General features: G+C 70.7%; 370 protein-coding genes, 18 tRNA genes, 1 rRNA gene, 1 other RNA gene, 9 pseudogenes and 2 riboswitches (2 of these 401 running past the window's edge). Of the genes and pseudogenes, 198 read left to right on the forward strand and 201 right to left on the reverse strand.

Annotation, left to right across the window (positions count from 1 at the left end; all coding sequences use genetic code 11):
* On the reverse strand, positions 1-227 hold the beginning of the coding sequence (locus tag OG892_RS19500) for an esterase-like activity of phytase family protein (RefSeq protein ID WP_079193191.1). Its footprint begins 958 nt before the window's first position; only the first 227 of its 1185 coding nucleotides appear in the window; the start codon lies at positions 225-227; the stop codon falls past the left edge of the window.
* A 142-nt stretch (positions 228-369) separates the two neighbouring features.
* Positions 370-813: a hypothetical protein gene (locus tag OG892_RS19505; protein WP_073733321.1), complete on the reverse strand. Its 444-nt coding sequence runs from the start codon at positions 811-813 to the stop codon at positions 370-372.
* 300 nt (positions 814-1113) lie between these two features.
* On the opposite strand from OG892_RS19505, the gene OG892_RS19510 reads away from it, so the two are divergent.
* The gene (locus OG892_RS19510) at positions 1114-1545 is read left to right on the forward strand and encodes a hypothetical protein (RefSeq protein WP_328866323.1); all 432 of its coding nucleotides are present in this window, start codon (positions 1114-1116) and stop codon (positions 1543-1545) included.
* An 88-nt stretch (positions 1546-1633) separates the two neighbouring features.
* On the opposite strand, the gene OG892_RS19515 is transcribed toward OG892_RS19510, so the two are convergent.
* The 3 genes from OG892_RS19515 to OG892_RS19525 all read right to left on the reverse strand — a co-directional run bounded on the left by OG892_RS19515 (position 1634) and on the right by OG892_RS19525 (position 3009).
* On the reverse strand, positions 1634-1822 hold the full coding sequence (locus tag OG892_RS19515) for a hypothetical protein (protein WP_073733319.1): 189 nt from the start codon (positions 1820-1822) through the stop codon (positions 1634-1636).
* Positions 1823-1975: 153 nt separating this feature from the next.
* Positions 1976-2158, reverse strand: coding sequence for a DUF397 domain-containing protein (locus OG892_RS19520; protein ID WP_371629837.1), 183 nt, complete (start codon positions 2156-2158; stop codon positions 1976-1978).
* The gene (locus OG892_RS19525) at positions 2155-3009 is read right to left on the reverse strand and encodes a helix-turn-helix transcriptional regulator (RefSeq protein ID WP_079193234.1); all 855 of its coding nucleotides are present in this window, start codon (positions 3007-3009) and stop codon (positions 2155-2157) included. The genes OG892_RS19520 and OG892_RS19525 overlap by 4 nt, the downstream gene beginning before the upstream one ends.
* A gap of 257 nt (positions 3010-3266) precedes the next feature.
* Here OG892_RS19525 and OG892_RS19530 point away from each other — a divergent pair, with 257 nt between their 5' ends.
* Positions 3267-3719 (forward strand): ATP-binding protein, encoded by a 453-nt coding sequence (locus tag OG892_RS19530; protein WP_371629838.1) that lies wholly within the window; start codon positions 3267-3269, stop codon positions 3717-3719.
* 30 nt (positions 3720-3749) lie between these two features.
* Positions 3750-4337, forward strand: a complete 588-nt coding sequence (locus OG892_RS19535; RefSeq protein WP_371629839.1) for a histidine phosphatase family protein — start codon at positions 3750-3752, stop codon at positions 4335-4337.
* A 14-nt stretch (positions 4338-4351) separates the two neighbouring features.
* Here OG892_RS19535 and OG892_RS19540 read toward each other — a convergent pair whose 3' ends face one another.
* From OG892_RS19540 to pdhA (OG892_RS19560), 5 genes are all read right to left on the reverse strand, one after another.
* Positions 4352-5134, reverse strand: coding sequence for a maleylpyruvate isomerase N-terminal domain-containing protein (locus OG892_RS19540; protein ID WP_371629840.1), 783 nt, complete (start codon positions 5132-5134; stop codon positions 4352-4354).
* A 140-nt stretch (positions 5135-5274) separates the two neighbouring features.
* Positions 5275-5976: a DUF4232 domain-containing protein gene (locus OG892_RS19545; protein WP_371629841.1), complete on the reverse strand. Its 702-nt coding sequence runs from the start codon at positions 5974-5976 to the stop codon at positions 5275-5277.
* A 277-nt stretch (positions 5977-6253) separates the two neighbouring features.
* Positions 6254-7699, reverse strand: coding sequence for a dihydrolipoamide acetyltransferase family protein (locus OG892_RS19550; RefSeq protein WP_371629842.1), 1446 nt, complete (start codon positions 7697-7699; stop codon positions 6254-6256).
* A 10-nt stretch (positions 7700-7709) separates the two neighbouring features.
* On the reverse strand, positions 7710-8690 hold the full coding sequence (locus OG892_RS19555) for an alpha-ketoacid dehydrogenase subunit beta (protein WP_073733312.1): 981 nt from the start codon (positions 8688-8690) through the stop codon (positions 7710-7712).
* Between the two features lie 2 nt (positions 8691-8692).
* Complete coding sequence (gene pdhA / locus OG892_RS19560) at positions 8693-9856, reverse strand: pyruvate dehydrogenase (acetyl-transferring) E1 component subunit alpha (protein WP_073733311.1); 1164 nt, start codon at positions 9854-9856, stop codon at positions 8693-8695.
* A 341-nt stretch (positions 9857-10197) separates the two neighbouring features.
* On the opposite strand from pdhA (OG892_RS19560), the gene OG892_RS19565 reads away from it, so the two are divergent.
* From OG892_RS19565 to OG892_RS19575, 3 genes are all read left to right on the forward strand, one after another.
* On the forward strand, positions 10198-10857 hold the full coding sequence (locus OG892_RS19565; RefSeq protein ID WP_073733310.1) for a response regulator transcription factor: 660 nt from the start codon (positions 10198-10200) through the stop codon (positions 10855-10857).
* A gap of 101 nt (positions 10858-10958) precedes the next feature.
* The gene (locus OG892_RS19570; protein ID WP_073733309.1) at positions 10959-11396 is read left to right on the forward strand and encodes a pyridoxamine 5'-phosphate oxidase family protein; all 438 of its coding nucleotides are present in this window, start codon (positions 10959-10961) and stop codon (positions 11394-11396) included.
* Positions 11397-11454: 58 nt separating this feature from the next.
* Complete coding sequence (locus OG892_RS19575; protein WP_073733308.1) at positions 11455-12456, forward strand: phosphotransferase enzyme family protein; 1002 nt, start codon at positions 11455-11457, stop codon at positions 12454-12456.
* A gap of 58 nt (positions 12457-12514) precedes the next feature.
* On the opposite strand, the gene OG892_RS19580 is transcribed toward OG892_RS19575, so the two are convergent.
* Positions 12515-14170 (reverse strand): protein kinase, encoded by a 1656-nt coding sequence (locus tag OG892_RS19580; RefSeq protein WP_371629843.1) that lies wholly within the window; start codon positions 14168-14170, stop codon positions 12515-12517.
* Between the two features lie 364 nt (positions 14171-14534).
* On the opposite strand from OG892_RS19580, the gene OG892_RS19585 reads away from it, so the two are divergent.
* The 6 genes from OG892_RS19585 to OG892_RS19610 all read left to right on the forward strand — a co-directional run bounded on the left by OG892_RS19585 (position 14535) and on the right by OG892_RS19610 (position 22219).
* Positions 14535-16175 (forward strand): protein kinase, encoded by a 1641-nt coding sequence (locus OG892_RS19585; RefSeq protein ID WP_371629844.1) that lies wholly within the window; start codon positions 14535-14537, stop codon positions 16173-16175.
* A 480-nt stretch (positions 16176-16655) separates the two neighbouring features.
* Positions 16656-17138 (forward strand): hypothetical protein, encoded by a 483-nt coding sequence (locus OG892_RS19590; protein WP_371629845.1) that lies wholly within the window; start codon positions 16656-16658, stop codon positions 17136-17138.
* A gap of 83 nt (positions 17139-17221) precedes the next feature.
* Complete coding sequence (locus OG892_RS19595) at positions 17222-17833, forward strand: PadR family transcriptional regulator (protein WP_073733304.1); 612 nt, start codon at positions 17222-17224, stop codon at positions 17831-17833.
* 89 nt (positions 17834-17922) lie between these two features.
* On the forward strand, positions 17923-18690 hold the full coding sequence (locus OG892_RS19600) for an ABC transporter ATP-binding protein (RefSeq protein ID WP_371629846.1): 768 nt from the start codon (positions 17923-17925) through the stop codon (positions 18688-18690).
* Entirely contained in the window at positions 18687-21539 is a 2853-nt protein-coding gene (locus OG892_RS19605; RefSeq protein ID WP_371629847.1) for an FtsX-like permease family protein, read from the forward strand. The genes OG892_RS19600 and OG892_RS19605 overlap by 4 nt, the downstream gene beginning before the upstream one ends.
* Before the next feature lie 131 nt (positions 21540-21670).
* Positions 21671-22219, forward strand: a complete 549-nt coding sequence (locus tag OG892_RS19610) for a bacterial proteasome activator family protein (protein ID WP_073733723.1) — start codon at positions 21671-21673, stop codon at positions 22217-22219.
* Positions 22220-22412: 193 nt separating this feature from the next.
* Here OG892_RS19610 and OG892_RS19615 read toward each other — a convergent pair whose 3' ends face one another.
* The 7 genes from OG892_RS19615 to pdhA (OG892_RS19645) all read right to left on the reverse strand — a co-directional run bounded on the left by OG892_RS19615 (position 22413) and on the right by pdhA (OG892_RS19645) (position 30835).
* Positions 22413-23402: an NAD(P)H-quinone oxidoreductase gene (locus tag OG892_RS19615; RefSeq protein WP_327337902.1), complete on the reverse strand. Its 990-nt coding sequence runs from the start codon at positions 23400-23402 to the stop codon at positions 22413-22415.
* A gap of 93 nt (positions 23403-23495) precedes the next feature.
* On the reverse strand, positions 23496-24569 hold the full coding sequence (locus OG892_RS19620) for a TrkA family potassium uptake protein (RefSeq protein ID WP_073733300.1): 1074 nt from the start codon (positions 24567-24569) through the stop codon (positions 23496-23498).
* A gap of 20 nt (positions 24570-24589) precedes the next feature.
* Entirely contained in the window at positions 24590-26272 is a 1683-nt protein-coding gene (locus OG892_RS19625) for a molybdopterin molybdotransferase MoeA (RefSeq protein ID WP_371629848.1), read from the reverse strand.
* Positions 26269-27117 (reverse strand): NTP transferase domain-containing protein, encoded by an 849-nt coding sequence (locus tag OG892_RS19630; protein WP_371629849.1) that lies wholly within the window; start codon positions 27115-27117, stop codon positions 26269-26271. Before OG892_RS19630 ends, OG892_RS19625 begins: the two co-directional genes overlap by 4 nt.
* A 138-nt stretch (positions 27118-27255) precedes the next feature.
* The gene (locus OG892_RS19635) at positions 27256-28644 is read right to left on the reverse strand and encodes a dihydrolipoamide acetyltransferase family protein (RefSeq protein ID WP_371629850.1); all 1389 of its coding nucleotides are present in this window, start codon (positions 28642-28644) and stop codon (positions 27256-27258) included.
* A complete protein-coding gene (locus tag OG892_RS19640) occupies positions 28644-29675 on the reverse strand; it encodes an alpha-ketoacid dehydrogenase subunit beta (protein WP_024494275.1) in 1032 nt (343 codons plus the stop codon). Before OG892_RS19640 ends, OG892_RS19635 begins: the two co-directional genes overlap by 1 nt.
* Entirely contained in the window at positions 29672-30835 is a 1164-nt protein-coding gene (gene pdhA, locus OG892_RS19645; RefSeq protein WP_073733297.1) for a pyruvate dehydrogenase (acetyl-transferring) E1 component subunit alpha, read from the reverse strand. The genes OG892_RS19640 and pdhA (OG892_RS19645) overlap by 4 nt, the downstream gene beginning before the upstream one ends.
* Before the next feature lie 216 nt (positions 30836-31051).
* Between pdhA (OG892_RS19645) and OG892_RS19650 the strand changes: the two genes are divergently transcribed.
* Positions 31052-31558: an Lrp/AsnC family transcriptional regulator gene (locus OG892_RS19650; RefSeq protein WP_073733296.1), complete on the forward strand. Its 507-nt coding sequence runs from the start codon at positions 31052-31054 to the stop codon at positions 31556-31558.
* A 47-nt stretch (positions 31559-31605) separates the two neighbouring features.
* Here OG892_RS19650 and OG892_RS19655 read toward each other — a convergent pair whose 3' ends face one another.
* Entirely contained in the window at positions 31606-32193 is a 588-nt protein-coding gene (locus tag OG892_RS19655) for a TetR/AcrR family transcriptional regulator (protein WP_073733295.1), read from the reverse strand.
* 123 nt (positions 32194-32316) lie between these two features.
* On the opposite strand from OG892_RS19655, the gene paaN reads away from it, so the two are divergent.
* A complete protein-coding gene (gene paaN, locus OG892_RS19660; RefSeq protein ID WP_073733294.1) occupies positions 32317-34017 on the forward strand; it encodes a phenylacetic acid degradation protein PaaN in 1701 nt (566 codons plus the stop codon).
* A gap of 216 nt (positions 34018-34233) precedes the next feature.
* On the opposite strand, the gene OG892_RS19665 is transcribed toward paaN, so the two are convergent.
* The 3 genes from OG892_RS19665 to OG892_RS19675 form a co-directional block, all read right to left on the reverse strand.
* Complete coding sequence (locus tag OG892_RS19665) at positions 34234-34941, reverse strand: TrmH family RNA methyltransferase (RefSeq protein WP_371631656.1); 708 nt, start codon at positions 34939-34941, stop codon at positions 34234-34236.
* A 137-nt stretch (positions 34942-35078) separates the two neighbouring features.
* On the reverse strand, positions 35079-36380 hold the full coding sequence (locus OG892_RS19670; protein WP_371629851.1) for an HTTM domain-containing protein: 1302 nt from the start codon (positions 36378-36380) through the stop codon (positions 35079-35081).
* A 50-nt stretch (positions 36381-36430) separates the two neighbouring features.
* Complete coding sequence (locus tag OG892_RS19675; RefSeq protein ID WP_371629852.1) at positions 36431-37294, reverse strand: DUF5819 family protein; 864 nt, start codon at positions 37292-37294, stop codon at positions 36431-36433.
* Between the two features lie 114 nt (positions 37295-37408).
* On the opposite strand from OG892_RS19675, the gene paaA reads away from it, so the two are divergent.
* The 6 genes from paaA (at position 37409) to OG892_RS19705 (ending at position 42328) form a co-directional block, all read left to right on the forward strand.
* Complete coding sequence (paaA, locus tag OG892_RS19680; RefSeq protein ID WP_371629853.1) at positions 37409-38470, forward strand: 1,2-phenylacetyl-CoA epoxidase subunit PaaA; 1062 nt, start codon at positions 37409-37411, stop codon at positions 38468-38470.
* Positions 38467-38757 carry a 1,2-phenylacetyl-CoA epoxidase subunit PaaB gene (paaB, locus tag OG892_RS19685; protein ID WP_073733289.1) on the forward strand — a complete coding sequence of 97 codons (291 nt, stop codon included), beginning with the start codon at positions 38467-38469 and terminating at the stop codon, positions 38755-38757. Before paaA ends, paaB begins: the two co-directional genes overlap by 4 nt.
* The gene (gene paaC / locus OG892_RS19690; RefSeq protein WP_073733288.1) at positions 38754-39455 is read left to right on the forward strand and encodes a 1,2-phenylacetyl-CoA epoxidase subunit PaaC; all 702 of its coding nucleotides are present in this window, start codon (positions 38754-38756) and stop codon (positions 39453-39455) included. The genes paaB and paaC overlap by 4 nt, the downstream gene beginning before the upstream one ends.
* Entirely contained in the window at positions 39449-39955 is a 507-nt protein-coding gene (gene paaD, locus OG892_RS19695) for a 1,2-phenylacetyl-CoA epoxidase subunit PaaD (RefSeq protein WP_371629854.1), read from the forward strand. Before paaC ends, paaD begins: the two co-directional genes overlap by 7 nt.
* Positions 39956-41014, forward strand: coding sequence for a 2Fe-2S iron-sulfur cluster-binding protein (locus OG892_RS19700; protein WP_371629855.1), 1059 nt, complete (start codon positions 39956-39958; stop codon positions 41012-41014).
* Positions 41015-41167: 153 nt separating this feature from the next.
* The gene (locus OG892_RS19705; protein WP_371631657.1) at positions 41168-42328 is read left to right on the forward strand and encodes an acyl-CoA dehydrogenase family protein; all 1161 of its coding nucleotides are present in this window, start codon (positions 41168-41170) and stop codon (positions 42326-42328) included.
* A 141-nt stretch (positions 42329-42469) separates the two neighbouring features.
* Here OG892_RS19705 and OG892_RS19710 read toward each other — a convergent pair whose 3' ends face one another.
* From OG892_RS19710 to OG892_RS19725, 4 genes are all read right to left on the reverse strand, one after another.
* On the reverse strand, positions 42470-42814 hold the full coding sequence (locus tag OG892_RS19710) for a rhodanese-like domain-containing protein (protein ID WP_073733284.1): 345 nt from the start codon (positions 42812-42814) through the stop codon (positions 42470-42472).
* Positions 42815-42861: 47 nt separating this feature from the next.
* Positions 42862-43866: a J domain-containing protein gene (locus tag OG892_RS19715; protein ID WP_371629856.1), complete on the reverse strand. Its 1005-nt coding sequence runs from the start codon at positions 43864-43866 to the stop codon at positions 42862-42864.
* A 58-nt stretch (positions 43867-43924) separates the two neighbouring features.
* Positions 43925-45376, reverse strand: a complete 1452-nt coding sequence (locus OG892_RS19720) for a DUF2252 domain-containing protein (protein WP_073733282.1) — start codon at positions 45374-45376, stop codon at positions 43925-43927.
* Between the two features lie 177 nt (positions 45377-45553).
* Positions 45554-45901, reverse strand: a complete 348-nt coding sequence (locus tag OG892_RS19725; RefSeq protein WP_073733281.1) for a helix-turn-helix domain-containing protein — start codon at positions 45899-45901, stop codon at positions 45554-45556.
* A gap of 127 nt (positions 45902-46028) precedes the next feature.
* Between OG892_RS19725 and OG892_RS19730 the strand changes: the two genes are divergently transcribed.
* Positions 46029-46640, forward strand: a complete 612-nt coding sequence (locus tag OG892_RS19730) for an FMN-dependent NADH-azoreductase (RefSeq protein ID WP_073733280.1) — start codon at positions 46029-46031, stop codon at positions 46638-46640.
* 271 nt (positions 46641-46911) lie between these two features.
* Here OG892_RS19730 and OG892_RS19735 read toward each other — a convergent pair.
* Positions 46912-46994 (reverse strand) — tRNA-Leu (locus OG892_RS19735).
* Between the two features lie 317 nt (positions 46995-47311).
* On the opposite strand from OG892_RS19735, the gene OG892_RS19740 reads away from it, so the two are divergent.
* From OG892_RS19740 to pknB, 6 genes are all read left to right on the forward strand, one after another.
* Entirely contained in the window at positions 47312-48205 is an 894-nt protein-coding gene (locus OG892_RS19740; protein WP_327337919.1) for a DUF3662 and FHA domain-containing protein, read from the forward strand.
* Positions 48206-48215: 10 nt separating this feature from the next.
* Positions 48216-48731 carry an FHA domain-containing protein gene (locus OG892_RS19745; protein WP_073733278.1) on the forward strand — a complete coding sequence of 172 codons (516 nt, stop codon included), beginning with the start codon at positions 48216-48218 and terminating at the stop codon, positions 48729-48731.
* Between the two features lie 129 nt (positions 48732-48860).
* Positions 48861-50357: a Stp1/IreP family PP2C-type Ser/Thr phosphatase gene (locus OG892_RS19750; RefSeq protein WP_073733721.1), complete on the forward strand. Its 1497-nt coding sequence runs from the start codon at positions 48861-48863 to the stop codon at positions 50355-50357.
* 23 nt (positions 50358-50380) lie between these two features.
* Positions 50381-51790, forward strand: a complete 1410-nt coding sequence (locus OG892_RS19755; protein WP_073733277.1) for an FtsW/RodA/SpoVE family cell cycle protein — start codon at positions 50381-50383, stop codon at positions 51788-51790.
* The gene (locus tag OG892_RS19760; protein ID WP_328866299.1) at positions 51787-53247 is read left to right on the forward strand and encodes a penicillin-binding protein 2; all 1461 of its coding nucleotides are present in this window, start codon (positions 51787-51789) and stop codon (positions 53245-53247) included. The genes OG892_RS19755 and OG892_RS19760 overlap by 4 nt, the downstream gene beginning before the upstream one ends.
* Positions 53248-53414: 167 nt before the next feature.
* The gene (gene pknB, locus OG892_RS19765) at positions 53415-55421 is read left to right on the forward strand and encodes a Stk1 family PASTA domain-containing Ser/Thr kinase (protein ID WP_073733275.1); all 2007 of its coding nucleotides are present in this window, start codon (positions 53415-53417) and stop codon (positions 55419-55421) included.
* Between the two features lie 120 nt (positions 55422-55541).
* Here the strand turns inward: pknB and OG892_RS19770 are convergent, their stop codons facing one another.
* From OG892_RS19770 to OG892_RS19795, 6 genes are all read right to left on the reverse strand, one after another.
* Positions 55542-56270: a class E sortase gene (locus OG892_RS19770; protein WP_073733274.1), complete on the reverse strand. Its 729-nt coding sequence runs from the start codon at positions 56268-56270 to the stop codon at positions 55542-55544.
* A 34-nt stretch (positions 56271-56304) separates the two neighbouring features.
* Entirely contained in the window at positions 56305-57765 is a 1461-nt protein-coding gene (locus OG892_RS19775) for a class E sortase (protein ID WP_371629857.1), read from the reverse strand.
* Positions 57762-58400: an aminodeoxychorismate/anthranilate synthase component II gene (locus OG892_RS19780; protein WP_073733272.1), complete on the reverse strand. Its 639-nt coding sequence runs from the start codon at positions 58398-58400 to the stop codon at positions 57762-57764. Before OG892_RS19780 ends, OG892_RS19775 begins: the two co-directional genes overlap by 4 nt.
* A complete protein-coding gene (locus OG892_RS19785; protein ID WP_073733271.1) occupies positions 58397-58579 on the reverse strand; it encodes a hypothetical protein in 183 nt (60 codons plus the stop codon). Before OG892_RS19785 ends, OG892_RS19780 begins: the two co-directional genes overlap by 4 nt.
* 221 nt (positions 58580-58800) lie before the next feature.
* Positions 58801-59520, reverse strand: coding sequence for a class E sortase (locus OG892_RS19790; protein WP_371629858.1), 720 nt, complete (start codon positions 59518-59520; stop codon positions 58801-58803).
* 24 nt (positions 59521-59544) lie between these two features.
* The gene (locus OG892_RS19795; protein WP_073733269.1) at positions 59545-60312 is read right to left on the reverse strand and encodes a DUF881 domain-containing protein; all 768 of its coding nucleotides are present in this window, start codon (positions 60310-60312) and stop codon (positions 59545-59547) included.
* Positions 60313-60454: 142 nt separating this feature from the next.
* Between OG892_RS19795 and crgA the strand changes: the two genes are divergently transcribed.
* A complete protein-coding gene (gene crgA / locus OG892_RS19800; RefSeq protein ID WP_073733268.1) occupies positions 60455-60709 on the forward strand; it encodes a cell division protein CrgA in 255 nt (84 codons plus the stop codon).
* A 298-nt stretch (positions 60710-61007) separates the two neighbouring features.
* Here crgA and OG892_RS19805 read toward each other — a convergent pair whose 3' ends face one another.
* Together OG892_RS19805 and OG892_RS19810 are read right to left on the reverse strand one after the other, a co-directional pair.
* The gene (locus OG892_RS19805; protein WP_073733720.1) at positions 61008-61907 is read right to left on the reverse strand and encodes a rhomboid family intramembrane serine protease; all 900 of its coding nucleotides are present in this window, start codon (positions 61905-61907) and stop codon (positions 61008-61010) included.
* 159 nt (positions 61908-62066) lie between these two features.
* A complete protein-coding gene (locus OG892_RS19810) occupies positions 62067-62594 on the reverse strand; it encodes a peptidylprolyl isomerase (protein WP_371629859.1) in 528 nt (175 codons plus the stop codon).
* A gap of 351 nt (positions 62595-62945) precedes the next feature.
* Between OG892_RS19810 and OG892_RS19815 the strand changes: the two genes are divergently transcribed.
* On the forward strand, positions 62946-63680 hold the full coding sequence (locus OG892_RS19815; protein WP_073733719.1) for a DUF5324 family protein: 735 nt from the start codon (positions 62946-62948) through the stop codon (positions 63678-63680).
* A gap of 83 nt (positions 63681-63763) precedes the next feature.
* Here OG892_RS19815 and OG892_RS19820 read toward each other — a convergent pair whose 3' ends face one another.
* Positions 63764-64456: a response regulator gene (locus OG892_RS19820; RefSeq protein WP_371629860.1), complete on the reverse strand. Its 693-nt coding sequence runs from the start codon at positions 64454-64456 to the stop codon at positions 63764-63766.
* Positions 64453-65715 carry a sensor histidine kinase gene (locus OG892_RS19825; RefSeq protein WP_371631658.1) on the reverse strand — a complete coding sequence of 421 codons (1263 nt, stop codon included), beginning with the start codon at positions 65713-65715 and terminating at the stop codon, positions 64453-64455. The genes OG892_RS19820 and OG892_RS19825 overlap by 4 nt, the downstream gene beginning before the upstream one ends.
* Before the next feature lie 226 nt (positions 65716-65941).
* On the opposite strand from OG892_RS19825, the gene OG892_RS19830 reads away from it, so the two are divergent.
* From OG892_RS19830 to OG892_RS19840, 3 genes are all read left to right on the forward strand, one after another.
* Positions 65942-66901 (forward strand): ABC transporter ATP-binding protein, encoded by a 960-nt coding sequence (locus OG892_RS19830; RefSeq protein ID WP_371629861.1) that lies wholly within the window; start codon positions 65942-65944, stop codon positions 66899-66901.
* Entirely contained in the window at positions 66898-67878 is a 981-nt protein-coding gene (locus OG892_RS19835; RefSeq protein ID WP_371629862.1) for a transporter, read from the forward strand. Before OG892_RS19830 ends, OG892_RS19835 begins: the two co-directional genes overlap by 4 nt.
* Before the next feature lie 146 nt (positions 67879-68024).
* Complete coding sequence (locus tag OG892_RS19840; protein WP_079193189.1) at positions 68025-68693, forward strand: GntR family transcriptional regulator; 669 nt, start codon at positions 68025-68027, stop codon at positions 68691-68693.
* Positions 68694-68739: 46 nt separating this feature from the next.
* Here the strand turns inward: OG892_RS19840 and OG892_RS19845 are convergent, their stop codons facing one another.
* Complete coding sequence (locus tag OG892_RS19845; protein ID WP_371629863.1) at positions 68740-69513, reverse strand: SDR family NAD(P)-dependent oxidoreductase; 774 nt, start codon at positions 69511-69513, stop codon at positions 68740-68742.
* 122 nt (positions 69514-69635) lie between these two features.
* Between OG892_RS19845 and OG892_RS19850 the strand changes: the two genes are divergently transcribed.
* From OG892_RS19850 to OG892_RS19880, 7 genes are all read left to right on the forward strand, one after another.
* Positions 69636-70277 (forward strand): bifunctional 4-hydroxy-2-oxoglutarate aldolase/2-dehydro-3-deoxy-phosphogluconate aldolase, encoded by a 642-nt coding sequence (locus OG892_RS19850; protein ID WP_371629864.1) that lies wholly within the window; start codon positions 69636-69638, stop codon positions 70275-70277.
* Positions 70274-71221, forward strand: a complete 948-nt coding sequence (locus OG892_RS19855; RefSeq protein ID WP_371629865.1) for a sugar kinase — start codon at positions 70274-70276, stop codon at positions 71219-71221. The genes OG892_RS19850 and OG892_RS19855 overlap by 4 nt, the downstream gene beginning before the upstream one ends.
* On the forward strand, positions 71218-72246 hold the full coding sequence (locus tag OG892_RS19860; protein WP_371629866.1) for an SMP-30/gluconolactonase/LRE family protein: 1029 nt from the start codon (positions 71218-71220) through the stop codon (positions 72244-72246). The genes OG892_RS19855 and OG892_RS19860 overlap by 4 nt, the downstream gene beginning before the upstream one ends.
* A gap of 71 nt (positions 72247-72317) precedes the next feature.
* The gene (locus OG892_RS19865; RefSeq protein WP_079193188.1) at positions 72318-73649 is read left to right on the forward strand and encodes an MFS transporter; all 1332 of its coding nucleotides are present in this window, start codon (positions 72318-72320) and stop codon (positions 73647-73649) included.
* 59 nt (positions 73650-73708) lie between these two features.
* Positions 73709-74884 (forward strand): mandelate racemase/muconate lactonizing enzyme family protein, encoded by a 1176-nt coding sequence (locus tag OG892_RS19870; RefSeq protein WP_371629867.1) that lies wholly within the window; start codon positions 73709-73711, stop codon positions 74882-74884.
* 174 nt (positions 74885-75058) lie between these two features.
* A complete protein-coding gene (locus tag OG892_RS19875; RefSeq protein ID WP_371629868.1) occupies positions 75059-76666 on the forward strand; it encodes a hypothetical protein in 1608 nt (535 codons plus the stop codon).
* Between the two features lie 42 nt (positions 76667-76708).
* Positions 76709-78193, forward strand: coding sequence for a hypothetical protein (locus tag OG892_RS19880; protein ID WP_371629869.1), 1485 nt, complete (start codon positions 76709-76711; stop codon positions 78191-78193).
* 87 nt (positions 78194-78280) lie between these two features.
* On the opposite strand, the gene OG892_RS19885 is transcribed toward OG892_RS19880, so the two are convergent.
* A tRNA-Ala gene (locus tag OG892_RS19885) sits at positions 78281-78353 on the reverse strand.
* A gap of 168 nt (positions 78354-78521) precedes the next feature.
* Here OG892_RS19885 and OG892_RS19890 point away from each other — a divergent pair.
* Positions 78522-79070: a helix-turn-helix domain-containing protein gene (locus OG892_RS19890; protein WP_371629870.1), complete on the forward strand. Its 549-nt coding sequence runs from the start codon at positions 78522-78524 to the stop codon at positions 79068-79070.
* A gap of 99 nt (positions 79071-79169) precedes the next feature.
* Positions 79170-80711, forward strand: coding sequence for a serine/threonine protein kinase (locus tag OG892_RS19895; protein WP_371629871.1), 1542 nt, complete (start codon positions 79170-79172; stop codon positions 80709-80711).
* A gap of 38 nt (positions 80712-80749) precedes the next feature.
* Here the strand turns inward: OG892_RS19895 and OG892_RS19900 are convergent, their stop codons facing one another.
* The 3 genes from OG892_RS19900 to OG892_RS19910 form a co-directional block, all read right to left on the reverse strand.
* The gene (locus OG892_RS19900) at positions 80750-82114 is read right to left on the reverse strand and encodes a hypothetical protein (RefSeq protein ID WP_199884294.1); all 1365 of its coding nucleotides are present in this window, start codon (positions 82112-82114) and stop codon (positions 80750-80752) included.
* Positions 82114-84072 (reverse strand): VWA domain-containing protein, encoded by a 1959-nt coding sequence (locus OG892_RS19905; protein ID WP_371629872.1) that lies wholly within the window; start codon positions 84070-84072, stop codon positions 82114-82116. The genes OG892_RS19900 and OG892_RS19905 overlap by 1 nt, the downstream gene beginning before the upstream one ends.
* Positions 84073-84224: 152 nt before the next feature.
* Positions 84225-84359: a DLW-39 family protein gene (locus OG892_RS19910; RefSeq protein ID WP_003958712.1), complete on the reverse strand. Its 135-nt coding sequence runs from the start codon at positions 84357-84359 to the stop codon at positions 84225-84227.
* Positions 84360-84702: 343 nt separating this feature from the next.
* Between OG892_RS19910 and OG892_RS19915 the strand changes: the two genes are divergently transcribed.
* Complete coding sequence (locus OG892_RS19915; RefSeq protein WP_073733253.1) at positions 84703-85083, forward strand: DUF6344 domain-containing protein; 381 nt, start codon at positions 84703-84705, stop codon at positions 85081-85083.
* A 399-nt stretch (positions 85084-85482) separates the two neighbouring features.
* Here OG892_RS19915 and OG892_RS19920 read toward each other — a convergent pair.
* The 9 genes from OG892_RS19920 to dnaA form a co-directional block, all read right to left on the reverse strand.
* Positions 85483-85556 (reverse strand) — tRNA-Ile (locus OG892_RS19920).
* A gap of 77 nt (positions 85557-85633) precedes the next feature.
* Positions 85634-86230, reverse strand: a complete 597-nt coding sequence (locus tag OG892_RS19925; RefSeq protein WP_073733252.1) for a DUF3566 domain-containing protein — start codon at positions 86228-86230, stop codon at positions 85634-85636.
* A gap of 93 nt (positions 86231-86323) precedes the next feature.
* Positions 86324-88975: a DNA gyrase subunit A gene (gyrA, locus tag OG892_RS19930; RefSeq protein ID WP_073733251.1), complete on the reverse strand. Its 2652-nt coding sequence runs from the start codon at positions 88973-88975 to the stop codon at positions 86324-86326.
* A gap of 46 nt (positions 88976-89021) precedes the next feature.
* A complete protein-coding gene (gene gyrB / locus OG892_RS19935; protein WP_073733250.1) occupies positions 89022-91133 on the reverse strand; it encodes a DNA topoisomerase (ATP-hydrolyzing) subunit B in 2112 nt (703 codons plus the stop codon).
* A gap of 393 nt (positions 91134-91526) precedes the next feature.
* Positions 91527-92126 (reverse strand): DUF721 domain-containing protein, encoded by a 600-nt coding sequence (locus tag OG892_RS19940; RefSeq protein WP_073733249.1) that lies wholly within the window; start codon positions 92124-92126, stop codon positions 91527-91529.
* Complete coding sequence (gene recF / locus OG892_RS19945) at positions 92123-93253, reverse strand: DNA replication/repair protein RecF (protein WP_371629873.1); 1131 nt, start codon at positions 93251-93253, stop codon at positions 92123-92125. Before recF ends, OG892_RS19940 begins: the two co-directional genes overlap by 4 nt.
* Before the next feature lie 95 nt (positions 93254-93348).
* On the reverse strand, positions 93349-94227 hold the full coding sequence (gene gnd, locus OG892_RS19950) for a phosphogluconate dehydrogenase (NAD(+)-dependent, decarboxylating) (protein ID WP_073733247.1): 879 nt from the start codon (positions 94225-94227) through the stop codon (positions 93349-93351).
* Between the two features lie 131 nt (positions 94228-94358).
* Positions 94359-95489: a DNA polymerase III subunit beta gene (dnaN, locus tag OG892_RS19955; RefSeq protein WP_073733246.1), complete on the reverse strand. Its 1131-nt coding sequence runs from the start codon at positions 95487-95489 to the stop codon at positions 94359-94361.
* A 916-nt stretch (positions 95490-96405) separates the two neighbouring features.
* Positions 96406-98217, reverse strand: a complete 1812-nt coding sequence (gene dnaA, locus OG892_RS19960; RefSeq protein ID WP_073733244.1) for a chromosomal replication initiator protein DnaA — start codon at positions 98215-98217, stop codon at positions 96406-96408.
* Positions 98218-98596: 379 nt separating this feature from the next.
* On the opposite strand from dnaA, the gene rpmH reads away from it, so the two are divergent.
* The 9 genes from rpmH to OG892_RS20005 all read left to right on the forward strand — a co-directional run bounded on the left by rpmH (position 98597) and on the right by OG892_RS20005 (position 105373).
* Positions 98597-98734, forward strand: a complete 138-nt coding sequence (gene rpmH, locus OG892_RS19965; protein ID WP_010985740.1) for a 50S ribosomal protein L34 — start codon at positions 98597-98599, stop codon at positions 98732-98734.
* Between the two features lie 21 nt (positions 98735-98755).
* Positions 98756-99127, forward strand: coding sequence for a ribonuclease P protein component (gene rnpA, locus OG892_RS19970; protein WP_073733243.1), 372 nt, complete (start codon positions 98756-98758; stop codon positions 99125-99127).
* Positions 99124-99483, forward strand: coding sequence for a membrane protein insertion efficiency factor YidD (gene yidD, locus OG892_RS19975; RefSeq protein ID WP_073733242.1), 360 nt, complete (start codon positions 99124-99126; stop codon positions 99481-99483). Before rnpA ends, yidD begins: the two co-directional genes overlap by 4 nt.
* A gap of 3 nt (positions 99484-99486) precedes the next feature.
* Positions 99487-100752 (forward strand): membrane protein insertase YidC, encoded by a 1266-nt coding sequence (yidC, locus tag OG892_RS19980; RefSeq protein WP_371629874.1) that lies wholly within the window; start codon positions 99487-99489, stop codon positions 100750-100752.
* Between the two features lie 14 nt (positions 100753-100766).
* Positions 100767-101276, forward strand: a complete 510-nt coding sequence (locus tag OG892_RS19985) for a R3H domain-containing nucleic acid-binding protein (protein ID WP_073733240.1) — start codon at positions 100767-100769, stop codon at positions 101274-101276.
* A gap of 107 nt (positions 101277-101383) precedes the next feature.
* A complete protein-coding gene (gene rsmG / locus OG892_RS19990; RefSeq protein WP_024489509.1) occupies positions 101384-102100 on the forward strand; it encodes a 16S rRNA (guanine(527)-N(7))-methyltransferase RsmG in 717 nt (238 codons plus the stop codon).
* Between the two features lie 291 nt (positions 102101-102391).
* Positions 102392-103468, forward strand: coding sequence for a ParA family protein (locus OG892_RS19995; RefSeq protein WP_073733239.1), 1077 nt, complete (start codon positions 102392-102394; stop codon positions 103466-103468).
* Positions 103465-104556, forward strand: coding sequence for a ParB/RepB/Spo0J family partition protein (locus OG892_RS20000; protein WP_327337954.1), 1092 nt, complete (start codon positions 103465-103467; stop codon positions 104554-104556). Before OG892_RS19995 ends, OG892_RS20000 begins: the two co-directional genes overlap by 4 nt.
* 199 nt (positions 104557-104755) lie before the next feature.
* A complete protein-coding gene (locus OG892_RS20005; RefSeq protein WP_073733237.1) occupies positions 104756-105373 on the forward strand; it encodes a GNAT family N-acetyltransferase in 618 nt (205 codons plus the stop codon).
* Between the two features lie 104 nt (positions 105374-105477).
* Here the strand turns inward: OG892_RS20005 and trxA are convergent, their stop codons facing one another.
* The 7 genes from trxA to OG892_RS20040 form a co-directional block, all read right to left on the reverse strand.
* Positions 105478-105810 carry a thioredoxin gene (gene trxA, locus OG892_RS20010; protein ID WP_371629875.1) on the reverse strand — a complete coding sequence of 111 codons (333 nt, stop codon included), beginning with the start codon at positions 105808-105810 and terminating at the stop codon, positions 105478-105480.
* A 42-nt stretch (positions 105811-105852) separates the two neighbouring features.
* The gene (gene trxB / locus OG892_RS20015) at positions 105853-106815 is read right to left on the reverse strand and encodes a thioredoxin-disulfide reductase (protein WP_371629876.1); all 963 of its coding nucleotides are present in this window, start codon (positions 106813-106815) and stop codon (positions 105853-105855) included.
* 134 nt (positions 106816-106949) lie between these two features.
* The gene (locus OG892_RS20020) at positions 106950-107930 is read right to left on the reverse strand and encodes an anti-sigma factor (protein WP_371629877.1); all 981 of its coding nucleotides are present in this window, start codon (positions 107928-107930) and stop codon (positions 106950-106952) included.
* Positions 107927-108631, reverse strand: coding sequence for an RNA polymerase sigma factor SigM (gene sigM, locus OG892_RS20025; RefSeq protein ID WP_073733233.1), 705 nt, complete (start codon positions 108629-108631; stop codon positions 107927-107929). The genes OG892_RS20020 and sigM overlap by 4 nt, the downstream gene beginning before the upstream one ends.
* A gap of 25 nt (positions 108632-108656) precedes the next feature.
* A complete protein-coding gene (locus OG892_RS20030; RefSeq protein ID WP_073733232.1) occupies positions 108657-110348 on the reverse strand; it encodes a protein kinase family protein in 1692 nt (563 codons plus the stop codon).
* Positions 110349-110476: 128 nt separating this feature from the next.
* The gene (gene murJ / locus OG892_RS20035; RefSeq protein WP_328866276.1) at positions 110477-112633 is read right to left on the reverse strand and encodes a murein biosynthesis integral membrane protein MurJ; all 2157 of its coding nucleotides are present in this window, start codon (positions 112631-112633) and stop codon (positions 110477-110479) included.
* A gap of 49 nt (positions 112634-112682) precedes the next feature.
* Complete coding sequence (locus OG892_RS20040; protein WP_073733230.1) at positions 112683-114980, reverse strand: DUF6049 family protein; 2298 nt, start codon at positions 114978-114980, stop codon at positions 112683-112685.
* A gap of 183 nt (positions 114981-115163) precedes the next feature.
* On the opposite strand from OG892_RS20040, the gene OG892_RS20045 reads away from it, so the two are divergent.
* Entirely contained in the window at positions 115164-116606 is a 1443-nt protein-coding gene (locus OG892_RS20045) for a CCA tRNA nucleotidyltransferase (RefSeq protein ID WP_073733229.1), read from the forward strand.
* A 198-nt stretch (positions 116607-116804) separates the two neighbouring features.
* Here the strand turns inward: OG892_RS20045 and OG892_RS20050 are convergent, their stop codons facing one another.
* From OG892_RS20050 to OG892_RS20060, 3 genes are all read right to left on the reverse strand, one after another.
* Positions 116805-118073, reverse strand: coding sequence for an MFS transporter (locus tag OG892_RS20050; protein WP_073733228.1), 1269 nt, complete (start codon positions 118071-118073; stop codon positions 116805-116807).
* Between the two features lie 168 nt (positions 118074-118241).
* Positions 118242-119324, reverse strand: a complete 1083-nt coding sequence (locus tag OG892_RS20055; RefSeq protein WP_024489523.1) for an inositol-3-phosphate synthase — start codon at positions 119322-119324, stop codon at positions 118242-118244.
* 62 nt (positions 119325-119386) lie between these two features.
* On the reverse strand, positions 119387-120091 hold the full coding sequence (locus tag OG892_RS20060) for a PadR family transcriptional regulator (RefSeq protein WP_073733227.1): 705 nt from the start codon (positions 120089-120091) through the stop codon (positions 119387-119389).
* A gap of 402 nt (positions 120092-120493) precedes the next feature.
* Here OG892_RS20060 and OG892_RS20065 point away from each other — a divergent pair, with 402 nt between their 5' ends.
* Both OG892_RS20065 and OG892_RS20070 read left to right on the forward strand, forming a co-directional pair.
* On the forward strand, positions 120494-123244 hold the full coding sequence (locus OG892_RS20065) for a transglycosylase domain-containing protein (protein ID WP_371629878.1): 2751 nt from the start codon (positions 120494-120496) through the stop codon (positions 123242-123244).
* A gap of 122 nt (positions 123245-123366) precedes the next feature.
* Positions 123367-124863 carry a glycosyltransferase family 87 protein gene (locus tag OG892_RS20070; RefSeq protein WP_371629879.1) on the forward strand — a complete coding sequence of 499 codons (1497 nt, stop codon included), beginning with the start codon at positions 123367-123369 and terminating at the stop codon, positions 124861-124863.
* Between the two features lie 56 nt (positions 124864-124919).
* On the opposite strand, the gene OG892_RS20075 is transcribed toward OG892_RS20070, so the two are convergent.
* From OG892_RS20075 to OG892_RS20085, 3 genes are all read right to left on the reverse strand, one after another.
* Positions 124920-125951 carry an alanine racemase gene (locus OG892_RS20075; RefSeq protein WP_024489527.1) on the reverse strand — a complete coding sequence of 344 codons (1032 nt, stop codon included), beginning with the start codon at positions 125949-125951 and terminating at the stop codon, positions 124920-124922.
* Between the two features lie 154 nt (positions 125952-126105).
* Positions 126106-127224: a peptidoglycan bridge formation glycyltransferase FemA/FemB family protein gene (locus OG892_RS20080; RefSeq protein WP_073733224.1), complete on the reverse strand. Its 1119-nt coding sequence runs from the start codon at positions 127222-127224 to the stop codon at positions 126106-126108.
* Between the two features lie 191 nt (positions 127225-127415).
* The gene (locus tag OG892_RS20085) at positions 127416-127730 is read right to left on the reverse strand and encodes a hypothetical protein (protein ID WP_123527684.1); all 315 of its coding nucleotides are present in this window, start codon (positions 127728-127730) and stop codon (positions 127416-127418) included.
* A 280-nt stretch (positions 127731-128010) separates the two neighbouring features.
* Between OG892_RS20085 and rpsF the strand changes: the two genes are divergently transcribed.
* From rpsF to rplI, 4 genes are all read left to right on the forward strand, one after another.
* A complete protein-coding gene (gene rpsF, locus OG892_RS20090; RefSeq protein WP_018101872.1) occupies positions 128011-128301 on the forward strand; it encodes a 30S ribosomal protein S6 in 291 nt (96 codons plus the stop codon).
* A gap of 74 nt (positions 128302-128375) precedes the next feature.
* The gene (locus OG892_RS20095) at positions 128376-129008 is read left to right on the forward strand and encodes a single-stranded DNA-binding protein (RefSeq protein WP_073733222.1); all 633 of its coding nucleotides are present in this window, start codon (positions 128376-128378) and stop codon (positions 129006-129008) included.
* Between the two features lie 44 nt (positions 129009-129052).
* Positions 129053-129289: a 30S ribosomal protein S18 gene (gene rpsR / locus OG892_RS20100; protein ID WP_003967857.1), complete on the forward strand. Its 237-nt coding sequence runs from the start codon at positions 129053-129055 to the stop codon at positions 129287-129289.
* A gap of 18 nt (positions 129290-129307) precedes the next feature.
* Entirely contained in the window at positions 129308-129754 is a 447-nt protein-coding gene (rplI, locus tag OG892_RS20105) for a 50S ribosomal protein L9 (protein WP_073733221.1), read from the forward strand.
* A 133-nt stretch (positions 129755-129887) separates the two neighbouring features.
* Here rplI and OG892_RS20110 read toward each other — a convergent pair whose 3' ends face one another.
* Positions 129888-131225: an MATE family efflux transporter gene (locus OG892_RS20110; RefSeq protein ID WP_073733220.1), complete on the reverse strand. Its 1338-nt coding sequence runs from the start codon at positions 131223-131225 to the stop codon at positions 129888-129890.
* 477 nt (positions 131226-131702) lie between these two features.
* Here OG892_RS20110 and dnaB point away from each other — a divergent pair, with 477 nt between their 5' ends.
* The gene (gene dnaB, locus OG892_RS20115) at positions 131703-133163 is read left to right on the forward strand and encodes a replicative DNA helicase (RefSeq protein ID WP_063624777.1); all 1461 of its coding nucleotides are present in this window, start codon (positions 131703-131705) and stop codon (positions 133161-133163) included.
* 183 nt (positions 133164-133346) lie between these two features.
* Here the strand turns inward: dnaB and OG892_RS20120 are convergent, their stop codons facing one another.
* Together OG892_RS20120 and OG892_RS20125 are read right to left on the reverse strand one after the other, a co-directional pair.
* Positions 133347-133841, reverse strand: coding sequence for a hypothetical protein (locus OG892_RS20120; protein WP_327337969.1), 495 nt, complete (start codon positions 133839-133841; stop codon positions 133347-133349).
* A 148-nt stretch (positions 133842-133989) separates the two neighbouring features.
* Positions 133990-135123 carry a M20 family metallopeptidase gene (locus OG892_RS20125; protein ID WP_371631659.1) on the reverse strand — a complete coding sequence of 378 codons (1134 nt, stop codon included), beginning with the start codon at positions 135121-135123 and terminating at the stop codon, positions 133990-133992.
* 271 nt (positions 135124-135394) lie between these two features.
* On the opposite strand from OG892_RS20125, the gene OG892_RS20130 reads away from it, so the two are divergent.
* The 4 genes from OG892_RS20130 (at position 135395) to OG892_RS20145 (ending at position 139156) form a co-directional block, all read left to right on the forward strand.
* The gene (locus tag OG892_RS20130; RefSeq protein WP_073733219.1) at positions 135395-136279 is read left to right on the forward strand and encodes a LysR family transcriptional regulator; all 885 of its coding nucleotides are present in this window, start codon (positions 135395-135397) and stop codon (positions 136277-136279) included.
* A gap of 169 nt (positions 136280-136448) precedes the next feature.
* Complete coding sequence (locus OG892_RS20135) at positions 136449-137363, forward strand: HD domain-containing protein (protein ID WP_371631660.1); 915 nt, start codon at positions 136449-136451, stop codon at positions 137361-137363.
* A gap of 63 nt (positions 137364-137426) precedes the next feature.
* Positions 137427-138029 carry a TetR/AcrR family transcriptional regulator gene (locus OG892_RS20140; protein WP_371629880.1) on the forward strand — a complete coding sequence of 201 codons (603 nt, stop codon included), beginning with the start codon at positions 137427-137429 and terminating at the stop codon, positions 138027-138029.
* The gene (locus OG892_RS20145; RefSeq protein ID WP_371629881.1) at positions 138026-139156 is read left to right on the forward strand and encodes an NADAR domain-containing protein; all 1131 of its coding nucleotides are present in this window, start codon (positions 138026-138028) and stop codon (positions 139154-139156) included. Before OG892_RS20140 ends, OG892_RS20145 begins: the two co-directional genes overlap by 4 nt.
* Positions 139157-139185: 29 nt before the next feature.
* On the opposite strand, the gene OG892_RS20150 is transcribed toward OG892_RS20145, so the two are convergent.
* The 3 genes from OG892_RS20150 to OG892_RS20160 all read right to left on the reverse strand — a co-directional run bounded on the left by OG892_RS20150 (position 139186) and on the right by OG892_RS20160 (position 142140).
* Positions 139186-139974, reverse strand: coding sequence for a helix-turn-helix domain-containing protein (locus OG892_RS20150; protein WP_371631661.1), 789 nt, complete (start codon positions 139972-139974; stop codon positions 139186-139188).
* Positions 139975-140077: 103 nt separating this feature from the next.
* Positions 140078-140887 (reverse strand): alpha/beta fold hydrolase, encoded by an 810-nt coding sequence (locus tag OG892_RS20155; RefSeq protein WP_371629882.1) that lies wholly within the window; start codon positions 140885-140887, stop codon positions 140078-140080.
* Positions 140888-141030: 143 nt separating this feature from the next.
* On the reverse strand, positions 141031-142140 hold the full coding sequence (locus OG892_RS20160) for an FAD-dependent oxidoreductase (protein ID WP_371631662.1): 1110 nt from the start codon (positions 142138-142140) through the stop codon (positions 141031-141033).
* Between the two features lie 123 nt (positions 142141-142263).
* Between OG892_RS20160 and OG892_RS20165 the strand changes: the two genes are divergently transcribed.
* Both OG892_RS20165 and OG892_RS20170 read left to right on the forward strand, forming a co-directional pair.
* A complete protein-coding gene (locus OG892_RS20165; RefSeq protein WP_073733712.1) occupies positions 142264-142944 on the forward strand; it encodes a TetR/AcrR family transcriptional regulator in 681 nt (226 codons plus the stop codon).
* A 181-nt stretch (positions 142945-143125) separates the two neighbouring features.
* Positions 143126-143827, forward strand: coding sequence for an N-acyl homoserine lactonase family protein (locus OG892_RS20170; RefSeq protein WP_371629883.1), 702 nt, complete (start codon positions 143126-143128; stop codon positions 143825-143827).
* 27 nt (positions 143828-143854) lie between these two features.
* Here OG892_RS20170 and OG892_RS20175 read toward each other — a convergent pair whose 3' ends face one another.
* Both OG892_RS20175 and OG892_RS20180 read right to left on the reverse strand, forming a co-directional pair.
* Positions 143855-144262 carry a Rid family hydrolase gene (locus OG892_RS20175; RefSeq protein ID WP_328866266.1) on the reverse strand — a complete coding sequence of 136 codons (408 nt, stop codon included), beginning with the start codon at positions 144260-144262 and terminating at the stop codon, positions 143855-143857.
* A gap of 55 nt (positions 144263-144317) precedes the next feature.
* Positions 144318-145073: a dienelactone hydrolase family protein gene (locus OG892_RS20180; protein ID WP_371629884.1), complete on the reverse strand. Its 756-nt coding sequence runs from the start codon at positions 145071-145073 to the stop codon at positions 144318-144320.
* 182 nt (positions 145074-145255) lie between these two features.
* Between OG892_RS20180 and OG892_RS20185 the strand changes: the two genes are divergently transcribed.
* Complete coding sequence (locus OG892_RS20185) at positions 145256-146638, forward strand: serine hydrolase domain-containing protein (RefSeq protein WP_371629885.1); 1383 nt, start codon at positions 145256-145258, stop codon at positions 146636-146638.
* A gap of 40 nt (positions 146639-146678) precedes the next feature.
* Here OG892_RS20185 and OG892_RS20190 read toward each other — a convergent pair whose 3' ends face one another.
* Genes OG892_RS20190 through OG892_RS20200 form a run of 3 tightly spaced genes read right to left on the reverse strand, consistent with a single transcriptional unit; the run spans position 146679 to position 148828 of the window.
* A complete protein-coding gene (locus OG892_RS20190; RefSeq protein WP_073733210.1) occupies positions 146679-147842 on the reverse strand; it encodes a winged helix DNA-binding domain-containing protein in 1164 nt (387 codons plus the stop codon).
* Between the two features lie 27 nt (positions 147843-147869).
* The gene (locus tag OG892_RS20195; RefSeq protein ID WP_328866263.1) at positions 147870-148322 is read right to left on the reverse strand and encodes a GNAT family N-acetyltransferase; all 453 of its coding nucleotides are present in this window, start codon (positions 148320-148322) and stop codon (positions 147870-147872) included.
* Positions 148323-148369: 47 nt separating this feature from the next.
* Positions 148370-148828 (reverse strand): MarR family winged helix-turn-helix transcriptional regulator, encoded by a 459-nt coding sequence (locus OG892_RS20200; protein WP_073733208.1) that lies wholly within the window; start codon positions 148826-148828, stop codon positions 148370-148372.
* Between the two features lie 141 nt (positions 148829-148969).
* Here OG892_RS20200 and OG892_RS20205 point away from each other — a divergent pair, with 141 nt between their 5' ends.
* On the forward strand, positions 148970-150181 hold the full coding sequence (locus OG892_RS20205) for an MFS transporter (protein WP_328866261.1): 1212 nt from the start codon (positions 148970-148972) through the stop codon (positions 150179-150181).
* Between the two features lie 214 nt (positions 150182-150395).
* On the opposite strand, the gene OG892_RS20210 is transcribed toward OG892_RS20205, so the two are convergent.
* The 6 genes from OG892_RS20210 to OG892_RS20235 all read right to left on the reverse strand — a co-directional run bounded on the left by OG892_RS20210 (position 150396) and on the right by OG892_RS20235 (position 155156).
* On the reverse strand, positions 150396-151283 hold the full coding sequence (locus OG892_RS20210; RefSeq protein WP_371629886.1) for a GNAT family N-acetyltransferase: 888 nt from the start codon (positions 151281-151283) through the stop codon (positions 150396-150398).
* Between the two features lie 5 nt (positions 151284-151288).
* Positions 151289-151816: a DUF2269 domain-containing protein gene (locus OG892_RS20215; RefSeq protein WP_073736526.1), complete on the reverse strand. Its 528-nt coding sequence runs from the start codon at positions 151814-151816 to the stop codon at positions 151289-151291.
* 107 nt (positions 151817-151923) lie between these two features.
* A complete protein-coding gene (locus OG892_RS20220; RefSeq protein ID WP_073736334.1) occupies positions 151924-152403 on the reverse strand; it encodes an NUDIX domain-containing protein in 480 nt (159 codons plus the stop codon).
* A 63-nt stretch (positions 152404-152466) separates the two neighbouring features.
* Complete coding sequence (locus OG892_RS20225) at positions 152467-153363, reverse strand: LysR family transcriptional regulator (RefSeq protein WP_073736335.1); 897 nt, start codon at positions 153361-153363, stop codon at positions 152467-152469.
* Between the two features lie 217 nt (positions 153364-153580).
* Entirely contained in the window at positions 153581-154711 is a 1131-nt protein-coding gene (locus OG892_RS20230) for a cystathionine gamma-lyase (protein ID WP_371629887.1), read from the reverse strand.
* Between the two features lie 67 nt (positions 154712-154778).
* Complete coding sequence (locus OG892_RS20235) at positions 154779-155156, reverse strand: phage holin family protein (RefSeq protein WP_073736337.1); 378 nt, start codon at positions 155154-155156, stop codon at positions 154779-154781.
* A 68-nt stretch (positions 155157-155224) separates the two neighbouring features.
* On the opposite strand from OG892_RS20235, the gene OG892_RS20240 reads away from it, so the two are divergent.
* The 4 genes from OG892_RS20240 to OG892_RS20255 all read left to right on the forward strand — a co-directional run bounded on the left by OG892_RS20240 (position 155225) and on the right by OG892_RS20255 (position 157468).
* Positions 155225-155542 carry a cupin domain-containing protein gene (locus OG892_RS20240; RefSeq protein ID WP_073736338.1) on the forward strand — a complete coding sequence of 106 codons (318 nt, stop codon included), beginning with the start codon at positions 155225-155227 and terminating at the stop codon, positions 155540-155542.
* A gap of 143 nt (positions 155543-155685) precedes the next feature.
* Positions 155686-155898 carry a DUF5326 family protein gene (locus OG892_RS20245; protein WP_024489556.1) on the forward strand — a complete coding sequence of 71 codons (213 nt, stop codon included), beginning with the start codon at positions 155686-155688 and terminating at the stop codon, positions 155896-155898.
* 260 nt (positions 155899-156158) lie between these two features.
* The gene (locus OG892_RS20250) at positions 156159-156929 is read left to right on the forward strand and encodes a helix-turn-helix domain-containing protein (protein ID WP_328866257.1); all 771 of its coding nucleotides are present in this window, start codon (positions 156159-156161) and stop codon (positions 156927-156929) included.
* Between the two features lie 101 nt (positions 156930-157030).
* Complete coding sequence (locus tag OG892_RS20255) at positions 157031-157468, forward strand: SsgA family sporulation/cell division regulator (RefSeq protein WP_024489558.1); 438 nt, start codon at positions 157031-157033, stop codon at positions 157466-157468.
* Positions 157469-157529: 61 nt separating this feature from the next.
* Here OG892_RS20255 and OG892_RS20260 read toward each other — a convergent pair whose 3' ends face one another.
* Positions 157530-158900 carry a YibE/F family protein gene (locus OG892_RS20260; RefSeq protein WP_371629888.1) on the reverse strand — a complete coding sequence of 457 codons (1371 nt, stop codon included), beginning with the start codon at positions 158898-158900 and terminating at the stop codon, positions 157530-157532.
* Positions 158901-158970: 70 nt separating this feature from the next.
* Positions 158971-159104, forward strand: a riboswitch (TPP riboswitch).
* Between OG892_RS20260 and thiC the strand changes: the two genes are divergently transcribed.
* A complete protein-coding gene (gene thiC / locus OG892_RS20265; RefSeq protein WP_371629889.1) occupies positions 159097-160962 on the forward strand; it encodes a phosphomethylpyrimidine synthase ThiC in 1866 nt (621 codons plus the stop codon). (Overlaps the previous riboswitch by 8 nt.)
* Before the next feature lie 99 nt (positions 160963-161061).
* Here the strand turns inward: thiC and OG892_RS20270 are convergent, their stop codons facing one another.
* From OG892_RS20270 to OG892_RS20280, 3 genes are all read right to left on the reverse strand, one after another.
* On the reverse strand, positions 161062-161886 hold the full coding sequence (locus OG892_RS20270) for a hypothetical protein (protein ID WP_328866254.1): 825 nt from the start codon (positions 161884-161886) through the stop codon (positions 161062-161064).
* Positions 161887-162068: 182 nt separating this feature from the next.
* On the reverse strand, positions 162069-163127 hold the full coding sequence (locus tag OG892_RS20275) for a metallophosphoesterase (RefSeq protein WP_073736342.1): 1059 nt from the start codon (positions 163125-163127) through the stop codon (positions 162069-162071).
* A 173-nt stretch (positions 163128-163300) separates the two neighbouring features.
* Positions 163301-164413, reverse strand: coding sequence for a LacI family DNA-binding transcriptional regulator (locus OG892_RS20280; protein WP_073736343.1), 1113 nt, complete (start codon positions 164411-164413; stop codon positions 163301-163303).
* Between the two features lie 371 nt (positions 164414-164784).
* On the opposite strand from OG892_RS20280, the gene hisC reads away from it, so the two are divergent.
* The 5 genes from hisC to OG892_RS20305 all read left to right on the forward strand — a co-directional run bounded on the left by hisC (position 164785) and on the right by OG892_RS20305 (position 174227).
* Entirely contained in the window at positions 164785-165864 is a 1080-nt protein-coding gene (gene hisC / locus OG892_RS20285; protein ID WP_073736344.1) for a histidinol-phosphate transaminase, read from the forward strand.
* A gap of 306 nt (positions 165865-166170) precedes the next feature.
* Positions 166171-167679 (forward strand): cytochrome ubiquinol oxidase subunit I, encoded by a 1509-nt coding sequence (locus OG892_RS20290; protein ID WP_371629890.1) that lies wholly within the window; start codon positions 166171-166173, stop codon positions 167677-167679.
* Between the two features lie 18 nt (positions 167680-167697).
* Positions 167698-168699: a cytochrome d ubiquinol oxidase subunit II gene (cydB, locus tag OG892_RS20295; protein WP_123524823.1), complete on the forward strand. Its 1002-nt coding sequence runs from the start codon at positions 167698-167700 to the stop codon at positions 168697-168699.
* Positions 168700-168812: 113 nt separating this feature from the next.
* Positions 168813-172340: a thiol reductant ABC exporter subunit CydD gene (gene cydD / locus OG892_RS20300; protein ID WP_371629891.1), complete on the forward strand. Its 3528-nt coding sequence runs from the start codon at positions 168813-168815 to the stop codon at positions 172338-172340.
* Positions 172341-172421: 81 nt separating this feature from the next.
* Positions 172422-174227, forward strand: coding sequence for a GAF domain-containing sensor histidine kinase (locus tag OG892_RS20305; protein ID WP_371629892.1), 1806 nt, complete (start codon positions 172422-172424; stop codon positions 174225-174227).
* 113 nt (positions 174228-174340) lie between these two features.
* Here OG892_RS20305 and OG892_RS20310 read toward each other — a convergent pair whose 3' ends face one another.
* Entirely contained in the window at positions 174341-175207 is an 867-nt protein-coding gene (locus tag OG892_RS20310; RefSeq protein WP_371629893.1) for a Cof-type HAD-IIB family hydrolase, read from the reverse strand.
* 188 nt (positions 175208-175395) lie between these two features.
* Here OG892_RS20310 and OG892_RS20315 point away from each other — a divergent pair, with 188 nt between their 5' ends.
* Positions 175396-176247, forward strand: coding sequence for an oxaloacetate decarboxylase (locus OG892_RS20315; RefSeq protein ID WP_371629894.1), 852 nt, complete (start codon positions 175396-175398; stop codon positions 176245-176247).
* Between the two features lie 90 nt (positions 176248-176337).
* Here OG892_RS20315 and OG892_RS20320 read toward each other — a convergent pair whose 3' ends face one another.
* The gene (locus OG892_RS20320; RefSeq protein ID WP_073736350.1) at positions 176338-177240 is read right to left on the reverse strand and encodes an LLM class flavin-dependent oxidoreductase; all 903 of its coding nucleotides are present in this window, start codon (positions 177238-177240) and stop codon (positions 176338-176340) included.
* A 282-nt stretch (positions 177241-177522) separates the two neighbouring features.
* Between OG892_RS20320 and OG892_RS20325 the strand changes: the two are divergent.
* Positions 177523-178067 (forward strand): annotated as a pseudogene (locus OG892_RS20325) (ABC transporter ATP-binding protein).
* Positions 178068-178078: 11 nt separating this feature from the next.
* Positions 178079-180216: pseudogene (locus OG892_RS20330) on the forward strand (ABC transporter permease); the annotation flags it as partial.
* Positions 180217-180231: 15 nt separating this feature from the next.
* On the opposite strand, the gene OG892_RS20335 reads toward OG892_RS20330, so the two are convergent.
* The 4 genes from OG892_RS20335 to OG892_RS20350 form a co-directional block, all read right to left on the reverse strand.
* The gene (locus tag OG892_RS20335) at positions 180232-180774 is read right to left on the reverse strand and encodes an RNA 2'-phosphotransferase (protein WP_073736351.1); all 543 of its coding nucleotides are present in this window, start codon (positions 180772-180774) and stop codon (positions 180232-180234) included.
* Between the two features lie 148 nt (positions 180775-180922).
* Positions 180923-181891, reverse strand: a complete 969-nt coding sequence (locus tag OG892_RS20340) for a MerR family transcriptional regulator (protein ID WP_371629895.1) — start codon at positions 181889-181891, stop codon at positions 180923-180925.
* On the reverse strand, positions 181888-183669 hold the full coding sequence (locus tag OG892_RS20345) for an SDR family oxidoreductase (RefSeq protein ID WP_328866245.1): 1782 nt from the start codon (positions 183667-183669) through the stop codon (positions 181888-181890). Before OG892_RS20345 ends, OG892_RS20340 begins: the two co-directional genes overlap by 4 nt.
* On the reverse strand, positions 183666-184517 hold the full coding sequence (locus tag OG892_RS20350; protein ID WP_328866244.1) for a M24 family metallopeptidase: 852 nt from the start codon (positions 184515-184517) through the stop codon (positions 183666-183668). The genes OG892_RS20345 and OG892_RS20350 overlap by 4 nt, the downstream gene beginning before the upstream one ends.
* Positions 184518-184801: 284 nt before the next feature.
* On the opposite strand from OG892_RS20350, the gene OG892_RS20355 reads away from it, so the two are divergent.
* From OG892_RS20355 to OG892_RS20380, 6 genes are all read left to right on the forward strand, one after another.
* Positions 184802-185836, forward strand: coding sequence for an ABC transporter ATP-binding protein (locus OG892_RS20355; RefSeq protein WP_328866243.1), 1035 nt, complete (start codon positions 184802-184804; stop codon positions 185834-185836).
* Positions 185826-186734 carry an ABC transporter permease gene (locus OG892_RS20360; RefSeq protein ID WP_073736356.1) on the forward strand — a complete coding sequence of 303 codons (909 nt, stop codon included), beginning with the start codon at positions 185826-185828 and terminating at the stop codon, positions 186732-186734. Before OG892_RS20355 ends, OG892_RS20360 begins: the two co-directional genes overlap by 11 nt.
* Positions 186731-187642 carry an ABC transporter ATP-binding protein gene (locus tag OG892_RS20365; protein WP_073736357.1) on the forward strand — a complete coding sequence of 304 codons (912 nt, stop codon included), beginning with the start codon at positions 186731-186733 and terminating at the stop codon, positions 187640-187642. The genes OG892_RS20360 and OG892_RS20365 overlap by 4 nt, the downstream gene beginning before the upstream one ends.
* Positions 187643-187670: 28 nt before the next feature.
* Positions 187671-188390: an ABC transporter permease gene (locus OG892_RS20370; RefSeq protein WP_327337998.1), complete on the forward strand. Its 720-nt coding sequence runs from the start codon at positions 187671-187673 to the stop codon at positions 188388-188390.
* Positions 188391-188694: 304 nt separating this feature from the next.
* The gene (locus OG892_RS20375; protein ID WP_073736529.1) at positions 188695-189387 is read left to right on the forward strand and encodes a hypothetical protein; all 693 of its coding nucleotides are present in this window, start codon (positions 188695-188697) and stop codon (positions 189385-189387) included.
* A gap of 323 nt (positions 189388-189710) precedes the next feature.
* Positions 189711-189797 (forward strand) — tRNA-Ser (locus OG892_RS20380).
* Positions 189798-189895: 98 nt separating this feature from the next.
* Here the strand turns inward: OG892_RS20380 and OG892_RS20385 are convergent.
* The 9 genes from OG892_RS20385 to OG892_RS20425 all read right to left on the reverse strand — a co-directional run bounded on the left by OG892_RS20385 (position 189896) and on the right by OG892_RS20425 (position 199950).
* Positions 189896-190702 carry an HAD family hydrolase gene (locus OG892_RS20385; protein WP_073736359.1) on the reverse strand — a complete coding sequence of 269 codons (807 nt, stop codon included), beginning with the start codon at positions 190700-190702 and terminating at the stop codon, positions 189896-189898.
* Complete coding sequence (gene serS, locus OG892_RS20390) at positions 190699-191988, reverse strand: serine--tRNA ligase (protein WP_328866241.1); 1290 nt, start codon at positions 191986-191988, stop codon at positions 190699-190701. Before serS ends, OG892_RS20385 begins: the two co-directional genes overlap by 4 nt.
* A gap of 638 nt (positions 191989-192626) precedes the next feature.
* Positions 192627-193562 (reverse strand): prephenate dehydratase, encoded by a 936-nt coding sequence (pheA, locus tag OG892_RS20395; RefSeq protein WP_024492880.1) that lies wholly within the window; start codon positions 193560-193562, stop codon positions 192627-192629.
* A gap of 59 nt (positions 193563-193621) precedes the next feature.
* Positions 193622-195013 carry an iron uptake transporter deferrochelatase/peroxidase subunit gene (gene efeB / locus OG892_RS20400; protein ID WP_371629896.1) on the reverse strand — a complete coding sequence of 464 codons (1392 nt, stop codon included), beginning with the start codon at positions 195011-195013 and terminating at the stop codon, positions 193622-193624.
* 29 nt (positions 195014-195042) lie between these two features.
* Positions 195043-197043, reverse strand: coding sequence for a copper resistance CopC/CopD family protein (locus OG892_RS20405; protein WP_371629897.1), 2001 nt, complete (start codon positions 197041-197043; stop codon positions 195043-195045).
* Between the two features lie 14 nt (positions 197044-197057).
* Positions 197058-197507 carry a copper chaperone PCu(A)C gene (locus tag OG892_RS20410; RefSeq protein ID WP_327338004.1) on the reverse strand — a complete coding sequence of 150 codons (450 nt, stop codon included), beginning with the start codon at positions 197505-197507 and terminating at the stop codon, positions 197058-197060.
* The gene (locus OG892_RS20415) at positions 197504-198157 is read right to left on the reverse strand and encodes an SCO family protein (RefSeq protein ID WP_371629898.1); all 654 of its coding nucleotides are present in this window, start codon (positions 198155-198157) and stop codon (positions 197504-197506) included. Before OG892_RS20415 ends, OG892_RS20410 begins: the two co-directional genes overlap by 4 nt.
* Positions 198158-198232: 75 nt before the next feature.
* Positions 198233-198973, reverse strand: coding sequence for a YcnI family protein (locus OG892_RS20420; RefSeq protein ID WP_073736365.1), 741 nt, complete (start codon positions 198971-198973; stop codon positions 198233-198235).
* 164 nt (positions 198974-199137) lie between these two features.
* Complete coding sequence (locus tag OG892_RS20425) at positions 199138-199950, reverse strand: hypothetical protein (protein WP_327338006.1); 813 nt, start codon at positions 199948-199950, stop codon at positions 199138-199140.
* A gap of 258 nt (positions 199951-200208) precedes the next feature.
* On the opposite strand from OG892_RS20425, the gene OG892_RS20430 reads away from it, so the two are divergent.
* Positions 200209-200823, forward strand: a complete 615-nt coding sequence (locus tag OG892_RS20430; protein ID WP_371629899.1) for an ATP-binding protein — start codon at positions 200209-200211, stop codon at positions 200821-200823.
* 37 nt (positions 200824-200860) lie between these two features.
* On the opposite strand, the gene OG892_RS20435 is transcribed toward OG892_RS20430, so the two are convergent.
* Complete coding sequence (locus OG892_RS20435; protein ID WP_328866237.1) at positions 200861-202324, reverse strand: aminopeptidase P family protein; 1464 nt, start codon at positions 202322-202324, stop codon at positions 200861-200863.
* A 139-nt stretch (positions 202325-202463) separates the two neighbouring features.
* Positions 202464-203951: a PP2C family protein-serine/threonine phosphatase gene (locus OG892_RS20440; RefSeq protein WP_371629900.1), complete on the reverse strand. Its 1488-nt coding sequence runs from the start codon at positions 203949-203951 to the stop codon at positions 202464-202466.
* A 481-nt stretch (positions 203952-204432) separates the two neighbouring features.
* Here OG892_RS20440 and OG892_RS20445 point away from each other — a divergent pair, with 481 nt between their 5' ends.
* Positions 204433-205143, forward strand: coding sequence for a bifunctional DNA primase/polymerase (locus OG892_RS20445; RefSeq protein WP_073736370.1), 711 nt, complete (start codon positions 204433-204435; stop codon positions 205141-205143).
* A gap of 713 nt (positions 205144-205856) precedes the next feature.
* On the opposite strand, the gene OG892_RS20450 is transcribed toward OG892_RS20445, so the two are convergent.
* From OG892_RS20450 to OG892_RS20460, 3 genes are all read right to left on the reverse strand, one after another.
* Positions 205857-206822, reverse strand: a complete 966-nt coding sequence (locus OG892_RS20450; protein ID WP_073736371.1) for a DUF5926 family protein — start codon at positions 206820-206822, stop codon at positions 205857-205859.
* Positions 206823-206961: 139 nt separating this feature from the next.
* Positions 206962-207579: an ATP-binding protein gene (locus tag OG892_RS20455; RefSeq protein WP_242436721.1), complete on the reverse strand. Its 618-nt coding sequence runs from the start codon at positions 207577-207579 to the stop codon at positions 206962-206964.
* A 131-nt stretch (positions 207580-207710) separates the two neighbouring features.
* Positions 207711-208556, reverse strand: a complete 846-nt coding sequence (locus tag OG892_RS20460) for a glycerophosphodiester phosphodiesterase (protein WP_073736373.1) — start codon at positions 208554-208556, stop codon at positions 207711-207713.
* 197 nt (positions 208557-208753) lie between these two features.
* On the opposite strand from OG892_RS20460, the gene OG892_RS20465 reads away from it, so the two are divergent.
* Both OG892_RS20465 and OG892_RS20470 read left to right on the forward strand, forming a co-directional pair.
* Positions 208754-210259: a S1C family serine protease gene (locus OG892_RS20465; RefSeq protein WP_371629901.1), complete on the forward strand. Its 1506-nt coding sequence runs from the start codon at positions 208754-208756 to the stop codon at positions 210257-210259.
* A gap of 49 nt (positions 210260-210308) precedes the next feature.
* Positions 210309-210395, forward strand: a tRNA-Ser gene (locus OG892_RS20470).
* 165 nt (positions 210396-210560) lie between these two features.
* Here the strand turns inward: OG892_RS20470 and OG892_RS20475 are convergent.
* Entirely contained in the window at positions 210561-211316 is a 756-nt protein-coding gene (locus OG892_RS20475) for a GntR family transcriptional regulator (protein WP_371629902.1), read from the reverse strand.
* Positions 211317-211394: 78 nt separating this feature from the next.
* Between OG892_RS20475 and OG892_RS20480 the strand changes: the two genes are divergently transcribed.
* From OG892_RS20480 to OG892_RS20495, 4 genes are all read left to right on the forward strand, one after another.
* The gene (locus OG892_RS20480; RefSeq protein WP_371629903.1) at positions 211395-211673 is read left to right on the forward strand and encodes a hypothetical protein; all 279 of its coding nucleotides are present in this window, start codon (positions 211395-211397) and stop codon (positions 211671-211673) included.
* Between the two features lie 523 nt (positions 211674-212196).
* Positions 212197-212421 (forward strand): hypothetical protein, encoded by a 225-nt coding sequence (locus OG892_RS20485; protein WP_371629904.1) that lies wholly within the window; start codon positions 212197-212199, stop codon positions 212419-212421.
* Positions 212418-213161 (forward strand): GntR family transcriptional regulator, encoded by a 744-nt coding sequence (locus tag OG892_RS20490; RefSeq protein WP_371629905.1) that lies wholly within the window; start codon positions 212418-212420, stop codon positions 213159-213161. The genes OG892_RS20485 and OG892_RS20490 overlap by 4 nt, the downstream gene beginning before the upstream one ends.
* Positions 213158-213460, forward strand: coding sequence for a hypothetical protein (locus OG892_RS20495; protein ID WP_371629906.1), 303 nt, complete (start codon positions 213158-213160; stop codon positions 213458-213460). The genes OG892_RS20490 and OG892_RS20495 overlap by 4 nt, the downstream gene beginning before the upstream one ends.
* A gap of 107 nt (positions 213461-213567) precedes the next feature.
* Here the strand turns inward: OG892_RS20495 and OG892_RS20500 are convergent, their stop codons facing one another.
* The 4 genes from OG892_RS20500 to OG892_RS20515 all read right to left on the reverse strand — a co-directional run bounded on the left by OG892_RS20500 (position 213568) and on the right by OG892_RS20515 (position 219220).
* A complete protein-coding gene (locus tag OG892_RS20500) occupies positions 213568-214410 on the reverse strand; it encodes a hypothetical protein (protein ID WP_371629907.1) in 843 nt (280 codons plus the stop codon).
* Positions 214411-214583: 173 nt separating this feature from the next.
* A complete protein-coding gene (locus OG892_RS20505) occupies positions 214584-215984 on the reverse strand; it encodes a serine/threonine-protein kinase (protein WP_371629908.1) in 1401 nt (466 codons plus the stop codon).
* Positions 215965-218154 carry an AIPR family protein gene (locus OG892_RS20510; protein WP_371629909.1) on the reverse strand — a complete coding sequence of 730 codons (2190 nt, stop codon included), beginning with the start codon at positions 218152-218154 and terminating at the stop codon, positions 215965-215967. The genes OG892_RS20505 and OG892_RS20510 overlap by 20 nt, the downstream gene beginning before the upstream one ends.
* Positions 218155-218755: 601 nt before the next feature.
* A complete protein-coding gene (locus tag OG892_RS20515; RefSeq protein ID WP_371629910.1) occupies positions 218756-219220 on the reverse strand; it encodes an NUDIX hydrolase in 465 nt (154 codons plus the stop codon).
* A gap of 18 nt (positions 219221-219238) precedes the next feature.
* Here OG892_RS20515 and OG892_RS20520 point away from each other — a divergent pair, with 18 nt between their 5' ends.
* The 12 genes from OG892_RS20520 (at position 219239) to OG892_RS20575 (ending at position 226584) form a co-directional block, all read left to right on the forward strand.
* Entirely contained in the window at positions 219239-220018 is a 780-nt protein-coding gene (locus OG892_RS20520; RefSeq protein ID WP_111380950.1) for a GntR family transcriptional regulator, read from the forward strand.
* A gap of 139 nt (positions 220019-220157) precedes the next feature.
* Complete coding sequence (locus OG892_RS20525; protein ID WP_371629911.1) at positions 220158-220517, forward strand: hypothetical protein; 360 nt, start codon at positions 220158-220160, stop codon at positions 220515-220517.
* 2 nt (positions 220518-220519) lie between these two features.
* On the forward strand, positions 220520-221872 hold the full coding sequence (locus OG892_RS20530) for an FtsK/SpoIIIE domain-containing protein (protein WP_371629912.1): 1353 nt from the start codon (positions 220520-220522) through the stop codon (positions 221870-221872).
* An 80-nt stretch (positions 221873-221952) separates the two neighbouring features.
* Entirely contained in the window at positions 221953-222138 is a 186-nt protein-coding gene (locus OG892_RS20535; protein ID WP_371629913.1) for a hypothetical protein, read from the forward strand.
* Complete coding sequence (locus tag OG892_RS20540; RefSeq protein ID WP_371629914.1) at positions 222138-222803, forward strand: DUF2637 domain-containing protein; 666 nt, start codon at positions 222138-222140, stop codon at positions 222801-222803. The genes OG892_RS20535 and OG892_RS20540 overlap by 1 nt, the downstream gene beginning before the upstream one ends.
* A gap of 18 nt (positions 222804-222821) precedes the next feature.
* Complete coding sequence (locus OG892_RS20545) at positions 222822-223007, forward strand: hypothetical protein (protein ID WP_371629915.1); 186 nt, start codon at positions 222822-222824, stop codon at positions 223005-223007.
* 5 nt (positions 223008-223012) lie between these two features.
* On the forward strand, positions 223013-223204 hold the full coding sequence (locus OG892_RS20550) for a mobile element transfer protein (protein ID WP_003967784.1): 192 nt from the start codon (positions 223013-223015) through the stop codon (positions 223202-223204).
* A gap of 12 nt (positions 223205-223216) precedes the next feature.
* Positions 223217-223372 carry a hypothetical protein gene (locus OG892_RS20555; protein WP_126931168.1) on the forward strand — a complete coding sequence of 52 codons (156 nt, stop codon included), beginning with the start codon at positions 223217-223219 and terminating at the stop codon, positions 223370-223372.
* Positions 223373-223399: 27 nt separating this feature from the next.
* Complete coding sequence (locus OG892_RS20560) at positions 223400-223714, forward strand: SpdD-like protein (RefSeq protein ID WP_371629916.1); 315 nt, start codon at positions 223400-223402, stop codon at positions 223712-223714.
* Positions 223715-223805: 91 nt separating this feature from the next.
* Positions 223806-225221 carry a replication initiator protein RepSA gene (gene repSA, locus OG892_RS20565; RefSeq protein ID WP_371629917.1) on the forward strand — a complete coding sequence of 472 codons (1416 nt, stop codon included), beginning with the start codon at positions 223806-223808 and terminating at the stop codon, positions 225219-225221.
* Positions 225215-225436: a helix-turn-helix domain-containing protein gene (locus tag OG892_RS20570; protein WP_371629918.1), complete on the forward strand. Its 222-nt coding sequence runs from the start codon at positions 225215-225217 to the stop codon at positions 225434-225436. The genes repSA and OG892_RS20570 overlap by 7 nt, the downstream gene beginning before the upstream one ends.
* Entirely contained in the window at positions 225436-226584 is a 1149-nt protein-coding gene (locus OG892_RS20575) for a tyrosine-type recombinase/integrase (RefSeq protein ID WP_371629919.1), read from the forward strand. Before OG892_RS20570 ends, OG892_RS20575 begins: the two co-directional genes overlap by 1 nt.
* 14 nt (positions 226585-226598) lie before the next feature.
* On the opposite strand, the pseudogene OG892_RS20580 reads toward OG892_RS20575, so the two are convergent.
* From OG892_RS20580 to OG892_RS20595, 4 genes and pseudogenes are all read right to left on the reverse strand, one after another.
* Positions 226599-226775, reverse strand: a pseudogene (locus OG892_RS20580) (IS5/IS1182 family transposase); the annotation flags it as partial.
* Positions 226776-226861: 86 nt separating this feature from the next.
* A complete protein-coding gene (locus OG892_RS20585; RefSeq protein ID WP_371629920.1) occupies positions 226862-228190 on the reverse strand; it encodes a PQQ-binding-like beta-propeller repeat protein in 1329 nt (442 codons plus the stop codon).
* 493 nt (positions 228191-228683) lie between these two features.
* Entirely contained in the window at positions 228684-229580 is an 897-nt protein-coding gene (locus OG892_RS20590) for a hypothetical protein (protein ID WP_143195083.1), read from the reverse strand.
* A gap of 129 nt (positions 229581-229709) precedes the next feature.
* Entirely contained in the window at positions 229710-230591 is an 882-nt protein-coding gene (locus tag OG892_RS20595; protein ID WP_371629921.1) for a bifunctional DNA primase/polymerase, read from the reverse strand.
* Positions 230592-230904: 313 nt separating this feature from the next.
* On the opposite strand from OG892_RS20595, the gene OG892_RS20600 reads away from it, so the two are divergent.
* The 8 genes from OG892_RS20600 to OG892_RS20635 all read left to right on the forward strand — a co-directional run bounded on the left by OG892_RS20600 (position 230905) and on the right by OG892_RS20635 (position 239358).
* On the forward strand, positions 230905-231216 hold the full coding sequence (locus OG892_RS20600; protein ID WP_073736377.1) for a hypothetical protein: 312 nt from the start codon (positions 230905-230907) through the stop codon (positions 231214-231216).
* A gap of 378 nt (positions 231217-231594) precedes the next feature.
* The gene (locus tag OG892_RS20605) at positions 231595-232770 is read left to right on the forward strand and encodes an acyl-CoA dehydrogenase family protein (RefSeq protein ID WP_328866231.1); all 1176 of its coding nucleotides are present in this window, start codon (positions 231595-231597) and stop codon (positions 232768-232770) included.
* Between the two features lie 50 nt (positions 232771-232820).
* The gene (locus OG892_RS20610; protein ID WP_371631663.1) at positions 232821-233843 is read left to right on the forward strand and encodes a bifunctional MaoC family dehydratase N-terminal/OB-fold nucleic acid binding domain-containing protein; all 1023 of its coding nucleotides are present in this window, start codon (positions 232821-232823) and stop codon (positions 233841-233843) included.
* Position 233844: 1 nt separating this feature from the next.
* The gene (locus OG892_RS20615) at positions 233845-234879 is read left to right on the forward strand and encodes an acyl-CoA dehydrogenase family protein (RefSeq protein ID WP_073736379.1); all 1035 of its coding nucleotides are present in this window, start codon (positions 233845-233847) and stop codon (positions 234877-234879) included.
* Positions 234876-235271 carry a MaoC family dehydratase gene (locus OG892_RS20620; RefSeq protein ID WP_073736380.1) on the forward strand — a complete coding sequence of 132 codons (396 nt, stop codon included), beginning with the start codon at positions 234876-234878 and terminating at the stop codon, positions 235269-235271. The genes OG892_RS20615 and OG892_RS20620 overlap by 4 nt, the downstream gene beginning before the upstream one ends.
* Complete coding sequence (locus OG892_RS20625) at positions 235268-236434, forward strand: lipid-transfer protein (RefSeq protein ID WP_327338019.1); 1167 nt, start codon at positions 235268-235270, stop codon at positions 236432-236434. The genes OG892_RS20620 and OG892_RS20625 overlap by 4 nt, the downstream gene beginning before the upstream one ends.
* 500 nt (positions 236435-236934) lie before the next feature.
* A complete protein-coding gene (locus tag OG892_RS20630; RefSeq protein ID WP_327340651.1) occupies positions 236935-237486 on the forward strand; it encodes a SigE family RNA polymerase sigma factor in 552 nt (183 codons plus the stop codon).
* Between the two features lie 222 nt (positions 237487-237708).
* Positions 237709-239358, forward strand: coding sequence for a long-chain fatty acid--CoA ligase (locus OG892_RS20635; RefSeq protein WP_371629922.1), 1650 nt, complete (start codon positions 237709-237711; stop codon positions 239356-239358).
* 96 nt (positions 239359-239454) lie between these two features.
* Here the strand turns inward: OG892_RS20635 and OG892_RS20640 are convergent, their stop codons facing one another.
* The gene (locus OG892_RS20640; protein WP_371629923.1) at positions 239455-244020 is read right to left on the reverse strand and encodes a PAS domain-containing protein; all 4566 of its coding nucleotides are present in this window, start codon (positions 244018-244020) and stop codon (positions 239455-239457) included.
* A 213-nt stretch (positions 244021-244233) separates the two neighbouring features.
* Entirely contained in the window at positions 244234-244704 is a 471-nt protein-coding gene (locus OG892_RS20645) for an SSI family serine proteinase inhibitor (RefSeq protein WP_371629924.1), read from the reverse strand.
* 224 nt (positions 244705-244928) lie between these two features.
* On the opposite strand from OG892_RS20645, the gene OG892_RS20650 reads away from it, so the two are divergent.
* The 3 genes from OG892_RS20650 to OG892_RS20660 all read left to right on the forward strand — a co-directional run bounded on the left by OG892_RS20650 (position 244929) and on the right by OG892_RS20660 (position 246135).
* Positions 244929-245019, forward strand: a tRNA-Ser gene (locus tag OG892_RS20650).
* Positions 245020-245225: 206 nt separating this feature from the next.
* A tRNA-Arg gene (locus OG892_RS20655) sits at positions 245226-245298 on the forward strand.
* A gap of 423 nt (positions 245299-245721) precedes the next feature.
* Complete coding sequence (locus tag OG892_RS20660; RefSeq protein WP_328866227.1) at positions 245722-246135, forward strand: signal protein; 414 nt, start codon at positions 245722-245724, stop codon at positions 246133-246135.
* A 104-nt stretch (positions 246136-246239) separates the two neighbouring features.
* Here OG892_RS20660 and OG892_RS20665 read toward each other — a convergent pair whose 3' ends face one another.
* Complete coding sequence (locus OG892_RS20665; protein ID WP_371629925.1) at positions 246240-246872, reverse strand: TetR/AcrR family transcriptional regulator; 633 nt, start codon at positions 246870-246872, stop codon at positions 246240-246242.
* Between the two features lie 52 nt (positions 246873-246924).
* Here OG892_RS20665 and OG892_RS20670 point away from each other — a divergent pair, with 52 nt between their 5' ends.
* Complete coding sequence (locus OG892_RS20670) at positions 246925-247689, forward strand: SDR family oxidoreductase (RefSeq protein ID WP_328866225.1); 765 nt, start codon at positions 246925-246927, stop codon at positions 247687-247689.
* A 235-nt stretch (positions 247690-247924) separates the two neighbouring features.
* Complete coding sequence (locus OG892_RS20675) at positions 247925-248203, forward strand: hypothetical protein (protein ID WP_371629926.1); 279 nt, start codon at positions 247925-247927, stop codon at positions 248201-248203.
* A 25-nt stretch (positions 248204-248228) separates the two neighbouring features.
* On the opposite strand, the gene OG892_RS20680 is transcribed toward OG892_RS20675, so the two are convergent.
* Positions 248229-249428: an NAD(P)/FAD-dependent oxidoreductase gene (locus tag OG892_RS20680; RefSeq protein WP_371629927.1), complete on the reverse strand. Its 1200-nt coding sequence runs from the start codon at positions 249426-249428 to the stop codon at positions 248229-248231.
* A gap of 92 nt (positions 249429-249520) precedes the next feature.
* Positions 249521-250468, reverse strand: coding sequence for an RNA polymerase sigma-70 factor (locus OG892_RS20685; RefSeq protein ID WP_073736390.1), 948 nt, complete (start codon positions 250466-250468; stop codon positions 249521-249523).
* A gap of 121 nt (positions 250469-250589) precedes the next feature.
* Here OG892_RS20685 and OG892_RS20690 point away from each other — a divergent pair, with 121 nt between their 5' ends.
* The 6 genes from OG892_RS20690 (at position 250590) to OG892_RS20715 (ending at position 258522) form a co-directional block, all read left to right on the forward strand.
* Positions 250590-251483 carry a DUF2797 domain-containing protein gene (locus OG892_RS20690; RefSeq protein ID WP_371629928.1) on the forward strand — a complete coding sequence of 298 codons (894 nt, stop codon included), beginning with the start codon at positions 250590-250592 and terminating at the stop codon, positions 251481-251483.
* Between the two features lie 41 nt (positions 251484-251524).
* Complete coding sequence (locus OG892_RS20695) at positions 251525-252400, forward strand: amidohydrolase family protein (RefSeq protein ID WP_371629929.1); 876 nt, start codon at positions 251525-251527, stop codon at positions 252398-252400.
* A 96-nt stretch (positions 252401-252496) separates the two neighbouring features.
* The gene (locus OG892_RS20700) at positions 252497-253237 is read left to right on the forward strand and encodes a response regulator transcription factor (protein WP_311304338.1); all 741 of its coding nucleotides are present in this window, start codon (positions 252497-252499) and stop codon (positions 253235-253237) included.
* On the forward strand, positions 253230-254837 hold the full coding sequence (locus OG892_RS20705) for a sensor histidine kinase (RefSeq protein WP_371629930.1): 1608 nt from the start codon (positions 253230-253232) through the stop codon (positions 254835-254837). Before OG892_RS20700 ends, OG892_RS20705 begins: the two co-directional genes overlap by 8 nt.
* Positions 254838-254863: 26 nt before the next feature.
* Positions 254864-256306, forward strand: coding sequence for a glycosyltransferase (locus OG892_RS20710; RefSeq protein WP_371629931.1), 1443 nt, complete (start codon positions 254864-254866; stop codon positions 256304-256306).
* Positions 256303-258522: a glycosyltransferase family 39 protein gene (locus OG892_RS20715; protein ID WP_371629932.1), complete on the forward strand. Its 2220-nt coding sequence runs from the start codon at positions 256303-256305 to the stop codon at positions 258520-258522. Before OG892_RS20710 ends, OG892_RS20715 begins: the two co-directional genes overlap by 4 nt.
* A gap of 3 nt (positions 258523-258525) precedes the next feature.
* Here OG892_RS20715 and OG892_RS20720 read toward each other — a convergent pair whose 3' ends face one another.
* Entirely contained in the window at positions 258526-259389 is an 864-nt protein-coding gene (locus OG892_RS20720; protein ID WP_073736396.1) for an endonuclease/exonuclease/phosphatase family protein, read from the reverse strand.
* A 155-nt stretch (positions 259390-259544) separates the two neighbouring features.
* On the opposite strand from OG892_RS20720, the gene OG892_RS20725 reads away from it, so the two are divergent.
* Positions 259545-261068, forward strand: a complete 1524-nt coding sequence (locus OG892_RS20725) for an MFS transporter (RefSeq protein WP_328866217.1) — start codon at positions 259545-259547, stop codon at positions 261066-261068.
* A 139-nt stretch (positions 261069-261207) separates the two neighbouring features.
* A complete protein-coding gene (locus OG892_RS20730; RefSeq protein ID WP_371629933.1) occupies positions 261208-262011 on the forward strand; it encodes a TetR/AcrR family transcriptional regulator in 804 nt (267 codons plus the stop codon).
* A 17-nt stretch (positions 262012-262028) separates the two neighbouring features.
* Here OG892_RS20730 and OG892_RS20735 read toward each other — a convergent pair whose 3' ends face one another.
* From OG892_RS20735 to OG892_RS20755, 5 genes are all read right to left on the reverse strand, one after another.
* Entirely contained in the window at positions 262029-262961 is a 933-nt protein-coding gene (locus tag OG892_RS20735) for an NAD(P)-dependent oxidoreductase (protein ID WP_371629934.1), read from the reverse strand.
* Between the two features lie 45 nt (positions 262962-263006).
* On the reverse strand, positions 263007-263477 hold the full coding sequence (locus OG892_RS20740) for a PPOX class F420-dependent oxidoreductase (RefSeq protein ID WP_073736400.1): 471 nt from the start codon (positions 263475-263477) through the stop codon (positions 263007-263009).
* A 26-nt stretch (positions 263478-263503) separates the two neighbouring features.
* Entirely contained in the window at positions 263504-264322 is an 819-nt protein-coding gene (locus OG892_RS20745; protein WP_073736401.1) for a YceI family protein, read from the reverse strand.
* A 237-nt stretch (positions 264323-264559) separates the two neighbouring features.
* A complete protein-coding gene (locus OG892_RS20750; protein ID WP_371629935.1) occupies positions 264560-267079 on the reverse strand; it encodes a DHA2 family efflux MFS transporter permease subunit in 2520 nt (839 codons plus the stop codon).
* Positions 267080-267102: 23 nt separating this feature from the next.
* Entirely contained in the window at positions 267103-267624 is a 522-nt protein-coding gene (locus OG892_RS20755) for a MarR family winged helix-turn-helix transcriptional regulator (protein ID WP_073736403.1), read from the reverse strand.
* A gap of 573 nt (positions 267625-268197) precedes the next feature.
* Between OG892_RS20755 and OG892_RS20760 the strand changes: the two genes are divergently transcribed.
* Entirely contained in the window at positions 268198-268413 is a 216-nt protein-coding gene (locus OG892_RS20760; RefSeq protein ID WP_371629936.1) for a hypothetical protein, read from the forward strand.
* 78 nt (positions 268414-268491) lie between these two features.
* Here the strand turns inward: OG892_RS20760 and OG892_RS20765 are convergent, their stop codons facing one another.
* The 6 genes from OG892_RS20765 to OG892_RS20790 all read right to left on the reverse strand — a co-directional run bounded on the left by OG892_RS20765 (position 268492) and on the right by OG892_RS20790 (position 275876).
* Complete coding sequence (locus tag OG892_RS20765; protein WP_371629937.1) at positions 268492-269361, reverse strand: hypothetical protein; 870 nt, start codon at positions 269359-269361, stop codon at positions 268492-268494.
* 57 nt (positions 269362-269418) lie between these two features.
* A complete protein-coding gene (locus OG892_RS20770) occupies positions 269419-270285 on the reverse strand; it encodes an RNA polymerase sigma factor SigF (RefSeq protein ID WP_024489092.1) in 867 nt (288 codons plus the stop codon).
* Between the two features lie 234 nt (positions 270286-270519).
* A complete protein-coding gene (locus tag OG892_RS20775; protein WP_073736532.1) occupies positions 270520-271383 on the reverse strand; it encodes an RNA polymerase sigma factor SigF in 864 nt (287 codons plus the stop codon).
* Between the two features lie 299 nt (positions 271384-271682).
* Entirely contained in the window at positions 271683-271976 is a 294-nt protein-coding gene (locus OG892_RS20780; protein WP_073736406.1) for a Dabb family protein, read from the reverse strand.
* 10 nt (positions 271977-271986) lie between these two features.
* Complete coding sequence (locus OG892_RS20785; RefSeq protein WP_199884435.1) at positions 271987-272151, reverse strand: hypothetical protein; 165 nt, start codon at positions 272149-272151, stop codon at positions 271987-271989.
* Positions 272152-272567: 416 nt separating this feature from the next.
* On the reverse strand, positions 272568-275876 hold the full coding sequence (locus OG892_RS20790; protein WP_371629938.1) for a right-handed parallel beta-helix repeat-containing protein: 3309 nt from the start codon (positions 275874-275876) through the stop codon (positions 272568-272570).
* Between the two features lie 265 nt (positions 275877-276141).
* On the opposite strand from OG892_RS20790, the gene OG892_RS20795 reads away from it, so the two are divergent.
* Entirely contained in the window at positions 276142-277350 is a 1209-nt protein-coding gene (locus OG892_RS20795; protein ID WP_371629939.1) for a S8 family serine peptidase, read from the forward strand.
* A 57-nt stretch (positions 277351-277407) separates the two neighbouring features.
* Here OG892_RS20795 and eccCa read toward each other — a convergent pair whose 3' ends face one another.
* Positions 277408-281382, reverse strand: a complete 3975-nt coding sequence (eccCa, locus tag OG892_RS20800; protein WP_371631664.1) for a type VII secretion protein EccCa — start codon at positions 281380-281382, stop codon at positions 277408-277410.
* A 555-nt stretch (positions 281383-281937) separates the two neighbouring features.
* Between eccCa and eccD the strand changes: the two genes are divergently transcribed.
* The 14 genes from eccD to OG892_RS20870 all read left to right on the forward strand — a co-directional run bounded on the left by eccD (position 281938) and on the right by OG892_RS20870 (position 325226).
* The gene (gene eccD, locus OG892_RS20805; protein WP_073736409.1) at positions 281938-283338 is read left to right on the forward strand and encodes a type VII secretion integral membrane protein EccD; all 1401 of its coding nucleotides are present in this window, start codon (positions 281938-281940) and stop codon (positions 283336-283338) included.
* 21 nt (positions 283339-283359) lie between these two features.
* Positions 283360-284808, forward strand: a complete 1449-nt coding sequence (gene eccB, locus OG892_RS20810) for a type VII secretion protein EccB (RefSeq protein ID WP_371629940.1) — start codon at positions 283360-283362, stop codon at positions 284806-284808.
* A 318-nt stretch (positions 284809-285126) separates the two neighbouring features.
* Positions 285127-285483, forward strand: a complete 357-nt coding sequence (locus tag OG892_RS20815) for a hypothetical protein (RefSeq protein ID WP_073736411.1) — start codon at positions 285127-285129, stop codon at positions 285481-285483.
* An 88-nt stretch (positions 285484-285571) separates the two neighbouring features.
* Positions 285572-285901, forward strand: coding sequence for a WXG100 family type VII secretion target (locus OG892_RS20820; protein ID WP_073736412.1), 330 nt, complete (start codon positions 285572-285574; stop codon positions 285899-285901).
* Positions 285902-286066: 165 nt separating this feature from the next.
* Entirely contained in the window at positions 286067-286579 is a 513-nt protein-coding gene (locus OG892_RS20825) for a type VII secretion system-associated protein (RefSeq protein ID WP_073736413.1), read from the forward strand.
* A gap of 173 nt (positions 286580-286752) precedes the next feature.
* Positions 286753-290196, forward strand: coding sequence for an AAWKG family protein (locus OG892_RS20830; RefSeq protein ID WP_328866211.1), 3444 nt, complete (start codon positions 286753-286755; stop codon positions 290194-290196).
* Between the two features lie 61 nt (positions 290197-290257).
* Entirely contained in the window at positions 290258-290698 is a 441-nt protein-coding gene (locus tag OG892_RS20835; RefSeq protein WP_371629941.1) for a YbaB/EbfC family nucleoid-associated protein, read from the forward strand.
* A gap of 28 nt (positions 290699-290726) precedes the next feature.
* Positions 290727-291095, forward strand: a complete 369-nt coding sequence (locus OG892_RS20840; protein WP_073736416.1) for a hypothetical protein — start codon at positions 290727-290729, stop codon at positions 291093-291095.
* Between the two features lie 162 nt (positions 291096-291257).
* The gene (locus OG892_RS20845) at positions 291258-317561 is read left to right on the forward strand and encodes a lonely Cys domain-containing protein (protein ID WP_371629942.1); all 26304 of its coding nucleotides are present in this window, start codon (positions 291258-291260) and stop codon (positions 317559-317561) included.
* Positions 317562-317579: 18 nt separating this feature from the next.
* Complete coding sequence (locus OG892_RS20850; protein ID WP_371629943.1) at positions 317580-318230, forward strand: type VII secretion system-associated protein; 651 nt, start codon at positions 317580-317582, stop codon at positions 318228-318230.
* Positions 318227-318916: a type VII secretion system-associated protein gene (locus OG892_RS20855; RefSeq protein WP_371629944.1), complete on the forward strand. Its 690-nt coding sequence runs from the start codon at positions 318227-318229 to the stop codon at positions 318914-318916. The genes OG892_RS20850 and OG892_RS20855 overlap by 4 nt, the downstream gene beginning before the upstream one ends.
* A 303-nt stretch (positions 318917-319219) precedes the next feature.
* Complete coding sequence (locus OG892_RS20860; protein ID WP_371629945.1) at positions 319220-320104, forward strand: type VII secretion system-associated protein; 885 nt, start codon at positions 319220-319222, stop codon at positions 320102-320104.
* Positions 320101-323616: a hypothetical protein gene (locus OG892_RS20865; protein ID WP_371629946.1), complete on the forward strand. Its 3516-nt coding sequence runs from the start codon at positions 320101-320103 to the stop codon at positions 323614-323616. The genes OG892_RS20860 and OG892_RS20865 overlap by 4 nt, the downstream gene beginning before the upstream one ends.
* A 311-nt stretch (positions 323617-323927) precedes the next feature.
* The gene (locus tag OG892_RS20870) at positions 323928-325226 is read left to right on the forward strand and encodes an RICIN domain-containing protein (protein ID WP_371629947.1); all 1299 of its coding nucleotides are present in this window, start codon (positions 323928-323930) and stop codon (positions 325224-325226) included.
* Between the two features lie 149 nt (positions 325227-325375).
* Here OG892_RS20870 and OG892_RS20875 read toward each other — a convergent pair.
* The 4 genes from OG892_RS20875 to OG892_RS20890 form a co-directional block, all read right to left on the reverse strand.
* Positions 325376-325463, reverse strand: a tRNA-Ser gene (locus tag OG892_RS20875).
* A gap of 78 nt (positions 325464-325541) precedes the next feature.
* A complete protein-coding gene (gene tadA / locus OG892_RS20880) occupies positions 325542-325970 on the reverse strand; it encodes a tRNA adenosine(34) deaminase TadA (protein ID WP_328868416.1) in 429 nt (142 codons plus the stop codon).
* A 93-nt stretch (positions 325971-326063) separates the two neighbouring features.
* Positions 326064-326642, reverse strand: coding sequence for a hypothetical protein (locus OG892_RS20885; protein ID WP_073736423.1), 579 nt, complete (start codon positions 326640-326642; stop codon positions 326064-326066).
* Positions 326643-326829: 187 nt separating this feature from the next.
* The gene (locus OG892_RS20890; RefSeq protein WP_371629948.1) at positions 326830-327087 is read right to left on the reverse strand and encodes a hypothetical protein; all 258 of its coding nucleotides are present in this window, start codon (positions 327085-327087) and stop codon (positions 326830-326832) included.
* A 103-nt stretch (positions 327088-327190) separates the two neighbouring features.
* Between OG892_RS20890 and upp the strand changes: the two genes are divergently transcribed.
* Positions 327191-327826, forward strand: a complete 636-nt coding sequence (gene upp / locus OG892_RS20895) for a uracil phosphoribosyltransferase (RefSeq protein WP_073736425.1) — start codon at positions 327191-327193, stop codon at positions 327824-327826.
* A gap of 70 nt (positions 327827-327896) precedes the next feature.
* Here the strand turns inward: upp and OG892_RS20900 are convergent, their stop codons facing one another.
* From OG892_RS20900 to OG892_RS20985, 18 genes are all read right to left on the reverse strand, one after another.
* Positions 327897-328493, reverse strand: a complete 597-nt coding sequence (locus OG892_RS20900; protein ID WP_073736426.1) for a LytR C-terminal domain-containing protein — start codon at positions 328491-328493, stop codon at positions 327897-327899.
* A gap of 139 nt (positions 328494-328632) precedes the next feature.
* Positions 328633-328929: a type II toxin-antitoxin system VapB family antitoxin gene (locus tag OG892_RS20905; protein WP_073736427.1), complete on the reverse strand. Its 297-nt coding sequence runs from the start codon at positions 328927-328929 to the stop codon at positions 328633-328635.
* 115 nt (positions 328930-329044) lie between these two features.
* A complete protein-coding gene (locus OG892_RS20910; protein ID WP_327338059.1) occupies positions 329045-329665 on the reverse strand; it encodes an HhH-GPD-type base excision DNA repair protein in 621 nt (206 codons plus the stop codon).
* A gap of 164 nt (positions 329666-329829) precedes the next feature.
* Entirely contained in the window at positions 329830-330189 is a 360-nt protein-coding gene (locus tag OG892_RS20915) for a DoxX family protein (RefSeq protein ID WP_107421802.1), read from the reverse strand.
* 32 nt (positions 330190-330221) lie between these two features.
* The gene (sigJ, locus tag OG892_RS20920; protein ID WP_073736429.1) at positions 330222-331181 is read right to left on the reverse strand and encodes an RNA polymerase sigma factor SigJ; all 960 of its coding nucleotides are present in this window, start codon (positions 331179-331181) and stop codon (positions 330222-330224) included.
* 90 nt (positions 331182-331271) lie between these two features.
* A complete protein-coding gene (locus OG892_RS20925; RefSeq protein WP_371629949.1) occupies positions 331272-332519 on the reverse strand; it encodes an RNA polymerase sigma factor in 1248 nt (415 codons plus the stop codon).
* Entirely contained in the window at positions 332516-332929 is a 414-nt protein-coding gene (locus tag OG892_RS20930) for a YciI family protein (RefSeq protein ID WP_073736431.1), read from the reverse strand. Before OG892_RS20930 ends, OG892_RS20925 begins: the two co-directional genes overlap by 4 nt.
* Before the next feature lie 167 nt (positions 332930-333096).
* Positions 333097-335316 carry a hypothetical protein gene (locus OG892_RS20935; protein WP_371629950.1) on the reverse strand — a complete coding sequence of 740 codons (2220 nt, stop codon included), beginning with the start codon at positions 335314-335316 and terminating at the stop codon, positions 333097-333099.
* Positions 335313-337427, reverse strand: a complete 2115-nt coding sequence (locus OG892_RS20940; RefSeq protein ID WP_371629951.1) for a hypothetical protein — start codon at positions 337425-337427, stop codon at positions 335313-335315. Before OG892_RS20940 ends, OG892_RS20935 begins: the two co-directional genes overlap by 4 nt.
* Complete coding sequence (locus tag OG892_RS20945; protein WP_371629952.1) at positions 337424-340015, reverse strand: hypothetical protein; 2592 nt, start codon at positions 340013-340015, stop codon at positions 337424-337426. Before OG892_RS20945 ends, OG892_RS20940 begins: the two co-directional genes overlap by 4 nt.
* Positions 340012-343716 carry a tubulin-like doman-containing protein gene (locus OG892_RS20950; protein WP_371629953.1) on the reverse strand — a complete coding sequence of 1235 codons (3705 nt, stop codon included), beginning with the start codon at positions 343714-343716 and terminating at the stop codon, positions 340012-340014. The genes OG892_RS20945 and OG892_RS20950 overlap by 4 nt, the downstream gene beginning before the upstream one ends.
* 127 nt (positions 343717-343843) lie before the next feature.
* The gene (locus OG892_RS20955; protein ID WP_371629954.1) at positions 343844-346126 is read right to left on the reverse strand and encodes a VWA domain-containing protein; all 2283 of its coding nucleotides are present in this window, start codon (positions 346124-346126) and stop codon (positions 343844-343846) included.
* A 76-nt stretch (positions 346127-346202) separates the two neighbouring features.
* Complete coding sequence (locus OG892_RS20960; RefSeq protein ID WP_073736434.1) at positions 346203-346754, reverse strand: Pycsar system effector family protein; 552 nt, start codon at positions 346752-346754, stop codon at positions 346203-346205.
* Positions 346754-347800 (reverse strand): hypothetical protein, encoded by a 1047-nt coding sequence (locus tag OG892_RS20965; RefSeq protein WP_371629955.1) that lies wholly within the window; start codon positions 347798-347800, stop codon positions 346754-346756. Before OG892_RS20965 ends, OG892_RS20960 begins: the two co-directional genes overlap by 1 nt.
* Positions 347793-350354 carry a hypothetical protein gene (locus tag OG892_RS20970; RefSeq protein ID WP_371629956.1) on the reverse strand — a complete coding sequence of 854 codons (2562 nt, stop codon included), beginning with the start codon at positions 350352-350354 and terminating at the stop codon, positions 347793-347795. The genes OG892_RS20965 and OG892_RS20970 overlap by 8 nt, the downstream gene beginning before the upstream one ends.
* 5 nt (positions 350355-350359) lie before the next feature.
* The gene (locus OG892_RS20975; protein WP_371629957.1) at positions 350360-351196 is read right to left on the reverse strand and encodes a hypothetical protein; all 837 of its coding nucleotides are present in this window, start codon (positions 351194-351196) and stop codon (positions 350360-350362) included.
* Between the two features lie 95 nt (positions 351197-351291).
* Positions 351292-352026 carry a Crp/Fnr family transcriptional regulator gene (locus OG892_RS20980; RefSeq protein ID WP_073736438.1) on the reverse strand — a complete coding sequence of 245 codons (735 nt, stop codon included), beginning with the start codon at positions 352024-352026 and terminating at the stop codon, positions 351292-351294.
* A gap of 423 nt (positions 352027-352449) precedes the next feature.
* Positions 352450-352860 carry a MerR family transcriptional regulator gene (locus tag OG892_RS20985; RefSeq protein ID WP_328696211.1) on the reverse strand — a complete coding sequence of 137 codons (411 nt, stop codon included), beginning with the start codon at positions 352858-352860 and terminating at the stop codon, positions 352450-352452.
* 313 nt (positions 352861-353173) lie between these two features.
* On the opposite strand from OG892_RS20985, the gene OG892_RS20990 reads away from it, so the two are divergent.
* Positions 353174-354679: a SulP family inorganic anion transporter gene (locus OG892_RS20990; RefSeq protein WP_328866193.1), complete on the forward strand. Its 1506-nt coding sequence runs from the start codon at positions 353174-353176 to the stop codon at positions 354677-354679.
* Here OG892_RS20990 and OG892_RS20995 read toward each other — a convergent pair.
* Positions 354663-355511 carry an alpha/beta fold hydrolase gene (locus OG892_RS20995; protein WP_371629958.1) on the reverse strand — a complete coding sequence of 283 codons (849 nt, stop codon included), beginning with the start codon at positions 355509-355511 and terminating at the stop codon, positions 354663-354665. The genes OG892_RS20990 and OG892_RS20995 overlap by 17 nt on opposite strands.
* Positions 355512-355652: 141 nt before the next feature.
* Between OG892_RS20995 and OG892_RS21000 the strand changes: the two genes are divergently transcribed.
* Positions 355653-356534 (forward strand): LysR family transcriptional regulator, encoded by an 882-nt coding sequence (locus tag OG892_RS21000; protein ID WP_073736442.1) that lies wholly within the window; start codon positions 355653-355655, stop codon positions 356532-356534.
* A gap of 47 nt (positions 356535-356581) precedes the next feature.
* Here the strand turns inward: OG892_RS21000 and OG892_RS21005 are convergent, their stop codons facing one another.
* Complete coding sequence (locus tag OG892_RS21005) at positions 356582-357718, reverse strand: metallophosphoesterase (protein WP_371629959.1); 1137 nt, start codon at positions 357716-357718, stop codon at positions 356582-356584.
* Positions 357719-358059: 341 nt separating this feature from the next.
* On the opposite strand from OG892_RS21005, the gene OG892_RS21010 reads away from it, so the two are divergent.
* The 4 genes from OG892_RS21010 to OG892_RS21025 all read left to right on the forward strand — a co-directional run bounded on the left by OG892_RS21010 (position 358060) and on the right by OG892_RS21025 (position 361733).
* Positions 358060-358518 carry a MarR family winged helix-turn-helix transcriptional regulator gene (locus tag OG892_RS21010; RefSeq protein ID WP_371631665.1) on the forward strand — a complete coding sequence of 153 codons (459 nt, stop codon included), beginning with the start codon at positions 358060-358062 and terminating at the stop codon, positions 358516-358518.
* A 104-nt stretch (positions 358519-358622) separates the two neighbouring features.
* Positions 358623-359714, forward strand: coding sequence for an NAD(P)/FAD-dependent oxidoreductase (locus OG892_RS21015; RefSeq protein ID WP_371629960.1), 1092 nt, complete (start codon positions 358623-358625; stop codon positions 359712-359714).
* A 70-nt stretch (positions 359715-359784) separates the two neighbouring features.
* A complete protein-coding gene (locus OG892_RS21020; protein WP_073736444.1) occupies positions 359785-360495 on the forward strand; it encodes a FadR/GntR family transcriptional regulator in 711 nt (236 codons plus the stop codon).
* The gene (locus OG892_RS21025) at positions 360492-361733 is read left to right on the forward strand and encodes a CynX/NimT family MFS transporter (RefSeq protein ID WP_371629961.1); all 1242 of its coding nucleotides are present in this window, start codon (positions 360492-360494) and stop codon (positions 361731-361733) included. The genes OG892_RS21020 and OG892_RS21025 overlap by 4 nt, the downstream gene beginning before the upstream one ends.
* 124 nt (positions 361734-361857) lie before the next feature.
* Here OG892_RS21025 and OG892_RS21030 read toward each other — a convergent pair whose 3' ends face one another.
* Both OG892_RS21030 and OG892_RS21035 read right to left on the reverse strand, forming a co-directional pair.
* Complete coding sequence (locus OG892_RS21030; RefSeq protein WP_371629962.1) at positions 361858-364257, reverse strand: RICIN domain-containing protein; 2400 nt, start codon at positions 364255-364257, stop codon at positions 361858-361860.
* 323 nt (positions 364258-364580) lie between these two features.
* Positions 364581-364754 (reverse strand): hypothetical protein, encoded by a 174-nt coding sequence (locus OG892_RS21035; RefSeq protein ID WP_371629963.1) that lies wholly within the window; start codon positions 364752-364754, stop codon positions 364581-364583.
* Between the two features lie 45 nt (positions 364755-364799).
* On the opposite strand from OG892_RS21035, the gene OG892_RS21040 reads away from it, so the two are divergent.
* Complete coding sequence (locus tag OG892_RS21040; protein ID WP_371629964.1) at positions 364800-365399, forward strand: WD40 repeat domain-containing protein; 600 nt, start codon at positions 364800-364802, stop codon at positions 365397-365399.
* 235 nt (positions 365400-365634) lie between these two features.
* On the opposite strand, the gene OG892_RS21045 is transcribed toward OG892_RS21040, so the two are convergent.
* On the reverse strand, positions 365635-366057 hold the full coding sequence (locus OG892_RS21045; RefSeq protein WP_328866186.1) for a PIN domain nuclease: 423 nt from the start codon (positions 366055-366057) through the stop codon (positions 365635-365637).
* The gene (locus OG892_RS21050) at positions 366054-366269 is read right to left on the reverse strand and encodes a type II toxin-antitoxin system VapB family antitoxin (protein ID WP_073736450.1); all 216 of its coding nucleotides are present in this window, start codon (positions 366267-366269) and stop codon (positions 366054-366056) included. The genes OG892_RS21045 and OG892_RS21050 overlap by 4 nt, the downstream gene beginning before the upstream one ends.
* Before the next feature lie 67 nt (positions 366270-366336).
* Here OG892_RS21050 and OG892_RS21055 point away from each other — a divergent pair.
* The 4 genes and pseudogenes from OG892_RS21055 to OG892_RS21070 form a co-directional block, all read left to right on the forward strand.
* A pseudogene (locus tag OG892_RS21055) lies at positions 366337-366528 on the forward strand (radical SAM protein); the annotation flags it as partial.
* A 170-nt stretch (positions 366529-366698) separates the two neighbouring features.
* Positions 366699-367166, forward strand: coding sequence for a hypothetical protein (locus OG892_RS21060; protein ID WP_371629965.1), 468 nt, complete (start codon positions 366699-366701; stop codon positions 367164-367166).
* A gap of 78 nt (positions 367167-367244) precedes the next feature.
* Positions 367245-367661, forward strand: coding sequence for an SAM-dependent methyltransferase (locus tag OG892_RS21065; RefSeq protein ID WP_371629966.1), 417 nt, complete (start codon positions 367245-367247; stop codon positions 367659-367661).
* Positions 367662-367681: 20 nt separating this feature from the next.
* Positions 367682-368269, forward strand: coding sequence for a class IV adenylate cyclase (locus OG892_RS21070; protein ID WP_371629967.1), 588 nt, complete (start codon positions 367682-367684; stop codon positions 368267-368269).
* A 170-nt stretch (positions 368270-368439) separates the two neighbouring features.
* Here OG892_RS21070 and OG892_RS21075 read toward each other — a convergent pair.
* Positions 368440-368527, reverse strand: a tRNA-Ser gene (locus tag OG892_RS21075).
* A gap of 131 nt (positions 368528-368658) precedes the next feature.
* Between OG892_RS21075 and ffs the strand changes: the two genes are divergently transcribed.
* The 6 genes from ffs (at position 368659) to OG892_RS21105 (ending at position 377678) form a co-directional block, all read left to right on the forward strand.
* Positions 368659-368755, forward strand: an RNA gene (gene ffs / locus OG892_RS21080) — signal recognition particle sRNA small type.
* Between the two features lie 120 nt (positions 368756-368875).
* A complete protein-coding gene (locus tag OG892_RS21085) occupies positions 368876-371083 on the forward strand; it encodes a DNA polymerase III subunit gamma and tau (RefSeq protein ID WP_371629968.1) in 2208 nt (735 codons plus the stop codon).
* A gap of 213 nt (positions 371084-371296) precedes the next feature.
* Positions 371297-372550, forward strand: coding sequence for a phosphoribosylamine--glycine ligase (gene purD / locus OG892_RS21090; RefSeq protein ID WP_073736452.1), 1254 nt, complete (start codon positions 371297-371299; stop codon positions 372548-372550).
* Positions 372551-372876: 326 nt separating this feature from the next.
* Positions 372877-374805, forward strand: a complete 1929-nt coding sequence (locus tag OG892_RS21095) for a hypothetical protein (RefSeq protein WP_371629969.1) — start codon at positions 372877-372879, stop codon at positions 374803-374805.
* A 306-nt stretch (positions 374806-375111) separates the two neighbouring features.
* Positions 375112-376575 carry a N,N-dimethylformamidase beta subunit family domain-containing protein gene (locus OG892_RS21100; protein ID WP_073736454.1) on the forward strand — a complete coding sequence of 488 codons (1464 nt, stop codon included), beginning with the start codon at positions 375112-375114 and terminating at the stop codon, positions 376573-376575.
* A gap of 188 nt (positions 376576-376763) precedes the next feature.
* Positions 376764-377678, forward strand: a complete 915-nt coding sequence (locus OG892_RS21105) for a phosphoribosylaminoimidazolesuccinocarboxamide synthase (protein ID WP_073736455.1) — start codon at positions 376764-376766, stop codon at positions 377676-377678.
* Positions 377679-377748: 70 nt separating this feature from the next.
* On the opposite strand, the gene OG892_RS21110 is transcribed toward OG892_RS21105, so the two are convergent.
* From OG892_RS21110 to OG892_RS21145, 8 genes are all read right to left on the reverse strand, one after another.
* Positions 377749-377821, reverse strand: a tRNA-Gly gene (locus OG892_RS21110).
* Positions 377822-377843: 22 nt separating this feature from the next.
* Positions 377844-378455 (reverse strand): response regulator transcription factor, encoded by a 612-nt coding sequence (locus OG892_RS21115; RefSeq protein WP_073736456.1) that lies wholly within the window; start codon positions 378453-378455, stop codon positions 377844-377846.
* The gene (locus OG892_RS21120; protein ID WP_371629970.1) at positions 378452-379843 is read right to left on the reverse strand and encodes a sensor histidine kinase; all 1392 of its coding nucleotides are present in this window, start codon (positions 379841-379843) and stop codon (positions 378452-378454) included. Before OG892_RS21120 ends, OG892_RS21115 begins: the two co-directional genes overlap by 4 nt.
* Positions 379844-379856: 13 nt before the next feature.
* A complete protein-coding gene (locus OG892_RS21125) occupies positions 379857-380672 on the reverse strand; it encodes an ABC transporter permease (protein WP_073736457.1) in 816 nt (271 codons plus the stop codon).
* Complete coding sequence (locus tag OG892_RS21130) at positions 380669-381673, reverse strand: ABC transporter ATP-binding protein (RefSeq protein ID WP_371629971.1); 1005 nt, start codon at positions 381671-381673, stop codon at positions 380669-380671. The genes OG892_RS21125 and OG892_RS21130 overlap by 4 nt, the downstream gene beginning before the upstream one ends.
* Before the next feature lie 216 nt (positions 381674-381889).
* A tRNA-Gly gene (locus OG892_RS21135) sits at positions 381890-381962 on the reverse strand.
* 81 nt (positions 381963-382043) lie between these two features.
* Positions 382044-382115 (reverse strand) — tRNA-Gly (locus OG892_RS21140).
* A gap of 165 nt (positions 382116-382280) precedes the next feature.
* Positions 382281-382616: an Lsr2 family protein gene (locus OG892_RS21145; RefSeq protein WP_199884437.1), complete on the reverse strand. Its 336-nt coding sequence runs from the start codon at positions 382614-382616 to the stop codon at positions 382281-382283.
* A 467-nt stretch (positions 382617-383083) separates the two neighbouring features.
* On the opposite strand from OG892_RS21145, the gene purS reads away from it, so the two are divergent.
* From purS to OG892_RS21165, 4 genes and pseudogenes are all read left to right on the forward strand, one after another.
* Positions 383084-383350, forward strand: coding sequence for a phosphoribosylformylglycinamidine synthase subunit PurS (gene purS, locus OG892_RS21150; protein ID WP_073736460.1), 267 nt, complete (start codon positions 383084-383086; stop codon positions 383348-383350).
* A complete protein-coding gene (gene purQ, locus OG892_RS21155) occupies positions 383347-384027 on the forward strand; it encodes a phosphoribosylformylglycinamidine synthase subunit PurQ (protein ID WP_073736461.1) in 681 nt (226 codons plus the stop codon). The genes purS and purQ overlap by 4 nt, the downstream gene beginning before the upstream one ends.
* The gene (gene purL, locus OG892_RS21160; protein ID WP_073736462.1) at positions 384024-386273 is read left to right on the forward strand and encodes a phosphoribosylformylglycinamidine synthase subunit PurL; all 2250 of its coding nucleotides are present in this window, start codon (positions 384024-384026) and stop codon (positions 386271-386273) included. Before purQ ends, purL begins: the two co-directional genes overlap by 4 nt.
* 79 nt (positions 386274-386352) lie before the next feature.
* A pseudogene (locus OG892_RS21165) lies at positions 386353-386586 on the forward strand (M23 family peptidase); the annotation flags it as partial.
* Here the strand turns inward: OG892_RS21165 and OG892_RS21170 are convergent.
* Positions 386574-388049, reverse strand: coding sequence for an MFS transporter (locus OG892_RS21170; protein ID WP_371629972.1), 1476 nt, complete (start codon positions 388047-388049; stop codon positions 386574-386576). The pseudogene OG892_RS21165 and the gene OG892_RS21170 overlap by 13 nt on opposite strands.
* 271 nt (positions 388050-388320) lie before the next feature.
* On the opposite strand from OG892_RS21170, the gene OG892_RS21175 reads away from it, so the two are divergent.
* The 4 genes from OG892_RS21175 (at position 388321) to purM (ending at position 393067) form a co-directional block, all read left to right on the forward strand.
* A complete protein-coding gene (locus tag OG892_RS21175; RefSeq protein WP_073736464.1) occupies positions 388321-388971 on the forward strand; it encodes a TetR/AcrR family transcriptional regulator in 651 nt (216 codons plus the stop codon).
* Between the two features lie 79 nt (positions 388972-389050).
* On the forward strand, positions 389051-389851 hold the full coding sequence (locus tag OG892_RS21180) for a maleylpyruvate isomerase family mycothiol-dependent enzyme (protein WP_073736465.1): 801 nt from the start codon (positions 389051-389053) through the stop codon (positions 389849-389851).
* A gap of 555 nt (positions 389852-390406) precedes the next feature.
* Complete coding sequence (purF, locus tag OG892_RS21185; RefSeq protein WP_327338096.1) at positions 390407-391933, forward strand: amidophosphoribosyltransferase; 1527 nt, start codon at positions 390407-390409, stop codon at positions 391931-391933.
* 60 nt (positions 391934-391993) lie between these two features.
* Entirely contained in the window at positions 391994-393067 is a 1074-nt protein-coding gene (gene purM, locus OG892_RS21190; RefSeq protein WP_328866177.1) for a phosphoribosylformylglycinamidine cyclo-ligase, read from the forward strand.
* A 144-nt stretch (positions 393068-393211) separates the two neighbouring features.
* Here the strand turns inward: purM and OG892_RS21195 are convergent, their stop codons facing one another.
* Together OG892_RS21195 and OG892_RS21200 are read right to left on the reverse strand one after the other, a co-directional pair.
* Complete coding sequence (locus OG892_RS21195; protein ID WP_073736468.1) at positions 393212-393466, reverse strand: DUF3073 domain-containing protein; 255 nt, start codon at positions 393464-393466, stop codon at positions 393212-393214.
* Positions 393467-393790: 324 nt separating this feature from the next.
* Entirely contained in the window at positions 393791-394891 is a 1101-nt protein-coding gene (locus OG892_RS21200; RefSeq protein ID WP_073736541.1) for a Glu/Leu/Phe/Val dehydrogenase dimerization domain-containing protein, read from the reverse strand.
* Positions 394892-395072: 181 nt separating this feature from the next.
* On the opposite strand from OG892_RS21200, the gene OG892_RS21205 reads away from it, so the two are divergent.
* Together OG892_RS21205 and bldC are read left to right on the forward strand one after the other, a co-directional pair.
* Positions 395073-395918: a hypothetical protein gene (locus OG892_RS21205; protein ID WP_371629973.1), complete on the forward strand. Its 846-nt coding sequence runs from the start codon at positions 395073-395075 to the stop codon at positions 395916-395918.
* A gap of 578 nt (positions 395919-396496) precedes the next feature.
* On the forward strand, positions 396497-396703 hold the full coding sequence (gene bldC, locus OG892_RS21210; RefSeq protein WP_003949541.1) for a developmental transcriptional regulator BldC: 207 nt from the start codon (positions 396497-396499) through the stop codon (positions 396701-396703).
* A 515-nt stretch (positions 396704-397218) separates the two neighbouring features.
* Here bldC and OG892_RS21215 read toward each other — a convergent pair.
* The 3 genes from OG892_RS21215 to hrpA all read right to left on the reverse strand — a co-directional run bounded on the left by OG892_RS21215 (position 397219) and on the right by hrpA (position 402053).
* Positions 397219-397776, reverse strand: coding sequence for a DUF6274 family protein (locus tag OG892_RS21215; protein ID WP_371629974.1), 558 nt, complete (start codon positions 397774-397776; stop codon positions 397219-397221).
* A 140-nt stretch (positions 397777-397916) separates the two neighbouring features.
* A tRNA-Asp gene (locus OG892_RS21220) sits at positions 397917-397991 on the reverse strand.
* 114 nt (positions 397992-398105) lie between these two features.
* Positions 398106-402053, reverse strand: a complete 3948-nt coding sequence (hrpA, locus tag OG892_RS21225) for an ATP-dependent RNA helicase HrpA (protein WP_371629975.1) — start codon at positions 402051-402053, stop codon at positions 398106-398108.
* Between the two features lie 166 nt (positions 402054-402219).
* Between hrpA and OG892_RS21230 the strand changes: the two genes are divergently transcribed.
* From OG892_RS21230 to OG892_RS21240, 3 genes are all read left to right on the forward strand, one after another.
* On the forward strand, positions 402220-402657 hold the full coding sequence (locus tag OG892_RS21230; RefSeq protein ID WP_328866173.1) for a hypothetical protein: 438 nt from the start codon (positions 402220-402222) through the stop codon (positions 402655-402657).
* Between the two features lie 66 nt (positions 402658-402723).
* Complete coding sequence (locus OG892_RS21235) at positions 402724-403554, forward strand: DsbA family protein (protein WP_079193479.1); 831 nt, start codon at positions 402724-402726, stop codon at positions 403552-403554.
* Positions 403551-404465, forward strand: coding sequence for a cytochrome c biogenesis CcdA family protein (locus OG892_RS21240; RefSeq protein ID WP_371629976.1), 915 nt, complete (start codon positions 403551-403553; stop codon positions 404463-404465). The genes OG892_RS21235 and OG892_RS21240 overlap by 4 nt, the downstream gene beginning before the upstream one ends.
* Positions 404466-404503: 38 nt before the next feature.
* On the opposite strand, the gene OG892_RS21245 is transcribed toward OG892_RS21240, so the two are convergent.
* The 4 genes from OG892_RS21245 to OG892_RS21260 form a co-directional block, all read right to left on the reverse strand.
* A tRNA-Phe gene (locus tag OG892_RS21245) sits at positions 404504-404580 on the reverse strand.
* A 22-nt stretch (positions 404581-404602) separates the two neighbouring features.
* Positions 404603-404677: transfer RNA gene (locus OG892_RS21250), tRNA-Asp, on the reverse strand.
* 36 nt (positions 404678-404713) lie between these two features.
* Positions 404714-404786 (reverse strand) — tRNA-Glu (locus OG892_RS21255).
* 176 nt (positions 404787-404962) lie between these two features.
* Positions 404963-406510, reverse strand: coding sequence for a metallophosphoesterase (locus OG892_RS21260; RefSeq protein ID WP_371629977.1), 1548 nt, complete (start codon positions 406508-406510; stop codon positions 404963-404965).
* A gap of 125 nt (positions 406511-406635) precedes the next feature.
* On the opposite strand from OG892_RS21260, the gene OG892_RS21265 reads away from it, so the two are divergent.
* The 6 genes from OG892_RS21265 to OG892_RS21290 all read left to right on the forward strand — a co-directional run bounded on the left by OG892_RS21265 (position 406636) and on the right by OG892_RS21290 (position 414573).
* Complete coding sequence (locus tag OG892_RS21265) at positions 406636-406986, forward strand: metallopeptidase family protein (RefSeq protein ID WP_199884439.1); 351 nt, start codon at positions 406636-406638, stop codon at positions 406984-406986.
* 265 nt (positions 406987-407251) lie between these two features.
* A complete protein-coding gene (locus OG892_RS21270; protein ID WP_073736474.1) occupies positions 407252-407812 on the forward strand; it encodes a hypothetical protein in 561 nt (186 codons plus the stop codon).
* 210 nt (positions 407813-408022) lie between these two features.
* Positions 408023-410404, forward strand: coding sequence for a DEAD/DEAH box helicase (locus tag OG892_RS21275; RefSeq protein ID WP_371629978.1), 2382 nt, complete (start codon positions 408023-408025; stop codon positions 410402-410404).
* A gap of 266 nt (positions 410405-410670) precedes the next feature.
* Positions 410671-412767 carry an FG-GAP repeat domain-containing protein gene (locus OG892_RS21280; protein ID WP_371629979.1) on the forward strand — a complete coding sequence of 699 codons (2097 nt, stop codon included), beginning with the start codon at positions 410671-410673 and terminating at the stop codon, positions 412765-412767.
* Positions 412768-412843: 76 nt separating this feature from the next.
* Positions 412844-414409, forward strand: a complete 1566-nt coding sequence (locus OG892_RS21285) for an amino acid permease (protein WP_371629980.1) — start codon at positions 412844-412846, stop codon at positions 414407-414409.
* Positions 414410-414499: 90 nt separating this feature from the next.
* A tRNA-Lys gene (locus tag OG892_RS21290) sits at positions 414500-414573 on the forward strand.
* Between the two features lie 146 nt (positions 414574-414719).
* Here OG892_RS21290 and OG892_RS21295 read toward each other — a convergent pair.
* Positions 414720-415277 (reverse strand): flavoprotein, encoded by a 558-nt coding sequence (locus tag OG892_RS21295; protein WP_371629981.1) that lies wholly within the window; start codon positions 415275-415277, stop codon positions 414720-414722.
* A pseudogene (locus OG892_RS21300) lies at positions 415274-416013 on the reverse strand (helix-turn-helix domain-containing protein). Before OG892_RS21300 ends, OG892_RS21295 begins: the two are co-directional and overlap by 4 nt.
* Positions 416014-416188: 175 nt before the next feature.
* On the opposite strand from OG892_RS21300, the pseudogene OG892_RS21305 reads away from it, so the two are divergent.
* The 3 pseudogenes from OG892_RS21305 to OG892_RS21315 all read left to right on the forward strand — a co-directional run.
* Positions 416189-416521, forward strand: a pseudogene (locus OG892_RS21305) (ATP-binding protein); the annotation flags it as partial.
* Positions 416522-416662: 141 nt separating this feature from the next.
* A pseudogene (locus tag OG892_RS21310) lies at positions 416663-417331 on the forward strand (UDP-N-acetylglucosamine 1-carboxyvinyltransferase); the annotation flags it as partial.
* Positions 417283-417864 (forward strand): annotated as a pseudogene (locus OG892_RS21315) (serine hydrolase); the annotation flags it as partial. The pseudogenes OG892_RS21310 and OG892_RS21315, both read left to right, overlap by 49 nt.
* A gap of 136 nt (positions 417865-418000) precedes the next feature.
* On the opposite strand, the gene OG892_RS21320 reads toward OG892_RS21315, so the two are convergent.
* The 5 genes from OG892_RS21320 to OG892_RS21340 form a co-directional block, all read right to left on the reverse strand.
* Positions 418001-418432, reverse strand: a complete 432-nt coding sequence (locus tag OG892_RS21320) for a hypothetical protein (RefSeq protein WP_371629982.1) — start codon at positions 418430-418432, stop codon at positions 418001-418003.
* Positions 418433-418437: 5 nt separating this feature from the next.
* Positions 418438-419181 (reverse strand): hypothetical protein, encoded by a 744-nt coding sequence (locus tag OG892_RS21325; protein WP_371629983.1) that lies wholly within the window; start codon positions 419179-419181, stop codon positions 418438-418440.
* A 735-nt stretch (positions 419182-419916) separates the two neighbouring features.
* The gene (locus tag OG892_RS21330) at positions 419917-421257 is read right to left on the reverse strand and encodes a tetratricopeptide repeat protein (RefSeq protein WP_371629984.1); all 1341 of its coding nucleotides are present in this window, start codon (positions 421255-421257) and stop codon (positions 419917-419919) included.
* Positions 421258-421297: 40 nt separating this feature from the next.
* Positions 421298-421993, reverse strand: coding sequence for a class F sortase (locus tag OG892_RS21335; RefSeq protein ID WP_073736502.1), 696 nt, complete (start codon positions 421991-421993; stop codon positions 421298-421300).
* Positions 421990-423663 carry a DUF4331 domain-containing protein gene (locus tag OG892_RS21340; RefSeq protein ID WP_328866145.1) on the reverse strand — a complete coding sequence of 558 codons (1674 nt, stop codon included), beginning with the start codon at positions 423661-423663 and terminating at the stop codon, positions 421990-421992. The genes OG892_RS21335 and OG892_RS21340 overlap by 4 nt, the downstream gene beginning before the upstream one ends.
* A 418-nt stretch (positions 423664-424081) precedes the next feature.
* On the opposite strand from OG892_RS21340, the gene OG892_RS21345 reads away from it, so the two are divergent.
* On the forward strand, positions 424082-425782 hold the full coding sequence (locus OG892_RS21345; RefSeq protein ID WP_371629985.1) for a nickel/cobalt transporter: 1701 nt from the start codon (positions 424082-424084) through the stop codon (positions 425780-425782).
* A 273-nt stretch (positions 425783-426055) separates the two neighbouring features.
* Here OG892_RS21345 and OG892_RS21350 read toward each other — a convergent pair whose 3' ends face one another.
* The 6 genes from OG892_RS21350 to OG892_RS21375 all read right to left on the reverse strand — a co-directional run bounded on the left by OG892_RS21350 (position 426056) and on the right by OG892_RS21375 (position 428971).
* Positions 426056-426298: a hypothetical protein gene (locus OG892_RS21350; RefSeq protein WP_371629986.1), complete on the reverse strand. Its 243-nt coding sequence runs from the start codon at positions 426296-426298 to the stop codon at positions 426056-426058.
* Positions 426295-426453 carry a hypothetical protein gene (locus OG892_RS21355; RefSeq protein WP_328866142.1) on the reverse strand — a complete coding sequence of 53 codons (159 nt, stop codon included), beginning with the start codon at positions 426451-426453 and terminating at the stop codon, positions 426295-426297. The genes OG892_RS21350 and OG892_RS21355 overlap by 4 nt, the downstream gene beginning before the upstream one ends.
* 277 nt (positions 426454-426730) lie before the next feature.
* Entirely contained in the window at positions 426731-427573 is an 843-nt protein-coding gene (locus tag OG892_RS21360; protein WP_371629987.1) for a helix-turn-helix domain-containing protein, read from the reverse strand.
* Positions 427573-428100, reverse strand: a complete 528-nt coding sequence (locus OG892_RS21365; protein ID WP_371629988.1) for a DUF6879 family protein — start codon at positions 428098-428100, stop codon at positions 427573-427575. Before OG892_RS21365 ends, OG892_RS21360 begins: the two co-directional genes overlap by 1 nt.
* Positions 428072-428314, reverse strand: a complete 243-nt coding sequence (locus OG892_RS21370) for a hypothetical protein (RefSeq protein ID WP_371629989.1) — start codon at positions 428312-428314, stop codon at positions 428072-428074. The genes OG892_RS21365 and OG892_RS21370 overlap by 29 nt, the downstream gene beginning before the upstream one ends.
* Positions 428315-428434: 120 nt before the next feature.
* A complete protein-coding gene (locus OG892_RS21375; RefSeq protein WP_328866141.1) occupies positions 428435-428971 on the reverse strand; it encodes a DinB family protein in 537 nt (178 codons plus the stop codon).
* Between the two features lie 246 nt (positions 428972-429217).
* Here OG892_RS21375 and OG892_RS21380 point away from each other — a divergent pair, with 246 nt between their 5' ends.
* Both OG892_RS21380 and OG892_RS21385 read left to right on the forward strand, forming a co-directional pair.
* On the forward strand, positions 429218-430486 hold the full coding sequence (locus tag OG892_RS21380) for a serine hydrolase domain-containing protein (RefSeq protein WP_371629990.1): 1269 nt from the start codon (positions 429218-429220) through the stop codon (positions 430484-430486).
* A gap of 838 nt (positions 430487-431324) precedes the next feature.
* Positions 431325-431663, forward strand: a complete 339-nt coding sequence (locus OG892_RS21385) for a MerR family transcriptional regulator (protein WP_328696183.1) — start codon at positions 431325-431327, stop codon at positions 431661-431663.
* A 73-nt stretch (positions 431664-431736) separates the two neighbouring features.
* Here the strand turns inward: OG892_RS21385 and OG892_RS21390 are convergent, their stop codons facing one another.
* Positions 431737-432147, reverse strand: a complete 411-nt coding sequence (locus OG892_RS21390; protein ID WP_328866139.1) for an SHOCT domain-containing protein — start codon at positions 432145-432147, stop codon at positions 431737-431739.
* Between the two features lie 203 nt (positions 432148-432350).
* Between OG892_RS21390 and OG892_RS21395 the strand changes: the two genes are divergently transcribed.
* The gene (locus tag OG892_RS21395) at positions 432351-432578 is read left to right on the forward strand and encodes a hypothetical protein (protein WP_242436733.1); all 228 of its coding nucleotides are present in this window, start codon (positions 432351-432353) and stop codon (positions 432576-432578) included.
* Positions 432579-432610: 32 nt separating this feature from the next.
* Positions 432611-433858, forward strand: a complete 1248-nt coding sequence (locus OG892_RS21400; protein ID WP_073736512.1) for a flotillin family protein — start codon at positions 432611-432613, stop codon at positions 433856-433858.
* Positions 433859-433867: 9 nt separating this feature from the next.
* On the opposite strand, the gene OG892_RS21405 is transcribed toward OG892_RS21400, so the two are convergent.
* Positions 433868-434290: a hypothetical protein gene (locus tag OG892_RS21405; protein ID WP_371629991.1), complete on the reverse strand. Its 423-nt coding sequence runs from the start codon at positions 434288-434290 to the stop codon at positions 433868-433870.
* 293 nt (positions 434291-434583) lie between these two features.
* On the opposite strand from OG892_RS21405, the gene OG892_RS21410 reads away from it, so the two are divergent.
* From OG892_RS21410 to OG892_RS21425, 4 genes are all read left to right on the forward strand, one after another.
* A tRNA-Met gene (locus OG892_RS21410) sits at positions 434584-434657 on the forward strand.
* A gap of 181 nt (positions 434658-434838) precedes the next feature.
* Positions 434839-436002: a PP2C family protein-serine/threonine phosphatase gene (locus OG892_RS21415; RefSeq protein ID WP_371629992.1), complete on the forward strand. Its 1164-nt coding sequence runs from the start codon at positions 434839-434841 to the stop codon at positions 436000-436002.
* Between the two features lie 310 nt (positions 436003-436312).
* A riboswitch (cyclic di-AMP (ydaO/yuaA leader) is annotated at positions 436313-436466 on the forward strand.
* Positions 436467-436477: 11 nt separating this feature from the next.
* Positions 436478-437677, forward strand: a complete 1200-nt coding sequence (locus OG892_RS21420; RefSeq protein WP_371629993.1) for a M23 family metallopeptidase — start codon at positions 436478-436480, stop codon at positions 437675-437677.
* A gap of 156 nt (positions 437678-437833) precedes the next feature.
* Complete coding sequence (locus OG892_RS21425; RefSeq protein WP_328866135.1) at positions 437834-438778, forward strand: aldo/keto reductase; 945 nt, start codon at positions 437834-437836, stop codon at positions 438776-438778.
* On the opposite strand, the gene OG892_RS21430 is transcribed toward OG892_RS21425, so the two are convergent.
* The 4 genes from OG892_RS21430 to OG892_RS21445 all read right to left on the reverse strand — a co-directional run bounded on the left by OG892_RS21430 (position 438775) and on the right by OG892_RS21445 (position 444520).
* Positions 438775-440478 carry a PrsW family glutamic-type intramembrane protease gene (locus OG892_RS21430; RefSeq protein ID WP_371629994.1) on the reverse strand — a complete coding sequence of 568 codons (1704 nt, stop codon included), beginning with the start codon at positions 440476-440478 and terminating at the stop codon, positions 438775-438777. The genes OG892_RS21425 and OG892_RS21430 overlap by 4 nt on opposite strands.
* A gap of 95 nt (positions 440479-440573) precedes the next feature.
* Entirely contained in the window at positions 440574-441461 is an 888-nt protein-coding gene (gene trmB / locus OG892_RS21435; protein WP_073736517.1) for a tRNA (guanosine(46)-N7)-methyltransferase TrmB, read from the reverse strand.
* Positions 441462-441465: 4 nt separating this feature from the next.
* Entirely contained in the window at positions 441466-442722 is a 1257-nt protein-coding gene (lhgO, locus tag OG892_RS21440; protein WP_073736518.1) for an L-2-hydroxyglutarate oxidase, read from the reverse strand.
* A 157-nt stretch (positions 442723-442879) separates the two neighbouring features.
* Positions 442880-444520 (reverse strand): sporulation protein, encoded by a 1641-nt coding sequence (locus OG892_RS21445; protein WP_073736519.1) that lies wholly within the window; start codon positions 444518-444520, stop codon positions 442880-442882.
* A 1468-nt stretch (positions 444521-445988) separates the two neighbouring features.
* Between OG892_RS21445 and OG892_RS21450 the strand changes: the two genes are divergently transcribed.
* Both OG892_RS21450 and OG892_RS21455 read left to right on the forward strand, forming a co-directional pair.
* Positions 445989-448100, forward strand: coding sequence for an asparagine synthase-related protein (locus tag OG892_RS21450; RefSeq protein WP_107421807.1), 2112 nt, complete (start codon positions 445989-445991; stop codon positions 448098-448100).
* Between the two features lie 112 nt (positions 448101-448212).
* Complete coding sequence (locus tag OG892_RS21455; protein ID WP_371629995.1) at positions 448213-451671, forward strand: BTAD domain-containing putative transcriptional regulator; 3459 nt, start codon at positions 448213-448215, stop codon at positions 451669-451671.
* Here the strand turns inward: OG892_RS21455 and OG892_RS21460 are convergent.
* Both OG892_RS21460 and OG892_RS21465 read right to left on the reverse strand, forming a co-directional pair.
* The gene (locus OG892_RS21460) at positions 451658-453667 is read right to left on the reverse strand and encodes a sigma-70 family RNA polymerase sigma factor (RefSeq protein ID WP_371629996.1); all 2010 of its coding nucleotides are present in this window, start codon (positions 453665-453667) and stop codon (positions 451658-451660) included. The two genes, OG892_RS21455 and OG892_RS21460, sit on opposite strands and share 14 nt — an antisense overlap.
* Before the next feature lie 299 nt (positions 453668-453966).
* Positions 453967-454869, reverse strand: a complete 903-nt coding sequence (locus tag OG892_RS21465; protein ID WP_328866130.1) for a helix-turn-helix domain-containing protein — start codon at positions 454867-454869, stop codon at positions 453967-453969.
* Positions 454870-455205: 336 nt separating this feature from the next.
* On the opposite strand from OG892_RS21465, the gene OG892_RS21470 reads away from it, so the two are divergent.
* Together OG892_RS21470 and OG892_RS21475 are read left to right on the forward strand one after the other, a co-directional pair.
* Positions 455206-456603, forward strand: a complete 1398-nt coding sequence (locus OG892_RS21470; protein ID WP_371629997.1) for an NAD(P)/FAD-dependent oxidoreductase — start codon at positions 455206-455208, stop codon at positions 456601-456603.
* A gap of 302 nt (positions 456604-456905) precedes the next feature.
* Positions 456906-458570 carry a SpoIIE family protein phosphatase gene (locus tag OG892_RS21475; RefSeq protein WP_328866129.1) on the forward strand — a complete coding sequence of 555 codons (1665 nt, stop codon included), beginning with the start codon at positions 456906-456908 and terminating at the stop codon, positions 458568-458570.
* A 29-nt stretch (positions 458571-458599) separates the two neighbouring features.
* Here the strand turns inward: OG892_RS21475 and OG892_RS21480 are convergent, their stop codons facing one another.
* Positions 458600-459910, reverse strand: a complete 1311-nt coding sequence (locus tag OG892_RS21480) for an MFS transporter (protein WP_073736525.1) — start codon at positions 459908-459910, stop codon at positions 458600-458602.
* 156 nt (positions 459911-460066) lie between these two features.
* On the opposite strand from OG892_RS21480, the gene OG892_RS21485 reads away from it, so the two are divergent.
* Positions 460067-460621: a MarR family winged helix-turn-helix transcriptional regulator gene (locus OG892_RS21485; RefSeq protein WP_073736553.1), complete on the forward strand. Its 555-nt coding sequence runs from the start codon at positions 460067-460069 to the stop codon at positions 460619-460621.
* Between the two features lie 682 nt (positions 460622-461303).
* Positions 461304-461373: ribosomal RNA gene (locus tag OG892_RS21490) — 16S ribosomal RNA — on the forward strand (it continues 1456 nt past the right edge of the window).

Consider the following 461373-nt stretch of genomic DNA (forward strand, 5'->3'; position numbering starts at 1 on the left):
GGGTTCCGGTCGAGGCCGGACAGACCGCCGACCGTCGTGCCCTGGAAAGCGAGTTTGTGCGGAACGATCTTCTCGCCCAGCAACCGGGCCTGCGCCCCGATGCGGGACTTCACAACGGATTCCGTCCGCGCGGCAGCGCCGTCCGACTGGGCCGCCACAGCGGGGGCCACCGTCGTCACCAGCACCAGGGCCGCGAGAGAGGCGCGGCGGAACAAGGAAGATTTCATGTAAGCGATCTTGTCCCGGTGCGCCTACAGCTCGCAGTCACCCGTAAGCGTGATGGGGTGACGCAACAGAGTGACGTGAGGATTGGACGGTTACCGGCCTTGTCCCGCAGGCGAGTTGGCCGGTGGTCACATCACCGAGCGATCACGCGTGCTTGACCAGGGTCTTGGAGCAGGTGGACGCGGAGCCCTTCACGTAGCAGACGCTGAGGAGGACCGTCTCTCCCTCCGTCAGATTGCCGGTCGTCCACGGGCTCTCGTACCCGGCGGAGTGGCCGCGCGTGGTGGCGATGCGGTGGATGGTCCCGGAGTCGAGGTGCGCCTCGATGCCGTAACCATCGGCCAGGCCGTCGGACGCCAAGAACGCGTCCCCGGGCCAGCCCAGCTCCGGCTTCGGGTCGGAGTTCCAGTACATGTAACCGGCGTGCTTGCCGTCCCTGAGAACCACGATCTGACCCCAGCCGTCCCCGGACGAGGTACTGAACGTGATCGACGCGGCGCTCGCGGGGGCGGCGCCGGCCATGAGCGTCCCGGCGGCGGCCAGGGCGGTCGCGGCGAACAGGGTGGTGGCCCTCTGAATGAACTTCACTGGCTTCCTCAACTCCGCATAACTGCATGGCGAACTGACGTACGAACAGCTGAGTCGCGATCATAGGCTTCGCTCAGCACCATTTACTACGGCCCGTTCCCAGGAACCCAGCTCCGCCGACGCTCGTTTCGCGCGCTCCGCCACAGGAGGGAACGGTCAGGTCGGCCGCACTGCCCTACGTGCGTGCCGGGGTGGCGAGGCAGCCTCGTACGGGTGGAACGCAGCATCAACCGTTGAACACGGAGCGAGGTCACCCACATGCTCTACGTGACCGAATGCCGGGCTCCAGCGGGAGAACTCATGATCAGCATCAAGCGGACACACGTCGCCGTCGCCGCCTCCGTCGCCCTCGCGCTCGCCGCGGGAGGAGCGATCGCCACCGCCGCCACGGGTGACACCCGCGCGCCTTCCGCCGCACCGGTAGCGGTGGCCCCCTACGCACGGGCCGCTGTGCTCGCGGACGCCACCGGCAAGGTGGTTCGGGCCAAGGGGGTCACGTCGGTCACGCGTGTCTCGAAGGGCCGGTACTGCGTGAAGGTCTCGGCGTCCGGCTTCGACGTCAGGACGGCGGTACCGCAGGTGTCCCTGGGGATCACGACCGCGCTGAACGTCGGCATCGGAGTCTCACGCACCCTTCAGCCCGCCTGCAAGAACGACCCCAAGTCAGTGCTTGTCCGGACCATCCGCGCCAACGCGGTCAACGACGAACCCTTCAGCCTGACCATCGCCTGAGCGCGGCGCCCTCGGGGGCGCCAGGGTGGGCGAGAGCGGCGGCGCCGCAACCTCGCCCACCCCATGTCCCCGTCCGGGACGCGGGTGACTAGTCCTCGTCGTTCGAGTCAAAGCCGCCGTTGGTGTCCAGCGTGTACTGGATCCCCCCACTGGTGTCACCATTGCTGTACTGCGCGCTGAAATTCTGGAAGTCCGTGTCGCCGTCCGCATGGGCCGACGTGCCGGCGATTCCAGTGAGCATCAGAGAACCGAGAAATACAGCGGCGATACGACGCATCGAGCATCCTCCACATAGGTCGATAACTACTCGTACCTGCCCATAGTCGAGGAACCAGTGCACGCGGGCCCGGCCGCCGCGCTTGGGTGGACCCGAGGGAACGATTCGCCTGCGGCATCTGCCGCGACCCGGCCGGGGTGAGGTTGCCGCGTCCTACGCCTGTCGCCCCAGGGTCTCCCGGAAGGCGTCCCACGCGGCGGGGGCGAGGAGCAGGACGGGGCTGTCCAGCCGCTTGGAGTCGCGGACGGCGACGGTGTGGGGGATGTTGCGAGCCACTTCGACGCACTCGCCTTGCGGCTCGCTGTAACTGGACTTCGTGAAGTGAGAGTCGGTCACTCGTTCATCCCTTTGGCAATGCCCTCTATGAGCCGCGACGAGTCGTACGGCGACAGACTCGTGGCACAGGTGCGTGCGAACAGTTCAGTGTAGGCGGCGCTCTCCTCGGAGCCTTCGATCCAGTTGGTGGAGCGCAGCCCGTCCATGTGGACGACATCCAGCGCTCCTGACTCAGCGAACGACAGGATGTTGAAGGCCCCGCCACCACATGAATGCACCCCCGACCGGAACGGAAGCACCTGCACGTCAATGTTCGGACGCTCCGCGAGTTCGCACAGAGACTCAAGCTGCTGCCTCATGACCCGTGGGCCACCGATCATCTGCCGCAGTGCCGCCTCCCAGATCACCGCGTGCACACGCAGTGGGTTGTCGCCTCGCAGACGACGCTGGCGGCGCACTCTCACGTCGACCAGGCGCTCGACCTCGTCGATCCGGTCGGGCGACACAGCAGCGACCGCGAGGGCTCTCATGTACTCGGGCGTCTGAAACAGGCCGGGAATCAAAGCAAGTTGCCAAGTCTGCAGCCTGAGCGCGACATCCTCCATGGCGATGTACTCGCGCAAGCTTCCCTGCGTCAGCGAGTTGTCCCACCAGCCCTTTGCCCGCCGACGCTCTCGATCCAGCTTTGCCAGCCTGAGCAGCCCATCCACCGTGCCCGGACTGTCGACGCCATAAGCCCGGCATAGCGCAATGACGTCTGGATCCCGGAACGGCACCCAGCCGTGTTCCATCTTGGCGACCTTGGCAGCCTGAGCACTGAGAGCTTCTGCGGCCTGCGACTGGTTCAGCCCGGCCGCCTCCCTGAACCCCAGCAGTTGACCGCCCAGCTGACGCGCAAGAACCGTGGACACACGGTTGCCCCTATCCGCAGGCAACTTCGGCACAGCGCACCACCTCCTGTTGTTCGGAAACAGTCTCCAACTCCGAGACACTCCACCACAATCACTCGGTCGGGGATATTTATCTCCGAGAGATTGTGGTGCGGCCGCGGACTCGCTACGTTCGGCACCACGCCGCTCACCCAGCGGCACCGCCCGGCGGAAGTGCACCGCCCTGCCCTGCTCAGGTCCGGCATCGCCACCGCCCCCTCACCGAGAGGCACGCGTCCATGACCGCAGCCCAGGAGAAGGCCCCTGCCCCCGAGCCCGTCCTCCAGGAGGACCGGCTCGACTACACGCCCACCGCGCGCAGCGTCCACCTCTGCCGGCTCCGGGCCGTGCGGCTGGTGTCCGAGTGGGGGTATCCGAACCAGGTGGCGGAAGTCGCGCTACTGGTCAGCGAGTTGGCGACCAACGCCTTGCTGCACGGCTCCGTGCGCGGGCGGCTCTTCCGCGTGCACCTCATCCTCACGGCCACCGCCCTCCGCATCGAGGTCAGCGACCCGCGTGGCGAGCGGTTGCCTGCGGTGCGCAAGGCGCAGGACGACGACTGCTACGGGCGCGGGCTGCTCATCGTCGACCGGCTGGCCGACCGCTGGGGCGTCGAGCCGCGCACCGTCGGCAAGACCGTCTTCGCCGAACTCGCCCTGCGCAGGCGGGCGGACACCACAACGGACCGTTGAGACGCACGTGGCCCGGTACAGTGCCCGGCCATGGGCGAACTGATTCTGATCAGGCACGGTCAGACCGAATGGAGCCTGTCCGGGCAGCACGCGGGCCGGACCGACATCCCGCTGACCGAGGCGGGCGAGGCAGCGGCCAGGGCTTTGGCCCCCAGACTGGCCCGGCGTCGTCCGGTCGCCGTTCTGAGCAGCCCGCTGATCCGCGCCATGCGGACGGCCGAGTTGGCGGGGCTCGTGGACGTCAGGCCCGATCCCGATCTGGTGGAGTGGGACTACGGCGGGTACGAGGGCCTGACCGCAGCGCAGATCCAGGAGACGAGGCCGGGGTGGGAGCTGTGGCGGGACGGCGTGGTTCCCGGTGATGCCGCCCATCCGGGAGAGCGGCTTGAGCAGGTGGCCGCGCGCACGGACGCGGTGCTGGACCGAATCCGGCCGCTGTTGGCCGACGGTGACGTGGCCGTCGTCGCCCACGGCCACCTCGCGCGGGTACTCGCCACGCGCTGGGTCGGCCTCGACGCTTCGGCCGCCCGGCTCCTCGGTCACCCGCATCCGGGCACGCTGAGCTTCCTCGCCGTCGAGGGCGGGCAGCCGGTCATCTCCGCCTGGAACGTCCCGTAGCCCCTGCCACCCGTCTACTCCTCCGGCTCCCAGGCGATGAGCTGGTCGAAGATCTCCCGGTCGCCGCTGACCTCCAACGACTCCAGCCCGATGCGGTCGTAAAGGGCGAGGACCAGTTCACCGGCCTTGCCCGACACGGAGAGGCCCGCCGCTTCGAGGGCCCCTCGGGCAGTGGGGGCGGGGATGCGGGTGGAGCGGGCGCCGTCGCCGTCGACCGTGAGGCGCCAGGAACGGCCCTCCGTGGCGTGGTAGTCGATGGTGGTGGGCTTGTGCGGCCAGGGGCTCGGGGTCGCGTTGCAGGTGAACAGGAACTCCTCGATGCCGTCGAGTGCCACCTCGTCCGGCAGCGGCTGCGGGGTGCCGACGGTGAGCTGTGCGTCGTACGTGTGCACCGCTATCTGCTGGAGTTGGTGGCGGGCGACGGCGCCACAGGTCCGGGGGGACTGCGACGCGCCCCACCAGGTCCAGCAGCCGCGGTCCGGGCCGGCCTCCCGCAGCGCGTCCAGCAGCTCCTGCGTGGACGCGGCCAGCCAGTCCAGCATCGCCTGACGCTCCCGGGGCGCGGGCGGGGCGTCCTCGCACTCGGCCTTGGCGACGGCGTCGGGCCCGGCGGCGACGGTAGCGGCCCAGGCGCGGCGCCCCTCGCCCAGGTGCTGCACCAGGTCGAGCAGCGTCCACTCGGGGCAGGTCGGCACCTGAGCGTCGAGGTCCGGGGCGGCAGCGATCGCCGCGCGGAAGGCAGTTGACCGCTCGTCGATCAGTCGCAGCAGGTCGGAGAAATCCAGGGTCTTTTCCACTCCGGGTGTCTATCACCGTCATCCGGCGGCCGGACAGGGGATTTACCGGCCGGCACGGCGGGCGGACACGGCAGTGGGCCCGCGCACACCTCGCACGGGCCCACCTCACACATGTACCGCCGGGGCGGCGACGTGTCCGGTCAGCCGCCCTGGCCGGCGCTGCCGATCGGGCCGACCAGCACCTGGTCACCGTTGCCGCTGTCCCCCGCAGGCAGCGAGCTCTCGCCCGGCCAGTCGAGGGTGACCGACTTCGTCTCGTTCGGCGGGGTCACCACGAGACCCGTGATGCGGATGCCGGAGCCGCCCGTCTTGTTGAGCGGGTAGCTGACGTTGGAGTCGATCTCCTTGCCGTTCTTGAGGGTGTACGGGTCGCCGGGGTCACCCTTGCGCGTGGCGGAGATCGTCCCCGCGTTGGTCTTCAGGTCGACGCCCACGAACCCGGAGATCACGCAGTCCGCGCCGCTGGTGTTCGTCAGCCCCACCGCGATGCTGCCACCGCGGTCGCCGTCGATGAAGGTGTCCTGCGCCGTGACCTTCAGCCCGTCGGTGGTGCACTTGCCGCCCTTGGCGTCGGAGCCGCTCCCGCTCCCGCCGGAGGCAGAACCGGCCGAGTCCGGGGCGGCCGAGTCCGAGGCGGCCGAGTCCGGGGCGGGTGACTCCTTACCACCGGCCTCGTCCGTACCACCCGAGTCCGAGCCACCGCCGGAGGAGGACGAGGCGGACGCGGACGACCCGGACGACGGGTCGACCTGGCCCGCGGCGTCGTCGTCGTTCTGGCAGGCCGTGAGCGAGAGACCCGCAGCGAGGGCAAGGGCCGCGAAGGTGAGCTTACGAGCGCGCATGGTGTCGTCCTCAGCATCGGTTGGTCAGTACCGGCCCACCGGTACGGGTCGGTACCAGCGGGCGCTTCTGAACAACAGGAGCGGCCGGAGGGGCGCGGCCGTTCCGCCCGTTCACCGGCTAATACATGGCTGTTACAAGCTCGTTGAGCTCTCTCGCCGGCGTCTCGCCACCGAGGGCGGGCAGCCGGTCACCTCCGCCCGGCACGTCCCCTGAACGAGGAAGTGGGCCCGCGCACACCTCGCGCGGACCCACCTCACACACGTACCGCCGGGGCGGCTACGCCCAGGTGATCAGCCGCTTCGGCTGTTCCAGGATCGCGGCGACGTCCGCCAGCACCTTCGAGCCGAGCTCGCCGTCGACCAGGCGGTGGTCGAAGGAGAGGGCCAGCGTGGTGACCTGACGGGGCTTCACCTTGCCCTTGTGGACCCACGGCTGGAGCTTGATCGCGCCGACCGCGAGGATCGCGGACTCGCCGGGGTTGAGGATCGGCGTGCCCGTGTCGACGCCGAAGACGCCGACGTTGGTGATGGTCACCGTGCCGCCCGCCATCGCCGCCGGGGACGTCTTGCCGTCGCGGGCCGTGGAGACCAGCTCGCCCAGGGACGCGGCCAGTTGCGGGAGCGTCTGCTCGTGCGCGTCCTTGATGTTCGGCACGATCAGTCCGCGCGGGGTGGCCGCCGCGATGCCCAGGTTCACATAGTGCTTCTGCACGATCTCCTGGTTCGCCTCGTCCCAGGCCGCGTTGACCTCGGGGTGGCGCTTGATCGCGACCAGGAGGGCCTTGGCGATGATCAGGAGCGGATTGACCCGCACCCCGGCCATCTCCTTGTCCTCCTTCAGCTCCGCGACGAGCTTCATCGTGCGCGTCACGTCGACCGTCACGAACTCCGTGACGTGCGGGGCCGTGAACGCGCTGCCGACCATCGCCTGCGCGATGGCCTTCCGTACGCCCTTGACGGGGATGCGCGTCTCGCGCGCGCCCATCGAGGCGACCACGGCCGGTGCCGAGGACGGGGCCGGGGCAGAAGCCGGCGCCGGGATCTGCGCCTGCACCGGCTCGGGGGCCGGGGCCGGGTTCGCCGCCGCGTGCACGTCCTCGCGGGTGATGACGCCGCCCTCGCCGGTCGGGCTGACCGTCGCGAGGTCGATGCCCAGGTCCTTCGCCAGCTTCCGCACCGGGGGCTTCGCGAGCGGGCGGGTCTCGGGCACGACTGCGCCCGTGCCGTGCCCGTTCATCTCGCCCTGGATCGCGGCGGAAGCGGCGGCGGGCGGAGCGGCCTCCGTGCCCTTGCGGGCGCGCCGCTTCGTGGAGGACTCGGCCACGCCGTAGCCGACCAGGACCGGGGTACGGCCCTTCGGCGCCTCGGCCTCGGCCTCGGCCTCCGGCTCGGCGGCGGGTGCGGGGGCCTCGGCCGCGGGGGCCGGTTCCGGAGCCGCGTCGCCGCTGCCCGGTGCCACGTCCACGACGATGATCACCTGGCCGACGTCCACGGTCGTGCCCTCGCCGAAGCGCAGCTCGTGCACCACTCCGTCGAACGGGATCGGCAGCTCGACGGCCGCCTTCGCCGTCTCGACCTCGCAGACGACCTGGCCGTCGGTGACGGTGTCGCCGGGCTGGACGAACCACTTGAGGATCTCGGCCTCGGTCAGTCCCTCGCCCACGTCGGGCATCTTGAACTCACGGAAGCGCGCGGCATTCGTAGTTTCGGTCATCGTTGTCACGCCCCAGTCCTCAGTACGCCAGCGAGCGGTCGACGGCGTCGAGCACACGGTCCAGACCCGGCAGGTACTCGTCCTCCAGCCGGGCCGGCGGGTACGGCACGTGGTAGCCGCCGACCCTCAGCACGGGTGCCTCCAGGTGGTAGAAGCACCGCTCCGTGATGCGGGCGGCGATCTCCGCGCCGGAACCGTAGAACACCGGCGCCTCGTGCACCACGACCAGGCGGCGGGTCTTCTCGACCGAGGCCTGGATGGCGTCGAAGTCGATCGGGGACATCGAGCGCAGGTCCACGACCTCGACCGACTTGCCCTCCTCCTGGGCGGCCGCGGCGGCCTCCAGGCAGACCTTCACCATCGGGCCGTACGCGACCAGCGTGAGGTCCGTGCCGGTGCGGGCGACGGCGGCGCGGTGCAGGTCGCCGGGGATGGACTCGATGTCCAGCTCCCCCTTGTCCCAGTAGCGCCGCTTCGGCTCGAAGAAGATGATCGGGTCGTCGCTCTGGACGGCCTGCTGCATCATCCAGTACGCGTCGGAGGCGTTGGACGGGGAGACCACCTTCAGCCCCGCGACGTGCGCGAACAGCGCCTCGGGCGATTCGCTGTGGTGCTCCACCGCGCCGATGCCGCCGCCGTAGGGAATCCGTACGACGACCGGGAGCTTGATCTTGCCGAGCGAGCGGGCGTGCATCTTCGCGAGCTGCGTGACGATCTGGTCGTACGCGGGGAAGACGAAGCCGTCGAACTGGATCTCCACGACGGGCCGGTAGCCGCGCAGCGCCAGACCGATCGCCGTGCCGACGATGCCGGACTCCGCGAGCGGGGTGTCGATGACGCGGTCCTCGCCGAAGTCCTTCTGGAGGCCGTCGGTGATCCGGAAGACGCCGCCGAGCTTTCCGACGTCCTCACCCATGATGAGGACCTTGGGGTCGGTGTCGAGGGCCTTGCGCAGCGACTCGTTGAGCGCCTTCGCGATGGACATCTTTTCCATGGCCATGGCTACTTGCCCTCCTCGGCGAACGATGCCTGGTAGGCGGCGAACTGGGCGCGCTCCTCGTCGACGAGGGCGCTCCCGTCGGCGTAGGCGTGGTCGAAGATCGCCATCCGGTCCGGTTGCGGCATGGACCGTACCGCCTCGCGTACCCGCTTGCCGAGGGTCTCGCTCTCCTCGTCGAGGGCGGTGAAGAACGCCTCGTCGGCGGCGCCCTCGTTCTCCAGGTAGGTGCGCAGGCGCAGGATCGGGTCCTTGGCCTCCCAGGAGGCGCGCTCCTCGTCGGCCCGGTACTTCGTCGGGTCGTCGGAGGTGGTGTGCGCGCCCATCCGGTAGGTGAAGGCCTCCACCAGCGTGGGGCCCTCGCCGCGGCGGGCCCTCTCCAGGGCGGACCGGGTGACGGCCAGGCAGGCCAGTACGTCGTTGCCGTCGACCCGGACGCCGGGGAAGCCGAAGCCCTGGGCGCGCTGGTAGAGCGGCACCCGGGTCTGCTTCTCGGTCGGCTCCGAGATCGCCCACTGGTTGTTCTGGCAGAAGAACACGACCGGGGCGTTGTAGACGGCGGAGAAGGTGAACGCCTCCGCCACATCGCCCTGGCTGGAGGCGCCGTCACCGAAGTACGCGATCACGGCCGAGTCCGCGCCGTCCTTGGCGACGCCCATGGCGTAGCCGGTGGCGTGCAGGGTCTGCGAGCCGATGACGATCGTGTAGAGGTGGAAGTTGTTGGTGTTCGGGTCCCAGCCGCCGTGGTTCACACCGCGGAACATCCCGAGCAGATTGGTCGGGTCGACGCCCCGGCACCAGGCCACGCCGTGCTCGCGGTAGGTCGGGAAGACGTAGTCGTCGTCGCGCAGTGCCCGGCCGGAGCCGATCTGGGCGGCCTCCTGGCCCAGCAGCGAGGCCCACAGGCCCAGCTCGCCCTGGCGCTGGAGGGCGGTGGCCTCCGCGTCGAAGCGGCGGGTGAGGACCATGTCGCGGTACAGGCCGCGCAGCTCGTCCGCGCTCAGGTCGATCGAGTAGTCCGGGTGCTCGACGCGCTCGCCCTCGGGCGTCAGCAGCTGTACGAGTTCGGGTCCGGAACTCATGGCCGCTTTCGCGGGCGTCTTCGCGGCGCTGGTCCGCTTGCTGCTGCGTCGCGGTTTACGCGCGGCAGCAGTGCTCTCCACGGTCACGTGCGTGCTCCTCCGTCGGTCCGGCCCCCGGGGTCTGCCGGGAGACCAGTGCGGCTCGCCTGTGTCCGTACCCGTGCACGGGGTGGGGTGCCGCTCGGTCCGGGAACAGGCGTGACAGGTGCCCCGGCGAGCGCCCTGTTATAAGGCACGTTACCCAGTGCCTCGCGTAACTGCGAAACCCTATCTGACCTGCGATTTTGCTTGGATATCCAAGTAAATCGAAGAATTCGGGAACTCTCGCTGGTCACAGCACTGGTAACAGCCTTGCAGGCTGCCGGAACAACGGCACGTTATCCCGCCGGACAGCGGCAGGGAAGGGGGGAGTGTGTGAGACTGCGTTTGTGCGCAAAGAAGGAAAAATCACGGTTTTTCTGCTGGATGACCATGAAGTCGTCCGCCGCGGAGTTCATGAGCTGCTCTCGGTGGAGGACGATATCGAGGTGGTCGGAGAGGCCGGTACGGCCGAGGACGCGCTGGTCCGTATCCCCGCGACCCGGCCCGATGTAGCCGTCCTCGACGTGCGGCTGCCGGACGGCAGCGGGGTGGAGGTCTGCCGCGAGATCCGGTCCCGGGACGAGTCCATCAACTGCCTGATGCTGACCTCGTACGCCGATGACGAGGCACTTTTCGACGCGATCATGGCGGGCGCCTCCGGATACGTGCTCAAGGCGATCCGGGGCAACGAGCTGCTGAACGCCGTACGGGACGTGGCGGCCGGGAAGTCGCTGCTCGACCCCGTGGCCACCGCGCGGGTGCTGGAGCGGCTGCGCGACGGCAAGAAAGGGCGCGGCGACGACAAACTCGCGGGCCTGACCGACCAGGAACGCAAGATCCTGGATCTGATCGGTGAGGGGCTGACGAACCGGGTGATCGGGGAGCGGCTGCACCTCGCGGAGAAGACGATCAAGAATTACGTCTCCAGCCTGCTCTCCAAACTCGGTATGGAGCGCCGCTCGCAGGCCGCCGCCTATGTCGCACGGCTCCAGGCGGAGAAGCGCTGAACCGCAGGTGGGCCAAGGAGCCGATTCGGGACTTTGGTCCCCCGGTACCCGGGGCCGCGGCCTCTTATTTACGCGCACTGCGGTCACGCACAGTGGAGGCCATGTCCACCGAGGAAGAACTCCACGCAATCGACCTGCTCGGCCGGGTCCCCTACGGCCGGCTGGCGACGAGCATGCGTGCTCTCCCCTTCCTGACGGTGGCCCGCCACGTCGTGATTGACGGCCGGGTGGTCCTGCGGATGCACGGGGGCCTCGGCTACCACGACGCGTGCAACGGAACCGTCGTCGCGTACGGCGCGGACAACTTCAACGTGGCCGCCGCGGCGGGCAGCCGGGATCTGTGGTCCGTGGAGTTCACCGGGCCCGCGCAGACCGTCGAGCCGACCTGCGCCCAGCGCGAGCTCTTCGGTCCCGCACCCGTCGAGGTGAACGGGGAGTCCTTCACCCCGGCGTTCCTCCGGCTCGACCCGCATTTCGTCCAGGTGCACACTCTGGACTTCCACGCAACTCGTCACAGCCTGCAACACAGTGTGATCTAACATCTGGCGAGTGCCGCGCTCATCTGTAACCCTTACGCCTGTTCCCCCGGTCCGCGAAGTGCTCCGCCGCTACCCGCACGCAGGTGAGCCCCTCACCTGCGAACCGCTGGACCAGGGACTGCTCAACCATGGATACCGGGTCTCCACGACCCGGGGTTCCTACTTTCTCAAGCACCACCTGGACGATTCCACCGGCGACCGCGCCACGATCGTCCGCCAGCACCGGGCCACCCAGCGGCTCCAGTCACTCGGAGTGCCCGTCGCCCCGCCCATCGAGGACACCGAGGGCGGCACGGTCACCGAGATCGGCGGCCGCTGCTACGCCCTGCACCCCTGGGTCGACGGACTGCACCGGGCCGGCGCCCAGCTCACCGTGGCCCAGTCGGTACGGCTCGGGGCGCTCCTCGGAGCCGTACACACAGGTCTTGAGCAGGTGATGGAGGCGGGCGCGGGGGGTGCGGGCGGTGCGGGCAGGCCGCCCGGTCATGCCAGCCCCGACCCCGCCGACACCTTCGCGGTGATCGACGAGCTGCTGGCCGCCGCCCGTAACCGGCGGCCCCGGGACTCCTTCGACGAACTGGCCGAGCACCGGCTCCTGGAGCGGCGCACCCTGCTGGACCAGCACGCGGACCGCCGGCCGCCCGCGCCCGGGGTGCCGGCGACCGGCTGGGTGCACGGCGACTTCCACCCGCTGAACGTGCTCTACCGGGGCGCGGACCCGGTGGCGATCCTCGACTGGGACCGCCTCGCCGTGCAGCCACGGGCGGAGGAGGCGGTACGGGCCGCCGCGATCTTCTTCGTCCAGCCGGCCGGTGAGCTGGAGCTGGCGAAGGTACGGGCCTACGCGCGCGCCTACCGGCGGGCGGCCGGGGCCGGGGCCGCGGAACTGGCGGCGGCGGTGCACCGGGTGTGGTGGGAGCGGCTCAACGACTTCTGGATACTGCGCTGGCGCTACTGCCTGAACGACCGAAGGGCCGACCCGCAGTTTCCCGCGGTGTCGGCCCTGGCGGTGTGGTGGACCCGTGAGTACGACGCGGTGTGCGAGGCCTTCACGGGGTGAGACGGGTGACGGGTGGTGGGTGACGGCTACCGGGTGCGGTGGCCGTTGCGGTGGCCGGTCACTGGGTGGTGCCGACCGTGCCCTCCGCGGTGCCGGTGCTGGCGCCCTCCGCGGTGCCGCCCGGCTCGCCGGCCGCGCCACCGGCCGGCGTCGTGCCGCCGTCCTGCTCGCCGTTGGCGTTGCCGTCCGTCGTCGTGCCGCCGGTGTCGCCGCCCGTGCTGCTGTTGCCGCCGTCCGTCGTCGTGCCGCCCGAGTCGGTGCTCGCGCCGCCGTCCGTCGTGGTGCCCGAGTCCGTGTCCGACGGGGTGGGCGTGGGGGTGTCGTTCGTTTTGCTCGGAGGGTCCGACGGGGTGTAGGAGGGCCTGCGCGGCGTCTCCTGCTGATCGCCGGAGGAGCTCCCGGGCTGCTCGGTGTCCTGGGTCTGCTCCTCGGTCGGCGAGGCCGAACTCTTCGTCGGGGTCGGGGAGCTGGACGTCGGCGTCGGGTCCTTCTTGGGCTTCTCGCCGTCGCTCTTCGTCGCGTTCAGCGCGATGGCGACGCCCGCGCCGATCGCGATCAGTGCCAGCACGACGAACAGCCACAGCTTGCCCCGGCCCCGGCCGCCGCCCGCCTGGTGGCTGCCGTTGCCGTCGTAGCCGCTGTATCCGCCGTCGTCCGGGTTCATCGGCGGCAGGATCGGGCCCTGCGAGGTGTCCCCGTGCTGCGGGTGCCCCATCGCGCGGGTGGCGCCGGTCATGCCCCGGGGCGGGGTGGCGCCGCCCTCGTTCAGCACGACCGGTCCGGTGTTCCACGTGCCGGTGTGGCCGCCCTGGACCTGGAGCATCTGCAGGCTGTACTGGACGAGCCCGCGCATCTCCTCCGCGCTCTGGAACCGGTCGTCCGGGTCCTTCGCGAGCGAGCGCATGACAAGCCCGTCCAGCTCCGGGGGCACCCCGCCGGAGACCTCCGACGGCGGGACCGGAATGTCCTGAACGTGCTGGTACACGACGGAAAGCGGCGTCTCACCCGTGAACGGGGGCCGCAGCGCGAGGAGTTCGTACAGCAGGCAGCCGGTGGCGTACAGGTCGGAGCGGTGGTCGACGGCCTTGCCCAGCGCCTGCTCGGGAGAGAGGTACTGCGGCGTACCCATGACCATGCCGGTCTGGGTCATCGTCGACTGCGCGCCGTGCAGTGCGCGGGCGATGCCGAAGTCCATCACCTTGACCGCACCGGAGTGCGTGATGATCACGTTGGCGGGCTTGATGTCCCGGTGCACGATGCCGTGCTGGTGCGAGTAGGCGAGCGCCTCAAGCACCCCGGAGACGATGATCAGCGCCTGCTCCGGCGGCGGCGGCTCGGCGTTGAGCAGCAGGTCACGGATGGTGTGACCCTCGACGATCTCCATCACGATGTACGGGACCGTCTGCCCGCCCACGGTGTCCTCGCCGGAGTCGTACACCGCCACGACCGCGTGGTGGTTGAGTCCGGCCACCGACTGGGCCTCGCGCGTGAACCGGGCCTTGGAGACCGGGTCCTCCGCGAGATCGGAGCGCAGCAGCTTCACCGCGACCGTGCGTCCGAGCCGGACGTCCTCGGCCGCGAAGACCTCGGCCATACCGCCCCGGCCGAGCCGGTGGGTCAGCCGGTAACGCCCGTCGCCGACAACACCGCCGATGCCCCAGGAATCGGTGCCATCCGGAACTCCGCCGCCGTTTGCTTCGGGTTCGGGTGCCATCAGTCCTCGCCGTCGTATCTGTCCGCGCGTCCGCGGTTCTCACGGTGTCCGGGGCCTTTCGTCCGAAAAGCCCCTGCTGCCCTGCTGCATTGCCGCGTCCGTATCGCACGTCCGCATTGCCACGTCACGCTACAGCCTTCGTCGGACACACCGATTTCGAGAGGGACCGGCCATCCAACCGGCTGGGAAGCCGCCCGCGCAAATTGCATCCGGTTACATCCGGTTCCTGTAACGCTTCCGAGACGCTTCTTGTGCGTAGGGTCACGGAACGGGCACCTGGCTTGACGTGTCGTACCCCTCGGGCAGACTTGGCCCGTAATACGGATCTTCGCGTGAGTCACGCGCCCGAGGGGGAAGTCAAGTCATGAGCCAGGACGGCGCACAAGGGGCCCAGGGTCGCTACGCGGGCGGTTCGGTCGCCGGCGGCCGCTACCAGCTGCGTGACCTGCTCGGCGAAGGCGGGATGGCGTCCGTATATCTGGCGTACGACTCCGCGCTGGACCGACAGGTCGCGATCAAGACGCTTCACACGGAACTCGGCCGCGAGCAGTCCTTCCGCGAGCGGTTCAGGCGCGAGGCCCAGGCGGTCGCGAAGCTCCAGCACACCAACATCGTCTCCGTCTTCGACACCGGCGAGGACGAGCTCGGTGGCGCCGTGATGCCCTACATCGTCATGGAGTACGTCGAGGGGCAGCCGCTCGGCTCCGTCCTCCAGGCGGACATCCGCAGTCACGGCGCGATGCCCGCCGACAAGGCGCTCAAGGTGACGGCCGATGTGCTGGCCGCCCTGGACACCAGCCACGAAATGGGCCTGGTCCACCGCGACATCAAGCCGGGCAACGTCATGGTGACCAAGCGCGGCATCGTGAAGGTCATGGACTTCGGCATCGCCCGCGCCATGCAGTCCGGCGTCACGTCGATGACGCAGACCGGGATGGTCGTCGGCACCCCGCAGTACCTCTCCCCCGAACAGGCCCTGGGCCGCGGGGTGGACGCGCGCTCCGACCTGTACTCGGTCGGCATCATGCTGTTCCAGCTGCTGACCGGCCGCATCCCGTTCGACGCCGACTCCCCGCTGGCCATCGCGTACGCGCACGTGCAGGAGGAGCCGGTCGCGCCGTCCACCGTCAACCGGTCGATCACCCCGGCGATGGACGCGCTCGTCGCCCGCGCGCTGAAGAAGAACCCGAACGAGCGCTTCCCGAGCGCCGCCGCGATGCAGGACGAGATCCACCGGGTGCTGAGCGCCGGCGGCCGGACGGGCGCCCCGGTGATCGTCGGGGACGCCGGTGCTCCGGCGAACAGCGGCTCCGGCGTCGGTTCCGCCGTCTTCCCGCCGGTCGACCAGTCCGCCCCGGCTCCACAGAACGTCCAGACGCCGTACCAGCCCGGCCCGTACCAGTCGCAGCAGCAGCCCGGCCCCTACGGCACGCCGACGCCCGCGCCGTCGTACGGCTACCCGCAGTCGGCCCCGGCGTACCAGAGCCAGGCGCCGATGCAGCCGATGCACCAGCAGACCCCGCCGCCGTACTCGGTGTCGCAGCAGACGGCGACCACGCCTGCGGGTGGCGGCGGCTCCAAGCGAAACGTTCCGGTGATCGTGGGCTCGATCGTGGTGGCGCTGATCGCGATCGGCGGTCTGATCACGGTGCTCTCGCTGAAGGGCGGCGACGACGACGACAAGCCCACGACGAGCCAGTCCGAGCCGGCCGCCGATCACAAGGGTCCGGAGCGGAACCGGACGATGGAGACCGACAAGTGCACGGACGCGATGGAGGACAACGACGACCCGAACAAGGTCGACGCCCCGAGCTTCCTGTACAAGGACATCATCTCCGCGCGGCAGTGCGCGGACGCGGCCGGCTGGACGATCAAGAAGATCGAGGTGCCGGGTAACGCCTACGCGGAGGACCAGGTCGTCGACCAGTTCCCCACCGCCGGAACCGCGGTGCCCAAGACCGGTGCCCACTTCGAGCTCCGTATCGCTACGGGGGATCCGGCGTAGGCGTAGTACGTCCTGGTCCTGGTCCTGGTCTTGGTTCTGGTCCTGGCCCTGGTCCTGGTCCTGGTCGCGTCCTTCGCCGGCCGCTTCGGTGGGTCGGTTCTGCTCGGGCCATCCGTCCGCATCACCTGAGATGCCGGACATATCGTCACATGTGACGCTGGCCACATGGCTTCAGGACACTCCCCCTCGCGGCCCTCGTGGCGCGCGGCCTGCCTCGCACTGACGGCGGCCGCGGCCCTCGGGGTCATGACGGGCGGGGAGGCGCGGGCGGCGGGACCCTCCTTGGCCGCGCGGGCGGCGGGACCCTCCTTGGCCGCGCGGGCGGCGGGACCTTCCGTGGCCGCGCGTTTCGCATCCGCCACGCCGGGACAGGCCGGACCGTCGTCGGGACCGGCTGGACCGTCCTCGGCGCCGGCCGGACCGTCCTCGGCACCGTCGTCCGGGTCCGCCTCCGGGCCGTCGCAGGGTTCGTCGCCAGGCGTGACACCGTCCGCGACGCCCACCGTGCCGCCCTCGGAGTCCACGCCCGCCCCGCAGGGCCCCGGCGCATCCTCCGCCGCACCCGCACCGCCGCCCCCCTCCGCACCCCTGCCGTCCGACGCCTCCGGATCGCCCTCACCGAGCGCCGGATCGCCGCGGCCGGACGGCGAGCAGTCACCGCTGGCCGGGCTGCCCGCCGGGGAGGGGCGGCAGCGCCCCGGGCGGCAACTGACGCCCCGGGAGATCGCTCGGGCCGACGACGCCATCGAGGCCGCGGAGAACCAGTCCGCCGCGACGGACCCCGCCGCCGTACCGGCCGTCACCCCTGACGCGAGCATGTCGCCCGGGGCCGGCCGATACGCGCGTCAGGCCCTCGACGGACAGGCCGTACAGCAGGTCAAGGAGATGTCGCTCGGCGTGGGAATCTGCCTGGTCGGACTGGGTCTCGGCTTCCTCGCACTGCGCATGCGCCGCGCCGACTGACCACCGCACCCGAGGCGCCCCACCCACCTTCGCACCAGGTCACAGACTTGCGTTCGGCAACATACTCGGTATACATACTCAGTATGTCGATCCGTCACGGGCTACTCGCCCTCCTGGAGCGGGGGCCGCGCTACGGCTCCCAGCTCCGCACCGAATTCGAGTCCCGCACCGGCTCCACCTGGCCGCTCAACGTCGGGCAGGTGTACACGACGCTGAGCCGACTGGAGCGTGACGGCCTGGTCGTCCAGGACGGCGAGGACGACCAGGGCCACTCCCTGTACTCGATCAGCGACGAGGGGCGCTCCGAGCTGCGCAGCTGGTTCGAGACCCCCGTGGACCGGAGCAGCCCGCCCCGCGACGAGCTGGCCATCAAGCTCGCCATGGCCGTCGGCGCACCCGGCGTGGACATCAGGGCCGTCATCCAGTCCCAGCGCCACCACACCGTGAAGGCGATGCAGGACTACACGCGTCTCAAGGCGCAGGCCCTCACCGATGTGCCCGCCAACCGCGACGAGGTCGCCTGGCTGCTCGTACTGGAACAGCTGATCTTCCAGGCCGAGGCGGAGGCCCGCTGGCTGGACCACTGCGAGGCCCGGCTGGTCCGGCTGGCGGAGGCCGCCGCCACGGAGCCGGAGACCGCCGCGCCCGCCCCCGCCCGCACCACCCGCACCGCCAAGGCCCGCACCCGCCGCTGAGCCACGGCCACGGCCGCCCACTGCCGGAGACCGGCCCAGAGGCGCACCGACCACAGAACCGATTTTGTTCCGAGGGGGAACCACCCGTCATGTCACTGCACGCCCCGTCTCCGACCGCTCCGCCCTTGTCGGTGGACGCGCCGGTGCTCGAACTCCGCTCGCTCACCCGCACCCACGGCACCGGCATAGCCGAGGTGCACGCCCTGCGCGGCATCAACCTGTCGGTGCACGCCGGTGAGCTCGTCGCCGTGATGGGCCCGTCCGGCTCGGGCAAGTCCACCCTGCTGACCATCGCCGGCGGCCTGGACACCGCGACCGCGGGCCAGGTCGTCATCGAGGGCCAGGACATCGCCGCGCTCGGCCGCAAGGGCGTGGCCGCGCTGCGCCGCCGCAGCGTCGGCTACGTCTTCCAGGACTACAACCTGATCCCCGCCCTGACCGCCGCCGAGAACATCGCCCTGCCGCGTGAGCTGGACGGCGTCCCCGTCCGCAAGGCGCGCAAGGAGGCCCGTGCCGCGCTGGAGGAGATGAACCTCCTGGAGATCGGTGACCGCTTCCCCGACGAGATGTCCGGCGGCCAGCAGCAGCGCGTCGCGATCGCCCGCGCGCTGGTGGGGGACCGGCGCCTGGTGCTCGCCGACGAGCCGACCGGGGCGCTCGACTCCGAGACCGGCGAGATCGTCCTCGCGCTGCTGCGCAACCGCTGCGACCAGGGCGCGGCCGGGGTGATGGTGACGCACGAACCGCGCTACGCCGCCTGGGCGGACCGGGTCGTCTTCCTGCGGGACGGCTCGATCGTCGACCAGACGCTGAGCGTCGGCGCCGACTCGCTGCTCGCCGCCGGGGGCTCCGAGTGAGCGTCTTCACGGGGTGGCGCGCCGCCCTGCGGATAGCCCGGCGCGACGCCATGCGCGCCAAGGGCCGCAGCGCGCTGGTGGTCGCGATGATCGCGATACCGGTGCTCGGCGTCACCGCCCTCGACGTGACGTACCGCAGTGTGGAGACCTCCACCGCCGAGAAGCTGGCGGCTCAGGTGGGGTCGGCCGACGCGCTGTTCAGGGACCCCCAGGCCGGTCCGCTGGACCAGTCGGTCAGCGGGGACGACTACAGCCCCCTCAGCGAGGACCCGCCGCCGGACGAGGAGATCCCCGCGATCGACCTGCGGACCACGTTCCCGAAGGGTGCGCGCTCCATCAGCATCCAGTCGGTACCCGCGAACGTCACCACCGGGTACGGCGTCGCGGACGTCGACATCGTCGAGTTCCGGACCTCGGACGCGATGGCGCGCGGCAAGCTCGACCTCGTCGACGGCGCGTTCCCGAAGGGCACCGGCGAGATGGTCGCCACCGAGGCGTTCCTGAAGTCGGCCGGACTGCACGTCGGCTCACACATCACCGTGCGCGGACCGAACCGGAAGTACACCGTCACCGGCACGGTCGAGCAGCCGGAGAACCTGACGGTCAAGGCCCTGTACGCGGACCCGGGCGCGGTCATCGCCCCGTGGAAGGCCAACGCCGCCCGCGACAAGAAGGTGCTGCCGCCGAATTCCGACGAACTGACCTGGCTGGTGAAGGCGGGCAACGGGACGGGGGTCAGCTGGTCCGACGTGATGGCGGCCAACAAGAAGGGCGCGCTCGTCGTCTCTCGCCAGGTCGTCCTCGACCCGCCGCCGGACTCCGAGGTCCCGCTGATCAAGAAGCACGGCAGCAACCCGGCACCCGAATCCTCGGACGAGCTGAGCGCGGCCCTCATCACGGTCGTCGCGATGGCGGTCCTGGAGATCGTGCTGCTCGCCGGACCGGCCTTCGCCGTCGGCGCGCGCCGCTCACGCCGTCAGCTCGGCCTCCTCGGCACCTGCGGCGGGGACCGGCGCCACGTGCGGGCCGTGGTCCTCTCCGGCGGGCTGGTGCTCGGCGGCGCCGGAGCCGTGGTGGGGGTGGTGGCCGGACTGGTGCTCACGGCGGTGTGCCGGCCGCTGATCGAGGAGCAGGCCCAGCACCGCTTCGGCTCGCTCGTCATGGACCCGAAGGAACTGCTGGCCATCGCGGTGATCGGAATGATCACCGGAGTGCTGGCAGCGCTGGCCCCGGCGATCGTGGCGGGCCGGCAGTCCGTACTGGAGTCGCTCACCGGACACCGCGGTGTCCGGCGTGGCTCCCGGATCCTGCCCATCGTGGGCGCCTGCGCCCTGGCCATCGGCGTCGCGATCGCCGTCCTGGGCGGCACCACCGGCAACTCCACCGAGGTCGCCGCCGGTTCGGTAATCGCCGAGCTGGGACTCCTGTGCTGCATCCCGGTGATCGTCGGGTTCCTCGGGCGGCTCGGCCGCACACTCCCGCTCTCGCCCCGGATGGCGCTGCGCGACGCGGCCCGCAACCGGGGCAGGACCGCTCCGGCGGTCGCGGCGGTGATGGCCGCGGTCGCGGGCTCGGTGGCCATCGCCACGTTCGTGTCCAGCAAGGACGCCCAGGGGGAGTACGACTACACGCCGATGTTCAGCGCGAAGTCGGTCGTGCTGTACGCCGCCGACGGAGACAACACCAAGGCGGTGGAGCAGGTGGCACGGGCGGCGGTGGAGCGGAACATGAACCCCATCGGCAAACCCGCCGAGGTCTCCCGGGGCTGGGCCGGCAGCGACTGCAACACCTACTACGAGGACGAGAACGCCTGCGGCTCGCTCGAACTGGTCAAGCCCACCGGCAAGGGGCACACCTGCCCGCTGCACACCAAGGGTGCCAAGGAGCTCGCACTCCGGTTGAGCGACGAGGAGCACCGCCGCACGATGCACTCCCCCGAGTGCGTGGACGAGCGCTACACCATCGACGCGTTCAACTCGGGTGGGAGCAACATCGTCATCGGTGACGCGTCGCTGCTCAGGACGTACGTCAAGCTCGACGACCCGGCCGCCGCCAAGGCGCTGGAGGCGGGCACCCCCGTGCTGCTCAACCGGGCGTACGCAAAGGACGGGCAGGTCACGGTCAAGGCCGTTCACCGGTACAGCGACAAGGACAAGAAGAATCGCGCCCTGCATCCGGGCCCGGCCAGGACGACGACGGACCGGCTGAAGGTGTACGTCGCGGACGCCAAGTACGCCGAGACTCCCGGAATCCGCATGATCATGCCGGAGAAGACCGCACAGCGGCTCGGACTGCACACCGCGGCGTACGGCAGTGTGTACAGCGTCCCCCGCCCGCCGACGGACGCGGAGTCGCAGCGGACCGATGCCGCGATCCAGCAGGCCGGTGCGAACGTCTTCGTGCGCACCGGATCGGAACCCGGTGACCGCGAGGACACCATGCTGCTGGTGCTGACGCTGTTCGCCGGGGTGGTGACGGTGGGTGCGGCCGCGATCACGACCGGGTTGTCCAAGGCCGACGCGGAGGCCGACCTCACCACGCTCAGCGCGGTGGGCGCGCCCCCGCGGGTACGGCGGACCCTGTCCGGGTTCCAGTGCCTGGTGGTGGCGCTCACCGGGGTGCTGCTCGGGACGGCCGCGGGACTGGTGCCCGCGGTGGCGCTGCGCCTGATCGACCTGCGCAACGCGCTGGAGGAGATGCGGCAGGACCCGATGGAGTCCGCGTACACCCCGATCGTGGTGCCCTGGGTGACCATCGGCTTGCTGGCCGTGGTCGTTCCGCTGCTGGCCGGGTTGCTGGCGGCGCTGTTCACCCGCTCCCGGCTGACGCTGTCACGGCGGGCGGGATGACCGGTCGGCAGGCCCCGGCAGCGGGCTGACCAGTCGCTCCGGCGTCGTTCCGGTGCCCTCGGAAACGGTGGATCTCACGTTTCCGGGGGCACCACAGTGCTGTACCGCAGGTGTGCGAGACAATGGACGACATGGAGATGCCGAGGAATGAACGGTCGCAGGAGCACCCCCAAGTCCTCGTGGTGGGACAGGACGGAATGGCGATCGGCGGCGGTGGCACTGACGACGAGTCGCGCGAGATCCCGGTGACGGAGATGGTCGAGCAGCCCGCGAAGGTGATGCGCATCGGCAGCATGATCAAGCAGCTCCTGGAGGAGGTCAGGGCGGCTCCTCTCGACGAGGCCAGCCGGGTCCGCCTCAAGGAGATCCACGCCAGCTCGGTCAAGGAGCTGGAGGACGGCCTCGCGCCGGAGCTGGTGGAGGAGCTGGAGCGGCTCTCACTGCCGTTCACCGAGGAGTCGGTTCCCTCGGAGGCGGAACTGCGGATCGCGCAGGCCCAGTTGGTGGGCTGGCTGGAGGGCCTCTTCCACGGCATCCAGACGGCGCTGTTCGCCCAGCAGATGGCGGCCCGCGCTCAGTTGGAGCAGATGCGCCGCGCCCTGCCCCCGGGCACGGTCCACGAGGAGGAGGAAGGCGGCGGGGACCCGCACGGAGCGATCCGCTCGGGCCCGTACCTGTAACCCGGACACCCGCTTGACCCCGTAACCCCGTATCCGTATCCGTATCCTTACCAGTACCCGTACTGATCAGTCAGGACGTCCGAAGGGCCCGGCACACGGTCTCCGTGTGCCGGGCCCTTTCGGTGCGGGGTCGGGGTGCGGGGTTGCGGGGGTGCGGGGTGCGGGGTGCGGGGTGCGGGGTGCGGTGGCGGGCTCAGGCCGCTGCGGGTGAGCGGAGGAGCACCTTGCCGATGTGGGTGCTGGACTCCATCACCCGGTGTGCCTCGGCCGCGTCCGACATCGGCAGCGTACGGTCCACCACCGGCCGTACGACGCCGTCCGTGATGAGCGGCCAGACGTGCTCGCGTACGGCCGCGACGATCGCGGCCTTCTCCGCGAGCGGGCGCCCGCGCAGCGAGGTCGCGGTGACGGCGGCCCGCTTGCTCAGCAGGGCGCCGAGGTTCAGTTCGCCCTTGGCGCCGCCCTGGAGGCCGATGATCGCGAGCCGGCCGTTGACGGCGAGGGCCTGCACGTTCCGGTCCAGGTACTTCGCGCCGATGATGTCCAGGATGACGTCGGCGCCCGCCCCGTCCGTCGCCCGGCTGATCTCCTCGACGAAGTCCTGCTCCCGGTAGTCGATCAGGATGTCGGCCCCCAGCTCCGCGCAGCGCTCCAGCTTCCCGGGCCCGCCCGCGGTCACCGCGACCCGGGCTCCGACCGCCTTGGCCAGCTGGATGGCCATCGTGCCGATGCCGCTGGACCCGCCGTGCACCAGCAGCGTCTCGGCGGGGCGCAGGTGCGCCACCATGAACACGTTCGACCAGACGGTCGCGGTCACCTCGGGGAGCGCCGCGGCGAGGACGAGGTCCAGTCCGGCCGGTACGGGGAGCAGCTGCCCGACCGGGACGGCGACCTTCTCCGCGTAACCGCCGCCCGCCAGCAGCGCGCACACCTCGTCGCCGACCGACCAGCCGGTGACACCGGCACCGATGGCGGAGATCCGGCCCGAGCACTCCAGCCCCGGGTAGGGCGAGGCGCCGGGCGGCGGGTTGTAGAAGCCCTGCCGCTGGAGCACATCCGCACGGTTGACCGCGCTGGAGACGACGTCGACGAGGACCTCGCCCTCGCCGGGTACGGGATCGGGCACCTCGGCCCACACGAGCGCCTCGGGGCCACCGGGTTCGGGGATCGTGATCGCATGCATGGCCGCGAGGCTACTCCGTGCCGTGCGCACGAGGCCCGCGAGGCGCGGCCGGGGCCTGTCGGGCGCTGTTGGGCGCCTGGGGGTCCTGCCGGGTCAGGGGCGCGGTGCTGTCGGCGGGGTGTGGTTCGTGGGCGCCTCGTTCGTGGCCCGCACGATGGTGATCAGGCGGTCCGTCAGCTGGAGGGGGCTGGCCGCCGGATCGTCGTAACCGAGCAGCCGGTGACCGCGCAGAACGCTCACGACGAGATCGTCGGTCTCCCGGACGTTCTTGCCCACCTCGGCCTTTATCACCGGCCGTTCGACCAGATCGAGCCCGCTGCCCTGCTGGATCAGGTCCTCCATCACCGTGCCCGCGCTGGGGCTGAGCACGGAGAGACCGAGCAGCCGTCCGGCCGCACTGGCACTGGTGATCACGGCGTCGGCACCGGACTGCCGCAGCAGCGGGGCGTTCTCCTCCTCGCGCACCGCGGCGACGATCTTCGCCCCGCGGTTGAGCTGGCGGGCGGTCAGCGCGACCAGCACGGCCGTGTCATCGCGCTGGGTGGCGATGATGATCTGACGCGCCTTCTGCACCTCGGCCCGCAGCAGCACATCGCTGCGCGTCGCGTCCCCGAGTACCCCGGTGAACCCCTCGGCGTTGGCGATCTCTATCACCTTGGACGCCGGGTCGACGATGACGATCTGGTCGTTCCGCAGCCCGGTGGCGCACAGGGTCTGGATGGCCGAGCGGCCCTTCGTGCCGAAGCCGACGACGACGGTGTGGTCACGCAAGTTGGTTCTCCAACGCTTCAGCCGGAAGTCCTCCCGGGTCCGCTCCGTGAGGACCTCAAGGGTGGTGCCGACCAGGATGATGAGGAAGAGCACGCGCAGTGGTGTCACGAACACCACATTGATGAGCCGGGCTCCGTCGCTGTACGGGGTGATGTCGCCGTACCCGGTGGTCGAGAGCGTGACCGTCGCGTAGTAGACGGCGTCCAGCAGGTCGACGCTGCCGTCGGCCGCGTCGTGATAGCCGCCACGGTCGACCCAGACGATCAGCACCGTGGTGGCAAGCACCATCAGAGCCATCATCAGCCGCTTGGCGACCTGGCGCGCGGGGCCGTCGACGACCCTTCGGGGGAGCATCACCCGGGTGGGGACGACATGCTCCTCGGCGCGCCTGGCCATCGCGTCATGGCCGGGAAGTTTCACGTGAAACACCCTTCAGTCCACGGCGTCGCCGGGGCCCACGGTAGATCGAGGATCTCCACCTCGGTGCCGGACCGTACCCCGCCCGGCTCCACGACGGCCAGCCCGTCCGCGGCGGCGATCCCGCGCAGCATGGCGGGACCGTTGTAATGCAGGGGTACGACGTGATCTGTCCCACCACCGGTTCCGGCTGGTGCGAACGCGTTCGGGGATCCAGCGCGATGGACCACCGGAACCAGCCGGGTGTCGTGCGGGTGGCCGTGCACGTCGTCACGGACCGCGACGCGGTAGAGGTCCTGAGACGTCCGGCCCGCCAGCCCGCCGATCAGCGGCTCGGCGAGCGTGAGGAGCCCGGACACGGCGGCCAGCGGGTTGCCGGGCAGCCCCACGAGATACGGCCCTGCGGCCCGCAGCCGGGCCAGCAGCATGGGATGACCGGGGCGGACGGCGACACCGTCGACGAGCAGTTCGGCCCCCAGATCGGCGAGTACGGGGTGCACATGGTCGACCGGCCCCGCAGCGGTGCCGCCGGTCGTGATGACCAGATCGGCCTCGGAGAGGACAAGCGCCTGACGGAGTGCCTCCGCGTCGTCACCGAGGCGGCGGGGCGCGGAGACCTCGGCGCCCAGCGCGTGCAGCCAGGGGCCGATCATCGGCCCGAGTGCGTCACGGATCAGTCCGTCGTGTGGCAGCCCGGCCGTCAGCAGTTCGTCGCCCAGGACGAGGACGTCGACGCGCGGCCTGGGGCGGGTCAGCAGTTCGTCGTACCCGGCGGCGGCGGCCAGCCCGAGGACGGCGGGCGTCACCAGCGTTCCGGCGGGGAGGAGTCGCTCCCCGGACCGGCACTCCTGGCCGCGCGGCCTGATGTCCTGCCCGGGGCTCACCCGTCGCTGCGCGTACAGCAGCCCCCTCGACTCGTCGGCCTCGGCGTGTTCGCTGCGGATGACGGCGGTCGCGTCCGCCGGGATGCGGGCGCCGGTGGCGATCCGTACGGCGTCACCGTCCGGGAGCGGGGCGGGTGAGGCGTGGCCCGCGAGGACGCCCTCGTGCTGCCGGACGTGCCACGGCCCCGGCCCCGCGACCGCCCAGCCGTCCATGGCGGAGGTGTCGAAGGACGGGAGATCGGTGAGCGCGGCAAGCGGTTCGGCCAGCACGTGTCCGAGCGCCTGATCGAGGGGGACGCGCCCGGTACGGGGAGGAGCCCCCAGCCCGGCACGGGCCGCGACGGCGCGCGCCTCGCCCCACTGGGTCGCGCGGATACGCCGGGGGGCGGGGGCTGGGTCAGGACGCGGATCGGAGGCGGAGGCGGAGGCTGGGGCGGGGGCGGAGGCTGGGGCGGAGGCGGAGGCTGGGGCGGAGGCGGAGGCTGGGGCGGAGGCGGAGGCTGGGGCGGGGCTGCCGACGGGCTCGGTACCGGGGTACGGGTCTCGGTACGGCTGGGGGCCCGGGTCGCGGTGCGGCTGGCGGCCGACCAGCGCGAGGGCCTGCGCGACCGCCCGCTCCTCGTCGGCCTCGGCCTCGGCTCTGGCATCGGCCTTGGCTACCCGCCGTGCTTCGGTATCAGCGGAGTCGGGCGGCTCGGGGGATCGGCGGGATTCAGAGGATTCGGCGGGGTCAGCGCCTCCGGCCGGGCTCTTCGCGGCAGCCGGGTGGCGCCCGGTACTGCCGCTGCGGCCCGTCATGGCGTCTCGGTCTCGTCCGCCCACCGGAGAGCGAGCGCGGCGGCCTTGCGGGCGGCCTCGGCCACTGCCTCGGCTCCGCCGCCGTCGCTACTCGCCTTCGCCGCCGCGTACCCGACCAGGAAGGTCGTCAGGGGAGCGGCGGGCCTGGCGACACCGTGGGCGGCGTCACGGGCGAGGTCGAGCAGGACGGCGGTGTCGACGTCGAGTTCGATGGCCAGTTCGTTCTTGACTGCGGTGATCCATTCGTCCAGCACGCTCCCATGTTCTCTGATGCGGGCCCTGGCCGAAGCGATGTCCTCCCAGGTGTCGCAGTCGAACGAGGCGAGCGGGTCCGCCGCCACCCGGGAAAGCCGCAGCTCATCCGTCAGCAGCCGCAGCGGCAGTCCGGCGAGTCCACCGTGCTCCGCGGCGAGCAGCGCCAGCACCCGGCGCAACGGCTCCGCCCGGTAGACGGCCACCAGCGGCTGGTCGCGGCCGTCCCCGTCGGTACAGACGGCGCCCTCCGCGTCGCCCCGGCCGGCGGCTGCCAGCAGGGCCCCCACCGTGTCCGCCCCCAGGAAGGGCAGATCTGCCGAGAGCACCAGAAGGCGCTCCGCCTCGGTGTGCCGCACCCCGGCGCCGAGCGCGGCCAGCGGACCCCCGCCCCGAGGCTCCTCGCGTGCCCAGGTCACCGCACGCACGGTGGGCCGTCTGCCCCCGACCACCACCGTGGTCCCGGCGTCGGAACAGGCCGAGAGCACCCGGTCGAGCAGCGCACGGCCACCGACCCGGAGCCCCGGCTTGTCAGCACCGCCGAGCCGCTTCGCGGCACCTCCGGCGAGGACGATGGCGTCATACGCGGTCATGCCCCGAGTATGCGTGCCGTCCGGATACGCGTGGGGTCCGGGCCGGGAACCCCCCGGGCCAGGAGGACCGTCCGGGCCGGGAACCCCTCCGGGCCAGGGGAACCGTCCGGGCCGGGGGGACCGTCCGGGCCCGGGGACCTACAACGTCCGCAGGAGCACCGCCGGCTGTTCCACGCAGTCGGCCACATAGCGCAGGAAGCCTCCCGCCGTACCGCCGTCGCAGACGCGGTGGTCGAAGGTCAGCGAGAGCTGGACGACCCGCCGCACGGCCAGCTCGCCCTCGTGCACCCACGGCTTGGGCACGATGCGGCCGACGCCGAGCATCGCCGCCTCCGGGTGGTTGATGATCGGCGTGGATCCGTCCACCCCGAACACCCCGTAGTTGTTGAGCGTGAACGTGCCTCCGGTCAGCTCCGCCGGCCTCAGCGTTCCCGTCCTGGCGGCCTCGGTGAGCCTGGTGATCTCGGCCCCGATCGATTCGGTGCTGCGCGCGTGCGCGTCCCGGACGACCGGCACGACGAGCCCCCGCTCGGTCTGGGCCGCGAACCCGAGGTGCACACCGGGCAGCCGCACGATCTCCCGCGCTTCCTGGTCCACCGTGGAGTTGAGTTCGGGGTACCGGGCCAGGGCGGCGGTGCAGATGCGGGCGAGCAGCGCGAGGACCGACACCTTCGGCCCGGCGCCGGGACCACCGGCGCCGTTCATCGCCGCTCTGGCCGCCATCAGCTCGGTGGCGTCGGCGTCCACCCAGCAGGTGGCGTCGGGGATCTCGCGCCTGCTGCGCGCCAGCTTGTCGGCGACCGCGCCCCGTACGCCTCGCAGCGGGACCCGCTCACCGACGGGGTGCGCCGCCGCCCGGTCCGTCGCCGCGGCCTCCTGCGGGGCCTCCTGCGGGGTCTCCGCTCCGGACCGGATGGCGGACTCCACATCGGCCCGCAGGATCAGCCCGTCGGGCCCGGAGCCGTCGAGCTGCCGCAGATCGAGGTCGTGCTGCCGCGCCAGCTTGCGCACCAGCGGGGAGACGACGGCGACCGGCCCCCGTACCCCGTCCGAAGCAGCAGAAGCGGGAGAAGCAGCAGGAACAACAGCAACAGCGGGAGCAACAGACGCAATAGACGCGACAGGAGCAACAGGGGCAACGGCAGGTGCCGAGAGCCCCTCCGGACGGACCCGCCTCCGGCGCACCGGCGGTGCGCCGGTCCCGTACCCCACCAGCACATTGCCGGACCCGGACGGCTCCGCCTCCGCGGCCCCCGTACTCCCGGACGGCTCTGGCTCGACGGACCCGACCGCGACCGTCAGCAACGGTGCCCCGACCGGAAGTTCCTTACCCTCCTCACCGAACCGTGCGGTGACCACGCCCCCGTACGGGCACGGCACCTCCACCATCGCCTTGGCCGTCTCGACCTCGACGACCGGCTGATCGATGGCGACGACATCGCCGACCTCCACCAGCCAGCGCACGATCTCGGCCTCGGTCAGCCCCTCGCCGAGATCCGGAAGCTTGAATTCGAGTACCTGCGGCATCAGTGCTCCGCCTCCCACTGCAGTCGTGCGACGGCGTCGAGCACCCGGTCCACGCCCGGCAGGTGGTGCCGTTCCTGCATGGGCGGCGGATACGGGATGTCGAAACCCGCGACGCGCAGCACCGGCGCCTCCAGGTGGTGGAAGCAGCGCTCGGTGATCCGGGCCGCGATCTCGCCGCCCGGACCGCCGAAACCGGTGGACTCGTGGACGACGACCGCACGGCCGGTACGCCGCACGGACGCGGCCACCGTCTCGTCGTCGAACGGCACCAGCGAGCGCAGATCGACGACTTCGAGGTCCCAGCCCTCCGCGACCGCGGCCTCCGCTGCTTCCATGCAGACGGGCAGCGACGGCCCGTACGTGATCAGGGTCGCGCTGCGTCCGCTCCGGCGCACGACGGCCCGCCCGATGGGCTCCACGGCGGCGGGCGCCTGCGGCGACCAGTCCGCCTTCGACCAGTAGAGCCGCTTGGGCTCCAGGAAGACCACCGGGTCGTCGGAGGCGATCGAGGCCCTCAGCAGCCCGTAGGCGTCATCGACCGTGGCGGGTGTGACGACATGGAGACCGGGAGTCGCCATGTAGTACGCCTCGGAGGAGTCGCTGTGGTGCTCGACACCACCGATGCCGCCGCCGTAGGGCACCCGGACGGTGATCGGCAGCGGCATGGCGCCCCCGGTCCGGTTCCGCATCTTGGCGACATGGCTGATGAGCTGCTCGAACGCCGGATAGGCGAAGGCGTCGAACTGCATCTCGACGACGGGCCGCAGCCCGTACATCGCCATGCCGACAGCCGCCCCGAGGATGCCGGCCTCGGCCAGCGGGGTGTCCGTGCAACGGTCCTCGCCGAACTCCTTCGCCAGGCCGTCGGTGATCCGGAAGACGCCGCCGAGCGTCCCGACGTCCTCCCCGAGGACGTGCACGGAGGGGTCCTCCGCCATCGAGTCGCGCAGTGCGCGCCCGAGGGCCTGCGCCATGGTGGCGGGTTTGGCCTTCGCTGTCCGCTCGGTAGCCGTGGCCGCTGCGGTGGTCATCGCCCTGCTCCCCCGTCGTCCGTGCCGTGCTGCTCGTTCTCCGCGTCCAGCTCGACGCGCAGGCGGGTCGCCTGCTCACGCAGCTGCGTGGTCTGCTCCGCGTACACCTGGGCGAAGAGGTCCATCGGGTCGAGCACCGGATCCGCGTTCATCCGCTCGCGCAGGGCGGCCGCCATCCGCTCCGCGGCCGCCCGCGCCTCCTCGATGCCGTCGTCCCCGAGCAGACCGCGAGCGGTCAGCTCACGCTCCATGAGCCGGACCGGATCGTGCGCCCGCCAGGCCTCGACCTCGCTGTCGCCGCGGTAGCGGGTCGCGTCATCGGCGTTCGTATGCGCGTCCATGCGGTAGGTGATGGCCTCGACGAGCGTCGGGCCGCCGCCGCTCCTGGCCCGTTCCACTGCCTCGGAGAGCACCTGGTGGACGGCCGCCGCGTCGTTCCCGTCGACCAGCCGGCCCGGCATCCCGTAGCCCACGGCCTTGTGCGCCAGGGAGGGTGCCGCGGTCTGCTTGGCCAGGGGTACGGAGATGGCGAAGCCGTTGTTCTGCACGAGGAAGACGACCGGGGCCTTCCACACGGCGGCGAAATTCAGCGCCTCGTGGAAATCGCCCTCGCTGGTGCCCCCGTCGCCCACCATGGCGAGCGCGACCACGTCGTCGCCCTTGAGCCGCGCCGCGTGCGCCAGCCCCACCGCGTGCGGCAGCTGGGTGGCGAGCGGGGTGCAGAGCGGGGCGATGCGGTGCTCGCGCGGGTCGTAGCCGGTGTGCCGGTCACCGCGCAGCAGCGTCAGCGCCTCGACCGGGTCCAGTCCGCGCGCCACGGCCGCGAGCGTGTCGCGGTAGCTGGGGAAGAGCCAGTCCCGCTCCTCCAGCACCAGGGCGGCCGCGATCTCGCAGGCCTCCTGGCCGGTGCTCGACGGGTAGACCGCGAGCCGCCCCTGCTTGGTGAGGGCGGTCGCCTGGGCGTTGAACCGCCGGCCGCGCACCAGCTCGGCGTAGAGCCGCAGCAGCAGCTCGGGGTCTGCGTCGGCCGCGGCGTCCGTACCGAGCACGCGGTACGGCTCGGGGTCCGGGAGCAGCGGCGCCGGGTCGGTGAGCGGCTTCCACGCCGGGGGCGGCGTGGGCCGGTAGGCGGCCGCGCCGGGCAGCTCTTGGACCGTCATGACAAGCACCTCCTGGCATCGAGGGGTGTCGAAATATGTCGAAATATCAACGACTGCGTGAGGCGCGGCTGTGGTGCGTCTCACCTACCGATTGTTCGGTCGCGAGCGCATTTTGGCTACAGGCACCATCAGCCTGTGGACAAACGGTTCTCCACAGCCTGGGATGGAGACAGCTCGTCCAGGACAGGGAGGCGCGAGAACATGGCAGCTGAACAAATGGCCGATGGGGGCGAGGACCCCGGCCGGACCCCTCCGGCACGGCCGCTCGACTCCACCGACCGCGCCATCGTCCGGTTGCTCCAGACGGACGGACGGGCCTCGATACGGTCGGTGGCCGATCGCGTTCACGTGTCGCGCGCCAACGCCTACGCCCGGATCAACCGGCTCATCGACGACGGGGTGATCCGCGGCTTCAGCGCGCGGGTCAACCACGAGCGGGCGGGGCAGGGGGCCTCCGCCTACATCACGCTCAAGATCGTCCAGAACTCCTGGCGCACCGTCCGCGAGCAGTTGCAGGCGCTGCCGGGAGCCACCCACATCGCGCTGGTCAGCGGAGATTTCGATGTCCTGCTGCTGGTGCACACGCAGGACAACCAGTCACTGCGCGATCTGGTGCTGACCAGGATCCAGTCCATCCCGGAGGTGCTCTCCACCCGCACCCTGCTGGTGTTCGAGGAGACGGACCTGGCCCCGGGACCGGACCGCCCCACGGAGCTCACCTGAGACGCGGCAACTCCGGCCCGGGAGGCTCCGGCCCGGCTCCGGCCTCGCTAGGACTTCATCCCGTCGAAGGCGAGCCGCACGACGGTGTCCGCCAGCTGGTCCCGGTCCGCGCCACCGTCCGGCAACGGCCGGTACCACTCCACCAGCGAGTTGACCATGCCGAAGAGCAGCCGGGTCGCAAGGCGTATGTCCACGTCGGAGCGGAGATCGCCGTCCGCGACCGCGGCCTTCAGCAGATCGCCCACCCGTTGGTCGAACTCGCGCCGCCGCTCCAGCGCCCAGCGCTCCGTCTTCGTGTTTCCCCGCACCCGCAGCAGCAGCGTGACGTAGGGCAGTTCGGCTATCAGCACCTCGACCGTGCGGCGGGTGACGTACTCGACGCGCGCGATCGCGCGACCACGCGTCGCACCCGGTTCGTCGAGGATTCCGAAGAGCCCGTCCAGCGCCCGGCTGACCGCTCGCCGCAGCAGCTCTTCCTTGCCGGACACGTGGTGGTAGATGGACGACTTGGAGATCCCCGCCGCCTTCGAGAGGTGCTCCATGGACGTGCCGTCGTAGCCGCGCTCGTTGAAGACACGGACGGCGACGGTGAGCAGAGTCTCCGGGGTGTACGTGTCCCGCTTGGCCGTGGTCATGCCAGCGATCCTCCCCTACGAGTTATCCACAGGTTTCGTGGGGCCCCTTGTCCCGACCGATCGTTCGGTTACTCTAACTCTGTCCGCCCGTCCCTGCCCAGCTCGATGAGGAGTTGGTCCGTCATGGCCGCCGAGCTCTCCCCGCACCTGCTGACCGAGAAGCACCGCCCCACGCTCGACCGGACCCTCGACGCGATCCGCTCGCGTGCGTACTGGTCCCCGCACCCCGAGCACCCCAAGGCGTACGGCGAGGGCGGCGCCCCCGGCAGCCTGGGAGCCGCCGAGGGCAAGTCCGCCTTCGACGCCGTGCTGAACACCCGTATCGACCTCGGCCAGCCGGGCACCGACGGGTGGACGGGCGGGGAGACCTCCCCGTACGGGCCGGAGCTGGGAGTCGAGTATCCGCACGCCGATCCGGATGTCCTGATCCCGGCGATGCGTGCGGGAATGCCGGCCTGGCGCGAGGCTGGCCCCGAGACCAGGGCCCTGGTCTGTCTGGAGATCCTGGCCCGGATCAGCGCCCGCACCCATGAGTTCGGCCACGCGGTGATGCACACCAGCGGTCAGGCCTTCATGATGGCGTTCCAGGCCGGTGGCCCGCACGCCCAGGACCGCGGCCTGGAGGCGGTGGCGTACGCGTACGAGGAGCAGACCCGCGCCCCGCGTACCGCGGACTGGTCCAAACCGCAGGGCAAGCGCGATCCGATCGAGCTGCACAAGACGTTCACCGCGGCGGGCCGTGGTGTCTCACTGCTGATCGGCTGCAACACCTTCCCCACGTGGAACGGCTACCCGGGCCTCTTCGCCTCTCTCGCCACCGGCAATCCCGTCCTGGTCAAGCCGCATCCCCGTGCGGTGCTTCCGCTGGCCCTCACGGTTCAGCTGGCGCGCGAGGTGCTCACCGAGGCGGGCTTCGATCCCAACCTGGTCGCCCTGGCCGCCGAGCGGCCCGGCGAGGGCATCGCCAAGTCCCTGGCGCTCCGCCCGGAGATCCGGATCATCGACTACACCGGGTCCACAGCGTTCGGTGACTGGCTGGAGGCCAACGCCCTTCAGGCGCAGGTCTACACAGAGAAGGCCGGGGTCAACACGATCGTCCTCGACTCCACGGACGACTACCGGGGCATGCTCTCCAACCTGGCGTTCTCGCTCTCCCTCTACAGCGGCCAGATGTGCACCACCCCGCAGAACCTGCTGATTCCCCGCAACGGCATCACGACGGACATCGGTGACAAGACGTACGACGACGTGGTCGTAGACATCGCCGCGGCGGTCACCGGTCTCCTCGGTGACGACGCTCGGGCCAATGCCCTCCTCGGTGCCCTGGTCAACCCGGAGGTGCGGGCCCGCCTGGAGGCCGCCGCCCAGCTGGGCGAAGTCGCCCTGCCGTCAAGGGAGCTGGCCAACCCCGACTTCCCGGAGGCGGTGGTCCGTACGCCCCTTATCGTCAAGCTGGACGGCGCCAAGCCGGACGAGGACTCCCCCTACCTGTCGGAGTGCTTCGGCCCGGTCTCGTTCGCCGTCGCGGTCGACTCGACGGCCGACGCCGTGGAGCTCCTGCGCCGGACGGTCCGCGACAAGGGCGCGATGACGGTGGGCGCGTACACCACGTCAGCGGAGGTCGAGAGCGCACTGGTGGACGTCTGCCTGGACGAGTCGGCCCAGCTCTCGCTGAACCTGACGAGCGGGGTGTACGTGAACCAGACCGCGGCGTTCTCCGACTTCCACGGCTCGGGCGGCAACCCTGCGGCCAACGCGGCCCTGTGCGACGGAGCTTTCGTCTCCAACCGCTTCCGCACCCTGGAAGTCCGCCGCCAACGCTGACCCACATTCAGCCCGTCCGGCGTTTGAGAGTCGGCGGTCCGGGGTCCAACGCTGACCACCCCCCGCAAATCCAGCCCGTCCGGCGTTTGAGGACCGGGGGTCCGGGGGCAGAGCCCCCGGTTACGGGAAGGGGCGGGTAGGGGAAGGCCGGCCGCAGGCCCCACCCGCACCCGCCCCGGCGCCCAAGCCCGCACCCAGCCGACACCCAGCCCCGCCCTACACCCCCGCCACAGGAATATCCGCATGCCGCTGCACCCACGCATGCATCGCAATCGCCGCAGCCGCCCCCGCATTGATCGACCGCGTCGACCCGAACTGCGCGATCGAGCACACCATCGAGGCGTGCTCCCGCGCCTCCTCGGTCAGCCCCGGCCCCTCCTGCCCGAACAGCAGCACGCACCGCCGCGGCAGCTCGGTCCGCTCCAGCGGCACGGCACCCGGCAGATTGTCGATACCGATGATCGGCAACCCCTCGGCCGCGGCCCAGGCGGTCAGATCCGCGGTGTCGGGGTGGTGGCGGACATGCTGATAGCGGTCGGTGACCATCGCCCCGCGCCGGTTCCAGCGCCGCCGCCCCACGATGTGGATCTCCTTGGCGAGGAAGGCGTTCGCGGTGCGCACGACCGAGCCGATGTTGAAGTCGTGGCCCCAGTTCTCCACCGCCACATGGAAATCGTGCCGCCGCAGATCCAGATCGGCGACGATCGCCTCACGGGTCCAGTACCGGTACGCGTCCCCCACATTGCGCCGGTCGCCGTGGGCGAGCAGCTCGGGGTCGTAACGCTCGCCCACGGGCCAGGGCAGCGGGTGCGGCCCGACACCGATCTCCGTCCCGAACCCGTCGTCGTACTGAGCCGGCTCGTCCACCACGGACGGTTCGTCCACCACAGACGACTCGTCCACCACGGACGGCTCGTCCACCATGGACGGCTCATCCACCGCCGACGGCTCGTCCACCACAGACGACTCCGCCGCCACGGACTCATCGGTCGACGGATTCCTACTGGTACGGCTGGTTCCGCTGGTACCCCTGGTACTGCCGGTGTTACCGGTCTCGCTGCTCACCCGACGAGCGTATGGCCCCCGCTGCCGCTGTGCTCCGGTGCGTCCCGGTCCTCGGCTCCATCCCGGGGCCGCGGGACCTTGCCACGCCCCCGCTCCCGCCCCCGGGACAGCAGCTCCCGTCCGAGGGCCGCCCGGCCCCCCAGCCACACCAGGAAGACGGTCGGCAGGAAAACGGCGTCCGCGGCGATCATGGCCATCGAGAAGAAGGGCAGCCCCAGTAGCAGGGCGATACCGGCGTGCTCCCCGATCATCACCACGAGCAGGACGTTCTTGACCCGTCGGTTGAACAGGGTGAACGGGAACGCGACCTGCACGATGACCGTGGCGTACGTCAGCACCATCACCATCACCCCGCTCGATGCGAGGAGGTCCGAGAGGGCGGGCCACGGCGTGAAGTAGTGGAGCTGAAGCGGGAAGTACAGCGCTGTGCCGTCCTGCCACCTCGACCCCTGGATCTTGTACCAGCCGGCGGTGGAGTAGATCAGGCAGACCTCGGCCATGATCACGACGAGGGTCGCGTTGTGCGCGAGGTTGGCGATGACGTCGAGCAGGGTGCGCGGCTCGCTGTGCGGCGCGTACCGGTTCACGGCCCACCAGACGCCGTGCCCGGTCCACAGAATCCAGAACAGCACCGGCAGCCACACGGTGCCGCCCAGGTTGTCCGTGCCCGTGGCCCAGACGAGCACGGCCCCGTATGCCACCCACAGCAGCGGACCGGCCACGTCCGCACGCGGCGAGCGCCCGCCCTCGTCCATGTCCGAGCCCATGTCCGAGCCCGCGTCCGAGCCCCCGTCCGCGGTCAGCGCCGCCCGCGCTCGGCGCGCCGCACGGCGGGCGTCCAGCGACCAGACCTGCCCGCACCGGGTCAGCACCAGGTAGATCGCCATCAGGTGCAGGACGTTGTCGCCGCCGTCGCCCATGAAGATGCTGCGGTTCTGAAGCGACAGCACTCCGGCCATGAACAGGACGGACATGGCGCGGGTGTGCCAGCCCACCAGCAGCAGCGCGGCGGCGATCAGCGCCAGCGCGTACACGATCTCGAACCAGACGGTGCTGTCCGTCCACATGAGGGTGGTGAAGGCCTGGTTGTTCGAGATCAGCTGTTCCGCCATGTCCCAGCGCCACGGGGCGTCGGGGCCGTACATCTCATGCCGGTGCGGCAGCTCCCGCAGCAGGAACAGCAGGTACGTGGCGGAGAAGCCGATCCGGATGACGGCGCTCTGGTACGGGCCGAGGGACGAGGCGGTGATGCGCTGGATACCGCGGGCGAGCCCGCGCGCGCGGCTGGGCGTGCCCACTGGTCCGAGCGTGCTCCTGGGTCCAGGCGTGCTCACTGGTCCGGGCGTGCTCACTGGTCCGTCTCCTTCGGGTCCGCCGAGCCCTCGGGGAGGTCGGCTGCGGTGACGTTCCACCACGGCAGCACCCGGTAGGACGGTTTCGTACTGATCTTCTCGTCGCTCCACGGAGGCGCCGCGACGGAACGTACCTCGGAGCGGACCTGGATCCGTTCGACGGTGCCGCCGTAGTCGTGTTCACCGAGGCGCAGCATGACTATCCGGCGGATGTACTGCTCGGAGAGGCTGCCGCGCAGCCCGTTGGCGCGGTTCTGGCTGTCGTGGGAGCCGAGGTAGAAGTCCCAGCCCCGGCGGAGTTCGTTCTGCTGGACGTGGCTGGGCAGCGGATTACCGCGTATCGCCTTGCCGTCCTCGCCCGAGAGGTTCATCCAGGGGGTGGTACGACGGCCGTCGGGACCGGCTATCTCAGCACGCACGTGCACGGCGACGTTCTGCTGCAGCGGATTGGGGGCGAAGAGCTTCCAGTTCTGCTCGAACTCCGGATAGACCCATTCGTCCACCCCCTTGCCGTGCTGCTTGGTCAGCGTGTTGGAGGGGGCGACGTGCAGAAACACCATCGCCAGCTGAGTACAGGTGACCAGCCCGATCACCGCGAGCGCCACAGCGGCGGCGACCTGGTACGGAAACGACAGCCCGGCCATTCCGGAACGGGACTCGGAACCGGCGTCTCCGCGAGGGTCCGCACCCCCCGTACCCGTACCCGTACCCGGACTCTGACTCGGTATCCGACTCGGCTCCGGATCGGCACGGGGATCGGCCTCCGCACCGGGGTCGGGAACCGTTGGAACCGCCCCCGGATCGGGACCGGCAACCCGTCCGTCCCTGCCGCCGACGCCCCTGTCGTCGTACGAATCCATCCCGCCCCGATCCCCGTCGATCCCGGTCAGTTATCCACAGGGTTGACACCCTACGGGCCGCAGACTCACCATTGAAGTCATTGAACCGAACGATCGGTCGGTAGGGAGTCCGGGATGGCGGCATTGACTGCGGGCCAGGCAGCGCAGGCGACAGCGGGCAGCACCGATGGGGCGGACGAGGCCCTGACGGCGGCCTTCGACGCCGCGGTGGCGGCCGACGAGCGCATCGAGCCACGTGACTGGATGCCCGATGCCTACCGCGCCTCGCTGGTCAGGCAAATGGCCCAGCACGCCCACTCCGAGATCATCGGCATGCAGCCGGAGGCCAACTGGATCACCCGCGCACCCTCGCTGCGCCGCAAGGCGATCCTGATCGCCAAGGTGCAGGACGAGGCGGGGCACGGCCTCTACCTCTACAGCGCGGCCGAGACCCTCGGTACCGGCCGCGAGGAGCTGCTCGACAAGCTCCACGCGGGTCGCCAGCGCTATTCGTCGATCTTCAACTACCCCACCCTGACCTGGGCGGACGTGGGCGCCATCGGCTGGCTCGTGGACGGGGCGGCGATCACCAACCAGGTGCCCCTGTGCCGCTGCTCCTACGGCCCCTACGCCCGCGCGATGGTCCGCATCTGCAAGGAGGAGTCCTTCCACCAGCGCCAGGGGTACGAGCTGCTGCTGGCCCTCAGCGGCGGCACGGCCGCCCAGCACGAGATGGCCCAGGACGCGGTGAACCGTTGGTGGTGGCCGTCCCTGATGATGTTCGGTCCGCCGGACGATGCCTCGTCGCACTCCGCCCAGTCGATGGCCTGGAAGATCAAGCGCCATTCCAACGACGAGCTGCGGCAGCGCTTCGTCGACATCTGCGTCCCGCAGGCGGAGGTGCTGGGCCTCACCCTCCCCGACCCGGACCTCCGGTGGAACGAGGAGCGCGGTCAGCACGACTTCGGGGCGATCGACTGGACGGAGTTCCAGGAGGTCCTGAAGGGCAACGGCCCGTGCAACGAGGAGCGCCTCACCCAGCGCCGCGGGGCACACGAGGAAGGCGCCTGGGTCCGCGAGGCAGCCGCCGCCTACGCACAGAAGCAACAAACGCAACAGACGCAACAAGCGCAGACGACGCGGACGACGCGGACGACGCGGACGACGGTCGTACCGAACGGGGAGGCGACAGCATGAGCAGCTCGACCGAATGGCCGCTGTGGGAGGTGTTCGTGCGCTCGCGGCGTGGCCTCTCCCACACCCACGCCGGCAGCCTGCACGCGCCGGACGCCGAGATGGCGCTGCGCAACGCACGCGATCTGTACACACGCCGGTCCGAAGGGATCTCCGTCTGGGTGGTGCCGTCCACCCAGATCACGGCGTCCTCGCCGGACGAGAAGGACACGTTCTTCGAGCCGGCCGGTGACAAGCCGTACCGGCACCCCACGTTCTACAAGATCCCGGAAGGGGTGAAGCACCTGTGACCGCGGCTCTCGCCCTGGGCGACGACGCGCTGGTGCTGTCGCACCGGCTGGGGGAGTGGGCGGGCCACGCCCCCGTGCTGGAGGAGGAGGTGGCCCTCGCCAACATCGCACTGGACCTGCTGGGCCAGGCCCGCCTGCTGCTCTCCCTCGTCGGGGACGAGGACGAGCTGGCGTATCTGCGCGAGGAGCGCGCCTTCCGCAACGTCCAGCTGGTCGAGCAGCCGAACGGCGACTTCGCCCACACCATCGCCCGCCAGCTCTTCTTCTCCGTCCACCAGCACGGGCTGTACGAGCGACTGGCGGCCGGTGACGGCGAGTTCGCGGGCATCGCGGCGAAGGCCGTCAAGGAGGTCGCCTACCACCGGGACCACGCCGAGCAGTGGACCCTGCGCCTCGGGGACGGCACACCGGAGAGCCACGACCGGATGCAGCGCGCGGTGGACGCGCTGTGGCGCTTCACCGGTGAGCTGTCCCAGCCCGTCGAAGGCGTCGAGGTGGACTGGAACGCCCTGCGGAGCGACTGGCTGGCGTCCGTCACCACCGTGCTGGAGCGGGCCACGCTGACCGTGCCGACCGGACCGCAGTCCGGCGCCTGGACGGCCGGAGCGGGCCGCCAGGGCATCCACACCGAGCCCTTCGGCCGGATGATCGCCGAGATGCAGCATCTGCACCGCAGCCACCCGGGGGCGTCATGGTGACCCGCACGGCGCTGGAGGACGAGCTGCGCGGCCTCGCCGGCTCCGTCCCGGACCCGGAGCTGCCGGTGCTGACCCTGGAGGAGCTGGGCGTGCTCCGGGGTGTGGAGGTGCTGGCACCGGGCCGTGTCACGGTCCGGCTCACTCCCACCTACACCGGCTGCCCCGCGATAGAGACGATGTCCACGGACATCGAGCGGGTGCTGCTCGACCACGGCATGACCGAGGTCTCCGTGGTCACCGTCCTCACCCCGGCCTGGTCCACGGACGACATCAGCGCGGAGGGGCGCCGCAAGCTCACCGAGTTCGGCATAGCGCCTCCTCGGCCGCACGACACGGCCTCGCCCGCCGCCGGACCCGTGCCGCTCGCCCTGTCGGTGCGCTGCCCGCACTGCGGCTCCATCGATACGGAGCTGCTGAGCCGGTTCTCGTCCACCGCCTGCAAGGCGCTGCGCAGGTGTGTGACATGCCGCGAACCGTTCGACCACTTCAAGGAGTTGTAGATGTTCCATCCGCTCCGGGTCAGCGCGATCGAACGGCTCACGGACGATTCGGTCGCTGTCGACTTCGCCGTGCCGCCGGATCTGCGCGAGACCTTCCGCCACAGCCCTGGCCAGCACCTCAATGTCCGCTACACCGTCGACGGTGAGGAGGTCCGCCGCTCGTACTCGATCTGCGCACCGGCCGCCGAGCGGCCGGACGATCCGCGCCTGCGGGTGGGCATCCGGCTCGTTGACGGCGGCGCGTTCTCCACCTACGCGCTGAAGGAGCTCGCGGTCGGTGACCAGGTCGAGGCGATGCCCCCGATGGGCCGCTTCGTGCTCACCCCGCGCCCCGGTCAGTTCGCGGCGGTCGTGGGCGGCAGCGGGATCACCCCGGTGCTGTCCATCGCGGCGACGCTGCTGGCGCGGGAACCCGACGCCTCGTTCTGCCTGATCCGCAGCGACCGGACCGCCGCGTCGACGATGTTCCTGGACGAGGTCGCTGACCTCAAGGACCGCTATCCGGACCGGTTCCAGCTGGTCACCGCGCTCTCCCGGGAGGAGCAGCAGGCCGGTCTCCCCTCGGGCCGGCTGGACCGCGACCGGCTCACCGGCCTGCTGCCCGCGCTGCTCCCGGTGACCGATGTGGACGGCTGGTATCTGTGCGGCCCGCTCGGCCTGGTCCGGGCCGCCGAGGGCGCGCTGCACGGCCTGGGCGTCGAGCGGGCCCGCATCCACCAGGAGATCTTCCACGTCGACGACGGGCCCGGCGCCACGGTCCGCCCCCGGATCGAGGCCCCGGCGGACAGCGTGCTCACCGCGACCCTGGACGGCCGCTCGGGCAAGTGGCCCGTGCAGGAGGGCGAATCACTGCTGGAGACGGTGCTCCGCAGCCGCTCGGACGCACCGTACGCCTGCAAGGGAGGCGTGTGCGGTACGTGCAGGGCCTTCCTGGTCTCGGGCGAGGTCCGGATGGACCGCAACTTCGCGCTCGAACCGGAAGAGACGGGGGCCGGCTATGTACTGGCCTGCCAGTCCCATCCGGTGACCGGGGAGGTGGAGCTCGACTTCGACCGGTGAGCGCGCCACTCGGCGCACCCGCACTGCACTGCGCTGCACCGCACTGCGCCGCACGGCACCGCACCGCACCTGTTCCCTTCTTGTAGAACCTGTTCTATCTTGACGCTCCGTCAGGTCCGGTACGGGCACAGCGGTTCGCGGGAGGCCAGGACAGTGGACTTCACCTACACCGAGGAACAGCAGGCAGCCGCAGAGGCGGCACGGGCGGTCTTCTCGGGCGTCGCGCCCGACGTGGTTCCCAGCCCCGCTCTCGTACCGGGTGCGGTGGCCGAGGACATCGACAGGCCGCTGTGGGCCGGGCTCGCCGCCGGGGATCTGCTGAGCCTGACGCTGTCGCCCGAGCACGGCGGGGCCGGCCTCGATCTGATCGCGCTCTGCCTGGTGCTGCGCGAGTCCGCGAAGGTCCTCGCCCGGGTCCCGCTGCTGGAGACGTGCGCGGTCGCGATGGCGCTCCAGCGGTACGGGGACCAGGGGCTGGCCGCCGAACTGCTGCCCGGCGTCGGCCGCGGCGAGCTCGTTCTCACCGTCGGGGCCAACGGGCGCACCGGCCACGATCCGGCCGAACTCGCCGTCACCGCACGCCCGGACGACACCGGGCACGGGGGCGACAGCTCGGAAGCCGGCTGGGTGCTGGACGGTGTGCAGTCGGCCGTGCCGTGGGCGCAGACAGCGGACTGGATCGCGGTGCCCGCCCACACCGGGGACGGCCGCGCCGTTGTGGCCATGGTCCGGCGCGGCCACGACGGCCTCACCATCGCGGAGCAGGTCTCCACCAGCGGTGAACTGTTCGGTGAGGTACGGCTGGACGCGGTACGGATCGCGCGCCGCGAGCTGATCGACGCAGCCGACGCCTGGGAGTGGCTGCACGCACTGCTCACCACCGGAACCTGCGCGCTCGCGCTGGGGCTGGGTGAGGCCGTGCTGGCCATGACGAGTGAGTACACCGGGAAGCGCGAGCAGTTCGGCTTCCCTGTGGCGACCTTCCAGGCCGTCGCCGTACAGGCCGCAGACCGCTACATCGACCTGCGGGCCATGGAGGTGACCCTCTGGCAGGCCGCCTGGCGGATCGCGACCGGCGGGAGTGGCGCGCTGCCCCCGGCGGGCGATGTCGCCGTGGCGAAGATCTGGGCGTCGGACGGGGTCCGCCGGGTCGTGCAGACCGCACAGCACCTGCACGGCGGCTTCGGCGCGGACACCGACTACCCCTTGCACCGCTTCCACGCCTGGGCGAAGCAGATCGAGCTCTCTCTCGGCCCGGCCGCCGCCCACGAGGAGGCACTGGGCGACCTGCTGGCCGCGCACCCCCTGGACTGAACACGCCCCCCGCCAGGGGGCCGGAGGAACCTCGGAGAAGCCCATCCCGCGTCCCGGCCCGTCCCGGCCAGAGAAAGCCAGGAGACAGGCAGAGGCAGAGACAGCCAGGAGACACCCGGGCCCCAGGTGGCGGACGGTCGGTCAGGCTACGAAGGCCGGGTTACCGCTCTCGGTGACCATCGGGCGACCGGCGGCATCCCAGGCGAGCATGCCGCCGTCGATGTTCACGGCGTCGATGCCCTGCTGCACCAGGTACTGGGTGACCTGGGCGGACCGGCCACCGACCCGGCACATCACATGCACGCGCCGACCGTCCTCCGCCGCCTCCGTCAGCTCACCGAAGCGGCCCACGAAGCCGCTCATAGGGATGTGCAGGGCGCCGTCGACGTGCCCGGCCGCCCATTCGTCGTCCTCCCGTACGTCCAGCACGAGGCCGTCCGCCGGCACCGCCGTCACATCGACCGTGGGAAGCGGGCCGAAATTCATGGGTCACGCCTTCTCTCGTTGGTTACGCTCCGAAATCCCCGGAAACGCTACTGCACCAGGGCCGCCAGTTCCGCCTCACGCTGCGACACCTCGCCCAGCAGCTGGTCCGCGATCTCTTCGAGCAGGTGATCCGGATCGTCCGGGGCCATCCGCAGCATGGCGCCGATCGCGCTCTGCTCCAGCTCCTGCGCGAGCACCGTCAGCAGTTCCTTGCGCTGGGTCAGCCAGTTCAGCCGGGCGTAGAGCTCATCGGCCTCGCCCAGCTCCGTCTCAGGAGCGGCCGGCCCGGCCGCCCACTCCTGGGCCAGCTCCTTGAGCAGTTCCTCGTCCCCACGCCCGTAGGCGGCGTTGACGCGGGTGATGAACTCGTCCCGACGGGCCCGCTCCTCCTCGTCCTGGGCCAGATCCGGATGGGCCTTGCGCGCCAGCTCGCGGTACAGCTTGCGGGCCTCCTCGGTCGGCCGGACCCGCTTCGGCGGCCGGACGGGCTGCTCGGTCAGCATCGCGCTCGCCTCGGGGGACAGCCCGTCGGAGTCCATCCAGTCGTGGAACAGCTCGTCCACACCCGGCATGGGCATCACGACCGCCCGCGCCTCCTGCGCCTTGCGCAGATCCTCGGGGTCGCCGGTCCTCGCGGCCCGTGCCTCCGCGATCTGCGCGTCGAGCTCGTCGAGACGCGCGTACATCGGGCCCAGCCGCTGGTGATGCAGCCGGGAGAAGTTCTCCACCTCCACCCGGAAGGTCTCCACCGCGATCTCGAACTCGATCAGGGCCTGCTCGGCGACCCGCACGGCATGCGCGAGACGCGCCTCGGGCCGCGGCTGCTCGGCAGGCCCGCCGCCGGCACCGTCGGCCGGCGCCCCGGCGGGGGGAGCGGTCGCGGCGTGCGCGCCGTCCGGGCGGCCGGGCCGCTCGTCCTGCCGGTCCTGGTCCTGCCGGTTCCGGTCCTGGTCCTGGGAGCCCTGGTCCTGCACGTCCTGGTCCTGCCGGTCGTCGTCCTGCCGGTCATCGTCGTTCCGGGTGGTCGGCACCCCGGCGGCTTCGTGGGTCACCCGTCCAGCGTATGGCCACGGCCAACGCCCCGGAGACGCGCGGTCCGCGCAACGGGTGTCACACCCCCGGCTCGGCTGCTGTCCGGCCCGCGCCTATCGCCCGCACGAGCTCGGCGTGGTCCGCCTCCGTACGGTCCGCGTAGGTCACCGCGAACGCGGCCACCGCCTCGTCCAGCTCGTCGTTCTTGCCGCAGTAGCCCGCGATGAGCCTCGGGTCGGCGCTGTGCGCGTGCGCACGGGCCAGCAGCGCGCCGGTCATCCGGCCGTAGTCGTCGACCTGGTCGGCGGCGAGGGCCGCGGGGTCGACGCTGCCCTTGCGGTTCCTGAACTGCCGCACCTGGAAGGGCCGCCCGTCCACGGTCGTCCAGCCGAGCAGGATGTCGCTGACGACCTGCATCCGCTTCTGCCCGAGCACCACCCGGCGCCCCTCGTGCGCCACCTCCGGCACCTCGAACCCGGCAGCGGGCAGATGGGGCGCCAGCACCGAGGGCCTGGCCTCCTTCACCTGAAGCACCAGCGGCTCGCCCCGGTGGTCCAGCAGCAGCACCACATAGGACCGGGTGCCCACGCTCCCCGTGCCGACCACCCGGAACGCCACATCGTGGATCGCGTACCGGGCGAGCAGCGGCACCCGGTCCGGTGAGACGGTGCCCAGGTAGTCAGCGAGCCCCGCCGCCACGGCCGCGGCCTCCGCGTCCGGTACCCGGCGCAGCACCGGGGGTGCGTCGACGAACCGGCGTCCGCCGTCCCCCGATTCCTCCGTGGACTTCGCGGCGAAGCGGGCGCTGGTGTTGTTGCGGGCCTTCTCGGAGACCCGCTCCAGCGTGCCGAGCAGATCACGCGCGTCCGTGTGCGAGACGAGCTCCTCGTCCGCGATGGCGTTCCAGGCGTCGAGCGCGGGCAGCTTGGCCAACAGCCGCATCGTCCGCCGGTAGGCGCCCACCGTGTCGTACGCGCCCCTGCGGCACGTCTCCTCGTCCGCGCCCGCCTCACGGCCCGCGAGCACCAGCGAGGTGGCCAGACGCTTGAGATCCCACTCCCACGGCCCGGTCACGGTCTCGTCGAAGTCGTTCAGGTCGATGACCAGGTTGCCGCGCGCATCGCCGTACAGACCGAAGTTGGCCGCGTGGGCGTCGCCGCAGAGCTGGGCCGCCACCCCGGTGACAGGGGTGCCCACCAGATCGTGGGCCATCAGCCCGGCCGAACCCCGGAGAAAGGCGAACGGGGTGGCGGCCATCCGCCCCACCCGGATCGGCGTGAGCTCGGGCACCCGGCCCCGGTTCGACTCCTCGACCGCCCTGACCGCGTCGGGCCTGCCCTCGGGCAGGACCAACGACGCGTGCGAGGACCGGGGCACCCGCTCACGCAGCGCCTTGCCCGCGTCTCGCGGCGACCGCGGGCCCCCGGACCCCTTCGGATACGCGCGCCGGGCGAACCCGGGCACGACCGGAATACGCGGATCCCCGTCCAAGGCCCGCTGTACCCGCACCGTCGCTTCGATCTCACCCATGGCGCGCAGCTCCCCCCGGCCGCCCGAAGCCGCCGCCCGGCGACCCGGTCCAACATCAACTGCCGACGACGGTACCGCCGTTCACCGGCAACCGTCTCCCCCTGTGGACAACCGCTTGGACGACCGCTCCGAGACCTGTGGACAACCCCCGGCACAGCCTGATCCAAACGAAATGCCCTAGCAGTCGCCCCCGCCGTCCGTCAGATGCGTCTCCGCCCAGCGCCCCAGCTCCTTGAGCGCGGGCTCCATCGCGGCGCCGGCCTGGGTCAGGCGGTACGAAACCCGCAGCGGCGGCCCCTCGTCGACCTCCCGGACCACCAGGCCCGCCGTCCCCAGTTCGGACAGCCGGTCCGAGAGCATGCGCTCACTGATGCCGGGAATCGCTCGCCGCAGATCGGCGAAGTGCACGGGCTGCTGCATCAGCACGGAGACGATCGGCCCCGTCCAACGCTTGCCGAACAGCTCGAAGACGCGGCTGATGCTCACGTCGACCCGTCGGCACGCCTGCTCGCTGTGATCCGCCATACGCCCAGGGTACTGCGCCATCACCAGGAGCTTACGATTAGTAAGCCACTATGTTATTACTAGGTACATACGAAAACGAGGCCCGTCTCACCAGCCCGCCTCGCTACTGACACCCCTGGAGACACCCATGGCCACCCTCCTTCACCTCGACTCCGCTGTTTTCCCCCAGGGATCGGCGTCACGCGAGGTCACCGCCGCGTTCGTGGAGGCCTGGCGCGAGCAGCACCCCGACGGGCAGGTCGCCTACCGTGATCTCGCCGTCGACCCGCTGCCGCACCTGGACGCCGCGGCCGCCGCCGCCGGCGCCGAGCACCCGCTGCGCAGCGAACTGGCCGCCGAGCTGATCGCCGCGGACGCGGTGCTGATCGGCGCACCGATGTACAACTTCTCGATTCCGTCGACCCTGAAGGCGTGGCTCGACCACGTGATCATCGCGGGCCACAACACCGGCCCCGACAGCCCGGTGGCCGGCACCCCGATCACGGTCGTCGCCAGCCGCGGCGGTTCCTACGCCGCCGGCACCCCGCGCGAGGGCGCCGAGTTCGTCCAGAACTATCTGGCGACGCTGCTGACGTCCATGTTCGCCGCCGAGGTCGACTTCATCGTCCCGGAGCTCACCCTGGCCCACAGCAATCCGGCGATGGCCGAGCTGATCCCGCTCGCCGAGGCCTCCCGCGCGAAGGCGCTCACCGACGCCACGGAGAAGGCCAAGAGCCTCGCATCCCGACTCGCTGCCTGAGATACCCCAAGCACCTGAACACCTGAGGCCCCCGAGACGCCCGGGGCGCCTGCCATACATACGGAAGGCCGGGGTCTCGTGGACCCCGGCCTTCCGTAACGATCCCAGCACTCCCGACCGACCGTGCGGCTCCCCCTGTGCCGCACCGACGGGCATCAATCGGGCGTTTCACGTGAAACCAAGACCGGCCGACCGGCCCCGGACCGAACCACCGGTCCCGGATCAAACCGAAGAAGCCCCGCAGACCAAGGTCTGCGGGGCTTCTCTCTTGTGCGCGAGGGGGGATTTGAACCCCCACGTCCCTAAGGACACTGGCACCTGAAGCCAGCGCGTCTGCCGTTCCGCCACTCGCGCATGAGCGGTGTTTCCAGAAACCCTCACTTTTCGGTGCGAGCCCCTGGCGACATCAGGAAGATTAGCACGCTGGACAGGGCGGATTCACATCCCTTTGTTTCGTCGAACGCCTGACGGGAACCGGGAACCCGGACCCGGCGCCCCCCACTCCTCCTGAGTGCACCCAAGGTGCGGGACACTGTGAGGAGACCGCCTCTACGATCCGTGTGAGGGGGGACACTCATCCGCAGTGCAGACAAGGGGAACCAGCCGATTTCCCGACGCGTGGATACGATCAGTAAGCAGTACAGGGACGACGACACCGGAGGAGGTGCCCCATGGGAGTCATGAAGCGTTTCGAGCAACGTCTCGAAGGTCTCGTCAATGGCACTTTCGCCAAGGTCTTCAAGTCCGAGGTGCAGCCGGTCGAGATCGCTGGAGCTCTCCAGCGGGAGTGCGACAACAACGCCACCATCTGGAACCGCGAGCGGACCGTCGTCCCCAACGACTTCATCGTCGAACTCAGCGCACCCGACTACGAGCGGCTCAGCCCGTACTCGGGCCAACTGGGCGACGAGCTCTCGGGTCTGGTCCGGGACTACGCCAAGCAGCAGCGGTACACCTTCATGGGCCCCATCAAGGTCCACCTGGAGAAGGCCGACGACCTCGACACCGGTCTCTACCGGGTACGCAGCCGCACGCTGGCATCGAGTTCGTCACAGCAGGGCCAGCCCGAGCAGCAGGGTTTCCAGAACCAGCCCGGACAGTCCGCCGCCCCGCCCCGTACCGGCCACGGGCGCCCTGCCGCCCCGCAGGCCCCCGGCGGCTACGGCTACCCGCCCACCTCCGCCCCGCCCATGCCCGCGGCCCCGCCGCCGGGCGCGGGGCGTCCCGCAGCACCCGCATCCGACCGGCGCCCGCCGGCCAATCCCAGCCCCCTGCCGAACACGCAGGTGCGACGCTGGATCGAGATCAATGGCACCCGCCATCAGATCTCCCGCCCGACGTTGGTGATGGGCCGCAGCACCGACGCCGACGTGCGGATCGACGACCCCGGCGTATCCCGCCGGCACTGTGAGATCCGGACCGGAACGCCCTCGACGATCCAGGATCTCGGGTCTACCAACGGCATCGTGGTAGACGGGCAGCACACAACCCGCGCTACGCTCCGCGACGGCTCGCGGATCGTCGTGGGCAACACCACCATCGTTTACCGGCAAGCCGAAGGGTGAAGCGGGGGCAATGTCAGAGCTGACCCTTACGGTCATGCGGCTAGGTTTCCTGGCTGTTCTGTGGCTGTTCGTGATCGTGGCCGTCCAGGTCATCCGCAGCGACCTGTTCGGAACGCGCGTAACGCAGCGCGGCTCACGCCGCACTGCGAACGACGCACGCCCGCCACAGGCACGCCAAACCGCCGCGGCACCGCCGCAGCAACGCCAGCAGCCCGGCCGCCAGCGCCGGGGAGCGCCGACCAAGCTGGTCGTGTCCGAGGGCACCCTCACCGGCACCACGGTGGCGCTCCAGGGGCAGACCATCTCGCTGGGCCGCGCCCATGACTCAACGATCGTGCTGGACGACGACTACGCGTCCAGCAGGCATGCCAGGATCTACCCCGACCGTGACGGCCAGTGGATCGTCGAGGATCTCGGGTCCACCAACGGCACGTATCTGGACCGGACCCGTCTCACCACCCCGACGCCTGTTCCGCTGGGCGCGCCGATCCGGATCGGCAAGACCGTCATCGAGCTGCGGAAGTAGTACGACAATGAGCGAGCGGAGCGAGCGAGCCGCGGAGACCCGGGCATCGGACCCGGCAGGGCTCCCGACCGGAGGGTGGGCAGTGTGGCGCGAGACCGGCTGTACCCCGAACCGACGGGCGAGGTGCGCATGAGTCTTTCCCTGCGCTTCGCCGCCGGATCGCACAAGGGCATGATCAGGGAAGGCAACGAGGACTCCGGCTACGCCGGACCCCGCCTTCTCGCCATCGCCGACGGAATGGGCGGACAGGCGGCGGGTGAGGTCGCCAGTTCCGAGGTGATCTCCACGCTCGTCCAGCTGGACGACGACGTACCCGGTTCCGACATCCTCACCTCGCTCGGTACGGCGGTCCAGCGGGCCAACGACCAGCTGCGCATGATGGTCGAGGAGGACCCGCAGCTGGAGGGCATGGGCACCACGCTCACCGCCCTCCTGTGGACCGGTCAGCGGCTCGGCCTCGTACATGTCGGTGACTCACGCGCGTACCTGCTGCGTGACGGCGTACTGACCCAGATCACGCAGGACCACACCTGGGTCCAACGGCTGGTCGACGAGGGCCGGATCACCGAGGAGGAGGCCACCACCCACCCGCAGCGCTCCCTGCTGATGCGCGCGCTGGGCAGTGGCGACCACGTCGAACCCGACCTCTCCATCCGCGAGGTCCGGGCCGGCGACCGTTATCTGATCTGCTCCGACGGCCTCTCCGGCGTTGTCTCCCACCAGACGATGGAGGAGACGCTCGCCAGCTACCAGGGGCCGCAGGAGACCATCCAGGACCTGATCCAGCTCGCTCTGCGCGGCGGTGGCCCGGACAACATCACCTGCATCGTCGCGGACGTCTTCGACGTCGACGGCAACGACACCCTGGCCGGGCAGCTCAACGACACCCCGGTCATCGTCGGCGCGGTGGCGGAGAACCAGGCCGCCCAGCTGAACGACGGCGGCGCGATGCAGACCCCCGCCGGACGGGCGGCAGGCCTCGGCCGCCCCGTCCCGCCGCCCTCGGGCGGCTTCGGCCCGCCCGGCAGCGGTGACGACTCCGGGTACGACGGAATGCCGGACGGGTCCTTCGGGTCCTACTCCGACGAGGACTTCGTCAAGCCCGGCGGCCGCAAGTGGCTCAAGAGGTCGCTGTACGTGGTGCTCGCGCTGGCGGTCATCGGCGGCGGTCTGTACGGCGGCTACCGCTGGACGCAGACCCAGTTCTACGTGGGCGCGAAGAACGACAACGTCGCGCTGTACCGGGGCATCAGCCAGGACCTCGCCTGGGTCTCGCTCTCGAAGGTGGAGAACGACCACCCCGAGATCGAACTCAAGTACCTGCCGCCCTACCAGCGCAAGCAGGTCGAGGCGACCATCACCGAGGGCAACCTCGCGGACGCCCGCGAGAAGATCGACGAACTCTCCGCCCAGGCGACTGCCTGCAAGAAGGACGCACAGCGCCGCGCAGCCGAGAAGAACGCCCCCAGTGACGAGGGCCAGGCCGGCGGTACGGACACGGACACCAACAAGTCGTCCGGAAAGTCCGACACCACCAAGACCAACAAGACTTCAGCGACTCCCACTCCTGGTCCCAGCCTCTCGGAGGAAGAGAAGAAGCTGGTCCCGCAGTGCGGTAAGCAGTAAAGCCGTAGGGGGCCTTCAGCACTATGAGCGTTGTCACCAACACGACCACGATCGGCGCGATCGACGCACCGAGCCGGCGCAACACCGAACTGATGATGATGGTCTTCGCCATCGCCATCTCGGTGTTCGCCTACGCCAACGTGGGTCTCGCCATTGACGGGAGCCTCCCGTCCGGCATGTTCGGTTACGGAGCGGGGCTCATCCTGCTCGGCGGCGTCGCCCACCTCGTGGTGCGCAAGTTCGCCCCGTACGCGGACCCGCTGCTCCTGCCGCTGGCCACCCTGCTCAACGGCCTCGGCCTGGTGCTGATCTGGCGACTGGACCAGTCGCCCAGGCTGATCCAGCGAGCGGAGTACCTGTACGGCTCGTACAGCCCGGACGCCCCCAAGCAGCTGCTGTACTCGGCCATCGGCGTCGCGCTCTTCGTCGCCGTACTGATCGTCCTCAAGGACCACCGCATCCTCCAGCGCTACACGTACATCTCGATGGTCGCGGCGCTGATCCTGCTGGTCATCCCGATGTTCTTCCCCGCGGTGAACGGCGCGAAGATCTGGATCAGCCTCGGCTCGTTCACCATCCAGCCGGGCGAGTTCGCCAAGATCCTCATCGCCGTGTTCTTCTCCGGCTACCTCATGGTCAAGCGGGACGCGCTGGCACTGGCCAGCCGCCGTTTCATGGGGATGTACCTGCCGCGCGGACGCGACCTCGGCCCGATCATCACCATCTGGGCCCTGTCGATCCTGATCCTCGTCTTCGAGACCGACCTCGGTACGTCCCTGCTGTTCTTCGGTCTGTTCGTCGTCATGCTGTACGTCGCCACCGAGCGGACCAGCTGGATCGTCTTCGGTCTGCTGATGTCGGCAGCCGGTGCGGTGGGGGTGGCGTCCTTCGAGCCTCACGTGCAGGAACGAGTGAACGCCTGGCTCGAACCGTTCTCCAAGGCGACGATGGCGCAGAGCGACCAGATCGCCCAGTCCCTCATGTCATTCGGTTCCGGCGGCACACTCGGCACCGGCCTTGGCCAGGGACACTCGGACCTGATCATGTTCGCCGCCAACGCGGACTTCATCCTCTCCACCGTCGGCGAGGAGCTGGGGCTGGCCGGGATGATGGCCGTCCTGCTGATCTACGGGCTGATCGTCGAGCGGGGCGTCCGCACCGCCCTCGCAGCCCGTGACCCCTTCGGCAAGCTCCTCGCGATCGGCCTCTCCGGCGCCTTCGCAATCCAGGTCTTCGTGGTGGCCGGCGGCGTCATGGGACTCATCCCGCTCAGCGGTATGACCATGCCCTTCCTCGCATACGGTGGTTCGTCCGTACTGGCCAACTGGGCACTGATCGCCATCCTGATCCGGATCAGCGACACCGCCCGCCGCCCCGCCCCGGCCCCCGCGCCGACCTCCGACGCCGAGATGACCCAGGTGGTCCGACCGTGAACAAGCCCCTGCGCCGGATCGCGATCTTCTGCGGCGTCCTCATCTTCGCCCTGCTCGCGCGGACCAACTACCTCCAGTACGTGAAGGCCGACGAGCTCAACACCCGCGACGAGAACCGCCGCGTCCGCATCGAGCGGTACGCCCACGAGCGCGGCGACATCATCGTCGACGGCGGCAAGGCCGTCACCGGGTCCAAGGAGACCGAGGACAGCGACTTCAAGTACAAGCGGGTCTGGCAGGACGGCCCCATGTGGGCCCCGGTCACCGGCTACTCCTCGCAGGCCTTCGGGGCCACCCAGCTGGAAAGCATCGAGGACGGCATCCTCACCGGCAACGACGACCAGCTGTTCTTCGACCGCACCATGTCGATGTTCACCGGCGACAAGAAGCAGGGCGGCAACGTCGTCACCACGCTCAACTCCGCCGCGCAGAAGGCCGCCTTCACGGGGCTCGGTGACAAGAAGGGCGCCGTCGCCGCCCTCGACCCGCAGACCGGCGCCATCCTGGCACTCGCCAGCACGCCCTCGTACGACCCCTCGACTTTCGCGGGCAACTCCGACAAGGACTCCAAGGCCTGGCAGACGCTCCAGAAGGACAAGGACAAGCCGATGCTCAACAGGGCGTTGCGCGAGACCTACCCGCCCGGTTCGACCTTCAAGATCGTCACCGCGGCCGCCGCCCTGGAGAACGAGCTCTACACCGACATCGACGCCAAGACGAATTCGCCGGTGCCCTTCCGTATGCCCCAGACCACCCAGGACCTGCCGAACGAGGGCAACATCCAGTGCGAGAACGTCTCGCTCCGGGAGGCGCTGCGGATTTCCTGCAACACCGTCTTCGGCAAGATCAGCGATGACCTCGGCAACCAGAAGATGATCGACGAGGCCGACAAGTTCGGCTTCAACAAGGAAGTCTTCACCCCGGTCCGCGCCGACGCGAGCGTCTACCCCAAGGACAACCCGCCGCAGAACGCGATGGCCGGCATCGGTCAGGCGTCCAACCGCGCCACCCCGCTCCAGATGGCCATGGTGGCCTCCGCGGTCGCCAACGACGGCAAGCTGATGCAGCCGTACATGGTCGCCAAGCGGCAGTCGCCCAGCCTGGACGACATCTACACCCACGAGCCGGAGCAGCTCAGCCAGCCCCTGTCGGGTGAGAACGCCCAGAAGCTCCAGGAAATGATGAAGACCGTCGTCGAGTCGGGCACGGGCAGTAACGCCAAGATCCCCGGCGTCACCGTCGGCGGCAAGACGGGTACGGCCCAGCACGGTCTCGGCAACAGTGAGAACCCGTACGCCTGGTTCGTCTCGTACGCGAAGACCGACAGCGGCTCCCCCGTCGCCGTCGCCGTGGTCGTCGAGGACAGCAAGGCCACCCGCGACGACATCTCCGGTGGCGGCCTGGCGGCCCCCATCGCGAAGAAGGTCATGCAGGCGGTCATCGACAGCAAGAAGTGACGCCCGTCACGCCGGGCGCCATATCCGCACGTTGGGATACCGGTCGGATATCAGGTAGGGGCTGCGGGCCGATCACGTAGGGCGCGGCCGGTAGCGTATGCGCGAACAGCACACCGCCGGACCGCACACCGGTGCGGTCAGGACTGACGGAGAGGGCTGGAACAGTTATGGAAGAGCCGCGTCGCCTCGGCGGCCGGTACGAGCTGGGCTCGGTGCTCGGCCGTGGTGGCATGGCCGAGGTATACCTCGCCCACGACACCCGGCTCGGCCGCACCGTAGCTGTGAAGACGCTTCGGGCGGACCTCGCCCGCGACCCGTCCTTCCAGGCCCGGTTCCGCCGTGAGGCCCAGTCCGCCGCCTCCCTGAACCATCCGGCGATCGTCGCGGTGTACGACACGGGTGAGGACTACGTCGACGGGGTCTCGATCCCGTACATCGTCATGGAGTACGTCGACGGCTCGACGCTCAGAGAGCTGCTGCACTCGGGCCGCAGGCTGCTGCCGGAGCGCACCCTCGAAATGACGGTCGGCATCCTCCAGGCGCTGGAGTACTCGCACCGCGCCGGCATCGTCCACCGTGACATCAAGCCGGCCAACGTCATGCTGACGCGCACCGGCCAGGTCAAGGTCATGGACTTCGGCATCGCCCGCGCCATGGGCGACTCCGGTATGACGATGACCCAGACCTCGGCCGTCATCGGCACCGCCCAGTACCTCTCCCCGGAACAGGCCAAGGGCGAGCAGGTCGACGCCAGGTCGGACCTCTATTCGACGGGTTGCCTGCTCTACGAGCTGCTGACGGTCCGGCCGCCGTTCATCGGTGACTCGCCCGTCGCGGTCGCCTACCAGCACGTACGGGAAGAGCCGCAGACCCCGAGCAACTTCGACCCCGAGATCACGCCCGAGATGGACGCGATCGTGTTGAAGGCCCTGGTCAAGGACCCGGACTACCGCTACCAGTCGGCCGACGAGATGCGCGCCGACATCGAGGCCTGCCTCGACGGCCAGCCGGTCGCCGCCACCGCGGCGATGGGCGCGGCCGGCTACGGCGGCTACGACGGGTACGGCAACGACCAGCCCACCACGGCCCTGCGCCCCGCGGACCAGAACGGCGCCCAGACGTCGATGCTGCCCCCGGTCAACCCGGACGACGGCGGCTACGGCTACGACGACCGGCCCGACCGGCGCCGTCAGAAGAAGAGCAACACCTCGACGATCCTGCTGGTCGTCGCGGGCATCCTGGTGCTGATCGGGGCGATCCTGATCGGCAAGCAGGTCTTCGGTGACACGAACAGCGGCGGCGACACGTTCGCCGCGCCCAACATGGTCGGCAGCACCGTCAAGGAAGCGCAGAGGCTCGCCGACAACGCCACCATCGTGCTCAAGCAGGGCCCGAAGGAAGCGTGCAAGGACCAGCCCAAGAACAAGATCTGCCGGCAGACCCCGACGCCCGACGAGCAGATCGCGGAGAACGACACCGTGACGGTCTTCGTCTCCACCGGTGCGCCGAAGGTCAGCGTCCCGGACGTCACGGAGAAGTCCGAGGAGAGCGCGCGCAAGCTCCTTGAGGACCAGGGCTTCACGGTCAACGTCAAGTCGGTGGAGTCGGCCGACGACCAGCCGGGCACCGTCCTTGACCAGTCGCCCAAGGGCAACGCCAAGGCCGAGAAGAACTCCGAGGTCGAGATCTCGGTCGCGACGGAGAAGCTGATCGCGGTGCCCCCGGTGACTGACCGTTCGTACGACGCCGCGCTGGACCAGCTCACGCAACTCGGCTTCACCAATGTCGGCAAGTCAGAGGTCGACAACCCCGACAAGGCCGCGGGCACCGTGGTCGGTCAGACCCCGGAGGCCAACGAGAAGGTCGGCAAGGACACCGCGATCATCCTCAAGGTCTCCAAGGGCCCGCCGGAGCCGACGACGAAGCCCGTTCCCGAAGTCAGGGGGAAGAAGGTCTCCGAGGCCAAGCAGATGCTGACCGATGCCGGCTTCACGAACATCCAGTTCGCGGAGGGCAGCTCCGACGACGACAACGCCTTCGTCGCCAACCTCGACCCGCAGCCGAACACCCAGGCAGACCCGGCCACCACCACCATCACGCTCACCACCATGGGCGGGGACGGGAACGGGGACGGGGACGGGAACGGTTTCCTGGGCGGGAACAACGGCCACTAGCCGTCGCGTCACAGCACAGCACGGGCCCCGATCACCTCAACGGCGATCGGGGCCCCGTGCTTGTCGGTGCTTGTCGGTTCTCAGCTCGGCTCAGCTCGGCTCAGCGCAGCTCAGCTCGGCTCAGCGCAGCTCAGCCGGCTTCGTACGGTCGCGGTCGACCTTCTCCGTACGGACCAGCTCGCCCCACACGATGTAGCGGTACTTCGACGTGAAGACGGGCGTGCAGGTCGTCAGCGTGATGTAGCGGCCGGGCTTCTTCCTGCCCGAGCCCTTCGGGACCTCCTGGAGGACGTCGACGTTGTACTTCGACGTCTCCGGAAGCTCCTTGAAGACCTTGTAGATGTACCAGGTGTCCTTGGTCTCGAAGACGACCGCGTCCCCGGTCCGCACCTTGTCGATGTTGTGGAACTTCGCCCCGTGACCGTCCCGGTGGGCGGCCAGGGCGAAGTTGCCCTTCTCGGCCGAGGGGAGCGCCGACTTCACCGGGTCGGTGTAGTAGCCGGCGATGCCGTCGTTGAGGTTCTCGGTGTCGGTGCCCTTCTTGACGAGCACCTCGCCGTTCTTCATCGACGGGACGTGCAGGAAGCCGATGCCGTCCTTGGTGTCCAGCGCCCCGGGGCCGTCGGCCCAGCGGTCGCGGACGGTGTGGCCCTGCTTGGTGGCCTCGCGGTCGGCGAGCACGTTGGTCCACCAGAGGGAGTAGACGACGAAGAGCCCGAGCACCAGGCCTGCGGTGATCAGGAGTTCACCGAAGACGCTGACCGCGGTCGCCACGGGATGGCGGCGCGTGCGCCGCACCGGGGGTGCGGACTCGCCGATCTGCTCTTGGTCCTCGGTCCTCGCTGCCACCGCACCGTCCCTGTTCTGATGATGTTCGGCCCGTTCAGTCCACGAGCACGTCGGGCTTTCCCTTGCTGCGCGGCCGTTCGTCGACCATCTTGCCCCAGACGATCATTCGGTACGTACTCGTGAATTCGGGCGTACAGGTCGTCAGTGTGATGTACCGGCCGGGCTTGGTGAACCCCGACTGCGGCGGCACCGGGCCGATCACCGACACATTGGACGGCGAGGTCTGGGGCAGCACACTCGTCATCTCGTAGGTGTAGTACGCGTCCTGCGTCTCGACCACGATCGGGTCACCGGGCTTCAGCCGGTTGATGTAGCGGAACGGCTCACCGTGGGTGTTGCGGTGTCCGGCCAGCGCGAAGTTGCCCTGCTTGTCAGAGGGCATCGCCGTGCGCAGCGGCTTCTCGCCGTAGTGGCCGACCATTCCGCGGTCCAGGACCTTGTCCTTGCTGGTGCCCTCGGCGATCGGCGTGACCACGTCCAGCTTCGGGATGTGGATGATGGCGAAGCCCTGACCGGCTTCGAACACACCGGGGGCACGCTTTCCGCTGGCCCAGTCGTCCTGGATCTTGTGCGTCTCGTTGCCGGCGATCTGGTCGGCGCGCACATTGGTCCACCACAGCTGGTACGTGACGAACAGCAGCATCAGCACGCCCAGCGAGATGAACAGCTCACCCACCACTCGGCTGACCACGACGGCCGGGCTGTCCTTGGCCGCCCGCGCGGCCCGTCGCGCCTCGACGCGCGACATCGGCTTCGCGGGGGCGGCGGGCTCGGACGTCGGCCCCGGACGCTGGTCGCCGCGCCTGCGGCCGCGGCCCTTGGCCGCACGCCGCCGCTCGGCCCGGCCGCCGGTACTGTCCGGCTCCCCTTCCGGGGAGTCCGGGGAGTTCGGGGCATCCGTGTCGTCCGCGGCGTCCACGCGCCCCGCAGCCGGGACCACCGACATGACTTCCGTGGCGTCCTCGGCCGCCGGCCCGCGTTCCGGCTCCGGACGGTACTGCGACTGCGACTGCGACTGCGACTGCGACTGCGGCTGCGGCTGCGGCTGCGGCTGCGGCTGCGGCTGCGAGCCAGGCGCTATTCGCCGGGTGTCCGACGTCCGCAGTGCGACCGTCTCGTCGTGGGCGGGTGGCACCACGGCCGAGGCAGCGGGGGCGGACGGGGCAGCCGGGGCGGGCTCCTGGTGGCCGTACCAGTCCCGTTCGTATCCCTCGGGGTCGTACCACTCACGCGGGGGTTCCTGAGCCGCCTGCGGCCCGTGTGGCGCCTGCGGCGACGGTGTACCGGGGGCCCCCGGACCGCCGTCCGGACCGGCCGCGCCCGCCGGGGGTTGCTCCGCCCGGAACCAGGGGGAGGCGTGCTCCCCGGGCAACGGGTCGTTCAGCGGGTCCGCCAGCTGGCCGACCGCCGCCTCGAACGCGCCCGCGGCCCGGTCCGTCCCCTCTTCGTGCGGGCCGGCCCGACCGGCGTCGCGACCGTGGCGCGGTGGGGTCACGCGACGGCCTTGCCCACCACCGGCGCGAGCCCCGCCGACCTCTCGACGGCTCCGGCGTCACCGCACTGCGCCAGCCAGTTCGCCAGCATCAGATGACCGTGCTCGGTGAGCACCGACTCCGGATGGAACTGCACTCCCTCGACCGCCAGCTCCCGGTGCCGCAGCCCCATGATGATGCCGTCGGCCGTGCGCGCGGTGACCTCCAGCTCCTCGGGAACCGTGTCCGGCTCCGCGGCGAGCGAGTGGTAGCGGGTCGCGGTGAAGGGCGAGGGCAGACCGGCGAACACGCCCTTGCCCTCATGGATCACCGCCGACGTCTTGCCGTGCAGCAGCTCGGGGGCGCGGTCCACGACACCGCCGTACGCCACCGCCATCGACTGCATCCCCAGACAGACCCCGAAGACCGGGACGCCGGTCTTCGCGCAGTGCCGCACCATGTCGACGCAGACGCCCGCGTGCTCGGGGGTGCCGGGGCCCGGCGAGAGCAGGACGCCGTCGAAGCCGTCCTGGGCGTGGGCCGTGGTCACCTCGTCGTTGCGCAGCACCTCGCACTCGGCACCGAGCTGGTAGAGGTACTGGACGAGGTTGAAGACGAAGCTGTCGTAGTTGTCGACGACCAGGATGCGGGCGCTCATCGGCCGGCCCCCGTCGCGGCCGCGCCGTCGACCGTCACGTCGCCGAACGGAAGCAGCGGCTCCGCCCACGGGAAGACGTACTGGAACAGCACGTAGACAACCGCCAGGGCGAGCACGAGTGAGATGAACCCGCGCACCCACACGTTGCCCGGCAGATGACGCCAGATCCAGCCGTACATGCTGACCCCTCCGTATTCGATACGGGACCAGAGTAGAGCCTGTCCGGCGGATCAGGGCCGGAAAGGGCGCGGTGCCTGGTGCGGTGCATCGCAAGGCGCCGGAGCGTCTTCATCGCGGAGCGATTCGGACGTTCCGGCAACGCGGCGAGGTGCCGTGCCAGGCACCGCGCCCCGGCCCTGATCCGCCGGACAGGCTCTAAGGGCGGGAGCGGGGCCGTGGGTCAGCTGTGGAAAGCTGCGGGCCTTCCGTCGGTGACGGGCTGGGTCGCGTCCAGGTGCGCCCAGGCGATCAGCCGGTGGCTGCTGCCCCATTCCGGGTCGCAGGTGGTCAGCGTCAGATAGCGGCCGGGCCCGTCGAAGCCGGACTTGCGCGGGACGGGGTCGATGACGCCGATATCGCTCGGCACGGTGCGGTAGGGCTTCTTGTCGATGCGGTACGTGAACCACGTCGTCCCGTCCGTCACCAGCACCGGGTCCCCCGGGCGCAGCTTCGGGAAGTCCTTGAAGGGGTCGCCGTACGTGCGGCGGTGGCCGGCCACCGCGAAGTTGCCGGTGGCTCCGGGACGGGCGGTACCGCGGTAGTGCCCCAGCCCCTTCTGCAAGGTCTTCACCTCGGTGTTCTCCAGGATGGGCCAGTCCCAGCCCTTTCCGAAGCGCGGTATGTAGAGCATCGCGAAGGGCTTCCCGTCGCGGTACGCCTTCGGGGCCGGGGTCTTCGGTGCGCCCGGTGCAGATGCCGCCGCCGATGCAGACGGGGCGGGTGCGGGGGCGGAGATCGTCCCCTGCGCCCACTGGCGTTGCAGGTCGTCGATCTGTCCCTCGGTCGCACCGGCGGCCTTCACCCCGGTCCAGAACAGCACGTACACCACAAAGAGGACGATCAGGGCACCGATCGTGATGCACAGTTCACTGAACGTCCTGACGATCAGTCGCACCGACACCGGTCGGCCTCCCCGCAGCTGTCGCTACTTCACCGGCTCCGCATAGTGGAGATCCACTGTGCCCGAGTAGCCGGGAAGAGTCACCGCCTGGCGCTCATCGACTTTCCAGCCGAGCCCGTACGCCTTCACGTACAGCAGGTAGTTCTGGATCGACGGGGAGGCGTTCAGCGCCTCCTTGAGCTTTCCGGGGTCACCCACGGCCGTGATCTTGTACGGCGGTGAGTAGACCCGGCCCTGGAGGATCAGGGTGTTGCCGACGCAGCGCACCGCGCTGGTGGAGATCAGCCGCTGGTCCATGACCTCGATGCCGCCGGCCCCGCCCTGCCACAGGGCGTTGACGACCGCTTGCAGGTCCTGCTGGTGGATGACCAGGTCGTTGGGTTGCGGATCGGGGTAGCCGGGGTTGGCGGTGGCGTTCGGCGGGGCGTCGTCGAGGGTGACGGAAACGGCCCGGCCGGAGAGCTTCGCGGTGCCGGCCGACCGCTCCAGCGCCTTGAGCCGGGCGTCCTCCGCCTTGGTGCTGCCGTCGTCGCGCTGGGCCAGGGCGTCGATGTCCCCGCGCACGGCCGCGGCGGATTCCTCCAGGCCGGCGTTCTTGTCGCTGCGCTGCTGGATGAGGTCGGAGAGCTTCAGCAGCGAGGAGTCCGTGCGGATGTCGGTGCCCTTGGCCGTGTTCGCGCTGGTGACGAAGATCAGGCCGGCCAGGGCGAAAACGGCAGCGGTGAGCACTCTGACCGGGTTCCGGAGGGAGCGCCGGACCGGCCCTGGGGGAGAGTCGGCAGAATTGCTCAACGTACCCTTATCTCCTTCGGCGCCACGGAAGCACTACGCTAACGGACGCCCGGGGGAGGCAGGATTTCCCCCTCGCGCCACGCCCGGCGTCAGCCAACAGTTCCCTGCGCGGTAACGCAGCGCATCGACAGGAGAGTTCCTCGTGCCGAAGTCACGTATCCGCAAGAAGGCCGATTTCACGCCCCCTCCGGCGAAGCAGGCAACGGCCATAAAGCTGACCAACCGCAGTTGGGTGGCGCCGGTCATGCTGGCGCTCTTCCTGGTCGGTCTGGCCTGGATCGTCGTTTTCTACGTGACCGACGGCGACCTGCCGATCGATGCACTGGGGAACTGGAACATCGTCGTCGGCTTCGGCTTCATCGCCGGCGGCTTCGGCGTCTCCACCCAGTGGAAGTAGCTCCGCCGAGCACGTAGCACCACAGCGGACCCCGGTTCCGCAACCCTTGCCCTGAGTTACCCACAGCGTTATCCACAGGCGGGGGAAAAGGTCAGACGATCTGTGGATAACTCCTTGGCCGTTGACGCCGGTGTGACCGCAGCCGCCCCTCACCCGGACGGTACGCCCCTTGTCCCTGCTGGAAAAACCCGGCTGAGCGGCAAGGGGCGCAGTTGTACCCACTGAATGCACAAGATCAGGTACACACTGTGGACAACTTCGATCACAAACGGTCCGTATCGAGCTGACGGCGCACTTTCTACGTCAGTGAGGCGGTTCTGAGGACCACGATCAGGATCACCACGACCAGGGCCACGGCACAGGTGCCGTACTGCACCAGATTCCGCCGCTCGCGCGGAGCGTGCACCATGCCGATCGCGATCAGGGTGCCCGCGACCAGTCCGCCGACATGCGCCTGCCAGGCGATTCCGCCCCAGGGGTTGAAGGTGATGATCAGGTTGATCGCGAGGAGCGCGAAGACCGGGCGCATGTCGTAGTTGAGCCGGCGCATGAGCACCGCGGTGGCGCCCAGCAGACCGAAGATGGCGCCGGAGGCACCCAGCGAGGGCTGGTTCGGCGCGGCGAGCCAGTAGGTCAGGGCACTGCCCGCCAGCCCCGAGAGCATGTAGAGAACGAGGAAACGGGCGCGGCCGAGCGCCGCCTCCAGCGGACCGCCGAGCCACCACAGCCCCAGCATGTTGAACGCGATGTGCCACACCTCCTGGTGCAGGAACATCGACGTGACCAGCCGGTACCACTGGCCCTCCGCGATCCCCTCGAGCGGACCGCCGTAGGAGAAGTTGGCGCGGCCCAGCAGCACCAGATCGTTGACCAGCGCGCTGTTGGCGAGCACCGCGACGAACACCGCGACGTTGATCCCGAGCAGGATCTTGGTGATCAGGCGGGGGTCCGCCGCGACCGAGCCGCCGGCGATCGTGCGCGGCCGATTCGCGGCCGGGCTGTGTCCCGTACCGGATCCCTGCCGGACGCAGTCCGGGCACTGGAAGCCGACCGAGGCGCTGACCATGCAGTCCGGGCAGATCGGGCGGTCGCAGCGGGTGCAGCGGACCCCCGCCTCCCGGCCCGGGTGGCGGTAACAGGTGACCGGACCGTCCACGGGAGCGGACGCGTTCTGCTCGCCCGGCGGCTGCTGGTCCATCGGTCCCATCACTTCCCGGTCCCCTCGGTCCTCGTCATCGCGGCGGGGCACACCGAGCGGCCCCGCACGTCCGTTCTGTCATCAAGTACGGACGGGCGGGGCAGTTGGTTCCCGAACGGATCAGAGAGTGAGCGGCCGGCTACTTTCGGCGCTCCGCGCTCAGCGCTTCTCGACGACGACCGACTCGATGACCACGTCCTGCACGGGGCGGTCGGTGCGCGTGCTGGTCGGGGCGGCCGCGATGGTCTCGATGACCTTCTGGCTCGCCGGGTCCACGACCTCACCGAAGATGGTGTGCTTCCCGGTCAGCCAGGCGGTCGGCGACACCGTCACGAAGAACTGCGAGCCGTTGGTCCCCGGGCCGGCGTTCGCCATGGCCAGCAGGTACGGCTTGGTGAACGCCAGATCGGGGTGGAACTCGTCACCGAACTCGTACCCAGGGCCGCCCGTGCCGTTGCCCAGCGGGTCGCCGCCCTGGATCATGAAGCCGCTGATGACGCGGTGGAAGACGGTGCCGTCGTACAGCCGGTCCGTGGACTTCGTCCCGGTCGCGGGGTGGGTCCACTCGCGCTCACCGGTGGCGAGCTCGACGAAGTTCTTGACCGTCTTGGGCGCGTGGTTCGGCAGAAGCCGGATCTCGATGTCGCCCTGATTGGTCTTCAAGGTGGCGTAAAGCTGCTCGGCCACGATCTGCCTTCCGTAAGTCTGCTCTGACGTCCACCGATCCTCGCACGGACCACACCCCGCGTCGCCCGTCCCGGCGACGCCGCACGGGCCTCCTGGGCACGCCGCACGGGTGTTCCGCCACGGCCTCCGGCGAAACGAATGCGGCCAAGTGCGTGACGAACCGGCGCGTGCCGGGCCGAACCGTGGCATTGTCGTCGGCAGGCTCCCCTTGCACCTCATTGCCCGAGGGTGTCCCTCATGACCTGAATAACCCGGATGCCCGCCCCGCGTGCCGCAGAGGCCCCGAGTAGGCATGATCTCGAATTGGGTGGACAGGCGGAGTACCAACCCGCCATCAAGGAGGAGGATCCCGTGACCCGCATCGACAGCGTGCGCGCCGCAACCGACTCGGCGAGGGACAGCGTGCAGCACGCCGCGGAAGTAGCGGCCCCCTACGCCGACACGGCCAGGGAACAGGCCGTTCACTACGCGCACGAAGCCCGCACGCTGCTCGCGCCGAAGGTTTCGAAGGCAGCTCAGCAGGCCCGCGTCCAGTACGGCGCGCACCTCGCACCACGTATCGAACTCGCCCTTACGCATGTGCCCCCCAAGGTCGACGAGGCCGCGCAGCGCGCCGCGGTCCGCACCCGTCAGGCGGCCCGGAGCGCCGCGGACTACACCGTGCCCCGCGTCGAGCACGCGATGGCCGCGGCCCAGCCGGTCGCCCAGGAGGCCGGCGCCCGCAGCGCCGCAGCACTGGCCGCTCTGCGCGGGCAGGTCACGGCGAAGGAGATCAGGAAGCTGACCCGCAAGCACGAGCGGCGGGCCAGGGCGGGCCGGACGTTCAAGGGGCTGGCCGTGGTCTCTGTGCTCGCGGGCGGCGCCTACGTCGTCTGGCGCTGGTGGGACAAGCAGGCCAACCCCGACTGGCTGGTCGAGCCGCCTGCCCCCACCGAGGTCGACGACCGTGCCCCGCTGACCTCGGTCGACGGAAGCGGCTCGACGGTCCTCGACCCCGACGTCCAGGCCAAGCAGGCCGACGCTGAGGCGGACGGACTGGACGGACCGGACGCCGTGGACGGCACGGACCTGGACGACCGCCCCTGACGCGCCCCTGAACTGCGGCTAAGCGGTAGCAGAAGCAGAACGACTGACGGGCGCCGGAAGACCTCAGGGTCTTCCGGCGCCCGTCAGCCGTCCCCCGCCCCCGCCTTGACCAGCCCGGTCTCGTAGGCGAGGACCACCGCCTGGACCCGGTCGCGCAGCTGGAGCTTGCCGAGGATGCGGGAGACGTGGGTCTTCACGGTGGTCTCGGAGAGGTGGAGGCGGGCGGCGAGTTCGGTGTTGCTCAGTCCCTGGGCGAGCAGGTGCAGGACGTCCAGTTCGCGCGGGGTCAGGGCGGCCAGGCCGGGATGCGGTGCGGCGTGCTCCGCCTCTGGTGCCCGGCGGGCGTGGCGTTCGACGAGGCGGCGGGTGATGGCCGGAGCGAGGAGCGCGTCGCCGGTCCGTACGAGCCGGACGGCGGCGACGAGGTGTTCCGGGGTGACGTCCTTGAGGAGGAAGCCGCTGGCCCCGGCCGACAGCGCCTCGTAGACGAGCTCGTCGAGGTCGAAGGTGGTCAGCATGATCACGCGGGGTACGGCGGCCTCGTCCGGGAAGTCGCGCAGGATGCGGCGCGCGGCCTCCAGTCCGTCGAGCTCGGGCATCCGGATGTCCATCAGGACGACATCGGGGCGGGTACGGAACACGGCGTCCACGGCCTCGGTGCCGTTGGCCGCCTCCGCGACCACGTCGATGCCCTCGGCCATCAGGATCATGCGGAATCCGGTGCGCACGAGCGCCTGGTCGTCGACGACCACCACGCGCGGTGGGTGACTGGTCACGACGGCTCCAGAGGGATCACGGCGGCGAGGCGGTACCCGCCGTCGGGGGTCGGTCCGGCGTCGAGGGTGCCGCCGTAGACCGCGATTCTCTCCCGCAGTCCCAGCAGCCCGTGGCCTCCGCCCCGCACCGCGCCGGGTCCCGGTGTGCCGCCGGTGTCCACGACCTCGGTGCGCAGGGTCCCGGGCCCGTAGGCGAGCGTCACCCGCGCGCTCGCGCCGTGCGCGTGCTTGGTGGTGTTGGTCAGCGCCTCCTGGACCACGCGGTAGACGGCGAGACCGATGCCGGACGGGACCGGACGGCGGTTTCCGGTCACCGTCAGCTCGACGCTCAGCCCCGTCTCCCGCACCCGGCCGACGAGCGCGTCGAGCTGGTCCGGGCCGGGCTGCGGGGCAAGTTCCCCGCCGGGGGCGGCGGGGTCGTCCCGCGCGTTCATGGTGAGCAGCCCCATCGTGTGCCGCAGTTCCGCCATCGCGGAGCGGCCGGCGGACTCCACGGCCAGGAGCGCCTCGCGGGCCATCGCGGGTTCGGCGTCCATGACCTTGCGGGCGGCGCCCGCCTGGATGACCATCATGCTGACGTTGTGGGTGACCACGTCGTGCAGGTCGCGGGCGATACGGGCCCGCTCGCGCTCGGTGGCGCGGCGCAGCTCCGCGGCCTGTTCCCGCTCCAGGGCCGCCATGCGTTCCTGGCGTGCGCCGGCGCGCGTCCGCCACTGCCGCATGCCGTCCGCGACGACGGCGAGCGGCAGCACGATGAGCAGGGCGACGTACTCGTTCTGGACGGTGGGTACGTCCGGGGTCCTGGCCCCGTTCAGGACGAGCAGCGCGACGGCGACGCTCGCCAGGGTGGGTATCCGGTACGGGCTGTGCATGACGGCGGAGTACGTCGCGACCAGGGCCGTGTAGAGGATCATCCGCGCCTCGCTGCCCGGCGCCATCAGCCCTGCGGCGATCACCGCCCAGAGCACCGCCAGCGGGTAGCGGCGGCGCAGCGCCAGCGGCAGGGAGCACAGGAGCATCGGTGCCAGCGCGCCGACGTAGTTGCCGGAACCCTCGACCACGCGCACCGTGCCGTCGACGATCCGGTACGTGCGGTCCATGCCGACGCTCAGCCCGGAGTTGACCGCGGCCACCGCGGCGAGCAGGGCGAGGGCCCCGTCCAGGACCAGGTCGCGCCGGGTGGGCCGGGGGATCGGGCCCGTCGGCCGCAGCAGCGCCGCGAGGCCGTCCCGCAGCCGGTCCGCGGCCGGTACGTTCATCACCCGCCGATTGTCACAGTCCTCCTTCGCCCGCCGCGTCCTCCCTCCGGCCCGTGCCGGCGGGCGCGCGTACTTCGCTCGTCTACATCGCGCGGAGGACCCCGGCCGGCGTCCTTCGCGCGGAGGAACGGAAAGGGTCCGGGCGCCGGACGCGGCCGCCCGCCCCGCGCTCGTAGCGTCCAGCGGTGCGGGTCAACGGGGCCCGCACCGACGGGGAGGACGACGCGTGACCGCCGTACTGAGAGCCCAGGGCCTGGGCAAGAGATACCGACGGCGCTGGGCCCTGTCGGACTGCACCCTCGACGTTCCCGCAGGCCGCGTCGTCGGTCTGGTCGGCCCCAACGGGGCGGGGAAATCAACCCTGCTGAACCTCGCCGCCGGTCTGCTCGCCCCGACCACGGGCACCATCGAGGTCTGCGGCGGCCGACCGGCCACCGGCCCCGCACAGCTCGCCAAGGTGGGCTTCGTCGCCCAGGACACCCCGACCTACGCCGCCCTGTCCGTCGCGGACCACCTCGCGCTCGGTGCCCGGCTCAACCCCCGCTGGGACGCCGCGCTGGCCCGCGACCGGATCCGCCGCACCGGCCTCGATCCGGACCAGCGCGCCGGCCGGCTGTCCGGCGGGCAGCGCGCCCAGCTCGCCCTGACGCTGGGTCTCGCCAAACGGCCCGAACTCCTCGTCCTCGACGAGCCGGTCGCCGCCCTGGACCCGCTGGCCCGCCGCGAGTTCCTGGACGATGTCACGGAGGCGATCGCCGGGCGGGAGATGACGGTCCTGCTCTCCTCCCACCTGGTCTCCGACGTCGAACGGGTCTGCGACCACGTCATCGTGCTCGTCGACTCGCGCGTCCAGGTGAACGCCTCGATCGACGCCTTGCTGACCGGTCACCACCGCGTGACCGGCCCGTCCGGCACCCCGGCCGCGGCGTCCGTCGGCGACCACGCCCTGAGCACGTCCCGTACCGCCGATGGCCGGAGCACGTACGTCGTACGCGGCGGCGCCCCTGCGCGGCTCCCGCACGGCCCCGGGTGGACGGCAGAACCGCTCCCGCTCGAAGACATCGTCCTGGCCTACATCGGCCGCCGCACCACAGCCGCCCCGGCTCCTGACACCGGACCCGGCACCCCAGATCCCAGTTCCAGCCCCATCCCCAGCCCCATCGATGATCCGGAGACCCGCCGATGATCTGGCTGACCTGGCGCCAGTTCCGCACCCAGGCAACGATGTTCACCGGTGCGCTGGCCGTCCTCGCCGCCCTTCTCGCCGCGACCGGGCCCCACCTGGCCGGCCTGCACGCCACCGCCGGGCGGGGCATCGTGTCGCAGCTCACCGGCACCGACACCGCCCTCTACTTCGTCGGCGGCGTGACCGTCCTCCTCGTACCGGCCCTCATCGGCATGTTCTGGGGCGCCCCGCTCGTCGCCCGCGAACTGGAGAGCGGCACCCACCGCCTCGCCTGGAACCAGGGCGTGACCCGCACCCGCTGGCTGCTGACCAAACTCGGCCTCACCGGCCTCACCACCGTGGCCGCGAGCGGTCTGATCAGCCTCGCGGTCACCTGGTGGAGCGGCCCCGTCGACCGGGCCGTCGCCGCGGGCGGATCCGACAACACCGACAACTTCGTCCCCCGCATCGACCCTGCGGTCTTCAGCGCCCGAGGGATCGTTCCGCTCGGCTACGCCGTCTTCGCGCTGGTCCTGGGCGTCACCTTCGGTGTCCTCATCCGCCGCACGCTCCCCGCCATGGCCGCCACCCTCGCCACGTACACCGCGGTCCTCCTCTCGATGCCGCTGTGGATCCGGGCGCACCTGGCCCCCGCCACCACCGTCACGGTCCCGTTCACCCATGACCGGATGGCGAACTACCTCCTCGACTCCGTCTCCCACGTCGACATCGGCAGGCCCGGCACCTGGACCGTCGCGGAGCAGACCCTCGACGCCACCGGCCACCCCTCCCACGCCCTGCCACCCGCATACGCCGACTGCGACTCGATCAAGGCCTGCGTCGACGCCCTCGCCGGTGCCGGCTACCGGCAACGCGTCACCTATCAGGCCGCCGACAGCTTCTGGACCCTGCAATGGGCGGAGACCGGCATCTTCCTCGGCCTCGCCGTCGCCCTCGGTGCGCTGTGCGTCCGGTGGACCCGCCGCCGGCTGAGCTGACGGGCACGGACACGGGTACGGGCACTGGCACTGCACTGGCACGGGCCCGTCGAAGGATCACGCCGCCGGAAGTTCGCCTGCTCGTCGATGCCGTCGCGGTGCGAGCGACCCCATCCCCTCAACGGGATATCGCATACGATAGATGCATGACGCAGAAAAGCTGGGCCTCACGACTGCCCGTGGTGAAGAGCAAGGCGGAGATGGCCTACGACAACCTGCGCCAGGCGATCGCGGGCGGCGAGCTGCGCCCCGGCGAGCGCATCAACATGGACGAGCTGGCACGCAATCTCGGCGTGAGCAAGATTCCCATCCGCGAAGCGATCAAGCGTCTTGAGTCGGAGGGGCTCGTCACCTCGCAGATGCACTCCGGAGTGGCGGTGACCCAGGTCGACAAGACCGAGATGCGGGGCGTCTTCCTCGCCCGCGAGGCGATCGAGGGCCTCGTCGCCAAGCTGGCGGCAGAGCGCGCGAGCGATGGCCTGCTGGCCACGCTCGAAGAGGTGCAGACCAAGATGCGCGCCGAACTCGCCGCCGGCGCCACAGAGCAACTGCCGGAGCTCAATTCCGACTTCCACCGCGCCCTGTCAGAGGCCAGCGGTTACCGCATCCTGGCCGAGCTGACCGAGCAGCTCCTGCTCACCATTCGCCGTTTCCGCATCGCCTCCCCGGTGGACACGCAGAACTGGCAGGCCGTCGTGGAGGAACACGACGCCATCATCGAAGCGCTGCGGCTCGGCGACCCGGCGGGCGCAGCCGCGGCCGCACAGGCGCACACCATCTCGCAGGCCGGCCACGAGGTGGCGGAGGAGCGCTGACCGGCCGGGGGCAGTCGGCACGAACGCCCCCGCACCCCGGCCGGCCTCAGCCCCTGCCCAGCGGCGGCAGGCCCATCCGCTTGCGGTGACCGTCCCGCAGCAGGCTGGCGGGGCTGACGGCGGAAGCCCCCGCGTCCAGCACCAGTTCCGAACCGCTCAGCAGAACGGCCTCGGGCGAGGATGCGAAGGCCACTGAAGCGGCGATCTGCTCGGGGGTGCCCAGGGTCCGCATCGGGTTGCTCTCCCGCAGGAGGCGCAGGTCCTCCTGGCCCTCCAGCCGCGACTCCGTGGCCGGAGTGCGGACCCAGCCCGGGGAGACCGTGACGAACGAGATCCCGTGGTGGCCGTAGTCGACGGCAAGTTGCCGGGTGAGGGCGGCGAGTGCGCCCTTGGCCGCGGCATAGGCGGGCAGCCCGGGTGCGGCGGTGCGGTGCAGTACCGAACCCAGCGTGACGACCGCGCCCGTGCCCGCGGAGATCATCGAGGGCAGGACCGCGCGTACGCAGAGGAAGACCGAGGTCAGGTTGGCCGCGAGGACCGCGTTCCAGTCCTCCTCCGTGGTGGCGTGCAGGGGCGCGCCCGCCGTGACGCCCGCGCAGGCGACCAGGACGTCCACACCTCCCTGCTCGATGATGACCCGGTCCACCATCGATGCGACCTCGTCGGCTCGCGTGACGTCGGCGCGGTGGTAGCTGACGCCGGGCAGGTCCGGATCGCTGAGGTCGGCTCCCGCGACCCGGAGGCCGTCGGCGGCGAGGCGGGCGGCGACAGCACGGCCGATGCCGCCTGCCGCACCGGTGACCAGGGCAGTTCGGGTCATTTCGCAGGCACCTCGCGCAGCTGAAGGGTTGAGAGGGTCGAGCTCAGAAAGAGACGATTGGAGCTCGGAGAGAGAAGGTATACGATCTACCAAATATCATCAATGACGTTCCGGAGGCAGCCATGGCCATGACGGCTCCCGATCTCCTCTCCGCCCTGCGCACCGAAAGACTCCTCGCCATCGTCCGCGGCAGCGACCCCGGGGCCGCGCTCGACACGGTGCTCGCGCTGTTCCACTCCGGCGTCCGCGTCGTCGAGGTGTCGCTGACCACCACGGACGCGCTCGACGTCATCGCCAGGGCCCGCGCCCGGCTCGGCGAAACGGCGCTGCTCGGCGCCGGGACGGTCCTCACCGCCGTACAGGCCCGCCGGTCCGCAGAGGCGGGCGCCCGCTTCACCGTGACGCCCGGTCTGACCGAGGCCGTCGCCGAGAGCAGGACGCTGGGCCTGCCGGTGCTCGCGGGCGCCGTCACCCCGACCGAGGTCATCGCCGCCGTGAACGAGGGGGCGACCGCCGTGAAGCTGTTCCCTGCCGCCCTCGGCGGCGCCGCGTACCTGCGGGCGCTGCGCGACCCGTTCCCCGACGTCCCCTTCGTACCGGTCGGCGGGATCGACTCCGCCGCTGCCCGCGCCTACCTGGCGGCCGGCGCACTCGCCGTAGGCGTCGGCGGCCCCCTCGTCGGCAGGGCCGCGCACGGTGAGGGTCTCGACGGCCTCGCCGAACGCTCCGAGCAGTTCCGCACGGTGGCACTGGGGGCCCGGTGAGCGACGTCCTGACCTTCGGCGAGACGATGGCCGCACTGCGCGCCGACCGTCCGCTCCAGCTCGGCGGCTCGCTCGGGCTCTCCGTCGCGGGCGCCGAGTCCAATGTCGCGATCGGGCTCGCCCGGCTCGGCCACTCGGTCCGCTGGGCCGGGCTGACCGGGACGGACGAGTTCGGCCGCATGGTGCTGCGCACCCTGCGCGCCGAAGGCGTCGACATCTCCTGTGCGGCCAGCACAGAGGCCGGCCCGACCGGTCTGGTGATCTTCGAGCCACGCGTCGCCGATCTCGTACGCGTCCGCTACTACCGCGACCGTTCCGCGGGTGCGTCGCTCGGCCCGGAGCACCTGGGGCGGGCACTGGCCGAACCGGCGAGGGTCCTGCACGTCACGGGTGTCACCACGGCGCTGGGCGCGGGGCCGTGCGAGGCGGTCGCCGCGGCCGTCCGTGCCGCTCCCGCCCTGGGCGCCCGCGTCAGCCTGGACGTCAACTACCGCAGCGGACTCTGGTCCACCGCGGAGGCGGCCGCCACCCTGCGCCCGCTCGCCCGCCACGTCGACATCCTCGTCGCCTCCGACGACGAACTGCCTCTCATCGCCTCGGAACCGGCCCGTACGGAGGACGCCCGCGTGGAGTCCCTGCTCGACCAGGGCGTCGGTGAGGTCGTGATCAAGCGGGGCGCCGACGGGGCCGAGGTCTTCCACCGGGGCGGCTCCTTCGCGCTGGCCGCCGTCGCGGTGCCGGTGCGGGACACCGTCGGCGCCGGTGACGCGTTCGTGGCCGGTTACCTGTCGGCGCTGCTCGACGGTGAGCCGGTCGAGGCGCGGCTGGACCGCGCCGTCACCACCGGCGCCTTCGCGGTCGCCTCGGCCGGTGACTGGGAGGGCCTGCCCCGCCGCGACGAACTCGGCCTGCTGCGGGTCCCGCCCGGCTCCACCCTCCGGTGACCCGCACCGGCGGGCCCCCGAAGGCGCGCGCAGGCATCGCGCCGAGCAGCCCGCAGGCGCCGGACCCGACGGGCGCCGACTGGCAGGTCTGGACGCCCGGCCGCTATCAGCTGGCCGAGGGGCTGCGCCCGCACCGCGGCGGCATGGTGTTCGTCGATCTCCTCAAGGGCGACCTGTACCGCTGCGCGGACACTCCGGGCCGGGCACCGGACCGGCTGCTCGGACTCGGCGTACCGCTGGGCGCGGTGGCACCTGTCAGCGGCGGCGGCAACAGCGACGGTGACGACGGTGACAGCGAATGGATCGTCGCCGCGGGCACCGGGATCGCCCTCGTCACCGAGGGCGGCCGGCCCCGGTGGCTGGACCGGCCCGAGGCGCACGCGAAGCTCCCGATGCGGATGAACGACGGTGTCTGTGACCCTGCGGGCCGCTTCTGGGCGGGCAGCATGACCCTCGGGGGCGACGCGCCCGTGGGCTCGCTCTACCGCGTCGACCACGACGGCACCGTGCACCGTGTGCTGTACGGGCTGACCGTCCCCAACGGCCCGGCGTTCTCGCCCTGCGGCAGCCTGATGTACCTGGCCGACAGCGCCGAGGGGACGGTCCTGCGCTACCCCGTCGACCCGCGTACCGGGGCGCTCGGCGCTCCGTCCCTCCTCGCCCGGTTCACCGCGGCCGAGGGCCGCCCGGACGGCATGACGGTCGACGACGAGGGACTGCTCTGGCTGGCGCTCTGGGGCGCCGGCCAGGTCCGCTGCCACACACCCGACGGTGTGCGGGTACAGACCCTGGACCTCCCCACGCCGCACACCAGCAGCGTGGCCTTCGGCGCGGGCCGGATGTACGTGACGACCGCGCGGCACCGCCTGACCGTCCCCGACCCGCTCGCGGGAGCGGTGTTCGCCCGCGCCTCGCCGACGACCTCACCCCCTGCGCGGCCCTTCGGCCCGAGCCCCGGTCGGCGCGGTCCGTACTCGGACGGACACGTTCCGAGTTACCTGGAGTTCATGCGGAGAAACCTCTAGTTCTTATTTCGTATATCGCATACGGTGATCTCGCCTTCCCCCGGCTCCTCTCGAAAGGTGGTGACGTCCTCATGAGCGCTGTCACAGCGGCCGAAGACGGCAAGATGGATCCGCAACGCACCAAGGCCGACCGGCGGACGATGGTGGCGAGCACCGTCGGCACCGTCATGGAGTGGTACGACTTCAACCTGTACGGCCTGGCCTCGGCACTGGTCTTCGGTCCGTTGTTCTTCGGCTCGTCCTCGACGGGCGGCACCCTGGCCTCGTTCGCGACGTTCGCGGTGGGCTTCGCCGCACGCCCCATCGGCGGCATGCTCTTCGGTCATCTGGGCGACCGCATAGGCCGCAAGTACGTCCTGCTGATCACGATGATGGGCATGGGCGTCATGACCACCCTGATCGGCGTACTGCCCACCCATGCGGCGGTGGGGATCTGGGCTCCGATCCTGCTGATCCTCCTGCGGGTGTGTCAGGGCATCGCGGTGGGCGGCGAGTTCGCCGGAGCCACCCTGCTGACCGTCGAGAACGCCCCGCCGGGCAAGCGCGGCCTGTACGGTGCGATTCCCGCGATGGGCACCGGCGCCGGATTCGTCCTGGCCAGCGCCGTGTTCGGCCTCGTGTCCATGCTGCCCGACGACTCCTTCGAGTCCTGGGGCTGGCGCATCCCCTTCCTGCTGAGCGCGTTCCTCGTGCTGTTCGGCCTGTGGGTCCGCAAGGGCATCGAGGAGACCCCCGTCTTCGCCGAGCTGGAGGAGAGCGGCGAGCGCGAGCGGTTCCCACTGCTCGCCACGCTCAAGAGGCAGCCCGGCGCGATCCTTCGGGTCCTGGGCATCACCGTCTCGGGCTTCGTCTGGGGCTACCTGATCCAGGCCTTCGCCCTGTCGTACGCCACCAAGGAACTGGACATCGAGAAGTCCACGATGCTGTGGTCGATCGCCCTGGCCTCGGCCCTGGAGATCGCGGCCATCCCGTTCTGGGGCTGGCTGAGCGACCGGATCGGGCGCCGTGTCATGGTCGCCATCGGGCTGACCTGCACCGTCGCCTACGCGCTCCCGTTCTTCCAGCTCCTGGAGACCCGGAACACCGGCCTGATCTTCCTGGCCATGGTGATCGCCATCCCGATCTGCAAGGACATGGTCTTCGGCCCGCAGGCGGCCCTCGTCGCCGAGCTGTTCGACGCCCGCATCCGCTACAGCGGCGTCAGCGTCGGCCGCGAGTTCGGCGGCGCGATCTTCGGCGGCACGGCTCCGTTCATCGGCACCGCGCTCCAGGCCTCCAGCGGCTCGATCGTCCCCGTCGCCCTCTACGTCATGGCCGGCTGTGTCATCAGCGCGATCGCCGTATTCGCGGGCAGGGAAACCGCCCGCGACGAGCAGGCCTACACGAAGCCGCAGCCCCGGTGAACCGCACCGCCGCACCCGCACGGACCCCGCGTCCGAGCCCACCGAGTGGAGAACCCCACGTGAGCACTGCTCCGCCGACCATCACCAAGGTCGAGGTCCTGGCCCTCTCGGCCAGCTTCGACGACCTCTACGACTCCCCGGAAGACGTACCGGACTGGCTGCGCTACCCGGCCTCCAGCCACCTGGTCCTGCCGCGCCGCGGCCAGTACGCCACGCTGGTCAAAGTGCACGCCGAGGACGGCAGCGTCGGCATCGGCGAGTGCTACGGCCTTCCCTCGCCCCAGGTCACGGCGACCGTGGTGTCGACGGTCCTGGCTCCACTCCTCGTCGGACAGGACGCCCTCGCCACCACCGCGGTCTGGGAACGCCTTTACCAGGGCCAGGCCGCCGGCGGCCACAACCGCGGCTTCTACCTGGAGGCCATCGCGGGCATCGACCTCGCCCTGTGGGACCTGCGGGGCAAGGTCGCCGGGGAACCGGTCCACCGGCTGCTCGGCGGACCCGTACGCGAACGCGTCGACTGCTACGCCAGCCCCGTCGCCCTGCACGCAGACCCGGAGGACTCCGCCCGCCAGGCACAGGGCTTCGTGGACCAGGGCTTCAAGGCGCTGAAGGTGAAGATCGGCCGCGGCGAGCGCACCGACCGCGCGCACCTGTCGGCCGTCCGCGCCCAGGTCGGCCCCGACATCGAGATCCTCACGGACGTCAACTGCGCCTACGACCTCGACGAAGCGACCCGGGTCGGCGCCGTCCTGCGGGACCTCGGAATCTCCTGGTACGAGGAGCCCCTCCAGGTCGACGACCTGCGCAACCTCGCCGAACTGCGCCGCAGGACCGGGCTCACGATCGTCAACGGCGAGACCCACTTCACCCGCTTCGACCTGCGCGACTCCCTCCTCCTGGAGGCGATCGACGTCTTCATGCCGAACGTCGCCCGCTGCGGCGGCTTCACGGAGGCGACCCGGCTCGCGGCGCTCGCCTCCGCCTTCCACGTCGACATCGCCCCGCACGGCGTCGGCTCCGGTGTCAGCCTCGCCGCGGCCCTCCAACTCTGCGCCGCCACACCCAACCTGCGTACGTACGAGTACAACCGGCTGCCCAACCCCATCCGCGAGGCGATCCTCGTGAACCCGCCGGAGTTCCGCGACGGCGCGCTCACCGTTCCCACCGGACCCGGCCTCGGTATCGAACTCGACGAAGCCGTCGTCGACCGCTACACGATCGCCCGCTACTGAGCCCGGAGGCGGGTCGTCCCCCTGGACCCGGCCTCCGGCGAAGGCCCCGGCGCAGTGCCGCACACCGCGCCGGGGCCCGCACCACCGCACACCCGAAAAGTTCTGGCACACCCGAAAGTTCTGGCACACCCGACTTCCGTACCCCACCTGGCATCGCGCCCCCGGAGGACCACTGTGACCGACCAGTTCCCAGGCACCGGACCACCCCCCGCCCGTCGTACCGTGCTCGGCGCGATGGCCGCCGCCGGTACGGGCATCGCCCTCGGCCTCACGGCAGTACCGCGCGCGACGGCTGCCACGGCGGCGTCGGGCTCGTATGTCGTCGAGAGCGGTTCCTCCGGCAGGCGGCAGACGATTCTCGGCCTGGGCTTCGAGATCCAGTCCGACCACATCGGGGCCCAGGACAACGAGATGGACCCGGACGACCCGGTCAGGTCCGGCGCCCCGCACGACCTGACCGAGAGCGAACGCGCCCGCTTCTACCGCGACATCCTGATGGGGGGACGTGCCGACCGGGGCTTCCGCTACTGCCGTCTCGGCCAGGGCATCTGGCTGCGCGGCGTCTCGCAGGACAGGAAGCAGATCGTCGGCCGCTGGTCCTCGCAGATGGGCGTGCTCGCCGAGATGCACGAGCAGGCGAAACTGGACGGCCTCGCGGCGACGTACTTCACGCCCGCGCCGTACTGGAAGTCCACGCAGAGCCTGATGAACGGCACGCTGGCCTGCTTCGCGCCGAGCTTCGCGACGACCCACCCCCAGTACAACGGCGACAAGGCCCGCTTCCTGGACGACTTCGGCGATTCTGTTGTCAGGGACCTGAAGTACCTGGAGTCCAACGGGCTTCCCGTCCGGATGTGGGGCCTGCAGAACGAGCCGGGCAACTGGGACCGCAAGTACGGCAGCTGCGGGTACACGGCCGAGTCGTACCTCGAAACGTTCCGGGCCGTCGCCCCGAAGGTGCGGTCGGCCTTCCCCGGCGTACTCGTCCACGTCGACTCCCGTGACGGTCAGTCCGGCGGCTTCGGCACAGCCGTCCGCGGCGACAGCACCGCCCTGTCGTACGTCGACGCCTGGACGCACCACTACACCAGCCAGTCCCCGGACAAGCTGATCTCCGCCCCCGCCTACTACCTCGACAACCGTGAGGGCCGCGAGGTCTTCAACGACGAGTTCGAGTGGGAGGGCGCTTCCACCCTCAACCACGAGCTGACGGTGGACACGGCCCACTCGGTGATGAACTGGATGACGTTCGCCGACTCCCGTACCTGGTTCTGGCTGCACGCCCTCAAGCCCACGTACACGAACGTCGCCGTGGGCTACGGCCTCGGCATCTGGCGGCCGGACGAGGACGACGACTTCAGCGAGTACCCGGGCATCCAGAAGGGCCACTGGTACTACAACGCGCCCGTCTGGAACGCTCTCAGCGGCTTCACCAGGTACCTGCCGTGGAACTCCGTGCGCCATCACGTCGAGGAGCCGGTGGACCCGGCGACCGGCAAGCCGTCCGTGAACAACCGGATCATGGCCTGGCGCACGCCCGAGGGAAAGCTCGTCCTCGCGCTCACCCACCGGGTCCCGAACGCGCAGACGTCCACCGCCGCGCCGTACACCTTCGAGGTGAGCACCGGCAGCGGCCGCACCTTCACCGGCCACCGGTTCAGGTGGAGCCCGCACACCGAGCCGCTGGCCGAGAACAACGTGGCGCGGGGCACCGCAAGCGGTCCCGAACTGAGCATCACCGTGCAGCCCAACACCATCGAGTTCTGGGTCGAGAACAACTGACGCACGCGCACTGATCCGCCGACCGACCGACAGGAGATGACGATGTCCCACCCCGGTGCCACCCCCGAGCCGCGAGGCATCAACCGCCGTTCGCTGCTTCGCGGCGCCGCGATCGCGGGAGCGGGCGCGGCGATCTATCCCGTGCTCAACCGCGTTCCCGCCGCCGCGGCGGCCACGTCCGGCAGCTACACCATCCGCTACGACCAGGCACGCCGGCAGACCATCAAGGGACTGGGCTTCGAGATCCAGTCCGACTCCATCGGCTCCGGCAACGACGGCCTTCCCGACACCGTCAGTGGCGTGCCGTACGACCTGACGCCCTCGGAGCTGACCCGGTTCTACCAGGACATGCTCATGGCGGGCCGCTCCGACCGGGGCTTCCGCTACTGCCGGCTGGCGCTCGGGCTCTACTACCGCGGCCTGGACTCCACGCAGAAGCACATGAGGGGCCGCTACCCCGGGCAGACCGCGCAGCTCGCGGACATGATCGAGCAGACGGGCATCGAGGGCATCTCGGCCGAGTACTGGTCACCCGCTCCCGGCTGGAAGTCCAACAACTCCTACATCGGCGGGACGCTCAAGTCGTTCGCCCCTGCGGACCTGGACGCGCTCGGCGACGCCATGGCCGGCGACCTCGACTACCTCAGCTCCCGGGGCGTACCGATCTCCATGTGGGGACTGCAGAACGAACCGCGGTTCTCCACCCCGTACTCCTCCTGCGCCTACGACACCGAGCAGTACCGCAAGACCTTCGCCGCGGTGGCGCCGAAGATCCGGGCCAAGTACCCGAACGCGCAGATCATGGCGGACAGCCTGGACGGCTGGGGCGGCGAGATCGGCAAGGCGCTCAAGGCCGACCCGGATGCCCTGAAGTACGTGGACGCCTGGACCTACCACCGCATCGGCGCGGACAGCAACGACCAGATGACCAAGGACTTCACCTCGGGCGCCGTCGGGAAGCCGGTCTACAACAACGAGTTCGAGTACCTGGACAACCGGACCTCCGACGTACGAACCGTCAACACAGCGCAGTCGATCATGAACTGGATGGTCTTCCAGGACTCACCGACCTGGTTCTGGCTGCACGCCCTCAAGCCGACGACCAACGCCGAGGCCCCGGGCTACTCGCTCGGATTCTGGCGACCGCCGGGCGACACGGACTTCAGCCACTTCCCGGACATCCCCGTCGGGCACTGGGACTACAACCCGCAGAACTGGAACGGCGTGGCCGGGTTCGTGAAGTACATGCCGTGGGACTCCGTCCGCTACGCGGTGGACGAATCCGCACGGCTCGGCGACCAGCGGATCATGGCCTGGAAGACCCCGCAGGGCAAGCCCGTCCTCGCCGTGACCAACCGGTCGGCCACGGACTCCTTCACCTACACCGTGGACACCCAGACGGCCGCGGCCTTCGAAGGGCACCGGTACGGTCCCACGACCAACAACCAGAACCTCGGCACCAGGACCGGCCCGCAGCTGACCCTGACCCTCCCGCCCCTGTCCATCGAGTTCTGGGTCCGCTCCTAGGCGGCCCACCGCCCGCACCACCGGCGGCCCGCGCACCAAAAGACCCCCCTGACCGCGTTTCCGCAGGTCAGGGGGGTCTTGAACACGTGGAGCCTAGGAGATTCGAACTCCTGACATCTGCCTTGCAAAGGCAGCGCTCTACCAACTGAGCTAAGGCCCCGGATAGCGGGCACCACCGGACGCACCGGCATTGTGGTCACCGCCGCAGACCAGAGTACCCGCTGATCCCCCGAATCCTCCAAAAATTGGGGCTCCCGGTCAGCGACCACGCTCCGTAAGATGCTCGTCGGGGTTCGCAGCAGCGAAGCCTCAGCGAAGGGGAGACGCTATGGACGCGGCACAGCAAGAGGCGACAGCCAGAGCCAGGGAACTTCAGCGCAGTTGGTACGGGGAACCGCTGGGGGCGCTCTTCCGTCGGCTGATCGATGATCTGGGCCTGAACCAGGCACGGCTGGCGGCGGTGCTCGGGCTGTCCGCCCCCATGCTCTCCCAGCTCATGAGCGGTCAGCGGGCGAAGATCGGCAACCCGGCAGTGGTGCAGCGCGTCCAGGCGCTCCAGGAGCTGGCCAGTCAGGTCGCGGACGGCAGTGTCAGCGCGGGAGAGGCCACCGACCGGATGGAAGAGATCAAGAAGTCGCAGGGCGGCTCCGTACTCACCGGGACGGGCCAGACGTCTTCGACCAGTGGGGCGCCCACCGTGCGCCGGGTGGTCCGCGAGATCCAGTCGCTGCTGCGGTCCGTCGCGGCGGCCGGTGACATCATCGATGCCGCGGACGCCCTCGCCCCGACCCACCCGGAACTGGCAGAGTTCCTCAAGGTGTACGGAGCAGGACGCACCGCGGACGCGGTGGCGCACTACGAGGGACACCAGAGCTAATCCGGGCAACGGGCCGGGCAACCGGTCCGGCAGCCGCAGGATCCGGGCACGGGGCACACGCACCGGCCGAGAGCAGGAACGGGGAGCGAGCGCAGCGCAATGGGTGAGGTCTTCGCTGGTCGGTACGAGCTGATCGATCCGATCGGACGTGGTGGGGTCGGGGCTGTCTGGCGTGCCTGGGATCACCGGCGCCGCCGCTATGTGGCGGCCAAGGTCCTTCAGCAGAGCGACGCACACACGTTGCTGCGCTTCGTCCGCGAACAGGCCCTGCGGATCGAGCATCCGCATGTGCTCGCTCCGGCCAGCTGGGCCGCGGACGACGACAAGGTCCTGTTCACCATGGACCTCATCACCGGCGGTTCGCTGGCCCATGTCATCGGTGACTACGGCCCGCTCCCTCCTCGGTTCGTCTGCACACTGCTCGACCAGTTGCTGTCCGGGCTGTCGACGGTGCATGCCGAGGGGGTCGTGCACCGGGACATCAAGCCCGCCAACATCCTCATGGAGGCCACCGGCACCGGCCGGCCGCACCTGCGGCTGTCCGACTTCGGCATCTCCATGCGCAAGGGCGAGCCACGCCTCACCGAGACCAACTACGTGGTGGGGACGCCGGGTTACTTCGCTCCCGAGCAGATGATGGGCGCGGAGCCGGACTTCCCCGCGGACCTCTTCGCGGTCGGACTCGTCGCCCTGTATCTGCTCCAGGGGAAGAAGCCCGACGCACAGGCGCTCATCGAGCACTTCGCCGCGCACGGCACACCCAGCGCTCCGCAGGGCATCCCCGAGCCTCTCTGGCAGGTGCTCGCGGGGCTGTTGCAGCCGGACCCGCAGGCCCGCTTCCGTACGGCCACGGGCGCGCGCAAGGCGCTGACCGCCGCCGTCGAGATGCTGCCCGAGCCCGGCGCGGAGGACGAGCCGGTGGAGGTCTTCGACCAGATCGGCCCGCTGCCCGACGGCTTCGGCCCCACGGGCCCGGTAACCGCCCCGCAGCAGCCCGGCCGCCCCGGCTCCCCGACCGGGCAAGCTCAGCAGGGACAGGCAGCGCAGGTACCAGGACAGCAGACAGGCCGGCAGCAGACAGGCCGGCAGCAGACAGGCCGGCAGCACACGGGCCAACAGCCCACGGAGCAGTCGTACGCGCAGCCCCAGGCCTCGATGTCGGAGACGGGCAGCTTCCACCTCCCGCCGCCCCCGCAGCAGCCCAGCTCCGCTCCCCAGGCGCCCCAGCACGCCGCTCCCGTCGCTCACCAACCGGCGCAGCCCAGCACTCCGGCCGCCCCTCCCGGCATCCCCGCCCCGCAGCATCCGGCGCATGCGGCGCCCCCCTTCCCCGCCGCCGTGCCGAACCCCTCACAGGCCCCCACGGCAGCGGTGCAGCACGAACAAGCTCTTACTCGTCCATACACCGCTCAGCCCTCGCAGGTTCCCGCTCCCGGAGTGGGAGTTGCCGGGGCCGGGGTGCCGCCGCACTACGCGCAGTCGCCGTCGCAGGCACCGTCTTCGCAGGTCATGTCCCCTGCGCAGATCGCGGCACCCGCCCCGCAAAAGCGGCCGGGACCGTCCACGAAGGTGGCGGTCCCGGTGTTGCTGGTGGCGCTGATCTGCTTCGCCGTGGGGATCTGGGCCCTGACCCAGGCCTGATCCGGACGAAAGACCCGAGGGCCTTCGGCCCCGCCCGGCTACCAGGCCTGCGGCGGGCCCCCGTACGGATGCTGCTGCCCGCCGTCGGCCGGCCCGGCCTGTGCCGCGGTCGCCGTCTGCCCGCGCCGTGCGAGCAGCATCCACGCGCCGAGCCCGAGCACCAGCACGGCGCCCGCGCCGATGCCGGCCGCGCCGAGCAGCTTCATGTTGCCGCTCTTGCTCTCGGCGGCCTGGGCGCCGCTCCGGCCGCTCCTCGCCATGTCCTTGTCGCCCTGTGAGACGCCGAAGATCCCCGCGTCCCCCTGGTACGGCGTGTCCCCGGTCTTCCCCTCGACCTCGACCGTGAGGGTCAGCGGGAACGGCTTGGAACCGTACGCCTTGGCGACCTCCGGGCTCAGCGTGACGGACAGGTAGTACCAGCCCGCGAAGCGCATCGCGCTGACGCCGGTGTCGGAGGCGTACCTGTTCTCGTACGCCACCGGAGGCACCGGGTCCAGGGAGACCGAGGCCGGTTTGCCCGAGTAGGCCATCGGGGACGCGTTGTCGACATGGCCGTGCGCCGGATTGTCCAGGGAGAGGGCGAGCGCGCCACTGACGTACTCGTCCGCGTCCGGGACGGTGCTGTTGCCGAGTGCGGCGGTGGCGAAGATCTGCTGGCCCCAGTCCACCGGAACCCGGTAGAAGAGCGTCTGGCCGGGCTTGGCCTCGTCCTTCCACTCACCGGTCTGCAGACTCGTCGCTTCGTAGTAACTGCTCCCGCCGTGCCTGCGGTTGTCCTTCGCCGCCTCGGGCGGCTCCGGTGACGCGGACGGCCAGTCCTCCGGCGCCTCGGTCCGCGTCGCCCCGCCCTTCGCGAGCCCCGGCTCGGAGGCGTACCGGATCTCCAGCTCCCACTCCCCGCGCCCCGAGGTGTCCTCGCTCTCGCGCTCGATCAGGACGTTGTACACACCGGCGCCCTGGCAGCTGCTGCTGTCCTTGTCCACGTTGCGGTAGGCGTACGCGGCGATGGGACGCGGGTACTCCGCGGACCCGAAGCGGGCGCTCTCCGTGCTGCACGCCAGGTCCGACTTGTCCCTGATGCTGATCGAGATGCCGTCCCCGTAGGCGACCTTGCCGCCGTCCTTGGGCACGACGACGGCCGAGACGTACGCGTTCGTCGTCGCCTTCAGGTTCAGCCGGTAGTACAGCTTCTGGCCGAACTTGATCGAACTCCGGTAGACAGAACCGGCCGTGAGCTCGTTCGCATCCGTATTGACCTCGGTGCCGCCGACCGTCTTCGCCTGCGGGTCGAAGGCGTACGCGGCTGCCGCGCCGGCTCCGTACGCCTGCGCCGGCAGCGCCGCCACCGCGCACATCGCCGCGACCGCGGCCAGTATCGCCCGGCCCCTGCTGCGCTGCCTCATCACGCGCTTCCCCTCGTCGACCGTGCGGCTGCCCCGCGGCGGTTGCGTACATATACGAACACGGCGATGAGCACAGCCATGACGGCCGCCCCGGCAGCAGCCGCGATGCCGGTCCATCCTGCCCCTCCAGCACCACCGCTGTCTGCGGACGCGGTCGACTCGCCCTTCTTGTCCGCATCCCCTCCGGTGGACTTGCCGCCGCTGTCGCCGGATCCGGCCGCCACGGGCGCCCCGTGCTGCGGGCCGGTCCGTGCCGCACCGAGCACCGACACCCGCAGCACCAGGCCGATCTGCGGATTCTCCGCGATCTCCGCGGCCCGTGCGCCCAGCGTCACCGAGATGTAGAAGCCGCCCCTGGCGTGCACCGGCTGGACATTGCTCCGGTCCTCGTAGCGGTTGGTCCAGGAGACCGGGACGCCGCCCATCGGAAGCGCCGAAGGCCGCCCGTTGTACATCGTGGTCGAGGTGAACTCGCCGCCTCCGGTGAGGGGGTAGCGGGCCGGGGTGTAGAGCTGGGTCGCCCCGTAGGAGTACGTGGCGGAGGTGCGGTCCACCGTGGGCTCGTTGGCGAACTCCACGTCGTAGCGCACCTGCTGGCCCCAGTCGGCCGGAACCTTGTACCAGAGCGTCTGGGACGGCAGGATCCGGTCGCGCCAGACGCCCTGGCCGATCTCCCGGGCATCGTTGAATCCGGTGCCGCCCCGCACATCGCGCGGATCGCCCGTCGGCAGCACGGCCTCCTTGCCGCCCCTGCCGTACTCCGCCTGCGACTGGGCGGGCGTCACGCCCCCGTCCAGCGGCGCCTCGACCCCGTACACGAGCTCCAGCGGCCAACGCGCGGCGTCCGAGCCCTTCTTGCTCTGCCGCTCCACCACCAGCCGGTAGCGGCCCGCACGGTCACACGTGCGGGTGCCCTCCGCCGAGCGGATCCGGGCGACCGCCGATGTCAGCGGGGCCGCCCCCTCCTTCTGCAGGAAGCGCGCGGTGTCCGTCCCGCAGGAGCCGTGCTCGTCGTACTCGATCCTGGTGCTCAGCGCGTCGAACGTGTCGACGGCCGCGCCCGGCTGCGGCACCGCCGTCGCCGCGAAGTCCGCCGTGGACACCGCGTCCAGATCCACCGCGTAGTACCGCTTCTCGCCCGGCCCGATGGTGTCCAGGTACTGCCCGGGTACCAGCACGGGGGCCCGGTCCGCCGTGGCCGCGCCCGTCACCCGCTCGCCCCGGAAGCGGTACCCGTCGGCGGAGAGCTGCGCGGCGCGCTGGAGCTGACGGGCCAGCGCCTTGGCGTCCGGGGCGTCGTAGTAACGCCCGTTGCCCGCCTGCGCGATGCATTCGAGCTGTTCGCGGGCCGCGCCCTTCACCTGGAAGCCGACGGTGTCGATCCGCAGCCCGATGCCCTCCTTGCCGAGCTGCTCGGCGACCTCGCAGGGCTGCGGCGTACCGCAGTTGTCCTCGCCGTCGGAAATCAACAGGATGGTGCGCGTGCCGATGGCGCCGGCCGCGGGCCGCGGCAGATCCCGCGCCGCCTTCCGGAGCGACAGGCCGATAGGGGTGTCGCCCCTGGGCCGTACGGCTGCGACCGCCCGCTTCAGCGCGGTCCGGTCGAGCCCCCGCACCGGGCGCACGAGGCGGGTGTCCGTGCAGCCCTGGGGCCGGTCGGCGCCGTACACCCGCAGGCCCGTCGGATGGCCGTCGGGAAGGGCGTCCACGACCGTGCCGACGGCCGCGCGGGCGCTCTCCATCCGGGTCCGGCCCGTACCGTCGTCGTCCCCCATGGAGCCGGACGAGTCGAGCACCATGACCAGGCTGCCGCTCCCGCCGGATGCGGCCGCGTCCGACGCCGCACCGGTCCCCCCGGGCGCCGCCACGGCCGGCAGCGCGCCCGCCACCAGGGCGAACAGCGCCCCGCCGATCCATGTCCCCGCCCGCACCGTGCGGCGGTGGCTGCCAGCCCTCATCCGTTCCCCCTAGACCGAAATACCCGGATTCTTTGCTCAAGCAACCTATTGATTTGCGTAGGTGAACTCAAGAGCACAGGTGTCACGGTCCCGCAACAGCACGAAGCCCCGGCCGCTCAGGCGACCGGGGCTCGCAAACAGGCTGTTCTGTCTCACACACCCGAACCTGCGGGCACGGAGTCAGTCGCCTCCGTCCACAGATCCTGCTCGGCGCGATCCGCCTGGATCTGGCGGTACACGAGGAGCCCGCCGATGGCGGCCAGTGCGACCAGGAGAAGCTTCTTCACCGCGCGACCTCGTCTTTCGTTGGCGTAGGGGACTTCTGGCGCCCGACTATACACACCGGCCGATATCGACCGGTGACCTCCCCGCAACCCAACTGGGGCCTGCGGAAAAGCGATCGTCGGAGGATCGGGTCACCCCCGCCGACGCCCTGTCACCACCCCGTCACTGGCCCGTCACCGACGCCGGAAGGAACTCCGCTCCGGCCGGTCGGGCCCGGTTGCACCATACGAGTGGTGTTCATCTGAACATCGGCACATCGGCAGCGTCGGTCCGTGAAATCGCGCCCCGGATCCACATCATCAGGAAGGTAAGCAAAACGGACCACCTGAAAGTGAGTGAGGCGCCATGAGCACCTACCGGGCCAAGAACATCTGGACCGCCTTCATCACCGCGTTCTTCGCACTCCTCGCGGCACTGGGCCTCGCGGGCTCCACCGCTTCGGCCACGGAAGCCACGGTCACGGAGCCGGCGACCACGACCCAGGAGCACACGGGTGCGACCGCGGCAACCGCGACCACCCCGTCGGTGCGATGGACCCTTCCGCGTGACCGGGCGCTGCCACCCACGATGAAGCAGCGCATCCGCGCAGAGGCGCACGGCTCCTCACCCGCCACCCGCCATCTGTCCGCCGACACCACGGACACCACGAGCACAACGAACACCACCAGTACCGCCCGCGCCTCGCACGGAGCCCCGGCGGGGGCCGCGTCCCTGCTGCCCCCCTGAGAGCGGCGCACCTGACTCCCAGAGCCCCCGGGCCGGTTCACACCGGACGGGGGCTTTCCCGTGCGCCCGCCCACAGACGGGCACAGCGGACAGGCACAGCAGACGGCCACAGCAGTCACGCCCGTACCGGACCGCACCCCTGGCCGCATCCGGGGCACCCGGGGCACCCGTCCCCGACGGTGCGACCGGAGCGGGCCAACACCACCGGAGCGACCGGAGCAAGCCACGTACCACCGGAGCAGGCCCCGTACCACCGGAAGCCCGGTACTACCGGAGCGGCCTCCCGACCTCCAGCCCCCGCCTCCAGCCCCGGCCCCAACACCCGCCCCAACACCGCACCCCGCCCACGCAGAAGGCCCGGTCCCTCCGAAGAGGGGCCGGGCCTTCTGTCTGTCACTGTGGGGCTAACAGGATTTGAACCTGTGGCCTCATCCTTATCAGGGATGCGCTCTAACCAACTGAGCTATAGCCCCGCCGCGCTTTTGTGTCGCGCTGACGTGAAGAAGATTAGCGCACGTCGGGGCCAGTCCCAAAATCGGTAGATGCGCCGCTACTCGTCCTCGGCCAGCGTGAGCTCGACACCGCCCACGAAGCCGGCCGACAAGTTGTAGATGAAGGCGCCCAGCGTCGCCAGCGCGGTCGCCAGCACCACATCGAGCACGGCGATGACCGACGTGAAGATGAGGACCCTGGGCAGCGACAGGAACGACTGCAGGTCGAAGCCGCTGCCCTCGTTGGAGCCGGTCGCCTCGCTGATCGTGCCGCCCACGGTGGAGAAGACGCCCATCGCGTCCATCACCATCCACAGGACCGCCGAGGCCACCACCGTGCAGATGCCGAGCGCGATGGACAGCAGGAAGCTGACCTTCATCACCGACCACGGATCGGCCTTGGCCACCCGCAGACGCGCCTTACGGGTACGCGGAGTGGTCCGCGCCCCCGTCCGCGGCTTGCGGGCCGCCTGAGCCTCGCCCGCGCCCTGCTGGGCCCCCTGGGGGCGGCCCCCGTGCGTCCCGCCCGGAGGCGAGGGGTAGGCCTGCGGCGGGTGGTAGGGCCCCGCCTGGCCCGGTGCGGGCTCACGCTCGCCGGGCAGGGGCCCGGCCGCGTAGCCCTCGTACTGGGGTTGAGGACCCCGGGTATCCGTCACAGTGCCCCCTTGGGAGTCCGTGGCAGGGCCACGGGCACCGTTCGCGCCGGCTCCGGAAGCGGCCGAACCGGCGCCCGTGGCTCCACTCACGCTCTACTCCTCGTGCTCCCCGGTCGAGGACGTGGTGCCCTCGACAGTGCTCTCACCAGCCGCGTCGGCCGTCTCGGCCTCAGCTGTCACTGCCTCGGCCGCATCGCCGTCGGCGTCGACGGGACCGTCGACCTCTTCGGCCTCACGACCCGCCTCGGCGTTACGGGCGATGCCGACCACGGCATCACGCTTGCCCAGGTTGATCAGTTGGACGCCCATGGTGTCACGGCCCGTCTCCCTGACTTCATTGACTCGCGTACGAATCACACCACCGCCGAGCGTGATGGCAAGGATCTCATCCGTAGCCTCGACCACCAGCGCACCGACCAGTGAGCCCCGGTCCTCCACGATCTTGGCGGCCTTGATGCCCAGGCCGCCGCGACCCTGGACGCGGTACTCGTCGACGGGGGTCCGCTTCGCGTACCCGCCGTCAGTGGCAGTGAACACGAAAGTACCGGGCCTGACGACATTCATCGAGAGGAGTTCGTCTCCCTCGCGGAAACTCATGCCCTTGACGCCCGAGGTGGCACGGCCCATCGGGCGCAGCGCGTCGTCCGTCGCGGTGAACCTGATCGACTGGGCCTTCTTGCTGATGAGCAGCAGATCGTCCTCCGACGACACCAGCTCCGCGCCGATCAGCTCGTCGTCCGAGCCGTCCGCCGTCTCGCGCAGGTTGATGGCGATGACGCCACCGGAGCGCGGGGAGTCGTAGTCCTTCAGCGCGGTCTTCTTCACGAGACCGCCCTTCGTGGCCAGGATCAGGTACGGCGCGGCATCGTAGTCACGGATCGCCAGGATCTGCGCGATCTGCTCGTCCGGCTGGAAGGCCAGCAGGTTGGCGACGTGCTGACCGCGCGCGTCCCGGCCGGCGTCCGGGAGCTCGTACGCCTTGGCCCGGTAGACGCGGCCCTTGTTCGTGAAGAACAGCAGCCAGTGGTGCGTCGTCGACACGAAGAAGTGGTCGACGATGTCGTCCTGCTTCAGCTTCGTGCCGCGCACGCCCTTGCCGCCGCGCTTCTGCGAGCGGTAGTCCTCGGTCTTCGTCCGCTTCACATAGCCGCCGCGGGAGATCGTGACGACGATGTCCTCCTCGGCGATCAGGTCCTCCACGGACATGTCACCGTCGAAGGGCACCAGCTTGGAGCGCCGGTCGTCGCCGAACTTGTCGACGATCGCCGCCAGCTCCTCGCTGACGATCTGCCGCTGCCGCTCGGGCGAGGACAGGATCGCGTTGTACTCGTTGATCTTCGCCTGGAGCTCGTCGTGCTCGGCGGTGATCTTCTGGTGCTCCAGCGCGGCCAGCCGGCGCAGCTGCATCTCCAGGATCGCGTTCGCCTGGATCTCGTCGATCTCCAGGAGGCCCATCAGGCCCTCCCGCGCGATCTCCACGGTGTTGCTGCGCCGGATGAGTGCGATGACCTCGTCGATGGCGTCCAGGGCCTTGAGGAGGCCGCGCAGGATGTGCGCCCGCTCCTCCGCCTTGCGCAGCCGGAACCGCGTACGCCGGACGATGACCTCGATCTGGTGCGTCACCCAGTGGCGGATGAACGCGTCGACCGACAGGGTGCGCGGCACCCCGTCCACCAGCGCCAGCATGTTGGCGCCGAAGTTGGACTGCAGGTCGGTGTGCTTGTACAGGTTGTTCAGGACGACCTTGGCGACCGCGTCCCGCTTGAGCACGACGACCAGGCGCTGACCGGTACGCGACGAGGTCTCGTCACGGACGTCGGCGATCCCGCCGACCTTGCCGTCCTTGACCAGGTCGGCGATCTTCTGCGCGAGGTTGTCGGGGTTGGTCTGGTACGGAAGCTCCGTGACCACCAGGCACTGGCGGTTCTGGATCTCCTCGACCGCGACGACCGCGCGCATCGTGATCGAGCCACGGCCCGTGCGGTACGCCTCCTCGATGCCCTTGCGGCCCACGACGAGGGCGCCGGTCGGGAAGTCCGGGCCCTTGATCCGCTCGATCAGGGCCTCCAGGAGCTCCTCCTGCGAGGCCTCCGGGTGCTCCAGGTACCACTGCGCGCCGGAGGCGACCTCGCGGAGGTTGTGCGGCGGGATGTTGGTCGCCATGCCGACCGCGATGCCCGCGGAACCGTTCACCAGCAGGTTCGGGAAGCGCGCCGGCAGGACCGTCGGCTCCTGGTTCCGGCCGTCGTAGTTGTCCTGGAAGTCGACGGTCTCCTCGTCGATGTCGCGGACCATCTCCATGGACAGCGGCATCATCTTGCACTCGGTGTACCGCATGGCGGCGGCCGGGTCGTTGCCCGGGGAACCGAAGTTGCCGTTGGAGTCGACCAGCGGCATGCGCATCGACCAGTGCTGCGCCAGGCGCACCAGGGCGTCGTAGATCGAGGAGTCGCCGTGCGGGTGGTACGTACCCATGACGTCACCGACGACGCGGGCGCACTTGTAGAAGCCCTTCTCGGGCCGGTAGCCGCCGTCGTACATCGCGTACAGCACCCGGCGGTGGACGGGCTTGAGGCCGTCCCGCACGTCGGGCAGTGCACGCGACACGATGACGGACATCGCGTAGTCGAGGTAGGAGCGCTGCATCTCCGTCTCGAGCCCGACGGGCTCGACACGCATGCCCACGCCCTCGACGGGCGGAACCTCTTCTGGCGTCACGGGGGCGGGGGTGTTCTCGTCGGCCATTGCTGGTCAAAGTCCTTTCGCGCTGCGGCTTGCTGTTACGGCCGACTCAGATGTCGAGGAAGCGGACGTCCTTGGCGTTGCGCTGGATGAACGAGCGCCGCGCCTCGACGTCCTCACCCATCAGCACCGAGAACAGGTCGTCGGCCTGCGCCGCGTCGTCCAGCGTGACCTGGCCGAGCACGCGGTGGTCGACGTCCATCGTGGTGATGCGCAGTTCCTCGGCGTTCATCTCGCCGAGGCCCTTGAAGCGCTGGATCGAGTCGTCCTTGATCCGCTTGCCGTTCTGCTTGCCGAGCGCCACGAGGGCGTCGCGCTCGCGGTCCGAGTACGCGTACTCGAAGTCGTCCCGGCCCCACTTGATCTTGAAGAGCGGCGGGCGCGAGAGGTAGACGTGCCCGGCCTCGACCAGCGGCCGCATGAAGCGGAAGAGGAATGTGAGCAGCAGGGTGTTGATGTGCTGACCGTCGACGTCGGCGTCCGCCATCAGAATGATCTTGTGATAGCGGAGCTTCTCGATGTCGAAGTCCTCGTGGACCCCGGTGCCGAAGGCCGAGATCAGTGCCTGGACCTCGGTGTTCTGCAGGATCTTGTCGATGCGGGCCTTCTCGACGTTCAGGATCTTGCCGCGGATCGGCAGGATGGCCTGGTACATCGGGTTACGGCCGGACTTCGCCGAACCACCGGCGGAGTCACCCTCGACGATGAAGATCTCGCACTTCGTCGGGTCGTTGGACTGGCAGTCGCTCAGCTTGCCCGGCAGCGAGGCGCTCTCCAGGAGCCCCTTGCGGCGGGTCAGGTCACGCGCCTTGCGGGCGGCCACTCGCGCGGTCGAGGCGGCGATGCCCTTGCGGATGATGTCGGCGGCCTCGTTGGGGTTCCGGTCGAACCAGTCCGTGAGCTGCTCGTGGACGACCTTCTGCACGAAGGTCTTGGCCTCCGTGTTGCCCAGCTTGGTCTTCGTCTGGCCCTCGAACTGCGGCTCGCCCAGCTTCACCGAGATGATCGCCGTCAGACCCTCGCGGACGTCCTCACCGGTGAGGTTGTCGTCCTTCTCGCGCAGCAGCTTCTTGTCGCGCGCGTACCGGTTGACCAGCGAGGTCAGCGCCGCACGGAAGCCCTCCTCGTGCGTGCCGCCCTCGTGCGTGTGGATCGCGTTGGCGAAGGAGTAGACGCCCTCGCTGTACTGCGTGTTCCACTGCATGGCGATCTCTGCCGAGAGGAGCCGGTCCTTGTCCTCGGCCTCGATGTCGATCACCGACTGGTGGATGACATCGCCCTTGCGGGAGTTGAGGTACTTGACGAAGTCGACGATGCCGTTCTCGTAGTGGTACGTGACCGTCCGGGTCGTCTCGTCCTCGGGGACGTCGGCCGCCTCGGCGCTGTCCGCGCCCGCCGTCGCCTTCGCGGACTCCCGCTCGTCCGTCAGCTTGAGCGTGAGGCCCTTGTTGAGGAAGGCCATCTCCTGGAAGCGGCGCGAGAGCGTCTCGAAGGAGTACTCGGTCGTCTCGAAGATGTCGCCGTCGGCCCAGAAGGTGACGGACGTGCCCGTATCCGCGGTCTCCTCGTTCTGCTTCAGCGGGGCGGTCGGGACGCCGAACTTGTAGTCCTGGGTCCAGCGGTAGCCGTCGGTCTTGACCTCGACGGCGACCCGGGTGGACAGGGCGTTGACGACGGAGACACCGACGCCGTGCAGACCGCCGGAGACCGCGTAGCCGCCGCCGCCGAACTTTCCGCCCGCGTGCAGCACGGTGAGCACGACCTCGACGGCCGGCTTGCCTTCGGACGGCACGATGCCGACCGGGATGCCGCGGCCGTTGTCGATCACGCGCACCCCGCCGTCGGCGAGGATCGTGACGTCGATCGTGTCCGCGTGACCGGCCATCGCCTCGTCGACGGAGTTGTCGACGACCTCTTGGACGAGGTGGTGGAGACCGCGGTCACCGGTCGAGCCGATGTACATGCCGGGTCGCTTGCGGACCGCGTCCAGGCCCTCCAGCACGGTGATCGCGCTGGCGTCGTACGAGGCGGTCACCTCGCCCGGGGCGGGAGAGGCCACCTCGCCCGGCGCGGGAGCGGCGGTGCTCCCGTCGGGGATGGACGGAATGTTCTCGTTGGGGTTGCCGGAATCGGCCACGAAGCGCCCTTTCTGGCACAGCACAGGCCGTTCTCCGGGCAGGCGGGAGCGGCTGCGTCGTTCGGCTTGTATCGACGAATCCCGCAAGGACGCGGGATTGTCCACCAGTCTACCGGTAGCGCCGACCCGAATGGGGGTTTGCCGGTACCTGAGTCCGCATGTGCCGCCCTGAATCCACGCCTGACGACTCCCCATATTCGGGAAGGGGCCTCAAGGGGCTCACACGGGCGTTGAGCGCTTCGGCCTGTCAACCTCCCGCTACGGTGAGGGACGCCCGCTCCGCACCCCGCGGTTTCCACCACCGCACACCCGTACAAGACGGTGTCCGCAGGCATCGGGAACAAGCGGCACACACCTCGCCGCGGCCCCCTGCGCCAACACGGTCGCACCGGTCTCGAAAACGGGTAAAAGCCCAGCTCAGCCGTAGGTGTCGCCCGGTCCCTTGCTGCCCGGCGCACGCAGCGGACCGAACCTCCGCTGCGGTCCTCCCGGCCCCAGAACCTTGATCATCCGTACGGTGCCGTGCCCCAGATCCGCGTTCAGCCGGGCCACCAGCTGAGGCGCGAGCAGCCGCAGCTGGGTCGCCCAGGCCGTCGAGTCGCACTGGACCGTCAGCACCCGCTCATCGGGATCCTCGTCGTAGCGCAGGGGAACACAATGATTGGCCAGATCATCACCGACGATCTGCGGCCAGCGGCCCATCACACCGCCCACCGCCGCGGGCGCCTCCCAGCCGCGTTCGGTGATCAGCCGGTTGATCGCCGCACCCAGCGGCAGCGGATCCCGGCCGTCCGCCCGCGCCCCGGACCGCAGCCCGCCGCCCCGCCGGGCCTGCTTCTTCTGCTGCGCCGCCGCACCGCGGGCCCGCGCCTGCTCCTTCGCCGCGCGCAGGGCCACCCGGGCCAGGTCCACCCCCGAGGCCTCCGGCTGCTTCGCCGCCCCGGACGGCGGCTTCGGCGGTGTCCCGCCCCGGCCGCCCTCCGGGAGCTGGTCCGGGCTGTCCGCAGCGCCGCTCACAGCCGCTCCACCTCGCCCGCGGAGACCGCGTACCGCGTCCCCGCGAGCACCCCGGGGACGTCGTCGTCCACCGCGGCCGTCACCAGCACCTGCTCGCCCGGCGCCACCAGCTCGGCAAGGCGCTCACGCCTCCGCGCGTCCAGCTCGGCGAAGACGTCGTCCAGGACCAGCACGGGCTCGTTGCCCTCGCTGCGCAGCAGATCGTACGAGGCCAGCCGCAGGGCCAGCGCGTACGACCAGGACTCCCCGTGGCTCGCGTACCCCTTGGCCGGCATCCCGCGCAGACCGAGCACCAGGTCGTCGCGGTGCGGGCCGACCAGCGTCACGCCCCGCTCGATCTCCTGCTTGCGCACCTCGGCCAGGGCTGCGATCAGCTGCTCGTACAGCTCCTCGCGGGTACGGGCGGGACCCACGTCCGCGCCCACCGAGCTCCGGTACTCCAGCGTCACGGGGCCGCCGCCGGGCGCCACGTCCGCGTACGCCTTGTCCGTCAGCGGCTGCATCGTCGCGATCAGGTCGAGCCGCTGCGCCAGCAGCTCGGCGCCCACCTGGCCCAGGTGCTGGTCCCAGACGTCGAGCGTCGACAGGTCCATCGAACGGCCACCGTGCCTGCGCGCCATCGCCGCCGATTTCAGGAGCGTGTTGCGCTGCTTCAGCACCCGCTCGTAGTCGGAGCGGACCCCGGCCATCCGCGGCGACCGTGCCGTGACCAGCTCGTCCAGGAACCGGCGGCGCTCGCCCGGGTCGCCCTTCACCAGCGCCAGGTCCTCCGGAGCGAACAGCACCGTCCGTACGATGCCGAGCACGTCACGGGGCCTGACCTGCGACGATCTGTTGATCCGGGCGCGATTGGCCTTGCCCGGATTCAGTTCGAGCTCGACCAGCTGCGAACGCTCGCCCTGGGTGACGGCGGCCCTGATGACGGCCCGCTCCGCGCCCATGCGCACCAGCGGGGCGTCCGAGGAGACCCGGTGGCTGCCGAGCGAGGCGAGATAGCCGACGGCCTCGACCAGATTGGTCTTGCCCTGGCCGTTGGCCCCCACGAACGCGGTGACGCCCGGGTCGAGAGGCACCTCGACCCGGGCGTACGAGCGGAAGTCGGCCAGCGACAGATGCGTGACATGCATGGTGTACGCCGACCTTCCCGGCTTCCTGCTCCGTGCTGTTGCTCCGTGCTGTGTGGTGCGGGCGGACACCCGGTCCGGCCCGCTCCCCTTCGCTGCTACTTCTTGTTCTCGACCGCGTGGCCGCCGAACTGGTTGCGCAGTGCGGCGATCATCTTCATCTGCGGGGAGTCGTCCTGGCGCGAGGCGAACCTGGCGAAGAGCGACGCGGTGATCGCGGGCAGCGGGACGGCGTTGTCGATCGCGGCCTCCACCGTCCACCGGCCCTCGCCGGAGTCGGCGGCGAAACCGCGGAGCTGGTCGAGGTGCTCGTCGTCGTCCAGCGCGTTGACCGCCAGGTCGAGCAGCCAGGAACGGATGACCGTGCCCTCCTGCCAGGAGCGGAAGACCTCGCGCACGTCGGTGACGGAGTCGACCTTCTCCAGGAGCTCCCAGCCCTCGGCGTAGGCCTGCATCATGGCGTACTCGATGCCGTTGTGAACCATCTTCGCGAAGTGGCCGGCGCCGACCTTGCCCGCGTGGACGGAACCGAAGTCGCCCTCGGGCTTCAGGGCGTCGAAGACCGGCTGGACCTTCGCGACGTTCTCGGCGTCGCCGCCGTACATCAGCGCGTAGCCGTTCTCGAGGCCCCAGACACCGCCGGAGACGCCGCAGTCGACGAAGCCGATGCCCTTGATGCCGAGCTCGACCGCGTGCTTCTCGTCGTCGGTCCAGCGGGAGTTCCCGCCGTCCACCACGACGTCACCGGCCGACAGCAGCTCGGCCAGCTCGTCGATCGTGGACTGGGTCGCGGCGCCCGCCGGGACCATCACCCACACGACCCGGGGGCCCTTCAGCTTGCCCACAAGCTCTTCGAGGCTGTGGACATCGGCGACGTCCGGGTTGCGGTCGTAACCGATGACGGTGTGGCCTGCGCGGCGGATGCGCTCGCGCATGTTGCCGCCCATCTTGCCGAGGCCGACGAGACCGATCTCCATCAGAGATTCCTTAAGCGTTGTGCCGATTCGTACCCAGGACCGAGCCTACGCCCGGCCGGGGACAGGGCGACGGGCATGCTCGGCGCTGAGCGTGCCCGTCGGGGCCTGCCGTGACAGGACCGGTGACCGGATCAGCCGGAGAGGCGGACCGGCATGATCAGGTACTTGTACGCGTCATCCGCCTCGGCATCCACGGCGGCGCGGCCGCTGAGCAGCGCGGGCTTGGTGGACGTCGTGAAGGAGAGCTGGGCGACGGGGGAGTCGATCGCGCTCAGGCCGTCCAGCAGGAAGGTCGGGTTGAAGGCGATCGAGATGTCGTCGCCCTCCAGGACCGCGTCGACGCGCTCCACAGCCTGTGCGTCGTCGCTGGAACCCGCCTCCAGGATCAGCACACCCTGCTCGAAGCTGAGCCGGACCGGGGTATTCCGCTCGGCCACCAGCGCGACGCGCTTGACTGCCTCGACGAACGGGGCGGTCTCGATGACCGCGACCGTGTTGAACTCGGTCGGGAAGAGCGTGCGGTACTTCGGCAGGTCGCCCTCGAGCAGCCGGGTGGTCGTCCGCCGGCCGGCGCCCTCGAAGCCGATGAGGCCCTCACCCGCGCCGGAGCCCGACAGCGCCAGCGTGACAGTGTCGCCGCTGGTGAGCGCCTTGGCGGTGTCCAGCAGCGTCTTGGCGGGGACCAGCGCGACGGCGGAGGCGTCGGCGTTCTCCGGCTTCCAGAGGAACTCGCGGACCGCGAAGCGGTAGCGGTCGGTGGAGGCCAGGGTGACGGTGTCGCCCTCGATCTCGATGCGCACACCGGTGAGGACGGGCAGCGTGTCGTCACGGCCCGCCGCGATGGCCACCTGGGCGGCGGCGGAGGCGAAGATCTCGCCGGGGACCGTCCCGGTCGCCGTCGGCATCTCGGGCAGTGCGGGGTACTCCTCCACAGGAAGGGTGTGGAGTGTGAACCGCGAGGAGCCGCAGGCCACCGTCGCCCGTACACCGTCTGTGGAAATCTCCACCGGCCGGTTGGGCAGGGCGCGGCAGATGTCGGCGAGCAGCCGGCCGGAGACCAGCACCGTGCCGTCCTCCTCGATCTCGGCATCCACCGAGACCCGGGCCGAGACCTCGTAGTCGAAGCTGGAGAAGCTGAGGGCACCGTCCTCGGCCTTCAACAGCAGCCCCGCAAGAACGGGCGCCGGCGGCCGGGCCGGGAGGCTACGGGCCACCCAGGCCACAGCCTCCGCGAGTACATCGCGCTCCACCCGGATCTTCACCGGAACCGCCTCCTGCTGTTGCTCGCTCGCCCTGCTGGCCTTCGTCGTCTGGTCGGGTCGCTCCACCGATGGGACGGGGAGGACGCCGGGGTCCAGTCTGACGTACGGCACCGACACTCGGTGCTGCTCGGGGTCAAGTCGCGACAAGCGGTCCGCGGAGCTCCGGCGCCGAGTTGTGCACAGGCCCCACTTCGAAGCGGATTCCGGGCTAACTAGAGGTAGTAGTAGTAGTAGGGCCTGTGGAAACCGTGGATAACGTCGTTTTCGCAGGTCAGGCCCTGTTTTTTGTCCACCGAGCCTGTGGGCGGAACCGGTGGACAACCCGGGGTTTCTGTGGACACCCGAAAGTTCTGCACAACCGGTACACAGGGCAGGGGGGTTTCTCCCCAGGTCTGTCCCCAGCTTTACCCAGCTTCCCCACAGCCCAACCGACCCTCTTGGTGTGACGCCTTTCACTCGGGGCGGTGAGAGCGGGTGTCGTGTTGCCGAACAGTGGACAGAGGTGTGGAGAAGCCCGCAGAAGCTGGGGACAAGAAGGTCCGGCCTGTGGGCTGCCGGTGGACAACGCTGGCACGACCCTGTGGACGAAAAACTTGTCCACAGGCTGTGGATCATTGTTGACCACAAATCCCCAGGCCTCTGAGCTGGCCTGATGGAGTATCGGCTGCCGTGCCTGTGGAAGCAGTATGGACAACTTTTCAATCCCCAGGCTGTGGAGGGGAGATTGTGCCCAGATCTGTGGAGAACGGCCCCTCCGCGGCAGGTATTCGAACAGCGGGGACGGGCCCGCGCCCCGGGAACCTCGTGCACAGCGGTCCCTGACCCGACTGAAAAGGGCGCTCCGGGACCCGATTCGGGTCCCGGAGCGCCCTTTCGGTGCTCGATGAAGCGTGGCTGTAAGACGGGTGGTGGCCCGTCAGCCGTTCTTGATGCGGTTGGTGAGCTCGGTGACCTGGTTGTAGATGGAGCGCCGCTCCGCCATCAGCGCGCGGATCTTGCGGTCGGCGTGCATCACGGTCGTGTGGTCGCGGCCGCCGAACTGGGCGCCGATCTTGGGCAGCGAGAGGTCCGTCAGCTCACGGCACAGGTACATCGCGATCTGGCGCGCCGTCACGAGCACGCGGCTGCGCGAGGATCCGCAGAGATCCTCCACCGTCAGCCCGAAGTAGTCGGCGGTCGCCGCCATGATGGCCGGCGCCGTGATCTCCGGGGCGGCGTCCTCACCGCCCGGGATCAGGTCCTTCAGCACGATCTCGGTCAGCCCGAGGTCCACCGGCTGGCGGTTGAGACTGGCGAAGGCCGTGACCCGGATGAGCGCGCCCTCCAGCTCCCGGATGTTGCGGGAGATACGGGAGGCGATGAACTCCAGCACCTCCGGCGGAGCGTTGAGCTGCTCCTGCACCGCCTTCTTACGGAGGATCGCGATGCGCGTCTCCAGCTCCGGCGGCTGCACATCGGTGGTGAGACCCCACTCGAAACGATTCCGCAGCCGGTCCTCCAGAGTCACCAGCTGCTTGGGCGGCCGGTCGGAGGACAGCACGATCTGCTTGTTGGCGTTGTGGAGCGTATTGAAGGTGTGGAAGAACTCCTCCTGCGTCGACTCCTTGCTCGCCAGGAACTGGATGTCGTCGACCAGCAGGATGTCGACATCGCGGTACCGCTTGCGGAAGGTGTCGCCCTTGCCGTCCCGGATCGAGTTGATGAACTCGTTGGTGAACTCCTCCGAGCTCACGTACCGCACCCGGGTTCCCGGGTAGAGGCTGCGGGCGTAGTGCCCGATGGCGTGCAGCAGGTGGGTCTTGCCGAGCCCCGACTCCCCGTAGATGAAGAGCGGGTTGTACGCCTTGGCGGGCGCCTCGGCGACGGCGACGGCCGCGGCGTGCGCGAAGCGGTTCGAGGCTCCGATGACGAAGGTGTCGAAGAGGTACTTCGGGTTCAGCCGGGCGTGCGGCTCACCGGGTCCGGGCGCGGGTGCGGGCTGTGCGCCCATCGGTCCGGGGACGCCGCCGGGCCGGCCCGTTCCGCCGCCCTGCCGGTGCTGGGGCTCCTGCATGTCGCGGCGCTCGGACCGCTGGGACTCGTAGCCCTGGTGCTCGGGGGGCTGCTGGCGGTAGTCGTGCTGGGGCTGCTGCTGGGGGCGGCCGCCGCCGTACGGCTCGCGCCAGTGCTCGCCGGAGGTGTCGCGGTCCTGGTATCCGCCGAGCCGGGGCTGCTGCCAGGAGAGGTCCTCCTGGGTGCGGGGCCAGGCGCCGGGCTCGGGGCGCTGCTGCTGGTAGTCGGGGTACGCGGGACGGGCGGTCGGCATGCCGTCGTCCGAGGGGCGGTGCCCGTAGCCGTCGTAGGCGTCGTTGTGCTGCCGCTCGTCGTGCTGCGGTCCCTGATAGCGGTGCTGCTGCTGGGACTGGTGCTGCTGCGACTGGTGCATCGGGGGCGCCGGCGGGTTCGGCGGCTCGCCCGCGGAGTCGTCGACCGTGATCGCGATCCGGATCGGGCGGCCGCACTCGCGGGTCAGCGTCTCGCTGATGAGCGGAGCGAGCCGGCCCTCCAGTACGCGCTTGCCCCATTCATTGGGGACGGCGAGCAGCGCGGTGTCGGCAACCAGGGCGAGCGGCTGGCAGCGCTCGATCCACTGTTTGTCCTTCGGCTCGATGCCCTGCTGGCCCTCCCCGAGGAGTTGCTCCAGCACTCGTGGCCACACTGCGGCAAGATCGGCAGGTACGTCAGCCACAAGGCACGCTCTCTCGCTGGTCCCACGAATGTGTGTTTCTCGGGACGTATGGGTCGGGATGGGTGAGGACCGGCAGGCGGGAAGAAAAAGAACCGGGGTTCGGCCACGGTAGGCGGGCCGACCCATGCGGTTCAAGTCGTTGTCCACAGGCTGTGCACAATGGGAGGTCCGACAGGGTCGGTTTGACCGGATGGCGTAGCCGCGCGTACCGTGACCAGGTCGAGTTGTCGATGGCTGCTGCCGCCTGCCTCCGATGGGCAAAGATCACGATCTGTGATTGTGAAGCGGTGCACTAGGGCGTTTACGCGAGTCTCTCGTGGGCGCACGGTGACAGCCAGGCGATGTCCCGCCAACACACGATCATTTCTGGAGCCCCCGAGTGAGCAAGCGCACCTTCCAGCCGAACAACCGTCGTCGCGCGAAGACCCACGGTTTCCGCCTGCGTATGCGGACCCGTGCCGGCCGCGCGATTCTCGCGTCCCGCCGTGGCAAGGGCCGCGCCAGCCTGTCCGCCTGATCGCGTACAGGTCGTCATGACGTGCTGCCTACCGAGAATCGGCTGAGGCGGCGCGAGGACTTCGCGACCGCGGTACGACGAGGACGCAGGGCCGGCCGCCCGCTACTCGTCGTCCATCTACGTAGCGGTGCAACGGACCCGCACGTGACTGGGGAGACTGCTCCCCCGCCGCGTGCGGGTTTCGTTGTCAGCAAAGCCGTGGGTGGCGCGGTCGTCCGCACAGCGGTGAAGCGAAGGCTTCGCCATCTGGTCCGAGAGCGACTGGCCCTGCTGCCCCCCGGTAGCCTGGTTGTCGTACGAGCGTTGCCCGGTGCGGGCGACGCCGACCATGAACAGCTGGCCCGAGACCTGGATGCCGCCCTTCAGCGGCTACTGGGAGGGGGCGCGCGATGAAGTACCCGCTGCTGGCTCTCATCAAGCTGTACCAGTGGACGATCAGCCCACTTCTCGGGCCTGTCTGCCGTTACTACCCGTCGTGTTCCCACTATGGATATACGGCGATCGACCGGCACGGAGCGATCAAGGGAACGGCGCTGACAGCCTGGCGCATCCTGCGATGCAATCCGTGGTCACCCGGCGGCGTGGATTACGTACCACCACGCAAACGTCCGCGTTGGCACGAACTGCTGCGAGATCTCTTCCGCGGCGGTAAGGGCGGGGACTCCGCCGCTGATGTGCCTCCCGGGGGATCGGCCACCGATCTTCCGAGCTCGGCCGCAGAGACTTCGCCCAAAGCTCAAGGAGCCTGATTAGTGGACACGATTGCCAGTCTGTTCAGCTTCATCACATGGCCTGTTTCCTGGGTCATCGTCCAGTTCCACAAGTTGTACGGGGCGATCTTCGGCCCCGACACGGGATGGGCCTGGGGTCTGTCCATCGTGTCCCTCGTGGTCCTGATCCGTATCTGTCTCGTTCCGCTGTTCGTCAAGCAGATCAAGTCGACGCGGAACATGCAGGTGCTCCAGCCGAAGATGAAGGCGATCCAGGAGCGCTACAAGAGCGACAAGCAGCGTCAGTCCGAAGAGATGATGAAGCTGTACAAGGAGACGGGTACCAACCCGTTGTCCTCGTGCCTTCCCATCCTGGCGCAGTCGCCGTTCTTCTTCGCCCTGTACCACGTGCTCTCGGCCATCGCGTCGAACAAGAAGATCGGTGTGATCGACCAGTCGCTGCTGGACAGCGCGCGTCAGGCACACATCTTCGGCGCTCCGCTGGCCGCCAAGTTCATGGACAGCGCGGACAAGGTCCAGGCGCTCGGCGCCTCGCTGGTGGATGTCCGGGTCGTCACCGCGGTCATGATCGTGATGATGTCGGCCTCGCAGTTCTTCACCCAGCGCCAGCTGATGACGAAGAACGTGGACCTGACGGTCAAGACGCCGTACATGCAGCAGCAGAAGATGCTGATGTACATCTTCCCGCTGATCTTCGCCGTCATGGGTATCAACTTCCCCGTCGGTGTCCTCGTCTACTGGCTGACCACCAACGTCTGGACCATGGGTCAGCAGATGTACGTGATCAACCAGAACCCGACGCCGGGCAGCAAGGCGCAGGACCAGTACCTGGGACGTCTGCTGAAGAGCGTCACCACGCACGGTGAGGTACGCGGCAGGACCAAGCGCAATACGGTCAAGCGGATCGTGTCCAAGGGCCCGGACCGCAATGACATCGAGCGGAAGTTCATCACCGGACTCGCCAAGCTCAATCTCGCCGCCCAGGAGGACGGCACGGTGGTGAAGAGCGAGACCGCCGCGGCCGACGCCGAGGCCGGAGCCGCGCAGCGACGCCAGCAGCCCAAGCGCCAGACCAAGGCGAAGCGTCACACCGCTGCGGGCCAGCAGGGCGGGGCGAAGGACGCCGACTCCAACGAGTCGGGGACCGCGACCTCCCTGCAGAAGAAGGCACCGCAGGACGACAAGCCCAAGCCGGCGGGCGGCAAGCCCGCATCCGGCTCCTCACGCCAAGCCAAGTCCGGACAGCGCAAGGGCCCGCAGCGGCCCAAGCACCCGTCCAAGAAGTAAGAAGGAGTCCATCCGTGACGGAAGGCACCACCTCCACGGCCGCTGAGGGCAGCGACACCTTGACCCGCCTCGAGCAGGAAGGGGAGATCGCAGCGGACTACCTTGAGGGCCTGCTCGACATCGCCGACCTCGACGGCGACATCGACATGGACGTCGAGGCCGATCGGGCCGCGGTCTCGATCATCAGTGAGTCGGCACGTGAACTGCAGAAGCTCGTGGGCCGCGACGGTGAGGTGCTGGAGGCGCTCCAGGAGCTGACGCGGCTGGCCGTGCACCGGGAGACCGGTGACCGGAGCCGTCTGATGCTCGACATCGGGGGTTTCCGGGCGCAGAAGCGTACGGAGCTGGCCGAGCTGGGTGCCAAGGCCGCGGACGAGGTCAAGAGCTCCGGTGAGCCGGTGAAGCTGGATCCGATGACGCCGTTCGAGCGCAAGGTCGTGCACGACGCGGTCGCGGCCGCCGGTCTGCGCAGCGAATCGGAGGGCGAGGAGCCGCAGCGCTTCGTCGTCGTCCTGCCGGCCTGACCGGCTCTTTACCTGTCGGCCCCGTCTGTTCGCAGGCGGGGCCGATCTTTGTCAGCCTGATAGTCAGCCACCATGGTGCGGTAATGCGGTATGGAAGGACGGTTCCCGTGACGGAGGAAGTAGAGCTTCCCCAGGCGCCCGACGAGGCCCGGGAGGTGTTCGGTGAGTGCTTCCCCGAGGCCGTCCGGTACGCGGAACTGCTGGCCGACGCGGGGGTCAAGCGCGGGCTGATCGGTCCGCGCGAGGTGCCGCGGCTGTGGGAGCGGCACCTGCTGAACTGCGCGGTGCTCTCCGAGGTCGTCCCCGATGGCGTCACGGTCTGCGATGTGGGCTCGGGTGCGGGGCTTCCGGGCATTCCGCTGGCGCTCGTGCGGCCGGATCTGAAGATCACCCTGCTGGAGCCGTTGCTGCGGCGGACGAACTTCCTCCAGGAGGTCGTCGAGCTCCTGGGGCTCGATCATGTGACGGTCGTCCGCGGCCGGGCCGAGGAGGTCCTGGGGACGCTTCAGCCGGTCCACGTGGTGACGGCTCGGGCGGTGGCTCCGCTGGACCGCTTGGCGGGCTGGGGAGTGCCGCTGCTTCGCCCGTACGGCGAGATGCTGGCGCTCAAGGGCGATACCGCCGAGGAGGAGATCAACGGCGCGCGGGCGGCCCTGAGCAAGCTCGGTGTGCTGGAGACCGAGGTGCTGCAGGTGGGCGAGGGCATCGTTGATCCGATGTCCACCGTGGTGCGCGTGGTGGTGGGTGAGAGCCCCGGTGGTGTGAGGTTCGCCGCAAAGAGGGCCAAGGCCGCGAGGGTCAGCCGGACGCGCCGTCGTCGCTGATCCATCCGATCACGCTGCGCGCATGACCGTTACGCACCGTTTGTAGGTGTATCGGAGATGCCTCGCACGGGGAGGTGTACGTACCCCGCGCGGAGTGTCGTGCCCCTGTAGCTACGCTGCAGGGGCATCGTGTTTCACGTGAAACGTCGCTCTCTGCTGCATGGAATTATCAGCCGCGGTCGTGCGGCTGCCACGCCTCGCCATCGCAGGCCCGTTAGGGCTACGGAGTTGTCCACAGAAGTGGATTCGTCCACAGAAGAGCGGGCCTCGCTGGTTCGCGACCCTGAAAGCATGGCAGGCTCTGCTCATTGCGAGCCTGAAGTCGAGGAGAGTGAATCCTTGCGGTCCGACGCCAACATCGCGGGACCGATGACCGACCCGGTCCCCGGTCCCCGATCCGAATCGGCGGTGGACGGTGTTTCACGTGAAACACCGCCACCGATGGACGACACACCCATCGGCCGCGCGGCCCAGCTGGCGGTCGAGGCCCTTGGCCGCGCCGGCGAGGGGCTGCCGCGACCTGACCAGACGCGCGTCATGGTGGTGGCCAACCAGAAGGGCGGGGTGGGCAAGACCACCTCGACGGTCAACCTTGCCGCGTCCCTAGCCCTCCACGGTGCTCGTGTCCTGGTGGTCGACCTGGACCCGCAGGGGAACGCCTCCACGGCACTGGGTATCGACCACCACGCCGAGGTCCCCTCGATCTATGACGTCCTGGTGGAGAGCAAGCCGCTCTCCGACGTGGTTCAGCCCGTCCCGGACGTCGAAGGTCTCTTCTGCGCCCCAGCGACCATCGATCTCGCCGGTGCGGAGATCGAGCTGGTGTCGCTGGTGGCGCGGGAGAGTCGACTCCAGCGGGCGATCCAGGCCTACGAACAGCCGCTGGACTACATCCTCATCGACTGCCCGCCCTCGCTCGGTCTCTTGACCGTCAACGCCCTGGTGGCCGGTGCCGAGGTGCTGATCCCGATCCAGTGCGAGTACTACGCGCTGGAAGGGCTCGGGCAGCTGCTGCGCAATGTCGACCTCGTGCGGGGGCACCTCAACCCCGAGCTCCATGTGTCGACGATCCTGCTCACCATGTACGACGGCCGGACCAGGCTCGCGTCGCAGGTCGCGGAGGAGGTGCGCACCCACTTCGGCAAGGAGGTGCTGCGCACCAGCATTCCGCGCTCGGTGCGGATCTCCGAGGCGCCGAGCTATGGGCAGACCGTACTCACCTACGATCCCGGGTCCAGTGGCTCCCTGTCGTATCTTGAGGCGGCACGTGAGATCGCTCTGCGCGGGGTGGGGATGCATTACGAGGCGCAGCAGGCCCACACGGGCAGTCGGAACAGCCAGCAGAACACTTCGGAGGGGATCCAGTGAGTGAGCGTCGTAGAGGGTTGGGGCGAGGGCTCGGTGCCCTGATTCCCGCCGCTCCGCAGGAGAAGCCGGTCGCGTCGACCCGATCCGGTGCGTCCTCTGCCGGAACGGGTCCGGTCATGACGGCCGAGCGGGGAGTCGCTGCCGCCAAGGTGACCTCGCTCGGTGCGGTGCCGGAGCCGAGTGCTCCTGTTTCTGATTCGGCCGGGGCCGACGGGCCGAGCGAGGTGGCAGGGGCGTACTTCGCCGAGATCCTGCTCGACTCCATCACGCCGAACCCTCGTCAGCCCCGAGAGGTCTTCGACGAGGACGCGCTTGCCGAGCTGGTGACCTCCATCAAGGAGGTCGGTCTTCTTCAGCCGGTCGTCGTACGGCAGACCGGTGCCGACCGCTTTGAGCTCATCATGGGCGAGCGACGCTGGAGGGCCTGCCGTGAAGCGGGTCTGGAGCGGATCCCCTCCATCGTCCGGGCCACGGATGACGAGAAGCTCCTCCTGGACGCGCTCCTGGAGAACCTTCACCGGGCTCAGCTCAACCCGTTGGAGGAGGCGGCTGCGTACGACCAGCTGCTCAAGGAGTTCAAGTGCACGCATGACCAGCTGGCCGACCGCATCGGGCGTTCCCGGCCGCAGGTGTCCAACACCTTGCGTCTGCTGAGGCTGTCGCCCCCGGTGCAGCGAAGGGTCGCTGCCGGGGTTCTCTCGGCGGGACACGCGCGTGCGCTGCTCTCGGTGGACGACTCCGAGGAGCAGGACAAGCTGGCACATCGCATCGTGGCCGAAGGTCTCTCGGTGCGCGCGGTCGAGGAGATCGTGACGCTCATGAGTTCCAGGCCCACGAGCGCCTCCAAGGCCAAGGGGCCGCGAGCCGGTGGCCGGCTGTCACCGGCGCTGTCCGATCTGGCATCCAGGCTCTCGGATCGCTTCGAGACCCGGGTGAAGGTCGACCTCGGCCAGAAGAAGGGGAAGATCGTCGTCGAGTTCGCCTCGATGGAGGACCTGGACCGCATCCTCGGCAGCCTCGCTCCCGGCGAAGGCCGGGTGCTGGACCGCAGCCCGGCTGAGGAGCCGGCTGAGGACGACGAGAGCTGACTTCTGAGCGACGCTGGGCGGGCTGTGTTCCGGTAGGACGGAACACAGCCCGCCCTTTGCATTCTCTCGGTGTCAGCTTGATCCCGTCGTGGATACGATGCGTTCTGGTAGACCACATCCGGTTGATCCGTCTCCGCGAACGGAGTGCACCGTCCGTCGCACGCGATGCAGTGGACGAGGGAAGTGAGGAACAGCCTTCATGGGGCGTCGGCTCGCACCGCTCACGCTGGACAACCTCTCTGATCTACCCGAGCGCTGTCGTTCCTGTGTGTTCTGGGAACTTGATCCGGTGCGCGGAGCGGCCGCGGTCAAGGCCGGCAGGCCCGGGGCGGAGAAGGAGGCCTGGATCTCCGGTGTTCTGCTGGAGTGGGGGTCCTGCGGCCGCGTTGTCTACGTCGATGACGTTCCGGTCGGCTTCGTTCTCTACGCACCGCCGGCCTACGTACCGCGGGCTGCGTCTTTTCCGACCAGCCCGGTCTCCCCCGATGCCGTTCAGCTGATGACTGCCTTGATCCTGCCGGGGTACCAGGGGCAGGGCCTCGGACGGGTCATGGTGCAGACCGTCGCCAAGGATCTGCTCAGCCGCGGATTCAAGGCGATCGAAGCGTTCGCGGATGCCCGCTGGAAGGAACCGGCTTGTGTGCTGCCCGCGGATCATCTGCTGGCAGTGGGCTTCAAGACCGTACGAACGCATCCGTCTCATCCGAGGCTGCGGCTGGAACTGCGCACGACCCTTTCGTGGAAAGAAGATGTGGAGCTGGCTCTGGACCGGTTGCTGGGTGCGGTCCAGAAGGAGCCGGTGCTGCGACCGCTGTGATTCGGGCGGTGTATCTACGGGACGTGAAACGTGAAACGGGCCCACCCCTCGGGGTGGGCCCGTTTCACGTGAAACATCGGGCAGCGGTTCTGCCTTGTCCGGCCTTATTCGGCGATGAAGCCTTCGAGGTCGCGAAGGATCGCGGCCTTCGGCTTGGCGCCGACGATGGTCTTGGCGACCTCGCCGCCCTGATAGACGTTCAGCGTCGGGATGGACATGACGCCGTACTTGGCAGCGGTGGCCGGGTTCTCGTCGATGTTGAGCTTGACGATCTCGATCCGGTCGCCGTGCTCAGCCGCGATGGCCTCCAGGGAGGGGGCGATCTGGCGGCACGGGCCGCACCAGGCAGCCCAGAAGTCCACCAGTACGGGCTTGTCGCTCTTCAGGACGACCTCGTCGAACGAGTCGTCAGTCACGTTCTTCAGCACGCCGGCCACGGCGGCCTCCTTAACTTCGCGGGGGTGTGGGTGAGACTTGGATCAGACGGTGGCTGCGGCGGCGTTCTCGTCGTCGGCGAGCGCGGCGAGGAAGCGCTCGGCGTCGAGTGCGGCGGAGCAGCCGGTGCCGGCAGCGGTGATGGCCTGCCGGTAGGTGTGGTCGACGACATCGCCTGCGCCGAACACACCGGTGAGGTTCGTACGCGTCGAGGGGGCCTGGACCTGGAGGTAGCCCTCGTCGTCGAGGTCGAGCTGGCCCTTGAAGAGCTCAGTGCGCGGGTCATGGCCGACTGCGATGAACAGGCCGGTAACGGCGAGCTCGGAGGTCTCACCGGTCTTGGTGTTGCGCAGGGTCAGACCGGACAGCTTCTGTTCGCCGTGCACCCCGGCGACCTCGCTGTCCCAGGCGAACTTGATCTTCGGGTCCGCGAAGGCGCGGTCCTGCATGGCCTTGGAGGCTCGCAGCGAGTCGCGGCGGTGGACGATGGTGACCGACTTGGCGAAGCGGGAGAGGAACGTTGCCTCCTCCATCGCGGTGTCGCCGCCGCCGACCACGGCGATGTCCTGGTCCTTGAAGAAGAACCCGTCGCAGGTCGCACACCAGGAGACGCCGCGTCCCGAGAGGGCGTCCTCGTTGGGCAGACCGAGCTTGCGGTGCTGCGACCCGGTGGTGACGATGACGGCCTTGGCGTGGTGCACCGTGCCCGCGGTGTCGGTGACGGTCTTGATGTCGCCGGTGAGGTCGACGGAGACCACGTCGTCGGGGACCAGCTCGGCACCGAATCGCTCGGCCTGGGCGCGCATGTTGTCCATGAGCTCCGGGCCCATGATTCCGTCCTGGAATCCGGGGAAGTTCTCCACGTCGGTCGTGTTCATCAGCGCGCCACCGGCGGTGACGGCGCCCTCGAAGACCAGCGGCTTCAGGGAGGCGCGCGCCGTGTACAGCGCGGCGGTGTAGCCCGCTGGGCCGGAGCCGATGATGATCACATTACGCACGTCGCTCACGGGTTTCTTCCTCGTCTCTGCAGACTGCCTACTGTCCACGCCTACTGGGGTCGGTTCAACGACTCTCACCCCACCCAACGGATCCTACGGGGGATGCATTCCCGACGTGCCCGGGCCGGCATCCGGCGTGATACTCAGGGGCGGGCGTAGGCGTGTGTCAGCAGGAGCTTCCCCTTGACTGCGGGGTCCGCACCGACGCATGCGGCATCGACGACGTAGGCCTCGACCCGGGTCGTGTCCGTGGGATGCGGAAGGACGACGAGGAAGGCCTCCGCGCCTTGATAGGTGCCCTTCTCGACAGCGAGGACGGCGGAGTTCCGTCCTATCCCCTGCTCCACACAGGAAGGGACGGTCGCCACGGGAGCGCGGAGCGGCGCCTGCGGCGACGCCGATCCTGGAGGTTCGGTCTGCGGCGAGGACTTCGTGTCGATCGAAGGTGCCTGATTCCGGCCGGCTGACTTCCCTGGGTCCGACGGGTCCGTGCTGGAGCTCAGCAGACTGTGGACACGTTCTTGGACCGTGGACTGCGAGAACGCCTGCGAGTCGGATTTCTTGGCGCTGGTTCCTTGGTCCGAAGCTCTGACGTCGGCGGAGTTGTGTGACGTGGTGACGTTCTGCAGCAGGAAGACGCTCACACCGACTACGGCGGCGCCCAGCGTGGTGCCGAGCACTGCCCGGCGGCGGCGTCGGCGCATCGGGCGGCGACCGGGACCGGTGGCGGCACGTGCGTGCCCGGCGGGGCGGTCCGCGAGCTCCTGCGCGGTGGCGGCCTGCTCCGTTTCACGTGAAACATCTGCCTCCGCGTCACGTGAAACATCTGCCTCCGCCCGTGAACCTTCCGCCTCCGAGTCGGAAGCGGTGGCAACGGCACGGGCTTCGTCGGCGAGCGCGGCATCGATGCGGTCCGCTATGTCGATGGGCATGGCCTGCGGGGCAGGCATGGAGCCCAGCAGGCTGCGGATCTCCTCCAGGGAGGCCAGGACGTCGGCGCAGAGATCGCAGCCGTCCACGTGGTGCCGGACATCAGCGGTGCGCGGCGGCGAGAGCACGCCCTCGGTGAGGTCGGAGATCTCTGAGACGTCCGGGTGCTGGGTCGTGTCGGTTGTCGATGTCATGTGCGCCCACCTCCGCCCTTCACTCCAGCTGGATCGCTTGTTCCCGCGTCTCTTGGCCCCGCTGCCGGTGGGACGGATGCTCTCGCCGTCCGGTTCCTTCCCGCCTCCCGCTCACCGCTGTCCCCGGCTTCCCCGCGGAGATGGGTGAGCAACGGGGCCAGTCTGGCGCGGCCCCGGGCGCAGCGGCTCTTCACGGTGCCGACCGGAACGTCGAGGATGCGCCCCGCCTCTGCCACCGGATACCCCTGCATATCGACGAGGACGAGGGCCGCACGCTGCTCGGCGGGGAGGGTGGCGAGGGCCGCGAACAGTTCGCGGTGCAGGTCCTGCCGCTCGGCCGGTGCCTCGGCGGACTCGTGCGGCTCCAGAAGCTGGTCGAGCCGCTCCGGGTCGTTGACGGGCGAGGTCTTCCGGGAGGACGCCTTGCGGACCCGGTCGAGACAGGCGTTGACGGTGATGCGGTGCAGCCAGGTGGTCACGGCGGACTGGCCGCGGAAGGTATGGGCGGCACGGAAGGCGGAGACGAGGGCATCCTGCACGGCGTCGGCCGCTTCCTCCCGGTCGCCCAGGGTGCGCAGAGCCACGGCCCACAGCCGGTCGCGATGCCGCCGTGCGAGCTCACCGAAGGCGTCCGGCTCACCGGCTACGTGGCTGGCCAGAAGGTCCTGATCAGTCGAGTCGGCGAATCTGGTGTCGTCCAACGGTGAGCCCCCTCCCTCGTTACTGTCAGCCGGTGACCTTGATGTCCGAGATCTTGCCCCGGAAGGTCCCCTCGCTCGGCGGCAGCTTGGTGAGCCAGACCAGAAGGTACCGCGCCTGAACGGACTCGCCGGGCTTGAGTGACACGTTCGTGCCCGAACCTTCGGCAACTTTGGTGAAGCTGTTGGGCATCGTTGGTGCCGTGGCGTCGCTGGAGGTGCGCAACTCGGCCGATGTGGTGCCGCCCAGGAACGTCACGTCCACCTTGCGGACCCGCTGGACCTTGCCGAGATCGAGTACGACCCCGACGCCCTCCTTCAGTTTCCCGAAGTCGGCGGAGTAGTAGCCGTCGGTGTGCCAGTACGTGCTCGCGTCGCCGTCGTAGACGTGGTCTATGTCCTGGGGCTTCTCCGACCCGTCGCCGAGCGGGTCGAAGTCCTTGGCGCTGACGATTCGGACGGGCTTGCTCTTCTCGACGGGCGGGGCGCCGCCGTTCTCCGGGTTGCTCTGTGTGGTACCCGGGTCGCCCGATTTGCTGTCGTGGTCCAGGAGGGTTTCCGCGAGCTGCCAGCTGCCGAGGCCCAGTGCGGCGATGAGCAGCGCGGAGACCGCCCATTTGAGCGCCTTGCCCGTGCGGCTCTGGAGCGGGGCGGGCGGTACGACGTGCACGGCCTGGGTCGGCGCGGCGCCGGGTCCGGCGGGACGACCGTAGGTGCCCTGCTGGTAGGTGGTCCGCTGGTACTCGGGCGGCGCGGTGAACGTGGGCTCGGGCGGGCGGATCCGCGGCATGGCCGCGACGGCCTTGGCCAGTTCGTCGGGCGTGGTGCACGGCTGCTCCTGGCGGGAGGCCGTGGCGCCGTCGTTCGCGAGCGCCCGCATGGCGATCTCGGAGAGGCCGCGGTGGACGCCGGCCCGTACCTGGTCGGGCGGGATCAGGCCGACGCCCTTGGGGAGCCCGGTGAGGCCGTAGGCGTCGCTCTCGTACGGCCAGCGCTGGGTCAGCGCGGCGTAGAGGAGGGCGCCGATCGCTTCGGTGTCGGCGCGCTGGGGGCCCTCGGAGGTGATGCCGCGCAGTGCCGCGTTCACCGCGAGACCGCGGATCCGGTACTGACCGGAGGAGCTGCGGAGCACCGCGCCGGGAGTGAGCCGCAGATGGGCCAGTCCCTCGCGGTGCGCGGCCGCCATGGCCTGGGAGATCTGGCTGACGAGCTGGTAGGCGTCGTGGGCCTCCATCGGCCCCGCGCCGAGCAGTGCGGTGAGCTCGGTGGCGTCCGGAAGCCATTCGTGGACGACGTAGACGAGGTCGTTCTCCTCCACGGCGTCGAGGACCTGCACGAAGCGGGGGTCGCCGAGCAGTGCGGAGGAACGGGCCGCGGCCAGCACGGAGCGGGCTCGCGGGTGGTCGGCGGGGAGGAGATGGACGCCCACCGCGCGGCGCAGTTTCTCGTCGACGGCGCGCCAGCTGCTGAAACCGTCCAGACGGGTGACGCACTCCTCCAGCCGGTAGCGTCCGGCGAGCTTGTGACCGCTGTGCAGATCGGGGGAAGACACGGTGGCGTCGGCGTCCGCCGGTTCGTCCACCGCTTCCTGGGGGCCTGCGCCCGTTGATTCCTGGGCTTCTGCCGTGCCGTCGGTCGTGGCCTCGTCCGCCTTGGCGGACAGCGGCTTGTCGCCGCTGTTGTCGGCCACGTCAACGGCAGCCGTGCTACGTTCCGCCACCGTCGTTCCTGCCTCCCCATCCGTTGCGCGATGCCAGCCAGCTCTGCACAGTCACGCCAATTGTGCCCATACTCCGGCACCATGCACGACACGCAGGGACCGGAGATGGTTGTGCGGGCCGGTGATCTTCAGCGGCCGAGCCTTCCCCGGATCATGCCGACCATGCCGTTGATCTCTTCGATCCGCATCCGCTTCGCCGCGACGACGAAAACACCCAGCAGCGCGATCCCACCGCAGACCAGCGCGAGGAGCGAGCCCGAGGCGCCGTCGCCGAGCGCGTGGAGAAGGGCGAACCCCACACCGCCGCCGATCAGTGCCGCGGGGATCGCGGCGAGGCAGAGCCGGGCGTAGGTACGCAGGACGTGGGCGCCGTCCAGATCGCCGCCCAGCCGGTTCCGCAGCCGGCGCCACGCGATACCGACACCGACGGCGTAGGCGAGGCCGTACGAGGCGGCCATGCCGACCACCGCCCACTGGGCGGGCAGCGCGACGTAGCAGATGGCCGAGGCAGCCGCGTTGACCAGGGCGACGATGACGGTGTTGTAGAAGGGGGTGCGGGTGTCCTCGTAGGCGTAGAACCCTCGCAGCACCACGTACTGCACCGAGTAGGGGATCAGCCCGAGGCCGAAGGCCATCAGGATGTAACCCATGGAACGAGCGGCCTCCGGGCCGGTGGAGGCGTACAGCAGGGTGGAGATCGGAACGCCCAGGGCGAGGAAGGTGAAGGCGACCGGCACGATGGCCACGGCGGAGTTGCGCAGGCCCTGCGAGATGTCGTCGCGGACCGCGCCCGGGTCGTTGTCGTGGGCGGCACGGGAGATGCGGGGCAGCAGAGCGGCCATGACCGAGACGGTGATGATCGCCTGCGGCATGCCCCAGATCAGCTGGGCGTTGGAGTAGGCCAGGAAACCGGCGCCGTTCCTGCCGGACTCCTTGCCTGCGGAGGTCGCGAGCTGGGTGACGACGAGGACACCGGCCTGGTTGGCCAGGACGAACAGGACCGTCCACTTGGCCAGCTTGACCGTCTTGCCGAGCCCGTGGCCCCTCCAGTCGAACCGCGGGCGGAACCGGAACCCGGCCTCGCGCAGGTACGGGATCATGGCGAGGGACTGGACGATCAGGCCCAGCAGGGTGCCGATGCCCAGCAGCCGGACGCCCTCCGGCGGGATCGTCTGGACGCCCATGTGGGATTCGTGGGAGGTGCCGTAGACCCAGATGAACATGCCGAAGGTGAAGATCATGACGATGTTGTTGAGGACCGGAGTCCACATCATCGCGCCGAACTTCCCGCGGGCGTTCAGGATCTGGCCCATCACGACGTGCACACCCATGAAGAAGATGGTGGGCAGGCAGTACCGGGCGAAGGTGATGGCCACGTTGTTCGCGGCCTGATCGCTGGCGATCGTGTCCGACATCAGCCGGATGAGCCAGGGCGCCGCGAAGACCGCCAGGGCGACGATCACACCGAGCGCGACCATCACCAGGGTCAGCAGCCGGTTCGCGTAGGCCTCGCCGCCGTCCTCGTCGTCCTTCATGGAACGGACGAGCTGGGGGACGAACACCGAGTTGAGGCCGCCGCCCACGGTGAGGATGTAGATCATCGTCGGCAGCGTGTAGGCGATGGTGAAGCTGTCGCCGAGCAGGGCCGCGCCGAGGGCCGCGGTGATCACCAGGCTGCGGACGAATCCGGTGAGCCGTGAGACGAGGGTGCCGGCCGCCATGACCGCACTGGACTTCAGCAGCCCGGAGGCCCGGCCGCCTGACTTCGCCGGTACGGGCGCGGGGGCCGGCTCGGGCCGGTCCGGGGCGGGGGAGCCCGCCGGGCCCTCCTGGTCCCGGAAGAGGTGTGCGAACGCGTCGGGTTCATCGCGCCCCGCAGAGGCCTGGGTGACGAGATCGTCCACGCCGACGAACTGGGTGGTCGCCGCGTCGTCGCCGTACGGCAGGTGCCGGGACGGGCCGTCGGGCTCGGGCGGCGGTGTCTGTGCCCAGATCCGCGGGTCGGGGGCGTACGGGGCGGCAGGCGGCTGCTGGTAGAGCGGCTGCGGCTGCTGGTAGGTGCCGGGAGGCGGTGGCGGATGCGCCGCACGGTCGTACAGGGCCTCGTTCACCGGATCCTGCGCCGAGAGGTCCTGCGCCCGGTAGGGGTCGTAGTCGTACGCGGCCTGCAGATACGGATCGGGCGCCGGTGGCACCTGCTCCGGACCAGGGGGCACCGGCGGACCGCCGGAAGACCCAGCTCCGCCCGTACCCTGACCGCGATCACCGTCGTACGGCGCGTTCATCGAAACCCCACCTCATCGTCCCCGGCCGACCGGCCACGACAGACATCGCTCAACGGTCCACTTTCTCACCCGTGCCCGACGGCTCCGTGCTTTCGGGACCGGTGTCCGGCGTCGGGTCACTCGGCTGCTCGGGTTCACTGCCGTCGTCGCCCGCCGCGCCGCCCGCGTTGGCGCGCTTGCGATGTGCATACATCCTGATGCCGGCGAGGACCAGCAGCAGCAGTCCGCCGGCAATCACGAGAAGGACGGTCGGCGTCAGCTCGGACACCTTCACGGTGAAGTTCATCTCCGCGCCGTACGGCGTGCCGTCCTCCGTGTACAGCTGGGCGGTCATCTGGACCTGGCCGTTGATGTTGGCAGCGGCGTCGAACTTCACGGACTGGCTGTGACCGCCCGCGATCTGGATCGGCTGCTCCGCCACGGCACCGCCGTCGTTCAGCTTGAGCCGCGTCGCGTTCTCCGACCTCAGCCGCAGCACCAGGTGGTCGACGTCCTGCAACAGCCTGTTCTGCACCGTGACCGGAATCGTGGCGCTCCGCCCGGACAGGGTGACATCCGACTTCGAGATCAGCTGGACCTCGTTGACGAGACCCTGCAGGTAGGTGCGCACCGAATCCCGGTACTGCTGGGCCTCCAGCGGCCTGCCCCGCCACGACGTCGACATGGAGCGGTTGACCGCGTTGCCGAAGGGGGTCACCACGCGCTCGGGCTGGGTGAGGATGACCTGGAAGTTGTTGAGGGAGGCCTGGGTGGACTTGATGTCCTGGAAGGCCTGGGTGGGCAGCTCCTGGCTGCGCAGCTTCTTCGGGTACCGGGACGTCCGGGGGACCTGTGTGGTCGCCTTCGCGTCGGGCTTCCCCTCGGCCGCCTGGATCAGCCCCTGGGACTGCGTCCAGCGATCGTCGTCGAGGGCGTGCAGGGCGCGGGCCATCGTCTGGGCCTGGGCGACCGTCGGCATCCGCTGGGGCGCGACGACGACGCTCCGGTCCTTGTCCGTGTCCTGCTCGGCCAGGGAGAGCGTGAGGGCGAGGAACTTCTGCACGGCGAGCGTGGAGTCCCCGGCCTTCGTCATATCGCCCTGGAAGGCGGTGGAGAGCCGGGAGTCGGAGACCACGGCGGTGGTGCCGCCGCCGATCGGCCGGGCGGCGGTGGGCGTGTACACCAGGTTGCCGTTCTCCTGGAGGCTGTCGCTGCGTGAGATCACGTTGTGGGCGCCGGCCGATGTGGCGACGTCCACGATCGACGGGTCGATGGCACCGTCGACCGGCCACGCGAAGTCCGTCGAGGGCTTCAGGTGCAGGATCGTCTGCACCGTCGTCGCGGCCACCTCGCTGGCGTTCTGGAGGTGGCTCAGGGTGCCCGAGACGTTCTTGCCGCGGTGCGCGATCGATGCCAGATCGGGATCCCCGAACGGCAGCGCGATGACCTTGCCCTCGGTCACCGCCGCTTCCAGTGAGGCGAGCCACTGCTTGGCCACGTTCTGATTCGTACCGGCGATCGTGGTGTCACCGGACTTGACCCGGTAGTCCCGTGTCATCGCGTCGACGCTGGCCAGCAGATCCGGGTCGATGACCCACGTCACGGGCAGCTGGCTGCCCAGCGACACCATCTGTTCCAGGCGGCCGCCCGGCGCGATCTCCGCGGCCAGCTCGTCGTCGGCGAACACCGGGGTCTGCTGGGAGTCGGAGCCGGTCTCGGCGGTGAGGTGCGCCGCAGCGATCAGGGGCCAGGCGTAACTGATCCGGGGCTTGGAGTCGCGGTTCTCGTTCTGCCAGGGGAGGAACGTCCGCTTGATCCCGAGCACCTGGTCGTACAGGGCGTGGGACGTCCGGCCCGACAGGGTGACGCCGAGCTGGTACACGCCGTCGTCGCCGAGCCCCAGCTTGCTGACGGGCACGGACAGGGTGAAGTCCTGGCTGATCCCGGAGGGCAGCTTGGCGATCTTGACCGTGTACTTGCCGCCGACCGGAGACGGGTCGGCGCCGGGCAGATATCCGGTGCGCCGGTTGGCCGCGTCTATCGACGTCCTGCTGTAGAGCCGGGGGCCCACGCGCAGATCGACCTGGGCCGCGGTGACGGTCTCCTTGCCCTTGTTGGTCAGGGTGCCGGACACGGTGAGGGTGTCCCCCTTCACCGGGGCACTCGGAGTGACCGTGTCCAGGGACACCGCGACCGTGCCGGAGCCCGTCGGGGCCTTGTCCGGCACGCCGGCCTGCGCCGCCGGAGCGGCCGCCCCGGCCAGCAGGGCGGCGACGAGCGGAGCCCCGGCCAGCACGGCGGCTGTGCGCCGCAGCCACCGGCGGGCAGGAGAGGGATCCATCCCCTGGAAGTCTGCCGCCTCGGCCACGCGCCTACCCGTCCCTCGTCGTCATGAGCTGCTGTCGATCGTCGTCCGTTGCTGCGTCCACGCATGGTAACGATGTGCGCGGCGGCTAAGTGCTGGGGTGTACGGCACATGATCGGCAGAGTCTCGCAGGGCTGAAGGAAACCATGACGTCCGGGCCGGTCCGGGCACGTACCCTTTTCTGTTGTGCCGAATGCCAATGAAGACAACGCCAGTGTCCTGACCCAGGTGCAGCACCGCGCAGTCAGTGAACTGCTCCGGGTGTCCCCGGTCGCCGACGATCTCGCCCGCCGATTCCAGGATGCCGGATTCAGTCTCGCCCTGGTCGGTGGCTCGGTCCGGGACGCACTTCTGGGCAGGCTCGGGAACGACCTGGACTTCACGACCGATGCCCGTCCCGAGGCGGTCCTGAAGATCGTCCGGCCCTGGGCGGACTCGGTATGGGAGGTCGGGATCGCCTTTGGCACGGTGGGCGCCCAGAAGGACGGCTACCAGATCGAAGTCACCACATACCGGTCCGAGGCGTACGACCGAACCTCGCGCAAGCCGGAGGTTTCCTACGGCGACTCCATCGAGGACGACCTCGTCCGACGTGATTTCACGGTCAACGCGATGGCTGTCGCGCTGCCGCAGAAGGACTTCATCGACCCCCACGGTGGCATCGGGGACCTGTCGGAGCGCGTCCTGCGCACCCCCGGAACCCCCGAGGAATCGTTCTCCGACGACCCGCTGCGCATGCTGCGAGCCGCGCGCTTCGCCGCGCAGCTGGACTTCGAAGTGGCTCCCGATGTGGTCGAGGCGATGACGGAAATGGCGGGGCGGATCGAGATCGTCTCTGCCGAGCGGGTCCGTGAGGAGCTCAACAAGCTCCTTCTCTCCACGCACCCCCGGAAGGGGCTGGCGCTTCTTGTCGACACGGGGCTGGCACAACAGGTACTTCCCGAGCTCCCCGCGCTCCGGCTCGAAAGTGACGAGCATCACCGTCACAAGGACGTGTACGAGCACTCCCTGACCGTTCTGGAGCAGGCGATCGACCTGGAGGAGGACGGCCCGGACCTCGTTCTGCGTCTTGCCGCGCTTCTTCATGACATCGGCAAGCCGAGGACCCGGCGCTTCGAGAAGGACGGCCGGGTCTCGTTCCACCACCACGAGGTGGTGGGCGCCAAGATGGTCAAGAAGCGGATGACCGACCTCAAGTACTCCAACGACATGGTCAAGGACGTCTCGAAGCTGGTGGAGCTGCATCTGCGCTTCCACGGGTACGGCGACGGGGAGTGGACCGACTCGGCGGTCCGCCGCTACGTGCGTGACGCCGGCCCCCTGCTGGAACGGCTGCACAAGCTCACTCGCTCGGACTGCACCACGCGCAACAAGCGCAAGGCATCCGCCCTCTCGCGGACCTATGACGCGCTGGAGGAGCGCATCGCGCAGCTGCAGGACAAGGAAGAGCTCGACGCGATCCGGCCGGACCTGGACGGCAACGAGATCATGCAGATCCTGAACGTCGGGCCCGGACCGGTCATCGGCAAGGCGTATGCGTTCCTGCTGGAACTGCGCCTGGAGAACGGGCCGGTGGAGCACGACGAGGCAGTGGCCGAGCTCAAGAAGTGGTGGGAATCGCAGGACTGAGCCCCACTAGGCGGTATGGCCGGGAGGGCTGCCGGTCATGTTTCACGTGAAACATGACCGGCAGCTCGTACGACGAGGGCGCTGTTTCACGTGAAACAGCGCCCTCGGTCAGTCCTGTCGGAGGTGTCGTCGTGCACTGCGGCGACCTTGAACTCGGCAGCGTTCGAATCCTGCACTGCCTTCTTGGACGCGCGCACGCTATACGACCTCGCGGGTTCGGCTCCAGCGGTACAGGGCCATGGCCACCAGGGCGTAGAGCGCGGCCACTCCGATGACCACCGTGGCCGACCTGCCGTCAGGAGGCAGCATGAGAGCGGCGGCACCGGCTGCTCCCACGAAGGCCACGTTGAACAGCACGTCGTAGAGCGAGAACACCCGGCCGCGGAAGGCGTCGTCCACCGAGGTCTGCACCACCGTGTCCGTCGCGATCTTCGCCCCCTGGGTGACGAGGCCGAGGACGAACGCGGCGACGAGCATCGGCGTGGGGGTGAACCACAGCCCCAGCGCCGGCACAAGGGCGGCTGCGGCGGCCGCGCACACCGTCATCCAGCGGAACCGCCCGAGCCGTGCCACGGCCCACGGGGACAGCACCGCCGCGGCGAAGAACCCCGCCCCGGACACCCCCACCGCCAGCCCGAGCAGCGCCAGCCCATGGGCTTCGGTGTCCGCCCAGGCGTACCGGCACAGCATCAGAACCGTCACCGTCAGCGCTCCGTAGCAGAAGCGGATCACCGTCATGGCGGCCAGCGCCCGTGCGGCGTGCCTGCGTTCCGCCAGATGGCGCAGCCCGTCACCGAGACCGCGGGCGGTCGTGGCCAGGGCCCGACGCAGGGGCAGTCGGCCGCTGCGTCGCTCCGGGCCGAGGAGCCCGGCGGCCAGGGTCAGGGACGCCACCGCCGAGGCGAGGTAGAGCCCCGCGCCCAGCAGCACCACCGCCGCATCGGAGTCGGACAGCAGCAGCCGTACGACGAAGGCGAGGCCACCGCCTGCCGTCGCCGCGAGGGTGCCCGCGGTCGGGGAGAGGGAATTGGCCAGCACCAGCCGTTCCTGGTCGACGACGCGCGGCAGCGCGGCGGAGAGGCCTGCCAGGACGAAGCGGTTGACGGCGGTGACGCACAGGGCCGATGTGTAGAAGAGCCAGTCCGGGGCGGAGCCCAGGATCAGGAGTGCGGTGCAGCAGGCGAGCCCGGCGCGCAGCAGATTGCCGTAGAGGAAGACCTGACGGCGGGGCCAGCGGTCCAGCAGCACTCCGGCGAACGGGCCGATGAGCGAGTAGGGCAGCAGGAGTACGGCCATGGCGGAGGCGATGGCGCCCGCCGATGTCTGTTTCTCCGGGGAGAAGACCACATGCGTCGCGAGCGCCACCTGATAGACGCCATCGGCCGACTGGGACAGCACCCGTACGGCCAGCAGGCGGCGGAAGTTCCGAAGGCGCAGGAGAACGCGCAGGTCACGCACGACGGGCATGGGAGCAAGGGTCACATACGTTGAGGGTCCCCGGGCGGATTGCCCGGGGACCCTCAACGGTGCGGGAGCTCAGGAGCGTTACCGCTCCCGGCTGTGCCGCGCCGACATACCTGGGGCCGGTCGTCCGGATTCGGCCTGAACCGGACAGGGGACCCTGCTCAGGTGGTGTCAGTTGGAGACGTCGCCCCTGATGAACTTCTCGACGTTATCGCGGGCCTCGTCGTCGAAGTACTGGACCGGCGGGGACTTCATGAAGTACGAGGACGCGGAGAGGATCGGGCCACCGATGCCGCGGTCCTTGGCGATCTTCGCGGCGCGGACGGCGTCGATGATGACACCGGCCGAGTTCGGGGAGTCCCACACCTCGAGCTTGTACTCAAGGTTCAGCGGAACGTCACCGAAGGCGCGGCCCTCGAGGCGCACGTACGCCCACTTGCGGTCGTCCAGCCAGGCCACGTAGTCCGACGGGCCGATGTGGACGTTGTCCGCACCGAGGTCGCGGTCGCGGATCTGCGAGGTGACGGCCTGCGTCTTGGAGATCTTCTTGGACTCGAGGCGCTCACGCTCAAGCATGTTCTTGAAGTCCATGTTGCCGCCGACGTTCAGCTGCATCGTGCGGTCCAGGACGACGCCCCGGTCCTCGAAGAGCTTCGCCATCACGCGGTGCGTGATGGTGGCGCCGACCTGCGACTTGATGTCGTCGCCGACGATCGGGACACCGGCCTCGGTGAACTTGTCCGCCCACTCCTTGGTGCCGGCGATGAAGACCGGGAGGGCGTTGACGAACGCGACCTTGGCGTCGATGGCGCACTGCGCGTAGAACTTCGCAGCGACCTCGGAGCCGACGGGCAGGTAGCAGACCAGAACGTCGACCTTGCGGTCCTTGAGGATCTGGACGATGTCGACCGGGGCCTCGGCCGACTCCTCGATGGTCTCGCGGTAGTACTTACCGAGACCGTCGTGGGTGTGGCCGCGCTGGACGGTCACGCCGGCGTTCGGCACGTCGCAGAGCTTGATGGTGTTGTTCTCGCTGGCGCCGATGGCGTCCGAGAGGTCGAGGCCGACCTTCTTCGCGTCGACGTCGAAGGCGGCGACGAATTCAACGTCCCGTACGTGGTAATCGCCGAACTGGACGTGCATCAGACCGGGCACCTTGCCGGCCGGATCGGCGTCCTTGTAGTACTCGACGCCCTGGACCAGCGAGGCGGCGCAGTTGCCCACGCCGACGATGGCTACGCGAACCGAACCCATTCCGGTTGCTCCCTGTGTGTAATGGATGTTCCTGATGAGGGCCCCGTGGATCTGCGGGGATCTCACTTGGCGGTGTCGCCGGACGGATCCGGCGGGTTGTTACCCCGCCGGGGCAGGCCGTCCGGCTCTCCTGCGGTGTTCTGCTGAGCTGAGCCCTCGGGCGAGGATCGTCGCTGATCCCGTCCCGACCGCTCGCTCTCGATGAGCTCGTTCAGCCAGCGCACTTCGCGCTCCACGGACTCCATGCCGTGTCGCTGAAGCTCAAGTGTGTAGTCGTCGAGACGCTCGCGGGTGCGGGCCAGAGAGGCGCTCATCTTCTCGAGACGCTCCTCCAGCCGGCTGCGACGGCCTTCCAGCACCCGCATCCGCACCTCGTGCTCCGTCTGTCCGAAGAAGGCGAAACGAGCAGCGAAGTGCTCGTCCTCCCAGGAGTCCGGGCCGGTGTGCGAGAGCAGCTCTTCGAAGTGCTCCTTACCTTCCGCCGTCAATCTGTAGACGATCTTGGCGCGGCGCCCTGCCAGAGAAGAGGAAGGGGCCACCGCGCGGCCGGAGCCGGGCGGAAGCTCTGCCGGAGCGTTTCCCGGCTCCTCGATCAACCAGCCGGTGGCGACCAGCGTCTTGAGGCACGGGTAGAGGGTTCCGTAGCTGAAGGCGCGGAAGATCCCCAGCGACGTGTTGAGACGTTTACGCAGCTCGTAGCCGTGCATCGGGGACTCGCGGAGCAGCCCGAGGACAGCGAACTCAAGGATGCCGGAGCGTCTGCTCAACCTCGCCTCCTCCTTCTCCGAGTGCTCTCGTCCGTCCCTGTGCCGGGCTGTTATGCCGAGCCGATGTACCGAGCTGATGTATCGAGTCGATACATCAGCACGATAGATCGGAGTCTCCGTTGGGGCAAGGGGGGCCTTAGTGAACGGCGTCACATAACTAATTCTTGGGAACCGACTTGCGTAATTTGAGGTGAAGTTCGGTCCTAGGAGGGTTTTGACCGTGCGTAGTCTGTCCGGCATGCAGACCACCGGGAACCGCGTGACGCCCGACCGCGTCAGTCTCCGCGGACTGACCGGATGCGCTGCGGACGTGCCCGTCGCAGGGCTGGTCCGTAATTCGGGGGGACCGGATCTCAACTGCCGCTTCCAGGCGTTCTCGCCTGCCCGAGGAGTAGTCGTTCGATGAGCGAGCACCGTCGCAAAGCACCGCAGCCGCAAGGTGGCGGGCGCGCAGCGACCAGACGAGCCACCCAGCAGTCCTCAGGACGCCGCGCAGCGCCGTCACGTAGCGTGACTTCTGAATCACCTTCCGGTCCGCACGGCGAGGACACCCCGTACGGCGGGCGTGCCGCGGCGAGACGGGCCGCCCAGCGCGGCTCCGGCGGCCGTGGCGGTTCCGACGGCGGAGGACGGCGCCGGGGCGGTGGTGGCGACGACGGGGCCGAGGGCCCCGGCCGGGGCCGAGGGCGCGGAAGCCAGCGCCCGGTCAAGAAGCGCTTCATCGACTACCCGCGCGCCGGCAAGCACGGCGCGCGGCGCTGGGTGCCGTCGTGGAAGCTCGTCTCCGGCCTGTGCATCGGCTTCGTGGGCATTCTGATGGGCGTTGCCAGCCTCGCGTACGCGATGGTGACGATGCCCAAGGTGAACGATGCCGCGAAGGCGGAGAACAACGTTTACTACTGGTCCGACAACACGCAGATGGTCGCGACCGGTGGTATGGCCAACCGCCAGGTCATCGCGTACGAGCAGATCCCGGAGGCGATGCGCAACGCCGTCATCTCGGCGGAGAACAAGTCCTTCGAGCATGACAAGGGCATCGACCCGATGGGCATCGGCCGCGCCGTGTGGAACATGGCCAAGGGCGGCCAGACGCAGGGTGGCTCGACCATCACGCAGCAGTACGTGAAGAACTCGCGGCTCTCCCAGGAACAGACCCTGAGCCGGAAGGTCGAGGAGCTCTTCATCACGCTGAAGGTCGGCGAGCAGGGGAACAAGAAGGAGGTCATGGCCGGGTACCTCAACGTCTCGTACTACGGGCGGGGTGCTTCGGGTATCCAGGCGGCCGCCCGTACGTACTACGGCAAGGACGCCGCGAAGCTGAACCCGAGCGAGTGCGCCTTCCTGGCGACGCTGCTCAAGGGCGCCAGCTACTACGACCCGGCGGGTGCTCCGGACGTCGACGCGAAGGAAGCGACGCCGGCGAAGAACCTGGACCGGGCGAAGAAGCGCTGGCGGTGGATCCTGGACGAGGAGTTCAAGGACGGCCGGCTGTCGAAGGCCGATCACGACAAGTACCGGACGTTCCCGGCGCCCAAGCCGCTGAAGAAGGACGCCCAGCTGGGCGGGCAGACGGGTTACCTGGTCGAGCTGGCCCGGAAGTACTTCCTCGCGAACAACACCCGCGGTGTCACCGCCGAGATGCTCAACCGGGGCGGGTACGAGATCCACACGACCTTCGACAAGAAGAAGGTCGAGCAGCTCAACAAGGCCGTCAAGAAGGTCTACGACGAGAAGATCGACCCCAAGAAGCGCCCCGACAAGGACACCCACGTCCAGTTCGGTGGTGGCTCCGTCGATCCGGAGACCGGCGCCATCAAGGCGATCTACGGCGGCAAGGACGCGACCCAGCACTACACCAACAACGCCGACCCGACCGGCGCCGCGGTGGGTTCGACCTTCAAGCCCTTCGTGCTGGCCGCCGCGATGGAACACGGAAGACGGGACCCCGAGCTCGGCCCGGACCAGAACGACTCGCAACGCCAGAAGGTCTCGCCGCTGAGCGTCTACAACGGCAACAACAAACTGAAGATCAAGAAGTACAACGGCGAGGTATGGACCAACGAGAAGGGTGAGGAGTGGCTGCAGACCAACGACGGCAACCACTCAGAGGGCAACATCACCCTTCGTAAGGCGATGGAGGTCTCCGCCAACTCCCCCTACGTCCAGCTCGGTATGGACGTGGGCACGGACAAGGTGAAGGAGGCGGCGATGGCCGCCGGCCTGAAGGACGACGACAACATGGCGAACTCGACCGTTCCGTCGTTCTCCATCGGTACGTCCTCGCCGAGCGTGATCCGGATGGCCGGCGCGTACGCCACGTTCGCGGCCAGCGGCCAGCAGCGCGAGCCGTTCTCGGTCACTCAGGTGAAGAAGCTCGGCGAGGTGATGTACCAGCACGAGACGGTCACCAAGCGCGCCTTCGACAACGTCGTGGCCGACAACGTGACCGACGTGCTCAAGAACGTCGTCGAGCACGGTACGGGTACACCCGCCAAGCTTCCGGGCCGCGATGTGGCGGGCAAGACGGGTACGACGGACGACAACCTCTCCGCCTGGTTCGTCGGCTACACCCCGCAGCTCTCGACGGCGATCAGCATGTACCGGCTGGACGACAACGAGAAGCACAAGGGCCGCAAGTTCGAGAAGATGTACGGGACCGGCGGTGAGGAGAAGATCCACGGCGCCTCGTTCCCGGCCCAGATCTGGCACGACTACATGGCGGAAGCCATGCAGGGCAAGAAGGTCGTGGACTTCCCGAAGGCGGAGCCGATCGGCGACAAGCTCTACGGCGGCGGCGCGAGCAGCCCCAAGCCGACGCCCAGCTACACGCCCCCGCCGAGCCCGTCCATAACGCCGTCCGACACGCCCCCGCCGAGCGCTCCGGCCTCGCCGCCGTCGCCGCCCGACCCGACGGAGAGCTGCGGTGCCTGGGACTGGAACTGCCAGAACAACAACGGCGGTACGTCCGACGGAGGGGACAACAGCGGCGCCGACGCCGGCACGACCGGCGGGGACGACGGCGGCACACCCGGTACCACGGAGGGGACAACGGCCGGCAACGGCGATCCCGGCGGCTCCAGCCCGCCCGCCGGCGACGGAGGGAACGGCAACGGGAACGGCAACAACGGCATCCTCGGAGGTGCGAACGGGTAGCGGCCTCCGCCCGGCCGGGCAGGCCGGCGCGGGGCAGTCCGACAGCCATGGCGAGGGCCGCCGCACCACGGGGTGCGGCGGCCCTCGCCGTTCGCACAGTCCGGTACGGCAGGATGTGCGGCATGCCAAGTGCAGAGGACACGAGCGTGCAGCAGGAACGGTCCGTCGTACGGCCCACGCGTGAGGACGAGGTCGCCGCGGCCGGCAGCGAGCTGATCGGCGGGAGGTCGGGCCGCTGGTCGCGGCTCGGCAGTACCGCACTCACCCCCGTGGGTGCCGTCGCGCTGGTCGCGCTGGGGATGTTCGCGCTCGGCATGGTGCAGAAGCTGCCCTGCTACAACTGGGCCTGGTTCCAGGGCGCGGGCTCCCAGTACACCCACGCCTGCTACTCCGATATTCCGCATCTGTACGCCGGGCGCGGCTTCTCCGACGGCCTGGTGCCCTACTTCGACCGGCTGCCCGGCGATATGCAGTATCTGGAGTACCCCGTCCTCACGGGGGTGTTCATGCAGATCGCGGCGTGGCTGACCCCGGGCGGTTCGATCCAGCACCAGGAGCAGGTGTACTGGCTGGTCAACGCGGGCATGCTGATGATCTGCACCGCGATCATCGCCGTCTGTGTCGCGCGCACGCACCGGCGCCGCCCCTGGGACGGCCTCCTGGTGGCTCTCGCACCCGCCTTCGCGCTCACCGCCACGATCAACTGGGACCTGCTGGCCGTCGCCCTCACGGCCGCGGCGATGCTCATGTGGTCCAGGAGCCGGCCGCTGGCGTTCGGCATCCTGATCGGGCTGGCCACCGCCGCCAAGCTGTATCCCGTGCTGCTGCTGGGACCGGCCTTCGTGCTGTGCTGGCGGGCCGCGAAATGGCGGGCGTTCTGGGTGGCGACGCTCGGCGCCGCGGCCTCCTGGCTGGTCGTCAACCTGCCGGTGATGGTGTTCGCCCCCGACGGGTGGAAGAAGTTCTACACCTTCAGCGAGGAACGCTCGATCGACTTCGGCTCGTTCTGGCTGATCATCACGCAGCGCACCGGTGAGTCCATCGACGTCAGCACGGTCAACACCGTCTCGACCCTGGCGACGGTCGGGCTGTGCGCCGCCATCGGCGCGCTGACACTGACGGCGCCGCGCAGGCCCCGGTTCGCGCAGCTCGCGTTCCTCGTCGTCGCGGTGTTCATCCTCGTCAACAAGGTCTACTCACCGCAGTACGTGCTGTGGCTGATCCCCCTCGCCGCGCTGGCCCGGCCGCGCTGGCGGGACTTCCTGATCTGGCAGGCGTGCGAGGTCATGTACTTCCTGGGGATCTGGATGTACCTCGCCTACACGACGAGCGGCGACAAGCACCAGGGCCTGCCGACGGAGGGCTACCAGCTCGCCATCGCCCTGCATCTGCTGGGCACGCTGTACCTCTGCGCCGTGGTCGTGCGGGACATCCTGATGCCGGAGCGGGACGGCGTGCGGCGCGACGGTTCGGACGACCCCTCGGGCGGGGTGCTCGACGGGGCGCCGGACGCCTTCGTGCTGGGCCGTGCGGCAGCGCACCCGCCGCGCCATGCCGCGCTCACGGTCGAGGGACCGCGCGTGGAGTGGGGCGCAGGGGGCACGCCGGCCGCCGACTGAGCGACGGGACGGGTGAGGCGCGCCGGGGCCGCAGCGATGCGGCGGCCCCGGGCGGCTCAGCGGTCTACGAGGCGGTCGAACTGCGTGGTGGTGTGGCGCAGGTGGGCCACCAGCTCGTCGCCGACCCTCGGCTCCTCCGCGTCGGAGGGCACGAACAGGATCGACACCTGCATGTGCGGCGGCTCTGCGAACCAGCGCTGCTTGCCGGCCCAGACGAACGGCGACAGGTTGCGGTTGACGGTGGCCAGGCCGGCGCGGGCGACGCCCTTGGCGCGCGGCATCACGCCGTGCAGCGCCTTCGGGGCCTCCAGGCCCACCCCGTGCGACGTACCGCCCGCGACGACCACCAGCCAGCCGTCGGACGCGGCCTTCTGCTGCCGGTAGCCGAACCGGTCGCCCTTGGCGACGCGCGTGACGTCGAGCACCGCGCCCCGGTACTCCGTCGCCTCGTGGTCGCCGAGCCAGAGCCGGGTCCCGATGCGGGCCCGGAACCGGGTCTGCGGGAACTGCTGCTGGAGCCGGCCCAGTTCCTCGGCCCGCAGGTGGCTGACGAACATCGTGTGCAGCGGCAGCCTGGCCGCCCTCAGGCGGTCCATCCAGGCGATGACCTCCTCGACCGCGTCCGAGCCGTCCGCGCGGTCCAGCGGGAGGTGCAGGGCGAAGCCTTCGAGGCGTACGTCCTCGATGGCGGCGTGCAGCTGCCCGAGCTCCTCCTCCTTGACGCCGTGCCGCCTCATCGAGCTCATGCACTCGATGACGACCCGGGCGCCCACCAGGGCGTGCACCCCGTCCACCGACGACACGGAACGGATGACCCGGTCGGGCAGGGGCACCGGCTCCTCACCCCGCCGGAACGGCGTGAGCACCAGCAGATCGCCGCTGAACCAGTCCTTGATCCGGGCTGCTTCGTAGGTGGTGCCGACCGCGAGCGTGTCGGAACCGAAACGGATCGCCTCGTCGGCCAGCCGTTCGTGGCCGAAGCCGTACCCGTTGCCCTTGCAGACCGGTACGAGCCCGGGGAACTGATCGAGCACGGATTTCTGGTGCGCCCGCCAGCGCGCGGTGTCGACGTACAGGGAGAGCGCCATGGCCGGTCCGGAACCTTTCTGGTGGCTGCGGTGTATCAGAGGTGTGAAGAGCTACTTGAAGAGCCCATTGAAACGAATGAAGCCGGTTTCGTCAGCCTTGCGCCACGGATCGTTGTGTCATGGATCCGTGCGCCACGGATCCATGTGCCCCGGATCAGCGGCGGGACATGTAGATGTCGAGCGCCTTGTGCAGCAGCTTGTTGAGGGGGAAGTCCCACTCACCGAGGTACTCCGCCGCCTGACCGCCGGTGCCGACCTTGAACTGGATCAGGCCGAAGAGGTGGTCGGTCTCGTCCAGCGAATCGGAGATCCCGCGCAGGTCGTAGACGGTGGCGCCCATGGCGTACGAGTCGCGGAGCATCCGCCACTGCATCGCGTTCGAGGGCCTGACCTCACGCTTGTGGTTGGCCGACGCACCGTAGGAGTACCAGACGTGACCGCCGACGATCAGCATGGTCGCGGCCGCGACGTTCTCGCCCTCGTGACGGGCGAAGTACAGCCGCATCCGGTTGGGGTCCTCGTTGTTGAGGGCCGTCCACATGCGCTGGAAGTAGCCGAGCGGGCGCGGCCGGAAGTGGTCGCGCTCGGCCGTGATCTCGTACAGCCGCTGCCACTCGGCGAGCTCGGCATAGCTGCCCTGGACGACCTCGACGCCGGCCTTCTCGGCCTTCTTGATGTTGCGCCGCCAGAGCTGGTTGAAGCCCTTGTGGACGTCTTCGAGCGAACGGTTCGCCAGCGGCACCTGGAAGATGTAGCGGGGCTGTACGTCACCGAAGCCGGCGCCGCCGTCCTCGCCCTGCTGCCACCCCATCTTCCGCAGCCGGTCCGCGACTTCGAAGGCGCGGGGCTCGATGTGGGTGGCCTCGACGTCGCGCAGGCGCTTCACGTCGGGGTCCTGGATACCGGCCTTGATCGCGTGGGCGTCCCAGCGGCGGATGACGACCGGCGGGCCCATCTTCACCGAGAAGGCGCCCTGCTGCTTGAGGTGCGTCAGCATCGGCTGCAGCCAGTCGGCCAGGTTCGGGGCGTACCAGTTGATGACCGGGCCCTCGGGAAGATAAGCGAGGTACCGCTTGATCTTGGGGAGCTGCCGGTAGAGCACCAGGCCGGCGCCGACGAGCTCGCCGTTCTTGTCGAACCAGCCCAGGCTCTCCGAGCGCCACTCGGCCTTCACATCCGCCCATGCCGGGACCTGCATGTGACTCGCCGCGGGCAGACTCTGGATGTACGCCAGATGCTGCTCTCGGCTGATGGTCCTCAGGGTCAGGCTCATGCGGGGCGCTCCTCGGCAGGTGTGTCCCCATCGGTCAGGGGCTCCGGCTCTCGCGCCGAAGCCTACTGTGACCGGGAAGCGCGCGGTCTGGCCCTGTCGCACCCGGACGGTTCCGGCAGGTGGTACGGGGGGCGGCGCCGGGCTGCTACGCCGCCCCGGACCCGTGCCGGGCCCGCCGGATGCCGCCGGGCTCAGCCCACCACGCCGCCGAAGAGGCCGCCGTGGGCCATGCCGAGGAAGAACCCGATGGCGGAGGCTCCGATACCGAGGATCAGCGGGAACCTCTCCCGCGTCGTCACGGAGATGTACTGCCCGTACGCGCCTACGAGGATTCCGACGAGCCCGGCCCACGAGCTGATCAGATGCAGGCCGTGGAACCACGCCGTCACGAACGCGAGGATGCCGAGAGCCAGCGTTACCGCCACCAGGGCGTCCTGGAGCGGATGAGCCTTTCCGTCAGTGGCGAAGAGGGAGACGGACGAACGGGGTCGCACTGCGTGTGCCATGGAGTACCTCCTGGCCGAAAGGCGGCGCATCGTGGCGCCGCTCACACCCGATGTGTACAGATTGCGTCTCCTGACCACCGGATTTCAACCGGAAGCCCGTCTACGGGTACTCTGGACGGTCTGCACCGGTGTCTGCCCGGGCCACCCCATCTCAGCCCCTCCTTGACCGAGGGCGTTGTCAGTGGCGGCTGTTTTACTCGGAGACACTGTTGCTTACGCATCACGACCCTCCTGCCACGGAACGACCGTGGCCGCTGAGTCCAAAGGAGGTGGGTTCCACATGCGTCACTACGAGGTGATGGTCATCCTCGACCCCGATCTCGAGGAGCGAGCAGTCTCCCCGCTGATCGAGAACTTCCTCTCCGTCGTCCGTGAGGGCGAAGGAAAGGTTGAGAAGGTCGACACCTGGGGCCGTCGTCGGCTCGCTTACGAGATCAAGAAGAAGCCCGAGGGCATCTACTCGGTCATCGACCTGCAGGCCGAGCCTGCGGTCGTCAAGGAGCTCGACCGCCAGATGAACCTGAACGAGTCGGTCCTCCGGACCAAGGTCCTCCGTCCCGAGATCCACTGAGCTTCTAGCTCAGTGGTCATCGGGTTCGAGTAGCAGCAAGCAGCCAGAAGCAATCCCCGCCGAGAGGTTCATCCATGGCAGGCGAGACCGTCATCACGGTCGTCGGCAATCTCGTCGACGACCCCGAGCTGCGCTTCACCCCGTCCGGTGCGGCGGTCGCGAAGTTCCGCGTCGCGTCCACTCCCCGCATCTTCGACCGGCAGACCAATGAGTGGAAGGACGGCGAAGGCCTGTTCCTCACCTGCTCGGTCTGGCGGCAGGCGGCGGAGAACGTCGCCGAGTCGCTCACGCGAGGCATGCGCGTTGTCGTGCAGGGCCGGCTGAAGCAGCGGTCGTACGAAGACCGCGAGGGCGTCAAGCGCACGGTCTACGAGCTGGACGTCGAGGAAGTCGGCCCCAGTCTCAAGAGCGCCACGGCCAAGGTCACCAAGACCACCGGTCGCGGTGGCCAGGGCGGCCAGGGCCAGGGTGGATACGGCGGCGGTCAGCAGGGTGGCGGTAACTGGGGCGGCGGTCCCGGTGCTGGTGGCCAGCAGGGCGGTGGCGGCGCTCCCGCCGACGACCCGTGGGCCACGAGCGCGCCGGCCGGCGGCCAGCAGGGCGGGGGCCAGCAGGGCGGCGGAGGCGGCTGGGGCGGAAGCTCCGGCGGTTCCGGCGGCTCTTCTGGAACGTCTGGCGGCGGCTACTCGGACGAGCCGCCCTTCTAAGGGCAGCTCGTACCCCCACTTCTTGATCACACAGGAGAAACACCATGGCGAAGCCGCCTGTGCGCAAGCCTAAGAAGAAGGTCTGCGCGTTCTGCAAGGACAAGACCCAGTACGTGGACTACAAGGACACGAACATGCTGCGGAAGTTCATTTCCGACCGTGGCAAGATCCGTGCCCGCCGCGTCACCGGCAACTGCACGCAGCATCAGCGTGACGTCGCCACGGCTGTCAAGAACAGCCGTGAGATGGCGCTGCTGCCCTACACGTCCACCGCGCGATAAGGGAAGGGTGACCGAATCATGAAGATCATCCTCACCCACGAGGTCTCCGGCCTCGGTGCTGCTGGCGACGTCGTTGACGTCAAGGACGGGTACGCCCGTAACTACCTGGTTCCGCGTGGCTTCGCCATTCGCTGGACCAAGGGTGGCGAGAAGGACGTGGCGCAGATCCGCCGCGCCCGCAAGATCCACGAGATCGCCACGATCGAGCAGGCCAACGAGATCAAGTCCAAGCTCGAGGCCGTGAAGGTCCGTCTGGCCGTTCGCTCCGGCGACGCCGGTCGTCTCTTCGGCTCCGTCACCCCGGCCGACATCGCCTCGGCGATCAAGGCTGCCGGTGGTCCGGACGTCGACAAGCGTCGCGTCGAGCTCGGCTCGCCGATCAAGACGCTCGGCGGACACCAGGTGTCCGTGCGTCTGCACCCCGAGGTCGCTGCGAAGCTCGGCGTCGAGGTTGTTGCTGCCTGATCAGGCCGCATCTCAGCAGAACAGTGAAGGGCCGCACCTCTTGAGGTGCGGCCCTTCGCCGTTTCCCGCTCGGGGAGCTTGCTGGACCCCGTGCCTGTTTCACGTGAAACAGGCACGAGTGCGGCCGGGGGACTCAGCGAGCAGCGCCGGTGACCAGCCACTTGCCCGAGCGGGTCCGCAGCCAGAGTGTCGCCATGCGAACGGCCATCATCAGCGTCATCGCACACCACAGCGCTGTCAGCCCGCCGCCCAGGGCGGGAACCAGCAGGGCCACCGGGGCGAAGACGGCCAGGGTGACGAGCATGGCCCAGGCCAGATACGGGCCGTCTCCGGCACCCATCAGCACACCGTCCAGAACGAAGACGACCCCGGAGATCGGCTGGGTCAGGGCCACCACCAGCAAGGCGGGGAAGAGGGTGTCCTGGACGGACTGGTCGCTGGTGAACAGCGGCACGAACAGCGGCCGGGCGAGAATGATCAGTACCCCGAAGAGCACGCCGGACGCGATGCCCCACTGCACCATGCGGCGGCAGGCCTCGCGTGCGCCCTTCGCGTCATCGGCTCCCAGGTACCGTCCGATGATGGCCTGCCCGGCGATGGCGATGGCGTCCAGCGCGAAGGCCATCAGGCTCCAGAGCGAGAGGATGATCTGGTGCGCGGCTATGTCGGTGTCGCCGAGCCGGGCGGCGACGGCGGTGGCGATGAGCAGGACGGCGCGCAGCGACATCGTACGGACCAGGAGGGGAACGCCGGCCTGGGCGCTGGCCTTGATGCCGGCGACGTCGGGCCGCAGGGAGGCGCCGTGCCGTCGGGCGCCGCGGACCACCACGACGAGATAGGCCGCGGCCATCGAGATCTGAGCGATCACCGTGCCCCAGGCCGATCCGGCGATACCGAGACCGGCGCCGTAGACGAGCCCCACGTTGAGGACTCCGTTGGCAGTGAAACCGCCGATGGCGACATAAAGCGGGGTGCGGGTGTTCTGCAGGCCCCGGAGCACCCCGGTCGCGGCCATCACGACGAGCATGGCGGGGATGCCGAGGCTGGAGATCCGCAGATAGGTGGTGGCGTAGGGGGCCGCGGTGTCGGATGCGCCGAAGACCTCCACGAGCCAGGGGGACAGGGGGAGCGTCAGGGCGATGACCGCGAGGCCGAGCAGGATCGCCAGCCAGATGCCGTCCATGCCCTGGCGGATCGCGGAGGACAGGTCCCCGGCACCGACCCGGCGGGCGACCGCCGCTGTGGTGGCGTACGCGAGGAAGACGAAGATGCTCACGCCGGTCGTCAGGAGGGCTGCCGCGACAGCCAGGCCGGCCAGTTGAGGGGTTCCGAGATGGCCGACGATGGCGCTGTCGACCATGACGAAAAGGGGCTCGGCCACGAGCGCGCCGAAGGCGGGAACCGCGAGTGCGATGATCTCGCGGTCGTGTCGACGGCGACTGGGTGGCGGGCTCGCCGGTGCCTGGGTCATGGGGGCCAATCTAATCTTCCACAGGTAACAGATGCAATCCCCTATTGATCCTTACATGTGGAGGAGTTCGGCGTTCTGCTGCGTGTGTGTTGCCGTGATCTTGCGCCGACTCGGAAAGTTTTTCTCCCCCACAGTCGGTGGATGAGAAACATGCAGGTCAGACGGGTGATGGTGGGGGTGCTATGAGTTTGTCCACAGTGCTGTCCCCCGGTCCGTGCACAGGTTCTGCGTGGTTCTCCACAGCATCTGGTCCGTCGTCCACATGCCCTGTGGATAACCAGATTGGCTGACGGTGCTCCGAGGCCTAACGTGGTGCGGCGCCCCCACCCCGTTTCGGCCTGGAAACCCGGCAGAACCCGACACACCGCAACCGGAGTCGGGCGTCTTGTTTGTCGGTGCCGTGCCGTAAGAAAGAGTGGCACGGCTAGGTCCGCGGAGCGGACGGGAGGAGGCGGCCGGATGAGTATCCCCGAGCCCTTGGACGACCCCTGGGCCGACACCGGCCCCAGCGACCGGCTGCCCGTCTCCCGCCAGCGTCGGGGCGAGGGCCGTGACCGCGGTGAGCAGCACGACCGCGGCCGGGAGAGCGGCGGCTGGGAAGGCGGTTCCCGGGAGTTCGAGCGGGTGCCGCCCCAGGATCTCGACGCGGAGCAGTCGGTCCTCGGCGGCATGCTCCTGTCCAAGGACGCCATCGCCGATGTCGTGGAGATCATCAAGGGCCACGATTTCTACCGCCCCGCTCACGAGACCGTCTTCCAGGCGATCCTCGACCTCTACGCCAAGGGCGAGCCGGCCGACCCGATCACCGTGGCGGCCGAACTCGTCAAGCGCGGCGAGATCACCAAGGTGGGCGGAGCCCCGTATCTGCACACCCTGGTCCAGTCGGTGCCGACCGCGGCCAACGCCTCGTACTACGCGGAGATCGTTCATGAGCGTGCCGTCCTGCGGCGGCTCGTCGAGGCGGGCACGAAGATCACGCAGATGGGATACGCGGCCGACGGCGATGTGGACGACATCGTGAACTCGGCACAGGCCGAGATCTACGCCGTCACCGAGCAGCGGACCAGCGAGGACTACCTGCCGCTCGGCGACATCATGGAGGGCGCGCTCGACGAGATCGAGGCGATCGGATCCCGCAGCGGGGAGATGACCGGTGTACCGACCGGTTTCACCGATCTCGACGCCCTGACCAACGGCCTCCACCCCGGCCAGATGGTCGTCATCGCGGCCCGGCCCGCCATGGGTAAGTCCACGCTCGCCCTGGACTTCGCACGGGCCTGTTCGATCAAGAGCAATCTGCCCAGCGTGATCTTCTCCCTGGAAATGGGCCGCAACGAGATCGCGATGCGACTGCTGTCCGCAGAGGCGCGGGTGGCGCTCCACCACATGCGCTCCGGCACCATGACCGACGAGGACTGGACCCGGCTGGCGCGACGGATGCCGGACGTCTCCGCCGCCCCCCTCTACATCGACGACTCCCCGAACCTCTCCATGATGGAGATCCGGGCGAAGTGCCGTCGCCTCAAGCAGCGCAACGATCTCAAGCTGGTGGTCATCGACTATCTGCAGCTGATGCAGTCCGGTGGCTCGAAGCGTGCCGAGAGCCGTCAGCAAGAGGTCTCTGACATGTCCCGAAACCTCAAGCTCCTCGCCAAGGAGCTCCAACTGCCGGTCATCGCGCTCTCCCAGCTGAACCGTGGCCCGGAGCAGCGCACGGACAAGAAGCCGATGGTCTCCGACCTCCGTGAGTCCGGTTCCATCGAGCAGGACGCCGACATGGTGATCCTGCTGCACCGCGAGGACGCCTACGAGAAGGAGTCACCGCGAGCGGGCGAGGCGGACCTGATCGTGGCCAAGCACCGTAACGGTCCGACGGCGACGATCACCGTCGCCTTCCAGGGACACTACTCGCGCTTCGTGGACATGGCACAGACCTGACCGGAGAGCGTCGCAGGCTCGCATTTCCACTGTCCCCTTCTCGTTGACGGTGGCCTTTGTCCGGCCCGGGGGACAGCGCGGTGGGACGAACCCCCTGTCCGGCGACAAGGCTGCGGGGCAGTGGTTGCGGCCACGCATCGTCAGGGTCCGCCACGGTATCGACTCGGTAGTCGCGTGCCGTTCTCAGCGAATACCGTTCTTGGCCAACTGGCTCAGCAGAGCGTCCACCACGGGGGGCTTCAGACCCAGCGCCAGGAACGCCAAGGGCCTGAGGCCGTGCCGTGCGATCTCGACCCGGTGGAAGGTCATGAAGACCGACGCGCCGCTGGACCGGTTCAGCACGGTCACCTCGCTCCACGCCACCGCGTCCCGCACGCCGCCGAACAGACTGGTGACGACCAGGCCGTCCGTGTAGACGTAGCATCGCCTGAGTCCCGATCTGGCGGACATGTGACGCCACGCCCGAATGAGGCCGAACAGGGCGAACACCACCGCTGTCATGACGGCGCCCTTGGCGAATGCCGCCGGGGGCGTGATGGCTGCCAAGCAGATGATCAGGACGGCGTACAGCACCAGCCCGACCCGCTGCGCCATCTGTGCCAGAGCACCTCCCACTCCCGCGATGGGATAACTACCGAGACGCTCGCCGAGGCCGAGCCCGTCCACGCCCTGTCGCATGATTAATCGTCTCCTCCGGCACAGCGCCATGATCTCCCCATGGATTCGGACCAACCGTCAGCCGTCCAGGTGCGGCTGACGGGACGGCGGCAACAGCGGTAGCGGCATCGCCGGATTCGATGGGCCGGGAGGGGGGCCCAGCCGTCTTTCACACGGAGTCACGCCGGTCACGGTCGGGCCGGTGCTGTGTCCGCATGATGAGTTGAGCGAGCAGACGGGCGCGGGGGACCATCCGCGCGGTCTTGACGTACTCGGTGTCCGCGTGAGCGCCACTGCCCACGGCGCCCAGGCCGTCCAGCGTCGGACAGCCCGCAGCCGCGGTGTAGTTGCCGTCCGAGGCGCCGCCGACGGCGATCCCTCGCAGCGGTTCCTCGCCCAGTTCCGCGGTGAGCCGGGAGGCGAGGGCGAACAGTCCGGCGGAGGACCCCGGCTCCATGGGCGGTCGTCGCCTGCCGCCCAGCACCTCCAGGCGGGCGCCGGGCGCCCGCGGCGTGAGACCCCGGATGAGGGCGTCGACCCGGTCCTGCGCCACCAAGGTCGGCACGCGCACGTCCACCGAGACCCGTGCCAGTGCGGGCACCGTGTTGCCCGCACTGCCGGCCGACAGCAGGGTGGGCGTGACGGTCGCGGAGCCCAGGCCGGAGTCGGTGCTGTCGACGGCACCCATCGCGGCCCCGAGACCGGCGATGGACAGCACCTGGTGAGCGGCCTCGACCGCGGCGTTGATCCCCTTCTGCGGTTCCAGACCGGCGTGCGCCGCCCTGCCATGTACGACGACCTCGTACCGGGAAGTGCCCTTGCGGGCGGTCTTGAGCGCACCCTCGTCGTCCGCGGACGGTTCCAGAACAAGGGCGGCCGCGCACCCCCGCACGGATTCCTCGATCAGTTGCCGGGAGGTCGCCGAGCCGACCTCCTCGTCCCCGTTGACCAGTACGCCCACCCCGTCCAAGGACGGAAGCGAGGCCAGGGCGTGGAACATCTGCACCAGGCCCGCCTTCATGTCCAGGACCCCTGGGCCGCGGGCGATCCCGTCGGTCACCGACCAGGGGTGGCTCTCGATCGACCCCATGGGCCACACCGTGTCGTGGTGTCCTATCAACAGGACCCGAGGGGTGCCGAACGTCCACCGCAGATGGGTCACACCGTCGATCACGATCGTCTCCGGCCCGGCCCCCAGCAGCCTCGTCCCGAGCGCGCCCACCACCTCGGCGCTCCGCGCCACCGCCGCGTGGTCGGCAGAGAAGGACTCGCAGCGCACGAGTTCCGCCAGATCGGCCAGCATCGCCGGCAGCAGGATTGCGGCCCCCCGGGTCATCGGTCCCGCTCCACGCCAACTCCTGGTCGTGCTAACCGTCGTGACAACACATTTCCCCCTCGGACGTCCTGGGCACTGGTGCGGCGGGGCCGTTCCCGCTGCGAAGTCCCGCCGCGTGACCGACGTTAGGGCGGGCCAAGGCATTCCACCAGCGACTGGATTGCATGGGACCCATGCACCTGGAGAATGGGTTGTGGGAAGACGGGCGATGCCCGGAGGATCGTGAAAGGGGAGAGACGTGTTCGAGGTCGACGCACTTCGGCTGCTCGTGGCCGTGGCAGAGGCCGGATCGTTCACCAAGGCGGCGGTCCGGCTCAATTACACCCAGTCCGCGGTCTCCCGGCGGATCGCCGCGCTGGAACAGCAGGCGGGCGGCCCGCTGTTCGAACGGCTCCCTCGGGGCGTACGGCTCAATCCCCGCGGCCGGACACTGCACCGGCACGCCGTGGAGGTGCTCGACCGGCTGTCCCGGGCGGCCCGGGAGCTGGCCGTGCTGAACGCGGGGAACGGCGGACTGCTGCACACGGGAGCCTTCGCCACTGCCAACATCTCGCTCGTGCCCACCGCCCTGCGGGCACTCCAGCACGCCAAGCCGGATGTCGAGGTCATCGCGGTCGAGGGCTGGACCGACACGCTGATGGAACGCCTCCAGGACGGGGCGTTGGACCTTGCTGTCGTCAGCGACTACCCGTCTGGTCTGCCGTCGGCTGCCGGTGTCACGACGACCATGCTGTGCGAGGACGAACTGTTCGTGGCCCTCCCCCGCGCGCACCGCCTGGCCGGAGCCCCATCGGTCGACCTGCGTGAACTGCGGGACGAGGCATGGCTTCACAGCGCGTACGGCGACCGTCCTACGATGCTCGCCGATGCCTGCGCACGGGCGGGCTTCACCCCCAGGAAGATCATCCGGATCGCGGAATGGACCGGGAAGTTCGGCTACGCCGCCGCCGGACTTGGGGTGGCGCTGGTCCCCTCGCTGGCCGCCCGGGCGGTCCCCGACGAACTCGTCCTGTGCCGCCTCACCGACCCGGCCCTGCGCCGGACCGTCCATGTGGCGCTGCCTGCAGCCCCGCTGCCGGCGGCGCTGACACTGAGGGACCTGCTGCACGACGCCGTTGACTGAACCAACGGCTCCAGGCCGCTGCGGCCTCCCTTGTGGCGACACCGGGGCACGGCATGATCCCCGGACATGACCTGGCCGGATCCGTCGAGGAAGTGACAGGGAGCTGAGAACCCGCTGAGCGCGTCCAGGATGCGCGTTCCGTGACCGCTGCGACTAGCCTGTCGCGGTGATGACCTCGGTACTGGCGATCGCCCTCCAGGACACGAATCAGCCCCTGCTGCGTCCACTGCCGATCGCAGCAGCCGACGTGCTCCACAACGTTGACGCCCCGCCACGTCTGGTCGCCCATCTGCGAGCAGTCCATGACGTGGCCGGGCAGCTCCTGGAATGGATCGCTGGACGCGACCTCGACCTCGGCATCAGCCCGGAGGCCGTTCTCTTCGGAGCCGCGACCCACGACATCGGAAAGACTCTGCACCCCGCCGAGTTGTCCGCGGCCGGCTCGCAGCACGAAGAAGCCGGCCGTGAGCTGCTGATGGCCCAGGGCGTCGATTCCGTCATGGCACGCTTCGCCGCGACCCACGCCGCTTGGACCACCGAAGAGGCCGGGATGGAAGACCTCCTGGTCAGCCTGGCCGACAAGATCTGGAAGAACAAGCGGGTCCCCGAACTCGAAGACCTTGTCGTCGCCCGACTCGCAGCGGCGAGCGGAAGGCCGGTCTGGGAGGAGTTCCTCGACCTGGACAGCGTGCTCGCCCGCATCGGTGACCAGGCCGACGAACGCCTCGCCTTCCAGATGTCCTACCCGACAGTCGGGAGCGGCCGTCGACTGCCGGACCTCCCGGACGCGCTCGCGACATGGTTCGCCAGGAACGGAGCGGGTCTCCGCACGCGTGGGATCAGCGCTGAACTGCGGCACTCCCCAGAAGACGGCCGGCTCAAGAACAGCTCATGGCTGACGGTCGAGGCCGGGGACCGGGTCACACGGATCACCGTCTGGAACAGTGGTGAAGCCGAACTCGACTTCGTGGACCTCGGCAGCGGTGACCACCGTCCCGTGCACCGGGACCTCCGAACCGAGCAAGAACTCCAGGCCCTCCTCGTATCCGTACTCGACTGGATCGACCCCGGGACAAAGGGCTGACCACGAGGGCCGACCGGTTCCCCATGCCCGGCCGCGTTCGGCCCCCTTGTTGAACTGGGTTACGTGCAGCCTACGTTCGCCCGGATCGCGGAACGGGCCGGGTTGAGCAGCAACCGGCTGATCTCGTATCACTTCGCCGGGAGGAGTGAGCTGATCGCCGCTCTTGTCGCGGAGGCGTACGCGGACATCACCCGGCACATGACCGAGCGCACCCGTGCGGCGACCGGGCCCCGCGAAGCGCTGCACGCGTACATCCGCGCGCTGGCCGGCTACATCGCCGAGCATCCGAAGCGGATGCGCACGCTCATGTCGGTGTTCCTGGACCACCGGGCCGAGGACGGCGGGCGCAGTTACGGCGGGGGCGACGAGCGCGATGCGGTCGACCCGGTGCGGCGGGTCCTGGCGGAGGGGCAGCGTACGGGTGAGTTCCGTGTGTTCGACAGCTTCGTGATGGCGACGACGATCCAGCGCTCCATCGACGGGCTGCCGTTCCTGCTGCGTTCCGAACCCGACCTCGATCTGGCGTCGTACGCAGAGGAGTTGGTCGAGCTGTTCGACCGTGCGACCTGCTGCTCGGGCGGGCACGCCGGGCGGGTGGCGGCTCCGTCGCCCTGGAGATCGGCCGGCCGTGACGGTTCACGGTCAGGCGGTAGCGTGCGGCCATGACTTGGCGTGGACCGACGTACAGGATGGTGGACGGAGAGAGGATCGACGGGGCCTGGTCTCACATCTGGCGGAGGTATCTACCGGACGGTGAGTACTACCTCGACGACCTGATCGTCTTCGCGGACGGAACGATCACCTGCGGAGAACGTACGGACCTGGCCGGCCTGGAGAAGTTGCTCGCGGCGGGCCGGCTCGCGGTGAGCAACTCCACGACTCCAGTGCTTCCCGACGAACCGTCGAAGTGGGCCTCTCGTCGTGGCGAGCCGCTGACTCCGGAGGGTTTTCTTCTGGAGGTCGCGGACCGCATCGAAGCGCTCAACCAGCGGCCGACTGCCGACGAGCGTTGCTGGGACGCGATCCGCCGCTTTCAGCAGGAGCCGACCGAGTCCGGTCGGGCGCTGCTCCGGGCGGCGTACCTGGCGGTTCCACCGCATCTGCGGATCTACGTGCTCGGGGACATGGACCGTCAGGACCGTCCTCTGCGGATCCTGCTCACGGACATCGGTGAGGCCGTCGACGGCGATGGACCCGTAGTGACGGCGGAGAGGCACAGGGACGCCCTGGACTACTTCAACCGCGGAGACCAGGGTGTCCGGAGCGAACAGGAGCGGCAGGCCGTCCTGCACGCCGACGACCCTTCTGGGCCGGGCCGAGCGGTGCTCACCTCGCACGAGACCGTCTACCCGCGGGGCTGGCCCGAACAGCCGGGGCTGTTCATGCTCCGCAACGAATTCCCGGCGCAGATCACGTTCGCCGGCGAGTCCTACGCGTCCGTGCTCCACGGATACTGGGCGCTGTCAGCGGCCGATGCCTCGGACAGCGCCGCGATCCGGGATGCGGCGTCCGGTCGGGAGGCGCATGAGCGGGGTGGCCGGGCGGCGCACCGGACTGACTGGCCGGACGTACGGCTCGCGGTCATGGCGGGGCTGCTTCGCGCGAAGTTCACGCAGCACCCCGGACCCGCCCAGGTACTCCTCTCCACGGGGGACGCCAGGATCAGCTACACCGGCTTGTCGGACTCGCCCTTCTGGCGGGATGATTCCGACGGCCGGGGACGGAACTGGATGGGGCGGCTGCTTGAGCTGACCCGCTCCGAGCTCGTCGCCCAGCAGGCTCTCCGGACTTGAGGGGCAGGCGTGCGGACCGCGTCTGTCCGCTACGGCGAACCTTCCGACTGCGGCGGACCGGCGGAGGAACCCGGCCACGCCACGTCGTCGAACCCGAGCCACGGCGCGGCGGCAACGGCGGTGGGGGTCACGCCGGTGAACGCCCTGACCTCGCGGTGGAGGTGGGACTGGTCGACGTAGCCGGTCGCGGCCGCCACCGTAGCGGCGGCGTCACCGGCCGCGAGCAGGTGAGCGGCGTGGTCGAAACGGACCAGCCGGGCGGCGAGCTTGGGGGTGAGGCCGACCTGGGACCGGAAGCGGGACCAGAGGCGTTTACGGCTCCACCCCAACTCGCCCGCCAGATCGTCCACCCGTACCTGCCCCCGGCCGTTGAGCATCCGCGACCAGGCGGCGGCGACCTCCGGGTCGCGCGGTGGACGGGCGTCCAGTCGCCGGCCGAGGACGTCCGCCACGATCGTGAACCGCTCGTCCCACGACGTGGCGGCGCGCAGTCTGTCCTCGGTCCGCCCGGCGTCGCGCCCCCAGACGTCTGCCAGCGGGACCACTGAGCCGACGAGTTCGGTCGACGCGCCGAGCACCGTGGCCGCCACGATCGGCGAGAGCCGGATCTGGAGGCACCGGCACTGTTCGGTCTCCGGGCCGCTGACCCGGAGGATTCCCGGGGTCAGTCCGACGACGACGCTGCCGCGTTCGCGCCGCCCGTGGGCGTCGTAAGCGGGGCCGGCTCCCTCGCTCAGGTCCACGAACAGGGTGACCGACGGGTGCGCGACCATGGTGATGTCCACGAGCGCCGGGACGCGTTGGGCGAACCCGGCCATGGTGATGCCGGGAAGCCGCTGCGACTTCCGTGGAACGGCGACTTCCACTGATGTCCAGTCGGGTGACCCGGTGGTCCACACGGCACCAGGGTAGCGAGCGGTGTCAGCGGTGGGCAGCCGCGAAGGCCAGCAGCCGTTCGCCGGTCTCCTGCGGCGCTTCGAGCATGGGGAGGTGCCCGACGCCGGGCAGCTGCTCGACGCGCGCGTTCGGCACCGTCTCGTAGCGGTGTGCCGAAGACGGGTCCCAGCGGCGGTCGGCCGCGCCGAAGATCACCAGGACCGGGACGTCGAGGGAGGCGAGGCGCTCGGGCACGCTCCGCTCGGCGATGTACGCGGTGTTCCGGCGCAGCACGGTCCTGAACGTGCGGTAGCCGATGCTCCGGGCCTCGGCGATCAGTTCGTCCGGGATCTCCACCGGGCGGTTGCACACCGAGGTCATCCCCCTGCGGAGCATCGAGTCCGAGCGGATCGACCAGAGGAGCCGGCCCAGCGGCGGGGCGATCAGCGCCCGGAGGACGGCGGGCTGAGGAAGGAGCGCGTCGGGACTCGGGCCGCTGCTGATCAGCGCGAGCGAACCGACCAGGTCCGGGCGTTGTTCGGCGAGCGCGGTGGCGATGTAGCCCCCGCTGGAGTGCCCGACCGCGGTGACCCGGCCGAGGGCGAGCTCGTCGAGCACCGCGGCCAGGCGGCCCGCCTGCTCCGGCACGTCGTACGACGGCGCGGGCGGGGAGTGGCCGTGCCCCGAGAGGTCGACCCGGATGACGTGGTGCCGCGCGGAGAGGGCCGGCACCACCGGTCTCCAGGAGCCGCCGGAGGATCCCGATCCGTGGATGAGCAGCAGCGGCGGGGCCTGCCGCGGGCCGTGGTGGACCACGTGCATCCCGTGCGAGTGCGTGACGCCTTCATGTCCCATGTACGGGACGATGCCTGTGCGGACGGCGATCGGTCTTGTACAAATGTCGTCGCCAAGGGCTGTCCCACCCATGCCGCCCGGTCATCGAGTGACGAGGCGCGGCCCCTCCCGCTGCTGAGGGCGGGAGGCGCGGGCCCCCGCCCTCAGTCGGGCTGGAAGAACTCAAGCATCCGCCGGCCGGCGTCCGGCGACATCAGCAGTTCCTGCATCCTCGCGGACATCCGGGCGGCGGCAGCGGTGCGTTCGAACATCTCGCGTTCGTATTCCTTGACGGCGGCGGGTACGTCGTCCGGGTGCGCGGCCAGCGCGAGGCCGAGCAGGGCGCCGTCGACCAGTGCCATGTTGGCGCCCTCTCCGACCGGCGGCATCAGATGCGCGGCATCACCGAGCAGCGTGACGTCCGGCGCCGACGGCCAGGTCAGGCCGGCCGGGAGCGTGGTGATCGAGCGCGGTACGACCGTGTCGTCGCAGGCCGCGATCAGCGCGGTGAACCGCGCGTCCCAGCCGGGGAGCAGGTCGATCAGCCGTGCACGGGCGGCGGCCGGGTCGTCGAACGGGATACCGCTGGTGGCGAACCAGTCCTCCGCGGTGTTGTAGAAGCTGATGCCGATGCGAACCCGGCCGTCGCCGTTGCGCTGCGCCGCCAGGGAGATTCCGTTGCCGAGCACCCAGTAGTTGCCGCGCCCGACCATCGCCGCGAGGTCGGGGTGCGTGCGGTCGATGTCGGGAATGCCGATCTCGACGACGTTCTGGCCTATGTGCGCCGGGCGGGCGTCGGTGAGCATTGGGCGGACCCGGGACCGCGCGCCGTCCGCGCCCACCAGCAGGTCATACGGTGCGCTGCCGCCTCCGGCGAAGCGCAGCAGGCCGCTGCCGGCGGACTCGAAGGCGTGCCCCCATCGCACCGTCCCCTCGGGGAGGGAGTCCAGCAGCAGGTCGCGCAGATCGGCGCGGTCGATCTCGGGGCGCTCGGACGGGGCGTCGTCGGGCGTGTCCTCCTGGAGGAGCAGGGTGCCGTCGGGCTCCAGGAGGCGCATGTCCTGCCCCGCGCCCCGGGCCAGCGTGTGGAACCGGTCGATCAGACCGGCCTCGCGGAGCGCCCGTTGGCCGGAGTGGATGTCGAGCATGCCGCCCTGACCGCGTGCGTCCCGTGACGATTCCCGTTCGTAGACGGTGGCGTCGATTCCGTTCACGTGCAGCACCCGGGCAAGGGCCAGGCCGCCTGGGCCGGCTCCGACGATGGTCATGGTCATGGGCATGCTCTTCCCCTTCGATACACGAACACGCTGATGCATGAACACGCTGATGCACGAACACGCTGATACGCCGTACTGGCCGATACACTGTATCGCTCGATGCGATGTATTATGAGCGGCATGTTGGTGTGGGAGAGGCCGGAGCCCCCGAATCGCCCGGTACCGGTGCCGTTGAGCCGGGAGGACATCGTGCGAGCGGCGATCCGGCTGGCCGACGCGGACGGCCTGGACGCGGTGTCGCTGCGCAAGGTCGCCACCGCTCTGGATGTCCGTCCGATGCGGCTGTACAGCTACATCGCCGGCAAGGAGGAGCTGCTCGACCTGATGGTCGACGCCGCCCATGCCGAGATCCGGCCGGCCGGAGACGGCTGGCGCGAGGTGCTCCGCTCTCTTGCCGAAGCCACTCGGCACGCCGCTCACGAGCACGAATGGCTCGCGGATCTACTGGGCGGCCGGCCCCAGCTCGGCCCGAACGCGCTGGCCGGCGGGGAGAGAGTGGTGGCCGCTCTGGGCGACATCGGCCTGGACGCCACCATGCCGGTGGTCGCCGCGGTCAACGCGTACGTGATCGGCGCGGTGCGCCGGGAGAACGCCGAGCGGCGTGCCGAACGGGCCACCGGGATGGACGAGAAGCGCTGGCAGGCATCGCTCGGGCCCTATCTGGAGCGGACGTTCGCCACCGGCCGGTTCCCCGCGCTGGCCACGGTGGTGCGCGATGCCGCCCACCTGGACGCCGATCAGACCTTCCGGCTCGGCCTCGACTTCCTGCTCGACGGCATCGAGGCCCGCCTCTCACTGTGACGCGCGGCCGGAGGGCGTGGCGGCTTCGCCACGGATGAGGGCTTCGCCACGGATGAGGTTCTCGCCGCACACTCCGCCGTGTCCCCGCTGTCCGGCCCGTCCGCCCTCTCCCGCTGCACGCCCCTGTACGCCGTCGGCAAACACCCCTGGGACGGCGGCAGTTCCCTGCCAGCATGACCGGATGAGCAACAACACGGCGGTTCGTCGCCTCGACCTGGGGTACTTCGTCCGGCCCGCGTCGGAGAGCGGTGGCCCTCAGCCGCGTGTCGAATCCGTACTCGCCTACCTGGTCCGACGTGACGAGGGGCTGATCCTCTTCGACACCGGTATCGGTGACGCCGGTCCTGATACCGAAGCCCACTACCGCCCACAGCGCCGAGAACTGCGGAGGGCGCTCGCAGCCTCCGGAGTCTCCCTCTCGGATGTGTCCCTGGTGGTGAACTGCCATCTTCACTTCGACCACTGCGGGGGCAATCCGCTGCTGGGCGGCAGGCCGATCCTGGTGCAGGACGTGGAACTGGCCGCCGCACGTCGAGGCGACTACACCGTGGACGAACTCGTCGACTTCCCCGGTGCGACCTACGAGGAGATCTCCGGAGAAGCCGAGGTCTGGCCAGGAGTGTGGATCATCCCCACCCCTGGCCACACCGACGGTCATCAGTCACTGGTGGTCCGGCAGGATGACGGCACCGTCATCCTCGCCGGACAGGCACACGACTTCGCGTCCCACTTCGCAGCCGATCAGCTGGCTCACCACGCCGGACTCCAAGGTCTGGAGCAGCCGCTTCCGACGTACAGGCCGTGGCTGGGGCGGCTCCTGGAGTTCGATCCACGGCGTGTGCTGTTCGCGCACGACTGCTCGGTCTGGGAGCCGCCTTGCTGAGCAGCCGGGAGTCCGGGAGTACAGGGCTCAATCGAGTACGGCGGCGACGGCTTCGATCTCGACGAGCTGGTCCTTGTAGCCGAGCACGGTGACACCCATCAAGGTGCTGGGGACGTCATGGTCGGCGAACGAGTCGCGGACCACCTGCCAGGCGGTCACCAGGTCCTCCTGGCGGGCTGACGCGACGAGGACCCGGGTGCTGATCACGTCCTGGAGAGACGCGCCCGCGGCGGCGAGAGCGGTCCGCATGTTCTCGATCGCTTTCGCCGCCTGGCCCGCGTAGTCCCCGATCGCCGCCGTGGAGCCGTCCTCGTTCAGCGGACACGACCCGGCGAGGAAGATCAGGCGGGCCTCGGCGGGCGCCGTGGCCGCGTAGGCGTACTCGGCGACGTCGGAGAGGGAGTCGGAGCGGATCAGAGTGATGGCACGAGCCATGGTGGCGGGGTCCTTTCCCGTTCGGTGCGGCGGGACGGAGGCCCCGCCTGCCGTGTCATGCCGCCGACCGTCCCGCTGCCGTGGCCGGCTCCCCCAGAGGCAGGCATTCGGCGAGCAGGTCGAGGACGTCGCGCCAGGCTCGCCCCGCGTGCAGCGGATGGTGGCCGACGCCGGGGAGCACGGTGTGGGCGACCGTCGGATGGTGGAAGGCGTGCAGGGCTCCGCCGTAGACGACGAGGCGCCAGTCGACGCCCGCGGCCTGCATCTCGGCGGTGAACGCGTCGCGTTGGGCGGACGACATGATGGGGTCCTCCGAACCGACGCCGGCCCATACCGGGCAGTGAATGCGTGCCGCCTCGCCCGGCCGGCCCGTGTTCAGTCCGTTGACCGTCCCGATCGCGCGGAGGCCGACTCCGTCGCGTCCGAGTTCCAGCGCGATGATGCCTCCGGTGCCGTAGCCGATGGCGGCGATCCGGTCGGGATCGGTCCGTGGTTCGGCGCGCAGCACGTCCAGCGCCGCGTGCCCGATGTCCCGCATCCGGTCGGGGGCGGCGAGCAGCGGGGTCACGTGCGCCAGCATCTGCTGGGGGTCTTCGAAACAGCGCCCGCCGTTGATGTCGAAGGCCAGCGCCACGTATCCCAGCTCGGCCAGGGCGTCGGCACGGCGGCGCTGGATGTCGGTCAGGCCGAGCCCCTCGGGCCCGAGCAGGACCGCGGGTGCGCGGTCGGTGCCGGCCGGGAGCGCGAGGTGCCCGATCATCGTCAGTCCGTCTGCCGGGTACTCGACCGTGCGCGTGGTAACCGTCGTCATATGACTGGACTGTAGTGATCTCCGGGCCCGGCCGGGCGGGACTTCACCCTCGGCGGAACACCGCCGGATGCCCCCTCCCAGAAGGCCTCAAGGGCTGTTGGCGGCCCTCCTGGCCCGGCCGGGTCCGTGCGGGCCCGGGAATGAGCTGGCCCCGGTACGGGCCGGGGCGGTAGTTGTTGACGATGACCACTCCTGCTGAAGAGTTGCTTCCGGCTACGCGGCGCGCCCTGCTGCACCGCATCGCCACCGCCCAGTCCGACGGGCGTTCACCTTCCGTCGTCGCCGCTGTCCGGCGGCAGGGGCAGACCGTCTGGAACGGCGCCCGCACCTGTGTCGACGGCCACGCCCCCGATGACGACACGCAGTTCAGGATCGGATCCCTCACCAAGACGTTCACCGCGGTGCTGGTCCTGCGGCTGCGTGACGAGGGGCTGTTGGATCTGGCCGATCCGCTGGAGAAGCACCTGACCGGAACGGGTTTGGGCGAGGTCACCATTCACCAGCTGTTGGGCCACAGCGCGGGGCTCGGCGCGGAGTCGCCCGCTCCGTGGTGGGAACGGACGCCGGGCAGTCTGCGGCCCGAGCTCACGGATGTGCTCGGTGAGCAGACCCGGATGCACACACCTGGTCGTCGTCACCACTACTCCAACCCCGGATACACGGTGCTCGGAGCGCTGATCGAAGCCGTGCGCGGGGCGTCCTGGGCGCAGGTCCTGAAGCGTGAGCTCCTGGAGCCGCTGGGCATGCACCGTACGAGTCCCGGGCCGGAGGCGCCGCATGCCGGTGGCTGGGCCGTCCACCCGTGGGCGGACGCCATGCTGCCCGAGCCGGCCGAGGACCTCGGACTGATGGCTCCGGCCGGTCAGCTCTGGTCCACCACCGCCGACCTTCTCCGGTTCGCCGCCTTCCTCGCCGAGGGAGACGACCGGGTGCTCTGCGCCGCCTCCGTGGCGGAGATGAAGGCGCCGTCCGCACCCTCTGATCCGGGGGACTGGGAGGGGAATTACGGTCTGGGGCTCCAGGTGATCCACAGGAAGGGCCGCACGCTTGTCGGGCACACCGGGTCGCTCCCCGGATTCCTGGCCACCCTGTGGTTCTGCGCCGAGGAGGACGTGGCGGCGGTGGTGTTCGCCAACGTCACCTCCGGGCCACCGATCGGTGAGGTGGCCGCTGACCTCGTGGACATCGTCGCGGAGGCCGAGCCCCGCATCCCGGAGCCCTGGCGCCCGCTGCCCGAGGTGGACGCGGAGCTGCTCGCGCTGACCGGCCCCTGGTACTGGGGTACGCGTCCCAACGTCCTGCGCCTGAACGCCGATCGCGGACTGGAACTCCGAGGCCTCCGCGGCGACGGCCGCGGCGCTCGGTTCACCGCCCGGCCGGACGGCACCTGGATCGGGCTGGACGGCTATTACGCGGGGGAGACGCTGCGGATCGTCCGGAACGACGACGGCAGCGTGAACCATCTGGACCTGGGTTCGTTCGTCTTCACTCGCGAACCGTACGATCCCGCGGCGGCCGTTCCGGGCGGAGTGGACGAGAACGGGTGGCGCGGACTGGGAAGTTGAGCGTCCTGTTTCACGTGAAACATGGCAGCGGACGGACGGCTCAGGCGGTCAACTCCCGCTCCAGCGGGGTGCGGAAGCGCGGTGTGATCCGCGCTTCCCCCACCCAGCCCGCCAGCCGGGATGCCTCTTCCTCGATAGCCGAGGCGGCATCCCGGCCGGTGTCGGTCAGGAGTCGCCAGACCGGTTCACCGTCGGCGCGTTGTGCCCAGCCTCCGACGATGCGGCCGTCCCACCACACCGTGGGGCCGATGTTGCCGGAGCGGTCGAAGAGGGCTGCCCGGTGTTCGGCGGGGAGGTGGAAGCCGCGGTCGGCCCAGCCCATCGCGCTCGGGTCGAGCGCGGGCAGCAGCGCCGCCCAGGGCTCCGGCGCCGGTTCGGACGCGGTGTCTCCGGGGGCGACCCAGGCGGCTGAGCCGTCGTCGAGCCGTACCTCCTCGGCTCCGACGGCGGCCAGCGCCTTGCGGACCTGGCCGAGCCCCCAGCCCGTCCACCACTTGAGGTCGGCCTCTGAGGCGGGTCCGTAGGAGCGGAGCCAGTGCAGGGCCAGCTCCGCCTGCGCCTCCGCGGTTGCCGGAACCGGTCGCGGTTCGGCCGCCGTCCAGCGGAACTGGCTGGACGTCCAGGACCCACGGGGCCGGTCCCGGCGGATCCGGCCTTCGGCGGCCATGATGCGGATGACCCGGGTCGTCACGCCCTGCACCGCTTCGTACTTCTTGCCGGGGAAGACCGTGATCTTCGTGCGCAGGGCGGGTACGGCGGCGGAGAGTTCGCTGCCCGTGGCTGTCCCGCGGGCGGTCAGGGCCGCCAGGGTGGCCTGCTCCGTGGCGTCGAGCCAGCGCTCGTCCAGGCCCTGGCCGTCCTCCGCGAGGTGCTTCAGGAGGGTCCGGCGCTCCTTGGCCGCGACCGCGCGGGCGTTCGTCGCCTCGATCCGCGGGGCCAGCGCCTCCGGCACGACGAAGAGCGTGTTGCGCATGGAGAGGAGCCGGACCAGCGAGACGTCCTCGTACAGGGCCTTCTCCACCGCGGCGACGTCCGGCGTGCGGAGCCGGGCGCACACGGAGAGGAAGACGGTGGCCGCGTCGGTGGCGTGCAGCGCCACGAGGGCGTCGGCCACGGCCACCGGGGAACCGGCCCGCGTGGCGGGCGCCAGGAGATGGCGCCCGGCCAGCCTGATGCGGCGTTGTTCGTCGCTGATGTGGTGCATCGTCGGCCCCTCGGCTGCCGGGTGCGGTCAGAGAGCGAGCTTGAAGCCCACATGGCTGGCGACGAAGCCGAGCCGTTCGTAGAAGCGGTGCGCGTCGGTACGGCTCGCATCCGATGTCAGCTGGACCAGTCGGCACCCCTGGCGCCGGGATTCGTCCACCGCCCACCGCATCAGCAGGGTGCCGAGTCCGCTGCCGCGTTCGTCCTTGTGTACGCGGACGCCCTCGACGACGGAGCGCGTGGAGCCTCGCCGGGAGAGGCCGGGGATCACCGTCAGCTGGAGGGTGCCGACGACCCGGTCCGCGCGCGCGGCGACCATCAGGTGCTGGTTCGGGTCCCCGGCCAGCCGCCGGAAGGCTGCCAGATAGGGCGTGAGGTCGTCCGGCGACTCGCGTTCGGCGCCCAGCGGATCGTCGGCCAGCATGGCCACGATCTCGGGGAGGTCGTCGATGCCCGCCGCACGTATGTCCAGATCGCTCATGATCAGCAGCCTACGCAGTGGCCTCGGGCCGTGCGGCGGCAATCGGCCTACACGGGGACCTTCAGCTCCTCGACCGCCCGTACGAGCGGCACCAGCTCGGGGTCCTTGGCGGCCTCGTCGAGTGCGGCACGCAGAGCGGTGTCATTGGTCGGCCTGGCCTCGGCGAGCAGGGTGAGACCGGCCTCGGTGACATCGGTGTAGATACCCCTGCGGTCGGTGTCGCAGAGGTACCGGGTCAGCAGACCGCGGTCCTCGAGGCGGGTGACCAGGCGCGTGGTGGCGCTCTGGCTGAGCACGACGGCGTCGGCCACCTGCTTCATCTGCAGATGTCCGCCCGGTCCGCTGTGCTGCCGGCTCAACACGTCCAGCAGCGAGTACTCCCGCACGCTGAGGTCGTGCCGGCTCTGCAGGGCGCGCTCGATATGGGCCTCGATCTTCCCGTGGAGCAGGGAGAGCGCGCACCAGCCCTGGGAGAGGGCGGTCAGTGCCGGGTCCGTCGCGGTCATGGTGTCTCTCCTCCGTGCTGGAGCTGCTTACGTACAGGATAGGCGACCCACGCAATAGCCCGCGCTTGCAATTAACCAGCGCCTGCAATTATTGTGAACGCTCGTAAGGCGCAGATGCAATCTCCAGGGAAGGGGTCACCCATGCCGCTAGCGCTCCTCGCTCTCGCCATCGGGGCATTCGGTATCGGAACCACCGAGTTCGTGATCATGGGACTGCTCCCGGAGGTGGCTGCGGACTTCCACGTCTCTATCCCGACCGCCGGCTACCTCGTCTCGGGCTACGCGATGGGGGTCGTCCTCGGGGCCCCGCTGATGTCCGTGCTCGGTACCCGGGTCACCCGTAAACGCATGCTGATGATCCTCATGGGGCTGTTCGTCATCGGCAACGTGGTCTCCGCGACCGCCCCCGTCCTCGGTGTGATGCTCGCCGGCCGCGTGATCGCCTCGCTCGCACACGGAGCCTTCTTCGGCATCGGATCGGTCGTGGCGGCCGATCTGGTCGCCCCGCACAAGAAGGCCGGTGCCATCGCCATGATGTTCACCGGACTCACCGTCGCCAACGTCGTCGGCGTTCCGCTGGGCACCTACATCGGGCAGACCACCGGCTGGCGCACCACGTTCTTCCTCGTCGCCGCCCTCGGCGTGATCGGCCTGCTCGGCGTCGCCAAGCTCGTCCCCGAGCAGCCCCGCGCCGAAGGCGTCCGGCTCCGGCACGAGCTGGCCGCGTTCCGCAATGTGCAGGTCCTGCTCGCCATGGCGATGACGGTGCTGGGCTTCGGCGGAGTCTTCGCGGCGATCACCTACATCACGCCGATGATGACGGAGATCGCCGGCTACTCGGCCTCCTCGGTCACCTGGCTGCTGGTCCTGTTCGGACTCGGCATGGTCGGTGGCAACCTCCTCGGCGGCAAATTCGCCGACCGCCACCTGATGCCCCTGCTGTACGTGTCGCTGGGGGCGCTGGCCGTGGTGCTGTCGCTGTTCACCCTGACCGCGCACAACAAGATCGCGGCAGCCGTGACCATCGTGCTCATCGGTGGCCTGGGCTTCGCGACCGTGCCCCCGCTGCAGAAGAGGGTGCTCGACCAGGCGGCGGGCGCCCCTACCCTCGCCTCCGCCGTGAACATCGGCGCCTTCAACCTCGGCAACGCGCTGTCGGCCTGGCTCGGCGGCATCGTCATCGCGGCCGGTCTCGACTACACCGCGCCCAACTGGGTCGGCGCGGTCCTGGCCGCCTCCGCCCTGGTCCTCGCCGTCGTCTCCAGCCGCCTGGAACGCCGCACGGCCACCCGGAGCCGCCCCGTCGCCGCCCACCTCCCGGAGCCGGCCGCTGTAACCGCGGCCCGGCGCTGACCTCAGCCCCTCCGCCCCGTACGAGTCCTCATCTTCCTTGAGGGCCAAGGTAATTCACTTGGTGTCAGCTCCCGTGCGGCCGGAGAATCTCCGCACATGGCCCTCGTCGCCGTGCACGGCGGCGAGAGCGTCCGGCTCACCGTCTGGTTCGACAACTGACCCGGTGGGAGCGGTGCCCCGGACCGGATCTCCGGTCCGGGGCACCGTCCGGGCGTCAGCCCGTCGCCACGCTCAGCGGTGCGAAGCACTGCGTCCAGTCCCCCGGCTGCCGGTCCCCGAGGCTCATCACCGTGGTCTCGGAACCGGGCTCAAGACCGCGTTCCCCGAGCCAGTCCAGGAGCTCCTGGTGACGGGCGTCGATGTCGGCACGCAGCGGCCGCTCGGTCGCCCCGGCCAGCGAGGCCACGAGCAGTTTCGCCGCGGCTGTGTCCCGTGCGATCAGCGGGCCGACGACATGGCTGTCGGCGCTCGGCCAGAGCGCCGCGTAGCCGATCAGCTCGCCGTTGTCCTCGGCCACCCGCAGATGGTCGGCGAAGGCGGGGAGGCGGGTCAGGAGGTGTGTCCGGTCGAGCCCGAAGGCGTCCGCGTCCAGCCGGAGCATGGCCTGCAGATCCCCGGCAGAGGCAGGACGGACCGTGCGGCCCGGCCGATCCGTCGCGTCCGGACCGCCGGTGCCGGCAGCCGGCCGGAAATGCCCGCTCACGCGCTGGGCGCTGCCCACCGCGGTGAATCCGAGCTTCTCGTAGAGCGGCCGGCCCGCGGCCGTCGCGTAGAGGCTGAGCGGGACGCCGTCGGTCGTCCCGATCGTCTCGTGCATGAGGTACCGGGCGACCCCCTGCCCGGCGTACCGCTCGGCGACCAGCATCATGCCGATGGCAGCCATGCGGGGGCCGTAGGAGGTCACCACACAGGTGGCCATCAGGCCCTTGCCGTCCGGATCGTCGATACCGAGAGCGGTTCCCGCCGCCAGGAGCAGCCCCCAGCGGTGCTCGTCACGCGGCCAGCCGCGGTCCTCGCTGAGGTCGGCGCAGGGGACCAGATCGTCCCGGGTGAGACGCCGGACGGGTAGGCCGGCGAGCGGGCGGGGCAGTGAGCTGGGCATGAGGGTCAGGCTGTCCGACGCGATGATCGCTCGTCCACCGCTTTAACGGAACTGGCCGAGATCCGCAGCCTCCGGCCGCGCCGGGTGGGGCCCCACGGCTTCAGTACCGAGACGGCCGTGATGAAGAGATAGGTCGCCGTGGCCACCGACGGGGCGACGACCAGGTTGATGTCGGCCCTGCCCAGTTCCGCTGCCTCGTTGATGCCGGGGCGCAGGGAGAGGACGGACAGCGCTGTCGTGATCAGGGTGAGCCAGAACTTCGTCCAGACCCAGCGGTGGAGCGCCAGCCCCCACCGGGTGCGGAGGGACAGGACCAGGCCGCTGATGAGGGAGAGCAGCGCGACCGGTACGACGAGCCAGTCGCTGAAGATCTTCATGGCGCGGGTGGCGGCCTGCGCGGTGGCCGGGTCCCCGGTCGCGAAGGCGGCAAGGGCCAGCGTCAGCAGACCAACGGTGAGTCCGAGCCAGCTGACGGAGACCGCGACGTGGGCGACAAGGAGGCTTCTGCGGGGGCGGCGTTTGAGTGGTTTCACGTGAAACACGGTGCCGGGGGCGGCCCGGCCGGTCATCTGCCCGGGGGAGTATCCGTCCGTACGGGCCTCGGCGTAGCCGGCCGCGTGGGGACTCCGCCCGGTCCCGATCAGCCCAGGTCGGTCGCGTGCATGGCCCGGACGCCCTCGATGTTGCCGTCCAGGTAATGCCGCAGCGACAGGGGCACGAGGTGTACGGCGGCGATGCCGACCCGGCTGAACGGCACTCGGACGACGTCGTACTCCCCGCAGGGGGCGTCGATCTCCGGCCCGTGACGCAGCGAGAGGTCCATCGAGTCGAGCCGGCAGACGAAGAAGTGCTGGACCTTGACGCCCTTCACCCCGCTGCCCTCGATGTGTTCCACGGTGTCGACGAAACAGGGGACCACATCGGTGATCTTGGCGCCGAGTTCCTCGTCCACCTCGCGGTGCAGGGCGTCGACTACGGTCGCGTCCTCGGGCTCGACCCCGCCGCCCGGCGTGACCCAGTAGGGGTCGACCCCCGGCTTGGTGCGCTTGATCAGGATGAGGTCGTTGCCGTCGAGCAGGATGGCGCGTGCGGTGCGCTTGACCACGGGGCGTTCGGTCATGGCAAGAGAGTGGCCCGCTGGACCCCTTCTGAAACACCTGAGGGCTGCCGGACCGCTCTGCGGTCACCAGTCGGCTGCGGCGCGCAGCAGCCACTCGTGCGCGCGAGCGAGATGCGGCAGGGCGAGCGTGCCCGTCCGCGCGGCGAGGAAGTAGGTGCGCAGTGGTGGCACCGGAGGATCGAGGAGTGCCACCACTGAGCCTCGTTCCAGCGCGCCCTCGCAGAGATAGCGGGGCAGGACGGCCAGCCCGGCGCCCGCTGCAGTGCATTCCAGGACGGCCCGGAGATCCGGTGCGATGACGGCCCCGGCGGCTGCGGGCCGGGTGTCGAAGACCGCGGCCCAGTACCGGGAGACGAGCGGCAGGCTTTCGTGCACCTCCACGACCGGCAGCTGTTCCAGGACCACCGGGCCGTTTCGCCGCAGGGTCCCCGGTCCGAGCCGCCCGGCCCAGCGGGGCGCGGCGATCAGCACGTGCTCCTCGTCGCAGAGCGGGGTCGCGGTGAGCAGCCCGCCGCGCGGGCGGGCCGTCACGATGGCCAGGTCGTGGTGCCCGGCGGCCAGGCCCTCCAGCGTCTCGTCGGTGTCCGCGGAGAACGAGCTGCGCAGGGCGAGGCCCTGGGCGATCAGCGGGGCGAGCGCGGGCAGCGCCCGCAGCGAGGTGAACTCCGGCGGACCCGCCAGATGCAGCGTCCGGACGCCCGACTCGTCGTCCAGCTCCGTCTCGGCGATCTCCACCAGCGCGTCCAGATGGGGAGCGGCCCGGTGCGCGAGCTCGTCCCCGATCGTGGTCGGGGTCACGCCGCGGGCCCGGCGCAGGAAGAGCGGGCGGCCCAGCTGCCGCTCCAGCGTGCGTATCTGCGAGGTCACCGCGGGCTGGGAGAGGCCGAGGAGAGCGGCGGCCCGGGTGAACGAACCGGCCCGGTGCACGGTGACGAACGTGCGCAGCAGGGCCAGGTCCATGTCCTGTCCCCTCCCACTGCCGCGACGTGTCGGGCCCCGACAACCATAAATATGTCGATAGGCCGCTGCGGCTACTGTGATTGGACACTGACTCAGAGTCAACTAGCCTTGTCGTGGCGGTGCTTCGCGTGGGAACGCGGAGGGCCGGGACGGTCCGAGCCACGAGGGGGGAGGCTCGGGCCGTCCGTACCGCACCGGCCGTTGCCGGTGCGGTCGCTCAGCTTCCGTCGACCGCCTCGGCCAGCGCCCTTTCCACGTCGGCCAGCAGGTCCGCCGGGTTCTCGGCGCCCACCGAGAAGCGGATGAAGCCCTCCGGCACCGCGTCGCCGCCCCAGCGGGCCCGCCGCTCGGCGGTGGAGCGCACCCCGCCGAAGCTGGTCGCGTCCTCGGCCAGCCGGAGCGCGGAGAGGAAGCGCTCGGCGGTCTCCCGGTCGGCCAGCACGAACGAGACCACGGAGCCGAAGCGCCGCATCTGACGCGCGGCCTTCTGGTGCGAGGGGTCGGTGGGCAGTCCGGGGTAGCGCAGCCCGGTCACTTCCGGGTGCTCGGTGAGCGCCTCGGCCAGCGCGAGGGCGTTCGCGCACTGGCGCTCGATTCGCAGTTCAAGGGTGGCCAGCGAGCGGTGGGCGAGCCAGGCCTCCATCGGCCCCGGGATCGCTCCGGCCACCTTGCGCCAGCGCCGCACCCCGGCCGCCAGTTCGGGATCGAGGCAGGCCACGTGGCCGAGCAGGATGTCGCCGTGCCCGGTCATGCCCTTGGTGTCGCTGGCCACCGAGAAGTCCGCGCCCAGCTCCAGCGGGCGCTGGCCGAGCGGGGTGGCGAGCGTGTTGTCCACGGCCACCAGCGTCCCGCCCGCGTGCGCGGCCTCCACGAGCCGCCGCACGTCACAGACGTCGAGCCCGGGGTTGGACGGGGTCTCGATCCACAGGAGCCTGGCACCCTCCAGGGCGGCCAGCTGGGCATCGCCGCCGGTCGGGGCGGTCCGCACCTCGACCCCGTACGCCTCCAGCTGCGCCCGGACCATCGGGAGCGCCTGGTAACCGTCGTCGGGCAGCACGATCACGTCACCGTTGCGCGCCTGGGACAGCAGTACGGCCGAGACCGCCGCCATCCCGGAGGCGAAGACCGTGGTCTCGACGCTCTCCCCCGGCGCTTCCAGCTCACCGATGGCCCGTTCCAGATGCGTCCAGGTCGGGTTGGCGTCACGGCCGTAGGTGTACGGGCCGGTTGGCTCGCCGGAGAGGTGGAAGTGCGCGGCGAAGACCGGACCGGGGAGAGTCGGTTCGTACTGCTGCGGTTCCGGCAGACCTGCCCGTACCGCGCGGGTTCCGTCGCCCATGGTGCTCATGCTGCGTCCTCACTTCTCTCCCCGGTCCGTCACCGGTACTGCCTGCACTGTTCCAGGTGTACGCGGATCAGTCCTCGTCGGGCAGGACCACGTTCAGCGCCCAGGACACGATCGAGATGATCAGTCCGCCGAGGACGGCGGTCCAGAAGCCGTCGACGTGGAAGCTCAGATCGAACTGGCCGGCCAGCCAGGAGGTGAGCATCAGCATCAGCGCGTTCACCACCAGGGTGAACAGCCCCAGAGTGAGGAGGAAGAGCGGCAGGGTGAGCAGCTTCAGGATCGGCTTTACACAGAAGTTGACCAGACCGAAGATCAGAGCGACCACGATCAGGGTCAGGGCCTTGCGGCCGGTGCTCCCGCCGGTCAGCGTGATGTCCTGGAGCAGCCAGATGGCCACTGCCAGCGCACCCGCGTTGGCGATCGTCTTGACTACGAAATTCTTCATGTGTCTGATCGTGGCAGACATGATCGGTGGCGGACACCGGCTGGGCAGAGGCAAGGGACGGACAGGCCATGAAGGCATTCAGACTGGACGAACTGGAGGCGGAGCGGGCCGCCAACGACGGCGCGTATCTGCAGTTCGTCCGTGAACGGAACATGTCTGTCGGCCTGTACGCGCTGAACGCCGGGGAGCTCGATCCGCAGCAGCCGCACAAGCAGGACGAGGTCTACCTGGTCGTCAGCGGGCGCGCGTCGATCACCGTGGGCATGGAAACCACGCAGGTGGGCAGAGGAAGTGTCGTGTATGTACCTGCCGGCACGGCTCACAAGTTCCACCACATCACAGAGGACCTGCGGGTGATGGTGGTCTTCTCGCCGCCCGAGGGCTGAGGGGCCCGGGAGACGGAGCGGTCTCTCGGGGATCCCTAAGGGTTCGATCAGGGGAGTTCAAGGGATGCGAGGCCCCCGCCGACCACCCCTGCCCCTCTAGCATCGAAGCAGGTACTCACAGAGACGAGGTAGGACAGATGGCCGTGCGGGAGATATTCGCGGGAATGCCCTGGTGGGTGAAGTGGATCGCGGTGCCCGTCATCGCGATCGTCGTGTTCGGTGGTCTGATCGCCAGCGTGGTCGGCTTCGTCGTCTGGCTGCTCTTCAAGGTCCTGATCTTCGTGGTGCTGGTCGGCGGGATCGTCTTCCTCGTCCGGAAGTTCATGTCGTCCTCGTCCTCGCGCGGCGACTGGTAGGCGACCGGCGGACGACCGGTGGCCGCACCACCGGTCGCGCGGTTAGCCCAGGCGAGCTAAGCGGAAGACGAAACCGCAACCCCCGCGGGCGCTGCGGATACAGTGGAAATCCGCTGCCGCCGCCTGGGAGAGCACCGTCAGTCACCACCTGACCAGTGGTGGACAGGGCATCCGGCCTCCGGACCCGAACCTGCGGCAGACATGTGGGGGCGGCCTCCACAGGCGGGCTGACCGCCCGTCACCATGCCTGGGGGTGACCGTTGACCACGGCATCGAGTACCGCTGTGCCGACGTTGATCGGATCGGTGCAGCGGGCGCTGAGGCTGCTGGAGGCCGTGGGCGCCCATCGCGACGGGGCGCCGGCCAAACAGCTCGCGCGTGAGGCGGGGCTCCCGCTGCCCACTGCCTACCACCTGCTGCGCACCCTCACCCACGAGGGATATCTGCGCCGGGAGAACGGCGTCTTCCTCTTCGGCGCGGCCGCCGAGCGGCTGGTGGGCGACGGCGCTCTGCAGAACCGGCGCAGCCGGATGACCCAGTCCCTGGACCGCTGGCGGGACATCATCGGGGCCCCGGTGTACTGCGCCGTCTACCGCGACGGCGAGATCGAGCTCGTCGCGGTCGCCGACGCCCCGGCCACGCCCGCGGTGGACGAATGGGCCGCCTTCCAGGAGACCGGGCACGCCCACGCGATCGGCCAGTGCCTGCTGAGCCAGCTGGACGAGAAGGCCCGCGAGGACCACTTGGACCGGCATCCGGTCCGTCCGCTGACCCGGTACTCCGTACGCGACCGCGCGGCACTTCTTGAACGGCTGCGGTCCCTGGAGCGAACGGAACCGGTCATCGAGCGGCAGGAATACGCCCTCGGGACGGTCTGCGCGGCCATCCCGATCGCGGCCGGTTTCACGGCTGCGGCGATGGCCATTTCGGTACCTCTCGACCAGGAAGAACGGTTGCTCCCCGCAGTCGAACGACTACGTGGCGAAGTGGCCAGCCTCTTGCGTTCGTTCGTGTTCTCTATCAGTATCTGAAAAATCACTCCTTGTGATCTGCTATCGCGTGCACCACGATGGCGTCAATAGGGCCATGGGGGATCATTCCTGGCCAGATTCATCTACTGCGGGGTTGAACGATGCGCGAGTCGGTTCAAGCTGAGGTCATGATGAGCTTCCTCGTCTCCGAGGAGCTCTCATTCCGTATCCCGGTGGAGCTCCGGTACGAAGTGTGCGATCCGTACGCGATCCGGATGACCTTCCATCTCCCCGGTGATGCCCCGGTCACCTGGGCTTTTGGCCGCGAGCTGCTGCTCGACGGCCTCAATAGCCCCAGTGGCGACGGGGACGTACACATCGGGCCGACCGAGCCCGAAGGACTGTGCGACGTCCACATCCGGCTCCAGGTGGGGGCGGACCGCGCTCTCTTCAGGGCGGGTACGGCACCTCTTGTGGCGTTTCTCGACCGGACGGACAAGCTCGTCCCGCTCGGCCAGGAGTGCACTCTGGGTGACTTCGAGGGCAATCTGGAAGAGGCATTGGGGCGAATTCTGGCCGAGGAGCAGAACGCCGGCTGACGGGAGCCGTCTTATCGGGGCCCGGGTGCCGGTCGAACACCACACCTGCCGAACGGGTGAATCACTCTCCGTGATTGACCGTTGAGGCCTTCGCCCGTCGCCGTCGTCCTCTGCCACTCCGTACGGGTGCCGAAGCCCCGGCTTCCGCGCCGACCCCCGTACGGTCCGCGGAGACGACCAGTGCCGCGAGCGCGGTGGTCACCGGCACCGAGGCGACCAGCCCGATCGAGCCGACCAGTGTCCGCACGATCTCCTCCGCCACCAGCTCGCTGTTGGCCACCGTGCCCACGCTGCTCTGGGCGATCGAGAACAGCAGCAGCAACGGCAACGCCGCGCCCGCATAGGCGAGCACCAGGGTGTTGACCACCGAGGCGATGTGATCCCTTCCGATTCTGATACCTGCCCGGTAAAGCTGCTTCGCACTCATCGTCGGGTCCGCCTGGTGCAGTTCCCAGACGGCCGATGTCTGGGTGACCGTCACATCGTCGAGCACCCCCAGGGAGCCGATGATGACGCCGGCCAGAAGCAGACCGCTCATGTCGATGTGCGGATACAGGCCGTGGATGAGGCCGGTGCTGTCATCGGTGTTCCCGCTCAGGCTCGCCCAGCCGATGAAGAGCGAGCCGAGCAGCCCGATCAGCAGCAGCGAGATCAGGGTGCCGATGACGGCGACCGAGGTGCGGGCGGTCAGCCCGTGGCAGATGTAGAGGGCGATCAGCATGATGGCGCCGGCCCCGACCACCGCCACGAGCAGCGGATTCGAGCCCTGCAGGATGGCCGGGAGGATGAACAGGGTCAGCACGGCGAACGACAGGGCGAGCGCCACCAGCGCCATGACCCCGCGCAGTCTCCCCACGACGACCACCGCCACGGCGAAGATTCCGGCCAGCAGCGCCATCGGGAACTTCCGGGTCACGTCCGTCACGGAGTACTGGAGGTCATGGGGCGCGTCGGGGGCGTACGCGACCACCACTTCCTGCCCCTCCCGCAGCTGTCGCGGTGCGCCGGGCTGGACCACCTCGATGAAGGTGCGCCCCTTGTCCTTGCCGCTCGTGACCTCGACCGTGGCCTTCTCGCAGAGTGCGGCCCCGCCTTCACCGGTCGCCGGGTCCTTCACCGGCGGGGTCTCGCCATCGACCGGCAGCTGGGCCGCATTCACGTCCTTGCAGTCGACCTTGTCGACGCTCGCCACCTTCGCCTGCTGGGTCTGCCGGTCGAAACCGACACCGGTTCGTTCGTGCGCCGGCGCACCACCGGGCCAGAGCACCACGAGCCCGACGGCGACCGCGGCCGCGAACGGGATCAGTACGGCGGCGATCACCTTGCGCAGGTGCTTGGACACGGGTGCGGCGGGGCCGTGCGTGTGGGTGTGGGCGTGGGTGTGGGTGTGCTGAGGGGACGGCTGCTCGGGAACGATACGGGGGGACGTCACCGGCCGATCATCGCAAGACGAGCAGGGCCCACTGTTCAGCACACCCATGAGGGCGTTAGCGTGGTGGCACCTTTGCACACGCGGGAGCTCGGAGCACCGGGCTGAGAGGGCGCTGATCTCCGTACATCCGTACGGGACAAGCTGCGCCGACCGCCGAACCTGTTACCGGGTAATGCCGGCGTAGGGAGTAGGTCTCATGACCACAGCGGATGCACGCATGCCTGCCTCCAGTCAGAACGACGAGGGCGGTCGGAGCGACGGGGCCGGTCGGAGCGACGGGGCCGGTCCGAGCGACGGAGCCAGTCAGAACGACGGAGCCGGTCCGAGCGACAGGGCCGGGAAGTCCATCGGCTGGCACAAGGGGTACGTCCAGGGCTCGCGCCCGGACCTCCGGGTGCCGGTCCGTCAGGTGCACCTCACCAACGGCAAGGACGTGACGCTGTACGACACGTCGGGGCCGTACACCGATCCCGCCATCGACACCGATGTGCGGCGCGGACTCGCGCCGCTGCGGGAGAACTGGATCATCGCCCGCGGTGACACCGAGGAGTACGCCGGCCGCGCCGCGCGTCCCGAGGACGACGGGCTCAAGCACACCTCGCCGCGTGGCGGGCTGCGCAATCTGGACGCGGTCTTCCCCGGCCGCCCGCGCCAGCCGCGGCGCAGCCGGGACGGGCGCCCGGTGACCCAGCTCGGGTACGCCCGGCGCGGCGAGGTCACCCCGGAGATGGAGTACGTGGCGATCCGGGAGAACGTCACGCCCGAGGTGGTGCGCGAGGAGATCGCCGCGGGCCGGGCCGTGCTGCCGGCCAACGTCAACCACCCGGAGATCGAGCCGATGATCATCGGTAAGCGGTTCCTGGTGAAGGTGAACGCCAACATCGGCAACTCCGCGGTGACGTCCTCGATCGAGGAGGAGGTGGACAAGATGACCTGGGCGACCAAGTGGGGCGCCGACACGGTCATGGACCTTTCCACCGGCCGCAACATCCACACCACCCGTGAGTGGGTACTTCGCAACTCCCCGGTGCCGATCGGCACCGTGCCCCTCTACCAGGCCCTCGAAAAGGTCGACGGCAGGGCCGAGGAGCTGACCTGGGAGATCTACAAGGACACCGTCATCGAGCAGGCCGAGCAGGGCGTCGACTACATGACGGTCCACGCCGGCGTGCGCCTCCCGTACGTGCCGCTGACGGCCCGTCGCAAGACCGGCATCGTCTCCCGGGGCGGCTCGATCATGGCCGCCTGGTGCCTCGCGCACCACAAGGAGTCGTTCCTGTACGAGCACTTCGAGGAGCTCTGCGAGATCCTCGCGTCCTATGACGTGACGTACTCGCTGGGCGACGGGCTGCGCCCCGGATCGATCGCGGACGCCAACGACGAGGCGCAGTTCGCCGAACTGCGCACCCTCGGCGAACTGAACACCGTCGCCAAGCGGTTCGGTGTCCAGACGATGATCGAGGGCCCGGGACACGTCCCGATGCACAAGATCAAGGAGAACATCGACCTCCAGCAGGAGATCTGCGAGGAGGCGCCGTTCTACACCCTCGGCCCGCTGACCACCGATGTCGCTCCGGCGTACGACCACATCACCTCGGGCATCGGCGCCGCGATGATCGCCTGGTGGGGGACGGCGATGCTCTGCTACGTCACGCCCAAGGAGCACCTCGGCCTGCCCAACCGGGACGACGTGAAGACCGGCGTGATCACGTACCGGATCGCGGCCCATGCGGCGGACCTCGCCAAGGGGCACCCGGGGGCGCAGGATTGGGACGACGCGCTGTCGGACGCCCGCTTCGAGTTCCGGTGGGAGGACCAGTTCAATCTGGCCCTCGATCCGGACACGGCACGGGAGTTCCATGACGAGACGCTGCCGGCCGAGCCGGCGAAGACGGCGCACTTCTGCTCGATGTGCGGTCCGAAGTTCTGCTCGATGAAGATCTCGCACGACATCCGGCGTGAGCACGGCGGTTCGCAGGCGGAGATCGAGGCGGGCATGGCGGAGAAGTCCAAGGAGTTCGCCGCCGCGGGCAACCGGGTCTACCTGCCTATCGCGGACTGAGGCACGGCGCGTCGTACCGGCAGGCTCGCGCCGACCGGTACGACGCGCCCGCGCACTGCCCTGCCCCGGACCCCGCCCCGGACCCTGCCCCGGATCCGGTCAGTCCATTTCGTGTTCCGGTCCGCCGAAATCGGGGCTGGTGAAGTCCGGGCTGGTGAAGGTCGGCCGGGGCGCGGCCGCCGGGCCGTCGTCCGGGCTGGAGAAGTCCGGCCTGCTGTAGCCGATCTTCGGGATGCGGTTGGCCGAGGGGTACGGGGTACGGGCGGCGGGAGCGGCGCCCGGGTCGGCCAGCGCGTCCCGCAGGAACGGCAGGATGCCGCGTTCCAGCAGTGCGTGCCGCCAGGCTTCTCTGGCCCGCGCCACGTCCTCGGGCAGTTCCTCGCCGGGATCGTCTGCGGCCAGTGACGTGGAGCCGTTGCGCAGCGCGGCGATGAGGAGGCCGACGGCGGCGATCAGGATGGCGGCCGCGGTGAGCGCCACGAAGACCCAGCCGACGCTCACCATGGTCCCCGCGAAGGATGGCGGTGGGCTGAGCATCTTCAGGATGTAGCCGACCAGCAGGAAGATCACCGCGGCCGTGCCCGCCAACACCGGGGCCAGCACGGTGACAACGGCTCCCAGGCCGGCGCCCGAGCCGTCGGGACCGTCGGCGCCGATGAGGCCGGCGGCGTCCTGATCGGCGTCGGCCGTGGCGGCCCGCAGCTCCTCGCGGGCCTTCACGTAGTGCTCGTACTCGGTGGCGGCCGTGGCGGTGATCAGGGCGGTGGCGGCCATCGCCATGGTGCGCAGCTGGACCGGGTTGAGCCGTTCGCCGACCGCGGCCAGATCTGGTCGTTCATGGGCGTGACGCAGCGCGTCGTCGAGGATCCGCTCGTACTCGGGGCGGTCCTCGGTCAGCAGGTGCGGAGCGCTGTTCATGTGCATCCCCCGATGCTCCGTAGGGCCTGTGTGCCCGATTCAACCGGGCAGTCGGGCGGAAACGGAGGAGAGCCTGCTACTGGTACGCCGATGGTAGAGCGCCCACGGCACAGGGTGACAGGGGGTTTCCGGAAATAGGCCCAGTGGTCGGCACGGTCAGGTCGTTGATGCGTCTTCCCCGAAGAGCGTCAGTCATGCAGGGGGAGTTGGACGACCAGTAGCTTTCCGGCCATGGTCACTCCGCCGTCCATGGCGATGGCGAGCCCGTCCGCGTACACGTGCGGGCCGTCCACCAGCGGTCCGGCACTGTCCTCGCCGTCCTCGGAACCGACCTCACCGAGCAGATACGGAATGGGGCTGTGGCCATGGACGACGCGTCGGCCACCGTAGGCCGCCATCAGCTGCTGGACGGCCTGCGGGCCCGATTCGTCGCGGAAGGCGAAGCGCTTGGTGAGCTTGCGGAAGAGGTCCCAGCACTCGTCGGCGTCGTTCCGCGTCAGGATGGCGTGCACCGTGTCGTTGACGTCCTCGATGGTGGTGCCGTAGTCGAGGTACGCCGTGGTGTCCGAGTGCATCAGCAGATGCCCGTCCTCCTCGACGACCGCGTCGAGCCGGGACATCCACTGGAGGTGGACGTCCTGGAGCCGCTCCATGTCGCTCTTCTGGCCGCCGTTGAGCAGCCAGGCGGCCTGGAAGGTGGCGGTGCCGGCGCCCGAGTTCACCGGGGTGTCGGCGAACCGTTTGGCGCCGAGGAGCAGCAGCTCGTGGTTGCCCATCAGGGCCTTGCAGTAGCCGCCGGCGGCCGCGGCCTCCGCGGACAGCCGCATCACGAGGTCGATGACGCCGATGCCGTCGGGCCCCCGGTCGGTGAAGTCACCGAGGAACCAGAGCCGCGCGTTGCCCGCGGACCAGTTGCCGTCGCCGTCGATCAGGCCCTGTTCGCCGAGGGCGGCGTGCAGCTCGTCCAGATAGCCGTGGACGTCACCGACCACGTACAGCGGACCGAGTTCCGGATCCTGGGCGGGCCGCGGTTCGGGAACGGCCCGCACCTGGACGGTGGCCTCGCGGGTGATCACCGGAAGATCGCGCGCGGTGGGGGTGTACCCCTCCGGCGCCTCGCCCTCCGGGAAGGCGTTGCCCGGGTGCGGAGACGCCGGCGGTGCCGGGGACTGCGCATAGGGCGGTACGCGGAAGTCGCGCAACGTCGCCGTCCGCACCGCGGGTTCCTGACCGGCCCCCTGTGTCATCGACCCCTCCACCACCGTCGCGCCGCCGTACACCTGACGGGCCCTGCTGGTCGGGGCGGTCCGCGGTGTCGTCCGCCCATCATAGGAATGCGAATCGTGCTCTGTGACGCACCAGGGGTGGTGAATCCGAACGCACGCCGGGTTCGTCGGTCGATTGATCCCAATTGGTCTGATCAATCCCCTGCCGGGGAGCGTGGCGCGCTGACCGTGGTGCGGGGCGGACGGCGTTGGGAGGAGGTCCGGACGATGAGTTCCGTCGGTATCACCTGCTCCACCGGGCCGTCGTGCTCGACGCCTTCGATGGCGTCGATGAGCAGCTGCACGACCGCTGTGCCGATTCTGCGCGGTTTGAGCGAGAGGGTGGTGATGGGCGGTTCGGTCGTCGCGTAGACGGTGGACTCGCTGCAGCAGACCAGCAGCAGGTCCTCAGGGACGCGCAGGCCGTACCGGCGGGCGGCCGCGAGCAGATCGGTGCCGTTGGGGTCGAAGAGCCCGTAGACGGCGTCAGGGCGGTCCGGGCGGGCCAGCAGGCGGTCGGCGGCCACGGCGCCCGCGCACGGGTCGTGGGCGGGGTAGGACTCGTACACCGGGTCCTGGCCGACCCGCTCGCACCAGTGGAGGTACGCGGTGGTGGACAGCCGGGTGTACGTGTCCGTGGTGGTGCCGGTGAGGAGCCCGATACGGCGGGCCCCGGCGGCGGCGAGATGGTCGAGGAGGTCGAGCACGGCGGCCCGGTGGTCGTTGTCCACCCAGGCGGTGACCGGGAGGGTCCCGGCCGGCCTGCCGTCGGAGACGACGGGCAGCCCTTGGCGGACGAGTTCGGTGACGACCGGGTCCTGGTCGGAGGGGTCGATGACGACGGTGCCGTCGAGGGCGACGTTCGACCAGACGTCGTGGCGTGAGGTGGCGGGCAGGATGACGAGGGCGTAGCCGCGGGCCAGCGCGGCGGAGGTCGCCGCTCTGGCCATCTCCGCGAAGTACGCGAATTCGGTGAAGGTGAAGGGTTCGTCCCCGTAGGTCGTCACGGTCAGGCCGATCAGGCCGGACTTGCCGGTACGGAGGGTTCGGGCCGCGGCGGATGGGCGGTAGCCCAGGCGCTCGGCGACCTCGCGGACATGGCGGCGGGTGGCGTCCGGGAGCCTGCCCTTGCCGTTGAGCGCGTCGGAGACGGTCGTGATGGAGACTCCGGCGGCGGCGGCCACATCCCGGATGCCTGCTCGTCCTCGCCTGCCGCCGCGCCGGGGGGTCTCCGTCCGGCTCACCTGGTGCTTCCCTGCTGCTGTCATGGCGAGCCGATAGTAGGGCTCGCAAGGGCAGTTGGTCCGATCGCATATGCACGCGTTGACAGGCACGTTTCTGCATGATCATTTAATGCCAATGCCCTTGTTAATCAAGGGTGTTGTTGGTCAGGACCATCATGTGTTGGGCGTCGGACCGGATGGGCCTGTCGTAGGTGTGATGTCTCGAAGAGGTCTCAACTCACCTCTTCGGGGGACGCGCGCCACGGAGTGAGCCACCGGCGCGCGCCAGGGTGAGGAGCGCTCCCCCTCATTCCGGGGCCCACCGGACGAATCCCCGGTCCCGCCATTCGCAGCGGTGCTCAATCCTCATAAGGTGAGCAGTATTGATGTGTACAGACGGTCGAGGAGGACCCGCGATGAGCGAGACGAGCCCCAAGTTGCGTGCCGAGCTGGACGGCGTTCCCGCCTATGTGCCGGGCAAGCCGGCCGCGGCGGACGGACCGGCCGCGTTCAAGCTGTCCTCCAACGAGAACCCGTATCCGCCGCTGCCGGGGGTGATGGAGTCCGCGATGGCCGCGGCCGCGCACTTCAACCGCTACCCGGACCTGGCCTGCACCGGTCTGATGAACGAGCTGTCCGACCGTTTCGGTGTGCCGGTCTCGCACCTGGCCACCGGCACCGGCTCGGTCGGTGTGGCGCAGCAGCTGCTCCAGGCGACCTCGGGGCCGGGCGACGAGGTCATCTACGCCTGGCGCTCCTTCGAGGCGTACCCGATCATCACCCAGGTCAGCGGCGCGACGTCGGTGAAGGTGCCGCTGACCAGCGGTGAGGTGCACGACCTGGACGCGATGGCGGACGCGATCACGGACCGGACCCGGATGATCCTCGTCTGCAATCCGAACAACCCGACCGGCACCGTGGTGCGCAGGGCCGAGCTGGAGCGCTTCCTGGACCGGGTGCCGGGCGATGTGCTCGTGGTGCTGGACGAGGCGTACAAGGAGTTCATCCGCGACGCGGACGTGCCGGACGGCATCGAGATCTACCGGGACCGGCCCAATGTGGCGGTGCTGCGGACGTTCTCCAAGGCCTACGGGCTGGCGGGGCTGCGGGTCGGCTTCGCGGTGGCCCACGAGCCGGTGGCGGCCGCGCTGCGCAAGACGGCGGTGCCGTTCGGCGTGAGCCAGCTCGCCCAGGACGCGGCGGTGGCCTCGCTGCGCGCAGAGGATGAACTCCTGGGCCGGGTGGGGTCTTTGGTGTGCGAGCGGGAGCGGGTGCACAAGGCGTTGGTGGGGCAGGGATGGACGGTGCCGGAGTCCCAGGCGAACTTCGTCTGGCTGCGGCTGGGGGACCGTACCGTCGACTTCGCCGCGGTCTGCGAGAAGGCCGGTGTGGTGGTCCGGCCGTTCGCGGGCGAGGGCGTGCGGGTCACGATCGGTGAGGACGAGGCGAACGATCTGTTCCTGAAGGTGGCGGAGTCGTACCGCAAGGAGCTGTAGCCCCGGGAATTCCAGCCCCCGGAAGCAGCCTGTCGGGCCCCGTATCTCGTGCGCGAGGTGCGGGGCCCGTTTGCTTGTCCGGCCCGGCGGAGCGGCGTTCGGCCCGGCGCGCGCGTTGTCCGTTTCGGGGGGAATGGGTGCTGCCTCCCGAAGGGGGTACCCCCCTCGTAGATCCCGAAAGTCTGTGCGCCATAATTGCTTGTGAATGTGAACGCGTTCACAAGCGTGTCCTGGTTCCTCCCATGATCAGTCGGATTCAAAGGACAAAATGCCGGTGCAACTACGGCGACGTAAGGAGAAGACGACGTGGAGCTAGCTCTGGCGCCGGAGACCCTGGCGCGATGGCAGTTCGGAACGACCACCGTCTACCACTTCCTCTTCGTTCCCCTGACGATCTCGCTCGCCGCGCTCACCGCGGGCCTGCAGACCGCCTGGGTGCGGACGAACAACGAGAAGTACCTCAGGGCCACGAAGTTCTGGGGGAAGCTCTTCCTGATCAACATCGCCATGGGCGTCGTCACCGGCATCGTCCAGGAGTTCCAGTTCGGTATGAACTGGTCGGACTACTCGCGGTTCGTCGGGGACATCTTCGGAGCCCCGCTGGCGTTCGAGGCGCTGATCGCGTTCTTCTTCGAGTCGACCTTCATCGGCCTGTGGATCTTCGGCTGGGACAAGCTGCCGAAGAAGATCCACCTCGCCTGCATCTGGATGGTCTCGATCGGCACCATCCTCTCCGCGTACTTCATCCTGGCGGCCAACTCCTGGATGCAGCACCCGGTCGGCTATCGCATCAACAAAGAACGCGGACGCGCCGAGCTCACCGACTTCTGGCACGTGCTCACGCAGAACACCGCGCTCGCCCAGTTCTTCCACACCATCACGGCGGCCTTCCTGGTCGGCGGCGCGTTCATGGTCGGCATCGCCGCCTTCCACCTGGCCCGCAAGAAGCACATCCCGGTGATGCGGACCTCGCTGCGGCTGGGCCTGATCACCGTGGTGGTCGCCGGTCTGCTCACCGCCGTCAGCGGTGACCAGCTGGGCAAGGTGATGTTCAAGCAGCAGCCGATGAAGATGGCGGCGGCCGAGGCGCTGTGGGACGGCCAGAACTCCGCGCCCTTCTCGATCTTCGCGTACGGAGACGTCAGCAAGGGCCACAACTCCGTCGAGGTCTCGATCCCCGGAATACTGTCCTTCCTCGCCGACGACAACTTCAACTCCTACGTTCCCGGCATCAACGACATCAACAAGGCCGAGCAGGAGAAGTACGGGCCCGGCGACTACCGGCCCAACATCCCGGTCGCCTTCTGGAGCTTCCGCTGGATGATCGGCTTCGGGATGGCGTCCTTCGCCCTCGGCATCCTGGGACTGTGGCTGACCCGGAAGAAGTTCATGTTGCCACCGGGGATGCGGACCGGTGAGGACGAAGTGCCGCATCTGGTCCTGTTCAAGAACAAGGCGCTGAGCCCCAAGCTCGCCAAGTGCTACTGGATCGTCGCCCTGTGGACCCTGCTCTTCCCGCTGATCGCCAACTCCTGGGGCTGGATCTTCACCGAGATGGGCCGTCAGCCCTGGGTCGTCTACGGAGTGCTCCAGACCCGCAACGCGGTCTCCCCCGGCGTCTCGCAGGGCGAGGTGCTCACCTCGATGATCCTCTTCACCCTGCTCTACGCGGCACTCGCCGTGGTCGAGGTCAAGCTGCTCGTGAAGTACATCAAGGCCGGGCCCCCGGAGCTCACGGACGACGACCTCAACCCGCCCACCAGGATCGGCGGCGACCATGACGACGCCGACCGGCCCATGGCCTTCTCCTACTGAGAGCGCAGGAGCCGAGAGATGGAACTCCACGACGTCTGGTTCGTGCTCATCGCCGTCCTCTGGACCGGCTACTTCTTCCTGGAGGGATTCGACTTCGGGATCGGTGTGCTCACCAAGCTGCTGGCCCGCGACCGCAAGGAACGACGGGTGCTGATCAACACGATCGGGCCCGTCTGGGACGGCAACGAGGTCTGGCTGCTCAGCGCGGGCGGAGCGACCTTCGCCGCGTTCCCCGAGTGGTACGCCACGCTGTTCTCCGGGTTCTACCTGCCGCTGCTGATCATCCTGCTCTGCCTCATCGTGCGCGGGGTCGCCTTCGAGTACCGGGCGAAGCGGCCCGAGGAGAAGTGGCAGAACAACTGGGAGAACGCGATCTTCTGGACCTCGCTGATCCCCGCCCTGCTCTGGGGCGTGGCCTTCGGGAACATCGTGCGCGGCGTGAAGATCGACGCCGACATGGAGTACGTGGGCAACTTCTGGGATCTGCTCAATCCGTACTCGATCCTCGGCGGGCTGGTCACGCTGTCCCTCTTCACCTTCCACGGGACGGTGTTCGCGGGGCTCAAGACGGTCGGCGACATCCGGGTCAGGGCTCGCGCGCTGGCCCTGAAGCTGGGCGCGGTCACCGCGGTGCTGGCCCTGGGCTTCCTGATCTGGACCCAGGCCGACAACGGCGACGGCTGGAGCCTGATCGCGATGATCATCGCCGTGGTCTCCCTGGTCGGGGCGATCGGCGCCGTCGCGGCGGGCCGCGAGGGATGGTCCTTCGCCCTCTCCGGTGTGACCATCACGGCCGCGGTCGCGATGCTCTTCCTGACGCTCTTCCCGAACGTCATGCCGTCCTCGCTGAACGATGCCTGGAGCCTCACGGTCACCAACGCCTCGTCCACCCCGTACACGCTGAAGATCATGACCTGGTGTGCGGGGATCGCCACTCCCGTGGTGCTGCTGTACCAGGGCTGGACCTACTGGGTGTTCCGCAAGCGGATCGGTACGCACCACATCGCTGACGCGCACTGAACGCACCACATCGCTGACGCGCGGTGCATGCGCTGAACCCAGTGAATGCACCGCAGTGAATGCACCGCAGTGAATGCCTTCCTGACCGAGCCGAGTCCCATGGGGTGTTTCACGTGAAACCGATCGACCCGCGTCTGCTCCGCCACGCCCGTGCCACCCGCCTCTTCCTGGTGGCCGTGGTGGTACTCGGACTGGCCGGAGCGGCGCTGGTCATCGCCCAGGCCATGCTCGTCGCCGAAGTGGTGGTGGGCGGTTTCGAGGACGGGCTCACCGGGTCCGGACTCCGTACGCCGCTCCTGCTGCTCGCGGCGGTCGCGCTCGGACGGGCCCTGGTCACCTGGCTCACCGAACTGGCCGCCCACCGGGCCGGTGCGGCCGTCAAGTCGGAGCTGCGCGGCCGGCTCCTCGACCGGGCGGCCGCGCTGGGCCCGGAATGGCTGAGCGGGCAGCGCACCGGCTCGCTGGTGACGCTCGCCACGCGGGGCATCGATGCGCTGGACGACTACTTCGCGCGGTATCTGCCGCAGCTCGGGCTCGCCGTGGTGGTGCCGGTGGCGGTGCTCGCCAGGGTGGTCACGGAGGACTGGATCTCGGCGGCGATCATCGTCGTCACCCTCCCCCTCATCCCGCTCTTCATGATCCTGATCGGCTGGGCGACCCAGTCGCGGATGGACCGCCAGTGGCGGCTGCTGTCGCGGCTCTCCGGCCACTTCCTCGACGTGGTCGCCGGGCTGCCGACGCTGAAGGTCTTCGGCCGGGCCAAGGCCCAGGCCGAGTCCATCCGCACCATCACCTCGCAGTACCGGCTGGCGACCGTGCGCACACTGCGGATCGCCTTCCTGTCGTCCTTCGCCCTGGAGCTGCTGGCGACGCTCTCGGTGGCACTCGTCGCCGTCACCATCGGCATGCGGCTGGTCCACGGCGAACTCGACCTCTACACCGGCCTGGTGGTGCTGATCCTCGCGCCGGAGGCCTATCTGCCGCTCCGGCAGGTCGGGGCGCAGTACCACGCCGCCGCCGAGGGGCTCTCGGCCGCGGAGGAGATCTTCTCGGTCCTGGAGACCGAGCCGCCCGCGGGCGGTACGCGGGAGGTCCCCTCGTCACTGCGGCTGGAGCTGGAGGGTGTGACCGTCCGGCACGCGGGGCGCACCGAGCCCTCGCTCGCCGGGGCCTCGCTGGTGGTGGAGGAGGGGGAGACCGTCGCCCTGGTCGGCCCGAGCGGCGTGGGCAAGTCCACCCTGCTGAACGTGGTGCTGGGCTTCGCGGCACCGGACGAGGGTCGGGTACGGGTCGGCGGAACCGACCTGGCGGACCTCTCCCCCGAACGCTGGCGGGAGCGGATCGCCTGGGTCCCGCAGCGGCCGCACCTCTTCGCCGGCACGATCGCGGAGAACGTACGGCTGGCCCGGCCGGAGGCGGACGACGGCGCGGTCACGGCCGCGCTGCGCGACGCCGGGGCGTACGACTTCGTGGCGGCCCTGCCGGACGGTGCGGCGACCCTCCTCGGTGAGGACGGCGCGGGCCTCTCCGCAGGACAGCGGCAGCGTCTCGCGCTCGCCCGCGGGTTCCTCGCCGACCGGCCGCTGCTGCTGCTCGACGAGCCGACCGCGAGCCTGGACGGCGAGACGGAGGCGGGCATCGTCGAGGCGGTACGACGACTGGCCGCCGGGCGGACCGTTCTGCTGGTGGTGCACCGGCCGGCGCTCCTCTCGGTCGCCGACCGGGTGGTGACGCTGGAGCCGGGCGCGACGGCCGGACCGGCCGGGCCCGCCGTCGCCGCCGTGGTGCCGCGCCCGGCCGGTGCTCCCGACGACCTCATCGGCGGCGAGGCGGCGCGGGAGCCCGAGGTGCTGCGGGACACCGCGGCCCGGACCGGGCACGTGCTGGCCCGGGTCAGGGAGGCCGCCGGAGCACAGCGCGGCCGGCTCGCGCTCGCCCTGCTGCTGGGCAGTCTCGCGCTTGGCTCGGCGGTCGGCCTCATGGCCGTCTCCGGCTGGCTGATCTCCCGCGCCTCCGAACAGCCTCCGGTGCTCTACCTGATGGTCGCGGTGACGGCGACCCGCGCCTTCGGCATCGGACGGGCTGTCTTCCGCTACGCCGAGCGCCTCGTCTCGCACGACGCGGTGCTCAGGATGCTCGCCGCGCTGCGCGTCGACGTCTACCGGGGTCTGGAGCGCATCGCGCCCGCAGGACTGCGCCGGACCCGGCGCGGGGATCTGCTCTCGCGGCTCGTCGCTGACGTGGACGCCCTCCAGGACTACTGGCTGCGCTGGCTGCTGCCCGCCGGAACGGCGGTCGTAGTCGGCGCGGCAGCCGCCGGGTTCACCGGCTGGCTGCTCCCGGAGGCGGGCGCCGTGCTCGCCGCCGGACTGCTGCTCGCCGGGGTCGGGGTCCCGCTGGTCAGCGGCGCCTGCGCCCGGCGCACCGAGCGCCGGCTGGCGCCCGCCCGCGCCGAGCTGGCGACCCGGATCACCGACCTGCTCGGCGGGACGGCCGAACTGACCGTCGCGGGCGCGCTGCCCGGACGCTCGGCCAGGACCCGGGAGGCCGACGGCGTCCTCACCCGGATCGCTTCCCGGGCGGCGACCGCCACCGCGCTCGGCGGCGGGCTCACCGCGCTGATCGGCGGCCTCACCGTGGTCGCCGCCGCGCTCGTCGCCCTCCCCGCGGTGGCCGACGGTCGGCTGGCCGGGGTGGAGCTCGCCGTCGTCGTCCTCACCCCGCTGGCCGCCTTCGAGGCCGTCACCGGTCTCCCGCTCGCCGTCCAGTACCGGCAACGGGTCAAGCGCAGCGCGGAGCGGGTGTACGAGGTGCTCGACGCCCCGGTGCCGGTGCGCGAACCCGCCGCCCCGGCCGAGGCCCCCGCGTCGCCCTTCCCGCTGGAGGTACGGGGGCTCTCTGCCCGGTACGCGGGAGCGGAGCACGACGCCCTGGCCGACGTGGACCTCACGCTGGAGGCCGGCAAGCGCATCGCGGTCGTGGGTCCCTCGGGTTCCGGGAAGACCACGCTCGCCCAGGTCCTGCTCCGCTTCCTGGACGCGCGGGCGGGGACGTACCGGATCGGAGGCGTGGAGGCGTCCGCGCTGGACGGGGACACGGTCAGGCGTTTCGTCGGGCTGTGCGCGCAGGACGCCCACATCTTCGACAGTTCCATCCGGGAGAACCTGCGTCTCGCCCGTACCGGAGCGAGCGACGCGGAGCTGCGCGACGCCCTCGCACGGGCCCGGCTGCTCGACTGGGCCGAGGCGCTGCCGGACGGGCTGGACACCCTGGTCGGTGAGCACGGCGCCCGCCTCTCCGGAGGCCAGCGCCAGCGGCTCGCGCTGGCCAGGGCGCTGCTGGCGGACTTCCCCGTGCTCGTTCTGGACGAGCCCGCGGAGCACCTCGACCTGCCGACCGCCGACGCCCTGACGGCCGACCTGCTGGCGGCCACCCGGGGACGTACGACGGTGCTGATCACCCACCGGCTCGAAGGCCTGGACGCGGTCGACGAGGTGGTGGTCCTGGACGCGGGAGCGGTCGTGCAACGTGGTCCGTACGCGGCTCTCGTGGCGGTGGACGGTCCGCTGAGCCGGATGCTGGCGCGCGAGCGCGAGACCGTACGGGAGCCGGCGGGGGCGTCGCGGGGCGGGCGGGTCTGAGGGGTCCCCGCCGGGCTTCGGCTATCCCTCACAACCCGGCTTCGACTTTCCCGAACAAAAGGGACTAACTACGCTCTGGGTATGTCAGAGCAGGGCCCGAAGGACTCGAAGGATTCGAAGGACTCGAAGCACCAGAAGCACCAGGAGCAGCCGAAGGAATCGACGCGTCCCGAGGACCCCGAGCGCACCGCGCCCCCGGAGGGGCCGCTCGAAGCCGCGACGGAGGCGACCCGCAGTCTGCGGGGTCTGTCCACAGAACTCACCGCCCGCGTGCCGCAGCTGTTGGAAGCCATGCGTTCCGTCGGCACCGGGCTCGAACTGCACACCACCCTCGACCGGATCTGCGAGACGGCGGCCGAACTGGCCCACGCCCGCTACGCGGCCATCGGCGTCGTGGACGAGGAGGGCAAGGGGCTCTCGGACTTCGTCACCTATGGAGTCCCGGAGCCGGTGGCGCGCGAGATCGGCCACCGGCCGGACGGACACCGTGGCCTGCTCGGCGCGTTGATCCACGACCCCCGTCCCGTGCGGCTCGCGGATCTGACGGCCGATCCGCGGTTCGCCGGATTTCCGCCGGGCCACCCCCCGATGCGGACGTTCCTCGGCGTACCGATCCGGGTGCAGGGCGAGATCTTCGGCAATCTCTATCTGGCCGGGAAGGACGGCGGGGGCGAGTTCACCGACTACGACCTGCACATGGTGCGGGTGCTGGCCACCGAGGCGGGCATCGCCATCGGCAATGCCCGGCTGTACGAGGCCGCCCGACAGCGAGAGCGGTGGATCGACGGCTCGGTGGCCGTGACCACCGCCCTGCTCTCCGGCGGGGACGCCGACGACGCGCTCGCGGTCGTGGCCGAACAGGCCCGCCACCTCGCCGCCTCCGCCGCCGGGATCGTGTTGCTGCCCGCGGAGGACGGCGGACTGGAGATCGTCGCCGTGTCCGAGACGGAGCCGACCGGGGCGCTCGGGGTGATCATCCCGGCGCAGAGTCCGGTGGTGGGAATGCTGCTGGGGGGCGAGGCCGTCTTCGTGGACGACTCGGCCACCGACTCCCGCATGATCACCACGCTGGCGGACCGGTTCGGGCCGAGCATGCTGCTTCCGCTGCACAGCGGTGGCCGGGTGCTCGGCGCGCTCGCCACCCCGCGTGCCAGGGGCGGCCGGCCGTTCACGGAGACGGAGCGGACCCTCGCCGCCCAGTTCGCCTCGCAGGCGGCGCTGGCGCTGATGATGGCGGAGGCGCAGCGGGACCGCGAGCGGCTCGCGGTCTACGAGGACCGCGACCGGATCGCCCGCGATCTGCACGACCTGGTCATTCAGCGGCTGTTCGCCACCGGGATGATGCTGGAGAGCGCTCAGCGCCGGTCGGACGTGCCGGAGGTGCAGACCGGCGTCGGCCGGGCGGTCGACGAGCTGGACGTGACGATCCAGGAGATCCGTACCGCCATCTTCGCGCTGCAGCAGGAGCCGGCCGAGGCGCCGTCAGGGCTGCGGACCCGGGTGCTGCGTGAGATCAACATGGCGGCGGTCCCACTGGGCTTCAAACCGTCGTACCGCTTCGTCGGTCCGGTCGACGCGGTGGTCGGCGAGCTGACCGGGAAGAACCTGATCGCGGCGTTGCGGGAGGCTCTGTCCAACGCCTTCCGGCATGCCGTGGCGTCCCGGATCGACGTGGTCGTGGACGCGACCGCCACGCTTCCCGACGGGCGGGCCGCGGTGCGGCTCACGGTCGCGGACGACGGCGTGGGCATCCCGCCGGGCGGCCGGCGCAGCGGGCTGCGGAATCTGGCCCGGCGGGCGGAGTCGCTGGGCGGGGCCAGCTGGTTCGGACCCGGCCTGGGGGAGGGCGGCGGCGGTACGGCGGTGGTGTGGCAGGCACCTCTGTGACGGCCCGGTGCGAACGGCGGCGCGGGCGGGTGCGCGCTCGTGCAGCTGTCACTGCCGTGCCGGTGGTGCGCGCTCGTGCAGCCGTCACCGCCGTGCAGGAGGTCTGCGTTCGTTCAGCGCTCACCGCGGGACAGCGCCCGATCGGCGATGATCCGCTCGATGACGACCGCGACGCCGTCCTCGTTGTTGGTGACCGTACGGCCGGTTGCCGCCGCCAGAGCGGCCGGGTGGGCGTTGCCCATCGCGTAGGAGGTGCCGGCCCAGCTCAGCATCTCCACGTCGTTGGGCATGTCACCGAACGCGACGACCTCGGCGGGCGAGACGCCACGCTCGGCGCAGCACAGCTCCAGCGTGCTGGCCTTGGAGACGCCGGGACCGCTGACCTCCAGGAGGGCGCTCGGACTGGACCGGGTGAACGAGGCCCGGTCGCCCGCAGCGGTACGGGCCAGGGCGAGGAAGTCGTCCGGGGCCAGTTCGCCGTGGTGGGCGAGGAGCTTCAGCACGGGGGCGCCGGTGCCGGGCGCCTCCTCGCGGAGCAGCTTCTCCGCGGCGGCCACGGTGGCGCCGGGGTCGAGGTGGAAGGCCGGGTAGGCGGGCTCGTAGTGGATGCCGGTGGCCAGCTCGACGGCGAAGGAGGTGCTGGGGGCGGCCGCGCGCAGGGTGTGCACGACGTCGAGGGCGGCCTCCCGCTCCAGTGCGCGGACCTTCAGCAGCCGGCCGCCGTCGTGCAGGTCCGCGACGGCGGCGCCGTTGGCGCAGATCGCCAGGCCGTGGCCGTGGACGTGGTCGCTGACGACACCCATCCAGCGGGCCGGGCGGCCGGTGACGAAGAAGACCTCGATACCGGCCTCCTCCGCGGCGGCGAGCGCCGCGACCGTACGGTCCGAGACGGTCTTGTCGTCGCGCAGGAGCGTGCCGTCCAGATCGGTGGCGATCAGCCGGGGAGCGGCGGGGAGAGGGTGATCGGTAGCTGAGGTCACCGCTCCATTCTCGCGTACGAGGGTGCACGGGCGTGCGCAGGGGCGCACATCTGAGTACGCGCGCCCTGAGCAGGAGGTATTCCGCTGGCATATGCCGGTCGTCTCACTTGCCTCGCGCCGGCCGGACTGGACATCCTGCCGAGGCGATCCGTGTGCCTGTTTCCGAAGACCTGATGGGGAGAGTGAAAGTGCAACTGTCTTTGAGTGAGCTGCAGTCCAGGGGCGCCGCGTTCCGGGAACTGCACAACGGGCCAGAACCCTTCGTGATCCCCAATCCGTGGAACGCGGGCACCGCCCGGATTCTGGCCGGGCTCGGATTCTCGGCGCTTGCGACGACCAGTGCCGGTCTCGCCGTCGCTCTCGGCCTGCCGGACGGCGCGAATCTGCTGGACCGCGACATGGTGCTCGCGAACGCCGGAGAGATCGCCGCCGCGACGCCGCTGCCGGTCTCCGCCGACCTGGAGAGCGGCTTCGCGCAGACCCCGGAGGGCGTTGCCGAGACCATTCGCGCTGCGGCGGAGGCGGGGCTGGTGGGCGGCTCGGTCGAGGATGCCACCGGGCTGCCCGGTGACCCGGTCCGTCCGCTCGCGGAGGCGGTGGACCGGGTGACGGCGGCGGTGGAGGCGGCGCGCGGCCTGCCCTTCCCGTTCACCGTCACCGCACGCGCCGAGAACTTCCTTTACGGGCGCCCCGACCTCGACGACACGGTCCGCCGCCTGCAGGCGTACGAGGAGGCGGGTGCCGACGTCCTGTACGCGCCCGGACTGCCGTCGGCCGAGGCGGTGCGCATCGTGTGCGCCTCGGTCGGCCGGCCGGTCAACGTCCTCGCGGGGAGCCAGCAGCCGGCATTGGACGTGGCCGCGCTCGCGGACTGCGGGGTGCGCCGGATCAGCCTCGGGTCGACCCTGTCCCGGGCTGCGCTGGGCGGATTCGTCCGGGCAGCCCGTGAGGTGCTCGACCACGGGACCTTCGACTTCGCCGCCCAGGCCCCGCCGTACGGGGACGTGAACCGGTGGATGACAGGTCCGCGTGACGTCTAGCCACGTCTAGCCACGCCTAGCGACGCCCAGCCACGTCCAGCGCGCGGGCGACGGCTCAGTGGGCGGGCGACGGCTCGGTGGGCAGGGCGTTCACCCGATCTGGGCGGCGGCCTCGACGGCGATCTTCTCGAAGACGGCCTGGTCGGCGGCGAAGTCCGAGTCGGGGATGGGCCAGTGAATCGCGATCTCGTTGATCCCCAGGGCCGCATAGCGGCCGGCGAAGTCGACGAACGCGTCCACGGACTCCAGCGGGCTCCTGCGATCCGGGGTGAAGCCGGTGAGCATGATCTTGTCGAGCTCGTCCGCATCGCGGCCGATACCGGCGCACGCGTCCGCGAGCCGGTCGATCTGTCCGCGCACGGCCTGCACCGACTGTTCGGGCGTTCCGTTCTCGTACAGCTTCGGATCTCCCGTGGTCACCCACGCCTGCCCGTGCCGGGCGGCGAGGCGCATCCCGCGCGGGCCGGTGGCGGCCACGGCGAACGGCAGCCGGGGCCGCTGGACGCAGCCGGGGATGGTGCGGGCCTCGTACGCCGTGTAGTGGTCGCCTTCCCAGGAGACGGAGTCCTCGGTCAGCAGCCGGTCGAGCAGAGGCACGAACTCCCCGAAGCGGTCGGCCCTCTCACGCGCCGTCCACGGCTCCTGACCGAGCGCCGTCGCGTCGAACCCGGTGCCGCCGGCGCCGATTCCCAGGGTGATCCGCCCGCCCGATACGTCGTCGAGGGAGATCAGCTCCTTGGCGAGCGTCACCGGGTGACGGAAGTTCGGCGACGTCACGAGGGTGCCCAGGCGCAACCGCTCGGTGGCGGTCGCCGCCGCCGTCAGCGTGGGCAGCGCACCGAACCACGGTCCGTCCCGGAACGTGCGCCAGGACAGGTGGTCGTAGGTGTAGGCGGCGTGGAACCCGAGCTCCTCAGCCGCCCGCCACTTCGCGCGCCCTCCCTCGTGCCACCGGTCGATGGGCAGGATGACGGTGCTGAGGCGAAAGTCCATGGCATCGAGCCTACGGTGCTTCGGATCCGGTTTCAGGCTCGGCGCCGCGTCACCGATTCCTCCGGGTTCACCGGATGGGGGGAACGAAGGCCCCATTCATAGCCGCAGCGAGATCACATTGACTACTCTCCGTTACATCTGGTCGGGATGCTGTCGCTGGAGGTGGCGTGCGAAGGAGGTAACGGCCGGCCCGGACCGCGTGACGAGGCCCGACCCTGCCGAGCCTTGTCGCTGTCTCAAGGGCGCGGGGCCGTCGAGATACACAGAGAGGTACCGCTCACCATGGACGCCATCCTTCGTGCGACGGGTGTGGAGCTGCTCTACGGCTCGCAAAGGGCCGTGAGCGGAGTGGACTTCGCGCTGAGCCCCGGAGAGGTCCGCGCGATCATGGGCAGCAGTGGTTCGGGTTCGTCTTCCAGTACGGGGAGTTACTGCCGGAGTTGACCGTGGAGGAGAACGCGGCGTTGCCGCTCCGCCTGGCCGGTCGGCGCAAGGCGCAGGCGCACGAGGCGGCCGGCGAGATTCTCGGTCGACTGGGTCTTGCCGAGTTGAGGCAGCGCAGGACGTCGCAGATCTCCGGGGGCCAGAGCCAGCGAGTCGCGGTGGCACGGGCTCTCGTCCACCGGCCCGCCGTGGTCTTCGCGGACGAACCTACGGGTGCCCTCGACAGCGCCAACGCCGACGCGGTGCTGGAGGAGTTCCTGGTCCTCGCGCGGTCCCAGGGCACTGCCGTGATCATGGTGACGCACGATGCCTCGGTCGCTGCCCGTGCGGACAGCCGGTACACGATGGCCGACGGGGCGCTGGCCAGGCGGGCAGTGGTGTGACCGGACACTCCGTGACCACGTTCCTGATCGGGCTGCGCCTTCTGCGCGGTGCCGGCCGCGCGGGGCAGGCCCGCTTCCTCCTGATGTCCCTCGGCTGCGCGATGGGCGTCGCCTGCCTTGCCGCGGTGCTGACCATCCCCGCGATCCTGGCGGCGCACGACAGCCGGGCCGCGGCCCGCGAACCGCAGCCGGTGACCGGCGTCCTGCATGCCCGGTCCGCTGAGGACACCGTCTTCCTGACCCGCCAGGACCCCTACGGCTCGCAGCCGTTCACCCGGGTCTTTCTCAGCCACCCGGCGGGCGGCAGCACCTCCCGCCCACCCGGTATCGAGCATCTGCCGAAGGCAGGCGAGGTGCTCGTCTCCCCGCGGCTGCGCGAGACCCTGGCCGAACAGCCCGGCCTCGCCGGGCTCCTCCCCGGCAGGGTCACCGGCACCATCGGGCCCGAAGGCCTCACCGGCCCCGACGAGCTGTACGCCTACATCGGCCGCTCAACTGGCCAACTACCCCCTTCCGCAAGCCCGCCGGCGAGTTTCGGATCCGCCTGGGCCCCGACTCCCGCTCTGGACTCCTCCACCCTCGACATCCTGCGCTTCGCCCTGGGCTGCCTGGTGTTGCTGCCACTGGCCGTCTTCCTGCCCGTGTGCGCCAGGCTCTCCGCAGAGGCCAGAGCACGCCGACTCGCCGCGCTGCGTCTGCTCGGGCTGAGCGTGAAGGGAACCGTGCGGGTCAACGCCGTGGAGACCGTGGCTGCCGCCCTTCTCGGCGCGCTCCTCGGCGTCGGTGTGTACGCACTGGCCAACGAGCTTCTCGCGCAGGTCGGCCTGCCGGGACTGCAGTGGTACCCGCCCGACGGGCGGCCCTCCACCACCGTCCTTGCCGTCTGCCTGCTCGCCTGTCCCGGCCTGGCCTGGTTTGTCGGACGCCACCGTGCCCGTGAGGCCGCACTCCGGCCGCTGCAGGTGCGCCGAGGCTCCCAGCCCCGCCCCCCGAAGAAGTACGGGATGTTGCTGCTCCTGCCGGGGCTCGGCGTCATCTGCGGCTATTGCGCCCTCGGAGCCCTCGGCCAGGACACCTCCGACGGGCCGGCCAACTCGGTGCTCGTCCCCGTCGGCGTCCTGCTGACGGGGGCCGGCCTCGTTCTCGCACTCGCGCCGGCCACGGCCTGGCTCGCCCGTCGGCTCGCGGGTACGGCTCAGTCGCTCCCTCCGGCACTCGCCATGCGCCGCAACGAAGTCGAGCCCGGCAGTTCCCTGCGCGTGGTCACCGGCCTCGTCCTCCTCGTCTACGCCGGGTCACTTGCCCAGGGCATCCTTGTCGCACTCGCCCACGTCAGCCGGCCCACCTCTCCCGCCCAGGAGTACGCCCTTCCCTTCAGCGATCTGAGTGACGGGCAGCGCACCCGGATGCGCCAGGTCGAAGGCGTCCGGTCACAGGCTCTCGCGATGGACTCCTGGATCGCGGGGGCAAGCTCCACCACACCCCGCGTCACTGCCGTGGTCGCCGACTGCGACCAGCTCGCGGCCTTCACCGCGGCGCCGCCCCGAGGCTGTGTGGATGGCAGGATCCAACGCCTGACCGACTCCGACATGGCCGAAGACCTCGACGCCCGGCCCGGTCGTACCTGTCCGTTCCTCCTGCGAACAGACGGCAGTCGAGGGGCGAGGACGGAGCTGTTCCGTGTAACCCTGCCGCGCCACAGCCTCGCCATCAGGGCGCGTCAGCCCTCGGCCTTGGCCGGCGCGGATGTCCTCATCCCGCCCTCCCTGCTCCCGGCAGGACAGCAGCCCGCAGCAGGCAGTTCCTCCTGCTGTCGAGTTCCACACCGGACACCGTACGGACGGCTCTCGACGGCCTCGGCGCCGTCGCCCCCACCGCGGAGATCGAGGCAGTGGGCGTCAACATCACGGTGCGCGCGGCTCAGTGCATCCAGGTACTGCTCCCGCTCGCCGTCGGCCTCTTCGGAGCCCTGGTCTCCGGCCGTCTCGCCGAATCCAGCTATCTGATCACCGGAGGGGGAACCGTCCACTGGGACGGCGACGGCCTGCCCCTCCTCGTGGTCTGCACCGTCGGAATCCTGCTCATCGCCGCCCTGGCCTCGCTTCCCCTCACCCACCGGCACGTCGAACTCGAACACATCCGACGCGACTGGCCGGGCTCCGCGTCAGCCGGGCAGGCGCAGGAACTCCGGGGGCACCGCGTCGGTGAGCCAGACTCCGTTGGCGCTGACGCGGAAGGTGTGACCGGCCAGGTGCATCGCGCCGGTGTCCACGGACAGCACGACGGGCCGGCCGCGCCGGGCTCCGACGCGGGTCGCCGTCTCACGGTCCGGCGAGAGGTGTACGTGGGTGCGGTTCATCGGCCGCAGCCCCTCGCTCCGGATCGCGTCCAGGAACCGGCCGACCGTGCCGTGATAGAGGTACGCGGGCGGCTCGGCAGGCGGCAGGTCCAGGTCCACGTCGACGGTGTGCCCCTGGCTCGCCCGGATGCGGTCGCCCTCGACGGCGAATCTCTGCTTGTCGTTCGAGGCGACGACGTGGTCGAGCTCGGCCCGGGTGAGGGGGAACCGGTGGCGGGCCGTCGCCCGGAGCAGGTCGTCGATGGCCACCCAGCCATGTGCGTCGAGCTGGAGTCCGATCCGTTCCGGCTGATGCCGGAGGTGCTTCGAGAGGTACTTCGACACCTTTACGGTGCGTCTTTCATCCATCCGTTCAGGGTGCCCGCGCCACCTTCTCCGGCGCATCCGGATTTCGTTCGGGATCCACAGCGGCAAATCTTGTACACAGGTTTGATCCACAGCCAACTCAGGTTATCCACAGGGAATTTGGCGTTTCTGTGGACAAGTAGCGTGGACTTTAGTCTATTTGGTCAAGTTTCTCTTCTTTTGCGTGAGATGAGGCAAGTGTGTCCAATGTCCTTGCCTGGAGCTCACGTTCGGTGGCTGCGGTGATGAAGGCGGCGGCCCGTTCCCGACCAACCAGGCTCTCCACAGCCGTGATTGTTCCGGGCGGCAGAGCTACCGGGACCGGTGGATGTGCGGTGGATCCCGAGGTGAAGGGTTCCTCCGCGGTGAGGTGGTGGTCCAGATGGCGGGTGGCGAACGTCCGCATCGCCCGCGCGAGTTCGGCGTCCACTGTCTGCTGGGCGAGCGGTCGGAGCCTGCGCACCAGTGACGCCGCCTCGGCGGCGTCCGCGTCGGTCGGCGGCCGATGGCCGAGATAGCGGGCGAAGACGTGCTCGGTCGTGAACTCCAGGAAACGGGAGGCTATCTGCTCGACCTGGCCCCGAAGTTCCCTCAGATGCCCGGAGATCGCGCTCAGCGGCACGCCCGCCGCATGCAACTCCACCGCTACCGCGAGCTCCTGGGGGCTCGGTACCAGGAACTCGTCGTCGCGGCCGGGGATCCGCTCCAGCACCCCGAGGTCCACCGCCTCCGCGACAGCCTGCTCGTCCTGCGTGCCGCCGAACCTCACATCCAGCTCGGCCCTGGTGATCCGGTCCGCCCGCTCGTCGGTCCACGGCCCGTGGACCTCCGCGACGAGCCCGAGCACCCCTCCGAGGCCGCGCCCGGTGTCCCACGCCTCCAGCAACTCCTTGATGCTGGCCAGGGTGTAGCCGCGGTCGAGCAGGTCGGCGATCTGCCGGAGCCGGGAGAGATGGGTGTCCCGGTACACATTGGCCCGGCCCCGCCGTTCCGGGGTCGGCAGCAGCCCGCGGTCCTGATAGGCGCGGATCGTGCGGACCGTGGCACCGCTGGCATGCGCCAGGTCCTCGATCCGGTACTCCGCGGCCGCCCGCCCGGCCGTCGGCCCCGGGCCGTTCACAGCGGCGGCTTCAGCCGGGCGATGCCGCGCAGCGTCCCGGGGCTGAGCCGGGACAGGAACCGGGCGGCGTGCGACTCCGGCGTCACCGGGACGACGGCCTGATTGCGGACGACTGCCCGCAGGACCGCCTCCGCGACCTTCTCCGGCGGGTAGTTGCGGGCTCCGTACAGCTTGCTCGTCCGCTTCCGCAGCCGCTGCTCCTCCGCCGCGTCCGCCCCGGCGAAATGGGTGGTCGCGGTGATGTTCGTGTTCACGATGCCTGGGCAGACCGCGCTGACCCCGATCGACTTCTCGGCGAGCTCGGCCCGCAGGCATTCGCTGAGCATCAGAACGGCGGCCTTCGATGTGCTGTACGCCGGGAGCGCGCGCGACGGCTGATACGCGGCGGCGGAGGCCGTGTTGACGATATGGCCGCCCTGTCCGCGCTCGGCCATCTGCTTACCGAAGAGCCTGCAGCCGTGGATGACGCCCCAGAGGTTGACGTCGAGGACCTGTTTCCAGTCCTCGACGGTCGTGTCCAGGAACGAGCCGGACAGCCCGATCCCGGCGTTGTTGACCAGCACGTCGACGATCCCGTACTCGGTGGCGACCTTTTCGGCCAGCTTCTCCATGGCCGCCTCGTCACTGACGTCGACCGTTTCCGCCCAGGCGGCCGGGGCGCCGATCAGCCTGGCCAGCTCGGCCGTCCGGCCCGCACCGTCCGCGTCCCGGTCCACGGCCACCACCCGGGCACCCGCCTCCGCGAAGGCGAACGCGGTGGCCCGCCCGATGCCGCCGGCCGCGCCCGTCACCAGAACGAGCTGTCCGCCGAACCGGTCCGCGTGCGCACCCTTCGGGGCGGTGTCCCGCACCGGGATGCCACCCTGTGAGGCGGACTCGTTGGCGGCGGCGAACTCGTTGATCCAGGAGGCCAGCTGGTCCGGCCTGGTGCGCGGCACCCAGTGCTTGGCCGGCAGCGAGCGGCGGGTCAACTGCGGCACCCATGCGTCGAGTCCGTCGTAGAGCTGCTCCGAGAGGAAGATGTCGCCCGTCGGTGTGATCAGCTGGACCGGCACGTGCGCGTAGGCGTCGGCGCGGGGCCTGCGCAGCCGGGTCCGGACGTTGTCGCGGTAGAGCCAGGCCCCGTGCGCCGCGTCGTCGGGCAGGGAGGCCGTCGGGTAGTCGCCCGGCGGCACCTTCTCCAGCCGCTCCAGGATGCCGGGCCACCGCTTGCCGAGCGGCCCGCGCCAGGCGAGCTCCGGCAGGACCGGGGTGTGCAGCATGTACACGTACCAGGACTTGGCGCCCTGGCCCAGCAGCTGGCCGACCCGGCGGGGAGTGGGCCGGGCCATCCGCTGCTTGATCCAGTGCCCGAAGTGGTCCAGGGAGGGACCGGACATCGAGGTGAAGGACGCGATCCGGCCCTCGGTGCGGCTGACCGTCGCGAACTCCCAGGCCTGCACCGAACCCCAGTCGTGCCCGACCACGTGCACCGGCCGGTCCGGGCTCACCGCGTCGGCGACGGCCAGGAAATCGTCGGTCAGCTTCTCCAGGGTGAAACCGCCGCGCAGCGGAACGGGCGCCGTCGAGCCGCCGTGGCCGCGCACGTCGTACAGCACGACGTGCCACCGGTCGGCCAGTTGCCGCGCGACCTGTGTCCAGACCTCCTTGCTGTCCGGGTAGCCGTGCACGAGCACGATCGTCGGACGCGTCGCCTCGCCCAGCTCGACGACGCACAGCTCGATACCGCCCGTGGCCACCCGGCGCTCGCGCGCCCCCGGCAGATCCAGCAGACTCATGCCGCCACCCTCTCCTCGGCCCAGCGCCGCACATGCGGCAGATCGTCGTCCAGCCAGAAGGCGCTCTGCTCGGGGTCCCGTGAGTCGGTGACGACCAGGATCTCCTCGAACTTCGCGCCGGTACCCCGGAATCCGAGATGGGGCTCGACCGCCCACAGTCCCGGCTGCGGCGGATGGCCGGAGAAGCGGTACGGACTCCAGAGCGGCGACCAGCCCTCCCGGTGCCCGTGGACCGCGTCGCTCAGCAGCCCCTTGAGCGACTGGGTGCCGAATCCGAACACCCGTGGCGACCAGCGTCGTTCGGTGACCCGGTCGACCTTGTGGGCGATGACACCGAACGGATACGCGCGGTGCCGGTTGGCGTAACCCTGCCTGATCATCAGGCGGTCGACGTCCTCGTATATCCCGCGCAGCGGGCGCCGCTCGCGCACCTCGCGCAGGATGAGCTCGCGGTGCGCCTCAAGGTCGGCGAGCAGCCTGTCGTGCAGCGGGTTCAGCCCCAGGCAGCCCGAGTAGCCGACGTCAGCGGTGAATCCTTTGTACACAGGCGCCATGTCGAGTATGAACGGCATCCCCGGCTCCAGCCGCCGGTCGGTCGGGAAGAACTGCAGCGGCACCTTGAAGCCGGTGAACGCCGTGCGGTCCCCGAACCAGGCGAAGGGGAGATGGAACCAGTCCCGCACCCCGCGCCGGCTCAGCCACTCGCGCTGCATCCGGGCCGCCTCCCGCTCGGTCATCCCCGGCCGCAGGCGGGCGGCGACCGCTTCAGCGCAGGCGTACGCGAGGCGTTGCACTTCTCTGAAGCCCTGGAGCTCCGGGGCCTGTTGGCCGTTCACTCGCGAAGCCATGCCACCGTCCGTTCCCTGCCGTGTGCGGTACGTGCCCGTAACGTGACACTGATGAATGTGACAATGTCCGGCGGCTACGTCAAGAGGTCCGCAGGACCTGTGGATAACCCACCCCGCACCCGGCACGGCAGCCGAACCTGACCGCCGGTCGCGGCAGCCGGAACCGGAGCGCCCGACTCCTCCTCCTTGGGGTCCCCCCTACGGGTCCGTACATCTGGAGGTTGACGAGAATCCAACCGCCAGGTCTGACGACCGGTGTGGCCCGCACCACTAACGTCGTTGACGTGACTGTCATTGCGACCGAAAGCCTGAGCAAGCGGTTCCCACGGGTTACCGCGCTTGACCGGCTCTCCTTGGACATCGGCCCCGGTGTGACCGGACTGGTGGGCGCCAACGGAGCCGGCAAGTCCACGTTGATCAAGATCCTGCTGGGTCTGTCTCCCGCCACCGAGGGCCGGGCCGCGGTGCTCGGGCTCGATGTCTCGACCAGCGGCGCCGCCATCCGGGAACGGGTCGGCTACATGCCCGAGCACGACTGCCTGCCGCCCGACGTCTCGGCCACCGAGTTCGTCGTACACATGGCCCGGATGTCCGGACTGCCGCCCACCGCGGCGCGCGAACGCACCGCGGACACGCTGCGCCACGTCGGGCTGTACGAGGAGCGCTACCGCCCCATCGGCGGCTACTCGACCGGTATGAAGCAGCGGGTGAAGCTGGCCCAGGCGCTGGTCCACGACCCGCAGCTGGTCCTCCTCGACGAGCCGACCAACGGACTGGACCCGGTCGGCCGCGACGAGATGCTCGGCCTGATCCGGCGGGTGCACACCGACTTCGGCATCTCGGTCCTGGTCACCTCGCACCTCCTGGGCGAACTGGAACGCACCTGCGACCACGTCGTCGTCATCGACGGCGGAGCACTGCTGCGCTCCAGCTCCACCAGCGACTTCACCCAGACCACCACGACCCTCGCGGTCGAGGTCACCGACAGCGACACCCACCCCGACGGCACCGACGCGCTGCGCCGGGCTCTCACGGAGACGGGGATCAAGCTGGTGGGCCTCGACGGCCTGGACGCGGAGGGGCTGCCGGGTGCGGGCCACATCCTGCTGATCGAGGCGACCGGCGAGGAGACGTACGACACCGTCCGCGACAGCGTCGCCGCCCTCGGCCTCGGCCTCGTCCGGATGGAACAGCGCCGCCACCACATCGCAGAGGTCTTCCGTACCGAAGAGGCACCGGCGGCGCAGGCCGTGGCGCAGCACGCGTCCGTGGCCGCCGGAGCCGTACAGCAGAAGGGGAGCGCTAGCGATGAGCACTGAGACCGGCGCCGCGATCGGGAGCGAGACCTCCCGGATCCACAACATCGGCTACCGCGCCTATGACGGCCCCCGCCTCGGCCGGGCCTACGCGCGCCGCTCCCTCTACTCGCAGTCCCTGCGCGGTTCCTTCGGGCTCGGCCGGTCGGCCAAGTCCAAGGTGCTGCCCATGCTGCTGTTCGGCGTGATGTGCCTGGTCGCCGCGATCATCGTGGCGGTGGCCATCAACATCCCCGACTCGACGAAGCTGCCGGTGAAGTACACCTCCTACGCGATCTACCTGCAGGCGGTCATCGGGCTGTTCCTGGCCTCGCAGGCACCGCAGTCGGTCTCCAGGGACCTTCGCTTCAAGAGCGTGCCGCTGTACTTCTCGCGGCCGATCGAGCGGGGCGACTACGTCATCGCGAAGTTCGCCGCCATGGCCTCCGCGCTCTTCGTCCTCACCGGAGCGCCGCTCGTCATCCTGTACGCGGGTGCCCTGCTGGGGAAGTTCGACTTCGGCGACCAGACCAAGTGGTTCGCCCAGGGGATGGTCTCGGTGGCGCTGCTCTCCGTGCTCTTCGCCGGTCTCGGCCTCGTGATGGCCGCGCTCACCCCGCGCCGGGGCTTCGGCGTCGCCGCGGTGATCGCCGTACTCACCATCTCCTACGGTGCGGTCTCCACCGTCCAGGGCATCGCCTGGTCGACGGGGTCCGGGGGAGCCGTCCCGTGGCTGGGGCTCTTCTCGCCGATCACGCTGATCGACGGGGTGCAGACCGCCTTCCTCGGAGCCGACTCCGCCTTCCCCGGAGGGGAAGGCCCGGGGGCCGGTGCCGGAGTGGTCTATCTGATCGTTGTTCTCGCGCTCGTCGCCGGCTCGTACGCCGTACTGATGCGCCGCTACCGGAGGGTCGGGCTGTGACCACCATCGAGATCGACCACACCTCCCGCTGGTTCGGCAACGTGGTCGCCGTCAACGACGTGAGCATGACCGTGGGGCCGGGCGTCACCGGTCTGCTGGGTCCCAACGGCGCCGGCAAGTCCACGCTGATCAACATGATGGCCGGATTCCTCGCCCCGTCCACGGGCACCGTCACGCTCGACGGGAAGGCGATCTGGCGCAACGAGGCCGTCTACCGGGACATCGGCATCGTGCCCGAGCGGGAGGGCATGTACGACTTCCTGACCGGCCGCGAGTTCGTGGTGGCCAACGCCGAACTGCACGGTCTGGGCGACGCGGAGGCGGCCGCCTCGCTGGCCACGGTCCAGATGGAGTACGCGCAGGACCGCAAGATCTCGACGTACAGCAAGGGCATGCGCCAGCGCGTGAAGATGGCCTCCGCGCTGGTCCACGACCCGTCCGTGCTGCTGCTCGACGAGCCGTTCAACGGAATGGACCCGCGCCAGCGGATGCAGCTGATGGAACTGCTGCGACGGATGGGGGCGGAGGGCCGCACGGTCCTCTTCTCCTCCCACATCCTCGAAGAGGTCGAGCAACTCGCCTCGCACATCGAGGTGATCGTGGCCGGCCGGCACGCCGCGTCCGGTGACTTCCGGAAGATCCGCCGGCTGATGACGGACCGCCCGCACCGCTATCTCGTACGGTCCAGCGACGACCGCGCGCTCGCCGCCGCGCTCATCGCGGACCCGTCGACAGCCGGGATCGAGGTGGACCTGGGCGAGAACGCCCTGCGCATCCAGGCGGTCGACTTCGGACGTTTCACCACACTGCTGCCGAAGGTGGCACGCGAACAGGGCATCCGGCTGCTGACCGTTTCGCCGTCCGACGAATCTCTCGAATCGGTCTTTTCCTATCTCGTAGCGGCCTGAGTAGTGGCCTGAAAGGAGCTGTGACGTCATGTACGACCCCACAGTCGCCCGGCTCACCTACCGGGCCCTGCTCGGCCGGCGCCGGGCCGCCATCCTCTTCATCCTGCCCGCACTGCTGGTGGTCATCGCGGTGGCGGTCCGGATGTTCGCGGGGGCCGACGACCAGGTCGCCTCGGATGTGCTGGGCGGCTTCGCCATCGCCACCATGGTGCCGCTGATCGGCGTGATCGCCGGGACCGGAGCCATCGGGCCGGAGATCGACGACGGCTCGATCGTCTACCTGCTGGCCAAGCCGGTGACCCGGCCGACGATCATCTTCACCAAGCTGATCGTGGCAATCGCCGTGACGATGGTCTTCTCGGCGGTGCCCACCATGATCGCCGGCCTGATCCTCAACGGCAACGGCCAGCAGATCGCGGTGGCCTACACGATCGCCGCCCTGGTCGCCTCGATCGCCTACAGCGCGCTGTTCCTCCTGCTGGGCACGGTCAGCCGGCACGCGGTGGTCCTCGGACTCGTCTACGCCCTGGTCTGGGAAGCCCTCTTCGGCAGCCTGGTTCCCGGCGCGCGCACGCTCAGCGTCCAGCAGTGGTCCCTCGCGCTGGCCGAGAAGGTCGGCGGGGGCGGCGCCATCACCTCCGACGTCGGACTGCCGCTCGCGACCGTGCTGCTGATCGCGGTCACCGTGTTGGCGACCTGGTACGCGGGCCAGAAGCTGCGCACCCTGAAGCTCGCCGGCGAGGAGTGAGCACGGACATCCTGTGATGCGACAACCCCCGTCCGATGGGCGGGGGTTGTCGCATGTCGGACAGTATTACGCGTAACTGTACGGATATCGGTTCGTTGCTCCGGGTGCGTGGAGGCAACTGGAATCTGAGACGTCGAGCTTTCGTGAATTCGGAGATGGCCGATGCCGCTGGGACGCGCCTGAGGGCGACACCCGTCGGGTCGGTCGTAGAGCAAGTGGCAACCGTGAGCGTCCTCCGCCCCTGAAGCCCGGGGAGAGGGCTGTCTCCGTAGCTCTCCAGCTCTCCCGATCGGAAGGCATGTTCATGCCCACGGAAATCGCCCTGCTCGAATCGCGCGCGCTGCGCGTCGAGCAGATGGGACGTGTCGACGCCCTGGACAAGGTGAAGAGCCTTGTCATGCTCCCGGACGGAATTCACGTTCGTACCGAGGGTGTGGCTCGGTACTTCGAAGTATCCACAGAGGTAGTCAAGAAGGTGATCCAGCGCCACCGCGCGGAGATGGAGGAGAACGGCCTGAGGCTGCTGCGTGGCTCTGACCTGCGGATTTTTAATAGGGACATGATGTCCCTATTGGACGGAGGGCAGGGAGAAAGTTATCCACAGGCGCACGCGCAGCTCACGCTGTACACCCGCAGGACCGTCCTCAACGTCGCGATGCTTCTTCGCGACAGCGACATCGCCCGCTGCGTCCGTACGTACCTCCTCGACGCCGAGCAGGACCTGCGGGCGGGATACGCCTCGCTCGAACACCGTGTCACCCGGGTCGAGAGCTGCCTGGCCGGTGTCGGCACCGCCCTCCAGGAGCTGGGACCGGTCCTCAACCGGATGTCGCTCCGGCTCGACAGCCTCGACCGGAGGCTGGAGGTCACCCAGCAGGTGATCGGTGCCCTGAGCGTGCGGCTGGGCGGAGTGTCGGAGGACATCGTGCGGCTGGACGGCCGGATGGACGAGCTCGCGCGAAACCTGAAGGATCTCAGCCGCCGCAACAGGATCTGAGGGGGTTCTGAGTTTCTGAGGGGGCTCTGGGAAGGTCCTGATGTCCGGTGTCACCGGCGCGAAACCGGCAACACTCACCGCCCGTAAATGAGTGGCACCGGACATCGGGTGCGCGGCACAGTAGGCGGTACGGCACCCGCCGGGTACGGCACCACAGACCGGGAGAGGAGCGCGGCGATGACCGAGAGTCCGAGTCCGTCGAGCTCCCAGCGAGGCGTGCCCGAGCGGGCCGCGGAGTAGTCAGCGACTGCTCCGTACAGGCCGCTTCGAGCAGCACGCCGGGGCGGCCGTTCATGCGCATCGCGCGCGGCCGCCCTCCCCCTGGAGGATTGGCCGAGTGGTAAGGCAGCGGCTTGCTAAGCCGTCGTCGGGGTGCGAACCCCGCGCGCGTTCGATCCGCGCATCCTCCGCGTCAGGCAGCAAACGCCCTCGGGCAGCAAGCCCCTGAAGCAGCCGGCCCCTCAGGCAGCAACCCCCTCAAGCAGCCGATCCCTATGTCTGCCGGCCCCTAAGACTGCTGGAGCAGTCGCTCCAGCACCACGGCGATCCCGTCGTCCTGGTTCGACGCGGTGACCTCGTGGGCCACTGTCTTCAGGTCCTCGTGCGCGTTGGCCATCGCCACACCGTGCCGCGACCACGCGAACATCGGGATGTCGTTCGGCATGTCGCCGAAGGCGATCGTGTCCGCCGCCTTCACGCCCAGTCGGCGCGCGGCCAGCGAGAGGCCGGTGGCCTTGCTGAGTCCGAGCGGCAGGATCTCCACGACCCCCGGGCCTGCCATGACCACGTCGACCAGATTGCCGACCGCCGCCCGCGCGGCCTTCGCCAGCGCGTCGTCGTCCAGATCCGGGTGCTGTATGTAGACCTTGTTGAGCGGGGCCGCCCACATCTCGGCCGGGTCCTTGACGAAGACGGCAGGCAGCGGGCCCTCCTGAACGCGGTAGCCCGGACCGACCAGCACCTCGCCGTCCAGCCCGTCGCGGCTGGCCGCCAGCGCCAGCGGACCGATCTCCGCCTCCACCTTGGACAGCGCGAGACCGGCGAGCTGCCTGTCCAGCGTCAGCGAGGTCAGCAGCTTCTGCTCGCCCGCGTGGTAGACCTGCGCGCCCTGACCGCAGACGGCGAGGCCCTCGTAGCCCAGGTCGTCCAGGATGTGCCGGGTCCACGGGACGGCGCGGCCGGTGACGATGATGTGCGCCGCACCGGCCGCGGTGACCGAGGCCAGTGCCTCGCGGGTGCGCCCGGAGACCGTGTCGTCGTCACGCAGCAACGTGCCGTCGAGGTCGGTCGCGACGAGCTTGTAGGGAAAGGTCACTTGGCGACCGGTTCCAGGACCTCGCGCCCGCCCAGGTACGGACGGAGTACCTCGGGCACCCGTACCGAACCGTCGGCCAGCTGGTGGTTCTCCAGGATCGCCACGATGGTGCGCGGGACGGCGCAGAGCGTGCCGTTCAGCGTGGACAGCGGCTGGAGCACCTTCTTGCCGTCGCGGTTGTCCCGCATCCTGACGGACAGCCGGCGCGCCTGGAAACCGTCGCAGTTGGAGGCAGAGGTCAGCTCGCGGTACTTGCCCTGGGTCGGGATCCACGCCTCGCAGTCGAACTTCCTGGAGGCCGAGGAGCCCAGGTCGCCGGTGGCGACGTCGATCACCTGGAAGGGCAGCCCGAGAGCGGTGAGCCACTGCTTCTCCCAGTCCAGCAGGCGCTGGTGCTCGGCCTGGGCGTCCGCCGGGTCGACGTACGAGAACATCTCGACCTTGTTGAACTGGTGGACCCGGAAGATGCCACGGGTGTCCTTGCCGTACGTACCGGCCTCACGGCGGAAGCACGGCGAGAAGCCGGCGTAGCGCAGCGGCAGCTTGTCCGCGTCGATGATCTCGTCCATGTGGTACGCCGCGAGCGGTACCTCGGAGGTGCCGACCAGGTAGTGGTCGTCCTTCTCCAGGTGGTACACGTTCTCCGCGGCCTGGCCGAGGAAGCCGGTGCCCTCCATGGCGCGCGGGCGGACCAGCGCCGGGGTGAGCATCGGGATGAAACCGGCCTCTGTGGCCTGGGCGATCGCCGCGTTGACGAGGGCGAGCTCCAGCAGTGCGCCGACGCCCGTCATGTAGTAGAAGCGCGAGCCGGACACCTTCGCGCCGCGCTCCACGTCGATCGCGCCGAGCGCCTCGCCGAGCTCCAGGTGGTCCTTGGGCTCGAAGCCCTCCGCACCGAAGTCGCGGATGGTGCCGTGCGTCTCCAGGACGACGAAGTCCTCCTCGCCGCCGACCGGCACGTCCTCGTGGACGATGTTGCCGAGCCGCAGCAGCAGGCTCTTGGTCTCCTCGTCGGCCTCGCCCTGTGCCGCGTCGGCCGCCTTGACGTCGACCTTGAGCTGTTCGGCCTTCTTCAGGAGCTCGGCGCGCTCCTCCGGGGAGGCCTTGGGGATGAGCTTGCCGAGCGATTTCTGCTCGGAACGGAGCTCGTCGAACCGAACCCCGGACGACCTGCGCCGTTCGTCGGCGGAGAGAAGGGCGTCGACGAGCGCGACGTCCTCTCCACGGGCGCGCTGGGAGGCGCGAACACGGTCGGGGTCCTCACGAAGCAGGCGAAGGTCAATCACCCCTCCAGGCTACCGGTGTCGGCTTCCGTAGCTCGAACCGATATTGGCAAGCGTGTCCTTTTGCCCGAATTGCCGGTATTGGTAATGCTGGAGGGGAATCCGCCGCGCATGCGTGGGTGGGTGCGAGTGGGCGCGAGTGGAGTCGTCAATAAAGAGCCCCTATTCCCCTAAATGGGGCAGAAGGGTTCATGGGTCTTGACGTATCGGCCTTGCCTGGAAGGGGAGTTGACTCTCGCTTGTCCACAGGGGTGGGCGGCCCCGGAAAGTTATCCACAGGCTGTGAAGAAGATCTGTGGACGCGAGGGAGATCATTCCGAAAGCGGTGCGAAGGCTTGCGCAATCGCGCTTCAAACCCGGCCTGCACGCTCGTTCGGGTGGGAATTCCTCGCCTAAAGAGTTGATCAATGGAATTGAGGTGACACCGGGCGTCCTGCTGGTCTGTGGATGGATCTGGGTCGACTGGGGAGATTTGTCGACCATGTCGCGTTGTGGTGTCGACTTGTCCCCAGGTCGAGACGCGTGCCTGTGGATAACTTTTCCGGTGATGACAATCCGCTGATCGCACCGGGACCGTGGGTGCGCGGAAGCGTCGGCGCCCCGAGCCTGACGGCCGGAGGGCGTCGACGAGCGGCGGACCGTCAGGCCCGCCCGTCCAGGTTCCGGGCCAGCCAGTCCGAGGCCACCGTGAACTCCGCGTCCGACGTGCCCGCACGCAACGGGCCCACGTCCGCAGGCGTCACACCGGCCCGCGGATACGAGCCGAGGAAGCGGACGTTCGGGCAGATCCGCTTCAGCCCCATCAGCGCCTCGCCCACCCGGCGGTCGGAGATATGGCCCTCGGCGTCCACCGCGAAGCAGTAGTTGCCGATCCCCGCACCCGTCGGCCGGGACTGGATCAGCATCAGGTTCACCCCGCGTACCGCGAACTCCTGGAGCAGTTCGAGCAGCGCACCGGGGTGGTCGTCGCCCAGCCAGATGACCACCGACGTCTTGTCCGCACCGGTCGGCGCCGCCGGCCGGGCCGGGCGTCCCACCAGAACGAAACGGGTCTGAGCGTTCTCCGCGTCGTGGATCTCGGTCACCAGCGGTTCGAGCCCGTACGTCGCCGCGGCGAACTCACCGGCGAACGCGGCGTCGTACCGGCCCTCCTGCACGAGCCGGGCACCGTCCGCGTTGGACGCCGCCGACTCCCATACGGCCTGCGGGAGATGGGCGGCCATCCAGTTGCGGACCTGCGGCTGCGCGGCCGGGTGAGCGGTGACCGTCTTGACGTCGGACAGCTTGGTGCCGGGGCGCACGAGCAGCGCGAAGGTGATGGAGAGCAGCACCTCGCGGTAGATCATCAGCGGCTCACCGCTGGTGAGCTGGTCGAGGGTGGTGGTGATGCCGCCCTCGACGGAGTTCTCGATCGGTACGAGTGCCGCGGCGGCCGTGCCGTTGCGCACCGCGTCCAGGGCCGCCGGCACGGAGACCATCGGGACGAGTTCGCGGGTGGCGGCTTCCGGGAGCGTACGGAGGGCGACCTCGGTGAAGGTGCCTTCTGGGCCGAGATAGGCGTAGCGCGTGGCGGACATACCGTCACCCTAATGCGCGGTGACGGCTCAGAAGCCCAGGACTGTTGAGCCTTCCCGGCTCAGGACTCCAGCAGCCGCTGCCCCACGTACTCCCCGGCCGCCGCCCCGCCCGGCACCGCGAACAGCCCGCTCGCCTCATGGCGCAGGAAGGGGGAGAGCGCGTCTCCCCGGTCGAGTTTGCGCTGCACCGCTACGAAGCCCCGAAGCGGATCCGCCTGCCAGCAGATGAACAGCAGCCCGGCGTCCGGAGTGCCGTCCGTGGCGATGCCGTCGTGGTACGAGAACGGGCGGCGGAGCATGGCCGCTCCGCTGTTGCGCTCGGGGGAGGAGATCCGGGCGTGCGCGTTGTCGGGGATCAGGAGTTTCCCGTCGGGGCCCGCCTTGTCGAGATCCATGGCGGTGGTCTCGGTGCCGCCGCTCAGCGGGGCGCCGTCCGCCTTGCGCCTGCCGATGACGCGTTCCTGGCGCTCCACCGGCAGCTTCTCCCAGTCGTCGAGCAGCATCCTGATCCGTCGGACGACCGCGTACGAGCCGCCGGCCAGCCATTCGTACTTCGCGTCACCGCCGCCGGACGGGACGAAGACGCGCCGGTCGAAGTCGGTGTCGGCCGGTTTCGGATTGCCGGTGCCGTCGATCTGGCCCATCAGATTACGGGCGGTCATCGGCTTGGCGGTGGCGCCGGGTGTGCGGTTGAAACCGTTCATCTGCCAGCGCACGGTGGCCGTCGAGGCGGCCTCCTTCTGCACGGCTCGCAGTGCGTGGAACGCGACGAGCGCGTCGTCGGCGCCGATCTGCACCCAGAGGTCGCCGTCGGAGCGGGCGCTGTCGAGGTGGTCGGCGGAGAACGGCGGCAGCGGGTCGAGCCCCGGCGGCCGGCGGTCGGCCAGGCCCGTGCGTTCGAAGAAGGTGGCGCCGAAGCCGAAGGTGACGGTCAGCGAGGACGGCCCGGCATCCAGCGCGATGCCGGTGTCGTGCCCCGTGCCGTCCGCCGCGCCACCGGCGGTGGGCTCGCCGGCCATCAGCCGCTGTGCGGCGGCCGACCAGCGGCGCATCAGGGCGGCGGCCTCCTTCCGGCCGACGCCGGGGGCCAGGTCGAAGGCGATGAGATGGCCGCTCGCCTGGAGCGGGGTGGTGATCCCCGGCTGATGTTTCCCGTGAAACATCACCTCGGAGGAGCCGACGGAGGTCAGCGCGGTCGGCGCGTCGTCCCGCGTAGCGGCGTAGCCGGTCGCACCTCCGGCTGCCCCGAGCACCAGCCCGGTGGCCCCGGCCGCTCCGGCGGTGCCGAGCAGCCGTCGCCGCGAGAGGGCACCGGGGTGGTGTGAACCGGCGCTCCCGGATCCGCCGCTTCCCTTCCCCGTTCTGCCCGCGGTCTCTGCGCTGCCTGCGCTGCCTGCGCTGCGTGCGTTGGCTGCCTTGCCTGCGTTGGCTGCGTTGCCTGTGACGTTCATGTTCGAACTTTTTCCGCTCACGGTCCTGCTCAGCCGATCTTCACGTTCTTGTCGACGGTCGTCTGGTCGATGTCCGACGTCCGCACGGTCGCCGCGACGGTCCAGTCCCCCGCCATCGGGATCTGCAGGCCGGTGGTCGTCCAGTGCCCCTCGGTCAGCCGGACCGGAACCACGGGAAGGGGGCCGATGTCCTTGGACTTCAGGGTGAGGGCGAGTTTCACCTCGGGGACGTCCATGGCCTTCCCGTTGGCGTCCTCGATCCAGAGGTGGAGTGCGTTGGTTCCGCTACGGCCCGGGTCGATGTCCATCCGGACCGTGCCCTTGCCGTTCTCGCCGCCGGTGTCGAACGGCAGCGTGAGGTTGACGGGACCGCTCGCGGCGGGAGCGGCGGCCGCGTTCGACGCACGGGCAGCCTCCTCCTCGGTACGGCCGGGCTCGGTCGACGTCAGGATGGTGGTCACCGCCAGCAGGGCCACCGCGACGCCGACTTCGGCCAGCACCGAGCGGCGGAGACCGGAGCGGTCGGGGTCGGCGTCACGTACCCGCTTCTTCTCCGCGGTGGCCACGGCGGCCTTCTGCCGGGCGAGCTGGACGGCCCGCGCGGGATCCTGCGACGTCGAAGTGTCCGACAGCGAAGCCGGCGCGGTGTCGGCTTCCGCCTCGGTTTCGGCCTCAGCCCCGGCGTCGGCTTCTGCCCCGGCGTCGGCCTCCGCCCCGGTTTCGGCAGTTGGGCTCTCCGTCACCGCGCCGCCGGCCGCCAGCCTTCCCGTCCACCGGCGGGAGAACGACGCGACCCCGACCAGCACCGCGACGAGCCCCACCTTCACGAGCAGCAGCTGCCCGTACCCCGTATCGGTCAGCGCGGACCAGGAGCCGAGCTGGCGCCAGGACTGGTAGATCCCGGTGGCGACCACCACGAGCACACTGCAGAACGCGATCCGGGAGAAGCGCCGCACGGCGTCGGGGGTGACGTCGGGCGTGCGGTACAGGGCGACCAGCAGGGCCGCGAGCCCGCCCAGCCAGGTCGCCACAGCCAGCAGGTGGAGCACGTCGACCGGCATGGCGATCCCCGGCTGGATGCCGGTCGACGCGTGCTCGGCGAGCGCCCAGGTCCCGGCGATCCCGGCGGCGATGACCGCGCCCCCGGCGGCGAGGCCGAAGGTGAGGTCCTTCTTCTCGTGCTCGTCCTCGCGCTTCGCGTACGCCCCGAACAGCACGGCGATGAACAGCGCACTCGCACCGAGCAGCAGCAGTCGTGAGACGAGCGCGGCGCCGGGCTTGGTGTCGAGGACCGCCTGCAGCCCGTCGAGGTCGAAGGCGTCCGCGAGCTTCCCGGACCCGGTGTAGGGGTTGCGCAGCAGGAGCATGGCGAGTGTGGCCGCGGTGAGGGTCATCCAGCCGCGCACCACGAGGCGTTGCAGGGGGCGTGCGCCCGCCCCGCGCTGCCAGCAGGCCAGGACGAAGGCGGCGCCGCCCGCGAGCACGATGAATCCGGCGTACGCGGCGTAGCGCGCGATGCCGTAGAGCGTGCCGACCAGGCCGCCCCCGGCCTCGTTGTCCGGGAGGGCGACGGTCGTCTTGGAGGGAGCGCCGATGGAGAAGGTGAAGGCGCCGGAGACCGGATGGCTGTCGGCGGAGACGGCCTGCCACGCGACGGTGTACGTACCGTCGGGCAGGCCGGTGTGCAGGGCGACGCCGTATTTCACGGTGGAGCCGCTGTGCAGATCGAGCGGGGCGGCCTCGGTGTCGGCGCGCTTGCCGTTGGGGTCCAGGATCCGGATGGATCCCTTGCCCACGGCCACCTGCTCGGAGAAGGTCAGCGTGACCTGCTTGGGGGCGGTGGCGATCACCGCCCCGTCCTGTGGATCGCTCCCGGTGAGTGCGGCGTGGGCCGACGCGGGACCCGCGACCGCCAGCAGCAGACCGAACACCACACCGAGCAGAGCGGCGAGGGTTCCGGCCGCGGCGAGCGGCCTGCGTATGGCGGGTCCGGACGGGGGCGGCCCGAAGGGCGGGGCGGTGGCTGTCATGGTCTGTCAGTCCCTCACTGCTTCTTCGGGTTGTGGGTGGTCTCCTTCACGGGAAGGTCGACCTTGATGGGGTCGGCCTTCTCGAAGTGCAGCTCCACGGACACCTTCTCGCCCTGCTTCGGCTGCTGTTTGAGTTTCATGAACATGATGTGGTTTCCACCGCGTTCCAGGTCCAGCTCACCGCCCGCGGGTACCGCGAAGGACGTCACCATGCGCATCGCCTGGTTCTTCGTCTCGTGGATCGTGACGTCGTCCGAGAGCGGGCTGGTGACGGAGGTGAGCCGGTCGGAACCGCCGCCGCTGTTCTGCACGACGAGGAAGGCGGCCGCCATGTCGTTGACGGGCTGCGGCATGAACGCGCCGGTGACCTTCAGTTCCGGCTTGCTGTCCGTGGCGGAACACCCCGCCAGCGTCAGACCCGTCGAGAGGGCCAGGACGCCGGCGAGGGCGGTGCGGCGGTTCACGGGGTCTCCCCCTTGAGGAGCTTGGGGAGGTCCTTGGTGTAGTCGTCGGGCGTGGTGTCCTCGCTGTACAGCACGTACCCCTTGTCGGTCTTCGGGGAGAACGCCATGACCTGCGAGCCGTGCATCGAGACGATCGTGCCGTCCTTCTCCTTCTTCGGCGCGTCGATGCCGATGCCGATCTGCCGGGCGCCCGCCTGAATGGTCGGGAAGTCGCCGGTGAGCCCGGTGAAGGACGGGTCCTGGGCCTTGAGCCAGCTGCCCAGCGAGGACGGGGTGTCGCGTTCCGGGTCGGTGGTGACGAAGACGACCTGGAGCTTGTCCCGCTCGGCCTGCGGGAGGGACTTCTTGGCGATCGCGATGTTGCTCATGATGAGCGGGCAGACGTCGGGGCAGTTGGTGTAGCCGAAGTAGATGAGTGTCGGCTTGCCCTTGGTCTTCTCACGGAGGTCGTACTTCTTGCCGTGGGTGTCGGTGAGGACGAGGTCCGGCTTGGTGAACGGGTCGTCGAGCACCGTCGCGGCCTTGGTCTTCGCCTCCGTCGAGACGTCGGCGATCGGCTTCTTGCTGTCGTTGTCACTGCCGCCGCAGGCGGACAGGGTGAGTGCGGCCGCGGCGACGAGCGCCGCGGCCAGCACAGACTTCTTAACCATGGAGCACTGATTCCTGATGGGTCGGTGTGGCGGGTGGGGCTAGGGGGCTGTTCTGAAAACCGCCCTGGTGGAGGGTCAGGCGGTGCGACGCCGGCCGGCCAGGACGCCGAAGGCGACGCCCGCGACGCCGATGACGATGCCGATGATGCCGAGAACGCGGGCCGTGGTGTCGCTGGAGGAGGAATCGGACGCCGATGCCGTCGTCTTCTCGTCCTTCGACCGGTCCGCGGCGGCGCTCTTGTCATCGGGGTCCGTGGCCGCCGCGCCGTGCGCCTCGTCGGCGGCGGCCGTCAGCTTGAGGACCGGAGCGGGGCTCTCGGGCTCTTCGGCCCCGTCCTTCTGCTCCTCGATCCAGCGGACGACTTCCTTGTTGTCGTACGTCTGGATGGCCTTGAAGACCAGCTGGTCGGCGTCCTCGGGGAGCTGGCCGACGGAGAGCGGGAACTGCTGGAAGCGGCCGGGCTCGATCTTGCCGCCGTCGGCGGTCCAGGTGACCTTGGAGACGGCCTCGTTGATCTTCTTGCCGTGCATGTCGAGCGGCTTGGCCAGCTTGCTCGTGGTCACCTTGATGTCCCAGCCGGGTACCGGCTGCGGCATGACGGAGGCCAGCGGGTGATCGGTCGGGAAGTTGACCTCGATCTTGGTCGTCGCGGCGTCGTCGCGCTCGTTGGGGACCTTGAAGTTGATGACGGCGTAACCGCCCTTGGCGGCCTCGCCCTCCGGCTGGACGCTGACGTGGGCGGAGGCCGTACCGGCGAGGATCAGCACGGTGGACGCGGCGACGCCGCCGGCGAGGGCGATGCGGGAAACGTTCATGTCAGGGATCACTCCACAAAGCACGAAGGAAGGTGCTCCGGCGCGCGGGTGCGCGACGGCATCGCGACACTTCTTCCCCTCACGAGCTGTGTGCGCGCAGGCCCGCGCCCGCACCGGTGAGGTGCCTGCGGGGGTCGTGCGCGCGTCGTGTGGAGGGCGTCGCGTCAGGCTGCGAGAGCGAATGCGGGTGGCGGCCCGCGCCTGATCACCATGTGCTGCAGGGGGTCCCCGGTGGCCGGGGCCGGTGCGTCGACCGCCGTACGGAGCGTGCGCGGCCCGGTCGCCGGACCGTCCGGAAGGCCGGCCCGCAGGGCGGACACGAGGACGAGCGCCGCGCGCAGCGCCCGCAGCCGGGCTCCGGCCGCGACCTGCTGGGCGCCGTGCGCCGAGAGCCGGGCGAGCCGGAACAGGGCGATCTCCCCGCGTCGCAGCAGCCAGCCGGTGGCCAATGCCGCCAGCAGGTGACCGAGCAGCATGGGCAGGCTGGGGAACATTCCGGCGAGGCCGGCCGCTCCGGACATGCCGTCGGAGGGGGCGGCGGCCATGTGCTGATGCGCCTGTGCGGTCACCGACGCGGGATCGATGCCCGCGGTGGTGACGATGCGATGGGCGTCCGAGGCGTTCAACCGGTCGGGGCCCGCACCGCAGACGAGGCTCGCCGCGAACCGGATCAGCGAGTCGTCACCGGCCGCGGGCTGCGGCGTCGCGGCGTGCGTACCGACACCGAAGAGCGTGTGCAGGGCGATCTGTCCGGCGGCCAGGGCCGCGGCGATCGACGGCAGCGAGCGTTCGCGGCCGGCCAGTGCCACCGCCACCGCCAGGATCCCGAGGAATCCGGCGAGCAGGGTCCACCCGGGCACCGCCGCGCAGGCGGCCATCGCGTGTCCGGCCGCGGACAGCGCGACGCAGACCGCGGCGAACACCGCGGCCCTCAACAGCCGTAGACCGGCTCCGGCGCGTCCCACAGACGTAGACATGGCCGGGTCATCATCGCACTGCGGCCCCGGCCGCCGTACGGCAGGTCCGGAAGGTCACCTTCCGCCCGATTGGCTGCGTGCCGGGCTGTTGGGGATGGTTGCGGACGGGGTAGGAGACGTGCTGTGGGCCGGGCATGCACAGGTGTGGCGAGCCCGGGTATCCGCCGAATGAGCGGTCTCACATCCCGTCCGTGCTTACGAACGGCATCGGGCGGCAATACGTATCGGTATGTCGAGCCGCAGCCAGGAGGCTGGAGCATGAGCATGTGGTGGTCACTCCATCTGCGGCGCGAAGCTGCGAGCGTTCCGCTCGCCCGTCGTTTCCTGCTCGGCAGCATGGAATCCGCGGGCGTGGACCCGGATATCTCCTTCGACCTGTCGGTCGCGCTCAGCGAGGCCTGCGCCAACGCCGTCGAGCACGGCGGGGCCAACGGAGGCCAGGACGACGCCGGGGGACATCGGGACGCGATGGATGCGCTGGACGCGTGGGAGGAGCCGTCCGGTACGGCCTGCGGGCAGTACCGGGTCACCGCGTACCTGGACGGCGAGACGTGTCGGATCGAAGTCGCCGATTCAGGCCCCGGTTTCCCCACCCGACGCACGCTTCGCGATGCCGCACAGCAACCGCAGTATCAACAGCAACCGCAGTATCAGCAGCAAGGACAGCATCAACAGCAGTACCAACTGCAGCAGTGCCAGTCGAAGCAGTCCGGGCACCCGCCGCTGGCCGCCGAGAGCGGGCGCGGTCTCTGCCTGATCGAGCAGCTCGCCGATCACGTCCACTTCGGCAACCGGCCGGGGCGCGGCGGCGCGGTGGTGAGCTTCGACAAGATCCTGAAATGGCGGGAGGGCGCCCTGCTCATGGTGTCCTGAGCGGGGCGCCCTCCGGCGCGGGTGGCGGGGCGGACGATCAGCCCTTGACCCGGGCCATCCAGGCCTCGACCTCGTCGGCCTGGCGCGGCAGCTGGTCCGAGAGGTTCCGGTTGCCGTCCTCGGTGACGAGGATGTCGTCCTCGATCCGGACACCGATGCCGCGGTACTCCTCGGGAACGGTCAGATCGTCGGCCTGGAAGTAGAGACCGGGCTCGACGGTGAGGCACACGCCGGGCTCCAGCGTTCCGTTGACGTACGACTCCGTGCGCGCGGCGGCGCAGTCGTGGACGTCCATGCCGAGCATGTGACCGGTGCCGTGCAGGGTCCAGCGGCGCTGCAGCCCCAGCTCCAGGACCTCGTCCACGGTCCGGTCTCCGAGCAGGCCCCACTCGACCAGCTTCTCGGTCAGGACGCGCTGCGCGGCGTCGTGGAAGTCCCGGAAGCCCGCGCCGGGCTTCACCGCCGCGATACCGGCGACCTGGGCCTCGTACACCGCGTCGTAGATCTTCCGCTGCAGCGGCGTGAACGTGCCGTTGATGGGAAGCGTGCGGGTCACGTCGGCGGTGTAGAGGTCGTTGGTCTCCACGCCGGCGTCGAGCAGCAGCAGCTCGCCGGAGCGCACCGCACCGTCGTTGCGCACCCAGTGCAGGGTGGTGGCGTGCGGGCCCGCGGCGCAGATCGAGCCGTAGCCGATGTCGTTGCCCTCGATGCGGGCGCGCAGGAAGAACGTTCCCTCGATGTAGCGCTCGCTCGTCGCCTCGGCCTTGTCGAGGACCTTGACGACGTCCTCGAAACCGCGGGCGGTGATGTCGCAGGCCTTGGCCAGCTCGGAGATCTCGAAGGCGTCCTTGACCAGGCGTGCCTCGGAGAGGTAGACGCGCAGTTCCTCGTCGCGCTCCGCGGTGACCTTGTCGGTCAGCGCTGCCTCGATGACGGCGTCGTGGCCGCGGACGTTACGGACCGGGCCGGTGGCCTCGGTCAGTGCGGCGGGCAGCTCCCGTACGTCCTTCGCCGGGATGCCGAGCAGCTGTTCGGCCTCGGTGAGGGAGTGGCGGCGGCCGACCCACAGCTCGCCCTGGCCGTCGAGCCAGAACTCGCCGTTCTCACGGTCGGAGCGCGGCAGCAGATAGACGGTCGCCTTGTGGCCGCCGTCGGTCGGCTCCAGGACCAGGACGCCGTCCTGGGTCTGGTCACCGGTGAGGTACGCGTACTCGGTGGAGGCGCGGAAGGCGTACTCGGTGTCATTGGAACGGGTCTTCAGCCGGCCGGCCGGGATGACCAGCCGCTCGCCGGGGAAGCGCGTGGAGAGCGCCGCGCGGCGCTCTGCGGTGTGCCCGGCCTGCGCGATCGGCTCCAGCCCGTGCAGCTCCGTGTCGGCCCAACCGGACTTCATGCTCGCGGCGAGCTCGTCGGTGACGCCCGGGTACAGGCCGTTCTTCCGCTGCTTGACCGGCTCTGCCTCTTCGGTCTCCGGGTTCTCCGGGGTGAGCTCCTCAGACACGACTTGTCTCTCCTTGATACGACGCTGGGCCCCCTCCATCGTACGGGCGTACGGAAGGGGGCACAGGGCCGGAAGACCTCTTACCGAAGACCTCGCATCCGGACGGCGGGACGGTCCGGATCACGGGGCACGGGCCGGCTCAGTCGAACCGCGCCGCCAGCAGGACCACGTCCTCGGTGTCGTCGCCCTGCTCCGCCCCGTCGGGCAGCACGGTGCGCAGTACGTGGTCGGCCACCGCCGCGGCGTCGTGGCGCAGCGCCCTCGGGACGCTCGACGCCGCCGAGTGGAGCCGGGTGAAGGCCCGGTCCATCGAGTCCCCGGCCCGGCGCAGCAGGCCGTCGGTGTACAGCAGTACGGTCTCGCCGGGCGCCGGTTCGATCTCCACGCTCGGCGCCTCCCAGCAGGCGAGCATGCCCAGCGGCGCGGACAGGGTGGTCTCGACGTACTCGGTGCGCCGCTCCCCGATGATCAGCGGCGGGGTGTGCCCGGCCCCGGCCAGCAGGATCTTGCGGCGGGCGGGCTCGCAGTAGGCGAAGAGCGCGGTCGCGGACCTGGCCGGCTCGGTCAGCCGCAGCAGGAGCTCAAGATCGGAGAGTACGGCGACCGGGTCCTCACCCTCCATCACCGCGTACGCCCGCAGGCCGGCCCGCAGCCGGCCCATCGCGGCCAGGGCGCTCGGCCCGGAGCCGCTCACCGAGCCGACGGCGAGGCCGAGCGCACCCTCCGGCAGGGCCAGCGCGTCGTACCAGTCGTTGCCGCCCTGCGGTGCGGCGTGGTGGCGTACGGCCAGCTCCACGCCGGGAATCCGGGGCATCCGGCTGGGCAGCAGCTCCTCGGTGACGGTGGCGACATCGGTCCTGGCCCGTTCCAGCTCCAGCAGCCGGGCCAGGTGCTCGGCGGCGTACCCGGTGTACAGACCGGCCAGGTGGCGCTGGCGCTCCAGCGGCTCGGCGGGTTCGTCGTAGAGCCAGACGGCGGCGGCGAGCCGGCCGGTCCGGTCGGTGGTGATCGGCAGCGCGTAACTGGCGGCGTAGCCGAGCCGGGCGGCGACCTCGCGCCTGCGGGGGTCCAGGCTGGTGTCGCCGAGCAGATCGGGGGTGGTCAGTGACTCTTCCGAGCCGGGCAGACCTTCAAGGATGCGGCCGTAGGACGTGGCGCTGCGCGACACCGTCTCGATCTGGCCGAGCTCCGCGTGGGCCAGCCCGAGACCGATGGTGCTGACGGGGCCACGGCGGTCCGAGGGTTCGAACACGATCAGCCCGCGGCGGGCACCCAGCAGAGCGGCTCCGGCTTCGAGCAGCTCGTGGAGCGCGTCGTCCAGGGTGTTGGTTCTGGCCAGCCGCTCGGTGAGTTCGTGCAGCGTGGTGAGGTCGGAGACCCAGCCCGCCAGACGGTCCTGGATGAAGGCACTGGGGGCGGCGGGCACCTCGGAGAGAGGCCCGTCAGTGTGCGTCGAAACCGGAACTGTGGGGTCGATTCCAGCCACTTTCGGCAGGTGCGGGGCGCTCATGGTCGCCGGCTTTCCGACTGGTGTGTTTCGTCGAATAGCATCGCAAACCCCCATGTCATTCTGCGCCGCTATCAATGCATCCACATGTACACGCACAAGTAATGTGATGTCCAGCATTGTCCCCACGGGATTTGTGGTGTCCAAGTGATAACTAACTTGGCCAAAAAATGCACCCTGCGGAAGCTATTTGCGGTCGACTGGGTCTGCTCGGCAGGGGGTGCTCACGGGGCGAAGTCCCGGGGGGAGCGTCATCGCGGGCATGCTGGGTACGTAATCGATGGATGGCCAGGGGCGGTTCCGACCGCTCCCGGAACCTGGCAGCGGGCCCGGGCGTCCTCATCTGTGACGGCCACGCCCCACCCCCGAGTGGCGAGGTTGTACGCACGGACGGCAGGCGCGATACGCGCTCTGCGCCTGGCCACGATTTCGACTGGAACCGGCTCGATTCGGCTCAGCACAGCTCACGCTCGGTAGCGACGACCAACCCGTACCGCAGGCTCGACGAGCACGTACACACAGTGAAGTTCCGCACACGCGATGTGACGCACGCGTGGTGTGATGTGGACCCTCGGCGTTCAACGGAAAGGAACGAGCGCTCATGCGCGAGATCCTCGGAAGGCGACGCAGGCTCCGGTTCCGGGACGGGCCCGCCCAGCTCGACGCGGCCCTGACCTGTGCGACCGAGTGGCAGTGGCCCGTACTCCCCGGAGTGGGGCTGCAGGCGGCCGACGGCCGCGCTGAGCGCGGCTGCGCCTGCCCCGATCCCGAGTGCGCCGTGCCCGGCGCGCACCCCCTCGACCCCGGACTGCTCGCGGCGACCACGGAACCGCGGATGGTGCGCTGGTGGTGGACGAACCGGCCCACCGCGCCGGTGGTACTGGCCACCGGCGGGCGGGCGCCGTGCGCGCTGAGCCTGCCGGCGGCGGTCGGCGCCGGAGCGCTGGCCGAACTCGACCGGATGGGGGTGCGGCTGGGCCCTGTGGTGGCGACGCCGACCCGGTGGTCGCTGCTGGTCGCCCCGTACACCCTCGAACGACTCGGTGAACTGCTGCACGCGCAGGACTGGGTGCCCAGCTCGCTGCGGTTCCACGGCGAGGGGGGCTACCTCGTCCTTCCGCCGTCCGGTACCGGTGCGGGGCAGGTGCGCTGGGTGCGGGCGCCGGCCCGGGTGTCCAGGCTGCGGCTCACGGGCGGAGCGCCCGTCGCGGCGGCTGCCTCGCCCTGGCTGCCGGATGTGGGCGCGGTTCTGGATGCGCTGGTCGAGGCGAGCAACAGTGCTCCGGACGGTGGAAGCCGGCTCGCCTACTGACGGTGCAAGCCGGCTCGCCTACTGGCGGGGGAGAGGCGGCGGCAGGGGTAGTGGCAGGGGCGGTGCGCGGAATTCCGGCGCACCGTCAGGGATTTCCGCATGCCGGGAAGGCGTGCATCCACCAGGAAATGCCTGACCTCCACAACGGTGTGCCGCTGGATCTCCCGGACCCGTTGGCCGCCCGCCATGGCTCGTGCCGACCACGCACAAAGCCGGTCACTGCACCAGTCACTGCACCAGTCACTGCACCGGTCGCTAAAGGCGTTCGGCAGTCGGTTTTCTGATGCCTCATCCGAAACTCGTTCGAAGAATGTTCGAGTTCTTCTTTAGGGGATCGCCCCGGTGGCCGTCCGCGTGCCGCTCGGGACCGTTGGGGTCGCCGCGAGACGTCGGGAAGTCAGGGAGTCAGGGCGATGCCGGGGAAGCCAGGGGGGATTGGCGAGACGGAGCCGGTGTCGCTGGGGGCTCGTCCGGGGACCTGCGTCAGGTCTGTGCGCGGTGCGTACGCCGTGCGGTGCGCCGGTGGGCGCCGTACCCGGAAATGAGGATGCCCGATCGCTGGCGACGGGGGATGCACCAGCGACCGGGCTTCTAGAACGGTAACAAGAGATCTGCCGTTCGCAAATTCGATCTCGCGTATTCGGACAGCGATTTACCTATCAGTACGGCGAGTTGTGACGCGAGTCACCGTACGGTCCGAGTGGTGGTCACTGTCAGCTGAGTGTCACCTGGCGGTTGGTGAGCCCACCGCGCGCCCTGCGCTCCTCGGAGGTGAGGGGCGCGTCAGAAGCGAGCGCCGTGGCCAGCCGCTCCGCGAACACCGCCGCGGGCTTCTCGCACTCCTCGGCCCCCATCGCGCTCGGCAGGTCCCAGACCGGGACCATCAGGCCGTGCGCGCGGAAGGAACCGACCAGCCGGGTCCCCTCACCGAGCGACGAGACACCCGCCGCGTGCAGCCGGGCGAGGGCGTCGAGGAGCTGCTCCTCGGGATGCGGCATGACCCACCGCAGGTGGTTCTTGTCCGGCGTCTCGCACCAGTACGCGGCATCCACCCCGGTGAGCAGGACGGTCGGGATCGCGGCCTCGTTCGCGCGCTCCAGGGAGGCGGACACCTCGGCCGTGGCGTTCTCCGAATCCGGCACCCAGAACTCGAAGCCGGAGTGCACGGCGGGTGCGAACGGCGCATCCGGGTCCAGGACATCCTGCAGCCGGGGACCGTCGGCCGGAACCCGCCGGGCGGCGACGGGAGAGCCGGGCTCGGTCTCCAGCGCCCGCTGCAGGGTGTCCGCGAGGTCCCGGCTGAGGTCACCGGAAGAGGTGTCGTTCTGCAGGGCGAGCAGAACCGAGCCGTCGTCACGCCGCAGCGCGGGCCAGGCCATCGGGAGCACGGTCGCGAGCGTCACGGACGGCACGCCCTCGGGCAGCCCGCCCTTCAGCGTCAGCTCGACCGTGGCGGCGGGAACCAGCTCGCGCAGCGCGACCCAGTCGCATTCGCCGGCCAGCCCCTCGAAGGGGCGCTGGACCAGCTCGGTCACGGCCTGGGCGGCGGCGCGGCCGTGGCAGGCCTTGTAACGGCGGCCAGAACCGCAGGGGCAGGGCTCGCGAGCCCCGACCACCGGGATCTCGCCGTCCTTGAGCTGCTGCTTCCCGGCCTTGGTCTGAGGGCGCTTCTTGGCCATGGTGGGCTTTCTCCCGGTTGCGACGGTTGCGACAGTGCGGTCTGGGCCGCGAGCCTAGCCGTCCTTGGGGTGCCCGGTGCGCAGCTGCCCCGGCCGCAGGCGGGCACGAGACGGACCGGCCGGTGAGACGTGGGCAGCGTCAGCCCGCGTCGTCGAAGGCGTCGGCGAGATCCAGCCCGTCGAGTCCCGGTACGACGGGGATGGGTACTCCGATCGCGTCCGCAGGGCCGATCGCGTCGGCAGGACCGGTCGTGCCCGTGGCCCGTCCGTTGCCCCGTTCGTTACCCCGCCCGCCCGTCCGGCCGCCGGGGAGCTTCGGCCCTTCGTCGACCAGCACCCAGACCGTGACCTCGCCGGACGAGTCGTCGCGTACGCCCCACTTCTCGGCGAGCGCGCTGATGATGTTGAGTCCCCGGCCGCCGCGAGCGGTGACCGATGGAGTGGCCGGAACCGGTCGGGTCGGACCGCCTCCGTCCGTCACCTCGACCGTCAGCCCGCCTGTTCGGTCGACGTGCCAGGCGGCGCGCACGTCGCCCTCCCCCACGTCGCTGTGCCGGCCCAGCGGCCTGCCGTGACGGCAGGCGTTGCTGAGCAGTTCGGAAAGGATCAATACAGCATCGTCGACGACCGAATCCGGCACCCCGCGACTGCGCAACTGCTCACGCATCCGGCGCCGTGCCTGACCCACGCCCGCAGGGCCATGGGGTACGGCCATGCTCGACGACGTGGGCACTTCCTGTGCCACCACCAACGCCACCCCCGAGACCTCCTTTGCCCCACGCCACGGTGTGGATGCCCCCCTGGGCTGGGCCGGAAACCGGCCAGTGGTCTGACAGTGACGCACTCGCAACGATCGAGTACAGCCCGAATGCGCCGGTGTACTCCCCGTCACTGATATGAAGAGCGGCCCAACTGGGAGAGGACCTGCTTCGGGCGGTTCGTGATGATCGCCTCCACGCCGAGGCGGACGCACAGGTCGACGTCCTCCGGTTCGTTGACCGTCCAGACGTGGGCCCGGTGGCCCGCGCGGTGCAGGCGGTCGATGTAGCCCGGGTGGCTGCGCACGATCCGCATCCCGGGACCGGCGATCCGGGCGCCGGCCGGCAGCCGACCGTCCCGCAGCCGGGGCGAGACGAACTGCATCAGGTAGACGGTGGGCAGATCCGGTGAGGCGTCCTGGATGCGGTGCAGGGAGCGGGCGGAAAAGCTCATGACGCGGACCGGCGAGGGGCCCTCGGCCGGCGGTGCGTCGAGCTCGAAGCGCTTCAGCAGATGCAGCAGCCGCTCCTCGACCTGGCCCGCCCAGCGGGTCGGGTGCTTGGTTTCGATGGCGAGCTGGAGCGGACGCCCGGCGGCTCGCGTCTCGACGAGCAGTTCGAGCAGCCGTTCCAGGGTGAGTACGGAGGTGAGCTCGCCCGGCACCGGGTCCCAGTCGGGGGACTCCGTCTCTTCCCGGTCCTTCCACGAGCCGAAGTCGAGCGCGGCGAGCTCGGAGAGCTCCAGGGCCGAGACCGCCCCGCGGCCGTTGGACGTACGGTTCACCCGGCGGTCGTGCACGCATACGAGGTGGCCGTCGGCGGTGAGCCGTACGTCGCACTCCAGGGCGTCGGCGCCGTCCTCGATCGCCTTCCGGTACGCGGCCAGGGTGTGCTCGGGGGCGTCGTCGGACGCGCCTCGGTGTGCGATGACCTGGATGGGATGCTGCGTGGTGTGCTGCTGCCGTGCTTGGGTCACCGCGTCATGGTGTCACCGGGGGGCCCGGGTGCGCGAACCTTGCGAAATGAGGTCGTTTTGTCCGGTGTAAAGGCCCGTGCGCGGATGCACAGGTCCTGCTTACAGTGGTCTGACGTGCTGTGGGAAAAGCTGACTCCAGACACGTACACAGCGGATCTCTTGCCGAACGATGATGTGGAACCGAGGAGTATAGAGCTGTGAGCACAGAGAACGAGGGCAACGAGGGCAACGCGGCCGAGGCCGCCCCGTCCGTTCCGTCCGCACCTCCAGTGCCGGCCGATGCTCCCCAGGGGCCTCCTGGAAGCACGCCCCCGGCCCCTGCGCAGCCGGACGTGACCGCCGCGCAGCCGCAGGTCCCGCCGGCGCACGACCCGGCGACCACGCCCATGGCCCAGGTCCCCCCGGCGCCGCAGCCCCACACGCCTCCTCCCGTACCGCAGTCGGCGGCGGATGCCGGCTGGCCCCCGCCTCCGCCCGCGGTCCCCGCGTACGCCCACGGCGCGCACGGCGGCCACGGCGCGCACGGCGGTGGCCCGGTGTGGGGCCCGCCCGGCCAGCTGCAGACGCCCGACGCACCCCGCAAGCGGGGTGCGGGCGGTCTGGTGGCCGCGGCGGTCGTGGCAGCGCTCGTGGCGGGCGGCGTCGGCGGCGCCCTCGGCTACTGGGCCGCGGACAGCAACGACAGTTCCGGCTCATCCGGTTCGACCACCGTCGCGGCGTCGGCCAACCCGCAGGACCTCAAGCGCGACCCGGGCACGGTCGCCGGCGTGGCGGCCAAGGCGCTGCCGAGCGTGGTCACCATCGACGCGCAGGGCGGCGACGGAGAGGGCGGCACGGGCACGGGCTTCGTGTACGACAAGGAGGGCCACATCCTCACGAACAACCACGTGGTGGCCTCCGCGGCGGACAACGGCCAGCTCACGGCGACGTTCTCGAACGGCAAGAAGTACGGTGCCGAGGTGGTCGGCCGGGCCGAGGGCTACGACGTCGCGGTCCTGAAGCTGAAGGACCCGCCGAAGGGACTCACCCCGCTGCCGCTGGGCAACTCGGAACAGGTGGCGGTGGGCGATTCGACGATCGCGATCGGTGCCCCGTTCGGCCTGTCCAACACGGTCACCACGGGCATCATCAGCGCGAAGAACCGCCCGGTCGCCTCCGGTGACGGCTCCGGCGGCAGCAACTCGTACATGAGCGCCCTGCAGACCGACGCCTCGATCAACCCGGGCAACTCCGGCGGCCCGCTGCTGAGCGCCGGTGGCGCGGTCATCGGGATCAACTCGGCGATCCAGTCGACCGGCAGCAGCACCGGCCAGAGCCAGGCGGGCTCCATCGGCCTCGGCTTCGCGATCCCGATCAACCAGGCGAAGAACGTCGCCGAGCAGCTGATCAGGACCGGCCAGCCGGTCTACCCGGTCATCGGAGCCACGGTGACCATGGACGAGAAGACCGGCGGCGCGGTCATCTCGGACCAGGGCGCGAGCGGCACGGAAGCGGTGACGAAGGGCGGCCCCGCGGCCCAGGCGGGCCTGAAGCCGGGTGACGTCATCACGAAGTTCAACGACACCGTGGTCGACAGCGGCCCGACCCTGATCGGTGAGATCTGGACCCACAAGCCGGGCGACAAGGTCACGCTGACGTACAAGCGCGACGGCAAGACGTCGACCGCCGAAGTCACCCTGGGCGAGCGCAAGGGCGACAGCTGACCGGCTAGGCTGTCCTCGCGTCGAAGCGGGCCGTTGCCCGTCGGCGCGAGGTGGGTTGCCCGAGCGGCCTAAGGGAACGGTCTTGAAAACCGTCGTGGCAGCGATGTCACCGTGGGTTCAAATCCCACACCCACCGCAGGTGTGAGGCCTCTGACCAGTACATATGGTCGGGGGCCTCTGCCATGCCCGTTCCCCGCCGGGCACCGCTGTTCCCCCTAGTTTCCCGGTCCATCGGGCACGGAAGGGGCACGCGGGGGGCACGGTTGGGCGCTGCTTTTTGCTGCTGCTGGGGGTCGGCCGGTCAGCGGCTGATGGGGATCTCGTAGACGATCTCGCAGTGCGCTGCGGGCACCACGATGTCCGCTGTCTCCACGGGGCGGCCTTGGTCGCTGTAGTACGTCCGCCGGATGTGCGTCACGAGTGCGGCCTTCTGGATGCCGAGTAGCGACGCCTCCTCGGCGGTCGCCTGCCGCGGCTCCGGCTGCTCCACCGCATGGCTGACGGTCACTCCGATCACAACCATGCGGTTTACGACACCTGCCCCGGCGTGCGGCCCTCCCTCGGGGAGGACGACGAGTGTGCCGGCGGTGAGGTCGTAGGGCTCCCAACTCCTCGACAACTGCACCGGCCTGCCGTCCGCCAGGAACTCGTACGTCGTCCGCACGCACAACTCGCCCTCGGCGATCCCCAGCCGCGCGGCGATCTCGGTCGGGGCCGGTACCTTCGCCTCGGTCCGGCTCTCCCAGTCGCTCTGCCTGCCGAGAGCCTTCATGTCCTGGCGGAACGGGGAGCCGCTGGGCTGCTCGCGTGCGGACGAGCGCACGACTCGAACCCGCTGCCGGACTTCGGCGACGTAGGTGCCCGACCCGGCTCGGCCCTCCAGCACTCCCTGGGAGATCAGCAACTCCTGCGCCCGGCGCACCACGTTGTCGCCCACGCCGTACTCCTGGCCGATCTGCGCGCGGGAGGGGAGGCGGTCGCCCGGTTCCCAGACGTGCTCCGCGATGCGCTGCCGGAGTTCGTCGGCGATGCGGAGATACGGCGGTTGCTCAGACATATAGAAAATCTAGTCCACTAGCTCTAATCTAGTTAACTAGCTTCACTGAAAGTGATTGTTTGTGACGGAGGCTGCCCTGTGTCCGCTTCGGGAGTGAGTGCGGCGGCCATCGTCGCCCGGCTGTCCGCCGCCGGGCTCCCCACGCGCGTGGAGGAGCACAACCGGTTCACGACGGTCGAGGCGGAAGTGCCGGAAACGCTCTCCGCCGAGTCATGGCGGGAGGTCCTGGACGTGGTGGCCGATGCCGATCGATTCGGGCTCCTGGCCACCAGCTTGAACGGCCGCACCTTATGGGCGGTCGTACGCAAAACGGTCCCCACGACAGGCGACGTCGGGGGACCGGGCTATCAGCGATAGGAGCTGAACAGCATGCTCAACCGTATCCGCCGTGCCGCCTCGCTCACCAGAGAGCGGTACTTCCCCAAGGGCCAGCACCGCCGCCCCTTAACGCCCGCCCGGCCGCTGGCCGCCCCCACCTCCGCCGCGCTGGCTGACGCGTCGACCGTCGCTATGGGCCAGGCTTCGGCTGGCGCGGTCCACCCTCCCTCGCTGAGAGGTGAGGACGTCGCGCTTGTCCGTCCGTACCTGGTGGCGTGGGAAGCGCGTGTACGGACGCGAGCGGTGGTCGTCGCGCCTCGTCTGCCGGCCGATGCCTGGTCGGCCCTCGCGGGGGTTCGTTGATGCCCTCTCGTCGACAGCCGCGCGGTGCGGACACCACTTCCGTCCCCTACCGCTCGATCGCATGCCGGATCGGCACGCACTCCTCCTGCGTTGAGTCCTCCCCGTTCTTGGCGCCGGTCGACGTCCCGGTGACCTACGAGGCGTGCGACTGCCCGTGCCACACGACGCCCGATCGATCCGCGCCTGTGGAGGTGACGCGGTGAGGCCTCAAGTCCCCGTCCGTGCGCTGGTATCCCACATCGAGGTCACCGCGGCCACCGTGCAACGCGGCGACATCATCCAACTTGGCGGCCAGGCATGCCGGGTGAGAGACCTCCTTCAGCTCCCCCAAGGGGCCAAACATCTGGTCTTCGAATCGGGCGAGCTGCTGGCCATACACACGCGTACCCGGCTCGTAGCCGTGCGACTGCTGAGAAGGCGGTGACCGGCTCCGTGCCCTCTCGTCACCACGACATCGCCGACGATCTCCGCCACCAGATCACGACGGGCAGCATCAAGCCTGGCGAGCGCCTACCGTCCGAAGCCGGCCTGGCCGCCCGGTACAGGGTCAGCACCGTGACCCTGCGACGTGCTCTCGCCGTGCTCCAGGGCGAAGGGCTCGTCGAGAAGATTCACGGCAAGGGCAACTTCGTCCGTCACCCCCGCCGCAAGATTCTGTACGTCGGCGGCTGGGGCACGCTGGACCCCTGGACCGCGGCTGAGCCAACGTTGCGCGTCACGGTTCGCAGCACCACAGTTCCGGCCTCCGTGCACCTGACGATGCTGCTGAACGTGCCAACAGGCAGCCCCCTCGCGGAGTACTCCTGCCTCAGCCTCGAACAAGGATCACCACACGGCCTGGCCCGCATCTACATCCCGCGCGACCTGGCCCCGGCCGGAGTGCTCGACGACGACTTCGTGTGCCGGGAGACGGTCACGAGATTCGCCGTCCTCGGCCCGTCGCCGGCCACCGTCCGAGAGACGGTATGCGCCCGCTCTCCGACCCCGGACGAAGCGTCGGCCCTTCGGATCGGATCCACCGCAGCAGTCCTGGCGATCACTCGTATCGCCACTGACTCCACCGGCCGCGTTGTCGAAGCCGCACTCCTGGCTTTCCCGGGAGACCGCGTCGACGCCGTTTTCACCGCCCACCACGTGCTCGACGAGAGGCAGACACAAGGATGACAGCACCGAACGAACTGCGGCTTCTCCCGTGGTCGGGCCCGGGGGGTAAGCCCTGCTACCTGAGCACTGACGATCCGAACAGTTACATGTCCCGCCTGGCGGACAACGTCGAAGCGATCCAACTCGGCACGGCAGCCGCACTGTTGGAACGGGCCTCGGAAACCCTCGACGCCCGTGACACGGACCCGAATGACCTGCGCCGACTGGTCCACGACTTCACCGGTGTCCTGAGAGACGTATGCCGCGTTGCGGCCAGCCGCGGCCATCTTCTGACGGCGAGCGAACCGCACCGAATCTGAAAGAACGGCGGCACAACGGTGCCAGCCGAGGAAATTTTTCCTTCTGAGACGGGGAAGAGATCCTGAGCACAGAGCCGGGTTTCTTCCCCAACAGGCTATAACGAGGGTTATGAGCCCTGCTCAGGATCTTCGCCTCGATGACTTTCCCAAGCTAGATCCCACATAATCTGCTCCTCCCGATCGGTCAGCTCGGCGCCACCGTGCTGGGTACTAAAGTCCACCACGTCGGAAGTCGTCAGCGGGCCTGATTCAGGCAACCCCAATAGGTTGAACTCTTCAACGACCAACCTCAGACCGCAGAGGCCACAGACGAAACGGTCCGCCCGAAACGAAGCGTCGCTAGAGCCGTATATAGAAGAAATCTGCCCGATCAGGAACCCTTCGCGCCCGCAGGCTGAGCATGAGTTCACCCGAACCAACTCGTCGTCGTCTACCCGCGGGACGGGAGATCTCTCAGGCGCAGTAATCCCGGGCTGTTCGAAACGTTCACGAAATGTCGCCTTGGCGCGGGCCACCTTCCATTCTACCTGTTTCCGCAATGTTCCGATATGCGCCTTGTCAAGCGTTCCCCGAGCGGTGAGCCAAGATCCCCAGAAGATATTTTTGTCTTGAGTCAACTCGTCCAACAGGGCGTCGACAAGGTCAGAGCAAGTGGCCATAACACGTTCGGTTACTGATTCCTCGTGCCAGCCAAGGTGCGCAACGCCGTTACGAGCGCGCAGCACCTCTTGATACCGCTGCTTGCTGCACAGTCCCGGAGCAAAATTCCTGGCACGGGTCATTGCCTCTGCGGCATCAATTGAACGGCCGTTGTGCACGAGTGGTTTTTGAGCACCAACATGTATCAGATCGACGGCTCCAGTTGCATGTACCAACAAGTTCCAATCCTCAGCTATCAACGCGGGGCTTCGGCTGGCCAGAAAGCCCTTTACTATATGCTCGGTGGCCACTTGAGCGTGATGAACGGCAAAGTCAGATTGACGCGGGTCCGTCGTGTATGCCTGAAACGCAGCATGCATCCATCGCCGTGCCGACTCGGTAAGCCTCTCCGGGGAGAAGATAGGCGGGCGCCCAAGAGACACAAGTTACTCCTAATCGGTGTTGTTGCATCATGCTAAATAAACTATCTTGTGTTTTTTCTTCGGATTTTGACTAGCTCATTGCGAACTACAAGAGCTTCCTCAGAGTCAAAACCGCGTTCTTGTACTAGGTCACCATGCAACTCTGCCAACACCGCAGCAGCCTCGGAGAAGCGTCGCAAGACCCGGAGTAGAAATCCGATGTATTTTCGTACCTCGAGCACCTGGGGGTGCGTTGCAGGATGGATCCGCAGGAGGTCCTTAAGCTCAATTTGCAGCTCTTCAAGGGCTTGTTCCTCTTGATTCAGCTTGATGCGGCAAATGGCAGCGCGAATGCGGCACTTCTGTGCATCGGAGGCTCGCCCTGGCCCAGCCTTACCGAGTTCTTCAGCCAGCTCTTGGTAAGAAGCGACAGCTTCGCTGACCCGACCGTCTGCAAGTAGCTGAAAGGCCTCGGCCATTCGAGCTGCCACCGAAAGGATACGCGCGGGACGAGATCCAGGAAACGGCTTGCCTGTGAAATTTCCAGCGCCGCGCGCCGATGGAACTGGAAGGGTGGGATGAATGAGGTCTGGCAGCCCAGGAACACTCAAATACCCTGATCCGCTTGGAGCATGGGTAAACAGTCGACGTGCGACCTCAAGTGCGCCCTCAGGCCGTTCACTTGGTTTCTTAGCGAGCAACCCCATCACTAGCTCGTCCAGTTGCGCATCAATTTCGGGGCGCAAACTGCGAGGAGTGATTGGTGAGGAAAACAGATGATGCCTCATAAGCTGCCCTGTAGAACCTTCGAACGGTGGCCTTCCGATCAAGAGTTGATACAGGAGGACGCCGAAGGAATAGAGATCGGTACTTGGAGTGATATTCGACTCTTCGATCTGTTCCGGTGCCATGTAGACGTATGTGCCCACCACTTTTCCGGCCGACGTCAACCGAGAGAGTGAGGGATCTGGGGTCACTGCAATACCGAAATCCAGCAGCCTCACGGTTCCGTCGACAGCGACCATGATGTTGTCAGGCTTAATGTCGCGGTGAACGACAGAAATATCGTGCGCGTGATGCAATATGGAGCAGAGATGAACCCCAAGGCAGGCAGTCCAATGGATGGGCATCCTCCCCGATACGGTTATGATTTCTGCCAGGCTTTCGCCTTGGATCAACTCCATCACGATGTAGGGGCCGTCAGCTGCGGCGTTTAATAGGGCGTCATGGACTTTGGGAATGCCGGAGTGGGTGAGCTTTGCATGAATCAGGGCCTCGTTACGAAAGCGCTGAGCCAATTCTTCGCTGTCGTCGGCAAGACCCTGGCGGATCAGCTTGATGGCAACATCGCGTTCGAGTACCACGTCGTAGGCGCGCCAAACATGGCCCATGCCTCCGGATTTAATCGACCCACGAATCTCGTACCGCTCACCAATGATTCGCTTAGGCACCGCTCGTGCCATCCTGACGAGTATCGATCACGCCCCGCTCAGGCGGGCTCGCGCTCGTATCGTCATTGTTAGACTCGTATAGCTGTGTCGCTAGATCGACCAGCGAGGCACCCCCCGGAACCGACCAGTGGGCGGAACCTCTTACCGCAACCGGACTTTCCGCCCAGCCGGCGCTTTGCCAAATGTGCATAATTAGACCGCTGGGAGAATATTGTCGATTATCGGCAGCCCATAGAAGAGGCTTTCGGGAGTCATTGACCCATGTCGCCATGAATCGCTTTGGATCCTCGTTGAGCCATGTTCCGACGGCATCCTCCTCAATGCGACCGGGATGGTACATCAGCAACGCACCATCGGGGATGTGATGGTGCTCAACCAGAATCCGAACGCTATTGGGGCGGCGGTGCACGCGTTTTTTGAGCGTTGCATTCTCTTTATACGCCGTGAGCACCGCGACCGGATCGCGTTGATCTTTTGATGAGGATAGAACGCCTCGAACGAGTTCACGGCATGCATCCGCGTTGACGAAGAGGCGAGAGAGAAAGCTGTGAGGTCCATATAGCTCGTCTACCTGCGAAATGAGTCGGGCAAGCACGTGAGCCACTCGCCCCGGAACCTCATCGAGCGCGGACTCCCATGTGGATTCGGGGTCGTCGATTGTCTCGTTGTCCATGCCCTGGAATACGAGGTGGGCAACCAATAGAGCTCCGCGATCCGCGATATAGGCTGCTCTACCCGCCAATGTATCTGCTGCTTCGTGGAGGGAGCGTTGGACGCTTCGCAGCAAAAGAACTGAGCGCCAGATTTGATGGGCAGACGGCTGATGACCAAAGAGTTGTGTGTAGATGCCTTCTGGAGCAGATTCCCAGAGACGCCCACTTGAGTACCGGGCAATTGTCGCCAGTGTGGGATTCGGGTGAGTGCAAGCGAGTGCGGTGGCTGCCTCGGCCATGGTGCAACCGGCGACCAATGAGGGTGTGACTTCCCCACGCCGGATTGCGTACTCTTTGCCAAGGGAAAGCCTAAAATCCTCACGGATCCGGGTCTGCACTGGGTCGAGCGCCACAAAATCCTGCGGCTCAATTCGATTCTGTGTATTCGTTGCTAGCGTGACACGCTGCGCGAATCCCCTAGGGGCGCCCTTGACGACGATTACGCGCACCATCACCCTGGCGTCTTGCAAGGCATCGCGCCTGTAACTGGAAGCCTCGTGAAGAGAAGCCACGGTCTGGGCGCCATTGACGATGCTTGCATTGAACAACTCGATCCGGGCAGGTTGCCCAGGCATTCTGCGCCCGAAAAATTCCATCTCATATCGGTCGCATACGATGGTAACTCCGTTATTGAAGTACCAGAATTCGTCCGGGTTATCCATTGGGCTGGCGACCAGTTTTTGGTTTACCGTTGTGAGACCCAAGAATTTTCTGACATTTAGCGCAAAGAGTGAATTCCCATGCGCCTGGTACCACCAGGCTGCCTCTTCGGCTGAGACGGTGCCCACGAATGCCCGATACGGCATGTCATGAGTAAACCAGCCCTCGGAAAGAGTTGCGGTGATTCGTACAGGGTCTGGTGATAGTTCTTCGCGAATTGCGGCATGGATGTCGGCTTTGGATATAATGCGATATTCTGCCGCTCCGTCAAGGTCGGAAATCGCATCTTCGAGGATATGGCGGGCTGATTGAGTCAACCCCTCATTCCCCATCAAGACGGCCACTAGATAAATCCTGGGGTGCGGCGCTGTCAGGACCTGATGGATTCGATCGGAGAAGACTTGGAGGCGCGCGTTGAACCGATCAAACCGCTGGTTATCCAGGGTCCGGAACCCGTGGATTAGCTTGAGGGCTTCCGCCTCCCCAAACCGTGCCATACCGCGGGGATTCCACTTCGCCTGGATGAGCCAGAGTTCGTTGGTGGCCGAGGAAATGGCCACCGCGTCGATTCCGAGATCGTCGCGACCGTCCGTAACCGCAGCTACTGAGTCCTCGGCAGTGCAGTCAGTGAGAATCTGAACTGCTGTCGCTGCCAGCGCTCGCGACAAGAACACCTGCGTTCGGATTTCCTCTCGAAGCGGGGCGTCGCTCAGATCGATGAGCCCTTCGTATTTCCGAGTGAGCGATTTTACGATCTGGTGTAATTCCAGAGGGCTGTCGGCCTGGGCCTGACCCCGTGAGTCCTGCATGAACTTGCCCCCCTCTATGGGCCGTTGGACACGCAAAAGTATAGGTCTGGAGGCACGGCGACTATGGGTGATCGCTCACAGAGCCCACGAGTTGGCGCCCTTGGCTAAGCCCGGCCACCCGGCGCCACGTTTGGGCCGGGCAGTCGGAAGCCTGCGGGCCGGCCCTCCATGGTGGCAACTAGAAGGGCCTCCTGTAGCTACCCGACGCTGCTGTCTGGGAGCGAGGCGACCTCATGCTTGTCCCAGAGTGTTGATCACCTCGCGCGGGGTCAACGCACTCTAGGTCGGTGGAGCGGCTTTGGGCTGGAGCTGCTTTGGGGCGAGTGATCATGGCCCCTTAAGCTTCCGGCGAGTCGGGCAGTCTGTGGACCTGCCCGTTAAAGCACGACGTTGGGGCCGTGATCTTAGAGGCTCGCCCCAAAGTGGCTGCCTAAAGCCGTGGAGCCGACCGCCCCAGCCACAGCGGGTTCCCCACCTTCTGCCCGCAGCACGTAGCGCGCCGCCGGGCGCGGCCAGCCGGGGCGGAGACAGGAGGCAGGTCGCGCCGCTGAGGCGGCGCGCGCCCGCGCCGTGCGCGGGCCTTGATGAAGTAGAGAAAGTCTTATCCCGCAGGGATGAACTGCTTGCCGTCGTGGCTCCGCACGTGAGGGCCGTTGCCGTCCAAGGCGTCAAGGAGGCGGATCGCGTAGACCTCGGCCATGCGCTCGCTGACTTCGTCGGGTGTGAGCCAGGAGACGGCTGTCGACTCGCTTGATGTGCGCTCGGTGCCGCCGGAGGGCTTGCAGCGGAAGACCAGGGCGACGATGCCTCGGGTCGTGTTCTTGTATACGCCGGTGAGCTGGTCCACCTCGACGTGGATGCCTGTCTCTTCCCAGACCTCGCGGGCAACGCCGGCCTCGGGTGTCTCGCTGAGTTCGAGGATGCCGCCGGGGAGCTCCCAGGTGCCGTTGTCGGCTCGGCGGATCGCCAGGAGGCGGCCGTCCTCGCGCACCACTACTCCGGCTACGGACACGGAGTGCAGGGGAGGGGGTGTCGCTTCCTGTGGTTGACTCATGTAGAGGAGCATAGGAGGCAGGGAAGGACTATGGGAACTGCGGCGGGAGGGGCCAGTTCCGGGCCTCGATATGTGCAGATCGCTGATGACCTCGTGCAGCAGATCCGGGCGGGGGTTCTCAAGGCCGGCGACATGGTGCCGAGCGAATCCGAGCTGGTGGACCGCTACGGCGTCTCCGGCGGGACGATCCGTAAGGCCATGGTCGAGGTGCGGGCGAGTGGGCTCGTCGAGACCCGGCACGGCAAGGGCTCGATCGTGAAGAACCGGCCCCCCGTACGGCACCGCTCCTCCGATCGCTTCCGGCGCTCGCTCCGGCAGGGTGGCCAGGCTGCGTACCTCGCGGAGTCCGCACAGTCCGGCGCCACCGCGAAGGTCAGCGTCCTCTACATCGGCCCCATGGACGCGCCCGAGGATGCCGCTGAGCGGCTGGGCGTTCCCGCCGGTACACAGGTGTTGGCCCGTCGGCGCCTCTACTTCCGTAACGGCACTCCGGTGGAAACCGCCTCGTCGTACCTGCCCTGGGACGTGGTGAAGGAGATCCCCGAGCTGTTCGCCGAGAACCCCGGGGGCGGTGGCATCTACGCCCGGCTCGAAGACCACGGGCATGAGTTCGCAGAGTTCGTCGAGACGCTGCAAGCGCGCCCGGCCTCGAAGTCGGAGGCGTCGGAACTGGCGCTCAGCCCTGGTGCGCCCGTGGTTCACCTGATCCGGGAGGCCCGCACGACCGCGGGTCGCGTGGTCGAGGTGTGCGACACGCTCATGGCCGCTGACCAGTTCGTTTTCGAGTATCGGATCCCTGCTGGCGACTGACGTCCGCTCAACTTCCCGCAGCCCGTCGCGAGTTCTTCTTCGCGGCGGGTTGACTCATGTATAGGAGTGATGCACTCTTCTTCATGTCACTCATATACATGAGTGACGGAGTTCAGCATCTATAGAGGAGTGATCTGCTGTGCGTCAGATTCCCGTCGACACCTCCAGCGCTGTCGTGATGGTCGCCAAGACTCCGCAGGTGAAGGTGCGTGACCGCCGTACCGGTGAGATCGCCACCGACATGGAGACCGGTGCTCAGCTCTTGACCGTGGACGTGATGTTCGCGGCGAACGAGGAGGTGGAGATCCTGTCCGTCACCGTTCCGGAGCCCGGGATCAGCGGTGAGCTGTCCATGGGTACACCGGTCGCGCTCACCGGCCTGGTCGCCCGTCCGTGGGAGAACGACTTCAACGGCCAGCGGCGGCACGGCATCGCGTTCCGCGCGGTCGCGGTCACCTCGCTCGCCGACGTCGCCGCCGCAGGGTCGAAGGCGGCCTGATCATGACCGCCTTCACGGTCGCTCTGGTGCTGGTCGTCGCCGCTGCGGGTCTCCTGCGGTGGCGGCGCCCCGCCTGGTACTGGCTGGCCATCGGGGTCACTCTGGCCGCGCTGCGGGTCTTGGTCCGGTACCGCTCGGTCATGGACGCGTGCGGGTTGACCGTGCCGCCGGCGCGCTGGCGGTTAGCCCTGGCTCGAACCACCAACCGGCCGATACCCGAGCCCCGCCCACCGCGTATCCGGCGACTGCGGCCGACTCGCACCGGCCTGGTCCTGCGGCTCAAGCTCCGTCCCGGACAGGACGCTTTCGACATCGCCGCGGCCTCGGACCGGCTTCGGCACTCGTTCTCGATGTTCGGCGTTACCTCGCGTGAGGTGCGGTCCGGTGTCGTCGAGGTGCGGATGACCGGATACGACGTGCTCAAGTGGGTGCAGATGCCTGCTGAGACGGAGACCCGGCCGATGCGGGTACCGGTCGCCCTTCGGGAGGACGGGTCGGTGCACTACCGCGACTACCGCGCGATACCTCACGCCCTCACTCTCGGCGCTACGGAGTCCGGCAAGTCGGTCTACCAACGCAACCTGGTCGCCGGCCTCGCTCCCATGGACGTTGCCCTCGTCGGCATCGACTGCAAACAGGGAGTCGAACTCTTCCCGCTGGCCCGCCGGTTCTCAGCGCTGGCCGACAGCCCGGACACCGCTGCCGAACTCCTCGATGCACTCGTGGCGCGGATGGCGGACGTCTACCGCCTCATCCGTACCCAGCAGCGCATCACCGTCGATGTGCCGGACGCGGAGATCGCCGCCGACATCTGGGACCTCCCTGATGAGCTCCGCCCGACCCCGGTCGTCGTCCTGGTCGACGAGGTGGCCGAACTCGCCCTGTACGCAACGAAGGAGGAGGAGAGACGGCGGGACCGCATCATCACCGCCCTGGTCCGTCTCGCACAGCTCGGCCGCGCGTCCGGCATCTACCTCGAAATCTGCGGACAGCGCTTCGGCTCCGAACTCGGCAAGGGCATCACCATGCTCCGCGCCCAACTCACCGGCCGCACCGCCCACCGTCTCAACGACGAGACCTCCGCCAACATGGCCTTCGGTGACATCGCCCCGGACGCGGTCCTCGCCGCCATCCAGATTCCCGCCGAACTGAGAGGCCTCGCCATCGCGGGAGACGCGTCCGGCGGTTGGTACCGCATCCGCGCTCCGCACACCTCGCTCCGCCAGGCCGCGAACCTCTGCAACCGGTACGCGGACAGGACCCCGGACCTGCCAGAGCTGGCCCCTTTCCGGCCCACCACCGGCACCGCCACCGAGCTTGTGCCATCGGCGAAGGCCTCTCCGGCCACCGCCTGATCTCTCCCCCCACCCGGTAGGCGTGACCGTCTTCGCGCCGAGTCCCTACCACTGCCATGCCCAGAGAAGGGAGAACCGCCATGTGCCCCGACTGCGAGGACTTCGCCCGGACCGTGCTTCTGCTCGGGCAACTCGCTCTATACGCCGACATGGGCGGCGCCGACCTCGACTTCGTGGCCGTCGTCAGCCCGTCCCTCGCCGTGTCGCTGCCGGAGCCGCCGCCGGGCACGTTCCCGGACGACTCCGACCCTGCTGAGGACTCCTGATGGGCGCCCGGCACGGTCTCCGGATCGACGCGGTGTTGATCCAGGCGGTTATCGCCGGAGCCTTGTCCTTCGCCCACCTGCACGACCTCGCCGCCGCGGCCGGACAGGACGGCTGGAAGGCATGGGCCTACCCGGTCAGCGTCGACCTGCTCCTTGTCGCCGCCTGGCGTCGGCTGCGCAGTGAGGGCCCGTCTCGGTTGGCCTGGTGCTGGTTCCTGATCGCCCTGTTCGCCTCGCTCGGCGCCAACGTCGCCACCGCCGGGTTCCTCGACCTGGCCGACCCGCCGGCCCCGCTCCGGCTCGGCATCGCCGGATGGCCCGCACTCGCCTTCCTCGGCGGCACTCTCCTCGCCCACTCGTCGGGGAAGCCGGAGCCAGCTCCGCCAGCCGCCGTCACGGAGGCGAAGAACGTCGGGCCGACGCGTGTGCCTGACGCCGCCCCGATCCCATCCCAGGCCGATGAACCCCTCGCGACAAAGGCCCTGTCCTCGCCCCCGGCCTCGTCCCCGGATCCGCCCGTTCCCGCCGTGCTGATCGACCACGCCCGCAAGGTCGCCGACGAGTACCGCACCCGCACCGGATCACCGATCGACACCGACACCCTCCGCTCTCGCCTCGGCGTTCCGCCCCACCTCGCCGACGCCATCGCCGCCCGCCTCAGCTGACCGCAAAGGAGAACTGAGATGACCCACGATCCCGCCGACCTGACCGTGGACGACTACCTCGACGGAGCGCGTGAGATGGCCGCAGCCGGACGCCCCTTCCTCGCCCACCTGCTCGCCGAGGAAGCCGCACGGCGCATCGACGACCCGGCCACCGCCCGCAGCATCCGCGCCCAGTACACCGACCCGACGACCGACAGGGGCTGACCGGCATGCCCGCCCGCGACAGCTTCCACTCCGTGATGCGTATCGGCCCCGTGCAGATCGGCACCCACCGCGACCGCACCGGCCGCACCGCCCACGCCGCCGTCTGCACTGCCGACCGCTGCGGCTGGTCCGCCGACTACTCCAGCCGGACCGCCGCCCAACTCGCCGCCCGTACCCACCGCTGCACCGTCCGTTAGGAGACAGCGTCCATGGACGTCCCCCTCTGGATCGCCCTGCTGGTCGTCGGCTACCTCGGCATCAAGCTCTTCCGTCCGCCGGTGTGGCTGATCTGCGTGCTCCTCGTCGGCGGCTACCTCCTCGCCGACAGCCTCTTCGCCTCCGTCATCGACACCGCCGTCAAGTAACCCGCGCCCGGGAGAGGAGAACCACCCATGTTCCAGCCCAAGATCCCGACCATGCCGCAGACCTCGGGCCTGGTCACCCCGCCCGCCGTCATCCAGCCGACCACCATCACGCCGGGCACGCCTGCCCCGGCACCCGCCGCCGCCCCTGCGCCGGCCCGTCGGGTCGTACAGCTCACCCCCGGCACCGCGGTCGCGCTCGTCGGTGCCGGTACTGCCGTCGTCCTGGTCGTCGGCACCGTCCTGGTCTCGCTGCTCCTGGCGGTCGCTGTCACCAGCGCATCGGTCGCCGTCTGCGCGGTCGTCCTGCGCTCCCTGATCGCGTCCGACGCCAAACGCCGCTGACCGGCCCCCGGGCGGCCTCGATACCGCCAAGCATCCGCCGCCCGGGAGCCGTGCCCACCGATCGATCTCGCAACCGGAAGGAACCCCCAGCATGGCCCACCGGCCCTCACCCTCGAAACAGAAGCGGTCCATGCACGCCCCACAGCTCGACCCGACCGTCCTCGGGGACGTCCTGCGGGTGGCCTCGGCCTCCGACTACTCCCGCTGGGAGGACCAGATCCGCCGCACCGGCGGCTGTGCCGACCCCGTCCATCTGAGCGGCTGGGTAACCCACAAGGACAAGACCACCGGCGAGACCCTGCACCGCTACTCGACCGCGTACGAGCCGGGCGGGCGCCTCCGTATCGCCTGTGGCAACCGCCGCGCCTCCCGCTGCCCTTCCTGCGCCTGGACCTACGCGGGCGACACCTACCACCTGATCCGCGCCGGCCTCGCCGGAGACGACCGCCGAGACATCACCACCGCCGTCCGCGACCACCCGCGCGTCTTCGCCACCCTCACCGCACCCTCGTTCGGCCCTGTCCACAACCGCCCCGACCGGGGCACCTGCCGGTGCGGCACCGCCCACGCCTCGGACTCCGGCGACTTGGGCTCCGCCCTTGATCCGGAGACCTACGACTACGCGGGCGCCGTGCTCTTCAACAACCACGCCGGGGAGCTCTGGCAGCGTTTCACCACCCGACTCCGCCGCGAACTCGCCATCCACGCAGGAATCCCACGCCGTGAGCTGGGCGACCATCTCCGCGTCTCCTTCGGCAAGGTCGCCGAATTCCAGAAGCGCGGAGCCCTCCACTTCCACGCCGTCGTACGTCTCGACGGCCCGGAGGGACCTTGTACTCCGCCGCCCTCTTGGGCCACGGTCGGTCTCCTCACTGACACGATCCGCGCCGCAGCCGCGCACTCGTACACGTCGGTCTCCGTCCCGGCTGCCGGTGAACAGTCGTCTCGGACCTTTCGATGGGGCCGACAGCTCGACGTCCGCCCGGTCAAGGCCTTCGGCGACGGGTCAGATGTCACCGAACAGGCAGTTGCCTCGTACGTGGCCAAGTACGCCACCAAAGCCGCCGAGAACACCGGCACCCTGGACCGCCGTATCGGTGAACTCGCCGAACTCGACCGCCACCGCGTTCCCGATCACACCCGTCGGCTCATCACCGCATGCCGTGAGCTCGACAGCCTCTATCCGGACCGGCGCCTCTGGGCCTGGGCCCACATGCTCGGCTTCCGCGGCCACTTCTCGTCCAAGTCCCGCACCTACTCGACGACCCTCGGTGCCCTCCGCCAGGAACGCGCCGACTACCGCGCCGCCCAGGAAGCGCCCGCCCTCGGCCTCGCCGACCGTGAACCGGACACCGTCCTCGTCCTGACCGACTGGCAGTACGCCGGACACGGGCACACCCCCGGCGAAGGGGCCCTTGCCGCCACCATCGCCCGTGACCTCCAGACCAACCGCGAGACCGCCCGCGAGGCACTGAACGCTCGCACCGCCGACGAAGGGGAGTGGTGACCGTGGACCGACTGCTCACCGTGGGTCAGGTCGCCGAACGCCTCGGCACCGGTCTCCGCTTCCCACGTCGGCTCATCGAGGAACGCCGCATCGCGTTCGTCAAGGTCGGCCGACACGTCCGCATCCGGGAAAGTGCCGTGGACGAGTACGTCAGTGCCCACACGGTGGCACCGATCGTCCTGCGGCCCACCTCGCCGTACCGGCGGGCCGCCTGATGGCCGGCAAGCGCAAGTCCCGCCGCGCCTTCGGCCGGATTCGTAAGCTGCCGTCCGGCCGCTTCCAGGCTCGATACCCGGGGCCCGACGGCGTGCTGCGCGCCGCTGATCGAACGTTCGCCACCACGACGGACGCCGATCGCTGGCTGGGACGGAAGCGCATCGAGATGGAAGAGGGCCGCTGGCTCGACCCCGCCGAGGGACAGGCGACCGTCCGCGACTGGCCGGCGCGCTGGCTCGCCGCTGTCTCCCCGCAGCTGAAGCACAAGACGCAGGCGTCGTACCGATCCCTGGTCAACTCACTGATCGTTCCGGCTCTCGGTGATCGTGAGCTGTCCAGCCTCCGGCCGATCACCGTCGTCGAGTGGGTCGGCTCGATGAAGACCAGGGGTCTCAGCGCGTCGCGGATCAGGCAGGCGTACCGGGTGCTCTCGCAGATCATGCGGGCGGCCGTCGACAACGAGCTGATCGGGCAGACGCCTTGCAGGGGAGTGAAATTACCTCGGATGCCGCAGACCGAGCCGCACATCCTCACCCCGCTGGAAGCCTCGCGGATCGTCCGGAGCGCGACCAAGCCGCATGACCTGCTGATCTCCTTGCTGGCCTACGCGGGTCTGCGGGTCGGCGAGGCGTTCGCGTTGCGGCGGGGAGACATCGATGTACCCGGCGGCCTGGTCGTCGTTGACGAGAACTTGGCGGAAGCGAACGGTGCCCTCGTCTTCGACACTCCCAAGTCCCATCAGAAACGAGTCCTGCGGATCGGCCCCTCGCTTGCGACGCGCATCGGCCGGCACTTGGAGACGCTGCCGGGCGGAGAGGACGCCCTCCTCTTCGTCACGCCCGGTGGCAAGCCCCTGCGCTACAACCAGTGGCGCAAGGCGTACTTCGATCCCGCCGTCTCGGCTGCTGGCCTGACCGATGTCACCCCACATGATCTGCGTGCCTCGCACGGCACATGGGTCGCCGACCGGTACGGCGTCATGACCGCTGCTCATCGGCTCGGCCACTCGAACGCGAGCGTCACTACCCGGCACTACGCCCGGCCTGTCGTCGGCCGTGACGAACAGGTTGCCGAAGCGGCGGACTCCTGGCTCAGTGGCAACGAAGACAATGACGACGGCTCAGCTGCGGTGCCTGCTCAGACGTGATCTAGAGTCAGTCTTCAAACAGATCTCGCCCAGAGCAGGAATGTCGCCAGACTGACCGCTGCCTCGTAGGAGGTGGCGGTCTGGTCGTATCTGGTCGCGATACCGCGCGGAGCCTTTAGCCGGTTGAAGCAGCGCTCAGCGACGTTGCGTCGGCGGTAGACCTGCCGGTCGAATGCCGGTGGCCGGCCGCCGTCCGTTGTCGGTCTATGAGAGTTGACCGGCACCCACCCCTTCACCACCCACCCGACCACGAGTTGATCTTCCTGTTGTGCGGTACTCAGCCCTCGGTGGGGTAGGCGAGGAGCTCACCGTCCACCAGGGCCAGGCCCTGGTACTCGTTTACCAATACTGGAGCGACGTCGAGCCCGGCGGGCCTGTCCTTGCCGGTCCGGGCATCAAGGGCCACCGCGGTGGTCGACGAGGCGCGAGCGTAGATCCTGCCGTGCCAGGATGCTGTGACCTTGGGGGCGAAACGGCCGTCAGCCTGGCCGTCCTCCAGCCGCCAGAGTTCCTTGCCGCTGGTGGAGTCCAGGGCGATGAGAAGGCTCTGAGACGTGCAGACGAGTGTCTTGGCCTGGTCGAACGGGCAGCTCAAACCGTCCAGGCCCTTGGGCACGTCCGCCTGTACCTTGCCGGTCCCAGGCTTCAGAAGCCGGTCGAAGCGTGTGCCCTCGTCGCCGGCGTAGCCCTGCACCCGGACGAGGGACGGGCCGGCAGATTCGACGGTGGTGTCACCGATGTACTTCTCTGTCCGCCACTTCTCCTTGCCGGTGGCCGGGTCGAGACCGACCAGCTGGTCGGGGCCGAATCCGCCGAGAATGTCGACGCCTACCGCGGCCTCCGCGGTGACGGCCCGCGTCCGAACGTTCTGTGCTGTCCACCGCACCTGGTGGGTAGCGATATCGATACCGGCCGTCACCGCGTTGTAGCCAGTGTTCACGGTCACGATGACGTTGCCGCCCGCGAAGCCGACCACCTGAGCCTCGGGCGTAGAACTGTCCCCCTCTGCCCATGCTCGCGGGATTTTAAGCGATGTGCTCCACGCGGCCTTTCCTGTCTCGGGCGTGGTGGCGACGACCTCAAGCTCCATCGAGGGCGACTGCGTTCCAACGCCGGGCTGTCTGGTGACGAACGTCGTCACGACCAGGGAGCCATCGGCCGACACGAGCGGCGCGGTCGCATCATCGTCTTCGCCCAAGGCCTCCGCGCGCGGGCGCGCCACCGCCACCACCTTCCCGGTGGTCAGGTCCACGGTCTGCATTCGGTCGGCGGAGGCCACATACGCCGACGTACGGTGCAGGGCCACCGCGAGGTCACGCACATCGCCCAGCAGATTGGTCCGGCCCGCCGTCGCCTCCGGCGGCAGGACCACCGCTCCCCGAGCCGTGAACGACTCTGGCGGATCGTGCGGAACGCGCTCCGGCTTCCCCTTTTCTGCGGGCCCTTTCGAGGAGGAAGCCGACGGCGCCCCGTCTGCCGGACCGCTGTCCGCCGGTGAACCGCAGGCCGAAAGGCCAATGGCGAGAAGTGCAACAAGACAGAACCGCCGCGCGCGCATGAACTCCCTTTCCACCCGCAGCGAGGCAACGCTGCCGCTGATGATCAAACCGCAGCATGCCACGACCCGCACACGGTCGGATGCGGGTGCTCGGACACTGGCCGAAAGCCGACGAACGAGCCGCGTGCCTCGATAGCCGTGGCTGGGGTGTTCGCTGTCGGGGAGGTACGCCGAGCACGACAAGAGATCCGATCGGGTGCTGGGGCACGTAGCGGGCACGACGCCGAGGCCGACGGCCGGAGCTGGGAGCGCACAAGCCTCTGAGCTGCGAAGGAGAACAAAACCTGCCCGACGAGCGAAAGGTCTTGAAAACCGTCGTGGCAGCGATGTCACCGTGGGTTCAAATCCCACACCCACCGCGGGCGAGAGGCCCCTGACCAGTGCGTATGGTCGGGGGCCGTCGCCATGCCCGGTCTCAGCCGGGCCGCGTTGTACCCCCTGGTTATCGCTCTATCGGGCGCGGAAGGGGCACGTGGGGGCATGGCTGGGGGGCCTTCTGAGGCTGCCGAGAGCCGGCCCGACAGTGGCCTACGGGATCTCGTCACCCGGCCTTGGCCGGGTCGATGCCGTACAGGGTTGCGGCGGCCACCGCCCGGTCCGCGGCGCAGGTCTCCTGCTCGTCGGCGGGCGCGAGCCACAGGGGTATCAGGCGGGACGCGGAGGACGCGGCGTCCATGCGCAGGTAGTGGCAGCCGTCGTTGATGCGCAGCGCGAGGGCGTAGACGCCGTTGCCGGCGGATTTGCCCGCGACCACACGTACGGTGTCGCCGGCGGAGACCAGCCGCTTGTCCTTCAGCAAGTCCACGGCGCCTGCCGGGGTATGCGGGTGTCCCGCGGTCGGTGTCTGCCGGTACATGTTCGTCCCGGTGGGCTGCCGCGCGAGCAGTGCGCCCATCTGTGCCACGAGGCTGCCGGGCTGGTTGTCGGTGCGTGCGGTGGGGCAGTCCATCGTGGACTGACGCACGCTGTGAGCGCCGAAGGCGAAGGTATAGCGGTAGCAGCGAACCGGATACGCAGGTGCGTCCACGGTGTTCTTGCCGGGCGGCAGCAGGCCCAGCATCACTTGTGCTGTGTGGACGTTGCCGCCGGACTTCTCCCGCTCCGTGCCTGCGCTCAGCAGTACTCCGCCGTGTGCTTCGGCGTGGGAGACGAGCGTGCCCTCGGTGAACTGTCCTCCGTAGGTGCTGCCCGGCGACCAGAAGCCCACGTTCAGGTCGTGGCGCAGGTTCTCGGCGAGCTCGGCGGCCTGGGCGTCGACGGCTGAGGTGTCCGGAGCGGAAAGCCGTTGCTGGAGCAGGGTGCCCGCCACTCCCGCGGCGCCGGCGACGAGCGCTGTGACCGTCAGGAGCAGGATCTGCCGCCCGATGCCGCGTCTCCCGGTCTGCCCGGGAGGAGTGGCCGACCGGTCCTGCTGTGCGTCCACAGCGTGCGTCGTCATGTCATGTCCCCCGTCGACGGGAGGCCTCGATCGAATGCCTCGCCGTCGACGTATATTGCCAGCCGCGCCGTGCCCCTGCTGTGCCGTGCTCCGGCCGGGGCACGGCACAGGCACCGGGAATGCCCGGATTCAACTCCGGGGTTCGCAGCGGGTCGTGGTGAGGCGGGACGCCGAGGCGATGGTCGCGCGGGCCTCGTGTTCGGGCAGGCCGGTGCGGACGGCGGCCTCGGTGAGGGCGCTCGCCAGGCTGTCGCCGAAGCCGTGTTCGTAGGCGCGGCAGGCGGCCCAGAAGAGCCGGGTGTTGCGCTGGCCCTCGGCTGCCGCGAGGACGAACCGGATCAGTCCCCGGCCCCGGTCGTCGGGGTGGCTGGGCCGGCGATGCGTGGCGGCCGGGGGCGTCAGCAGCTGGAGGAGGGCGTCGGGGCAGGGGGCCGGCGGGAGGCTGCCGGTGCCCGGCACGAGCCGGTAGGCGCCGTGGGTGGTGGACGAGCCGGGGCCGACCAGGTAGCCGCCCGTGCCGCGGATGTCGATGCCGGGGGCGAGGCGCCCTGCGGAGTTCGGCACGGCCACTCCCGGCGGTCCGGACAGCCAGATGTGGCGGCCGCCGCTGGGGGTGAGCACCGTGACGGTCGGCGGGATGGTGAACAGGTGCTGCAGCGCCAGCTGTTGCAGCCCGGCCTCGGAGTCGTTGCGGCCGGTGGTGTCGATGTCGAGGTCGATGCCGATGAGGTGGTGCGGGGCGCGGCCGCACGCGATGCCGTAGCCGCTGGCCCAGGGGGCGGCGGCGAAGAGACCGCGTACGGCGGCGGGGTCGGTGGTGGCGTCGTGGACGCCGTGTCCGGGCAGGCCGCAGGCGCCCCGGCAGTGGCTCGGCCGCTCCTCGTCGCGGTGTGGGGAGCGCAGGGCTGGAAGCTTGGTGGCGGACAAGGGGATGACGGGGAGCCTGTGTTCGGCCGCGGACAGTGCGTGGGCCAGGGCCAGGGTGAAGGTTCGGCGGTCGTGGATGGCCATGCTTCTATGTTCGTACTAACGTTCGAATAAAGGAAGAGGCAGAGGGGCTGGCAGGTGGGGTGCGAGGTGTGGTGGCGGAACGCTTCTTCCCCTGCGGGGCAAGGGCTGTCGCTGCGTGCGGGGCTGACCTGGGAGTTTGTATCGGCTGGGGGTTTATCAGCTCTTCCTCACGCTTGCGAGGGAATCGAAAAGCGTGGGCGGTTCGCCGGGATGGCGGTGGGCAACCTTGATCTCGCGACGTCGTGACCATCACCCGGGCGGTCGGCCAGCCGGCCCGGGGCCGGCCTTACTTTCGGTTCCTGGAGGAATAGACATGGCAAGCATCCGTACCGCTCGTGCCCTCGCTGTTGTTGCCGCTCTGCCCCTCGCCGCCGCGTTCTTCGGCGGTGTGGCCCAGGCCGACAACGGCTCGTTCGCGAACGACGGATCGAATGCGGGTGTGGCCGCGATCAGTGGCAGTGGCGTGGGCGGGGCCAACCTGGGCAATTCGTCCACCTCGCAGCAGCAGGCCATCGGCGACGGGGCGTCGAACCACAGCAACTCCGCTCAGGTGAACGGTTCGGCGTTCACTGCCATCGACCAGTCCAGTCACACCCTCGCGGTGAACTTCACCAATCTCTGGTGATCCGGTACCTGCCGCGTGCCGGGCGGGGGGCCGGGTCGCGGTCGGGGGGAACGGAGGCCCGCGTGACGTCACTTCGGTGGCGGCGCGCGGGCCGTTCGTCGTTCTGCCGCGATGGGCCGAGGGGTGAGCCGAGGGTTGAACCGACGGGTGGACCGGGGGATGAACCGAAGGGCGAACCGGGGGATGAGCCGAGGGGTGGGTCGGCGGCAGGTTGTGGGGTGAGGTCGGGGCGTGGGATCGCAGGGCGAACCGGGGGATGGAAGGGGTGAAAGGGGGAGGGGCGGCGACGGCCCGCTGTCGGGTGCCTTGACAGGTGAACGGAATCTGACGGACAGTCAGAAACCCTGATCCGCAGGCCCTTTCCGGGAGGCAGCCGCCGTGCATCTGGCCCCTACGGACCGCCAGCTACAGCTGCGCGCCGAACTCCGCACGTACTTCCGCGATGTGATGCCGGAGTCCGGCGAACGGACCGGCCCTGTGAACGGGAAACCGGCCGATCAACGGCGGCTGCTGCGCCGTATCGGTGCGGACGGAATGCTGGGGCTCGGCTGGCCCGTCGAGTACGGCGGCCAGGGGCGCGGCGCGGACGAGCAGTTCGTGTTCTTCGACGAGGCCTACCGGGCGGGCGCGCCGGTTTCGATGGTCACCCTCAATACGGTGGGCCCCACCCTGATGAAGTACGGGACCGAGGCGCAGAAGGAGTACTTTCTGCCGCGGATCCTGGCCGGGGAGATCGTCTTCGCCATCGGCTACAGCGAACCGGAGGCCGGTACCGACCTGGCGGCGCTGCGGACCAGGGCGGTACGGCAGGGTGACTCGTGGGTCATCGACGGTCAGAAGATCTTCACCAGCAACGCGCAGAACGCGGACTGGATCTGGCTCGCCTGCCGTACGGATCCGGAGGCGCCCAAGCACCGGGGCATCTCGATCATCCTGGTGCCGACGGACGCGCCCGGCTTCTCCTGGACGCCCATCGAGACCGTCGGCGGGCTGACCACGACCGCCACGTACTACGACGGCGTCCAGGTGCCCGCCACCGGGCTGGTCGGCGCGGAGAACGGCGGCTGGGGGCTGATCACCAACCAGCTGAACCATGAGCGGGTCGCGCTGGCCGCGATCGGGATGCAGGCCGAGGACTTCTACGATGCGGCGCTCAGCTTCGCCCGTACGCCCGATCCGGTGACTGGGCGGCGTCCGGTTGACGAACCGTGGATTCGGTCCAGGCTGGCCGAGGCCTATGCCCGGTTGGCGGCAACGCGCCTGCTCAACTGGCGTTTGGTGGGGGATGTCGGGGCGGGTGTGCTGGCGCCCGGTGACGCGAGCGGCGTGAAATTCGTGGGAACCGAAAGCGCCGTGGAGGTGTATCGAATGTGCCAGGAAATCACGGGGCACGCCGGAATGATCCGGGGCGGTTCGCCCGGCTCCTTCGGGGACGGGGAGCTGGAGCGGATGAACAGGGCGGCACAGATCAACACCTTCGGGGGCGGGGTGAGCGAGGTGCAGCGGGAGATCGTCGCGACGATGCGGCTCGGTATGAAGAGGGGGAAGCGGTGATGGAGGTGCAGGACGGGCAGGGCGGGCAGCACGGGCAGGACGGGCAGGACATGCCGCACGTGCGGGATGTGCCGCACGTGGGGGACGGGGGCGACGAACTGTACGAGCGGCTCAGGGCGTACGAGGGGCGGGCGGCCGCCATCGCCGGAAGCGGCAAGGATCCGGTCAACGAGCCCATGATCAGGCACTGGTGCGAGGCCATGGGGGATACGAACGCCGCGTACACCGGCCCCGATGCTGTGGCCCCTCCGACCATGCTGCAGGCGTGGACGATGGGCGGGCTGTCGGGGCACACGGACCGGGGCGAGGCCTACGACGAGCTCTTCGGTCGGCTCGACGCGGCGGGGTATGTCTCGGTGGTCGCGACCGACTGCGAGCAGGAGTATCTGCGGCCGCTGCGGCCCGGTGACCGGATCACCTTCGACGCGGTGATCGAGGCGGTGTCGGAGCGGAAGACGACGAAGCTGGGGACGGGCTACTTCATCACTACGCGTATGGACGTCCGCGCGCAGGACGAGCCGGCGGGGACGCACCGCTTCCGAATTCTCAAGTACCGCCCCGCGGTGAAAGGAAAGGCGGCCGGCCCGGCGGCAACGGACAAGAGCCCGACGGCAACGGACAAGGGGACGGCGCGGTCCGGGGAACGGCGGCCCGGCCGGAGCCTGCGGCCGAGGCCGGTGATCAACAGGGACAACGCCGGATTCTGGCAGGGCATCTCCGCGCACCAGCTGCTGATCCAGCGCTGCGGGGCATGCGAAACCCTGCGCTTCCCCTGGCTGCCCGGCTGCAATGCCTGCGGGTCTTCCGAGTGGGAGACGGTCGAGGCGTCGGGCGAGGGCACTGTCTTCTCGTACGTGGTGATGCATCACCCACCGTTCCCCGCGTTCAGTACCTCCGGGGAGGCCGGGCCGTACGCCGTGGCGCTGGTGGAGCTCGCGGAGGGGATCCGGATGATCAGCAACGTGGTCGGGGTGCCCTACGACAAGGTGCGGGTGGGTATGCCGGTCCGGCTCGAATTCCTGCGTACGGACGCCGAATTGGAACTGCCGGTCTTCCGGGGGAGTGAGGGCTGACATGGATTTCACACCCACTGAGGAGCAGGCCGCCGCGCAGGGGCTCGCCGCCCGGATCTTCGGCGATCTGTCGACGCACGAGCGTCTGGTCGTGGCGGGCAGCGGTACGGACGCCGAGCTGTGGAAGGAGCTCTGCGCGGCGGGACTGCCGGGGGCGGTCGAGGAGATCGGACTCCTCGGGCTGGTTCTCCTCCTGGAGGAACAGGGCCGCACGACAGCGCAGGTGCCCTTGGCGTCGAGTTGTGTGTACGGGCTCCTCGCCGTCGCCGGACACGGTACGGACGAACAGCGCGAGCGCCTGCTGCCACGGTTCCGGGACGGCGCGGCGGTGGCGGCGGGGGCCTTTCCGGCAGCCGGGGGCGTACGGGCAGGGTCCGAGGGGGGATTGAGCGGCACGGTGCCGTTGGTGCCGTGGCTGCGGGAGGCCAGCCACGTCCTGGTCGCGGCCGCGGACCGGTCGCTGTGGGTCGTCAGGACCGCGGACCCCGGGGTGCTGACCGAGCCCGTGGAGACCACGGCCCCGTGGTCGGCGGGACGGCTCGTGCTCGACGGGGCGCCCGGCGAACGGCTGGGCGGGGCAGGGGCGTACGAGGAGGTTCTGGCGACGGCCCGGACGGCGTTCGCGGGACTGCAGGCGGGGGTGTGCGCGGGGGCGGTGGCGCGCGCTGTCGAACACACCGGCACGCGTGAGCAGTTCGGGCGACCGCTCTCGACCAATCAGGGCGTGCTGCTGCGAGCCGCCGACGCCCATATGGACACCGAGGCGATACGTGTCACGGCGTACGAGGCCGCCTGGCTGCACGACCGTTCGCTGCCCTGTGCTGCGCAGGCGCTGACCGCCGCGTGGTGGGCGTCGGAGGCGGGAAAGCGGGTCGTGCACGCGGTCCAGCACCTGCACGGAGGCACGGGCGCCGACCTCGACCACCCCGTGCACCGGCACTTTCTCTGGGGGCGCCAGCTCGACGCCTATCTCGGCTGCGGCAGCGAAGTGCTTCAGGAACTCGGCGAACTGCTCGTGGAGGAGGGATCGCGATGAACGTCGGAGAAGAGCTGGCACCGCTGGAGATCGCGGTGACTCGCACCCTGATCGTGGCGGGCGCCGTCGCCTCCCGCGACTACCAGGACGTGCACCATGACGCGGAGCTGGCCCGGGAGAAGGGGTCCCCGGACATCTTCATGAACATCCTGACGACCAACGGCCTGGTCGGACGGTACGTCACTGACCACTTCGGGCCCGCGGCAGTGCTCAGAAAGGTGGCCATCAGGCTGGGCGCTCCGAACTATCCCGGCGACACGATGGTGCTGAGCGGCAAGGTGACCGCACTCGGCAGCGACGGGACGGCCGAGGTGTCGATAGTCGGTGCCAACGGGCTGGGCAGGCATGTCACCGGCACGGTGACCATCAGCGTTCCGGGGGAGTCCGCATGAGCGTGCGCAGGGCCGATTCACTCGGCGGACGGGCGGCCGTGGCCGGGATCGGGGCGACCGAGTTCTCCAAGGACTCGGGCCGCAGCGAATTGAAGCTGGCCGTCGAGGCGGTGCGGGCGGCGCTCGACGACGCGGGGCTGAGCCCTGCGGACGTCGACGGGATGGTCACCTTCACCATGGACACCAGCCCCGAGATCACCGTCGCCCAGGCGGCCGGTATCGGCGAGCTGTCGTTCTTCTCCCGTATCCACTACGGCGGCGGGGCGGCCTGTGCCACGGTCCAGCAGGCGGCGCTCGCCGTCGCCTGCGGGGTGGCCGACGTGGTCGTCTGCTACCGGGCGTTCAACGAAAGGTCGGGGCGGCGCTTCGGCTCCGGGGTGCAGCAGCGGGAGCCCACCGCCGAGGGTGCGGCGCTCGGCTGGAACCTGCCCTTCGGGCTGCTCACCCCCGCCTCCTGGGTGGCCATGGCGGCTCAGCGGTATCTGCATACGTACGGGCTGACGCCGGAGGCCTTCGGCCACGTCGCGGTCACCGACCGGCGCCATGCCGCGCGCAACCCGGCGGCGTACTTCTACGAGAAGCCGATCACCCTTGCCGAGCATGCCGCGTCCCGCTGGATCGTGGAGCCACTGCGACTGCTCGACTGCTGCCAGGAGACCGACGGCGGGCAGGCGATCGTCGTCACCAGCGCGGAACGGGCCAGGGACCTGCGGCAGCCGCCCGCGGTGATCGTCGCCGCCGCCCAGGGTGCCGGGCGGGCGCAGGAGCAGATGACCAGCTTCTACCGTGACGGGCTGACCGGGCTGCCGGAGATGGATGTCGTCGCCCGCCAGCTCTGGCGGAACTCCGGCCTCTCCCCCGCCGATATCGATGTGGCGATCCTGTACGACCACTTCACCCCGTTCGTGCTGATGCAGCTGGAGGAGTTCGGTTTCTGCGGACCGGGCGAGGCCGCCGACTTCGTGGCGGCGGACGCGCTGCCCCTGAACACCCACGGCGGCCAGCTGGGGGAGGCGTACCTGCACGGTATGAACGGCATCGCGGAGGCGGTCCGACAGATCCGTGGCAGCTCGGTGAACCAGATATCCGGCGCGGCCCGGTCCCTGGTCACGGCCGGAACGGGGGTGCCCACCTCGGGCCTGATCCTGGGCCGGGGGGAGTGAGCGGCGCGGCCGGCCGGCTCGGCGGGGTCCGGGGCGCGGTCTCCGGGGCGACCCTGAGTCCCGCTGTGCGGCCCCTCCACCTACAGGAGGTCGAGGGAGGACCGGCCCTACACCCTGAGGCGGACCCGGTTTCGGGACCTGGGGGCGATCCCCCGAGCAGCGCCCGCTCCTAGCGTGGAGGCATGACCACGCCAGTCTGCACGGACACCTCCAGGGGAGCCGCTGCCAACGCCGGACGCACGCCGCACCACCCGCATGCGCCGCTCGCCGGACACCCGCCGCACGTATCGACGAACGTATCGCCGCACGTATCGACGAACGTTTCGCCGCACGTATCGACGAACGTTTCGCCGCACGTATCGACGAACGTTTCGCCGCACGTATCGACGAACGTGTCGCCGCATGTGGCGCCGCTCGTGTCGACACAGGTGTCGCCGCACGTAGCGCCGCTCGTATCGGCGGCCCCGCGTGCGTCGCGCGGGTCCGTCGCTCCGTACGCGGTGCCGCGTACGCCGGCTGGCGCGCGCACACCGTACGGCGCGGGCGCTCCGTACGTCCCGTACGCATCGTTCACGTCGTTCGTGAAGGCCCGCGGGCCTGTGCTGTTGCGCGCTGCCCGCTCACTCACCGCGAACCCCAGCGATGCCGAGGACCTGCTGCAGACGGCCCTCACCAAGACGTATGTCGCCTGGGAGCGGATCGAGGACCACCGGGCTCTCGACGGCTATGTCCGCAGGGCCCTGCTGAATACCAGGACCTCGCAGTGGCGCAAGCGCAAGGTCGATGAGTTCGCGTGCGACGAGGTGCCCGAGCAGGAGACGGCTCCGGGGCCCGACCCCGCGGAGCAGCAGTCCCTGCACGATGCCATGTGGAGGGCGGTGCTGAAACTCCCCGACCGGCAGCGGGCGATGGTCGTCCTGCGCTACTACGAGGATCTCAGCGAGGCGCAGACGGCCGAGGTGCTGGGAGTCTCCATCGGCACGGTGAAGAGCGCCGTGTCCCGGGCGCTCGGCAAGCTGCGCCAGGACCCGGAGCTGACACCGGTCAGGTGAGGTGCCGGCACCGGCGCCGGCCGAGGAGAACGCCGGCAAGGACGCACCGACAAGGACGCGCAGGGAAAGGAAACGCCGAGGAAGGCGCGGTCATTGCATATGGATGGTGTGATTTTGTCGCACCACACCGATCCGTACGCCCCGGAGTAGTGACATACCGATTGGTATGTGCGCAGAATCAGCGGAACCTTACTGCCGCGTAGCGCCCACCGGGAGGACGCAGTGCTCAGCACCATGCAGGACGTACCGCTGACTGTCACCCGCATCCTGCACCACGGGATGACCATCCACGGGAAGTCACAGGTAACGACCTGGACCGGAGAGCCCGAGCCGCAGCGGCGCAGTTTCGCCGAGATCGGCCGGCGGGCCACCCAGCTCGCCCACGCACTGCGTGACGAGCTCGGTATCGACGGGGACCAGCGCGTCGCCACGCTGATGTGGAACAACGCCGAACACGTGGAGGCGTACCTCGCCATCCCGTCCATGGGCGCCGTGCTCCACACCCTCAACCTACGGCTCCCCGCCGAACAGCTGGTCTGGATCGTCCAGCACGCCGACGACAAGGTCCTCATCGTCAACGGCTCGGTGCTGCCTCTCCTCGCGCCGCTGCTGCCCCGGCTGACGTCGCTGGAGCACGTGGTCGTGACGGGGCCGGGTGACCGCTCCGTGCTGGACGGTGCCGTGCCCCGGGTGCACGAGTACGAGGAGCTGATCGCCGGTCGGCCCACCAGCTACGACTGGCCCGAGCTGGACGAACGCCAGGCCGCCGCCATGTGCTACACCTCCGGCACCACCGGGGAGCCGAAGGGCGTCGTCTACTCCCACCGTTCGGTCTACCTGCACTCCATGCAGGTCAACATGTCCGAGTCGATGGGCCTCACCGACCGGGACACCACCCTGGTGGTCGTCCCCCAGTTCCATGTGAACGCCTGGGGCCTGCCGCACGCGACGTTCATGTCCGGCGTCAACATGCTGATGCCGGACCGCTTCCTGCAGCCCGCCCCGCTCGCCGACATGATCGAGCGCGAGAGGCCGACCCACGCCGCCGCCGTCCCCACCATCTGGCAGGGGCTGCTGGCCGAGGTCACCGCCCACCCGCGCGACCTCACCTCCATGGCGCGCGTCACCATCGGCGGCGCCGCCTGCCCGCCCTCCCTCATGGAGGCGTACGACAAGCTCGGCGTCCGGCTCTGCCACGCCTGGGGCATGACGGAGACCTCGCCGCTCGGCACCATGGCCAACCCGCCCGGTGGGCTGACCGAGGAGCAGGAGTGGCCGTACCGCATCACGCAGGGCCGGTTCCCGGCCGGTGTCGAGGCCCGGCTGGTCGGGCCCGGCGGCGAGCACCTGCCGTGGGACGGAGAGTCGGCCGGTGAGCTGGAGGTGCGGGGCGCCTGGATCGCCGGTGCGTACTACGGCGGTGCGGACGGCGAGGCGCTGCGGCCCGAGGACAAGTTCAGCCAGGACGGCTGGCTGAAGACCGGCGACGTCGGCGTGATCAGCGACGACGGCTTCCTCACGCTCACCGACCGCGCCAAGGACGTGATCAAGTCCGGCGGCGAATGGATCTCCAGTGTCGAGCTGGAGAACGCCCTGATGGGGCACCCGGATGTGGCGGAGGCGGCCGTCGTGGCCGTCCCGGACGACAAGTGGGGCGAGCGCCCGCTGGCCACCGTCGTCCTCAAGGAGGGCGCGAGCGCCGACTACCGGGCGCTGAAGGCGTTCCTCGCGGAGCAGGGCATCGCCAAGTGGCAGCTGCCCGAGCGCTGGTCGGTCATCGCGTCCGTACCGAAGACGAGCGTCGGGAAGTTCGACAAGAAGGTGATCCGCAAGCAGTACGCGGAAGGCGAGCTGGACATCACGCAGCTCTGAACCACGCGCCGTGGAGACGACGAGGGCGGTACGGGATCACTCCCGTACCGCCCTCGCAGTGTCCGTACCGCGGTGCTCATCGCCGCCGTACGGCGGTCAGTTCGTGCCGATCTTCGCGAGCAGGTCGACGATGCGGGCCTGCACCTCGTCGCTCGTCGAACGCTCGGCGAGGAAGAGCACGGTCTCGCCCGAGCTCAGCTTCGGCAGGTCCGACTGGCTCATGTCGGCCGAGGTGTAGACGACCAGCGGGGTGCGGTTCAGCTGGCCGTTGGCGCGCAGCCAGTCGACGATGCCGGCCCGGCGGCGGCGTACCTGCATCAGGTCCATCACCACCAGGTTCGGCCGCATCCGGGTCGCGAGCGAGACCGCCTCGCTGTCCGTGGCGGCGCAGGCGACCTGCATGCCCCGGCGCTCCAGCGTCTGCGTCAGCGCGTCCGCGATGTCCTCGTGCTCCTCGATCAGGAGCACCCGGGGCGGGTGTTGCTCGCTGTCGCGCGGGGCGAGCGCCTTCAGGAGCACGGCCGGGTCGGCGCCGTAGGCCGCTTCCCGCGAGGCCTGCCCCAGACCGGCCGTCACCAGGACCGGCACCTCGGCGGCCACCGCTGCCTGGCGCAGCGACTGGAGTGCCTTACGGGTGATGGGACCGGTCAGCGGGTCCACGAAGAGCGCGGCGGGGAACGCCGCGATCTGCGCGTCGACCTCCTCGCGCGAGTGCACGATCACCGGCCGGTAGCCGCGGTCGCTCAGCGCCTGCTGGGTGGACACGTCGGGTGCCGGCCAGACGAGCAACCGGCGCGGGTTGTCCAGCGGCTCCGGGGGCAGCTCGTCGTCCACGGGCTGCGGGGAGGGGCGGTTGGCGACCTCGACCGCGCCACCGGGGCCGTCCAGCGGCTCCGGCCCTTCGGCAGCCCCCTCGTCGGGGGCGCCGATGGCATACGCGCGTCCTTCGGCCGCCTGAGCGGGCAGCAGCGTGCCCGAGCCCGGACCCTGCACCGTGCCGCCGGGGCCACCTGTGCCGCCGGGGCCTGGGCCGCCCGCGCCGGGCTGCGGGTTCGTCTGCTGCGGCGCTGTGGCGGCGGGCGTCGGCGGTGCGGTCCGGTCGGCCTGCTCGGACGGGTCGCTCTCGGGCGGTGCGGCGAGCTTGCGGCGCCGGCCGGCGCCGCCGAGGGTCTGGTTCTGCTGGTGCGCGATGTGCTGGGCGAACGGCACACCCTGCCCGAGCGTCCGCACGCTGAACGCGCGCCCGTGCGTCGAGTCCGAGGACCCCCCGGGCATGGGCGCCTCGGCCGGCAGGGGCTGCCTCCGCGCGTCCGGTCCGGGTACGAGGGTCCGCGGACGGGTCTCGTCGGGTCCGGTGGGGCTGTCGGGGCCTACGAGCCCTGCGGGGGCATCGGTACGGCCGTCGGAGCCGCGGGCGTTGCCGGCGGCTGTGGCCGTGGCCGTGCCGGTGGTGTGCGTGGTGTGACCTGTACCGGGCCACTCCGCGTCGCCTTCGGACTGCTCCCCGGGAGCCGAGACAGCTTCGGCAGCAGTGGCAGCTCCGGCAGCGGAAGCCGTCGGGGGAGCCGTCGCAGCCGGGCCCTGGCCGTGGCCTTGGCTCTGGGCCTGGGCCGGTAGCCCGTCCCGCTCCCAGTCACCGTCCTGCTCCCAGTCATGGCCCGGTGCGGCGGACGGTGCCGGTTGTGCGGTCGGGACGGCCTGGGCTGCTGCTGCGTCGGCTGCTGCGTCGGGGTTCGCGTCCGAGTGCCGGGCTCGGCGCCGTCCGGTCGGGAGCGGGTGGGGCTGCGCTGGGGTGTGGTCGTGGTCCGCCGGACCGGACATGGCGTCGTGCCGCCCCGGCAGTGAGGCGTCGGCATCGGTCTCGGCCGGTGGCATCCGGTCTGCGGCGGCGGGCGGCAGGGCGAAGGGGACCCGGGGGCCCGTCGGCTCGGCCTGAGCGGCCCGGTCCTGTGCGGCGGAGAGCGCACGCCGGGCCCGTCGCCCGGTCGGCTGCTGCTGCCGCACGGGTACGGGCGCGGATTCCGGCGCGGGCGGCGCGGGACGGGCCTCCTGCGCGGGGGCCCGCATCCGGGAGGCGTCGTCGAGATCGGAGTACGCCATGGAGCCCTCGGACTCGATGGCGTTCCCCGGCGGCATGGCGGCCGGAAGAGCCAGTCGCCCCTCCCCGCCCTGGTTCGCGCCACCCCGGCGCGCCCGGTGTCCGCCGGCCGGTGCCGGCGCCTCGGCCGGAACGCCCTGCGGAGGCACGGTCTGCCCGCGCTGCGGACGGCCTCCGCCACCCTGAGCGCCCTCGGCAGCCGTCACCACGGACCCCTCGGACGGGGCCCCGGCGGCAGCGGGCAGTGCCAGGGCCTGCCCGGGTCCCTGCTGCGCGCCGGCGGCCTGAGCGCCGGTCTCCGCCGGACTGGGCCGGCCGCGCCTGCGCCCGGAGCCGCCGCCCCGCTCGGCGGGGCTCAGAGCGTTCGGGTTCGCCCCGCCATGGTCCACGGCATCCGCATCAGCAGTCGCACCCGCATCAGCGGTCACGGCGCCAGCGGCGTACGGGGCCACTGACGAGCCCACTGACGGGTCGACGTACGGCGCCGCGGACTCGTCCACGCCTTCCGCCACGGGCCGGCGCCGGGCCCGACGCCGACCGGTCGGCTCGGCCGCGCCGGTGTCCCCGGATGCGGCTCCGGGCATGCCCGCGCCCTCGGAATCGCCCACAGGGCTCTCCAGGAAGGCATCGGTGGAGGCCCTGCGCGCCCGGCGCCGCCCCCCGCCGCCCGTACTCCCCGCAGCCCCGGGAGCTGTCTCAACCTGAGAAACCTGAGGTGCCTGAGAAACCTGAGGTGCCACAGGTACCTCAGGAACCTGCGGGACTCCCAACGCCTGACCCTCCGGAGCAGCCGGAGCCGTCGCCGTAGCCGGGTCCATGGCCGGAGCCGGGGCCACCGGGTCCATGGCCGGAGCCGGGGCCATGGGAGGTGCCACTGCCCCCGAGCCCGCGCCCAGCGGCACTTCGAGCACGTACGCGCTGCCGCTCATGCCCGGCATCTCGTGTGTCTGGAGCACGCCGCCGTGCGCCCGCACGATCCCGCGCACGATCGGCTCGTGCACCGGGTCTCCCCCGGCGAACGGTCCGCGTACCTCGATCCGTACGACGTCACCGCGCTGTGCGGCCGCGACGACGACCGTGGAGTCGACGTAGCCGCCGCCCGGTACCAGCCGGGCCTTGCCGGTCGAGTCGACCCCGGCGACGTCCGCGACCAGGTGCGCGAGCGCGGTCACCAGCCGGCCCGCGTCGACCTCGGCCTCGATCGGCGGGGCGTGCACCGCGAACTGGGCGCGGCCGGGGCCGATCAGCTCGACCGCGGCGTCGATACCGGCGGTCACCACGCCGTCGAGCAGCACGTTCGTCTTGACGAGCGCCTCTGAGCCGGCGTCCAGACGCTGGTAGCTCAGTACGTTGTCGACGAGCGTCGTCATCCGCGCGTAGCCGGCTGCCAGGTGGTGCAGGATCTGGTTGGCCTCGGGCCACAGCTGGCCCGCGGGGTCGGCGGCGAGCGTGGACAGCTCGCCGCGCAACTCCTCCAGCGGTCCGCGCAGCGACTCGCCCAGGACGGCGGTCAGCTGTGTGTGACGGGCGGACAGCTCCGCCAGCCGCCCGGCCTGTTCCTGCATCCGGTCGGCCTGCTCCTCCAGCGCGGAGGCGTAGCGCTCGGTCCGGTCGGCCAGCTCGGCCGCGTGCTGTTCCGTCAGCCCGGTGGTCTCGGCGGCGTGGTTCGCGGTCAGCTCGGCGACGGCGGCGGTATGGCGTGCGGCAAGCTCGCTGACCTCGGAGGCGTGCTGCTCGCCGAGCTCCTCGTACGGCCTGCGGTCGGTGAACGTCATCACCGCGCCGACCAGCTGGTCGCCGTCCCGCACGGGCGCCGTGGTCAGGTCGACCGGCACCTGCGCACCGCTCTTGGACCACAGGACCTGCCCGCGCACCCGGTGCTTGCGACCCGACCTGAGGGTGTCGGCCAACGGCGATTCCTCGTACGGGAACGGCTCGCCCTCGGCCCGCGAGTGCAGGATCAGCGGATGCAGTTCCTGGCCGCCGAGGTCGGTGGCGCGGAAGCCGAGGATCTGCGCGGCGGCGGGGTTGACCAGGACGACCCGGCCGTCCGTGTCGGTGCCGACGACGCCCTCGGACGCGGCCCGAAGGATCATCTCGGTCTGCCGCTGCGAGCGGGCCAGCTCGGCCTCTGTGTCGACGGTCCCCGAGAGGTCGCGCACGACGAGCATCAGCAGCTCGTCACCCGTAAAAGTGCCGTTGTAACTGGTCTGGACGTCGTTGTACGCGGCCTGCCCGTCCTCCAGGCTGGCGCTCGTCACCTCGACGGGGTACTCGTTGCCGTCGGTCCGCCGCGCGGTCATCCGCGTGGGCTTGGTACGGCCCCGCTCGTCCGCAGCCTCCGGCCTCCGCATCGACCCCGGGATCAGCTTGGAGTCGAACTCCGGCAGCAGATCGAGCAGTCCGCGTCCGACGAGCGCGGTGCCCGGCGTCTCGAACATTTCGAGGGCGATGGTGTTGGCGTTGACGACCGTACCGTTGCAGTTGACGAGCAGGAGCCCGTCCGGCAGGGCGTCGAGTATGGCTGCGAGGCGAGCAGCGCCTCGGGATGGCCTGCTGCTCACGACGACGCTTCCTCCCTGATTACTGCACCTTGCCGACAGCGGCCCCATCTTGCCCCTCGGGCCTCAGGCTGTCACTGGAGGAGTCTAAAGGCAGGGGAGGGGCAAGGGGCGGCGGATGAGGGGGAGCTCTCACCAAGGTTCTGTGCACACGGTGTACGACTCTGACCCATTACGCGCCCCCGCGCGCCCTTCCGCGCCCTGCGCAGCCGCTGCTCAGCGGACGTTCGGGAGCACCGGACGCAGACTGTTCCAGCGCCCGATCTCGCACCCGTTGGTCCGGTCGAACGCGGCATCGATGCTTCGCCCGCGCCAGCTACCGGTGATCCGGGCGGTGGCCGCTCCGCCGAACTGCTGCGTGCACATCGCGTCCCGGGAGACCGGGACGAACGGGTCCGTGCTCTCGCCGGGCAGCTGCGCCAGCCGCTCGCAGGCCTGCCGCGCCGCGGGGTGGCTGCCGCCCGCCGGCTCGCACTCCAGCTCGTAGCTGCCGTCCGCCGCCGGGTCCCCGGAGCCCGAGACGACCACGGTCAGATGCGTCGGGCGCGTCGGGCCGTCCGCGCCCTGGAGCAACGGCAGCGACAGCAACGGCCGCGGCAGCGGACCGTCCGAGGCCATGGCGCCGGGCGCGGCGGCGGACAGTACGGCGAGGGACACGACAGTGGTGAGGGCGAGGCGACGCGGCATGCGGGCTCCTGTGGTCGTGCACGTCGGCGTCAGCGGCCGGCGACCGAGAAGAACGGCGGGGGCGGCGCCCCCGCATGACTAACGCTCCGCACGCCACGGGGTTGCGCAACCGCAGGCGCTTTGCCCTCGCGGCCGACTGCCTAGTACCGTAGGCACCGATTGGTGACGCGGCTCGCTGCTGTGACATCATCTGCACGCACCACCCGCGCTCGCGTGGGTGTGCTGGAGGCGTCGCCTAGTCCGGTCTATGGCGCCGCACTGCTAATGCGGTTTGGGTCTTAAAGCCCATCGAGGGTTCAAATCCCTCCGCCTCCGCGTGATCACCGAAGCCCCGAGCCACTGGCCGGGGCTTCGGTCGTATCCGGGGCCGGGATCGTCCGGCACGAGCCTGCGCCCGGACGCCGCCGAACGGGTGTTTCCCCAGCTCAGCAGCAGTACGGCTAATGGATTTCGCGTGACGCCGCAGGTCATGTAATGTTGTTCTCGCAACGCCGACGGGGCACAAAAGCCCAGGACGCCAAGCACTCGTAGCTTAACGGATAGAGCATCTGACTACGGATCAGAAGGTTGCAGGTTCGAATCCTGCCGAGTGCACAGCAGGCCAGAGGCCCCCAGGAGAAATCCTGGGGGCCTCTCGCGTTGCCCGTACAGCAGCGAAGTACAGCAGCGAAGTACAGCAGCAGGCTCGAAGCAGCCTGCTTTCCCCCCACCCGTGGATACGGTGTCCGCTCATGTCGCGTCGGCTGTGATGCCGGGGCGGCGCGTACGGCCGGAGGGGGCTATATGTGGTTCAGGGTTGGGGCGGTGGGCCTGACAGCGGTAGTGCTGGCTGCCATGGCTGGGTGTGGGACGCGGGCGGCCCGAGGCTCGGGTGACCCGGAGGGGCCGACATCGACGAGTACCGCGCCGGGGGCGGAGAACGGCAACATCCCTTCCGCGGAGCTACAGGGCCGATGGTGGACATGGGCTGCCTCGGAGCCTGAGGCGACCAGCCCTGTCGCTGACAAGGACGGGCGCGTGTGCGGACGCAATCAACCGCCCGACGTGTGGTTTCTGGCCGGTACCAATGGCGGTCGGGCTGTACGCGCGTGCGAAATTCCCAACGGCCGTCCGATCGCTGTGCCTGTCATCAATAGTGTCGGAGACGACCAGAGCTGTGCGGCCTTCATGGGGAGCGCGCAAGGGACTGTGGCACTCGACGGCAAGCCGGTGAAACCGGAGACCTACGCAGGTGACTCGATCATGGTGGAAGGCGTACAGGGCAACCGGGTCACCGGGGAGGAAGGGCGCTTCACGGCTACCGGGTGCGGTCTTTGGGTACAGCTGCCGTCCCTGGCTCCCGGCGCGCACTCACTGAAGATCCATGGGCAGTCGGACGACTTCTCCGTCGACGTGGACTACGTGTTGACCGTCGCCACCGCATTGGCCTAGACGAGCCGGATGGAGGGGTCCCGGAGGCCGGCACGACGGTCGCGGAGCGCGAACGCGAGGGGGCCGGCCGAGGGGCCCCCTCCCTGCGGCGGGTGTGGGCCCGTTCAGTCCTTCCGGCGGGTGGGGACGGCGTCCTCGCCGAAGGACGCGGTGAGCGCCTGCGCGATCAGGTCGGGCAGCCTGGTGCGTCCGTCGTCCTCGACCCAGCGGGTCAGCGCCGTGTACATCGCGGCCATGCAGGCGCTGGTCGCCGCCTGGGCGCGGAACGCGGCGTCGGGGTCGGTCGCGGTCTCCCCGAGGGCCTCGACGATGGCCTGTTGCAGCGCGTACTGGCTGTCCAGGTGCCGGGCCCGGAGCGCGGGCGTCGCGACCATGAGCCGGAGGCAGTCCAGCAGGAACGCTTCGTTCATCGCCTGTTCGTCCGCGTTGTCGCCGGTCGAGGCCGCGGCCGCGTCGATGAGCGCGCCGCCGACGCGGCGTACCAGGGGTTGCGTCGCGGACGACGCGGCAACGTGCTCGGCGATGAGCTGAGCGGGCTGGTCGATGAGGACGAGGTCCTCCTTGGTGGGGAAGTGCCGGTACACGGTCATGGCCGAGACGCCGACGGCCTCGGCCACGTCGGCCACCGTCACCGCGTCGTAGCCGCGGTCGGTGAACAGCCGCACGGCATGCGCCTGGATCAGGTGCCGCGTCTCGGAGCGCCGTCGTTCCCGCAGGGTTGGTTGCCGCTCACTCATGTGCTAGACACTACCATCGTGTTAGTGACTAACATTTGGACGGGGTGAGGACATGGGCGATCTGATGGGCAGAACGGCTCTGGTGACGGGCGCTTCGCGCGGCATCGGGCAGGCGATCGCGGCTCGGCTGGCGGCCGAAGGGGCCACGGTCATCGTGCACTTCGGCACGGACGGGAGCGGGGCCGCGGCGACGCTCGACGCGGTGGAACGCGCCGGTGGGACCGGATTCACGGTACGAGCCGAACTGGGCGTGGACGGCGACGTCGAGGCACTCTTCGCCGGCGTGGAGGCCGGCTTGGCGGGTCGGCCGCTCGACATCGTCGTCAACAACGCGGCGGCCGCACCGGCCGGTCCGCTCGGCGTGACGACCCGGGCGGAGTTCGACCACTTGTTCGCGGTGAACGTGCGGGCGCCGTATTTCATCATCGAGCGGGCGCTGCCGCTGTTGCGCGAGGGTGCCCGGATCATCTCGGTCTCGTCGGTGGCGACCCGGATGGCCAACCCGTCTCAGACATCGTTCGCCATGACGAAGGGCGCGATCGAGACGATGACCAAGACCCTCGCCGGTCAACTCGGCCCTCGGGGGATCACGGTGAACGCGGTCGCTCCCGGCGCAACCAGGACGGCGGCCAACGGAGCTTTCTTCGACGTGCCGGGCCTCCCCGAACAGATAGCCGGCATGACAGCACTCAACCGGCTGGGCACGGCCGACGACGTAGCCGACGTGGTCGCCTTCCTCGCCTCCGACGCCGCCCGCTGGGTCACCGGTCAGATCGTCGACGCGAGCGGCGGCCTGTTCCTCGGTCCGCGCGTCTGACCCGGCGCTTCGCGTTCCCGCCCGACCCGTCCGGCGGCCCGCATCACCGCCGCCCCGGAGGACCTCGGTGAGAGGGGCACCCGCCGTCCGTACACGGAACCGGCTCGTGGACGAGGTGCTGCTGGACGAGTTCACCGGAGCTCGGCACGCCCCTGCCCCGACGTGGCCGGTGTGGGGGCGAGAAGATCCGCACAGCACAACGTCAGAGGCAACGACAGAGACGAGGAAGAAGCCCGTGAAGAGACAGGCCCCGCGCAGCGCTACGGCTTTGTACGCGACAGCCGCCACCTGCGCCGCCGTAGGAGCTCTGCTGTGGCTGCGCAGCCGGACCGGCGAGGGGCCCGGGGACTCCGGCCTCCTTTACCTGTCCTCGTCGGACGCCGACAGCTACAGCCCCTCGGCATGGCGGGTGTGGTCACCCGCCATGCCCGAGGAACGCCTTGGTCTCTATCTCCTCGCGGCCGCGCTGGTAATGGCTCTGGTCGCGCGCCTGGTCGCCGTCCGGCGCGAATGAACCGTGCCCGGTACGCCGCCGCGAGTCAGGCCTCGGCGTTGACGGCCGAGGGGTCCGGGGTGTTCGTCCGTACGACTCGGCGGCGGCGGGTCGGCATGCCGAAGGTGGGGTTGGCGACGCCCCAGGCCGCGCCCTTGCAGACCAGCTCCTTGTAGCGGGCGGCGAGCCGTCCGGTCAGGGCTGCCCGGACCGAGCGGTCGTCGGCGGTGACGTACTGGATCACGCCCTCCTTGCGGCCCAGCGAGATGCACTGGTTGAAGTAGCGGAGCGGTGAGTGCGGAGGCTTCGTACCCGTCAGGCGGGCCGCGATTCCGTCGGCGGCCTGCCAGGCCATGGGGACGCCCGAGGCGCAGGACATGCGCAGGGGCTTGTCGCCGGGGCCCATTGCCATCGCCGCGTCGCCCACGGCGTACACGTCCGGGTGGGAGACCGAGCGCATGGCTCCGTCGACCACGATCCGGCCGGTGGCGGTGACTTCGAGGGCGGTGGCCCGCGCGATCGGGTGGACGGCGAAGCCCGTGGTCCACACGGTGACCTCGGCCGGGATGGACGCGCCGTCGGCGGTGGTGACGTGGTCGGGCTCGACGCCCGTGACGGCGGTGTTCTCGTGCACCGTGATGCCGAGCCTGTCGGCCACGCGGCGCAGGTGCAGGCGGCCCTTGGGGGAGAGCCAGTCGCCCAGGGTGCCCCGGGCGGCGAGGGCGACGTCGAGGTCCGGGCGGGCCTCGGCGATCTCGGTCGCCGCCTCCAGTCCGGTGAGGCCGCCGCCGACGACGAGCACGGGCCGGCCGGGCTCCAGGCGGGCCAGGCGCTCGCGCAGCCGGAGTGCTCCGGGGCGGCCGGCGATCTCGTGGGCGTGCTCGGCGGTGCCGGGGACACCGTGGGGGTCCCAGCCGCTGCCGAGGGCGTACACGAGGGTGTCGTAGGCCAGTTCCTCCTGCGCGCCGGCCTCGTCCGTGACGGCTACCGTCCTGCGGTCGACGTCGATGCCGGTGACCTTCGCGAGCTTCGGCTCGACCCCGGTTCCCGCGAACATCTCGCTGAAGGGCCGGGGCCTGAGGTCCTGGCCGGTCGCCAGCTGGTGCATCCGGACCCGCTCGACGAAGTCGGGCTCGGCGTTGACGAGGGTGATGGCGACGTCTTCACGGCGCAGGCGCCTTGCGAGGCGCCCGGCAGCGGTGGCTCCGGCGTATCCGGCTCCGAGGACGATGATTCGGTGCTGCATTTCCCTGCTCCTGTCTCGCGCGGGTTCGCCCCTTGAACCGGGCAGTCCGTCGTTTCCTGACAGGGGTGGGGTGTGAGCGGGGTCACATTGAGTTAGAAGGCGGTGAACAGGGGGTTCCCGTGGTCGCCGGTGGCCGCCCAGTGCCGAGTCGCGCGTTCGAGCTTGTCGGGGTTGACCTGGCTGAGGATCGCGGTGATGCCCTCTGTGGTGATCTCCAGGCACATGATCCCGATGATCCGGCCCTCGAAGACCACCACGACGGCGGGGGCGCCGTTGGCGGTCGTGACGTGGACGTCGGGCGAGCCGCCGACCAGGGCACGCTTGGCCTTGCCGGGTTTGAACAGTCCCCGCACGAACGTGGCGACCGCGACGGCACCCTCGAACGCCTTGGCGCGGGCCGGGACCTTTCCGCCGCCGTCACCGACGGAGACGGCGTCCTCGGTGAGCAGCCGCACGAGCGGCTCGGTCCGGCCGCTGGTGGCGGCGGCGAGGAACTCCCCGACGATCCGCCGGGCGGTCGCCTCGTCGACCTCGGAGCGGGTCCTGCCGTCCGCGACGTGCTTCTTGGCGCGGTGCAGGATCTGCTGGCAGGAGGCTTCGGTGAGGTCGAGGATCTCCGCGATCTCGCGGTGCCGGTAGCCGAAGGCCTCCCGGAGCACGTACACGGCCCGTTCGTTGGGGGAGAGGCGTTCCATGAGGACGAGCACCGCGTACGAGACCGATTCGCGCTGTTCCGCGGTGGCGGCGGGACCGAGCATCGGGTCCCCGGCGAGCAGTGGTTCCGGCAGCCACTGGCCCACGTAGGTCTCGCGCCGGGCGCGGGCCGAGGTGAGCTGGTTGAGGCACAGGTTGGTGAGGACCTTCGTCAGCCAGGCCTCGGGGACCTCGATACGGCCGACGTCGGCGGCCTGCCAGCGCAGGAACGTGTCCTGCACGGCGTCCTCCGCCTCGCTCGCGGAACCGAGCAGCCGGTAGGCGATGGCCTGAAGTCGCGGCCTTGAGGCCTCGAACCGCTCGACGTCGTCCGCGCTCAGGGTCATGGCCCGGATCCTAGTCCCGCGCCCGTTGCCGGTGTCCGTTGTCAGTGTCCGTTTGCCAGTGTTCGTTTGTCAGTTGCCGGTGTCAGCGCCCGCTGTCAGTGGCCGGTCGTAGGGTTCCCGCATGGGATGGCAGTGCACCGGGCTTCGGTGGCCCGAGGAACGGGGTGGTCCCGTGCTCGGGTGGCGCAAGGGGCGCGAGGTCCGCGGGAGCGCGCTGGCGTACGGGAGCGCGTTCGGGTTCCGTGCCGAGGGGGTGCGGGGCTGCGGCGGGGCGCGGGGGAACGCCTGCCCGGTGGGGGCCGAGGTGCCGGCCCGGAGCACCGGGGGCCGGTGTCCCGAGTGCGGGCGGCTGGACCGGGCGCATTCGGTGGCGGCCGACACGATCCCCGATGACCCGCGCACCTACCGCGTGTACCTGGCCTGGTTCGGGCCCGGGATGGTGAAGGTGGGGATCACCGCGGAGGAGCGCGGCGCTGCCCGGCTGCGGGAGCAGGGGGCGGTGGTCTTCAGCTGGCTGGGGCGCGGTCCGCTGATGGCGGCGCGCCGGGCCGAGGAGCTGCTGCGGGCCGCGCTCGGGGTGCCGGACCGGATTCCGTACGCCCGGAAGCGGGCGGTGCGGGCGCGGCTCCCGGGGGCGGAGGAGCGGGCCGGTGAGGTGGCTGAGCTGTACGGGCGGGCCGTGGCGCTCGACGGGGGCGGCTGGCCCGAGGCGCTGGAGCGGCTGCCGTTCGAGGCCGTCGACCATGCGGGGATCTTCGGGATCGGTGCGGCCGGGGACCCCACGGGTGGCGTCGTGCGGGTGGTGACCGGGCTGGTGGGCGGAGGCGCAGTCGCGGGGCGGCTGGTCGCGGCGGCCGGGCCGGATCTGCACCTGGAGACCGGTGCGGACGGTGTCGTCGTGGTGGACACCCGGCTGATGACGGGCTGGGCGCTGACGGCGGCCGGTCCGGAGGCCGGGGTGAGTGTGCCGACCGTCGGCATCGGGGGCGGTGTCTCGCAGGACGGGCTGTTCTGAGATCGTCGGGGCGGTCGGAGGAGGAATGTATGGCGGAGCGCATGGCTGACGAACGCGACGACGTGGTGCGGTTCTGGGAGCGGCTCGGACTGCCCGGACTCATCGACGTCCACACGCATTTCATGCCGGAGCGGGTGCTGCGCAAGGTCTGGGCCTACTTCGACTCCGCCGGTCCGCTGACCGGGATGGAGTGGCCGATCACCTACCGGCACGACGAGGACGAACGGCTCGCGCTGCTGCGTTCGTTCGGCGTGCTCCGGTTCACCTCGATGCTCTACCCGCACAAGGCGGGGATGGCGGCCTGGCTGAACGGCTGGGCGGCCGGGTTCGCGGAGCGGGTGCCCGACTGTCTGCACACCGCCACGTTCTTCCCGGAGGAGGGCGTGGAGGCGTACGTGACGCAGGCCCTCGAAGGGGGTGCGCGGGTCTTCAAGTCGCACCTCCAGGTCGGGGCGTACGACCCGAACGATCCACTGCTGGACCCCGTGTGGGGGCTGCTCGCCGAGGCGGGCGTCCCGGTCGTCATGCACTGCGGGTCCGGGCCCGCCCCGGGGAAGCACACCGGGCCCGAACCGGTCGGGCGGCTGCTCGCCAGGCATCCCCGGCTGCCGCTGATCGTGGCCCACATGGGGATGCCGGAGTACGCGGAGTTCCTGGCGCTCGCGGAGGCGTACCCGCGGGTGCGCCTCGACACGACGATGGCGTTCACCGACTTCACCGAGGGCTTCACCCCGTTCCCGGCCGTGGAACGGGGACGGCTGGCGGCGCTCGGGGACCGGATCCTGCTGGGGACGGACTTCCCGAACATCCCGTACCCGTACGCACACCAGCTGCACGCCCTGGAGCGGCTGGAGCTCGGGGACGACTGGCTGCGGGCGGTCTGCCACGACAACGCGAAGGCGCTGTTCGACTGCTGAGCCGGCCGTCACCGCCTTTCCCGCTTCCCGGGCTTTCTCAGGGAATTCACAGAATCGGAAAAGAACTCTCTCAGGGGCGTCTCACAGGGTGGGGCCATGACGACGACGACCTCGCCCCAGGGGCGTACCGAACTGCTCAGGCCGGACCACAGCCCCGTCCGGGTCCTGGTCGTGGACGACGAGGCGCCGCTCGCCGAGCTGCTCTCCATGGCGTTGCGCTACGAGGGCTGGGAGGTGCGCAGCGCCGGGGACGGTGCCGGTGCCGTGCGTACCGCCCGTGACTTCCGGCCCGACGCGGTGGTCCTCGACGTGATGCTGCCCGACACGGACGGGCTCTCCGTCCTCGGCAGGCTGCGCCGGGAGCTCTCGGACGTACCGGTGCTGTTCCTGACCGCGCGGGACTCCGTGGAGGACCGGATCGCCGGGCTCACGGCGGGCGGCGACGACTACGTCACGAAACCGTTCAGCCTGGAGGAGGTCGTGGCCCGGCTGCGCGGGCTGATCCGGCGGTCCGGTACGGCGGCGGTGCGCAGCGAGTCGACGCTCGCCGTCGGGGACCTGCTGCTGGACGAGGACAGCCACGAGGTGAGCCGGGGCGGTGCCAACATCCACCTCACGGCCACCGAGTTCGAGCTGCTGCGCTTCCTGATGCGCAATCCGCGCCGGGTGCTGAGCAAGGCGCAGATCCTGGACCGGGTCTGGAACTACGACTTCGGCGGCCAGGCCAATGTCGTCGAGCTGTACATCTCCTACCTGCGCAAGAAGATCGACGCGGGCCGGACGCCGATGATCCACACCCGGCGCGGGGCGGGGTATCTCATCAAGCCCGGTGAGTAGCCGGAAGGGACGGCCACGGAACGGGCGGAAGGGGCGGAAGGGGCCGTGGACGTTGCGGACCCGGCTCGTCGTCTCCGCGGTGTCGCTGATCGCGGTCGTCGCGGCCGTCATCGGCTCGGTCACCGCCATCGCCTTCCACAGCTACATGTACGGGAAGCTCGACGACCAGTTGCGCGATATCGCGGTCCGGGCCGAGCACCTGCCGGGGGCGCCCGTCCCCGGTGGGCTCAAGAACAGGCAGCCGCTCGGCTTCATAGGGGGCGGGGGCCAGCCGCTCAAGACGTTCGGCGCCGTCCTCACGGACGGGGCCGTCACCTCCTCCCTGGTCGTGCAGGCGGGGCGGCCGGAGGCGCAGCCGAGCAACGAGCCGCTGACCGGCGCCCAGAGGCACGTCCTGGAGTCGGCCGGGCTCCCGGCGGACCGGCACGCGCACGATGTCGAGCTGCCCGGACTCGGCGGCTACCGGGTGGAGGCCGTCCCCATGAGCGACGGCACGACCGTGCTCGTCGGCATCCCCACCGCCGAGGTGAGCAAGGCGCTCAGCACCCTGATCCTCGTCGAGGTGTGCGTGACCGCGGCCGGGCTCATCGCCGCCGGGATCGCGGGCGCCGCCATGGTCACGGTCGCCCTGCGCCCGCTGCGCCGGGTGGCCGCCACCGCGACCCGGGTCTCCGAGATACCGCTGCACAGCGGCGAGGTCGCCCTGTTCGAGCGGGTCCCGGGCGCGGAGGCCGATCCGCGTACCGAGGTCGGCCAGGTCGGCGCGGCCCTCAACCGGATGCTGGGCCATGTCGGTTCGGCCCTGGACGCGCGGCAGAAGAGCGAGATGCGGGTCCGCCGGTTCGTCGCGGACGCCAGCCACGAGCTGCGCACCCCGCTCGCCTCGATCCGCGGGTACGCCGAACTGACCCGGCGCGGCCGGGAGGACACCGGCCCCGACACCCGGCACGCGCTGGGCCGGATCGAGTCGGAGGCGGAACGCATGACGGGCATGGTGGAGGATCTGCTGCTGCTCGCCCGGCTGGACGCCGGACGGCCGCTCAGTTACGAGAGCACCGATCTGTCACCGCTCGTCATAGACGCGGTGAGCGATGCCCGGGTCGCGGGACCTCCCGGCTCCCCGGGCGGGCCGGGGCCCACCCACCACTGGCGCCTCGATCTGCCGGAGGCACCGGCCGCCGTACGGGCCGATCCGACCAGGATCCAGCAGGTGCTGGTCAACCTGCTGGCCAACGCCCGCACGCACACCCCGCCCGGGACCACGGTCACCGCCCGGGTGCGCGCGGGGGCCGGGCGCCCGTGGGTCACGCTGGAGGTCCAGGACAACGGGCCCGGGATTCCGGCGCAGTTGCTGCCGCACGTCTTCGAACGGTTCGCGCGCGGGGACGCCTCGCGCTCCCGGCACGCCGGCTCGACGGGGCTCGGCCTCGCCATCGTGCAGGCCGTGGTCGCCGCGCACGACGGCGTCGTCGAGGTGCGTTCGGTGCCGGGCGACACGGTGTTCGCCGTCCACCTGCCGGCGGACCCGGCGGACCCGGGGTGCGCGGACGGGATCCCGACCCACTCACAGCGGGACCACAGGCTCAGCACACAGGCGTGACAGGGCGGTTGGCGAGTGTCGGTGTCATGCGAACCGACACTCCCTGGAGCGCCCTGCCGGCCCGGGACCACCTCCTGGCGGGCGTGGCCGATGCGGCAGGTGCACCCGTCCTCGATGTGGTGGTACCCGTCTACAACGAGGAGAAGGACCTCGAACCGTGCGTGCTGCGGCTGCACGACCATCTCGCGCGCACCTTCCCGTACGCCTTCCGGATCACCGTCGCGGACAACGCGAGCACCGACCGGACGCCGGAGGTGGCGCGGCGGCTCGCGCGGACGCTTCCCGGGGTGCGGTCGTACCGGCTGGAGGAGAAGGGGCGGGGGCGGGCCCTGCGGACCGTCTGGTCGCACTCCGACGCGCCGGTCCTCGCCTACATGGACGTGGACCTCTCCACCGACCTGAACGCGCTGCTCCCGCTGGTCGCCCCGCTGATCTCCGGCCACTCGGACCTGGCCATCGGCTCGCGTCTCGCCCGCAGTTCGCGGGTGGTGCGGGGGACGAAGCGGGAGTTCATCTCGCGGGCGTACAACATCATCCTGCGCTCGTCGCTCGCCGCCCGGTTCAGCGACGCGCAGTGCGGGTTCAAGGCGATCCGCCGCGATGTCGCGCAGCGGCTGCTGCCGATGGTCGAGGACACCGGCTGGTTCTTCGACACCGAGCTGCTGGTGCTCGCGGAGCGGGCCGGGCTGCGCATCCACGAGGTGCCGGTCGACTGGGTGGACGACCCCGACTCGACCGTCCACATCGTGCGGACCGCGACCGAGGACCTGAAGGGCGTGTGGCGCGTGGGGCGGGCGCTGGCCGTCGGCGCGCTGCCGCTGGACCGGCTGGCCCGGCCCTTCGGCGACGACCCGCGCGACCGGGGGATCGGCGGGGTGCCGCGCGGACTGGCCCGGCAGCTGGTCGGGTTCTGTGTGGTGGGCGCCCTGTCGACGCTTCTCTACCTGGCCCTGTACTCGCTCTTCCGGCTGGGCGTCGGGCCGCAGTTGGCCAACGGCTGCGCGCTGCTGGTCTCCGCCGTCGTCAATACGTCGGCCAACCGGAGGCTCACCTTCGGCGTACGCGGCCGGGGCGGGGCCGTCCGCCACCAGGCGCAGGGGCTCGTGGTCTTCGCCATCGGTCTCGCCCTGACCAGCGGCTCGCTGGCCGCCCTGGGCGCGGCTTCCGGATCGCCGTCCCACGGCACCGAGCTCGCCGTGCTGATCGCGGCCAACCTCGCGGCGACCGTCCTGCGCTTCCTGCTCTTCCGCGCCTGGGTCTTCCCGGACCGCGACCGCGACCAGGGCGGTGACCGGGGCGGTGACGCGGACGGCGACCGGGGCGGTGACGCGGTCGCGGTCGGTGAGAGGGGCGGTGACGCGGACGGACCGGTCCACGCGCCGCCGCCCCGCCCGTCCGCAGAGCAGGCCGACGACACCCGCGCCGAGCCGGCCGACGACACCCACCACGAACTGAGGAACGCCCGATGACCACGCTCGACCACCTCCCGGCACCGCCCCAGAGCGCGGCGGGTCACCCACGCCCCGGGCTCTCGCTGGTGCGCCGCGCCTGGCGGGGCAGGCCGGAGGACCCCAGCTGGGCGCGGCCGGCCTTCCTCTGCATGCTGCTGGCCATCACGGCGGCCTACCTGTGGAACCTCACCGCCTCCGGCTACGCCAACTCCTTCTACTCCGCCGCCGCGCAGGCCGGCAGCCAGAGCTGGAAGGCCTTCTTCTTCGGCTCGCTGGACTCGGCCAACGCCATCACCGTCGACAAGCCCCCGGCGACCCTGTGGCCGATGGCCCTGTCGGTGCGGGTGTTCGGCCTCGGCTCCTGGGCGATCCTGTTCCCGCAGGTGCTGATGGGCGTCGCGACGGCCGGGGTGCTGTACGCCTCCGTACGGCGTCGCTTCAGCGCCGCCGCGGGGCTGATCACCATGGCGGTGTTCGCGCTGACGCCCGTCGCCGCGCTGATGTTCCGCTTCAACAACCCGGACGCGCTGCTCGCGCTGCTGATGACCGCGACCGTCTACTGCGTGCTGCGCGCGATGGAGGACGGCCGCACCAAGTGGCTGGTGTGGGCGGGGGTCGCGGTCGGTCTGGCGTTCCTGTCCAAGACGCTCCAGGCGTTCCTGATCCTGCCGCCGCTGGCGGTGCTGTACGCGGTGTTCGCCCCGGTCCCCGTCCGCAGGAGGTTCGGCCAGCTGGGGCTCTCGGCGCTGTCGATGCTGGTCGCGGGCGGCTGGTGGGTGGCGATCGTCGAGCTGTGGCCCGCCTCCTCGCGCCCGTACATCGGCGGCTCGCAGAACAACTCGTTCCTTGAACTGACCTTCGGGTACAACGGACTCGGCCGGATCAACGGCGACGAGACCGGCAGCGTCGGCGGCGGGGGCGGTCCCGGTGGCGGCGCGGGCGGTCAGTGGGGCGAGACCGGGATCGGCCGGATGTTCAACTCCGAGATCGGCAGCCAGATCTCTTGGCTGCTGCCCGCCGCGCTGATCCTGCTGGTCGCGGGAGTGTGGCTGACCTGGCGGGCGAAGCGGACGGACCCGGTCCGGGCGGCCTTCCTCGCCTGGGGCAGCTCGCTGCTGATGACGGCGGGTGTGTTCAGCTTCATGGCCGGGATCTTCCACCAGTACTACACGGTGGCCCTGGTCCCCTACATCGCGGCGCTGATCGGCATGGGCGTCACGGTCCTGTGGGAGGAGCGGTCCCGCTGGTGGGCGGGGGCCACGCTCGCGCTGACCGTGGCGGTGACGGCGTGGTGGGCGTACGTCCTGCTGGGGCGGACCCCGGACTACCTGCCGTGGCTGCGCACGGCGGTCCTGGCCGCCGGGCTGCTGGGCGCGGTGGGCCTGCTGCTCGCGGCCCGGCTGGGGCGTCAACTGGCGCTGGTCGCCGTGGGGCTCGGGTTCGCCGCCTCGCTGGCGGGGCCGGTCGCGTACACCCTGAACACGCTGAACACCGGGCACCAGGGCTCGATCGTGACGGCCGGCCCGTCCGCCGGCGGGATGGGCGGATTCGGCGGCGGCGGCCGGGGCGGCCCTGGCGGCGGTCCCGGCGGCGGCATGCGGCCCCCGACCGGCAACCAACAGGGCACGGGCATGGGCACGGGCATGCCGCCCACGGGCGGTCAGCAGGGTCAGGGCCAGACCCAACGCCAGCCCGGCGCCTCGCAGCAGGGCCGGCAGCAAGGTCAGCAGCCCGGCGGTATGCCCGGTATGCCTGGCGCGGGGGAACGCTTCCGCGGAGGCGGGGCCGGAGCCGGAGGCCGTGGCGGAGGCGGTGGTATGGGCGGGCTGCTCAACGGCGCTTCCGTCGACGCGGCGGCCGAGAAGCTGCTGGCGGCGGACGCCGACGCCTACACCTGGAGCGCCGCGGCCATCGGCTCGCAGAACGCCGCCAGCTACCAGCTCGCCACCGGTGACCCGGTCATGGCGATCGGCGGCTTCAACGGCAGCGACCCGTCCCCGACGCTCTCCCAGTTCAAGAAGTACGTCGAGGACGGCCGCATCCACTACTTCATCTCCAGTGGAGAAGGTGGCGAAGGCGGCGGTGGCGGCATGGGCGGAATGGGAGGAATGGGTGGCAACAGCGGTACCTCGTCGAAGATCTCCACCTGGGTGGAGGCCAACTTCAAGAAGGTCACGGCGGGCAGCGCCACGTTCTACGACCTGACCCGGCCGAAGACGACGAGCGCCGGCTGAGGCTCAGCGCCGCAGCAGCAGGTCCGCGACGACGGGGCGGTGGTCCGAGGCGAGGGTCTCGGCCACCGCCGCGTCGCGTACCCGCACGGTGTCCTTGGACACCGCCACGTAGTCGATCCGCTGGACCGGGTTCTCGGCCGGGAAGGTGGGGGCGCCCGGCTCGATGTCCGTCAGCTCCTCCCAGAGCGGGGCCAGCTCCGGGGCGGCCGGGGCCGCGTTGAAGTCGCCGAGCAGGATCTGCCGCACCGGACCCCGCTCCTCCTTCCGGTCCTCGGCCATGATCCGGCGGGTGTCGGCCACCTGGGCGATCCGCACGGACGGGTCGCCGCGGTAGTCGAGGTGCGTCGCGTAGACGTGCACGGGCAGCCCCTTCACCCGCAGCACCACCTCACCGAAGCCGGGCCCGGGGGCGGGTACGGGGTTCGGGTCCTGGGTGGAGAGCCGGGTGATGTCGTGGTTCTCTGCGCCGACGACGCGGTACCGGGACAGCACCGCGACCCCGAACTCGCGGCGCGGCGCACCGGGCGTCGCCGGATCGAGGCTGTAGATCGGGGCGAACGACACCCGCATGCCGAGCCGCCGGCCCAGCTCGCCCGCCAGGTCCCGCCACTCGCTGCGCGCGTCCCAGTGGACGTCGACCTCCTGGAGCCCGATGACGTCCGCGTGCAACGAGCGGAGCTCGGCCACCTGCCGGTCGAGATCGAATACGTTGTCCATGCCCGCACCCGCGTGGATGTTGTACGTGGCGACACGCAGGGGTACCGACCGCTCCGGACCGTGCCCGGCGGCCGTCGCAGGGGGCGCCAGTGCCGCTCCCAACAGGCCTGCGGCAACCAGGACTTCCACCGTACGACGACGCAGTGACATACCGCTCCAGCCCTTGTCGGATCAGCGATCGGCACCGTACCGCGGGAAAGTCGGTTGTGGGCCCGGAAAGGGTAGCTATACGGTGTACAACCGCTTCCCTGTACACCGTATAGGGACCTGATCGAACGCCCCTGACTGAACCCCCGGGAGTCCGAATGACGGCGTCCGCCGCCGAGCAGAACCACCTCTCGCAGACGAGCCATCCGCAGCGCTGGCTGATCCTCGGAGTCATCTGCCTCGCCCAGCTCACCGTCGTGCTCGACAACACCGTCCTCAACATCGCGATCCCCTCGCTCACCCGCGAACTGGACGCCTCCACCGCCGATGTGCAGTGGATGATCAACGCCTACTCGCTCGTCCAGTCGGGTCTGCTGCTGACCGCCGGGAGCTCGGCCGACCGCTACGGCCGCAAGAGGATGCTGATCGCCGGGCTGGCCCTCTTCGGCATCGGCTCACTGGCGGCCGGGCTCGCCCAGACCTCCGCGCAACTGATCGCCGCACGGGCCGGGATGGGCATCGGCGGCGCACTCCTGATGACGACCACGCTGGCCGTCGTCGTCCAGATCTTCGACGACACCGAGCGGGTGAAGGCGATCGGCGTCTGGTCGACCGTCGGCTCGCTCGGGTTCGCGGTCGGCCCGCTGATCGGCGGGGTGATGCTCGACCACTTCTGGTGGGGCGCGATCTTCCTGGTCAACATCCCGGTCGCGGTGCTCGGACTGGTGGCCGTGGCGCGGCTGGTGCCGGAGTCCAGGAGCGGGACCGGGGACCGGCCCGACCTGCTCGGCGCGCTGCTCTCCACCATCGGTATGGCCGCGGTCGTCTACGCGATCATCTCCGGCCCCGGGCACGGCTGGACCTCCGGTCAGGTGCTGCTGACCGCGTTCACCGGAGTCGCCGTCCTCACCGGATTCGTGCTGTGGGAGCTGCACATCCCGTATCCGATGCTGGACATGCACTTCTTCCGGAACCAGCGGTTCGTCGGCGCGGTCGCGGGCGCGATCCTGGTCGCGTTCGGGATGGGCGGCTCGCTGTTCCTGCTCACCCAGCAGCTCCAGTTCGTCCTCGGCTACGGACCGCTGGAGGCCGGTCTGCGGACGGCTCCGCTGGCGGTCAGCGTCATCGTGCTCAACCTCGCAGGACTGGGCGCCCGGCTGCTGCCCAGGCTCGGCACGCCCGTCACCATCGCCTCCGGGATGGCGCTGCTCGCCGCCGGTCTGGCCTCGATCGCGCTGCTCGGCGGAAGCGGTTACGGGGGCATGCTGCTCGGCCTGGTCGTGATGGGCGCGGGCATCTCGCTCGCCGCGCCCGCCATGGCCAACGCGATCATGAGCGCGATCCCGCCGGAGAAGGCGGGCGTCGGCGCCGGGGTCAACGGCACCCTCGCCGAATGCGGCAACGGCCTCGGGGTCGCGGTCCTCGGCGCGGTGCTGAACTCCCGGTTCTCCGCGCTCGTCCCGACGGCCGTGGGCGCCGCCTCGCTGCCCGCCGCGCTGGCCGCCGCGAGCGGCGCGGGGGAGCGGCAGCGCATCACGGACGCCTTCGCCTCCGGCCTTGAGGCGAGTCAGCTGACCGGTGCGGTGGCGGTGCTGGTGGGCGGACTGCTGGCCGCGGTGCTGCTGCGCCGTGCGGAGCGGGGAGAATCGGCGCAGGCTGATACTGCCGCGGCGGCGGCATAGCATCAGGCGGGATGTACCGGACCGTACTGCTCCGTTTTTTGGGCACGGGGTAGGTAGGCCCGGGGCAGGTGAGCCCGGGGCCCAGGTGAGTCCGGAGTACGTATCCGGTCCGTCCCGCCGGTGAGACGAGGAGTGCGCCATGGTGTCCGCGGCCGACCGCGCGAAGGACCCTGCCCGGACGAGTGTGTGGCTGAACCACCGGCCACCGTCGCGCGCCCGGAAATCGGACCAGCCCGCAGGGCTCGACCGCGACCGGATCACCGCCGCCACGGTCCGGCTGCTGGACGCCGAGGGGCTCGCGAAGTTCTCCATGCGCCGGCTCGCCGCCGAGCTGAACGTCACCGCGATGTCCCTCTACTGGTACGTCGACACCAAGGACGACCTGCTGGAACTGGCCCTCGACTCGGTCTACAGCGAGTTCGACCCCCCGCCGGAGGACGGGCCGTGGGAGGCCCGGCTGCGCGCGCTGGCGAGCGCGTACCGGGAGCTGCTCGTCCGGCACGTCTGGGTCTCCCCGCTCGTGGGCAAGTTCCTCAACACGGGTCCGCACGCGATGCTCATGGCGTACGCCATCCAGGACGTGATCCGGGCGACCGGCCTTCCGCAGGGACGGCAGACCGGGGCGCTCTCTGCGGTCTTCCAGTTCGTGTACGGATTCAGCACCGTCGAGGGCCAGTTCGCCCAGCGCAGTGCCGAGGCGGGGCTCACCCAGGACGAGTACTTCCAGCAGGCGATGGCGGCCATCCAGGAGCAGCCGCAGCTGGGGCCGCTGGTGGCGGAGTCGCAGGACCTCATCGAGGCCCGCGGCGCCGAGACCGTGCACGAGATGCACGAGCGGGACTTCGCGTTCGCGCTCGACCTGCTGATCGCGGGGATCGACGCGATGCGTGAGCGGGAGCGGTCCCCGGACGCCGAAGAGGGCCGCGCCCGCCCCCGCCAGTAGCCGCGGACCCGCCCCCGTCAGTAGCCGCGTGCCGGGTCCACGGCGAGGGCCGGGAGGCGTCCCGCCGCGAGATCGCGCAGGCAGGACGTGAAGTCCGTGACCACGTCCTGGTCGGCCGTGATGCCCGCCGAGTGCGAGGTGACGACCGTACGGGGCAGCCGCCAGCAGGGATCGTCCGGTGCGGCGGGCTCGTCCGCCAGCACGTCGAGCACCGCCCGCCCCACCGTCCCCGCGTGCAGCGCGGTCTCCAGGGCCGCCAGGTCCACCGTCGCGCCCCGCCCCACGTTGATGAACGAGGCGCCGCCCATCGCCGCGAACCGGTCCGCCCCGAAGTAGCCCGCCGTCGTCCCGGTCAGCGGAAGCGCGGCGACCACCCAGCGGGCGTCCACCGGCTCGTCCGGTCCTGCCATCGCGACGAAGCCGGGCGGGAGCTCGCGCGGGGTGCGCGCCACGCCCACCGTCCGGATGCCACAGGCCCGCAGCAGCCCGGCGACCGCCGAGCCGATCCGGCCGGTCCCGTGGATCAACGCGGTCTGCCCGGCCACGAGTTCGGAGGGGATACGGCGCCACTCGGCCCGCTCGTGCTGCGCGGCGAACTCCGGTACGGACTGGCACTCGGCCAGTACCCAGGCCAGCACGTACTGCGCGATCCGCTCGCCCATCCGGCCCACCGTTCGGGTGAGCAGCGCCCCCGGCGGCCACGGCCCGGCGTCCAGCAGGGCGTCGGTACCGGCGTTCACGCTGTGGAACCAGAGCAGCCCGTCCCCGCGCAGGGCCTCGGGCAGCGTGGCCCCCACGTACACGCAGGGGCCGCCGCCGGGGGCCGCGCCGCGCTCCACGGGGCGCCCGGCGGCCCGCGCCAGGGCGTCCGCCGCGGCGTCGGGCACCTCGGGCCCGGCCAGCAGCCGGGCACGGGCCAGCTCCTCTGGCCGGGGCGGAGGAACGGTCACGGGATCAGGCCTCCGGGGTGGAACGGCGCGGCGGTCACGGCGGGGTCAGGCCTCCGGGGCGAGATGCGCCGGGAAGCCGCCCGTGGCGACCGGGCTCCACCGTTCGGGGGTGATCCGGATGATGGACTTGCCCTGCTTGACCATCGCCGCCCGGTACTCGTCCCAGTCGGGGTGCTCGCCGGAGATGTTGCGGAAGTACTCGACGAGCGGCTCGACCGAATCCGGTGAGTCGATCACCTCGGCCGAGCCGTCGATCTGTACCCAGGGCCCGTTCCACTCGTCGGACAGCACGATCACGCTGACCCGCTCGTCCCGCTTGGCGTTGCGGGTCTTGGCGCGTTCGGGGTACGTCGAGACGACGATCCGGCCCGCGTCGTCGACGCCGCAGCTGAGCGGGGAGCCCTGGGGACGGCCGTCGGACCGGGTGGTCAGCAGGATCGCCCGGTGCCGGGGCCGTACGAAGGCCAGCAGTTCGTCGAGTTCCACGGCGGTGTTGGTCGCGATGTTGGATGCCATGGAACAGACCCTACGACTGCGGGAGGTCAGGCAGCCGGAACGGAATCGCCCTGCACGGCCTGGATGTCGAGCTCCACCCGCAGCGTCGTGCCGATGGCGGAGATGCCGGCCTGGACCACCTGGTTGTAGTTCATGGCGAAGTCCTCGCGGCGCAGCTCGGCCGTCGCCCGGAACGCCGCGCGCACGCCGCCCCACGGGTCGGGGCCGGTGCCGAGGTAGCTCAGGTCGAGGTCGATGGGGCGCGCGACGCCGTGCAGCGCCAGCTCGCCGTGCACGGTCCACCGGTCGGGTCCGGCCGGGGTCAGTCCGCTGGAGCGGTAGGTGATCTCCGGGAACCGGTCGGTGTCGAGGAAGTCCGGGGACCGCAGGTGCTTGTCCCGCATGCCGTTGCCGGTGTCGATGCTGGTCGCGCTGATGACCGCGTCCACCCGGGAGAGCTGCACGTCCTCCGCGATCTCGATCCGGCCGCCGAACTCGGTGAACCGGCCGTGCACGCTGGAGATGCCCAGGTGCTGGGCGACCGCGCCCACGGAGGAGTGCGCCGGGTCCAGCGACCAGACGCCCGGCGGCGGCAGCTCCACCCCGCCCTGGCGGGCCAGTACGACCGTGCCGGCCTCGACCCGGCCGCTCGCCGTGACCAGCGCGGTCGAGGCGGCGGGGGCGTACCCGACCGCCGTCACGATGACCGTGTACGCGCCCGCGGACAGCGGTTCCTCTGCCCGCACGGCCCCGTCCTGGTCGGCGGCGGCCCGCAGCACCTGCGTACCGGTCATGTCGGTGACCGTCACGACCGCGTGCTGGACGGCCCAGCCGTCCCGCGTCCGTACCTGTGCGCGAAGTCCCATCCCGATTTCTCTCCTTGCCCGTTGCTCAGTGGCCCATCCGCTTTGACCGAACGGGTCACTTCATGAGTCGGGCCCCGGGGCGGGGACGGCAGGCCGTCCCCTGCCTGCCGTCCCCGCCTCCGGGGCCCATTTCCACCGGCCCGGACAGCCTCTCCGCTAGAAGCGCCGTCCTGCCAGGGGTCTTGCGTGTCCGTACCCGGACTGATTACCCGCCGGGGTGGGCGAGTTCGATACCGGCTACTCGCCCGGGTGGGCGAGCTCGATGTCGTGGCCGTCGACCCCGTGACCGGCCACGGTCAGGGCGCCCGCCACCGGCGGGTAGCCGGTCGCGATGACCGAGTACTCGCCCGCGTCCAGGTCGGTGAAGGCGTACGCCCCGTCCTCCCCGGTCGTCGAGTTGGCGATGACGTTGCCCGCCGCGTCGATCAGCGTGACGCGGGCGTCCGGCAGCGGCCGCAGAGCCGAACCGGCCCGCACCACACCCTGGACCAGCGCGCCGGCCCGCAGTGCGGCGTCGACCCGGGTGACACCCTGGCCGCCGACCTCCACGGGCAGCGCCATCGGGCGGAACCCGGCCGCGTTCACCGCGACGGTCACCGAACCGGGGACCAGCTCACCGAAGGTGAACTCGCCCGCCTCGCCGGACTTCCCGGTGGCCAGCACGTCGCCGCGGACATCGGTCACGATGATCATGGCGCCCTCGACCGGCGTACCGCCCTCGGCGGCCCGCACGGTTCCGGCCAGCCCGCTCGTACCGGAGAGCAGGATGTCGTACGAGAGCGGCTCGTCGCCGACGACCACGGTGGACGCCTGCGGCTGGAAGCCGTCGGCGGACGCGATCAGCACGTACGAGCCGGCGCCCGGGGCGTCCAGACCGTAGGAACCGTCGGCCTGCGCGGCCGAGATGCCCAGCTGCCGGCCGCCCAGCGAGATCAGCGTGACGGCGGCGTGCCCGACGGGCGCGCCCTCGGCGCCGCGCACCACACCGCGTACCGCGGTGCCCTGCACGGTCGCCGCCGGAGCGGACCGGAGGGTGTCGACCGAGGTGACCCCGGCCGTTCCCTCGGAGGCCGGTGCGGCGGAACCGGACGGGACGCCGGCGAGGACCGCCGCGTCGACCGGGGCCGCTGCCTGTGCCGGGACCGCCTCGACGGGGGCTGCCTCGGCCGGGGCCGGGGCGTCCTTCCCCGCGTTCGTCCGCAGCGCGACCTCCTTGATGAAGATCGTGACCAGGAAGGCGAGCAGTGCGGCCGGAGCCGCGTAGAGGAAGACGTCACCGACGCCGTGTCCGTAGGCGGCCTCGACGACCGTACGGAGCGGCGCGGGCAGCGTGGACAGGTTGGGGATGCCCCCGCCACCGGTGTTCATGGACGCGCCCTGGGGACCGAGGTCGGTCAGGCCGTCCTTGACGTAGTGGGTGACGCGGTTCGCCAGCACGGCGCCCAGTGCCGAGACACCGATGGCACCACCGAGCGAACGGAAGAACGTGACGACGGAGCTGGCCGAACCGAGGTCCTTGGGGTCGACCTGGTTCTGGGTGGCGAGCACCAGGTTCTGCATCATCATGCCGATGCCGAGACCCATCACGAACATGTAGATCGCGATGTGCCAGTACGTGGTGTCGTACCGGATGGTGCCGAGCATCCCGAGACCGGCGGTGAGCAGGAAGCCACCGCTGACCAGCCAGACCTTCCAGCGGCCCGTCTTGGTGATGATCTGGCCCGAGAGGGTCGAGGAGAGGAACAGACCCGTGATCATCGGGATCGTCATCACACCGGACATCGTCGGCGACTTGCCGCGCGCCAGCTGGAAGTACTGGCTGAAGAAGACGGTGCCCGCGAACATCCCGATACCGACGAACAGCGACGCCAGCGAGGCGAGCGTGATGGTGCGGTTGCGGAACAGCCGCAGCGGGATGATCGGTTCGCTGGCCCGGGACTCGGTGAAGACGAAGAGCAGCGCGAGGAGCACCGAGCCGGCCAGCATCACGCCGGTCTGCCAGGACATCCAGTTGTACTTGTCGCCCGCGAAGGTCACCCAGAGGAGCAGCAGGGAGACGGCGGAGCTGATGAAGAAGGCTCCGGTCCAGTCGACCTTGACCTCGCGCTTGACGACCGGGAGCTTCAGGGTCTTCTGGAGCACGATGAGGGCGATGACCGCGAACGGCACGCCGACGTAGAAGCACCAGCGCCAGCCCATCCAGCTGGTGTCGGTGATGACACCGCCGAGCAGCGGGCCGCCGACGGTGGCGACGGCGAAGACCGCGCCGAGGTAGCCGCTGTAGCGACCGCGCTCGCGGGGGGCGATCATCGCGGCCATCACGATCTGGGCGAGGGCGGAGAGACCGCCGACGCCTATGCCCTGCACGACACGGCAGGCGATCAGCATGCCGCTGCTGGTCGACAGACCGGCGACGACCGAGCCGAGGACGTAGATGATCAGTGCTATCTGGACCAGCAGCTTCTTGCTGAACAGGTCGGAGAGCTTGCCCCACAGGGGGGTGGTCGCCGTCATGGCCAGCAGCGAGGCCGTGACGACCCAGGTGTACGAGCTCTGGCTGCCGCCGAGGTCGGAGATGATCTCCGGCAGGGCGTTGGAGACGACGGTGGACGACAGAATCGCGACGAACATGCCGAGCAGCAGCCCGGTGAGTGCTTCCATGATCTGCCGGTGTGTCATCGGCGTGCCGTCGGAGGAATCGTTCCCTCCGTGCTTGGCGTGGCCGCCCCGCACACCGGTTGGTGTGGTCGTAGCCATTTAAATCCTTGTCTTTGCTTCTGTTACACGGGTGTACGGGTGTACGAGCCGTCGTCGCTGTCGGCCGGCCGGGTGCGGCATTCGCCGCTGTGCCGTCCGGGGGCGCACCCGCCGGATCCGCGACAGGAGAAACTGTCGCGCAGCCGGGCCAACAACGTGTTGAGCTGCCCGACCTCTTCGTCGGACCAATCCTGGAGGTGGTGGGCGAACATTTCGGTGGTCCGGCAGTTCAGGTCCGAGAGCACGTCCTCGCCCGCGGGGGTCAGCCGCAGGATCCGGGAACGCTTGTCCGCCGGGTCCGGGGACCGTTCGATCCAGCCGCGCTCCGCTACGTGGGCGACATGCCGGCTGGTAACCGACATATCGACGTCGAGCAGTTCGGCCAGACTGCTGATCCGCATTTCGCCGTGCCGGCTCAGCAGAGCCAGTACGGCCGCGGAGCCCGCAGGACATTCGGCCGGAAGGATGCGCGCGAGCCCTCGTTTCACGGCGCCGATGGCGCTCAGCTGCCGGGCCAGTTCTTCGTACTGACTCCGCGCGGCCACGGGACCCCCAGACATCATCACACCGGTCATCTTGTTGCTTAGGGCAACCATAGAAGCCGTTGGTTGCTGCAGGCAAACGAAATAGGGCTTGCATAAGTAAAGGAACGCAAAAGGCTCGGTAGGGGTGAAGTCAAAGCCCCAGCGTCTGCGGTGTGTAAGTGGTGGATGTGTCTCCTGCCACACTCGAGGCGTGTGCGAGGCGGTCCGGAGCCCGGTTTCCCACCGGACGGGTCAGGCCCCCGGGCGATGCGGCACCGCCCGCGCGCCGTGCGCGATCGTCCCTCGCGCGTATATACGGGAGGACGGGCGGTCCGGAGTCGACGCGATTCCCAAGTGGCCCAGGAGGCAACGGTGTTGTGCGCCGGGAGGGTAGCCGGGCCCGGAGCCGGGACCGGCCCGGTGCCCTTGCGGCCCGGCGGATTCCGCACCGCACGCCCACGCGGTCACCGCCCCTCGCCCGGCCCTCCTCCGGTCTCCCCCCGGCACTTCCGCACCGTTTGCCCCGCTGCGCCCTCGCGCCTTCAACGCCCCGGGGGTTGGGCGCCCGCGCCGAGTTCGCTAGGGTCCTGCGACATGGCACACAACCCCCACGCCCCGCAGGGTCCCGAGGGCACAAGCGACCCGGCAGGCAACACGCAGATGTTCCGCGCCTTCGTCGACGAGGGCGAGCCGCAGCGCCGGCAGCAGCCCGCGGCCGTGTCGTCCGGCGGCCCGAGGACCGGACTGATCGCCGCGGTCGTCGCGGTGATCGTCGTCCTCGGCGCGGTCGCCTGGCTCGCGCTCGGCTGACCGACCCCGGCCACTCCGTCCCCGTCCGCCGACTTCAGTCCGTCACTTCCGCTCCGTCACGTCTGTCACTTCCGCTCGTCACTTCCAGACAGCGGTGACGTCCCGGGTCTCGACGTGCATACCCAGCGGCACCCGCCAGTCGTCCACACAGACGGTGTACGTCTTCTTCCGCGCCGCTCCCGCGTCGATCGGCGCGGGCAGCGGCGCTGTCGATTCCCGGGTCGCCCAGTCGATGCCCAGCCCGCCGATGATGTGCGTGGCGAAGGTGACGGTGCCCGAACGCACCGGTGACCCACCGGTGTTGCGGAACTCCACGGTGACCTTCTCGCACCAGCGCTTGTCCGCCGCCGACCGTCCGGGCGCGCCCACCTTCAGCACGGCCGGTCCTGCGGGGGCGGTGGAGCCGGGCGCGGACGGGGTCGCGGGGGCGGTGGAGCCCCCCGAGCCGCCGGAGCCACCCGAGCCGCCGGAATCGGCGCCTCCGGAGCCGCTGGTGCCGCTTGAGCTTCCTGAGGGGGTGCGGCCCGCAGGGCTCGCGCCGCCGCCGCCGCTGCTGCCGTCCGCCGCGTGGCCCGGCGTGCCGGGCCGCCCGCTGCCGGAGCCACCGCCACCGCCCGTACCGCCCCCCGCGGCCGAGGAACCCGGCGAGGCCGGGGCTGAGCCCGAGGCGTCCCCGGGTCTCCCGGCTCCACCGCCGCTGCCAGCTCCGTCACCGCCCCCGCGCCTGTCCCCGTCCAGCGGGACCAGCGTGACCTTCCCCGAGGGCGCCACCGCCCCGGAGGGGGTCTTGCCGGGGTCCGCCTGTGCCGCGCCGACCGCCGTGTAGCCGTCGCCGCCGCCCGTACCGTCGCCGCAGCCTGCCAGGGTCCCGCCCAGGCACAGCACGGCCGCCGAGGCGGCGATCATGGTGCCTCGGCGGCCGTGCGGGCCGAATGTCTGACGTCGCATGGCGCCAGTGTGGCTGACGGTCCGTCAAATCGGAACCCGTGCGCCGCTGCACGCGGATCAGTCGGCGATGAGCCCTTCCCTGAGCTGGGCGAGCGTGCGGGTCAGCAGGCGCGAGACGTGCATCTGCGAGATGCCGACCTCTTCGCCGATCTGCGACTGGGTCATGTTGGCGAAGAACCGCAGCATGATGATCTGCCGTTCCCTGGGCGGGAGTTTGGCCAGCAGCGGCTTGAGGGACTCGCGGTACTCGACGCCCTCGAGCGCCGAGTCCTCGTATCCCAGCCGGTCGGCCAGCGAGCCCTCGCCGCCGTCGTCCTCTGGTGAGGGCGAGTCCAGCGAGGAGGCGGTGTAGGCGTTGCCGACGGCCAGGCCGTCGACGACATCCTCCTCGGAGACCCCGAGTGCCTTGGCCAGCTCCGGCACGGTCGGCGAGCGGTCGAGCTTCTGGGCGAGCTCGTCGCTGGTCTTGGTGAGGGCGAGCCGCAGCTCCTGGAGCCGACGGGGCACCCGCACGGACCAGGAGGTGTCCCGGAAGAAGCGCTTGATCTCGCCCACGACGGTGGGCATCGCGAACGTCGGGAACTCCACGCCGCGTTCGCAGTCGAACCGGTCGATCGCCTTGATCAGGCCGATCGTGCCGACCTGGACGATGTCCTCCATGGGTTCGTTGCGGCTGCGGAACCGCGCCGCGGCGTAACGCACCAGCGGCAGGTTGAGCTCGATGAGTGTGTCCCGCACATAGGCCCGCTCCGGGCTGTCCGTTCCATCTGGCCCCGGTGCGGGACCCAGTGCGGCGAGCCGCACGAACAGTGAGCGGGACAGCGTGCGGGTGTCGATGGCTTCCGACGAGCTGGTGAGCACAACGGGTGCGGGTGCGCTCTTGGTGAGCGTGAGCACCTTCGAGCTGCCCTGTTCTGCGGACATGCCACCCCCTTGAGGTCGCGGACGGTCGCGGTGGCCGCGACCATCGGAGGAACGCAGCCTCCACCTGAATACCGGAAGCGAGGCGGCGGCAAACGCGGTTCCCGCAGAATGTCACATGTCGGCAACGCGCTGTAGTGACTTGTCGACAAGTCTTGGGTGAGTCTGTGCAGTTAACGAGCGGTTTGCCGTATGTCATCGGGCGGAAATGCTTAAGCAGCGTTCTACCCGTTCCGGTTACGCCTCGATCCTGTTTGCGGATCGCAGTCGGGCGAAACTTCTGGCGAGAAGCCTTGACACATGCATCTGTGAGACGCCCAGTTCCGCGCTGATCTGGGACTGCGTCAGATTGCTGTAGTAGCGCAGCAGCAGGATCCGCTGCTCGCGTTCGGGCAGCTGTACGAGCAGGTGCCGGACCAGATCGCGGTGCTCGACACCGGCCAGGGCCGGGTCCTCGTAGCCGAGCCGGTCGAGCAGTCCGGGCAGCCCGTCGCCCTCCTGGGCCGCTTCGAGCGAGGTCGCGTGGTACGAGCGCCCCGCCTCGATGCAGGCCAGCACCTCGTCCTCGGAGATCTTCAGCCGGGCGGCGATCTCCGCGGTGGTGGGCGAGCGGCCGTGAGCCGTCGTCAGGTCCTCTGTGGCGCCGGTGACCTGGACCCAGAGCTCGTGCAGCCGGCGCGGTACGTGGACGGTCCGCACGTTGTCCCGGAAGTACCGCTTGATCTCTCCGACCACGGTCGGCATCGCGAAGGTCGGGAACTGGACACCCCGTTCGGGGTCGAACCGGTCGATGGCGTTGATCAGGCCGATCGTGCCGACCTGGACGACGTCCTCCATCGGCTCGTTGCGGCTCCGGAACCGCGCCGCGGCGTACCGCACGAGCGGGAGGTTCGCCTCGATCAGCGCCGTCCGGACCCGGCCGTGCTCCGCGGTGCCCGGCTCCAGCCCCTTGAGCTGCCCGAAGAGGACCTGGGTGAGCGCCCTGGTGTCCGCGCCCCGGGTTCTGGCGGGGGTGGCGGTGTCGTCGGGCGTCTCGGTCTCGATCGTCTGCACAGCTTGCTGCGGTGGCTGCGGCGGTGACTGCTGCGGCGTCTGTTGCAGCTGTTGTTGTTGCTGCGACGGTGACTGCTGCGGTGACTGCTGCGGCGGCTGGGCGGTCTGCGGGGGCTGGGCGGTCTGGGGAGGCACTTGAGGCGCTGTACTGGCCGGCACGATGACGCCACCCCTTTGCGGTCAACTTCGGTCAATTCATCCGTCAAAAGCGGTCATAGCATCACAAGACATGTCCACTATGTGCAAGCACCCTATTGCGCCGTGTTGGCTGTGCTGACGTCGAATCGGTTTAAACACAAAGAAAAGCCCCTCACCGCTGTGGTGAGGGGCTCGCAGGGCCGAAGGGGTCAGAACGGGTAGTCGGCGATCACCCAGGTGGCGAATTCACGCCACTGTCCGGCGGCAGCCTGGTGGGCCGGATGCTCGATGTAGCTCTTCAGCGCGGCCTCGTCGGCGACGGCGGAGTTGATGGCGAAGTCGTACGCGATCGGCCGGTCCGTGATGTTCCAGGCGCACTCCCAGAACTCCAGCCCGGGGACCTTGTCCGCCAGTTCCTGGAAGGCCCTGGCCCCCGCGACGACCCGCGGTTCGTCGCGCGCGACGCCATCGTTCAGCTTGAACAGGACCAGATGGCGGATCATGGGGGTACTCCTAATTCACGAGCTCGGACATGAAGTCACCGACGCTCTGCGCGGCACTCGAAACGCCCTCGAAGCCTACTTGGACGAGATCGGCGGCTCTGGCCGGGGACGTGATGATCGTGTACAGCACGAAGACGACTATCAAGTAGAGAGCGATCTTCTTCGCTTGCACCATCGGCCCCTGACTCCCCTTCGATCCCCTGCGCGGTCGGGCGAGTCTATCCGCACGAATGGCCGTATCCACTTGGTGTTTCCGATCACTCATGCGGACTTTAGGGACCAAGGACCCGGCGACCAAGGCCCTTCGCCCGCCCGCTCGGCCCCCGGCGCGGGGCAGGATGGATGACGAGCCCGGCGGATGTGGCAGAAACTCCGCAGGGCGAGGAACAGGACCTCTCTGTGGGGTCCTCGCCGCGGCACCCCCCCCGATCGCGGCAAGGGCCGGAAGGTCCTGTTCTCATCGGGGGGAGCGGCTTGTCCCCCCGATGCCGCTCCCCCCGACCTGAGCGGTAGCACAGCACGCGGGCCCCGGTTCGTTTCCGAACCGGGCCCGCGTGCTGTCACGGGGCGTTCCGAGGCGCCCCGGCCGGGTCAGCGCCGGGTGCCGGCGGTCTCGGGCGGCAGGTCCTGCGACAGCAGCATGCGCAGGTCGTCCAGGCTCGGTGCGGGCATCGCGCCGATCCGGCCCGCCTGCCGGGTCATCATCGACTCCAGGATCTGCCGGGCCGCACGCGCGTTGCCGAAGGACTGGTCGCGCGGCAGGCTGTCCACGTAGCCGCGCAGTGCGGTGATGGCCTCCGGGGCGCAGTCGTAGCCGTAGCCGGTGGCCTGCCTGGACAGGATCTCCAGCAGCTCGTCCGTGGAGTAGTTCTCGAACTCCACCGTCCGCGAGAACCGCGAGGCCAGACCCGGGTTGGAGTCGAGGAAGCGGCGCATCTCACGGGTGTAGCCGGCAGCGATGACGACGACCTCGTCGCGGTGGTCCTCCATCAGCTTCAGCAGCGTGTCGACGGCCTCCCGGCCGAAGTCGGACGTCGCGCCCTCCGGGGTGAGGGCGTACGCCTCGTCGATGAACAGCACACCGCCCAGGGCGCTTTCGAACGCCTCCTTGGTGAGCTGCGCCGTGTGCCCGACATAGCGGCCCACCAGGTCGGCGCGGGCCACCTCGACGAGCTGGCCCCTGGGCAGGACGCCCAGGGAGCGCAGCAGGTCGGCGTAGAGCCGCGCGACGGTGGTCTTTCCGGTACCGGGCGGACCGGAGAAGATGAGGTGCTGGCTGATCTTCGGGGTGGGCAGTCCCGCGGCCCGGCGCTGTCTGGTCGCGCTGAGCAGGTTGACCAGGGCGGTCACCTCGTTCTTGACCGCCGTCAGGCCGATCATGGCGTGGAGCTGGGCGAGCAGTTCCTCGGAGCCCGGACCGTCGTCCGCCGGGGTTCCGGCGTTCACCGCCACGTCTTCGGGCAGCAGGAGTGTCAGGTCGCTCTCCGCAGGGTTCCTCATGGAGCTCAGCCGGAACGCCTGCCGGTCCACCATCTCCTCGAACACCCGGCGCGCGGCGCGCCCGTTGCCGAACGACGCGTCGCGCGGCATCCGCTCGTAGTGCGAGGCGAGGGCGTCCAGGGTCCGCGGGTCCAGCGCGTAGCGGTGGGCCGCGCACAGGTTCTCGGTGATCGTCACCAGCTCGCCGACCGCGTAGTTGGCGAACTCGATGGTGCGGGGGAAGCGGGAGGCCAGGCCCGGGTTGGAGGAGAGGAAGGTGGTCATCTCCTGCGTGTAGCCGGCGACGATGACGGCCACGTCGTCGCGGTGGTCCTCCATCAGCTTCAGCAGGGTGTCGACGGCCTCCCGGCCGAAGTCGGCGCCGGATCCCTTGCTGTCGGACAGGAGCGTGTACGCCTCGTCGATGAACAGGACACCTCCGAGCGCCTCGTTGAACGCCTCGGTCGTCTTGATGGCCGTACCGCCGATGACCTGCGCGACCAGATCGGCGCGGGATACCTCCACCAGGTGCCCGGAGCGCAGGACGCCGAGCTCCGCCAGGATGCCGCCGTACAGCCGGGCCACCGTGGTCTTGCCGGTGCCGGGCGGTCCGGAGAACACCAGGTGTCGGCTCATTTGGGCCACCGGCATGCCGAGTTGGGCGCGGCGCTGGTTGAGCTGGTTCAGGTTGACGAGTGTGCGCACCTGGCTCTTGACCTCGGCGAGGCCGACGAGCGAATCCAGCTCCTCCAGCGGGCCCTTGGGCTCCTTGGCCGTTTCCCCGGCGCCGCCGCTCGCGGTGTCCGCCGGGAGGGTGTCGCCCCAGGCGTCGGGGGCGACGTTGCCGGTGCTGTTCAGGTCCTCGACCGTGAGCCGTTCGTTCACCCGCGTCTGCCTGAGACCCGCGCCGCGGTTGTCGCGGACGGTGCAGCCGGTCACGGCGACGGGCTCGGCGCTGTCGATCCGGATGCCGTCGCCGACGCTGCCGATGACCTGGGAGGAGGTGAGCGTGGCGCGTGAGCCGTTGTTGAGCAGGACGCCGTGGGCGCCGCAGTCGGTGATGTGGGCCCGCAGGACGGTGAGTTCGCCGTCGTTGTCCACCGTGATGCCGCCGGCCGCGGCGGACTCGATGCGGCAGTCCCGCAGAGCACCCCTCCCCTGCGCGCCGACGGACACGGTGGTGTCGGTCGCCGCCCGCATGACCGTGTCGCGGATCTCGGGGTTGCCGCCGGAGGCGATCCGTAGCGCGGCGCCGCCCGCCCGGTCGATCTCGCAGTGCTCCAGGCGGCCGCGCCCGTCCTCGGCCACCTCGACGCCGTGGCCGCCGGGCGAGGTGATCCGCGCGCGGCGCAGCAGCGGGTTGGCGCCGGTGACTATCCGTATGCCGGCGCCGGCCGCGTCCGCGATCAGCAGGTCGTCGAACTCCGCCGTCGAATCCTCCTCCAGCAGCACGGCTCCGCTCGTGTCCGCGCAGTCGCGCACCGCGCAGCCGGTCAGGGCGGGCGCGCTGGAATTGATCACGCGGATGGCGGGCGCGGCGGCGGTGTCGAACTCGCAGTCCTGGAAGGTGCCCCGGGAGCGCTCTGTGACGGCGAGCCCGCTGCCCTTGGTGCGTGAGGTGCGGCAGTTCAGGAACTCGGGGTCGGCGCTCGCGGCCAGCATGATGCCGGGGCCCGAGGTGTCGGACACGGTGACGTGCTCCAGGACCGGGCGGGCGGAACTGGTGATGTAGACGCCGACGGAGGTGTCGTGCACGAAGGTGCGCACGACCCGGGTGCCGCTGCGGCCCTCCAGCGCGATGGACGGCTTGTCCGTGCCGGAGATGTCGCAGTCCTCCACCAGGCCCTGCGCCTCGTCGGAGGTCAGCACGCCGTTGGCGCGGGCGTCGCGGATCCGGCAGTCCCGTACGGTCGTTCGTGCCTCCGCGCCGATGACGACGCCGGAGGTGCCGAGGTTCTCGATGAGGCAGCCGGCGATGACGCTGCCGGTCGGCGCGGAGTCCACGACTCCGGCGCCCTTCGGGTTGCTGACCCGGCAGTCGCGCATGGCGAGCGAGCCCGACTCGCGGGCCAGGACGGCCGTCCAGCCGGAGCCGATGACCGTGCAGCCGTCCATCGCGACCTGGCCGCGCGGCACGTCGACCGCGGGCAGGTCCTCGCTCCCGCCGCGCAGGGTCAGGTCGGTGAGCATGACGGCGTCGGCGACGAGGACCACGGCGGTGCCCCGGCGCGGGCAGATCTCGACGCTGCCCGGATCGCCGTCGGCGACGATGGTGACCCGTGTCCTGACCATGAGGTTCTCCGGGTAGCGACCGGGGTGGACCCGGATCACCGCACCCGTGCGTGCCTTGTCCAGGGCATCACCGATCGTCCGGAAGCTGTCCGGCTCTGCCGACCCGACCCTGAGCAACTGCCGTGACACGCTCGATCCTCCTCGCTGTGGTGCCGCCGCCGTGTGACTCTCCCACCCAGGAGGCCGGCCGGGAACTGGTTCGCGGCCGGGGTACGTACGGCTGTGCGCACGCGCTGAAGGCTACGGGACCGGTCCGTCGATGTTCCAGGAGGGACAGCCGGGTTGGGGCCGGTTCCGCCGGGACCGTGCGGGTGTACGGGGCGGCCCGGCGGCGGACGGCCGCTGCGTCGGCTCGTGCGTCCCGCTCCTCGCGCCGTCACGCACGGCGCCTATCATGCGCGCCATGCCCCGTGCCCGAGTTCGTTCCCGCCGCCGCCCCCGGGCCTCGGCTGTGGCCGCCGCCTTCCTGACCGCCGTTGTCCCGACCGCGCTGGGCGCCGTAGGGGCCGTGCCCGTCGCCTCCGCCGCGGCCGATTCCGTGGGGCTGCCCGTCGTGCGGTCCGCCCTGGCCGAGGACGACCCCTGCGTCTCGGTCTCCGGCAAGACGGCCAAGGCCGAGCCCTGGACGCTGGGGGCCCTGGGCGCGTCCCGCGCCCGGCCGCTCTCCCAGGGCGACGGGGTGACGGTCGCGGTGGTGGACACGGGGGTGGCCAAGGAGGCGCCCGCGCTGTCGGGCCGGGTGACCGCGCTCGGGGCGGCCGGTGCGGACTGCGTCGGGCACGGCACCTTCGCGGCCGGTCTGATCGCGGCGACGCCCGGGGACGGCAGTGGTCCGGAGGGGCTGGCGCCGCGGGCCCGGATTCTGGCCGTGCGGGGCACGGACGAGCGGGGCGCGACCACGGCGGGCCAGGTCGCCGAGGGGATACGCGGGGCGGCGGACGAGGGCGCCCGCGTGATCTACGTCGCCGTGGCGCTGGACGGCGGCAAGGCGCAGCTGACGGACGCGGTCAGGTACGCGAGCTCCAAGGACGCGCTGGTGGTGGCCCCGGCGGCGCCGGACGCGCTGGCGAGGAACGAGGAGCCGGCGCCCTGGTACTGGCCCGCGGCGGCCCCGGGCGCGCTGGCCGTGACGGACTACGGCCCGGACGGCGGGCGGCCCTCCAACGCGCCGCCGGCCGGCGGCGCGGACCTGGCGGCGCCCGGCGACGCGGTGGTGAGCATCGGCCCCAAGGGCTCGGGTCACTTCATCGGTTCCGGCGCCTCGTTCGCCGCCGCGCATGTCGCGGGCGCGGCGGCTCAGGTCCGCGCGCGCTACCCGCGGTTGAAGGCCGCCGAGGTCTCGCGCCGGCTGACGGAGTCGGCGTATCCGGCCGCGCCGCCCCGGCTGGACCCGTACGCCGCGCTGACGGCCGTACTGACGGACGCCAAGGGCGCCGCGCCCGAGCCGCAGAGGGCGGCGTTGCCGCCCTCGCCACCGGCGGCGCCCCGCACCCGCGCGCTGGTGGTGGCGGGCGTGGGCGGCGGGCTGGTGCTCCTGGTGGCGGCGGGCGCGGTGGTGATCCCGCGCGGCCGGGCCCGGAACTGGCGCCCGGCGGGCAGCTGACTCAGCCCGCCCGCCCCGCCGCCCCGCCGCCCCGCCGCCCCGCCGCCCCGTCAGGGCCTACGCCGCGCCGTCGTCCTCCAGCACCGCCGTCTGCACCTGGATCTGCTTGCGGCGCGTCACCCGCGTACCCCGGCCCGGCGGCAGGTTGCGGCCCTTGACGCTGCCCATGATGAAGCCCTCCGACGGGGGGCACGACAGCAGCAGCGTCGGGGTGTTGACCTCCTGCATGCGGCGCAGCATCGCTTCGCCCAGGCCCCGGCCCGCCCCGGCGGCGGAGCGGGAGACGATCAGGTGCAGGCCGACCTCGTAGCCGAGGGCGAGGTGGTTCAGCAGCGGGTCGAAGGGCGCGTTCATGGCGCTGGTGCCCAGCATGTCGTAGTCGTCCACCAGGATGAACAGCCGCGGCCCGTCCCACCAGTCGCACTTGCGCATCCTGGCCGGCGTGATCTCCGGACCCGGCACGCGGGCCGCGACCGCCCGCGCGGCGCCCGCGATCAGCTCCTTCAGGGCGTCCATCGACACCGCGTGGCCCAGGCGGTAGTCGTCCGGGATCGCCTCCACCAGCTCACGGCGGTAGTCCACGACCATGATCCGCGCCTCGGCCGGGCTGTAGCGGTCCATGATGGCCTTGGCCGTGAGCCGCAGCATGTTGGTCTTGCCGCTCTCCGTGTCGCCGACCACGATCATGTGCGGGGTCTCGGAGAAGTCGTGCCACACCGTGGACAGCCGCTCCTCCTCCAGGCCGATGGGCATCTTGAAGTCGCCCTTGGGCGCCGGGAGTTCGGACAGCGGGAGCCTGGTGGGCAGCATCCGGACCGGCGGGGCCGGGGGGCCCTGCCAGCTCTCCCGGACCGCCGCCACCAGAGCGGCCACACCGTCGGACAGGTCGTCCGCCGACTCCACGCCGTCGATCCGCGGCAGCGCGGTGAGGTAGTGCAGCTTGGCGTCCCGGGTCAGGCCGCGGCCCGGCAGCCGGGGCACGGTCGCGGCGCGCCGCATGTCGATCTCGGAGTCCATGGGGTCACCCATCCGGAGCTCCAGGTGGGTCGCGGCCTGGTCCCGGATGGATGAGGTCAGCTCCACCCAGCGCGCGGTGGTGACGATCAGGTGGATGCCGTAGTTGAGACCTCGCGCGGCGATGGAGCCGAAGGTCTGGATGTACCGGTCGAAGTCCTGGCGCACCGTCGACCAGCCGTCGATCACGAGGAACACGTCGCCGTGCAGGTGCTCGGGGAACTCCCCCGCGGCCCGGCGGCGCCGGAAGTTCGCCATGGAGTCGATGCCGTTGTCCAGGAAGAACCGTTCGCGCTCCGCCAGCAGCGTGGTGACCTCGGCGATCGTACGGCCGACCCGCTCGGTGTCCAGACGCGCCGCGACCCCGCTGACGTGCGGCAGTCCGGCGAGACCGGCGAGCGCGCCACCGCCGAAGTCGAGGCAGTAGAACTGGACCTCGCGGGGGGTGTGGGTGAGCGCCAGCGCGGCCATGATCGTGCGCACCATCGTGCTCTTGCCGCTCTGCGGACCGCCCGCGACGGCGATGTGCCCGCCCGCACCCGAGAGGTCGACGGTCAGCAGGTCGCGGAGCTGGTCGAAGGGGCGGTCGATGACGCCGATGGGGATGGTGAGCCGGCCCCGGTTCGGCGAGCCGGCGCTCGTCAGGCCGAGTTCGGGGTCCGGGGTGAGCGGCGGCAGCACCTGGTCGAGGGTCGCGGGGAGGTCCAGCGGCGGCAGCCACACCTGGTGGGCCGGCGGCCCGGCGGTCAGCAGCCGCTCCACGGCGACGGACAGCAGGGTGTCGGTGGTCTCCTCCTGCTCGCCGGACGGCTCGGGCTCCGGGGTGTCCGGCAGCTGGCGCGGCACGACGTAACTGTTGGTCCACGGGACGGTCTGGCTGGCCACCCGCGCCTGGTTGGCGGTGCCCCGCCGCTGCTGGTACGAGCCGGAGACGTACGCGGCGCGGAAGCGGGTCAGCGCCTCCACGCCCGACTTCAGGAAGCCGCTGCCGGGCTGCGGCGGCAGCTGGTAGGCATCCGGCACACCGAGGACGCCGCGGCTCTCCATGGCGGAGAAGGTGCGCAGACCGATCCGGTACGACAGATGGCTCTCCAGCTGGTGCATCCGGCCCTCGTCCAGGCGCTGGGAGGCGAGCAGCAGGTGCACTCCGAGGGACCGGCCGAGGCGGCCGATCATCACGAACAGCTCCATGAACTCCCGGTGCGCGGCCAGCAGCTCGCTGAACTCGTCGACGACGACGAACAGGCTGGGCAGCGGTTCCAGCGGTACGCCGGAGGCGCGGGCCTTCTCGTAGTCGAGCGCAGAGCTGTAGTTGCCCGCAGAGCGCAGCAGCTCCTGGCGGCGCATCAGCTCGCCGTGCAGGGCGTCCTGCATCCGGGAGACGAGGGCGACCTCACCGGCCAGGTTGGTGATGACGGCGGAGGTGTGGGGGAGTTCGTCCAGACCGAGGAAGGTGGCACCGCCCTTGAAGTCCACGAGGACGAAGTTGAGCGTCTCGGAGGAGTTCGTCAGGGCGAGCGAGAGGACGAGGGTGCGCAGCAGTTCGCTCTTGCCGGATCCGGTGGCGCCGATCAGCATGCCGTGCGGTCCGGTGCCGCCCTGGGCGGACTCCTTGATGTCCAGCTCGACCGGCTCGCCGTCCGCGCCGACCGCGATCGGCACCTTCAGCCGGGAGGGTCCGGTGTGCTGCTGCCACAGGGTGTCCGGTTCGTGGCGGTGCAGGTCGGGAATGCCCAGCAGGGTGGTCAGTTCGACGTTCGCGGACAGTGGTTCCGACGAGTCGGAGGCGGTGCCCAGGCCCATGCGGTACGGGGCGAGACGACGCGCGAGTGACGCGGAGCCCCTCAGCCCGAAGCTGTCGGGCCGGCCGAGCCGGGTGGTCTGCTCCTTGCGCTCGCGGTCGGTGCGTACCAGCCCCAGGTCGTCCTCGGAGATCTCGAAGCGCAGGGTGCTCCGGCCGGGCCGCCAGGTGAGCGCCCCGCTCAGGTCCAGTACGACGGTGTTGCGGAAGCCGGCTCCGTCCACGCGGTGGCCGGCCGGGACGGTGCCCCCGTCCACGACGATCACGGTGAACGGCTCCTCGCGCCCGGGTACGGCGTCCGGGTCGAACTGGGGCCGCTCCATGAACTCGGCGCCGAGCAGGTGCTCCAGCTCCCCCAGGGCGGAGACGGTCATCCGGGTCGGGCCCGCCCCGTCGGTGTCGTGCGGGTGGAGGCTGTGCGGGAGCCACTTCGCCCACTCCCAGTCCGGGCGCCGCTCGTCGGAGACGCACAGCGCGATCCACACGTCGTCCGGCGAGTGGAAGGTGGCCAACTGCGCGATCAGGGAACGGACCACGGACCGGGTCCGCTCCTCGTCGCCCCGGAACAGCACCCGGGCCCAGGCCCGCAGGTAGACGGCGATGGGCTGCTCGGGCACCGTCGCGTAGGCACGGATGAAGCTGCGCAGGGCGTGCGCGCTGAGCGGTTCCAGGTCCTCGACGGGGTTGGTCGAGTTCGGGGTCAGCTTCAGGCCCAGCTTCTGCTCGCCGACCGCCAGCCGGACCTCGCCGAAGTCCTCGTCCTGCGGGCGGCGTTCCCACAGCCGGGTGGTGCCCACCATCGACCACAGGGCGGCTGGTTCGGGGTGGCGCCAGGCCAGGGCCCGCTGCTGGTCCACGATGGCGCCGCGCACCTTGCGCCGGATCTGGGTGAGGTAGCGCAGGTAGTCCCGGCGCTCGCCCTTCAGCTTCTGCTTGCGTTCGCCGGCCTTGCGCATGAACTGGCCGATGAACATCGCGGCGGCGCCGAGCACCATCATGCCCAGGGCGATGTAGATGAATCCGCCGCTGCCCCGGGTCATACCAGGCCGCATGAACATGAACATCATGGAAACCGACATCATCGCCATGGGGAGATACGTCCACACGGCGGAGGTGTCGGGCACCGTCTCGGGGAGGACCGGCGGTTCCTGGAGATTCAGCTCCCCGTCGGGCATCTCCGGGCCCCGGCGTCGGGCCGGGCGGCGGAACAGGACCACACTCAAGGAACCTTCTCCTTACGGGGCAAGGGTGGAGAGCGGGCGGGACGTCGTCGACGTCGCCGGGGCGCCGCCCGTGGGTGCCGGGCCGGGACACGACCGGCGCCGTACCGCCCGGACCGTTGTGCCGCCGTCGCGCGATGTCACAGCCTCGCCACAACCCGGCCCCGCCGTGTCACAGTCCTGCTACGTCATACGTGCGCCGTGCGGCAGACCGGTGCCACGCCACGTCGCGTGCCACGGCACCATCCGTATCAGGCCGCCCTCCGTGTCACGTGGCGAGGTCGCCACGCGGCCTCTCGTGCCATGCGGTCACGCCGGCTCGCGCGGCACCCGTGCGGTGCGCCGGCGGTCACACCGGCTTCTGTCCCGCGGGTCGCGGGCGACATCGTCCACAACAGGCGGCTGATACTACGATCATTCCGCCGCCCCCCAACAACCGGCCCTGTCCCGCGGCTTTGGAACGCGTCCAGCGAGTGTGATGTCCGGCGGTGCGTCAGCCCGCGTTCCCCTGCCCGTACTCAGCAGTGAACCGGAGAAGCGTGAGCCATCCCGATGAGTGACAATCAGGTGGCCGAACTGTGCCGTCTGACGGTACGAGCCCCGGCCAGGACCATCGATCTCGCCGTGCCCGCCGACGTCCCCGTGTCGGACCTGCTGCCGGCGGTGCTCGGCTATGCCGGCGACGACCTGGAGGAAGCCGGTATCGACCACGGCGGCTGGGTCCTCCAGCGGCTCGGCGGTGAACCACTGGACGAGGAACGCACCCTCGACTCGTACGGTCTGCGCGACGGCGACACCCTCTATCTCAGACCGCGCACCGAAGCCCTGCCCGAGGTGCACCTCGACGACCTGGTCGACGGCATCGCCACCACGATGCGGGACCAGCCCTACGGCTGGACCCCCAAGGTCAGCCGGTGGGTGCTGCTCGGCCTCGCGGTCGCGCTGCTCATCGGCGGCATGGTCGTGATCGCGTGGCCCGGCGGATCCGCCCCGGTCCGGGCCGTGTTCGCCACCGCGGCCGGCCTGCTGCTGCTCGCGGGCGCGGGCTCGGCGAGCCGGGCGGTCGGGGACGCCGGCGCCGGAGCCGCGCTGGGCTTCATGGTGGCGCCGTACCTGGCGCTGGCCGGCTGGCTGCTGCCGGGCGGCGAGCTCAGCGGGCCGCACGCGTACGAGACGCTGGGCGCGCGGCTGCTCGCCGCCGGCGCCGCCGCGGCGGGCGGGGCGGTGCTCGCGCTCGCCGTCGTGGCCGCGTTCGCCGCGGTCTTCGTGGGCGTCGCGGTCGCCTCTGTGTTCGCGGCACTCGTCGCCGTCCTGCTCATCACCACGGACCTGGCGCCCGTGCACGCCGCCGGGATCGTCGCCGTCGTGGCGGTGATCCTCGGCGCGTTCGTCCCCTCGCTGGCGTTCCGGATGTCCGGGATGCGGATGCCACCCCTGCCCACCAACGCCCAGCAGTTGCAGGAGGGCATCGAGCCGCACGCCACGTCCGTGGTCGCGGCCCGCGCCGTCCTGGCCGACGGCTGGATGACCTCGCTGTACGGGGCGGTGGGCGTCGTCGCCGCCGGATGCATCTTCGTACTGGGCCGGGAGCGCGAACTCGCCGAGATCATCATGACGGTGGCTCTGGCCCTCCTGCTCATCCTGCACGCCAGGGGGCTGGGCAACATCTGGCAGCGCATGTCACTGGTGGTCCCGGGTGTGGGCGGGCTGATCCTGCTGGTGGTGGTCGCCGCCCCGGCCGCCTCACCCGGCAACCGGCTGGTGACGGCCGCGGGGATGCTCGCCGCCACGGCGGCCGTCGCCATCGCCGCCTGGACCGTCCCCGGGCGCCGGCTCGTGCCGTACTGGGGCCGTGCGGGCGAACTGCTGCAGTCGGCCCTTGCGATCAGCATGCTGCCGCTCGCGCTGTGGGTGCTCGGTGTGTACAGCACCCTGCGCTCCATCAACGGCTGACCGGAAGGGACACACGCTGCGATGCAGTCCAAACGCGATCAGGTCCAGGCGCACTTGTTCGTCATGGGCCGGCTGACCTCGGGCATGCTGCGCGCGGACCCGGACGCCCCGGAGAGTCCCCAGGGCCGCACCAACCGGGGGATGGTGATCGGGATCGTGATCGCCGTCCTGCTGACGGCGGGGTCCTTCGTCCTCGGTCTGCTCAAGCCCGGCACCAAGGACTCCTGGCGCACGGCCGGGACCCTCGTCGTGAACAAGGACACCGGGTCCCGCTACCTCTACCTGGACGGCCGGCTGCGGCCGGTGCGCAACTACGCCTCCGCGCGGCTGCTCGGGGGCGCGGACATGAAGGCGATGTCGGTCGGCAACGGCTCCCTGAGTGGTACGCCGCACGGGGCACCCATCGGCATCAGCGGAGCGCCGGACGCGCTGCCCGCGAGCGCGGACCTGGACACCGGCCCGTGGCAGGTCTGTTCGGGCGGTGCGACGGGTTCGGCCGCCACCAGCGTGGCGGTGGGCCTGCCGGCCGACGCCGCCGGGCTCCCCACCGACCAGGCGATGCTGGTGACGGGGCCGGACAAGGCCGGCTATCTGGTGTGGCGGGGCAGCAAGCTCCGGCTCGACGAGGACAGCCGTGCCCGTGAGGCCCTCGGCTACGGCTCCACCCCGCGGCTCCCCGTCTCCGCGCCCTTCCTGAACGCCCTGCCCTCGGGCCCCGACCTGCGTTCGCCGGACGTGCCCGGCAAGGGGCAGGACGGGCCGGTGCTGGGCGGCAGGAAGGCCCGGCTCGGAGAGCTGTTCCGGGTCACCGTGCCCGGCTCCGCCGACCGTTACTACCTGCTGCGCAAGGAGGGCCTGACCCCCCTCACCGCGACCGGCGCCGCGCTCGCACTCGGTGACCCGGAGACCCGCGAGAAGGTGTACGGGGGCGGCGCGGCGAAGGTGACCGCCCTGGGCGCGGACGTCCTGAGCAGCCATCTGGCCCCGGGCGCCGCCGAGACGGCACAGGACCAGGGGGTGCCCCCGGCCCCGCCGGAGGCGGTGGCCCTCGGCGGGGACCGCACCGTCTGCGTACGGGTCGAGCCCGGCGAGCGCGGGCCCCGGATCAGTGTGGCCCTGACCGGGACGGACACCCTGGGCCCGGTCTCGCAGGCGCCCCCCGAGGGGCTCACCCCGGCCTGCATGCCGGTCGGCACGATCACCGTACGGCCGGGTGGCGGGTCCCTGGTGCGCGCGCTCGGGGCGAGCGGGAGCGAGCTCGGCACCACCGTCTACCTGGTGACGGACACCGGGATGAAGTACCGGGTGGGGACGGCCGACGCCCTCGGATCGCTCGGCTACGCGGAGGGTCAGGCGGTCGGACTGCCCGCGCCGCTGCTGGCGATGCTGCCGACGGGACCGGACCTGACGAAGGAGGCCGCCGCCCTGGGCCGGAGCGCGACCACGAGCGCGTCCTGCGACCGGAAGTGAGGTGAACATCGGCTGACACGAGAGAAATCGCCCGTGTCACCGAAACGGGACGCGGCGATCGGACGTCCTAGGACGAGAGAGCGCAACGCGGAAGTACCGTCGTGCAGCTGACGGGCGCGTTAAATCTTCGCCCAAATCAACTGATACACGGGGTCGGAGGGAAAAGGGTGACTCAGGCCATTGAGCTGTCAACTGCACTGTCCTTAGGCTCCGTTTGTCCACACGATCCGGACGCCGGTCCGCCGGCCGCGTCCGTACACGCAACGCGCAGCCCGGGTCCGGCGGTGGGCGGCGCGATATTCCAGGAGGCACAGGCACATGGCAGGTACAAGCGGACAGCAGTCACTCGCTTCAGCGACACAGAATGGCGTCACCGCTCTGGAAATGGCCTTCAGCGGCGTCCAGAACAGCCGGCAGGACGTGGAGAACATGAAGCACAACCTGTCCTCCGGATACGCGGGCAGTGACGGTGGCGCGTTCCAGAAGCTGCTCGACCGGTGGGACGGCCAGGCGGAGATCATCTCCAAGAACCTCCGCGACATGATCGGGACGCTGGAGGAGACGATGCGCGCGCAGGGCATCCAGCAGTCCACGGCGAACGAGTCCATCCAGCAGGCGCACAGCCGCGCGGAGGAGATCTTCAACGCGCTGGCGGGCTCCACCGCAGGCAGCTGACGACCGCCCCCGCACCGGGCGTTGTGACCGGCACCCGGGCTCGGCACGACCCCCATCCCGAAGCAACCGCCGCGAGACGAGGACGACCATGACCCCCCCGCTTGACTTCACCGACGGCCAGATCTACGTCGACTACTCCCACATGCAGAACGCCGCCGACGACATGGTCCACCAGACCAAGGCGATCGACAGCATCCTCACCAACCTGGAGGCGGAGCTCCAGGAGCTCCAGCGGACCTGGGAAGGTGACGACAAGGCGGTGTACGGCGAGAAGCAGGCGGCCTGGAACCACGCCGTCGAGGAGATGAAGCGCATCCTCGCCGAGAACTCGGCCCTGCTCGGCGACGTCTCCGACAGCTACCAGTACAGCGAGAAGTCCCTGACCTCGCTGTGGGAGAGCGTGCGCATCGGCAGCTGACCTGCCATAGGGCGACACGCCCCCTGTGTCTCTTCGGGCGGCCGTCCGCGTGTGCGTCACGCGACCGGCCGCCCGCTTCCGTGGGGCGGTGCGCCGACACCCCACGGAAATCCGCGAAACGCCCCGAAGCCGGTGGAAACCCAAGGAAGACAGGAGTAGTGCGCAATGGCCGACAAACCGCCAGTCAATCTCAACAAGGCCTGGATGCAGAGCTTTCTCGACAAGGACGTCGTTCCGTTCCTCGCCAAGATCAAGAAGATCAGGGAGGACGGGAACGCCCCGGACGGGGTGCTGGTACCGGGGATTCCCAATCTCCAGGGCGGGGACGACGGCTCGAAGAAGGCGCACGGCTTCTACGACGGGCAGAAGGTGCCGCTGGCTATCGGCGTGATGGCGGGTGACAAGGACGGCCGGACCAACGGCGGCTACCTCGTCAAGTCCCTGAACGCGATGGTGGATCAGATCGACGAGATCCTCAAGTTCCAGGTCGAGCTCTTCGAGGAGATCGAGGACAACCTGGAGGACTCCATCGAGGAGATGTTCAAGGCCCAGGGCGACAACCTGGAGAAGATCGACGGGAAGAAGTTCGTCAACTTCTTCGAGGGTGTGGACGACATTCTCTCCGAAGGCACCGGCGACTCGAAGGGCGGCGGCGGGGACGACGATGACGACGACTGAGTCCGCGCGCCACCGCCGGCCCGCCCGCGCCCGCCGCGGATTCCCCGTGAGGGCGTCATGACCGCGTGATGCCCGGGTTCATTCCGGCGTGCTGCCGCAGGGGCAGCCCCGTAGGGCGGAATCGCCCGGCCCGTTCTCCTCATCATCCGCCCTGACCGAAAAGGCATCCTGGCATGGCGCTCGACTCCAGCAAGATCACCAACAAGCTCACCAGTGCCAACGACAAGTGGGCCGAGGCGGCCCACTTCTTCACGGGATACAAGGCGCCGGCCCGGAGTGACCTCTTCGACACCCTGGTCGGCAACGAGGGCATTCCGATGATGAAGGTGGAGATATCCGACGTCGGCTATGTCGACTACGTCGACACCGAGGACATGAACTGGCTGACGGACAACGCCGGTTACAAGATCGAGAACACCGACTTCGTCATTCCCTTCTACCACTCCTCGGGTGGTAAGGGCTCCGATGTGACGATGTACAAGGCGCGGATCTCGATGCTCGGCAACACCGGCGGCGGAAAGAGCCCGAGCCAGGGGTACTACGAGGGCGGGCAGTTCTCCAGCCATATCGACGGCCACCTGGGAATGGACGGCAAGCCCACCTGGGACACCACGCCGCTCACCCAGTACGCCTTCGGCACCGGACTGGCGCTGGAGGAACTGCGCAACAACGAGGAGCACGGCACCTACGGTTTCAGCTGGGGCGGCAAGCCCGTGGACGACGCCGACTCCGTCACCCTCGGCAACTTCGACGTGGTGGCCGGCTCCTTCGACCGGGTCGCCCAGTTCTTCGCCAGTCAGCAGAAGCTGGTGGAGGAGTGGCAGAGCAGGGTCGGCAAGGAGAAGGACGATGCCTGGAGGGGCAAGGCCGCAGGTGTCTTCTGGGACCTGGTCCACAAGGTGAACAAGCAGTACTCGGACTATGCCGAGGACATGACTTCGGGCACGGGATCTTCGAAGCAGGGCAATGAGATACGCGCGGCGAAGAAGGACTTCGCGGACGCGGTGGCAGATCTGCACAACGCGTGGATGAAGTGGGAATGGCGGTACGGGAACCCGCTGATCCTGCTGAACACGCTGCTCACCGCGGTCATGAACCACGTGTGGGACCACAACATAACGAAGATCACTTATGAGATCGAGCCCGCCGGGGAGTCCTACTACACGAACTACATCGCGGAGGACAACTTCGACAACGAGGCCGCCATCGAGAAGATCTCTTCCTATGACGGGGAAATGGTCGTTCAGCCGCAGAAGTTCGGTGAGCTCAAGGAGCTCGGGACCTGGCTGAACATCGGGAACAAGGCTGTCGAGATGTGGCAGCAGACGGTCATCGACCAGCTCGACAAGGCCGCGATCGACGCCATGGAGAAGGTGCGCAACAGCTGGAGCAACAGCAAGTTCGACCTGGGGGAAGTGAAGTCCCGGGGCACCAACGGCACCTTGGAGTCGGACTACAAGGACGACAAGGCCGATGTCGCGGAGGAGAAGGCGGCGAAGGACGCGGCCGATGCCAAGGCCGCCGCCGATGACGCCGCGGCCAAGCAGGCGGCGTTCATCCAGTGGCAGAAGGACCAGGCCGCCAAGGCGGAGGCGCAGCGGCTGAAGGACAAGGCCGAGCAGGAGGCCAAGGAGGCCAAGGCCAAGGCCGAGCAGGAGGCCAAGGAGAAGGCGGCCAAGGAGGAACAGGAGCGCAAGGAGAAGGAGGCCGAGGCCAAGGAGGCGGCGGCCAAGGCCGAGCAGGAGGCCAAGGAGAAGGCGGCCAAGGCGGAGCAGGACGCCAAGGAGAAGGAGGCCGAGCAGAAGCAGGCGGAGCAGGAGGCCAAACAGGAGGCCAAGGAGGCCGAGCAGGAGGCGAAGCAGGAGGCGAAGGAGAAGGAGGCCGAGCAGAAGCAGGCCGAACAGGAGGCCAAGCAGGAGGCCAAGCAGGCCGAACAGGAGGCCAAGCAGGACCAGATCCGCAAGGAGCAGGAGAACAAGCAGGCCGAGGCCCAGGCCCGTTCGGAGAACATGCAGATTCTCCAGATGAAGCAGGCCAAGGACGAACAGGAGAAGGCGAAGAAGGAGCAGGACGCCAAGGAGGCCCAGGCCAAGGCCGAGCAGGAGGCGAAGGAGAAGGAGGCCGAGCAGAAGCAGGCGGAGCAGGAGGCCAAACAGGAGGCCAAGGAGGCCGAGCAGGAGGCGAAGCAGGAGGCGAAGGAGAAGGAGGCCGAACAGAAGCAGGCCGAACAGGAGAAGAAGCAGGACCGCATCCGCACCGAGCAGGAGGACCGCCAGGAGCAGCAGCAGGCGGAGCAGGAGAAGAAGCAGGCCGAGCAGGAGGCCAAGCAGGAGGCCAAGGAGAAGGAGGCCGAGCAGAAGCAGGCCGAGGCCCAGGCCAAGCAGGAGGCCAAACAGGAGGAGCAGGAAGCCAAGCAGGACCAGATCCGCAAGGAGCAGGAGAACAAGGAGGAGCAGTACCGGTCCGAGCAGGAGCAGCGGCAGAAGGAAGCCGAGACCAAGCAGGACGAGGTCCGGCAGGAGCAGGAGAAGAAGCAGGCCGAGGCGGAGGCCAAGTACGACAACACCCGCCGGGAAGCCCTGAACGGCGGCGATCTGCCCGATCTGTCGTCCACCCACATCTCCGGCCCCGTCAACGACGGCGCCCTGGACATCCCCGGCGGCGGCGAGTCGCACATCGACTCCAACGGCCGGGTGGTCACCGAATTCCCGGACGGCTCCACCACCACGATCGACCCGGTCACCCACTCCTCGACCCTGACGGGCCCCGACGGTTCGACCAGCTCCGGTCCGCTCAACACCGGTGATCTGCTGTCCAACCCCGGCGGCAGCACCACGCACCTGGACTCCGGCGGCAACGTGGTCACGGACTACCCGGACGGCTCCACCCAGACGATCAACCCGGACACCGGCACCACCACGGTCACCCACCCGGACGGCTCGACGACCTCCGGATACGTCGACGACGCCGGCTCGTCCTTCGGCTCCGGCCACCTCAACAACGGCTCGCTCGACTACACGGCCCCCTCGTACGACGCCCACTCCTACGAGGAGGAGCTGTTCGACGAGAACCCCTACGAGTCGCCCCTGGCCGGCAACGGGGCGGACGCCGGTGCGGCGGGCACACCGGGCCACAACCGCCCGTTCCTGAACAACGGTGCGTTCCCGGGTCCCGCCGCCGACGGCTCGGGCGTCGCGGGCGCCTCGACGGGCGCCGGCACGGGCGGCTCGCCGACGGGCGGCGGGGGCGGCGGCGGTATGGGCGGCGGCATGGGTGGTGGCATGGGTGGCGGCAAGGGCGGCGGCCAGTCGGACACCGGTGAGCGCGTCCGCAACGTGATCGACGGCGAGGTGGTCAACAACCGCCGCCCGCGGCCCGGCGGGGGCCTTCCCCCCAGGAGCGGCCGGTACGCGGACGACGAGGTGCGGGTGGCGGCCGGCGGTCCCACGGCGGGCCGTACCCCCTTCCTGCCGCCGGTGGCCGGTGGCGGTGGCGGCGCGTCCTCCCCGCCGACCCAGACCGAGAGCGGTGAGCGTGCCCGTGACTCGTGGGTGCCGGAGGACGACGACGTGTGGGGCACGGACGAGGGCGGCGCGCCCGCGGTGATCGGACGATGACCGTTACGGGGGCGGGCCCCCGTCACGAACGTATCCACAGGAGCATTCGGAGAGGTGTCCGTTGAGCGAGTCGATGGAAGCGAAGCTGGCCCAGGCGATGGCCGAACTGACGGCCGTCCAGGAAGCCGTGGCGCGTGCCGAGGGCGAGCTCGGCCAGGCCTCGGCCACCATCCGTTCACGGGACCGCGCGGTGGAGGTCACCGTGGGGCCGCAGGGTGAGCTGACGGCGCTGAAGTTCCCGGACAACAAGTACCTGAACATGACGGGACCTCAACTGGCCTCCTCCGTGATGGAGGCGGTCCAGGAGGGGCGCTCACGGATGGCCCGTAGAGTGATCGAGGTCTTCGAGCCGCTGACGCGGGCGGGCGGCGGCGCGACCGGCCTCAGGGGCGTTGACATCGACTGGGACCGGGCCTTCGGCTCGGCACTGGACGATCCGGCCGGCGGGCGGCGGCGCTCCAGGGACCGGCTGCACGACGAGATCCACGAAGACACCGACTGACTCCAGGAAGCGAACCAGGGAGGTACTCATGGCAACGGGCAAGTACGTGGCGAACCCCGGTGGTCTGCGGCGGAGCGACGAGATGATGGAGTCGCTGCCGGAGCGGGCGAAGAAGATCCGGGAGGACTTCATCCGCGACTCGCAGACCTACCGCGGCTGGGCCGGATACACTGATCAGTTCGCCCACGGTGTCCTGCCGAAGTACGAGGCGAACAACGCCTCGTGCCTGGAACTGGTCACGGCCCTGGGCTCCGCGTTCGTGGGGCTCCGGGAAGCGGTCTGGGCCAACGGGCAGCACATCGAGGGCGTCCAGTCCTACGCGAAGGACCAGATCGGGCAGCAGATGTCGAGCCTGGACGGTCCCGGCGAGGACTCGAGCGGGGGCGGCAAGCATTAGGGCCTCTCGTTTGGATCAGGCTGGGCTCGCGGGGTCCGGCGCCGCACCTCGCCGCGTTGTCGTCAATCACCAACGCTCCGCGTTGCCTCAATCCTCCGCCTTGCGATGCACGACACCGGACCCCGCTCCCTGATCCAGCCTGATCCAAACGAGAGACCCTAAGTGGACGAGATCGACTTTCCACCTGACGTCAAGACGATGCTCTGGATCCTGCTGGGCGAGATGCCCCTGCAGGCCAGGGAGAATCTGGCGTGGGAAAGCCGTCATCTCTACCTTGCCCTGCAGAAGGGGCTGATGGACCTGCGCTCCGCCGCGCGGGAGACCATCCAGCTGGTCGAGGAGTCGTTGCCGCCGGAGGTGGCGCAGCCGTACATCGAGAGCGTGCGCATGCTCACCGATGAGCCCGGCGGCAACGATCCCGTCCAGAAACTGCTCTTCCAGCTGGACGAGCTCGCCAACGGCCAGGTCACCTACTCGCAGTCGATCCAGGGATCGAAGTGGGAGATCATCTCCGAGATCATCATGCTGCTCGCCGAACTGGCGCTGCTGGCAGCACTGATGGCGTTCACCGGCGGGGCGTCGGTGTCGCAGATGTTCCTGGCCAGGGCCCGCAGCAAGCTCGCGATCCTGATGATCATCGACCGGCTGCTGCGCATGACGCACATCGCGCCGTCCCTGAGCGAGGCGATCGAGGAGGCCATCCAGACGCTGGCGGTCCGCCTCGCGCAGATCGGTCTCAACACCGGTGGCCGCAGGCCCGGTGGCATCGACTGGAAGGACGTCGGGGTCGCGGGGGCGTTCGGTGCGCTCACCGGGGCGTTCATGGGGATCTTCGACATGTTCCTGAAGCCGTTCACGAACTACTTCAAGAACCTGCTCGACGACGTGTTCAACAAGTTCAACTTCAAGCCGGACGGCCTGCTGTTCAAGGGGCTGGTGAACGGTCCGCCGACCGTCGTCACGGTCTTCGTGGTCTCGGGCGCCGCCGAGAGTACGGCCGAGGTCATCATCAACGGTGCCTTCTACGACAACTGGAGCTTCAACTGGCAGACCTTCGTCGGGTCGGGCACCAGTGGCCTGTTCGACGTGGGTGCGGGCCTTGCCGTCGGCGGCGGGGCCGCGATCGTCTTCAACAATTACTTCAACAACAACAACCAGTTCACCGATCTCAACAACCTTCCCGCACCTGGCAGTCCACTGGGCGGCGGCGGTTCTGGCCCCTCCGGGACCGCGGGTCCCAATGTGCGGTCCTCGGCCGGCCCTGTCCCGTCAGCGGTGAACAACACTGCGTTCACCCCCGGTCCGGCGGTCGCCCTCCCCAACACGACCGTCTCGACCACCTTCCCGGGCGGGATAGGAAGCGGTATCAACCTGGCGCCGCCTCCGGCGCCGTACAAGCCTCCGGCCGCGCTGAACCCGACGCCCACCGGGGGCTCCGGTACCTCCGGGCCCGGCACGCGCTCGCCGATCGGCACGGGGACCACGGGCGGCACCGGCGGGTTCAACAGTCCGGACGTCCTCGACGGCGTGACCGGCGTGACCGGCGTGACCGGGGTGACCGGCACGACCGGGTCACAGGTTCCGTACCTGCCGCCTCCCTCCCCGTCCAGCTCTCCGTCGACAACCTCCCCCTCCACATTCCCGTCCTCGTCCCAGCCCGACCTCGCGCCGCTGCCGTCCGGGTCGACTACCGGGCCTACGTCGGGGCGCACCTCCCCGACCCCGTACGGCACGGACACCGACCTCACGACGCCGGACCTGTCGCCGGACCTGTCGCCGGAGCAGACGCCCGACCTGTCGCCCGACCTCGCGCCCGGTACGACACCCGACGGGACTTCGGACGTGCCGGGTTCGCAGGGTGACCTTCCCGAGGGGCTCACGACGCCGAAGGGCGCGCCCGCCACGCCGGGGGGCGCACCGTCCTCCTCCAACGCGGATGTCGATGTCGATGTCGACGTGGATGCCGATGCCGATGCCGACGTCGACGCAGACGCCGATGCGGGCGCCGCCCCGCAGGTGACGCCCGTGGGTACGCCGGCCGGCCCGAACGCGCCCGCGCCCGCGCCCGGTGCCTCGCAGGGCACGTCCGGTACGGGGAACCAGTCGCAGCGGTCGCCCGGTCCGCCGGACCAGAACGGTCAGCAGCACGGCACGGACCTGACGGAGCAGGACGGCGTCACCGAGCAGGACGGCCGACCGGATCCCGCCGACGGTCCCGGGCAACCGGGCACACCGCCGCAGACCGGGACGGAACCGCTCCCCGCCGATGCCGACGGGGAGACGGCCACCGGGCCCGGGGCGTCCGTGCCGGAGCCGCTGCCCGCCGGGCCGGACGGGTTCCGCACCTCCTCCGACGATCCTTCGGCAGCCACCGGACCGGTCACGCCCCTGACGACCGCGCCGACGCCGACCCCGCCCGCGACGGCGGCTCCGAACGCACAGTCGGCCGCCCCCGCGCAGCCGCCGTCGACCGGCCGGGCCGGTCCCGAAGCGGGTGCCGCCGCCGCTACCGGACAGGGGCGCCCGGCCCGGGGTGTCCCGGAGGCACCCGGTCCGATCGCGCCGCCCGCCCCGGTGCGGACGACCTCGGGCACGGACGTCCCGTTCCTGGCCGGGCAGGACGAAGGGCGGCCGGAGACGGCCGCGTCGCCGACTCCCGAAGAGACCGCGCCCGAGACCGAGACCGCGCCCGCTCAGGCCCAGGAGCCCGGCCCCAAGGGCAAGGGCGTGGACCGGGGCACGGACCTCGCCGCCGATCAGGCCCCGGACGGCATCAGCGACATCTTCCCGGTCGCCCTCGCCATCGACGAGGCGCTCCGGGACCACGACGACGCCCTCACCGCCTTCAACCGGGCCGCCCGGACCGCGGACCTGCTCAGCAGGCGGGTCGGCAGCGGCCGGGGAGGCAACGAGGACACCGGGAGGTTCCACGAGGCCCGGCAGGACGTCGAGCGGAGCCGGCGGCGGATCGACGCGGCCGTGGACCGGCTGCGCGACCTCGGCGCGGATGCCGCCGCCGACGCCGCGCTCGCCGCGATCGTGCCCAGGGTCCGCCGTACGGAATCCGAACGGCGGCGCACCGCCGCCCTGATCACCGCCGACGACCTGACCGGAGCCCCGCCGAGGCTGCCGGCCGACGGCACCGTCACCGCCGCGGAGCTGACCGCCGGCGGGGTGACGCCGGGCGGGGGCCTCGCCCTCCAGGCCGAGCTGAACGGATCCGTGCGGGTCCAGGACAGCGGACTGGACCCCGTCGGCCACGTCCGGGTGCTGATGAACCGGCCCGGTCCCTGGAGCGAGGCGCTGGACGCCGTCGCGGCCCGCGCCGCACGCCGCACCTGGCGCTCCGCCTACGAGGACTTCGCGCTCGCGACGTTCCGGGCGTCCGGAGTCCCGACCGGCACGGACCCGGCCGACGCCTGGGGGCGGGCGGTGTCGCTGGTGCTGCCGCTGGAGCTGCACCCCGTACTCGCCGACTCCCGCCACGCGGACGCCGAACTGCGCGCTGCCGTGCGGAAGGTGGCCGAACACCTCGCCGTACACGGCACGGACGCCGTCTCGGGCGCGGACCTGGCGCGTCGGACACGGCGTGAGCTGGGGCTCGCGCCGCGGCTGCCCGGCGGTGCGCCCGGGTTCTCCCCGGCGGCGCCGGACCACTCGCGGGCCGCCGCCGAGCTGGAGCGGCTGGCGCTGCTGGACGATCCCCGCGGTGACTTCGACGTGGACGGCCTGGTCCGGCGCGTGCTGCATGTCCCGGCGGCTGTCCAGGTGTCCGCCGGCCTCCATGCCGAGCTGTTCACGTTGGTGGAGAACGCGATGGCCGCCGGATGGTCCTCCAGCGTCGCGTCGTTGGGCGCCTACCACCTGGCGGCCGGGGGCGCCTTGGACCACGGGCGGCACATCGTCCTGGCGGACGGCTCGTACCAGGGGCTGAACCTGACGGACCGGCCGGTGGGCGTCGTGAACACCTCTGAGGTGTGGCAGCGGCGCGACGGCCGGTTCCAGGGCCCCATCGAACCGTTGTGGGACACGGATTCGGGTGCGTACGTGGTCGCGGCGACGGGTGATCACGAACAGGTGCTGATCCCCTGGGGCCAGGGTGAGCTGTCGGTCCCGTGGGGCGAGTTCGTGGAGCTGGTGGCCCGTGATCCGGGGCTGGCCGGGCTTCCGCCGGGCGTTCCGGTGGTGCTGGTGCTGAACCGCGGTGGTGACCAGGGGCTGGTCATGCCGCGGTCGTTGGCGTTCAGGACCGGCCGGAACGGGATCTGGGCGCACAGCGGCCAGGTGGCACTGGTCCATGACGCGGAGACCGGGTTCAGCAGGATCGTCGTCGAGAACCAGCGGGCGCGGAACGTGCCGCTCGGCGGCTGGTTCGGCAGTGACGCGGACGACCTCGGCCCGGACGGCGTCGTGGACGAGGGCTTCGTGACCGCCCTGGACGGGACGGTGATCCCGGACAGCGCGGTCAAGTCGCGGACGATCGCAGAAGAGGGCCGGTCGGTCGGCCGCGTCACGATGTCGGATGCCGACCTCGTGACCAACGAGCCGGTCCTCGAAGCCCTCGACGAGGTCTCCGGGTTCTCGCAGTTCGATCCGGTGACGTCACGGGAGATCGGTACCGCCGTCCCGCTCCTGGAGGACGGGCGGCCGGTCTACCGCTTTTCGCAGCACGGCATGCCGATGCGGGGCGTCATGGAGGTGACGGACGGCCGTCCGCCCGTCCAGGTGGACGGCGTGGAGACGGGCCGCTTCATCAGCCGCCGCCCGAGCATGCGCAAGCTCGGCGCCGGCGCGGTCATCGACCTGGGGTCGTGCTGGGCCGACGCGTTGGCGGAGGACCTGCCGTACCTGACGGACGCGGCGACACCCCCGTACGTCTTCGATGTGCTGGGCATGACGTCGTACGCCCAGGGGGTGGCGAACGGCAGCACCGCCGGTGTGCTGGCGGTGGACCGTGTCCACGCGTACCAGCGCAGCGCCGCGGGCCCGAAGGCGGGTGCGATGGCCGGGCCCTCGGGCGAGCAGGGGGCGCAGGTGCTGCTTCCCCCCGAGCCGCGGGGGGCCGACCTGGCGCGGACGGCGCGGTGGGCGGGGCTGCACTCCGGGGCAGGACCCGTGTCGCCCGAGGACGCGGACGCGACGACGCGGCTGGTGCGGGCGCTGCGCCGGTCGTTCGGCGGGCAGGTGGCGGCGGACCCGGAGTTCCGGACGCTGCTGCGGGGTGCGGGCGCGCTGGAGAACATGCGCCGGGCCGACCCGCACCTGCGGGTGGCGGGCCCGTTCACCCTGCACCATCTGCACCTGGTCGTGCACGCGCGCCATCAGCGCACCGGCAACGACGCGCCCACGCCCGACGAGATCCGTGCCGTGCTCCACGACGCGGCCCGCAGGGCGGACGAGGCCGCGGCCGGGCAGCTGACGCTGCACGGGTACACGCAGTTGCCGTCGTTCGACTGGGCCCTGAGGCGGCTGGGCGGGCAGGACCTCTCCGCCCTCGCCGCCGACGTGCTGCGGCTGCCTCCCGGGCAGGCCGTGACACAGGCGGACGTGAGCCGGCTGGTGTGGGGCACGGTCAAGGGCGCGGAGGCGCTGCGCGGTGTGCCGGACCCGGTGGCGTACGCGAGGAAGGTACTGCACCTGCCGGCGTCGGCCGAGCTGTCGGCGGAGGCGGCCGGGGACCGGCTGTTGTGGCTGATGGCGGGCGCCGCCGTCACGGGGTTCGATCCCTCGGACCCGGCGGATCTGGCCGCGTGGGACCTCGTGCGGAACGGTGCGTTGGACGACAGCACCCAGCTCATGACCCGTGGTGTGGCGATGGGCCGCAACTGGACCGGCCGGCCGGTCACCGGCGACATCAACACCCAGGGATACGTCCTCTCGCCGGACGGCACGGCCGGCAACGGCACGCCGTACGCCCCGGGTTGGCCGGGCGGACCGTCCGGCTCCCCGGCCGACGCGTACGTGATCTACGCGGACAGCGTGAACGGCCACGTGTCGATGCCGTTCCCGGATGGTTCGAGCCGGTGGGTGTCGGGCAGCGAGATCGCCGCGCTGCTGCGCCACGACCGGGTGCACCGGCAGCTCGCGCTGGCCGTCCCGCTGCTCATGGTCGGCACCCACAGCAACCCCGCCGGGCTGGCGCGGCACGTCGCGGGCCGCTCGGGCACGGCGCGCACGACGGTGCTCTCCGAGCTCCCGAGCGCCCCGGTCCTCGACGCGGCGCGCAACGAATACGTCATCGTCCTGGCGGGCGACCCGGCGCAGTCGGCGGCGCACTGGCAGACCGGGCAGCCCGCCGTCCTGCCCGGCACCTCCGACGAACAGGGCACCATCCACACCTTCGCCGGAGGGGACCGCCCGGCCGTGCCGGTGCCCGCTGTCGTCGCCGAGAGCTCGCGCACCGCCGCCACGGTCGTCCCCGCGCCGACGGTGGCACCGCCGGCCGAGGCGAACGTCGACCGTGAGCTGTCGCAGTACGTGCGCGCGCACGGCACCCGGCACGACGGGCACATCGGCCTCGTCATCCACGAGCCGACCCCGGACTCCGTGCTGGACGGACTGCACCGGCAGGTGATCCTGGCTCTCGGGGCCGATCCGGACAGCGCGGCGGGCCAGGAGCTGCGGACCACGCTGAGCGACGTGCTCAGCGCGGAGGAGGTCGAGCTGAACCGGCCCGACCTGCGCAGCCGGCAGGGCCACCGGATCACCGTCCGGCACGACGGCCGGGACCGGTCGGTGGACGTACGGCTCGCCTACACCGGTGCCGTGCGGTCGGCGAAGTACGGGCACAACGGCGACCAGCTCCCGGCGACGCTGCCCGGCATGCAGGTCGAGTACCGGGCCTCGGGCGGACAGATGTCCTCGGACGCGGAGGGCTCGGGCACCTTCCGTACCGGCTCGCTCCCCTGGACCGCGGTCTTCCCGACCGACGGAACCGGCCCGCTGCGCTGGCTGGACGGCACCTTGAACCTGACGGCGACGCACAACCAGCTGGCGGAGTCCATCACCGTCGGCGAGACGTTCCTCGTCCTGAACAAGCAGCAGGCCGAGGACCCGGCCCACCCGATCGACGTCGACGGGCAGTGGCAGGTCCAGGTGGACACGGACCGCGAGGACGCGGTCGGCAACTGGCAGCCCGAGCAGTCGCACGGTGCCCTCACCATCTGGTTCCACGAGCACCTCGCGTTCGACGACCCCGGCACCGGCGAAGAGCTGCCGGAACCCGGTGACGTGGGCGACCTGCCGCTGTGGGGTGTCGACAGCGTCGGCGAACCGCGCCGGCTGCTGACCGAGGTCCTGGCGGACGACGCCTTCGCGGACCTGCGCGACCTGCCCGCCGCTTCGGAGCGGGCGCTGGAGAACTTTCTGCACGAGCAGATGCTGCGCGGCACTCCGCAGCTCCAGATCGACGGCGGGGTGTCCTCCACGACGCTGCTGGACAAGGACGGCAACGCGATCGGCATGCTCCAGCTCACCGCGCGGATCGAACCGGGTGAGCCGCTGCGCAAGAGCCCCGAGGGCAAGGCCCTGCTGGAGACGTGGCTCACGCACACCTCCACCCTGGACCGGTCGGCGAAGTTCACCGCCGGCGTGGGGGCCGAGGTCTCGGGCGGGCCGACGTTCACCACCGACCGCGGCGCGGGACACCCTCGTGCCACGGAGTCGTTCGGTGGGAACTTCCTGGGCAGGGCCGGGGTCAACTGGCAGGTGAACGAGGCGCTCAACACCGTCGAGAGCACGACGATGACGCACGGGCTGCGCTCCAAGAGCAGCCATGTGCTCACCTCGGCCCGCGTCACCTACGAAGTGACGCTGCACCGGGCCGGCGGCGGGCGGGTCACCGGCAGGTTCGGGCCGTGGGACGACGGCCTGCGGCTGCGGATCGCCCAACGGACGACGATGCGCGGAACCCCGCCGTCGGCTGAGGAGCTGCGGGAGCCTCCCGAGCACCTGAAGAACCTGGAGAGCGTCGGATACGCCGAGACCCCCCTGAAGGTCGAGGGGACGGAGCAGATGTTCGCGCGGGCGGAGACGTGGCTGCGACAGGAAGGGTTCCTGCCGCCCGCCGAAGCCCGCGGCAGGACGAACCCGTTCCGGCTGGACGAGCCGCTGGTCCTGGCGCAGCTGGAGAACGTGCGGCGGCTGGCGCAGATGCGTTCGCGGTTCGGCCTGGCCACGGCGCTGGCGGACGCGGTGGACGGCGGGCAGCCGGTGTGGTTCGAGCGGCCGAACACGCTGACGGGCACCCGGCGGGTGCAGCTGCGGTTCTCCGCCACCGGGGACACCGCCCGCCCCTCGGTCCACGAGCGCAGGCTGCCAGACGTCCACCACGTCGGACTCACTTCGCACGAGGCGAGCGGCGGGCGGCAGCGCGGCACCGCGCTGAGCGGTTCGCTGGGCGGCGGCGGAGCGCTCGGCATACCCGTGGCGGACGGCGCCTGGGCGCTGAACCCGGGCCCGGAGTACCTGGGCACCAAGCAGCTCACGGACGCTTCCAACACCGGTGACTCGGTCGCGTACGACCAGTTCATCCTCACCAGCGCGAACGGCAGCGAACTCTTCCGAATACCGGCCAGGCTCGCCCTCGACTTGTACGAGGGCGCCGGTGACGACCCGCTCGTCCGCTTCGCCGACGAGCCGGGCGCGGACGCGGAGGACGGCGCCGAGGACGCGGAGGGGATCGTGCTGCCGGTCGCGGGCGCCGTCCCGCACACCGTGCCTGGCACCGTGACCGTGCTGGTGCCGCACTACCGCACCCGCACCCCGGACAGCGTCCCCGTGCCCGCCGCGCCCAGGGCGGGACACGTGATCCGGCAACCGGTCACCGACGGCGGGGCGACGGACGACTACCGCCGCCTGGACCGCGTCGATGACCGGGGCCACCCGCTGCCGGGGGTGACCAAGCTGCCGGTGGGGGCGCTCGTGGACACCTTCCGGGGCACCGCCGCCCTGACGGAGGCCCTGGGGCAGATCATCGCGGGGACCTACCCGGGGCACCCGGAGGAGGGGGCGGTGGGGCGTGCGGTACGGCGTGCCTCCGCGCAGCTGAACGACCTCGCCACGGAGACCGCCAGGCGGGGCTCTGCGGTCAAGGAGGCGCTGCCCGCGAGCCTGACCGGTGCCGTCAACCGGGTCGGCGCGGCCGCCGGCTGGGCCGCGACGCCGGTGACCTGGGCGGCCAGGACCTCCGCCGACGGGGCGGCGGCGACCTACAAGTGGACGTCCGTCGCCGTGGCGGGAGCCTCGCTGAACGACCAGGGGACCCTGGCGACCGAGGCCCGGCAGGGCGCGATCCGCCCGTCCCAGCTCATCGCCCGCGCCGCGCAGATCCTGGACGGCGTGCACGTGGTGGAGGGCCTGACCCTGCCGGGCATGGCGGCGGACCGGACCATGACGCTGGAGATCAGGGGCTATCTGACCAACCCCCGGCCGCTCGGCTCCGGGTCGCTCTACTCGGAGCAGGACGTCAACTCCGGTGACACCGCGGGCCGGCAGCGTGCCGTCGGGCGCGTCCACCAGGGAACCTTCCAGGTCACCGCGGTGCAGGCGCCGCCTCCGGCGCCCGAGCGGCTGGTTCACCAGGCCAACCCGATCGGCCGCTACGGCCACTCCCGCCGGACCGACGACACCAGCACGGTGGGTTCCACCACGAAGGTCACGCACGCCCTGGAGGAGACGGGCGACAAGCTGTGGATCGTCAACGACGTGACGCTGCTGGTGACGGTCAAGTGGGGCGTGCGCAACGTGGCCGGGAACGCCCTGGGCCTGGGCAGCTTCGAACCGGTGACGGTCGCGATCGACCTCGCCCGCGGCGTGACGTACGTGGCTCCCGCGCAGAGCGTGGCCCGCGCGGCGCGGTGGTTCCAGGGCATGGCGGGCATCCCGGCCCTGACACCGCCCCTGCCCGCCGTCCCCCTTCCCGCCCGCTTCGTACGGAGCCGGCAGCTGGGCAAGGCGGGCGTGCTCTCCGTGACCCAGCTCGACGACACGGCGAACCGCAGGGAGCGGCGCGACCGGCTGGGCCGGGAGCTGACCGCCCTGGTGGAGAGCGAGGCGCCGGGCTCCCTCCGGCCGGGACACGCCGCCCACCTGCCCGGTGTGGAGAGCGAGATCGCCCGCCGCACCGGGCCCGCAGGACTGCGCGCCCTGCCCGGACGCGGCCCCGGCGGCCACACGCGCCTGCACTTCATCCACAGCGCGTTCGGCGGGGTGCGGCTGGTCGAGGTGACCCTGCGCGCCGAGCCGATCCTGCAGACGCCCGCCCTGCGCGACGTACGCGGCCGGCCGGCCGGTGAGGGCAGCGGCCTGGAGCAGGTCGACACCCACATCCCGCAGGCGAGGGCCACGGCCGCCGGCGTCACCAGGACCCGTCAGCTCAATGTCAACGTCATCTCCCGCTACCCGAGGCCCGGCACCACCGGGCGCACCGACCGCGAGGGCCCGGCCCTCGGGCTGACCACCGCCAGGACCCGCACCGCCCGTACCGACACGGCGACGGAGGACCGGTTCTGGACGCGTACGGCACTCGGCGCCGACTTCGAGCTCGACTACCGCGTCACCGCGACGGTCCGCTCCCAGCTCGTGTGGGAGTGGCCGCCCAACATCCCCGGCGGCGTCTTCCAGGGCGGACTCCTGAACCTGTCCGGCCTCGAAGGCGATGTGGCCCAGCGGGTGCGCACCTGGATCCACCGCCTGCTGAACGGCCGGCCGGAGCGCACGATCACGGTCCCGGTCGCGACCGGACTGCGCTTCGTCGGCTCCGAGGCCACGGAGCCGCGTGAGCACGCCGGTCCCCGGCCCCCGGCCCTGCTCACCCGTCACCCGCTGGGGCTGTCGGCGGCCGACGCCGCCGCTCTGGGCACACTGCCGTTCGCGGGCGACGCGCGCCTGCTGCCGACCGGGCCGACGCCGGTGCACGAGGCCAACGCCGTACCGCAGCTGATGCAGGCGCTGCTCCAGGTCGCCCCGCGCACGGCCGCGTCCTGGGGCCTGCCCGCGAACGCCTCTGCGGAGGCCGTCGCCGTCCGCCTGGGCGAGCTGATCCAGTCCGGGGAGGTCAGCCTCGACCCGGCGCGCACTGCGGCCGGCCTGACCACCACGATGCCCGGCAGCTGGCCGCTCCAGGGGCCCGGCACCGCGCCGTCCCTGGAGATCGCCCTGTACAACCCGCGCTCGGCTTCGGACTCGGGCGACGGCGCCGTCGACCGGGTCCGCAGGCAGGTCCGCACCTCCGCGACGACCTCGTCGGCCGGCAGCTCCTTCGCCCTGAGCCTGAACCACCAGAGCAACTTCGGACTGCCGAAGGGCAACTCCCAGCTGGTCGGCCTGACCTTCCCGCTGCTGGCGCAGCAGCCCCACACCAACACCTCCGGCGGCAACGCCTCCGCCTCCCGGTTCACCAGCGTGCGGACCGGCACCGCCGCCGAGCCCGCCGACCGGCGCGGCACGCACGCCCACGAGACGCTGGTCGACACCGTCATCACGGTGACCGGTCCCGAGGGCACCCGGTACGTCACCGGGAGCCTCACCGTGCGGCTGTGGGAACGCGATGTGCTGGGCTTCGGTGTCGCCGGGCCGAGGCCGGGCCCCCGGATCTACGACGTGCCCGCGATGCTCGCCGGCCAGGACGCGGACGATCTTCGGGACTGGACGCGGCATCCGGTCACAGAGCTGCCCGGGGTGCTGGCGGACGGCATCGACGAGCAGGATGCGACGGCGGAGCTGTGGCTCGCGCTCGGACCCGATCCGGACGGCACCCGCCTGGCCCGCGCCCTGTTCGTCGGCTCCCGCACGGCCGCGCTGGCCGGCCGGCCGGTCGAACTGGTCGTCCGTACCGACCAGGGGCTGCGGCACTGGCCGTTCGCCGCCGACGGCTCCCTCGCCGATGCGACCGAGGCCACCCGGGGCGCCTGGGAGGGGATACGGGACGACGTCGGCAACTACCTCCGCGCGGTCCGGGCCGAGGCGACGGCACGGTACCGGGAAGACGTGACGGCGCGCCGGCAGCCCGGCGCGCTGCGGGCCCTGGAGTCCGCCGGCCGTGCCGTGGACACCGCCACCACCGCGCACCGGGCCGCAGACCTGGCCCGCGCCGACGCCGTCCGGACCGCCGAGGCCGCCCGCGCGGAGCTCGACGGCGTCCGGGACCGGATCGCCGACGCGCGGACGGAGATCGCGCGGCTGGAGCAGGCCGGGCGCGACGCGCGGACACTGCACGACGCCGCCGACGAGGAGGAGCAGGGGCTGCGGGAGCCGTGGCAGCGGGCGCTGGCCGAGGTGGAGCGCCTTGAGCGGCTCGACGAGACCTCCCCGGTGACCGGCCAGGCCGCCGCAGACCGGGAGAGCGCACTGGAAGCGGCCGAGGAGCGCGCCGACGCCATCCGGGAGCAGGGGATGGCCGCCCGGGATCAGCGCCTGCGGTACGAGCGCGAGTTCACCGCCGCCCGCGAGGCGGCCGCCGAGGCCAACGCGGCCCTCGACGGGGCCCGCGAGGAGGAGGGCCCCCTCGTCTCGGAGCTCGCCCGCGCCGACGGGGACGTGACCCGGGCGGAGCGTGCGCTGCTGCGGGCGGACGCGGCCCTGCGGCGCGCGACCAGAGCCCGCGACGCGATCCGGAACGAGGTCCGGGGCATCGAGCGGGACCTGACCGGGGCCCGGCAGGACCTGAGCGAGCAGGCGCGCCGTCACACCGAGGCGTGGGGGCGGCTGCCCGGCCTCGTGAGCACCCTGGAGACCGCCCGCCGCGCGGAGGGCAGCGGCACGGAGCCGTCGTTGCTGAGCTCCATGTCCTCTGCGCCCGCCCGGCCGACCCGCTCCGGCCGGTTCGGCGGGCAGCCCCTGCCCGCGCCGCCGCCGCAGGAGCGGACGGCGGCCGCTGCCGCCGCGCCCGCCGTGGCGCCGCCGCCCCCGGCCGCGACGACGGTGCGGCCCTCGCTGCCGGCGGCGGAACTGGCCGCCCTGGCCGGTCTGCTGCCCACGATGGCCGGGCCGGAGCGGACCGCCCGGCTGCTGCCGCTGTCACAGCGGGACCGCGAGGCCCTGGCCGCGGACCGGGAGCTGGTGGCGGCCCTGCGCCGGGGCCTGCCCGCCGACGAGTTCGCCCGCACGGCCGCGCTGCTGATGGTGGATGTCCCGGCCGGTGTCGACCTGAACGTCTCGGCGGGGATCGAGGCGCGGGCCCAGGTGGCGCGGATGCTGCGCTCGCCCGCCGCGGCGGAGCGGATGCTGAACGAGGGCGCGCGGATGATCGTGGTCCCGAAGGACGCGGCCATGACCTCGTTGGAGGCGTTCCGCACCGTCCGGGGGGAGTCGACCGAGGACTCGCGCCCCTTCGACACCGAGCGCGGCGTCCAGCTCGACAGGCAGGTCGCGGCCGCAGAGGAGAACCTGCTGGGGGGCACCACGAGCGTGCCGGGCGCGGGCCTCCACCACGACGGCTACTCCACGACGACCCACGAGTTCGCGCACGCCGTCCACCGCTACGGGCTGACCGGCAGCCAGCGGCGGCTGATCACAGAGGCGTTCGGCGAGAAGACGCGGAAGGGCAGCTTCACGGACTGGCCCGACGGGTCGCTGTACGACGACTCCGGCACGCACCGCAACTACTCCTCCCGTGACGAGTTCGAGTACTTCGCCCAGCTCACCAACGTCTACCTCTCGACGAACGCCGGGACGGACCCGTACACCGGCCTGCCCCGCAACAACGGGACCAAGTGGGTCCGTAAGCACGAGCCGAAGCTGCTGCCGCTGCTGCGGGAGCTGTACGGCCCCGACCCGAGGGGCTTCCATCCCTGGCAGTCCAACCCGCGGCAGGAGGAGGACGTCTGGGCGGGCTTCCGGGCGATGTGGGACACGGCCGGGGACGCGCTCGTGCCGCAGCCCCACGGCCCCGCCCCGGCGCCCGGACACCCGGTCGGGCCCGCCGCCGCGAAGGCTGGTGCCGAGGCGCGGGAGCGTGCCCGCGCGGCCCTGACGGCTCCCCTCGCGCCCCTTCCGGTGCTCAGCCGTGCGGAGCTGAGGCGGAAGGTGCGCGAGGTGGCGGACCGGGAGCCGGCGGGGCGCATGTCCGTCGAGCGGTGCCTGACGCTGCTGGGGGACCTGCGGGACAGCCTGTATCCGCGGGGTGTGCGCCCCGCTGTCACGTTGGACGGCTCGGCGATCCGCTCCGGCCCGGCGTCCTCGCTGGTGGCCGGGCCCGGGTGGCGCGGGGTGCGGTCGTGGGGCGCGGTGGCGGACGCGGTCCGCGCGGCCGGGCCGGGCGCCGTGGGGCTCGTCCTGGCGCGGCGTCAGGACGGCGCGCCGGGGCACGCGTGGGCGGCGTACCACCTCGGCGGGCCGGACGGTGTGGTGTGGGTGGACGTGTCGGCCCGTGCCGACCGCCAGGTGTCGGCGTTCCCGCCGAGGGTCTCGCCGTCCGACGGGCAGGCGCTGGTGATCGACCCCGCCGGGAAGGCCGTGGAGCACGCGCTGGAGGTGTTCGCGCAGTCGTCGTCGACGGCGGCCGCTCTGCTCGACCCGGCGCCCGTGCGCGGCTACGGCGCCATCGGCCTGGAGGTCGAGAAGCGCCAGGTGTTCCTGATCAGCGGGGGCGGCGACCTTCCCCCCAAGCTGGTGCTGGCCACTGCCCCCGGCTTCAAGATCGTCACCGATCACGGCGGGTTCTGGCGGACCGCCGACGGGCGGCTGCACCTCACGTACCCCGCGCTGCCACCGGGAGCGCCGAAGCCCACCCAGACCTCCTATCTCATCGGCGAGATCGTCATCGAGCCGATGGCGGTGCTGCCGGGCGAGCGGAGGCAGTCCCAGGAGAGTGCGCTGGCGAAGCTGGGGAGGATGGAGCGGGCGCTGGACGCCAGGGACGAGCCCGGCGCGGCCAAGGAGATCCCCCTGGCCAAGCTCTTCCCCGCCGGCGACGGCTGGACCACCACAAAGCGCGGTGACAGCATCCTGGTCGGCCCGACCCCGGTCAGGACGAGCCTCTCCTACGTCCAGCCCACCACGGGACTGCCCGCCCTGGGCCTGAGCGTGCTCCAGGACCAGGCGGCGGACCGGCTGCCGCCGGGGCCCTTCGGCTCTGTGGACGGGTCGAGCCGGGAATTCGGGATGAAGGCCCTCTCGGAGGTGCTGCGCGACTTCACCGGCCGCGAGGACGTGCCCGACGTGGCCGTTCCCTTCCTCGCGGTCATACCGGACGTCGACGACATGTGGGGCTATCTGCGCTTCGGCTTCGCCCACACCGTGGCCAGGCCGACCGGCGTCATCCTCAACCGGGGCCCGGCCCCGTTCATGGTCAAGAACGCCCTGGCGGTGGCGTCCCGGCCCTCGCTGGACCGTGTCCTGCGGGCCCTGCGGCCGCGCAGCCGGCAACTCCTCGACCAGCACCACGACGGCATCAGCACAGGTGTCGCCGCCACGCTCGCGAAACTCCTGGAGCTCTACCGGAAGGCCGTCACACCGGGGGAGCCGTTCTTCCCGGGGTTCTTCGACGCGACCATCGGCGACGTGCCCTCCCCCCGCGAGCACCTGACCTCCGTACTGACGGGACGCACCTCGCAGGGCCGGACCGTCACGCAGAAGCAGATGGTCGACATGGACGACGACCAGTACCCGACCCTGGACACCGACGACGGCAGGCTGGCGATCCCGCTGGTCCTCACCGAACTGCGGCACTTCGGCTACGACGGTCCGCTGATGACGTCCGAGGACATCAGGCGCGCCGTCGCCGAGCTGTCGCGGCTCAGCCGGGAGGCCTATCTGCGGGCGCAGATGTACGCGGCCCCGCTGCCCGAGGACGTCCTGCGCGAGTCCATCGGGCGGATCGTGGAGAACCCGGTGGTCCGGGGCCTTGCGGCCTTCGTGCAGATGGCCCTGCTGGCGGGGCTGCCCCGGGCCGGCGGCGGAGCCAACAGGCTGATGTCGGTGGAGGACAGCCAGCGGACCGCCCGCGCGCTGGGCGCCTACGCCCTGGGCACCCCGCTGCCCGCCGACGATCCCGTGCACCGGGCGCTCCGGGCGGCCGTCGACGAGGCGTCCGACGCCATCGACGGCCTCCCCCCGCAGCATCAGCCGAGGCTTCGGGCACTTGTCGATTCGGCGCGGGGCGCCCTCGGCATCCTGGCCGATCCCGGGCGGACGCCGCCGGTCCTGGAGTGGAAGGCGGAGATCGTCGCGCTCGACGGGACCCGGGTCCTGCTGGAGCGGGTGCTGACGGTCACCCACCGGGGCGCGGACGGGCGCTCCGTGGGGCTGTCCTCGCGGCCGGTGCAGGACTGGCAGGACGCTCACCGGCATGCCTACGGGGCGATGCCGGACGCGGGCGGGTTCACGCTGGTGCGGCGGGGGCCGGTGCCGTTGGAGAGCCCGCTGCAGCCGTTGCCGTTCGCCAAGGCGCGGCTGGTGGGCCTTCGCGGCGATGCCCGGGGCGCCGTGCTGGCGCTGTCGGACGGCAGCGACGCGGCCTTCGACTACGCGCGGATCGTGGACCTCCTGTTCGCCGTGGACGGCGATCTGACGGCGGCGCTGCCCGAGACGGCCGTGGTGGTGGCGGGGGCCGATCTGGCGGGTCCGCCGGTAGCCGATCCGCTGGAGGTCCCGCTCCCGGGCCAAGTGCTCTCCGACGGCTTCGACCGCTGGGTGTGGGGGACGGGGAGCGGGCGGGAGCCGGTCCTCGTACCGGGTGAGGGAGGTGCGCCGACGCGGTGGCAGCTGGCGGAGGGGGACTGGTGGGTCGGCTTCCGGCGTGAGCCGTCCACCGCCGAACTGGCCCGGCTCGCGGAGCGGGTGACCGGCGACCGCGGGCGTGCTCCGGCCGTCCGGCGCTGGGTGCGGGCGATCCGGCTGGTCTACGGTCCGCTGCTGGAGGACGACCGGGCGGCGTTCGAGGCGCTGTTGGGCGGGTTCTGGGCGCTGGACCGGGTGCGGGCGGCCAACGGCTCGGAGTCCCTGCTGACCTGGAGCGCTCTGCGGTCCGCGACCGGCGCGTACTTCGCCGATCGCGGGCAGCCGATGCCTCCGTTGCCGGTGGCTCTGCAGTTCCTGCTGGTCGAGGCGGCGGGTGCGGTGGGCGCCGATCTGGAGCTGTCCGGACTCCGGCTCACTCCTCGGTACCAGAGCGTGCGGGCCTGGGACGGGGCCACCCCGGACGCTGTCGGCGGCGGGGCGGCGCCGGACGCGGAGATGTCCCTCTTCGGGCCGACGCCGGGACCCACGACGCAGACCCCCGCGGTGGCCCCTGCGGAGACCGCCGCGGTGACCCCTGCCGTGCCCTCGGCCGTGACCGGAGGTTTCACGGGACCGAACGACGACATCCTTTCGGCGCGGACCATGATCGCCGGGCCTGCCGCGTCCTCCGAGACTTCCACGTCCTCCGCATCGCCCGCCCCTTCGCGGGGGCGCAGCTGGAAGACGGCGTCCGTGAGCCGGGTGCTGCCGGAGGTACGGGTCATCGAGACCCGGGCCGGCGACGTCCCCAAGCAGGTGTCGAGTGAGGCGGCGCCCTGGCCGCAGGACGCGTACGTGGTCTCTGCGGCCGGCGAGAGCGGGCAGGTGCGCCTGCCGGACGGCCGGGTGCTGGACGCCGAGGGGCTGGCCGACGCACTTGAGGCCGATCCCGAGCTGACGAAGCTGGCGAAGGACGTGCCGGTGGTGCTGGCCGTTCCGTTCGCGGGGGCGCAGTACCAGCGGACGCTGCGGACGGTGGCCGACCGGCTGGGGCGGAGGGTGTGGGGCCCCAGCGGTGACGGGCGCCTGATAGCCGACAGTTCGGGGGACGCGCACGTCGTGGTGATGGTCGACCGCGATCCGGACGCGCCGATCGGCCTGTGGATCTCGGTCGACCCCTCCGCGAACACGTCGTACGAGGACCGTCGGTGGACCGCGATGGACGGGACGGTGTTCCGCGACAGCGAGGTGGACACGCGGCCGTTGGCGGACGAGAGCAATGAGCGGTACGGCCGGCTGGCGGTCGCGCAGGGGGACGCGCTGCGATCCCGGGAGAAGCGCTTCCGGATCTTCCGCCAGATGCGCCGGCTGGTGCACCGGACCCACGCCGACACCGGTTACCAGGACACCGGTACGGAGCCGGTGTCGATGGCTTCGGCGGTGTACCTCTTCGCCGCGCACGGCTATCCGGGCCGGATGCGGCTGCCGCTCCTCGACGGCCGGACGGTGCTGCTGGACAAGCGGGAAGCCGCCGCGTACATCACGGGCCTGCGCGAGGTGCGGGAGCTGCCGCCGGGCCACCGGATGCATCTGGAGATCTGCTGGAGCGCGACGGACGGCGACCCGAGGCAGCAGCAGCGCTCGTACGCGCCCGCGCCGCATATCGACGATCCGCTGGAGGACATCCCGCTCATCGGGCACGTCGCGAATCTGAGCCGGATGGAGACGGAGGGCAGCACCAGGCAGACCGGCATGGACAACACCATGCGGGTGGCTCTGGAGGGCGCCGACGGTGAACGCGGCCGCCGGGTCGTCGCCCGTCCCGAGCCACTGGACCACGAGCTGGACCAGCTGGCGCGGGAAGCCGGACTGCACCTCGGCACGGGTGAGGCGTCGCCGGAGGTCCGGGCCACGACGCTGCGGCTGGTACGGGCGTTGCGCGAGGTGTTCGGCAACGTGATCGAGGATCACCGCGGCGTGGTGGGGGGCCGGTACGAGCGGGTGCTGAAGGGGATCGGCGCGCTGGAGCGGATGCGGGCGAACGATCCGGCGATCAGCGGGCTGACGCCGTTCCGCCTGGACATGTGGGCCTTCTTCGTCCAGGAGCACAGCGGGAAGGCTCCGGCTCCGGCCGGGTACGTGGCGTTGCTCGACTTCGCCGCGGCCCGGATCGCGGCCGATCCGGCCGCGAAGCTGACGGAGGAGATACCCGCGCCGGTGCTCGATCTCACCCTCAAGCACATGAGTGAGAACGGCATGGACAAGATGCGGTACGTGCAGTCGCTGCCGCCCGGCGCGCCGTTCACTCCGAGGCACGCGGCCTCCACGCTCTGGGCCATGACCCGTACGGCCCAGATCTTCCGCTCGATGCCGCCCGCCGACCGGGAGACGATGGGCCGCAAGGTTCTCCATCTGAATGTGGGCGCAGTGTGGGACCGGGCCGGGCAGGAGACCCTGTGGAAGCTGACGGCCAAGGCGATCGCGGAGGGCGCGGACGCCTCCGATCACGATCTGCTGGCCGCGCGTCATCTGAAGGAGGCCGGTGCCTTCGGCCCGGCGGCCCTGCTGCGGCAGGGGCCGAACGTCCAGGGTGTGAACTGGTCGGGTACGCCGGCGCCCGCCGGGGTCGACTGGGGCAGGGTGCGGCGGATCGCGCACGGGCCCAACGGCACGGTCACACAGCCGGTTCAGCCGGTCTGGACGGGTCCGGACCGGCCCATGCCGCTGCTGAGCGTGGTCGAGGTGGACTGGGCCGGTTCCCTCGTGCTGCATCTGCCGGGGCGGGCTCCCGTCGAGGTCTCTGAGGGTGAGTTCCTGGCGCTGATGGCGATGGACCCGGCGTTGAACACGGTCCCGCTGAACACCCCGGTGCTGTTCCTGACCACCGGCCCCGGGGCGCTGCCCGACGGGCTGCCGCAGCGGTTCTCCCAGCGCACCGGACGTCCGGCCTTCGGCTACGACGCGCCGATGATGCTGAACGCGCCCGATCCCGCCACCCCACTCGTGATCCTCGCCCTCCCCGACCCGGCCACCAAGAACCCGGGGCAGTGGACCGGGACCGTCCGGCAGTTCGCCGCCCCCGGCACCACCACCGACGCCGCACTCACCGTCTTCGGCACCGCGGCGGCCACCTCCGCCCCGCAGGCGGCGCAGCCGCTCCCGGGCCCCGAGGGCGCTGCCCCGGAGCCGTCCTGGCCGGCGCCGCAGGCCCGGCGGGAGTCCGGCGTCGGCACGTTCCACTTCGCTCCCGGAACCGTCCCGGAGGGCGCCGTCCGCACGGGCACCGGCCCAGGTGAGAGGGACGAGCGGTCCGGCATCGGCTATCCGTCCCCCGCCCGGATCAACGCCGCCCCGGTGTCCCCGGCCGCCACGCAGAACGCCACGCAGAACGCCCCCGGCAACGCCGCGCAGGACGCCCCGGACAACGCCTCGGAGGCGGACACCGGGACCGCTTCCGGCACCGGGACCGCTTCCGGCCCCGGCTGGGCGGTGCGGTCCTGGCGGCCCGCCGGATCGCCGGGCGCGGTGCGGTTCGCGGGCATGTACCGGGACCGCGAGTGGCGACGGCGCGGGGTGGCCCTGGAGTTCGCGTTCGCCGGGCACCTGGGCCGGACCGCCGGGCTCACCGAGTCCGTCCGTGACGCGGTGCGCCGGATGCACGGGGAACTCGCCGGGCGCCACGGCGAGGCCGCTGCCCTGCGGGCCTTCTTCGCCCCGGACGCGGTCGCCGGGAACCCGGCCGCAGAGCTGGAGCGGCTGCTAGCGCTGCCCCCGGGGCCGCTCGCCGTCGACGAACTGATGAGCGCGCTCACGTACGCCTCGTACGCGGGTCCGGGGCTGCCGCGCGAGGTGGCCGAAGCCCTGTCCCGGCCGGCCGGCCGGCGCGCGCGGTTCGCGCCGGGCAGCGCGTACCGGGAGGTGCACGACAGCCGGGGCCTGCGCCGGGTGGGCGGTGACCGGGGGCCCGCGCTGCGGCTGTTGCGGACCTACGCCGCGCTCGGCGCCTCCCCCGCACAGCTGCTCGCGTTCCGCGACGCGGTCATCGCCTGGGCGGTCCCGGCCGATCTGCAGTCGCTGCCGGAGATCCTGAGCGCCTCCCACCGGCTCGGCCTGGGAACCGACGAGGAACGCGACCTCGCGCTGCGCGACGGCGCCGGCCTCCACAACTGGGCCGCGGCCACCGCGGCGGCGACCGACGCGCCCCTTACCGACCCGGACACCCCGCCCGCCGAACCGCTCGTACCGCCGCATCGCGCCCTGTATGCCGAGCGCATGACGTTCGGCCAGGACATCACACGCAGCAGGCTCGCCCTCCCCGGCGACCTCGTGGCCCTGACCGCCGCCGCGCTCGCCGGGGACCCGCTCCCCGACACCGACCGGGGCCGGGCGCTCGGGACCTGGCTGAACCGCTACGGCGACGAGGGCAGGAAGGCCCTGGAGCGGCTGCACCCCGCCCATCTGACGGCCGTGCACCTCTACAGCGGCGCCGACTACCGGCAGATGAAGGCGTTCCTCAACGGCGAGCGGTTCGGCCCCGGCATGGGGCGCCGGCTGGTGCGCCTCAACACCTGGACGATGACCCGGAAGATGGCCGAGGTCGGCGCCGCCGACCTGCTGCCGATGACGCTCCGCAAGCAGCCCGGGTTCACCGCCCTGTTCGACGCGATGTGGGACGTGGACGACCTCCAGGACCCGACCCCGGAGGTGGCCGGCCTGCGGCGACGCCTGGACGCGATGGCCGACGCGCTGTACGAGGACCTGCCGCTGCACGTCGACATGGCGATCGAGGCCCTGGAGCTGCTGCCCCCGCTGAACCGGGACGTCTGGTGGGGCGACCGGGGGATGCCGGGCGCGCTGGGCGAGCCGCCGGCGGACGGACCGGTGTACGGCGGGAACGGGATCACGATGCCGTTCTTCCGCAGCACGGCGCTGGTACGCGAGGAAGCGCTCGGCTTCATGCACCGCAGCAAGGGCGTCCCCGGGGACGCGCACCGGGGGCTGGTGCACGTGGCGGGCTCGACGGCGCGGGAGGTGAGCCCGTTCGTGGTGCTGCCGCTGGAGACCGAGGCCCTGTACCCGCCGGGCGCCTCCTTCGGCGTCTCCACCCGGACGGTCGTTCCGGGCGGCCCGCGCACCGAGCCCTACGAGTCCGTGGAGGCAACGGAGGTGACCCCGCGTCACCGGATGCCCGGCGCCGCCCGGCGGATCGCGGAAGCCGGACCGGCGGACGAGCTGTTCGGCATCGGCCCCTCGACCGGCGCCGCCGAGTCCGGGGAGCGGCCCGCGCCGGTGCTGCGGCCCATCCACGGGCAGGACGGCGAACTCATCGGCGTGGCGTCGTTCGACGACGCGGACTGGGCGGTCCGGCAGGAGCAGTACGCCCGGCTCGGAGGCGCGCGGGGCTTCGTGTCGTGGGAGCGGGACGGCGAGGACCGGCCGGTCGCGACCGAGCGGACGCTGCCGGGCGGCGGCACGGCCGACGGCACGTTCTTCTTCGCGTCGCACGGTGGCCCCGACGGACTCGCCCTGGTCACGGAGGACGGCGGGGTGCGGCGGGACGACGGTACGTACGCGGGGCGGCTCCTGCGCTCGGCGCGAGAGCGTGGCGCCCGCAGTGTGACGGTGCTCGCGTGCGGCCCCGGCGACGTACCGCGCAGCGAGGCGGAGGCCCGCGCGCGGGCCAGGCGGATGGCGGACGGGTCCGGGCTGCCGGTCCATATGCCGGTGGGCCGTGCGGCGGTGTCCGACGGGCTGCCGCACCTGCTGGAGGACGCCGAGGGGGAAGCCACGGTATGGGTGACCGAGTACCCGGACGGCCGGCAGGGCCCCAGGACACCGGCCCCGGACGCGGGCCCCGGCGGGCGCGCCGCGTTCAGCCGTCCGGCGCGGGACCACCTCAACGTCACGGGCGGTACGCCGGACGCAGGCCCGGAGCGGCTCGCCGAAGCGCCCTGGGCGGTGTCGTCCTGGCAGCCGGCCGGGGCCCCGGAGACCGCCCGGTTCACCGGCCTGTACCGGGAACGCGAGTGGCGGCGGGCCGCCGTCGACTGGGAGGACTCCCTCGCCGAGGCGCTGAGCGAGGCCCCCGAACTCGCGGAGGCGGTCGGGGACGTGGTGCGCGAGGTGTACGCGGTGCTCGCCGAGCGGCACGGGGAGGACGCCGCACAGCGCGCCTTCTTCGCGCCGGACGAGGCGCCGCAGGACCCGGTCGCCGAGCTGGAGCGGCTGCTCGGCACGCCTGCGGGCCCGGAGGCGCTGGACGGCCTGATGCGGGTCCTCCTGCGCGCCGCGTACGCCGGCCGGGAGCTGCCCCGCCAGGTCGAGGAGGCCCTCGCCGGGGCCGGCGGCGGCTTCGGCCGGTTCACGGCGGACAGCGCCTACCGCGCGGTGCACGACAGCCGTGGCTTCCGCCGGGTGGGCGGTGAGCGCGGCCCCGCGCTGCGCCTGCTGCGGATGGCCGCCGCGCTCGACCTGCCGCCGACCGTGCTGCCGGCGTTCCGCGCCGCCCTGGCCGCCTGGATGATCCCGGGCGACCTGCAGTCGCTGCACGAGGTGCTGCGCGCCTCCCACCTGATCGGCATGGGCACCGCGGACGAACGCGCCGCCGCCACCCGGGACGGCGCCTCGCTGCACACCTGGGCGGTGGGCCACTTCCTGGGGAGCGGGCTGCTGCCGGCCGACCCGGACAGCGGCGCGCTCGACGCCCTGGCCCCGCCGCACCAGGTCATGTACCAGCAGCGGATGTCGTTCCCGTTCGAGGTCACCGGGACGATGGACGTGCCCGACGCGCTGGTCGCGATGGCCGACGCCGCGCTCGACGGCGCACTCCCGCCCCGGCCCACCGGCAGGCTCCTCGCCATGTCCGCGTGGCTGAACCGGCACGGCGAGCGCGGCGTCGAGGCGCTCCGACGGCTCACCCCGGCCCATATGACGGCCCTGTACCTCTACAGCTCGTACGACTACCGGCTGATGAAGGCGCTGCTCAACGGGGAGCGGCTCGGACAGGGCGTCAGCCGTCATCTGGTGCGCTTCCACACCTGGCGCTACATCCTGGATTCGGCACGCGAGGAGGAGCTGGACATGCCCCCGCTCACCCTGGTGAGCCGGCCGGAGTTCACCGAGCTCTACGAAGCACTGAGCGAACTGCCCGATCTCGATGCGCCGAGCCCGGAGCTGGCCCGGCTGCGGCGCCGCGTCGACACGATGGCGGACCGGCTGCACGGTGAGCTGAAGCTGCACATCGACATGGCCGTCGAGGCGCTGGACATCCTGCCCCCCGTCGGGCGGACCGCCTGGTGGGGCGAGCGCGGGGCGCCCGGGCCCGTGGACGCGCCGGACGTGAACGGCCCCATGTACGGCGAGGGGACGATCGACGTGGCGTTCTTCCGGAGCGCCTCCCTCGTGATCGGGGAGGCGGTCGAGTTCGCACTCGGCGACAAGTCCGTTCCCGCGGGTTCGCACCGCAAGCTGATCGAGATCAGGGACTCGACCGCGCGCGACGGCGTGCCCTTCTTCAAGCACCTGTCGGAGGGGGAGGCGCTGTATCCGCCGGGCATGCGGTTCGACGTCGTCGGCCGGCGGCTCGTCCACACCGAGAAGCGGCCCCCGATGCTGAGCGAGGTGGTGGAGGAGGCGACCCCGGTGCCGGACAGCCTCGCCGCGCTGCCGCAGGACGGCCCGCTGCCCTTCACCCCCGCCGAGTTCGCGGACCCGGACGGGGAACTGTTCGACCTCGGGACCGGGCAGCCGTCCGCCGACGAGGAGACCCGGGCCCCGGCGCGGACGTACGACGAGGACACCTCCGCCGACGGTACGGCGGCAGCGCGGACGGCCCCGTCGGAGGCTCCCGCGCCCGGCTACCGGCGTACCGGACCGGACTCCGTCGAGTTCGGCGGCACCGTGTTCGCGCTCCACGAGTCGCCCGGAGAGGGCGACCGTAGCGTGGACACGCTGCTGTTCGCCCTCCGGTACGTGGCCACCGACGCGCTGCGCGCGGCGGGCGTCGAGACCGCCGGGGAGTTCCGCGACTGGCTGGACCGCACCCTCACCGCCGACGACGTGACCGAGGTGGCGGTGGAGCCGCTCGACGGGGGCCGGAGCCTTCCGCTGGGTCTCCTCGACCGGATCGGCGTAGCGCTCCCGGTCGATCAGCGTGCGGAGGCGATCCTGCTGGGCGACCGGTTCCCGGCCGCACGGATCTCCCCGGACCCCGTTCAGCGTCTCCGGGCGCTGCTCAGCGACCCCTCCTACGGGGGCGAGGGCGTGGACGTGCCGTTGGTGCCGCTCGTGGCGGCGGCGGCTCGCGGGCTCGGCGTCGCGGTGGCCGTGGCGGGCCCGGACGGCACGACGACGCTCCACGGCGAACCCACCGCGGGCACACCGGCCGCCCTCCTGGTCCGGGACGGGGACCGCCTGCTCGCCGGACTGCCGGACGGGCCGGACGCCACCGCCACCGCCACCGGGAGCGAGGCACGGCTGCGCCGGGTGGCGGACGCCCTGACCGGCGCGCCGCTCCCGGTGCGGGACCTGCTGACGGCCCGTCCGGCGCCGGAGTGGGTCCTGACCCGCATCCGCTACGCGCGGGAGGCGAAGCGTTTCGAGCAGCGCCTCGGCCGGTATCTCGGCGGTCACGAAGCGGCGAACGCCCAGCTCGGCGTGATGGTGCGCGAGCTGTGGGAGCGGGCCGCGGCGGTGGGCCGCTGGTCGGAGCTGGGCTCGGACGACCCCACCGTGGACGGCGCGGTGGGCACCGGCCGGGAGCGGCTCCTGGCGGTGGTCGAGTCGGGCAACCTGCGGGAGCGGATGGCAATGCTGTGGATCGGTGCCCAGTCGCCGGACGGGCACGGCGGACTGATCTCGGACCTGCTGGGCAGCCCAGACCCGAACCCCGAGGTGATCACCGCCGAATACCGGGCGTCGAGGCCGCAGTCGGCGGCGATGACGGCCTACACGGCGCTGAGCGGGCGGCCGGACCGGACCCCCGGCGAGCAGGCGCTGGTGGACGAGGCCGGGCGGACGCTGCGCACACCGGTGCGCCCCGAGGACCTCTCGCCGCCGCTGAGCGAGGCCGAGCGGGCCCTGACGGGGCAGGCGGACCTGGCCCTGACGGGGCAGGCGGACCTCCCGTGGATCCCGGGGACGAACCGGTTCCACATCGCGATGAGCACCCCCGTGCAGTCCGACGCGGAAGCGGACGGCAGCCTGGTCCTGGCCGGCACCTCGGGATCGGCCCACCGGCTGATGTCGCAGGCCGCGAAGATGCGCGAGGCATGGGGCCTGGACGTCGATCTGGGCCTGGTGCGGCTCGGGGTGATGGCCGAGATGCTGCAGGCGGAGCACCACTCCCTGGACGAGATCATGCGCGGCTCCCAGCTCGTCCTGGACCGTCTGCGGCGGAGCGGCAGCCCGGAGCCGGCCGAGCTCGACTACACCGGCAACTGGGGCCGTTACTGGCGCATCGCCCCGCTGACCGAGGCGGAGCTGCGCGCACACGTGGCCACGGACGGCCGGTTCCCCGACGAACACGCGCTGGGCACGGCGCCGGACCTCCCGGGCGACCCGGAGGCACCGGATCCGCCGGGCGACCCGGCCGTGATCGCTTGGCTGGCGGCCCATCAGAACTCCCTGGAGGAAGTCCTCCAGATCCTGGAGGCGCTGAGCCCGGACATCCTGTCCGGCCCCGACGACGGGGTCCTGACCGAAGAGCGGCTGGAGCGGCTGATCGACGCCTGGCTCCGCGCGCGGGGCCTGGACACGTCCGGCTCCCTGGCCGGAAAGCTCCGCCGCATACTGGACGACCGCGCCTAACTTCCCAGCGAGGAGCTCATGAACGACAACACCGCCGCCGGTGCGCCCACCGCGCGACCCGGGCCCATCGACGACACCGCGCCGCCGGTCCCCGCGGAGATCGAGGAAGCCGCCCGGCTCGCTCCCGACCACTGGCTGGGCATGGTCGACCCCGCGTGGTCCGGGAAGGGCGAACCGCCGGACTGGGCGGTGGTGGGCCAGTGGCGGTCCGGCCCGGACGGTGAGATCGAGGAGTGGCGCGCCAACGAGGGGTACCGCCCCTCGCCCCAGGCGCTCGGCTGGCCCGCACCGGCCGACCCGGTGGACGAGGCGGTCCAGCTCGCGGCCACCGGGTACGGCCCGGGTGAGGCGGTGCCGAGGGCGCTGGCCGGGGCGGAGGTCGCCGTCCTGCTCGGCCCCGGCGGCAGCCCGCTGTCGGCCACCTCTCCCGAGGGGGCGTCGGTGGTGCCCGTCTTCACGTCCCCCGGTTATCTGCGGGCGGCCGGGCGCTTCGGTTACGAACTGGCGCCCGTGGCCGAGGTGGTCGACCGGATACCGGACGGCCACGTGCTCTACCTCAACCCGTCGGGACCGGTCGGCATGACCGTGGAGACCGACGCCCTGCGGCAGGCGGTCGACGCGGCGGCGCGCGGGGCGGACGGTTCGCGGGACGGGACGGACCCCGCATGACGAGCCCTTCCGACGCCCCGGACGAAGGCGCGGGCCGCTCCGGGACCCTGGGCGGTCCGACCGCCGTGCTGAGGGGGCGGCCGGGGTTCCGCGAGCCGCCCGAGGACTACGTCAGGGCGGCCAGCCAGGCCCCCGGCCACTGGATGTCCGTGGTCGACCGGCACTGGAACGGTGACGAGGACGAGCCCCCGCCCTCGTGGGCGAGGCTCGGGCGCTGGCGGAGCGACGGGTACGGGGAGATCGTCGAGTGGGAGGAGAACCCCGGCTACCGTCCTTCGCCCGACGCGCACGGCTGGCCGCCGCCGGTCAGCCCCGTGGACGCCGCCGTACAACTGGTCGCCACCGGCTACGCGTCGCAGGAGCTGTTCGCCCTGATGCTCGCCGACGCCGAGTTGGCGGTGTGCGTCGACGGGAACGGCGGCCTGACGGTGACCGAGGCGCAGGACGGTACGGAGGCGGTGCCCGTCTTCTCTGCGGCGCCGGAGCCGGCGGCGGGGGAACTGCCCGTGCACGAGGTGATGTCCGTGCCCGAACTCCTGGACCGGCTGCCGCCCGGAAGGGAAGTGCTGTTCCTCAGCTCGTCCGCCCCGGTGGGGCAGCTCGTCACGGTGGCCGAACTGCGCGCGGGCAGGGCCGAACTGGAGGAGTACGAGGCGCAGGAGCCCCCCGACACATGGCCGGCCTGAGGTGTTGTGCGGGTACGGTTGACCATTGAACGGTGGAACGCGGGGGCGGAGCACGGCGTCTCTCCAGGAGTACGAACCGGGCATCCGGGTCCCGTCGGGCATGCCGGGAACAACGTTGTCGTCGGGGTGGGGGCCAGGGTCCTGTCGGGTCGCGTCCCGCGATGTCATGGGAGGTTCACACTTCGGATCCCGGTATGTCATCGCGGGGAAACCGGATTTCGGGGTCGGCACCACCAGACTGTCAAACGATGAGGGTGAGTTCGAAGGGATGGACCGTGTCTTCTGTGTCGGGAGTGCCCGCCGGTGACTGAGTACGACCATGGGTCCCTCCCCACGATGCCCCCTCCGCCCGAGCCCTTTCCCGCCGACGGGGACGCCGGGGCGATACCGGTGTACGGGCGGCTCGTCACCGAATCCGCCGACGCCACGGCATCCGCCGCCCGCACCGAATCCGTCCCCCTCACCGAATCCGCCGACGCGGCCGGGTCCTTGCCCGAGCCGCCCCCGGAAGTGGTCGAGGCCGCCCGGGGACTGCCCGGTCAGTGGCTGAGCGTTCCCGATCCCGCCTGGTCCGGTAAGGGCGTGCCGCCGGACTGGGCGGTCCCGGGCCGTTGGCGTACGGATGCCACGGGCACGATCGTGGAGTGGGAGGACAACGCGGAGTACCGCCCTTCCCCGGAGGCGCTCGGCTGGCCCAGGGCCACCGACCCCGTCGAGTCCGCCGTCCAGCGCGCCGTGACCGGCTACGGCCCGCCCGGCGAGGTGCTTCGAACGCTGGCCGCCGCGAAGGTCGCGGTGCTCCTCGGCCCCGACGGCGAGCCGCTGGCCGTGCGCTCTGCGGAGGGCGAGCCCGTGGTCCCCGTCTTCACCGCCCCCGCGTACTACCGCGTCGTCGGGACGTTCGCGGCCCGGGTGGTCCCGGTGCCCGACGTGGTGGAGGGACTGCCCGAGGGCCACTCCCTCTACGTCAACCCGACCGGCCCCGCGGGGATGGTCATGGACACCGGGGCGCTGGCCGAGGAGATCGCGGCCCAGGAGAGCGGTGCGGCCCGGCCGGTGCCGCCAGAGGAGCCGGGCGGGGCGGGAACGCCGCGCATCCACGCGACACGGGTGGGAGACCCGGCGGCCGCGCCGGGCCCCGACCCCTCCACGACCGGTGCGCCGGCCGGCGGAAGGCCGCAGGAGTGACTCGCTGGGGTGGGCCCTTCGCGCGGCGCAGAGGCGACCGCTCCCCGGCCCCCGTCGAACGGGCCGCCACGAACCGACCGGAAGCGGCACCGGAGCGACTCCTGCTGGAGGACTACGACGGCCTGCTGTTGCTCCGGACCCCTTCGGACGACACGCTCACCGCCACCGATGTCGCCGATCTGGCGCGCAGCATGCGCACGGACGACGGGACGGTGACCGTCATCGCGGGGGCCGAGGGGGCGCAGTCCGCCGCCTTCTGGCCGAGGCTGAGCGAACTCCTCGACTCACTGCGCGACTCGGGTACCGAGTCCGTACAACTGGTCATGGCCGGTGCCGGGCGCGACATCAAGGACCGGCCCGCCACCGCCCGCCGGATCGCCGACGGCTGGGGATTCGAGGTGAGGGCCCCGGACGGGCCGCCCCTCGTCGTACCGGGCGGTTCGCTCTTCGTGCCCGTCACGTCCCGCGCCAATGGGCGTGCGGCGGCGGGCGGTTGGTGGCGGTTCGCTCCGGGTGCCGAGCCGGAACCGCTGGGCCCGCGCAGCCCGGAGCCGTCCTGGCAGTCCGCGCTGCGCGGCGTGCCGTCGGGCACGGCCGGCGGGAGCGTGGTGGAACAGATCCCGGCCGGACTGCTGGTACGGCCCGCAGAGGCCGCTCCGGCCCAGCCGGGCGACCTCTACCACGCCGTGCCGGTCGACGCCCGGCGTCCGGCCGTGGTGATCGGTGTGCCCTACGGCGAGGACGTATCGGCAGAGGAGGTCGCCGAGGTACTCACCGCGCTGCCGGAGGGCGTCAGGTCCGGTGTACGGCTCGCGCCCGGCGGGCGGCGGGACGTGCTGTCGCTGGCGCAGTCGGTGTCCGACCGGCTGGACGCCGATGTGGAGGTGATGACGGGGCTGCCGCTGGTCGCGGCGGGCGGTCCGCTGGGGACGTACTCCATACGGTCGGTCCTGGCCGCACCGGACGGTACGCCGACGTGGATGCCGTTCGTGGACGCCGTCGTGTGCCGGCCGCCGGACGAGAACGGCCGTGCCCGGCTGCCCCGGGTGCTGCGCTGGACCCCGCCGCTGCCGGGGCCCGCGCGTCCGGAGGAGGGTGTGGTCGGCCTGACCGACCGCTGGCAGGTCACCGTCACCAGGGCGGGCCTGTGGGTCGGCCTGCGGGGCGGCCCCCCGCTGTCCCCCACGGCACGTCAGGTGGACCCGGGCGGGCCGGTGATCGAGCTGGGCATGCCGGGCGAAGTCATGGACGCGTCCCTGTGGCCGGCCCTGTCGGGTCTGTTGACAGCCCTGACACCGGCGCTGCGCGAGCGCGCGACACTGCACGTGCACGGCGTGTCCCAGGACGGTGGGCATGCACTGCGCCGGCTGGCCGCCCAGCACGGCTTGCGGACCCTGCGCTACGCCGCCCCCGCCCCGGCTCGCGCCGGGCTGAAGCCCCGGGTCCAGGCCCGGCCCGGCCCGGCCACCACGACGGCCCCGACAGCCACGGCTCCGACAGCCACGGCCGCGGCGCCGTCCGCGCCGGTGCGGACACCGTTGTCGACGACGGGACGATCCGGCGGGCCGGTACCGGCATCGGTACCCGCTTCCACACCCGCGTCTGTGTCTGCGCCGGCCCAGGGGATCCGGCCGGGCCCCGGGCCGGGGCAGGGACCACAGACGCAGTCCGCACAGCCGGAGCTGCCGGTCCAGCCCTCGCAGGCGGGACCGGGGCGTCCGGGGCGAGCCGCCGGATCGGGCTCCGTCCCGCCGGCGGAGGGCGCCGGGCGGGTCGCACGGGCGGAACGCGCCAGGCAGTTGAGAGAAGCCATGGCCACGGGGACGGCGGCGAGCGCCGGGGCAGGGGCGGACGCCGGGACTCCTGGACGGTCTGTTGGACCCGGCTCGGCCGCAAGGCCCGCAGATCCGGAGTCACTTGGGGTGCCCGGAGCGTCCGGAACATCCGGGGAGCCCGCGGCGACGCAGGAAACCGGTGGAGAGGCCGAGGAGTTCGACTGGTCGGACGAGGGCGTTCCGACCGGGTCACTGGGGCGCGCCAGAAGGGCGGAAGCAGCCGGGGTACGGGCATCCGGCCCGGCGGCCGGCCCCCCGACGCCGGGCGAGGAAGCCGAGGACGGGGACGAGTCGGGCTCGGCCGGGACCGATGTCCCGGCACGGCCCGCCGACCCCGGTCGAGCAGACGCCCCGCAGCGGACAGCCGAGCCGAGCGGGTCCGTTGAGCCCGGCAATGCGGCTGAGCCCACTGAGCCCTCTGAGCCCTCTGAGCTCACTGAGCCCACTGGGCCCGGTGATTCTGCTGATCCCGGCTCCGAGGCGATCGATGGAGCCGTGCCGGCCGACGAGCCGGAGCTGAACGGCGCGCCGACCCACGCTCCGGTCCACGGGCCGGGCGCGGACACGAAGAAGGACGACCCGTCCGCACCGGACGACCCGTCCACGCCACCCGCACCGTCCGGTTCTGGCGAGCCGCGAGAAGAGGGCCGCGACGCGCTCGACAGGGGCGCTGACCAGGCAGAAACCGGCGAGGCACCCGGCCGGCCCGATGGCGTGCCCCCGGCGGAACCGGTGCGCGCGGAGTCCGGAACACCGGCCGAGCCGGGGCCCGCCACGCCTCCCACATCCCCGGGGGCCACGGCATCCCGGGACGAGGCGGCCCGGGTCCCGGACACCTCGATGCCCCCCGGCGTCCCTGAGGCCGCGAACACGACCGATATCCCCGATATCCCGGACACCCCTCTGCCGCCCGTCCCGTTGGAACCCGGCCACCGCAGTAGCGAAGCGGAGCGGACCGCCTTCCGCGCGCTCGCGGACCGGGCGTGGGACCGGCACGGCGCGGCCGTCGCCAGGTCCCTCGCCCGGGTGCCCGCACTGCGCGGCAAGGAACAGGAGGCGGCCCGTGCCGATCTGATCGCGCTGCGGATGTATCTGCTCACCCCCGAAGGCCCGTTGAGCCATGGCGCGGTGATCCGTGCCCTGCGCGACTACGAGCCCGACATGCTGCCGTACGGCGCCTGTGTGGCATCGGCACTGAACAGGCTGCCGTCCTACCGGGGCGCCGTGGTGCGCGGCACGGGCAGCGACCCCGCCTCCGACGGTTCCGGCGTCCCGGCGCTGCCCCGTCCCGGGACTCTGCTGCGCGATGCGGCCCTACTGAGCACCACGCCGCTCGATTCCGACCGTGCGGCCATGATGCCGGGTGGGAGCTATGTCATCTGGTCGGTGGCAGGCCGTCGTGTACGGCAGTTGTCCGACCACAGCCGTGGGCCCGAGGAGGTGGTGTTCGCCCCGGGAACCCTCTTCCGGGTGCTGGACGTCCGCCGGGACGGCCCGTCCGTACAGATTTTCTTGCGAGAACTGACCGGTCCTGCCACGGCGACCGCGCCCGATCCCGATGCGGACCGAGCCGTACTCGCCCGGATGGACGATGTCGTGCGCGGGCGCTCGACGACACCCGCGGGCACCGGCCACTGGCCGGAGCGCTGCGCCGGTGCCGTGGGGGCCGGGCCGTGACGCGACACCCACCCAGAGATGAGTAAGGAAATTGCATGGCACGTGAGCATGATCCTTCCAATGGCATACCGTCACGGTCCGGCACGTCCGCGGGCGCGGGCGCATCCGGTAACGCGCCGGTGTCGGTCCGCCGGGCGGTGACGATGCAGGGAGCAGCCGGGGACCCGGGCGATGCGCTGGCCCCCGGTGGAGCTCTGACGCCGGGCGGCGGACGGAGCGGTGGCACGGACGCGTCGTCCACCGGGCCCACCACGAACTCGACCGCCCGTACGCCGAGCCCGCCGAGTAACGGGCCGGAGAATGAGGGCCCGGTGAACGAGGGCCCCGAGAACAAGGGTCCCGAGAACGAGGGCCCAAAGAACCAGGACCCGGGGAACGAGGATCCTGAGAACCAGGACCCGGAAGGCAAGGACTCCGGGGAGGAGACCGCCGAGCGTACGAACGCCGGCGAGGCCACCGGCACCGCGGAAGGCGGCGCCGCCGCCATCGGCGCTCCGGAGGCCCCGTCCACCGCCCCGGACGCAACCGGGTCGGCTGCCACGGGCCAGGCTGAACCGTCCGCCTCCTCCGTCCCCGCTTCTCCCGAATCCTCCACCTCCACCTCCACCTCCGCCGCTGCCACCGCGTCCACGTCATCTCCGTCCTCCCCGGACCCGACTACCGGTCCGACGGCCGTCAGGACCGTCGGCGCGGGACCGGACGAGGCCGTGGCCGCGGGAGCGGCGGGCAGCGGTGGCGCGGGCGCGAACGCGCACGCGGACGGCGAACCGCCCAGCAGCCGGCCCAAGAAGCCGATGCTGGCGGCGGCGGCGATCGTCGGAGCGATACTGATCGCGGTCCCGTTCCTCGTGGCCGGGCAGGACGACCGTGAGCCCGAGCAGACCCGGACGCAGAACGCGGCCGGCACGCTGCTGGGCAGCGAGCGCTCCATCGTTCCGGACACGTACACGAGCGAGTCGCCGTCTCCCTCCGTCAAGCCGAGCAAGAAGGTGAAGGAGAAGGAGAAGCAGGCCCCGCCGCCGGCCCCGCAGCAGACACTCACGCCTTCCCCGAGCGCGTCCGAGAAGGCCAAGGTCAAGCCCAAGAAGAAGCCCAAGCCCAAGGTCAAGGAGCTGACCGGGGCGGAGAAGCTCCGCCGGTGGGCCAACGGCCGTTCCGGTGTGCAGAACACGGTGATCAGGAACGCGTCGACGTCCCAGTGCGTGGACATCGCGAACTACGGCAAGGGCAAGCCGACCGCTCCGGTCAACCAGTACCCGTGCAACGCCACGACCGCCGACAACCAGCTGTGGAGCCTGGACATCGTGCACAAGAGCGGCGGGCCCCAGAACGCCCCCGTCTTCCTGATCCGCAACACCAAGGACGGGCTCTGCCTGGACGTCGGCTACTACGACGCCAGGCCGGCGGGTTCGAAGGTCAGCGAATTCAACTGCCGTGCGACCGGTGACAACCAGCTCTGGTGGCTCGACCCCCGCGGGGACGGGACGAACTGGATCCGTAACGTCGTCAGCAACGACCTGTGCCTGCGCCCGACCGGCGGCGCCTCCGCAGGCAACGACGCCCGGCTCGTAATCGCCCAGTGCGGTGCCGGCGACCACTGGATCGTCTGAGGGCCCGCTCCCACGGGTCGGTGGCCCACGTGTCCCCGCCTCACCGTTGCACTCACCTGCACCGGGGAGGCGGGGACGCGCTCTTGTGCGGCACCGGGAACGAAAAAACCGTCCCCGGCCTGTTCTCACAGGTCGGGGACGGTTCCTCGTGGCGGTAGCGGAGGGATTTGAACCCTCGGTGAGTTTCCCCACACTCGCTTTCGAGGCGAGCTCCTTCGGCCGCTCGGACACGCTACCGAGAGAGAGCTTAGACCATCTCGGCCGTCCGTCGAAATCCGATTCCCGGTGGCACGGCCCCCACGCGGGGGTGCCAGGTCAGCGGTGGCGGAAGAAGGCGGTGAGAGGGGCCGCGCAGTCGGCTTCCAGCACTCCGGGGATCACCTCGGGGCGGTGGTTGAGCCGGCGGTCGCGCACGACGTCCCAGAGCGAGCCGGCCGCTCCGGCCTTCTCGTCCCGGGCCCCGTAGACGACCCGGGCCACCCGGGACTGCACCAGGGCGCCCGCGCACATCGTGCAGGGCTCCAGGGTGACCACCAGGGTGCATCCGGACAGCCGCCATTCGCCGAGCGCGGCGGCGGCCCGGCGCAGCGCGAGGATCTCGGCGTGGGCGGTCGGGTCGCCGGTCGCCTCGCGTTCGTTGTGTCCCGCGGCGAGCAGCGCGCCGTCCGGGGCGAGGACGACGGCGCCGACCGGCACATCGCCGGCCGCCGCCGCCCGGTCGGCCTCGTCCAGGGCACGGCGCATGGCCACCCGCCACGGGTCCCGTACGGGATCGTGGGGTGCGTCGGGCGGTCGGGGCGGGTCCTGCGGGTGCGGTGCTTCGGTCACCCGCGGACCTTAACGGACGGTCTCCAGGACCTCGGCCGCTCCCAGCGCGTCCGCGATCTCCACCAGTGCGTCCGACCGCAGCATCAGCAGCTCCGCCTCGGGAAGCCCGAGGTCGGACAGGAGCCCGGTGTCACCGAGCGGGCCTGCCGGTACGGCGTCGAGTCCGTCGTCGTCATCGTCATTGTTGGAGTTGTCGTGGTCGGCGTTGGTGTTGTCGTGGTCGGGGGCGTTGTCCGGCTCGTCGTCCTCGGTACCGTCGAGGCCGACGAGCTCTTCGAGAGCGGCAATCGAGTCCTCGGCCCCGGGTTCGCGGCCGAGCAGTTCATCGGTGAGCAGGATCTCCCCGTACGAGGAGCGGGTGGCGGCGGAGGCGTTCGAGACGTAGATACGCGGGTCCTCCTCACCGTCCACCCGGATGACGCCGAACCAGGCGTCCTCCTGTTCGATGAAAACGAGCACCGTGTCCTCGTCAACCGAGGCCTCACGGGCCAGATCCGTCAGATCGGACAGGGTCTCCACGTCGTCGAGATCCGTGTCGCTCGCTTCCCACCCGTCTTCGGTGCGCGCGAGCAGTGCGGCGAAGTACACCGTGACTCTCCCACTGGTCATAGGGGTGTCGGTCCGGCGGGAGGGCAGTCGGTGGTCCGGCTGCCCTGCGTCCCGCCCATCGGAATCGTGGCAGAAACGAGGGCCTCGCGAGAGCAGTTCGGACGTTGCGTCGGCCATCAGTTCTGTCCGGGGCGGCCACCAGGGGGTTCTTCCGCAGGCCGGACGGCTACCAGCGAAACGTCCGCATCCGCATGGCCTGGCGCATTCGGGCGGCCTTGACGCGCCGCGGCTGCACCCGGTCGCGCAGCGCCTTGGCCTCGTGAAGCTCGCGGAGGAACTGGGCGCGCCGCCTGCGACGCTGCGCGTCGGTCTCCTGCGGGTCGCTCTCCTGCGCGTCGGTCTCCCGGGTGTCCCCCGTGTCCCGCGCATCCCTGAGGCCGGGAGGGTCCGTCCCGTCCCGTTTCCGCTGCGCCCCGTCCGGCATCGGCTCATCACCCCAAGGCTGGGTCCGTATGCCCCCACCTTCCCCCCGAACGTGTGGTTGATGCCAGCGCACGGGTACGGGAGGCGCGGCTACTGTGGGTCCCATGCGGATCCACGTCGTCGACCACCCGCTGGTCGCGCACAAACTCACCACCCTGCGCGACAAGCGCACCGACTCCCCGACCTTCCGGCGCCTCGCCGACGAGCTGGTCACCCTGCTCGCGTACGAGGCCACCCGCGATGTGCGCACCGAGCAGGTCGACATCGAGACCCCGGTGACACCCACCACCGGAGTGAAGCTCTCGTACCCGCGGCCCCTGGTCGTGCCGATCCTGCGGGCCGGCCTCGGCATGCTCGACGGCATGGTGCGGCTGCTGCCGACCGCGGAGGTGGGCTTCCTGGGCATGATCCGCGACGAGGAGACGCTCCAGGCGTCCACGTACGCGTCCCGGATGCCCGAGGACCTCTCGGGCCGCCAGGTGTACGTCCTGGACCCGATGCTGGCCACCGGCGGCACCCTGGTCGCGGCCATCCGGGAGCTGATCAAGCGCGGTGCGGACGACGTCACCGCCGTCGTGCTGCTCGCCGCGCCCGAGGGCGTCGAGGTGATGGAGCGCGAGCTGGCGGGTACGCCGGTCACCGTGGTCACCGCCTCGGTCGACGAGCGCCTCAACGAGCACGGCTACATCGTGCCGGGCCTGGGCGACGCGGGTGACCGGATGTACGGCACCGCCGACTAGGGCGTCCTGACCGGGGCGCCCTCTGGACCTCCCGGCCGTCCCGGCTGCCCCGCCCGCCCCGCGCGGTCCCTCAGCAGGAGGACGGTGCGGGGGAGGGCTTGAGCAGGGCGGTCAGTGCGGTGGAGGCCGCCCGGGGCGTGCTGAACGCCTTGAACTTCGTACCGATGATCAGATCGACGTCCGCGGTCTTGCGGGCGTCGGTCTTCGTCGCGGCACCCGGCAGCTGCGTGCCGAGCACCGGGAAGGTGCCGTTGACCGCGGTCGGAGCGCCCAGCAGTATGCCGCTCCCGGCGACCTTCTTGTCGTACGCGGCCGGGGCGTTGCCGACCTTGCCGATCGCGAACCCGCGCTTCTTCAGCTCATCGGCCGCCGCCTTCGCGAGCCCGCCGCGCGGGGTCGCGTTGTAGACGTTGACCTTGATCTTCGCGGGCTTCGGCAGCGCCACGGCCTGCGCGGACGGCTTGGCGGACGGGCAGTCCGCCTTGCGGTCGGCCGCGCTGGCCGTCTTGTCGCCGCCCGTGAAGACATCGATGAGCTGCAGCGTGCCCCATCCGGCCACGCCTAGGGCGACCACGGAGGCGACGGTCGCGAGGACCAGTTTGCTGCGGCGGCGGGGGCGCCGCATGCGCGGGTACTTGTCACCCGTGATGCGGTACTTTCCGCCCATGCCTGGGGGAGTGAGCATGCTCATGGGCGCAGCGTAGTGCGACCCGGTGATGATGCCTACTAAATGATCAATGGATCGCACCCGTCCGAGTGGGAAAGCACCCGAACGAACCCCGAACGGCGGGCAGTGGTGTGGTGTCTCAGCCGAGTTCGAGCACGCGGGCGTGCAGTACCTGGCGCTGCTGGAGCGCGGCCCGGACGGCGCGGTGCAGTCCGTCCTCCAGGTAGAGGTCGCCCTGCCACTTCACGACGTGCGCGAACAGATCGCCGTAGAAGGTGGAGTCCTCGGCGAGCAGGGTTTCGAGATCCAGCTGGCCCTTGGTGGTCACGAGCTGGTCGAGGCGGACCGGGCGCGGCGCGACGTCCGCCCACTGCCGGGTGCTTTCCCGGCCGTGGTCGGGATAAGGCTGCCCATTTCCGATGCGCTTGAAGATCACACGGAAAGCCTACCGGCCTGGGGCCTCCGGGCGCAGCCATGGGGCCGGACTGCGCCGCCCGCCGCAAGGGCATATAAGCGGCTATACCGGAATTCCGTGAGCCGGGCCGCCGCGCTTATCTGCCCTTGGCGGCGGCCTTCGCGGCTTTGGCGGCCTGTTTGGTCTCCTGCTTGTACGCCCGGACCTCGGCGAGCGACTCGGGGCCGGTGATGTCGGCGACCGAGCGGTGCGAGCCGTCCTCCCCGTACGGGCCCGCCGCCTCGCGCCAGCCCGGTGGCCGGACGCCGAACTGCTTGCCCAGCAGCGCCAGGAAGATCTGCGACTTCTGGGTGCCGTACCCGGGCAGCGCGTTCAGCCGCTTCCGCAGCTCGGCCCCGGTGGCGGCGTCGTCCCACACCGCGCTCGCCGCACCGTCGTACTGCGCCACCAGGTACTGGCACAGCTGCTGCACCCGCTTGGCCATGGAGCCCGGATACCGGTGCAACGCGGGTTTGGCGGTGAACAGCTCGATGAACGCCTCGGGGTCGTACGTGGCGATCTCATGGGCGTCCAGATCGTCCCCGCCCATCCGCTGCGCCAGGGCGTACGGGCCGGAGAAGGCCCACTCCATCGGCACCTGCTGGTCCAGCAGCATGCCCACGAGGGCGGCGAGCGGACTGCGCGCGAGGAGCTCGTCCGCCTCCGGCTGCTGGGCGATCCGGAGGGTGATGTCTCGTCCGTTGTCGCTCTTGGTCATGGCCCGATCATCGCGAGAGCGGGGTGCGACGGCCAGCACCACCACCGTGGGCGGAGCGGTTCGCCGCCGATTGCAGCCGTTTGCCGCCGCTTTCCGCCGATTCTCCGTTCGTTTGCCCGTTCGTTTGCCCGTTCGTTCGCCGGTTCGTTCGCCGGTTCGTTCCGTCACCAGGCCCCTCGGTGGGCCACCCCCAGCACGAGGGAGCCGACGGCCAGCAGCAGGAAGATGCCGGGGAGCCAGTACCCGTGGTCGCGGGCGCGCAGATGGACGGCGATGGCTCCGACGAAGAACAGCGCGAGCCCTACCGCGGCGGCCGTGCCGATCAGCGGGACGGCGAAGCCGACGAGCAGCCCGGCGGCCCCCGCCGCCTTGAGCATGCCCAGCTTGAACAGCGAGGAGGCGGGCACTCCCGCCTTCTCCATGTTGACGAGGATCGGTTCGTAGCGGCGGAAGTCGAGCACCGCGGACATGGTGTTGACGGCGGCGGTCACCACGGTGACCACGGTGTAGAGGACGAACAGCATGATGTCTCTCCGTTCTTTCGGTCTGCGGGCGCTCAGCTCTCGCGCTCTGCGGGCGGCAGCTTGTCGGGGTTGGCGACGTTGTAGATGTCGCTGATCCGCTCACCGCCGGGGGCCAGGTCGAGGACCATCACGGCGAACGGGGTGTCGCCGCTGAACAGCACCGCGGCCGGGTCGCCGTTGACCTGCCGGTAGGCGATCTCCAGGCCCTCGCGGTGCGAGGCGCGGGAGATCAGCAGCCGGGCGACGTTGTCGCGGCCGTGCACCGGGTGCGGTCCGGCCGCCGGGGACTTCCCGCCGCCGTCGGCCCAGAGGGTGACGTCGGGGGCGAGCAGCCGCATCAGCGCGGCCAGGTCGCCGCCGAACACCGCGTCCAGGAAGCGTTCTGTGACCCGCCGGTGCAGCAGCGGATCGGGGCGGTGGCGCGGCCGGCGGGCCTGCACGTGGGCGCGGGCGCGGTGGGCCAGCTGCCGCACGGCGGCGGGGCTGCGGCCCAGGATCCGGGCGGTCTCCGTGTGCGCGTAGCCGAACACCTCGTGCAGGATGAAGACGGCCCGTTCCAGCGGGCTCAGCGTCTCCAGCACGACGAGCATCGCCATCGACACGGACTCGGCCCGCTCCGCCCGGTCCGCGGTCTCGTCGTCCGGCGGGGGCGGGGTGTCTGCGGTCGAGACGAGCGGTTCCGGCAGCCACGTACCGACGTACGTCTCGCGGCGGCGGCTGATGTCGGCCCGGCGGGAGAGGGCCTTGTTCACGGCGATCCGTACGAGGTAGGCGCGCGGGCTCTCGATCCGCTCCGCGTCGGACGTCTCGTGGCGGGCGGTCCAGGAGAGCCAGGTCTCCTGGAGGACGTCCTCGGTGTCGGTGACGCTGCCGAGCATGTTGTAGACGAGTGAGAACAGCAGCTCGCGATGGTCGACGAACACCTCGGTGGCGTCGCCGGGGCCGGGGCCCGGCTCTGTTCCGGGCCGGGGGCCGGGGGCGGGCTCGTACATCAGGTGCCTCCTGTCGCGGTTACACCCTGAGAGTGCTGCCGGGGGCAGGAGTGTGACATCGGCACCGGCACGTGACGGGGGACCCGCCGCTCACCCGCAGAGCCGGTCCGCGCGTCCGTGCAGGTAACGGGACTCGGGAAGGCTCAGGGTGGCGGCCGCCGCCGCGAGATAGGCGGCGCGGGCGCCCGCCGGGTCACCGGCCCGTTCCAGCAGGTGGCCGCGGACGGCGTCCAGCCGGTGGTTGCCCGCGAGCCGGTCCCGGAGCGCGTCGGCCTCTGCCAGTCCGGCTCGCGGCCCGTGCACCATCGCTACGGCGACGGCCCGGCCCAGTTCGGCCATCGGCTCGGGGGCGATGCGTACGAGGACGTCGTACAGCGCGAGGATCTGCGGCCAGTCGGTGTCCTCGGCGCGGGGTGCCTCGTCGTGCAGCGCCGCGATGGCCGCCTGCACCTGGTAGGGGCCGGCCGGGCCCTCGCGCAGTGCCTCCTCGACGAGTGCGGTGCCCTCGGTGACGGCCGCCCGGTCCCAGCGGCTGCGGTCCTGTTCGTCGAGCGGGACCAGCTCACCGTCCGGCCCGGTGCGCGTGGCGCTGCGGGCGTCGGTCAGCAGCATCAGCGCGAGGAGCCCGGCCACCGCGCCGTCCCGGGGGAGCAGCCGGCGCACGGAGCGGGTCAGCCGGATCGCCTCCCGGGCCAGTTCGGCGCGGTGCAGAGCCCGGCCGGAGGTCGCCGTGTAGCCCTCGTTGAAGATCAGGTACAGCACCTGGAGCACGGCCGCGAGCCGCCCGTCGCGGTCGGCCGGACCCGGCTGGACGAAGGCCGCGCCCCGGATCCTCCGCTTCGCCCGGCTGATCCGCTGGGCCATCGTCGCCTCCGGCACCAGATGCGCACGGGCGATCTCGGCGGTGGTGAGCCCGCCGACCGCCCGCAGTGTGAGCGCGATCTGCGCGGCCGGGGCCAGCTCCGGATGGCAGCACAGGAAGAGCAGGGTGAGGGTGTCGTCGTCGGACGGAGCCCGGCCGGCGCCCGGCGCGATCTCGTCGGGCGGCGGCGTGGTGAACGCGTCCCGGGGCGTGAGCGCGGCCGCCGTCTCCTCGCGCACCCGCCGGGCCTCGTCGCTGCGCAGCCGGTCCACCAGCCGCCGGGAGGCCACCCGGATCAGCCAGCCGCGCGGATTGTCCGGCACCCCCTGCTCCGGCCACTGCCGGGCGGCGGCGAGGAGGGCCTCCTGCACCGCGTCCTCGGCCGGGTCGAAGTGCCCGTACCGGCGCACCAGCGCGCCGAGGACCTGCGGGGCGTGCAGCCGCAGCAGGTCCTCGACCTCGCTCGTACGTCTCACACATCGCCTCCGAGGTCGTCGATCGGCCGGATGACCACCGCGCTGTTGGGCGAACCGGCGGGCACCGGGCACTGCGCGACGCGCGCGGCGATCTCGGTGACCCGTTCCAGGCTCTCGCAGTCGAGCACCCAGTACCCGGCGAGCACCTCCTTGGTCTCCCCGTACGGACCGTCGGTGATCACCGGACGGCCGTCCTCGCCCGCCTGGACGAACCGGGTCCTGGCCGGTTCGGTGAGCCCGTTGGCGTCGATGAGCTCACCGCTCTCGGCGAGATCGTCGTTGACCGCGCCCATGAACGCGAACATCGCCCGCACGTCCTTCTCGCTCCAGGCCGGGGCACCGGCGCTCGCGTTGCCGCGCATCGCCTCGTAGCCGGCCTGCGAGCCCTGCACCATCACCATGTACTTCATCTTCCGCTCCCTGTGTTCGTTCCCGCCGCCCCTCGTGGGCGGCTTTCACAGGGGACGTCGGAACCGCCGGACGGTCCTCGACACCGCGCCGGAGATTTCTCGCGGGAATCCGAAAGGCTCCCGGAACGGCCCACACGGCGCCCGCCGTCCCGGCCCGGCGGGCGCCGTCACACGAAGACGACCACGACCGCGATCAGCACGGCGAGCAGTCCGAGGGTGCAACCGACCACGCAGCCGGCCTGGTTCGTCCGTTCGGTGATGCGGTTCCACCGGCCCGGGGGCTCCTGCACCGGTACGGAGGTGGGGGCGAGCGGGGACAGGGGTGGTTGCGGGGGCCGGGGGGCCTGGTACGGCACCGGGGTCCGGGTCGCCGTGGCCCGCAGGAGCTGTTGCCACAGGGCGGGCGGCAGATCGGGTGCGCTGCCGCCGGGAGGGTCGGTGATGCTCTGCCGGATCCAGCTCTCCGCGCGGGGGTCGCGGTCCCGGCTCATGCGGTGCAGCAGCTCCTGGAGATCGAGCAGATAGCGTCCGTCCCTGGCCAGCGGAGCGACGGCCCAGGTGAACAGCGTGGCCGACTGTTCGGCCAGGGCCATCCGCGAGACGGCCTCCGCACCCGGCCTGTTCGGTGCGAAGTACAGGCCGTTGCGGAGCACTTCCCGGCACAGATCGTGGCGCATTGGCTCCGGACGCGTCGAAACCCGGCCGACGCTCCCCAGCTCGTTCAGCAGCAGCTCCAGGGACGCCTGCGGCAGCCCCTCCGCGCGCAGTTCGACCAGCAACTGCTCGTCGGAGAGGCCGCGCAGGCGTTCCGCGAGCGCACCGCGTCCGGCCGTGTCGCCGCGCCGGGGGTTGTGGAGAGCCTCGCGGAGCGGCGCTTCGCGGGCGGCCGGTGCGGGCGCGTAGCCGTCCGGGAGGCGCGGGTACCCGGATACGGGCGGCTCGGCGCGGTGCGGAGGCGTGGTCGGGACCGGGGCCGGGGCCGGGGACGCGTGCGCCGGGGGCGCGGCGGGGAGCGGCGGAGCGAAGGGGTCCGGCAGCGGCTCGGGGCGTTCGGGCGGTGCGGGCGCGGCGCGCTCCGCCCATGGGGACGCCGGGCGTTCGGGCGGTGGGGCCGGGGCGTACTCCGCCTCGGGGGCGCGGGGCAGCCCTTCCGCGACGTAGTCCGGTTCCGGGGTGCGGGAGGTCTCCGGGGAACGGGAGGGCTTCCGGAAGGGGCTCGCCTCCTCCGGGAAACGGGAGGGCTTCCGGAAGCGGTCCGCCTCCTCCGGGGAACGGGAGGGCTCCGGGAAGCGGTCCGTCTCCTGCGGGGCGCCGGCCGCCTCCCGGTCGCGGCGGGGGGAGGCGGCGGGGCGGGCGCCGCGGCGGTGCTCGGGGAACAGGATCTCCTCCAGCAGGGCGCTGCGCCGCTGCCGGCCCAGTGCCGCGCCGTCCCTGAGCCGGTCGGTCAGCTGCGGCACACCCGGGGCGTCGGCCGGGTGGGCGAGGAGGTGGTCCACCAGCCGGGCGGCCGCCCGGTGCTCGAACGTCACCTCGCCCGCCATCCGTCCGGTGACCCGGGCCAGCGGACCGGAACCGCCCGCGTCCGGCTCCCAGCGCGAGACGCACATCAGGCGCAGCTGATGGGTGTCGGACGTGTCGTAGGTGGCGAACGTCCAGTCCCGGCCCAGCCAGGAACCGAACAGCCGGTACAGCCCCAGGTACACCAGCGGCACCTCGGCCGGGTCGAGCCCGCCGCCCGGGTCCGTCTCGTTCGTCAGGAGCGACACCCGCTGCTCCGGATCGCGCAGCCACTCCGCGGCGACCAGGGTCAGCGTGCTCCGTACGCTCGCCAGCTGGTTCGTCATCGCGGGCAGCCGCTCGGACACCAGCGGTGTGAGCTGGGAGAACGTCACCGGTGGCCGCTTCCCGGAGGCCTGTTCCGCGGACTCGCGGGTGCTGCCCCAGCCGCCGTGCGCGAGCCCGAGACACTTCTCGGTCCCCAGGGTCCGCGCGTCACCGATCAGGGCATGGCTGACCGTGCTGGGCCGGCCGCCCCGGTCCGTGGTGGGCCAGCGGCGGACGAGCATGATCCGGCCGTCGGCCGTCCGGGTGCGCACGACGCTCGGATACGGGGCCGCCGTGCCGGACACCCACAGCAACGGGCCCAGTTCCCGGCCCAGTTCGTCGGCCAGCTCGGCCTGGCACGAGTAGGCGACGGCCTTCATGCCGGTGCCCTGGCGGCCCTGGTTGCCCTCCCAGCGGAAGACCGCCTGGTGCACCGGGCCCGGGTCTTCGCCGCGCCGCCGGGGCCGCTGCCCGCCCGGTCCGCCCGGTCCGCCCGGTCCGCCCGGTCCGCGCGATCCGGCCGGGTCCCGGTGAGCGGGCCTCCGGTCCTGGAAGTCGCTCACATCGTTTCCTCTCTCGGGGAGTCACTCGCATCCGACAGCGGCACCGCTTCCAGCGCGGGCGCCTTTCCCACCGCGAACGCCTCCGCGCCGCCGGGCACGTCGATCAGTCCGTGCATCGCGAGCAGCGACAGCAACGGTTCCAGCACCCGGCGCGGACCGGAGCCGGCCGGATAGCGGCCCTCGGCCTCCTGGCCGCCGGTGGCGGAGGAGACGTGCAGGGTGCACCGGCGGATCGTGTCGAACGGGCGCAGCCACGCCTGCCCGGCGAGCCGGCGCAGCAACGCGTAGACGTCCGCGCTCTCCTCGTGGGTCAGCGCGGGGTCGAGCGCGGTGGGCGGGGCCTCGCCCAGCCAGCGGTCGACGGGGGGCTGGAAGCGCAGCAGGTCGGCCTTGCCGAGCACCATCGCGGCCGCCACGTCCAGGTACGGGCCGTTCTTCGGCAGCCGGTCCAGCACGGTGGCGAAGGCGAGGTCGCCGTCCCGGTTCACCGCAAGGCCCAAGTGCTCCCGCGCGTGGTCCAGTTGCGGCAGCGGGAGGGCGAGCGCCGGGTCGACGACGAAGACCATGGCGTCGACCCCGAGCAGGAAGCGGAGCGCGGAGTCGGTCCGTACGAGGTCCTCGCCGCCCAGGTCGAAGAAGGCGACCGGCCGCACCTGCCCCCGCGCGTCGGTGATCAGCAGGGACTCCACGAAGCGGGCGAAGCCGTCCAGGCCGACGCCGCTGGTGTGGTCGAGGACCTGGCCGTCGCGCAGCGGCTGGACCCGTTCCCGTACGAACCGCGCGTGCTGCGCCGGGTTGACGGACTGCCACTGCAGGCCGAACGGTTCGAGGCCGCCGTCGGTGATCGCCGCGATCATCTGGGTCAGCAGATGGCTCTTGCCGGTGGAGGACTGGCCGACCATCGCGATGGTCAGCGGCTTTCCGTACGTCAGATAGGGCACCGGAATGAAGTGCTCGGGGAAGTCCGGATCGGCCGTGCACTTCTGCACGGCGCCGCGCATGATGTCCTGGCGCCGCAGCGGGTTGGCGATGCCCGAGGGGTTGAGCGGCTGGTACTGCATCCTGCTGTCGGTGACGAACAGCGAGCCGAGGTCGAGCTGGATGTTCTCCAGGCAGTACGGGCAGACCACCTCGCCGGCCGCCGCCCCGTCCCGCTCGTCGTGCGGTTCGGCGGCGGGCGCCTGCCGCTTGAGGCGCAGCGTCTGCTCGAACGCCTCCCGGTGCGGGCGCGATTCGTCAGCGGGTGCGTCGAGTGCGAGGCGCCTGGAGGCGCCGGGCTCCAGCAGGTCGAGCAGTGCGGCGGGCGTCGGCCGGTCCCGGGCGAGCGGGGCGAAGGCGCCCCGCAGCGTCTCGGCCAGCACCCGGTGCGAGGCGAGGTCGGCGGGCGCCCGGTCCGCGGGCCCCGGCCGTCCGGTGACCAGCTGGTAGAGCACCTGGGCGGCGCTCCACACCCCGTCGCGGGGGTCGGCCAGTCCCTCCGCCCGGCGCTGTTCGGGCGAGCAGTAGGGCGTCCGGCCCCACCGGATCCTCGGCCGTCCGGTGCGGACCATCGCCTCCAGCCCCCAGAGCTGGAGCGAGGTGCCGTCCCACAGCACGGTGCCGGGCGAGATGCCGAGGGGCACCAGGTCCTGGCTGTCCAGCAGGGACAGGGCCTGCATCAGGCCACGGGCGAGGGGCCGCAGATCGGTCGCGGACATCACGTGCGTGCGGGCGGCGGGGAAGCCGCGCGGCGGCTCGTACAGCAGGTACGGCTCCGGCGTGTCCAGCTCGTGGCCGATGATCCTCGGGAAGAGCGACGCGGTCGGCGGTTCGCGGAAGTCGCGCAAGACCCGGTACAGACGCAGGGCGTTGCCCGTCTCCCTGTCCAGCAGGGCGCGGGCCGCCGGGTTCTTGGCGTCGGCCGGGGTCAGCCGCACCTGGACGCAGCTCTGGCCCACGTCGTCGAGGATGCCGCTGCGGATCAGCTGGGGCAGCTGCGCGTCGCGGCGGGACTCGCGCGCGGCGAGGCGGGCGGGCGTGGTGCGGCGCCCGCCCTCTGGCGTGTTGAACGAGAGCACGCTCCGCCTCCGGCCCTCCGGATCCGCCAGGTGCGAGTGAGAGGTGCTGGTCACCAGCGGTCGCCGTCCTTCTCTTCGTACTCCAGCCAGTCGCCCGCGGGGTTCCGGGGGCTCTGGTAGGGCCGGACGTTCTCCACCACGCCCATGCGCAGCGGGGTGAGCCGGACGAGGCCGGCGTAGCGGCCCGACGAGGTCCACAGCACGTCCTGCGGCTGCGGCGAACCGCCGGCCCGCCAGGCCGTCTCGACCTCGCCGCGGACGGCCTGCGGTGCGAAGCGGATCCACACCGCGGCCTCGGGGTCGCGGCTGAGCAGCGTCCCCTGCTCGGGTGAGGACAGCTGCACCACGGCCCGCCGCTCTGTCTCCGCGCCGACCAGTTCCGCGACCCCGTGCGGGTCTGTGCCCAGCAGGTTCGCGGAGCTGGTGCGGGTGCGGTGGGCGGCGGCGAACGGGGGCGGCGCCAGTACCCCGTTGTGCTGGAGGTGGTGGCGGGCGGAGGAGAGCAGCTTGCGCACCCGCTCCTGCGTGTTGCGGACGGCGTGGGTGCCGGCCTGGCCGCGTTCCACGGCGCCCCAGTACGGGTTCATCGCGACCATCGCGGCGTCCGTCAGGTCGTCGGCCAGGGTGGCGACCAGCTCGGAGCCGCCCTCGCCGGTCTCGCGGTCCAGCCAGCGCGGGGTCGCGGCCGTGCGGTCCTCCCACGGGTCGGCGGGCATGGCGGCGGCGTCCGGCCCGCCGGCCGGCGCGTCCCAGGACGGCTCGTCCCACGCCCGCTCCTCCTGCCAGGTGTACGCGTTCGCCCAGCCGTCGTCCTCGTCGTCTGGCGCGGCGAAGGCGTCGCCCTCCAGGGCCGATGAGCCGTCCAGCCAGTCGCCCACGGCCGGCGGGCCGGACGCGGACCCCGCGTGCGCCGGGGACTGTTCCGGCGCGGGTACCGCCTCCGCGTCCGCGGCGGCCGCCGTGGCCCGCAGCATCCCGGCGACGGACCGTGCCGCGTCCGCGCAGTACAGCCGCTCCTCCGCCGCCCAGTGCTCGCGGACCACCTCGGCCAGCAGCCCGTCGAGCCCGTCCAGGGCCCGGCGCAGCGCCGTCGCACCCTGGCCCGCGGCCCAGTAGGCGGCCGCCGCGTCCCAGAGTCTGCGGGCCGTCTCCACCGCGAGGGCGGCCCCCACCAGCAGCCCGGCGGTGCTCAGCCAGAGCGGCGGGTCCATCGTGTACGCGATGACCAGCCCGGCCGCGGCGCCGCAGAGCGCCCCGGCCCGGGGGCCGACCGAGCGGTGGGCCGCCGGCTCGTCGCGGAGCCGGGACGCGCCGAGCCCCGCCACGCCGAAGAACACCACGGGGACGATGACCGCGAGCAGCGCGAGAGGCCACTGCCACAGCGCGCCGAGCGCCCCCGCCACGGCCGCCAGGGCGGTCGCCGCCGGACCGGTGACGAAATCGGGCAGCGGTCCGCCACGCGTCCCGGACCGCCGGGCCACGGCCTGCGCGGAGTGGTCGGCCAGCTTCGGCAGCAGCGCGGAGCCGGGGACCGGTTCCACCTGCCCGGCCAGCCCGGTGAAGCGCTGGGCCACCGCGCGCAGGGCCAGCTTCTGGCCCATCAGCTTCCCCGCGAACTCCCGCAGCCCCTCGCCGATCCGCTCGCCCACCCCCTCGGCCGACGGCACCCGCAGTCCGAGGGCCGAGAGCCGGGCCGCCGCCTCCGCGGCCGAGGGCGCCGTGCCGGAACCGCCGTCGCTGTGCAGGGCGGTGGTGACGAGCTCCCGGTACTGGCCGAGCGCCTCGCGGGCCTGGTCGAGATCCGCCTCGAACGCCTCCCGGTGCGAGGCCCGCAGCAGCCCGGTCAGGGCCCGCAGCTCGGACAGGGTGCCCCGGGCCTGGTCCAGGGCCCGCGCGCACGAGCCGTACGCGCTGTCCGCCATCCCGCCCGGCTCCCGGTGCCGCTGGTCGCGGCCCGACCTGCCCGTGGCGAGCCCCCGCAGCGGCTCGGGCAGATCGGCGCCGGACCACGCGGCCACCGGCAGCTCCGCCCCCGGCTCGGTGTCCTCGCCCGCGAACCTGCGCAGCGCGTCGCGCCAGGCCCTGTCCCGTACGTCCGGGGGCAGGTCCTGCTCCAGCAGCCGTATCCCGGGCGTCCCGACGGCCTCCGGCAGCGAGCCGAGGTCTTCGAGGACCCGCAGGAAGACGTCCGGGACCGACAGCAGGTCCACCAGGAGGGCCAGGGCGTCCGGGTCGTCGGGCGCGGGCTGTTCCAGCGCGGTGCGGGCGGAGCGCAGGTCGCCCGCCCACAGCAGGGCGATGCCGGAGGACCGCAGTATCGACGGCCGGTCCAGCCGCCGGTCCGGCTGGAACGCCTCGTCCTCACCGGCGTACGAACCGGGCGCACTGCCCACCAGCAGGACCAGCATCCTGACCTCGCCCACGGCGCGGTAGGTGGTGAGCAGCTCGTACTGCCGCTGGTGGTCGAGCAGTCCGGCCGGGGTGTCGACCACCAGGAACAGCGGATCGTCGGGCTCCGGCAGCCCGGCGAGGCCCAGCTGCCGGGCGACCCTGGCCCGCAGCGGGGCGGCGGCGTCGAGCGCGGCGGCGCCGCTGCGCAGGTCCAGGTGGATGACGGTGGCGACGTCCTCGTGCGTGATCACTCCGCATCACCGTCCAGGAACCCGCGCCGGTAGCGGCCGTTGTCGTCGTCGCCGTGATCGTCGTCCCGGTGCGTGCTCCGGCCGCGGGAGTCCTTGTCCCAGGGCGCCGGCCTGTCGGTACGGTCCTGCGGCGTGGTGCGCCAGGAGCCGCCGCCGGACACGTCGTCGTCCGGGTCCTGCGCCAGCGGGTCGTACGGCGCGCGCTCCCGGTCCCGGTACGGCTCGCGGTCCGGCCGTGCGGAGGGTTCGGGGTACGGCTCGCGGTCCGCGTGCTCCTCCCGCTCCTCCCGCTCCCGGTACGGCGCTCCGTACGCCTCGCGCTCCGGCCGTGCGGCGGGCTCGGACCCGGGGTACGGCTCGTGGCCGCGCCGGGGGGCGCGTTCGGGTTCGGGGTACGGCTCGCGGTCCCGGTACGCCGCACCGCCACCGCCACCACCGTTGCCGCTCGGGGAGGCCGCGTAGCCGCTGGAGGCGCCCGGCGAGGTGCCCCAGTCGTCGTCATCGGCCACCGGGCGCCGGGGCTCCGGGAACTCCTTGTGGGCCCGGGGCTTCGGCGTACCGCCGCGCACGTGCTCCAGCAGGGTGCGCAGGGTCGGTTGCACCGCGCGCTGGTCCCCGAACTCGGCGTCCAGCGCGGCCGGCAGAGTCTCCGCCCAGAACTCCCACAGCGGCCGGACCCAGCCCTCGACCCGTTCGCCGCCCCGCTCCCTGCGCTCGGCCAGCAGCTCCAGCTGGTGCGGGGCGATCTTCTCGACCAGCTCGACGAAGAGCGGATGCGGCTCGCTGCCGGTCCTGGCCAGCCCCAGCGGCTGGGCGCTCATCAGCCCCTGGCAGTAGTCCTCGACGGTCCGCTCGTCGTCGAGCACGGTCCAGCGCTCGTACGCCCGCAGCAGCTCCGCCCAGCTCGACACCCCGCCGGGGAAGTCACCGAGCCGCAGCCGGACCCCGGGCACGCTCGGGCCCGTCTCCGGGAACAGCCGCAGCCGCACCCGGTCCGGCGACGCGGGGTCACCGTCCACGACGTCCACCTGGCCGTTCCACATGCAGCACAGCAACCGGTGCAGGATCGTGCGGCGGTCCTCCTCGCTGCTCACCATCCAGCTGTCGCGGTAACCGAGCCGCTGACGCCAGCGCAGCACGTCCTGGGCCTGCTCGGACTCCTTCGCCCTGGCCCACTGCCGCAGCACCTTGCGGGCCTCCGGCACCTGGGTGAGGCTCATCTCGCTGCGGAACAGGACCACCGTGATCGAGTCGCTCTCCACGCCCCGGTAGTCCACCGAGTTCTTCGCGTCGGCCGGCAGCCGCAGCGTCTTGCCGAGGTACTCCTTCACCTCGTCCACGGCCTGCACCCGGGGATGGGTGATCAGGACCCGCAGCGGTCCGGTGCCCTCCGGGGTGAAGCCCACCGGCAGCAGCCCGGTGAGTTTCCGGCCGAACAGGTCGAGGGCCTCCTTGCTGACCTGGTCCGCGGCATCCGCGTCACCCGCGGCGGCGGCCAGCAGGGTGCCCATCGGGGGCAACAGCGGCCGCTCCTCCAGCTGCTCGCCGCTCTCCGCGAACAGCCGGGTGATCCGGCCCTCCAACTGCGCCTTGACGACGGCGACGGCGCTGTCCGGGCTGCGCCGGCTCAGCGTGTGCACCTGGCGCCAGGTGTCGCCGTCGATCATCTTGAGCAGCAGCGCGGCCTCGTCGTCGTGCTCCCGCAGCCCCTCCCGGCGGATCAGCCGGGTGACCAGGTCCTCGTAGAAGTGGTTGAGGGTGCGCTGGGGCGGCAGCAGGTACGAGATGCCGGTGCGGTCCTCGTACAGTTCGAGGCCCTTCTGCGCCGAGACCTTGCGCTCCTGGTCGGAGTGTTTGCGGAAGGCGTTCACCAGGCGGCCCAGATCGGTGCCGGCGGTGTCCGCGTGGGACTGCCAGCGCTGCTGCTGCTCGCGCCAGGCCTCGTGCCAGACGGTGCGGCTGCGCCACTGGTACCACCTGTCCTGCGCCCGGAGCGCGTCCTGCACGTCGTCGTCGCCCCAGCGCGCCGGGGACATCCCGGCCAGCCGGCCCTTGATCCGGGGGTTCTTGGGCGGCTGTTCCGTCACCCCCTGCGGGCGCGGGGGTGCGCCGGCCCGGCTGTTGAGCATGCCCAGGAAGCCGAGCCGGGCGATCCGCTCGTCGCTGCCGGGGACGCCCCGTACGACGCGTTCGGCCAGGAACGGGTCCACGGTCTGGAGGAGCTTGTCGATGGCGGGGCGCGGCGAGAACCGGTCGGCCATCGAGGCGGCCTGCCGGTCGGCCTTGAACTGGAGGTCGGACAGCAGCCGCTGCATGTCCGCACTGCGCTCGGCCAGCGCCTGCTCGATGGCCTTGCTGCCGCGCGGCAGCGGATCGGGCTCCGGCACGTCCAACTGCTTGCGCTCCCACAGCTCTTCGAGCTGGGCGTCGGTGAACAGCTGCCGGATCATCGGCACGGCGCTCTCCCGCAGCGTGGCGCGCGGCCGTTCCACCAGGTCCGTGACCGCCTTGCGCAGCAGCCGGCCGGCCACCAGATCGGCCAGCTGGTCCATCGGCGCGGTCATGGAGGCCACCAGGCTGGTGGAGACGCCCTGTCTGCCGATCCCGGTCGGGGACACGGCGCTGCGCTGCACCCCCCGGTTGATGAAGCTCGCGGCGAACGTCTGGAAGTCGTCGTCCGCCGCCGTCGCCCGGCCGCGGGAGCGCCCGTCGCCCAGCTCGGTGCCGACCAGCGACATCACCAGGGAGACGATGGAGCGGCGCAGGTCGTCCTGGCGGATGCCCGCGGTCGGGCTGAACAGGAACGCGGTGGGCAGGATGCCGGTCCGCAGCCGGATCGGCGTCATGCCGGGGTAGCGGATGCCGATCCCGGGGCTGTGGTCCAGGTCGCCGATCTCCTCGCCCTCTGTCGGCGCGTTCTGCCCGTCCACCAGCCGGAACAGGTCGACCAGGGCGCGGGCCGCGTTCAGCTCCGCCTCCCGGCCGCCACCGCCGGACGCGGAGAAGGAGGACGGCATCACGACCAGCGGGTAGATCTTCACCCCGTCGAAACGGCGCAGCTGGAACGCGTAGTTGATCAGGTGCAGGTAGTCCAGGAAGATCCCGGCGCCGGTGCCCCCGGCCACCGAGAAGGCGACGAACACATCGCAGCCGGTGGCCTTGCCGCCGCCGAGTTCGGCCAGCTCACCGGCGGACCTGGCGATCGCGTCGATCGCCTGGAGCAGCGGTTCAAGGACGGGGGCCAGGCTGTGCCTGAGCGTCGCGAAGAGCGCGGCCCTGCCGACGGTGGGCAGCTGGCCCGCACCGTTGTGCAGCGGGGTGACCTTCGGTTCGTCGGTGCGCGGCGGCAGCCAGTCGGAGACCTCGTCGCGCAGGCTGGCCCGCAGCATCTTGGTCACTTCGGGCGAACTGTCGAAGTTGGGGAGCAGGTTGTGGGTGGCCCGGGAGGTGCGGGCGTACGCGGCCCGCAGCGAGGGGTCCACATTGAACTGCGGCAGCCGCTGCAGGTCGGACTCGCTGTAGTCCGCGTACACGAACTGCAGGCAGTCCGGCAGCTGGTAGGGGGCGTGGCCGCCCAGGTGGCTGAGCGCGACACCGTCCGGACCGCACAGTTCGGCGCGCAGCTTGCGCTCCAGTTCCGCGCCGACCAGACCACCGGTGCCGCCCAGTCCGACGAAGAGCATCGGCTGGAAGATCTTCATGTTTTCCTCCCCGCTTCCGGCCGGTGTGACAGCCGGTTCGTCCTCGGTACGTCCGTACGTCCTCGATACGTCCATGGGCCCGTGCGCGGGGGGGCGGGTCTCCGGCGTACCGGCCCGCCCCCGCGCGTCACAGGTACGTGTCGTCGTAGCTGTTCGCGCCCCCGTCCGCGGCGGCCGGCGCGGAGGGGCCCGCGGCCGGGGTTCCCGGCGGGGTGCCGAGGGCCAGGCTCAGGGTGTCCGTGAGCTCGACCCGGCCCTGGACGGGCAGCCTGGTGCGCCCGCTGCCGCGCTTGCGCAGGACGGCTCCGCCCTCCGGGCTGCGCTGGACGGCGTACTGGCCGCGGGTGCGGCGCTCGATGCGCGGGCTGCGGTGGGGTTCCACGACGGTGAACTCGTACCACTGCTTGTGCCCGTGCCCTGCCGGGTGCTCGCTGAGGATGTCGCCCTCGGGGGAGACCAGTTGGAGCAGCAGGCCGAACGGGTCCCGGCGGCGGCGGCGCTGCCCGCGCCAGGCGATGACCGCCACGGCGACGAGTACGAGCAGTACGGCGCCCGCCATGAACGCCCACCAGTACCTGGCCCAGATCCCGGGCTCCGGCGTCACCCGCACCGACAGCGGGGACTGCACCAGCGTGCGGCGCGAATCCGTGTCGTCGACGACGGTCAGGGTGCCGCCCAGCGACAGCCCGTCGTCGCCGAGCCTGGCCCCGAAGACGTCCGCGGGGGCGACCTCGACGCTCACCTTGCGGGTTCCGGTCTCGCCGGGCTTCAGCACGATCCGCGCCGGGCTGACCGTGAGCATGTCGCGGCCGATGTCGGCGACGGACAGCCGCAGGGTGTGCGGGGCGTCGCTGGTGTTGTGGACCGACAGGGTGCCGTCGACGGTGGCGCCGGGATGGACGTCGGCGGCGGGCATGGTGAGTCCGGCGACGACGGCCGGTTCGCCCGGCGGGACCTGGCCGCTCTCGCTGCGGACGTCGGCAGTGAGCCCGGAGGCGGTCAGGGTGCCGGTCACCTTCAGCGCCCCGTTGGCCTCCTTCGGGATCTGCGCGGTCCCGGTGAAGGAGCCGTCGCCCTTCTCGGGGTCGGCTCCCGTTCCGTCGTCGTTCAGGGTGAGTTCCACCGGCTCGAAACCGGCACCGGTCAGCTCGCTGCGGACCTGGAGGCCCTCGTAGTCGCGCGGGTCCTTGATCTCGTAGCCCTCGCGGGTCTGCAGCCGGATGGCCACCTTCGTCCGCTGCCCGGCCTGCGGCGACGGCGGGTCCATCGCGATGGACCCGCGCAGCTCGCCGTGCCAGAGCACGCTGACGCCGACGGGCAGCGAGCGGTGCCCCTCCGGCGCCTCGACCTTCACCTTCCAGACGCCGGGCACCGGGTCGGTGATCTTCAGCGCCTCGACGGTCCCGCCGGAGCCCGCCAGCTCGAACTTCGACTTGCGGTACGTGCCCGAGGTGGGCACCTTGTGGCCGCTCGGGTCGAAGTAGGTCGCCGTCACCTCGGGGTCGCCCTTGTCGACCACGATGCTGCCCACGGTCGCCAGCGGCGAGACGCCGATCTCCAGCGTGGTGGGCGGCCGGTCGCTGGGGCCCCGGCTGTAGCGCAGGCAGTGGGCCGCGGCGAAGATCTTCTCCAGCATCGGGCCGACGTCCTTCGCCCCGGAGACCTTGCCGGCCTTCGGGCGCGCGGACGGCAGTTCGACGCAGCCCTTCTGGTAGCCGCCCGCCGCGATCCGGTCGAGCTGCGCCTTGTCCGGGGCGGCGCCGAAGCCCAGCGGCCAGATCTGGACCTGCTGGGCCGCGGCCTCCTTGAGCGCCGCGGTCAGCTGCCGCTCGCCCTCGGCCGCGCGGTGCGCCTCGCCGCCGTACTTCTCGCTGTCGGTGACGTCCATCCGGCCGTCGGTGAGGAGGAACAGCACCCGGGGGACCGACGGGTCGGTGCCGGTGCTCAGATCGTGCACCCCCTGGCGTATCGCGCTCGGGAAGTCCGTACCGGTGCCCTCGTTCTTCTTGCGGCTGCGCAGCTTGCCGACGCAGGCGCCGATCGACTCGCGCCCCGCCGCGTCGAGTTGGGTGCGCGGGCAGACCGGGTCCACCGCCCGCTGGTCACCGGTCTCGGCGGCGGCGAAGCCGAACACGGTGACGTTCGAGGACGCGGAGACGTCACCGATCGCGATCCGTGAGGCGGCGGCCTTCTCCGCCTTCATGTCGGCGGCCGCCAGGCTGGCGGACTCGTCCACCCCGACCGCGTAGTTGACCGCGGCGGAGGCCGGTTCGGACGCGGCCGCCGGCACCGGATCATGACCGGCGGGTGACAACAGGGACGCGAGCACGGCGGCGCCGCCGAGCGCGCAGCACACGCCCCGGCGCAGCCGGCCCCTTCCCGTCCGCCGTCCTGCCCTGACTCTTCCCACGGCCGTCCCCTTATTCAGTCTCTGTGGTTCTGTGTGATGTGCGTCGCGCGGTGGCACGCACGCGGCCGGAGCCCGGTCAGCGTGCGATCAGGCTCCAGCCCATGGCGAGCGCCGCCGCCGGCGCCAGCGTGCCCACGCCCCAGCGGATGGCCCGGTACTTCGCGGCCAGGATCGAGCTGACGTCCACGGCCTGGACGAGCAGCCACCGGGCCGGATCGCGCCCGGCCTCCGCGACCTCCGCGGACAGCCGCACCAGGTCGTACGGGGCGAGCAGATCGCCGAAGTACGTCACCCCGCGCCCGCTGCGCACCGTGCCGGTACGCGGCATGAGCGCCCGGACCAGCGCGGTCACCGCGATGATCCAGAGCACCCCTGCCGCGATCAGCGCGGCGTCCGCCGGCCCCCGCCAGTCGGGCGCCCCGTGACGTCCGATCAGGAAGGCCGGCAGCGCCAGTGCCCCGGAGAGGAGCACCGCCGCCTTCGAGTCGGCCCGGCCGAGGTCCTCCCGGACCGTGCCGAGCAGCCGTTCGGCGATGCGTTCCCCCGTCCGGTCGTCGCCGTGCGGACCCCCGCCCTGCACGGTGACGACCGGATCGGGGGAGGTTCGTGCCCCGCCGTCGGCAGTCATCAGTCCTCCTCCGCCCAGGACCATCCGTCGTCCGCGTCCCGGCTGCGGCGGCGGGGAGGCTCCGGTGCCCGGTCCTCGGGCTCCGCAGGGCCCGGCCGCCGCCCTCGCGGAGCGGGCGGCTCCTCCTCCGCCAGCCAGTCGGGGGCGTACGGTTCCGCGTCCCCGGGCTCCAGCTCCGGGGCCGGGGGACGGCGGTGGGCGGGCAGCGAGCCGACCGGTCCCTGGACGGGCCGGCGTCCCCGGTTGAGGAGGGCGAGCGCCTGTGTCTCCAGCTCGTTGGACTGGATCTGGCCGCTGTCGACCATGTCGAAGAGCCGGTCGACGCGGTCCTTCTCGTCCTGCCGGCCCTCCTGGCGGATCTTCTCCAGGAAGTCCTTGGCGGCCTCCGGCTCGGCGGCCAGCATGTAGCTGAGCTGGTCCAGTTCGCCGCCCTGGAGCATGGCCCGGAACTTCTCCTGGTGCACCCGGGTCACCTCGGCGGAGGCGTGTGCCTCCCGGATGTCGTCCATGTGCGTGATCGTCCGGTCGTCCATCCGCATCCGGACGTACAGCCGTACGCGCAGGCCCAGATCGGAGCCCAGATCGTCCCAGCGCCCGCCGGCGCAGTGACTGGTGATGGCGCGGTTGGCCTGTTCGGCCTCCGCCACCCGGAAGTCGGCCGACACCTCGCGCAGCCGCTCCAGGATCGGGGCGGTGAGCCGTTTGGCGACATCGGTGACCACCTCGGTGGCGGCCAGGTGCGGATCAGTGACGGTCCAGTGGATGTCGATCTCGACCTTGAAGAACGCGGCGCCGCCCTTCGCGGGCAGCTCCATCTTCAGCGTCGTCTCGTACGTGCCGAGCGCGATCTCGCACACGGTGTGCGGCCGGGCCAGCGGCCGTTTGTCGTAGTGCTCGATCCCGGAGGCGGTGGCCACGCTGTAGCCGCCCTTCCGGTAGAACAGCACCGATGCCGTACGGGCACTGGTCTGCCGGAACACTCCGGTGGGCGCGTACTCCCGCAGCAGCGGGCCCGCCGGTGCCGGGCCGTCCTTCTTCTCAGCCATTCCTCTCCTCCTCGCCCGTCCGGCCCCGCGGCGGCGCGGCGAGCCACCACAGGTCGCGCGCCTGCGTGTCGGGGAGCCGGCTCTCGGGGTCGTTCATCATCCGGCGCAGCAGCCAGTCCAGCCGCCGCCTGTCCTGCTCCCCGGCCATGAGCACGGGCAGCAGTGCCGCCAGTCCCGGCCGTGACCGTTCGGAGCCGTTCTCGCGGAAGGCCGAGCGCAGCAAGGACTCCAGGGCGTCCATGGCCACGTCGCTCGACCGTGCGGTGTTCAGGGCGGTCCACATCAAGTCGGCCATCGGGCGCACCAGTTCGGGGCGCGAGGCGGCCAGTGCGAGCGCCAGCGGCCGGTCGCCGCGGTCCCGGAGGTCCCCGAGCGGGGAACCGGCGGCGTCGAACAGCACCTCGTCGAGGGAGGTGACCATCAGCCGGACGGTGGTCACCAGTCCGAGGTCCTGGTACGTCACCAGCTTGTGGCGCGTCCAGTCGGTCATCCGCCGCAGCACCCGGGCCCCGTCCGGGAGCGCCAGCAGCCGTACGACGTTGAGCGAGGCGACCGCCATCTGCTCGCCCTCGTCACGGACCCCGATGCGGGCCAGGGCGTCCAGGGTGCCGTCCGTGGTGGCCGCGGCGTTGCCGTACCCGAGGGCCATCGCCGCGGACCAGCGCAGCGAATCCGTCCCGTGCCGGCCCCAGTCGTCGACGAGCTTGCGGACCGCCTTGCGGTGCGAGGCGTGCCCGGCCGCCTGGTCCATCATGGTGGCCGCGAAGAACCTGCGGCGCGCGGTGGACGCCTCGGCCAGCGGCCCGACCAGCTCCGCGTAACCGTGGTCGAAGTCCTGTACGCACAGCTCCCCGGCGGCGACCGCCGCGCGCATCCACACCTGCGGCCGGGGGTCGTCCGCCAGCAGCCGCAGCCAGCGCACGATCGGTGCGCGGGCCGGGAAGTGCCGGTCCCAGACCTCGGTCAGCACCGCGCCGGGCAGGGCGGAACCCCGGTACCAGATCAGCCGGGCCGCCACCTCCGCACCGGCCACCTCCACCCGGCCGCTCTTCAGCCTGGCGCGGGAGAGCGCCAGATCGGAGTCCGGGTCGTCGCAGAACAGCGGCCTGGCCGGGGTGTTGTCCGGGTCGCTCTGGACGGACAGCTCCCAGGTCAGCAGATGGGCCGCGGCGGCCACGGCACTGTGCGAGGCCCCGCCCAGCACGGCGAGTGCGATACGGAACGCCACCGGGTGGAACAGCGCCGCCGCCCGCCCGGTGGTCCCCTCCGCGTCGTCCGGCAGCGCGGCGAGTGCCCGGTCCACCCCGGCGAACCACTCCTGGGCCTGCTCGGCGGCCAGGCTCCGGCAGCCGGCCAGCAACTCCTCGTAGGAGACGCTCCCCAGCACGTGCCCGGCCAGCAGCGCGGCGTACAGCTCGGCCTCCGCAGGGCGCAGTTCGTCCAGCCCGACCGCCTCGCGGACCGCCTCGCGCTCCGTCAGCTCCTCGGCACGGGCCAGAAGTTCGTCGGTGGACGGGGAGCCTTCCGCAGCCGCGTCCGCACGGTCCTCCAGCCGCTCCCGGAGCCGGGTGGTGAGGAGTTCCTGGGTGGGCGCGGGCGGGCAGAGCATCCCGTACCGGCCGGCCAGCAGCGGGTTCGCGGCGGAGCCGACCGTCACCACGACGACCGCGAAGGACCGGCAGCCGGCCAGGGCCGCGGCCAGCCGGTCCAGGTCGATCTCGTCGGGCGGCAGCGCACCGGGCCGGGTGAGGGAGAGCTCCAGCAGATACCCGGTGCCGGGCCGCGCCTCCTCGCCGCCCAGGGAGCCGGCCAGCTGCCGTACCCCGCCGTCCGGATCGACCCGGTGCACCCGGGCGTCTTCCGGGGACCCGGTGTCCGGGTCCGAGCCCGTGTTCGCGTCCGCCACCGCGGAGTTGGTGACGTCGTCGAGCAGCGACAGCGCCGTACTGGTACGGCCGGTGCCGGGCGCGGCGCCGAGGACCAGCAGCCGCCGCGCGGTGAGCGCGTTGCGCAGCCGCCGGTATCCGTCGGGCGCCACATGGGCCCGGCGGAGCCTGCGCAGTTCCTCCGCGGGTACGGGCCCGCTGCGCATGCCCGCACGACGCGGGTCCAACTGGACGTAGGTGTCGCCGATATGGGCGCGGCCGATGTGCGTACGGTCGAAGTTGTGCAGGTCCCGGCCGCTGCTGAACATCTGCCGGGCGTCGCCGTGGGTCCGTGAGGCGGCGGCGAGGCTGGTGGCGCCGCCCTCGCCCTGCTCCTCTGCGAGCGGGTTGCGGGTGTGCTCCCTGAACCGCCCGGCGGCCCGCTCCCGCTCCGACTCCTTCTCGTCCGCGTCGTCGTCGGACTCCCCGTCGCTGTCGTCCTTCGGCTCGTCGGAGGAGGGCTTGCCGTCCCTGCCCTTCTCCTTCTCCCCGCGCCTCTCCCGGTCCCGCTCCCCGCCCTTCTCTCTTTCCTTCTCCTTCTCCCTCTCCTTGCCCCGGCCGCCGTCCTTGTCGGCGGCTTCGGGGGACGCGTTGTCCGGGGGGCCGTCCGCCTGTTCCTCGTCGCTCATGCGGATCAGCCCTTCCGGCGGCCGGCGTCGCCGGTGGTACGGCCGATGTGCACGGGCTGCTGGTAGACGTTGCCGGTGTGCTGGGACATGTCGCCCTGTACGTGGTAGCGAGCACTGACATCACCGGCTTCACCGGCTTCACCTGGGTCGACGGTGCGGTCCGCGTCGGTCACGTCGTCCACGTCGCTCATGTCGTCCACGTCACTCATATCGTCCGCGTCCGGGCGGGTGCCCGGGGCGACGGGCATGGCCGGGGCGGGCCGTCCGGGAAGGTGGAACCAGGCGGTGACCGGGCCCTCCTTGAGCTCCAGCCGGGCGGCGGAGTAGCGGGCGGGCTCGATGAACTTGCCGCCGCCGCTGACCACGTCCTCGTACAGCGAACCGGAGACGACCAGCACGAGATCGGCCCGCTCGGCGTCCAGCACCTGCCGGGCGACGGTGGAGTCGGCGAGGCGGCAGGCGAGGTCGACGGCGCGTCCGGCGATGCCCCGGTCGTCGTGCCGGACCGGCCCGACGTGCATGCCGACCCGCAGCCCCAGCGGGACCCGCAGGGCGCGGTTCTCGTCCCGCAGCTTCTCGTGGACCTCCACCATCCACAGGCCGAGCAGCCTGGCGACCGGGACCTGTCCGGACACCGAGACCAGCACGCCGTCGCCCCTGTCCTCCATGTGCAGGGAGTCCCGCGCGACCTTGGTGTGGGTGAACGCCGTCTCCAGGACCCGGTAGATCCGGGCACGCATCCGGGTCTTCTCGATGTCGTCGTACTCGCCGGAACGTCTGGCGTCGACGCTGATCACCAACTCGTAGCGCGCTTCGGCGACATCCGTCACGTCGTGGTCCACCTCGTGCCCCTGTCCTGGTCGCTGTGCCGTCCCCCATCAGCCTCGGGCCCGGGACGAAGGCCGTCTGTAGTCGTTTACACACGACAGGTGGGGAGTTACTCCTGATGACCGTCCGCGTGAGCGTCCGCGTGGCCATCCGCGAGCAGTGCGAGCAGTCCGGGATCGAGGATCTCGATCAGCCGGGTCCCGGTCCGCACGATGCGCTGGTCCCGCAGCAGCCGCAGCGCCTTGGCGACGGCCTCCCGGGTGGCTCCGACGGTGGCGGCCAGCTCGTCCTGGGCCAGGCGGACGACGGTGCCGGCGGGCAGCGGCCGTGACGCGGACGGCGTGTAGGGGCCGGCGGGTTCGGCCCGGGAGAGTTCGGTGAGCCGCACGGCCAGGCGTTGCAGAACGGTGAGCGAGGCGAGTGCGGACCGCTCCTGGTCGGCGCTGCGGAGCCGGAAGGTGAGCTGGCGTATCACCAGTCCGCTGACCCGGGGGTGCTGGGCGAGGAAGCGGCGGAACGCGTCCCCCGGGATGACCTGCGCCGTCGCGGGGCCCAGCGCCCGCACGGTGGCGCTCCGGGGGTGGCTGTCCAACGCGGCCATTTCCCCCAGGAGTTCGCCGGGTCCGCGCAGGCCGAGTATCAGCCGGGTGGCGCCACGGTCCGTAGCCACGGAAACGGTCACCCAACCCTCAAGTATGATCATGACGTGACCGGACCGGTCCCCCTCCGACAGGAGATGGGTATCGGCCGCGTAGAGCTTGCGGTTGCCGAGGGCCATGACGTTCTCGTGCTCGTGGGCCGTCAGGGCGCGTGCGAACGCCAGATCGTTGCCGAGCAGCCCCATGGCCCCTCCCCCCGCGGCAGGTCCGGACGGCTGATTTTGATAGGCGTTGATGCTCCCAGAGCGCCGTCTTCAAGGGTGTGGTTCACGCCACATCGCATCTACCGGGCGGTAATCACGGAAGTGCCAGTTGGGCGGCGTGGGCACCGACTCTCCCTGTCGTCCCCCTCTCACCCGCCCGATGGACCGTGCGTGCGCGACGGCCCCCCGGCGCCCGGTGCCCACCCTGGACCATGAGGTCAGGGGCCACATACGGGCAGGGCCGGGCTCATTGGTGCACGAAGGGGCGCGAGAGGCGGACTTGGCGGAAACTCGGGTTTCTGCCGGGAGCGGGGGGTCGGAGCCGGTACGAAGAGAGGTCGTCCGCGTGCGCCTGGCCCGGGTGCCCGTACGCGTCAGGGGCGGGTGGGTGCGTCCTCGCCCGCGTCAGGGGTGAGTGGGTGCGTCCTCGCCCAGCCGGGCGCGCAGGGTGCCGGCGAACTCCTCGGCCCGCCCCAGCTGCTTGCGCAGGTCGGCGACACGCTCGGCGGCGGCCTGCTCGAAGTGGCGTACCCGTCCCAGGAGTTCCTCGCGCTCGGCGCCGGCCGGGGGCGGGACCGCGTCGAGGTGATCGGTCGCGTCGAGGAGGTCCCGCATCTGGTCGAGGGTGAAGCCGAGGGGCTTCATGCGGCGGATCACCATCAGTCGGGCGACGTCGGTCTCGGTGTAGAGGCGGAATCCGCCCCGGGAGCGGGCCGAGGGGATGACCAGGCCGGTCTCCTCGTAGTGCCGGATGGTGCGCAGCGACAGCTCGGTCCGCGCGGCGACCTCGCCGATCTGCATGTGCTCGCTGCTCACACGGGCGCCTTCCTCGTCTGGCGATCTCTACCGTAACGTTAGAGTAGAGTGTGCGGCTGTCAGGGTTGATCCACCGCTGGTGCATGTTCATGTGGTGCGTGTTCATGTGGTGCGTGTTCATGGTGCGGGACGGGTCCACCAGTAACCAAAAGCCGTTCCGGGACCGACGACGCCCCCGGAGCGCCGGCCCTCCGTCCCGGCACTCCCCCCAGCGCTCCGTCCCGGCTCTTCGCACCGCTTCGCCCGCCCCTTGCCGTTCCGCACGCCCCTTGGTGACTCCGGGCGGGCCCGAGCACGACAGGTTCCGCTTCTCTTGACTTCCTCCGCACTGTCCCCGGCCGCGCGGCTGCGCGGTCTGCGTCCCGACTGGCTGCACGACCCGAAGGTCTGGCGCACCGAGATCCTCGCCGGACTGGTGGTCGCGCTCGCGTTGATCCCCGAGGCGATCTCGTTCTCCGTCATCGCCGGGGTCGACCCGGCGATCGGCCTGTTCGCGTCCTTCACCATGGCCGTGACGATCTCGGTCGTCGGCGGTCGCCGCGCGATGATCTCCGCGGCGACCGGCGCCGTCGCCCTGGTCATCGCCCCGCTCAACCGCGAGCACGGCTTCGGCTACCTGGTCGCGGCGGTGATCCTGGCCGGCGCCTTCCAGATCGTGCTGGGAGCGCTCGGCATCGCGAAACTGATGCGGTTCGTGCCCCGCAGCGTGATGGTCGGGTTCGTCAACTCCCTGGCCATCCTCATCTTCACGGCCCAGGTCCCCGAGATGCACGACGTGCCCTGGCCCGTCTACCCGCTGCTCGCCGGCGGCCTCGCCCTGATGGTGTTCTTCCCGAAGGTCACCAGGGTGATCCCGGCCCCGCTCGTGTCCATCGTCATCCTCACCGTGATCACGGTCGCCGCGGGGATCGCGGTGCCGACGGTGGGCGACAAGGGCGAGCTGCCGTCCGCCCTGCCGGTACCGGGCCTGCCCGATGTGCCCTTCACCCTGGACACGCTGACGACCATCGCCCCCTACGCGCTCGCGATGGCGCTGGTCGGGCTGATGGAGTCGCTGATGACGGCCAAGCTGGTCGACGACATCACCGACACCCACTCCTCGAAGACCCGGGAGTCTGTCGGCCAGGGCGTCGCCAACATCGTCACGGGCTTCCTCGGCGGTATGGGCGGCTGCGCCATGATCGGGCAGACGATGATCAACGTGAAGGTCTCCGGCGCCCGCACCCGCCTGTCGACGTTCCTGGCGGGCTCGTTCCTGATGGTGCTGTGCATCGTCTTCGGCCCGGTCGTCTCCGACATCCCGATGGCCGCGCTGGTCGCCGTCATGGTCATGGTGTCCTTCGCGACCTTCGACTGGCACTCCATCGCCCCGAAGACCCTGAAGCGGATGCCCGCCGGGGAGATCGCCGTCATGGTCATCACCGTGGCCTGCGTCGTCGCCACCCACAACCTCGCGATCGGGGTCGTCGTCGGCACCGTCACCGCCATGGTCGTCTTCGCCAGGCGCGTCGCCCACCTGGCCGACGTCACCGCCGTCGTCGACCCCGACGGCACCCAGGTCGTCTACTCGGTCACCGGGGAGCTCTTCTTCGCCTCCTCCAACGACCTGGTCACCCGGTTCGCGTACGCCACCGACCCCGACAAGGTCGTCATCGACCTGACGGCCACCCACATCTGGGACGCCTCCTCGGTCGCGGCGCTCGACGCGATCGAGACCAAGTACGCCCAGCGCGGCAAGACCGTCGAGATCATCGGCCTCAACCAGCCCAGCGCCCGCATCCACGACCGGCTCAGCGGCGAACTCACCGGCGGCCACTGACCGCACGGCCACTGACCGCACGGTCACGGCTCCCATAGCTGTGGCTTCCGTGGTCCGTTGCCATGTGACGCAGGGCGGCGCGGAGCACGTCGTTGGTCGCGGCGGGCTGTTCCTGGTGGGGCATGTGCCCGGCGTTCTCGATGATGTGGACCTCGCCGTGCGGGGCGAGTGCGGCGAGGGTCTCGGAGACCTCGACGGGGATCTCCGGGTCCAGGCGTCCGTGCAGGAAGACGGCGGGGACGGCGAGGGCGCGCAGGGCCTGACGGGGGTCGTGGTCGCGGGCCTCGGTGAGGAGCGCGTCGATGGCCGTTCCGGAGTCGAGGATCTGGCGGACGGTCGCGCCCACCATGTCCGCGGTGCCCGCGGGACCGAACCAGTTGGGGACCCAGGCGGCGACCGTGGCCGCGCGGTCGGTGGCGAAGGCGTCGAGCAGCCCGTCGAGCTGCTCGCCCATCGACTGGCCCGGCCAGTAGCCCGGCCCGTCGACCGAGATGACACCGGCGACGCGCTCCGGGGCGGCCAGGGCGGCTTCGAGCGCGAAGGTGGCGCCGATCGAGCTCCCGACGAGCACCGGGCGCTCCGGGCCGAGTACGTCGATCAGGGCCAGGATGTCGGCGACGTTGCCGTGCATGTCGTTGCCCGTCGCCGGGTGGTCGGAGCGGCCGCAGCCGCGCCAGTCGACGGTGATCACCCGGTGGTCGCGGGCGAGTCCGGCGACCTGGGCGTCCCAGGCCCGGCCGCTGGTTCCCCAGCCGTGCAGGAAGAGGACGGGCCGGCCGGTGCCGGTCTCCTCGAAGTAGAGGTCGATGCCGTTGACATGGGCGAACGCCATTGCTGCTCCTCGGTCGGTGTGTGAGTCCACTTCATCCGCACAAGCCGCCGCGACCAAGGGGCAGTTCGCTCGTACACTCATAGGCGGCGGCAATGAATCGGTGGGGCTGCGCCAAGGACCACGCGCGGGGGTGCGAGAAACATGGAACTGCGGCAGGTCCGGTACTTCCTCGCGGTAGCGGCGGAACTGCACTTCGGGCGGGCCGCCGAGCGGTTGCACATCGCCCAGCCGACCGTCAGCCAGCAGGTGCGGCGCCTGGAGCGGGAAGTGGGCATGGACCTCTTCGACCGCACCACCCGCAGGGTGACGCTCACCGCGGCCGGCAGCGCCTTCCTGCCCCACGCACGGGCCCTGCTCGACGCCGAGCGCGCCGGGCTGGAGGCGGTGGCCGTGCTGCGGTCCGAGGGGGCGGCCACGCTGCGGATCGGGACCCACGTGGGACTCGGCGCGCGGCTGGAACGCGTGCTCGACGTGCTGGCGGTGGACGCCCCGGGGATCACCGCCGAACTGTGCAGCCTGGGGCCGGCGGCACGGCTGCAGGGCGTGCGCGACGGCGATCTGGACGCCGCCTTCGTCCGGGGCGTGAGCGCGAGCCCGGGGCTCGAACTCATCCCGGTCTGGGAGGATCCGCTGGTCGTGGCGATTCCGGCGGCCCATCCGCTGGCCGACGGTCCGGTCGTGGACCTGGCCGGTCTGGCGGGGCTGCCCTTGCGGATCGTCGCGCGGGAGGCGAACCCGCACCTGTTCGACACCGTCACGGCCGCCTGCGGGGCGGCCGGCTTCGAGCCGGTCATGGGGCCCGGGTTCACCACCGACCAGGACACCCTGGCGGCCATCGGGACGGGCCGGGCGAGCTGGACCGTCTACTACGCGGCCCAGGCCGAGGTCATGCCCCGGGCCCGGCGCACCGTCTTCCGCCCCCTGGCCCCGCCGGGCCTGGCCCTCCAGACGTACCTGGCCGTACGCCCGGGTGCCCCCGCCCGACGCCTCACCGCACTCCTCGCCGCCTGCCGCGACGCGTAGGCTTTTGGCGAAGCCCGCGCAGGCTCCCGGCGGAGTGTCCCGGTGCGCTACCCGGCTGTCGGTGTGCCGCCCGAGCGCAGGGTCAGCAGCGTGATCTCGCTCGGGGCGAAGACCCGGAAGGGCGGGCCCCAGAAGCCGGCGCCCCGGCTGGTGTAGAGCTGGGTGCGCTCCCCGTGCCGGCTCAGGCCGCTCACCACCGGCTGGTCGATCCGGACGAGGAAGTTGAACGGCCAGATCTGGCCGCCGTGGGTGTGCCCGGAGATCTGCAGGTCGATGCCGGCGGCGGCGGCCTGCGGGACGAACTTGGGCTGGTGGGCGACGAGCAGGACCGGCTGGTCCGGGTCCGTCCCGGCCAGCGCGCCGAGCAGGTTCGCGCTGTGACCGGCCAGGCCGGAGGACTCCGCGGTCACGTCGTCCACGCCCGCCAGTACGAGGGAGTCCCCGCCGCGCTCCACCACGACATGGCGGTTGTGCAGCGGCTCCCAGCCCAGCTCCGCCATCCGGTCCAGCCAGCCCTGGGCCTCACTGCCGTACTCGTGGTTCCCCGTGACGTAGACCTTGGCCAGCCGCGACCGGACCACCCCGAGCGGCGCGGACTGCTCCCGGCGCTGGACCGGGGTGCCGTCGGCGATGTCACCGGCGTGGACCACGACGTCCGCGTCGAGCGCGTTGACCGCCTCGGTCACCCGGGCCGACCAGCCCGCCCGGTCGATCGGCCCGTAGTGCGTATCGGCCAGCACGACGACCCGCGTCCCGTCCAGACCGCCGCCGAGCCTCGGGACGTGGACGTCCAGCCGCTTCACCCGGGGGACCCGCATGGCCTCGTAGTGGCCCCAGGCCAGCAGCCCGGCCGAGACCGCGGCGACGGCCACGGAAACGGTCCTGGCCCGGCCGGTGCCGCCGACGCCGAACCCCATCAGCACGAGGTTCGCCAAGCCGCCCAGCACGGACCAGGTGAAGAGCACCCAGATCATCCCGAGACTGGTGTCGGCGATCCGAGCGGCCCGGTCGGAGTGCCGTCGCCCGTGGCCCGCGACCATCAGGAAGGGGAACGAGACCATCCAGGCGGCGAGGACGACCGTGCCGGCCAGGAAGACCGGGAACGGCCAGTCGGCCCCGGAGGCGAACAACGACCACCAGGGCGGCAGACACAGGACGAGCAGGACGAGCAGGACCACCCCCACCCGCCGGACCGAAGAGCCCCGCCGCCGATTCGCACCTTCGCCGGGGTCGTCGGCACCCGCCCCGGTCGGCTCCCTGGTACCGGCCTTCGAGTCCGGCCGAAGGCCCGGCTCAGAGCTGATGGATCCACTGTCTGCCACTGCGTTGCCCCTCACGTCCGCTCCTTCCATCATCCGGCACGCGCCGGACACCGGGCCAGGGCGGGCCGCCTGCCCCTGCGGCGGCCCGGCCGGAAGCCCGCTGCCCGACCCCCGTCGGATCCCTCGCGCCAATAGTTCGTGGCACGAATTGTCAGCATTGCCGGTGCTACTCTGGGGGAGTGGAAAAGCGTAATAGTGACCAGATCGGGATTGTGGCCGCGCTGGTGCGGTCGTCGTTCCTGGTGAACTCGGTGTATGCGGAGTCCGCCCGGAAGTTCGGATTGCCCCCGCAGCAGGGTCAGTTGCTGTGCGTGCTGATGCCGAGGCCGTACGGCATGAGCGAGTTGGGGGCGATGCTGCGGCTGGCGAAGTCGAGCCTCACCGGCCTGGTGGACCGTACCGAGCGCAACGGCCTGGTCCGGCGCGAGGCGGACGCGCGCGACACGCGCTCCGTGCGTGTCGCGCTCACCCCCCAAGGGGCCCGGCTGGTGAGGGAGTTCTACGACGAGACCTGCCGAAGGATCGAGGAGTTGCTCCCGGGCCTGGGGCCGGCCGAGCGGGACGCGCTCGCCGGACTGCTCGGCCGCGTCGTGCTGGACAACGAGGTTCCGGTGGTCTTCGCGGCGCAGGAGGAGCGGGCCCCTGTCGACCGCGAGAACTGAGGCCGCGGCGCCGCGTTCCCCGAATGAGGGTTGCAGTTCGTGCTACGAACTAATATTGTTCGTAGCGCGAACTGCAACCCCTTCTTTCTGTGGAGTGTGCCGTCATGAGTCGTACTGTCGTGGTTATCGGTGGAGGCTATGGGGGCGCCGCGGTCGCCAAGGCGCTGGAGTCCGAGGCGGATGTCGTCCTGATCGACCCCCGGGACGCGTTCGTCAACGCGGCCGCGTCGCTGCGGGCGCTGACCCGGCCCGACTGGGCGGGCAACATGTTCTTCCCCTTCGAGACGCTGCTCACGAAGGGCAGGGTGATACGCGACCGCGCGGCCTCGGTCGACGGCGGCGGCGTCACCCTGGCCTCGGGTGAGCGTGTCGCCGCGGACTACGTGGTGCTGGCCACCGGCTCCAGCTACTCCTACCCCGCCAAGCCCGCCTCCGACTCGGTCGGCGAGGCCCTCGGTGACCTGCGGCGCACATACGAGGAGCTGCGCGGGGCCGACAAGGTGCTGATTCTCGGCGCGGGTCCGGTCGGGCTCGAACTGGCCGCGGAGATCAGGGAGGTCTGGCCGGACAAGCAGGTGACCATCACCGACCCGGCCGAGGAACTGCTCCCCGGCATCGAACCGGAGGTGGTCGAGGACCTGCGTGGACAACTGGAGGCGCTGAACATCGGCTTGCGTCTCGGGATCTCACTCAAGGAATCGCCGGAAACAGAGCTCGGCGTGGCCGGGGCCTTCACCGTCACCACCACCGGCGGCGAAGAGATCGCCGCCGACATCTGGTTCCGTGCCTACGGGACGCGCACCAACAGCGACTACCTCGCGGACGGCGGGCTCACCACCCGTACGCCGCAGGGCCAGGTCCCCGTGACCGAGTTCCTCAACGTCGAGGGGCACGAGAACGTCTATGCGGTCGGCGACATCACCGACGTCGCGGAGGCCAAGATGGCCGGCCACGCGATGCGGCACGCCGAGGTGGTCGTCAACATCACCGCCCGGCTGAAGGGCGAACAGCCTACGGCCACGTACCGGCCGCTGCCCTTCCCCACGATCCTGATCCCGCTCGGCACGAAGGGCGGTGTCGGCCAACTGCCTTCCCCCGACGGTCCGGTCGCCGCGCCGACCGCGATGGTCTCGGAACACAAGGGCGCGGACCTGTTCACCGGCCGTTTCACGGCCCAGTTCGGCCCCACCGCCTGACCGGTACGCCGTGTGTGGCGACTCGAAGCCTGTGATGTTCAAATGTCTGATGTTTGTGTACGGTGCTGGCATGAAACGCATCAGCGCACCGCGTCGCGCGGCCAGCCTGTCCGCTCAGCTCGTGGACAGTCTCCGCTCGCACATCGAGTCGGGCGGCTGGCCGGTGGGGACACGGATCCCGCCGGAGCAGGCCCTCATCGAGGAGCTCGGGGTCGGACGCAGCACGCTGCGGGAGGCGATCGGTGCGCTGGTGCACCTGGGCCTGCTGGAGCCCCGGGCCGGGGACGGTACCTATGTCCGTTCATCGAGCGAGCTCCAGTCGGTCATGGTGCGGCGGGCGAGCTCCGCGCAGCGGGACAACGTGCTGGAGCTGCGGACCGTCCTGGAGGAGTACGCCTCGGGAACCGCGGCCCTGCGCCGCAGCGAGAGCCAGTTGCAGCAGTTGCGGGAGCTGCTGGCTGACGCGGACGCGGCCTGCGCCGGCGAGGACACGTCCGCGGCGACGAGCGTCGACGCGCTGTTCCACCGGGCCGTGGTCCGGGCGAGCGGCAACGACCTGCTGGTCGAGGTGTACGACCATCTCGGTACGGCGCTCACCTCGTCCCTGGGGGGCCTGCCCTGGGACACCGCCCACGCGGAGGAGCACGCCCGTCTGCACCGGCGGCTCGTGGACGCGATCGAGTCCCGGGAGCAGGACGGCGCCCGCGAGGCGGCGGCCGCGATCGTCCGGCTCACCCGCGACCACGAGCCCCGTACGCCACGAGCGGCGGAGGACCGGTGAGCACGCGGCCGGCTCCGACGCCCCGTCGGCACTCCGCCTCCGGATCACCGGCGGCCGAGCCCGCCCGGCCCGCCGTGTCGGTCGGGTTCGTCATCGCCATCTGCCTGGTGGCGGCGAACCTGCGCACCACCCTCACCGGTGTCGGCGCCCTGCTGCCGGAGATCGAGCGCGGCAGCGGGCTGACGTCGAGCTGGGGCGGGCTGCTGAGCACCCTGCCGCTGCTGACGTTCGCCGCGACGTCGCCCCTGGTCGCCCGTGCCTCCCACCGGTTGGGCAGCGCCCGCCTGCTCGTGGCGGCGCTCGGCGTGCTGGCCGTCGGGACGGTGGTCCGCTCCCTTCCCTCCGTCATCTGCCTGTTCGCCGGAACGGTGATCCTTTCCGCCGCCATCGCGTTCGGCAACGTGCTGCTTCCCGCTCTGATCAGGCGGAACGTGCCCGCGCACCGCATCCAGGGCGTCAGCGCCCTCTACGTGACCGTCATGGGTCTCATGGCCGCGGTCTCCTCCGGGGTGTCCGCGCCGCTGGCCCACACGGTGCCGGGTTCCTGGCACACCGCACTTGCCTGGGGCGTCGCCTTCACCGTCGCGGCCTTCCTCGCCTGGCTGCCCCGTATCCGGGGTGACAAGCCGCAGGAGTCCACCGTCGCGGCCCACAGCCCGGTGCCGTGGCGGTCGCGGCTCGCCTGGCAGGTCACCCTCTTCATGGGCCTGCAGTCCCTGGCCTTCTACACCGCCGTCGCGTGGCTGCCCAGCATCCTGACCGACCGCGGTACGAGCAGCACCACGGCCGGATGGATGCTCTTCTACTACCAGGTGGTGTCCCTGGCGGCCAGCAGCCTCCTGCCCCTGCTCACCCGCGGCCGGCACGACCAGCGCTGGACCGCGGCCGGGGCCTCGCTCCTCGTGGCGGGCGGCTTCGCCGTACTGGTCGCCGCCCCCGCGCTGTCCGCTCTGGCCTGCACCCTGCTCGGACTCGGCGGCGGCGCCTGCCTCGTCCTCGCACTGACCTTCCAGAGTCAGCGCGCCGGCAGCTCAGCGGAAGCCGCCGCACTGGCGGGCATGGCGCAGTCCATCGGCTACCTCGTGGCGGCGGCCGGGCCGCTCCTCCTCGGCATCCTGCACGACACCACGCACAGCTGGACGCTCCCGCTCACCGCCCTGGCCGTCCTCGGCCTCGCCACGGCGCTCGCGGGCCACGGCGCCGGGCAGGACCGCCACATCCATCAGCCCTCCCGCTGACCCGGCCCGGGCCGAGACCACCAACGCCGAAGGCCCCCGCAGCGAGCTGCGCGTCCCCGGCTTCCGCCGCCTCCGCCATCTTCGGCGCATGTGGGTCTCCCCCGAGAGTGGGGGAGAGCACGGTTCACTTCACGGCGACCAGCTGCCACTGCTGGTTCGTTCCACCGTTGCGGGGCCACTGCGTGACGGCCGCTCCGTCCGCTTCCGAGGCCCCGGTGACGTCCACCGGGTCGCCGCTGGAGCGGGCCTCGATGGTGTAAGTGCCGTGGTCGGAGGGGGCGATGAGCCACTGCTGGTTGGTACCGCCGTTGGCCGACCACAGGTCGAGTGCGGTACCGGGCAGCTTGGCGGCCTTCGGTACGTCCAGGACTCTGCCGCTGCCGACGCCGGTCAACGTGTAGAAGCCGTCACCCGCCCCGGTCAGCCGCCACTGCTGGTTGGTGCCGCCGTTCGCAGACCACTGGACGACGGGTGTGCCGTCTGCGGTGCCGGCGCCGGAGGCGTCCAACACCTTCCCGCTCTTCTTGTTGACCAGCCGGTAGGTGCCGGACAGGTCGGACGAGGTCCCGGGGGTGATGGACAGCCGGGAGAACTGGGCGGGGAGGAAGCCGTCCGTGCCGAGTCCGACCAGTCCGCCCCCGTAGTCGGGATCGCTGACCCGTCCCACCTCCTTGCCGTCGACGAGCGCCGTGATGGTGTCGCCCTCGAAGGCCATCGAGAGCCGGTGCCAGGTCCCGGTGCCCGGCGCGGTGATCGTGCCACTGGCCAGGGTGGTGAACTTCCACGTGACGTCGCTCTTCAGTACTGACCAGGCACCCGTGTCGCTCAGGCGCAGCCGGTAGGCGTTCAACCCGTTGTTGTTACGGCCCTGAGTGCCGACGCGCCCCAGCAGGTCCACCGAACCGGGCTTCTCCAGCAGGACGTCGGTGGCCACCGTGTAGTTCGACCAGCTCGGATCGCCCATCATCGTGTACGGCTGCGGCGCGCTCTCGTCCGTCCAGCGGATCGGGGTGGTGGACGCCATCTGCCGCAGGCACCGTCCCTCGCGGCCGCCTGCGCACGTGGCCGTCTCGAACGCGCCGTTCATCGACGCGAAGTACTTCGCCTCCCGGCCCGCCCCGTACGTGGCGAAGGTGTCGGAGTAGGGCAGGCCGAGCGGCTTCCGGTCCGGGCCGGTGGCCGTGCCGGCGCCCTGACCGGAGGTGGTCGTGACCGTGTAGACCCGGCCCGGCTGCAGGGCGAGGGTGTACGTGCCGTCGCCCGACGCCGTCAGGTCGGGGCCCGGGGACATCCTCGGCGACGTCGCGGCCAGGTCCGTGGACCACACGTGCAGGGTGGAGCCGGGCAGCCCGCCGGCGGTGCTGAGGCGGACCGTCTGCGGCGCGTCGGCCCCGGTCGTCTCAAGGACGGTGCTCCACGACTTCCGGTCGGGGGAGGCGTAGGTGACGTAACTGCCGTTGCCGCGGTCACCCGCGAGATAGCCCGAAGAGGTGTCCAGGTACTGCCAGCCGGGCGCGGTGAACTGTGTGGTCTGCGCCGTGGCCCAAGCGCTCGTGCTGACCGTGTAGGCACCGGACCCGGGCTCGTCGGCGCGCACGAGGCCGACGGTGTTGAACCACTGGTTCTGGGGAAGTGCCGCGACGACCGGCCAGTTGATGAACGACGTCATCTTCGCGTCGATGTAGCCGCGGTTGATCGCGCGCGCCATGGGGGCCGCGCCCGTCTCCATGTCCTGCGAGCCGTTCTCGCTGGCCCACAGCGGCTTGCCGGTGGCCCGGGCGTCGGCGCTGCTGGAACACGTGGTCATGTCCGAGAGGTAGCCGCAGGGGTAGTGGGCGCCGATGATGTCGACCGCGGAGTTCAGCGCGGCGTCGCCGCGCATCTCGGTGGCGATCTCCCACCCGCTGTCGGCGCCGACGATCTTGACGGAGCCGTAGCCCTTCGCGTCCAGCTCGGCGTCCAGCTTCTTGTACCAGGAGGCGTCGTAACCGCGCTCGTTCCAGCCTCCGATGTACTGCACGGTGAGCCCGTGCTGCTTGGCGCAGCCCAGCCACGACACGATGTAGTCGATCATGTCCTGCGACCAGAAGTTGCCGTCACCGATCCAGCCGGGGGCGCCCCAGGACAGGGCGGCGAGGTCTATGTGTGGATTCCTGGCCCTGGCCTGCTCCATCAGCCACCACTGGTAGCCGTTGTCGCAGTTGATCGCGCCACGCTCGTGCTCGATGCTGGACTCCGCGCCGTCGGTGGAGTTGGTGTCGCCGCCGATCTCGACCTTGAGGATCTGCAGGGCGGCGCCGTAGCCGGGCTTGAAGAGGTAGTCCAGGATCTGGCCCCGCTGGGCCTCCGGATAGTCGGCCAGCAGCCGCGAGTTGCCGCCGCCGCCACTGATCGCACCGACCCCGTCGAACGTACGGCCGGGGCTCGCGCCGTCGACGGTGATGTCGGTGCTCGCGGACGGAGCCGCGGCTTCGGCCGTGGACACACCGGCGGCGGCCAGGAGCGCGGCGCACAGCGACAACACCGCCGAAATGACGACAGAGTGGCGCCGGGCCACAGGGAATCGACGCGCTAAGGGGAACGATCTGGACATGGCTGGGCCCTCCGTTGGGGGATGGGGGCTGTTTGATGATGTTGATGAGTGTGGGTTTGTGTCCGAACTCGTTCCGGATGCTGGCAGCGTGACGTGACCCCGTCAAGGGTGCGGACGAGTCCGTCGCTCGTTAATTAATATTTATTACCTGAAGCCTGAACGGTTGAACGCTGCACGGACAACCCCTCTCGCTCGCCCATCAGATCGACCCGGCCCTGGGCTTCGCCCCCGCGCAGACCCTCCCGGCCCCGGCCTCAGCAGCGGCCGGGGCGCGCGTACACCGTGATCACCGAACCGTCGACCGTGCGCTTGCCGCACGCCTCGAAGTGGTCAGCGAGCGTGCCCCGCTTCACCCGGACCAGGGCACTGTCCTCCACCGCCACGCCCGATGGTGAGGCGACGACGACGATCCGGTGGCGAGCGAGCATCCGAGCGCGCAGTTGGCCGGGGGCCACCTCGGTGCCGTACAGGCTGTGCGAAGTGAGCGGGTCGCGTGCCCTTGCCAGATCCACACCCCGGACGCGGCCGCTCTGCTGACATCGAACGGCGACCGATACGACCTGGACACCGGCCGCAGATTCACCAGCCTGTACGGCGAGGACAGGATCCAGTCCGCGTGGTTCAGCCGGGACGGACACCACCTGGTGGTCAGCACCCCGGAGGGCCGGGTCACGCTCTGGGACCGCCTCGGCCAACACCGGATCGCGATCCTCGCGCCCCCGGACCACGACGGGCGACACGAGTCGCCGGCCGTCGCCTTCTCGGCCGATGGCGAGTTCGTCGCGGTCGTCGCGGTCGGAACCCAAGACGATTCCGTACGGGTCTGGGAAGCCTCCTCGCCCGGCACCCCGGGCACGCTCATCCAGACCGGCGAGGGCCGCATCGTCGGGCTCGGATTCACCGACGACGGCGACACTCTGCGCATCGCGACCCCGAACGGTGTGCACCGGGAAGTCGGCGTGCTCGATCCGCAGCGGGCCGCGCGGCGGGTGTGCGAACGAGCCGGGGACGGGCTCGGGGCGGCGCAGTGGAGCGCCTATCTGCCGAAGGTCCCCTACCGGGAGACCTGCTGAGCCCTCGCCTGTGCCGATGGCTTGGTAGGGCGACGTATTGCCCGGTGAGAGCAATGGCGGAGGATACGAGATTCGAACTCGTGAGGGGTTGCCCCCAATACGCTTTCCAAGCCTTCGCTCGGCCGTTCGGGAACAGTCGCGGACATCTGGACCTGTGGCGAAGCCGGTGGCTACAGGCTCGGTGAACTGTGGTGAACACCTGCGAATGAGACCGGAACTGAGACCAGGTGCTCGTTCACTTACCAGACACCGGGCCGTACCACTGCATGGCTTGACCGGTGATTGCGGCGATACATTCGAAGTCGTGGTCGCGGTGGAGAAGGGTGAGCCCCTGGAGTTCCGCTGTGGCGGCGACGACGAGGTCAACCGCTCCCGCACTGCGGTGCTGACCGCGTTGGGTCAGCAGTTCCTGAACCTGCCAGGCGCGGTCGTAAGCGCGGTCATCGACGGGCACCCAGCCGAACAGCAGCCGCATGTCCTCGATGCCGCGCGCACGGTCCGCGGCGGAGCGGGCGCTGTAGAAGAACTCCAACTCGGTAACCGGGCAGGTCGCGATGAGCCCTGCTGTGGCGGCCTGATCCCATCCGTACTGTTCGGCGTCGTCGCGGAAGAATCGGGCGAGCGCACTGGTGTCGATCAGGAACTGTGCCGCGCTCACCGCCGGTAGTCCCTTTTTTCCTCGAAGGCATTCAGATCGAACGCGCCCTCGCCCGCTGCGGCCCGCAGCCGAGTGAGAGCGAGAGCCCGTCGGCGGTTATCGAGCACCTCGCGCAGGGCGGTGTTGACCGTCTCCTTCTTGGTGCCGGTCCCCAGCGCCTGAGCCACGGCGGCCAGCAATTCGTCGTCGAGATCGATCACTGTACGAGTCATCGGTGACCTCCTGGGATATCAACTATGGCATCGAGTATATCGCGGGTGAGGTATCGCTGCGTGATCTCAGGCCGGCATGCAGGTCGAGATCTGCACCAACGGCTACCGGATCGAGCGCCGGCTCACCGAGATCGCCCCCGACCTGGACCTGCTCCTGGTATCGCTGGAGGGCATCGGCACGACCAACGACAAGATCCGGAAGCTCGGAAGCTACCGGAGTGCCCTGAGCGCCCTCGAAATCGCTCAGCAACTCGGCGTCCGGGCCCGGCCGCGACCATGAAAGCGTTGAGGGGCTCCGCGGTACCGGCAAATCCACCCTCGCCCCCATGATCGCGGCCGCTCGTGGCGCGGTACTGATCCCGACCGTGCCGCCCACCTACCGGGCGACTGCGGCAGGAGGTCGACCGGCTGGGAAACGCAGAGGCACGCATGTGCTTCTACCTCTCGGCCTTGTTCACCGCCAATGATCAGATCCAGCGGTACCTGTCCGCCGGCATCCCGGTGGTGGTCGAAAGCTACTTCGCACGCTGCCTGGCCAACCACCGCGCTTTCGGAGCCGACCTCTCCGTGTCCCTGCCGCCGGGCATCCCGCGTCCCATCACCTACTACCTCGTCTGCGCGGAGGACGAGCGTCAGCGCCGACCCGCCGGCGACAAGCCTGTCTCGCGGTGGGACGCTCTCGCCGAGATCACCGCAGACAAGATCACCGACGCCTACGCCTCGTTCCCGATGCACCGCGTGAACACCACCGGTCTCACCCCTGACGAGGTACTCCAAGCCGTCCTGAGCACCGACCCGCAAAGAGAGCAAGCCAGTGCAGGCACCGAGCATGTGGCGGCACACCCTTACCTTCTTCCCTCAGTTCCTCGCCGCGCTGAAGGAACGTACGGAGACTGACTCCACCGTGACGGTCGTCGGCTCGCGAGCGACGGCAGACTCGTCGTGCCACTGGCCGCGGCCGGCTACCGCGTCAGCATGATCGAGCGCCTGAAACAGGAAGGGCTTCACGACCGTGTCCATGTCGTGGAGGAGGACTTCCTCGCCTCCGAGCCCGATGCTGCCCCCTGTGACGCTGTCTGGACGAGCTGCTCGTGGCACTGCAGTGCCAACCACCACCGGCCGTTGGGCGAGTTCATCGACAGCATGCAGCGCATGGTCCGGCCCGGCGGTCTGTTCGGCGCGGAGTTCATGATGCCCCTCACGCAACGCCACCACGTGCTTGAGCACTACACATCCCCCGAGAAGCTGCGGCGTTACTTCATCGGGGACTGGGACGTCCTGCTCACCCTGCGGACCAACGAGTTCACCGAGCAGGCGCACGTCGGGCAGCTGCAGGACCACAACCACCGCATGGGCCTTCTCCTCGCAGCCCGTGCGTCCACCCCCTCCTAGAGCTACGGGAAGAAGGACCTATGAAGCACGAGTACGAAGCCAAGTTCCTCGCCGTCGACGTCGACGGGCTCCAGGCCAAACTGATGGCGCTCGGAGCCGTCCAGGCATTTCCGCGCACCCTCCTCACCCGGAAGATCTTCGAGAACGACGCCCTCGAAGGCGGCGCCTGGGTCCGCCTGAGGGACGAGGCCACGCGTTCCACGCTCACGCTGAAGCAGGTCACCGACTCCACGACGATCGACGGCACCACCGAGATCGAGACCGAGGTGTCCGACCTGCACGCCATGGCCGAGATCCTCCGCAACATCGGCCTGCGTGAGGTGCGCTACCAGGAGAACTACCGGGAGGAGTGGCGCCTGGGCGAAGTCGACTTCGACTTCGACACCTGGCCGGACCTCCCCACCTTCGTCGAGATCGAAGGACCCGACGAGGCGTCTGTCCGACAGGCTGCAGATCTGCTCGACCTCGACTACGCACAGGCCCGGTTCGGCAGCGTCGACGAGATCTACAAGAGCGAGGCGGGCCGGGACATCCTCGCCGAGCCCACCCTCCTCTTCGCCGATGCCGACAAGCAGGAGTCGGCGAAGGCAGCTGCCCCGAGCGAGTGATCGTGAGTGCCGGTTCCGCGCTCGGGGTCCCGGTGCAGGAGGACGTCATTCCCCTGTGGTGATGGCGGTCGGTGAGCGACGGCGACTGCTGGAGACAACTTCAACCGCCAACGTCGAAGGCCCCCGCAGCGAGCTGCGGGGGCCTTCGACGTATTGCCCGGTGAGAGCAATGGCGGAGGATACGAGATTCGAACTCGTGAGGGGTTGCCCCCAACACGCTTTCCAAGCGTGCGCCCTAGGCCACTAGGCGAATCCTCCGGGGCAAACAATACAAGACGTTGAGGAGTGCTCGCGAACCCGTTCCCCGTCGGCGGTCCCGAGGGAGTCCCGGCGGGGTCGTGAGGGGTGGGGAGGTGGACTTGCGGGGGCGGGGATCGGCTAAGGTGGGCGTCAGCCCCTCACGTGGCGCTATCTGACTGAACTCCCCCAGGGCCGGAAGGCAGCAAGGGTAGGTTGGCTCTGGCGGGTGCGTGGGGGGTCCTTACGTTTCCGGGGGCGTCCGGTACGGGGCCCGGGCGCCGGGTTTTCGGGGTTGTTGTGCCCTCGGGGCCGGTGGTGTGCCCGGCCCGGGGCCGGTTGTCGGTCCGCCCCTATAGCCTCGTATGTGTGTCGTCCCTTGCGCTGTACCGCCGCTACCGCCCCGAGTCGTTCGCCGAGGTCATCGGTCAGGAGCATGTCACTGAGCCGTTGATGCAGGCCTTGCGGAACAACCGGGTGAATCACGCGTACCTGTTCAGTGGTCCGCGCGGCTGCGGCAAGACGACCAGTGCGCGCATTCTCGCCCGCTGTCTGAACTGTGAGCAGGGGCCCACACCCACGCCCTGCGGGGAGTGCCAGTCCTGCCAGGACCTGGCGCGCAACGGGCCGGGATCGATCGATGTGATCGAGATCGACGCCGCTTCGCACGGTGGTGTGGACGATGCCCGTGATCTTCGGGAGAAGGCGTTCTTCGGGCCCGCGTCGAGTCGTTACAAGATCTACATCATCGACGAGGCGCACATGGTCACCTCCGCGGGGTTCAACGCCCTGCTGAAGGTGGTCGAGGAGCCGCCGGAGCACCTCAAGTTCATCTTCGCGACCACGGAGCCCGAGAAGGTCATCGGGACCATCCGGTCGCGCACCCACCACTATCCGTTCCGGCTGGTGCCGCCGGGGACGCTGCGCGACTACCTCGCGGAGGTGTGCGCCAAGGAGAACAGCTTCGTCGAGGACGGGGTGTTTCCGCTGGTGGTACGGGCCGGTGCCGGCTCCGTGCGTGACTCGATGTCGGTCATGGACCAGCTGCTGGCCGGCGCGGCCGACGACGGTGTGACATACGCCATGGCGACGTCGCTGCTCGGCTATACGGACGGCTCGCTGCTCGACTCCGTCGTGGACGCCTTCGCGTCGGGCGACGGGGCCGCGGCCTTCGAGGTCGTGGACCGGGTGGTCGAGGGCGGCAACGACCCGCGGCGCTTCGTCGCCGACCTGCTGGAGCGGCTGCGGGACCTGGTGATCCTGGCCGCGGTGCCGGACGCCGGGGAGAAGGGGCTCATCGACGCCCCCGCCGATGTCGTCGAGCGGATGCAGGCCCAGGCCTCCGTCTTCGGGGCCGCCGAGCTGAGCCGCGCCGCCGACCTGGTCAACGAGGGGCTCACCGAGATGCGCGGGGCGACCTCGCCCCGGCTCCAGGTCGAGCTGATCTGCGCCCGGGTCCTGCTGCCCGCGGCCTTCGACGACGAGCGCTCGCTGCAGGCGCGGCTGGACCGGCTGGAGCGCGGCGCGTCCTTCGCCACCACCGGCCCGGGGCCCGCCATGGGGTACGTCCCCGGGCCCGAGGCGCTCGCCCACGCCCCCGTCGCACCACAGCCCGCACAGGCGCCCCAGGCGCCGCAGCCCCCCGCTCCCGCCCCGTACCCCGCCGCGGCGCAGCCGGACCCCGGACCGGGACCCGCCGCCGCGCGTGCCGCCGCCCGAGGGGACGCCCCGCCGCCCGCCCCGGTGCAGGCCGCCCCGCCCGCCGAGCCCGTACAGCCGCCGCCCGCCCCCGCCCCGGCTCCGGCTGCCGGTCAGCGGCCCGGCGCCTGGCCCGCCGCGGCCGCTCCCGAGCAGGGGCGCCGGCCCGGAGGCTGGCCGACCGCCTCCACCCCCGGCCAGGCACCGGCCCCGCAGGCCGCCCCCGCCCCCGCACCGGCTGCGCCGACGGCACCCGCTCCCGGGCCCGCCGCCCCGGAACCGGCCCCGGGCATGACGCAGGGCGCCGGACAGGTGCGCAACATGTGGCCCGACATCCTGGAGGCGGTCAAGGGCCGCCGCCGGTTCACCTGGATCCTGCTCAGCCAGAACGCCCAGGTGACCGGCTTCGACGGCGCCACCCTCCAGATCGGCTTCCTCAACTCCGGCGCCCGCGACAACTTCACGAGCAGCGGCAGCGAGGACGTGCTGAAGCAGGCGCTGGCCGAGCGGTTCAACGCCCAGTGGAAGATCGAGGCGATCGTCGACCCGTCGGGCGGCGCCGGACAGCCCCCGCCCACCGGTGGCGGCCGCCCCGTGCCCCCGCCCGCACCGCAGCGACCGGCGCCGTCCGCGCCGCAGCAGCAGTACGAGCCCCGGCCGGCCCAGGAGCGGCCGCAGCAGCCGGGAGGCGGCGAGACGGCCGCGTCACCGCCCCCGTCGCCGCAGTACACCGCTCCCGAACCGCCCCGTTCGGTCGCCCCGGAGGACGACACCGCCGAGGCCGACGATCCGGATCTGGTCGACTCCGCCCTCTCCGGCCACGAGCTGATCGTCCGCGAGCTGGGCGCCACGGTGGTGGAGGAGTTCACCAACGAGTAGGACGCGGGTCCGGGGGCCGACCGGCGCGCCCCGGTTCCGGACGCGTGCTCCGGGGATCGGCGCCCCGAGGACGCGCGCTCCGGCGGACCGCGGCCGCCCGGGGCCAGGACCGGGACTGCCCGGGACCAGGACCGGCCCCCGCGTCCAGCCCCCCGGTGTCCACAACCCGGCGTCCGTCAAGGCCGCCCCGGCGCGGCGGCTAGGCTCCACCCCGTGAAGGTTCTCGTCATCGGCGGCGGCGCCCGCGAACACGCCCTGTGCCGCTCTCTCTCCCTCGACCCCGATGTCACCGCTCTGTACTGCGCCCCCGGCAACGCCGGCATCGCAGAGGTGGCCGAACTGCACCCGGTCGACGCACTCGACGGCGCCGCCGTCGCGCGCCTCGCCACTGATCTGGGCGCCGAGCTGGTGGTCGTCGGCCCGGAGGCGCCGCTTGTCGCCGGGGTCGCGGACGCGGTGCGCGCCGCGGGCATCCCCTGCTTCGGCCCCTCGGGTGAGGCGGCCCGGCTGGAGGGCTCCAAGGCGTTCGCCAAGGACGTGATGGCCGGGGCCGGCGTCCCGACCGCCCGTAGCTACGTCTGCACCACCGCCGCCGAGATCGACACGGCGCTGGACGCGTTCGGTGCTCCGTACGTCGTCAAGGACGACGGTCTCGCCGCCGGAAAGGGCGTCGTCGTCACCGATGACGTCGACGTGGCCCGCGCCCACGCGCTGGCCTGCGACCGCGTGGTCATCGAGGAGTTCCTCGACGGCCCCGAGGTGAGCCTCTTCGCGATCACCGACGGCACCACCGTGCTGCCCCTCCAGCCCGCCCAGGACTTCAAGCGCGCTCTCGACAACGACGAGGGCCCGAACACCGGCGGCATGGGCGCGTACTCCCCGCTGCCGTGGGCCGACTCCAAACTGGTCGACGAGGTCATGCAGTCGGTCCTCCAGCCGACCGTCGACGAGCTCCGCCGCCGGGGTACGCCCTTCTCCGGACTGCTGTACGCGGGTCTCGCGATCACCTCGCGCGGCGTGCGGGTCATCGAGTTCAACGCCCGCTTCGGCGACCCGGAGACCCAGGTGGTCCTGGCCCGGCTGAAGACCCCGCTGGCCGGTGTCCTGCTGGGTTCCGCCAACGGCACCCTGGACGAGCTGCCGCCGCTGAAGTGGCGCGACGACGCCGCGGTCACCGTGGTCATCGCCTCCCACAACTACCCGGACACCCCGCGAACGGGTGACCCGATCGAGGGCCTCGACGAGGTCGCGGCACAGGATGCGCCGCACGCGTACGTCCTGCACGCCGGAACCCGGCGGGACGGCGACGCGGTCGTCAGCGCGGGCGGCCGGGTGCTCTCCGTGACCGCGACCGCCAAGGACCTCGCGGGCGCCCGTGAGCGCGCCTACGCGGCGGCGGCCCGGATCCGGCTCGACGGCTCCCAGCTCCGTACGGACATCGCGAAGAAGGCGGCGGAGGAGGCCTGAGCCACCCTCCGCCGCAGCGGACACGGGCACGGGCACGGACACGGGCGGCGGGCCCGTACCAGGGCCCGCGCCCTGCCGCCCCGATCGCGGTCCCACCTCCGCCGACGCGCCGCTGCCCCATGGACAGCGGCGCGTCAGCAGCTTTACCCAAAGCCATTCCATCGAGTGACGGCTGAGCCATCCGGATGACGCCCGCCGAAGCCCCAACTAGGGTGCGGCGCAAGCTTTCCGGCACATGGCCCACCGGCATTGCGATGTCAGTGACGGGTGCCACAGTGGGGGAGTGAGCAACACCGTCGCGAGGGCAGAGGGGGTGACATCCAGCCGTGTCCGATACCGGTACAGGTGAGGAGTTGGGTGCGCAGGCCGCACGTGCCCGTGCGCTTGCCCTGTTGCGCATCCGCAGCAGGGCGACGGCAGTGGCGCTGCTGCCCGCGGCCGTCGCCGTCGTGCTGTTCGCCGCAGGGGCGCAGGGATTCGTCGAAGGCGGTGGCTGGGACGCGGTGCGCTGGGCCGTGACGGCCTGTGCCGTCATCACCCTGCTGGTCGCGGCGGCCGTCGCCGTAGCGGTCGTACGGGCCAAGCCGGCGGTCAGCCCGACCGTCCCGCTCAGCGAGAAGGCGGCCCCGGATCTCTACCGGCTGGTCCGTGACCTCGCCGATCGCCTCGACGTGCCCGCGCCCTCGGCCATAGCGCTGACGCCCGACTGCGACAGCTGGCTGGAGGACCGCACCCATCCGGCCGCGGACCGTGCCGCCAAGGACGCCGCCCGCCGGGATCCGGGCGGACCGGGGGCGGCCCCGGGGCGCCGCAGGGTACAGGCCGCGCCCGTGCTGGTGATCGGCTCGCCGTTCCTCTGGTGGATGCGGGTCGCGGAGCTGCGCGCCGTGCTCGCCCCGGTCGTCGCGGGCACCGGCCCCTCCGCCCATCCCGACATAGCCGCCGCCCGCCGCTTCGTCCGGGGACTCGACGGGGCCGTCGCCGACGCGGCCGCCCCCGCCCGGGGAGCGGTACGCAAGGTTCTGCGGCTGCCGCACGCCCTCATCGGCCGGATCGCCCGGCTGCTGCTGCGCAGCTGTCACAGCCACGCCTCGGAGATGGAGCGCGGCGTCGCCGCAGCCGCGTCCACCCGCGCCCAGGCGGTGGACTACGGGCTGCGGATCGTCGCCCAGGAGCAGGTCGGGCTCGCCTACGCGGGCTGGGACCGGCTGCTCACCCGGGTCGCGCTGCCCGCCTGGCGGATGGGGCGCTGGCCCTCCCGGCTGGACGCCGGAGTCGTCTCCGCCCTCACCGAGCTGTCCCGGCGCGACCGGCTGGCCGACGGGTTCACCTCCCGGCTGGGCGAACGGCCCGCCTGCGATCTCCTGGAGGAGCCGGGAGCGGCCGACGAGGCGGCGTCCCTGCTGGCCGCCCGGCTCTTCCACGGCGGCCCCGCGCAGGCGGGGCCCGGCTGGTCCCCGGTGGACTGGCAGCAGTACCCGGAAGAGGTCGTCGACCGGAAGTGGCGCACAGAGGCGGCCCGCCTGCACCGCGTCCTGGACGACATGGGCGTACCGCCCGCGGCCTCCGCCGGGGCGTCCGACGCCGCCGGTGCCGCGGTGCCCACCCTGGCCCGCGTCGTCGAGCACCTCGTCGCGGGCAACGGCAGCGGTGAGGAGCTCGCGGCGGGGATCAGCGCCGCGGTGGCCCGCGACGAGGCCCAGGCAGAGGCAGCGGCCCGGAACCCTCAACCGCTAGCCGGCGGAACCACCGGCTCCGCCGACGGCAGCAGCTTCAACGGCTCCGGCAGTGCCTCGAACGTCAACGGCTCCGGCAGCGCTGCGAACGTCAACGGCTCCAGCAACGTAAACGGCTCCGGCAGCTCCGCCGACGTAAACGGCTCCGCCAACGTCAACGGCTCCGGCAGTTCCGGCAGCTCCAGCACCTCAGGTGATTCCGCGAGCACCGGCGGGGACGTGCTGGAATTCTGGGGGCCCGACCCCCTCCCCCTGTTCCCGCTCCAGCCGCCCCGTACGGGCACAGAGCTGCTCGCGGACCATGTCGCGGCGATGGTCTGCTGCGCAGCCGTCGACACGGCGGGCGCGGCCCCCGGGCTCGACTGGCTCGACGGGCCCACGCTGCTGGTCGACGGGGAACGCCGGTCCGATCTCGGCACTCCGGTGCTCAGCCTCGTCGAGGACGGCGACGCGGGCCCCCTGCGCTCCTGGCTCTCCTCGGTCGGCGTGCGCACCGACAAACCCGTCCGTCTCGCCTGAAACAGGTTCGAACCAAGAGCGGCCGAAGAGCTCCGGGATGTTCCGTGATGCCATGGGATGTTCCGGGGTATTCCGGGGTGTTCCGCAGTGCACCGGCCCGATTTCAGAGACTCCGCGTGCACAACTCGGCTGATACTGAGGCATATCGACGGCCCGTCGCGCCCAATACCCGGAAGCTCAAGTTCCGTTAACGTTAATTCGCGACGAACGGTGACGGAGTGGATGCGTTATGTGATGTGCTGGGGACCGGCGCTGACAGTCAGCGCACCACATGTTGTTCCGGGGGCCGAGAGAGGGAAGCGCGTTATGGGGGCGGAGCAGATTCGTCGTTGGGAATCAGGTGCCCTCGCGCACGCGGTCACCGACCCCTTCGGGCAGGGGCCGCTGCCCTGGCTGCGCGGCAGCGAGAACTACTTCGACGACACCGGCCAGGTCGTGCCCTGGTACGCCGATCCGACGCTGCCCCGCGGCTCCACCGGCGGCGGCACCCGTACCGCCGACGACGTGCACCGGCAGATCAAGGGCTTCAGCTCCACCGGCGCGGCGGCCCCCGGCGAGGCGATCGACTTCCACATCACCGTGGACCCGCCCCAGCAGTTCTCCGTGGACATCTACCGCATCGGCCACTACGGGGGCGACGGCGCCGCCAAGATCACCACGAGTCCGCGGCTCTCCGGCATCGTCCAGCCCGCCCCCCTCACCGCCGACCGCACGGTGTCCTGCCACCACTGGTGGCAGTCCTGGCGGCTCCAGATCCCCGCCTACTGGTCGATCGGCGCCTACGTAGCCGTGCTCACGACGGTCGACGGATACCGCTCCCACATCCCGTTCACGGTCCGCGACGACCAACCGGCCGATCTGCTCCTGATCCTCCCGGACATCACCTGGCAGGCGTACAACCTCTACCCGGAGGACGGCCGTACCGGCGCCAGCCTCTACCACGCCTGGGACGAGCAGGGCCGGCTGCTCGGCGAGGAGGACGCCGCGGTCACCGTCTCCTTCGACCGCCCCTACGCCGGCGCGGGCCTCCCGCTGCACGTCGGCCATGCCTACGACTTCATCCGCTGGGCCGAGCGCTACGGCTACGACATCGCCTACGCCGACACCCGCGACCTGCACGCGGGCCGGATCGACCCGACCCGTTACCGGGGCCTGGTCTTCCCGGGCCACGACGAGTACTGGTCGGTCCCCATGCGGCGCACCACAGAACGCGCCCGCGACAACGGCACCTCCCTGGTCTTCCTCTCCGCCAACACCATGTACTGGCAGGTCAGCCTCACGCCGTCGGCGTCCGGCGTCCCCGACCGGCTGCTCACCTGCCGCAAGCGGCACGGGCCGGGAAAGCCCGCGCTCTGGCGTGAGGTCGACCGCGCCGAGCAGCAGCTCCTCGGCATCCAGTACGCGGGCCGGGTCCCCGACCCCCACCCCCTGGTCGTGCGGAACGCGGAGCACTGGCTCTGGGACGCGACCGGTGCGGGCGAGGGCGACGAGATCGACGGGCTGGTCGCGGGCGAGGCCGACCGTTACTTCCCGCGCACCACACTCCCCGAGCACGACAACCGCATCCTGCTCGCCCACTCCCCGTACCAGGACAGCGAGGGCGTGACGCGGCACCAGGAGACGTCCCTCTACCGCGCCCCGTCCGGCGCGCTCGTCTTCGCCTCCGGCACCTTCGCCTGGTCCCCGGCGCTGGACCGCCCCGGCCATGTGGACCCCCGCATCCAGAAGGCCACCGCCAACCTCCTCGACCGCATCTGCAAGCGCGACTGAGGATCCGCGACTGAGACCCGCTGAGTAACTGAGGGATCCGCGAAGCGACTGAGGGATCCGCGAAGCGGCTAAGGATCTCCGCACGCCCTCCCGGGGCACCGGCGCGCCCCTCGCACCCCTCCGCAGCAGTCCGAACCCGGATACGGGACAATCGGAACGACTCCTGGATCAACCTACGCGGAGGCAGCGTGTCCGGATTTGTAGAAAAGCCCGAGCCCGTGCAGGTTCCGGGGCTCACCCACCTGCACACGGGCAAGGTGCGCGACCTGTACCGGAACGAGGCCGGTGACCTCGTCATGGTCGCCAGCGACCGGATCTCCGCGTACGACTGGGTGCTGCCCACCGAGATCCCGGACAAGGGCCGCGTGCTGACGCGGCTCTCGCTGTGGTGGTTCGACCAGCTCGCCGATCTCGTACCGAACCACGTGCTGTCCACGGAGCTGCCGCCCGGCGCGCCCGACGACTGGGCCGGCCGCACCACGATCTGCAGGTCGCTGCGGATGGTGCCGGTCGAGTGCGTCGCCCGCGGCTATCTGACCGGCTCCGGCCTGGTCGAGTACAACGCCTCGCGCACCGTCTGCGGCATCGGCCTCCCCGAGGGCCTCACCGACGGCTCCGAGCTGCCCGGGGCGATCTTCACCCCGGCCACCAAGGCGGCCGTCGGTGACCACGACGAGAACGTCAGCTACGAGGAAGTGGCCCAACAGGTCGGCGCCGAGACCGCCGCGGCACTGCGCCGCACGACGCTGGACGTGTACGGCCGGGCCCGCGACATCGCGCGCGAGCGCGGCATCATCCTCGCGGACACCAAGTTCGAGTTCGGCTTCGCGCCCACCGCCGACGGCGGCGAGGAGCTGATCATCGCGGACGAGGTGCTGACCCCGGACTCCTCGCGCTTCTGGCCGGCCGCCACCTGGGAGCCGGGCCACGCGCAGCCGTCGTACGACAAGCAGTTCGTGCGCGACTGGCTGACGTCCCCGGCATCCGGCTGGGACCGCAAGAGCGAGCAGCCGCCGCCGGCGCTCCCGCAGGAGATCGTGGACGCGACCCGGGCCAAGTACCTGGAGGCGTACGAACTCCTCACCGGCACTCCCTGGACGTAACCGCCCCGAGGCACCCCGAGGTACATGAAGAAGCCCCCGGTCGAAAGGCCGGGGGCTTCTTGCTTCTCTGAGCGGACGACCAGGTTCGAACTGGCGACCTCAACCTTGGCAAGGTTGCGCTCTACCAACTGAGCTACGTCCGCAAGCGCCGAAGCGCGAGGACCACTATACCCAACCCCGCTCCCGCGCGAGACGCACCGCGGCATGACGGTTCTCGGCCCCGAGCTTCGAGGCCGCGGAGGACAGGTAGTTCCGCACCGTTCCCTGCGACAGCGAGGCCCGCTCCGCGATCTCCGCGACCGGCGCCCCGTCCGCCGCCAGTTCCAGCACCTCGGCCTCGCGCACGGTCAGCGGAGAGTCCCCGGCCGCGATCGCGTCGGCGGCCAACTCCGGGTCCACGTAACGGTTGCCGGCGTGCACCGCGCGGATGATCCCGGCCAGCTGGCGGGCGCTGACGGTCTTCGGTACGAACGCCCGCACGCCCGCCGCGAGGGCCCGCTTCAGATGTCCGGGGCGGCCGTGACTGGTCACGATCATGGTGCGGCAGCCCGGGAGTTCGGACCGCAGGGATGTGGCGACGCTCACACCGTCCGCGCCCGGCATCTCCAGGTCCAGGACCGCCACATCGGGGCGGTGCGCACGGGCCATGGCGAGCGCCTCGGGCCCGGTCGCCGCCTCCGCGACCACCACCAGGTCGTCCTCCAGCGCGAGCAGAGCGGCGAGCGCGCCCCGGATCAGGTGCTCGTCGTCGGCGAGCAGCACCCGCACCGTGGTCATCGTCTCTCCTCCAGAAGGGCGGCACGGGTCTCGGTGTGCGAGGTGTGCGAGGTGTGTGCGGTACGCGGAGTGCGCGCGGTACGCGGGATTCTCGCCGTCAGCCGGAATAGCCCGTCGCCCGCCGTTCCCGCGTCCAGCGAACCGTCGAGCGAGCCGAGCCGTTCGCGCAGTCCGGGCAGCCCGCTCCCACTCCCATCCGTCCCGCTCCCATCCGTCCCGCTCCCGTCCGAGCCACTCCCGTCCGAGCCACTCCCGCCGGAGCCGTGCTCCCCGGGACCGCTGCCCGCGGATGCGGGAGTCATCGGCGCGCCGTCGTTCTCCACGTCGAGCACCACCTCGTCGGCAGCGGTGGTGAGCCGGATCGTGCAGCGTCGGGGGTCGCCGTGCCGCAGCACGTTGGTGGCCGCCTCGCGCACCACCCAGCCGAGGGCGGCCTGGACGGGCGCGGCCAGCTCCGCGCCGCTGTCACCCACCACCGCACATTCGATACCGGCCGCCTGCAGCACGCCCTTGGCCCCGGCCAGTTCCGTACTCAGATCGGCCTCGCGGTAGCCCCGTACGACATCGCGCACCTCCTGCTGGGAGGAGCGGGCGATCCGTTGCACCTCGACCATCTGGTCCACCGCCTCGGGCCTGCCGCGCCGGGCCAGCTCCATCGCCAGTTCGCTCTTGAGCGCGATCACGGCGAGATTGCGGCCCAGCACGTCGTGCAGGTCCCGCCCGAACCGCAGCCGCTCCTCCGCGACCGCCAGCCGGGCCTGTACGTCCCGGGCCTCCTCCGCCTGCCACATCACGCTCAGACTCCAGGCGCTCGGCCGGAAGGAGATCAGCACCAGCAAGCAGCCGAAGAGCGTGGCGGGCACCACCCCGGCCAGCACCCCGCCCCGTACCCCCGCCGCGGCGAGGACGCCGGTGGTCAGGGCGGTGAGGGCGAGCGACTGGAGCAGGAACGTACGGACCGGGACCAGCAGGACCTGCGTCATCACCAGGGCCAGCGGTACGTTCATGGCCATCATCAGCAGCCCCGGCGGGCCGACGCCGTCAACGGCGGCCAGCGCCGCGAGCAGTCCCAGCGCCACCAGCAGCAGGGCCAGCGGTGCCATCATCCGCCGCCGGGGAAACGCGGCGGTGCCGTGGTAAGCGGCGTACGACGGCCGTACGTTGCGGTTGCTCACCACGCACTGGGCCACGCAGACCACGAGCAGGGTCAGGGCCAGCGTCATCGGGAGCGTCGCGCGGCGGATGTCCGACGCGAACGGGGCCAGCTGCCACGACAGGGTGAAGACCCAGGGGATCATCGCCATGGTGAGCCGCGTGTACAGGTCGATCCGTTCCAGCTTGCTGCGTTCCTGCCAGCCGCGGCGCCAGCCACGTACGTGCGTCAACACGTCACCACACCCTTCAGCGTCGCGGATCCCAGCGGAACCACCGCAGAACAGCAAACACCGCGAGCGCGGTCCAGACCAGCCCGGTCAACGCGGCCTCCATCAGCTCCGTGCCCTGCGTGCCGCCCAGCCAGCCCGCCCGTACGAGTGTCATCACGCCGGTCAGCGGCAGCAGCTCACACACCGAGGCGAGCCGGTCCGGGAAGATTTCCAGCGGTACGAAGAGTCCCGAGCCCACCATCGAGGCGAAGAACAGCGGGAGGGTCGTCAGCTGAGCCGTCTGTACGGTGCGGGTGATCGCCGAGGTGGCCGCACCCAGTGCCGTCAGCAGCACCAGACCCAGCACCAGCCCCAGCAGGAGCAGGTCGGGGCGTTCGGGTGCGCCGAGTCCGAAGAAGGCGGTACCGGCCGCGACGATCAACACGGTCTGCGCCAGGGCCAGCGCGCCCGCGGGCAGCGCGGTTCCGGTCAGGATCTCCCCGTCGGTGACCTCGCCGGTACGCAGCCGCTTCAGCACCAGCTCCTCGCGCCGCGCCACATAGGTGGCGGCCATGTTCATGTAGACGGCCTGGATCAGGACCGTTCCGATGCCGCCGGTGAGCGCCGCTCCGGCGACGGTCAGCCCGGTCCCGCCCAGGTCGATCTGCTCGAACGTCGACTTCATGGCCAGGACCATGGCGGCGGGCATGAGCAGGGCGACGAAGACGGCCGTCCGGTTGCGCAGGAGCAGCGTCAGTTCGGCCCGGCCGAGGGCGGTCAGCCTGCCCCGGGCCGTGGTGGTGGCCGGGGAGCCGGTCGTCGTGGTGTTCGCACGCGTTGTCGCGGTCGTCATGCCGCAGCCACCTCTTCCGTCTGGGTGTCGGTCCTGGGTCCGTTCGCTTTCGCGGTCCCGTTCCCGTTCCTGGTGTCGTTCTCCGCCGCGGACCTCGCGATGTCGAGGAAGGCCTCTTCGAGCGAGGCGGACCGGGCGTCGAGCCCGGTGAGCCGGACGTCGGACTCCGTTGCCCAGCGGAGCAGTTCGGCCAGCGATTCCTGGAGGTGATGGGTACGGATCTCGATCCGCGATCCGTCGGCCGCGGCGCGCAGGCTCAGCGGCAGCTGCCCGGCCCCGGTTCCGGCGGGAAGCTCGAACCGGATGCGGGACGGGCGCTCGGCGGTCACCTCCGCGGTGGTGCCCGAGGTCACGATCCGTCCCCGGTGCATGATCGCCAGCCGGTCGGCGAGCGCTTCGGCCTCCTCCAGGTAGTGCGTGGTGAGCAGCACGGTGATGCCGCCCTCCTGGAGCCGGCGCACCAGCGCCCAGGTGTCGCGCCGCCCCTCGGCGTCGAGGCCGGTGGTCGGCTCGTCGAGGAAGAGCACCTCGGGCCGGCCGAGCAGGGCCAGCGCCAGGTCCAGCCGCCGCCGCTCACCGCCGGAGAGCTGCTTGACCCGGACGCGCGCCCGGTGGCCGAGCCCGACCAGATCCAGGGCCTCGCCGATGGGCCGGGCCCCGCTGGTGCAGCCGGCCCACATCCGTACGGTCTCCGTGGTCGTCAGGTCGGAGGGGAAACCGCCCTCCTGGAGCATCACCCCGATCCGTGGGCGGACGGCGGCGCGTTCCTGGAACGGGTCGTGGCCGAGCACCCGGACCGTGCCGCCGTCGGGGCGGGCCAGCCCTTCCAGCAGTTCGACGGTCGAGGTCTTGCCGGCGCCGTTCGTGCCGAGCAGGGCGAACAGCTCGCCGCGTGCCACGGAGAAGGAGACACCGGTCACAGCCTCGAAGCCGCCCGCATAACTGCGTCGGACACCGTCCGCCTCGATCACGCACTCATGGGGAATTTCGTCGAAGGTCATGGGTCAAGGCTTCCTCCCGGACGGCGTCGGGAGCAGTGCGAGCTGTCATCGCAGTGCATGACAAACGTCATGGGAGAGGGAGGGAGCGGATATGGCGTGGCCGAGACCGAATACGAACATGCCCCGCGAGACACGAAGAAGCCCGCGGCACACGAAGAAGCCCTGGGTACATGAAGAAGCCCCCGGTCGAAAGGCCGGGGGCTTCTTGCTTCTCTGAGCGGACGACCAGGTTCGAACTGGCGACCTCAACCTTGGCAAGGTTGCGCTCTACCAACTGAGCTACGTCCGCATTGCAGCCACTCGGCTTTCACCGGTGGAGCGAGCACTACTCTACCCGATCCACCGGAGTGGTCGAGGAAGAGTGATGCAGAGCGGGTGACAGGAATTGCACACTGCGCCTTCCCCCTGGAAGGGGGATGTTCTACTACTGAACTACACCCGCACGCTGCTTGAGGTCCGGCTTTTCGGCCTTGCCCTTCGGCGTGCTCCAGACTCTAGCCGACCTGCGGGGGTGTCGCGCAAGTCGGCTCCCGCGAGGTGGCGTCGAAGCGGCCGGTGCCGGGCGGCGTGAGGCCCGCGTCAGGCACCGGCCGCCCGGCGCCTCGACTCAACTGGCTTCCTGGAACGCCTCGTAGACCTTCTTGGGAATCCGGCCGCGGGCCGGCACCTCCATCCGGTGCGACCGGGCCCAGGCGCGTACGGCCGCCGGGTCGGGCGCGAGCGAGGTGTGCCGGTACGAGACGGGAACCTTGCCGTGCTTGCTGGCATTTGTCTGCTTCCGGCCGGCCGCCACGTACGGGGCCAGGGCCTTGCGCAGTTTCTTTGCATTGGACGGATTGAGGTCGATCTCGTACGACTTCCCGTCCAGCGCGAAGGTGACCGTTTCCGCTGCCGCTCCCCCGTCGATGTCGTCGGAGAGTGTGACCACTACGCGCTGCGCCACGGATATCGGTCCTTTCCTGCGGCATCTGCGCGTCTGACATGCGCGGATGCCGGCCTTCCGGCTGTGAGCGCGGATGAGGGCCGACTGTTGCCGGCCGTTCCGGGGCAATACTGCTTTCCCCGCTAATCATTTGTACAGCGATGAGTGCCGCATTGTGAAGCCCACCCAATTACGTGCGCGTGTCAGTCTGCTATCCGTGCGGCTGGTGGGGATTTTTGTCGCAGGATTTTCCGCACCGGCCGGGACATCCGCTGCCGCATCTGCTGCCACATCCACCGCGACATCTGCCGCCCATATTGCTGCGTGATCCCGGCGCGATCAGGGCGCGATCCCCGCCTGATCCCGGTGCGATCAGGGCCGTTCCATATCTACCCGCGTAGAATTTCGGGACAGGTACGCTGAGGGGACCCGCGGGGGTCCTGGGGAACCCCCCGGAGAAACAGCCGCACCACACCACCACACCGGGAGTGCCAGTGGCACGCGTCGTAGTCGACGTCATGCTCAAGCCCGAGATCCTCGACCCGCAGGGACAGGCTGTGCAGCGTGCGCTGCCCCGTCTCGGCTTCGAGGGAATCGCGGACGTACGTCAGGGAAAGCGTTTCGAGCTGGAGGTCGAGGGGCCGGTCGACGAGGCCGCTCTCAGCCGCATTCACGAGATGGCCGAGACGTTCCTCGCCAACACCGTCATCGAGGACTTCACCGTGAAGGTGGAGAAGGCCGAGGAGTCGAAGTGACTGCTCGTATCGGAGTCGTCACCTTTCCGGGCACCCTCGACGACCAGGACAGCCTGCGGGCCGTACGGGTGGCGGGCGCCGAACCCGTTTCGCTGTGGCACCGCGACAAGGATCTGCACCAGGTCGACGCGGTCATCCTGGCGGGCGGTTTCTCCTACGGCGACTACCTGCGGGCCGGAGCCATCTCCCGCTTCTCGCCCGTCATGGAGACCGTGATCGAGCAGGCGAAGGCGGGCATGCCGGTTCTCGGCATCTGCAACGGCTTCCAGATCCTCACCGAGGCGCACCTGCTGCCCGGCGCGATGCTGCGCAACAACCACCTGCACTTCATCTGCCGCGACCAGAAGCTGCGCGTCGAGAACGCCGGTACCGCCTGGACCTCGGACTACTCAGAGGGCCAGGAGATCTCCGTACCGCTCAAGAACATGGACGGCCGCTACACCGCCGACGAGCACACGCTCGACGAGCTGGAGGCCGAGGGCCGCGTCGCGTTCCGCTACGTGGACGTCAACCCCAACGGCTCGCTGCGCGACATCGCCGGCATCACCAACGCCGCGGGCAACGTCGTCGGTCTGATGCCGCACCCGGAGCACGCCGTCGAGCCGCTGATCGGCACCGGTCGCACCGACGGTCTCGGATTCTTCACCTCGATCATCAAGAAGCTGGTCAACGCATGAGCCTGGACACGGTCGAGCACGCGGCCGAAACCCCGGACACCGAGCAGCCCTGGAAGGAGCTCGGCCTCAAGGAGGACGAGTACGCCCGGGTCCGCGAGATCCTGGGCCGCCGCCCCACCGGCGCCGAGCTCGCCATGTACTCCGTGATGTGGTCCGAGCACTGCTCCTACAAGAGCAGCAAGGTCCATCTCAAGCAGTTCAGCGAGAAGGTCCCGGCCAACGACGCGATGCTCGTCGGCATCGGCGAGAACGCCGGTGTGGTCGACATCGGCCAGGGTTACGCGGTCACCTTCAAGGTCGAGTCGCACAACCACCCGTCCTACATCGAGCCCTACCAGGGCGCGGCCACCGGCGTCGGCGGCATCGTCCGCGACATCCTCGCCATGGGCGCCCGCCCGGTCGCGGTCGTCGACCCGCTGCGCTTCGGCGCGGCCGACCACCCCGACACCAGGCGCGTCCTGCCGGGTGTCGTCGCGGGCATCGGCGGTTACGGCAACTGCCTGGGCCTGCCGAACATCGGCGGCGAGGTCGTCTTCGACGCCTGCTACCAGGGCAACCCGCTCGTCAACGCCGGCTGCATCGGCGTGATGAAGCACGAGGACATCCACCTGGCCCAGGCCTCCGGCCCCGGCAACAAGGTGATCCTCTACGGCGCCCGCACCGGCGGCGACGGTATCGGCGGCGTCTCGGTGCTGGCCTCCGAGACCTTCGACTCGACCGGTCCGGCCAAGCGCCCGGCCGTCCAGGTCGGTGACCCCTTCCAGGAGAAGCTCCTCATCGAGTGCACCCTGGAGATCTTCAAGGAGAAGCTCGTCGCGGGCATCCAGGACCTCGGCGGCGCCGGGCTCTCCTGTGCCACCTCCGAGCTGGCCTCGGCCGGTTCGGGCGGTATGCGCGTCGAGCTGGACACCGTCCCGCTGCGCGACTCCTCCCTCTCGCCCGAGGAAATCCTCATGAGCGAGTCGCAGGAGCGCATGTGCGCGATCGTCGAGCCGCAGCACGTGGACCGCTTCCTGGAGATCTGCGAGAAGTGGGACGTCATCGCCACCGTCATCGGTGAGGTGACCGAGGGCTCGCAGCTGGAGATCTTCTGGCACGGCGAGCAGATCGTGGACGTGCCGCCGCGGTCCGTCGCCCATGAGGGCCCGACGTACCACCGCCCGTTCGCCCGCCCGTCCTGGCAGGACGCGCTGCAGGCCGACGACGCCGGGAAGCTGGCCCGGCCGGCGAACGGCGCCGAGCTGCGCGAGCAGGTGCTGGCGCTGGTCTCCTCCCCGAACCAGGCGTCGAAGTCCTGGATCACGGACCAGTACGACCGGTTCGTGCAGGGCAACACCGTGCTCGCGATGCCCGAGGACGCCGGAATGGTCCGCGTCGACGAGGAGTCCAACCTCGGCGTGGCCATGGCGACCGACGGCAACGGCCGGTACGCGAAGCTCGACCCGTACACCGGCGCGCAGCTCGCGCTGGCGGAGTCGTACCGCAACGTCGCCGCCTCCGGCGCCAAGCCGCTCGCGATCTCGGACTGCCTGAACTTCGGTTCGCCCGAGGACCCGGACGTCATGTGGCAGTTCGCCGAGGCCACCCGTGGTCTGGCGGACGGCTGCCTGGAGCTGGGCACCCCGGTCACCGGCGGCAACGTGTCGCTGTACAACCAGACGGGCGAGACGGCGATCCACCCGACGCCGGTCGTGGCCGTGCTCGGCGTGATCGACGACGTGAACCGGCGTACGCCGGTCGCCTTCGCGGAAGGGGGCCAGCTCCTCTACCTGCTCGGTGACACGCGCGAGGAGTTCGGCGGCTCGGCCTGGTCCGAGGTCGTCCACCAGCACCTCGGCGGCATGCCGCCCAAGGTCGACCTGGGCCGCGAGAAGCTGCTCGGCGAGATCCTGATCTCGGCCTCCCGCGACGGCATGATCGACGCGGCGCACGACCTGTCCGACGGCGGTCTGGTCCAGGCGGTGACCGAGTCCTGCCTGCGCGGCGGGAAGGGCGCCCGGCTGGTCGTGCCGGACGGCCTGGACGCGTTCACCTTCCTGTTCTCCGAGTCGGCGGGACGCGCGATCGTCTCGATCCCGCGCAGCGAGGAGCTCCGCTTCAACGACATGTGCGGGGCGCGGGGTCTGCCCGTGGTCCGGATCGGTGTCGTGGACGGCGAGGAGATCGAGGTCCAGGGCGAATTCAGCATCCCGCTGAGCGAGCTCCGTACGGCGCACGAGGGGACGATCCCCGCGCTGCTCGCGTAGGTACGCCGAACCACTGCACGACTACTGCACGCAGAAGCCCCCGCCCGGTCCGAACGGGCGGGGGCTTCTGCGTGCAGTAGTCGTGGCCGGGCAGGCTCTCGCCGAGTGCGGAAACTCCGGGAATTCCACCGAACCGCATGTGCATTTCCAGCTGATGGACGATCCGGACCTGGATGCGGCGGGCGGAATTCCATTCACCCGGCGGGGTGCGGGCGTTCCTTCCAGCGGCGAGATATTCACGGTCGGGGCAGCTGCTCACGGAACTCCCACCGGAGAAACGGCCGGGGAATCGGGAGGGGCTCAGGTCTCCTGAGCCCGGACGGCCCCGGGCAGCCGGGTGGCCAGGAACACCGCGACGATCATCACGCCGGTGGCGCAGCAGAACACCACGTCGGTCGACGAGGAGAAGGCGTGCAGTGCCTGCCGGTGGGCGGCTCCCGTCAGCTCGCTGATCCCGCCGGTGGGGCCGCCCGGTCCGCGGGACGCGTACACCCGGCTCAGCACGGTGCCGAAGACGGCAGCCCCCAGGGCGCTGCCGAGGGTCTGGAAGAAGCGGACTCCGGTGGTGGCCACCCCCAGTTGGTGGGCCGGGGCGGTGTCCTGGACCAGCTGGATGAGCTGCCCGACGAGCTGGCCGAAGCCCAGTCCCATCAACAGCATCGCGCCACGCACCGTCCACAGGCCGGTGTCCGTGGTGAGGGTGGCGAGCAGGCCGAGGGCTGCGGAGGCCATGACCGTGCCACTGACGACGAAGGTCTTCTGTGACCAGCCGGCCGCGACGAGACGCCCGGAGACGAGACCGACCACCGCCATGCCGACGGCCATCGGGATCAGGAAGAGCCCGGCCGACGAAGCGGCGACACCGCGTACGACCTGGAGGTAGATCATGACGTAGACGATCGAGCCCATCATCGCGGCGCCGACCAGCCCCTGGATGGCGAAGCCGTTCCGGATGGCCCGGACGGTGAACAGGGAGAGCGGAAGGATCGGTTCGGCCGCGGTCGCCTGGCGCCACAGGAAGAGCCCGAGGGAGACGGCGGTGGTGGCGAGCAGGCCCGCGATCAGCGGCGAGGACCAGGCGTACTGCTGCCCGCCCCACTCGGTGACCAGGAGCAGTGCGGTGGAGAAGGCGGCGGCGAGTCCGGCGCCGAGGAAGTCGATGCGACGACGCGTGGTGCGGGTGGGGAGCCTCAGCAGGATGATGGCCGCGACGAGCACGGCGATGCCGACCGGAAGGTTGACGTAGAAGATCCACCGCCACCCGGCGTGGTCGGAGAGGGTTCCGCCTATCCAGGGTCCGAGCGCCATTCCCGCCCCGGCGATGACCCCGCCGATGTTGCCGCCCTTCTCGCCCCTGTCGGCCTTGCCGCTGGCCTTGCTGCTGGTCTCGCCACTGGCCTCGGCGTCGGCCTTCGGCGGTGCTGTGAGTTCGCGCAGGACGACCATGGTGACGCTCATCAGGCCGCCGCCGCCGATGCCCTGAAGGGCGCGGGCGGCGATCAGTTCGCCCATGGACTGGGCCATTCCGCACACGGCCGATCCGGCCAGAAAGGTGGCGAGCGCACCGATGAACACGTTCTTCGAGCCGAGTGAGTCGCAGAGCTTCCCGTACAGGGGGAGCGCGGCGGTCGCGGCGAGTTGGTAACTGGCGATCAACCACGCGATCCGGTCGACGCCGTGGACCGGATCGAGGTCGCGGACGATCGGCACGGTCGCTGAGGAAACGATGTTCGAGTCGAGTACGGCCAGCAGGATCGTGGTGATGCAGAGGACCAAACCGATCGTGCGGTTCCGGCCGGCGGGCCGACTGCTGCCGTTCCGCCGACTGCCGGTCGGGGGCACTCCGGCGGCCCGGTCGGCCCTTCCGGCCCTTCCGGCTGTGCCGGCTGGTTCGGCCGGCGTCCCGGTCCCGGTCATCGTTTCGGGCATGGCGGTGCTCCCCTCCGGAGCGGCATGGCGCCGCTGTGGTCGGTACCACTCTCACCATTTAAATATACCGAGTCAAGTTTTCGCCCGGGATTAAGTTTCATCCTGGTACACTCATGTCATGACCGAGGGGCTGAGCCTGCGTGAGCGCAAGAAGATCCAGACGCGACGCCGTCTGCTGAGCGAAGCCACGAAGCTCTTCACCGAGCGCGGCTTCGACCAGGTCTCGGTCGCGGAGATCGCTGAGGCGGCCGACGTGTCGAAGATGACGGTCTTCAACTACTTCGACAGCAAAGAGGACCTGGTCTTCGCGCCGATGGAGGAACACATCGGTGACGTCGCCCGGGTGGTGCGGGACCGGGAGCCCGGCGAGTCCGCGGTGGCCGCCGTGCGCCGCCACTTCCTGACCGCCCTCGGGGACCGGGACGCCTCGGTGGGGATGAGCGATTCGCCCGTGGCGCTCGGGATCCTTCAGCTGATCCAGCAGACGCCCTCACTGCTCACCCGGGCCCATGCCTTCTTCGTCCTCTCCTTCGATCAGCTGACCGACGTCCTGGTCGAGGAGGGTGAGGAGCCGGCGATCGCGTGCATCGTGGCCTCCCAGCTCATCGGCACCCGCAACGCCCTGATCACCGAGAACCACCGGCGGCTGCTGGCCGGGGAGTCGGTCGAGGAGATCGCCACGGACGCCGTGGTGATCGCCGGGCGCGGCTTCGACCTGCTCGAAAAGGGGCTGGGCGACTACGCGACCCGGCCCCGGGGCGGCGGCTGAGTCTCTCGCCAGGTCCCGGGTCCCCGGCCCCGCGCCAAGTCCCGGCAGAGCCCGGCGGTGAAGCCGTAGGCTCCTCGTCATGCCGCCGTCCCAGAAGCGCGCCCGCCGCTACGACCCGGCCAGGACCCGCACCGCGGTCCTGGCGCAGTTCGCCCATGTCCGAGCAGCCGTCGCCGCACTGACGGCCCAGCAGCTGGAGGGCCCGAGCGGCCTCGGCAGCTGGACGGTCCGTGAGCTGGCCGTTCATCTGACCATGGCGCTCTCGCACGTCAGCCGGAACCTGGAACTCCCCGAGCCGGCCCTCGCCAAGCCCGAGGTCACGCTCCTGGAGTGGCCGTTCTCCACCGCCGGGCGGGCCGGGCGGATCGCGTACGACACGGCGGAGTCGGCCGCGGACCACCCGGATCCGGACGCGCTGTACGGGGAGGTGGCGGACCGCTTCGAGGCGCTCGTGGCCGATGCCTCCGACGACCGCTTGCTGCCCACCCGGGTCGGCGTGATGCGGCTCGGGGACTTCCTGGTCACCCGGACCGTGGAGCTGGTCGTCCACACGTACGACCTCAACGAGGCGGCGGGGCTCGACATCCCCTACGACCGCCAGGCCCTGGCCGCCTGCACCCGGTTGCTCGCCGACGCGCTGGCGGAGAAGGCGCCGGGCGGCTCGGTCGAGGTGCGGGTCCCGCCGTTCGCCGTCGTCCAGTGCGTCCAGGGCCCGAAGCACACCAGGGGCACCCCGCCCAACGTCGTCGAGACCGATCCGGTCACCTGGTTCCGACTGGCCACCGGCCGGACCGAGTGGGCGCAGGCCCTCGACGCCGCGAAGGTCAGCGCCAGTGGCGAACGGGCCGACCTCGCCGCACTGCTGCCGCTGATGGGCTGACGACCCGGGAGGGGCCGGGGGCGACCGGACGACCCGGCGACCGCACGGTCCGACCGGCTGACGTGAACCGGATCAGTCAGGCCGGCCACGGCCGGTTCGCAGACCGACCGCCCGGTCTGCGACATCACGACCGCTGAGGCCCTCCCGAAGCCCCGAAGCCCACCCCGCCCCCGCACCCCGCCCCCAACCTCAGATGCCGCATACCGGTCTCCGCGCAGACCCCGTACAGGTCCCGCACAGGCGTCCCGGTGTGAGGCTCACCACGAAACGAGCGTTCGGCCACCCCCTCGAACGGCACCGGGGGCCGGCTAACGGAGTGCCACGATCCGGTCCGTCGGGTCCCGGGCAGGACGGCCGGAACCGGTCGGCAATCCGCCGCTGATCCGGGCGACGACTGTGCTCCGGCCCCCGATACGCACCGCCCGCCCTCACGCGGCGATCACCCTGTGTGACCGCTCCTGTGGTGATCGGGGGCGGCTGTGAGGGCGTTCGCCCCGGGCTCCGGCCGGGTGTCCCCATTCGGACCAGTGGTCGATCTCGCCTACACTCGGTGGCGTGCCTCGTGGTGATGGACGACTCAACCACGACCTGCTCCCCGGAGAGAAAGGCCCCCAGGACGCTTGCGGCGTCTTCGGTGTCTGGGCTCCGGGCGAAGAGGTCGCCAAGCTCACCTATTTCGGACTGTATGCCCTGCAGCACCGTGGACAGGAGTCCGCGGGCATCGCAGTGAGCAACGGGTCGCAGATCCTGGTCTTCAAGGACATGGGACTGGTCTCGCAGGTCTTCGACGAAACTTCTCTGGGATCGCTCCAGGGCCATATCGCGGTCGGCCATGCCCGCTACTCCACCACCGGTGCCTCGGTGTGGGAGAACGCGCAGCCGACGTTCCGTGCGACCGCGCACGGCTCGATCGCCCTGGGTCACAACGGCAACCTGGTCAATACGGCCCAGCTCGCCGAGATGGTCGCAGACCTCCCGCGCAAGGACGGCCGGGCCACTCAGGTCGCCGCGACCAACGACACCGATCTGGTGACCGCGCTGCTCGCCGGCCAGACCGACGACGACGGCAAGCCGCTCACCATCGAGGACGCAGCCACCAAGGTGCTTCCCGAGGTGAAGGGCGCCTTCTCCCTCGTCTTCATGGACGAGCACACCCTCTACGCCGCCCGTGACCCGCAGGGCATCCGCCCGCTGGTGCTCGGCCGGCTGGAGCGCGGCTGGGTGGTGGCCTCCGAGTCCGCCGCCCTCGACATCTGCGGTGCCAGTTTCGTCCGCGAGATCGAGCCCGGCGAGCTCGTCGCCATCGACGAGAACGGCCTGCGCACCTCCCGGTTCGCGGAAGCGAAGCCCAAGGGCTGCGTCTTCGAGTACGTGTACCTGGCCCGCCCCGACACCGACATCGCCGGGCGGAACGTCTACCTCTCCCGCGTGGAGATGGGCCGCAAGCTGGCGGCAGAGGCCCCGGTCGAGGCCGATCTGGTCATAGCGACGCCGGAATCCGGCACCCCCGCCGCAGTCGGTTACGCGGAGGCCAGCGGAATCCCGTTCGGCGTCGGGCTGGTCAAGAACGCCTACGTCGGCCGGACCTTCATCCAGCCGTCACAGACCATCCGGCAGCTGGGCATCCGGCTCAAGCTGAACCCGCTCAAGGAAGTCATCAAGGGCAAGCGCCTGGTGGTCGTCGACGACTCGATCGTCCGCGGCAACACCCAGCGCGCGCTGGTCCGGATGCTCCGCGAGGCGGGCGCCGCCGAGATCCACATCCGGATCTCGTCCCCGCCGGTGAAGTGGCCGTGCTTCTTCGGCATCGACTTCGCGACCCGCGCCGAGCTGATCGCCAACGGCATGTCGGTCGACGAGATCGCCAAGTCGATGGGGGCCGACTCGCTCTCGTACATCTCGATCGACGCGATGATCGAGGCGACGACGATCGACAAGCCGAATCTCTGCCGCGCCTGCTTCGACGGCGAGTACCCGATGGAGCTTCCGGACCCGGAGCTGCTCGGCAAGCAGCTGCTGGAGACCGAGCTGGCGGCAGGCCCTGCGGCGACCGCCGCGGCCGACGCGCTGCGCCGTCCGTGACCCGGACCGTCCGGCAGCCTTCCCACCAGCCCCGTATCTCCACACGAAAGATCCCAGGCAATGTCTGAGACAACAGGTGCTTCCTACGCGGCAGCGGGCGTCGACATCGAGGCCGGCGACCGTGCCGTCGAGCTGATGAAGGAGTGGGTGAAGAAGACCCAGCGCCCCGAGGTCGCGGGCCTCGGCGGCCTCGGCGGCTTCGCCGGACTCTTCGACGCCTCGGCCCTCAAGCGTTACGAGCGTCCGCTGCTCGCCTCCGCCACCGACGGTGTCGGCACCAAGGTCGACCTCGCCCGCCAGATGGGCGTGTACGACACGATCGGCCACGACCTCGTCGGCATGGTCGTCGACGACCTGGTCGTCTGCGGCGCGGAGCCGCTCTTCATGACCGACTACATCTGCGTCGGCAAGGTGCACCCCGAGCGTGTCGCGGCCATCGTGAAGGGCATCGCCGAAGGCTGTGTGCTGGCGGGCTGCGCCCTGGTCGGCGGCGAGACCGCCGAGCACCCCGGTCTGCTCGGCCCGGACGACTTCGACGTCGCCGGTGCCGGTACCGGAGTGGTGGAGGCCGACCTGCTGCTGGGGCCGGACCGCATCCGCAAGGGTGACGCCGTCATCGCGATGGCGTCGTCCGGGCTTCACTCCAACGGGTACTCGCTCGTCCGCCACGTCGTCTTCGACCGGGCCGGCTGGACGCTGGACCGCGAGGTCGAGGAGTTCGGCCGGACGCTCGGCGAGGAGCTCCTGGAGCCGACCAGGATCTACTCGCTGGACTGCCTGGCGCTGACCCGTACGACCGAGGTGCACGGCTTCAGCCACGTCACCGGCGGCGGCCTGGCCAACAACCTGGCCCGGGTCATCCCCGACGGCCTGCACGCCACGGTGGACCGCTCCACCTGGACGCCCGGCGCGGTCTTCGACCTCGTCGGCAAGGCAGGTCAGGTCGAGCGGCTGGAGCTGGAGAAGACGCTCAACATGGGCGTCGGCATGATCGCGATCGTCCCGGCGGAGTCGGCCGACGCGGCCCTGACGACCCTGGCCGACCGAGGCGTCGACTCCTGGATCGCCGGTGAGATCACCGAGCGCGGCACGCACGCGACGGGCGCGGAGCTCGTGGGCGGGTACGCGCGCTGAAGCGCGAGCACGGCAGCCGGTCCCGGACGCCGGGCGGGTCGACATGGCCCGTCCGGCGGCCGTGGACGGCGGCCGTCCCGGACCGGGACAGCACAGAACCCGGTCCGGGACAGGCCCGGACCGGGTTGATGTGTCAGCGCGAGGTCAAGCGCCGCGGCGCTGTGACGACGGACCGGACTGGTCGTCCTCGTCCTCGTCCTTGTCGTTGTACTGATCCGCGTACTGTGCGTACGGGTCATCTTCCTCGTCGTCGTCCTCGAACGGCTCTGCGTTCGGTGGTTGACTCGAAGGTGATGCGCCCAGCTCATTGGCCAGACGCGACAGGTCAGTCCCGCCGCTGCTGTACTTCAGCTGACGGGCGACCTTGGTCTGCTTGGCCTTTGCCCGGCCGCGCCCCATGGCTCGACCCCCTCGGTGACGGGGCTCGATGGCCCCAGAGTCTTGACACGCGTTCATGTTTCAGGACGGACTCTCGACAGAGAGACCGCGCCTGTAGAGCTTCAACGGTACCTGCTTCCGCGGCCATACGGTACGCCGCCCGCGTCACACGCCCCGGAAGAGGACCCGCGAGGGGCTCTGTCCTCGCTGGTCAACTGCGATTTTAACCTCTTCTGGGCATGCGACCCGCCGACCGGGGTGAGGCATGTCTCCCCGACCGGCGGGTACAGCAGGCTCTGCGCAGGGGATGGCGCTCCGTAGGGCCCCCGGCGCGGTCGGCGATGGTCAGCGGCGGGCGGCGTCGGCCATCCGCTGCTCGGCGATCCGGTCGGCCGCCGCGGCCGGCGGAATTCCATCACTCTTCGCACGTGCGAATATGGCCAGCGTGGTGTCGAAGATCTTCGCCGCCTTGGACCGGCACCGGTCGAAGTCGAAGCCGTGCAGCTCGTCCGCGACCTGGATGACGCCGCCGGCGTTCACCACGTAGTCGGGGGCGTAGAGGATCGAGCGGTCCGCCAGATCCTTCTCCACACCCGGGTGCGCGAGCTGGTTGTTGGCCGCGCCGCACACCACGGAGGCGGTGAGCACCGGGACGGTGTCGTCGTTCAGCGCGCCGCCGAGCGCGCACGGGGCGTAGATGTCCAGGCCCTCGCTGCGGATCAGCGCCTCGGTGTCCGCCGCCACGGCGACCCCGGGGTGCTTCTCGGTGATCCGGCGCACGGACTCCTCGCGCACATCGGTGACCGTGACCTGCGCGCCGTCCGCCAGCAGGTGCTCGACCAGGTGGTGGCCGACCTTGCCGACTCCGGCGACCCCCACTTTCCGGCCACGCAGCGTCGGGTCGCCCCAGAGGTGCTGGGCCGAGGCCCGCATGCCCTGGAAGACGCCGAACGCGGTGAGCACGGAGGAGTCGCCGGCACCGCCGTTCTCGGGGGAGCGGCCGGTGGTCCAGCGGCACTCGCGGGCCACGACGTCCATGTCGGCGACGTACGTGCCGACATCGCAGGCCGTCACGTAGCGGCCGCCGAGCGAGGCCACGGCCCTGCCGTAGGCCAGCAGCAGTTCGGTCCGCCGGTCGCCCTCGAAGGCTTCCGGGTCCCCGATGATGACGGCCTTGCCGCCCCCGTGGTCGAGTCCGGCCAGGGCGTTCTTGTACGACATGCCGCGCGCGAGGTTCAGCGCGTCCGCGACGGCCGCCTGCTCGGAGGCGTACGGATAGAAACGGGTACCGCCCAGGGCCGGGCCGAGGGCGGTGGAGTGGATGGCGATCACGGCCTTGAGGCCGCTGGCACGGTCCTGACAGAGCACGACTTGTTCGTGGCCACCCTGATCCGAGTGGAACAGGGTGTGCAGTGCGTCTACAGGCTCGCCGGTCACATCGGTCACTGTGGTGACTCCCAATTACGAAGCGGCGGAAAGGCCCTCCTGAAGGTGGGGAGAGCCCCGGACCGCCCGGCGCGGACGGTCCGTGGCACGAGCTTAAGGCCGCTCGTCCCGCACCGGCGGAGATCTGATCCAGTGGAGCGGATCACCCACGTCCGGAGTACGGGCGTGACACGATCGCTGCATGTCGGTGGTGTCTTCGGTGCTCGTCCCATACGCGTCCTACCTCCGGGTCTACGAGCCACTGGCCGCCTTCCCGGAGGCCGAGCGCGCCCACTGGGCGCGCTACGCGGGCCGTGACCTGATCCCCACGGCCCAGGACGAACTGCGCCGTTCGCTGGCCGACTTGGCGGCGACCCCGCCGGTCGGTGTGCCGGCCCACGAGAGCGCCGACGCGTTCGTCGCGGAGGTGGACGGGGTGGTGTGCGTCTGCCCGTGGCGGACCCGGCTGCGCGGCTGGCTGGCGCTGGACGGGCTCGCGGACATGTTCCCCGGGCCGGTGCTCGACGCGGTGCTGCCGCCGGTGGTGCGCGGGCAGGCCGTCGCCGATCACGAGCGCTGGGCGGAGCGCAATCCGGACGCCCGGCCCTGGATCAGGACGGCGGTGTGGCAGGTCCCGGTGCGCTGGTTCGTCCTCGTCTCGGACGAGGAGCGCGAGTACCGGGCGGCGGGCGAGGACGGCGAGCCGGCCGTGCTGCGGTACCGGACGCCGATGGTCCAGGCACGCCGCCGGCTGGCGCGGGCGCTGAAGACGCTGCGCGAGACGATGGACGAGGGACCGCTCACCGAGGGCCTGGTGGACGTCGGCCGCTGGCTGGAGGAGTTCCATCCGCGCGCCCTGGTCGAGCTGGACTACGGCGGGCTGGTGCACGCCCTGTCGGCGAAGCAGTTGGCCGAGGACCGGAGCGCCGCCGATGTCGCCGAGAGCATCGCGGCACTGCGGGCCGGTGACGGCGAGGGGGCGAGCGAGGCGTACTCCCGCCTCTCGGAGCGCTGGAGGTCCGTCAGGGACCGTCAGTTCGCGAACTGACGGCGGTCTGACAGCGGTCCGGCGGCGGTCTGACAGCGGCTGCTCGGCGAACTGAAGGCGAACTGACGATCGGTGAACCTGCGTCCCGTGTGACACGTGAGGGTGAAGAGGCGGAAGCGTACTTCCGTTGTCTTAGGACCTACGTCCCGAACCGGGCCTTTGCCTCAAGCGTGATGGATAGCACTTACGGGGCCCTTGCGTCCTTACCTACTCCTCGTGCCAAAATAGGACAAGGAGTCCGGGGAGGACTCTGTTCGTCCAATTAAGGGCGAAGTGCTCTGTATTGCGCTCTATGGGGGGTCTGACGACTCCTGATCACCCTGTGACTGATCGTCACGGCGGTGTGACTGTCCGCTATGGCATGGTCCATCGGCTTCCGTCGCTGATGAACACCTGGGAGGGCAATTCCATCGGTTTGGCCGACGTGGCTGGACGGATGGTGTAGTTGTAGTGCCGAGGACAAGCCGTTCGTCCTATAACCGACTCGGCCCGCGTCCGCCATTTCGGGCAACGTGGGTCAAGGTGCAGAATTTAGAGGAAAGAACCGAGATGGTTCGGTTCTCCCGAGGAGGCCGCTCATGACCGCTCGCACCCCTGATGCCGAGCCGCTGCTGACCCCGGCTGAGGTTGCCACGATGTTCCGCGTGGACCCGAAGACGGTTACCCGTTGGGCCAAGGCAGGCAAGCTCACGTCCATCCGCACGCTCGGTGGACATCGCCGGTACCGCGAGGCAGAGGTCCGCGCACTGCTTGCGGGTATTCCGCAGCAGCGCAGCGAGGCCTGAAAAACCCCTGTCGCCGCAGCACAACTGGGCTTTTGGGTCCCCCAACCCGACTGGCCCACCCATAGCTCCATATGACGGGCGCCCGCCCCAACGGGCGCCGTACCTGTGCCATGCAGGTCACGTCGTCAGATCGCGCTGGACTCCGCCGGGTCCAGCGCGATCTTTTTTTGTGCGTACGCGGCCGGCCGCGATCCGGGCCCCGGTCCGCGATGTCCTGCCCGTTCGGGCGCGGGGAAACCGGACGCCCGGTTGGCTCCGGACGGTTCTCGTGCGGGCTTGCTCGGGTCTGTGCGGGACTGTGCGACCTCGTCCCGGGAAGGTCGGGCCGGGGCGGTTCGGGGGCTCATGGGCGGCTCCCGTCGGAGTGGTGCAATTGCACATATTAAATTCGCCAGTTGTAGGAAGGGTGTAAGGCCACCCCTTCTCAAAACTGATTCGGTGACACCCGTCACACGGCATGACTCTTGCCAAGTACGAGCCTGCCACTGCATAGGGGCGCGAGAGTGCGCCATTGGTCACGTGGCGGGGGGACTTTCGTCCTTCGCCCACCGGGCGGTGGACCGGCCCGCGCGGACCGGTGCTGAAGCTCCCGCTGACGGTACGTCGGCGCGCGGCGGCGGCGAGGTATCGCCAGGGGGCGCCCCGGCGGCCCGCAGAGGCCCCTCCTGGGGCCCGCTGGGCGGCCCGGACGGACCGGCTGGCTCCCCGGCCGGTCCGGGCGCCGGAGGGGCCGTCACGGGCTCCATGGCGAGCCGCAGCAGCCGGGCGCAGACCGCGCAGTGCCGGGTGAGGTGGCGATAGCCGGTGGCGGCCGCCAGATGGGCGCGCAGCAGGGCGCGGATCTCGTGCCGGGGCGTACGCCGTGCGGCCGTCCGGCGCCGGACCGGTTCACGGATGCCCGCGGTGACCGCCGAGCCCGCGGTAGCCGCCGAGCCCGTCGTAACCGCTGTCCCCGCCACGCCTGCCGTGGCCGCTGTGCCCGTCGTGCCCGCCGCGTCTGCCATCCCCGCCGCGCCTGCCGTGGCCGTCCCGAACGCGTCGCTCCGGAACCCCTCGTCCGTGGATGCCGCCATCCGCGCCACCTCCCGGTGGATGCGCGCTGCCCCGCGCCGAGAAAACAGGGGCAGCCCCTGTTTTCTGAGTACTCGTCGGCGGGCACCGGAGTCAATACGCGCGAAAGCCCGGATCCAGGGGATCCGGGCTTTCGTTACTGCGGTCCTGACGGGATTTGAACCCGCGGCCTCCACCTTGACAGGGTGGCGAGCACTCCAAACTGCTCCACAGGACCAGGTTTTCGCGGCTGCCTTGCGGCTGGCTGCGAAGACAGACTGTACAGGAGGTCAGAGGGTGCGGTCGACCTCACTTCCGGTGGCCGGCCGGTCACCCGGCCACCGGCGGGCGGCTACGGGGCCGCGGCGTCGATCGCCTTCACGATCCGCTTGTCGGAGACGGGGAACGCGGTGCCCAGCGCGTGCGCGAAATAGCTCACGCGCAGCTCCTCGATCATCCAGCGGATGTCCAGGACCTCCTGCGGAACAGGCCTGCCCTGCGGCAGCTGTTCGAGCAGCCAGGCGTACTCGTCCTGCATCTCGTGGACCTTCTCCATGCGCGCGGTGTCGCGCTGGACGTTGGTCGGCATCTGCTGGAGCCGGCGGTCCTCCGCGACCAGGTAGCGCATCAGATCGGGCAGCCTGCGCAGCCCGGTCGCGGTGACGAACCCGGGCGGGACGAGACGGGCGAGGTGCTCCCGTACGTCGGTGACGTTGTTGATCAGGACCAGGCTGCCGGTCGCCTTCAGCCGGCGCTCGCACGCCTGCCAGGCCGCCAGGACCTGCTGCACCTGGCCGACCGTGCGGACGGTCAGGTCCACCAGGTCGGCGCGCACCTTGTCGTACAGCTTCCGGAACGACGCCTCGTCCCAGGCGGGCCCTCCGTGCGCGGCGATCAGCCGGTCCGCGGCGGCGGTCGCGCAGTCGTCGAAGAGCGCCTGGATGGAGCCGTGCGGGTTGCGGGACAGGGCCAGCTTCTGCTGGTTGGTCAGCTTGTCCGACGCGAACTTCGCCGGGTTCACCGGGATGTTCAGCAGGATCAGCTTCCGGGTGCCGCGCCACATCGCCTGTTGCTGCTCGGCCTCGGTGTCGAAGAGCCGTACGGCGACTGTGCCCGCCGCGGCTCCCTCCTGGTCGACGAGCGCCGGGTACGCCTTGACCGGCTGGCCCGCCCGCCGCGTCTCGAAGACCCGGTCCAGCGCGCCGATCGTCCAGTCGGTGAGGCCCGAGCGCTCGATGGACTCACCGGTGGGGCCGGCGGTCGCCGCGGCGGCCTTGGAGAGCGCTTGGCGGGCCTTGGGGCGCAGCTGGACGCGCAGCACCTCCAGGTCCTTGTCCTCCGCGACCTTGCGGCGCCGTTCGTCGACGATCCGGAAGGTGATCTTCAGGTGGTCCGGGATCCGGGTCAGGTCGAAGTCGTCGGCCGTGACCGGGACGCCGACCATCCGCTGGAGCTCGCGGGCCAGCGTGAACGGCAGCGGCTCCTGGAGCGGAACGGCCCGGTCCAGGAACTTGTCCGCGTAGTTCGGGGCGGGGACGTAGTGCCGGCGGATCGGCTTGGGCAGCGAGCGGATCAGCTCGGTGACCACTTCCTCGCGCAGCCCGGGGATCTGCCAGTCGAAGCCGTCGGAGGTGACCTGGTTGAGCACCTGGAGCGGGATGTGGACGGTCACGCCGTCGGCGTCCGCGCCGGGCTCGAACTGGTACGTCACCCGGAACTTGAGCTTCCCCTGCCGCCAGGAGTCCGGGTAGTCGTCCTTGGTGACGTCCCCGGCCTTCTCGTTGATGAGCATCGAGCGCTCGAAGTCCAGCGCGTCCGGCTCGTCCCGGCGCTTGTGCTTCCACCAGGAGTCGAAGTGCGCACCCGAGACGACGTGCTCCGGGATCCGCTGGTCGTAGAAGTCGAACAGCGTCTCGTCGTCCACGAGGATGTCGCGGCGCCGGGCCCGGTGCTCAAGCTCCTCGACCTCGCCCAGGAGCTTGCGGTTGTCGTGGAAGAACTGGTGATGCGTGCGCCAGTCGCCCTCGACCAGGGCGTTGCGGATGAACAGGTCCCGCGAGGCCTCCTGGTCGATACGGCCGAAATTGATCTTGCGCTGGGCCACGATCGGTACGCCGTAGAGCGTGACCCGCTCGTACGCCATCACCGCGGCCTGGTCCTTCTCCCAGTGCGGCTCGCTGTAGGTGCGCTTCAGCAGGTGCTGGGCCAGCGGCTCGATCCACTCGGGCTCGACCCGGGCATTGACCCGCGCCCACAGCCGGGACGTCTCCACCAGCTCCGCCGACATCACGAACCGGGGCTGCTTCTTGAAGAGCGCGGAGCCGGGGAAGATCGCGAACTTGGCGTTGCGGGCCCCGACGTACTCGTTCTTCTCGGTGTCCTTCAGCCCGATGTGCGACAGCAGACCGGCCAGCAGCGAGGTGTGCACCGACTGCTCGGGAGCATCGTCCTCATTCAGCTCGATGCCCATCTGCTTGGCGACCGTCCGCAGCTGGGCGTAGATGTCCTGCCATTCACGGATGCGCAGGAAGTTCAGGTACTCCTGTTTGCACATCCGGCGAAAGCTGGAGGAGCCGCGCTCCTTCTGCTGCTCGCGGATGTAGCGCCACAGGTTCAGGAACGCGAGGAAGTCCGACGTCTCGTCCTTGAACCGGGCGTGCTGCTGATCGGCCTGCGTCTGCTTCTCCGACGGCCGCTCGCGCGGGTCCTGGATGGAGAGCGCGGCGGCGATGACCATGACCTCGCGGACACAGCCGTTGCGCTCGGCCTCGATGACCATCCGGGCGAGGCGCGGGTCCACCGGCAGCTGGGAGAGCTTGCGCCCCAGCGGGGTGAGCCGCTGCCCCTTCTTCCCCTCCCCGGGGGACTTCTCCTCCTGCTCCAGCGCGCCCAGCTCCTGCAGGAGCTGCACGCCGTCGCGGATGTTGCGGTGGTCCGGCGGGTCGATGAAGGGGAACTTCTCGATGTCGCCCAGTCCGGCCGCGGTCATCTGGAGGATGACGGAGGCCAGGTTCGTCCGCAGGATCTCCGGGTCGGTGAACTCCGGCCGGGTCACGAAGTCGTCCTCGGAGTACAGCCGGATGCAGATGCCGTCGGACGTACGGCCGCAGCGGCCCTTGCGCTGGTTGGCGCTGGCCTGCGAGATCCGCTCGATGGGCAGCCGCTGGACCTTGGTGCGGTGGCTGTAGCGGGAGATACGGGCGTTGCCCGGGTCGATCACGTACTTGATGCCGGGGACGGTCAGCGAGGTCTCGGCGACGTTCGTCGCGAGGACGACCCTGCGGCCGGTGTGGCGCTGGAACACGCGGTGCTGCTCGGCGTGCGACAGACGTGCGTAGAGAGGGAGCACCTCGGTATGTCTGAGGTTGCGTTTGCCCAGCGCGTCCGCCGTGTCACGGATCTCCCGCTCGCCGGAGAGGAAGACCAGGACGTCGCCCGGACCCTCCGTCTGGAGCTCGTCGACGGCGTCGCAGATCGCGGTGATCTGGTCGCGGTCGGAGTCCTCGCTGTCCTCTTCCAGCAGGGGTCGATAGCGCACCTCGACCGGATACGTACGCCCGCTGACCTCCACGATCGGCGCCTCGCCGAAGTGGCGCGCGAAGCGCTCCGGGTCGATGGTCGCGGAGGTGATGACGACCTTCAGGTCCGGGCGCTTGGGCAGCAGCCGGGCCAGATAGCCGAGCAGGAAGTCGATGTTCAGCGACCGCTCGTGGGCCTCGTCGATGATGATCGTGTCGTACGCGAGCAGCTCGCTGTCCGTCTGGATCTCGGCCAGCAGGATGCCGTCCGTCATCAGTTTGACGAAGGTCGCGTCCTGGTTGACCTGGTCGGTGAACCGGACCTTCCAGCCGACCGCCTCGCCCAGCGGCGTCTTCAGCTCCTCCGCGATCCGCTCGGCCACCGTGCGGGCGGCGATCCGGCGGGGCTGGGTGTGCCCGATCATGCCGCGGACGCCACGGCCCAGCTCCATGCAGATCTTGGGGATCTGGGTGGTCTTGCCCGAGCCGGTCTCACCCGCGACGATCACGACCTGGTGGTCGCGTATCGCCTCCAGGATCTCGTCCTTCTTCTGGCTGACGGGCAGCTGTTCGGGGTACGTGAGGGCAGGCAGCCGCCCGGCCCGCAGCGCGAGCCGCTCCGCCGCCTTGGTCGCCTGGGCGGCGATCTCGTCCAGCACGCCCTGCTGGGCCTCTGGCTTACGAATGCGGCGCGCGCCTTCGAGACGTCGGCCGAGCCGGTGGGCGTCGCGCAGCGAGAGCTGCCCGAGCTGGGACTGGAGATCGGCAAAGGAAGTAGACATACGGGTTCCAGGATCTCACCCGGGCCCGAGGAACGGCGAACCTATTTAGCGCGGGATCCGTCACGGGGCCCGCAGGGTGGGGGCGGTGACGGTCACAGCACGTACCATTCCGGACAGTTGATCTCCCTCCGCTCTCCCTCTGCTCTCCCCTTCCGGAAGGCCCGTCGTGTCCCGTTCGCAGTGGTGCTGCCTGGTGGCGGCGCTGGCGGTGGTGCTCGGGCTGTTCTGCGGACCGTCCACGGCGGTCGCCGCGACGGCTCCGGCATCGGCTTCGGCGGGTCCGGAGGCTTCGGCGGCGGGTCCGGCAGGTCCAGCGGGTCCGGAGGCTTCGGCGGCGGTGCCGGACCGGGTGCCGGTCGTGGCAGAGACCGGGGACGACGGGCACGGGGTTCCCGGCTGCGGCAGGAACGGAAAGCGCAACGGCACAGAGCCCGCCGTTCCCGGCCGGGCCCGGACGGCCCACGACCAGGCGCCGGGCCTCGCCGAAGGAGGCCTGCCCGCCGCCATCGGACCCGAGCCGGTCCGGCCGCCCGCGCCGATATCACCGCGGGGGCCCGAAGCGGCAGCGCCGGGCCCGGTGGAACTCTCCGTACTGAGGGTGTAGACGGACCGCCCGCCCCGCGCCGGCCGTCCCTCTCCCTCTTCCCGCACCACCAGTCCGGAGTTCCGCATGCCCGTTTCCACGTCCAGGCCGTCCCCGAAGCCGTCCCGAAAGCCGACCGCGAAGTCCGGTAAACCGACCGCCAGGTCCCGTAAGCCGCTCGTCTACGGCGCCGCGATCGTCGCGGCCGCCGCCCTGTTCGGCTACGTCTCCTACCGGGCCACCGCCCCCGACTCCGCGGGCTCCGGCTCCGCCGCGGTCGCTGACGTCACCGCGGACCCGGAGGCCGGCGTCTACCCCGAGCTGGCGAAGCTGGCCCGGCGCGACGCCGGGGACAAGCTGGCGCAGGGCCGGGCGGACGCGCCCGTCGTCCTCATCGAGTACGCCGACTTCAAGTGCGGCTACTGCGCGAAGTTCGCCCGGGACACCGAACCCGCCCTGGTGAAGAAGTACGTCGACAACGGCACCCTGCGCATCGAGTGGCGCAACTTCCCGATCTTCGGCGCCGAGTCCGAGGCCGCGGCGCGCGCCTCCTGGGCCGCCGGGCAGCAGGGCCGCTTCTGGCAGTTCCACCGTGCCGCCTACGGCGAAGGGGTCAAGGAGAAGGGGTTCGGCAAGGACCGGCTGAAGGCGCTCGCCCAGCAGGCCGGGGTGGCCGACCTGGACCGCTTCCAGGCCGACGCGGACGGCGCCGCAGCCGCGGCCGCGGTGAGCAAGGACCAGCAGCAGGGGTACGGGATCGGCGCGACGTCCACCCCCTCGTTCCTGATCAACGGCCGCCCGATCGCCGGGGCGCAGCCGGCCCGGACCTTCACCCAGGCCATCGAGCAGGCGGCGGAAAGGGCGAAGAGCACCGGCAACGCGGGCGAGGACGCGAACCCCAAGGGCGCCGCGAAGTGACCGCCGGGATCGGCTACTTCGCCGCGCTCCTCGGCGGGCTGCTGGCGCTGCTCAGCCCGTGCAGCGCACTGCTGCTCCCCGCCTTCTTCGCGTACTCCATCAACTCCACCTCGCGGCTGCTCGCCCGCACCGGGATCTTCTACGCGGGGCTGGCCACCACCCTGGTCCCGCTGGGCGCGGCGGGTTCGTACGCCGGACGGCTCTTCTACGGCCACCGCGACGCCCTCGTCCTCGGCGCGGGCTGGCTGATCATCGTCCTCGGCGCCGCCCAGATCGTCGGGCTCGGCTTCGCCTCGCGGCGGATCGCCGCGCTCAGCGGCCGGATCCGGCCCACGACCGCCGTATCGGTCTACGCGCTCGGCGCGGTCTACGGACTGGCCGGCTTCTGCGCGGGGCCGATCCTCGGGAGCGTGCTCACCGTGGCCGCCGTCAGCGGCAGCCCGGCGTACGGCGGACTGCTGCTCGCCGTCTACGCCCTGGGCATGGCGGTGCCGCTCTTCCTGCTGGCGCTGGTCTGGGAACGGTTCGAGCTGGGCCGCCGGGCCTGGCTGAGGGGGCGCGTCCTGCGGATCGGCCGCTTCGAGCTGCACACGACGTCGCTGCTGTCGGGGCTCTTCTTCATCGGGCTCGGCGCCATGTTCCTGGTGTACGACGGGACGACCGCGCTCCCCGGACTGCTGGACGTGGACCAGTCGTTCGCCGTGGAGCAGTGGGCCCAGGGCGTCGGCGAGCAGGTGCCGGACGGGGTGCTGCTGGGCGCGGTGGTGGCCGTGGTCCTGCTGGTGCTCGCGGTACGGGCTGTGCGCCGCCGGGCCGCTGCCGCTGCCGCTGCCGCTGCCGCTGCTGATGCCGCTGCCAGTGCCGATGCCGCTGCGGACGAGGCGAACACCGCCGACCGGGAGGGTGTCTGACACGACGAAGGCCCCGTCCATCGGACGGGGCCTTCGGGTGGTGGCTGGGGCCGGGATCGAACCGGCGACCTATCGCTTTTCAGGCGATCGCTCGTACCAACTGAGCTACCCAGCCACGCAGCTCATACGGGCTGCAGCGGTCCTGACGGGATTTGAACCCGCGGCCTCCACCTTGACAGGGTGGCGAGCACTCCAAACTGCTCCACAGGACCAAGCTTTGTGCGACTAAGTGTCGCACAGGTTGTGCGTGCCCCCAACGGGATTCGAACCCGTGCTACCGCCTTGAAAGGGCGGCGTCCTGGGCCACTAGACGATGAGGGCATAACTGCTGGTACAGCCGCTTCTTCATCTGTAGCCCAAACGGGAACGTCAGAAGCATGTGACTCCGCTTCCCCTCGAAAGGTTCCGCTTCTTCTTCAACCTTTGAGGTTTCGGAACGGTCAAGCCCTGACCGGCGCCCTTGGGCACGTCGGAGACTGTACACGTGGGTTTCGGTGTCAGCCAAACCGAATAGGGGAGGGCGTCGCGCCGGGCCGGTTGTCCTCCGGCAGATGGCGGCTGACCTCGGCCGTCGTCAGGCCGAGACCGCCCAGGGTGATCTCGTCCCAGGCCTGCAGGCGCCGGGTGGAGCGGTCCAGATAGAGCACCGACGCGAGCACCTGCTCCGGCTTCTTGTTCTGTACGGCGCGCAGCCCGCCGCCGCCCGTGGAGCCCTCCACCTTCAGCCGGGTGCCGAGCTCCATCACCTCGTTCTGCCGGTGGTGCACATGACCGGCCAGCACGAGCGGGACCGTGCCGTCCGTCTCCCGGGCCGCCGCCGGCTCATGGGTGACGGCGATGTCGACCGGGGTGCCGGCCCGCTGCTGCTCGCGCAGGGCGGCCGCCAGCCGCAGGCCCGCCGTCCGCTCGACGTCCTCGGCCTGTTCCGGCCCGGTGCGGTCCGGGGTGAACTCCGGGTCCCCGATGCCGGCCACCCGCAGCCCGCCGACGTTCACCGCCCGGCCGTCGTCCAGCACGTGCACGTTCTTGAACCGCTTGGCGTCGCGCAGGTACTTCTGCGTGGTCGCGGAGTCGTGGTTCCCCCGGACCCAGACGTAGGGGGCGCCCAGATCGCTGATCGGGTCCAGGAAGTTGTTCTCGACGGCGGCGCCGTGGTCCATCGTGTCGCCCGAATCGATGATCAGGTCGATGTCGTACTGCTCGACGAGCGAGCCGATGATGTGCCAGGCCGCCGGGTTCAGATGGATGTCGGAGACGTGCAGGACGCGCAGCGTGGCGGGGTCCGGGCTGTAGACGGGGAGCGTCGAGGTGGCGTCGTACAGCTTGGTGACGTTGGTGACCAGCCGGGCCAGCTCCTGCTGGTAGACGTCGAAGTCGGTGACGATCGAGCGGGCGTCCCCCACCACGGAGGGGGCGCTGGAGAGCAGTCCGGAGAATTTGGGCTCCAGGACCGACTTCGGGTTCCAGGTGGCGTACGCGCTGACGCCCGAGGCGGCCAGCAGCGCGAGGGCGAGCCCGCCGGCCGCGAGGGCGCGGCGGGGCCTGCGGTAGACGGCGAGGCCCAGCGCGGTGGCCCCGGAGACGACCGCGACGCAGGAGCGCAGGGCGAGCTCGCGGGTGCCGGCGCCGACGTCGCCGGTGACCTCCTCCTCCAGCCCGGACAGCCGTTCGGGGTGCTGGACGAGGGCCTCGGAGCGGACCGGGTCGAGGCGGTCGACATCGACGTCGAGCCGGACCGGGGCGTGGTGCGAATCCAGTTCCAGGGCGCCGAGCGGTGACACGTTGATCTTGGTGCCGCCGGTGAGCGAGGGGCGCAGGGTCATCGTCGTGTCCATCGGGCCGACGGTCGTACGGACACTGCCGACGGCCAGCAGCCCGAGCCAGGCGCCGAAGAGCACGACGGTGACCAGGCCCAGCGCGCGGCCGAGCGGGCGCGACGGGACGGCGAGCGCACCGGAGCCACGGACGCGGCGGCCGGTGCGCGGCCGGGGGCGTAGGCGGTGCCGGACACGGGCTGCTGCGGCACGGAACGGGTCGCGGGCCATTGGGCGACTGTGCCCCGGTCCGCGGGCAGGTATGCGCTCCGGGTGCGCCTGGGCGCTTCCGGGTACGTGCGGACGTTCCCGGTCTCTTCGGCGCGTTTGTGGCGGCGGTACGTGACAATGACGGGGTGCTGGAGATGACGCGGGAAGAGTTCGAGGAACTGGTGGGCGAGGCCCTGGACCGGATCCCGCCGGAGCTGACCCGGCTGATGGACAACGTCGCGGTATTCGTCGAGGACGAACCGGAGGGCGATGATCCGGATCTGCTCGGACTCTACGAGGGCACGCCGCTGACCGAGCGCGGTGAGTGGTACGCGGGCGTGCTGCCGGACCGGATCACCATCTACCGGGGGCCGACGCTGCGGATGTGCGAGTCCCGCGAGCGCGTGGTGGCGGAGACGGAGATCACCGTCGTGCACGAGATCGCCCACCACTTCGGCATCGACGACGAGAGGCTGCACGCGCTCGGTTACGGCTGAGGCGCCGGGCTGTGGGCTGCGGGACCGGGGCTCCCCGGTGCCGGGGCGCGTGGCGTGGGGCGGGCTGCGGGGCGGTTCTCCGGGCGCAGTGTCGCGGGCTTCGGGTGCCGGGTCGTGGGACGCGCGCGGGGGTCGCGAGGTGTGAATGAGGTGTGCGGGCCGGGTCCGGGGCGTGTCCCCGGCGGGGCGGCGGGAGTTGGGCACAGCGCTCCCCGGCTCGTTTCCGTACCGCCACGTCCTTCCTCGCGCCCCCGGAGGTACCCCCGTGCGCCAGTTGTCCGTACCCGCCCCCGTCCGTTGGGCGGCCGTCACCGTCGCGGCGATCGCCGCGTCCACAGGCTGTATGAGCGTCGGTGACGACGGCGGAAAGCCGGCGCCCTCGCGGCCGGCCGCGTCGAAGGGGGCGGTGACCGGCCCCGACGGCTCCACGGCGACCGGCACCGGCAGGTCGGCCCGTACCGGCGGCGCCGAGGCGCACTCGGACCGGGAGGCCGCCGAGTCCGGCGCCCCGAGCGCCTCCGCAGACCCCTCGCGCAGTCCCGGCGCGAAGTCCGCCGCGCCCGGCCTGGTCCGGGGCGGCCGGCTGTCGGCTCCGCCGCTCCCGCAGGCGGAGCCCGGGGTTCCGGAGCAGCCGGAGCCCCCGGCGCCCTCCGAGGCGCAGACCCCCGAGCCGCCGCACCCGCCGGAGGAGCCGGAGCCCTCGGAGCCGCCCGAGGTGCCTTCGGCGTCGCCCGCGGCTCAGCTCCGCAATGAGGCGATGGGGGCGCCGGGCCAGGTGGAGGAGTTGCCGACCCCGAAGGCATCGCCGCAGGTGGGACCGGCTTGACGGGGCGGTCGCCGGGGGCCGGTTTGCACGATGGCGGGGTGAGTGCGTATGGTAGTAGATCGTTTGATCCATTGCCCGGCGCCGACACAGAAGAGCGCCGTGTGGCGCGTACTCTCCCTTGCCGTGGCTGGACCGCATTGAGGCGGTCGAAATTGCGAAAACACGGAGTTACGGGCGCGTGCCGAGACTCCGGAAGGTTTCGCATTTCGCATGTCAATTTCCAGTTCTGACCACACCGTGCTGCCCGAGAACATCGAGAACGACGAGCTCGTCGAGGCGGCTGAGGCCGTAGTCGCAGAGTCCGCCGTCTCCATCGAGGACTACCTCAAGGCCCCTCAGACCGAGCAGGCCGAGGTCGCCGAGCAGGCCGAGGTCAAGGCTCCGCAGGCCGAGACCAAGGCTGCCGAGGCCGAGACGAAGGCTCCCGAGGCCGAGCAGACCGGCACCGAGGCCCCCCTGGCCGAGCAGGCGGACGCCGACTCCGCCGCCGACGAGGCGGACGCCGAGCCGACCATCACTTTCGCGGAGCTGGGCCTGCCGGACGGAATCGTCCGCAAGCTCGCGCAGAACGGTGTGACCGCGCCCTTCCCGATCCAGGCAGCGACCATCCCGGACGCCCTGGCCGGAAAGGACATCCTCGGCCGAGGCCGTACCGGCTCCGGCAAGACCCTCTCCTTCGGTCTGCCGACGCTGGCCTCGCTGGCCGGTGGGCACACCGAGAAGAAGAAGCCCCGCGCGATCATCCTCACCCCGACGCGTGAGCTCGCGATGCAGGTCGCGGACGCGCTTCAGCCGTACGGCGACGTCCTCGGCCTGAAGATGAAGGTCGTCTGCGGCGGTACGTCGATGGGCAACCAGATCTACGCGCTGGAGCGCGGTGTCGACGTCCTCGTCGCCACCCCGGGCCGGCTGCGCGACATCATCAACCGGGGTGCCTGCTCCCTGGAGAACGTCCAGGTCGCCGTCCTCGACGAGGCCGACCAGATGTCCGACCTGGGCTTCCTGCCCGAGGTCACCGAGCTGCTCGACCAGATCCCCGGTGGCGGCCAGCGGATGCTCTTCTCCGCCACCATGGAGAACGAGATCGGCACCCTGGTCAAGCGCTACCTGAGCAACCCGGTCACCCACGAGGTCGACTCCGCCCAGGGCAACGTCTCGACCATGTCGCACCACGTCCTCGTCGTGAAGCCGAAGGACAAGGCGCCGGTCACCTCCGCCATCGCCGCCCGCAAGGGCCGCACCATCATCTTCGTCCGCACCCAGCTGGGCGCCGACCGCATCGCGGAGCAGCTCGTCGAGGCGGGCGTCAAGGCGGACGCGCTGCACGGCGGCATGACCCAGGGTGCCCGTACCCGCGTTCTTGAGGACTTCAAGAAGGGCTACGTCAACGCGCTGGTCGCGACCGACGTCGCCGCCCGCGGTATCCACGTCGACGGCATCGACCTGGTCCTGAACGTGGACCCGGCCGGTGACCACAAGGACTACCTGCACCGCTCGGGCCGTACCGCCCGTGCCGGCAAGTCCGGTGTCGTCGTCTCGCTGGCGCTGCCGCACCAGCGCCGTCAGATCTTCCGCCTGATGGAGGACGCGGGCGTCGACGCCTCGCGCCACATCGTGCAGGGCGCGGGCGTCTTCGAGCCGGAGGTCGCCGAGATCACCGGTGCCCGTTCGCTCACCGAGGTCCAGGCCGACTCCGCGAACAACGCCGCCAAGCAGGCCGAGCGCGAGGCCGCCGACCTGACGAAGCAGCTGGAGCGCATCCAGCGCCGCGCCGTCGAGCTGCGCGAGGAGGCCGACCGCCTGGTCGCCCGTGCCGCCCGCGAGCGGGGCGACGACCCCGAGGCAGCGGTGGCCGAGGTCGCCGCGGAGGCGGAGGCCGCACTGCTGGCCGCCGCTTCCGTGCCGGAGCAGCAGGCCGCGCGCGAGGAGCGTCGCGACGACCGCGGCAACTTCGAGCGCCGGGACAACCGCGGCGGCGACCGTGGTGGCTACCGCGGTGGCAACGACCGCACCGGCGAGCGCAGTGGCCGTCCCGCCGGCAGCAACGGCTACCGCGGCAGCAGCGACCGTCCGTCCTTCCGCGGCAGCAACGACCGTCGCGAGGACCGTCCCGTCGGTGGCGGTTTCCGCTCCGGTGGCGGCGACCGTCGTGACGACCGTGGCGGCCGTTCTTTCGAACGTCGTGACAACGACCGCCCGACCGGCGGCTTCAACCGTGACCGTCGTGACGAGCGTCCCTCGGGCGGTTTCCGCTCCGGTGGCGGCGACCGTCGTGACGACCGTGGCGGCCGTCCCTTCGAGCGTCGTGACAACGACCGCCCGGCCGGCGGCGGCTTCAGCCGTGACAACGACCGTCCGGCGTTCAACCGCGACCGTCGTGACGAGCGCCCGTCCGGTGGCTTCCGCTCCGGTGGCGGCGACCGCCCGTTCAACCGTGACCGTCGTGACGACCGTCCCTCGGGCGGCTTCCGCTCGGGCGGCAACGACCGTCCGACCGGCCGTCGTGACGACCACCGCTCCACGGGAACCGGCACGAGCACCGGCTCCTTCGGCCGCCGTGACGACAAGCCGCGCTGGAAGCGCAACGGCTGATCGTCCGATCGCCTGACTGCTGAGCAGGGCCCGCACATCACTTCGGTGTTGTGCGGGCCCTGTTTCTTTGAACGGGTTCGAATCTCCCGGTCACCACCTGTGCGAATGCTGTTAAAGTCGGCCCACTCGCATGAGGGGTCAGGGCCGGGGGGCTTTCACACTTCGCACAGACCGCGGCACTCTGCCGCGTCCTCCTCATGCTCTTCGGTAGTTCCCGGGAGGGGCTGGGCGTGAGACGCCACACTGTTGTACGCGGTGCTGTCGCGATGACGGCGGCACTTGGAATCGGGGCGGGATTCGTGCCCCTGGCGGCCGGCGCCGGGGCTCCGGCCACCGTGGCGACCACCGGGGTCCGCGGTCTCGACTTCGCCGGTGGGCGGCTGGTCACGGCCGAGCGGAGCCCCAGTGGTGACGCCTGGATCTACGAGCGCCAGGTGTCCGCCGACGGCACGACCGTGGGGGCGCGGGAGAGCCGGGCGTACGCCGGGGCCCTGGCCAACGGCGCGCACTTCAGGACGGTGCCCTGCGACATGGGCTCCTGCGTGGAGCTGGTGGCCTCGGGGCACGGGCACTTCGGTGTCGTGTTCGTCAACGGCGACAACGCCGGCACCGAGAGCGTCCAGTTCTGGGGGCCGGGGGACTCGTACAACGGGGGCGATGTCCGCTACCCCGAGGGCACCGCGAAGATCGTGGACCTGACAGCCCGCGCCTGGGTCGTCAACGGCGGCTCGCCCGTCAAGCAGCGGGCCGGCATGTACCCGAGCTACTACGCGACCCCCGCCCCCCTCGTCCGCAACGCCACCGCCGCCTCCGTCTGGGGCACCTCGCTGTGGGCGGCGACGTCCGCCAAGGGCGCGCTCACCGCGACCGACATCGCGAAGAACAAGGTCGTGGAGACGGCCGCCACCGGCGCCGCCTGTGTGATCAAGGAAGTGCGCGCGGTCGGGCGCTGGGTCTACTGGAACTGCGGGACGACCGGTGCGGCCGGGGTGTACGACCGGACGGCGAAGAAGTCGTTCACCGTGCCGTCGGGGCCCGCCCTCGTCGGTGACGGATACCTCGTCCGGCACGACAGGACCGCCGGGAAGCTGCTGCTGACCGACTTCCACACGGGCAAGGCCGCGGCTCCCCGTGCGGTGGCCGACCTGGCGGCGGGGAAGACGGCCGACCAGCGCCGGCTGACCTGGGCGGTGGACAGGTTCGGCGGGGACATCGCGTACGTCGATGCAGCGAACTCCGTCCACATCGTGCCCAGCGGCGTGCCCGCGCAGCCCCTCGCGAAGATCGCCTCCGACCTCGGCGGCACCTCTATCGACCTCAGGGGCGTGGACGGCCTGGAGGCGTGGCTCAGCACCTGGCAGTTCAACAAGCCCGTCACCTGGACGTACACCGTCAAGGACTGGACCGGTCGCACGGTACGTACCCTCAAGAGCACCGGATCCGGCACCGAGGCGGACGTCGCCTGGAACGGCCGGACGGACGCGGGCGGATACACAGGCAACGGCCGGCACACCTGGACCCTGAACGCGAGGGCCGAGGACGGGTCGGGGACGTACACCACCAGCGGCTCCATCGGGGTGGGCGGCGGCAAGGCGGGCTTCCACGACCAGGGCCGGTACAGCATCGGAGACCTGGTCACCCTCAACTCCTCCGGTGGGCTGACCGTCCAGTTCGGGAAGGGGGCCCCGGGCACGTTCGACGGGAAGACCACCGGGACCGGCTGGCCCGCCGGCACGCTCGCCGTGCCGCTCGCGGACACCGGCAGCGACCGCTGCTCCGAACTGATCGTGCGGATGCCGGGCGGCGAACTGCGCCAGTACGCCGGCCGCTGCGGCAACTCGGGGTACACGCCGGGCGGCAGCCACACCGTGATCGGCGGGGGCTGGCAGCAGTACGACGTGCTGACCTCGCCCGGCGATCTGAACGGGGACGGCCGGGCCGACCTCGTGGCCCGGCAGACGTCCACCGGCGACATGTACTTCTACGCGGGAGCGGCCGGCGGGAAGTTCGCGCCGAAGGCCAGGATCTTCACCAACTGGAAGACGTACGCCCAGATCACGGGTGTCGGCGACATCACGGGTGACGGCCGTCCCGACCTGCTCGGCCATGACCGCAAGGGCGGCCTGTGGCGTTACAACGGCCTGGGCAACGGCAGCTTCGCGCCGAGGGTGAAGGTGTTCTCTGACTGGGGGAGCTCGTACAACCTGATGGTGGGCGTCGGCGACCTGAGCGGCGACGGCAGGAACGACATCGTCGTACGCGACAAGGCCGGGAAGCTGTACCGCAACAACGGCAACGGCAAGGGCTCGTTCGGCTCCCGTACGCAGATCGCCACGGGGTGGACGTACAAGGGGATCTTCTGAGGGGCTGACGGGCTCCGGCCCCGAGGGGGCGGCGACCGGTGCATGTCGTGCCCCCGGCGAGGGAATCGCTGGGGGCATGACAAACAATCCACGTGGCGCCCCGTCCGAAAGTCCCGTTCCGTCGGGTACGTCTAGTCCATCCGGTCCATCCGGTCCATCCGGCTCGGACGAGGAGCGGCTGGCCGAGCTCGGCTACACGCAGGTGCTGGCCCGCCGGATGTCGGCGTTCTCCAACTACGCGGTCTCGTTCACGATCATCTCGGTGCTCTCCGGCTGCCTGACGCTCTACCTGTTCGGCATGAACACCGGCGGCCCGGTCCTGATCACCTGGGGCTGGGTCGGTGTCGGGCTGATGACGTTGTTCGTCGGGCTCGCGATGGCCGAGATCTGTTCGGCCTACCCGACCTCCGCAGGCCTCTACTTCTGGGCCCACCGGCTGGCCCCGCCGCGCTCGGCTGCGGCGTGGGCGTGGTTCACGGGCTGGTTCAACGTGCTCGGCCAGGTCGCGGTGACCGCCGGGATCGACTTCGGGGCGGCGTCGTTCCTGGGCGCTTACCTCAACCTCCAGTTCGATTTCGGCATCACGCCCGGCCGCACGATCCTCCTCTTCGCCGCGATCCTGTTCCTGCACGGTCTGCTGAACACCTTCGGGGTGCGGATCGTCGCGATTCTCAACAGCGTCAGCGTGTGGTGGCACGTGCTCGGCGTGGCGGTCATCGTCGGCGCGCTCACCTTCGTACCGGACCACCATCAGTCGGCGTCGTTCGTCTTCACGGAGTTCGTGAACAACACCGGCTGGGGCAGCGGGTTCTACGTGGTGATGATCGGGCTGCTGATGGCCCAGTACACCTTCACCGGATACGACGCCTCCGCCCATATGACGGAGGAGACCCACGACGCGGCGACCGCCGGGCCGCGCGGCATCGTCCAGTCCATCTGGACCTCCTGGATCGCCGGGTTCGTCCTCCTCCTCGGCTTCACCTTCGCCATCCAGTCCTACGACGGTGCCCTGGCCTCCCCGACCGGCGCCCCGCCCGCACAGATCCTCCTGGACGCCTTGGGCGCCACCACCGGCAAGCTGCTCCTCCTGGTGGTGATCGGCGCGCAACTCTTCTGCGGAATGGCGTCCGTGACCGCCAACAGCCGGATGATCTACGCGTTCTCCCGGGACGGCGCCCTCCCGTTCTCCCGCGTCTGGCACACGGTCAGCCCCCGCACCCGCACCCCCGTGGCGGCGGTCTGGCTGGCCGCCGCGGGCGCGCTGGTCCTCGGCCTGCCGTACCTGATCAACGACACCGCGTACGCGGCCGTCACCTCCATCGCGGTGATCGGCCTCTACATCGCGTACGTCATCCCCACCCTGCTCCGCCTCCTGCGCGGCGACGACTTCCGGCGCGGCCCCTGGCACCTGGGCCGCTGGTCCCGGCCCATCGGCATCGTCGCGGTGGTGTGGGTGGCCGTCATCACGGTGCTCTTCATGCTGCCCCAGGTCTCACCCGTCACCTGGGAGACCTTCAACTACGCCCCGATCGCCGTCCTGGTGGTCCTCGGCTTCGCCGCCACCTGGTGGCTGGCCTCGGCCCGCCACTGGTTCCTGAATCCGGATCACAAGCGCACGATCGCCCGCAATACGCCCCGCTGACCGAAACGCCTCCACGATGACGGGGCCCGGCAACCGATACCCGATCGGCGGCCGGGTCGCGGCGGGCTATGCTCGTGGGGTGATTGCCGGGGGCCGTTAGCTCAATTGGTCAGAGCAGCGGACTTTTAATCCGTTGGTTGTGGGTTCGAGTCCCACACGGCCTACCTCTGGCGGGGCGGGGTTTTCCCCTGTGACCTGCCCTTGAGTGCCTCGATCGGCTTCGGCCGGTCGAGGCACTTCGGCTTTCCCGGCCTCTTCAGGGGGCAGCCTTCATCCGGTGCGGCAGGCGCCGCGGGCACGGCGGTGGTGATCAGGCCGGTGCGGACAGCTTGGGAGTAAGCAGTTCCAGCGCCTCTTCCCAGCGGTACTGGTCCGCGCCACCGCCGGCCTTCGGCCTGTGGGGCTCGTACGAACCGATCAGGACGCCCATCTCGCGCAGTCGCGCCAGGCTCCGGCTGTATGCGGGATGTGCGGCCTGCGCCGAGTTCAGGTAGGGCATGACGGCAGTGGGGATGCCGAAGCCGTACGCCTCGCACAGGATGCCCAGCGCCAGGGTGTCCGAGATCCCGGCAGCCCATTTGTTGATCGTGTTGAAGGTGGCCGGGGCCACCGCGATGGCGTCGGCGGGCGGCAGCGGCCGTGGGTCGCCGGGCGAGCGCCAGGCCGAGCGGATCGGGTAGCCGGTCTGTGCCTCGACCGCCTCGGCGTCTATGAAACCGAGGCCCTGCGGGGTGGCGACGACACCCACATCCCAGTTCGCCTCCTGGGCCGCGGTGATCAGGATGCCGACGTCGCCGGCGATGCCGGAGGCGCACACGACGACGTACAGGAAGGGCTTCTTGGCCTGCCGGTCCGGCTGATCACTCACGCGGGGACTCCCAGTTGACGGCTGAAACGGTGCAGTTCCGGCAGCGTACGACGGCGGTCGCGGGCGGCCATGTCGGCCACCAGTTCACGGACGGCCGGGCGACGGATGTCCTGGGCCGCGCAGCTCTCTGCGATGCGAAGGGCCTGGTACCCGTCCGCGAGGCGGCCCTGCTGGCTGTAGGCGCGGCCGGCCTCGATCCACAGGGCGGCCCGACGCTCGGGTACGGGGATGTGGCGGCGCATGAGAGGCCGGGCGGTGTCCAGGGCAACGCCCGCGTCGCCGAAGGCCACCGCCGCGCTGAGTCCGTGCAGGGCGACGTTGGTCGGGCTGAAGTTGGACCAGGCGTCGGGGCTGTCGAGTGCCACGTAGCGGGCGACTTCCTTCGCCTCGGTGAGGAAGTCCCGGGTGGCGGAGCGGTCGCCGCCGCTGCTGGCGGCGGTGACCCCGCGCAGAAGCAGCAGTCCGAGTGCTGCGAGGTACTTCGGGGAGCGCTGGTCGTACGAGCCCGTGAGCTGGTCGGCGGTGTGCCGAGGCGGTGTGACGGAATCGCCAGCACGCGCGAGACCTCGCGCAGCATGCGGATGTCGTCCGTGCCCCTGCCGCCTTCCAGGCGGCTCACCTTGGACTGGTGATAGCCCAGGGCGGAGGCGACGTCCTTCTGCGAACGCCGCTGCAATACGCGGGCCTGACGGATCACTTCACCGATCCGTCTCGCTTCGCTGTGCTCTTCGGCCATCTGTGCCACGGCTCCTCCTGCCGTCGCCGATCCTGCCTTCCCAACCGAGCGTAAGGGACCGGCAGTGCACCGTGATGCAGCTCCTGCATAGACGATGCAGCACCCGCACACGCCCTGGTCCGAGAGGCCCGTCCGGCGGTTACGTGGAGTGGCCGAACCGATCAGGAGGCCGCTCATGGAAGCGCACCACATCCGGATTCCCGTCCCTGGCACGCCTGCCGGCGCCGCGTCGGCGCGCCGGCGGATCGCCGAGGAGATACGGGATTGGGGTGCCGCTCTCGGACCTGCACTCCTGGATGCGGCTGTGTTGGTGGCCTCGGAGCTGATCACCAACGCGGTACGGCACGCACACAAAGGACCGATCACAGCCGGCGCCCACCTCAGCGACGAGGCGCTACGGATCGCCGTGATCGACACCAGTTTCGACATCCCAGAGATCGGCCTGCCGGATGCGGAAGCGGAGGACGGACGCGGCCTGTTCCTCGTCGCCGCACTCGCCGACCGCCACGGATTCGACCCGCTGCCTTCCGGTAAGCGCTGCTGGGCCGAGCTCGATCTCAGCGCTCCGCTTCCCACCGTCGCCACACACGTGCCTCAGATGAGGAGCTGGCTGTTGCAAGCCGTACGCATTCCCCCAGTTGCCGCAGAAGTGGTCGCCGTGCGCCCGAGCGTTCCACTCGCCGGGGCCGTGACCGTAGACGGGTCGAAGAACGCGGCCCTGCCCCTGTTGGCCGCCGCCGCAGCCATGCACCGCCCGGTGCATCTGAGCAACGTCCCGGCCAACACGGATGTCGGAACGATGCTCACCCTCCTCCAGCAGACCGGCTGGCACGCGGCCCGCCCGGTCAACGATCCGCACACCACGGTGATCCTGCCGAGCGACAAGCGGCGGCCGGATCCCGATCCCGACATCGCTGCGCGTATCCGGGCCTCGTACTACCTGGTCCCGGCACTTCTCGGCGCCTATGGGCGGGCCCGGTTGCCGTGGCCGGGCGGCTGCGCCATCGGGGAACGCGGGATGGAGCAGCACTTCAAGGTGTACGAGCGGTTCGGTGACCGCTCGACCGTCGATGATCGCGGCTACCTCGTGGAAGCAGCCACTGGCGGACGCGGGACGGTATCGATCATGCTCCCCTTCCGGTCCCGCGGAGCGAGCATCGCCGCTGTCCTGCGTGCGGTCGTCGCCGGACGGCCGCTGCGACTGGGCCAACCGAACCTGTCACCCGAAGTGCTCAGTGTCGTAGAGGCGTTGAGGATTTCCGGGTGGGAGCCGCCCTCATCCTCGGATACCTTGCCGAGCATCTCGCCGGCCAGCGCCTTGACGAGCTCGCGACTCAGCGGACGTGGCAGCCGCTGGGCATGAATACGACCCGCTTCGGGCCGCTGCCCGCCGAGACCGCCTCACGATGCGCCCCGACCGAACTCGCCCCGGAGACCGACGCCCACCTCAAGGGCACCGCCCACGACTTCTCCGCACGACTCCTGGGCGGAGTGTGCGGGATCGCCGGCGCATTCACCGTCATGGACGACCTCTGCGCCTTCCTGCGCTACATGCTCGACACCACCACCACGCCCAGCCGGGCGGGGTTCGGTCCCGCCTGGACCGCGGAATCGCTGACCATCCAGACCGGCGAGCTGCAGCCGGTGCGCGGCTTGTTCTGGCACACCGTGCCCGGAACTACGCCCACCGATGATGTCTGGGTCCACTACGGCTTCACCGGCACGGGCATGTGGATCTCGCCAGGCCAGCGCCGGTGGGCGTTGCTCCTGACCAACAAGCTCTACTACACCCGCGACCGTCAGCCCTTGGCGGACGTCCGCAACGCCTTCCGTGGGCTTGCCTTCGGCTGAGATGGCGGCTGCGTACCGAGACTGTGCGGGCTCATGCCGCGCGGCGCGCCTTGACGGCGGCTTTCGCCGGGTGGGAGGTAGGACAGCCGCCGAGATCGGCAGCCCTGCATGGTTGCGACCGGACGGGCCCCGCCCGTCAAAGTACCCAGGCAGGTCGCCACTCGATGGCGTCTTGGACACGCCTCAGCGCCTCGGCCGGGAGAGGCTCTCCCCGCACGAAGAGAATCCAGCGCCAAGGGCCATCGGCCCATTGCTGGGCGTGCACGATCAGTTCCGGGTCGTCCTCTGGATGCCAAGCAGCGCCGGGCCAGCCGTAGTCGAACGGTGGCTCTTCACGAGGTTGCCGCACAAGGACCGCCTCCGGATCAACGCGATCATGCTCTGGCAGCAAGTCCACAGCCACCATGCCCGTGTCGGGGTCACCATCCCTGTGACTTACCTCCTGGAGAGGCCACGGCCACCATCCTGGAGTCGGCAGCAAGGGCTCTTCTTCGGCGTAGCGTTCATTCCACCGCCGAAACCTCTCGCCTGCCAACCGATCGGGATCATCGGCGTCGAATTCGGGCACGTCATCTAGCCCTTCGCGGTGGTCTTGCAGAGGCTCGTGGTCTTGGCTTTTACACAAACATCCCAACCACGGAATTTCTGCCCGAGCTGACCGTCATCGCCGCGAGAGCGGGAGCCGTCTGCGAACTTGACATCGATCATGAACATCGGAAACTTCTTGACATTCGGGGTTCTGCCGAAGTTCTTATCGACAACCAGCCCGTTTTTCCCGCCACCGCCGGCGGATCGATCGGCACCATCATCACGCCAGCTTGAACAAGTGCGGTCCCTCTCTTTTGAGAGGTTCACGCCGCACTCGTAGTGGTAGCTGGTCTTGAAGGTGCGTGGGCCCGAATAGGGCTGGGTGTACATCGTCAACTTCCAGCGCTTGGAATTGCGGCCCTGCACATTTTCCCTGAACCGTAATTTCACTTGCTGCTTTGGCTTGCAACCACCCTGGCCGCAGCTCGCATCGATCGCGTAGATGTCTGCTGACTGGTAGATGTATTTGCCGTCACCCCGCAGTCCTCCGCGGCGTAGCTTGTAGCCGAGCGGTGTAGAAGTACGCAACTGCGTCGACGGGCTCGCAGAGGCGGAGCGGAGCCATTTTTGTACATGCGCCGGAAGTTCCGATGTGGGTACCTCCCTATCTACGGGAAGCGGAAAATCGGAAAAATATGAGACTTTGTGCTCTCTCGGTGCGCGATCGGCGTCAGCCAAGGCCGGTGTCATCGAAGCGACAGCCAGGACACTTGAAATGCCGAAAATCATGTTTACTCGCTTGGTAGGCAAAGTCAGCCTCCAGGGATAGGTGAGCCGCGAAGCGTGGATCATGTTTACCCTGGTCGGCAGGTGATTCGGGAGGCGCGCTATGAGGATCACTCGATCGGGCGTTGCCCACCGCCGCTGCCCCCGCGCAGCAGGCGGCCCAAAACTGAGGCCGACGACTTCCGGATCCTGATCAGGAGCCCTGCTGGCCGATCCGGGCGGAACGGGAGAGGCTCATCCACCCGGCCGGTGGGGCTCGCTGTTCTGCCACCAAGGCAGTGAGTCCGGGATGGCAGGCCCCCCGGGGTAGGTTCACGAAGTGGGGCCGGGGCTGGACGCCAGTGCTGCAGGCACGATCAGACACTCAGTCCTTGAGCTCCGATGCGTGAGCGATGCGTGAGCGGACGCGCTGGCACGATGCGCTCAGATCTGGACCGGACGGCAAGGGCGGGTCTCTGACCAGGAATTTCTGGATCTCCGGAGTGCCCAACGGAAGCCCCGGCAGGAATTGGCCGGGACTTTTAATCCGTTGGTTGTGGGTTCGAGTCCCACACGGCCTACCTCTGGCGGGGCGGGGTTTCCCCCTCTGAACTGCTGCTTAGCGCCTCGACCGGCTTCATCCGGCCGAGGCGCTTCGTCGTGCCGGGCTTTCCGGGGCTCTTGCGTGAGTGATCCGTGAGCGGTCAGTCCGACAGCGGCGCTACGGAGAAGCCTTACGGGCACGGGGGCGGCGGCGGTTCACAGGGACTTCAGAGCGGCTCGTGCCAGGGGAGCGTGCAGCGGGTTGAAGTGCGGGTTGATCGCCAGGGCCTTGGTGAGGTCGTCGCGGGCGGCGTCGGTGTTGCCGAGGGATTGCTGGATCATGCCGCGGTGATAGTGGAAGAGCGCGTTGCGGGTGCCCAGTGCGAGTGCCTTGTCCGAGGCGGTGAGGGCTTCTTCGTCCTGGCCGTTGACGTGGAGGGCCCAGGCGAGGGCGTCCTGGGAGTCGAGGAAGGGCCGGCTCTTCAGGCTCTTGCGTGCGAGGGCGAGGGCTTGTGCGTGGTCTCCGTGGTCGGCTTCGAAGAGGGCGGCGTCGGAGTCGAGTGTGACGCCGTTGGCCGCGAAGAGTCTCTGTTCGGCGCGGAAGATCCCGTACTGCTGATCCGCTTCCTTCGTGCGGCCGAGGGACTGGTGGAGTTCGCCGAGTTGGAGCACGTATTCGGGAAGCGGCAGGCGTTGTCCGGCCCGGGTGAGGTCGGCGACGGCTTCGGTGTTCTTTCCGAGGGCGGCCTCGGCCCTGGCTCTGATCTGGAGCAGGGGGGCGTCTTCGGGGACGGCGCGCAGGCCCTCCTCGGCGTCGGTGAGTGCCTGGTGCGCGTCGCCGTTGTTGAACGCCATTTCGCTGAGGTAGTAGCGGGCGAATGCCTGGTCCGCAGGGCTGCCGGCGCTTTGCAGCGCTCGTTGCATGTCCGTACGCGCGGTCGTGAGGTCGCCCCGCAGCTCTGCGGCGTAGGAGGCGCGGGCCAGGGAGGGTGTACCGGGCTTGAGGTCCACCATCTTCTGCACGGCGTCGGCGGCCTCGGAGTAGCGGCCCAGCTGTGTGTGGGCATCGGCGAGCGTTCCGTAGAGGGTGGCGTTGTACGGGTTGACGGCGATGGCGCGCTCGGCCCAGCCCAGTCCTTGGGCGAAGTTGTGCCGGGCCGCTTCGAGTGCGGCCATGCCGCCCATCGCGGCGAAGTTGTCCGTGCTGTCGAGAGCCAGTGAGCGCTTGAGGACTGCTTCGGCCTTGGGGTAGTACGTCGGGTCGGCGGTGATCTTCGCCTGCTGGACGTAGTTCAGGCCGAGCGTGCCGAGTGCGACCGGGTCACGCGGGTTGCGTCGTGCGCGGTCCTGGAGGGTGGTGATGTCGGCGGTCAGCGGGTCGGCGCCGGCGGCGGGGGATCGGGTCGCGTCGGCGTCGGGGGTGCTCGGGGCGCTTTGTGACGCGGGCCACGGGGCCAGCCCCAGTCCGCCGGCGAGGAAGAGGGCCGCGGCGAGAACGGTGGCCACGGCGGCGGACACCAGGATGCGTCGGTACGTGGGCAGTCGGCGGAGTCGCATGGTCTGTTCCCGCTCTGGAGAGTGTGGCCGAGCCCGATGGCTAGCCGGCAAGGGTGGCGTAGACGACGAGGTTGTCGAGGTACTCGCCCTGGGTCCGGTCGTAGGTTCCGCCGCAGGTGATGAGCCTCAGTGCCGGTGGTCCGGTGGTTGCGTAGACCTGGCTGTCGGGGAAGGCGTCCTTCTCGTAACTCCGCAGCGCCCGGACCGTGAAGGCGAGTTCCGTGTGGTCGTCGCGACGGACGGTTATCCGGTCGCCCGGCCGCAGTGAGGACAGCCCGTAGAAGGCCGCTGGTCCGGTGGCGGAATCGACGTGTCCCACGAAGACCGCCGCACCCGGGTCGCCGGGCCGCGGGCCGTCGCTCCACCACCCGACGTCCGTGGGATCCCCGGGCGCCGCGAGCGTGCCGTCCTGCTGGACGCGGAGGCCGGTGAGTGGCTTGTCGAGGCCGATCGAGGCTATGCGTATGCGCTGGGGCGGTGCCGCGGGCGTGGCTTCGGTGGTGGTGTCGTCCGACCCCGGCTGGTCAGGGACCTCTCCTATGTCGACGTCCCTGACAGCGTGGGTTGTCGGTGCGAGCAGAGCCCAGGTGCCGGCTCCGCCGAGCCCGATCCCCGTGGCGACAGCGACCGCCGCGATGATGCGGCGGCGACGCTTCGGCTGGTGTCCCTGGTCGCGCCGCGGTCGCCCGCTCTCGGATGCCGAGGGCGGGCGACCTGTGGTGGCGGGGCCGGTCATACCTGGTTGGCGCGCCGCCGGCGCAGGGCCAGCGCTCCCGCACAGGCGAGGAGTGCTCCGCCGCCGACCGCGGTGACGGCCACGACGGGGAATCCGTCGCCGAAGGCGGTGCCGCCGAGGCCCGCGCCGACGCCGCCGTCGGGGTGCAGGGAGTCGGCCTGGTTGACCGCCGCGGTGTTGGGCAGCGCGACGTAGGGGAACGAGGCGCCCGGCTGGCGGTAGGGGGTGTCGACCGCGTCGCCCGCTGCGAGGCCGGTCACGATCTTGCCGGTCTGCGCGGCGCCTTCGAGGGCCTGCAGTTCGATGTCGACGACATCGTCGTTCAGCCGGCGGCCGTTGGGGAAGCCGCCCAGGTCCTGGGCGAGGACGCCGAGGCGGTTGGGCTTGGCCGTGACCGGCACGGACATGTTCAGCCGCAGTTCCTCGGCCGGGACGAACGCGGCCTTGTCGACGTCCGCGTTCAGCAGCTGGGAGTTCAGGTCCGCCTTGATCGGTCCGCACGCCTTGCAGACGCCGGTGAGGAAGATCTCGACCAGGTCGTTGCGCGGCGTCGCCGGGGCCGGAATCCCGTAGATGCTCTGGATCAGCTTGGGCACGATCGGGTCCTTGACCTTGTCCACGACCGGCGTGACGGTGTGGTCCAGGTCCGGACTCAGCGCGTTGAAGGCGTCCTTGTACTTCAGCGGGACGACCACCTCGTTGACCAGCGGGTTACCGAGGCGTGAGACCTGACGCCAGTCGGACTCGCCGCCCTTGTCGGGCGCGCCGCCCTTGTCCGGTCCCTTGGCGTCCCCGGCCGAGGACGACTCCCCGCCCTTGCCGCCGGCACCTACCACGGCCGCGCCCTTGCGGTCGGTGGTGGACCAGATGCCGACGACCGGGTTGCGCGTGGCGTCGCCGTTGAGGGCCAGATCCTTCTTCGGTACCTGGAGGGCGATGGTGTTGACGTTGTAACCGGCGAGCGTGTTGTGCCCGGTCTCCTTGAGGTTGCCTCCGTAGAGGAGGTCGAAGATCCGCAGGTCCAGGAAGAACGGATCGGACGCCTGCCCGGCAAACGTCTGACCGCCGTTCGGCAGGTCCAGGACGGCCTGCTTGCGCAGCGAGGCGTAGTCGGGCATGGACGCGACACCCACGTTCGACGGCGCCGCCGGGGCGTCCTTGAGCAGCGTCTTGGTGTTCCCGTGCGCGTCGGTCGCCGTCAGCGTGTACGTCTGACGGAAGTTGAGCGTCGGGTCGTCCAGGGTCTTCACGACACCGGTGTTGTAGAGGAACTGGTTGGCGTCGTCCCGGATGTGGTCGGTGAACGCCCAGGTGTACGTGGTGTCGGGCTTGCCGTCACCGTTCCCGTCGATCTTGATGTTGTAACGGGCGTCGTTGGCGAACGGGTAGAAGTTCGGCCCGCCGTTGGGTTCCTGGAAGGGGATCCAGTTGGCCACCAGCGTGACCGTGTCCGGCTTGTCGGGGCTCGTGAAGGCGTAGACGTCGGTGTTGTCGGCCTTCGGGTCCCCCGATGTCAGCGGAGCCTCGCGGTGGCTGGAGGCGGAGCTGGTGCCGGGCGCCAGGCCGGTGAGCGCCATGGCACTCACCAGGGCGAGGGTGCCGGAGGCTGCGAGGGCCCGTTCGAGGCTGCGAGCCGGGCGTTTGGATCGTGAGGAGCGGCAGGACTGCATGGGCCATCCGTTTCCGGTGAGAGCCGCGGCCTTCCGGAAGGTGAATTCCGGAAGGTGAAGGGAGGCGGCTGGGAGCTGCGCTCGAAGTGCCACCCGGGAGTACGCCGGGCCCGGCCCGGAGGTGAGACCCACGCGGCAAGCGTCACACGGTGTGACTAGGAGCTACGTAAAGGGCACCATGGGTGATGGGTCTCCGCACGACGTAGGGGCCGAACGAGCGCCCCCACAGCGACGCCCCCTGCGTCGGCCCGGAGGGGTTCGCTGAGCCGCGTGGGTGACGAGCCGGCCGGGGCAGTCGGTCACGGATGAGGAACGGGTACCACTGGGGTCCCGCCCGTCAGGCGGTCCACCCACCAGTCTGCAGGCTGCGCCGACCGCCCCGGCGTCCCTCCTGCGTCCCCCGCCGGAGGCGAAACGGATGAACTCCCTGCTCGGAAGCGGCCCTGCGGCGACGACTCGCCGTGCCCTCGCGCGGCGGGCGGCCTTGGTGGCCGCCGCCGTGGCGTGGCTGTTCGCCATGGCCGTGCCTGCGGCCGAGGCGCATCCCCTGGGCAACTTCTCGATCAACGAGTACGCCGGATTCACCCTCCACCCCGACCGCGTCGACGTGCTGGCGGTCACCGATACCGCCGAGATCCCCACCCTCCAGGCCACCCCGGCGATCGACACGGACGGCGACGGCCGGGCGAGCAGCGCCGAACTCACCGCCTGGGCCACCACGCGGTGCGCCGCGACCTCCGCGAAGCTCGCCGTCACCGCCCCGAAGCGCCTGGCCTGGACGACCCGGTCGGCGACCTTCCGCTTCCAGCCCGGCCAGGGCGGTCTGCGCACCAGCCGGCTGGAGTGCCAGCTGCGGTCACCGCTGGACCTGACAGCGGGGCCGGTGACGCTGCGGGTCGACACGGGCGCGGACCGGAGGAGGGTCGGCTGGCACGAGATCACCGCGACCGGAATCGGAACCCGGCTCCAGCAGTCCACCGTGCCGCAGACATCGCCCACCCATGAGCTCCGCAGCTACCCGCGCGATCTTCTCTCCACGCCGCGTGGAGACACCACGGCGCAGTTCACCGCGGGTCAGGGCGGCCGGGCAGCGGGCGCCCCGCCCGCCGGCACTCCGGAGGCGGGACTCGGTGACGGCCTCACCGGCCGCGTCGAAGCCCTGTCGCAGCGCCTCACGTCGATGGCCGGGGTACGCGATCTCACCCTCCCGATCGGCCTGCTGGCCGTGCTGCTCTCCCTCGTTCTGGGCGCGGGTCACGCGCTGCTGCCCGGCCACGGCAAGACGGTGATGGCGGCCTACCTCGCTGGCCGCCGCGGCAGCGTACGGGACGCCGTCACCGTCGGTGCGACCGTGACCGTCACCCACACCGCGGGCGTCATCGTCATCGGCCTCTGCCTCACCACCTTCTCCTCCCTGGCCGGTGACACGGTCCTGAACTGGCTCGGAGTCATCAGCGGCGCACTCGTCGCCCTCGTCGGCGCGACGCTCCTCCGTGACGCCGCCCGCCGCTCCGGCCGCTCCCGCCGCAACGCACCCGCTGCCGCGCACCCGGCCGAAGTGACACCCCTCGCAATGGCCGGGTCCGGTGCGCGTGGCCACGTATCCGAGACCGGCGAGATGCCCCACACGCACGCCCCCGTGGTCCACCCACACGGACCACATGAGCCCCTCCACAGCCACAGCCATAACCACGGACAGCACAACGAAAAGCCCCACAGCCACGGCCTGTTCGGACACAGCCACCACCACGCGCACTCCCACACATCCGCCGAAGACGGCACACAGCCCTTCTCCACGCGCGGACTCATCGGTCTGGGGGTCGCCGGCGGACTGGTACCCAGCCCTTCCGCGCTCGTAGTGCTTCTCGGTGCCATCGCGCTGGGCCGTACCGGCTTCGGCGCGGCGCTCGTCCTCGCCTACGGCATCGGTATGGCGGCCACCCTCACCGCCGTCGGGATCCTCCTCGTCAAGCTCGGCAACCGAGCCGAATCCCTCACCTCCCGCCCGGCGTTCGCACTCATCCGCAGGGTCGCGCCCTACACCGCTCTCCTGACCGCGGCGCTCGTCCTCGTCGTCGGACTCAGTCTGATCGCCCGCAGCCTGCCAATGGCGCTGTAATCAACGGCCATGCACCCGCGCCGTCAACTCCGACCCGGCAGATTCCCGTCCACGCCAACCGTTCAGCGCAGGAGCCGGGTGACCATGGCGGCGTTGGGCGCGGGCAAGGGGATCAGCGGGATCAGCAGGGCGGGCAGGTGTACGTCCTGGGCCGGGGCGGTGGTGTGCACAGCTCGCGGTGGACGGTGATTGTCCCGCCGGGGCCGGTTGCTCCGGGGATGTCGTACGCGGATGACTCGTCGGCGGTCATCGGCAGGTCGCAGCGGTCGCAGATCATCGGGCCTCCCTCGGGGTGGCGACGAGTCGGCAGCGGGCCACCTCTTCGTACGCGGTGTGGCCCGTCCGTCCGGCGTGCTTCAGGGCCCAGTGGTCGGGGTCGATGTGGGAGGGGCTCGGTTCGGACGTCGCGGTGCAGTCGGGTTCGAGGCAGCGGACGACGATGACGGTCTGCGGCAACTCCCCGCGAGGGGCGCCGATCGTCCACTCCACGAACCGCATGACCGAGCGGGGGCTCATCGGCGGGCCTGTCGCCAGGCGCGGCCGAGGCGGGCGGCCGTGGCGCAGGGGGCTCCGGCGCGGCAGGCGGCGCACTGCGTGGTGTGCCCGAGGAACACGCGGTACGCGGCTTCCGAGTCGGCTTCCTCCGTGTCCGGCTTCGGCATTGCGGTCATACCTGGCCCCTTCGGCAGGTGGGGCAGCAGCGGGGAAACCAGTGCACGGACGAGCCGAAGACAGTGAGCGGTCGGGGCCCGAGATCGTGAGCTGCCGTGTTGGTCAGCGGAGCGGCGCACCAGACGCAGTTCGCTCCGCGCTGCTGCGCGTCCGACAGTGTGGCGGGGTCCGGCAGAGGTAATGCGGTGGTCATGGACGCCTCCCCGTTCGCGACCGGTGGATACGGCTGACCGTAGAGGTGGGCCACGCCGGGCGGGGCGGACCTTCTACGAGTTTCTACGCGAGCACGGAACCGGCCTGCGCAATCAGCCGCAAGGCGCCTGGCCCTTGCGCCGCACCCTCACTCAACGCGTCGTGGGCCGCGATGTACTGCGCGATCTCCGACGGCGTCGTGATGGTGACAGCGGCCGTCAGGAGCTCCACCGTCACCTGCTGTGTGTCGAAGATGGTGAAGGTTTCCAACGGCCAGAGCGGGCCGGCCTTCGCGGGGATGACGCCGAGGGTCACGGACGGCAGTGCCGCGGCCTGGAGCAGGTAGCCGAGCTGCTCGGCCATGACGTCCGGACCGCCGATCCGGCGGCGCAGAGCGGCCTCCTCAACAAGAATCGGGAACCGCCGACCGCCGCGCCGGATGATCCGCGACCTTTCCACCCTCGCGTCGGCGGCCGCGGCCGAGTCGTCAGGCACCCTGTTGAACCTGGCGATCTCCGAGAGGAGTGCGGCCGCGTAGGCGCCTGTCTGGAGCATGCCCGGAATGACGCTGGAGCTGTACACCCGCATGACCTTCGTCCGTTCATACAGAGGCTGTCTGGCCTGCTGTACGCCTCGGAGCCCTCCGCGCTGGACCCGGCGCCACTCGGTATACATCTGCTGGGTCTGGCGGGCGGCCGCGATCAGGTCAGCAGCTTCTTCCTCGGCGCCGCAGGCGCGGCACCAGGTAGTGATGTCGTCGTCGGACGGCTGACTTCGGCCGCTCTGTATGCGCGACACCTTGGAGCCCTGCCACCCGGTGAGCACGGCCAGTTGCTGCCCCGTCAGCCCCGCGTCGGAGCGAAGGTCACGCAGACGCGTCGCGACGCGGTCGCGCGCCTCCTGGACACGGGATGACGGGGACGGCATCAGCTGATCGTGAACTCCTGGTGAGGCACGGCCCGGTCCCAGACAGCGCGGAACGCGGCGGCGGTCTGCCCGGCGACGTCGCGCCGTTCATCCAGCTCGTCGTGAAGGTGGGTGCCAGCACCAGCGAAGTGATGCCACCGGATCAGGCGGCCGTCGAACAGCCAGAAGTCATGGGCGGGCAGGAGCATGCCGAGCGCCTGGTTTCGGGGCAGCCAACGGATCTCCTCGCCCGCCGCCAGGTTCCGCTCGGTGCAGGCGTGCTTAAACCGGATGCACTCAGTCGGAGGAGAGGACACCACTCGTGCCCGCTGGATTACGACGCCTCGGGCGACTGCTGCGGCCACGGAGTCATGGAACGAATTCCACCAAGATGCCCGGTCGCTGACGGCCGCCAGCTCACCGGCGCGCCAGGCCTTCAGGTCCTGGTCCTCCTCGTCGGCTGCGTAGACGTCCCGCGTCTCCAGGTGGACGGCAGAGCGGGTGCACTGTGCGAGGAGCTCAGCGAACGGCGGAACGGGCTGCGACATCGAGCGCCTCCTTGAGAGCGTCAGCCATTCGAGCCGGGATCCTGACTACGGATTCGTCCGCCGGAATGGGGCCGGCCTCCAGGCATTTGGCCAGGAGCTGAGCTTCTTGCTTCCACGCCTGGATCACGAACTCCCGCGACGTGTCGTCGAACCAGACGGTGGGGCAGTGGTCGCCGTTCGTTTCCGGGGCCTTTGCGATGAAATGTAAGGTCACGTCAGCCTCCGCCGGGTCGGTATTGCGTGAGTTTCTACGTGACATGGTGCCGTGACCGGGTGAGGCTGAGGGCGGGAACGCACGAAAGCCCCGGCCCGGTCTGCGGCCAGGCCCGGTCGCCTACTCGCCCGTGACGCCGTCGATGGCCTCGCGGAGGAGATCCGCGTGGCCGACGTGGCGGGCGTACTCCTCGATCATGTGCTCCAGGACGAACCGCACATCGGTGTCACCGAACTCCGGGTTCGGAACGATGCGCGCGAGGTCGGCGGTCACCTTCGTGAAGACCTGTCGCGACTCCTCGCACGCCCTGAGGTAGTCCTCGTACACGTCCCTGGCCGGTGTGGCGTCCGACTCGTCGTACCACTCGCCACCGTCGGCGGTGACGTAGGTCCGATAGGGAGGGAAGTGGGGCGTCGTCCCGGCCAAGGCCCGCTGGAACCAGGCACGTTCGGCCCCTTGGAGGTGGCGCATGAGGCCCAGCAGGGTCAACGCGGAGGACCGCACCGGACGTAGCCGCAGTTGTTCGTCCGAGAGGCCCTCGCACTTCCACAGGAAGGTCGCCCGGTGGTAGTCGAGATTCGAGGCGACCACCTCCAGCCACGGGCCCGACAGCGCGCGCTCGGGCCGGACGATCTTCTGGACCACTATGTCGCTCACGCCGGAGGCTCCTCATGGGTCATCAAGCTCGGTCGAGTTCGGTCGTGTCTGGCGAGCACGTCCCCGAGTAAGACCCCGCTTCGTGTCGCAACTCATCGCTCGTCGCGGCCTCGAACGGGGGCAACCCCCCGGCCCCGCCCTGCGGACAGCGCGTAGGCACATCGGGGGGAACGCCGGATGTGCCGGTTCCCGCAGCGCTGGTGGGATGGTCTTCCGCCGCCCGTTCCGGACTGAAAAGGGGTCATCATGTTCGCGTTCCGCAGGTGCCGGCGAGGCAGGCTCGTCCTGACCGGCTCGGCGGCCGTCCTCCTCGCCGTCTCGACCGGGCTGACGGCGGCGGCGAGTGAGCAGCGCGCCGCCCCGCTCCAGCATGCCGACCCGCTCCAGCGCGCCGGCCCGCTCCAACCGGCCGATCCCCTCCAGCGGGAGGTGGACGCGGTCCACGCCTCCGGGGCCGTTGGCGCGATGGCCGAGGTGACGTCACCGGGCGCACACGGCACCGCGCGTGCCGGGACGGCCGCGTCGGGGACCGGGAAGCCGATGCCGCAGGACGGCAGGTTCCGGATCGGCAGCGCCACCAAGACCTTCACGGCCACGGTCGTACTGCAACTCGTCGGCGAGGGGCGGATGTCGCTGGAGGACACCGTCGAGCGCTGGCTGCCGGGCGTGGTGCGGGGCAACGGCAACGACGGCAGCCAGGTCACCGTGCGGCAGCTGCTGCAGCACACCAGCGGCATCCCCGACGTGCTGCCGGAGATAGCGGCGTTGCACAGTGCGGCCGGTTACCGGGCCGAGCGGTTCCGCACCTACACGCCGGAGGAGTTGGTCGGGCTGGCCATGCGGGATTCGCGCAAGTTCCCACCCGGCAGGGACTGGTCGTACTCCAACACCAACTACGTGCTCGCCGCGATGATCGTCCGTGAGGTGACGGGCCACAGCTGGGCGCACGAGCTGAACGACCGCATCATCCGTCCGCTGGGCCTCAGGGGCACCAGTACGCCCGGCCCGTCCCCCTTCATCCCCGGACCGCACGCCCGGAGCTACGCCTCGTACGACACCGACACCGACACCGGCACCGGCACCGGCACCGGCACCGGCACCGGCACCGGCACCGGCACCGGCACCGGCACCGGCACTGATGTCACGGTGCTCAATCCGAGCATGGGCATCGGCTCCGGTTCGGTCATCAGCACCACTCACGACCTGAACCGGTTCTACGCCGCGCTGCTCGGCGGCCGTCTGCTGGCTCCGGCGCAGCTCGACGAGATGACGACCACCGTGGACGCGCCCGAGCTGGGTGTGCGGTACGGGCTCGGCCTGGGCGAGCTCCCGCTGCCCTGCGGCGGCAGCTACTTCGGGCACCCGGGCGAACTGCTCGGCTACCACACCTGGAGCGGCGTCACCCGGGACGGCACCCGGACCGCCGTCGTGTACGTCACCAGTGACGGCGGCCCGCACACGCAGCGGGCCATGAGCACCCTGGTGGAGAAGGAGCTGTGCCGGACCGGGTCCTGAGAATGGACCGGGCGGCCCGTTTCGCTTCCTCTGTGGTTTCCCGGGCTCGGAGTGGGCGAGCCCGGCCGGAGCGGGACCGCCGCACACCCTACCCGTGGGCGATGCCGACTATCTCTCCATCTGAGCCATGGAAATCTATGTCGGCGGGAGTAGACATTGGGCGGTGGCGTGGCTATGGTTTCTCTCGTAGCCAGAGAGACAGCAGGGCCCGGCAGAGACGAACTGCCGGGCAGCGTTATCCGCAGTCGCAGTTCGCAGGACGGTGCGGTGGTGGAGTTCCGAAGCCAGGGTTGTTGCAGGACGGCGACGGGGCTGACGGCCGCACCGGGTGGCCCGCAGTGATCAGGGGCCGCCGCGAGCAGTACCGCAGTTCACGCAGGAGCAGTACTCAGCAGTGAATTCAAGTGAGCAGCACCTCGGTGAAGGCGTCGGCTGCGGACGCGCGCACCGGGAGGTTCGGCAGTGGGGTTCCAAGCCAGGGCAGACGCAGGACGGGCAACGGGGCTGGCTGCCGAAGGGCGGTGCTGTGACAGGCCGCCGAGCCATACGCAAGTCAGCAGTAGGTAAGTGACTGATCCCAGAGGGAAGAGCGGAGGAGCCAGGCGCCATCAGGATCGCCCGGACGGAGTTTTGAGTCCGGGTACCGCAGGACATCGATAGTGAGGTGGTCTCCGGTCAAGCAACCGCGATCCCCGCAGCCCCGACGACTTGAAGGTCGGGCAAGCGGACACAGAAGGCCGGCGCAGTACCGAAGCCGGTAGATGGTGTAGCAGTTCCTTCGGGGCCCGGGTGCCATATGGCACCCGGGCCCCTCCACGCGTTCCGCAGAGAGGTGCAAATGACAGCAGACGACTCTTTCGGCCGTCTCGACGACGACGACTATCCCGCCTACACGATGGGCCGGGCCGCCGAGATGCTCGGTACCACGCAGGGCTTTCTCCGCGCCGTCGGTGAAGCCCGACTCATCACCCCGCTGCGTTCCGAGGGCGGCCACCGCCGTTACTCCCGCTACCAGCTGCGCATCGCCGCCCGAGCCCGGGAGCTCGTCGACCAGGGCACCCCCATCGAGGCCGCCTGCCGCATCGTCATCCTCGAGGACCAGCTCGAAGAGGCCCAGCGCATCAACGCCGAGTACCGCCGCACCACCGCCTCCGACCACCAGGCGACCGCAGGCTGAGGCGGCCCGGCCCCGCCTGTGCCGAGCGCACTGCGGGCCGGGCCCCGGCGCCCGCAACGTGCGGCGCGCCGGGTCAGACGAGGAGCTTCGTCTTCGCCTGCTGGTACTCCTCGTCCGTGATCGCGCCCTTGTCCTTGAGGTCGGCGAGTTTCGCCAGGTCCTGCACGTGGTTGCCCTTCGTCGCGCCGCCGCCCGCGTCCGTTCCCGCGGCGTCTCTCACGTATGCCTTGAAGGCGGCATCCCGTTCCTTCGCCTCTTTCGCGTCACGTGCGCCCATGGACTTGCCGCGGGCGATCACGTAGATCAGGACGCCCACATACGGCAGCACCAGGGCCAGGACCAGCCAGCCCGCCTTGGCCCATCCGCCCAGGTCGTGGCTGCGGAAGATGTCCATGATCACGCGGAAGAGGAGGAACAGCCACATGATCCAGAGGAAGAACCAGAGCATGGTCCAGAAGAGGTTGAGCAAGGGGTAGTCGTCCATCGTCCACTCCAGAGGGCCGCGTCGAATGGGTGAATACGAAATAATTCATACCATCGCATTTCGGACTTCGCGCGGTGGGTTCCGCACACGGTCCCGGCGGGGGAGAGGGGAGTACCGTGGACGTGTCGAGGGAGGCGTGGGCCTCCGGGAGGCGGTTCGCCTCGTGGCTGTGATGACGTGTCCGGGCAAGGATCTGCGGCGGTGTGCGCGTGCGCGCGGCGGATGACTCCGACCGCAGCCCGGTCGGAGCGGTCGGACGGGTCACCGTGCCGATCCCGCCGGACGGGGCGGGCGAAGTGCTGGTCGCCGTACGGGGCGGATCCGAGGCCTACACCGCTTGGTCGTCGACATCGATCGGCAGGGATGTACGCGTCGTGGTCGTCGACGCGGTCTCGGCGCGCACCGTGGTGGTGGAGCGACTGCCGTCCTGACCCGAGAAGTGACGTCTGACAGGAGTCCTCTCATGTTGTTCTGGCACGTTCCCGCCCCCAACGAGGCGATGCTCATATCGGGTTCGAAGCGGCAGACGCAGGACACGCAGTTCCGGATCGTCACCGGCCACGGGAGCTTCGTCCTTCCGGTCAAGCAGAGGGCGCGGATGCTGTCCCTCGCGCTCCGCGAGGCGGAGATCACCGAGGACTGCGTCACCCAGCAGGGCATCCGCCTCACGGTCCGGGCCGTCTCCGTCTTCAAGGTCGGTGACGACGCGGTGTCCATCGCCAACGCCGCGCGGCGCTTCCTGTCCGAGCAGAACCAGATGGAGGAGCTCGTCGGCCGGATCTTCGCCGGGCACCTGCGTTCCATCGTGGGCGGACTGACCGTGGAACAGATCATCCGGGAACGCAGCCGGGTCTCCCAGGAGGTCATCGCCGGCAGCCACGGTGAGATGGAGAAGCTCGGCATCGTCGTGGACGCCCTCCAGATCCAGGAGATCGACGATGCCACCGGGTACATCGACAACCTGGCCGCCCCGCACGCCGCCGCCGTCGCCGGACAGGCCCGGATCGCCCGCGCCAAGGCCGATCAGGAGGCAGCGGAACGCGAGCAGCAGGCCTCCGCGCTCAAGGCCGAGTACGAGCGGGACACCGCGATCAAGAGGGCCGGGTTCCTCGCGGAGACGGAGCAGTACAACGCCCGTGCCGCCCAGGCCGGGCCGCTCGCGCAGGCCAGGGCCTCGCACGAGGTCATCGACGAGCAGACCGCGCTGGCGCAGCGCCAGGCGGGACTGGCCGCCCAGCGCCTGGAGGCGGAGGTCGGGCGCCCGGCGGACGCCGAGGCCTACCGGCAGCGCACGCTGGCCGAGGCCGCCCGTGACCAGGTGAAGTTCCAGGCGGACGGCAGCGCCTACGCCGAACGGACCCTCGCCCAGGCCCAGGCGGACGCCAATACGGCCCGCGCCGTGTCGCTGCGGGAGGGCAACCAGGAGCTCATCGCGGCCAACCGCATCGTGGAGAACCTGCCGGCGCTGGCCGATGCCGCCGCCCGTGGGATGTCGGGCGCCAGCCTCACCGTCCTCAACGGCACCGAGGGCGTCAACGAGATGGCGGCGGGCGTCGTCGGCCAGGGGCTGGCGATCCTTCAGTCGCTCCAGCGCGGTACGGAGGCGGGGGCGGGCCCGGACCGCGGCGATACGGGAAACCGGACCGGGAACGAGGACCAGGGGCAGGACCGGGGCCAGGACCGGACGCCCCGCATCACCGGCGCGGAGTGACGCGGCGGGCTACTTCTCCAGTACGGAGGCGGAGCCGGCGGCAGAGGCAGGTACAGCTGCCTCGGCCGCGTCGGTTGCGTCGGCCGTCCCGACAGGCTCGGCAGGTGTGGCAGTCGTTGACGTCGAGAGCGCGGCAGCTGTCGCCGTCGTCGCCGCCTCCGCGCGTGCGGTCGAGGAGACCTTGCGGTGGTGCGCGAGGATTCCTATGAAACCTGCGAGGAAGCCGCTGACCAGGCCGGATACCGCGTGGTTGACCGCGTTGACGGATTCGCTGTCCGGCATTCCGATGATCGCGTAGTTCACTCCCGCGCTCATCACCGCCCCGATCACTCCGCCGATCACGCCACTGATGACGGCACCGCGCAGCGGTGATGCCGGAGTGGCCGCAGGGGCGGAAGGGGAGGCAGGGACGGGCGTGAGCGGTGCGGTCATCGGCGGAGGCCCTCCAGACAGGCTGCGATGAGAGACCGGGAGCAGCCTGCGGGCACGACGAAACGCGCGCTCCGGGGGCCTGCTCGCACGGGCAGCCCACCGGTCCGGGGGATGCAGCAGATACCTTGCGGCAGAACACGGGTTCCCCGCAACACCTTCTCGATTTCACCACGTTGAGGCTTCCGGCGCGGTCGGTGAGCGACAGTCCGGCCGGTGAGGAGTGCGGAGTGGCCGGCGAGATGCGCGGGGTGGTCATGAGTGCGTCGAACATGCCGTAGAGTTGTGTTTACCGACGCGGGGTGGAGCAGCTCGGTAGCTCGCTGGGCTCATAACCCAGAGGTCGCAGGTTCAAATCCTGTCCCCGCTACTGAAGAATCAGACCCGGCACGCATAGCGCGTGCCGGGTCTGATTCGTTTCCGTACGAGCCGCGCCGCGCGCGTCATCCCATTGGCCGTCGAGCACTCGCCCCGCGACCGTGCTCCGGGAAGTCTGGGAGTGGTGCGCGGTACCGTCCGCGGCCCTGAGCGCACCGGGCAGGAGAGCAAAGGTGGGGAAGCGGGAGCAGCGGCGGGGGACGCGCACCTACGAGGTCCGCAACCGCCGGTTCGTCCGGGTACTGCCCGGGGTGATGCTCATCGGCGGGCTGCTGTTCGACTTCTTCACTCCGCCCGCCTTCACCGCTGTTCCCCTGTTCGCCGCGGCCCCGCTGATCGCCGCACCGTTCTTCTCGCGGGCCGGCACGATCCGGGTCGGGGCCGGTGCGCTGCTGTGCGTGGCCGCGCTGCGGCTCCACAGCGGAACGCTGATCCGGGTCGTGCCGTTCATCGAGCTGCTCACCGTCCTCACCGTCTCGGTCCTCGCGGTCTTCATCAACGGGGTCGTACGGCGCAGCAACGAGCAACTGGCCTCCGCCCGGGTCATCGCGGCGACCGCCATGCGCGCGGTGCTGCCGACGCCGTCCGACCGGATCGGCGGGCTGTACGTGGCCGCGCGGTACGAGGCGGCGCAGGCGGACGAGTTCGTCGGCGGTGACCTGTTCTCGGTCACGGACACCCCGTACGGGGTGCGGCTGGTCGTCGGGGACGTGCGCGGCAAGGGCCTGGACGCGGTGGAGGCGGTGGCGGTGATCATCGGGGCGTTCCGGGAGGCCGCGGAGCAGGAGCGGTCACTGGAGGGGGTGGCCCAGCGCCTCGAGCGTGCGCTGGCGCGGGAATCGAGCAGGCGCGGCGGGCTCGACGCGGTGGAGGGGTTCGTCACCGCCGCGCTGGCGGAGATCCCGCAGGGCTCCGGCCGGGTGCGCGTCGTCAACCGCGGCCATCCCGAACCGCTGCTGCTGCACTCGGACGGGGCGCTGGAGCAGCTGCGGCCCACGCTGCCCGCGCTGCCCCTCGGGATGGATCTGGGCGTGTGGCCGGACCGCGCCGACGAGTGGGAGCTGCCCGCCGGGTCGACGCTGCTCCTCTATACGGACGGCCTCTCCGAGGCCCGCGACGCCGACGGGGTGTTCTACGACCCCGCCGAGCGGCTGCGCGGACGGATCTTCCAGGGGCCGGAGGAGCTGCTGTCGGCGCTGACCGATGACGTCCGGCTGCACACCGGTGGGGTGACGACCGACGACATGGCCCTGGTCGCGGTCGTGCGCCCGACCGAGGGGCAGCCGGACCGGCGTACGACCGTGAAGATCGTGGGCCTGGACGGCGGATCCGGGTGAAGGCGAGGGGCCAAACGCGGGAGAACGCGGATGGATGTGGGGGAGGGCGTGGGCGGATGTGGGGGAGAGGTGCGGCCGATGCCACCGTGCGTAACCGTAAGGAACCCCTCCGCATAACATTTGACGCAACGTCAGAAAACGGCTGACGATTGAGGGGCGATCAACTCGCCCGATTCCACCCGGTTGTGTCCCGTAAAGTCCAGGCCAAGGATCGGAACGATCAGTTGGAACGGCTTGGAATCGGGCCCGTGTGTCTATTAACGTTCGATAACGCAGCGCGGTTGTCCCAGCCGCCGCCCAGTGGCGGCACCGTGCGCGAGCGCCGAATTCCGCAAGGGAACCGGGGAACCACCTACATGGGGTGAATCGGGCATCTCTGTCTCGTTGAGAGGCGGAGGAACCCGTAGGAGACCTTCCTGCTCCGAACCCGTCAGCTAACCCGGTAGGCGAGAAGGAAGGAAAGGAGCGCGCCCCAGTGGCGTCCAACAAGCCTGCCCCCGAAGCCCCCTCCCGGTTCGCACCCGAACACGGAAACGACTTCGGAACCGGGCCCGGTGCCGCTTATGGCGCCAACCACGGAACCGCTTACGGAACCGATCACGGGGCCGACTACGGAACCGTTTACGGAACCGAGCGGGGCGGCGGGTTCGGGAGCGACTTCGGCAGCGGCCTCCGCGCCGACGAGCCCGAATCCGACCGGGCGTGGGAGGAATGGAACCCCACGGAGGAGTCCATCCGCCCCGTGCGCGGCAAGCACCGCGTCGCCAAGCAGCGCAACGGGCTCGCCCGCAGCTCCACCGTTCTCGGCGTCGGTGTCATCGCGGCCGTCGGCGCGGGTGGCATGGCCTCCGCCCAGAGCAAGCCGCCCGTGTCTATCTCTCTTCCCGACGCCATCTCGGACAAACTTCCCGAGGCCAAGTCCCTTCCTGGCGTAGGCGCGTTGTTCTCGGGTGAGTCCGAGGCGGAGAAGACCGAGGTCGCGGCCGCCACCGCCCCGCTGACGACGGCCGGCATCACCACCACAGAGGCCGAGCAGGGCACGACGGACGCGGGCGAGGCGCTCCGCGCCCGCATCCTCCAGCAGGCCGAGCAGCAGCAGGACTCCGCCGACGCCGAGGCCAGGGCGGCCGAGGAGAAGGCCGCGGAGGAGAAGGCCGCCGCAGAGGCGAAGAAGCAGCAGGACGCCGCGGAGGCCAAGGTCGCCGCCGCCAAGAAGAAGGCCGCGGAAGAGGCGAAGAAGAAGGCGGAGGCGGTACGGCTCGCCAAGCTCGCCGCCAGCTACGCCATCCCCACCTCCTCGTACACGATCACCTCGACCTTCGGCGAGGCCGGTTCGATGTGGTCCTCCGGCTACCACACGGGCCTCGACTTCGCGGCGCCGACCGGCACCCCGATCAAGGCCATCCACAGCGCCACCGTCAAGTCCGCAGGCTGGTCCGGCGCGTACGGCTACCGCACGGTCCTGGAGCTCGACGACGGTACGGAGCTGTGGTTCTGCCACCAGTCCTCGATCGGTGTCAGCGTCGGCCAGCAGGTCACCACCGGGGACACCATCGGACGCGTGGGCGCGACCGGCAACGTGACCGGCCCGCACCTCCACCTGGAGGTCCACACCCAGGACGGCACCGGCATCGACCCGATGCCGTGGCTGCGCGCCCGGGGCCTGACGGTCTGAGTGCACCGAACCCCGGCAGTCCTGGCGCTCACCCCCCGACGCCAGGGCTGCCGGTCTTCGTCTGTTCCGGTCGGCCCTGTCGGCCCCGGCCGTGGCGTACGGGGTAGCTGTAGCTGCCATGGAATAGCGCGTGCGGTGCCGTGGGTTGTTCCGCATATGACTTCTCTCCGCAAACTCGGTTCCTCCGACCTCCAGGTCTCCACGCTCTCCCTCGGCGGCAACGTCTTCGGCTGGACCGCCGACGAGGCGCAGTCCTTCGCCGTTCTCGACGCGTACACGGCGGGCGGCGGCAACTTCGTCGACACGGCCGACACGTACTCCTCCTGGATCCCCGGCAACGTGGGCGGCGAGTCGGAGACCCTCATCGGCAAGTGGTTCGCGGCGCGGGGCAACCGCTCCGACGTCGTCCTGGCCACCAAGGTCGGCTCCCACCCCCAGTTCAAGGGGCTCGCCGCCGCCACCATCAAGGCCGGGGCGGAGGAGTCGCTGCGCCGGCTCGGCACGGACTACATCGACCTCTACTACACGCACCACGACGACGAGACCGTCCCCGTCGAGGAGATCATCACCGCCCTCGACCAGTTGGTGAAGGAGGGCAAGGTCCGCGAGATCGCCGCCTCCAACATCAGCCCGGCGCGGCTCCGCGCCTCGCTGGACTTCTCCGAGCGCGAGGGCCTGGCCCGTTACGTGGCGCTCCAGCCGCACTACAACCTCGTCTCGCGCGACACCTACGAGGGCGAGCTCCAGGACCTGAGCGCAGAGGCCGGGCTCGCCGCCGTCCCGTACTTCGCCCTCGCCTCCGGATTCCTGACCGGCAAGTACCGCGCGGGCACGACCGTGGACAGTGCCCGCGCCGGTGGCGCCGCCCAGCACCTGGAGACGGAGCGCGGCCAGAAGGTCCTCACCGCGCTCGACGCGATCGCGCAGGAGCGGGACGCCGAGATCGCCACGGTGGCGCTGGCCTGGCTGGCCTCCCGGCCGACCGTGGTCTCGCCGATCGCCTCCGCCCGTACGGTCGAACAGCTTCCCGCGCTGCTGGCCGTCGACGATCTGCGCCTGACGGACCAGGAACTGACCGCGCTCACCGAGGCGTCCGCCTAGGACGAGGACTGCGGCCCGCCGCCGTACGGCTGTTGTCCGTACGGCTGTTGTCCGTACGGCTGTTGTCCGTACGGCGGCGGGTTGTAGGGCTGCTGGCTGTAGGGCTGGGGGTTGTAGGGCTGTTCCCCGTACGGGTATGCGGGGTAGGGCTGTTGGCCGTACGGGGCCGGGCCCTGGTGCGGGGCGGGGCTGCCGTACGGCTGGTACGGGCCGTACCCCGGGTACGCGTCCGGCCCGGTACCGTACGGCCCGTGCGCCGGGCGCACGTGCCGGGGGCGCAGGCGGCCCGTCGCCTGCGCCGCGTACGCGAGGGCGGGTCCGGCGACCTCGCGGCGCTGCCACAGGTGGTGCAGCAGCTCCAGCTCGCGTTCGGCCAGGTCCGGGCCGGCCGTGCCGCGGCGGGCCTGTCGGCGCAGAAACGCGAGTGACGTCGCGAACGACTCGTACTCGGCGACCGCGCGCGCCGCCGCTTTCCCCCGGGCCTTGGCCTCGGCCTTCGCCTGGGCGCCGGCCACGCCGCTGACCTGAGCGGTGATCTGTGCGGCGACCGGGGCCGGTACGTAGCCCTGGAGGCCGTACGGGCTGTACGGGCCGCTCCCCGCCGGCACCGCCTGCCACCGGCGTGCCGTGTCCCTGGCCATGCCGCGGGCCCGCATCGACGAGAGGGCGAGCGGCTCGGTGGGGGAGAGCCAGCCGGCCGCGGCGTAGGCGGGCAGCTCGATGGCCAGGGTGCGCAGCTCGCGCAGCCGGGACCAGATCGCCAGCCAGGTCACCAGACCGAAGGCGGGCATCATGAACACGCCGTACACCACGTAGAAGCCGTACGGGCCGAACGTCGCGGAGCCGTTCCACAGGGCGTGCATGCCCATCGCGAGGACCAGGCCGAGGAACGGCAGCGCGATGCGGCGGAACCGCTGGTGGCGTGCGCTGCTCGCGGCGATCCCGAAGCCGATGCCGGTCATGACGGTGAAGAGCGGATGCGCGAACGGCGACATCACCGCCCGGACGAAGAACGTCGCGACGGTCACGGAGGCGAACCCCGAGCCCATCTGCTGGTCCTCGCCGAAGGCGTTGCCCAGATAGAGGATGTTCTCGGTGAAGGCGAAGCCCGTCGCGGCGAATCCGGCGACGACCAGGCCGTCGACGATTCCGTTGAAGTCCCGTCTTCGGAACAGGAAGAGGAGCAGTACGGCCGCGCCCTTGGCGCTCTCCTCGACGACGGGCGCTATGACGGTGGCACCCAGCGTGTCCGCGCTGCCCGGGTCGGCGGTGGCCGTGGCGATCCACTGGGTCGCGAAGGAGTTCGCGAGGATCGCGACGAGCGCGGCCGCGCAGGCACCCCAGGCGAAGGCGAACAGCATGTTGCGCCACGGGCCCGGCTCCACCCGGTCCAGCCAGCGGAACGCCGTCATCAGCAGCGGGACCGGCAGCACCGCGAGCCCCAGCCCGACGAGGAACCCCTGAGTGCCCGTCTGGTCCCGGACCAGCGCGAGGATCACCAGGCCGCAGAGGGCCAGCACGGTGAAGACGGCGACGACGCGGAGCGTCCTGCTCCGCCACAACATGCCGACGCGGCGCGGCCGGTAACGCCACTGGCCCCGCTCCGGCACGGCAGCCAGGATCTCGCCGACCCGCTGCTCCTCGAGCACCGGGACGGCCGGCTGCGACTGCCGCTGCTGCGGAACAGAACCGTCGGACACCCCATGACCCTAACGAGGAGGACTGACAACGGCCATGGCGTATCCGCCTCGCGGAAGCGGCCGGCGCGGGGTGACCGGGGCCCTGGAGGAAGGGATCAGCAGCGGGCGAAGAGCAGATCGTGCACGACATGGCCCTTGTCCAGGCCCTGTCCCTCGAACCGGGTCAGTGGCCGGAACTCGGGCCGTGGCGCGTAACCGCCGTCCGCCGCCGTGTTCTCGAAGCGGGGGTGCGCGGTGAGCACCTCCAGCATCTGCTCGGCGTACGGCTCCCAGTCGGTCGCGCAGTGCAGGACCGCTCCGGGCTTGAGTCGCTGTGCCACCAGGTCGAGGAACTCCGGCTGGATCAGCCGGCGCTTGTGGTGGCGGGACTTGGGCCACGGGTCGGGGAAGTAGACCCGGAGCCCGTCCAGCGAGTCCGGCGTCAGCATCTCCCGCAGCAGGATGATCGCGTCACCGTTGGCGACCCGGATGTTGGACATGCCGTTCCGGTCCGCGAGACGGAGCAGATTGCCCTGGCCCGGGGTGTGCACGTCGACGGCGAGGATGCCGGTGCCCGGATCGTCGGCGGCCATCTGCGCGGTGGCCTCGCCCATTCCGAAGCCGATCTCCAGGACCACCGGCAGTCCGTCGAACAGCTCGGGCAGATCGAGGACGCGCAGTCCGTCGATGTCCAGGCCCCACTTCGGCCAGAGCCGCTCCAGGGCGTCCTGCTGGCCGGGCGAGACCCGGCTGCGGCGCGGCTGGAAACTGCGGATCCGGCGCTCGTGGTGCGAACCTGCGGGATCGGCCGCCGGGCCGCCGGGGAAGCGGGGCGCCTGACGCAGTCGGCGCTGGCGGTCCAGGGCCGCCGCGCGCAGCTCGTCCGGGATTCCGGCGGTGGCGGATGCGCCGGTCGCGGTCGCCGTCGGCTCCGTTCCGGTCGCGTCCGCTGTCGGTTCGGCTCCGGGCGCGGCGCCGCCGGGCGTCGTGGGGGAGGGGTTCATGGGCTCAGACACAATGCCCTGATTCTACGGCGGGCGGCTTCCACCCCGTCCCCTGTGCCCGTAGGAGCGCCCTGCGCGCCACCTCGCGTCCGATGGGCAGCGACGCCGTGGCGGCGGGCGACGGCGCGTTCAGCACGTGCACGGTGTGCGGGGCCTCGCGGATCAGGAAGTCGTCCACCAGGGTGCCGTCCCTGAGGACCGCCTGGGCCCTGACCCCGGCCGGGGCGGGCCGCAGATCGGCCTCCGTGACCTCGGGCAGCAGCCGCCGCACCGCCGTCGTGAAGGCGTGCTTCGACAGCGAGCGGTGCACCTCGCCCGCCCCGTACCGCCAGTGTCTGCGCGCTATCCGCCAGGAGCCGGGCCAGCTCAGCGTGTCCATCAGCTCGCGGGGGCGCACGACCGGCCAGCCGTAGCCCTCGCGGGCCAGCGCGGGCACCGCGTTCGGCCCGACGTGCACACCGCCGTCGTGGCCGCGGGTGAGGTGCACGCCGAGGAACGGGAACGCCGGGTCCGGCACCGGATAGACCAGGCCGCGCACCAGATCGGGCCGGGCCAGCTCGTAGTACTCCCCCCGGAACGGCACGATCCGCATCCCCGGCTCGTCGCCCGCCAGCCGGGCCACCCGGTCGCAGTGCAGCCCCGCGCAGTTGACCAGCACCCGGGCCCGCACCACCAGGCCGTCCGCCGTCCGCACCGCGACGCCCCACGGCCGCCGGTCGATGGCGGTCACCTCTGCGCCGAACCTGATCAGCCCGCCACCGGCCCGCACCTCGGTGGCGAACCGCTCGGTGACCGCCGCGAAATCGCACACCCCCGTCGTGCCCACCCGGATCGCGGCGAGACCGCGCACCCGGGGTTCGTACTCCGCGATCTGCGCAGGACCCAGCTCGGCCACCGGCAGCCCGTGCTCGCGGCCGCGCTGCACCAGCGCGTGCAGCCGGGGCAGCTCGGAGCGCCCGGTCGCCACGATCAGCTTGCCGGTCACCGCGTGCGCGATGCCGTGCTCCCGGCAGAAGTCGACCATCTCGGCGCCGCCGCCCAGCGCGTACCGCGCCTTGAGCGAACCCGGGCGGTAGTAGATGCCGCTGTGGATCACCCCGCTGTTGCGGCCCGTCTGGTGGCGCGCCGGGCCGCGCTCCTTCTCCAGCACGGTCACCCTGGTGCCCGGAGCGCTCCGCGTGATCGCATACGCGGTCGACAGACCGACGATCCCGCCGCCGATCACCAGCACATCGCAGTCGTACGCCGCGTGCGTCATCATCACGCCACCTCCCACCCCGATAGTGCACTGACCCACTGACAACGCACTCAAACCTGAGAGGGCCAGCGTGGCGCCCGCGATCCCGGCGGCGCGGGGCGCCGGACGGGGCGCCCGACCGGGGTGACCGGTCCGGCGGCGCCCCGGCCGCGCGCTCCGGTCAGGCCGGTGCGACCAGCAGCGGGCGGGCGCGTTCCCGCAGCTCCGCGACGCGCGGCTCGTCCCCGTAGGGCTCCAGCCGGTGCAGCAGGTCGCGCACGTACTCGGTGGTCCGCGCCGACGAGATGCGGCCCGCCACCTCCACGGCGCGGGTTCCCGCCGCGCAGGCGGCGTCCAGATTCCCCGATTCCAGTTCCGCGACGGCCGACACCACGAGGCGCAGCCCGTGCGAGCGGACGAACTCCTCGGTCGGTCTGGACAGCGCCTGCTCGGTGAACCTCCGGACCTGCCGGGGCGCCTTCAGGTCGAGGTGGCACTCCGCCGCGTCGGCCGCGAACCTGTCGTACGAGTAGAAGCCCAGCCACGACGGGTCCGCGTCCCCGTCCCGGGAGCGCTCCAGCCACCCCTCGGCGGCCTTCAGAGCGGCCCCCGCGGCCGGTGCGTCGCTCGCCTTCGCATGGGCCCGCGCCTCCACGAGGCGGAAGAAGCTCATGGTGCGTGCCGTCGCGAGCCCGCGGTTGCGCTCCACGGCCGCCTGGGCGAGGTCGACCCCCTCGTCGGCGAAGCCGCGATAGGTCGCCTGGAGCGACATGGAGGCCAGGACGTAGCCGCCGAGCGGTACGTCGGCCGCGGCGCGCGCCAGGCGCAGCGCCTGGATGTAGTACCGCTGCGCGGCCTCCTGCTGGCCGGTGTCGAAGGCCATCCAGCCGGCGAGTCTGGTCAGTTCGGCCGCGGCTCCGAAGAGCGCCCGGCCCACCTCGTCGCTGTACGAACCCAGCAGCAGGGGTGCGGCGTCGACCCGTAAGCACTCCGGGACCATGGACGAACGCCAGTCCCCGCCGCCGTACTTCGAGTCCCAGCGCCGTGCGTCCTGGGCGGCTTCGCGCAGCTTGGACACATCGCTGTGGCCGACCCGCAGCGGCGAGACACCGTGCGCGGAATCCGGACCCGGCTGGGCCGGAATCGACACGCTGTGCCCGTGCACCGGCGGCGAACCGTGCCCGTGCGCCGGCGGCGCCCCCGCCTGACCCGGTACGAGCGGTGTACGGGACAGGAGGTGCTGCCCGGACACGCCGGGCGGCGCCGGGGCCCCCGGTGCACCCTGCGCCCCCACTGCGCCCCGTGCGCCCTGTGTGCCGAGCACCGCCGCCTCCGCGGCGGCCGACGCGCGGGCGACCGACGGATCGGCGGGGGATATCAGCCAGCGGGACGCGGGAGTGGCGTACGCACTCACCGAGAACGAACCCGCGAGCGACTGCCAGATGCCGCCGCTGCCGGCCCGGCGCCCGGCCAGATCCAGCCGGTACAGCTCGGTCGCGGAGCGCACCGCCTCACCCACATCGCGCGGGAACGTCAGACCGACCTCCGGCGCGGGATCGGCGTCGGCGAGCCCGATCTCGTGCAGCGGGACCGGCCGGCCGAGCTTGGCCCCGATCGCCGCCGCGATGAGATGGGGCGCGGCGCCCTGCGGCACCATGCCCTTGGAGACCCATCTGGCCACCGAGGTCTTGTCGTACCGAAGTGTCAGTCCGCGCTGCGCCCCGAGGTCGTTGACCCGCCGGGCGAGCCCGGCGTTGCTGATTCCCGCGAGGGCGAGAACGGTTCCGAGCTTGTCGTTCGGTCCGCGTTGCTCCCTGGACATGCGCCACCCCTCGACACACAGACGGCAGCCGCGACACCGTTGAGGCGCGCGGCATTCGTACCGTGTTCTCCCCAGGGACGAACCCTCGCACTCCGACCGCACACGCATTTGGCCGAGCCCCGAGGAATATGCCGCTCTGCTGAGAACATCAGTAAACCCAGCGTAGTTCGCCGCATCCCTACCGTTAAGGGGCGGACGTCCGTATGGCGGGATTGTTGTCCGCCCGGAGCCTTCGGGTGGCGAAGCGCGTCGAGCGGCGGCCGGCGGCCGCCAACGACGGCGAACAGAGGCGAACAGCGGTGAGCTATCGAGGCCTCTGAGGTGTGAGTGGCCCGCGTGACGGACGTGGCGGGCGGCCGGGGGAGGAGACGTGAAGGCGGAGCGGAGGGAAAGCGGGGGGAAGGGGGAGACGGGGAGAGGGTGGACGGGGGTGGACCGGACGGCGGAGGGGCGGAAAGGGCGCGGACGGGGAGTGCCGGGGCGGCGCGGACGGGGAGTGCGGGGACGGCGCGGACGGAGCGCTCGGATCGGGCGCGAGCTTGCGGGCCGCGACCCTTGTCCACCCGCTGACCAGGCCGGATACGCGTTCCGGGTGGCGCGGAAAGCCATGGTTCGCAGCCCCGGGCCGACCCTTGTGAGAGCCCCGTTCCGGGTGTCCCGGCGTGCTCCTCGTGTGTGGCCGTGCGCCCGGCCGTGCGCTCTGGCCCGGTCCGTACGGGAGCGCTTCCATGGGTGCTGCGTGGGTCGGCCCGCTGCACTGGACACTGCGGGCTGGGGGAAACCGCCGCCTCATTCCCCGCAGGCGGTGGACCGGTCCGGGAGGCCAACCGCGTCTCCCGGACCGTACGTCGAGCCGTACGCCTGGCCGGGGTGGACGAGGACGCGTGCGTTCGTGTGGGAGTTCGTGTGAATGGTGGCCCGGGAGTTGGTGCGGGAGGGCCCGCCGCCCGGCCGAACCGTCCCAGGGTCTTGAGGCGGTCCGCGGCGGTCCGTGACCTTGTCCGACGCGGCGTCGATGCGGCGTGGAGCAAAAGGGCGGAAAAGCGGATGAAGGCAGTCGGGGACTTCTGGTGATCCGGTTCCAAGGCGCTCCGAGAATGGCCGAATGTCGCCGGTCGAATGAGGTTGGGCCGGCAGGTTCGCGGACATCCGGTCGGCGGTCCGGGCGAGAGCGCGCACCGTGGCCGGATCGGGGTCGTGGAGGCGGTACGCACGGGAGAGGCAACACACGGAATCCGTAACTCCGTTGCCGCCGGGAACGACGCGCGCGGGCGACGTACCCGCCGACGCGGCCGGTAGTCCCGCTCCGGCCTTTGCCAGGGGCGCATGCGCTCACGACGTGCGCCGTCCGTAGCCACTCCTGCACGCCGTTGTCGTGGCAGCATGTCCGCAACGGCGCCGCGCGTTACCGGAGTTCTCCCGATACCGCCCTGCTGCGCCGTTTTGTCCACAGCCTGTGGAGGCGGCGATGCGTTGGTTGGTGGGATGGAGCAGTATCGCCGCGAGCTTCGGCACGGCCGGAGCGGTCGGCGCGAGTGACGAGGGGCGCACGATGCACCCCGTGGGATCCCAACTCCTTTGGGGAGACCCGGATCCGCTCTGGGCGGTCGGGGACTGGCGGCCCGACGAGATCCGCACCGTCCGGGTCGACACGGCCGAGGGGGCGCCCACGGTCCGGCTCGCCGTACTCGGCTGCTGCGGCGCCACCGACGAACAGCTGCGCGTCGGGCTGCTCGCCGCACGCGGCGGAGCCCTGCGCCACCTCACCGCATGGACCGGCAGCTACACGGCGGTCGTTCAGATAGGCCGCCGGATCACCGTGGTGGGCGACCTCGCAGGCGCCCGCCCGGTCTTCTACACGCCCTGGGCCGGAGGGACGGCGTACGCCACCGCCGCGCTGCCGCTCGCCGACCTCATCGAGGCGCAGCTCGACATCGGCCACCTCGCCGCGCTGCTCGCCTGCCCCGAGACCCCGGAGGCGCTGCGCGACGGCACCCCGTACGCCGGGGTGAAGCGCATCCCGCCCGGACACGCGCTGATCCTCCGCGAGGGCTCGCGGGAGATCACCGGGTACGAGGCGGTGGCCTCCCTCGCGGTGGCCGCACCCGAGCTCGATCCGGTGAGCGCGGTCGACGGGGTGCGCGACGCCCTGGTCGAAGCCGTACGCGCCAGGCTGCTCGCGCCCCGCCACGCCCCGGAGACCGCGCCGCCCGACCCGGGCCCCGTCCCCGGCATGGGCCCCGCCGAACGCCGGGCCGCACGGGGAGCGCCCGTACCCGGCATCGGCTCCGACCTCTCCGGAGGCAGCGCGTCCGCCACCCTCGCCCTGCTCGCCGCCGGGCTCCCCGGACTGCCCGGCACCCTCCTGGGCCACGGCACGGGGGCGGGCGAACGGCTGCTCGCCGTCACGTTCAACGACCTGACCACCCGCGATCACGAGGACGAACTCGAACGCGCCCGCGTCATCGCCGCCAACCCGCGACTGCACCACGTCGTCGTCGCGGCCGGCGAGGAGGCGCTGCCGTACGCGGAACTGGCGAACGGCCCCCTGACCGACGAGCCGGCCCCGTCCCTCGTCGTCGTCGAGCGCCATCGCCGCCGGCTCGCCGCGGGCAGCGCCGACCACTTCGTGGGCGACGGCGCCAGACAGGTGCTCGACGCCCACCCCGCCCGCCTTGCCGACCTGCTGATCGACCGCCGCCGCCGCCATCTGCTGCGCCCGGTCGCCGCGCTCGCCAAGGCCGAAGGCCCCTCCGCGCACTCCCTGTTCGTCCCGCTGACCGTCTACCGGGCGGCCCGCCGCCTGGCCCGTACGTCGTACCGCACCGGCCTCGAAGCGGCGGCGGAGCGCCTTCCCGACGCCAACCGGCTCACCCCGGATCTCGACAGCCCCACCGATGCCTCGCTCGCCGCGCTGACCTGGTCGCGTCCGGGGCCCGCCGCCCGCTGGCTGACCGGGGAGGCGCTCGCTGAAGTATCGGTTCGTCTTCAGGAGGCGGCGATCCGCCCCACCTCCGTCCAACGCCCCGGTGAGGCCCGCGCCAGGGCCGCGCTCGCCCGGAACGCCGCCGACCACCGGATCCTGGAGCAGGCCGCGGAGGTCCGCAGCCAGCGCCTGCACGCGCCCTTCCTCGACAACCAGGTGGTACGCGCCGCCCGCGCGCTCCCCGAGTCCCTCCGGGTCCAGCCGGGCGCCCGCGCGGCGGTCCTGCGCCGGGTCCTGGCGGGCACCGGCATCCACGAGCTGCCGCCCGGCTGGGGCGCGCCCTCCCAGGCCACCTCGACCGAGGTCACCCGTACCGGCCTGCGCGCCTCGCTGCCCGAGCTCATCGCCCTCTTCGACGCCCCGCTGCTCGCCGACGCGGGCCTGGTCGAGGCCCGCGTCGTACGCAAGGCCCTGCGGGCGGCCGCGGAGGGTGAACCCCTCCCGCTGGACGGCCTCGCGGACCTCGCCTCCACCGAACTGTGGCTGCGCCGCCTCGTCTCGCGCCGCGGCACCTGCTGGACGGGCACGGCGGCACCGCGCCAGCGAGCCGTCGCCGGCGGGGTGGTCCCGGCACGACGGACGCTCCAGCCGTAAGAGCTGTCGCGCAGGCGCAGGGTGAGGAGTGGGGAGCGGGAAGCAGGGAGCGGGCTGAAGCGCGTTGCGCCGCCCGCGTCCGGTTGTCGTACCGGCGGGACACAATGGCGGGGTGCGGTATCTGATCCTGGGCGTCACGGAGGCGCGAGACGAGAAGGGCGCGGCGCTGCCCCTCGGCGGCCTGCGCCTGCGCGCCCTTCTCGCGTCCCTGGCCCTGCGGCCCGGCCGGTCCGTCCCGATCACCGAGCTGGTCGACGACGTGTGGGCGGACGATCCCCCGGCGGACGCCCCCGCCGCGCTCCAGGCCCTGGTGGGCCGCCTGCGCCGGGCGCTGGGGCGGGTGGCGCTCGCCAGCACCCCGGGCGGCTACCGGCTGGAGGCCACCCCGGCGGACGTGGACCTGCACGTGTTCGAGCGGCTCGCCCGGCAGGGCGCGGCCGAGCTGGAGGCGGACGCGCCGCAGGACGCCGCCCGCACGCTCCGTACGGCACTCGCCCTGTGGCGCGGACCCGCCCTGGCCGACCTGCCCGACCGCGACCACGCGCTGCGTCCGCAGGCCCACCGGCTGGCCGCACTGGAGCACCGCATCGAGGCCGACCTGCGATGCGCGGCGCCGGACGGACCCACGGGTCCGGCGGCCGTCCCCCGAACGGCCTCACCGACACCCCTTCCCGCCGCTCTCGTGCCCGAGCTGGTGGAGCTGACCGCGGCGCACCCGTACGACGAGCGCTTCCGCGCCCAGCTCATCCGCGCCCTGCGCGCCGCCGGACGGCAGGCCGACGCGCTCGCGGCGTACGAGGACGCGCGCCGCGCCCTCGCCGAGGGGCTCGGCGCCGATCCAGGGCCCGAGCTGGCCGCCCTCCACCGCGCACTGCTCAACCCCGCACCACCCGAACCAACCGCACCATCCGCATCCGGGACCGAGACGGCGGAATGCCGGGGCAACCTCCGCCCCCGGCTCACCTCCTTCGTCGGGCGCGAGCCCGAACTCCGTGCCATCCGGGACGACCTGACCCGCTCCCGGCTGGTCACCCTCACCGGTCCGGGAGGCTCGGGGAAGACCCGGCTGGCCGAGGAGTCCGCGGCGCACAGGGGCCGTGCCACCGCCGGTGACGTCTGGCTCGCGGAACTCGCCCCGGTGGAGGACCCCGAGGCCGTCCCCGGAGCCGTACTCTCCGCGCTCGGGCTGCGCGAGACGGCCCTGCTGCGGGACAGCGCCCACGAAGGAACGTATCCGCGCACCGATCCGGTCGACCTGCTCGCGGACCACCTGGCGCACTGGTCCAGGTCCCGCCCCTTCCTCCTCATCCTCGACAACTGCGAGCACGTCATCGGCGCGGCGGCCACGCTCGCCGAGACCCTGCTGACCCGCTGCCCCCGGCTGCGTATCCTCGCCACCAGCCGCGAACCGCTCGGCGTGCCCGGCGAATCCGTACGCCCGGTGGATCCGCTCCCGGCCGATCTCGCCCACCGTCTCTTCACCGAGCGGGCCCGTGCCGTGCGGCCCGGGTTCGACCCCGCGCGGGAGACCGCACACGACGCGGCCGCCGTCGCCGAGATCTGCCGCCGGCTGGACGGGCTGCCGCTCGCCATCGAGCTGGCCGCCGCCCGGCTGCGGATGCTGAGCCCGCGCCAGATCGCCGACCGGCTGGACGACCGTTTCCGCCTGCTGACCAGCGGCAGCCGGACCGTACTGCCGCGCCAGCAGACCCTGCGCGCGGTCGTCGACTGGTCCTGGGACCTGCTGGACGAGGACGAACGCACCGCCCTGCGCCAGGTCTCGGTCTTCGCGGGCGGCTGGGACCTGCCCGCAGCCGAGGCGGTGATCACGACGCCCGGCAGGCCTGCCGGGCACAACGCCGCCGGTACGGCCGGCACCGCCCGTACCGCGCACCTCGCCGCCGACACCGCGAACCTCATCGGGGCGCTCATCGACAAGTCCCTCGTCGTCGCCACCCCGGCCCCCGACGGCGGCATGCGCTACCGCCTGCTGGAGACCATCCACGAGTACGCCATCGAGCGCTGCGCCGAGACCCCGGACGTACGGGCCGAGGCAGGGCGGGCACACACCGCGTACGTCCTCTCGCTCGTCGAGGAGGCGGAGCCGAAGCTGCGCTCCGCGGAGCAGCTCCCCTGGATCCAGCGCCTGGAGACGGACCTCGACAACATCAGGGCCGCGCTCCACCGCACCACCGCCCCTCACACCGGCCGGTCCGGTCCGTCGACCGCTTCCGCCGAATCGGACGCGGCGCGTCTGGTGCTGGGCATGGGCTGGTTCTGGTGGCTGCGCAACTACCGCGCCGAGGGCCTCAACTGGACTGCTCGGGCACTGTCGTTCGGCCCGGAGCCCGCAGACGCCACCGACCCCCGTTACTGGCCCTGGATGAATCTGCGCATGCTGCGGTTCTTCCTGGAGGCGGAGAGCGGCCCGTCGGAAGCGGACCGCGACGGTCAGCCGGACGAGGCGTTGGTGCGACGGCTGGCCGACGCGTTCATGTCGTCCGGGCCCCAGGCGGCCCAATTCCCCGGGCTGCTCTGGCCGATGACCTCGTTCATCACGCTGGGCACGAAGGACATGGGGGACGTGCACCGGAAGATCGACGCCGTCGTCGACAACGCCCGCGTCCACGGGAACGACTGGGGGTACGGCGTCTCGCTGATGTTCCGTACGCACATGGTCGTCGACATGCCGGGCGGCATGCCCGGGGTCGACGACGACCTGGTGGAACTGCGTGATCTGAGCCGCCGCGTCGGGGACCGCTGGATGCGCGCACAGGTCGAGAGCGCCGCGGCGGAGGCGGCCATGATGCGGGGCCGGTACGAGGAGGCGCGTCCGGCGTACGAGGAGGCGCTGCTGCTCGCCCGTGAGGTCGGCGCCCACGCCGAGGCCCCGTTCCTGCTGGCCCGGCTGGCCGAACTCGCCTACCGCACCGGCGACGTGGCCGCCGCCGAGCGGGGCCTGGGCCGCTCGGAGGACGAGGCGGAGCGCTACCAGACGCACGACGCGATCTCGTACGTCCAATACCTGCGCGCCACCATCGCCCTGGACCGGGGCGACATCGCCGTCGCCCGGCGCAGGCTCACAGAGGCGCGGGGGACGGACGACGAGAACAGCCCGCCCACGCAGATGCCCGCGCTGCTGGACGGACTCTCCGCCCGCATCGCCGCGTACGAGCCGGAGCCCCACGGCGGCCCGGCCGTCGCTCTGCGCGGGCTGGCGGCGGCCCTGGTCGCGGCGCGGGACGGCCAGTACGCCGAGGCCATCACCGGATACCTGGCGGACGCCCTCGCGACCGTGCTGCCGAAGCTGGGCCACCACGCGGCCGCCGTACGCGTCCTGGCCGCCGCCGACAGCTGGCGGCTCTGCGGTCCCAGGACCGCGGTGGAGCAGGCGGCGGTCGACGAGGCCGGGCAGCTGGCCCGCGAGGCGCTGGGGGAGCGGAGTTACGAGCAGGAGCGCGCGGCGGGCCGCGGACTGACCATCGACGACGTCGTCGGCCTGCTCGCGGAGATCACCGGCCCGGAGATCACTGCCCCTGGGGTCGGCGGCCCGGCGGTCAGCGGCAACTGATCCTGGATTCGGCCCAGTTCGCGAGGGCCACCCCGCCGAACGGGGTGGTCGGCTCCACGACGAGCCGGATCCGGTCCTGGCCCTCGATGCCGACGGCGACCGGTACGGCCGGATCGTCGCCGTTCATCACCGGTGACTGCCACAGCCGCGCCCCGTCACCGTTGAACACGGAGAAGCGCACGGATCCCAGCCCCATGGTCAGATCGTCGACGCCGACCTTCGCCTCGTAACGGGTGCACTGGCGGTTCAGCTGGATGACGACCGACGAACGGCTGTGGACGGTCACTCCGTGGGCGTACCGCGTGCCGCCGATCGACATCCCGGAACGCTGCCAGACCCAGCTGCTCTCCCCGAGCACCACCTCGGGGCCGGAGTGGTCCCCGAGGAGGCTGTAGCTCAACTCGTTGACCTGGTAGACCTCCGGCGCAGGTGCGGGCGGCGGCGGGGGAGGCGGGGTCGGCGTCGGCGTGGGTGTGGGCGTGGGCGTGGGAGTGGGAGTCGGCTTCGGTGCGGGCGGCGGCGGTGCTGGCGCCCGCGGCGTGGGCTTCGGTGGCGGTGTGGGGGTGGGCGTGGGCGTCGGGGTGGGCTCCGGCTCCGGCGGTACGGGAGCGGGCGGCGCCGGCTTCGGGGGCGGGGTGGGCTTCGGCTTCGGCGGTGCGGGCGACGGCACCGCGGGCGCCACGGCCGGCGGCCTGGCCACCGGCTTCGCCTCCGGCCGCGGCTGGTCGTCGCCGACCAGCGCCCACACCAGCCCGGCCGCGGCCGCGACGGCGACCGCCGCCGCGATACCGGCCTTCGCCGGAGCGCCGAGCCCCTCGGAGGCCGCGGCGCCACCGGCAGAGCCCGCGGACGAACCCCCGCCGGTCGCCGCGGCCGCGGCGCCCGCGCCCGCCGCACCGGCCGCTCCGCCCGCCACGATCCCGGCGGCCTTGAGCGCGTATCCCGCCGCGAACCAGCCGATGACCGCGACCGGGAGCAGCGCGGGAATCCCGGCATTCACATGGGCCAGTTCGCCCGCCGCGAGCCGGCATTTCGCGCACTCGTCCAGGTGTCCGCGCAGCCCGCGCTCTGCACGCATCCGCAGCCCGCCACGGGCGTAGGCGCCCAGCCGGTCCGCGTAGCGGGCGCAGTCGCCGCCGGAGGTGAGCGCCTGGCTCACGTGGGCCTGCAGATACGCCTGCTTGAGCCCTTCGCGGGCCCGGCTGGCCAGCACAGAGGTGGCGTTGGGGGTGAGCCCGAAGAGCGGGGCGATGTCGCTGGGCGACTCCTCCTCGACGGTGGTGTGCCACAACACCGCCTGCCAGCGCTCCGGGAGGCTGCGGAAGGCCTGCATCGCCATCGACTGCTCGGCCTCGTGCATCGCCAGCACATCGGCGCCGAGATCGAGGGTGTCCGCGTCCGAGACCTCGAAGGAGCGCGAGGCCTGCGCGGCGAACGCCGCGAAGTCGTCGACCAGTTGCTCCCGCCTGGCGGTCTTCGTCCATGCGGCGCCGACGTGCCGGACCGCTGTCATCAGGTAGGCGCGCACCGCCTCCTGCGGACCCTTGCCGCCCCGTACGGCCTGCAGCGTCCGGGCGAAGACCTCGGCCGTCAGGTCGTCGGCGGTGTGCGCGTCCCGGCAGCAGGTGCGCGCGTACCGGCGCACCGCTTCCGAGTGCCGGCGGAACAGCTCGTCGTACGCGAGGTCGTCGCCGTCCCGCATCCGCTGGATCAACTCGGCGTCGGCGAGGGCCGTTCCGGAGGCATCGGCAGCGTTCCGGCCGCCGCCCACCCGTTGCATGGGGACCGCTTCCGCGCCCGCCGGTGCCGGGTTCCCGACCGGTGCGGGGGGCCACGGTCCGGGCAGGACCGTGCCGCCGTCCTCGTCGCCCGAGCCCTGGCGCCCGGGTCCGGCCTGGCTCGGCACCTGCTCGGAGGGCAGGCCGTCCGTGCCGGAGCCGCCGCCCGTGGTGGAGACACCGTCGAACGACTCTTCTTGCTGCCCGTCACCGCTCATCACGGTCGCCCCCGTTATGCGCTTTCGGACCCGAATACCGGGCAAGCGTGCCACAGAGGGCGGCAGCGGCGACCCCTCAGCCCCGCCAACCACTCATCCGGGGCGTTCTCCCGAATATGAGCACTAGCGGACACTCGTTCGGGGAAGGGGTAACAGGTTGTGCTGATGGGGCAGTTGAGCGCCATGAGTACCGTCGAGCCGAAAGCGCCCCCGGAGTCCCCGGAGTCCCCGGAGTCCGCTGAGCCCACGCCGGGCCGGGGGCGGTCCGCCGGCCCGGCCGACAGCCCCCGCGCCCCCGCTCACGCAGGCCGTGAGCGCAGCCCCTCCAGCAGGATGTCCAGCAGCCGGGCCGAGGCCGCCGCCTGCTGAGCCGCGTCCGGCAGCGAGGGGGCCGCCGTCGCGATGACCAGCAGCACATCGGCCACCGTCACATCGCGGCGCAGCTCACCCGACGTCCGCGCCCGGTCGACCAGCCGGCCCACGACCTCCAGCAGCTCGACCGATCCGCTGCCGACGCCGTCGATCTCCGAATCCGCCGCCTGCGGCTCCTGCCGGGGCTCCGCGACCCGCAGGCCACCGCCCTGGCCGGTCTCCTGCCGCTGCTGCGGCACCCGGGGCTCGTCCCGGGCGGTCCCGGGATCGCCGACCACCGTCGAGTCGTCGGCGTCCACCCCGACCCGCAGTATCTGCGGAGGCAGCAGCCGCCCCGCGCCGGAGGCGACCGAGGTCCGCAGGAAGCGCGACAGCGCCGACCACGGCTCCTCCTCCTGACCCAGCGCGGACCGGGCCTGGTCGGTCAGCCGGGAGGTCTCCTCCTCGGCTATCCGCCGGACCAGCACGTCCTTGCTGGGGAAGCGCCGGTACACCGTGCCGACACCGACCCGGGCGCGACGCGCCACGTCCTCCATCGGAGCGCCGTACCCGAGCTCACCGAACACCTCGCGGGCAGCCCGCAGCACGTGTTCCAGATTGCGCTGCGCGTCCACCCGCAGCGGCGCCGAGCGGCCGTGCGCTCCCGCCCCGACGGTGCCCGAGCCGAGTGCGGCACTCAGCGTGCTCACTGCTCCCGGTGAAACGGGGGTCCCTGATGACCCGATGCCGCTCACCGTTCCGACTGCACCGACCGCTCCGACTGCGCCGATTCGCCCGTTTCCTTCGGGCGCGACAGCAGCAGTTGGCCAATGAGATTCCTGAATATGCATAACTGTTCCCCCGGTTATGACGTCTCCCCCCGGAGACTCCCGCCGTGTCTGCCGGGTTGAGCGATGATCTCACCCGTCACCCCGACGACACACGAACATAGTTGAGCCAGGGGCAATTCAGAAGGGGGCAGTTCCGCCCGGAGCGCCCCCCGATCGGAACAAGGACCGGTTGATCACCGATTCGCCCTCTGCCCGTACCTCCCACCGCAACCCCTGACCTGCGGGGCGTCCGTATTGCCGGGACGATCAACCGGAGCGGCCCGTTCGGAAGCTCCGGTCACACAATTTGCCGGGGCTGTGGACAAACTCCGGAGCGCGTTGCGTCATGGGGTGGTGATGGCTTCAGATTCCGGGGGAACACCCCCCGGCCCCCCGCCCGGCGTGCGCATTCTCGTCGTCGGCGGCGGCTACGTCGGGATGTACACCGCGCTGCGTCTCCAGCGGAAGCTCAAACAGCGGCTGAGAAGCGGCGAGGCGGAGATTGTTGTCGTCACCCCTGACCCCTATATGACGTATCAGCCGTTCCTCCCGGAAGCCGCCGCCGGTTCGATCTCACCGCGCCATGTGGTCGTCCCGCTGCGCCGGGTCCTGCCCGGCTGCACGATCCTCATCGGTGAGGCGCAGCGGATCGATCCGGTCAAACGCATCGCGACCGTCACCACGCTGGCCACGGGCGAGGACGGCACCGGAGCCGTCGAGATCCCGTACGACGAGATCGTCATCGCGCCCGGCTCCGTCTCGCGCACCCTCCCGGTCCCCGGTCTCGCCGACCACGGCTTCGGCTTCAAGACCGTCGAGGAGGCCATCGGGCTGCGCAACCACGTGATCGAGCAGATGGACATCGCCTCCGCCACCCGCGACCCCGCCATCCGCGACGCCGCCCTCACCTTCGTCTTCGTCGGCGGCGGCTACGCGGGGGTGGAGGCGCTGGCCGAGCTGGAGGACATGGCCCGCTACACCGCGCGGTACTACCACAACATCAAGGCCGAGGACCTGAAGTGGATCCTCGTGGAGGCCACCGGCCGCATCCTGCCCGAGGTCGGTGAATCGATGGGCACGTACGCGGTCCGGGAGCTGCGCGGCCGCAATATCGACGTACGGCTCGAAACCCGGCTGGAGTCCTGCGAGGACCGGGTGGCCGTGCTCAGCGACGGCTCCCGCTTCCCGACCCGCACCCTCGTCTGGACGGCCGGCGTGAAGCCCGCGCCGCTGCTCGCCGCCACCGGCCTCCCGCTCAACGAACGCGGCAGGCTCGTCTGTACGGCGAAGCTCACCGTCGAGGGCGCCGAGCACACCTGGGCCGCCGGTGACGCCGCCGCCGTCCCCGACCTGACCTCCGACGAGCCCGGACGGGAGACCGCGCCCAACGCCCAGCACGCGGTCCGCCAGGCCAAGGTCCTCGCGGAGAACATCGTCGCGTCCATGAACGGCGAACCGCTCACGGAGTACCGGCACAGCTATGCGGGCTCCGTCGCCTCGCTCGGCCTGCACAAGGGTGTCGCGCATGTCTACGGACGCAGGCTCAAGGGCTACCCTGCGTGGCTGATGCACCGCGTGTACCACCTGAGCCGGGTACCCACGTTCAACCGCAAGGCCCGCGTCCTCGCCGAATGGACCCTCGCGGGCCTGTTCAAGCGCGAGATCGTCTCCCTCGGCTCGCTGGAACACCCTCGCGCCGAGTTCGAACTCGCCGCGGGAAGGCGTCCCGGCGGCGACGGCGACGACTGTCAGTAGGGTCCGACAGACTGGACGTGTGACCATAGGTTGGCTCACATCTGCACAGAGTGACCCGGCAGGCGGCAACCGAAAGTAACCGGCAGGCGGCGACCGACAGTAACCAGCAGCGGCGGGTTCCGGCTGCGCCCTCCCGGCGTTCCGGCCCCGGACCGGCGGGGAGAAACAGCCCGGCAGAAGCACAGTCTGCGGCGGAAGCAGCCGGGCAGGAGAACAGGCAGAGGACCGGCAGAGGAAGCAGCCCGGCAGAGGAAGCAGCCCGCCCGAGCGGACCAGACCGACACCACGAGGCCAGAAATTCCGTGAACTTCACGCGCTGGAGCGCCCGCCTACCCGGTACGCAGCGTCGAGCCGCCCGGGACGACCACAGTGCCGTACCGGCGGCCCGCGCCGAGTACGCACAGGACGAAACCGGATCCGGCCCGCCGCAGGACGGACCGGACGCCCCGACGACCCGGCCCCCGGCGCCCGCCCTGGAGGATCTCTCCGCCCGCGACATCCTCGGCCAGCTGCCGGCCCTCGTCGCCCTGCTGCACGGACCCGAGCACCGCGTCGCGTACGTCAACGACGCCTACGCCGCGGCCTTCGGCCCCCGCCCCTCCGGCGTCCCGGCCGCCGAGGCGATGCCCGAGCTGACCGAGCTGAGCCTGCTCCCCCTCATGGACCAGGTCCTGCGCAGCGGCACACCCCGCACGGTCAAGTCCCGCAAGGTGGCCGGCGGCAGCTCGTACACCGTCACCTGCACCCCGGTCCGGCACGACAAGGACCAGGGGCAGGAGGGCGGCGTGCTCGTGTACGCCGCCGATGTCACCGACCACGCGGAAGCGGCGGAGCGGCTGCGCACCAGCGAGCGGCGCCACCGCGAAACGGCCGTGACCCTCCAGCGCTCGCTGCTCCCGCAGGAGCTGGAGCAGCCCGACGACCTGCGGATCGCCGCCACCTACCAGCCCGGCGGCACGGACGCCGCGGTCGGCGGCGACTGGTACGACGTCATCACCCTCGGCGCGGGCCGCACCGCCCTGGTCATCGGGGACGTGATGGGGCGCGGGGTGCGTGCCGCCGCCGTGATGGGCCAGCTGCGCACCGCGGTCCGGGCCTACGCCCGCCTCGACCTCCCGCCGCACGAGGTGCTCCAGCTGCTCGACGGGCTGGCCGCCGAGATCGACGCCAGCCAGATCGCCACCTGCGCCTACGCGGTCCACGACCCCAACGAGGGCCTGCTCGTCTACGCCTCCGCCGGCCACCTGCCGATCCTGGTGCGCGACGAGGACGGCACGGTGCACCGCGCCGAGGGCCCGACCGGTCCCCCGCTCGGCACCGGTGGCTGGACCCACACCTCCGGCACGATCGCGCTGCCGCCCGGCTCCACCGCCGTCCTCTACACGGACGGCCTGGTCGAGCGCCGGAGCGAGGACATCGACGAGGGCGTGGCCGCCCTCGAGCGGGCGCTCTCCGGTGCGAAGGGCGCGCCGCAGGTGGTGTGCGACCGCCTGATGCGCTCCCTCAACATCACCGCGGAACACGACGACGACGTCGCGGTCCTGGTGGTCCAGCACCCCGCCCGCACCGGACCGGTAGCGGAGCTGTTCCACAACGCCTCGCTCGATCTGCTCGGCGGCATCGAGGCGGCCCCGCGCGCCCGCGCCTTCGCGACGGGCGTCCTGACGTCGTGGCGGTTCCCGGTGGAGCTGTGCGACCTGGGTGTCCTCGCCGCCGGTGAGCTGGTCGCCAACTCCCTCCAGCACGGCACACCGCCGATGCGCCTGGGCCTGCGGCGCACCGACCGCCGCCTGATCATCGAGGTCACGGACGGCGACGACCACCTGCCGCGCCGCCGCCGCGCCGAACCGGCGGACGAGGCGGGCCGGGGCATCTCCATCGTCGCGACGATCGCCACGTCCTGGGGCAGCCGCCGCACGCCGGGCGGCGGCAAAGCGGTCTGGTGCGAATTCGCCCTGCCCCGGTAGGCCGGTAGGAGCGTGCAGCGGTCCCGGCCTCAGTGCACCGCGGTGACCGGGACCGGCGCCTCGGCCGCCGCACTCTCCGGCACCGACACCGCCACCACCCGCGACGGCACCGCCGCGAGCGAGGGCTGGTCCTGTACGGGGGTGAGCCGCCGGCCGAGCCGCAGCGCGAGCACCGTGATCCCGAGCGAGAACAGTACGAACGTCACGATGTACGGCCCGTGCAGCGAGGCCCCCATGGGCCCGCCGACGGCGGGACCGACCGCCAGCGCGAGCTGCTTGCACAGGGCGAACGCCGAGTTGTACTGCCCGACCATCGACTCCGGCGCCAGATCGGCGACCAGCGGCGCGACGGTCGGCGAGAGCATCGACTCACCGAGCCCGAACAGCGCGTACGTGGAGATCATCGCGGCCGTCGCCATGGTCTGGCTGCCGTGCCCGAGCCCGGCGTACCCCGCCACGATCCAGGCGAAGGCCCAGATCAGCCCGACCGCCGCGATCACCCGGCTGCGACGGCGGCGTTCCACCAGCCGCAGCACCACGAACTGGGCGACGACGATGACCGCGGTGTTGGCGGCCAGCGCGATCCCGAGCGTGGAGGGCTCGATCCCGGCGGCCTCCGTGCCGTACGCCGCGAGCCCGGACTCGAACTGTCCGTAGCAGGCGAAGAACACCACGAACCCCAGCACACACAGCTGCACCATGGCCCGGTGCGAGAGCAGCGCCCGCATCCCGCCGCCCCCCGCGCCACCACCGGCACCGGACACCCCCGCCGCGACGGCGGACGTACGAGGCATCCGCACGGTCGCCGTGATGGCGCCGAGCACGAGGAACATCACCGCTTCGATCAGGAACAGCAGGGTGAAGGACGCCGGCCGCTCGGTGTCGACGATCTGCCCCCCGACCAGTCCTCCGATGCCGAGGCCCAGGTTCTGCAGGAAGAACTGCATGGCGAAGGCCCGGGTGCGGGTGCCGCTGTCCGAGCACTGCACGAGCATCGTGGCGAGGGCCGGCTGCATGACGGCCGTCCCCGCGCCGAGCACCGCGGCCGACAGGACGGCAGCGGTCACCTGCGAGGAGAAGCCGAGCGCGACCGCGCCCAGGGAAGCGACGACCGAGGCGACGAGCAGGACGGGCAGCGGCCCGCGACGGTCGATGACCCGCCCGGTGAACGGCAGTACGGCGAGCGCTGCCATGGCGAAGACCGCCAGCACGACGCCCGCCGTACCGGCGCCCAGATCCCGTACCTGCGCCACATAGACGTACAGATACGGAACGGTGAACCCGAGCCCGAACGCGCTCAGCGCGCTCCCCAGCTGGATCCGCCGCAGCGCTGCACCCATTTCCCTGGTCACACTCACCTACCTCAAGGTCTCGAAGCCATGTGATCGAGCGAACCGAACGACTCGAACCCGAAGACTTTAGCACTAAAGTTAGAAGCTCAACAATACAGATTGAAGGACTTCGACGGCTATGGGCGGCGTGCCATACTGCCCGCCATGTCTGACACCACCGAGCCCGGTATCCAGGAGCCGAGCCTCGACGAGCAGATCGCCGCCTACCAGCGCGAGTACCGAGACCTGGACCCACAGGTCGAGCAGGTCGTCTCCGCGCTCGGCCGGCTGAACCGCCGGATGAACGTGGCGTACGGACGCCAGGTCGCCGCCCTCGGCATCAGCAACGCCGAGTGGGAGGTCCTCAAGACCCTCGTACTGGCCGGCACCCCGTACCGGCTGGGTCCGGGGGAGCTGGCGAAGCGGCTCGGACTCACCCCTGCCGCGATGACGCACCGCATCGACCGGATGGCGGGCGAGGGCCTCGTCACCCGCGACCGCGACGAGAACAACCGGGTCCGCGTCATCGTCGAGCTGACGGACGAGGGGCGGGCGAAGTGGTTGGAGGCGATGCGGATGGCCACGGACTTCGAGGAGGAGCTGCTCCAGGACCTCTCGGGCGACGAGCGCGGGGTCCTCGGCGAGATGCTGATCCGGCTGCTGCGCCGGGTGGAGCATGCCCAGCCGGACGCCGGCGGCCGCCTCACCGACCTGGACTGATCCGCCCCTGCGCGGGCGGGGCCGGGGAGGGTTGACACGCCCCACCGCGATCCGTAAGGTTCTTCGAGTTGTCACGGAGCCGGAACGGTTCTGTGGCGACCGATCCCGCCGCGAATGCGGCAACCAAAACTCAGCACGATCTCCCACTCGGGAGAATTTCGGTATGCCGAAATTGATTTCGAAGGCTCGATTATGAGCCGCCGGGAAGATCCGCTAGAGTTTGAGACGTCGGAACGGCCCAACAGCCGGGAAGACAAACCCCACTGACTGGGAATCGGGCCCGAAAGGATCTGATAGAGTCGGACTCGCCGGAAAGGGAAACGCGAAAGCGAAGAACTGGAAAGCGAAAATGCGAGGCCCGCTTCGACCGGGAATCGGACACGAAAGAGTCTGATAGAGTCGGAAACGCAAGACCGAAGGGAAGCGCCCGGAGGAAAGCCCGAGAGGGTGAGTACAAAGGAAGCGTCCGTTCCTTGAGAACTCAACAGCGTGCCAAAAGTCAACGCCAGATACGTTGATACCCCGACCTGCTTCGGCAGGTTCGAGGTTCCTTTGAAAGTCCTGGCAGACCCACTTGTGGGTTCTACCAGGCAATGCACATAGCGAGGACACAGTGAACAGTCGGTCTTATTCCGACTCGACTGTTCCGCTCTCGTGTTGTGATCCCGATTACGGGAAAACATTCACGGAGAGTTTGATCCTGGCTCAGGACGAACGCTGGCGGCGTGCTTAACACATGCAAGTCGAACGAT

Origin of the sequence: Streptomyces sp. NBC_00341 (assembly GCF_041435055.1) — a bacterium.
Classification (GTDB): Bacteria; Actinomycetota; Actinomycetes; order Streptomycetales; family Streptomycetaceae; genus Streptomyces.

Excerpts from the sequence above, each read along its gene's own strand:
- OG892_RS19510 (WP_328866323.1), top strand. The coding sequence starts at position 1,114 with ATGATCAGCATCAAGCGGACACACGTCGCCGTCGCCGCCTCCGTCGCC.
- OG892_RS19515 (WP_073733319.1), bottom strand. The coding sequence starts at position 1,822 with ATGCGTCGTATCGCCGCTGTATTTCTCGGTTCTCTGATGCTCACTGGA.
- OG892_RS19530 (WP_371629838.1), top strand. The coding sequence starts at position 3,267 with ATGACCGCAGCCCAGGAGAAGGCCCCTGCCCCCGAGCCCGTCCTCCAG.
- OG892_RS19535 (WP_371629839.1), top strand. The coding sequence starts at position 3,750 with ATGGGCGAACTGATTCTGATCAGGCACGGTCAGACCGAATGGAGCCTG.
- OG892_RS19545 (WP_371629841.1), bottom strand. The coding sequence starts at position 5,976 with ATGCGCGCTCGTAAGCTCACCTTCGCGGCCCTTGCCCTCGCTGCGGGT.
- OG892_RS19555 (WP_073733312.1), bottom strand. The coding sequence starts at position 8,690 with ATGGCCATGGAAAAGATGTCCATCGCGAAGGCGCTCAACGAGTCGCTG.
- OG892_RS19570 (WP_073733309.1), top strand. The coding sequence starts at position 10,959 with ATGTCCACCGAGGAAGAACTCCACGCAATCGACCTGCTCGGCCGGGTC.
- OG892_RS19580 (WP_371629843.1), bottom strand. The coding sequence starts at position 14,170 with ATGGCACCCGAACCCGAAGCAAACGGCGGCGGAGTTCCGGATGGCACC.
- OG892_RS19585 (WP_371629844.1), top strand. The coding sequence starts at position 14,535 with ATGAGCCAGGACGGCGCACAAGGGGCCCAGGGTCGCTACGCGGGCGGT.
- OG892_RS19595 (WP_073733304.1), top strand. The coding sequence starts at position 17,222 with ATGTCGATCCGTCACGGGCTACTCGCCCTCCTGGAGCGGGGGCCGCGC.
- OG892_RS19600 (WP_371629846.1), top strand. The coding sequence starts at position 17,923 with ATGTCACTGCACGCCCCGTCTCCGACCGCTCCGCCCTTGTCGGTGGAC.
- OG892_RS19610 (WP_073733723.1), top strand. The coding sequence starts at position 21,671 with ATGGAGATGCCGAGGAATGAACGGTCGCAGGAGCACCCCCAAGTCCTC.
- OG892_RS19615 (WP_327337902.1), bottom strand. The coding sequence starts at position 23,402 with ATGCATGCGATCACGATCCCCGAACCCGGTGGCCCCGAGGCGCTCGTG.
- OG892_RS19620 (WP_073733300.1), bottom strand. The coding sequence starts at position 24,569 with ATGGCCAGGCGCGCCGAGGAGCATGTCGTCCCCACCCGGGTGATGCTC.
- OG892_RS19625 (WP_371629848.1), bottom strand. The coding sequence starts at position 26,272 with ATGACGGGCCGCAGCGGCAGTACCGGGCGCCACCCGGCTGCCGCGAAG.
- OG892_RS19630 (WP_371629849.1), bottom strand. The coding sequence starts at position 27,117 with ATGACCGCGTATGACGCCATCGTCCTCGCCGGAGGTGCCGCGAAGCGG.
- OG892_RS19635 (WP_371629850.1), bottom strand. The coding sequence starts at position 28,644 with ATGCCGCAGGTACTCGAATTCAAGCTTCCGGATCTCGGCGAGGGGCTG.
- OG892_RS19640 (WP_024494275.1), bottom strand. The coding sequence starts at position 29,675 with ATGACCACCGCAGCGGCCACGGCTACCGAGCGGACAGCGAAGGCCAAA.
- pdhA (WP_073733297.1), bottom strand. The coding sequence starts at position 30,835 with ATGACGGTCCAAGAGCTGCCCGGCGCGGCCGCCTACCGGCCCACGCCG.
- OG892_RS19650 (WP_073733296.1), top strand. The coding sequence starts at position 31,052 with ATGGCCGATGGGGGCGAGGACCCCGGCCGGACCCCTCCGGCACGGCCG.
- OG892_RS19655 (WP_073733295.1), bottom strand. The coding sequence starts at position 32,193 with ATGACCACGGCCAAGCGGGACACGTACACCCCGGAGACTCTGCTCACC.
- paaN (WP_073733294.1), top strand. The coding sequence starts at position 32,317 with ATGGCCGCCGAGCTCTCCCCGCACCTGCTGACCGAGAAGCACCGCCCC.
- OG892_RS19665 (WP_371631656.1), bottom strand. The coding sequence starts at position 34,941 with ATGGTGGACGAGCCGTCCGTGGTGGACGAGTCGTCTGTGGTGGACGAA.
- OG892_RS19675 (WP_371629852.1), bottom strand. The coding sequence starts at position 37,294 with ATGGATTCGTACGACGACAGGGGCGTCGGCGGCAGGGACGGACGGGTT.
- paaA (WP_371629853.1), top strand. The coding sequence starts at position 37,409 with ATGGCGGCATTGACTGCGGGCCAGGCAGCGCAGGCGACAGCGGGCAGC.
- paaB (WP_073733289.1), top strand. The coding sequence starts at position 38,467 with ATGAGCAGCTCGACCGAATGGCCGCTGTGGGAGGTGTTCGTGCGCTCG.
- paaD (WP_371629854.1), top strand. The coding sequence starts at position 39,449 with ATGGTGACCCGCACGGCGCTGGAGGACGAGCTGCGCGGCCTCGCCGGC.
- OG892_RS19700 (WP_371629855.1), top strand. The coding sequence starts at position 39,956 with ATGTTCCATCCGCTCCGGGTCAGCGCGATCGAACGGCTCACGGACGAT.
- OG892_RS19710 (WP_073733284.1), bottom strand. The coding sequence starts at position 42,814 with ATGAATTTCGGCCCGCTTCCCACGGTCGATGTGACGGCGGTGCCGGCG.
- OG892_RS19720 (WP_073733282.1), bottom strand. The coding sequence starts at position 45,376 with ATGGGTGAGATCGAAGCGACGGTGCGGGTACAGCGGGCCTTGGACGGG.
- OG892_RS19725 (WP_073733281.1), bottom strand. The coding sequence starts at position 45,901 with ATGGCGGATCACAGCGAGCAGGCGTGCCGACGGGTCGACGTGAGCATC.
- OG892_RS19730 (WP_073733280.1), top strand. The coding sequence starts at position 46,029 with ATGGCCACCCTCCTTCACCTCGACTCCGCTGTTTTCCCCCAGGGATCG.
- OG892_RS19740 (WP_327337919.1), top strand. The coding sequence starts at position 47,312 with ATGGGAGTCATGAAGCGTTTCGAGCAACGTCTCGAAGGTCTCGTCAAT.
- OG892_RS19745 (WP_073733278.1), top strand. The coding sequence starts at position 48,216 with ATGTCAGAGCTGACCCTTACGGTCATGCGGCTAGGTTTCCTGGCTGTT.
- OG892_RS19750 (WP_073733721.1), top strand. The coding sequence starts at position 48,861 with ATGAGTCTTTCCCTGCGCTTCGCCGCCGGATCGCACAAGGGCATGATC.
- OG892_RS19755 (WP_073733277.1), top strand. The coding sequence starts at position 50,381 with ATGAGCGTTGTCACCAACACGACCACGATCGGCGCGATCGACGCACCG.
- pknB (WP_073733275.1), top strand. The coding sequence starts at position 53,415 with ATGGAAGAGCCGCGTCGCCTCGGCGGCCGGTACGAGCTGGGCTCGGTG.
- OG892_RS19780 (WP_073733272.1), bottom strand. The coding sequence starts at position 58,400 with ATGAGCGCCCGCATCCTGGTCGTCGACAACTACGACAGCTTCGTCTTC.
- OG892_RS19785 (WP_073733271.1), bottom strand. The coding sequence starts at position 58,579 with ATGTACGGCTGGATCTGGCGTCATCTGCCGGGCAACGTGTGGGTGCGC.
- OG892_RS19805 (WP_073733720.1), bottom strand. The coding sequence starts at position 61,907 with ATGGACCAGCAGCCGCCGGGCGAGCAGAACGCGTCCGCTCCCGTGGAC.
- OG892_RS19825 (WP_371631658.1), bottom strand. The coding sequence starts at position 65,715 with ATGAACGTACCGGCCGCGGACCGGCTGCGGGACGGCCTCGCGGCGCTG.
- OG892_RS19835 (WP_371629862.1), top strand. The coding sequence starts at position 66,898 with ATGATCTGGCTGACCTGGCGCCAGTTCCGCACCCAGGCAACGATGTTC.
- OG892_RS19840 (WP_079193189.1), top strand. The coding sequence starts at position 68,025 with ATGACGCAGAAAAGCTGGGCCTCACGACTGCCCGTGGTGAAGAGCAAG.
- OG892_RS19845 (WP_371629863.1), bottom strand. The coding sequence starts at position 69,513 with ATGACCCGAACTGCCCTGGTCACCGGTGCGGCAGGCGGCATCGGCCGT.
- OG892_RS19850 (WP_371629864.1), top strand. The coding sequence starts at position 69,636 with ATGGCCATGACGGCTCCCGATCTCCTCTCCGCCCTGCGCACCGAAAGA.
- OG892_RS19865 (WP_079193188.1), top strand. The coding sequence starts at position 72,318 with ATGAGCGCTGTCACAGCGGCCGAAGACGGCAAGATGGATCCGCAACGC.
- OG892_RS19880 (WP_371629869.1), top strand. The coding sequence starts at position 76,709 with ATGTCCCACCCCGGTGCCACCCCCGAGCCGCGAGGCATCAACCGCCGT.
- OG892_RS19890 (WP_371629870.1), top strand. The coding sequence starts at position 78,522 with ATGGACGCGGCACAGCAAGAGGCGACAGCCAGAGCCAGGGAACTTCAG.
- OG892_RS19895 (WP_371629871.1), top strand. The coding sequence starts at position 79,170 with ATGGGTGAGGTCTTCGCTGGTCGGTACGAGCTGATCGATCCGATCGGA.
- OG892_RS19900 (WP_199884294.1), bottom strand. The coding sequence starts at position 82,114 with ATGAGGCAGCGCAGCAGGGGCCGGGCGATACTGGCCGCGGTCGCGGCG.
- OG892_RS19905 (WP_371629872.1), bottom strand. The coding sequence starts at position 84,072 with ATGAGGGCTGGCAGCCACCGCCGCACGGTGCGGGCGGGGACATGGATC.
- OG892_RS19915 (WP_073733253.1), top strand. The coding sequence starts at position 84,703 with ATGAGCACCTACCGGGCCAAGAACATCTGGACCGCCTTCATCACCGCG.
- gyrA (WP_073733251.1), bottom strand. The coding sequence starts at position 88,975 with ATGGCCGACGAGAACACCCCCGCCCCCGTGACGCCAGAAGAGGTTCCG.
- recF (WP_371629873.1), bottom strand. The coding sequence starts at position 93,253 with ATGCATGTCACGCATCTGTCGCTGGCCGACTTCCGCTCGTACGCCCGG.
- gnd (WP_073733247.1), bottom strand. The coding sequence starts at position 94,227 with ATGGAGATCGGTCTCGTCGGCCTCGGCAAGATGGGCGGCAACATGCGC.
- yidD (WP_073733242.1), top strand. The coding sequence starts at position 99,124 with ATGAAGTACCCGCTGCTGGCTCTCATCAAGCTGTACCAGTGGACGATC.
- OG892_RS19995 (WP_073733239.1), top strand. The coding sequence starts at position 102,392 with ATGGCAGGCTCTGCTCATTGCGAGCCTGAAGTCGAGGAGAGTGAATCC.
- OG892_RS20005 (WP_073733237.1), top strand. The coding sequence starts at position 104,756 with ATGGGGCGTCGGCTCGCACCGCTCACGCTGGACAACCTCTCTGATCTA.
- OG892_RS20020 (WP_371629877.1), bottom strand. The coding sequence starts at position 107,930 with ATGACATCGACAACCGACACGACCCAGCACCCGGACGTCTCAGAGATC.
- murJ (WP_328866276.1), bottom strand. The coding sequence starts at position 112,633 with ATGAACGCGCCGTACGACGGTGATCGCGGTCAGGGTACGGGCGGAGCT.
- OG892_RS20050 (WP_073733228.1), bottom strand. The coding sequence starts at position 118,073 with ATGCCCGTCGTGCGTGACCTGCGCGTTCTCCTGCGCCTTCGGAACTTC.
- OG892_RS20055 (WP_024489523.1), bottom strand. The coding sequence starts at position 119,324 with ATGGGTTCGGTTCGCGTAGCCATCGTCGGCGTGGGCAACTGCGCCGCC.
- OG892_RS20065 (WP_371629878.1), top strand. The coding sequence starts at position 120,494 with ATGAGCGAGCACCGTCGCAAAGCACCGCAGCCGCAAGGTGGCGGGCGC.
- OG892_RS20070 (WP_371629879.1), top strand. The coding sequence starts at position 123,367 with ATGCCAAGTGCAGAGGACACGAGCGTGCAGCAGGAACGGTCCGTCGTA.
- OG892_RS20075 (WP_024489527.1), bottom strand. The coding sequence starts at position 125,951 with ATGGCGCTCTCCCTGTACGTCGACACCGCGCGCTGGCGGGCGCACCAG.
- OG892_RS20080 (WP_073733224.1), bottom strand. The coding sequence starts at position 127,224 with ATGAGCCTGACCCTGAGGACCATCAGCCGAGAGCAGCATCTGGCGTAC.
- OG892_RS20085 (WP_123527684.1), bottom strand. The coding sequence starts at position 127,730 with ATGGCACACGCAGTGCGACCCCGTTCGTCCGTCTCCCTCTTCGCCACT.
- rpsF (WP_018101872.1), top strand. The coding sequence starts at position 128,011 with ATGCGTCACTACGAGGTGATGGTCATCCTCGACCCCGATCTCGAGGAG.
- OG892_RS20095 (WP_073733222.1), top strand. The coding sequence starts at position 128,376 with ATGGCAGGCGAGACCGTCATCACGGTCGTCGGCAATCTCGTCGACGAC.
- rpsR (WP_003967857.1), top strand. The coding sequence starts at position 129,053 with ATGGCGAAGCCGCCTGTGCGCAAGCCTAAGAAGAAGGTCTGCGCGTTC.
- rplI (WP_073733221.1), top strand. The coding sequence starts at position 129,308 with ATGAAGATCATCCTCACCCACGAGGTCTCCGGCCTCGGTGCTGCTGGC.
- OG892_RS20110 (WP_073733220.1), bottom strand. The coding sequence starts at position 131,225 with ATGACCCAGGCACCGGCGAGCCCGCCACCCAGTCGCCGTCGACACGAC.
- OG892_RS20120 (WP_327337969.1), bottom strand. The coding sequence starts at position 133,841 with ATGCGACAGGGCGTGGACGGGCTCGGCCTCGGCGAGCGTCTCGGTAGT.
- OG892_RS20125 (WP_371631659.1), bottom strand. The coding sequence starts at position 135,123 with ATGCTGGCCGATCTGGCGGAACTCGTGCGCTGCGAGTCCTTCTCTGCC.
- OG892_RS20135 (WP_371631660.1), top strand. The coding sequence starts at position 136,449 with ATGACCTCGGTACTGGCGATCGCCCTCCAGGACACGAATCAGCCCCTG.
- OG892_RS20145 (WP_371629881.1), top strand. The coding sequence starts at position 138,026 with ATGACTTGGCGTGGACCGACGTACAGGATGGTGGACGGAGAGAGGATC.
- OG892_RS20150 (WP_371631661.1), bottom strand. The coding sequence starts at position 139,974 with ATGGCCGGGTTCGCCCAACGCGTCCCGGCGCTCGTGGACATCACCATG.
- OG892_RS20155 (WP_371629882.1), bottom strand. The coding sequence starts at position 140,887 with ATGGGACATGAAGGCGTCACGCACTCGCACGGGATGCACGTGGTCCAC.
- OG892_RS20160 (WP_371631662.1), bottom strand. The coding sequence starts at position 142,140 with ATGACCATGACCATCGTCGGAGCCGGCCCAGGCGGCCTGGCCCTTGCC.
- OG892_RS20165 (WP_073733712.1), top strand. The coding sequence starts at position 142,264 with ATGTTGGTGTGGGAGAGGCCGGAGCCCCCGAATCGCCCGGTACCGGTG.
- OG892_RS20170 (WP_371629883.1), top strand. The coding sequence starts at position 143,126 with ATGAGCAACAACACGGCGGTTCGTCGCCTCGACCTGGGGTACTTCGTC.
- OG892_RS20175 (WP_328866266.1), bottom strand. The coding sequence starts at position 144,262 with ATGGCTCGTGCCATCACTCTGATCCGCTCCGACTCCCTCTCCGACGTC.
- OG892_RS20180 (WP_371629884.1), bottom strand. The coding sequence starts at position 145,073 with ATGACGACGGTTACCACGCGCACGGTCGAGTACCCGGCAGACGGACTG.
- OG892_RS20185 (WP_371629885.1), top strand. The coding sequence starts at position 145,256 with ATGACCACTCCTGCTGAAGAGTTGCTTCCGGCTACGCGGCGCGCCCTG.
- OG892_RS20190 (WP_073733210.1), bottom strand. The coding sequence starts at position 147,842 with ATGCACCACATCAGCGACGAACAACGCCGCATCAGGCTGGCCGGGCGC.
- OG892_RS20195 (WP_328866263.1), bottom strand. The coding sequence starts at position 148,322 with ATGAGCGATCTGGACATACGTGCGGCGGGCATCGACGACCTCCCCGAG.
- OG892_RS20200 (WP_073733208.1), bottom strand. The coding sequence starts at position 148,828 with ATGACCGCGACGGACCCGGCACTGACCGCCCTCTCCCAGGGCTGGTGC.
- OG892_RS20205 (WP_328866261.1), top strand. The coding sequence starts at position 148,970 with ATGCCGCTAGCGCTCCTCGCTCTCGCCATCGGGGCATTCGGTATCGGA.
- OG892_RS20210 (WP_371629886.1), bottom strand. The coding sequence starts at position 151,283 with ATGCCCAGCTCACTGCCCCGCCCGCTCGCCGGCCTACCCGTCCGGCGT.
- OG892_RS20220 (WP_073736334.1), bottom strand. The coding sequence starts at position 152,403 with ATGACCGAACGCCCCGTGGTCAAGCGCACCGCACGCGCCATCCTGCTC.
- OG892_RS20225 (WP_073736335.1), bottom strand. The coding sequence starts at position 153,363 with ATGGACCTGGCCCTGCTGCGCACGTTCGTCACCGTGCACCGGGCCGGT.
- OG892_RS20230 (WP_371629887.1), bottom strand. The coding sequence starts at position 154,711 with ATGAGCACCATGGGCGACGGAACCCGCGCGGTACGGGCAGGTCTGCCG.
- OG892_RS20235 (WP_073736337.1), bottom strand. The coding sequence starts at position 155,156 with ATGAAGAATTTCGTAGTCAAGACGATCGCCAACGCGGGTGCGCTGGCA.
- OG892_RS20240 (WP_073736338.1), top strand. The coding sequence starts at position 155,225 with ATGAAGGCATTCAGACTGGACGAACTGGAGGCGGAGCGGGCCGCCAAC.
- OG892_RS20255 (WP_024489558.1), top strand. The coding sequence starts at position 157,031 with ATGCGCGAGTCGGTTCAAGCTGAGGTCATGATGAGCTTCCTCGTCTCC.
- thiC (WP_371629889.1), top strand. The coding sequence starts at position 159,097 with ATGACCACAGCGGATGCACGCATGCCTGCCTCCAGTCAGAACGACGAG.
- OG892_RS20270 (WP_328866254.1), bottom strand. The coding sequence starts at position 161,886 with ATGCACATGAACAGCGCTCCGCACCTGCTGACCGAGGACCGCCCCGAG.
- OG892_RS20275 (WP_073736342.1), bottom strand. The coding sequence starts at position 163,127 with ATGACACAGGGGGCCGGTCAGGAACCCGCGGTGCGGACGGCGACGTTG.
- OG892_RS20280 (WP_073736343.1), bottom strand. The coding sequence starts at position 164,413 with ATGACAGCAGCAGGGAAGCACCAGGTGAGCCGGACGGAGACCCCCCGG.
- hisC (WP_073736344.1), top strand. The coding sequence starts at position 164,785 with ATGAGCGAGACGAGCCCCAAGTTGCGTGCCGAGCTGGACGGCGTTCCC.
- cydB (WP_123524823.1), top strand. The coding sequence starts at position 167,698 with ATGGAACTCCACGACGTCTGGTTCGTGCTCATCGCCGTCCTCTGGACC.
- OG892_RS20305 (WP_371629892.1), top strand. The coding sequence starts at position 172,422 with ATGTCAGAGCAGGGCCCGAAGGACTCGAAGGATTCGAAGGACTCGAAG.
- OG892_RS20320 (WP_073736350.1), bottom strand. The coding sequence starts at position 177,240 with ATGGACTTTCGCCTCAGCACCGTCATCCTGCCCATCGACCGGTGGCAC.
- OG892_RS20335 (WP_073736351.1), bottom strand. The coding sequence starts at position 180,774 with ATGGATGAAAGACGCACCGTAAAGGTGTCGAAGTACCTCTCGAAGCAC.
- OG892_RS20345 (WP_328866245.1), bottom strand. The coding sequence starts at position 183,669 with ATGAGTCTGCTGGATCTGCCGGGGGCGCGCGAGCGCCGGGTGGCCACG.
- OG892_RS20350 (WP_328866244.1), bottom strand. The coding sequence starts at position 184,517 with ATGGCTTCGCGAGTGAACGGCCAACAGGCCCCGGAGCTCCAGGGCTTC.
- OG892_RS20360 (WP_073736356.1), top strand. The coding sequence starts at position 185,826 with ATGAGCACTGAGACCGGCGCCGCGATCGGGAGCGAGACCTCCCGGATC.
- OG892_RS20370 (WP_327337998.1), top strand. The coding sequence starts at position 187,671 with ATGTACGACCCCACAGTCGCCCGGCTCACCTACCGGGCCCTGCTCGGC.
- OG892_RS20375 (WP_073736529.1), top strand. The coding sequence starts at position 188,695 with ATGCCCACGGAAATCGCCCTGCTCGAATCGCGCGCGCTGCGCGTCGAG.
- pheA (WP_024492880.1), bottom strand. The coding sequence starts at position 193,562 with ATGTCCGCCACGCGCTACGCCTATCTCGGCCCAGAAGGCACCTTCACC.
- efeB (WP_371629896.1), bottom strand. The coding sequence starts at position 195,013 with ATGAACGTCACAGGCAACGCAGCCAACGCAGGCAAGGCAGCCAACGCA.
- OG892_RS20405 (WP_371629897.1), bottom strand. The coding sequence starts at position 197,043 with ATGACAGCCACCGCCCCGCCCTTCGGGCCGCCCCCGTCCGGACCCGCC.
- OG892_RS20415 (WP_371629898.1), bottom strand. The coding sequence starts at position 198,157 with ATGGTTAAGAAGTCTGTGCTGGCCGCGGCGCTCGTCGCCGCGGCCGCA.
- OG892_RS20420 (WP_073736365.1), bottom strand. The coding sequence starts at position 198,973 with ATGAACGTTTCCCGCATCGCCCTCGCCGGCGGCGTCGCCGCGTCCACC.
- OG892_RS20425 (WP_327338006.1), bottom strand. The coding sequence starts at position 199,950 with ATGTCTACGTCTGTGGGACGCGCCGGAGCCGGTCTACGGCTGTTGAGG.
- OG892_RS20430 (WP_371629899.1), top strand. The coding sequence starts at position 200,209 with ATGAGCATGTGGTGGTCACTCCATCTGCGGCGCGAAGCTGCGAGCGTT.
- OG892_RS20440 (WP_371629900.1), bottom strand. The coding sequence starts at position 203,951 with ATGCTGGACATCACATTACTTGTGCGTGTACATGTGGATGCATTGATA.
- OG892_RS20445 (WP_073736370.1), top strand. The coding sequence starts at position 204,433 with ATGCGCGAGATCCTCGGAAGGCGACGCAGGCTCCGGTTCCGGGACGGG.
- OG892_RS20450 (WP_073736371.1), bottom strand. The coding sequence starts at position 206,822 with ATGGCCAAGAAGCGCCCTCAGACCAAGGCCGGGAAGCAGCAGCTCAAG.
- OG892_RS20475 (WP_371629902.1), bottom strand. The coding sequence starts at position 211,316 with ATGTCTGAGCAACCGCCGTATCTCCGCATCGCCGACGAACTCCGGCAG.
- OG892_RS20495 (WP_371629906.1), top strand. The coding sequence starts at position 213,158 with ATGACAGCACCGAACGAACTGCGGCTTCTCCCGTGGTCGGGCCCGGGG.
- OG892_RS20505 (WP_371629908.1), bottom strand. The coding sequence starts at position 215,984 with ATGGCACGAGCGGTGCCTAAGCGAATCATTGGTGAGCGGTACGAGATT.
- OG892_RS20510 (WP_371629909.1), bottom strand. The coding sequence starts at position 218,154 with ATGCAGGACTCACGGGGTCAGGCCCAGGCCGACAGCCCTCTGGAATTA.
- OG892_RS20515 (WP_371629910.1), bottom strand. The coding sequence starts at position 219,220 with ATGCTCCTCTACATGAGTCAACCACAGGAAGCGACACCCCCTCCCCTG.
- OG892_RS20520 (WP_111380950.1), top strand. The coding sequence starts at position 219,239 with ATGGGAACTGCGGCGGGAGGGGCCAGTTCCGGGCCTCGATATGTGCAG.
- OG892_RS20530 (WP_371629912.1), top strand. The coding sequence starts at position 220,520 with ATGACCGCCTTCACGGTCGCTCTGGTGCTGGTCGTCGCCGCTGCGGGT.
- OG892_RS20535 (WP_371629913.1), top strand. The coding sequence starts at position 221,953 with ATGTGCCCCGACTGCGAGGACTTCGCCCGGACCGTGCTTCTGCTCGGG.
- OG892_RS20540 (WP_371629914.1), top strand. The coding sequence starts at position 222,138 with ATGGGCGCCCGGCACGGTCTCCGGATCGACGCGGTGTTGATCCAGGCG.
- OG892_RS20545 (WP_371629915.1), top strand. The coding sequence starts at position 222,822 with ATGACCCACGATCCCGCCGACCTGACCGTGGACGACTACCTCGACGGA.
- OG892_RS20550 (WP_003967784.1), top strand. The coding sequence starts at position 223,013 with ATGCCCGCCCGCGACAGCTTCCACTCCGTGATGCGTATCGGCCCCGTG.
- OG892_RS20555 (WP_126931168.1), top strand. The coding sequence starts at position 223,217 with ATGGACGTCCCCCTCTGGATCGCCCTGCTGGTCGTCGGCTACCTCGGC.
- OG892_RS20560 (WP_371629916.1), top strand. The coding sequence starts at position 223,400 with ATGTTCCAGCCCAAGATCCCGACCATGCCGCAGACCTCGGGCCTGGTC.
- repSA (WP_371629917.1), top strand. The coding sequence starts at position 223,806 with ATGGCCCACCGGCCCTCACCCTCGAAACAGAAGCGGTCCATGCACGCC.
- OG892_RS20575 (WP_371629919.1), top strand. The coding sequence starts at position 225,436 with ATGGCCGGCAAGCGCAAGTCCCGCCGCGCCTTCGGCCGGATTCGTAAG.
- OG892_RS20590 (WP_143195083.1), bottom strand. The coding sequence starts at position 229,580 with ATGACGACGCACGCTGTGGACGCACAGCAGGACCGGTCGGCCACTCCT.
- OG892_RS20595 (WP_371629921.1), bottom strand. The coding sequence starts at position 230,591 with ATGGCCATCCACGACCGCCGAACCTTCACCCTGGCCCTGGCCCACGCA.
- OG892_RS20600 (WP_073736377.1), top strand. The coding sequence starts at position 230,905 with ATGGCAAGCATCCGTACCGCTCGTGCCCTCGCTGTTGTTGCCGCTCTG.
- OG892_RS20610 (WP_371631663.1), top strand. The coding sequence starts at position 232,821 with ATGCCGCACGTGCGGGATGTGCCGCACGTGGGGGACGGGGGCGACGAA.
- OG892_RS20615 (WP_073736379.1), top strand. The coding sequence starts at position 233,845 with ATGGATTTCACACCCACTGAGGAGCAGGCCGCCGCGCAGGGGCTCGCC.
- OG892_RS20620 (WP_073736380.1), top strand. The coding sequence starts at position 234,876 with ATGAACGTCGGAGAAGAGCTGGCACCGCTGGAGATCGCGGTGACTCGC.
- OG892_RS20625 (WP_327338019.1), top strand. The coding sequence starts at position 235,268 with ATGAGCGTGCGCAGGGCCGATTCACTCGGCGGACGGGCGGCCGTGGCC.
- OG892_RS20645 (WP_371629924.1), bottom strand. The coding sequence starts at position 244,704 with ATGCCGCGTCGCCTCGCCCTCACCACTGTCGTGTCCCTCGCCGTACTG.
- OG892_RS20665 (WP_371629925.1), bottom strand. The coding sequence starts at position 246,872 with ATGAGTGAGCGGCAACCAACCCTGCGGGAACGACGGCGCTCCGAGACG.
- OG892_RS20670 (WP_328866225.1), top strand. The coding sequence starts at position 246,925 with ATGGGCGATCTGATGGGCAGAACGGCTCTGGTGACGGGCGCTTCGCGC.
- OG892_RS20680 (WP_371629927.1), bottom strand. The coding sequence starts at position 249,428 with ATGCAGCACCGAATCATCGTCCTCGGAGCCGGATACGCCGGAGCCACC.
- OG892_RS20685 (WP_073736390.1), bottom strand. The coding sequence starts at position 250,468 with ATGACCCTGAGCGCGGACGACGTCGAGCGGTTCGAGGCCTCAAGGCCG.
- OG892_RS20690 (WP_371629928.1), top strand. The coding sequence starts at position 250,590 with ATGGGATGGCAGTGCACCGGGCTTCGGTGGCCCGAGGAACGGGGTGGT.
- OG892_RS20695 (WP_371629929.1), top strand. The coding sequence starts at position 251,525 with ATGGCTGACGAACGCGACGACGTGGTGCGGTTCTGGGAGCGGCTCGGA.
- OG892_RS20700 (WP_311304338.1), top strand. The coding sequence starts at position 252,497 with ATGACGACGACGACCTCGCCCCAGGGGCGTACCGAACTGCTCAGGCCG.
- OG892_RS20710 (WP_371629931.1), top strand. The coding sequence starts at position 254,864 with ATGCGAACCGACACTCCCTGGAGCGCCCTGCCGGCCCGGGACCACCTC.
- OG892_RS20715 (WP_371629932.1), top strand. The coding sequence starts at position 256,303 with ATGACCACGCTCGACCACCTCCCGGCACCGCCCCAGAGCGCGGCGGGT.
- OG892_RS20720 (WP_073736396.1), bottom strand. The coding sequence starts at position 259,389 with ATGTCACTGCGTCGTCGTACGGTGGAAGTCCTGGTTGCCGCAGGCCTG.
- OG892_RS20725 (WP_328866217.1), top strand. The coding sequence starts at position 259,545 with ATGACGGCGTCCGCCGCCGAGCAGAACCACCTCTCGCAGACGAGCCAT.
- OG892_RS20730 (WP_371629933.1), top strand. The coding sequence starts at position 261,208 with ATGGTGTCCGCGGCCGACCGCGCGAAGGACCCTGCCCGGACGAGTGTG.
- OG892_RS20740 (WP_073736400.1), bottom strand. The coding sequence starts at position 263,477 with ATGGCATCCAACATCGCGACCAACACCGCCGTGGAACTCGACGAACTG.
- OG892_RS20745 (WP_073736401.1), bottom strand. The coding sequence starts at position 264,322 with ATGGGACTTCGCGCACAGGTACGGACGCGGGACGGCTGGGCCGTCCAG.
- OG892_RS20750 (WP_371629935.1), bottom strand. The coding sequence starts at position 267,079 with ATGGCTACGACCACACCAACCGGTGTGCGGGGCGGCCACGCCAAGCAC.
- OG892_RS20760 (WP_371629936.1), top strand. The coding sequence starts at position 268,198 with ATGGCACACAACCCCCACGCCCCGCAGGGTCCCGAGGGCACAAGCGAC.
- OG892_RS20765 (WP_371629937.1), bottom strand. The coding sequence starts at position 269,361 with ATGCGACGTCAGACATTCGGCCCGCACGGCCGCCGAGGCACCATGATC.
- OG892_RS20770 (WP_024489092.1), bottom strand. The coding sequence starts at position 270,285 with ATGTCCGCAGAACAGGGCAGCTCGAAGGTGCTCACGCTCACCAAGAGC.
- OG892_RS20780 (WP_073736406.1), bottom strand. The coding sequence starts at position 271,976 with ATGATCCGCCATCTGGTCCTGTTCAAGCTGAACGATGGCGTCGCGCGC.
- OG892_RS20785 (WP_199884435.1), bottom strand. The coding sequence starts at position 272,151 with ATGGTGCAAGCGAAGAAGATCGCTCTCTACTTGATAGTCGTCTTCGTG.
- OG892_RS20795 (WP_371629939.1), top strand. The coding sequence starts at position 276,142 with ATGCGCGCCATGCCCCGTGCCCGAGTTCGTTCCCGCCGCCGCCCCCGG.
- eccD (WP_073736409.1), top strand. The coding sequence starts at position 281,938 with ATGAGTGACAATCAGGTGGCCGAACTGTGCCGTCTGACGGTACGAGCC.
- eccB (WP_371629940.1), top strand. The coding sequence starts at position 283,360 with ATGCAGTCCAAACGCGATCAGGTCCAGGCGCACTTGTTCGTCATGGGC.
- OG892_RS20815 (WP_073736411.1), top strand. The coding sequence starts at position 285,127 with ATGGCAGGTACAAGCGGACAGCAGTCACTCGCTTCAGCGACACAGAAT.
- OG892_RS20820 (WP_073736412.1), top strand. The coding sequence starts at position 285,572 with ATGACCCCCCCGCTTGACTTCACCGACGGCCAGATCTACGTCGACTAC.
- OG892_RS20825 (WP_073736413.1), top strand. The coding sequence starts at position 286,067 with ATGGCCGACAAACCGCCAGTCAATCTCAACAAGGCCTGGATGCAGAGC.
- OG892_RS20830 (WP_328866211.1), top strand. The coding sequence starts at position 286,753 with ATGGCGCTCGACTCCAGCAAGATCACCAACAAGCTCACCAGTGCCAAC.
- OG892_RS20840 (WP_073736416.1), top strand. The coding sequence starts at position 290,727 with ATGGCAACGGGCAAGTACGTGGCGAACCCCGGTGGTCTGCGGCGGAGC.
- OG892_RS20850 (WP_371629943.1), top strand. The coding sequence starts at position 317,580 with ATGAACGACAACACCGCCGCCGGTGCGCCCACCGCGCGACCCGGGCCC.
- OG892_RS20855 (WP_371629944.1), top strand. The coding sequence starts at position 318,227 with ATGACGAGCCCTTCCGACGCCCCGGACGAAGGCGCGGGCCGCTCCGGG.
- tadA (WP_328868416.1), bottom strand. The coding sequence starts at position 325,970 with ATGCGCCGTGCCCTGGACGAGGCCGACCGGGCGGCGGCGGCCGGCGAT.
- OG892_RS20890 (WP_371629948.1), bottom strand. The coding sequence starts at position 327,087 with ATGCCGGACGGGGCGCAGCGGAAACGGGACGGGACGGACCCTCCCGGC.
- upp (WP_073736425.1), top strand. The coding sequence starts at position 327,191 with ATGCGGATCCACGTCGTCGACCACCCGCTGGTCGCGCACAAACTCACC.
- OG892_RS20900 (WP_073736426.1), bottom strand. The coding sequence starts at position 328,493 with ATGGGCGGAAAGTACCGCATCACGGGTGACAAGTACCCGCGCATGCGG.
- OG892_RS20910 (WP_327338059.1), bottom strand. The coding sequence starts at position 329,665 with ATGACCAAGAGCGACAACGGACGAGACATCACCCTCCGGATCGCCCAG.
- OG892_RS20915 (WP_107421802.1), bottom strand. The coding sequence starts at position 330,189 with ATGCTGTTCGTCCTCTACACCGTGGTCACCGTGGTGACCGCCGCCGTC.
- sigJ (WP_073736429.1), bottom strand. The coding sequence starts at position 331,181 with ATGTACGAGCCCGCCCCCGGCCCCCGGCCCGGAACAGAGCCGGGCCCC.
- OG892_RS20930 (WP_073736431.1), bottom strand. The coding sequence starts at position 332,929 with ATGAAGTACATGGTGATGGTGCAGGGCTCGCAGGCCGGCTACGAGGCG.
- OG892_RS20950 (WP_371629953.1), bottom strand. The coding sequence starts at position 343,716 with ATGAAGATCTTCCAGCCGATGCTCTTCGTCGGACTGGGCGGCACCGGT.
- OG892_RS20960 (WP_073736434.1), bottom strand. The coding sequence starts at position 346,754 with ATGACTGCCGACGGCGGGGCACGAACCTCCCCCGATCCGGTCGTCACC.
- OG892_RS20965 (WP_371629955.1), bottom strand. The coding sequence starts at position 347,800 with ATGGCTGAGAAGAAGGACGGCCCGGCACCGGCGGGCCCGCTGCTGCGG.
- OG892_RS20970 (WP_371629956.1), bottom strand. The coding sequence starts at position 350,354 with ATGAGCGACGAGGAACAGGCGGACGGCCCCCCGGACAACGCGTCCCCC.
- OG892_RS20980 (WP_073736438.1), bottom strand. The coding sequence starts at position 352,026 with ATGGGGCTGCTCGGCAACGATCTGGCGTTCGCACGCGCCCTGACGGCC.
- OG892_RS20995 (WP_371629958.1), bottom strand. The coding sequence starts at position 355,511 with ATGGCGTTCGCCCATGTCAACGGCATCGACCTCTACTTCGAGGAGACC.
- OG892_RS21000 (WP_073736442.1), top strand. The coding sequence starts at position 355,653 with ATGGAACTGCGGCAGGTCCGGTACTTCCTCGCGGTAGCGGCGGAACTG.
- OG892_RS21015 (WP_371629960.1), top strand. The coding sequence starts at position 358,623 with ATGAGTCGTACTGTCGTGGTTATCGGTGGAGGCTATGGGGGCGCCGCG.
- OG892_RS21020 (WP_073736444.1), top strand. The coding sequence starts at position 359,785 with ATGAAACGCATCAGCGCACCGCGTCGCGCGGCCAGCCTGTCCGCTCAG.
- OG892_RS21035 (WP_371629963.1), bottom strand. The coding sequence starts at position 364,754 with ATGCTCGCTCGCCACCGGATCGTCGTCGTCGCCTCACCATCGGGCGTG.
- OG892_RS21050 (WP_073736450.1), bottom strand. The coding sequence starts at position 366,269 with ATGACTCGTACAGTGATCGATCTCGACGACGAATTGCTGGCCGCCGTG.
- OG892_RS21060 (WP_371629965.1), top strand. The coding sequence starts at position 366,699 with ATGTGCTTCTACCTCTCGGCCTTGTTCACCGCCAATGATCAGATCCAG.
- OG892_RS21065 (WP_371629966.1), top strand. The coding sequence starts at position 367,245 with ATGATCGAGCGCCTGAAACAGGAAGGGCTTCACGACCGTGTCCATGTC.
- OG892_RS21070 (WP_371629967.1), top strand. The coding sequence starts at position 367,682 with ATGAAGCACGAGTACGAAGCCAAGTTCCTCGCCGTCGACGTCGACGGG.
- OG892_RS21100 (WP_073736454.1), top strand. The coding sequence starts at position 375,112 with ATGGGGGCGGAGCAGATTCGTCGTTGGGAATCAGGTGCCCTCGCGCAC.
- OG892_RS21115 (WP_073736456.1), bottom strand. The coding sequence starts at position 378,455 with ATGACCACGGTGCGGGTGCTGCTCGCCGACGACGAGCACCTGATCCGG.
- OG892_RS21125 (WP_073736457.1), bottom strand. The coding sequence starts at position 380,672 with ATGACGACCGCGACAACGCGTGCGAACACCACGACGACCGGCTCCCCG.
- OG892_RS21130 (WP_371629971.1), bottom strand. The coding sequence starts at position 381,673 with ATGACCTTCGACGAAATTCCCCATGAGTGCGTGATCGAGGCGGACGGT.
- purL (WP_073736462.1), top strand. The coding sequence starts at position 384,024 with ATGAGCCTGGACACGGTCGAGCACGCGGCCGAAACCCCGGACACCGAG.
- OG892_RS21175 (WP_073736464.1), top strand. The coding sequence starts at position 388,321 with ATGACCGAGGGGCTGAGCCTGCGTGAGCGCAAGAAGATCCAGACGCGA.
- OG892_RS21180 (WP_073736465.1), top strand. The coding sequence starts at position 389,051 with ATGCCGCCGTCCCAGAAGCGCGCCCGCCGCTACGACCCGGCCAGGACC.
- purM (WP_328866177.1), top strand. The coding sequence starts at position 391,994 with ATGTCTGAGACAACAGGTGCTTCCTACGCGGCAGCGGGCGTCGACATC.
- OG892_RS21195 (WP_073736468.1), bottom strand. The coding sequence starts at position 393,466 with ATGGGGCGCGGCCGGGCAAAGGCCAAGCAGACCAAGGTCGCCCGTCAG.
- OG892_RS21205 (WP_371629973.1), top strand. The coding sequence starts at position 395,073 with ATGTCGGTGGTGTCTTCGGTGCTCGTCCCATACGCGTCCTACCTCCGG.
- bldC (WP_003949541.1), top strand. The coding sequence starts at position 396,497 with ATGACCGCTCGCACCCCTGATGCCGAGCCGCTGCTGACCCCGGCTGAG.
- OG892_RS21215 (WP_371629974.1), bottom strand. The coding sequence starts at position 397,776 with ATGGCGGCATCCACGGACGAGGGGTTCCGGAGCGACGCGTTCGGGACG.
- hrpA (WP_371629975.1), bottom strand. The coding sequence starts at position 402,053 with ATGTCTACTTCCTTTGCCGATCTCCAGTCCCAGCTCGGGCAGCTCTCG.
- OG892_RS21235 (WP_079193479.1), top strand. The coding sequence starts at position 402,724 with ATGCCCGTTTCCACGTCCAGGCCGTCCCCGAAGCCGTCCCGAAAGCCG.
- OG892_RS21260 (WP_371629977.1), bottom strand. The coding sequence starts at position 406,510 with ATGGCCCGCGACCCGTTCCGTGCCGCAGCAGCCCGTGTCCGGCACCGC.
- OG892_RS21275 (WP_371629978.1), top strand. The coding sequence starts at position 408,023 with ATGTCAATTTCCAGTTCTGACCACACCGTGCTGCCCGAGAACATCGAG.
- OG892_RS21280 (WP_371629979.1), top strand. The coding sequence starts at position 410,671 with ATGACGGCGGCACTTGGAATCGGGGCGGGATTCGTGCCCCTGGCGGCC.
- OG892_RS21285 (WP_371629980.1), top strand. The coding sequence starts at position 412,844 with ATGACAAACAATCCACGTGGCGCCCCGTCCGAAAGTCCCGTTCCGTCG.
- OG892_RS21325 (WP_371629983.1), bottom strand. The coding sequence starts at position 419,181 with ATGATTTTCGGCATTTCAAGTGTCCTGGCTGTCGCTTCGATGACACCG.
- OG892_RS21330 (WP_371629984.1), bottom strand. The coding sequence starts at position 421,257 with ATGCGACTCCGCCGACTGCCCACGTACCGACGCATCCTGGTGTCCGCC.
- OG892_RS21335 (WP_073736502.1), bottom strand. The coding sequence starts at position 421,993 with ATGACCGGCCCCGCCACCACAGGTCGCCCGCCCTCGGCATCCGAGAGC.
- OG892_RS21340 (WP_328866145.1), bottom strand. The coding sequence starts at position 423,663 with ATGCAGTCCTGCCGCTCCTCACGATCCAAACGCCCGGCTCGCAGCCTC.
- OG892_RS21345 (WP_371629985.1), top strand. The coding sequence starts at position 424,082 with ATGAACTCCCTGCTCGGAAGCGGCCCTGCGGCGACGACTCGCCGTGCC.
- OG892_RS21350 (WP_371629986.1), bottom strand. The coding sequence starts at position 426,298 with ATGAGCCCCCGCTCGGTCATGCGGTTCGTGGAGTGGACGATCGGCGCC.
- OG892_RS21355 (WP_328866142.1), bottom strand. The coding sequence starts at position 426,453 with ATGACCGCAATGCCGAAGCCGGACACGGAGGAAGCCGACTCGGAAGCC.
- OG892_RS21360 (WP_371629987.1), bottom strand. The coding sequence starts at position 427,573 with ATGCCGTCCCCGTCATCCCGTGTCCAGGAGGCGCGCGACCGCGTCGCG.
- OG892_RS21365 (WP_371629988.1), bottom strand. The coding sequence starts at position 428,100 with ATGTCGCAGCCCGTTCCGCCGTTCGCTGAGCTCCTCGCACAGTGCACC.
- OG892_RS21380 (WP_371629990.1), top strand. The coding sequence starts at position 429,218 with ATGTTCGCGTTCCGCAGGTGCCGGCGAGGCAGGCTCGTCCTGACCGGC.
- OG892_RS21385 (WP_328696183.1), top strand. The coding sequence starts at position 431,325 with ATGACAGCAGACGACTCTTTCGGCCGTCTCGACGACGACGACTATCCC.
- OG892_RS21390 (WP_328866139.1), bottom strand. The coding sequence starts at position 432,147 with ATGGACGACTACCCCTTGCTCAACCTCTTCTGGACCATGCTCTGGTTC.
- OG892_RS21400 (WP_073736512.1), top strand. The coding sequence starts at position 432,611 with ATGTTGTTCTGGCACGTTCCCGCCCCCAACGAGGCGATGCTCATATCG.
- OG892_RS21405 (WP_371629991.1), bottom strand. The coding sequence starts at position 434,290 with ATGACCGCACCGCTCACGCCCGTCCCTGCCTCCCCTTCCGCCCCTGCG.
- OG892_RS21425 (WP_328866135.1), top strand. The coding sequence starts at position 437,834 with ATGACTTCTCTCCGCAAACTCGGTTCCTCCGACCTCCAGGTCTCCACG.
- trmB (WP_073736517.1), bottom strand. The coding sequence starts at position 441,461 with ATGAACCCCTCCCCCACGACGCCCGGCGGCGCCGCGCCCGGAGCCGAA.
- lhgO (WP_073736518.1), bottom strand. The coding sequence starts at position 442,722 with ATGATGACGCACGCGGCGTACGACTGCGATGTGCTGGTGATCGGCGGC.
- OG892_RS21445 (WP_073736519.1), bottom strand. The coding sequence starts at position 444,520 with ATGTCCAGGGAGCAACGCGGACCGAACGACAAGCTCGGAACCGTTCTC.
- OG892_RS21450 (WP_107421807.1), top strand. The coding sequence starts at position 445,989 with ATGCGTTGGTTGGTGGGATGGAGCAGTATCGCCGCGAGCTTCGGCACG.
- OG892_RS21460 (WP_371629996.1), bottom strand. The coding sequence starts at position 453,667 with ATGAGCGGTGACGGGCAGCAAGAAGAGTCGTTCGACGGTGTCTCCACC.
- OG892_RS21465 (WP_328866130.1), bottom strand. The coding sequence starts at position 454,869 with ATGCATATTCAGGAATCTCATTGGCCAACTGCTGCTGTCGCGCCCGAA.
- OG892_RS21470 (WP_371629997.1), top strand. The coding sequence starts at position 455,206 with ATGGCTTCAGATTCCGGGGGAACACCCCCCGGCCCCCCGCCCGGCGTG.
- OG892_RS21480 (WP_073736525.1), bottom strand. The coding sequence starts at position 459,910 with ATGGGTGCAGCGCTGCGGCGGATCCAGCTGGGGAGCGCGCTGAGCGCG.
- OG892_RS21485 (WP_073736553.1), top strand. The coding sequence starts at position 460,067 with ATGTCTGACACCACCGAGCCCGGTATCCAGGAGCCGAGCCTCGACGAG.